The organism is candidate division WOR-3 bacterium, from assembly GCA_039801085.1.
Lineage (GTDB): Bacteria > Hydrothermota > Tepidihabitantia > Tepidihabitantales > Tepidihabitantaceae > JAOABP01.
In genome coordinates, this window is the sequence record JBDRTY010000001.1 from 539,519 (window position 1) to 934,845 (window position 395,327).

Below are 395,327 nucleotides of genomic sequence, written 5' to 3' on the forward strand. Positions count from 1 at the left end.
AACGGCGACAGGTTACCTAATAAAAGTAGGCAGTATGCCTCACCCCATGGAAGAAAAGCATTACATTGAGTGGATTGAACTGATTGCTGATGAGCGGGCTTATCGTCAGTTCCTTGTACCTGGTCAGAAGCCGGAGGCTGAGTTTTCCGTGCAGGCACAGAATGTCTATGCCCGGGAGTACTGTAATATCCATGGTTTATGGAAGGGGGCATGAACATGATACCGAAGCGGGTTGAAGATGCGTTCAATGAACAGATCAAGCACGAGCTGGAGTCGGCTTACCTTTATCTGGCGATGGCAGCCTATTTTGACAATGCAGGTTTTGAAGGTATGGGCAGGTGGATGCGGGCGCAGGTCCAGGAGGAACTGACGCATGCGATGCGCTTCTACAAGCATATCATTGAGCGTGGCGGTGAGGTTCGTTTACAGCCATTGAATATCCTTGCCCATAAGTGGGATTCACCGCTGAAGGCATTTGAGGCGGCTTACGAGCATGAAAAGTTCATTACAGGCAAGATTCATGAACTGGTAAAACTGGCGCAGAGTGAAGGTGATTATGCTTCAAACTCATTGTTACAATGGTTCGTTGATGAACAGGTGGAAGAGGAGGAGAGCACACTGACAGTAGCTCAGCAGTTGAGACTTATTGGAGGAGACGGCAGAGGTTTGCTTATGATAGATCGGGAGCTTGGACAGCGGACCTTTGTTCTGCCGCCCGAACTTGCTAATCTATACGCTCAAGGAACCGCAATTGCGGGTTGAGTCAGCTGGGAGAGAATAAAATGGAGTTTAAAGCGGTAAAGCTGACCGACGATGTCTACTGGGTGGGTGCAGTTGATTGGAATATCCGGGACTTTCATGGCTATTCTACTGAGCAAGGTACGTCCTACAACGCTTATCTGATTCTGGCCGATCGGGTTACATTGATTGATACGGTGAAGGCACCGTTTAAGCAGGAAATGCTGACAAGGATTGCTTCGGTAATCGACCCTGGTGAAATAAGTTATATAATATCCAACCACGCGGAGATGGATCATTCTGGGGCTCTTCCCCAAGTCATTACGGAACTGAAGCCGGAGAGAGTGTTTGCTTCGGTGATGGGTGTGAAAGCACTGAGTGAGCATTATCACTTGAAAACTGAAATTACTGCCCTAAAGGACGGTGATGAGCTGAGTCTTGGAAATATGAAACTAAAGTTCTTCGAAACCCGGATGTTGCACTGGCCCGATAGTATGATAACCTATCTGGTTGAGCGGAACCTGCTCTTTTCACAGGATGGCTTCGGAATGCATCTGGCAAGCGGCGAACGTTTCGCAGATCAGATTGAGGAAGCGGTATTGAAATGGGAAGCGGCGAAATACTATGCCAATATCTTATTGCCCTACTCAACGCTGGTGTTAAAACTTGCTGAAAGGCTAAGTGTACTGGATATCCGGCCTGAAATCATTGCACCGGATCATGGGCCCGTCTGGCGCAGCAATGATACCGACAAAATTATTGGCTGGTACCAGGAGTGGGCACGACAGCTACCGCGGTTAAAGGCGGTGATTGTTTACGATACGATGTGGCAGAGTACTGATCAGATGGCACGGGCAATTGCTGATGGTATTGCTAATGCGGGTGTGGAAGTTAAGGTCATGCGTTTGCGGGCGACTGACCGGAGTGATGTGATGACCGAAGTGTTGGATGCGGGCGCAGTCTTTGTCGGTTCACCGACAATAAACAACGGTGTTTTTCCCACAATCGCCGATTTTCTGACTTACCTGAAAGGGTTGAAGCCCAAAAACAAAATCGGAGCTGCGTTCGGGTCTTATGGCTGGAGTGGTGAAGCGGCGCAGTTGATCCATGAGGAACTGAAGTCATTAGGAATGGAACTGCCGGAAGATCCGCTGAAAATAAAATATGTACCGGGCCGCGATGAGCTTGTACGGTGCCGGGAATTCGGTCAACGTCTGGCCGGTTTAATCAAGGAAAGGGCAGGTAGATGAAGGGGCAGGTTGATCAGCTGGCATTAGATAAATTTACTTACGGTCTCTATGTTGTTACAAGCCTTGACGGAGATAAGATCAACGGATTAGTGGTTAATACTGTAGTTCAGGTGGCGCAGACACCGATGCTTGTTTCGGTAACCATAAACAAGAATTCGCTCACTAACGAATTTATTCGCAAAAGCGGAGTGCTGGCGATATCGGTGCTGGCTCAGGATACACCATTAGAGTTTATCGGCCGGTTCGGATTCCGTTCCGGCCGTGAGTCCGACAAATTTCAAGGTGTCAATTATGAGCCTGGCATCACCGGTGCGCCGATGCTATTAGATCATACCATTGCCCAGATTGAGGCTCGGGTGCGGGGGTGTGTTGATTGTGTTACCCATGACTTGTTTGTCGCTGAAGTGATCAATGCCCGTGTTATCAAGGAATCAGAGCCGTTGACTTATGCTTACTATCATCTGGTCAAGAAGGGGAAAACCGGTAAAGGTGCACCGACTTACCGGGAGGGAAACAAAGAGCAGATGAAGGTAAAGGAAGGGAGTATAAAAATGAAGCGGTATGTCTGTTCGGTTTGCGGGTATGTATATGACCCTTCGGTTGGTGATCCAGAGAACGGAATCCCTGCAGGGACGCCGTTTGAGAATCTGCCAGCGGAGTGGGTGTGTCCAGTGTGCGGAGCAAGTAAAGATCAGTTTGAGCCTGAGGAATAGATAAAGGATTACTGCGTTCGACGCGCAGTCCGCCGTCCGTGAATATAAACGGGCGGCTTTTCCTTTTTGACTACTTCCGGGGTGATAATGCATTCAACGATGTTATGTCGTGCGGGCAGTTCAAACATGATTTCCAGCATTGTTTCCTCCAGTACCGCACGCAGGCCGCGCGCACCAGTCCGCAACTGCAATGCCCGTTCGGCAACTGCAGCTAATGCCTCGGGCGTAAATGTGAGTTTGATCCCTTCCCGTTCAAAATAATAGGCATACTGCTTTAGCAAGGCATTTTTAGGCTGAGTAAGGATGTCAATTAAAGCAGATTGCGAAAGGCTGTGAAGGGGCGCAATGACCGGCAGTCGGCCAACGAATTCGGGAATCATGCCATATTTGATCAAATCCTCCGGTTGGACGAGGCGGAGCAGTTCATCTTCATTCTGCAGATGTGGTTGTGTGATTTCGGCAGCAAAACCGATGGTCCCGGAACGGATGCGCCGTTCGATTATCTTTGTGAGCCCTTCAAATGTCCCCCCGCAGATGAACAGAATATTTCTGGTATTTACCGGCAGAAACGGCTGTTCCGGGTGTTTTCTGCCTCCTTGTGGAGGTACATTGGCGACAGTGCCTTCAAGTATTTTTAAAAGAGCCTGCTGAACTCCTTCGCCTGAAACATCTCTGGTGATCGAAGGGGATTCGGATTTGCGTCCGATTTTGTCAATTTCATCAATGTAAACGATGCCGATTTCCGCCAGCTGGATATTGCCGTCAGCTGCCTGGAGCAGTCGCAGCAGGATATTTTCAACATCTTCTCCAACATAGCCGGCTTCAGTTAACGGTGTGGCATCGGCGATTGCAAAAGGAACTTTGAGAAACCGGGCAAGCGTTTCCGCAATCAGTGTTTTGCCGACACCAGTAGGGCCGATGAGTAGAATATTGCTTTTATCCAGCTGTGGTGCGGTCCGGGGAGCTGTGATCCGCTGGTAGTGGTTATAAACGGCTACCGAGATGACTTTCTTGGCGTACTCTTGGCCGACGATGTATTCGTCGAGGAATGTTTTGATCTCCGGGGGTTTGGGGATTTCCCGCAGATATTCCACTGTCCGGTTCTGTTCCTCAAAGAGGGAATAAGCCAGCCGGGTACATTGCCGGCAGATTAAGCCGTTCCGGCCACGAACCAGCCGGTTGCTGGTGGTTTCCGGAGTACCACAAAACGAGCATATGTTATGCGGTCTGGGTCTGGGCTGAGAGTGGCGGGAACTCATTTCCGCTTTTCTATAACTTCGTCGATCAGACCGTACTGCTTGGCTTCCTGTGCTGACATGAAATAATTGCGGTCAGTGTCCTTGAGTATTTTTTCCACCGGCTGTCCGGTGTGTTTGGCGAGAATTTCCGCCAGGAGTTCTTTTGCCCGGACCAGTTCACGAGCGTGAATTTCAATATCCGTAGCCTGCCCGCTTAATCCATATGCTGCCGGCTGGTGAATCATCATACGGGAACGCGGAAGGGCAAATCTCTTGCCTTTTTCACCGGCTGCCAGCAACAACGCAGCAATTGATGCCGCCTCTCCGACACAGATAGTCGAGACCTTTGGGCGGATATACTGCATGGTATCGTAGATCGCCAGCCCGGCAGATACTACGCCGCCAGGTGAATTAATGTAGAGGTAGATATCCTTTTCCGGATCTTCTGCCTCCAGATAGAGTAGCTGGGCAACAACCAGATTGGCAACGGTGTCGTCAACCGGCTGTCCGAGAAAAATAATTCTTTCCTTAAGAAGCCGGGAGTAAATATCATATGCTCGTTCTCCCCGGCCGGTCTGTTCAATTACCATCGGAATTAACACGGGAGCCTCCCCTGGTTCCTGATTTTTGATTTTACCGTTCATTTGCTTGGTTCTTGACTGATGTTCGATCAAGAATCAGTTGCAGAACTTTGTCTTGCAGTGTTTGAAAGCGGTATGAGGAGTTGTCGAGATACGGGGCGATTTCCTCCGGCTTGCGTCCGGTCGTCTGGGCTAGGGTCTGAATCCGAGATTCGATTTCTTCATCGGTGACAACAAGATTTTCCTTCTGAGCGATGCGCAACACAATACAGTCAAACCGGGCAAATTTCAGCGCCGCCGGTTTCAGTTTTTCCCGGACCTCCGGTGTATCCGGCAGGTTGAACTCGCGAAGGAGCCGGTCGATATGCGCCTGAACCCAGGATGCAGGTGGCTCGAACTGGTAACGAGATGTCAGCTGATCAATAATCTGGCGCTGGAGGTCTGATTTCATCTGTTCTTCACGGTCAGCCAGAATTTCCTCGTTGATCGCCTGGCGCAGGGCATCCAGATTTTCATAACCGAGGTCTTGGGCAAATTCATCGGTCACTTCGGGGAGAATTTTTTCCCGGACTCCCCGAACTTTCAGATGATAGGTAATGGTTCTTCCAGCAAGATCTTTATCAGGATGGTCGGCAGGAAATGTAATGTCCGCTGACCTTTCATCACCGGGGGAAACTCCGGTGAGCGCCTTGTTGATATCCGGGTGATTTCCTTCTGCTCCCACCTCCAGTGTCACATTAGACTTCGGACCGGAAACGATCTTGTCTCCTTCTCGGAGGGTGTAATCCACAACTACATAGTCACCCGGCTGGGCGGGGCGCTGGACCGGCTGGAATAGCGCACACCGGTCCCGGAGGGCGGCGAGTCTTTTGTTAAATTCATCGTCAAAACCCACTGGCAGTCGGCGCTCGAGCGTGAGTGCGGTGTAATCATCAAGCTCAAATTCCGGGATAATTTCAATTGACGCCCTTACCCGGATGGATTTCTCCGGGGTGATTTCGAGGTCCTCAATTCTTGGCCGGGAAGCGGGTTTAATACTATTTTTTTCCAGTGCCTCCGTTAGAGCCTGCTCTACCAGTTCTTCCGCAGCTGCCGATTCGAGTGCGTTTCCCAGACGCCGTTCAAGGATGTGTTTTGGGACTCTTCCGGGCCGGAATCCCGGTATCTTTGCTTTATCCCTGTATTCTTCAAGTAATGATTCAACCTTAGATTTCAAGGCTTCCGGTTCAAATTCAATTTCTATTTCTCGCAGCCACTCTTGGGGTGATTTTATTCTGATTTCCAAATATGCTCCTTTGATTTCTGTTGATGCGAGGAGGGGGAATTGAACCCCCATCCCTTTCGGGACCAGATCCTAAGTCTGGCGCGTCTGCCAAGTTCCGCCATCCTCGCCTGAAATAAGCAGTTTTGATTTTAAGCCACATTATCAAAAAGTCAAGGAAACTTGGCTGTATTCACAGAAATGCTGATCTTCCGGTTGACTTGAATCAGATTAAGCCTATTATTTTTAAAATTGTATGAATTATCGAAACTTGTTCGTCCTTTCTGTTTTATCAGTTTTAATGTCGGGCTGCCATAACCAACCGCCTTCGGTACCGATTATCTTCGGACCGCAGCGTGGGAGGCCGAATGATACACTAGTTTTTTCTGTGATTTCAGTTGACCGGGAAGGAGATTCAGTTGCCTACCTGTTCGAATGGAACAATCAGAGCAGCTCCGGCTGGACCGAGTGGTTTCCCCAAGGCGTGGAGATTGTAAGGCAATTTTCATTTGCGGATACCGGAAGCTTCTTTCTCCGGGCGAAGGCACGCGACCGCCAGCATGAATCCGGTTGGTCAGAGAGTCTGAATGTGACAGTCAGGTGGTATGTGCCTTCAGTACCGAAAAAACCGGCAGGTCCGGATACAGTAATTGTGGGGGATAATGTAACATTTTACTCGTCAGCACTCCATCCTCTGAATGAACTGGTGGCGATTCAATTCTGCTGGGGTGATACAGTTGATGTGTGGAGTGATTATGTCCTGCCCGGAACGATAGTTGCGAAAAGTCATGTTTTTACGATGGAGGGCGAGTTTGAGGTCCGCTGCCGGGCAAAGGACAAGAAAGGGTATTTATCTGACTGGTCTGCACCTGAAACTGTGTTTGTTCAAACCGGTCAGACACGTTGAAAAACCAGAAAAGGAGTTGTAAATGAAGAGGTTAATGCTTTTATTGCTTACTGCCGGTTGTCTGCTTGTTTGGGCACAGGAACGGGAAATGAAGGTTCGTGTTTACTGTCCCAAGGCCCGGCTGCATGCAATTGCCCGCGAAGTGCTGGAATTCTATGAAGTTACTGATGATTACTTCGTTGGCGCAGTGAGGGAGCATACCTATGAGCGGTTGAAGAGTATCGGTTATCGCGTGGATGTGCTCGTCCCTGATATGCAAAAGGAGGCAGAAGAACAGTGTTCGGGAGAGGATTTCGGTCGCTATCACTCGTATCAGGAGATTATGGATACATTTGCCCTTATTGCCACAACCCATCCCAACATCTGTCAGCTGGAAACAATTGCCGTTTCGCCGACGGGCAAATATGTAATTGCACTTAAAATTACTCAGAACCCGACGGTTGAGAACCATCGTCCCCGACTGGAATGGGATGGAACCACCCATGGCAATGAAAATATCGGCACGGAAATCTGCTGGTATATTACCCGTCAGCTTACCGATAACTATGGAAGTGATCCGTTGATTACCTATCTGGTGAATACCAGAGAGATATGGATCATTCCTTGCGTTAATCCCGAAGGGTTGATTAACCGGACCCGAGGGAATTCCAACGGCATTGATCTGAACCGGGATTACGGTTACGCTTGGAATCAGGAGTCGGGTGCCAATGTTCCCTGGAGTCAGCCGGAAATTCGCGGGTTGAGGAACTTTTTTACCCGTTGCCCGTTTGTTATGACCATGACCTATCACAGTGGCGCAACCTCGGTGATGTGGCCCTGGAGTTATTCACGGATTGCGACTTATGACAGTGTTGCTCATGCCCAGTGGTGCCAGCAGTATGGCAGTATAACTGGTTATCCCGCATACCAGATTTCCCGCGGACTTTACGAATGTCAGGGAACTTCTACCGATTTTTATTATGGTGCCGAAGGTGCACTCGGATTTGCTGCTGAGGTGGCGTCCGGACAGCCGCCGCCGCAAAATCAGATTGATACGATCTGCCGGGCTAACTGGACCGCGAGCAAACAGTGGATGATTCGTGGCGGTTACGGAATCCGGGGGTGCATTACCGATTCGGCTACCGGTCTGCCGGTTAAAAGGGCAATTGTAATTTCTGACCCGAGCAACTGGATGGTTTATACCGATACCTGCGGCTGGTTCTTTAAATATGTGCTCCCCGGAACCTATTCACTGCGGGTGCTGGCGGACGGTTATCAGCCGAAGACGGTCAGCGGAATAAGTGTGCCGGCTGATACCTTTGTGGTGATTAATGTCAGTCTGTCTCCGGATACGACTGCACCGATTACCGGTTACAAAGTTACTACATGGATCTGCATGGACCCGACCCAGGCGGGTAATACGATGGGTCTGTTTGCACTCAGCAGACAGGATGCTCGCATTCTCACCCTGACCAATCGGGGTATGGCAGTGATTGAACTGAGTGCTCCGATCATCAACGGTCCCGGGACGGATTTTACGGTATATTCCACGACCACTAAACCCTGCTCAGTTTATGTTTCTTCCGACTGGAACGGGCCCTGGAGCTTCTGTGCTTCTGGTAATGGCAACATCGCCTGTGATCTGGCGAGCGCTGGTGTTCCGTTTGCCTGTTATGTACGGTTGAACGATGGTGGCCAGAGCTATGATCTGGATGCGATTGAGGGAGCGATCGTAAACGCTCCGGCGCTGGTTTATCAGTCGCAGACAATCGTTGATTCACCGCCCGGTGGTAACAATGATGGCAGACTGGATCCCGGGGAAACTGCCGGGCTGGCCTTTGCACTGCGGAATGCCGGTAGAATTACCGCCAGTGATATCGCCGGTATTTTAAGAACTGATGATATCTATGTTTCAATTACTGATTCAAATGGATATTTTGGCGATATCCCGGCGGATTCGACGCGAAGTAACTACTCCGACCGGTTTACGCTGCAGGCATCACCGCAGACCCCCAGAGAACACAATGTCCGACTGCGGCTTTACCTTCAGGGCAGTAATTATCATGACAGTCTTCTGCTGACACTGACGGTAGGGGAACTGCGGGTTACCGATCCGATTCCGGACAACTCCGAACCGACCCTTTATTATGCCTATGATGAGGTGGATACAGCTTATGGTGAACATCCGGAGTTTGAATGGGTGGAAATCTACGGCATCGGCACGAGATTACAACTCGGGGACGACGAGACAAGGCAGATTACTCTGCCGCCCGCATTCGGTCCGTTCGTTTTCTACGGCCAGGCATATAATCAGATTTCAGTCTGTTCCAATGGTTGGATTGCACCCGGGACGACAACTAGAACCGACTATACAAACACTGCGCTGCCGAATTCCAATATGCCCCCATTGATTGCTGCCAACTGGGATGACCTGGATCCAAGATACGGCGACAGCGTCTGGTATTATCATGATGCCGCTAATCACCGGTTTATCATTGAATGGGATTCCGTGCACTATATCAGCAGTAGTGAATGGGATAAATTTGAGATCATTCTCTACGACACTACGCTCGCAGCTGAAGACGGCAATTCCAAGTTTGTCATTCAGTATCTGACCGCCAACCGTCCCGGCAATTCGGCAACGGTCGGGATTCAGGATCATACGAAGACCAAATTTATCCAGGTATTATACAACGGTACCTATCACCGTGCGGCGTCGCCCTGGATTCCGGGGCATGCGCTCAGGTTTTCCACCGACTGGCGAACCGGAATTAATGAAAAGGCGGCAGTGAATGGCGTCCCACTGCCGAAAATAACAGTCCGGACCAATCCGGTCCGGAAGGCGGTCAATCTCCGGCTGAATTTGCCGGCGTCCGGAGTATCTGCCCTCCTGATCTATGACCGGTGCGGACGGCTGGTGCGCCGGGTCAGTCCGGGAGATTTGCAATCAGGGGCGGATTGGTTGACTCTGCGCCTTGTTGACCAGAAGGGAATATCCCTGAGTCCGGGGGTTTACTGGTTGAAACTGGTAACCGATACTGGTTCGGCAAGTGCTAAAATTTCCGTGGTGCGTTAACCGTAATGAGACCGGCAAAAAGCGTCCGACGTCAGAGCTGGGATGAGTATTTTATCGGGATTGCCCAGCTGGTTGCCCAGCGTTCTACCTGCCTGCGACGGAAGGTCGGAGCGGTTCTGGTCCGGGAGAAGAGAATTCTCTGCACCGGTTATAATGGAGCACCGCATGGTCTTGTCCATTGTGAACAGGCAGGCTGTCTGCGGAAGCGGTTGCACATTCCTGCCGGAGAGCGGATTGAAATCTGCCGCGGAATACACGCGGAGCAGAATACGCTAGTTCAGGCTGCCAGTTTCGGCATACAGGTCTCCGGTGCAACCCTGTACTGTACGCATGCCCCCTGTATCACCTGTGCAAAGATGCTGATTAATGCTGGAATCACCGAGTTTGTAATTGCTGATGATTATCCGGATGATTTAGCCCGCAGGTTGCTGAGGGAAGCAAAGGTAAAGGTGCGACGGGTAAGGATAAAGGGCGGAGAAAAAATTTGACCGTAGAGTGAAAAAGGGTATATTTAGCCACCGCTGATGATTAGAGAGGAAGTTGTTATTGGAGGTCCGGTCGGACTTCATGCCCGGCCCGCAGCGGAGTTTGTAAAGCTGGCTGAACGTTTCAAGTCCCGGGTCCGGCTGGCAAAAGACGGCATCTGGGTTAATGGCAAGAGCATTTTGGCGATTCTGACACTGGCAGCGGAAAAGGGCAGTGCGGTAATTCTTGAGGTGAGCGGTGAAGATGAGGCGGAGGCGTTTGCAGTGCTCAAGGAGAAACTGACTGGCGATGAGCATTAAGAAAGAGAAGATTTTTCGCGGCATTCCGGTTTCCTCCGGGTTTGCCCGTGGTCCGGTGTTTATTTATCAGCCTTATCTGCCGGTAATCAGTGAACGGGTGCTGAAACCTGAGGATGCCGGTCCGGAAGTGGAACGTTTTCGTCAGGCAGTACGGGATGTTGAAGCGGAACTGCGGGAGCTCCATCAGCAGGTGGGGCGGGAGATGGGCAGGGATTTTGCCGAATTTATTGATGTTCAGCTGGCACTTCTGACCGACGAGGAAGTATTGAACGGGACCGAGCGGTATATCCGGGAGCAGCTGCGCAACGCCGAATTTGCCTACAGTCAAACCCTAAAGGGGCTGAGTGTGAGCGGGATGGCGGCACAGGTGCCGTTTTTCCGTGAACGGTTTGCGGATATGGCGGATGTTTCGGCACGGGTGCTGAGCGTGCTGCTTGGGGACAATCTCCCTTCAATTTTTGGGGTGAAACCGGGGTCGGTGCTGGTGGCACACCAGTTGCCACCATCCGATGCAGCACTGCTGGACCCGGCAAAGGTGGCGGGCATAGTGCTGGAAGCAGGTGGTAAGACATCTCATACCGCGATTATGGCAAAGGCAAAGGAAATTCCGGCGGTATTCGGAGCGGATGCAATACTGAAGACGGTTCAGGAGGGGGATGAGATTTTTGTCGACGGGTACCGGGGGCTGGCGATTCTCAATCCGAGCGCAAACCGGCTGAAAACCTATGAGGCGGAGATCAAGCGGGAACAGCGGCGTCGGGCATCATTGAAGGCACTGGTCGAGGAGGAGCCGGTAACGCTTGATGGCAAAATGATTGATCTGTCCGCTAATGTAGAATTCCTGATTGAGGCACGGCAGGCAAGGGATAACGGGGCACGGGGAATCGGACTTTTCCGGACCGAATATCTCTTTCTGGCGCGACGGCGTCCGCCGACTGAGGAGGAGCAGTTTGAGATTTACCGGGATGTGGCAGAGCTGTTCCGGCCATTTCCAGTAATTATCAGGACCTTTGATTTGGGCGGGGACAAGGTGATTCCCGGTTATACCGAGGCAAATCCGTTTCTGGGCTGGCGGGCGATCCGTTTCTGTCTGGACGATACCGCGCTGTTCAAAAATCAGCTGCGGGCAATTCTTAGGGCTTCCGCTGCCGGCAATGTCAAAATCATGTTTCCGATGGTAGCAACGATTGAGGAATTGCGCCGGGCAAAACTGGTACTTGAGGAGGCAAAGAAGGAATTGAGGAAGGAGGGGAAGCAGTTTGATGAAAATGTTGAAGTTGGGGTAATGGTTGAGATACCCTCGGCGGCAATCCTTGCCCAGCAGTTCGCCCGGGAAAGCAGGTTTCTCTCAATCGGTTCAAACGATTTAACTCAGTATACCTTGGCGGTAGACCGGGGAAATGAACGGGTGGCAAGACTGTTTGACCATTTTCATCCGGCAGTTCTGCGTCTGATCAAGAATACGGTTGATGCTGCACACGAACAGGGTATTTGGGTTGGCATGTGTGGGGAATTTGGTGCTGATCCGATGGGTGTCGTGCTGCTTCTGGGTATGGGAGTGGACGAAGTTTCGGTTGTGCCCGGACTGCTGCCTGAGACCAAACAGGTGATTCGGTCAATTGATACCGGCGTTGCTGCCGAGGTGGCACATCAGGCGTTGAAACTTTCAACTGCGCTGGAGGTGGAACGACTGCTGGAGCGGGAAGTGCATCACCGGTTTCCGAAACTGGCACGTTCACTCCATGCGGTCAAGGGGGCAGGTGGTGAATAATACCGGCTATCAGCGAATGAAGGAACTTATCTCGGGTCTGCCGGAGCAGCTGAATACAGCGTGGGAAATTGCCAGCAGTGTGCCGCTCTCCTCAAAATCTGCCATTGGCCAGGTTATCGTCGGGGCGATGGGTGGTTCGGCGATGGGTGCTGATATTGTCCGGAGCATTCTGGAGGCGGAGGGGGGGCGGTGGCTTACGGTTGTGCGCGATTATTCCCTGCCTGCGGGTATCTCCGATCAAACCTTGGTTCTGGCGATAAGTTATTCCGGGAATACTGAAGAGACGATTGCGGTCTATGATGCGGCGGTAAAACAGCGGGCTAAAGTCGTGGTAATCACGAGCGGTGGGAAGCTGGCGGAAAAGGCGCGAAAGGACGGTGTGCCCCTGATTCTGATTCCCGGCGGAATGCCGCCGCGGTGTGCGATCGGGCTGATGAGCGTGGCAATTTTGGTGGTGCTGAACCGCCTTGGCCGCTGCCGCAGTTTCCTGTCGGACATCAGAGAAACCGGCAGACTGGTGAGAATGAATCTGCCCGTATGGCACCGCTGGGCAGTGCGGTTAAGCCGGAAAATTGTGGACCGGTTCATTATTGTTTATTCAACCAGCCGTCTGCTGGATACTGCTGCCTACCGTTTGCAATGTCAGTTGAATGAGAATGCCAAGATGCTGGCACACTGGGGAACATTACCGGAGGCGAGTCATAATGAGATCATGGGTTTTGGTGCGCCCGTTTTCCTTGATGGAAAGGTGGCGGTGATTGCACTGGTTGATCCGACAAGCCATTTGCGGACGCTGGTTCGGTTGGGCCAGATGCTGAAACTGATTCAGGGCACGATTGCGGAAAATGTCCGGCTGGAATCAGCCGGAAGCTCTGGTTGTGCCCGGCTGTTTTCGCAGGTGGTGCGCGGTGATTTGCTCAGTATCGAACTGGCACGGCGCCGCAATGTTGATCCGATGGTGATTCCGAAAATTGACCGGTTAAAGCTGGTGCTGACGCAGAAGAGATAACAGGAGCGGGTGTGGGACTGGGGGTGATCATTCCGGCAGCAGGCGAGGGGCAGCGGTTAAGACCGCACACGCTCAGAAAGCCCAAGGTGATGCTGGAGGTTGCGGGCAAACCGATCATTGGGCATATTCTTGACCGGGTCAGCCGACTGAATCCGGACCGGATTTGGGTGGTTGTGCCGCCGGGGGATGAATGGATCAGCAGTTATCTGCAGGCAAGCTACCGGATGAGCTTTGAATTTGTCGTCCAGCCTGAGCCCCGCGGTCTGGGGCATGCAGTCTGGTGTGCCGGGGCTGACCGTGCCGGGTTGCCACTGCTGATTCTGCTGGGGGATACGATTGTTGATTTTGACTTTCAATTAATGTTTCAGGCGGACTACAGTATCGGGGTCAAGGAAGTATCAGACCCGAGCCGGTTCGGTGTGGTGCTGGTGGAGAACGGGGTGGTCAGCAGGGTGATCGAAAAGCCTAGGGAGCCGGTAAGCCGGCTGGCGATCGTCGGGATTTACTACTTCCGGGAGCCGAAGTTCCTTTATCAATCGCTTGAACGGCTGATTGCAGAAAACCGGATGATCAAAGGTGAATATCAGTTTACCGATGCACTGCAGTTTCTCGCTAATCAGGGGGCAGGGATCAGAACTGTTGATGTTGATGTGTGGCTGGACTGCGGGACACCGGAGGCGTTGCTTGAGACCAACCGGCTGCTGCTGGAGCGCCAGAAGACAGCCCTGCCGGAGTTGAATACCGTCCGGATTGTGCCACCGGTTTTTATTGCACCGGATGCCAGGATTGAACGTTCCGAGATCGGGCCCTATGTCTCGGTCTCGGTGGGCGCTCAGATATCCGGTTCAGTGGTAAAAGACAGCCTGATTTATCATGGGGCAAGGGTGGCGAACTGCCGGCTCAGCGGTGCGATCGTGGGTGAAGATGCCGAGGTTCGCGGAGTGGACGGCGCGGTAAATGTCGGGCCCAGGGTCCATCTTGCCCGGGGATAAACCTGATGTTCGACTTTGAGGTGCTGGCAGGCGATCACCGGGCACGCCGGGGAAGATTGAGTCTGCCTCACGGCACCGTTGAAACGCCCGCATTCATGGCGGTGGCGACCCAGGCGGCCGTCAAGACCATGAGTCCCCAGGAAGTAAGCGATACCGGCACTGAGATGCTAGTCTGCAATACCTATCACCTCTATTTACGGCCCGGGCATAAACTGATTCAGGGGGCGGGGGGAATTTCCGCTTTCATGGGCTGGCACCGTCCGGTGCTCACCGATTCCGGCGGTTATCAGATCTACTCGCTGGCGGCACTTTCCCGGACCGGCGAGGAGGGGGTGGAGTTTCAGTCCCACATTGACGGCAGCCGGCATTTCTTTACCCCGGAGCTGGTGATTGAGATTCAGCGAGCGCTGGGTTCGGATATTGCGATGTGTCTGGATGACTGTCCGCCGTTTCCGGTCAGCCGGCAGCAGGCGGAAATTTCGGTGGCACGAACGACCGGCTGGGCACGGCGCTGCCGGACGGCTGCAGGAGCGGATGTGAATCTGTTCGGTATCATTCAGGGTGCAACCTATCATGACCTCAGGCACTGGAGTGCGGAGGAGCTGCTGGCGCTGGATTTTCCGGGTTATGCGATCGGCGGGCTTTGTCTGGGTGAACCTTCAGCCCTGACCTATGAAATTACCGAACAGGTGTGTTCAATGATACCGGCAGAAAAACCCCGCTATCTCATGGGTGCCGGCTATCCTGAGGATATAATCAGTGCGGTTCGGGTTGGGGTGGATCTCTTTGACTGTGTGCTGCCGACCCGGAACGGCAGAACCGGTACCGCCTTTGTCAGCACCGGCCGGGTGCTGATCCGGAATGCGGTCTATGCAGAAGATCCCGGACCGCTGGATCCGAACTGTAACTGCTACACCTGCCGCAACTTCAGCCGTGCCTATCTCCGGCATCTGTTCCTTGCGGGCGAGGCGCTGGGACCCCGGCTTTTAAGCTATCACAACCTGTATTTCTTCCAGTCACTGCTGCGTGCTATCCGGGAGGCGATTGCCGGCGGGCGTTTTGATGAGTGGGCACAGCAGTTTCTGAGCCGGTATGCTCAGGGAACAGGTCAGGATTCAGACCTTGTAAGTGTCAGCCGAAATGAGTAACCAGAAAAGGAGGAGTCAATGCGTAATCTGACAGTCCTGATTTTAACACTCGGGCTCGGACTGCTCGTTCTTTCCTGCGGTCCGGGCAATGTGATCAAGGTGGGCGTGGTCGCCCCGCTCACCGGTGATGTCAAGACCTTCGGCGAGTCAACGGTCAACGGCATCATGCTCGCAATTGAGGAGGCAAACCGTGCCGGCGGCGTGAACGGCAAGCAGATCAAGCTGTTTATCTCCGATGACAAGAACGACCCGACTGAGGCGGCAAACGCCGGCGGCAAGCTGATTGAGCTGGACGGTGTTGTGGCAATCATCGGTTCGGTGTCCACCAAATGCTCCCTGCCGCTGGCGGACAAGTGCCAGGTGGCGCGGATTCCAATGATCACCCCGACTTCGACCAATCCCAAGGTCACGGTCACCGATGACGGCAGGCACAAGGAGTATATCTTCCGTGCCTGCTTCACCGATTCGTTCCAGGGGGTGGTGGCGGCGCGGTTTGCAATTGACAGCTTGAAGGCAAAGACCGCCGCAATCATGTATGATGTCGGCAACGACTACTCCCGCGGGCTTGCGGACTACTTCAAGCGCTTCTTCGAGGCGGCAGGTGGCAAGGTGGTGGCATATGAGTCCTATCAGAAGGATGATGTCGACTTCTCGGGACTGCTGACCAAGATCAAACAGCAGAAGCCGGACCTCGTGTTTCTCCCCGACTACTACAACAAGGTCGGTCTGATCGTCAAGCAGGCATATCAGCTCGGGCTGGTCACCCGCTTCCTTGGCGGTGACGGCTGGGATTCACCGGCGATGCTGGAGATTGCGGGCAAGGAGGTGGCGGGTAGCTACTTTGTCAACCACTACTCGGCTGATGATCCCAGGTCTGAGGTTCAGAACTGGGTGAACAAGTATCAGGCGCGCTACGGTCAGAAGCCGGATGCCTTTGCTACCCTCGGGTATGATGCAGGACTTCTGTTGATCGCCGCACTCAAGAATGCACCCAATGCCAAGCCGGACGAGATCCGGGAGGCGCTGAGCAAAATCCGGGACTACCCCTGCGTCTCGGGCACGATCACCTTTGACGAGTTCGGCAACCCGATCAAGCTGGCAACGATCATCCAGTATACCGAGACCGGCCAGCGGTTTGTAACTTCGTTTGCCCCGTAAGTAAAAGGCAGACTGTTACCGGCAACCGAACCGGCTCCGGGCAGACCGACCGGAGCCGGTTTCTGTTTATAATGCACTGCCCGGACCAGCCTGTCCGCCAGCTGTCAAAGCGAGCGGAAATTTTATCCCTGCAGCCGCTCAATTTAACCGTCATACTCAATCATACTACCATCCATGCAATTACCCGGGGTGAACCCTATGCAGGGTTTAATTTTTAACAGGTTAGTATCTGACAGGAAATGATATATAATGCAATTGTTATAATCAATGTTTATGCATCAAAATACACAAATAAGCGGTTATCCTATTGACAAAAACTGCCCGGTTCTTATAATATATGCGCATCATCGCCGCCTCCATTTTAAGAAAGGAGGTTAAAATGGCGAGGTTGATAAGATTTTTTATCCTGACACTGGTGCTGGCAGAGATCGGTTCTGCCGGCTGGGAAAGGCGGGCGGACACGCCGCAGTGGCAGTATCCCGGTTCAGCGTTGGTTTTCGGAATTGAAAATCCCAAGACCATCTATGCCATCTTTGGCGGAACCAAAAAGCTGTATCGTTATCTTATTAATCTTGACCGATGGGATGATTCTCCGACTGATTTTCCCGGGGATGTGAATTTTGGTCCAGGTGCAGCGCTTGCCTCGGACTTGAATGGCACCATCTATGTGCTCGTTGGGGGAGGAAGCAGTTCTGGCGTTACCGGATTTCAGACAACAGCTGGCTGCGATATCCGGATATTCCGTTTCCGGTCAGTCAGGGCGGTTCGTTAGCATTTGCTATCGTTGACAATCTGTATTGGGTGTACGCGATACCCGGGGACACTTTCCGGCGGATTTTCAAATACGGACCGCTTGCAGGCGGTGCGGGTGGTATTCAGCCGAATGATATTCCGCGCTGGCGCGAACTGTCCACAAGTGATATGCCCCGCCCCGGACCCGGTTCCTGTATTTCATGGTATCATCTGCCGGCATTGCCTCAGCCGCTGGAATATATCCTGATGCTTCCCGGAAATGGGAGTGATAAGATTCACTACGCTAATGTGCGTGATTCGATTCTGATATGGCTTCCCGGTGGAAGATTGACAGGCAACTCCGGTTATGGTGGTTCGATTTCAACTTTCAATATGCCGGGTGGCGCTTCTCATACCGCCTGTCTGCTTGGTGGCGGCGAGGATGACGCCTGCTGGGTATCACAGCCAATCACAGATCGTTTTGATCGTTATGGATCTACCCCTTATCCCCAGTATATTCAGACTGCCTGTGCTCATGGCAGAGATGGCTATGTCTACGCCTTTTTCGGCAGCACTAACCGTGCCTTCTACCGTGTTCCGATGTATGACGACCTTGAGAGTGGCGGGCAAGGTGCTGACAGGGTTGAATGCAGTTCAGCCCCGGACCTAAAAGTTTATCCGGAGCCGGCGGCGCACAATGTCAGGCTGGAGTTTATCAACGGGAAACCCGGAAGATGTGCGGTGACGATCTACGATATCGCCGGCAGGCGGGTGTGCACGCTGTGTGACCGGCTACTGAATGCAGGTGTCCATTCGGCGACCTGGGATTTGATCGATGGGCATGGGATGCGTTCAGTACCCGGAGTATATATTGTGCAGGTGCGCACTTCTGAAACGGTCGTGACCCGAAGGGTCACGGTCAGATAAAAATGGAAAGGAGGCGGCGATGATGCTGAAAAAATTGAGTGTCACCGGTATGGCAGTTATTCTACCCCTGATTACAACTGCCGGTGCGATTACTCTCGAGCGGGTGATTCCAGTTGCCGATACCGTATGTGGCGGAGCAACCGGTGGTGGAGCACGGTATCTGGCGATTGACGGTTCAAAGCTCTACTATGTCGCCACTGAGGGTATGACACTGGTGCTTGATCTTGGCAGTTTTACGGTCAGGGGGAAATTCCGACGCTCGGCGAACACCCGGCAATTCCGGGGACGGACAAGCAGCAGCAACTGTTTGTGTCTAGGTATCACAAGTTGTATGTGGCAGGACGGGACAGCGGTCTGCCAATCATGACAATTGTCAGCACACTTACTGATTCCATAACTGCCCGTTACCCCGTTACCGACTTAATGTGTATGGCGTATAACGATTCCGAAGGGTGTGTTGTGATCACTGCCGAATCCTGCCGGTTGCGGGTTATTGACTGCCGGACCGACTCAGTGCGTGCCGTCATTACTACCGTTGACAGCTGTCTGCCTGACTATGTTTTCTGGAATCACCATAATAACTGCTATTATGTGATTACAGGACATTACCAGCTTTATCCGGTGCTGGATACCTTTGCCTGGTGCACGGTGTTTGATAGCCGGACCAACACCGTTGTCGATACCTTCTGTCTCCAGCGGAGGTTTTACCGGGGGGTTCTGGTGCATCCGCACCGGAACAAGCTCTACTTCGGGTTGAATGATGAGGTGGCGGTGGTGGACGGTGACCAGAACCGGATCGTCAGATGGATTCCTTTTTTGGGAGGTCAGTTTGCGACCGACTCCGTGGGCAATAAACTCTATCTGATTAATGCTGGTAGCATCGGAGTAGTTGATTGCAACCATGATACCCTGATAAAGGAGATATTCCTCGGCGGAGGCGGGTATCTTGAATTCTGTTGCATTCCGGAACTGGATCGGCTGGCTGTTATCTGCGACAACCTGCTTGCCGGCATTGACTGTGCGGGGGACTCTCTGGTGTTTGCCGATTCCACATTCCGGGTTAATCCCTGGTATGCCGCTCTGACCTGGGATCCGGTGCGGGGGCAAATTCTTATCGGCAAGTATTATTTTTCTGAAGGAACGGCGCTCCTTTTGGCATATGATCCGGTCAGCTGGCAGGTGCGCAGGAAGCGGATGCTCGGTGTGGAGCGGATCTGGGATTTAGTTCATAACCGCCGTCAGAACCGGTTTTATCTTTTGACCGAATCCCGAGATTCGTTTCAGCTTTGGGTGGTTGACGGAGAATCAGGTAATTATCTTCAGGCATTTACGCTCTGCCCCGCCCGCTGTGAATATGAAGTGAAGCTGTATCCCCATCCAGATGAAAGAAGGTTATACATTCCGGACCCGGAAGGGGGACGCATCAGGGTTTTTGACTGCGACCATGGGGCGATAGTTTATGACATACCGGTTCGACTGATGCCTACATTGCTTACTTTTTTCAAAAACCGGATCTACTGCAGTCATACCGATTATCCCAACGGCTATCTGTCAATCATTGATTCCGATGCGGATACGGTCATCAAGGTGCTGGACCTGCCGCTGGTCGGCACCAGTTTTGTCATTTTTTATCCCGAGGTTAATAAATATTATGTTCAGGGCTACTGGGACAACCGGATTGCGGTGATGGACCTTGCTACGGACGAACTGCAGAAGCTCATCCGTGGTATCCCGGCCGGGCAGGGGATTCTCTCACCGGCGATAAGGATGCCGGCGGTCCGGGGGTTGTATGTCGTTTTTGCCAACATACTGCCCAATTCTCCCTTTCTGGTCAAGATTGATGTGACCACCGATTCGATCGTGAAGGTGTATAGTGATCTAAATTACTATTACGCAACTTTTGGACTTGTAAACCACTTTTTCACTAATAAACTTTATCTTTGCGATATGATTAGACCTTATTATCCATTTGCGCATCTGATCGGTGTCTATGATGTTTTTCAGGACACGGTTGTCAATGAGGTGAGCACTCCGATTCCGGATACGGCGTGGAAGTGGTGGGGAATTAACGCAGATTATTATAATTATGCCAGCCATCCCAATCTGCCGTTTTTTTACGCCCACTATATCTGGGGGGTGGCAAAGGTTGACTGCGTTACCGATTCTGTTGTCAGCTTCCTCCGGTTGCGGGGACTGGGGGAAGATTGGCGGGTGATGAAACTGGATCCGGTTGACAACCGGATTTATCTGGTCGGCGACAGCCGGATATTTGTGCTCCGGGACGAAGGTCCGGGAGTCACATTCCCTCCGCCTGAAGCTCGAAGCCGGATACGGTTTGACTCTCCGACGGTGATCAGGGACCGGTTGCTCGTCAGTCTGCAGGCGCCGGCAGCTTCGGAGGCGCAATTGAGCATGTTTGATGCCGGTGGCAGACTGCTCCGGCAATTGCAGACGGCAACCGGCAGGGAAGGCAGAGTGCGGCTTCAATGGGACGGGAGCGATGTTAAGGGGCATCAGACTGCAGCCGGGGTATATTTTGTTGTGCTGGAATCGGGTTCTGACCGTTACATGAAAAAGGTTGTCAGAATCAGGTAGCCCGGCATCAATTTCTGAAGTTTATTGATCTTGGGAGCGGTCATTCAATCCACTCCGCATCGGGGAGGTTGAGCTGATCGCGGGTGATGTTGCCTAGGATGACCATCAGGTATCTGCCTGGAAAGAGTCGGTTGCGGGCAGCGGTGTTAATCTGTTCAAGCGTGGTGGTGCGGACCAGTTCCGGAAAGCGGGTGAACCAGTCCATGCCGTAGCCGTAGAGTTCAAAGCTGATCAGCTGGTCAAGCTTGCCGGAGTTGGCAGAGTAGGTGAGCGGAAATGAGCCGGTGAAGTAGTTTTTCGCCTTCTGCAGTTCCGGCGGGGTGGCACCGGTCCGGACCATCCGGTCAATTTCGGCAAACATCTTCTCAATTGCGGTCTGCGGTTTTGAGGTCTGGACCGTTGCCCGGAAGGCACCGGTCATGAGCCGGCGGTCAAACCAGCAGCGGACATCATAGGCAAGCCCGGCGTATTCCCGGACCGCCAGACCGAGCCGGGAGGAGAGTGGCGGACCGCCGAGGATGTAGGACATGAGCCGGACCGGAATCAGATCCGGATCGCGGACCGAGATGCCCGGATGGCCGAACTGAATATAGGTCTGGTTCATATCCGGCCGGGTAATCAGTTTGACGCGGAGTTTTTCCGGCGGTTTGAATGCAGGCGGTTCAGGAGCCGGCACCGTTTTGGACTGCCAGCTTCCGAACCGGCGGGTGATTTCCTCTTTCAGCTCTCTGGGGTTGATGTCACCGACCGCAACGATGAAGCAGTTGTTGGGCACGAAGTGGGTGGCGTGGAACTGGCGCAGGTCAGCAAGGGTGATTTGCGGAATGGTGCCGGTATCACCGCGGGCGGGCAGGCGGTAGCGGTGGTCACCGAAGAGCAGGCGGTCAAACTCCAGCGTTACCAGGGAGCCCGGATTGTCCCAGGCACGGCGGGCAGCGGTGAGCAGCTCCTCCCGGACGAGCCGGAACTCCGGTTCCGGAAATGCGGGGTTGAGGACGATATCGGCAAGGATGTCCAGTCCGGTTCCAAGGTCCTTGGACAGGAGCCGGAACTGGAGCCGGCTGTGGTCAAAATCGGCATCTGCCGAGTAGCTGGCACCAAGGAAGTCAAGCAGGGCGGTGAGCGAGTCGGCGGTAAGAGTTTTCGTGCCCCGCAGAAGCATCTGAGCGCAGAGGCTGGCGGTGCCCGCCTTCGGGAGCGGTTCAAACGTCGCACCGGAACGGCAGACCAGTGCCAGGTCCACGATCGGCAGGCGGTGGTCCTCAAAGGTGATGATTATCAGACCGTTGTTCAGTGATTCGCGCTCAACCGGCAGGGAGAGCAGAGGGGAAACTGCGGTTATGAGTCCGAGTAAAAGAAACAGCAGGTGTGAGCGGAGAAACGGTTTCATTTTGCCTCCCTTTTTTCAGGCAGGAGTATGCCGACGACCCGGCGGTGGTCCTGAAAATACTTCTGACAGAACTGCTGAATCTGCTCCGGGGTGGTCTTTTCCACCTGCTGCATCCAGTCCAGAAATGAGCGCCAGGAGCCGGTGGTGATCTGGGCGGTGGCAATGAGATAGGCGATGCCGGAGATGTCATCCCGCTCAAAGATCGAGCCGGCAATCGTCTGATTCTTGACCCGCTGCAGTTCAAGTCCGGTTACAGGCTCGGTCTTCATTCTTTCCAGTTCCCGGGTTATCAGCTGTTCAATCCGGGGAATCAGGGTTTCCGATTTCGGGCTGATCCAGAAGTACATCAGTCCGGGATCCTTTTCCACCGAGTTCCAGACTGAAACCGAGGTGGCAAGTCCGGAGTCAAGGACCAGGGTCTGATAGAGCCGGGAGTTTCTGCCCGAGCCGAGGATACGGGCAGCGACATCACCCACAAAGTAGAGCGAGTCTCGGATTCCGGGTGTGGGATAGCCGATGAGTAGGGTCGGAACCGATACCTTTTTGCGGATCGTAATCCGGCGTTCGCCAGCGGGTTCGGGTTCTAAATTGTAATAGTCGTACCGGTCGACCGGCCTGCCTTTTAATCTGCCGAAATACTTCTGGGCCATCGTTCTGACATCATCCGGTCTGATGTCACCGGCGATCACCAGCACCGCATTTGACGGGTTGTAGTATTTTTTATACCATTCCCGAACTTTTCCCACGGTGAAGTTGGCCACATCATCCGGCCAGCCGATGGTCGGGCTGCGGTGGGGATGAGCGAGCCAGGCGATTGCTTCAAAGTTCTCCCATAGGACCGAGCTCGGGCGGTTGTCCTGAAGCCGGCGCTCCTCGGTAACGACCTGATGTTCACTTTCAAACTCCGAGTCCGGAAAGATGCACCGTCCCATCCGGGCCGCCTCCAGTTTCAGCGCCAGCTCCCAGTGCTCCTTAGCGATGTCCGCGTAATAGCCGGTATAGTAGGTGGAGGTGAAGCCGTTGTTGATGGCACCGACCGAGTCTAGCATCCGATCAAAATCACCCGGCTTGTAGAGATCGGTGTGCTTGAAGCTCATATGCTCGAGCATGTGGGAGATGCCGGTTAGTCCCGGCGGTTCATCATAGGAGCCGACCCGGTAATAGACATTGACCGAGACCACCGGTGCGGAGGTGTCAATATAGCCGATGACCTGCAGGCCGTTTCTGAGCCGGAACTCAAACACCCTGAATTCCAGCGGGTCAAAGTTGGCAAGCAAGGTAAGCAGGGAAAAAATGATGTTCATAATCTTATTCTGAAATTACTAGCCGGACCGGTGTCTGCCGGTTCGGGCGGAGGAAGTAGACCCCGGGTTTCAGGCGCCGGCCGTCAGGTCCTTTAAGGCTCAAGGTCCAGTTCTGCCCGGCAATGGTAAAGGTTTGAACGGTTCTGCCCGCAGGATCGGTGAGCTTCAAAGTTACCGGCTGCCGGGTCGGCGGGTTCAGGTAAACCACGACGGTTGTCCGGGCAGGGTTGGGAACAATCCGCAGGCGGGGCGGTTGTTCTGTCTGAGGCTGGTCAGCGGTAGCGATGCCGGTTGTGTTTACACCTTCCACCGCATCAAGATAAAATGCCCCGGTGGCGGTGAGCCGGAGAAAACGGACACTGTCCAGTCCAGCAGAACCGATGTCAAGATAGGTTTCAGGTGTTGTGGCGGTGCCCAGCGTTACCCATGGTCCCTGCCAGCTCTGGGCACCCTGCACCTGCGCACTGCCGGTGCCGGCTGAACGGTAAATCACCAGTTCACTGCCTTCGCGGTTGTAAACCGGTTTCACCATATCCAGACATATGGTCTTCCCGTTGTCCAGCAGAAAGGCAGTACTGTCCCGGGGACCGAGCGTCCGGACCGGATAGGTGCGGTTGGCGGAGGGAGTGACAAAACTGTTGTAAATATGACGGAAGGCAAAGAGTGGTGCAGTTGAATCCGGGGTTAGTTGAACTTCGAGCCAAACTGCGGAGTCACCGGTTGACGGAACAACGACACTTTCAATTGTGGTGTCACGATAACCTGGCGACCGGAAGGTCAGTGTATAGGTGCCGGGAAGGTAGAAGCGGTGAAAGTCACCGACTGTCGGGCTGTTGTAGCTGAGCCAGTTCGCCGGCTGGACCCAGATCTGACAAGGTACAGGGGTGCCTGTGAACGCATCAGTGACTGTGCCGTGAATACCCTTTCCGGCTAGGTGGATGAATTCGAGGATTGCTGGTAGATTGAGGTTGAAGCAAGGGTCGATCTCGGAGGCAGGTGGGGTTTTCTGAGGATGAACTTCAATTGACCAGCCCATCATGCCGTAGCCGTAGTCAAAGTCCTTGGTTGAACCGTTGATCAGATACATTGAGTCCGCACCCTGGCCATAGGTGTAATGAGTCCAGTGATCATAGCGGGCAGAGAGGAACTGGATCAGGTTCAGTTCGGGAATTGTGTTCTGATAGGAGTAGCAGTAACTCCAGGGATGGGAAATGAAGGTGGTGCCGGCATGATAGGAGACGAAGGTAACTGCGGGATTACGCCATAGATGAGCAAGCACCGCCCGGTTCTCCGGCTCTGAAAATGGGCTTGCCCCCTGAGAAATTTCATCCCCCCACATCCAGCCCCAGTTGCGGTTCAGATCAACACTGTTGCCGTTATACCGGCTGGAACTGATATAACCGTCCGGGTTATACATCGGCAGGAGGTAGATTTCCCGGCTGTCAACTAGACGGGTGACAACGGTATCGGTGCCGTAGTTGCGGACTAGGTACTTTAGCAGTTCAAAGGTGATCGCCCAGCCGATTTTTTCATCGCCGTGAATGTCGCCTTCAAAATGAACCGCAGGCTCCGGCTCATCAATCTGGGGATGGTCGGAAATCTTCATCATCAGCAGCAGATTACCCCGGTAACTCAGACCCAGGGTTTCCAGCCGGCAGATTGTCGGATTGTTTGTTGCAATAACTGCCATTGTATCGCAGTATTCGGCATAGGTCAGATACCTGCCATCACTCTCCTGAAAGTTGCGTTCGTAAACTCCAGTTATGTCAGGTGTTATGACTTCAATCCTATAACCTTTATCAGCCAGGGCCCGCTGCTGATTGACGGTTGCCTCCGCAATAACGCCGGTCCGGTTGACATAATTTACCCAGGCGCCGGAGTTTTCAATATTCCGAACGTCATCTCTGGTGGCATTGGTAATCCGGATCAGATCCCGGGGTTCGGGTGCACTGGTAATGGTGGTGGCAAGCCCGAACAGGCAAATCAGGATTGCGGTCCGCACCATATAATAATACGGCAGGAGCGCCAGCAGTCAAAATGTGCCGGAGCGGGAAAAAGGGAAGTGGTCATCAGTAGATGACTACTACGCCGGAGGGGATGACCTTTGCCCGGACCTGGCGGATACCGTTACGCCGTTTGGCATACACCCGAATCCGGTAGTTGTAACCGGTCCGGGGTTCAAATCCGACGATCGTGCCCGAGATGCTGCGGTTGGGTTTGGAAGGTCCTGCCCAGATGAAGACGATGGTTTCAATGATCGCCATCGGGTCGTAGAGAAAAGATGCCCGGTCTTCAGGGGAAAGTCCCTTGAAGACCTCGCCGGCGATTTCAACATGAGAGTGAAAGTTGCCCAGAAAGCGGAGGTGCAATCGGGAGCTGAGTTCCCGCCGCCGTCTGATCACCCGCTGGATCGTCGCCCAGTCCCGGAAGATGATGCCGGTCCGGCTCTTTTCTCCGCCCCGATAGTAGCAAACCCGGCGGACTACCAGCCGATGTTCCTGGTTGATGGTGCCGAAGAGGAAGCCGAATGTTTCGCGCTTGAACCGGGTTTCGTAACCCCGGCGGGCAAAACTGCACAGTTCGCGGACCGCCGACTCTTCAAACAGAATTGGTGCCCGGAAGCGCACGAGCGGATGAATTGACATTAACTTTATTTTAGCACTTGTCCGCGGCAGGTCAAATCATAATAAAAATTGCCGCTGGAGGGCCCATGCCACGATGGTTGATACGCCAACCAGGGCAATCGCCCGACCAGCAGCAGAAAATAAATACAATAGCTGTTTTCGATGTCAAGCAATTTTCTGGTGCTTTCGGATGATAAATTAATTTGAATTGAGGCGACAAAGTTTTATATTATTATGTGGAATCAAAGAATGAATTCAGTCAGCGCCGGAAGCTGATGGTGGAAGAACAGATTGCTGCCCGCGGTGTCAGAGACCAGCGGCTGCTGACGGTGATGCTGAAGGTGCCGAGACATCTTTTTGTTCCTGAAGGTTTTGTGCATCAGGCTTATGAAGATCATCCCCTGCCGATCGGTCAGGGGCAGACCATTTCCCAGCCCTATATTGTGGCGGTAATGACTGAGGCATTGCAGGTTGAGAAGTGGCACCGGGTGCTAGAGGTTGGCACCGGTTCCGGTTATCAGACTGCCATTCTGGCAGAACTGGCGGGGATGGTATATACTGTGGAACTCATTGAGGAGCTGTCAATCCGGGCGCGGCAGATTCTCAACCGGCTGGATTACCGGAATATTAGGTTCAAAATAGGAGATGGAAATGAGGGGTGGAAGGAATTCGCCCCTTATGACCGGATTATCGTTACTGCTGCGGCAGAGTCAATTCCTTATGCCTTGATCGAGCAGCTGAAGGAGCAAGGCCGGCTGGTGGCACCGGTGGGACCGGCAGGGGCACAGAGTCTGATTTTAGGGGTGAAGCACGGACAACGGCTCGTGCAGCGGTCACTGATGAGCGTGGTGTTTGTGCCGCTGGTGCGGAGCAAGCCTTCTGTTGACTGCTGAAATAATTCTTTTATATTGTCATTGACGGGGCGTAGCGCAGCTGGTTTAGCGCGCTTGGTTCGGGACCAAGAGGTCGCTGGTTCAAATCCAGTCGCCCCGATTTCAATTTTACGCTTGGAAATGACCACCAATACACCGGCACCGGATCAGACCCGGGTAAAAGTTCTCATCTCTGCCGATGAGATTGCCAAGCGGGTGCGGGAGCTGGCAGAGCAGATTTCTGCCGATTATGCGAGCAGGACTCCGCTGGTTGTCGGGATCCTCAAGGGCTCCTGGATTTTTCTAGCGGATCTGGTGCGGCAGCTGACCGTGCCGGTTTACATCGATTTTCTCACCGTTTCCAGTTACGGGGCGAGTACAAATAGTTCGGGGGTTGTAAAGATTGTCATGGACCTGAAATGTCCGCTGGAAGGCAGGGATGTGCTGGTGGTGGAGGATATTCTGGATTCGGGATTGACATTAAGATACATTATGAGACATCTGGAACTGCGCAAGCCGAAGAGTCTGAAGTTGTGTGTGCTGATGGACAAGCCGGCGCGCCGGCAGGTTGAGATCGAGCCGGATTATCTCGGATTTACCGTGCCGGATAAGTTTGTCGTCGGCTACGGGGCTGATTTTGCTGAAGCCTTTCGTAATTTGCCGTTTATCGGGTATATTGAAGAGCCGGATAAGTAATCATGAAGAGAAGCAAAATTTCTGATCCTTCAGTTTCTGGGGATTTGCTTGCGGTTGCCCGGGGCGAAGCACCGGCAGACCTCCTGTTGCGCGGAGGACAGGTAGTGGATGTGTTTACCGGTGAGGTCCGCCGGGCAGATGTGGTAATCAAAAACGGAATGATCGCCGGTGTGGGTGAAGGTTACGAGCGGGCAGACAGTGTAATGGACATCCAGGGGTGCTATGTCGCACCCGGTTTTATTGAGGGGCATATCCATATTGAAAGTTCGCTTCTGTCGGTGAGTGAGTTTGTCCGGTTGTGCCTGATCAATGGCACAACCACGGTAATTGCTGATCCGCATGAGCTGGCAAATGTTCTGGGAGTCGGCGGTGTTGAATATGTCATCCGGGCAAGCCGGAATCTTCCTGCTGACGTCTATATCATGGTACCATCCTGCGTTCCGGCGACGCGGATGGAGACATCAGGAGCAAAGCTGGGGGGCAGGGAGATTGAGCGGCTGCTGAAGATGCCAGAGGTGCTCGGACTTGCCGAGTTGATGAACTATCCGGGTGTAATCTGGGGTGATCCTGACGTGCGGGCAAAGCTGGTGGTGGCAAGAAGGGCAGGAAAGGTGATCGATGGCCACTGTCCGGGGTTGACCGGGCTTCTGCTGCAGGCATATGCCGGTGCGGGAATCGGCTCGGACCACGAATCGGTCGGGGTGCAGGAGGTGCGGGAGAAGCTGCGGGCAGGGATGAGGGTATTTATCCGGGAAGGTTCGGCTGCCCAAAACCTGGCATCGATTCTGCCGGTGGTGAATGATTTCAATCTGCGCCGGTTCTGCCTTGTGTCCGATGACCGTGACCCGCAGGATCTGCTCAAAGAGGGCCATCTGAATGCGGTATTGCGCCGGGCAGTAAATGCGGGAATGCAGCCAGTAGCGGCGATACAGATGGTTACACTCAATCCTGCGGAATATTTCCGTCTTTATGACCGGGGTGCGGTGGCACCGGGATTGCGGGCAGACTTGGTGGTGCTGGAAAGTCTGAGCGATATGAATGTGAAACTGGTGATAAAGAATGGTAGACCGGTTGCCCGGGAGGGTCGATTACTGGAGAGACTGCCGGAGGTCCGCGACCGGAAGGTGATGGACACCGTGCGGGTGAAGGGGCTTGCACGGGGAGATTTTGTAATCAAGGCTGAAGGGGAGCTGTGTAATGTGATCCGGATTGTGCCCGGACAGATTTTAACTGAACATCATGTCCAGCGGGCACCGGTCAGAAACGGACTGGTGACAGCAGATCCGGAGCGGGATCTGCTGAAGATCGTGGTAATTGAAAGGCACCGGGGGACGGGCAGAATGGGTAAAGGGCTGGTTGCCGGCTTCGGTCTGAAGAAGGGCGCGCTCGGAACCACCGTGGCGCATGATTCTCACAATATGATTATTGTCGGCACCAATGACCGGGATATGCTGATTGCGGCACGGACACTGATAAGAATGGGCGGTGGTTATGTGGCGGTTGCCGATGGCAAGGTGGCCGCAGTACTGCCTCTACCGATCGCTGGTCTGATGTCAGACCGGTCTGCCCAGGAGGTTGTTTCCCGGTTGAAGGTGCTTTTGGCAAAGGTACGGAACTGGGGCTGCCGGCTGGACAATCCATTCATGGCCCTTTCGTTTCTTTCGCTGCCGGTAATTCCCGAGTTGAAAATAACCGACCGGGGGCTGATTGATGTTAACCGGTTTCAACCGATCAGTTTATTCGCTGAGAAATAGGCTGTTTGTCGGAGTGATTGGCGCCGGCGAATGTGAAGCTGAACTGGCGGCAGAGGCGCGGGCACTGGGTCGAGAACTGGCAGCAGCCGGTGCGGTCGTGGTCTGCGGCGGTATGGGAGGTGTAATGCGGGCGGTATGTCAGGGGGCACAGGAACAGGGCGGGTTGACAATCGGCATCATGCCCGGCTCTGAGCGGTCGCAGGCAAATGAGTTTGTGGCACTGGCGATAGCTACCGGTTTCGGCGAGGCGCGGAATCTGATAATTATCAGGACCGCTGATATTCTGATTGCAATCGGCGGTTCCTACGGCACACTTTCGGAGATCGGTTTTGCCCTGAAGATGGGAAAGAGGGTAATCGGGTTGAAGACTTGGGAAATTGAAGGGGTTGAGAAGGCGGCATCGGTGGCAGAGGTTTTGACAAGATTAAAAATAAAAGGAGGATAGGATGGCAGCAAAGGAGTATTTGAACTTTATCAATGGCAGATATGTGCCTGCCCGAACTGGTAAAAGCTATGAGAACCGTAACCCGGCGGACACCTCGGATCTGATCGGAACTTTTCCTGCTTCCGGATCGGAGGATGTGAATGATGCGGTTGCGGCGGCAAAGGCGGCTTATCCCAAATGGCGGGCGGTCCCGGCGCCGCAGCGGGGCGAAATTATCCGGCGTGCCACCGAGATTCTCATCCGGCGCAAGGAGGAGCTTGCCCGGCTGATGACAAGAGAGATGGGCAAGGTTTTGAAAGAGACTAGGGGTGATGTGCAGGAGGCAATTGATACCGGGCTTTACGCTGCGGGTGAGAGCCGGCGGCTGTGGGGCAAGGTTGTGCCCAGCGAACTGCCCAACAAGGCAGCCTTTGTTACCCGGCAGCCGATGGGGGTCTGGGGGATGATCTGTCCCTGGAACTTTCCGATGGCGATTCCCTCCTGGAAGCTGTTTCCTGCCCTGATCTGTGGTAATACCGCAGTCATCAAGCCGGCAACCCTGACACCAGCGTCGGTTCATGAATTCGTTGCCGCACTGACTGAAGCCGGTGTGCCTGCCGGGGTGGTGAATGTGGTGTATGGTGAAGGGGCAGTGGTTGGGGAGGCACTGCTCAATCATCCGGATATCTGCGGGATTTCGTTTACCGGGTCATCAGTGATCGGCAAAAGGATTGCCGAGGTCTGCGGCAGACAGTTGAAACGGTGCTCACTGGAGCTCGGGGGCAAGAATGCCCAGATTGTGCTGAAGGATGCGGATCTGAATCTGGCGCTGGAAGGGGTAATCTGGGGTGCCTTCGGGACGACCGGTCAGCGCTGCACCGCTACCTCCCGGCTGATTCTTGAGGATGAGATTCATGATCGTTTTCTGGAGATGGTGGTGGAAAGGGCAAAACAGTTGAAGGTGGGCAACGGCCTGGATGAGTCGGTGGAGATGGGACCACTGGTGAGTGAGGGGCAGCGGCAGACGGTCCACCGGTATGTGGAGATCGGCAGAAGTGAAGGGGCACGGCTGGTGTGCGGTGGTGCGCCCCTCACCAGTGGTGATTACAGCCGGGGCCATTTCTATCCGCCGACGATCTTCGCCGAGGTCACCCCGGATATGCGCATCGCCCGGGAGGAGATATTCGGACCGGTGCTTTCAGTTATCAGGGTGCGTAATTTTGATGAGGCAATCGATGTCCTTAACAACACCTCCTATGGTTTGTCATCTTCAATCTATACCCGGGATGTCAATCTGGCAATGAAGGCGATTGAACGGATTGAAGCCGGAATTACATATGTGAATGCCCCGACGATCGGTGCAGAATGCCATCTGCCATTTGGCGGAGTCAAGGAGACAGGCAACGGACACCGGGAGGGTGGCTGGACCGCCTATGAAATTTTCTCCGAGTTGAAGACAGTATATATTGATTATTCTGGAGCCCTGCAGAAGGCGCAGATTGATACTGCAAAGGATTAACCGGATCGGTGGCGACAATTGAAGTTGACCGGCTGAGCAAGAGTTTTCGCGGATTGGTTGCTGTTGACCATATTTCCTTTGCGGTCAATGAAGGTGAGATCTTCGGATTTCTGGGTCCGAACGGTGCCGGTAAGACCACTACGGTCCGGATGCTCTGCACCCTGACGCGTCCAAGTGCGGGAACGGCGCGGGTCGCAGGCTGGGATGTTACTCGTGAACCCAATCAGGTGCGGAAGGCGATCGGGATTATCTTCCAGGAACCGTCCCTTGATGACCGGTTGACCGCACGGGAGAATCTCAGGTTTCACGCTATGATCTACAAAGTCCCGAAAGCGGAGGCTGGTATCCGGATTGCGCGCGCACTGGAATGGATGGAACTCAGTTCCCGTGCCGACGAACTGGTCCGGAATTTTTCCGGCGGGATGAAACGCCGGCTGGAGATCGCCCGGGCGCTGCTGCATACACCCCAGGTGCTTTTTCTGGACGAGCCGACACTCGGGCTTGATCCTCAAACTCGGAACCGGATCTGGGAAAGACTGCTGGCGTTGCGGGCGGAGAACCGGATGACACTGTTTCTGACCACTCACTACATGGACGAGGCGGAATACTGTGACCGGATTGCGATCATTGATTACGGCCGGATAATTGCTCTGGGTACTCCGGCAGAGCTGAAAACCCGGTTGCAGGGAGATCAGGTGGTGCTGATGACCGCTGACAACCTCCGGGCAGCGACAGAAATCAGGAGGCTCTACGGGATTGAAATTGCGTTCGATCGGGAAAAGTTAAGGTTTCAGGTGGCAGATGGGGCGCAATTTGTGCCCAGACTGGTCCGGGAACTGGGCGTGCCTATACTTTCAGTAATGGTGCGACCGCCAACACTGGATGATGTTTTTCTCACCCTGACCGGCCGGGAGATCCGGGATGAGGAGGCGGGCGAGCGGGAAAAATTAAAGAGTCGGCTTCAGCGGATGGGGCGTGCTTGGCGTTAGCAAACGGTATGTTTGATTCTGCCTGTATTCATATGGTGTGGCGGCGCGATGTGCTTCGCTACTTCCGGGAGAAGAGCCAGCTTTATGGGTCACTCACCAGACCGGTGCTGTGGCTTTTTATTCTCGGCCTCGGTTTACGCGGTGGTTACCGGGAGGTTGGCAGTGTCAATTATACTCAGTTCATCTTTCCCGGAATTATTGCGATGACCAGTATCTTCACATCGATTCAGTCAGCAATCTCCATCATCTGGGACCGGGAGTTCGGGTTTCTGAAGGAGATTCTGGTGGCACCGGTCCCGCGGACATCAATTGTCATTGGTAAGGGACTTGCCGGCACGACCCTTTCACTGATTCAGGGGTGTATCATTCTGCTGCTGGCACCGCTCGTCCGGGTGAAGCTGGCGCTGGTGAACATTCTGCCGCTGATTCTAGTGATGGCAGTGATGTCCTTTGCCCTTACCGGTATCGGGATCGTGATTGCCGCCCGGATGACCTCGTTTCAGGGGTTCGGTACAATCATGAATTTTATCATTATGCCGCTGTGGTTTCTCAGCGGTGCCCTTTATCCGCTTGAGGGGTTGCCCTGGTGGCTGGCGCTGCTGGTTCGTATCAATCCGCTGACCTATGGTGTGGATATGATCCGCCGGCTGGTGCTCGGATTTTCCTTCTATTCTCCCGGGTTTAATCTCGCATTTCTGGCAAGTTTCAGTATCCTGACAACAATGGCGGCAGTCTATTTCTTCAATCGCGGGGAATACTGAAGACAGAGAGGCAGGATTGGCGGGGAATAGAAATAGATCTGAAAATTATTCCGGCGCACAGTTGAGCATCCAATTGCGTCTTAATGTTGAGCGTCTGTGGCAGGTACTGCAGGGAATCAGGCCTCCAAAGCAGTATGTCAATGTGGAAGGCGGGGGGATTGAGCAACAGCACGACTGGCGGCTGCGGTTGCATCACTGTGCCAACTATGCTGCGGCACTGACAATTCTGAGACAGGAAAACCGGCGTTTGCGACTCCTGGAGCTGGGCTGTGGTACCGGCGCACTTTCCTATGGACTGGCCCGGATCATGCCGCCGGAATGGAGCCTGATGGCGACAGACTATTCGCGGTATCTGATTGAGTATGCCCGCCAGCAGTATTCGGCTCCGAATCTTGTGTTTGACTGTCTTGATGTTAATGACATTTCCGCATCGGCACTCCGGGAGTTCGATGCGGTGCTCATGCTGGAACTGATTGAACACCTGAACTGTCGGGAAACCAGAGAGCTTCTCCACCGGCTGGGAGCGGGACTGAAACCTGCCAGTCTGGTGGTTATTTCCACTCCGGATCGTTCCGCCTTTCCGCGTGATCATTCCGGTTATTATCCCCATAAAATCGAATACCGGTATTCCACTCTGTTTCAGTTTCTCAGCGGTCTGCAGAACAATCCGTTCCGCAGTTTCGAGCTTTATCAGATAGTTGCGCCCGGAATCGTCCGGGCAGCGGTCCGGACTGAAAGACGGGGTGGTTACTTTTTCAATCGGGTTGCCGGACTGATTGAGCGGCTGAGTTCCCATCAGGTTCAATTTCGCCGCTACCAGAGAAGGGTGTTAAGCTGGTTAAGCCGGGTGTTCTGGCAATTGACCGGTGGCGGGCAGAGATGTGACATCACCCGGCTGCTTGATGATCTCCAGTTGACCGGGACTGATAGCGGTGATCATCAGCTTTCATTCAGTCTGGTTGCAGTGCTGAGAAAATGAAAAGAAGAGGACTGGAAATTCCTGATGTGCTGGTATATCAGCAGGGATGTCTGCGGATTATCGATCAGCGGTTTCTGCCATCAAGGGTGATCTACCGGAAGCTGAGCAGCGTTCCGGCGGTTGCCGAGGCAATTCGACAGTTGCAGATTCGCGGTGCACCATGGATCGGAGTGGCGGCGGCATACGGGATGGCAGTTGCGGCGGAGCGGTCAGGTGACCGGGAACTGATTACCCGATTGACAAAAGCCGCGGAAATGCTGATGGCGGCACGTCCGACTGCAGTCAATCTTGGCTGGGCGGTGAGCAGGATAATGGAGGTTGTTGAGCACACAAAGGGTGTTTCGCCAGCGGTGTTGCGGTACCGGGTGTTTAAGGAGGCGAAGGTGATTGAGGAGGATGAGCGCCGCCGGTCCCGGGCAATTGCCCGTCACGGTGCCAAACTCGTGCCAGAAAACGGAACTGTCATGACAATCTGTAATACCGGGATGCTCGCCGGACCCGGATTGGGAACGGCACTGGGGGTGATCTATCAGGCGTCTCAGGAGGGGAAAAATCCACTGGTGTATGTCTGTGAAACCAGGCCGCTGCTCCAGGGTGCCCGGTTGACCGCTTGGGAGCTAAAGCGGGCAGGCATCAATTTCCGGCTTATTGTTGACAGTGCCAGTGCCGGCGTGATTGAGCATTGCGACCTAGTAATTGTTGGAGCAGACCGGATTGCAGCAAACGGGGATACTGCAAATAAAATTGGGACGCGGATGCTGGCATTACTGGCTAAGGCTGCCGGCAAACCGTTTTATGTGGCAGCTCCGTCATCCACATTTGACCTTAAGATCAGAGACGGCAAGGAAATTCCAATTGAAATCCGCAGTGGTGATGAGATTACCCGGATCGGAACCTGCGGGGTGGCACCGGCTGGAATAACCGCTTACAATCCGGCGTTTGATGTCACGCCGGCGCGTTATATCGCCGCGTTTATTACCGAAAAAGGGGTTGTCCGTCCGCCTTACCGGAACCGTCTTCCCCGTCTGCTTCACTCGGTGGTAACAAAGACCCGTTCCATCACCACCGGTGGCCGGACCTGACCGATCTTCTCCAGTACCTCCATGCCTTCTACGATTTTGCCGATCACGGTGTATTTACCATCCAGCTGGGGGAGCGGCTGGAGACAGAAGTAAAACTGGCTGCCCGAGGATTCGAGGTTGGGGTTTACCTGATCCGGCAGACGAGCCATCGCCATTGCTCCTTTTTCATGCTTGCGTTTGATTTCTGCAGGGACGGTGTAACCCGGGCCGCCGGTGCCGTCGCCTTTGGGGTCGCCCCCCTGAACCACAAAACCCGGTTCAATCCGGTGGAACGTGAGTCCGTTGTAGAATCCTTTGATTGCCAGATTGGCAACATTAGTGACATTCAGCGGCGCATCCTTGGTATACATTTCCACCTTGATTTTGCCGAAGTCCTTGACCAGAATGGTAATAAACAGCTTTTCCGGAAGGTTGGTTGAAATAAGCGTATCCTTGAGCAGACCCGGTGGTTGTGGAGTGGCGGTGCCGGCGGTGTCAGCTGGTGCCGGGTCTGTTTTTTTGGGAGCGCCACAACCGACTAAAAGGACAGCAATCATCAATGAGACTATTAAGAGTTTTGACACAGTATACCTCCTTATATTTATTAATATTTCAATATCCCCAGCGCCGGGTGCGTTTTTTCCATGATTCCTCATAGGCAATGGTAAGATGGAGACGCCCGGCGGTTTCGCTGATGAATCCGGCCGGGGTTTCCCCTTTGCGGAATATTACCTCACCGGCAATATCCAGTGTGCCGAATTTGGGCAGCAGTACCCCGGTTCCCAAGTGAACAGCGGACTCGGAGATTCGTCCGCCGGCAACCGTGCTACAGTACCATCTGCCTGTAGAGTAGCCGAGGCGGAATGGATAGCCGGGAAACTGTTCATACTCAATGCCTATTGAAGCCCGCCATACATTCTGATAACCGGCAGGCAAGTTATCAATGGTGGTATTTGCCCAGTTGCGTAGTTCAAAGCCGGTGCTGATTTGGGTTTTATAGAATGGTCCGGCAGTAAACCCGAAGCTTAAAGTGGCAGGCAAATGGATCCGGTAGTTACGAAGTGAATCGCTAGCAACTCCGTGGAGATGTTTGAACCTAGTGGCGGTAAGTTGGAACGGTAGGTCATAAAAACCGGTAAGGGTGAGACGGGCGAGTCTGCCGGCAGCTCCCAGCCGGAAAGTACGTGCCGAGTAATCAATTTCAATTGTGTCCGTAGCCACTAGGCCCTCAGCCCAGTAATGCCAGTTTTCCCGGGAGCCACCGATAAGCTGCTGAAATTGGGCACCGAGGCAGAGTCGGTTAAACAGTGGCTGGGAAACGCCGAAATTGAAACTGTGGATTCCGCCCCGGCTGACAATATGAAAGCGGAGGATGGTATCGGCGAGCGATTCGGACCAGACATCAAAGTCCTGATTGAACCGGCTGTCAACACTTAGGAGAAGCCGGGTGTGAGTAGGGAGTGGTACCGCAGCATAGATGCCAGTCGGTCGTACCGTTCCCAGTGCACGCTGGTAGTAGTGCTGACGGGCAGTGAGTCCGGTGCCGGTCAGCGTGAGTTTGATGCGGGTTTGAGCAAGATCGAAATAATTACCAGGATTCCCCGGGGTGAGGGCAGAGGGGTTGCCAAGGGCAATAAATCGGGCATCTGCCGGCAGTGTCACTTCCCCCAGACCGTTAGGGTTGAAGAATGACTGGGCGGTAAGTGCGGTAAATATCAGAAGCAGCAGTGCAATGGATTTCATCTTGAGAACCGGTCCGGAGGGGGAAGAATATACTGAATTTTCAGCTGGGGAGCGGTGTTGCCGGAGCGGGAGAGTTTCAGCCGGAACGGTCGCTGCCATTCCGGTTCGGCCGTGATCAGCAGACCGTGATTGGGAAAGGAATCCGGGTGTGATACCCAGTTCTGAACCAGCGTAGTAATGTCGAGGCTGACCATGGTGTCCTGTGCAACCAGAATGTAGGCGGTAGTGGCAGCAGCGTTTTCTTCGTAGCCGGCATGGCGGTTGCGCAGCTGATAGGATTCGGTCAGGCGGTGAACGCCAAGTTTCAGCGTGTCGGACCGGCGGTAAATGGTCCGGGGTGTAAACAACAGTTGCGCCCGGAGAATTGTGACCTCAGGTGGCAGGGTGTCAAGCCGGAATTTCAGATAAGTGCGGAAGGCAAAACTGGCGCCGATCAGCAAATCGGTCAGCTGGCTGCAGATGTTGAGGGTATCAACGATGTGGGCGTCGCCGGTGGCATAATAGATCCTTTCCTTGCCATCGGCATAGTGGAAGACCAGTTTGGGTCCGGCTTTGGCATCGGTCATATTTGTGATCGCAGCGAATCCGGTATCGGTGGGGAGAAGCATTATCCCTGATGATTTCTGTACCAGCAGTGTCAGCCGGCTGCGGTCCAGTTCCACGACTGTGGATTCCCGGGTGAGCGTGGCGGTGCCCAGAGTAAATTCCCAGAGGTCGCCCCCCGGTGTAAGCCAGCGGGTGGCAGAGTCAGCCAGGAGCCAGGTCACCGCAGCGGTAGTCCACTCTGTTGAACAGGCACGACAGACGAATGTGACCGGAGTGCTGTCAATGGGGTGAAGAATCAGGCGCACGCCGGTGACCGAATCGAGTGCGCTGTCTTTTAGCGGGAATTTGAGCAGTACCCGGGATTCATACTGTTCGTCCCTGCCCAACAGCAGCCAGTCGGCATAACCGAGCGGAATATGCCGGCCGTAATAGTCGAGTGAATCCGGTACCAGTTCCAGCATGCCGCTTTCCGGCAGGGTGGTCAGCTGGTCAAAGCCGACCGGCAGCGTGTTGCAGGCAAGAAGTAGCAGCGTGAGGGGAAAGAAAAATTTCATCACCCGGAGTTCTGATCAGCAAATGCCTGGGCGATGTGCTGGGACAGATTGTCGCGGACCGCCGAATAGGCGGTGCGGATGGCATTTTTCAGTGCCTGGGGTGTTGATCGGCCATGGGCAACCACAACGTTGCCCTGAACACCGAGCATCAGTGCGCCTCCGTATTCCTGATAATCCATCCGGCTGATGAACTCCTCCAGAACCGGGCGGGAAAACCAGCGGCGCAGCCGGTATTTGGATTCCGACTCATAATACTGTTCAAGGAGCTGGCGGAGAATTTCGCCCAGACCCTCACCATACTTCAGCAGCACATTGCCCACGAATCCGTCGCAGACAACGACATCTACCTTGCCGGTCAGAATTTCGTTGCCTTCAACATTGCCGATGAAGTTGAGTTCGCTTTCCTTGAGCAGACGGTAGGCGGCAGTTGTCAGTTCGTTACCCTTGGTATCTTCCTGCCCGATATTGAGCAGACCAACCGAAGGATTGGCTTTACGAAAGAAAAAGGCGGCAGCGGTGGCACCCATGATGGCAAACTGGAGGAGCTGATTCGGCTTGGTATCAACATTGGCACCGACATCGAGCACGAGGGTACTCCCTTTGATTCTGGGGAAAAGGACCGCCAAGGTCGGACGGTGGACACCGGGAACTGCTCCCAGTCGGGTCAGGGCGAATGCCATGACCGCACCGGTGTTGCCGGCACTTACCACCGCATCCACCTTTCCCTGCCGGTGCAGATCCATGCAGACACCGATTGATGAGTTCTGTTTCCGTTTCACCGCCTCCGGTGCCGGTTCATGCATGCCGACGACCTCGGCTGCCGGCACAAACTCCACACGTTCATCATGGTGGAAATCGGTACGGTCTGATTCCAAAATTTCCTGCCGGCCAACGATCACCAGACTACAGTCCGGGAGTTCCTCAAGGGCAAGCTGCACCGCAGCCAGCTCGGCACGCGGTGCGTTGTCCGAGCCCATGGCATCGAGTGCAATTTTCACTTACTTCTTTTCTTCAATAGTTAATACCGGTTTGCCCGCATAGTAGCCGCAGTGCGGACAGACCCGATGGGGCATTTTCGGTTCGTGGCAGTGCGGACAATCAACAAGCGTCGGCGGCGTCAGTTTCCAGTGAGTACGGCGCTTGCGGCCACGCTGCCGTGAATGTCTTCGCTTCGGTAGTGGCATTGATATCCTCCAATTAAAAATTTATTTTTGATTATATTACTGATATCCGGTTACGAGTCAAGGATAAGCCCGTTACTCCAGTTTCGGGGCAGAGGATTGCTGATGTCCAGCATGGAGTTAAAATTGAACTCGGCGGGAAGTTCCTCATTAAAGTCAACTGTGTCCACCGGCAGCAGTCCGGCGTGAATGAGTCGAGTGAGCAGTTGAAGGATGTCGGCAGGTGTGATGATACCCCAGCTGGCGAGCACTGTCTCTGCCAGCAGTCCGTAGCGTTCAGTGGCGATAGTGCTGATGGCATTCAGCAGCTACAGGACGGTGATGTTCGTTTTCCCGCCGGTTTGCTGATAGACATGGTGCAGCCCGTTGCCGAGCAGAAGATAGGCGTCTACAGTGTACCGGGGGTCAGCCTGCAGCAGTTCATAAAAAAGGAGTACCATCAAATTTAATTTTAATCCTCGTCGCAGCGAGGGCAAGCAGGGTAGAATCTTGACTGAGATACTTTTGAAGGTAGGATTAGCGTGAAGGACAAAAGGAGTTAAAATGACAAAATGGGAATACAAGTTTCTGCAGATTGACATCCACATGAGCCCGGTGCTGAAGATGGCACGCTGGGGTGTCCAGGTTCCAGGCGAAAAAAAGGCACGGGATACGATGGAAGGGGTGGAGGCATATGTAAATGATCTGGGCCGGGAAGGCTGGGAGCTGGTGGCGGCGGTCAACGGTTCGGACCACAGCGGTATCATCACCAAGGCGGTCCTTTTTTTCAGACGGCCGCTGCCAGAATGAGCCTGCTTGTACGGACAGGCTAATGGAGTTTGGGTTTTGCCACCTAATTGTCCAGCTGTTGGAAGTCAGGGGTCAGAGTACTGATTTGACAACCCGTTCCAGTACAGACAAAATTATTATCTGTGACGAGAGCGGAGGAGGGATCAGGATATGAAGTTCAACTGGATTGATATCGTTGCAATTGGAGTAGTAGCTTCAGCCGGTGCGGTTCAGTTTCTGCGCGCCACCCGCGATTTCTCTCAAGTGTTTTATGAAACAGTCATGCTCATTCTCGCGCTGGTGGGTGCGGTCCGGTTCTTTATGCCGGTGAGCCAGCGGCTCAATATTACACCCCCGCTCGCTCTGGGAGTTCTGTTTGCAGTTTTTACGGTGCTGGCACTGCTCGTTGCAACTCTGCTCAATCAGGGGCTGGGGTTCAGTCTTGGCGGGTTTGATTACCTTTTCGGACTGGCGCTGGGGATTGCCGGCGGTTTTGTCTTCGGTCATGCGACTATGCGGACGATGATGCTGCTTTTTCTTGAGCGCAAGCCGGAGCTCGCGGCAGCAATGCATCGTTCCTGGATGGCAAGTCAGGTGCTTTACTTCGGTGCGTTCCGGGAGCTGCTGGGTATTCTGAGAATCGCCCGGTATAATAATATTTAGCCGACAGTAAGTTCAGTCAGAAGCCAGGGGAGCACCGCAGAACCGGTTGCTTTCGTTTCTTTGCTTGCCAGTCTGATCTTGCGCATGAGATCAAGGGCATTGCCACTCACCGACCAGCGTCCGGCAGCGGGCAGATCGGTGAGTTCACCGTGCCGGATAATCCGACCGAAGTAGAGGGTGTTGGCAAAGTCGCCGGTGGTGCGGTTGGCGGTGTGAAACCCGAGTAGCACTTTAATCAAGAGGCCGTGTTCAATCTGCCGGATCATCTCATAAAGCGGAGTTGTTCCCGGTTCGATGAGGATGTCATTGATTGTGCAGCGGACCGGTGCCTCATGTTCCTCCTCAATCAGTACCGGACGGTGCCGGCCGTTACCGGTGGACTCCCGGTTTTCCCGGACAGCAGCGGTCCGGTCGTAGAGAAACTGCTTCAGAATGCCGTCTTTCACAATCAGATTTCTGCGGGCAGGCGTGCCTTCATCGTCAACCGGGAAGGTGCTTTCACCGAAGGGCATGGTGGCATCATCGCTTAAGGTAATGAGCGGCGACATTATCTGGTTCTCAAGCTGATACCGGGACATTCCCTCCTGAACGGTTGAGGCATAGAGATGTTCTGCCACTAGGCGCCGGAGCATTTCCTCGGTGAATACCGGGTCCAGAATCGCTGGTATCGTTTTTCCTTTGAGTCCTTCCGTTTCGGGATCAGATTCGGTTACGGGCAGTTTGCGGGCAACCGATTCCGCCAGTTGGGTTACCTGCACCAGTTCGGGCAGTTTTCTGCCGGCGACAAAGTCAAAATCCCGGGTGTTAACTTCCGCAAAGGCAGAGAGGGCGGTGCGTTCGGCAATAACGGGTCGGGAACTGTGCATAGTTGTAAAAAGCCGAGTTTCCTGACTGAGGTGCAACATGCCTTCCAGTGTCTCCACTCTTCCGGTCTCCCAGGCACGCTGCATCATGTCCCGCGCTATGTCCTTAATTTGGGCAGGAGAATTCAACAGTTTTGCTACTTCGGGGTCGAATGCCACTGTGGATGGAGTTTTACCGTCGTTTACTGCAAAAGAGTTAAACGGTGCAGGTTGTGCCTGACTGAGAGCGCTGCGGATCCCCAGTTCCAGCAGTGCCGGACTGGGTTCGGTGAAGGGGATAAAGCCGAGCCGGCTCTTTTTGAGAATCCGCAGCGAACCGGAGAAGATGTCCCTTTTCAGCTGAATGGTGATCTCACGGTTTTCAATCCGGACGTCGATTGATGTGCTGAGCGTAAGAAGGAGTTCAAAATCATCTAGGCCGGTACGCCGGGCAACTTTCCGTAGCTGCAGAATAAGCTGTTCCAGCATGTTTCACCCCTGAATTGAAAGGTTGATGAACTCATTGTTGCGGATTTTCGTCCACTCCGGTCCGCCGTCGCCGACAAACTTGGTCTGGCCCTTGCCGCAGAACCCAACATCGGAGATTTTCACCGGACCGGCAAATCCTTCAACATAACGCAGGGCATGGAGGGTGCGGGCAGCGAAATTCGCCGGCTTAACCGTTCTGGTAATTCTGCCATTTTCGATCAGATAACCGATGAGCACTGATGAGGACATGCCGTCTTTGGAAACAGCACCTCCTGCTGTGCCTTCAAGAATAATGCCTTTCGGCACATCGGCAATCAACTGGTCAAGCCGGCGGAACCAGTTTTCCTTCGTTGCCGGCTGAATAAAGGTGTTGGACATGCGGGGTATCCGTATATCGCCCAGTTCGCTGAATCCGCCACCATTGGGTGTGGTGTTGAAATAGGCGGCGGTCTCACGATTGTGAATCATTCCCCGGACCACACCCCGTTCAGCCAGCAGTTTGGTCTGAACCTCCACTCCTTCATCATCAATGAATTCGGTACCAAAACCTTCTTCCGGCTTATCGGGCAGCGGTCCGTCCATAATATTGACAATCTCAGCGGCAACTACGCCCCGGGGTACACCCTTTTCATCAATGATACCCGAAGTACCTGCCTTGACGATATCAGCCTCAAAGTTATGTCCTAGCGCCTCATGAACGAACACGCCGATCGTGGTGTAATGGAGGATGAAATGGGTGAGCGACTGAATTTCCTCAGCACTCAGTGTTACCGCATGCTGAAGGGCGACGGTTTTTTCCATCCAGCTCCGGATGTGACGGATTGCCGCTGGAGTCAACCGGTAGCCCTTTGAGCTGCGGGCGAGGAGAAATGAGAAGGGCAGAGGATTGCCAAGGCGAGCCCGAGTCTGGGTCAGCGTGCCGTCCGGTCCTTTGACCCGGGTGACAAGCTGGAGAAAGGTCCGGGGCATCACCTGCGTCTTGAACACCCCTTCAGTGTCAGCGATCGCCTTCTCCTCCCGCTGAGTGAAAAACCAGAATTCAGGTTTGATTTCCATTCCCGGGTTTTTCTGTTCAAGCTGGCGGGCAATGCGGTTGATACCGGCGATCAGGGTGTTGAATATCCGGGTAGCAGGGAAAAGACGTGGCGCAGCGGTGCCATAGCGTACCCGGCCGGGATTGAGAATTGGGGCGAGCCGGATCGGATGAGGTGGCGGAGGGGTGATATTGAGCAGGTTAACGCCGCTGTCAATCGCCGATTTGAGTGATTCGGGGCTGAGCGTGCCGACCTTGATTTCAACCTTTTTTCCCTGATGGAGCAGACGGAGCTGGACCCGGGCTTTGGCATTGAACGGTTTCTGCAGCAGGCGATCAGGCAGTTGCTGCAGTTCAATGCGCAGGATTTTTTCATACAGAATGTCAGCATAATCGACGCGCTGCCGGGCATAACGGAGCGCCTGATTAAGAACGGTTTTCACGCGGGTTTCGTTTTCAATTTCAGGTGGCATAACCCAAGTATAAAAACTCCGGATAAAAGTCAAGCGGGCTCACGAGGAGCCCGCTTGCGTCAGGATTTTACTCCTTTACCAGCGTCGACCCGAAGAGAAACCGCCACTGTTGCGTCCACCTTTGCGTGGCCCGCGGGAGGGGCGGTTGGCACCGAAGCTGCCACGACTCTCGGTTCTTTCCCGGGCTTCGTTGACATTCAATGCCCGGTCATCCAGGCTGTAGCCGTTCAGACCCTGAATTGCCGCCTGAGCGGCTTCATCCGTAGCCATCTCCACGAAGGCGAACCCACGGGGACGATTGGTAAAACGGTCGGTTACGATGTTTACCGAGACCACCTCGCCATGCTGACCAAAAAGGTCACGCAGCTGGGATTCGGTTGCGCTGAAGGGCAGATTGCCCACGAACAAGCGCCTTGTCATATCTTTACTCCTTTTTGTTTTGCTCAAGAATCGTTCAACAGGTGGGTTCGCACGGACCAGTTTAAGTCTCAGGTGCCAATGCCGGACACCAGCACCCGGAACGGTTCCAAGCTTCTTTTCCCGGGTTACATCTACTTTTTTATTGTATCGGTTGACAACCCGTAATCAGCCGACTTAACTATTATAACACCAAATCCCGGTATGTCAAATAAAATTTTACTTTGATTTCCGACATTCCCCCAGTCTGATTATTTATCAGTGCCGTAGAGACGGGCGGTTCACGAATGGTAGGTATGTGTGCGCAAACATGTGCAGATTTATCTTGAAATTGTTCAGTTATCTTCAAGCCTATGAATGGGTTATGATGCAAAGAGTGTTTTTGAGGTCTGCCCGGGGTTTACCCTGATGTTATTCAGGTGGCCGGGGTGAGTGTAGTGTTGCCGGTGACCCCGGTGATGTTCGGTAACCTGATTGAGTCAGTGGGTTGCGGAAAATCAGCCATTGGGGTTGGGGCTTTCCGGGCTATATGCGGGTGTTAGGTGTCCTTGACTTTGGGGTGCTTTCGCTTATTATTAAACAGATTGAAGCGTCGAATTAATACAATGAGTGATACAACGGTTACACTGGATGGTGCCGGTTGGACTGAAGCACTGCTGGATTTCGGCTGGGTTCGGGTCCGGCATGACGGCAAGCTTGTCAGGCAGGTTGTGCTGGAGGAACCGGTGCAAGGACGGTCTGACCCGTGGATGACAAAACTCCTGCATCGGGTGTGGCATTACGGTTTGAATGGGCTGGATTTGAAGTTTGACCTTTCAGGTCTGAGCCGGTTTGCCCGCAGGATACTGGCGGTCTGCGCCCGAATCCGGTTTGGGGAGGTGATAACCTATGGGGCATTGGCACAGGCCGCAGGTTATCGAGGTGCCGCCCGGGCAGTGGGTCAGGTGATGGCACACAACCGGTTTGCCATTTTCTTTCCCTGTCACCGCGTGGTGGGAGCGGATGGCCGGCTGGGAGGGTTTACCGGTGGCACGGGATTGAAGCGGCGGCTGCTCGAGCTGGAAGGATGGCAGATTGAGGGCCGGGGGTTCAATGCCCGACTGCTCAAATCCCGGAATAAAGTTTGCCGGGGAAGATGATGGAACAGAAGACAGCACCGGTCATTGAACAGCTGGAGGTCGGGCCGCTTCAGACCAACTGTTACATACTGAAATCCGGAAACGAGCTGGCGGTGATTGATCCCGGCGGTGACGGTGCGGAGATCGTGCGTCGGGTGGAAGAGATGGAAGGAACGCTGAAGTTTGTGATCAACACCCATGGCCATATTGATCATATTGCTGCAAATGGCGAAGTAACTGCTGGGTATCCGGCGGAAATCCTGGTTCACGAGCTGGATGCGTCGATGCTCACGGTTCCGGATATGAACCTTTCAACGCTGATGGGCATGGTTGTGAGTTCACCGGCGCCGTCAAGGCTGCTCCGGGAAGGCGACGAGATTGAGATCGGAAATGAGCGGCTCCAGGTAGTGCATACACCCGGTCATACACCCGGGAGCATCTGTCTTATCGGTGATAACTATGCATTTACCGGCGATACTCTCTTCTTAGACTCGGTGGGCAGAGTGGATTTTCCGGGCGGTTCGGAACGGGCAATGCGGGAATCACTTGCCCGGCTCCAGCGGATTCTGCGTCAGGAGATGATGCTCTATCCGGGACACGGTCCTTGTGGCACTTTTGGCCGGGCGCTCCTCATCAACCCGTTTCTGGGCGGGGTCTGGACTGTTTGACAATCTGAGAAAAATGTCTATTTTTTTATTCTGATGAATAATCACAGGAGGATGAATGGCTAAGGTCAGAGTTGGTATTATCGGTGTTGGCAACTGTGCCAGCAGTCTGGTGCAGGGTGTCCATTATTACCGGAATGCCCGGGAAGATGAGATGATTCCGGGGATCATGCATGTGAATCTGGGCGGGTATCATATCCGGGACATCGAATTTGCGGTGGCAATTGATATTGACAAGCGGAAAGTGGGCAAGGACCTCGCCCAGGCGATTTTCACCTATCCCAATAATACCTACAAGTTTACCGATGTCCCCAAAACCGGGGTGAAGGTGATAAGAGGGATGACTCATGATGGCCTGGGTTATTATCTGTCCCAGATTATTGAGAAGGCACCAGGTCCGACCGCCGACATCGTCAAGGAGCTCAAGGAAAACAGGGTGGATGTGGTGGTAAACTATCTACCGGTGGGCAGTGAGGAGGCGACCAAGTGGTATGTGGAACAGGTGCTGAAGGCGGGCTGTGCCTTTGTCAACTGTATTCCGGTTTTCATCGCATCGCAGAAGTACTGGCACCGCCGTTTCAAGGCGGCCGGGCTGCCGGTGATCGGTGATGATATCAAGTCGCAGGTAGGAGCAACAATCGTCCACCGGACGCTGGTTTCGCTCTTCAATGACCGGGGTGTGAAGCTGCTGAAGACGATGCAGCTGAATGTCGGCGGTAATACCGACTTCCTTAACATGCTGGAGCGGGAGCGGCTGCATTCCAAGAAAATATCCAAGACCGGCGCGGTAACTTCGCTTCTTAAGTACGACATCGGCGCCGAAAATATCCATGTGGGACCGTCAGATTATGTCCCCTGGCTTGAGGACCGGAAGTGGTGTTACCTGCGAATGGAGGGTCAGACCTTTGGCAATGTGCCGCTGAATATCGAATTAAAACTTGAGGTCTGGGATTCGCCCAATTCTGCGGGTGTGGTAATTGATGCCATCCGGTGTGCCAAGCTGGCGATGGATAACGGTCTGTCCGGAAGTATCATTGAGCCTTCAAGTTATTTTATGAAGACGCCGCCGGTTCAGTTTCCGGATGATGTCTGCCGGGAGAAAACCGAAGCATTTATCCGGCGCTACGGGAAGAAGGCGGGCAAATCTGACTGATCCCTGGCAGAAAAGAGGCTGTTTCTGAGCAGGCAGGTATGAGGTGCGGGGGTTGCTGATTACCTTTGAGGGTGTTGAGGGTTCAGGTAAGACCACGCAGGCGCTGAGACTGGTGGAATATCTGAAGGGGCGTGAATTTCCGGTGGTTTTTTCCCGGGAGCCCGGGGGGACGCAGATCGGCGAGCGGATCCGGGAGATCCTGCTTGACCCGGAGTCAAAGGGAATGCACCGTCTGACTGAGCTTTTTCTCTATCTCGCCAGCCGGAATCAGCACACCCGGGAGAAGATTCTGCCGGCACTGCAAAGCGGCAGTATTGTGGTGCTGGACCGCTATGCTGATTCCTCAGTTGCTTATCAGGGTTATGGGCGGGAGCTGGGTGAGAAACTGGTTTCACGGCTGAACAAGCTGGCAACCGCCGGGCTCAAGCCCGATTTGACGATTGTGATCGATCTGCCGGTGGCGGTCGGACAGCAGCGCAAGGCGGATGGCAGTCCGGACCGGCTGGAGCAGGAGCTGTTGGAGTTTCATGAGCGGGTGCGGACTGGCTATCTGAAACTGGCGCGCCGGGCGGCGGGCCGGTGCAAGCTGGTAAATGGCGACCAGCCGGAGGATCAGGTGGCGTTGAGAATCCGCGAGCTGGTTGAGGATTTTTTAATCAGAAAGGGAGTTGTAAGAACATGAGAAAACGGGCAGCAATTGTCGTGATTGTCATTGCCGCTGCTGTTGTCGGGGGTCTGGTGGGCAGGCTCTGGGCGCAGCGGGGGGCATCACTGGCGGAAAGTCTGCAGGCGTTTTCGCGGGTAGTGGGGATTATTCTGAACACCTATGTTGAGCCGGTTGACAGTGATAAACTGGTGCGGGAAGCGATCCGGGGGATGCTGAATGCCCTTGATCCGTATTCTGAATATCTGGACGAATCCGACTTCAAGGAGCTGAAGATCAAGACTGAGGCGCAGTTTGGGGGAATCGGTATTCACATTGGCATGGTTGAGCAGCAGCTGACGGTAATTGCACCGATTGAGGGAACACCGGCTGCAAGAGCCGGGGTGCGGGCTGGTGACCGGATTGTAGAGATTGAAGGGAAATCCACAAAAGGATTTACCACCGAGGATGCGGTCAAGTTGCTGCGGGGTCAGCCGGGAACGAAGGTCAAATTCAAGGTCAGCCGGCCCGGGGTGGAGGCACCGATTGAGTTTGAGCTGACCCGGGCGATTATCAACATCAAAGCGGTGCCCTATTCAGGGATGATTGCGGAAGGTATCGGTTACATCCGGCTGGCGGATATGTCGCGGGTTGCCTCGGGCGAGGTGCGCCGGGCACTGGATTCACTCTTCGGACTGGGTGCAAAGAAGCTGATATTTGACTTGCGGTATAACGGCGGCGGACTGCTGCAGGAGGGTAAGGAGGTCGCAGATCTCTTTCTCGGTCCGGGGAAGCTGATCGTCCGGACCAAGGGGCGGGTGCCTCAGGCAAATCAGGATTTTGTTGCTGAAACCGAAGACCGGTATGGAGAATATCCAATGGCAGTGCTGGTGAACCGCGGTAGTGCGTCAGCCGCCGAGATCGTCGCAGGCGCGCTTCAGGACTGGGAGCGGGCGGTGATTATCGGCGATACCACTTTCGGTAAGGGATCGGTGCAGACAATTCATCCTCTGGGACCGGAGACCGGAATGAAGATTACTACTGCCTACTGGTATACGCCAAGTGGCAGGTGCATCAACCGTCAGCAGGAGACCAGTGGGGTAGTGATTAAGGTTGAATCCCAGGGTGCGCCCAGAAGTTACCGGACACTGGGTAGACTGAAGCGGCCGCTATATGGTGAGGGGGGAATCGCCCCGGATATTTATGTTCCGCCTGAGAAGATTGCCGGGCTGGCAGCCCGGGTGCCTACCGGTTCCTACTTTGACTTCGCGACCGAATATGCGAATTCCCATCCGGATCTGACCATGGATTTCGTTGCCGATGAGCGCATTCTTGAGGAGTTCAAACAGTATCTGCGCAAAAAGAAGAATTTTGAATTTTCCGAAGCGGCTTTTGACTCCTCAAGGCAGGTGATCGCCCAGATGATCGAGATTGAAATGGGCGGGAAGATCGACGGTATGCACGGCGAGTATCAGATGCGACTGCGCCGGGACCCGGAAGTGAAAAAGGCAATTGAAGTGTTGAAACCGGCTGCTACTACCGAAGAGATTCTGCGCCGGCTGCGATAGTCATGTCGCCTGATTAGGACAGTCAGCAGATGCCGGAACTGCCTGAAGTGGAAACGGTCCGGCGCCGGCTTGCGCCGGAGCTCGAAGGCAGAGAAATTGTCGGTGTGGTGATACGCCGCCCGGATATCGTCGGTTATCCAACAGTCCCCAAGTTCCGGATTGGTGTCCTCGGCAGGCGAATTACCGGCGTCAGTCGGCGGGGCAAATATCTTGTTTTTTATCTGTCGGATGAAAGACTGCTGGTGATTCATCTGCGGCTGAGCGGCCACCTGCGGGTGCTCGGTAATAGTGTCCCGCAACGGTTTGAGCGGATACGGTTCAGGTTAAGCGATGGCCGGTCGCTGGTTTTTATTGAGCCCAGGGTTCTGGGCCGGGTCTACTTGGTTGCGCCCGACGAACTAGGTTTTGTGCTCAAGGGGCTGAGCCGGCTTGGCAAGGAACCGATCTCCGGGGAATTTAGTGCCGATTATCTGCAGCGTCATCTTGCCGGGCGGAGAACCAAGATCAAAAGCGTTATCATGGATCAGCGGGTGTGCGCAGGCGTCGGAAACATTTATTCGGATGAGGCGCTGTTTCGGGCAGGAATTTCGCCGATGCGTCCGGCAAACAGTCTCAGCCGGCAGGAGGTGGTAAGACTGGCCCAAGCGCTGCGGAAGGTGATCCGGGCAGGTATCCGGTATCTGGGGACAACAATGTCGGATGATCGTTATCTGCTTCCAGATGGCAGCCGGGGAAGGTTTGGCGAGTTACTGCAGGTATTCGGTCGCGAAGGGGAAGTCTGTTCAGTCTGCGGGACCGAGATCCGGCGGATCAAGATCAGCAACCGGAGCAGTTACTACTGTCCGGAGTGTCAGAGATAGGGAGGGGTAATGGATAATCGGACTGTAGCGATTATCTGTCACGGTGGCGCAGGAACGATTGTAGAAAAAGAAGATTATGCCCGCGGTCTGAGCGAAGCAATTGAAGAGGGATACCGGCTACTGCGTCAGGGGGCACCGGCACTGGAGGCGGTGCTGAGAGCGGTGGCAATGCTTGAGGACAATCCGATTTTCAATGCGGGAACCGGTTCCAGTCTGACAATTGATGAAGTCGTTGAGATGGATGCGGGAATAATGACGCAGCACGGCAGGTTCGGTGGTGTGATCTGCATCCGGAATGTTAAAAATCCGGTTCTGGTCGCTGAGAAGGTAATGACCGAAACCGACCATCTGATTCTTGCCGGCGATGGTGCGATCCGGTTTGCCCGGAGTATGGGATTTGAAGATTACAACCCGGTGACGGAAAGGGCAAAGCGGCGCTTGGCAGAGCTGCGCCAGAATGGTTCCAAATTTTTCCCCCGGCTTAATCAGCGACTCGGAATTACTGAGCAAAAGTCAGGCACAGTTGGAGCGGTGGCGATCGACCACAATGGTAATATTGTTGCTGCCACTTCCAGCGGCGGAATTGCAGGGAGGATGACCGGCAGAGTTGGGGATTCCGGTATTCCCGGGGCAGGTGTATTTGCCTCACCGGCAGGCGGTGTTTCCTGTACCGGGCACGGAGAAGAGATACTGAGAATGCTCCTGGCACGTGACATCGGGGAACGGATGAAGACTCTGCCGGCACAGACCGCAGTGACGCTGGCACTTGCTGAAGCCAAGAGAAAGAAGGTGCTCTGTGGCGCGATTGCGATTGATGCCCGGGGCGGAATTGGCTACGGGTATACCTCACCGGATATGGCTTACGGTTACAAGGCAGCCGACCGGCTGTTTCTATTCACCGACCGCAGAAAATAGCAGGATATGCCGGCTTTCGGTGTCTAAACTGTGATGTCAATAATACCCGGCCGGGTACTCCCAAGAAGATCTGCCTTTATGGTTGCACCTTTAATTTTTTTGATTTTTCTTGCTGTCCCGCACGTTCCGGCTCAGTATGACTATTTTGGCAAGAACAAAGTCCAGACCCGTGATTACCGGTTCAGTTCCTTTGAAACCGAACATTTCAAGATACTATTTTATCCCGGCGGAGAGGCGGTGGCGGAATTTGCTGCTGATGCTGCTGAGCGTTATTACCGGCAGGTCAGCCGGGCGCTGAACCGGCAGCTGGAGTCAAAGGTGCCGCTGATTGTGTACCTTTCGCCCAGCCATTTTTCGGAGACAAATGTAATTACGGACCTCCTTGAAGAGGGGGTGGGCGGGTTTTCCGAGCTGATTAAGAACCGGATCGTTGTGCCGTTTAACGGTTCGTATCAGGAGCTTTATCATGTAATCGGTCATGAACTCGTGCATATTTTTGAGTTTCAGATGTTTTACCGGTCACGCCTGGCAGCGCTGCTGGGGGCGGTGGGGGAATTTCAGGTGCCGCTCTGGGTCATGGAAGGGTTTGCTGAATTCGTAAGCGGCTGGGTCCATGTTCAATCGGAAATTTTCATGCGGGATCTAGTTATTAATAACCGGCTGCTCTCGCTTACGGAGCTGAATGACAATTATGGCTATCTTGCCTATCGTGAAGGTGAGGCACTGTTTCAGTACATAGCTGACCGTTACGGCACAGAGAAGGTTTATGAGTTTATGAATACACTTGCTGCCCGGCGGAATCTGGATGCTACCTTCAATGCGGTCTTCGGGATGTCCCAGTCAAAATTCAGTGCGGAGTGGGAGCAGAGTCTCCGAATAAAATACTGGCCTCAGGTAACCAGACTGGCAAATTTTGACCGGATTGCTCAAAGGCTGACTGATCATACCAAGGACGGCTCGGTGTACAATACCGCACCGGCAATATCGCCATCAGGCATAAAGATCGCTTTTGTAACCGACCGTTCGGAGTATGTTGATATCTGTCTGATGTCGGCGCTTAACGGGGAGGTAATCAGACGGCTGGTGCGCGGTGAGCGCTCCGGTGGTTTTGAGGGGTTATCACGGCTCAGACCCGGGATTACCTGGTCGCCAGATGAAAGGATGCTGGCGGTGGTTACCAGAAGTGCGGGGCGGGACAATATTGCCCTCGTGGATGCAGCCACCGGCAGAGTGCAGCGCCGGTTCTATCCGGAACTGGACGGCATTTACACTCCGAAATTTTCCCCGGATGGCAGAAGGCTTGTTTTCGTCGGTCTGAAAAACGGGTTCAGTGATATCTATGTGATTGATGTTCAAACCCGGGAGACAAAACGGCTCACTTATGACATTTACGAGGACAAGGACCCGGCATTCTCGCCTTCCGGTGATTCCATTGTCTTTGTTTCTGACCGGCCGGAACCGGGAAATGAATGGGTTCCGGGACAGTACGGAGTCTGGCTTCGTGATGAAACAGATGGACTGGAGCAGCTGACCGCCAGTCGCGGGTTCTACGGCTATCCGATCTGGACCGGTTCGGGCGATTATCTCTTCTGGGTTGCTGCGGATTCCTCAGCACAGAGCATCTGCGTTTACTCGCTGAAGGAAAAGCGGGTGGTCCGGAAGACCGATTTTCTGGGTGATGTTTCCTGTTTAAGTCTGGATGCCGGCAGCCGGAAACTGTCATTTGCCTATTTCAACAATGCCGGCTGGGATGTTGCTGTCATCCTTGATCCGCTGGAAAAGATTCCGGTTGACACGATGATTACTGCAGTCCGGACCGATACAGTGACATTCAGCCGGAGCGGTCTGGATTTCGACAAGGTGAAACCGGTGGGTTTCAGTCTCGGGCTGGATTATGTGGCTGGTGCCGCCTCATATTCTTCCGGTGTTCAAGGATTTTCCGGCACGGTTTATCTGGAATTCAGCGACATCATGGGCAACCATCGCTTCGGTCTCTACACCGATCTCTACGGTGATATCCTTAACTCCAATGCGGTTCTGTGGTACTGGCTGCTGCCTTACCGGATTGACTACGGGTTTGCGGTTTTTCAGCTGTTTGACATTCCCTATTATGTTCCCCAGTCAGCGCTGGTCCAGCAGGTTGACCGGGGTGGGCAGGTGATCGCCAGCTATCCTTTTGACAAGTTTACCCGTCTGGAGCTGGGAATGACCGGGATGTATCGCGACTATACTGTCTGGTTATGGGAGGGTGGCTGGTATCCGGCTGGGCGCTTGGGCAGGAATCTTTTCTATGCCAGTGGTGCCTGGGTGTTTGACAATACCTTCTGGCCTGATTACCTTGGACCGGTGCGCGGCACAAGGGTGCGGCTTGAAGCCGGTTCCTCCTTTCTTTCCAGCGACCAGTTCGAGATGATTTATGGTGATCTGAGAAACTATCTGCGGCTGGGCAGAAGGTTTGTTTTCGCCAGCAGACTGCTCGGTGCGGTAAACCTGGGAGAGGTATCGGGGTATTACCTTGGGGGCGAAAATGTCCGGGGATACAACTGGGGTGAGTTTTATGCGGATGAGGGACCCGGAATCGGTCTTTTCAACCTGGAGCTCCGTTACCCGTTCATTGACCGGCTGAAACTGGCATTTCCGCTGCCGGTTGACATCAAGGGCATCAGAGGGGTAATGTTTCTTGATGGCGGACTGATATTCCGGGAGGGCATGCGGATCTGGCAGGAAGGCAGGCTTGAGGATTTGAAGCTGGGTCTCGGGGCGGGAATCCGGATTCCCTTCACCTTTTTCAACATCAAGCTTGATTATGCCAAACCGCTTTCAGTAACGAATAACCGGGACTGGAAGCTGATTTTTGAACTCGGTTACGATTTTTAAGCTCAAGATTATACTGAAGCGCATGAGAAATTACCGGGGGCTGCTGATATTTTTCCTGCTGATCTCGGCGGGCTGTGTTCCGATGGTCAAAAAGACACGGGTTCTGCCTGAGGAGATTGATAGCCGGGTTTACCGCCGGCTTGCCGGAAGGAAGTCATTTGCCTTCAGTGTTGCTTATCATACCGATGTGCCGGTGCTGCTGAGCGCTCACTCGCGTGGCGTCTGGCAGAGCCCGGACCGGGAAGCCTGGGATGGATTCTGGATCCGGGAGGAACAAAAAAACAAAATCCGGATGCGGGCAAACGGCGATGTTCAGTTCCTCTGGACCGATTCCGGCTGGCAGATTCAGCCCCGGGGTCTGGAGTCAAAGATTCTGGATCAGCTTGAGCAGCTGCTGGCAGATGTTCAGCTCAGTTATCGCGGTGAATTTGCCGGCAGATACCGGTTTCAGTTCCAGCCGAAGATGAGTCTGATTGATCCGCTGCGTCAGAGAAGTCTCTCCGGGATACTGGAGGTTGATGTTCATTCCGGACTGCCGGTGCGGGTATATGTCGGGGATCCGGAGCGCCGGGCGGAATGGGAGGCAAGGTTTTCCGGGTTTGACCGTAAGGTCAAGGTGGAAATTCCATTTGTCCCGGTTCTCCGGCTGGAACTGGCACCGGAGCGGCGCCTCAGGGGCAGCGAGCGCTGGCTGGCGTCTGCCCGAATTGGGCATCGGCTCCGCCTGCTGGGAATTGACTGTCGGCAGAACTGGAAAAAGGGGAATCTTGAGCTTGTTCTGGATCAGGTTCTTTCACGGACAGCGGTCGAACTGCTGATCAGCCGGGGACAGGTGGAGTTGTGGCGGGGAAGATGGGTGAAGCCGGGGGAAAGCACCGGCGAGAGAGTGGTTCAGGCTGGCATTGATGCGGCGCGCCGGGTGGAACTTTCAGAGCGACTGGGTGATAACACCCAGCTGCGGGCAGAAATCGACACTTCAATTCCCCTGCAGCCCAAACTGACAGTTACCGGCCGATTTGCCTTTCAGGACAGCTCATCATATGTTCTGCTGACGGATCAGCGGGTGCTCGGTATTACTGAGCTTGCGGAACCGCTTGATGCCGGTGCCATCAGACTGCAGTTTTGCGATTCTGGTGGCGCTGATGTGGTTCGTGCCCTCCAGATGCTGTTCTCGGTTCCGCCGCTGCCGGTGTCACTCCGGGTCCTCAGTTACGAGCGGCGGTAAGTATTCTTGACTGAACTGTCCGATGCGGTAATCTAACAGCATCATGGGATTGCGGGTTTTCCTGCTGTTATTATTTTCTGTCGGGCTCGTCTTCGGCAGAGTGGAAATAATTCGTTCGGACAGCAGAGGGGTGGTGGTCAGTTATTATCCCGGAAAGATGAAGGTTACATCAATCGGCGGGAGGACGCAGATTGAATTTGAGGATGCGGAACCGGTTGCAGTATTTGGAGAGTATGATCTGCCGGCACGGGTTATCCGGCTGGGTATTGCTCAGCAGGGTCATGTGCGGTTGAATTTCCGGGTGCACGAGGGAGGGACGATTCCGGATGCTGAGCCGCCAACAGTAGATTTCATTCCCTTTGAGACAGACAGGCAACCGGAGCCAGAGGACCGGCTGCGGTCTGGTATCTTCCCCGCCAGCCCGGTTGCGATTGATTCGCCCCAGTTCCTGCGTTCGGTCCGGTTTGTTACATTGCGGTTCAATCCGGTTCAGTATGACGCCCGGCGCCGGAAACTGGTCTGGTTTGACCGGATTGAAGCGGAGCTGGAGTTTGAGCAGCCCGCAGTTAACAATCCCCGGTCCGAGCCGCTCGATGAGGCAATAGAGCAACTGCTGGCAAACGGCGAGGTGGCGAAAAACTGGAAGATTGATTTCGATTCACAGGGGCAGAACCCCTTTGACCACTTTCCTTTCTGGCTCAAGGTGGTGGTCGATTCCACCGGTATTTACCGGATCACCGGCCAGGAACTGGCACAAGCCGGAGTTGGGTTAAGCGGACTTGACCCCAGAACTATCGGATTGTGGACCGTGCGCCGTAATTTCCAGACCGGGAATTATCCTGATACCTTCAATCCGGTCGCGCTGATGATTACCGGTACTGAGGACGGCCGGTTTGATTCCAATGACACCCTGATTTTCTATGCGCTTGGTTCCGACTACTGGATGAGTGACTGTTCCACCCCTGTCCACAATCTTTATACCGGCGAAAATGTATACTGGCTTACCTGGGGTGCAGGTTCAGGCCGGCGCATTCCCGGCGGTTTCGGACCTGATACCGCGGGTACCACGGTCCGCTGGCAGGAACGGGATGTACTGCATCAGGAGGTTGATGCAGACTGCCCGGCGCGTGCCGGGCTTTTGTGGATCTGGGCGACACTGAACAAACCGGCAGACCGGACCAGCACATCGTTTACCTGCAGGCTGGACCTGAAATATCCGGTTCAGATTGAACGCATCCGGGGCAGGCTGTATAACGAGACCGCCCAGAACGACATTGAGGTGCTGTTCAACAACCGTTCTGTTTTGAGGTTTCAGTTTGCTCAGTCGCCCTATCCGGCGCCGTATGATTTTGTCGTTGACTCTTTACTGCCCGCTGACTTCCGGACGAACATTCTGGAACTGCGCCTGAGCGGAAATGGCGAAAAGAAGGTGCACCTTGATTATCTACAGGTCAGATACCGGCGCCGGCTCTCGCTGGCAACCGGACCGCTCAGCTTTTACGTTGATGATACCGGCAGATTCCGGTTCCGGATCATTGATGTCCCGGCGCGACCGCTGATTCTGGATGTTACTGACCCGGACAATCCGCGGGCGATTCTCGATTTTGAGTTTCATGGTGACACCGCTCAATTCTGCTATCAGATTCGGAAAACAACCCTTTTCGCCATTGCCGCACCGCAGCAGCTGCGCCGGGTTAAACGGCTCGAGTTGAAGCGGCCCGGCAGGCTCTGGGCAGGACCGCCGGCCGATTATTACATTATCACCCCGCGGGAGTTTCTGCCCGCTGCGAGCGAGCTCGCCCGTTACCGGAATGGCAGGATACCGGGAGTCAGCAATGGACGGGCTGAGGTGGTGGTGCTCGAGGATATCTATGATGACTTCAATTTCGGACTCAGTGAACCCCGGGCGGTCAAGCGGTTTCTGCAGGAGAAGCGTCCCGGATATGTGCTGCTGGTCGGCGATGCCACCTATGATTACCGGAACAATCTGAGAAGGACACAGACGCCGGGTGTGCCCGCTTATGAAATTGGCGAGGGGTTCAATCCTGAATCCGGAGACCGCCGGACACTGGCGCTTGATGCCTGGTATGCGGACCTGGAGGGTGAAGGTGCAAGTCCGGATCTGATTTTAGGCCGGGTGTGTGTCCGCTCCGGATACGAGCTGCGGGAATATGTCCGGAAGGTGATTGAGTATGAGAATCAGCCCGCCGGCTACTGGCACAGGCGTTTTCTCCTGCTGGCAGACGATGAATACCAGCGCTATCCGGACCGGCCGGACGAACTTCGCTTTCGACACATCGAACAGTGTGAGGGAATAGGGGTGATGGCTGGAGAGCGGTTTGATCTCGTAAAGGTTTATCTTACTGAATTCCCTTTTCTCGGTCCCAAAAGCAAGCCGGGTGCCAATCAGGAGCTGATGCGGCAGTTGAATCTCGGAGCACTCGTCTGGTTTTTCTTCGGTCACGGCTCGGCATTTGCCCTGACCCACGAGGAGGTCCTGACTGTGACCCGGCTTTCGGACATCAGCAACGGCAACCGGGTGCCGTTCTGCTTCATGGGCAGCTGTTCAGTGGGCAGGTTTGATGACACCCGGCAGGAGTGCATTGCTGAGGAGCTGGTGCGGATGTCCGGCGGTGCGATTGCCTGTGTTGCCGCTTCAACCGCCACACCTTCCGGAAATAACCTGGTCTTTGCCCGCAATCTGCTGGCACCACTGCTCAGTGCGGGCGATACCGCACGCAGTATCGGATTCTGCTTCTTTCAAGCCTGGCCTACAGACCGGAGCTACCATCTCTTCGGTGATCCGGCAGTCAGACTGCAGATTCCGCGCCTTAATCCGGAACCGCCGGTGCTCAAACCTGAGACGCTGGCAACCGGCAGCAGGTTCCGGGTGCGCTCACTGCTGGCAGTGGAGAAGGCAAACACCGAATGGCGACTGTTCGGTCCGGTCCTGAACCGGACCTACAATTCGCCGCTGGGCATAAGTGCCACTTATCCTCTGCCCGGTGCGGAGCTGGCACGGGGCAATTTCCGGTTGAAGGACGGCAGATTTTACTGCGAAGGTATTTTCCCGCGGGGAATTGTCGCAGACACGATATTTACCGGTAACGGATATTATGCACCACTGTCCGGTTCCTGCCGGTTCAGTGCGGTCCTTGCTACCGATTCCGGTCCGCTGGGTGTTTTAAGGGACAGAATTGAGTTTACAACCGCCCTGACCCCGGCGTCAGACAGCACCGGGCCAAGCGTTGTATTCCGTTACCAGGGCAGGATGCTGAGAGATGATGATTTAGTGCCGGCAGATGCACTGCTGGAGATTGTGCTTGAGGACCCTTCCGGGATTCTGCTTGCACCGATTCCCGGTATGGAACCGGTGCTGATGGTTAATGATTACCGGAATACAATACCGCTTGCGGACCGACTGATCTTTGACGACAGCTCCTATTCCCGCTGCCGTTGCCGGGTGCAGTTGCACCTTGAGGGTCCGCAGGATTCTATTTTTGTTTCAGCTGCGGACAACCTCCTGAACTCCAGCCGGATCGGGTTGCGGCTCAGACCGGTGGTCTCCGGTGTGCTGAAACTGGATTCGGTCCTGGTCTATCCCAATCCGGTCCGGCGCACCGCATTCTTCACCTTTACCCTCAGCCAGCCGGCAGCGGTGCGGGTCCGGATCTGGACACTCAGTGGCAGACTGGTCCGCGACCTCGGGATTCTGCCGTGCGGGTTCGGCTACAATCAGATTTTCTGGGATGGGAATGATGGGCAGGGGGTGCCGGTTGCAAACGGTATCTATCTTTTTACCGTGACTGCCGAATTCCGGAACGGAACCGATGTGCAGCGGGTTGCGGTCCGGGATAAACTGCTGGTGCAGCGGTAACACCGGTGTCAGGGGTATGCTTGACCTGAGCTAACGGTTGCTTAATATTATATATCAGGATAAGTAAAGGAGGTCCGATAATGAAGCGCAGAGTCTACTGGCTGCTGGTGCCGGTTGTCTTCAGTCTGGTATCAGCGAGCCAGAATCCGGGCGCGGTCTTTCTCATCATCTGGCCCGCTGCCCGTCCGACATCTCTTGCCGGTGCATTCACCGCCATCAGCGATGACGCCTCCGGTCTTTATTACAACCCCGGCGGGATGGCATTTCTCAACGGCACTAATGCCACCCTGATGCACTGCAACTGGCTGCCCGGCCTCTGGCCCGGAATGTACTATGAGTATGCCGGAGTGGCACACAACTTTCCGGGTAAGGGTACTGCGGGCTTCAATTTCATCTATCTCACCACCGGCGAGACCGATGTGATCAACGAGCGGGGTGAGTTTCTGGGCAGGTATACGACTTTTGACCTTGCGCCGACACTCGGTTACGCCTTCCCGGTACTGCCCAATCTGGGCGTGGGCATCTCTGCCAAACTGATTTATTCCTTTCTGGTGCCGGACTGGGTATGGAAGGTGATGCCGGAACTGGGGATTGAGGCAGGAGGTACCGGGATCAGCTGGGCATTTGATGCCGGGGTGCTTTACAAACCGGTTCATTTTCTCAATGTCGGAGCGTCTTTCGCAAACCTCGGACCCAACATCTCCTACACCTCCTCCGGCGAATCGGATCCGCTGCCCCGGATGCTGCGGGTCGGACTGGCTTATTATCCGCTCAAGCGGGATATGTTTTCGGTGGCAATCACCCCGGAAATCACGAAACTCATGGTGGGAATCTTCTCCGACTCCACCAAGAGCTTCGGTCAGCAGTTTGCAGCTGAATGGCGCGACGCCTGGAAGAGTCTGGGGCTGGAAGCCGGGGTGAATCTGGATGTGGTTGCCGCCTTTCTCCGGCTCGGCTATTTCGAAGATGTTACCGCCCAGCGCGGCGGACTGGTTTTTGAAAAGGATGGCCAGACCTATCACTACAGCGTCCAGGACCTCCTGACCCGGCGCGGGCTCGGCTCATTCAAATCACTCGGCTGGACCTTTGGTGCCGGCATCCGGTTTCAGCGCTTCCAGTTTGACATCGGGGTTGATCAGTTCATCTACGACTTCTCCACCTCCAACTACAAGTTTTCATTCTCCTACCAGTTTTAGTGCGGATACAACTGCGCTCCTCCTGAAATCCGGACATGGCAAATCTGACAATTGTCGGGACGCAGTGGGGTGATGAGGGCAAGGGTAAAATTGTTGATCTGCTTGCCCGGACCGCACAGCTGGTGGTCCGGTTCCAGGGCGGTCCGAATGCGGGTCATACGGTCTGTTCGCCCCGGGGCAGATTCACATTTCATCAGGTGCCCTCCGGGATCCTCTATGCCCGGACCCGCTGTGTCATCGGGCTGGGCTGTGTCCTTGACCCCTTCCGGCTCAACGAGGAGCTGGACGAAATTGAGAAAAACGGGATCCGGGTGGAAAAACGGCTGTTCATTGACCGCCGGACCCATCTGATTCTGCCCTATCACCGGGTCCTGGACCGGCTGCAGGAAGAACAGCTGGCAGACCGCAGAATCGGCACTACCGGCAGAGGCATCGGACCGGCATACGGAGACAAATACTCCCGGATCGGCATCCGTGCCGGTGACCTGCTCAATGAGGACCGGTTTGAGGAGAAACTCCGGCGCAATCTGGCAGCTGCCAACTTCCGGCTGATGGAGATTTACAAGGCAGAACCGCTGAACTTCAAGCAGGTCTTCACCGAATACTGGGAGGCGACCCGCGGGTTGACACCGATGATTGTTGACGGCACCCTGCTGATTGAGCAGATGCTGCGACAGGACCGGCGGGTGCTGTTTGAGGGTGCCCAGGGCACCCATCTGGACATTGACCTCGGCTCCTATCCCTATGTTACCACCTCCTCAACCGTGGTTGCGGGTGCGGCGCTGGGCAGTGGTATCAGCCCGTTCTGGCTGGAGGAGGCGGTCGGGGTTGCCAAGGCTTACACCACCCGGGTGGGTGCGGGTCCGTTTCCGACCGAACTGCAGGAAAAGGAAGGGGAACAACTGCGGGAGCTGGGAGCGGAATACGGTGCCACCACCGGCAGACCCCGGCGCTGCGGCTGGTTTGATGCCGGACTGGTCCGGGCAGCGGTGCGCTACAACCGGCTCAATGCGCTGGTCATTACCAAACTTGATGTCCTGGACTCCCTGCCGGAAATCAGAATCGGCACCGGCTACCGGTATCAGGGGAAAAGGGTCCGGGAGTTTGATCCGTTTCTGGCAGACGGGCTTGAACCCGAGTTGATCACCCTGCCCGGCTGGTGCGAGCCGACTTCGGGCTGCCGGCGCTATGGTGACCTGCCGGTCCGGGCAAAAAAGTACATTGAAAAGATTGCTCAGCTTGTGGACTGTCCGGTGGCGATGGTCTCGGTCGGCTCCGGAAGGGAGCAGACGGTAATCGTGGATGCAAGGAGGCTCAGATGGCTGAAATCCGGCTGATGCAGCCGATTCTGGCGTCAAACGACGCCCTGGCAGAAAAGCAGCTCGGTTTGCTCAACCGGCACCGGGTTTTAAGCATCAACATCATGTCCGGACCGGGTGCGGGCAAGACCAGCCTGATTGAGAGGACCGTTCAGGCGCTCAAGGACCGCTACCGGCTCTGGGTGATTGAGGGTGATATTCAGGGGGATCTGGATGCACAGCGGGTGGTGGCGCAGGGTGTGGGCTGCACCCAGCTCAATACTCAGGGCGCCTGCCATCTTGACGGGATGATGCTTGAACCGGTGTTTGCCCGGCTGGAGCTGGAGGGACTTGACCTGCTCATCATTGAAAATGTGGGCAACCTGGTCTGTCCGGCAGAGTTCCGCCTGCCTGCCCATTACAATGTTACGATCATTTCCACGCCGGAGGGCAGTGACAAACCGGAGAAATACCCGCTGATGTTCTCAAAATCGGATGTGATTATCATCAACAAGATTGACCTCCTGCCTTATGTTGACTTCAGCATTGAGCGCTTCAGCCGGGCGGTGCGGAAACTCAAGCCCAGGGTGCCGATTATCCGGCTTTCCTGCCGCACCGGTGAAGGGCTGAAGGCGTGGTTTGACTGGCTGGAGGGGACGCTGAAAAAGTTCAGAAGGAAAACCACCAGCAAGGGGAAATAGCCATGCCGGAAATTGACCCTCGTACCGCCATGAACCTGGCGATTGAGCAGGCACTGCGGGCGATTGAGAACGGACAGGCACCGTTCGGCTGTGTGCTGGTTAAAGACGGCAGAGTTATTGCCCGTGCCCACAACACCGTCTGGCAGGACACCGACCCGACCGCCCATGCGGAGATCAATGCGCTCCGGACCGCCTGCCAGCAGCTCAGAACGATTGATCTCTCGGGTGCTGAACTCTACACCACCTGCGAACCCTGTCCGATGTGCTATACTGCGGCACACTGGGCGCGGATCAGCCGGGTCATCTTCGGTGCCCGGATTGAGGATGCCCGGAATGCCGGATTCAACGAACTGCCGGTTCCCAGCGAGACACTTAACCGGTATAACCCGGCTCCGCCCGAACTTGTTCCCGGTTTCATGGCAGAGGAGTGCCGGCGCCTGTTTGAACTCTGGAAACAGCTCGGAGCGGGCAGACCCTATTAGCAATGAAGAAGTTTCTCCTTGAAGAACCGGTGGAGGTCACAGGACCTAAAGGGCATAAGCACCGCTTAATCAAACACTTCTGCAAGGGATGCAGAATCTGCGTTAACTTCTGTCCGACTCAGACCCTGGGGCTGGATGAGCGGTTCCGGATTACGGTTCTTTATCCGGAGCGGTGTATCGGCTGCCGGATGTGTGAACTCCGCTGTCCGGACCTGGCGATCTTTGTTACACCGGCGGAGAGGAAGCGATGAGACAGCTTCTGTCCGGGAATGAAGCCTGTGCCATCGGTGCGCTCCGTGCCGGGGTGCGCTTCTTTGCCGGTTATCCGATCACTCCGTCAACTGAGATTGCTGAATACCTGGCGCGGGAACTGCCCAAGGTCGGCGGCACCTTCATCCAGATGGAGGATGAGATCGGCTCGATCTGCTGTATGAACGGTGCAACCGCTGCCGGCCTGAAGGCGATGACCGCAACTTCAGGTCCGGGTTTTTCCCTGATGCAGGAGGGGATCGGCTACTCGGTGATGGCAGAACTGCCCTGCATCATCGTCAATGTGATGCGCGGCGGACCGGCAACCGGCACTCCGACCCGCACCTCGCAGGCGGATGTGATGCAGGCACGCTACGGCACCCATGGCGATCATCCGATCGTTGCCCTCTGTCCCTGGAGTGTTCGCGAATGCTTTGACCTGACGGTTGAGGCGGTCAACATCTCGGAACGGCTCCGGGTTCCGGTGATTGTCCTGATGGATGAGATCGTGGGGCATATGCGCGAGGTGGTGGAACTGCCGGAGGAGGTGAAACTGTGGCAGCCGGCAAAACCGAAACCACCCCGGGAAGATTATTACCATTATGATGACACCAACAACTATGATGCTCCGATTGCCAGCTTCGGCGAGGGCTACCGGATTCACCTCACCGGTCTGACCCACCGCAAGGACGGCTTTCCCACTGACGAGCCCGAGATCATCAAGTGGAACCTGGACCGGCTCCGGGCAAAGATTGAGGACAACCGGAGCTGGCTCTGGGATCTGGACTATCAGGACCTCGGTGCCGAGACGGTGATTGTCTGCTATGGCAGTGCTGCCCGTTCTGCGATGGAGGCAAAGCATCAGGTTGAGCTCAAGACCGGCAGGCGGATTGGCATCCTGCGCCTGCGCATGCTCTGGCCCTTTCCGAGCCAGCGGCTGATCGGCCTGCTCCGCTCGGCGCGGCGGGTGATCGTGCCCGAGATGAACCAGGGTCAGCTCTACCGTGAGGTCGAGCGGACGGTCAACCTCAATGTGCCGGTGGTTTCGGTCCAGCGCTATGACGGGGAGATGCTCACCCCGGAGGAGATCATTGCGGCGATATGATTGACATCACTGCGGACCGGTTTCTCAACTTCTTCCGCCTGGATGAGCGGTTTCCCCATATTCTCTGTCCGGGCTGCGGGATCGGTACGATCATGGGCACGATGGTCCGGGCGTTTATTGACCTCGGCATCAGCCAGGATGAGCTGTGCGTCATCTCCGGGATCGGCTGTTCCTCCCGGGTTCCGGGCTATCTCGACTGCGACACCTTCCACACCCTGCACGGCAGAGCCCTGCCGGCTGCGACCGGGGTCAAGCTGGCAAAGCCCGAGCTCAAGGTGGTGGTGATCGGCGGTGATGGCGACATCATGGCGATCGGCGGCAACCACTTCATCCACACCGCCCGGCGCAACCTGGACATCACCGTCATCGTCGTCAACAACTTCACCTACGGCATGACCGGCGGTCAGTATTCACCCACCACCCCGACCCATGAAAAGGCATCAACCGCACCCTTCGGTAATGTCGAGCGCTCCTTTGATGTCTGCTTCATCGCCAAAGCGGCCGGGGCGATGTTTGTTGCCCGCAGCACCACCTTCCATGTTGCCCACCTCAAGAAGATGATCGAGCTGGCGCTCAACAAGAAGGGGTTCAGCGTCGTTGAGGTCATCTCCCAGTGTCCGACCTTCTACGGGAGATATCAGGGCATCGGCGATGCGGTCAAGATGCTCGAGTGGCTCAAGAGCCGTTCGGTTGATGTCAGCAGGGTTGCCGACCCCTGGCAGGTCAGGGACAAGTTCGTCATCGGCGTCCTCCATGACCAGGAGGAGGTTCCGCCCTATACCGAGCTTTACCAGTCGGTCCGGGAAAGGGCAAAGGAATGAAGAAGTTTGAAATCCGGCTTGCCGGCACTGGCGGACAGGGGGTGATACTGGCGAGCGTGATTCTGGCGGAGGCGGCCGGGGTTTATGAAGGCTGGTATGCGGTCCAGACCCAGAGCTACGGACCGGAAGCCCGGGGCGGGGCGTCGCGCGCGGATGTCATCATCTCCGATCAGCCGATCCTCTATCCCAAATGCCGGAAACTGGACCTGCTCGTCGGCTTGAGCCAGCAGGCGATTGACAAATACCTCCCGGACCTCAAAATCCGCGGCCTAGCGGTCATTGACGAATTCTATGTCCGGGAATGTCCCCATCCCCAGACCCTGTGTCTGCCCCTCTCCCGGACCGCCCGGGAAAAACTGGGCAGGGAACTGTTCACCAACATCCTTACCCTCGGTGCGATTGCGAAAATCACCGGACTGGTCAGCCTCGAATCGCTCAAAAAGGCGGTCGCCACCCGGGTGCCGAAACAGTTTCTCGACTTCAACACCAGAGCGCTCGAGGCGGGCTGGGAACTGGGGGGAGGGGTCGGACATCAGACCCGAATCTGAACAGCGATAGCTAAATAATAAATATATGTTACGTTGAAGAGCGAGGATTTCAGATTGTCCCAGCAAATCAGGCACTTGGCTTCGCTTAGTGCCTAAATGAAGATTTAGCTCTTCAGATCCATATGGGTAGTATCGGCTAGATTGCGGTTCGCCTTTTAATTTCAGCCAGGATGGTATTTTTTCTTTTATCCATGAAGCTCTGAATGTTGTCGTTGAGTAAATCGGATAATGCGTCCCTTGGTATGAGATGCGATTCGAGGATTTGGACTAGCCGGTCTTCTCCAAGTAAATTCAGCTTCTCACCGAAGTATTCTGATGGCTTTTTATTTATTTTGTGTCTATTGTCAGCAATGAGCGTTCGGTTTGCTATTCTGCTCTCTCCATATACTGATTTTGGGAAGATATGATCGTCTTCCACTTTATCTGGTTCAAAGTGCGGTCTCTGTCCGGAGTGAAAATCAAGGGCACCTTTCAGAATTACCAGATTCATGATGCCCCTGTAGATTGCGGAAGATTGTTTATCTGTATCTATTTCGACAGTTCTAATGTCAAATTTACGCAAAGCTTCGGGGACGTTGTTGTTATCATTAAACCAGTTCTGCATATTGATATAATCCTGATGAGAGGTAGTATCAACAGCCTGATCATATCTGTTGTCAAATACCGATATCCAGTACCATTTGTCAATCTTTTCATAATCGGGCATTGCGTTATGACGCTGGGGATGAACCTTACTACAATAATAAAGTATTCCAGCGAGAGGCACGATCATGGTAGTATAAGGTGCCCATTTATTGAAATTTATAATGCCGTAATCATTCTTCATTCTGTTGTAAGCCTTGTTAAGATAATCGCATGCCGTACGCCAGTCGCTTTCGAAGTTTTGGGGGGCAAGTTCCAGCAGATTCCTGCGCTTCAATTCAAGATTTCTTATCAGCGCGACAACTTTTAATATGTATTCCTCAGGTATGATTCGGGCAAACTCGTATTTGCTTTTGGCATCTTCCAGCATATCCCGCAGTTTAATATTATACTTGTATAACCGGGCGGTAAGGAGTTCAAAGATAGAGAGTGGGACTCCGGTTCGATTTATACGTTCAAAAGTTTCGGCAATCCACTCGAGATCAACAGATACCTGAGGTGGTTCTATAGTGTAAATTTCTCGATTAACAAAGTTATTGACGAGGTTTATTATTTTCCCTAAAGCTTCGTTGTCAAATCTCATATTATAGATTTTTTGGGTCAAACTTCCAATATCAAAATAACCTCTTTGAAAGAGTAACGTAAATGGAATGATATAATCGTTTTGAATCCTTCGTCTGTTGGCACTAACCGCCGCAATCACGGCATCATTCCAGTCTCCGGCAAGGGCTTTTCCCAAGTCAAGGTAGAAACGATAAGGATTCTTTCTTCCTTTTAGTGGCAGGTCAGGTCCATGTAAAGCGTAGAACAATGCTGTGGTTCGCTGTTGACCGTCTAAAATTACAGTAACCGTAGTGGCGATTCTTGCATCATTATTTACTTCTCTAACCCCCTCAATCAGCCGGAGCCTAAACGGAGAATCTTCTGTGCTTAATCTTATAACTAGCATGGTACCAATATGATAACCACCAATAACCGAAACCAGGAGTTCCCTAATATCCTCAGGTTCCCAGATGAAACTTCTTTGAAATTCGGGAATTACAACTTCGCCATTGTATACCCTGCTCATCAGTTCACTAATTCTCATTTTATCCTCCTGTGGATTATATTTTACCTTAATCATAAAACTGAGATTTTATATGTCAAAGATTTTATTATATCGCAGTTGCGGTATTTATAATTAGAGTCCAAAAACCCGGGAAATTCACAGTTTTTGTTGAGTTGGGTTGGAGGTTTTTGTTTTAAGTTTCTGTTTTGCAAATTGTTAGGAAAATTGGGCATTGCAATTTTGCCGGTACCGTCCGGGCAGTTCCCCCCACCGTGCCGGTCTGGTTTGGCAAAATTAAAAGGGCTGGAGTCAGCATCGCTGATCCAGCCCTTACTGAATAAGGCTCGGTCTAACGGATAAGCACTGCCCGTTCGGTTAAGTTCATTCCCGGTGTCTTCAGCCGGATGAAGTAGACACCCGGTGTCAGCCCTTTTGCGGACCAGTGGTATTCACTGTTGCCCGGCAGGACTGTGCCCTGATGAATTTCGGCAATGGTTCTGCCCGCAATGTCGTGGAGGGTGAGCCGGACCGGTGCAGGAGCGGGCAGGTTGAGCCGGACGGTGAGGTTGCGGGTGAAGGGGTTGGGCGAGATGGTGAGCGCGGAGTTGAGCGGTGCGGTTCGGTCCTGGGGTTCTGCTGTGCCGATGTAGTGGCGATACCAGCGCTGGGCGCTGTCCGCATTGACCAAAGCAGATGCGATTGTATTACCGCCGACAAAGGCGACCGCAAACCGGATTGCGGAGAAGGGGTTGATGGTGAACGGTCCGGCAGAGGCGCAGAGCGCCCAGTTGTCAGGCCGGGTGGAGCGGGGGAGGCTGATCTGACCGCTCAGGAAGCGCCATTTCTGGGCATCGCGGAATGCGGAGTCGGGTTCGTAGTAGACCGCCGGGTCAATTGCGGTCAGGTGGATGCCGGAGTCGGGTTCCAGAATCTTGATTCCGGCAACCGGTGCGCTGTCACGGGCGCTTGTGATGTAGATGAAGCGGCGCAGGCTGTCCTGGTCGCAGATGTCGCCCGCGGTGTCAACCGTGAAGTCGGCGAAGATCCCGGGGTAGAAGCTGGAGACGGTGGTGGAGCCGTTGTTCTGAACTGTGTAGACGATGACAACAAAGTCGCGGTAGCCGGGCGTGCCGTCCGCATAGCTGTTCTGGCTGGCAACGAGCAGTTTGGAGCGGGGATGGTTGCGGTCCGAGAACCAGGCGCGGTAGTGCTCATGTCCTTTCTGGGGCGGGTAGATGTTGCGCAGGCTGTCCACAAGGAGAAATTCGGTGTCCGGCGGTGCGGTTACCGGTCTGGTGTAGTAGCGGTCAACAACATAGAGGGTGTCAGTGCCCCAGGCAAGTGAGGCGTGGCGCAGGATTGAAGGGGCGGTCTTGGGATAGCAGAAGCCGGAGCCGGCACTTTCCGGTGCCAGATAGCCGAGCGCACCGAGGCAGGAGACGCTCAGCCGGCAGTTGTTGGTGTCGTGGTCAAAGATTATCTGTCCGGGCATGCCGACCCGGAGTTCAATGCCGAATCTGGTGGCATAATCTGCACTTTCGCCGGTAACATAAAGGGTGCAGGGGAGAAGCATGCCGGCGCGCAGGCTGGTGTCCGCAGTCAAAAAGAAGCGGTCAGCAAGGTTGTAGGCGCTGTCCTGAGGCGGGATTGTGCCCCAGGAGCCGGTGGAGTCGGTGACCTGAAGCCGGTAGTCAAAGGAGCGGAGAATGCCGCGGGTGTTGGCACAGAAGGCGTTGCCGTCGTTTCTGAGCCAGAAGCGCAGGCTGGCGCTCTCGCCCGGGTCAATATAGCCGTCGGTGTTCCCCGAAGAGTCGGCAAGGACAAACCGGAGCATCTTCAGATAAGGTCCTCTCGGCACCGCATTAACCGCAGCAAAGGCATCAATTCTGCCCGCACCGAAGTCATTGTCCTTGCCGCCAGGTCCGAGGTCGACCGCGGTCACCTCAAGGATTGAGTCCACCATTCTCGGAGTGAGGTTCGGGTTCTTCTGCAGCATCAGGCAGACCGTGCCCGCAGTGTGCGGAGTCGCCATCGAGGTGCCGTCCATGCTCTGATAACCGCCACCGATCCGGCAGGAGATGACCGCCACCCCGGGCGCACTCACATCCGGCTTGGTCAGTCCGGGCGGATAGGGGTAGTCGTTATAAGGAGCAACATTCTGCCAGGTGACCGGTCCGGGGCTGGAGAAGTAGGCGATCGCATCGGTTGAGTCGGTCGCACCGATCGAGATCACACCGGATAGGGCACCGGTGCCGGTGTTCTGCGGGTTCCACCAGGGCGGCGGCACATTGCCCGGACAGCGGAGCGCACTCGGCGGAGTTGCCTGTCCCCGCTCATTGCCGGCAGCGATGATCTGGATCACACCCGCCGCATTGACATTGTCCGCCACCTGCCGCCAGGTCGCCTGGTGCGGGTTCCAGGAAAGCATCCAGCCCAAGGACATCGTGTAGAGGTCCGCACCATTTGCCGGTGAGAGCGGGGGCGAGACCACAAACTGCATCGCCTGCCAGCACTGGCTCTCCGCCACCGAGTCCGCTACCGTCCGCACCCGGCAGACCATGATCCGGGCATCCGGCGCCACCCCGCACTGGGTGCCCGAGGTGCCATCACTGGCAACCGTGCCTGCCGTATGGGTGCCATGCCCCTGCTGGTCCATCGGGTTGTTGCTGTTGTCCTCAAAGTTCCAGCCGTGATAGGGGTAGTTGGGGTCCTCCCACATGTGGTCTGCCAGGTCGGGATGGGTGTAGTCACAGCCGGTATCAATGTGCCCGCAGACCACACCCTGGCCGGTGTAGCCCTGTGCCCAGACCTCAGGCGCCCTTATCTTGCGCACACCCCAGGTCGCATCATACTGCGGCTCTGCCGGCGCACCCGGCTTCTCGAGCAGGTCCGGACACCAGGCAAGATCATAGTTGACATAGTGGACATCTGCCCGCTGCGAAAGCTCCCGGATCACCGCCGGTGTCGCCTCGCAGGCAACCGCATTGACAATCCAGATCGAGCGGATGTCCCGGACCAGGCCCTGTTGCTCCTTCTCCTCGAGATAGCTCAGGATGGAGGACTGCTCCCTCCGGGCAAACTCGCCGAGAATCTCTGCCACCCGCACCCGGCGCTCCCGCCGGCTCAGACCGTCAACCTGCGAGAAAAGCAGCCGGGTGTCATACTGGTTTTTCAGAACGATGTGGACCGGCAGCTTCTGGTCAGCCGCCGCGGTGCTCAGATGCCGCTCCAGCTCCGGACTGATCATTCCGAAGCCGAAGGCAAAGAGCAGGATTGCGATACCCAAACACAGCCTTAATTTCAAATTTACCTCCTTGGATTTATTAAAGATTATACCTCCACTTTACCACAGGTCAAACCCGTTTCACCGGTTCGGAGTGTTGGCGATTTTTCCTTGACCTTTTTTTATCCCGGATTATACTTCAGAACTTAAAATCGGAAGCTTTTTATTTTCAGGAGGAAATGGTGAAAGATTATAAGGTTAATGAAATCCGCAATCTCGGGTTTTTCGGCCATGGCGGCTGTGGCAAGACCTCAATCTGTGAGTCACTGCTTTTTACGATGAAGCAGAATAACCGGCTCGGTTCGGTTGATGCCGGGAGTTCGCTCCTGGATTATGATGAGGATGAGATTGCCCGCAAGATCAGTATCAACCTGGCGCTGGGCTATGGTGAGTACCGGAATACGCTGATCAATCTCGTCGATGCGCCGGGTTATGCCGACTTTTTCGGTAATGTGATTTCCGCGGTGCGGGCGGTTGATGCGGCGGTGGTGGTGATTGACGCCACCTCCGGGGTTGAGGTCGGAACCGAAATGGCGTGGCGGAGGCTGGATGAGGCGGGTCTGCCCCGGATCGTCTTCATCAATAAGCTGACTAAGGAGAATACGAAGTTTGCGGTGGTGGCGGAGGAGGTGCGCAAGGTCTTCGGCACCAAGGTGACACCGGTCTATCTGCCGGTCGGGAGTGAAGCCGGGCTCAGGGGTGCGGTGGATCTGCTGAATGACAAGGCTTATGTGTATGAGAATGGCACGAGAAAGGAAGTGCCGGTGCCGGCGGAGCTGAAGGATGAGATCGCTGCCTGGAAGGAGAAACTGATTGAGGCGGCAGCCGAGGTGGATGAGACGCTGATGGAGAAGTTTCTCGAGGGGCAGGAGATAACCCCTGATGAGATGCGGCAGGCGGTGCGCAAGGGGATCAAGGCGGGGACGGTCTATCCGCTGCTCGGTGGTGATGCCCTGACTCAGGTCGGGGTGGATCTGATTCTCGAGCTGGCGGTCGATGTGCTGCCCAGCCCGGCAGAGATGCCACCGGTCAAAGGCAAGGCACCGGCGACCGGTGAGGAGATTCTGGTCAGCCCGGACCCGGACGGTCCGGTGTGCGCGCTGGTGTTCAAGACCATCTCCGAGGCGCATATCGGCGATATGCATTATGTCCGGATCTTCCGGGGGAAGCTGGAGTCGGGGATGGTGGTGATCAACGGCACGACCCAGCGCGAGGAGAAGATCAATCAGATTTACATTGTCAAGGGCAAGGAGCGGAGTGAGATCAACCGGCTGACCACCGGGATGATCGGTGCGCTGGTCAAGCTCAAGGAGACCCATACCGGTGATACACTGGCAGACAAGAAGGAGCCGGTCCGGCTGGCACCGATTGAGTTTCCCAAGCCCTCAATCTCGGTGGCGATCGTGCCTCAGAGCAAGGGGGACGAGGAGCGGGTCTCGAACGGGCTGGCACGGCTCCATGAGGAGGACCCGACCTTCTCCTATGAGTACAATGCCGAGCTCGGTCAGCAGCTGATCAACGGCATGGGCGAGCTGCACCTCGATGTAATCGTCGGCCGGCTGAAGCGCCGGTTTGATGTCAATGTTGAGCTGGTGAAGCCGAGGATTCCCTACCGGGAGACGATTACGAAGAAGGCGGAGGCACAGGGTAAGCACAAGAAGCAGACCGGGGGCAGGGGGCAGTATGGTGATGTCTGGCTGCGGATTGAACCGCTGCCGCGCGGAACCGGGTTTCAGTTTGTGGATGAGATTTACGGCGGTGCAATTCCGGGCAAGTTCATCCCCTCAGTGGAGAAGGGTGTGGTGGAGGCGATGGAGAAGGGGGTGCTTGCGGGTTACCGGATGATGGACATCAAGGCGACGGTCTATGATGGTTCCTATCATGAGGTTGACTCTTCAGACATCGCCTTCAAGATCGCTGCCGGACTGGCGTTCAAGAATGCGTGCGAGAAGGCGGGAGTGGTGCTGCTGGAGCCGATCATGAATGTGGAGATTACTGTCCCGGACCGGTTTACCGGTGATGTGATGGGGGATCTGAATGCCCGGCGCGGCAGGATTATGGGGATGGAGGCACAGGGCGGTCTGCAGGTGATCAAAGCCCAGGTGCCGCTGGCGGAGATGTACAAGTATTCCAACAGTCTGCGCTCCATGACTCAGGGCAGAGGCTATTTCACGATGGAGTTTGACCATTACGAAGAGGTGCCGCGCGAGATCGCCCAGAAGATTATTGAAGAGGCGAAGCGGGCAAAGGAAGAGGCGCGGGAGTAGCCTGCCCTTTTAACTAATAGATCTCATACCAAGTGCGCCGGACCCGGCGCCGGATAAGCAGTCCGAACAGCACCCCGGCAATGAAACCACCGATATGGACAAAGTAGGCGATACCGCCACCGGTGCCCGGTGCTGAGGAACAGCCGTAGAGGAGCTGGAACAGAATCCAGAAACCGAGCAGGATTGACGCCGGGATGTAAATCAGGCGCATAAAGAAGAAGAAGGGCACCAGGGTCAGGACCCGGGCGCGGGGAAAAAGGACAAAATAGGCACCCATGACGCCGGAGATGGCACCTGAGGCGCCGATCGTCGGAATCCGGGAATATGGAGAGATCAGTACTTGGAGGAGACTGCCCGCAATCCCGGAAACCAGATAGACGATGAGATAGAAGAAATGGCCGAAGGCATCCTCAACATTGTCGCCGAAGATCCAGAGATAGAGCATATTGCCGAGGAAGTGAAACCAGCCGCCATGCATGAACATGGAGGAGAGCAGGGTGAGAAGCCCCTGCCCCTGAATGATCCGGACCGGAACCATCCCATACTTGAGGATAATCGCATCAAACTGTTCCGGCGAACGGGTAAACTGGGCGAGCCAGACCGCACTGCAGGCGGAAATCAGCAGGTAGTTGACCCAGGGCCGGCGGCTGGATCTGATGTCGTCGTATAAGGGAATCATTTTACCGCAGCGAGCAGGACTGTTACCAGTGCACTGATGCTTTTTTCCGGCAGTGCCAGCCGGGTGCCTTCGGTGGTCTTTGCCTTGATGCCGATGCAGTTTTCCGGAACTTTCAGCAGGCAGGCAAGGTTCTGGCGGATTTCCGGAATGTGGGGTGCGAGTTTCGTTCTGTCGGTAACGAGGATTGAGTCCAGCTGGAGGAGCCGGTAGCCTTTCTGTCTGACCATGCGAAGCACGGTCTTTAGCAGTTGCCGGCTGTCCGCATTGCGGTAGGCCGGGTCGGTGTCCGGAAACAGCTGACCGATATCCGGCAGGGCAAGGGCGCCGAGCAGTCCGTCAATCAGGGCATGAAGCAGGACATCGGCATCAGAATGGCCTGCCAGTCCGTAAGCTGCGGGGATTTCAGTTCCGCCGAGCATCAGTTTTCTGCCTTTTTTCAGACAATGGGCATCAAAACCGATCCCGAGCCGCCATGGTAATCTGTTGCTCAATAAAAAATTTTAATCAGTAATCGGCAGGGGTCAAGATGGGGACAGATACCGAATAATTTATTTGACCGGTCGGGTGAAAATGTTAAAATAATCATCATACAAAGAATCGTGGCGCGGTCATTTCTATTCAAAGGAGGTTCCAAGTGTTAAAAAGAACAGTTTTGATTGTAGCGGCAGTCGCCGGTCTGCTTGGCGCCGAGTGGCTGGGGACCGGAACAGTCGCAACTCCGCCGGAAATCACCATCGTGGAGCAGAATGTCAGCCGCACCGTGTTTGAGGTCCGGGTGCCGGGTGTTGAGCTGGACCGGACCACAGTTGACGGTGAGGAGTTTACGGTTGTCAATCTGCCCGGTGAGGTGATGGCGGTCCTGGAGGAGGGCAGACCGCAGGTGCCGAAGGTTTCGGTTCTGCTCGGGATTCCGAGCGGGGCAAAGGTCAGTTACCGGATTCTGAACCGGGAAACCCGGACCTATCAGGTGGGCAGGGTCTACCCGCTGCAACCGCCGCTGATTGACGGTCAGGAGCCCGGTCCGTTTGTCATTGACCGGACATTCTATCAGCAGAACCGGTTCTATCCGGATGCTGATATCGCATTGCTCAACACCGGGGTCTGGCGTGACCTTTCAGTCGCAAATCTGCAGGTCTATCCGGTGAAGGTTAACCCTGCAACCGGTGAGCTGGAGCTGACCACCGCAATCCGGGTGCAGGTTGACTATTATGGCGGAAGCTATCCGCGGTTTGTTGCGGACTGGATGGTGCCCCATTATGCCGGTTATGTTGACAACTTCCGGTATCTGCCGGTTCAGCCGCTGACCGACTACAACCCGGGTGTGCGTTATCTGGTATTCTGCCATCAGCGGTATGATACCTGTACTTATCTGAATGACTCACTGCTGGGCTGGGTCAGACAGCGGGGTTATGAGGTGCGGAAGATCACCAAAGCCAGTTTTACCGCTCAGGAGATCAAGGACTCAATCCGGGCAGAATACAACCGGAACAACCCGAAGACCCTGCGCTGGGTTCTGCTCGTGGGTGAATATGGTGAAATTCCGATGGGCTCCTATTCCGGTGTAGGCAGAAGCGATTTCTGGTACACTGATCTTGAACCCTGGCCCGGTGGTGACAACTATCCGGAGGTCGGGCTGGGCAGACTTTCGCCGGCATCGGTGACTGACCTGAACAATCAGATTGCCAAGATTCTGAAATATGAGAAAAACCCGCCGAGCACCAATAACTGGCTGGACAAGCTGATTATGCCCGCTCATTCCGAGCAGTATCCAGGCAAGTACTCGGGTTGTGTGCGCGGGATTTACTTCATGCCTAAGCCCTACTGGAACCCGAGCGTGGTGGAGACGATCATGGGTCAGTTTACCGGTAACACCACGGTAACCAATGCGCTGAATCAGGGCAGAGGGATTGTCGCCTATCGGGGACATGGTGACTATACCGAATGGTGGCAGTGGGGAACCGAAGGCTCCTGGTATAACTCCCATATCTATGCGCTGAATAATGGTGATATGACACCGGTGGTTTACAATGTCGCCTGCAATAACGGGGACATCTATCAGAGCGAGTGTCTGGCAGAAGCCTGGATGCGCAAGTATCCGGGCGGTGCAGCCGGAACATTCGGTGCCACTCAGGCATCCTATACATATCCGAATCACGGCATCTGCTCAACGCTGGTCCGGGCAACCTGTGATACCTGGACAATCACCGTGCCTGGAGTGCGCAATTACGGTCCGACCCCATATAATCTTGCAGATATCAAGTGCTATGGGGTTGATGCCTATGTGGCAAAATACTGGCCCGGAAGTCCGTATCCTGATAACATCTACATGTATCTGGTGCTCGGGGATCCGTCAATGCCGGTCTGGACCGGTATGCCTGCCACACCAACAGTGCAGTTGCCCGATTCGATTCCACTCGGTCCCTACAATCTGAATGTGACCGTGCGGGTGGGCACGCGGCCGGTTGAAGGGGCGCTGGTGTGTGCCTGGAAGGAGCCGGATGTGTATGTGGCAGAGCGGACCGATGCGAGCGGTGTGGCGACACTGGCGGTCAATGCCGGAACTCCGGGAACAATGCGGATTACCGTTTCTGAAGGGCACTGCGAGCATTCAGTATCCGGGGTTCAGCATACGCCGATTCTGCCCTATACCACGACCAGACCGGTTGGCGGTGGTGGTGCGCCCCAGCCCAATATGGTCTATGTGTTCAATATGGTAGTTGATTCACCTCCGGGCGGAAATAACAACGGCAGGTTTGATCCGGGCGAAACCGGGAAAATCATCGTTACCCTGCGCAATACCGGCAATGCAACCGCCGAGAATGTGACCGCCCGACTGAAGTCCACCCATCCGCAGTTTGTGATTACCGATTCCACGAGCAGTTACGGCAACATTCCGCAGGATTCACTGCGCAATAACCGGTCTGATCCTTTTGTGGCACAGGCAGGTTCAGGAATTACGCCCGGGACCTATGTGGTCTGTTCGCTGAAGGTGCGCTCGGATAACTATCAGCATGAGTGGAACTATGCTTTCAGCCTGCAGGTCGGACAGCCGCCAATGCCCGGTCAGTTTGTGATTGACCTGGACACCGGTTCGGTCCTGCTTTCGGTCTGTGCGATCGGTTCAATCGGCTATGACGAACCGCCGGCACAGGATCTGGGACAGGGGTTCCGGGTGCCGAAGACCGCAGCCTCCTGTCTCTTTTACGGTGCAATCATGGCGGGTAATTCGCCGACCTACCTCGTGGACCACTTCTATTCCCAGCCGGCTAATTCCGGGACCAATCACGACTGGCAGACACCGGACAGCTTCCGGCTGGTAACACCGCCGGCACCGGCAGATGAGCACTGGATGAATACCATGACCGATGGCGGCCACTCAACGCCGAAGGGTCTGCGGGTCAGTCAGCAGTGGTACATGAACAGCGATCCCGGTTATGACAACTGGGCGGTGCTGACCCTGGAGTTCACCAATAACGGCTCCCAGCCGATTAACGGACTGTATGCCGGTATTGTGGGCGATTTTGATATCGGTTCTTCATCGACCACCAATATCGTTGTTTCCGACACGGTGCGCCGGGCGGTACTGATGCGGCAGTCCTCAAGCGAGAATCCGAGCGCCGGTTTTGTGCTGCTGGAACCGGAGCGGTATGCGAACATCGGCGCGCTGGATCATGCGATCTATGTTTATCCTGACTCCTGTGTTACCGATGGCCAGAAGTTCAGAATGCTTAACGGCACGATTGTTCAGCGGAATTCAAACCGGGCTTATGACTGGTCGGTGTTTGTCTCTGCCGGACCGAACGATCTGCCGGTGGGCGGTGTCTGGCGGGTTGCAATCGGTGTAATCGGTGCGACGAGCGTGAACGGGTTCTGGAGTTCGGTGGATACCTGTCAGCGCTGGTATGTCGCCAATCTCCTGGGCATTCAGGAGAAACCGGTGAATGTCATGGCAACGCCGGACCGACCACTCGTCATCAGTCCGAATCCCTTCCGGAACCGGACCGCAATTCATTACTTTGCCGCTCAGCGCGGAAATCTTGATCTGACCGTAATTGACGCAACCGGCAGAGTGGTGAGTCAGGAACGGTTTGAGGTTGCTGCCGGAACCGGCACGGTAATCTGGAAGCCGAAGGCGCTGGCAGCAGGCATTTACTTCCTGAAGGTTCAGGGAGCGGGCGCCAGCACCAGTGCCAAGTTCCTGATTATGGAATAACCGGTTTTTCATTCCGGGCGGGGTGCTTTTTGCACCCCGCTTTTTTTATTCAGTCTTCAGACTGGAGGTGGCAATGTAGATTGCAGTGAGGATCAGCAGTCCGCCGGAAATTTCCCAGACTGAGGGAAACTGATGGAGCAGGAGCATTGCAAGGATTATGGTGCCCACCGGTTCCCCAAGGATCGAGAGCGCGACTGTCGGTGCCGGGAGATAGGCGAGCGCCCAGTTGAAACTGGTGTGGCCAATGATCTGGGGACCGAGAGCGAGCAGAAGAATGAAAAGCCAGGTGCGGCCGGAGTAACTTGTCAGCGGATAGCGCAGCGCCAGTACCAGCGTGGTGAGGATAACTCCGGCGATGAGATAGACCGGGTAGACATAGCCGACAAGCGAGAGGCCTGGACGCAGTTTTCTGCCGATGAGGACATAAAGGGCGGCAAAGAGCGCACCGGCGAGTGCCAGCAGATTGCCGGTTAAGTTTACCGGAGAGTTCAGCGCGGGCCGGTTGATGACCAGCGCTCCCAGGAGGCCGAGGCTGACCGCAATATAGAGCCGTAGATCCGGTTTTTCCCTGAGCAGCAGAGGCGAAAGCAGGGCGACAAATAACGGGTTCATTGCCACGAGTACAACTGAACTGGCGACCGAGGTATGGTTCAGCGATTCAATCCAGAAACCGAAATGAGCGGCAAGGAAGATTCCGCCGAGCAGGCTCAAAAGCAGTTTCGGGCGCGTCAGCTCCTGCCGGCGCCGGAACTGACGGGTAATGAAGAACGGGGTGAGCAGGGTGGCGGCAAAAATCATTCTGCCGGCAGCGATTACCAGCGCGGGTGCCGGAGTGAGACGGATGAGGATTGAGGCAAAGGAGGCGGCAAGAATGCCCAGCGTGAGCACCAGGAAGATGCGGAGTCGTGAGGCGGGCATGGATTAATTTCCTGATATTCAGGCGGGAGTCAAGCATACCGGAGCGGCGCGAAATTCTGATTTTTCCTTGACCTGCAGACCGCCGGTTTTATAATTTCAGTCTATTCCGAAGATGAAGCTCTGGCGTAAACCACTGGATGCAGAAGAGAAAAAACCGCCGCGGGGCGAGGTGCATATTCTGATTGAGCGGTGCAAGGGCTGCGGGTTCTGTATCACCTTCTGTCCGAAACAGGTGCTGGAATCATCAACCGATTTTAACCGCAAGGGGTATCATCCTCCAATCGTCAAATATCCGGAGCGGTGCGTGAACTGCGGGTTGTGCACCATTATCTGCGGTGAGTTTGCCATCTGGACGACACCAGTTGAGGAGCCGGGTGATGGGAGAAAATAGGGCGATTCTTACCGGCGTCCATTTCTGGGATGGTGATTACGCCTGCGCCGAAGGGGCAATTGCTGCCGGCTGCCGGTTCTTCGCCGGCTATCCGATTACCCCTTCCACCGAGATCGCCGAGCGGATCGCCCAGCGGTTTCCTTATGTCGGCGGGACCTTCATCCAGATGGAGGATGAGCTTGCCTCAATGGCAGCGATTCTGGGTGCTGCCTGGGCGGGAACCAAGGCGATGACCGTGACTTCTGGTCCGGGTTTTTCGCTGATGCAGGAGAATATCGGACTCGGGGCAATGACCGAGACGCCCTGTGTGGTGGTCGATGTCCAGCGGGGCGGACCCTCAACCGGTCTGCCAACGCTTACCGGTCAGCAGGATATGATGCAGGCACGCTGGGGTTCGCATGGGGATTATGAGATCATTGCCCTCTCACCATCTTCACCCCAGGAGTGTTTTGATCTGACAATTACCTGTTTTGATCTGTCGGAAAAATACCGGGTGCCGGTGCTGTTTATGATGGATGAGTGTGTCGGGCATATGACCGAGAAGGTGACGGTGCCGGAGCCGGAGCGAATCAAGCCGTTTCCCCGACGCTGGTATCGCGGTCCGAAGAATGCCTACCGGCCGTTCAAGCCCGATGCGGACGGTGTGCCGCCAATGGTGCGGGCGGGTCAGGATTACCGGATTCATATCACCGGACTGACCCATGATGAGCGCGGTTATCCGATAATCAATGCCGAATGTCAGCACTGGTGTGTAACCCGGCTGGTAAATAAAATCCGTGATAATGCGGATAAAATTGTGATGCTGGATGAGTATCAGATTGAGGATGCGGAGGTGGTGGTGGTCGCCTATGGTATCAGCGCCCGCGTGGCATTCCGGGCGATCGAGGAGGCACGGGCAAGAGGAGTCCGGGCAGGGATGCTGCGGCTGATCACCGTCTGGCCCTTTCCCGAGCGCCGGGTCCGGGAGCTGGCAGCACAGGTGAAGGCGATGGTGATGCCCGAGATCAATCTCGGGCAGGTGTATCTGGAGCTGGAGCGGGTGGTCGCCGGCAGGTGCCGGACCCGCCATGTGCCGCACTGCGGCGGCTGGGTTCATGACCCGAAGGATATTTTTGAGGCAATCATGGAGTGCACCAGATGATTGAGCAGGTTGAACATCATCCGCTGGATGAACTGTTAAGGGTGGACCGGATTCCGCATATCTGGTGTTCGACCTGCGGGCTGGGAATTGTGCTTAATTCCTTCCTGACCGCAGTGCGCGAAAGCGGCATCCCCCGTCAGGATATTGCCGTGGTTTCGGGAATTGGCTGCACCGGACGGGCGGCCGGCTATGTGAATCTGGATTCGTTCCATACCACCCATGGCCGGGCACTGCCCTTTGCTACCGGACTGAAGCTGGGAAATCCGAAACTGAAGGTGGTGGTGATTTCCGGTGACGGTGACCTCGTGGCGATCGGTGGTAATCATCTGATTCATTCTGCCCGGCGGAATATGGATATGACGGTGATCTGTGTCAATAACTTCAATTATGCGATGACCGGCGGGCAGTTCGGTCCGACAACGCCGCCCGGGGCAAAGCTGACCACGGCACCGTTCGGCTCCTATGAGCATCCGTTCAATCTGCCGTTTCTGGTGGATTCGTGCGGTGCCACCTATGTTGCCCGCTGGACCGTGCTTCATGTCCGGCAGATGACTGATGCCTTCCGGGAGGCACTGGAGCATCCCGGGTTCAGTTTTGTAGAGGTGATTTCACCCTGTCCGACGGTATACGGAAGGAGAAATCAGCTGGGCTCGGGGCTGGATATTGTCAAGTATTACCGGGAGAAGTCGGTAGTAAGAAATGATATTGACACCCGGGAGTGTGAGATTGAACTCGGTGGTACGATTGTCGTCGGCAGGTTTGTGCGCAAGCAGAAGCCGACCTATCTGGAAAAGATGAACGAGTATCTGCGCCAGAGTGTGGGCGAGGCGTTTGTGCCGTATTCAGGACCGATGGACGATGCAGGAGATTAAGCTTTCCGGTTTCGGCGGTCAGGGAATCATCATGATGGGGATGATCCTGGGCAAGGCGGCAACCCTTTATGATAACAAGTATGCGACCCTGACTCAGAGTTTCGGACCGGAGGCACGGGGTGGTGCCTGCTCCGCCCAGTTGATCATCTCCGAGACCAAGATTCTCTATCCCTATCTGACCGCACCCGACATTCTGGTGGCGATGTCCCAGGAGGCTTACGAGAAGTTTGAGCCGACGCTCAAGGACGGCGGGATTCTGATTCTGGAACAGAATCTGGTCAAGCCGCACAATCATGAGGGCCGGGTGCGGGAGTTTGCCATTCCGGCAACCCGGATTGCAGAAAGTCTGGGTAACCGGATGTTCGCCAATATGGTGATGCTGGGCTTTGTCTGTGCAGTGACCGGAGTTGTGCCGAAGGAGGCGCTGGTCAAGGCGGTCAAGGACACCCTGCCGGCACGGGTGCTGGAAAAGAACCTGACTGCGCTGGAGCAGGGTTATCAGCAGGGGATGGCACAGCTTGAGCAACAGCAGTGAGCATTTGAACATACTGTTGAATATCCCTCCCGATGGTGTCGGACTGAAAATTGAGGGCATTGACGACGAATTTCAATTAAAGCCGGTTGCTGATTCGCCCTGCCGGGTCGGCTGTCCTGCCGGTGTTAATGTCAAGGCGTATGTCGGACTGATCGCCCGGGGTAATTTTGAACGGGCGCTGGCGGTGGTGCGGGAAAGAAATCCCCTGCCCGGCATCTGCGGCCGGGTCTGCACCCATCCCTGTGAATCGGAGTGCCGGCGGAACGAGATTGATGAACCGGTGGCGATCCGTCAGCTCAAGCGGTTTATTGCCGATTATGCGCTCAGTTCCGCACCGGCGGTGCTGCCGGCAGAAACACCGCGACGGCGGGAAAGGGTTGCAATCGTTGGCGCCGGTCCGGCCGGTCTGACCGCCGCCAGTGATCTGCGCCGGCTCGGTTATCAGGTGACCATCTTTGAAGCACAGCACAAGCCGGGCGGGATGCTGGTCTGGGGAATTCCGCCCTTCCGCCTGCCGCGGAATGTGATTGAGGAGGAGATCAATTCGATTCTCAATCTGGGAATTGCTCTGGTGCTCAATACCCGGATTGAAAATCCGGCCCAGCTTCTTGACGAAGGCTTCGCTGCCGTATTCTTTGCCCCGGGCCATCAGCAGAGCGTCAGGCTGGGTCTGCCGTTTGAGGATGAGCTGGAGGGGATTGTTGACAGTTTGAAGTTTCTCCGTGAATCTTATGAAGGTGCGGTGCGCAATCTGCATGGTCGGGTGCTGGTGATCGGCGGCGGCGACTCCGCAATCGATTCTGCCCGGGTGGCAAAGCGGCTGGGGGCGCAGGAGGTGACGATTGTCTATCGCCGGACCCGTTCCGAGATGCCGGCAGCAGCGGAGGAGATAGAGGAGGCGGAGCGGGAAGGGGTCAGATTTGAGTTTCTGGTTCAGCCGGTGGGGCTGATGCACCGCGAACGGCGGTTGACCGGCCTGCGATGTGTGCGGTGCGAACTGGGAGAACCGGATGCTTCAGGCAGGCGCAGGCCAGTGCCGGTGCCGGGTTCGGAGTTTATCATTGATGCGGAGTGGGTGATCACCGCACTGGGGCAGAAACCGGCGCAGCCGGTCTCCGGATTTCCCGACCGTGTGTTTATCGGCGGTGACGCTGCGGGCGGAGCGGCGACGGTGATCAATGCGATTGCAAGTGGCCATGAGGGGGCAAGGCAGATTGATGCCTTGCTTACCGGTAGAAAAGAAGCGGTAACTGCCATCCGGGCGCCGGAGCTGGAGCTGGCACCGGTGGTTCTGACCGCGGTCCGGCTCAGCCGGTCGCAGGCAAGACTCCTGCCGGTTCATTCCCGGCGGGGATTTGAAGAGATTGAGGCACCATTCACCCCCGAGCAGGCGCTTCAGGAGGCATCCCGCTGTCTGCGCTGCGGTCCCTGTAATGAGTGTGTGCTCTGCAGTTACAACTGTCCCAAACATCAACTGCTGCTGCAGCTGGAGGATATGTCAAAACCGGTGATTATGCGGGTGCATGGTCTGGAAGGTATGTTTTTCACCGATACAGGACCACGGGGAATTGAGATTGAATTTTCCCAGCCGGGAAGGGTGGTTAGCGGTCTGGTTCAACCGCTGGTGGTCCACACCGACCCTTATCTCTGCCGGGCATGTGGCAGATGTCTTGAGATCTGTCCGCATCAGGCGCTGAAGACGGTAAAGTGGCAATCCGGAATTGAAGTAACTCAGGTTGATTATCAGCGGTGCCGGGGGTGCGGTACCTGTGTTACGGTCTGTCCCAGCGGCGCCCTGCAGTTGCCGACCCAAATTGTCCGGGCGGAAAATGGCTGATCTTACGAGCGCCGGCAGGAAACTGATCTTTGTCTGTTCCCGGGTGAATATTCCCGGTTTTGGAGGGCAGGAGCGGGTGACCGTCAAGCCGGTTTCCTGCATCGGTCAGGTTGGTGCCGGTGCAATTCTTGAGGCGCTGGCAGCAGGGATGGAGGGGGTGACACTGGTTGGGTGTCCGGATGGCAGCTGCCGGCACGAGAAAGGCACGGAGATCGCCCACACTCAGGTGAAGCTGGTTCAGGAGCTGCTCCGGCAACTCGGTTTTGCACCGGAACTGGTCCGGTTTATTTCCGGCGATCCGCTGACAGCGGTTGAGCCGGCTGCCGATTTCCGGCCGGTTCCGGCAGTGACGGAGGAGATTTCTGTGCCGCCAGCCGGCTTCGGTCCGGCAGATTTTGTCTGTCTGGACTGTGGCCGGTGTGCCGGAGTCTGTCCGGTTGCCCGCACCGGCATCGGGTTTTCGCCCCGCCGGCTGATTCAGCAGCAGCTCGAGGGGCAGGGCAGAGTTTCGACCCGGGCGCTCTATGCCTGTATCGGCTGTGACCTCTGTTCCACTGTCTGTCCTTCAGGCAGGAGTTTTGCCCGCACCGTTGAAAGATTGCGGGCGGTGGCATATGAGCACGGGTCAGCTCCAGTGCTGGCACACGGCGGGATTGTGCAGGCGCTCGGCAGAATTCAGGCACGTTCTGCGGTCCGGCAGCAGCGGCTTCTCTGGCTGAAACCGGAACTGCAGGTTGCGGATAAAGGGGAGACTGCGCTTTTTACCGGCTGTCTGCCCTATTTTCAGGTGCTGTTTGGCGATCTGGGAGTAAATCTGCTTCAGACCGCCAGTAATGCGATCGCCCTGCTGAATCAGGCGGGTGTCGTGCCGGTCCTGCTTCAGGATGAAGTCTGCTGTGGCCATGATCTTTTGTGGCTTGGAGATCGCCAGAATGCGCTCCGGCTTGCCCGGAAAAATGTTGAACTGCTGAAATCTGCCGGTGTCCGGCGGGTGGTATTTCTCTGTCCGGAATGCCTCCACACCTTCAGGGTTGAATATCCTGAGCTCGTGGGACCGACCGGGCTTGAGCTGTTGCACATCAGCGAATTTCTGGTCGCTGCCGGATGGAAACCACCGGAACGCGAAAAGGAATCTGTCAGCTGCAGGACCGTGACCTATCAGGATCCGTGCCGGCTTGGGCGACAGCTTGGTGTTTATGACGCCCCGCGTCAGCTGATTACCGGAATTTCCGGTATGAAACTGGTGGAGATGGCACACAGCCGGTCGCAGGCGCTGTGCTGTGGCGGGACGCAGTGGCTGGAATGCGGGGCGGCGGTGAGGCTGCTGCAGGAACGGCGGCTGGCAGAGGCACAGGCAACCGGTGCGGAGCTGCTCGTTACCGCCTGTCCGCGCTGTGATATTCACCTTGCCTGTGCCCGGCAGAGAAATGCAGAATCAGAAATTAAGATTCTAAATTTGATTGACCTGCTTAATTATGAAGGATAAAATAGAAAGGAGATGAATACACAGGTGAGCGAACCGCGGATTGGCGTGTTTGTCTGCCGTTGCGGCACCAACATCGCCGCCACCGTCAATGTTGAGCAGGTGGCAGAGTTTGCCCGGTCACTGCCCGGAGTGGTTTATGCCCAGACCGGGCTTTATGTCTGCTCCGAACCGGGGCAGAAGGAGATTCAGAAGGCGATTGCCGAACAGAATCTCAACCGGGTGGTGGTTGCCGCCTGCTCACCCCGGATGCACGAGCCGACCTTCCGTGCCTGTCTGGCACAGGCGGGAATGAATCCGTTTCTGCTGGAGATTGCCAATATCCGGGAGGGGTGTTCCTGGGTTCATTCAGCGGAGCCGGAGCGGGCGACGAAAAAGGCGTGTGACCTCGTGCGGATGGCGGTGGCAAAAGCCCGGTATCTGGCACCACTCAACGAGCGCCGTTTTCCACTCAAGGATGCGGTGCTGGTGGTAGGTGGTGGTGTTGCCGGGATTCAGGCAAGTCTGGATCTGGCGGATGCGGGCCATCAGGTTTATCTGGTGGAACGTTCGCCATCGCTGGGCGGTCTGATGGCACAGCTCCACAAGACCTATCCGACGATGGACTGTGCGATATGAATACTGGCGCCCAAGATGGCGGATGTCGGTCGACATCCCAGAATCAGACTCCTGACCCTGGCAGAGGTCACCGAAGTTGCCGGGCATGTTGGTAACTTTAAGGTAACGGTCAGACAGAAGGCACGGTTTGTCAACGAAAAGGAGTGCACCGCCTGCGGCGAGTGTGCCAAGGTCTGCCCGCAGCTGGTGCCGGATGAGTTCAATCTCGGGCTTTCACTCCGGCACGCAATCTACCAGCCATTTCCGCAGGCAATCCCTGCCGCCTATGTGCTCAATCCGGCTGATTGTCTGGGTTTGAATCCGATCGCCTGTGGCAAGTGCGCCCGTGCCTGTGACAAGAAATGTATCAACCTTGAGGATCAGGACCGGGAGCTGAAGTTTGAGGTCGGCGCGATCATCGTTGCCACCGGCATGGAGCCGTTTGACCCGTTTGACAAGGGTGACTTCGGCTATGGTAAATACACCAATGTCATTACCGCCATGGAGTTTGAACGGCTGGCATCCTCGGGCGGACCGACCGGTGGTGAACTGCTCCGCCTGAGCGACCGGCGCAAGCCTTCAAGCATCGCATTTATCCAGTGTGTCGGCTCCCGCTGTGCAGAGCAGGGCACGCCCTACTGCTCCAATATCTGCTGTATGAATACGATCAAGGATGCGCTGGTGCTCAAGGAGCATTACCCGGATATGGAGGTCAAGGTCTTCTATATTGACCTGCGGGCATTTGCCAAGGGTTTTGAGGAGATGCTCTGGCGCTCCAAGCGGCTCGGGGTGAAATACATCCGCGGCATTCCTGGCGAGGTGGAGGAGGATGGAAAGACCGGCAACCTCCGTCTGTATGTGGAAAATACCGAGACCGGAAAAATTGAAAATCACGAGGTGGAAATGGTGGTCTTGGCAACCGGGGTGCGACCGGCGAAGACAACCGAGGCGCTCAAACAGCTGCTTTCGCTCCAGCTTCATCCGGAGGGGTTCCTGCTCGAGGCACATCCCAAACTTCAGCCGGTGGATTCGCCGATCCGGGGTGTTTTCTATGCGGGCGGAGCAGAAGGTCCGAAGGACATCAAGGATTCGGTAACTCAGGCGAGTGCTGCAGCGGGCAGGGCAGCAAGACTGCTGGCACAGGGTACACTGGCGGCTGAACCCTATACCGTGGCGGTTGATCCCGCAAAGTGCCGGGCATGCGGTGCCTGTCTAAAAGTCTGCTCCTATCAGGCGTTTGAATGGGAAAAGGGCAAGCCGGCAAAGCCGATTGAGGCGGTCTGTGCGGGCTGTGGCACCTGTGCCGCGGAATGCCGTTTTGATGCGATTGAGGCGCATCAGTTCACCGATGAGCAGATAATGGCACAGATTGAGGCGGCGCTTGCCGAAGAGTCCGAGTCCAAGTCACTGGTTTTTGCCTGCCACTGGTGCTCCTTTGCAGCTGCCGACACCGCCGGTGTTGCCCGCGGTCAGTATCCGGCGCGTCAGGTGTTGATCCGGACGATGTGTTCGGGCAGGGTGGCGGAGGAATTTGTGCTCAAGGCGTTTGCCCTGGGTGCGCCGGTTGTGCTGGTCTCCGGCTGTCACTTTGCCGACTGTCATTATCTCAATGCCAACCGGCACACCCAGCGCCGGGTTGAACGGCTCTGGGATAAGCTGGAAGCCTGGGGAATCAGACCGGAAAGGCTCCAGCTGGAGTGGATTTCCGCAGCCCAGGGACAGCGGTTTGTCTATACGATGCAGGAACTGGAAAAACTACGCCAGACGGTAACGAAAGAGGAGATAGAAAAGACAATAACGATTCTCAAGAACCCGCCGCGGGTTGCCCCGCGTCCAGAGCCGAAAGAGCCGGGCGAGCAACCCTTCAGATGCCTCCGCTGCGGCAAAGAGTTCAAACTCAATTATATTCCGGGCAAACCGCAGGAACGCACCTGCCCGTTCTGCGAGAGCAACTCGGTGCGAATGATGGTTCACAAAGAAGCGCCGGTTTCGGTTCCGGCAAAATAGATGCAGCTTTCAGTCTGACTAAAAATTTTTTAATTTCATAACTTCAGTTTATGCGTGTTCGGAAGCGGCCTGGTTTGTCATTTAAGCAGCGCCGCATTGGGGATTATGTTATGAGAGTTAAGATATTCCCCATAAAGTTAGAGCCGGTTCGGGCGCCAGAATTCACAGATTTTTTTATTTTGATTAATTAACACATTGAATTTACATGAGTTGTAATTTCAGCCCGCTTCTGCACACCGGGCAGTATAGGGGAGGGTACCGCCAGTCCCGGATGCGGGTCAGGTGCCGGTTTTCCGATTTTTTGTTGACATTGCCGGGGTGTCAATTTATAGTTCATTTGTGAGATCGAAAGGAGGTTTGATGGTTCTGTGCAGGTTTGGCTTGATAGTGTGTATGCTGGTTCTGGCAGGGTGTGGCAGTAAAGATAGAGAAAGAAAAGGGACGCAGGTCAGTTCCGGCGCTTACAGTCATACCGAGTTGAGTGATGACCTGAGTGCCCTGCCGGCGCAGTTCCGGTATCCGAATGTTGTGGTGCTGGACTGCGGTGAGGACAGCAGTGAGTCCGGAGTTAAGCGGGACTTTGTGCTCAGAAGCAGTGATTCCTTTCCGCAGGTGGTGAATTTCTACAAGCAGGCGTTTGACGGGCTGATGAATTACGGGATCGGCGCAGCATATTCAGACCGGACCGCACGGTTTACCGCCGAAAGCGACGCCGGCAATGAGAAGCTGATGTGCTTTCTGGTGCGGGAGGGGACGGGGACACTGATCATCTTCATTCACGAACTGGATTTCCGCCAGCGGACAGAGGTATAGTGGCGGAAATGAACTGGATAATGAAATTTTTTCTGCTGTTTTTAAGTGCGGTTACCGGTGCTTCTGCCGGGTTCATTCCGTCGATCCGGGTTGACCATGAGTCCCGGGTTTCCCGGATGTGTTATAATTCTGCAATCGTGCTCGGTCCGGAGGATAGTTTCAGTCAGTCGGTTTATGTGGTGTTTGAGAATGATTCATTTGCCGGGAGTATAATTGTCCAGCAGGATATCTATTTTCAGCGGTCAACCGATGGGGGATTGACCTGGCTGAGTGAGGACCGGCTGGTGCGGCGTGGGGCACCGTTTGCCTGTTATCCGGATATTGCGGTTGACCGTTCAGGTTGTATTTACATCGTTTATACAGAAAGGACGGATAATACCGCCCATATCTGCTGTATCCGCTCAACTGATATGGGTGAGAGCTGGTCTGAGCCGGTGCGGGTTGATGATAATGGTGCCGGCGTGATGGCGGGCTGGGCAAGAGTTGCGGTGGACACCGGCGGAAACCTCTTCTGCGCCTGGAACGACCGGCGGCTGGGCAGGATGACAATATGGTCTGCTGTTTCAACTGACGGGGGCAGGAGCTGGTCAGCAGATGTGCGGGTGGATGATGATACGGTGCCGGGTGACTGTTTTCATACCGATGTGTTTGTTCAGCCGGGAACAAATCATTATCTCGTAACCGCAACTACGCCCTTCTGGGTACGGCCGGGCTATATCAATTCCAATGCCTCGTTTTTCCGTTCAACTGATCAGGGGAGGACATTTGAGCCTGGAGTGGTGATTGATACCTTTTCTGACTACTGCGGTCAACCCCATGTGGTAGCAGATGCCGGACATATAATCTGTGACTGGACCGGTTCTGGCGCCGGGATGGAGAACAGCCGGACCGAGGCGCGGGTGCTCTTTACCCCTGGTGACAGCTGGAGCATGCCGGTTGCAGTCAGTGAACTGGATACCCTTTATACCTCCTATTACAACGGCGGAAAACTGGCGATTGACCCCAATGGCAATGTTCATTGTGTGCTGATGCTCGCTGAGGTGACTAATTACAATTATGATATTTTTTACGCATTCAGCGATTGCCACGGACTTGTCTGGCAGGAACGGGAGCCGGTAAATGATGTCAAGGATGAAAATCAATGGGACCCGGATATTGCGGTTGACCGGAACGGCATAGCATATGTAGTCTGGCAGGACTGGAAAAATGGTCGGGGGGAAATCTGGTTTTCCACCAATCGGCAGACCGGGGTTGCAGAAAACCGGGCAGAAGACCGGCCGTTGGTGAGTATCACGCCCAATCCCTTCCGGGAACGGGTGGTGATTTTTGTCAATGGCACTCCGGCACAAAAGCCGGTTCTGGAAATTTTTGATCGGACCGGCAGGCGCATAAGGACACTGAGTATTACCGCTAATCAGGCGGTCTGGGACGGAATGGATGAATACGGTGTTCGGGTTGAAGCCGGAGCCTATTTCCTCTGTTATGGCGGTCATAAGAGCAGACTGGTGCTTGTGAGGTGAGGCCGATGCTGATAAATCATAATCGAATCTGGGGGGTGTTGGGTCTGATAATAGTCTCAGGAGTCAGTTTTGCCGAGTTCCTGCCGGCAGTCAGGGTTGATCAGGAGAATCGTCCGAATTATGCCTGTTATCATGCGGATGTTGCCGTGGGTCCGGTGATTGCCGGGACACCGGTGATCTATGTCGCATTTGAGGATGATTCGGTGCCCTTTACAGTTCAGCGGAGCGATATTGCGTTTCAGCGGTCAACCGATGGCGGCAGAACCTGGCTCAGTGAGAATATCATCATCCGGCGCGGTAACCGTTTTGCCTGTTATCCGGAGTTGGTGGTTGGCAGGGATGGAACAATCTATCTGATGTATATTGACCGGATTGACGGTTCAAGGGGGCATATTCATTTTGTCCGCTCCACTGATATGGGCGAAACCTGGTCAGACCCGGTACAGGTGGATGATAATACCGGCACAGTGCCGATCGGCTGGGTGAAACTGGCGCTGGACAGTTCTGAAAATATCTTCTGTTCCTGGACTGACCAGCGGAGCGCATATCTGCGGGTTTATGCTGATGTGTCAACCGATGGTGGCAGAACCTGGGGGCGTGATGTGCGGGTGGATGATGATACGGTTTCATTTAACTGTTATCCCCCGGATGTTTTTGTTCAGCCGGGCACAAATGACTATTTAGTAGTGGCTGATGCACCGGTGCGGGAAGGAAGCGGGATTGTGCTTCATTCCCATTTTTACCGTTCCACCGACCAGGGCAGGAGTTTCAGCCCGGGTTTTCAGCTGGATACCTTTTCGGGCTATTCACGAATGCCCCATGTGGTGGCGGATGAGCAGCATATAATTACCGATTATACCGGTAATGGCTATGTGAATCAGTGCAAGACACTGGCACGGACCTGGTATGCGGATGGTGACACCTGGGGCGAGCAGGTGCTGGTGACCGAACTGGATACGATTTACAGTTCATTTACTCAGGGGGCAAAACTGGCGATTGATCCGATTAGTGTTGTCCATACCGCATTGATGTTTGCCCACCGGGAAAGCACCATCTGGAACATTTATTATACTTACTCCACGGACCACGGCAGAACATGGGCACAGAGGGAGGCGGTGAGTCCAATGGCGATGGTTCAGCAGTGGGACCCAAGCATTGCTGTTGATCAGGACGGGACGGTTTGTATTGTGTGGCAGGATATGCGCGAAGGCAAGGCAGAAATCTGGTTTTCTACCAACCGCCTGACCTCAGTGACCGAATCGGACGCAAGTGCACCCGGATTAAAAATTGAGTGTATGCCCACAGTTTTTCGTTCAAGAAGTTACTTTAACATATCAGGTAAACTGGATGAAAATGCTATAGTTAAAATATATGACCTTTCAGGAAAGACTGTAAGAAGTTTGAGGATTTGTGAAGGCAGGGGATTCTGGGATGGGTGTGATGATGCCGGGAAAAGGTTGAATCCCGGTGTTTATATTGTGCGACTGGGTAATGTCACCAGTCGGGTAACCCTGCTGCCTTAAGCTTCAGAGTCTTGCCTTAAGCCGTTCTTCAAGCTCCTCCGGTTCGTAAATCACTTCTATCCCGGCAGCCTGAAATGCCCGAATCTTCTCAGCCGCAGTGCCGGAGCCGGCAGATATGATTGCACCGGCATGACCCATCCGCTTGTCCGGTGGTGCGGTCTGACCCGCAATAAACCCGAATACCGGCTTGGTGACATATGATTTGACAAATTCGGCTGCCCGCTCCTCATCCGAACCACCGATTTCGCCGACGATGACAATCGCCTCGGTCTCCGGATCATCCTGAAACAGTTTCAGACAGTCAATAAAACTGGTGCCGATGACCGGGTCGCCGCCGATGCCGACAACGGTGGACTGGCCGAATTCACCGGTATTGGCGGCGATTTCGTAAGTCAGGGTGCCGGAGCGGGAGACGACACCGACAACGCCGGGTTTGAATGCGGTAGCAGGCATGATGCCGATCTTTGCCTTGCCGGGGGAAATTACGCCCGGGCAGTTGGGTCCGACAATCCGGACACCCCGGCTCCGGGCGACCGCAATTGCCCTGATCGCATCCAGTGTCGGCACACCTTCGGTGACACAGACTACCAGTTTGACACCAGCAAAGACCGCTTCCAGCAGGGCGTCGCCGGCAAACTGGGCGGGGACGAAGATAATTGAGGCGTCAGCGCCGGTCGCCCGGACCGCCTGCTCCACCGAATCAAATACCGGCACTCCTTCCACCTCCTGTCCCGCCTTACCCGGGGTGACACCGGCAACCACCTGAGTGCCGTATTCTCTCATCATCTTCGTATGAAAGGCGCCGTCTCTGCCGGTGATTCCCTGGACGAGCAGACGGGTGTTGTTGTCAATCAGGATGCTCATCTTCCCTCCTTTGCCTTGGTAACCGCGAGCCGGACCGCCTCCGCCATGGTGGTGGCAAAGAGAATCGGGCTGTTTTCTAGGAGCGAACATGCGCGGTCGGCATTGGTGCCGACGAGCCGGGCGATGACCGGCACCCGGATATCCGCCTGCTGGCGGGCGAGGAGGAGTCCCTGAGCGATGTCATCACAGCGGGTGATTCCGCCAAAGATGTTCACCAGAATCGCCTTCACATTCGGATCGGACAGGATGATGCGCATCGCCAGTGCCATCTTATCCGGTGAAGAAGAGCCGCCGACATCCAGAAAGTTAGCCGGTTCGCCGCCGTAGCGCTTGATCAGATCCATCGTTGCCATCGCCAGACCGGCACCATTGACAACACAGCCGACATTGCCCGAAAGCTTGATATAGGAGAGCCCCGCCTTCTTGGCTTCCACCTCGGCCGGTTCTTCGCTTGACAAATCTCGCAAGGCTTCGTTTTCCGGGTGGCGAAACAGGGCGTTGTCGTCAAAGTTGATCTTGGCGTCCAGGGCGAGCAGATTGCCGTTGCCGGCAAGCACGAGCGGATTGATCTCCACCAGTGAGCAGTCACGGTCAATAAACAGGCGGAACAGTTTCTGGGCAATGGCAGTAAACTGTTGTGCCAGTTTAGTGTCCTTTAACATCATCATCCCGGCGTTGCGTGCCTGAAATGGCAGCAGGCCGAGCAGGGGATCAATTGGCGTTTTGATGATCTTTTCCGGATTTGTCTTTGCCACCTCCTCAATCTCTACCCCGCCGGCCGCCGATGCGAGCAAAACAGGTGCACGAACGGAGCGGTCAATGGTGATTCCGAGGTAGTATTCGCTCTGGATCGCAACCGCTTCGGAAACTAAGACCCGCCGGACCTTAAGTCCCCTGATCGACATATTCAGGATACCGGCGGCAACGGTTTCCACCTCTTCCGGTGTTGCCGCCTTTTTCACACCTCCTGCCTTGCCCCTGCCACCAACCAGCACCTGTGCCTTGAGTACGACCGGCAAACCGAGTTCTTCAGCAATGGTTCGGGCTTCCGCTGGTGTAGCCGCTGTTTTTTCCCGGGGGACCGGGATGGTGTAAGCAGCGAAAATCTCCTTTGCCTGATATTCGTGGATTTTCATACGGTGTCTAATTTAGATGCCGGCGGGTAAAAGTCAATGATTTTGGAGGTGCGGGAAAACTTGACTGTTAATTAATTCCCGGTAAAACTTTACCAATGATGGATTTTGAAAAGGAGGAGCAATGCGCTGTGCCTTGAACCGGGAGCTGCTGACTGAGGCGCTGGGAACAGTAGTTTCGATTGTGCCCAGCCGTTCCACCTATCCAATATTCAACAATATCCTCCTGGAAATTGAGCAGGGCCGGCTGGCAATTACCGGAACTGATGGTGACAATGTGGTGCGTCAGGAGGTGAAACTCGAAGGCAAGAGTGAGAATGGAAGTGCGCTGGTTGATGGCAGAAGGCTGACAGAGCTGGTGCGGATGAGCAATGCCGAGACGATAACTCTGAAGACAGCCGAGACCAAGATTGCATTCGAATCGGGCAAAATGAAGGCAGAGCTGGTGCAGCTGGCACCGGAACAGTTTCCGGAACTGCCGAAACTGCCTCAGGAGATTCAGTTTGAATTTCCACTGGCAACGCTGTTTGAGATGTATGACATCTGCAGTTTTGCGGTCTCCCGGGATGATTCCCGTCCGGTGATGACCGCGATCAACTGGGAGGTGGGAAAGAGCGAATCCCGGATGGTGGCAACCGATGCGATCCGGCTGGCGTTTGTTTCCCGGAAGGTGAAGGTTCCGGTAAAGACAAAACTGCTGCTTGTGCCCAAGGCGGTGAATATTCTGCCCCGCGGGGAAGAGAAGGTTCAGGTCTATGCGGATCAGAAGATGGTCGGATTCAGACTGGAGAATACCATCTTGATTTCCCGCACAATCGAAGGTCCGTATCCGGATTATGAGCGGGTGATCCCGAAGAATATGCCGGCGAAGGCGGTGGTCAGCCGGGAGGCGCTGGTGGGTGCATTGCGCCGGGCAATGGTCATGGCACATCCGGTCAGCAAGCAGATCAGCATCGAGTTCACTGCCAAGAGCATGATTATCAGGGCGAGATGTGAGGAGACCGGTGATAGTGAAGAGGAACTGGATTGCAGTTACAAGGGGGATGAACTGACCGTCGGATTTAACGGCGGTTTTCTGCTGGATATTCTGAACCATATCGGCACCGAGGAATTGACGATTGAGCTGTCAACTCCGATGTCGCCGGTAATGCTCAAGCCGGTATCAGAAGAGCAGAACGGGGAAGAGCTGTTCATTATGATGCCGGTGCGGCTGGATTAGTCAGTCCGGTTTGCGGTTATTGTAACAAAAGGAGGGAGGTCGGCATGAAAGGAAAAACTGATTACCGGAAAAGTTTAGTTCCGGTCCTGATCGGTCTGGGGGGGATGGTGTTAGTTTCAGTGCTGATTGTCGGATGCCAACAGCACGACCCGAACTATTCCGAGCCGATGATCAATGGCTACCTTTACCGCGGTGAGTACTATAACTATGCGGTCGAATATGAACGGTATGTTGAGGTGTTTGACCCCAAGGGGTTGAGGATGGTGCCGGTGGTCAGGCTGAATAATGAGGAGCTGAAGCCCTATTATTACACCTGGACGAAGTACGGTTATGGAGACAGCATGCATTTTGCGGATAATCAGTCTTATGAGCTGGAGGTAATTCATTATTTTGGCAGGGCGGGTGCAAGAGTGACAATGCCGGGCAACTTTACTGTTGTCACACCCCCTGAAGGCTATATTCTGGATCTGGATTCCACGCTTAATATTCAGTGGACCAGATCTGCCGGTGCGGAATGGTACTGGGTGGAGATCGATGTCGATTATGACTACCGGGATACGCTCGGAGAGGAGGACAACTTCAGTCTCCGGCTGGATACAATGCTGCAGGATACCTCGCTGGTACTGCCGCCGGAACGGATCTTCCCGGGATACATTCTTGATGTTTACGAGGGTGATGCCTGCGTGATGGTCTGGTCTGGCAACGGACCGGCGATTGAGCCCGGTGACCGGGGCAATATCACTGGTGCCGGCTTCGGGTTCTTTAATGCGATCAACGAACCGCGCGAAAAGTATTTCTTTGTCGGAGCACCGATTGCCACCCGGCGCTGTCCGGACGGCAAGATTTTGCGGTCGAATATGCTCCAGCGGTTGAAATCTCGAATATGACTGGGGAATAATTTACCAGCAAAAGGGGAAATTTTTACCATCCAACCTGCAACTGTTGACCAGCGAAGCTGATTTAATATAATCTTCATCGGCATTTTAATTAATGCCGGTTAAATAAAAGGTAAATACAATAAAATAAAAAAGGAGGATTAACCAATGTCGCACGCAGGCGTTCAGGAGTTCATGGAATACATTAGGAAAAAGAACCCGGGTGAGCCTGAATTTCATCAGGCAGTGGAAGAGGTCGTAACCTCACTCTGGGATTTTCTCGATAAGAATCCGAAGTACCGTAAGGCAAAGATTCTTGAACGGATTTGTGAACCCGAACGGGTGATAATTTTCCGGGTGCCCTGGGTTGATGACAAAGGGGAGATTCAGGTAAACCGTGGTTACCGGGTGGAGATGAATTCCGCCATCGGTCCCTACAAGGGCGGTCTGCGTTTTCACCCGACAGTATATCTCGGATTACTGAAGTTCCTTGCCTTTGAGCAGGTGTTTAAGAATTCCCTCACGACACTGCCGATGGGGGGCGGTAAAGGTGGTTCGGACTTTGACCCCAAGGGCAAGTCGGATAATGAGGTGATGCATTTCTGCCAGAGCTTCATGAATGAGCTTTTCCGGCATATCGGCCCCGATACCGATGTTCCGGCTGGAGATATCGGTGTCGGTACTCGGGAAATCGGCTATCTTTTTGGCCAGTACAAGCGGCTGCGCAACGAGTTTACCGGTGTGCTGACCGGAAAGGGATTGAATTGGGGTGGCAGTCTGATCCGGCCCGAGGCGACCGGCTATGGTGCGGTATACTTTGCCGCCGAAATGCTGGCAACCCGTGGCGAGACCCTGGCGGGGAAAATCTGTCTGGTATCCGGTTCCGGTAATGTTGCCCAGTATACTGTCGAGAAGCTCCTGCAGCTGGGAGCAAAGCCGGTAACGCTTTCTGATTCCAATGGCTATATCTATGATGAGGCGGGAATTACTCAGGAGAAGCTGGAGTTTGTCAAGGAATTGAAAAATGTCCGCCGCGGAAGAATCAAGGAGTACGCAGAGCGGTTCAAGGGTGTAGTATATACTCCGGTAGATCCGAAACTGGATTACAATCCGCTCTGGAACCACAAGGCGCACTGCGCATTTCCGAGTGCTACCCAGAACGAAATTAACGGCAAGGATGCTCAGAATCTGATCCGGAACGGTGTCTATCTGGTGGCTGAGGGTGCGAATATGCCTTCCACGCCGGAGGCAATTGATGTCTTTCTGGAGCACAAGATTCTTTACGGTCCGGGGAAGGCAGCGAATGCAGGTGGTGTTGCTACTTCCGGACTGGAAATGTCGCAGAACAGTCTGCGACTTTCCTGGAGCCGTGAAGAGGTCGATCGGCGCCTGCAGGGGATCATGAAGGCGATTCACGAGCAGTGTGTGATTTACGGCAAAGAAGGGAATTATGTGAATTATGTTCGCGGTGCGAACATCGCCGGCTTTATCAAAGTTGCCGATGCGATGCTTGATCAGGGAGTGGTTTAGAAGTAGCAGTTGATATTGACATAACCTGTAAACCGGTTAGAATATAAAGCGCTGGTAGCTCTCAGGGCATAGTCGGGGGCGAATGGCTTCGACGGAGTGCCTGAGGGGCTCAGGGGCATAGCGAGGCTCCTCTGTTGCCTCGTTAATACTAACAGAGGAACTACAGCTGCCAATAGCAGCTACGCACTGGCTGCCTAAAAAGGGCAGTCCCTGGACCGGCGAGTTTCACCCGGCGCCGGCTCCGGGTCTAATAGGGTGATCAAGACCGAACTTGTGTCTCAGGGGTTTGGTTGGATTACAAACTGAGGCTGGTCTGTCACCGCCTGTCAGTCGGCTAAGTGCCAGATGAGATGAAAATGACTGACTAACTATGTAGAACCTGGGCTCTGAACGCTTCGGACGCGGGTTCAATTCCCGCCGCCTCCATAACCGGAAACTTACAAATTGATGGTCAATCATTCACCGCGAACACCAAGACGACGGGGCTATAGCCGGAAACTTGCCGAAGAGTTTTGTGCGTTATCCCGACGGATCCTGCGGGAGGCGAATTCGGGTGTTGCCCGGGACGAATTTACGAGAATGGTATTGAGTGAGTTCATTGAGTTTTCTGGCTGCGATGAGGTGGAAATGCGGGTAAATGAAGGGTCGCGATATTATCGCGGAGTTTTAAAAACCGGACCGGATGGAAAATTCAAATTCAGACTGAAAACAAAGGAATGTTCGCAAGCGCAGGAGGTTTTTCTGGGAGACGAATCAGAAGATCCCGATGTTACGATGATGTTCCAGAAGCTGGCTACGGGCGACTGTGATCCAAAGCAGCCGGGGTTTACAACTAATGGAGCTTTTCTGATAACCGACTGTTCCCACCCTGTCCGATTCGAGGGCCGGGAGATAAATATCCGGACCATGTATCAGTCCTTGGCGATTTTGCCGTTTACTATTGCTGATAACAGTCACGGTCTGATAATTCTTAAGAGCTGTCAGCCCGGTTTTTTCCGGGAGCTGGAGGTCGAGTTTTATCAGGGTGTTGCTCAGAGTCTGGGAGTCGCTTTTGCCGACCGGCGTGCTCAGGCGGCCTTACGGGAGCGGGTTAAGGAACTTACCTGTCTTTACGAGCTGGACCGGGTTCTGAGCCGGGAGGAAGGGGAGCTCGGTGAAATCATGAGAGCAGCAGTGAAAAAGCTGCCCCCCGCCTGGCTGCATTCAGATATCGCCGCTGCCTGTATTGAACTGGATGGCATGAGGTATGAGACCCCCGGTTTTGAGAACGCTGTGCACCGGCAGTCGGCAGTCATCAGCGTTCATGGTATTCACCGGGGCAGAGTTGAAGTGGTTTACCGTGAACCCCGGCCAGTCTTGGATGAGGGCCCTTTCCTGAAGGAGGAGCGGAACCTGATTGAAGCGGTTGCGGGCGAGATCGGACGGTTTATTGAGCGCTGGGAAGCCAAACAGGAGAAAAAAAAGCTGGAACAGCAGCTGCGTCATGCCGACCGGCTGGCGACCATCGGTCAGCTGGCAGCAGGAATTGCCCACGAATTAAACGAGCCTTTAGCCAGCATTCTCGGTTTTTCCCAGTTGCTGCAGAAGATGCCGGATCTGCCGGAGCAGGCAGTAAGAGACCTCGAGCGGATTGTCAAGGCTACATTGCATGCCCGCGGAGTTATTAGTAAACTGATGTTTTTTGCCCGTCCGCGTCCGCCCCAGCAGATGTCCATCTCAGTGAATCAGCTGATTACTGAAAGCATGTATTTTGTCCAGAGCCGCTGTGCGAAGGCCGGGGTGCAGGTTGTATATGACCTCGCGCCTGATTTGCCGATGATTAATGCTGACCCGACTCAACTGCAGCAGGTAGTTATTAATCTTGCAGTGAATGCGATTCAAGCGATGCCTGGAGGGGGAACACTGACTCTGGCAACGAGGAAAAAAGATGGATTTATTGCGTTGATTGTTGAGGATACCGGTATCGGCATGAGTGAAGAGGTTAAGGCTCAGATATTCCTGCCCTTTTTCACGACAAAACCGGCTGGTGAGGGGACCGGTCTCGGACTGTCGGTTGTTCATGGTATTATCACTGCCCATGGCGGGCGAATAAATGTTGAATCTGTTCCTGGAAAAGGCAGCCGGTTTGAGGTGCTCCTGCCGCTTAACGGTCCCAGAGAGTCTCAGGAGGGTAGATGAGAAAAGATTACGAGGCGACGATACTCGTGGTCGATGACAATGTCGAAACGCTCGAAGTACTGGAACGCAATCTGAAAGCTGCCAATTATCAGGTCAAAACCGCTGTGAATGTTGCTGATGCGGTGAAGCTGCTGGAGAATGAGCAGTTTGATGTCGTGGTCACCGATATGAAAATGCCCGGGGCATCAGGATTGGATTTGATAAAATATGTGCGGGAAAATTTGAGTGATACCGAGGTGATGGTGATTACCGGTTATGCAACGGTGGAAAGTGCGGTTCAGGCGGTGAAGATTGGCGCTGAGGAGTATTTACCCAAGCCCTTCACCGACGAGGAACTGTTGAATGCGGTAAGAAGGGTGCTGGAAAAACTCAGAATGCGGCGGGCAGCTGAAGCTAGCAGAATTGCAATTCAGAAGGTTTATCCCGGGCTTCTGGGTGAATCGCCAGCGATGAAAAAAGTGTTCAATGCAATCGAGCGGGCAGCACAGGTATCGGCAACGGTGTTGATTACCGGCGAAAGCGGTACTGGCAAGGAGTTGGTGGCGCGAGCAATCCATTATGCGAGCAAGAGGGCATCAGCTCCGTTTGTGCCGGTTAACTGCGGTGGTATTCCCGAGACTCTGCTGGAGAGTGAGCTGTTCGGTTATGTTAAAGGGGCTTTTACCGGCGCCACTGAGACCCGTGCGGGATTTTTTCAGACCGCAGAAGGCGGCTCAATATTCCTGGATGAAATCAGCGAGACCAGTCCGTCGATGCAGGTAAAACTGCTGCGTGTGCTTCAGGATAAAGAGGTTAGGATGCTGGGAGACTCCCGCGCTTACCGGGTTGATGTGCGAATAATGGCAGCTACCAACAAGGATTTACTGGCGTTGGTTCAGAAGGGCGCGTTCCGTGAGGATCTGTTCTTCCGCCTGAATGTGCTGAATATTTCCGTTCCGCCGCTCCGGGAAAGGGGTGAGGATATCTTCCTGCTGGCACGCTACTTCGTTGAGAAGTTTGCCCGGGAGATGGGGCGTTCAGTCCCGCATTTTACAGATAAGGCACTTGATGCGTTGCGCCGTTACGAGTGGCCCGGTAATGTCCGGGAGCTGGAAAATCTGATTCAGCGGCTCCTAGTTATGGTTGATGGGGACAAGATCGATATCACCGATCTGCCATCACATATGCGGTTTTCAGTTGCTGCCAGAGTTGACCTGAGCCGGACTTTAAAGGAAGTAGAGTGTGAATATATCCTGCAGGTCCTTAAAAGCGTCGGCGGTAATTTAACCCGGGCTGCCCAGATTCTCGGGATTGACCGCAAAACCCTTAGAAATAAACTGAAAGGCAGCACGCCCGCATAAAATATTCAGACCGGGGAAAAATTACCCTGCGGGTATTTTTACCCCGAATTTGATTCTGAAATTAAACCATTGAAAATTTATTTTAATTCGAACCCGCATCGTTATCCCACTGTTAAATAATAGCTTACATCAATATGCGAATTTAACAATTTTCTGAGCGTCTCCGGCATACATCGTGCATATTAATAAAGTGCGATTATGGATTAAGCAGTGGAACTGAAACTTAAAAAAGGAGGAACAATTATGGCAGTATCCACTAAGGTTGCCAAAAAGGCTTTAAAAAAGAGGCAGTTAACAGCACAAAAAATCAGGAAGACTGAGGATGAGGTTCAAGGTTTATGTATAACCTGCAACCATGCAGTGGCATGTGTCTTTCGCCGGCACAACAGTAAACCGGTTCTGTTCTGCGAGGAGTTTGATTCCAGTGTGCCGACAGTTGAAGAGTCGATTACGGCAGAGTCGTATCCTACTGCGGAAGCGATCCGGGAATGGGAAGAGTTCAAGGGGTTATGTGTGAACTGTGAAAATCGCACCGATTGTGTGATTCGCAACCGCGAAATCGGTGTCTGGCACTGTGAAGAATATCGCTAAGGAGGACGGATGGCAGTAAGTACACGAAGTTCAGTCCGTATTAAACCGGTGTCAAAGCCGGTCACTCCCGAAAAGAAACGCCGCAGTGTTTATGAAGATGTAGTCAGTCAGTTCAACCGTGCGGCGGATATCATGAATCTCGATTCCGGCGTCCGGAAGATACTGGGAACGACCATGAACGAAGTGGTGGTCCATTTTCCCGTGAAGATGGATGACGGGCGGATTGAGGTGTTTACCGGTTATCGAGTCCAGCACAACAACGCACTTGGTCCGTTTAAGGGCGGATTGAGATACCATCCGGCAGTGGATATTGATGAGGTGCGGGCGCTGGCAACTTGGATGACCTGGAAATCGGCGATTGTCAATATTCCTTTTGGCGGTGCCAAGGGCGGGATCCAGCTGGATCCGACAAATTATTCCATGGCTGAGCTGGAGCGGATTACCCGGCGGTTCACCTATGCGCTGGGTAATACGATTGGTCCCGATTATGACATACCTGCACCCGATGTCAATACCAATCCCCAAATTATGGCGTGGATTCTTGATACCTATCAGTCGATGATGCCCGCCTTTGAGCGGCACCGCTGTCTGGGTGTCGTTACCGGCAAGCCGATTGAATCCGGTGGCAGTGTCGGTCGGGACAAGGCAACCGGTCAGGGTGTGGTTTTTCTGATCCGTGAGTGGGCAAAGGACCACAATTTTGATCTCAAGCAGGCGACCTATACCGTTCAGGGGTTTGGCAATGTCGGTTCGTGGTCAGCCCGGCTGATGAAACCGCTGGGAGCAAAACTGATTGCGGTTGAGGATGTTACCGGTGCGATTGGCAATCCGGACGGCATTGATCCGGAAGATTTGACCCGGTATGTGCTTGAGAACCGTGGTGTCAAGGGGTACCCGGGAGCAAAGCCGATTTCGCATATTGAATTTCTCCGCACCCGGGCTGACATCTTCATTCCCGCAGCGCTGGAAAATCAGATTACCGCAGAAACCGCGCCACTGCTTAATGTCCGGCTGGTGGCGGAAGGTGCTAACGGACCGACCGATCCGGATGGAGATGCAATCCTTGGCCAGCGGGGTATTGATGTGCTGCCCGATATTCTCTGCAATTCCGGTGGCGTGATCGTCAGTTACTTCGAATGGCTGCAGAATAAGCGGAGTGAATTCTGGGATCTTCAGGAGGTTGACTGCAAGCTGTACAAGAAGATTGTTGGGGGTTACCAGCGGGTAAAGGAGGCGGTCAGCAAGTACCGGGTTAACTGGCGGACCGCGGCGTATATCGTCGCGCTGGCACGACTGGAAAAGGTATACAAGGAAAGGGGTATTTTCCCGTAATACCCTTTGCCCGATCATTTTAGGGAACGGTGCGTCCGGGGTTTTCCCGGACGCACGCTTTTTGAGTCGGGTTGACTTGCGATTAGAATGTTATACAAGGAATAAATGCAGTTCTCGTGCCAGATTGTGTGTGCAGTTATGACTGGTGTGCTCCTTAATTGTGGCTCATTGTACACCACCCAGCCCCGTTTCAGCCGGGGTCGAGCGGTCGTCAGGAAGAGACCGGTTGCACCATCTGCACCGTCACCGGTAAGACATCCGATGGATGTCTACAAGGGCAGGCTTGCCTGGCCTGTGTCCGGAACGGTGATCTCCGGATTTGGCGTGCAGGTGGAGCCGAAATACGGCACCAGGGTGAAAAATTCCGGGATTGACATCAGCTGTGCGAAGGGCAGTCCGGTGCGGGCGGTCTGGGAAGGCACGGTCTCCTATGCGGATGTGTTCATGGGGCAGGGGCTGATGGTGATTTTAGAACATGGTGGCGGTTATTACACGGTTTACAGCCGGCTGAGTGAGATCAGGGTGAAGCCGGGGGCGAGAATAAAAAAGGGCGAAGTTCTGGGGTTTAGCGGTGAGGTACTGCATTTTGAGTTCCGGATCGGCGGCAAGGCGGTTGATCCCCAGGACTGGCTGGAAAAGAGGTAGGGGATGACAGTGGAGTTTTTTGGGGAGAGAATTATTGATTTAAATTTTTCACCGCCGAACTGCCTGATCAGCTATCTGGGTGCGGTGACTGCCCTCCTGCGCAACCGGGGAATCAAGTGTGATCTGACCGATGTTGCCGGGATGAGCGGTTATGCCTTTATCATCAATATCCATCCAGAGCTGCTGCCGACCGGACCGGTGGCATTTGACTGGGAGGTGCTGATCGAGGGGACGCGGGCACTGGGGATTGAGGTTGAGCTGGTAGCAGTGGCAAGGGGAGATAATGACGAAGCCAATTTTACCGAGCTGTTTCAGCGGGTACGCGAAGAGATTGAGGCGGGGCGTCCCTGTATTGTCTGGGGTGCGGGCGACGGACCCCAGTTTGGTCTGGTCACGGGTTACCGGCAGGATCGCTATGTTGTTACCGGTGCGAAAGGGAAGAGGGAGGAGATCAACTATGACCAGTTAAAGGCGGTCTGGCGGATTGCAGCTATATTCGCGGGGGAGCGTTTTGAGCCTGAATACCGGCGGGAGGAGCGCAAGGCGGTGGTGCGGGCGGTGCGACTGCTGCACGGCACCGTTGCCTGCTTTGATGCGGAATACTTTTCCGGTGTCCGTGCCTTTTCTGCCTGGGGTGATGCGGTGGCGCGGGGCAGGGCTGATTATGAGGGGCTGATTTACAATCTGCTCTGCTATTATGAGCTCCAGCTGCTGGCAGCCGGGTTCTGCGTCCGGCTGGCAAAAAAACATCCGCAGGCAGCACCTGATCTGAAGAATGCGGCGCACTGCTTTCAGAACTCATTTCACAACTTGGAGCAGGCGGGAAAGCTTGCCTCCAGTCCCGCGGAAGTCAGGCAGAATTCGGAACCGATCGCAAGACTGCTGCGGGCATGCGGGGAACAGAATGAGCAGGCAGCAGGGGAGCTGGAGCGGGCGTTCGGGCTGATGGAATAAAAAAGGCGGGTCAGGTGACCCGCCTCGGGATGTTTCTCCTCTTTTAACGGTTCAGCACCGTTTTGACCTTGACTGAGGTTTCCGGAGTTGTGAGTCGGATGAAATAGATACCGCTGGCAACTCTGCTGCCGTTGTCGTCGGTGCCATTCCAGCTGGCGGTATAGGTGCCAGCTTTCATTCTGCCGTTAACCAGTGTCCGCACAATTCTGCCACTGGCATCAAACACCCTGAGCTCGGCGCTGCCGTCCTGAGGAATCTGGTAACGGATTACCGTCGTGCGTCGGAACAGACTGGGGGCAACCGCGAGAATTCTGCCATCTTTAAGCAGGGTTGCGCCATAATCTTCGGCTATGCCGGTTGGATTGTCGGATGAGAATTTGATTGCATGGCCCGGAACCCAGGGTGAGGCACCGCGGTGATAGGTGCCGTCAAACAGCATCTGGATGTATTTCGTCTTGGTGTGGTCCTGAATGCCGACGGTGGCAGAACTGCCGGCGCGGTTGGCGGTCAGATACTGAATGACAAACTTGGAGTTGCCGTCCTCGGCCGCATAAGTGGTATCATAGAGGATGATTTCAAACTTTTCCCACTCTGAGCTGCTGAAATAGTGGACCGAATCCCATTCAATGATGAACCGGTGGTTGGCGGCATCGTGATAATACCAGACGCTGTCGCCATAGGGTGGATACAAGTCGTCCCAGTTGGCGGCGATCAGTGGTGGCATCTCGGTATTCGGCAGGGCGGTGTTGGACCAGGTGCTGACCGTGGTATAACCCGGTGCGATCCAGCCGTTGGAGCAGATTGAGATCTGGTTATAGGACTGGCCGTAGAAGATGAAGGGACCGAATGCGGGTGGCAGACTGATCTGCACGGTCTGGTCATCAGTGAGCGACAGTCTCGTGCCGATGCCGTAGATTTCCACCCATTCAAAGGTCGGATGTTCAGGATAAAGGATGTCCACCTCATCGTAAGCCCAGTAGAGTGGCGGTTCGGAGTTGTCCGGAACCGGGTCAACCTGCCGGATTTCGCCGACGATGATTGTGAATGCGGCGGTGCTGGCGTAGCCGTTGTCTGCCGAGATGCAAAGTGTGCAGGGGATCGGGGTTTCGGGCAGGATTGCGCTGGAGGCGTAGACAGTGAAGTGGTCGCTGAAGTTGGTGGCACTGGCGCCAGCCGGGATATTGCCATAGACCGCTTCCGAATCGGTGACGCTCATTCTCGGATCACCGGAGCGCAGGAGTGCCCGGACATTATAGGCGTTGCCCAGTCCGGAGTTGCTGAGTGTTATTTCCAGATCCGCGGTTTCGTTCGGGTCCAGTCGGCCGTTTGGCTGGGAACCGGTTGAGTCCTTGACCACATGGTTGACAAAGACGATGCTCGGTGCGCCCACATACAGTGTGAAAAGCGATATCCAGGTGGAGTCCAGCGCATCCTTGCAGACCAGTGAGCAGTTGATCGGATAGCGGTTGGGCAGACCTGAGGCAACGGTCATGGCAAAGCCTTGGGCGTTGAATGCGGAGTCATTGCCGGCAATGTTGCCGAAAGCCTTAACTGAATCGGTGATCGTGACACCGGCGGTATGAGTGCGCAGTCGGGCGGTAACACTGTTAGCAGTCAGACTGCCGTAATTTTTGACCCACATCGGAATCCGGAACGATTCGCCCGGGTTGATGATGCTGTCGCCATTGCCACCCGGCGGTGCATCGTTGATGTAATGCCGGAGATAGGAAACATATCTGCCGGAGGACATCACAACGATGGAGTCAAGATAGGGGATATTACTGGCACCGCTGATTGCGAGCTTGAGAAAGCCCGGAGTCAGACAGGAGACGAGCAGGGTTACCTGTCCGGAGGCGTTGGTCCAGCCGCGGACAAATGTTTCATTCGGTTTCTGGAGCACAACCATCGCCGATTCCACCGGAGCAAAGCCCGGAGTCTGGACGGTGATCGTAACCGGGATGTTGTTGCCGATGTTGATGGCACCGGGTTTTGAGACCACGGGCACAAACGGCCGGGCGCGCCAGATCGGAGTTGCCGGTTCGCCAAACAGGTTGCGCTCCATAATCTCCATCCGGTATTTCTGGGAATCAAGAATTACCGGCACCCAGTAGTTTCTGCCATAGGAAATCATCTCGCCCTGATAAATCTTGCGGGCGGTGCGGAATCCCAGAAAGCCGTAGCCGATCGCATAGTTCAGCTTCTCCGCAACATTCACCCAGCCGGACTCGTAGTTCATCATGACACCGATGAAGCCATTGGGTGCGTGGTTGAACATGTTTTCGGCGATGCAGTCGCCATTCGTTGATCCCAGATCCCACTGGCCGACATTACACGAGACCGCGGTAATGCAGTTGAGCCGGTTGGTATTGGTGAGGTTGATCATCATCTGGCTGGTAACACTTCCGTTCAGGTCATAAAGGTCGGGGGAGCCGTGGGCAATCACCGAGTTGAAGGTGTAGCCGGAGTTGAGCGAATCACAGTAGCGCTGGGGTGTCGGCTGGACCTGGCCGTTCCCGGAGTAATACATTTTCAGGTCAAACCAGGGCGGGGTGGGCGAGGCATTGGCGATCGAGTCGTTGTAATTGTCTGAGAAGGTGACACCGTTGGGCAGAAGGATTTTATTCCACCAGCCGCCGGTTGTATCCGGTGCGGTCTCGTAGCGGATAATCTTGCTCCGGACATTGGCGATCTCACTGAACTGATTCAGGGTCATCATGCCGACATGGACATCGGCATAACCGTCAACCGAATCGGCGAGCTCACCGAAAATGTTATTGTTGTTCCGGTCCCAGGTGCCATCCAGATCCGAGAAATACATATCGGAGAAGAAGTCATAGCCATAGGAGCGGGCAACCCGGTAGTAGTTTGCCGGATAGTCAGGACGGGCGATGAAGACAAAGATTGTGCCCCAGGTGGTGTCCGCATCCTTGATGAAGTTGCGCATCTTTTCCGCATTGTCCCGTCCCGGATAGGTGGCGCAGATGGACTCCAGAATGACAATCTTTGAGCGCCAGCCGAGCCGGGTGCGCCAGTCCCGCAGCCAGACCAGCGAGTCGGCAAACTGCTGACTGGTCATGATGACATGCTCGTAATTGCCGGGCTCAAGGAACCGGGAACCGAAACTGCCGGTTCGCTTCGGCGGGGCAAAACGGTCAACATCCTCAGGATTGAGCACCAGGTGCTTTACCTGATCGCCGAACATCTTCAGCTGCATTTCGGTGTATGCCGGGGTGTGATGCCGGCCGGTTTCATAATTGAGCCGGACGGTGATTTCTGAGACGAGATACAGTCTGCCTTCAACCGGATTGTAGCGGACCGGATAGATGAGAAAACTGGCAATCCGGTAACCGGACATACTGCCGACATGGGCGAAGCGGGCAGGGTTTTCAGGCCAGATTTTGTTCTGGCTGTAGACGAGCGGATCCGGAGGCACGAACGGTTTCGGCTCGTAGTTCTTCTTCCAGGGGATCGGATGCTGAGCGGGCAGGACCTTGTAAGTGCCGGGAAGTGCCTCTTCCTTGAACGATACGATTTCCAGACCGGTGACTTCGGCGTCTGCCGGAATTGCCACCTGATAGGGCAGGCAGGGCAGATCCGGTTCGCCCAGATTGCTGATATGGGCGGACATGCCGAAGTCCACGGTGGTATAGCCGTCCTGACTGCCGAGCTGGACCGCAGCTGCCGGATACTCAAAGCTCCGGGTGAAGCTGGCGCCCAGGGCAATGGTCAGGCAGGCAGAGAGCGTCAGAAATACAAGACGCTTCACTTGACCTCCTTTTTGCTCTGACAGCGTTTTTTTCTGTGTCATAAAGCAGGCCCGAGCCTGGTTCAAACTGACACAATATAAAATTATCACCCGGCAGGCACCGATGTCAACAATTAATTTCATTTGACTGGGCAACTTTTGCCGGCAGAATTATCATTTGTGCGGGAGTTAACGCTGGAGAAGGTGCGCCGGCTGTTTCCGGTGACACGCCGGCTGGTCTATTTCAACCATGCGGGTACCGGTCCCCTGCCTTCAACCGCAGTGCGGGCAATGCACGGTTTCATTCGCAAGGCGGTGCAGGAGGGATGCGTCGCCTACAGTGAGGCGGAGGGGGTGGTGGAAAATACCCGCATGATGGCAGCCCGGCTTCTGGGGGTGAAGCCGGAAGCGGTTGCCTTTGTCAAGAATACTACCAGCGGTATCATTATCGCCATCGGTTCCATCCCCTGGGAGGATGGGGACAACCTGATCATGATGAAGGACGCATTTCCCGCAAACACCTATCCCTATCAGCTGTTGCTGCCGGGGGTGGAGAAGCGGTTTGTGACCGCACTGGAGCTGACCGAAGGTCCAGAGTGTGTGTTCAGGCTCGTGGATGAGCGGACCCGGGTGGTGGCGCTGGACTGGGTCCATTTTCTCTCCGGTGCCCGGTTTGACATCAATGCGATCGGCGCCTTCTGCCAGCAGCACAATATCTTTTTTATTCTGGATGCGATTCAGGGGTTGGGAGCGGTAAATCACAATTTCAGTTCCACCGGTGCCGACTTTGTTGTTGCCGGCGGAGGCAAATGGCTGCTGGCACCGCAGGGGATCGGAATTATGTATGTTAATTTAAGAAAACTGCCCCGGCTCAAGCCTTTTAATCTCGGCTGGCTTTCCGCTAACTGGCAGGAGTTTAACGATATTTTTACCCCCAAACCCCTGAAGAAGACCGCCGCCCGTTTTGAGGAGGGAACAAAGAATTACATCGGCATCTACGGCCTGGGTGCGGCGCTCAAACTGCTGCTTGATTTCGGACCGGAAAGGGTGGAAGCCCGGGTCCGCCAGCTGACCGGACAGCTGCGGGAACTGCTGAAAGGGGCGGAGTTTGAGATTATGACTCCGGCGCCGGATGAGAAGCGCGCCGGCATCATCACCTGCCGGAAGCCGGACCGGGATATGGCTGGGATCGGGGCACAGCTGGAGACCGCAGGTTTTGTCTGTGCGGTGCGGGAGGGCTGGCTGCGGATTTCGCCCCATTTCTACAATACTGAGGAGGAGGTTGAAAGGTTTGTCCGCCAGCTTAAAATTGTTGCCGGCTGATTTATGGATTTGAGAAAAACGGTCGCCCTACTTCTTTCCGGACTGCTGCTCGTACCACCGGTGCAGGCAGCGGGTGATGGTGGTGCCGGTATTATTGACGAAGGGGGCGGCGAGTTCCGGATTGAGGTACCGGTGACGACACCTCAGGAGGATACGGTCCGTCAGGTTCAGCCTCAGACTCCGGCAGACCGGTCCGGGCTGTTTGAGGAGTCCGGTGCCGGAATCGGCTATCTCGTGGTTGAGCCGGATGCGGTGCCAGATTCCATCTTCCTTGACGGCAGGCGGGTGCTGATTGACCGGCAGGACAAGCTGCTTGCGGTCCAGCAGGGCAGACATTATCTGAGCCTGTTTGATGTCCGGGATGTTTATCTGGCGTTCCGGGATGAGACACCATCAGTTTTCTGGCAGCGGATTGCACCCGGGCTCCAGGTTGACCGGTATGCCCTGATGTCCAGTTATGAACGGGAGGCGGTCCGGACAGGGACAAAATGGGTCAGTGTCCTGCCCGAGGACACAATCGCAGTCCGGGTTTCCCGCCAGGAGATAGCGCAGACCTACCGGCGCCATGCCGGCACCGCAGCACTGACCTTTTTCAGTGTAACTGCAGTGATTGCGGCGGCGATGATCGGCAGTGTGATGTTTATTACCATGGACGGTGAATAGAAAGGGGGCTTGATGCCTTCAGATATGGAGATTGCTCAGAGTATCAGACTCCTGCCCATCTGGGAGATCGCCAAGGGGCTCGGGATTACCGATATGGACCTGATTCTGCCCAACGGCAATTACAAGGCGAAGCTTTCGGTCCGGCTCTTGGAACAGCTCAAGGAGCGACCGACAGGAAGACTGGTTCTCGTCACCGCCATCACCCCGACGAAGTTCGGTGAGGGCAAGACCACGGTTTCCATCGGGCTGTCAATGGCGCTCAACCGGCTGGGCAAGAAGTCAATTGTGGTGTTGCGTCAGCCATCACTGGGACCGGTATTCGGCATCAAGGGCGGGGCAGCAGGCGGGGGTTATTCGCAGGTGCTGCCGATGGAGGATATCAACCTGCATTTCACCGGAGATATCCATGCGGTGAGCTCGGCACACAACCTGCTGTCGGCGATGCTGGACAACTCGCTCCATTTCGGCAATCCGCTCGGGATTGATGAGCGAGAGATCTTCTTTCCCCGGACGATTGACATGAACGACCGGGTGATGCGCTCAATGGTGGTCGGGCTGGGCGGCAGGGCGAACGGTCCGGCGCGCGAGGACAGCTGTGTTATTACCGCAGCATCTGAGGTGATGGCGATTCTCGGGCTGGCGACCGGCCGGGCGGATCTTAAACAGCGGCTTGCCCGGATGCTGGTGGCGCTCAACTTCGACGACAAGCCGATTACCGCTCAGGACCTGGGTGCTACCGGTGCGATGGCAGCACTGCTCAAGGATGCGATCAAGCCCAACCTGGTCCAGACGACCGAGAATACGCCTGCCCTGATTCATACCGGTCCGTTTGCCAATATCGCCCACGGCACCGCCAGCATCATCGCCACCAACGCATCACTCCGGCTCTGCGACTGGACGGTGATTGAAGCCGGGTTCGGCTCGGACCTGGGCGCAGAGAAGTTTGTTGACCTGGTGGCACCGCTGGGCGGTTTCAAAATTGAGGGCTGTGTGCTGGTTGCCACCCTGCGCGCGCTCAAGCATCAGGGCGGGGCGCCCGATGCCCGCAGAGGGATGCTGCGTCATCTCTGGCTCGGGCTGGAGAATCTGCACCGGCACATTGAGAATTGCCGGACTCTGGGTATGGAACCGGTGGTGGCGCTCAACCGGTTTGAGGGTGATGCTGACGATGAGCTGAAACTGGTGCTCAAGGCGTGTGAGGAGCAGGGCACAAAGGCGGTGATCTGTGCTCCACACAGTGCGGGCGGCAGGGGGTGTGAGGAACTGGCACAGGCGGTCCTGGAGCAGGCGGAGCAGAAGCCCGGTGCCAACCGGCCGGTCTATGACTGGAACAGCCGGGTTGAGGACAAGATTGAGGCGGTGGCAAGGAAGGTTTATCATGCCGGACAGGTGGTCTATACCCCGCGTGCCGAGCGCGATCTGAAGCGGATTTACCAGCTCGGTTATGACAAACTGCCGATCTGCATCGCCAAGACTCCGCTTTCGCTCAGCGATGACCCGGAATGTCTGGGCGCCTGCAGCGGGTTCAAGATTACCATTTCCGCAATCCACATCCGTGCCGGTGCCGGGTATCTGGTGCCGGTCGCCGGCGAGATGGAACTTCTGCCCGGACTGGGCAAGAAGCCGAATGCGCTCAAGATTGACATCATGGATGACGGCAGGATTGTCGGACTCTCCTGAAGCCTAAGGACCGGCTTCCAGCGTTGTCCGCAGAGCAATCAGCTCCTTCTTGAGCCAGAGCAGAACCTCCCGTCCGTCTTTTGCCTGCGGGACCTCACCGCTCCGGCTGTTCATCGCCTGCAGTTTCTTCTTTGCTCCCTTGATTGTCATCTTTTCCCGGTGGAGCAGATGCTGAATCAGCTCCAGCTTTCTCAACTGCTCATCGGAGATGATCCGTCTGCCCGCAGAGTTGCGCTCAAACTTGAACTCAAACTCCTTTTCCCAGTAGCGCAGGGTGTATGCCGGCACCCGCAGAATCCGGCAGGCTTCAGACAGGGAATAAAACTTTTTCTCCTTCATCAGTAAAACTCCTTCTTTACCGGCCTTTTCAAAAGCCGTTCAATACTGTTCTCCGGCTTTTCGCCCTGATAAAGTATTTTATAAACTTCTTCAGTTATTGGCAAGTCAATCCGCAGTTTGCGGGCAAGCTCCAGACCGGCGGGTGCGGTCCAGTAGCCCTCAGCAACTCCGCCGAGCTGATCGAGTGCGGTCGCGGGTGGTATGCCTCTGCCGATCGCCATTCCCAGCCGGTGGTTTCTGGACCGCTCGGAAAAGGCGGTAACAATCAGGTCGCCCATGCCTGCCAGTCCGGCAAAGGTGAGCGGATTGGCGTTGAGTGCCAGACCGAGCCGGGTGATCTCTGCCAGACCGCGGGTCAGCAGTGCTGATTTGGCATTGATTCCCAGACCGATGCCGTCCGCAATGCCGGCAGCGATCGCAATCACATTCTTGAATGCGGCAGCGATCTCTACACCGGTTACATCGGTATGGGAATAGACCCGCAGGTTACGCACGGTAAATGTGTCCCGGACCAGCCGGGCAGCAGACTCATCCTCGCTGACCGCTACGAGTGAGGTCGGATCCCCGGCTGCCACCTCATACGGAATTCCCGGACCGGCAAGCACCACGACCGGCGGTCCGGGCAGATGTTCCTTCAGCACCACTGAGAGCCGTTTCTTCGTTTCCGGGTCAATGCCCTTGGTTACTGAGACGAGCACCTGACAGTCTGAGGGGATAAGCTTTTTTACCATTTCGGCTGCCTCTGCCAGCACCCGGGAAGGGGTGGCAAAGACGATGGTATCGCTCCGGTCAAGCACAACTCCGGGGTCGGAACTGACGGTGATGGCATCAGGTATCGGGACCGATTCGGGCAGGTCCGGATGGTGCCGGGTTGCCAGCAGCCGGGCAAGCGCCTGCCCGTCCGGTTCATAAAGGGCAACGGTCAGCCCCTTTTCGTGCAGTTTCAGCGCCAGCGCCAGCGCCCAGCGGCCCGCCCCGATGAATCCTGCTTTCATCGGGCGCCTCCAGTCGGTTTTGTGTCGGCCCTCACCGTCTGGTCTGTCATTTTTCTTCTATTGGTCATTCCGAACGGAGTCGAGGAATCCCTTTTCAACTCGGAAAGCAGAGTGATTTCTCCACTTCGCTGCGCTCCGGTCGAAATGACCGGAGAAAAACGGTTGCCCGATGACCAGCCCAGCAGGTTCACTCCGTCCTCCTGCGAAAAAGCTTAAGCCACAGCCCGAACTTCGGCTCTGTGCCCGCGGTCAGCCTCCGGATGTTCGGAATGTGCCGGATAATGATGAGCATACCGGTTAACAGTGTAAAGATCAGCAGGGTCCGGTCAAACCGGTAGAAAAGCAGGGTAAGGAACGGCAGACTGATGGCAAAGGAGATTGAGGAAAGTGAGACAAAGCCGGAGACAAGAAGCACAAGCAGAAAGACCGCAATTGCGGGCAGAAAGGCACGGGGACACAGAACCGCGGTTACGCCGATGGTGGTGGCGACCCCCTTTCCGCCGTTAAACCCGAGCCAGGGACAGAAGATATGACCACAAATCGCGCCCAGCCCGACCATTGCCGGCAGAAGACCGAACCGCTCTGCCAGCAGGACCGGCACGATTCCCTTGGCAAGGTCCAGCACCAGCACCGGAACCGCCCAGCCCAGCCCCAGCACCCGCTGGACATTGGTGAAGCCGATGTTGCCCGAGCCGTGTTTGCGGATGTCAATCCCCTTCAGCCTGCCGGCAAGATAGCCGGACGGAATCGAGCCGAATAAAAACCCGGACAGGAGCGCAGCGATTAATTTTCCGTACATGATGTTTTCTTTCAAGTTATCCAAATAGGGATAATTGTCAACGATATTTATGACACATGTTCGTGTGAGGAAGGTGCGCACGCCGGTTTACCCATTAAACCGTGGCGGTTGGTACCGCTCCGGCAAACATGGCTGATGGGCGATATCGGACAGATATACCCCGTTAATTTAGAGTCCGATTTGAGCACTGATTTCACTACCCCCAGTGGGGCAGAAAGGGCGGTTTCTGCGTAAGTGATTTTTTTGCAAGGGGTTGGCGAGTAAGTTTTAAAACCGGATAAGAGCAGAGGCTATACCCCGGGCAGTTCCCCTTACCGTGCGGGCAGGGAAGATGCTGGTAATTGATGATGGCGGTGGGTTTGCCGTTATGGTGGTGCCGGTGACACCGGACCGGAGTGCAAGGTCAGGTTTGACAAGCAGGTCTGGCGTCAATATCCTTATTTAGACAGGCCCGGTCTATGAATCAATTTCAATCCCCACTTGAACCTCAGCCGTTAAGGTTTGAGCCGGATGAGAAGCGGCTTGCCCGGCTCGCCCGTTTCCGCCGGATTGTGCTGTTGAGCACGCTCGGGGTGATGGTGGTGGCACTGGTGCTGGTGCTTTTAATGCCGTCAAGGGTGATGGTGATGAGCGGAGAGGGGACGGCACTACCGGAGTCAGAACCGGTTTCCCAGGCACCGGTCGCCCGTTCCGCCGGTGATAATGAGCCGTCAGCGGTGATTCCCGCGCCGGCAGTCAGCCGGGCGCCGGCAGGAGAACCGGTAAGGGCAGATCCGCAGGCTGAGGCATGGGGGCTGGTGCGGACAGTTGATTCCTGTGGAAGTCTGGCGCGGGAGCAGTGGATGCGGGCAGGAGTAATGGTTACTGCAATCACGGTCCGGCTGGAGAATGTGCCGGAGATTCTGAAGCGGATTGGAATTGCCCGGGCGATAACAGACAGCGCGCAGGCACGGCTATCGCAGGCTGAGGCAACGCTGGAGCAGTTGAAGGGGTTGCTGCGGGTTTCCGGGGTCGCGGGGACGCGGATTAATGCCGCCTATGCGGCTGCCCGGGAGTATGTGAGTCTGATAAGCGAGGAGGCAGGCGACCGGCAGGGCTGGCTTGACAGCTATGAGCAGGCGATCCGGGCGCTGGGCGATAATGACTCCGCCCAGTTTGAGATCAAGATGAATGTGGCGGGCGCCTACGAGCGGAAGTCGGATGTCCGGCAGAAGCGGCTCAACCGGGCAGAGGCAGCGTTGCGCTCCGCGGCTGAGGGGCTGAAATGATGCGGGTGTTGGAGTTTTCAGGATGTTTGACAATTTAATCAACGGAGGTATGATGTCCTATGTTTGATTACCGTCTGGTGCCGATTGAACCGAATGACAAAAAGATTGTGCTGGTAATTCTGGACGGGCTGGGTGGTCTGCCGTTGAAGGATAAGACCGAGCTGGAGACCGCCTGGGTGCCGAATCTGGATCAGTTGGCGGTGAAGTCGGCGCTGGGCAAGATGGTGCCAATTGCGCGCGGTGTGACCCCGGGTTCCGGTGCTGCCCATCTGGCGATCTTCGGGTATGATCCAGTGCAGTATCCGGTTGGCAGGGGGGTGCTGGAGGCGCTGGGGTGCGGTTTGAATCCCGGCGCTGAGGATCTGTGCGCCCGGGCAAATTTTGCCACCGTGGATGAGAATGGTGTGATTACCGACCGCCGGGCAAAGGAGAACGGGGAGCGGATGCGGGATCAGGAGTGTGCGGAGCTGTGTGAGCTGTTGCAGGAGGAGATTGCCGAGATTGATGGAGTGAAGGTAACGATTGTGCCGGGGAAGGGGCACCGGTTTGTGGTGATGTTTTCCGGTCCGGGGCTGGCAGATGGTCTGAGCGATTCCGACCCGGGGAAGGAAGGGAAGGCACCTCTGCCGGTGCAGGCGCTGAAGCCCGAGGCGGCGAGGTCGGCGCAGGTTGCCAACCGGTTTATTGAGCTGGCTGCCGGGGTGCTGAAAGGACGGAAAAGGGCGAATTATGTGCTTTTGCGCGGGCTGGCACTGCCACCAAGGCTGCCCAATTTTCAGGAGCGCTATCAGCTGCGGGCGGCAGCAATCGCCGCCTATCCGATGTACCGGGGTCTGGCAAGGCTGGTGGGAATGCGGGTTCTGCCGTGCGGGGAGACCTGGGAGTCGGAAATTGAGACGCTGGAGAAGAACTATGCCCATTACGACTTTTTCTATATCCATTTCAAGGAGTTTGATCAGGCGGGTGAGGACGGGGATTTTGAGCGCAAGGTGGAGCTGCTGGAGCAGTTTGATGAGCGGATTGTGCCCCGGCTGGTGAAGTTGAATCCGGATGTGCTGTGCATTACCGGTGATCATTCCACGCCGGCAGTGCTCAAGGGGCATTCGTGGCATACGGTGCCGCTGCTGATTCATTCACCCTGGGTCCGGGTCCATTCCTATGCCGAGGAGTTCGGGGAACGGGCATGTATCCGCGGGAGTATCGGGCTGATTTTCGGTGTGGAGATTATGCCGCTGCTTATGGCAAATGCCCAGCGGTTCGGGAAGTTCGGGGCTTAGCTTGAAACACTGGGCGCTCATTTCGGTCTGGGATAAGCGCGGTCTGAAGGAACTGGCAGAGGCACTGCAGGAGGCAGGGCTGGGGATTCTGTCAACCGCACGGACCGCAGTGGTGCTGCGGGATGCCGGTATTCCGGTGACCGAGATCGCCGAGTGGACCGGTGCACCGGAGATTCTGGGGGGAAGGGTCAAGACGCTCCATCCGAAGGTGGCGGCCGGGATTCTCTGCCGGCGCACCGAGCCCGGAATTGAGCCGGTGGATGTGGTGGTGTGTAATCTGTATCCGTTTGCTGAGGGTCTGCGTCAGGGGCTGAAGGTTGAGGAGATGGTGGAGCTGATTGACATCGGCGGGGTGACACTCCTGCGTGCCGCAGCCAAGAACTGGGAGTTTGTGACGCCGGTGCCGGCACCGGAATATTATCCGCGGGTGATTGAGGAGCTGAGACAGAACCGGCAGGTGCGGCGCCAGGTGCGGCTGGAGCTGGCAGGCGCAGCGTTTGCGTTGACAAGTGAGTATGACCGGCTGATCGCCGGTTATCTTAAGCAATTGTTGACAGACCATCAGTAAATTTTGTATAATTGTTGTTGTTTGCTGAATTTTCACTTTTAGGGAAAGTTTAACTGTTTTTCAGGAGGATAAGTGGCACGAATTGTTGGTGTTGATCTGCCGGATGGCAAGAAGGTGCTTTATGCCCTGCCCGCAATCTACGGGATCGGGCTGTCATCGGCAAGGAAGTTGTTAGCCGCCACCGGCATTGCCCCGGATAAGAGGGTCGGAGAACTCTCCGATGAGGAACTGGCAAGGCTGCGGCAGGAGATCGAAAGCCGGTTCAAGGTTGAGGGTGAACTCCGGGCAGAGGTGGCAGCGAATATCAAGCGGCTGATGGAGATCAGCTGTTATCGCGGATTGCGGCACCGGGCACGCCTGCCGGTGCGCGGTCAGCGGACGAGGACCAATGCCCGGACCCGGAAGGGACCGCGCAAGACTTCAGGCGTGATCAAGGTAAAGTCAAGTGCACCGAAGGAGTAAGAGGTGGCAAGGAAGTCTTCAAGGAAACGGGCGTCACCGGTGTGTGTGGCGCATATCAATACCACATTTAATAATACAATTGTAACCATTGCCGAGCCGGACGGTTCGGTGATCTGCTGGTCGTCGGCGGGCAAGGTCGGGTTCAAGGGTGCGAAGAAGGGGACACCCTATGCTGCCGGTCAGGCGGCAGAGAGCGCCGGCAAGGAGGCAGTGGCACTCGGGGTGCGCAAGGTTGAGGTTCAGGTGTGCGGACCCGGACCGGGCAGGGAGGCGGCGATCCGCTCACTGCAGAATGCCGGGCTGGACATCGTATCCATCCGCGATGTCACCCCGATTCCCCATAACGGATGCCGGCCGCCGAAGCAGCGCCGGGTGTGAGGTTTAATTGACTGTCAGGTGGAAAGGATTATAATCACAAACAGGTTATGGCAAGAGATATAGGACCTAAATGCAAGCGCTGTCGCCGGGCAAGGGAGAAGCTGTTCCTGCGCGGCAACAAGTGTATTTCGGATAGCTGTGTGCTGATGAAACGCGGAGAGGAGGCTGAGGGTGCGGCGCGACGCCGGATTTCTGCCTATGCGATTCAGCTGCGGGAGAAGCAGAAACTGCGGATGATGTATGGCATTCTGGAGACTCAGTTCCGGAACTATTTTGAGCGGGCAGCCAAGAGCCCGAATACCGCCGCCGCCCTGCTGACCCTGCTGGAGACCAGGCTGGATAATGTGGTCTTCCGGCTGGGGTTTGCCGATTCCCGTGCTCAGGCGCGGCAGCTGGTGCGCCACGGTCACATCACCGTTGACGGCCGGCGGGTAGACATTCCTTCCTATCAGGTGCGACCCGGTCAGGTGATTGCCGTCGGCAGTGAAAAGGGAAAAAAGCTGGTGAGTGCGATTGTCGCCGCCAAGGAACCAGGAGTGGTACCATGGCTGAGCGCAAATCATCAGCAGCTGACCGGACAGGTTCTCAGACTGCCGAATCAGGAGGATTTGAAGGATGTTCCATGTAATATGCAGTTAATCGTGGAGTTTTATTCAAAATGAGACTGAAACCTTTTATCATGCCGGAAAAGTATGAGCTGGAAGCCGCTACCGCTTCCGACAGTTACGGGAAATTTATCATTGCGCCGCTGGAACGGGGCTGGGGCACAACGATCGGAAATGCCCTGCGCCGGGCACTGCTTTCCTCCGTCCAGGGAGCAGCGGTTGTTGAGGTGCGGATTGACGGGGTGTCGCATGAGTTTACCACGATTGATGATGTGGTGGAGGATGTGCCGGAGATTATTCTGAATATCAAGAAGCTCCGGTTCCGACTCTGGTCCGAAACTCCGAAGCTGTGCCATCTCTATGCAAAAGGGAAGCGGGAATACTATGCCCGGGATATGACCGTGCCACCGGAGCTGGTGGTTGCCAATCCGGATCAGAAGATTCTCACGATTGCCGACAGCCGGAAGTCGCTGACGATTGAGATGATGGTGGAGAATGGCCGGGGTTATGTCCGGGCGGAGCGGTTGAAGCGGGGACGGACCGCGCCCGAAGGCACGATCTTTCTTGACGCTTTCTTCTCACCGGTGAAACGGGTGAATTACTGGGTTGAGAGTATGCGGGTCGGTGACCGGACCGATTTTGAACGGGTGATATGTGAGGTCTGGACCGATGCTACTGTGACCCCGGAGGAGGCGCTGATTCAGTCAGCAACGATTCTGCGGAATCACATGGCGGCGCTGATCCCGCAGGAGAAGGAGCCGGAGTTCATTCAGGAGGAGAAGGTTCTGAAAGATCAGGACCGGCTTGCAGAGCTGCTGGGGATGGATATCGATGAACTGGAGCTGTCTAACCGGGCGCTCAACTGTCTGAAGCGGGGCAGATCGAAGCGGACCGGCGAGCGGATTTCAATCCAGACCGTCGCCGATCTGGTGCAGAAGAGCGAACGGGAGATCATGGAAATTGAGAACTTCGGCCGGAAGTCACTCGAGGAGCTGAAGAAGGTGCTTGAGGATCTGGGGTTGACGCTGGGAATGGACATATCCGGTATCCCCGTGCGGACTCCAACCGGGGAGAATGAAGAGAAAGAGCAGGAGTAAAAGGAGCGGCTGTGCGACACGGTGATCGAGTGAAAAAACTAGGCAGAAAATATGAGCACCGGCGGGCGCTGATGCGGAATCTGATTGCCGCCCTGATCCGGTATGAGCGGATCCGGACTACGGTGGCGAAGGCGAAGGAGGCACGCCGCCACGCCGAGCGGCTGGTCCGGTTTGCGATATCCGGCACACTGGCAGACCGGCGACAGGTGGCAAGAATGGTTTCCGAACCGGCGCTGGTGCGCAAGCTGTTTAATGAGATTGCACCGCGGCTGGCGGACCGTCAGGGTGGATATACGCGGATTCACCGGCTTGGATACCGTCCCGGCGATTCCGCCGAGATGGCGTATCTTGAGTTTGTTGTGCGTTCGGAAAAGCCGGCTGCGGAGGAGAAGGAAAAGAAACAGCCGAAGAAGCAGAGGGAGACAAAGGCGAAGGGCGCTTCGAAGAAACCGGCAAAGAAGAAGGAGTCAGCATAAGCCGGGCCGGGTGATGCAGCGTAAACTGCTGAAGTCAAAGATTCAGGGGCTGAGGATTACCGGTAAGGAGCTGTATTACGAAGGCAGTCTGCAGGTAGATGCAGCCCTGCTGGAGGCTGCCGGAATTGTCCCGGGAGAGATGGTTCAGGTTGTTAATATAAATAACGGGGAACGGTTTGAAACTTATGTGATTCCGGCAGGCGCCGGTTCCGGGGTGTGCTGCCTCAAGGGAGCCGCTGCCCGGCTGGGTGAAGTTGGGGATCAGGTGATTGTGATGAGTATGGCTTATGTTGAGGAGAGTGAACTCAGTCGGCACCGGATCGTCCGGGTGAAGGTTGACGAGAACAACCGGATCATTAAAGAGGAAGCTGATGGCAAATAAGGGGAATTGCGCTCCCCTGATTTGCTTGATTGATCAGAATTATCCCATTATACTTGTTCTGATAATTACTCTCTTTTTTGCGGTTTCGGCTTGCCGGCCTTCTTCGGCAAAGGCGGAGGTTGAGGTTCCCAAGGTGAAGCTGGAGGTGCTTAATGGTGCGGGAGTGCACCGTCTGGGACGGGCAGTGGAGCGGGAGCTGCTCGCCCGAGGGTTCGATGTCTATCGGGTAGGTGATGTTGACAGCAGTTATGAACAGACGATGGTGGTGGATCTGCGGGACCCACAGGGAATGAACGCCCAAGCCATTGCCGCGGCGCTGGCGGTACGGAGAAAGCTTTTCTGGTTTTATCAGCCGGAGGTGAAACTTCCGCTCGTCCGGGTTGCGGTTGACTCCGGCAGTTTTTATGAGGTGCGATTGATTCTCGGCCGGGATTACCGGCAGTTTTTCCCGCAGGCAATGATTCTATACTGATGGCAGATTCAATGAAATTTGCCGAGCGGCTGGCAAGGCTGATTGATCGGAAACTGGGAGAGGATATTCTGATTCTGGATCTCCGGGCAGCATCGGCACTGGCTGATTTTTTTGTGATCACAACTGCAAATTCTGCGGTTCACGCTCAAGCGATCGCCAGGGCGCTTTTGGAAAAGAGCAAAAGCCGCGGTTTTACTTCTCCGCATCATGTGGAAGGAATGGACACGGCGCAGTGGATTCTGATTGATTATCTTGATGTGATTGTTCATATATTTCTCGGCGAAGTGCGGGAATTTTACGGGCTGGAACGGCTGTGGGGTGATGTGCCGCAGAAAAGGCTGGATAACCGGAAAAGATAGGCTCGGAGATATGGGCAGGAGTTTCAAAGGAGGTGTGATTTGAATTTAACATCATTGTTACGGGCGGACCGGATTAATCTGGAGCTGAAGAGTAAAAGGAAACCGGAGGTGCTGCGGGAGCTGGTGCTGATGATACGCAGTGGCGATACCGCGGAGCAGCTGCTGCAGACCTTGCAGAAGCGTGAAGAGCTGGGGTCAACCGGGATCGGCAGGGGGATTGCCATTCCCCACGGCAGGTCGCTCTTGCTGGATAAACTGGAGATTGCGGTTGGCAGGTCAACAAAGGGAGTGGAGTTTGATGCAATTGACAAAAAGCCGGTTCATCTCTTCTTTCTGGTAATGGCACCACCGCAGGACCCCGGCAACCAGTATCTCATTACTCTGGGCCGGATCGCCCTCGTGTGTCAGGAGCTGACGAAACGCCGGCAGCTGTTTGATCCGCAGACTCCGGAGGAGTTCATCGAACTGGTGCGCAGTCTTGAGGAGAAGGTGAAATGAACCCCAAGATCGAGGCGCTGCGATCGCTCGAGGAGTTCGATCATATTCTGCGGGATATTGAAAGTGATAAATATCCGGATGACAGTTTCAAGGGGTTGAAGGCATCAGAGCAGTTTATCAAGATTGCCGAAAAGGAGCGGGCAAAACTCACCAGAAAGATCGATCCGAAGGTGCTGGCGCAGTATGAGCGGATCATGAAACGATACGGGGGCCGGGTAGTGGTGCAGGTGATCAGGGAGTTCTGTGGCGGATGTTATATCCGGCTTCCCTCCGAGCTGGTGGTCAGGTGCCGGACAGAACTGGTCACCTGTCCCAACTGCGGACGGTTTCTGTACTGGGTTAAGTAATAACTGCTATCACAGCTGAGTGGTACATTTTCTTCTGTTAGTTGTTATCAATGCATTTGATTTTCTTCTGCTCAGCGGAACTGCCAGCGGCATTGGTGCGGGCACCGGGGTTGCCGACTGGCAACAGGCACTGATATATAATCCGGCACAGACGATGCCTTCCGAGCGGGCAGGACTGAGTATAGTCTATGCCCGTCCTTATGGCGTGCCGGAGTTGAACTGTGCGCGGTTAGGCGCCGGATACTCCATCAACCGTATAAATCTGAATGCCGGGATGCAGCTGCTGGGAATTGAAGGGTATGGGGAGTATGATTTTGGGGTGGGGCTCGGGCTGGCGATAACAGATGAAGTGATCACCGGAGTTGCGGTTCACGGACTGCTGATGAGGATGCCGACTGCAGGATGGTTGTTTGTGCCCGCTTTTGACGGGGGAATTTTATGGTCAATATCCAAGTTCCGCCTGGGAACGGCAGTTCAGAATTTCAACCGGCCCAAGTTTGATAATGGCGATGAGGTGCTACCCCGGCTGCGCGCCGGGGTTGCTTGGGAGCCGGTGGAACCGCTGCTGCTGGCGGTAGATTTTGGAAAACAGGGCGAAAGCGAGCGGTTACTGGCGGGGATTGAAGTCCGTATTTTTCCTGAATTAAAGTTGCGAGCCGGTATGGAAACCGCACCCTGGTGTATCCGTGCGGGGTGTGGGCTGAAATTCAAGCATCTGGGGATAGATTATGGATATCACTACCTGCCGGAGCTTGGGGGCACGCATATGATCGGTGTTAATTACACGTGGAATTAATTCTGATCTTTTTGTGCTGGGGAATTATTTCTCCGGAGCTGATTCCGGACTGGCCTGTTACTCCTGATGATGATGAAATCTATGAGCTGGTTGAAGACAGTATTGCCGGTGTTGAAAAACGGCCTGGCGCGGGGTTGCACAATTACCGTGCAGTCTGGCGTCTGAAGACAGAATCACTTGCGGAAGCACCGTTGTCATTGGGCAGTTTTCTGCGGCTGCAACTGCAGCGGGAAAATTGTGCTGGGGTTGTGGTCATAGAAAAGGATCCCGGTGAAACCGGCTGGGCCGATTTCTGGGGTGCTGGGTTGACATTCAGACATAACCGGTGGCGTTTTACTGCCGGCGATTATGTTCTGAACTTTGGCCGGGGACTGATTCTGGCTGGCCCCGGGGTTCGTTCCGGTTTCGCTCAGCTGGAGACGCTCCGCGATGATGTCCTCGCCCGTTCAGCCCAGGAGAATCGTAATTGGCGTGGACTGAGAGTAGATTATCAGACTGGAGGGCGGTTTCTATTTACATTTGCCGGCAGTTACACCCGGCGCGATGCTCAACTGAATCCGGATGGCACGGTTGCTAAACTGTTGTTTTCCGGTTATCACCGGGATTCGGCGGCTGTTGCCGCAAAGGGGAGTACCGGTCAGCTGTTAACCGGGGTGATTATGCAGCTGAAATTAAGTGATGTCTGTCGGGCAGGAGTAGCGGTAAATGGCACCCGTTATGATCGGATGCTGGTATCAGGGGATACGTTTTATTCATTTTCCGGACAGAATCTGGCCGCAGGAAGTATCTTTTGTGCGCTCGGCAGCTCCCGGCGCGGCGGCGAGATTGAGTTTGCCCGTTCCTTTCCCGGCGGTTTCGCCGGTGCCGTCCGGGTCAATCTCCACGAGCAGGGCTGGAATGTAGTGCTTAACGGTCTCTTAACCAGTGACCGGTTTTTCTCACCAGCAGGGCGCAGCCCCGTACTGACAAACCGGAAAGCAAGAGGTCAACTTACCGGCCGTCTGGGCTGGAGAAACAGAGGCCTGACCCTGCGGGTGGGCGGGAATACCTATTATGACTATCTGATGGATTCGATTCCTGCCCGGTTTGAGATTGCTGCCGGATACGAGTTCGGGAGATTTGGATTTGATATCAAAACAGCGAGAAAATTCCGCCTGGAACAGGAACGCTTCCGTGAGACCCGCCTTGAGCTGAAGTTTGAGATGCGTCAACTCGCGGTGTCGGTTTACGGTGGTGATGAATATCATGATTATTCTGTTTCCCGTGCCCGCGTCGCCGGTATCAACCTGAAATTGAATCTGAATCCGGTTGATCTGCGGCTGGCCGGCGCTGTTAGCTCGGTTCGCGGCACGGGAATTACATTTGCAGTTCCTGACCCCGGTGTGACGTACACAGAGGCAAGTTACAATTTTCGTTCTTCCGCAACGAGGCTTGCACTGGCGGCAGGAATAAAGCTGAGCAGAACGGTGAGGCTGGCAATCAAGTTGGGAATGACACATCACCGATGCTGGGATCAGGATTGGGCAATGCAGCTGGAGTTACTGAATTAGGATGTTGGATTATCATATTCATCCCGATTTTTCCCCTGATGCTCAGGGCAGTATCGAGCAGTTCTGCGGGCGGGCGGTAGCGATCGGAATGCAGGAAGTCTGTTTTACTACTCATTATGAGCCGGACCCCGTAAGGGCAGGGATTGAGCGGGTCATTGTTCAGGGTAATCCGGTGGCGGTTGATTCTGACTGGCCCGAACGCTACCTGGAAGAGATTGAACGGTGTCGCCGGCGGTTTCCAGAGTTGACAATTGTCTCGGGCGTAGAGGTGGGCTATGAACTGGGACTGGAGGGAAAGATTGCCGACTTTCTCAGCCGCTACCGGTTTGATTTCGTCCTGGGGGCAATACACTGTCTTGATCATGTGGCGATTACATCGCGGAAGGAACTTGATGATTTCCAGATGCGTTTAAAACCCCTTGGTGCCGGCTATCTTGCCCGGCGCTATTTTGAATATGTCCGGGCAGCTGCCGGTTCCCGGTTGTTTGACTGCCTGGCCCATCTTGATATCTGGAGAAAATATATCAGTTCCGGGATCGGTGCTGAATTTGAATCTGCAATTCAACCGTGGGTCACCCCGATGCTCGAGGCGATTGTCCGGAGCGGTGTGGGGCTGGAAATTAACACCTCCGCATTGCGTCGGGGAGATAGTGAACCTTATCCGGCAGCGGCGATCGTGTGGCAGGCAGTAAAGCTGGGGGTCCGGGTATTTACCCTCGGTTCGGACGCGCACCGCCCGGAGGAGCTGGGCGATGGCATAGACTGCGCTTATCAGCTGCTGAAAAGTTCCGGAATGAAGCCGGCCCGGTTTCGTGACCGTCAGCCCATTTATGATTAGTTAATCAATCTTGATTTTGCTCGGTATAACAGCCGTCTTGATTTGAAGGTAGTGCAGTTTAAAATTTAGTATGCGCCGGGGTGTCGTTGATCTGCCTCTGCATTCCGGCCACGCTCCGGGCTGGCTGTTTGAGCGCATGAAACGGCTGGTGCGCAGTGTGGCGGAAGCGATTGTCCTTGAGTTCGGGGCGCTTGAGCTTCTGCGCCGCCTTTCTGATCCGGTATGGTTTCAGAGTCTGGGATGTGTTGCTGGCTTTGACTGGCATTCGAGCGGTTTGACGACAACGGTGTGTGGTGCGCTGAAGGAGGGGATCAGAGGAATGGAGCGGGAGCTGGGAGTTTTTGTCTGTGGCGGCAAGGGGCGGGCATCACGCCGGACCCCGGAGGAGATCGGCTTTTTTGCTGAGCAGTTCAGCCTCGATGGTGATAAACTGATTCAGACCAGCAGGCTGGTAGCCAAAGTAGACAGCAGTGCCCTGCAGGACGGGTATCAGATTTACCATCATCTTTTTATCGGGACAATTGATGGAAATTGGGCGGTGATCCAGCAGGGAATGAATGAGGTAACGGGCTGGGCACGACGCTACCACTGGTTTTCGGAAGGTCTGGAAAGTTTTGTCGTCGAACCCCATACCGGCATTGCCGGCCCTGCCGGAGGCACGGTGCTGAATCTGACCGCACGCGAGGCAGAATCTGCCCGGGAAACTGCGACGTTTATTGCCCGACAATTTCCCGGCAAGACGATTAAAGAATTCATGCAGATAAGACTGCCAGCCCGGCATCCAGTTTCGATCCAGGATATTTCGCCCGATTATCTTAAAAAGGTGCTGATAAAAACTTACGAACAGCCACCAGCCGATTTTGCCTCACTGCTGCTGGTTCCGGGTGTGGGTCCGAAGACCGTCCGGGCGCTGGCACTGGTTGCCGATGTGATTTACGGCGCCCCGCTGTCCTTCCGGGATCCGGTAACCTATACCTTTGCCCACGGTGGTAAGGATGGTTATCCCTATCCTGTAAACCGGAGTGAATATGATCGGTCTCTTTTATTTCTAGAGAAGGGAATAAAGGAAGCACGAATCGGGCGCCGGGAAAAGCTGGAGGCACTACGACGGCTGGAGCAGTGGTCAAGGATGCTGGTGAAGACGATATGAACGGAGTTCGAAAGTTTTTTCCGGATGAGTTCTGCCGCCGGTATGAACAGTTTATTCCCGATTTCGATCTATTTCTGGAGGCGATGCTTACCCCATTACCCAAGGTTTTCCGTGTTAACACACTCAAGGCAGAACCGGAGGAGGTAATGCCGTTACTCGCGGAGCTTGATCCCGAGCCTCTGCCTTACCTGCAATTTGCATATACGGTCAGGAATGGCCGGGGTTTGGGGAGACAGCTGGCGCATTTTCTGGGTTTGATTTACATTCAGGAAGCGGCGTCAATGATTCCACCGGTGGTTCTTGATCCTCGGCCCGGTGACAAGGTTCTGGATCTGGCAGCTGCTCCAGGGTCAAAGACTACGCAGATGGCGGCGCTGATGAAAAATCGGGGGCTGATTATCGCCAATGATCTCTCTCTTGAACGGCTTCGGGGACTGATCGGAAATATTGACCGTATGGGCTGTCTTAATGTTGTGGTCTGTCGGGCGGACGGAATTGTACTTGGCCGGAAGCTTACCGCCAGTTGCGACCGCGTCCTGGTAGATGCACCGTGTTCGTCTGAAGGAACGATCAGGAAGACTGAGGAGGCGTTGCGACGCTGGTCGGTGCAGGGGATTGCGAATTTCAGCCGAGTGCAGAAGGGGTTGATTTGTGCTGGATATCAGGCCCTGAGACCCGGCGGACAGATGGTCTATTCGACCTGCACAATCGCACCGGAGGAAAACGAAGCGGTGGTTGCTTATCTGCTGAAGAGATTTCCCGAAGCCGAAATTCTGCCCGTAGAGCTTGATAATTTCGTCATGAGACCGGCATTGACAGAATGGGAGGGAGATACTTTTCCATCAGCAATAAGACGCTGTCGCCGGATTCTCCCTCAGGATAATAATACCGAGGCGTTCTTCGTTGCGTTAATCAGAAAACCTGATGATGTCGCCAGTTGAGTTTCTGCGCAACCGGTTCGGTCTCCCGGAAGAATGGCTTCAGGGTCTTGAAACCGTTACAGAACAGGCAACAGTTTTTATCGGGACACCGGAAGTAATCAGGTTTAACGTAGTGAAGCCGCTGCGGCGGGGTCTGCGTCTGTGCCGGATTTTCCCGCATTCCGTCAAGCCAACAACATTTGCGATGCAGCTTCTTGGCCGGAAAGCGACTGCCAACCAGATCGAAGTTGACGAACAACAGGCAAAACAGCTGATCAATGGCGGAACGGTAGAGACTGCTGCCGATGTGGAAAACGGTTTTGTGCTTATCAGTTGGCGGAGTTTTATCATTGGTGTCGGTATCTACAAGCGGCCGGTGCTGAAGTCCTGTATTCCCAGATTCAGACCGGTGGACTGAGCCAGTTACCCTGGCGCAGAAGTTCATAAAGCATGACCGCAGCAGCAGTGGCAACATTGAGTGAGTTCTTGAAGCCGAACACCGGTATTTCTACTAATTCGTCGCAGAGGCGCAGCGCCGGCTGAGATACACCAAGCGCCTCATTGCCCAAGACGACTGCTACGGGAAAATGATAGGTGACTGCATAGTATGGTCTGGCACCGACAACGGTTTCCAGCCCGATGATCTGTACCTGCTTCAGTTTCAATTCCTGCAGTGCCTCCGTGATGGAATCATAGTGACAGGTGGGAACGGTGTTGATGGTTCCCAGTGCAGTCTGCGCCAGCTTCCGATGCGGCGGATGTGCAGTGTAACCACAGGTAATTACCATCTGGGCGCGGGTGGCATCAGCCAGTCGGAAAATAGCCCCGACATTAAAGGCGCTGCGGAGATTGTCAAGAACAATGTAAACCGGGCGGCGGGGTAAGCGCAGAAACTCTTCCTGAGGCAGATTAGAATCGCGGGACCGAACCTCATAGAATGTTTCAATTCCGTCTGGCGCAGGAAGATGTTTCGGGTGTTTATTTTCCACTGGCAGCTACCTTCCTGATTTGTTCGTTAACAGTTTTGATGCGTTCAAAAGCTGTATGCAGAGATTTCCCAGAGGCAATGGCACCATGACCGCACCAGATGATTACTCGGGCGTATCGGAATGCCTTCGCGGTGGCACGGGCAAGCTGTTTTGAGCCCGCTGGAAAGAAGGGAATTGCGGATACTGCGAGCGCGCGCTGCCGTTTTAAAACCGACTCCACTGTGACGGGGGTGTGTTCAAGAGAAAATCTGATTATAGCTCCGGGGTGGGAGTGGAGTATCCATTTTTCCTGAGGGCGATATCGAGCGATAATCCGCTGGGAGAGAATGTGAGCGCAGATTTCTTCAGTGGGCAACGCATCTGCGGGTTTGACGGTGAAACGGCAGCCGGTGTGTGCCGGATAGACCAGGCAGAGATAGGGCAGAGGATTGTGGTAAATCTGTTGCATTCGAGCACCGGAAATTTTGGTTAGTAACACTTGACCAAGACGCAGAGAAAAATTGCCGGCATGAGACGGCGCCCATTTCAAACGGTGAAGCAAACCGGCAACTTCTGATATCTGCCGGATAACAGAAAGATTAATAGTCCCGTCACTCAGATAATTGATCAAATTCACCGATTAATATGATGTTAAATTTTTAAGGCAGATGGTCAAGATTGAATGTCGGCACGGCGTTGACTTGAATCAGTCAATCGTTAGTTTTTTGATATGCGCGTGCTGATAGCTGCGGGGGAAAAGTCAGGGTTTGTGCTTGCAGATCTGCTCAGCCAAAAAATCAGAGATATATGTAGTGAGATTGAAATTTGCTACCTTAATCTCACTGATGTAGCCGGTGATGCCTTCGGATTCACTCCCAGGGTACTGTCGAAACTGCTTCAGGGAGGGAGATTAATTAATCAGCTGCTGACATCAGTCCGCAATATTCACCCGGATTTGGCAGTGCTGATATCCTGCCCCGGTGTTAACCTGCCTTTGGGAAAGAAACTCCGCGCTGCGGGGGTGGTTACAATAATCGTTGGGCCGCCTCAATGCTGGGCGTGGGGTAAATGGCGGGCGAAGTTGCTGCAGCAGGCTGCAGATCAGGTAATATGTTTATTCAGGTTTGAAGAACAGTTTTTCCGGCGGGCTGGTATACAAGCGGTATATTTCGGTTATCCGTTCTACGACGCATTGCAGTTGCAGATGAGCAGAAGGCAGGTATACGAAACGCTGGGAATTCCGGAAGGGGAAGAATATATCATTTTACTGCCGGGGACAAGAAAGGATGAAGTAGATTTTCATCAACCGCTCTTTATCCGTGCATTTCAGCATTTACAAACGAGGCATCCGAGACTTCATGGTGTCATCGTGGGTGGCAGGGAAAGCGTATTGCCACCGGGTATAGTGCAGGCCGGACCGCAACACCGTTATGATGTCTTTTCCCAAGCCCGGGCAGCTCTGACAGTCTCGGGTACAGTGACAGCAGAACTGGCGATTCTGGGGATCCCGATGGTGGTGTCTTATCACCTGGAGACGGTGAGCAGGTTTCTTGTCCGGCTTTTCGTCCGAATTCCTTATTTTGCACTGCCCAATATCATTGCCGGGGAGTCAGTTGTTCCGGAATATCTGAACCCGGATCAGGGACAGTTGATCAGCCAGATTTCCCGACTGCTTGATGAATGCGATTATCGTCAGACAGTAATTGCAAAGTTGGAGGCAGTCAGAAGGAAACTTGAACCTGCAGGTGCTACCGGGCGGATCGCCCGGCTGATTGTCAACCTGTTATCGAAAAAAATTTGAGGAGTTGTTTGACATTACTTTGATTATCAGTAGTTATTGTGTGTAATGTTCAAGCACATTGTTAAATCAATGCGTCCGAAGCAGTGGGTGAAGAACCTGCTGGTTTTTGCGGCGCTGATCTTTTCTGAAAATCTGCTTGTCTGGGATAAGGTGATGCGGACCGCAGCTGCCTTTATATTCTTCTGCCTTGTATCTGGTGCGGTTTATATTATCAATGATGTTGTTGACCGTGAGAATGACCGTACTCATCCAAAGAAGCGTCTCCGGCCGATCGCTGCTGGAGAATTGCCAATCCTGCCCGCGCTGATGGCAGCGGTGCTGGCGGTTGCAGTTGGTGTCGGGGGCGGTTTTTACCTGAATTGGCGGTTCGGGCTGGTGATTGCTATTTACTTTTTACTCCAGCTGGCATACTCATTCGTACTCAAGAAAATTGTAGTGCTGGATGTGATGGTGGTTGCAGCCGGGTTTGCCCTGCGGGCAATTTCGGGTACTTATGTGATTGCAGTTCAGATTTCTCCCTGGCTTTTTGTCTGTACTATTCTCCTTGCTCTTTTTCTGGCACTTGCCAAACGACGGCACGAACTGCTCTTTCTGGAAGGCGGGGGAATTTCCCACCGCAGTGTGCTGGGCAAGTATTCAGAGACGCTTCTGGATCAGATGATTGCCGTGGCAACTTCAGCCACGGTAATTACCTACTGTCTTTATACCATTGCACCCGAAACCGTGCATAAATTCGGTACCCACAACCTGATTCTGACCATGCCATTTGTACTCTATGGTATTTACCGGTATCTGTATCTGGTTTACCGGCGGGAGGAAGGAGGGGCACCGGAGAAGGTGCTTTTTACCGATCTGCCACTGATCATTGATGTGCTTTTGTGGATGATAAGCGTGGTGCTGATCCTTTATTTTTGAACCGGAAAGAAATAAATAAAGTTGCAGCTACTGCCAGCAGAGTCAGGATGCTGATGAGGATTCCGATGTTGAGCAACCCCCGGTCGTAGTAGAGAATAACTGTATGAGTTCCGGCAGGAAGAGCTAATGCGCGCAGACAGTAATCTGCCCGGAGGATTTCTGCCGGCTGACCGTCAATGGTCGCGCGCCACTCCGGATAGAATATTTCGGATATCATCAGCAGTGCCGCCCGTTTGAGTTCCCCGCGGAGTGTCAGCTTTTCCGGCTGACGCTGAACAATTGTGATTGAACCGGCAGGTAAACTGTCTGGTTCAGGCAGCGGTTCTGGGGGTTTTTCCAGTACAGCAATCCGACGGTAATCAAAATCCGGTTCGCTGAGTCTGGTCAGAATCTCTCGACGGTCGTTTACCACTACAAAGGTATCGGTCAGCCAGACACGGGGAAGGGCATCAGAATTCGGCACTAATCCGGCAGTACGGTTGACTGAGTCTACCATTATCTGATACCGGACATTGAGCAGGTTGTTCTTACGTTGCTGGGGTATGTCAAAGGTTACATAGTCAGTGAGTTTTAATGGTGTGTATCCTTCCAGCAGTTCCAGTTGCCAGAGCAGGCCTTCGTTGCGTTGCAGGATCATATACTGCCCCGCCCGGGCATTGATCCGGAAGGGGGAAGTACGGGATTCCTGAACCAGCTGGTCGATGAATGGACGTCGGGGATAGAACTCTTCCGGTCCTACTGAGCTCTGGTTAAACCGGTGTCCGAACTGGTAAAGGTCAAGAAAGCTCACCACGAGTAGAATGGCGGCAAAGCCGCTGCTTTTTTCCCGGTTACGGATTGTCAGCCAGCTGAAGAGAAGCGCTGCTGTGACAAGCAGAACAAACAATAGTGACTGCTTGATGGCGTTGCTGAAGATAGAAGTTTCATTCAGTGCCGGAAATATCCGGTTAAAGGTGCCGGCCAAGAGGGCAAGGTTGAAGACAATCGCACACGCCAGCAGACCGAAACCCGGCGTCAGCAGCCGTTTAACCGGCAGTTTTGAATTCAGAAGCACGTCGATTCCCTGCCCGGCAAAGAAAGCAAAGGCAACAGTAAAGAGATTTATGAACCGTGCCGGTATTCGGAAGCGGTTAAATCCGGGCAGGAGTTCAAAAGTCAGCCGGTAAAACGGGGTGTATTTTCCGAGTGCCAACAGCAGGGCGACCAATGCCAGCAGGGCGAAGTGCCAGCGAAGCCGGTGTTTACTGAAGGCAATACCGAGAATACCCAGGAAGAAAGGGATAATGCCGAAATAAACAGCGGTTTCCCAGTAGCTGTAGGCAGCGGGATTGCCCCAGAATTCTACAGTATCGGTGCCACTGCCGGTAATACTTCCGAAGAATTTGGGTATGAATATTGTGATAAAAAATGATGGCGGCAGGGACAGTTCAGCAGATTCTGCATAGGTCATCAGCTCTCGCACTGTAAAGGAAGAAAACCGGTATGAGGGAAGGTAGGCGCAGGCGGCAAGGGCAAAGCCGGTGAGAATGCTCAGAAGGAACAGTGGCAGGTGAGTGGTGAGAATAAGCCGGCGTTCAACACGCCAGCTGGAAATAATGTGAAGCAGAAATAAAAATCCCAGAGTATATACCATATGTAATGTCATCTGGGGATGACCGGCAAGATTGGCGATGCCGAGAAGTACTCCATCTACCAGTGCATCTCTGATTTGCCGCGAACTGAGCGTCCGGTAAAAGAACAGCAGAATCAGCGGAAACCAGGCAAAGGTGCTGATCAGAGTCAGATGGATGATATGCATGATCATGAAGCCGGAAAAGGCAAAGGTCATTCCGCTGACGAGACCGGCAAGGGGTGATGCCCGGAGTTCCCGCATCAGGAGATAGAATCCAACTCCTCCGAGCAGGATGTGTAAAATACATTTGAATTCCACGAACCAGAAGACTAGGCGCTGACTGCTGCTGGAAAGAAATGCCAACAGCCAGTTCAGAGGATAGAATACCTGGGTCTGAATATCGGCAAGAAACGGCATTCCGCTAAACATGTACGGGTTCCAAACCGGGATTGTCAACTGGCGCAGCTGGTTAAAAAGGAAGTAGTGAAATGGATAATACTGATAAAGAATATCCTCCCAGAAAAAACTTCTGCCATTAAGAATGTTCCAGAAATAGACCAAGACCGCAAGGCTGAATATCAGATAGGGCAAGAATTTCCGGATCAAACCGGTGTTTCTGACCGGAATTGATGGTCGGACCGGAGATCCGCGGCTCCGGCGTTTCATTGCGGTATAACCGGACGAGCTGGTGAATACTGCTGCAGCTGTTTTTTGCCCCGGGCGGCTTTCTCTCCGAATGGACCCTGGCGAATTACTGCCAGTTCCTGCCGGGCATCGTGGATAATCGCCTCTGCCTCCGGATTGGCGTCCCTGCCTTTCAGGGACAGAAAGGCATGGGCACCGGCAATTCTGCCTTCGAGAATCGCGGTGGATGCCTCTTCAATTCCGCTGACATCACCGGCGACGTAGACTCCGGGGACACTGGTCTGCAGGTTTTCATCGTGCCAGGCAACCAAGCCTCCCAGTTCCGGGATATACACGAGATAACAGTCGATTTGAGATAACAATTCTATCAGTGGGGAGAGTCCTACTGCCAGACAGATCGTATCAACCTTAAGTCTTTTCTCTGATCCCTTTATCGGACGGAATTTCCGGTTCACTCTGCAGATAACCGCACCGGTGACATACTCTTTTCCCAGTGCAGCTTTGATCGTATGGGAGGTCAGGATTGGTACACCACAGCGGCGGAGTTTAGCCGCATGGACATGATACCCGCCAATATAGGGGAGTGCTTCAACAACTGCGGCAACTTCCACATCAGCCTGGAGCAGCTGATAGGAAACAATCAGGCCGATATTACCCGAACCGACCATCAGTACCCTTCTGCCCGGTCTGATGCCGTAAACATTCATCAGCGTCTGAACTGCACCCGCACCGTAAACTCCTGGAAGGTCATTGTTTTCAAACAGAACGTTATTTTCATAGGCACCGGTCGCAATGATCAGCCGGTCATAGGTAAGTTTGGTAAACTGCTGACTGCTGGCGAGTCCGAGGATGTTCGGCTGAAAATGGCCGATCACAGTGGTGTTAAGGACAATCTCGGCACCGGTTTTGCGCAGTTCCTGTTCGAGAATGGCGGCGATGTCAACCCCTCTGGTTCCACAGTAATGTGTTCGGGAACCGAAGAATTTGTGGGTTTGTTTGATCAGCTGGCCACCAAGCCGGGAGTTATCATCAATTACGGTTACCTGCGCGCCGAGCCGAGCAGCAACAATTCCTGCTGACAGTCCGGCCGGTCCGCCGCCCACAATTGCGATTTCCATGTGTTTCACTCTGCCTCCTTTACAGTTTTCCCCGGCCGTGCTGACGCTCAACCCGTATCCCCTCCCGGAGCGGTTCCATACACACCATGGTATTCGGCACTCCATCCACCACCATCAGACAGGAAGAGCATTTGCCGACTGCGCAGAAAAATCCGCGGGCACGCTTATGCTTTTCGGTATAACGAAAAACCTTGATTCCGTTGGCGACCAGTGCGGCGGCAATTGTTTCCCCAAGGTAGCCCTGCATCGGCTTGCCTTCAAAATAAAAAGTGACCTTCTTGCCCCGATTAAAGGTTAATATCGGGTGATTAGTAATTCTGGTCTCTTTAGGTTCAGAGGTTTTCCTGGACATAGTTGACCGCATTTTCAAATATGACAATTCCATCCGGTTTTGTCAAATTTTCCCGATGCCAGCGGGGATGGTGTTCCCGTCTGGTATAGCGTTCGGGATGGGGCATCAGGCCGAAGATCCTGCCGGTAGGGTCACAGATGCCGGCAATGCCTTCGACTGAGCCGTTGGGATTATCAGGATAGCCTGCCCGTTCGCCCCGGGCATTGACATAGCGGAAAACTATCTGTCCGCGGGCATTGAGCTGGCGGAGAGTCTCCGGTGTATCAACAATGAACTTGCCTTCGCTGTGGGCAACCGGCAGATACACGATCTCAGGCAGGTTGCGGGTGAAAACGCAGGGGGTCGTTTCAGTTTTTAGATAAACCCAGCGATCCTCATAACGTGCGGAGTCATTGGCATCAAGGGTCACCCGCTGCGGTTCAAAGGGTTTTTCCAGTGCTGGTAACAGCCCGCTTTTCACCAGCACCTGAAAACCGTTACAGATGCCGAGAATCAGCTTGCCCTCGGCAAGAAACCGCTCGATTTCTTCTGCCAGATTATGTTTAATTTCATTTGCCAGCACCCGGCCGGAGGCAATATAGTCGCCATAGGAAAATCCGCCGGGAATTACAAAAATCTGATAGTTCCGGAGTAGAGCGGGTTTTTTCTTCAGCCGGTTAATGTGGACCGTTTCCGGACAGGCTCCGGCAAGTTCAAAGGCATGGGCGGTTTCCTCGTCGCAGTTGATACCGGCAGCAAAGAGCACGCACACGCGGACCATATTTGTAAAGGATAACCGGTTTCAAGCGACTGTCAATTGTGGAAAAACGCCGTATCAGCTTGAGCTTGATTGCGCCCGGGTATCGGTTAAAACATTAAGTGGCAAAAAACTGCTACTGGCTCTTGATATTTGCCGGGTGTGCCGCTGTTCTTGAACCAGCTGATGAGCGTGCAGGTCCATATTTTCGGGGTTGCGTTAATGTCGAGCGGTTCGTCGAGGGTTTTGGACAGAGGCGTCCCTCACGGCTGCTGGGACTTTTTACCAGTGAACCCGGAATTGAGATCGCCGGGCTGGGTGTGGTGGCTCAGGGCCGGGCTGAAATCGGCGATTTTCTGGCTTACGGACAGGTGGTGAAAGCCCGGTTGAAGCTGGTTGAACTGCGGATGGAAGCGGATTCAGTCTTCTGCCGGCTGGAGGAGAAAAACAGCTGGCTTGAACTGCTGGGTTGCAGTCCGCTGCAGTATCAGGCGGTTTTTCTGCTGGAAGAAGGGAAGATCAACCGGGTGCGCATCCGGCTGGAACCGGCAAGCCGGGCTGAGCTCATCGGCAAGGGGCTCCAGTTTTTTAACTGGCTCAAACATCAGGAACCCCAATTGCTTGTTCAGCTGATGCCGGACGGCAGGTTCCGTTTTAACGAAGAGAACGGGAAGAGGTTCTTGGAGCTGATTCGCAACTGGCAGGGGCAGAATTGACATTAATCATTAAAAAGGTTATTTTACAGAAAAGGAGGCAGATTGAATAATAAAAAAGTTGGTGTAATTGGTGCCGGAACAATGGGGTCCGGCATTGCCCAGGTTTTTGCTCAGAACGGTTACGAGGTGGTGCTGGTGGATGTGGAACAGCGGCTGATTGATAACGGGCTGGCAGCGATTAAAAAATCCCTCGACAAACTGGTGGAAAAGGGAAAGATTGATTCCCAGAGTGCGCAGGAGACCGTAAGGCGCATTACTACGAATCTGGAGCTGGCGGCATGCAGGGACTGCGGATTGGTGGTGGAAGCGGTCACCGAGAATGTGGCGGTGAAGAAGGATATTTTTGCCCGGCTGGATAAGATCTGCAATCCGGATGCGATTCTGACAACGAATACCTCCACCATTTCGGTCACCCTGCTGGGGGCAGCAACCAGAAGACCGGAGAAGGTAGCGGGGATGCATTTTATGAACCCGGTGCCACTGATGCCGCTGGTGGAGGTGGTGCGGGGTCTGGCGACTGCAGGGACGGTTATTGAGGAAATTGTTGCCCGGTCCAAAGAACTGGGGAAAGCCCCGGTGGTTGTCAACGATTCGCCCGGTTTTGTCTCCAACCGGGTGCTGATGCCGATGATTAATGAGGCAATTTTCTGTCTGGAAACTGGGGTGGCGGACCGGGAGGCGATCGACACGGTGATGAAACTGGGGATGAATCATCCGATGGGTCCACTGGCGCTGGCAGATCTGATCGGTCTGGATGTGGTGCTGGCGATTTTGGAGGTGCTGTATCAGGATCTTGGAGACCCGAAATACCGTCCCTGTCCGCTGCTGCGCCGGATGGTGGCTGCCGGCTATCTAGGACGCAAGACCGGCAGAGGATTTTATGATTATTCCCGGAAATAGCCGATCCGGTTAGGCAGACAGTGGCAACCGCTCCCGCAAGAAAAATCCTGACCGTTTCTCAGGTAAATGCACTCGTTGCCGAGATGCTTGATGAGTATTTTTCCGATCTCTGGATTACCGGTGAGGTCTCAAACCTGAACTATCATTCCAGCGGACATATCTATTTTAGACTGAAGGATGAGGGGGCACAAATTGATGCCGCCTGCTTCAGGAGCTCAGCTCAGAGGCTGAAATTCCGACTGGAGGAGGGGATGCAGGTTGTTGCCCATGGCCGGTTGGAAATTTATGTTCCTTCGGGGAGATACCAGATCATTCTTGATACGATCGAGCCCCGGGGCATCGGCGCTCTGCAGCAGGCGTTTGAACAGCTCAAGCGGAAACTGGAAAAGGAAGGGCTGTTTGCCCCCGAACGCAAACGTCCGCTGCCCAGACTGCCACGGGTGATCGGGATTGTCACCTCCCCTTCCGGTGCGGCGATCCGGGATATGCTCAAGACGCTGCGTCTCCACCGGGCGCACTGCCGGGTGCTTCTTTATCCGGTCCAGGTTCAAGGGGAGGGTGCTGCCGAACAGATTGTGCGCGCCCTTGCCGGGCTCAACCGGCGGGATGATGTGGAGGTAATAATCCTGGGTCGGGGTGGCGGTTCAATTGAGGATCTCTGGCCCTTTAATGAGGAAATTGTCGCCCGGGCGATCGCTGCCTCGCGAATTCCGGTGGTTACCGGTATTGGCCATGAAGTAGACTACACGATTGCGGACTTTGTTGCCGATTACCGGGCGGCAACTCCGACCGCCGCTGCTCAGAAAGTGGCACAGGGCTGGCAGGAGCTGGAGCAGCGGTTTGAACAGACAGAAAAGGAACTGGTAATGACTATTCAGGACCTGCTGTTTCATCTGGAGCAGCGGATTGATGAACTCAGCCGGCACCGGGCATTTGAGCAGGTGGTGCGCCGGGTCCGGGAATTCCATCATCATGCCGAGATCCTGCAGGCGGAGATGAGAGACGTCTTCCGCCGGCTGATCAGTGTTAGGAATGAAACCCTCAACCGGCTGAGGGAACGGCTCAGTCATCAGAATCCGGCAGTGAAAATCCGGCAGGGCATGATTCAGCTGAACGGACTGAAGACCGGATTGCAGCAGGCGATTACCGGTACAGTCACAGGCTTGAGCACCCGGCTGGCGCGTCTTGCCGGCGCACTTGAGGCTTTGAGTCCGCTTGCCATTCTCGCACGGGGCTATGCGTTGTGTTTCAGCGCGGATGGGACATTAATCAAGAAGATAAATCAGGTGGAACCTGGAGAAGAGATGCTGGTTCTGCTCAGTGACGGCAGGTTGAGGTGCGGGGTGCAGGAAAAAATCCCGGGAGGAAAAAATGGGAAACAAGAACAATGAGGAAAAAATTGATTTTGAGCAGGCGCTTGCCGAGCTGGAGAAGATAGTCAAGCAGCTGGAGAATGGCAGTCTACCGCTTGAGCAGTCGCTGGCGCTGTTTGAACGCGGGGTGAAGCTGGCGCGGCAGTGTCGGGAAAAACTGCAGGCGGCAGAGCTCAAGATTAATAAGCTGATTGAGGAGCGGGAAGGGGAGCTGAACGAGGAGCCGTTTTCCGAAGAACCGGATTAGAACTCGCTCATATCGTAGCCTAGAATCTTGGATTTCTTGAACTCGGCAACCTTGTTGCCCTTGTCATCATAGAGGACATAATTCTCGCCCTCTTCTACAATCTTTTCGGCGATGATGTTCACACGGAAAACAGGATTAGAATCCAGATAGATGTGAAAGGTCATAAACCAGCCCCTTTCTTTTTTATGAGCATACCTTTCTTTAGTCCGGCTGTCAACAACTTCTCCTTACCCGCCCTCCTTCACGGGTCCAGCTGTTCACAGGGCATTCCCGACCCGAAGCGGGGATGGGTTGGATAAGGTGGAGGGAAATCTGACAACGAAAAGAACCGTATCATCGCACGACATTCCGGAATCAGAGATAAACCTGAGTGCGGCTCCGGATTACCCGCGGGGAGTTGCGACAGGTCGCATGAACCGGACCGGGCAAAAGCGAACTCCCCAGTTACTCCCGGGTGAACCCCGGGTATGCCCATCTATTGAGGAGTTATACTATAGTTGTCATAAAATCATAGAGATAAATTTAATTGTTTATAATATTATTTATATGTGCGGGTTTGTGTACATATGCTGTTACTGGGGCAGTTCAGATTTGCCGTTTGGGGAAGGTGTTTATCGCATATCAGATGCTGACTGATGGGCGAGTAATATTCCAGCCTTGAATTTTGTTTGACAAAATGCATGCCTGAGTGTATAATTATATCAGGGAAGAAATTTCTGTATAGGAAGGGAGGGAGTCAGTTATGGAGGAAGTTCAAAAACTGATTCAGAATCTGCGGGATAAAAACCCGTGTGTGCGCAGCGGCGCAGCGTGGGCGCTGGGCGCTGCAAAGGACAGTTGTGCGGTGGAACCGCTGATTGAGGCACTCAAGGATGCTCACTGGGATGTGCGGCGTGGCGCAGCGATGGCGTTGGGGATGCTTAAGGATGCGCGGGCGGTTGATGCACTGATTGCTGCTTTGAAGGATGAGGACTGGGATGTGCGCTGGAGTGCAGCGTGGGCGCTGGGTGCGATCAAGGATGCGCGGGCGGTGGAACCGCTGATTGCGGCACTCAAGGATGAGCATGCTTGGGTGCGCTGTTATGCGGCTGAGGCGCTGGGAAAAATCGGTGATGCGCGGGCGGTTGATGCACTGATTAACGCACTGCAGGATGAGGATGCTGCGGTCCGGCGCAGCGCTGCCTGGGCACTTGGGACGCTCAAGGATATCCGGTCGGTAGAGTCGCTGATCGCCGTGCTGCGGGATGAGGACCCGGATGCCCGAGAGCGCGCCGCTTGGGCGCTGGTCAAGCTCGGGTCCCGGATCGTTGAGATGCTGATGACGGCAATGCGGCACAGTGACCCGACGGTCCGTCAGAGTGCTGCCTATGTGCTCCGCGCGGTGAAGGATGCCAATTCGTTTGAGTCGCTGATGAGTGCATTGCGGGATAATGATTCGGAACTGCGCGATCGGATTGCAGAGGCGCTGAACGCAATTGCTCAGATCAGGTAGGGCGGTTACGGCTGGGGAGTGCAGATTTTCTTATCCGAGCTGAAGGAGCAGCGGTGAGCAATATGATTTACTCCTTGAGTCCGGCGCGCGCCTGGGACTGGATGATCTGTTTCTGGGCGATGAAGAAGAGGATGACGAGTGGGATGATTGACAGCGTAGTTGCTGCCATCAGCAGGGTGTAGTTAGTGGACTGCTCACGGGAGAAGTATGCCAGTCCGACCTGCAGGGGACGGATATGATCGGAGTTGGTGACGATCAGTGGCCAGAAGAAGGAGTTCCAGCTGGAGATGACATTGAAGACGATGATCGTGGCGATCGGCGCCCGGCAAAGAGGAATAATAATCCGGAGGAGGATCTGAAGGGTGGAAAGGCCGTCAATTCTGGCGGCATCAAACAGGTCCTGCGGCAGCTGACGGATGTGCTGGCGCAGCAGGAAAATGGAGAAGATATTTACAATCCAGGGAACGATCATCGCCGCATAGGTGTCAATCCAGCCCAGCCGGTAGAGGATCATATAGGACGGGACAAGGTAGACCGGCAGGGGGATCATCATCAGAGCAAGCAGGAGCATAAACAGGACCTCCCGCCCCGGAAAGCGCAGCCGGGCAAAGGCATAGGCGGCCGGGATACCAGTGAAGAGGATGCCGGCAACCGACAGCAGGGTGATGAACACGGTGTTGCCCAGATAGCGCCAGAGCGGAATCTGGCGAAATACTTCAAGGTAGTTGCCGAACTGCCATTTTCCCGGTATCCAGGTAGGTGGGAATAAGAGTGCTTCAAGCGGTGTCTTGAGCGAAGTGACAACCATCCAGTAAAATGGCAGGAGCATGGAGACACTGCCCAGAATCAACAGGAGATGGACCGGCAGGTTGCGGATGGTTCTTTTAGCCATAATGCACCTTTTTCTCCAGAACCACCCGCTGGAGGAGGGTCAGGCAAAGGATGATGATGAAGGCAATAAAGGCAATTGCGGCACCGTAACCGAGGCGCCAGAGTTCAAAGGCGTTTTCATAGAAATAATACATCACCACCTTGGTCGTACCCAGTGGTCCGCCCGGCGGCGGTCCGGTCATGATCCAGACTTGGGCGAAGGTTTCAAAGGCGGCAATTGAGCTCATAATCAGAACATAGTAGGTTGTTGGCGAGAGCAGAGGCCAGGTGATTCTCCAGAAGGTTCGGAACCTGGAGGCGCCGTCAATTCTTGCCGCTTCATAATAGGTCTGGGGAATGTTCTGCAGACCGGCAAGGAAGAGGACTATGTTGTAGCCGAGTGCCTTCCAGATGCCCATCAGGACAAGCGAGATCAGGGCGACTGAGGGACCGCGCAGAGCATAGGGCAGATTATCGCCATGACTGCCCAGAATCAGCTGGAAGATACCCCGGGGGTCCTGAAGCCAGCGGATACCAGTGATGCCGGCAAGCGAAAGCAGGTAATTGAAGACGCCGCGTTCCGGATGGAGGAGCCATTTCCAGACAACCGAGACAGCGACAATTGAAGTGACCACCGGCAGATAGTAGATGGTGCGGTAAATACTCAAGCCGCGGATCCGCTGGTTGAGCAGCAGGGCGATGAAGAGGGAGAGAAATATTGTTGCCGGGACTTCAAAAACGATATACCAGCCGGTGTTTATAAGTGATCTGTAAAACATTGGGTCTTTGATGACCTCAAGATAATTACCCAGACCGACAAAGGCACGGGGACCAGCCATACCCCAGTCATACAGGCTCATCCGGACTGACAGCAGAATCGGGATTATGCGAAAGGCGATAAGAATGAGGAAGGCGGGCAGCAGCAGGAGGAGAGCATTGACCGCTTCACGGGCAGAGCGGGAAGGCATTAATTTGTATTTTAGACCGGCGTACGAGTGAGTCAATTATGCCGTCTCAAAGCCGGATTTGACTCCAAGCCATTCGAGAATAATCTATGTCTTATCCAGGAGGAACACGATGAGCAGGAAATTGATGCCCGTAATAATATTGAGTGTCATTTTTCTGACCGGCTGTGGTGGACCGAAGTCAACTGCCTCCTGCCAGCAGAATCTGCCTGCGACTAAAGGTAGACCGGTGCTGGTACTCACCAGTCCCAATTTTGCTGATGGGGAGACGATTCCCCGGAAATTCACCGGCGATGGCGAGGATGTTTCGCCTGAACTGCGCTGGGATAATGTGCCTTCCGGGACCAGAAGCTTTGCTTTAATCTGTTCTGACCCGGATGCACCGCTGGGCACATTCATTCACTGGGTGATATATGACCTGCCCGCAGATGTCCGGCACCTGCCTGAGGGAATGCCGAAAACGGGCGTGCTGGATAATGGTGCCCGACAGGGGGTGAACGGTTTCCGCAACATCGGCTACAACGGACCCAAACCGCCACCCGGCAGACCGCACCGGTATATTTTCCGGCTTTATGCCTTGGATACCATTTTCGGTGCCGAACCGGGAATTTCTGCCGGCAGGCTCGCCGGAATGATGGAGAATCATATCATTGCAACCGCTGAATTGACAAGAATTTATGGGAAGTAGTTATAAAGAAAAATATCCCCAGCTTGCAGAACTTAACCGGGATTTTCTGATTTCAATCCTTGAGGATGCAGCAAAAAACTGGCTGGCGCATGACGGGTTGTGGTTTCAGGGAGTGGAGCGCAGGTTCGGCATGGAAACGGCGATTGAGATTGATGCTGAGGCGTGGCGGCAGTTCAGTGCAATTGAGGCAAAGCGGATTATGGAGCGGCACGGCATTGCGCCGGGAAACGGAATTTCCGGTCTTGCCAAGGCACTGGGTTTCCGGCTCTATGCCTTTATCAACCGGCAGGAGATCACCGAGCAGACCCAGAACCGGCTGGTGTTTACGATGAAGGAGTGCCGGGTGCAGGTAGCGCGCAGGCGCAAGGGGCTTGATGACTTTCCCTGCAAAACTGTCGGTCTGGTTGAATATGAGTGGTTTGCCAGAACAGTTGATGAGCGGATACAGACCCGTTGTCTTTTCTGCCCGCCGGACCGGCATCCTGATGATGCCTGGTGTTCCTGGGAGTTTGTGATTAAATGAACCGAGCGTCGGAAACCGGTTCCTCCAGACGCTACACGATGCGGGATGTGCCGGCAGCGGAACGCCCCCGGGAACGGCTGGTGCGCTATGGTGCGGACAAGCTTTCCGGTGAGGAGCTGCTGGCGGTCCTGATCAGCCGGGGGACTTCCGGTGTGCCGGTGCGGGAGATTGCCCATGAGCTTCTGGTGCGGTTCGGCTCGGTGGCGCGGATTGCGGAGGCAAGCATTGAGGAGCTGAAGCGGGTGCCGGGCATCGGTCTGGCAAAGGCCTGTCAGCTCAAGGCGGCATTTGAGCTGGCACGGCGATACTTGGAAAGTCAGGTTCCGGAGCAGCGGCTGGAACTTGTCTCACCCGAGGCGGTGGTAAAACTGCTGCTGCCGCGCCTGATTGAGAAGAAAAAGGAGTGCTTCTTTACCGTGCTGCTTGACGCCCGGAACCGGCACATCCGGACCGAACAGGTCTCGGTCGGCAGTCTGGACACCACCCTTGCCCATCCGCGTGAGGTGTTTGATGCGGCGGTCCATGACCATGCACCGGCGATAATTCTGGTGCACAATCACCCTTCCGGGGACCCGACACCTTCAGATGAGGATATCAGGTTGACGAAACGGCTGGTGGAGGCGGGCAAGCTCCTGGGAATCAGGGTTCAGGACCACATAATCATTGCCGGCAGTTCCTATTACAGCTTCCGGAGTCGCGGACTGCTGTAGAGCCCGGGCTTCAGTCTTCCTCAGGCGGGGGCCAGACCGCCATACAGGCAGGGTTGGCGCAGCGCAGGGTTTCTGCCCGGCAGGCTTTGAGACAGCGGGGGCAGGAGGCGCTGCTGACCCTGCCATCCGGCTCCAGATAAGCCTCTTCCTCCCAGTTGTAATTGCACTTTTCACAGAAATAGCCGGCAAGGGTTTCATTACGATTGCAGGAGGGGCAGCGGCAGCGATTGCTCATACAATAGAATGATAATTTTATTGTCCCAGCATGTCAATGACGACGGAATGAATGAAAGCTTGACAGAAAAATCAAGTTTTTATAAAATACAGCTGGCTGCGGTGAGGATAAATTAAAAAGGAGGAAAAATGAACACCAGTAAAGTAAAGATCACCGCAGGGTTGTTGATTCTGATGCTTGCCGGACAGACCGCAGGTTCACGCTGGTTTTATTTCCCTACCCCCCCTGGTGTTATACCGGACCGGGTTCGGCACTGACCTACGGGAAAAGGTGGGATGAGCAGTTTGGTAAAATTTTTCTCCTCTGCACAGACTATCAAAGCGGACGGTATCGGTTCTTTAGGGCACCGGCATATTTTGATTACAACGGACAGACCGTCTTCTTGAACTGGCAGGAACTGAAGCCACCGCCCGTTGCCAGCCCAATTCCACCGGCAGATGCTGCACTGTGCTATATGGGTAATCCAGTAAGCTCGGAAGAAAAGGTTCTGGCGGTATTTTCTGGTGACCGGTATCTCTGGAGTTATGATGTGCCAAGTGATACTTGGTATCAGGAGATACCGATTGGCGGAAGTGATTCGCCGGGTGCTGGAGCGAGTCTGAAGTTTGGAGGGTTTCGAGTGAAAGAGGGAATTCCCGTCAATACCTTCTACCTGATAAAAGGGGGCAGAAGTTGTGAATTTATGGTTTACAATCGGCCTTATGTTCCGGCAAAGGGTGGTTACCCGTCGTTCCCATACTGGGAACTACTTGCTCCATTCATGGGCGGTCAGGGATTCCATGCTGGTGCAGATCTGGCGATGTATCATCCTGATCCTTATAAAATTCCGGCACCGGACACGATTTTTGCGATGAGGGGAGATGGAATATATTTCGGACTTTACCGGATCAGCCAGAATTGTTGGGAGCTGAGAGATAGTATCCTTGACGATGGTGCGTATGCCGGAGGTGCGTTGGTTTCTCATCCGCGCTGGGGTGATATCCGTGATGATGATCCGCCGTTTGAGGAGGGGCCTTCATATTCTGTCAATTCCATCCTGCACTGCTTCCGGGGGGAGAACAGGGAGGGAAAACCCACTTATGACTTTGACTGTTATGATGTCTATTCTTCTGGCAGCGAGCGTTGGAACGGTGATGCGCCCAATCCTGTTTATAAAGTAAGTTCCGGTTCTGATCTCTGTTTTGGCGGAATCTGGTATCGCTACAACGGACAGATTCGGTTTAAAGAATGTATCTGGGCAAGTTTCGGCGGGAAAATGCCGGTGCCCAACTGGTATATCGGGATTCACTACCGTAATCCGTTTCTCTGGGAGCAAAACTCTGAACCAGGAGGTTCCCAGTCGGCGATAGCACCGGTCAGGGAGGACGGCAGGATTAAAGTTCTGCCATCGGTTGCCCGGGATGACATTTTATTTCAGTTGTCCGGCACCGGCACTGGTGAAGTTTGTATTTATTCCGGTTCCGGACAGCTGGTGCGTCATTTACAGCTGAATTCCGGGAGTGTCACCTGGGATCTCAAGACAGAGGATGGCAAGAAGGTGCCTGCCGGTGTCTACATCTATCAGGTGCAAGCCGGCGGGAAAGAGACAAGAGGAAAGTTAACCATCAGGAGGTAATGAAATGAACCCTCACCGCAGCCTTTTTATTTTCATTGCTGTAATTTTTTATCGGATTTCAGCATTACCCGCCCCCCTGCCGGCTCAGCCTTTTAAACTGCTTTATCTTCCGGATTCGCTCGGTGGCTGTGCCGATTTTGGCACACCGTTTTATAACCCGAGAACAAATGAGGTTTATGTCTGGTCCGGACGGGCAGGAAACCTCGGGGTTCTTGACGCTTCTACGGGCGAACGGAAGCGTCCCTGGGTGTTGGATCCTCCTTATTATCTTACCTGGAATCAGTTTGCCCTCAATCCGGTAACGAACCGGATGTATACCGCCCGGACTTATGGTGGCAGGCGTGATGATGACACATTTGCAGTTGTATATGACTGTTCAACCCGCAGCCCGGTTGAAACACTTTTTGTTAACAGGAACGGCATGGAGTTTCAGAGTAATTATCTTTCAGTGAATACCGCCTCAGATCAGTTCTTCTGGAGTGTCAGTCTGGGCGGGGTGAATCGGACATACATATTTGATGCCCAGACCGGCGAGTTGAGAAAAATCGGCCCGGCAGGACCGTTTATTCAGCATCCCTGCCGGCCGGTTGCCTATCAGGGTCATTATTCATATTCAATCACAGTCTGGGATTGCACCACCGATTCAATTATTGATTCTATCGCTGCGCCCCCGGGATTCCGTCGTTTCAACTTTTTGGTCTCGATGATTGCTCCGGATTCGGAGTTGCTGTTTGTTGCCGGAGATTCAGAGTGGATGATCGCACAACATTTATTTGTGATCAGCTGTCGCAACAATCAAATCATCGGCCGGCTCAGGTTTGCTGACCAGCTGGCATCATGGGCGTGTTGTGATTACAATCCATTCAACAATAAGCTCTATGTTGCGACTAACACGAAAACATTTGTGATTGACCCGGTCAGGTGCCAGATTGTTGATTCGCTGGGGGATAGGGGCGCGTTGTATTACAATCCGGTGCACAATCTTCTGTTCCGAGCTACGGTGGCAAGTGATTTTATTGATGTTTTTGATGGTGCTACCAATCAGCTGGTCGCTCAGATTCAGGCACCGGGCAGCGATGGAGTGATGATTCCGGAAGTTGACAAACTGTTTCTTAGAGAGGGAGGGGGTAATATTGTGATGGTTGACTGTTGCCGCCTGCAGCTGGAACGGTATTTCAAAATGGGTTATGGGAATCAGGCGCTGACCCTGAACCCCAATACAGAACGGCTTTATGTAAACGATGTCATGAGGGATACGATGTCCTCAATTCTGGTGGTATACGACGCCCATACGCTCCAGCCGCTGGGTGTCCGGGATTACCGGCATCAAGTTGATCCGGCTGAATGGTTTTACGACCTCTGTCCCGCACCTCCGGAGAACAAAATCTATCTGACTTCGGGCAAGGGGCTGGGGGTTTATGTTATAAATGGCGAACAGGATTCGCTGATTCATCTTATCCCCTGCGATGCGGGCGGACATCAGCTGGTTTACAGCTGGCGGTCTAACCGGATGTTTGTCTGTCCGTTTACCCAGTCGGGCTATCTTCACATCATTGACTGTGCTGATGACCGGGTTGTCGCCAGTTACTGGATTGACGAAGGACCGGTTGACGGCTATCTTAATTCTTTTAATGAACTGCTTTATTGCCCCACCGGCACCAACCCCTCCTTTCTCTGTCTGTTTGACACCTGTGGTACGATGCTGAAGCGGATCCGGGGCTTGGGTAATCCGGTTGTCTTTCGCAACCGGAGTGATATTCATCAGGTATATATTGCCGCTCACCAGGATACCTGCTTGTATGTCTTTGACCCTTCACTTGTCAATGTGATTGACACTGTTCAGAATGTCCCTGTTTACGAGCGTAACTTTGCCTATTATGACTCCATTGATGATCGCATTTACTACCCAGCTGGTAATCCGCTGCGAATGCTGGTGATTGACTGCGGGTTGAACAAGGTGGTAGATTCAATAATGTTTCCTCCAGATTATGGCAACGACAATTTTGCGATTTTTTACGATATCGGATTCTGGAATCCGGTGTCAAACCGGTTGTATTGGCTGGGCAGTATCATTGATTGCCGGACGAACCGGATTATTGCTGAGATTCCGGTGCTGGCGCCTACCAGAACAGCCTGGAATGAAGCCGATAATATCGTTTTTGTCAATGACCACTGGCGGGCAAAGGTAGTGGCGGTAAGGGATAATCTGATTGGCTGTGATGAAAGGGGCACCGATGATATTATTAGCAGCGTCGCACTGCTCTTACCATCTCTGGGTAATAGGTTCGTCCGGGGTCCGGGCATTACCGGTGAAATAAGGGTATTTGATGCTGCCGGAAGGGCGGTGAAAAATATCAGACCAAAACAGCAGGTATTTGATGCCCGGAGTTTTGTGCCCGGAATTTACTTTGCGACTGCGACCGGATTTGACGGCACCCGCAGGGTGCAGAAGTTTACTGTCATCAGATAAGGGTTTAATCACTGATCCCCGGTTGCCGGATAACTGAGCAACCCGGTGTTGTCACAGCCGATAATTGGATGTGAAAAAACTGCCTTGCCTTTCCGGTTTCGAAGTTTAAACTGTTAATGAATGAAGAAGGTGCTGGTAACAGGCTCTGGCGGGCTTTTGGGCAGGGAGCTGATGCGTTTTCTTGAAGCAACGGGTGAACCGGTTACCGGCTGGGACCTGCCGGAGCATGATATTACCCGGATTGAGGAGTGTATTAACGCCATCCACGAGGAAAATCCGGAGGTGATCTTTCATCTCGCCGCCTGGACCGATGTTGACGGCTGTGAGGCGGAGCCGGCGCGGGCGCTGGCGGTAAATTTTCAGGGGACCTGGGCGGTGGCGCTCGGTGCGGCGGAAACAGGGTGTAAACTGGTGTATTTATCAACCGATTATGTTTTTGATGGCAGGAAGCGGAAACCCTACCGGGAGAGCGACAAGCCCAATCCGCTTTCGGTCTACGGCAGAAGCAAATACCTGGGGGAGCAGGTGGTGATGAAGAACTGCCGGCGGTATTTTATTGTCCGGACGAGCCGGCTTTTCGGCCGACACGGCAGAAATTTTGTCAATACGATTCTCAGCCGGGCAAAGGTGGACGATGAGCTGCGGGTGGTCAATGACCAGACCGGTTCGCCGACCTATGCGAAAGATCTGTGTCTGCCACTGGTGCGGCTTGCTCGCTCCGAACATTACGGTATCTATCATCTGACCAATTCCGGTCAGTGCACTTGGTTCGAGTTTGCCCGGGAGATTGTCAGGCTTGCCGGCTTGAACTGCGAGGTCATACCGATTACGACCGCCGAAAGCGGGCGCCGGGCACCAAGGCCCGCATATTCGGTGCTGGACAATCATCATTACCGGCGCCGGTTCGGTTTGGAGTTGAGACCCTGGCAGGAGGCATTAAGGAGTTATCTGGATGAGATACAGGCAGCCGAAACTGGCGGTTGACTGCATAATCCGGCTACAGGACCGGGTGGTGCTGATTTACCGACGTAATGAGCCGAAGGGCTGGGCACTGCCGGGCGGTTTTGTGAACTACGGCGAGACGGTGGAGCAGGCGGTGGTGCGGGAGGTCCGGGAGGAAACCGATCTGGAGCTGGATAATCTCCAGCAGTTTCATGTCTATTCTGATCCGAAGCGGGATCCGCGCGGGCATTGCGTTTCAGTGGTCTTTACCGCTGAGGGCAGAGGTGAACCCCGTGCCGGTGATGATGCGGGTAAAGTCATGCTGCTGGAGCTGGACCAGCTGGATGAAGTTAATTTAGTTTTTGACCACCGGCAGATTCTTGAGGATTACCGTCGGCGGTGCGGTGCTAATCCGGATAGGCGTTAAGCTGCTTTGCCCATTTGTTGAGCTGCTGGCGCCGGGTGTTGTCATCTTCGGGCAAAACCAGCGGCCGGCCGCGAGCGTCAATTATCACTCCGGATAATCCGCCTTCCACTTCTGCTTCAACGGTCTTACCCGAGCCGGCACCGACATCAAACCCCCGCTCTGGAGTGATCACTGCCTTTGCTTTTTCACCTACCGGGAGTGGCAGGCACTGAATGTCACCGAAGTTAACCTTTGCCTCCAGTGTTTCTCCATTATTCTTGATTATCCTGACATGAACACAGGTTTTGCCTTCCTTGCCCTGGCCCGCCGGTGCGATGCTCGTGCCGAGGTGAATCAGACAGTCTTTTTCAAAGACTTCCTGTGCCGCCTCCGAATGGACTTCAGTCAGCACCCCGAGATGAGGCATCATGAAGATGGAGTCGACGGTGAGCCGGGTGACTCCTTCGGGTTGAAATGCGTCCAAAAGCATCATTGCCGCCTGCGCCCGGCGCGGGGCATGGGAAAGAGCACCGCCGGAGCCGACGATCAGCGCCAGTTCCATCATATTGACAAGCGTTTCACCGGTGCGCGCCTGCGCAAAGGCATCGGAAATGGTTCGCTCCTGCTGGACACCCTTGAGTCCGACCGCCATCGATTTGTGGTGTTGAAGTGCCAGACGCAGGGCTTCGCGGGCAATTGCCTGCTCCAGCTTCAGGTCCTCCAAAGTTGAAGGAATAGTAGTAGGCCGGATCATCTTGTTGCGAATCCGGTTCCGGACCTCGCTTGTCGGGATGTCGAGGGGCAGCCAGCGGATGATGTTCCTTTCTCCGGCTTCAGCCAGCACATTGGAGACGGAATAGGACATTCCGAGGTTGGCGGAGACGGTGCGGTTGAAGATGCCCTGAAATACGCTGAAGACATCGGTGGTGGCACCGCCGATGTCCACCCCCAGAACTGCAATCCCCTGACTCTTGCCGATGTTTTCAATCAGCAGTCCGACCGCACCCGGTGTGGGCATGATCGGGACATCGGTCCATTCCATCAGTTTCCGGTAGCCGGGTGCGTGTGCCATCACATGTTCCATGAACAGGTCATGGATCTTGTGCCGTGCTGGTCCGAGATTTTCCCGCTCAAGCACGGGCCGGATGTTTTCCACAATCACCAGACTGGTTTTATCCTTCAATGTCTTGAGAACCAGCTCCCGGGCGTCCTTGTTGCCGGCATAGATAACCGGCAGGTTGTAGCCGATACCGAAACGGGGTTTGGGATCGGCCGCGGCGATCAGTTCTGCCAGTTCTACAACATGGGAAACGGTGCCGCCATCAACCCCGCCGGAGAGCAGAATCATGTCCGGCCGGAGGGTCCGGATGCGCTCGATCTTTTCGTGAGGAAGCCGGCCGTCGTTGGAGGCGATGACATCCATGACGATGGCGCCGGCACCCAGCGCTGCCCGCGCCGCACTCTCTCCGGTCATCGTGAGTACGACACCGGCAACCATCATCTGCAAGCCGCCACCAGCTGAGGAGGTGGAAATGTAGATGTCGGTTCCTTCCTTTTCACTCGCTTTGGGTTTGTAGATGCCTTCACCCTTGACCAGTTTAACACCCGAAAGTTCTTCCACCTCCATCACCGAATTGAGCACACCTTTGGTTACATCTTCAAACGGGGCTTCGACTGTCGTCGGCGCCTCGCCCCGGACGATCAGCCGGTATTCACTGCCCCGTTTCTCAATCAGAATTGCCTTGGTGGTAGTGGAGCCACAGTCAGTGGCAAGGATACGGGTAATCTTTGTTTTATCAAACTTTGGTTTGTCCATTTTCACCCTCACTTTCAGTTTTAGGCTTTCGGCGTTCCTCTTCCAGCTGTTCAATCGTCTGAATCAGAATTTCAATGTTATTGCGGTCCTCTAACAGGGCGGCAATTTCGTCATACTGGTGGAAGGGAAACAGCGCCATGATGATTGGCTGAAAAAAAACCATCAGCTGGGAGCCGACAAAGGAAAGTGGTTTGGTTGATTCCAGGAGGACAACTGCCACCGGCGTAAGCCGGAGCTCGACCGTCTTGCGGGCGATTCGGGTCAGAATCTCAGTCTTGCGTTCGGGGGTAATATCAGAGGCAAACATCTATTCCTGATAGTTGACATCCAGCAATCTTGACGCCCGTGCCTCATCAAGCCGGCGCACCGGAGTGGTGTGGGGAGCATTGTGGAGAATTTCCGGTTGCGTCCGGGCTTCTTCAGCGATCTGTTTCATTGTCCTGATAAATTCATCGAGTGATTCCCGGGATTCGGTTTCGGTCGGTTCAATCATTAGTGCCTCCGGTACGATCAACGGAAAGTAGACGGTGGGTGCATGCAGGCCGAAATCAAGCAGCCGTTTCGCCACATCCAGCGTCCGGACGCCGTGCTGTTTGAGGTTGTTGCCGGAAAAGACCACTTCATGCAGGGACCGCCGGGCGTAGGGAAGTTCATAAATTCCTTCCAGTTCACGGCGGATGTAGTTGGCGTTGAGCACCGCACATTCGGCGACCCGCTTCAGACCTTCGGCACCGAGCATGCGGATGTAGGTGTAGGCGCGGACCAGAACCAAAAACTGGCCCAGGGAACCCAGAACCCTGCCGATAGAATCAGGACGGTCATATTCCAGCCTGTAACCCTTTTCGCCTTTGACAATTACCGGCCGGGGCAGAAATGGCTCTAGGTGTTTTTTGACTGCAACCGGTCCGGCACCCGGTCCGCCCCCACCGTGCGGAGTGGAGAAGGTTTTGTGCAGATTGATGTGCATCAGATCAAACCCGGCATCAGCCGGGCGGTGAATTCCTAGATAGGCGTTGAGGTTGGCACCATCAAGATAGACGAGCGCACCCTGTTCGTGCATGATTTCACAAATCCGTTTGATCTCCGACTCAAACAGTCCGAGGGTGTTGGGATTGGTCACCATCAGGCAGGCGACACAGCTGTTGCAGGTACGCACCAGTTCCTGCGGGTCAATCAGTCCTTGGTCATTGGATTTGATCTGGACCGCCTGAAATCCGGAAAGCACTACTGAAGCGGGGTTGGTGCCGTGTGCCGAGTCGGGCACAAGCACAAGATTACGGTTCTCGCCATTTTTTTCAAAATACTTGCGTACCATCATGATGCCGGTGAGTTCACCGTGGGCACCGGCAGCGGGCTGCAAGGTTACAGCATCAAATCCGGTAATCTCCTTCAGAAATTCTCCGAGTTCAAACATCAGCTGGAGCGCACCCTGAATCAGCGTTTCCGGTTCGTAGGGATGAAGGCTGGTAAAGCCGGGTAACCTGCTGGTCAGTTCGTTGACTTTGGGGTTGTATTTCATCGTGCAGGAGCCCAGCGGATAGAAACCTTTATCTACATGGTGGTTCAGCGTGGAGAGCCGGGTGAAATGGCGGATGATGTCAATTTCCGACAGTTCGGGGAGGCGATTATCAGCCCGAACCATATCAGAACCGAAGACGGCAGCCGGGTCAATTGCAGGAACATCAAGCTCCGGCAGAGACCAGGCGCATCTGCCCGGACAGGAAAGTTCAAAGAGCGATTTTTCCGGTTTCATTTCTTCCTCATACTGGTGATCAGCCGGTCAATCGACCGGTCATAGGTTCTTTCTGCTTCCGGGGAAAAGAAGCAGCCGGGAATTTCCCCGTGCTGACGGTGATAGGCGACACATTCACAGCAGCGTCCTTTCCGCGCGCACGGTTCATAGGTGCAGGTGCAATTTTTGCGGTTTGCCTTCAGGTTACATTCCATAGTTGCTCCTGAACTTTTTGATGAATGATAGATACTGATCAAGTTCCTGACGGGTGCGTTTTTCCGTGACCGCAACGAGCAGCCGGTTCTGCCACTGCGGGTTGAACTGCCCGAGATCAACTCCAGGGAGAATTCCCTTCTGGACACCGGCGGCGATAATTTCATCTGCCGGGGCAGGGGTTTCAACGACAAATTCCTTAAAGCAGGGGGCAGAGGCGGGCAGCTTAAAGCCCGGAATTCCTGCAATAGCAGTGGCAAGATATGTTGTCTTTGCCAGACACTGCCGGGCAACCTCCTTAATTCCCTCTTTGCCCATCCAGGCAAGATAAACGGTGGCAGCCAGTGCACACAGCGCCTGATTGGTGCAGATGTTGGAGGTGGCACGTTCGCGCCGGATATGCTGTTCCCGAGTCTGAAGCGCCAGCACATAGCCAGTTCTGCCTTCAACATCAACTGTGCGGGCGGCAATCCTGCCCGGCATATGACGGATGTATTTCTTCTTGGCAGTCAAAATTCCGAGATATGGTCCGCCTAGGGAAAGGGGAATACCCAGCCCCTGACCTTCTGCGACCGCAATGTCGGCATCATAGGCGCCGGGTGGTTGAAGGATACCGAGGGATATCGGGTCAACGGCAACAATAAGCAGTCCACCAGTTTCGTGAATCAGCCGGCCGATTTCCTGAACCGGTTCCAGCGCGCCGAAGAAATTCGGATGCTGAATGATCACTGCCGCGGTATCGGTGTTGAGCAGTTTCTGGAGTGCATTGAGATCGGTGAGCAGGTTATTGTCCGGAATGGCGACAATCGGGACATTCAAGCCATGGGCATAGGTGTTAATCACCTCCCGGTAAACCGGATTGACAGTATTACTGACGAGCACCTGAGCACGACCGGTAATGTCCCGTGCCATGTGAACTGTCTCCGCGAGGGCAGAGGCGCAGTCATACATGGAGGCATTGGCAACCTCCATTTCAAACAACCGGCAGACAAGGGACTGGAATTCATAGATTGACTGGAGTGTCCCCTGACTGACTTCAGCCTGATAGGGGGTATACGCGGTATAGAATTCAGGCCGGGAGATGATCGTATCGATAAGTGCCGGCCGGTAATGGTCATAGGCACCTGCCCCGGCAAAACAGACCAGCTGGTCCGTGCCGGCGTTGAGGCTGGCGAGCCGGCTGAGTTCGCTGATTACTTCGGGTTCGGAAAGAGGTCGGGGAAGGTTAAACCGGTGCCGGTATTTGAGTTCTTCCGGGATAGTGTCAAAAAGTTCCTCAATGTTTTTAACGCCGATGCGGTCCAGCATCTGGCGAATATCTTCCGGAGTATGGGGCGTGTAATTCAATGATGCTCCGATCTTTTTACCAGTTCGGCGTAGGCGGTATGGTCCAGCAGGCTGTTGATCTCTTCCGGGTTGGAGATTTTAATCCGGCAGAGCCAGCCCTGACCATACGGATCACGGTTGACCATTGCCGGCGCCTCGCCTTCCGCCTTGTGGATTTGAGTATTGGCTTCAATTACTTCTCCCGAGAGTGGGGCGTAAATATCCGATGTTGCCTTGACCGCTTCGATAAAGCCGATCGGATCGTTCTGTCTGACCGTTTTGCCGAGCGCGGTGATTTCCACGTAGACAACATCGGAAAGTTCGTGCTGAGCGAAATCGGTAATTCCCACAGTGGCAATATTGCCTTCAATTCTTACCCACTCGTGGGTTTTTGTATATTTCAGATCCTCGGGAATTTGTGCCATTTATATCCTCCTTATTTCTTTCTTGAGCCGGATTTGTAAAATGGTGGGGGAACTACAACCGCTCTTGCCCGGTGGTTGCGGATTTCTATCGTCAGCTCGGTCCCGGATGATGAAAACTGCCGCTGGACATAGGCAAGGGCGATTCCCTTGTTCAGCGAAGGGGACATCGTCCCTGAGGTCGTAATGCCAATCTGATTGCCATCGGCAAAGACCGGCAGGTGGGGGCGGGGAATTGCTTTTTCCAGCATCTCCAGGCAGACGAGACGGCGTGCCGGTTTTTCCCGTGCCACCTGCTTTAATACCTCGGAACCGATAAATCCCCCCGGCTTATCCAGCTTAACGACGAAGCCGAGTCCGGCTTCGAGCGGGTTGGTGGTCTGGTCAATGTCATTGCCGTAGAGACAGTATTTCATTTCTAGCCGTAGGGTGTCACGGGCACCAAGTCCGATCGGTTCAATTTCAAACTCCCTGCCTGCTTCCATCAGTGCATCCCAGACTGCAAGTGCGTTTCGTGCGGGGATATAGAGTTCAAATCCGTCTTCCCCGGTATAGCCGGTACGGGAGATGAGGCAGTCAATGCCAGCAATTTTGCCTTCGGCTGCCCAGTAGAACCCTACAGGTGCAAGATTAATTGAGCAGATTTTCTGCAAACAGGGTTCGGCTTTTGGTCCCTGAATCGCCAGCTGTGCCACAGCTTCCGTAATGTTTTCAATCCGGACATCGCCGTTGCAGTGTTCAAGCAGCCACCGGGTATCCTTTTCATTATTGGCGCCGTTGACTACGAGTAGATAGTGATCTGGCAGGCGGTAAACTACCAGATCGTCGACAATTCCCCCGTCGGGATAACACATGATTGAATACTGTGCCTGATAAACCGCCAATGTTGATGCATCGTTAGTGGTCATATGATTGATAAACCGGAGTGCGTCGCTTCCCGAGATGCGGATTCTGCCCATATGAGAAACATCAAATACACCTACTTTCGTGCGCACGTGGTGATGTTCGGGGATTATGCCCTTAAATTGAACGGGTAGATGATAGCCGGCAAACTCGACGATTTTGCCGCCGGCACTCAGATGACGCGGATAGAATGGAGTCTGTTTTATCATGGACAGATATCTTAATCGTAACGGTCAGAAAAGTCAAGAAAATGCGATTTGACACGAGCCCCAGAAACAATAAGATAAGAGGAATTAATGCTGCTCTTGATAATCCAGCTCCTCGTGAGTCAGATTGGAGGAGGAGAAATACGCGCAGTATATTTTGCCGCCGACAGTCTGGGGAGAAAACTTGTGGACTTTCTTGATGGTGCGACTGTTTCAATCGACTACTGCTTTTACAATTCGTCCCGGAGTGATGTAGTTCAGGCGCTGATTCGGGCACACGGCCGCGGGGTCCGGGTACGGGTGATTACTGATGACAGCCGGATGGATGATGAGTGGGTAATGCAGCTGCGCCATTCCGGAATCACCGTCTGGTCCGATTCCGGTTTCCCCGGGGCCGGCTTTTACATGCACAACAAGTTTGCTGTGCGCGATCTGGCTGATGATGATAGCTTGAATGATCTGCTATGGACCGGTTCCTATAACCCCAATCAGGATGAACTCAATGCCGATTTTGCGATTGAAATTGCTCATTCCGGCATTGCCCGGGCATATCTTGATGAATTTAATCAGATGTGGGGTTCATCAGGCGGTCTGCCAGTCCGGGACAGTGCCCGGTTTCACAGCCGGAAGCAGGATGTTTTGACTGCCCACCGTTTTATGGTTGAAGGTTGCCCAGTATATGTCTATTTTGCACCTCAGGACCGGGTGGTTGATTCCATCACCGACTTAGTCCGACAAGCACGCCAGGAGGTCTTCTTTGCCATCTTTTCCTTTACCTATCAGTCATTGGGGACGGCGATGATTGAACGCCGGCAGAATGGGATTACGGTCCTAGGCGTCATTGACAAATCCGGGGCAAATGACCCTGCTTCTCAGTATCCGGTGCTCAAGAGCAGCGGTATCCCGGTACTGATTGATTCGGTGCCGTTCGGCAGCAAGGTCCTGCACGAAAAGGTAATGATCCTTGACCGGTCACGAGTTGTTGCCGGTTCTGCCAACTGGTCCAATAACGCCAATTTCAACAATGACGAGAATGTGCTTTTTATTTTCAGCTCGAATGTTGCCAAGCGGTTCTATCCCGAGCTGATAGTCCGGTATCGGGAAAGTGGGGGGGCACTGCCCCCAGGGATCAGGGAAGGAGAGAAAGAAAGACCGGTGATTCGGTTCTGGCGGGCAAGGAGCAGATTCCGTTCTGCCCTCGGAGACGTTATTTATGATTCTGCAGGCAGAAGAATTGCGCCGGGGGGGATCATGACTTCCGGTTTGTATTTTCAGCTGGCACCGGATAGTGGTAGTTTCCGGCTTGTCTTTCTACATTAGAGTTTGTTAATATTCCGAACAATTTTCTGCTAAAACTGCTCCGGCAGGACATAGAAAAACATGGTAAACACTGGACCCGAAATGAATGGGGCAAATTAAATTTGACTTCTCTGCACCCGGATATATAATTAATATCAATCTAAATTACGATGGCTCGGTCAAAGTCACCAAGTTTTATAACCAAAAAGGAGTTCAAGGTGAGAAATGTCCGTTATTTGATCATTGCTGTCGTACTGCTGTCGGCGTTAATTTTTTTCACCCCGGCAGTGCAGGCACGGCAGATGATTGTCCGGGTCGATGTGCCGGACTATCCCACGCTTTATCAGCATATTCCCTTCAAGGGAACTTCAGTTGAAATTGCCGGCGCCCAACCCGGTAAGTCCTATGACCTGCTGCTGGATGAAAGTGATCTGCCGCTGGTGCTCAATTCCGGGCTCAAGTCCACAGTTGTAGTGGCAGACCTTGAGGCACAGAAGCGGGAGGCGATGGCGTTCGGATTTTACTGCTCCTACGATTCGCTCGTATCGATTATGCGTAACTGGGCAGCAAATTATCCCTCGATCTGCCGGCTGGAGTCAATCGGTCAGACTTATCAGGGGCGCTGGATTTACGGAGTCAAAATTTCAGATAATGTGCATCTGGATGAGGATGAGCCCGAGGTACTGCTGGAGGCGATGCACCATTCCCGGGAATGGGCAACACCGCAGGCGGCAAGGTATTTTGCTGATACGATTCTGCGAAACTACACAACCAATCCCGCTTTTCAGAATTTTGTGGACAATCACGAGCTTTGGGTTTTCCCGGTTATAAATGTTGACGGTTATGTCTATGACTATCCCAGCCAGCGCAGCTGGCGCAAGAACCGTCAGCCCTACGGTTCGGCAATCGGCTGTGATCCGAACCGGGATTACAACGGTGCCTGCAATGGTTCCAGAATGGCAGACTGGGGAGCGCTAGTTCCTGGTTCACGGTCTTCACACCTGCCTTCGGATGAAACATTCATGGGCGGATATGGTGCTTGGGGTTATGAGGTGAATGCTTTGTGTAACTTCTTTAAACAGCGGACATTTCTGGCGGATATTTCTCTGCATTCATATTCTGAACTGGTGCTCTGGCCCTATGGAAATGGCGAGACACCACCGGACAATAATATCTTTGTCAGCCTTGGTCAGAGGATGGCACAGCAGATGCAGAAGCTCTCCGGAGGAACTTATACCCCCGAGCCTTCAAGTGAGCTTTACCCGACTGCCGGCGGTTCAATCGACTGGATGTATGGCTGGGCACGGCATATTGGCGGTTTTCCCTGTCTTTCCTATGTCTTTGAAATCGGGACAGCATTCTATCAGCAGACGAGCCAGCTGGATGCGATTCAGCGCGAGGTGTTCAAGGGTATCTGGTATCTCTTTACCCGTGCGGACTCAATTGGTGAGGTGTTGGAAGGTATGGTGCCCAGACCGATTCTGGCGGTGATGGATTCAAATTCTACCGGCACATTTACTGTGCACTGGACTCCGATTCGACCTGAGCACAATCATCCGGAGAAGTGGGAGCTGGAGGAGCTGAGCGGTTTGAGTGTTGTGGCCGAGGATTTTGAGTCCGGTTCTGCCCGCTGGATCCTGCAGGGTGCTTCACTGTCAACAACACAGAAGCATGCTGGTAATTACAGTGTGTCACTGGGGACGGGAAACAACATTTCTAATTATGCGATGACCGCTGATCCTTATCCGGTTCAGCCCGGTGACAGTGTGATTTACTGGATCTGGTATAATACCGAAGCAAACTATGATGTGGTGGTGACCGAAGTATCGCTGGAAGGCAAGGAGTGGATTCAGCTGCACAATCGTTATGACGGCAATTCCGGGGGGTGGCTACGTAAGGCTTATTCACTTGACCCATGGGCAGGAAAATCGGTCTACATCCGGTTCCGGTATATGACGGATGATAATACATTGGGCAGCGGGGTGTATGTTGACGATGTTTATCCGGTGCCGTCATTTGCCAGTCGCCGGCTGATTGCCAGTAATATTACCGATACGATGTATGAGGTTACGGTTGCTGAACCCGGTCAATACTGGTATCGGGTACGGGGTTATAATTCCCCTTGGGGCTGGGGTGATTACGGACCGCTGGAGGATATTATCGTCACCGGCACCGGTGTGACAAGCGAGCCGGGTAAATCTATGAAAACCAGTTTGATGGTCGTCGGGCCAAATCCCGCACGCAACGGAGTGTGGTTCGAAGTGACGCTGGCAAATACCAGCAGTGCTGAATTGACAGTATTTGATGCCACCGGTAGAGCGGTGAGAACTATCTTTACTGGTAATATCCCTGCGGGTGAACATCGTTTTAGGTGGAATGAGACTGATGATCATGGTAAAAGGGTGCCGGCCGGAGTTTACTTCTGCCGGCTGAGTTCCGACCGGACGCTGACCCAGAGGGTAGTGCTCAGTCGATAAACAGCTGTTGAAAGTCCGGGGTGCTGCTGTAGTATCGGTGGCACCCTTTTATTTTAATCTCAATTGTATTTAATGTTGACTGGTCCAGTGCTATGCCGTGGAGGGAAGGAATACTGGTGACAAGTTCCCTGAGTGTACTGAAGTGAGCTGATTTAATTATTCACACCCGGCCAAAGGGTTAGACACTACGTTCAGAGCGGAAGCAGTAGTCGCCATTGACATCAGGTCTAAATTTTCGCCGCGACTGCACGCTGGAATATCCGACTTTCCAGCCGGAAGGAACCTTCATTCCAAAGTTGATTTCGCGGACGACAATCTTATCCGGGTTGGCGGGATGCAAACAGATATTCACTGTGGCGGCAGGATGCTGATCAGCAAAAATCGGCGGCAATTCACCTTCGCTTAAGTTTAATGCCGGGAAAGTTTGCCGTCAACAGCATTGTTCCCGGGTAAATATGCTGGTTTGATGTTATTGATGCCCCAGAAAAGGTTGGTTTTAATACGGGGATTACGGCGGGCGAGTCGATTGAGAAAACGACGGATTACAATCCGGGTGCTCTTTTTCTGATAGGGACAATGGTTGCGGACCGGCCGGATGCCGGCGCTTTTCAGGCGGGCGTGAATCATTTCTTCAGTGAAGTAATAGAGTGGTCGGATAATGGTCAGCGCACCGCCGAAGAGTGGCTGGGCGGGGAGAATGGTGCTGGCAGATGCGGTAAAGAGCAGATTTAAGAGAAAGGTTTCATTCACATCCTCTAGGTGATGTCCCAGTGCAACTTTTGTGCAATTGAGTTCTGCCGCGGTCTGAAACAGCGCCTTGCGTCGTTCCCGGGCACAGAAGAAACAGGAGTCAGAGTGTGTCTGCCGGAGTTTCTGGGGCACATCAATCTGTTTAACTATGCAGTTAAGTCCAAGCCGGGTGCAGATTTTTTCGATTCTTGCGGTTTTCCAGTCCGGAAAGCCGGGGTGGATGTGAACCGGCAGAAGCTGCCAGTTCAACTGGTGGCGGCGATTGTAACCTACGAGTGTCAGGAGCAGACACAGGCTGTCTGCTCCTCCAGAAACTCCAATGACCACCCGTTCATTATCTTTGAGCAGCTGGTTGATGGGCAGAGCCCGGCGCAGAAGCCGTTCTGCCGGTTTCATCGTTGAGTATCAGATTTTTCGCACTCTGAGAGAGCTATTTCCGGAAACTGGCGAAGCTGTTCAAAGAAAAGTTCCTTAATCTGCTTTAGCCGTTCCGGCGTGCGGGCTTCAAATCTCAGCACCAGAATTGGCTGAGTATTAGATGCACGTACTAAGCCCCAGCCGTCGTCAAATACCACCCGGGCACCATCAATATCAATTACCTGATAGTCCTTCCGGAAATGATCCTGCAATTTCTTGACGATCTGGAATTTGAGCCGGTCGGCATCCGGGCTCGCAATCCGGACCCGAATTTCCGGAGTGGCATAGTAATAAGGGATTTCTGCTGTCAACTGGGAAAGAGATTTGCCTGTGGTGCTAAGAATCTGAAGGAGGCGGAGGGAGGCGAAGATGGCATCATCATAGCCGTAATACTCTTCGGCAAAGAACATGTGGCCTGACATTTCGCCAGCAATCAGTGCTCCCTCTTCCTTCATTTTCGCCTTGATCAGGGAGTGACCGGTTTTCCACATTACAGGAATACCGCCAAGTGACTGTATATATTCCACCAGCCCCTGAGAGCATTTGACTTCAAACACGATTCTGGCACCAGGATGCCGGGTGAGAATGTCACGGGCAAAGATTGCCAGTAGCCGGTCGCCGTAGATCGTATTTCCTGTTTCATCAATTGCACCAATACGGTCAGCGTCACCGTCGTAGCCGAATCCGCAGTCGGCACCGGTTTTCCGCACTAGGCTGATCGCCTGTTCAAGATACTGGGGCACGGTCGGATCGGGAACATGGGCGGGAAATGCGCCATCCGGAGTCAGATTGATGAATATCGGCTGAAGCGGATAGCCGCTGACCAGTCGTTCAAGCAGCACGCCGGCGGTACCGTTGCCCGGGTCAAATACCACCTTGAGAGGACGGGTAATTTTTACCTTCTGGTGACACAGCTGGATATAGGCGGGAATGACATCGGTTTCGTCGATTTGTCCTCTGCCCGTGCGGAATCTGTCTGTTTCAATCAACCGGCGCAGCTCCTGGATTTCCTCGCCGTAAATCGTAGTCTTGTGCAGAGCAATTTTGAAGCCATTTTCATCCGGCGGATTATGGCTGGCGGTGATCATGATTCCTGCGTTGATGTTCAGATGGAAGCAGGAGAAGTAAAACACCGGGGTGGGCACAATACCGATTTTTACTACGTCTACCCCTGTAGCGGTCAGACCCGCAACCAGCGTTTTTTCAATTCGCGGACCCGAAAGTCGAACATCACGACCAATGATGCACTGATATACACCCTGGGACTGAATATAAGTGCCGTATGCCTGACCCAATCTGTAAACCACCTCATCGGTGAGGTCACGATCGGCAATACCACGGATGTCGTATTCCCGAAAAATTGCTGGGTTCATACTATAATATAACTATAACTACAAATCAGCCAGAGTGCAAAAAAAACAGGAGGCGGAACGCCTCCTGTGAGAATGTATTAGGTAGCAGGTTACTCGCCGTAGACGATGATGGTGTAGGTTGACCACAAACCAAGGATGCTCGTTACCTCCTGGTCAATATGGTGCACTTTGCTGATCCCGCCCTGCTTCATAGCTGCTTCAAGGCTGGCGTCACCGGTGGCAATTATGCCAAGAATATTGGTCGCAGTAACCTTGCTGACCTTGGCAGCCTGAGTTGCGGTCGGTCCGTAGTAGGCAACCGCTTCCGCCGGGGTCCGTACCGAGGTGTAAAGAGTACCTACGGTGTAGAATCCCGGGATGCAGCCAGTAAGTATGGTCAGGCAGACAACCGGGATGATTCCCAGCAGTAACGCCTTTCTCATAAGTACCTCCTTTTGTTTTTCTGCCCCCGATGGCAGAGTTTGCCGCTGCATACGGCAAAGTTTAACAATCGGATGAATATATGTCAAGGAAAATCAGAGTTTTCAGGAAGGCTTAGTGCTGAAAAGAGGGTAGAGGCGGATGCGCGTTGCCTCGTCAACCGGGCTGAAGCGCTTGAACTGCATTGAGTGGCTTGCCCGGCCCTGAGTCAGGGAACGAAGCGTGGTAGCATAGCCAAAGGTATTGACAAGTGGAATTTCAGCGGTGATAATCTGGTGTCCTTTGACCGGTTCAAGATGAATGATTTTCCCGCCCCGGGCATTGATATCCCCCAGGACGTTGCCGAGATATGCCTCGGGAGTAACTACCTCCAGTTCCATTATCGGCTCCAGGAATGTAGGGTGAGCGAGGAGAAAGGCTTCGCGGAATGCCTGAGTAGCTGCCAGTTTGAAGTCGACATCAGTTGAATCCACCTCATGATAGGCGCCATCAATAATCCGCACACGGGTATTGATGATCGGATAGCCGGCAAGAACGCCGGATTCGAATGATTCTTCGATTGCCTGTTCAATTGCGGGAATAAACTGCTTGGGGATTGTTCCTTCGCGGATTTCGTTTACAATCCAGTTGCCATCCTTGGACGGTTCCAGTGTGAGTTTGACGACAGCAAAGTGCCCCCGGCCTCCGGTCTGGCGGATGAACCGGCTCTCGTAAGTGGCAACAGTAGTAATTGTTTCCCGGTAGGACACCTGAGGTTTACCGGAATGAACTTCAACGCGATAATCGCGGGCAAGCCGGTCGAGAAGAATTTCCAGATGAAGTTCGCCCATGCCGGACAGGATCAGCTGACCGGTTTCCTCATCGGTTTTGACTTTGAAGGTCGGATCTTCAAGCGACATCGTTTCCAGTGCAGCATGAAGTCGGTCCTCGTCGGCGCGGGTTTTGGGTTCGATAGCGAGGAAGACTACCGGTTCCGGCGATTTGATCGGTTCAAAGGCGATCGGATGCGAGAGGTCGGCAAGTGTTTGGCCGGTTTTACTTTCTTTAAGACCGATCACGGCTCCAATTTCACCAGCAGCGAGGGAATTTACCTCTTCCACCCGGTTGGCGTGCATGACTGCCAGACGCAGAATCCGTACCCGCTTCATCTCTGGAATCATCATGACTACATCACCGGTTTCAACTCTGCCGGAATATACCCGTATATATGAGAGCATTCCCCGCTGGGGGTCAAAGGTGAGTTTGAAAACCAGTGCCGAAAATGGTGCCGAGGGGTCGGCAGGACGGATTTCTTCTTTGTTCGTTTTGGGATTAATGCCCTTGGCAGGCGGTATGTCCAGGGGCGAAGGGAGATAATCGACGATGCCGTCAAGTAATTTCTGGATGCCCTTGTTCCGGAATGCGGTACCACAGAATACGGGCACGATTTTCATTCCCAGAGTGCCTTTCCGGATTGCTGTCTTAATATCCTGCGGGGTGATTTCTTCACTGCGGAGATACTTGTCCAGAAGTGTTTCATCAAATGTTGTCAGGATATCAAGCAGTTGATGGCGGTATTCTTCCATTTCGGCAATACGTTCTAGAGGTACGGGAAATGTTTTGTAAGTTGCTCCGAGGTCATCACTCTGCCAGACACAGGCTTCCTGAGTGATGAGGTCAATCACACCGGTGAACTGATCTTCAATTCCGATTGGCAGCTGAACCGGTAGAGGAATCTGTTCAAATTTTTCTCTCATCATTTTCACTACGCGGTAAAAGTCAGCTCCGACCCGGTCAAGTTTGTTAACGAAGGCAATCCGGGGTACCCGATAGCGATCCGCTTGGCGCCATACAGTTTCGGTCTGAGGTTCTACACCACCAACGCCGCAGAGAATGATAATGGCGCCATCTAGGACTTTGAGTGAGCGTTCAACTTCAATCGTAAAATCTACATGGCCCGGGGTATCAATGATGTTGATCCGGTGGTCAAGCCAGTTGACACTGGTCGCTGCGGCTGTAATTGTGATACCCCGTTCCCGTTCCTGAATCATCCAGTCCATCTGAGTCGTGCCTTCGTCAATTTCGCCCATGCGGTGAATCCTGCCCGTATAATAAAGGATCCGTTCGGTCGTAGTTGTTTTGCCGGCATCGATATGTGCAGCGATTCCGATATTCCGGATGCGTTTCAGGTCGTAATGTGCCATAAATTATTATGGTAATTCAATCTTACAACCGGTCAAGCTTAAAAAGCTACGGTTAATGACAGCATGGCAGGTTAAATTGCGGTTTATTTTATGAGTCCGAGCCAGTCGCCGAGCAGGAACTGCAGTCTGCCGATAAATAGCGATATACGAGCCATGACCGTATAACCGAATGAAGCGCCGAATCCGATCATGATGAAGATGATGCCTGCATAAGTCAGAGGTTTTAGCAGTCCTTTGCGTTCAGTAGAAAAGAAGAAGTAACTGATGGTGGCGATGACACCCAGGAGAATGATAACTGCCCAGAGCCCGGATTGCCAGTTGGCAAAACTGGCACGGGTGATGATTGTTGCCTTCAGTTGTCGGATGATTTCTCCCGAGACGGCGCGCGGGATCGATGCTCCGCTGGCATAACCCAGCACAATGGCAATCGGAATTCGGACAAGCCAGGAGATACGGGGAATGAATCGGGTGAAGTAGAGTGCACCGATGATGGCAATGGCGATGAGCCAGATTTTAGTGGAGAGAGGGGTGGAGGATGATCCCACCCGGTCAAACAAGCTGGGAACAAGGATGCGGTGCCAATAAAATGTAATTGCATAACCATTGGCGATACCGACATAAAGATGCTCGGCAAAACGGTAGAACGGATTTTCTCGGTAGAGGAATGAGAAAATCGCCAAGGTCAGAATGGCGGCAATCCAGACCCATGGATCGGTGCTGGGGGTCATTTCTTCCTCCTTCGTGAAGCGAAATAGGCAATATTGCCGACGACGATGAACGCCATGATAGCGAGGTGGGCAGCAGTCTGCGATGACATGGCTTCGGTGCCGGTGTTGCGCAACTCCCAGTCCATACCTTTATCCTTCATCCGTTTCTCAACCAGCTGTTCGTATTCAGCGGCACCTTTCATTCCGGCAAGCATGCCGATGAACTGTCCGGAGTTGACATAGGGATAGAAGTCGGCGGCAGAAACGGCGGTGATTCCACAGCTGAGGTTGACGCCGAACTGGACTTGGGCGAAGTTAATCCAGGACCGGGGCATTGCTGAAGCAGCAATGGACACAAGGATCCCGACATCATCGTAATTTTTGAGATCGCGCATAATTGGCAGACTTTCAGTCGGATTGCCATAATAATCGACGGGGAAGACGCGCGTGATGCGTTCTCCCATACCAAGCATTACTGTCAAAAGCGGTGTGGTCCAGCCCCAGAAAACAAAGTCTTCTCCGTAAATCACAGAATCTTCGTGAGTCTGAGCCCGGGAGTTGAATTCATTTGTTACCTGCTGAATCGCTTCTTCTGCCAGACCCAGCCCATAAACCTGCATCGCCAAAATTCCCACCCGGCGTTTGATGGTGAATGCATGGCGGAGCAGCGCAATCACCATCGGCTGAAGCTCTGCTCGGGTATCAGGTGTGAAATCAACTGAAATAACCAGCGCTTTGTTTTCCGGCATGGTATCAATATAATTGAAGAGCTGTGCCACCGGTGTAGAAGCACGGGGCTGAATTCGGAACGGGAATATTAGCGGGACCATGATGACCAGCCAGAGAACAAGATAGATCCAGCGCCGGTCAATTCGCTGCAGGCGGATGAAGATGTTTTCGTGTGCTGAATTCATTTACCACCTCCCAGCCAGCCCCGTTCTATGCCTAGTATAATTTTCAGGGAAGTGGCAAAAATACCCAATTCCACACCGAATAGAATACCCCGTTTGGATGCGGTGTTTGGAACGGCAAGAATCCATTCGGCGAATGCCGGCAGCTGGTGATGAATGAGTCGTCCGAATGGTACTGCCCCCAGCATAACAATAAAAGCCGCTAAAAGCAAGAGAGTTGCTTCAAGATTACGGGCGCGGAAGGCACGGTAGGCAGCCGATGCCATAAAGAATGCCAGCAGCGAAAACATTGTGGCAGCAAGCGGTACCATCATATTGGAATAGAGTGTCTGGATGTGAATGGAAAAACTGCCGAACTTCGTTGGGAGAATACCCGGACGAGTTACATCAATGCCGCCGAACACGCCGATGATCGCCGTTATGATCAGGGCGATGATCGTAATGTAGCTGTAACCGTAATACTGTGCCCGGCGTTGAATTTTCAGTGTATGATGCTGAACTATTGATCCTACCCCCAGTACGAGACTGAAAGCAGCGATGATGCGCTGAACATCATTACGCATGATTTCGTCGGCAGCACGGATCGTCGGATAGGGGACAAAGAATGCTAGGGCGCCGAAGATACCCGTGATTAAAACGATTAGCAGGGGAAGGCGGCGTTTCATGAGTTCCTCCTACAACCAGCTCAGGACGGGCAGGCTTAAACTTAGGGCAAGAACCGAGAAGGCAAGAATCATCAATACGATCAGCGCCTTAGAATAATCTTGGGCTTTGATACCGCCGAGCAGGACCGGTTCGCGGGAAATATAGGCGCTGGCGGCATACAATTCCTCGCCGATCAGGGTATAGTCGCAGGCAGTGATGAAAAAGGGAAGTTGGGCGACCGCATCGGTTCCGGCAATCTGGATCGCGCCAGTTGCCGCACCAGTTTCAGCAATAATCAGCGATTCAGCCCAGAACATGCCGATTAGAAAATTCGTCGCCGGTTTTTCTCGGGTCATAATGCCATCAACCGCTGCTGCAAAGGCAAACTGCTGATCCGTAACAAAAAATACGATGTCCTGATGAAAGGCATCGGGTCTGCCGGCAGTGGTATACGCCTCCTTGACCACCTCACGGGCAACGGTATAGACAATCGGGTCGGCAACAGGGACAATTAGCGGAGTACCAAACTGGGCGGTTTTTTTTGCCACTTCTCCCAATATGTTCAGGGAGGCAATAGTTGCGACATCAGCCATTGTGGAAAGTCCGGGGACATATAATGTAGCTCGGCCCATTTCCGTTGCCCGGCCCAGAGCCTCCTCAACCGCATCCAGTCCGGCAATACGCCGGATGAAAAGATTTCTATCTTTCTTGGCACGGTCAAAGAAGAAGATGAAAATCAGGCTCAGAATAATGGTGCCCAGCAATGCCGGCAGAGTGGAGGTGTCAAACCACTGGGGATAAGAATAGGCATAAGCTGAAGGTTGCGAAACTGCCTGTGCTGATTCAGCAACAGCGATAATCTGATAGCGGTATTCAATCCGGTTGACTGCAGCATCGTCAATGTAGCGGTTGTTCAGTCTTCCGACGAAAGCGAGTGTATCCCATTTATCTGAATTTCTTTGCTGACGCAGTACGCGGTAACCGATCAATTCGGGGTCATTTGTATTATCCCAAGTGATGACAATTTTCCCCCCTTCATCGTTAGGAATGTCCCGAGCCTGCACGTGCTCCGGGGGTAAGATGGTAATTGCTAAAAGTAGTGTCAGGGATAACATATACTATATATTATTTTTACTGGATGAAGAGTCAATGTGGTATAACAATTACCGGAATCTGTCATCTTGAGATGGGGTTGAGTTCTTGACCCCGTCGAAACGCCAAAATATTTGCTTCCACAAACTGGGGTTTTACCAGTTGTTTGATCGTCTGGCAATAGAGGTCATCTGGGAATTCCAAAAGCCGAGATACTGCACCGAGCATTACCGTATTCTGAACGCGCGGATTGCCCAAAGTGCAGGCAGTGTCAAATGCCCGGACAGATAGGGATTTTTGAATCCGGTTTTGAATCCGTTTCACAAGTTTCTGAGGGGCGATTTGCTCCACCAGTCCCAGCTGGACTGGCAGAGGAGCAATAGTAAGCGGATCGTATATCAGCCAGCCAGCAGGGGCGAGGAAATGAAGGTAACGCACTGCCTCAAGGAGTTCGAAGGCGACAATTATATCTGCCGTGCCTTCTTCAATTAATGGTGAGTGGATTTTTTTCCCCCAGCGGATATGGCTGGTAACACTGCCCCCCCGCTGCGCCATGCCATGAACTTCGCTTTTTTTGACATCCAGTCCGGCAGTAAGCGCCAGCTGGGCAAGAATATCCGAAAAAAGCAGTACACCTTGACCGCCTACGCCACATACCAGCAGGTTCACAATATTGCTCCTTTAGGGCAGATTTCGGCGCACATGCCACATCCGATACACGCGGTGGAGATAATGAACGCTTTTTCCTTTTCAAAGGAGAGTGCCGGACAGCCCAATGCCAAGCAGCTCCGGCAGCCGCTGCAGGTTTCAGCGTCAACCTTTTTAGGTGCTCCGGGGCGGGCGCTGATCAGGGCACAGCTGCGCTGGGATATGATGACAGCAGGTTTTTTGATGTTAAGCAGCCGGCGGATAGTATTTCTGGTTTCTTTGATCAGGTAAGGGTCCACCCGTACGACTTCGTTTATTCCGCATGCCCGGCAGAATTGTTCAAGATCAATCGCTACGGTTTCCTTGCCCATTAGTGTTCTGCCGGTGCCAGGGTGGTCCTGATGTCCAGTCATGCCGGTAGTGCGATTGTCGGCAATGATAGTGATGACATTGGATTGATTGTACACGACATTCAAGAGTCCGGTGATGCCAGAGTGAAAGAATGTTGAATCGCCAATTACTGCAATCCGGGAACGAGGGTCTTGGTTTGCAAGCACTTTGTCGACACCATGAGCGAAGGTAATTGAAGCACCCATATCAATACAGGTATCAAGTGCGTTGTGGGGGGAAAGTGCGCCTAAAGTGTAGCAGCCGATATCGCCACCTATAATAATATTTTGTCTCTGGAGGGCATAAAACAGACCGAGATGTGGACAGCCGGGACAGAGTGCCGGTGGACGGTTGGGAAGGTCAATTTCTGCCTTGTGTTCTGAACTTTGCTGGCCAAAAGCGGCACGGATAATAGCGGGTGTGAGTTCACCGGTACGGGGCAGGGTATCTTTTCCGGTTACAGTTAGTCCCAGTGCCCGGACTTGAAGTTCAATGAAAGGGTCCACCTCTTCAATTACTGCCAGCTGGCGGACCCTTCCGGCAAACTGACGGACAAGTTCAGCTGGAAACGGATATACCATTCCCAGTTTAAGAAACGAGGCATCTGGAAATACTTCCCGAGCGTACTGATAAGCAACACCATCGCAGACGATGCCCAGTTCCGGATTGCCCCATTCGATCCGGTTGAGAGGCGTCTTTTCAGTGAATGCCTGAAGACGGTCAAGCCGGAGAACCAATTCCCGATGCCGCAACCGGGCAAATGCAGGCAGTAGCACTGTTTTCTGCAGTTGTTTTTCATAATTCGGCGGGGCAGTTTCCGTGCGGTCTTCCAGCCCGACAACCGATGCGGAATGGGCAATTCGTGTAGTCAAGCGGAGCAGGACGGGAATATCAAATTGTTCTGATATGATGTAAGCAGCTTTAATGAAATCTTTTGCTTCCTGACTGTCAGCGGGGCAGAGTACCGGTATCTTCGCCATCAATCCGTAGAAACGATTGTCCTGTTCGTTCTGCGAAGAATGCATTCCCGGATCATCGGCAGTAACGATCACCAGTCCTCCGCGAACGCCGATGTAGGCAGCAGAGAAAAGCGGGTCGGCAGCGACATTGAGTCCTACATGTTTCATTACTGCCAGACTGCGGGCACCGGCAAGTGAGGCTCCTATGGCTGCTTCCAGCGCGACTTTTTCATTTACTGACCATTCACAGTAGACATCCGGATATGTAGCAAGTGACTCAAGAATTTCAGTGGATGGAGTACCCGGATAGGCAGCGGCAAAGCGGCAACCTGCTTCCCAGGCTCCACGAGCAACCGCTTCATCTCCGGTGAGTAATGCGCGATTCATAATTAGTTATTCACAATAAATGAAAGAATGCCGATGTCAAATTAAATCAGTTTAAAAAATTTGACACGAGAATGTACGGCAGTATAATTTTGCAAATTTTAATAATTTTCAGTAAAGGAGTACCCGATGGAAGGAAAATTGAGAAGTCTGATTATTTTTGTAGTTGTTCTTCTTTTGTTTGGCTGCGGTAGTAGGAAGGAAAAGGTTACCGGCGGTTTCAGTGCCGATGTGGAGTCGCTTGTAGTGTTTAACAATGTTGCTGTTATGGAAAGAACCGGGCCATACAAAGATATCGGTGGGGCAATAGCAGATTTGATGTCTCGGCTTCAACGGTACAATGTTCCTGTTGCCGGTAAACCCTTTGCAATCTACTATAACGATCCTACAGAAGTATCTCCGGAGAGTCTGAGCTGGGCAGTTTGTGTGCCGTTGAATACAAATGCAAATGTCGATTCTGGCTCTGGGATAAAAACAGTTAATTTGCCGCGATCGCTCTTCGCATATACTATTCATTCGGGGGGATATGTAGATATAGCTCAAAAATATGATCGGCTGGCAGACTGGATTGAGGAACACGGATTAATGATTGCCGGACCGGCACTGGAGTTCTGGCTTTCAGATGGTGACGTACCGACAGAATCCATGCGGATCAAGCTCGGTTTTATTGTTGCCGCTGCACCCGAAATTGAGGAAGATGAGACCGAAGAACTTGAATATCAGGAAGAGGAAGATACTTCTGCAGAAACAATTCCAGGAAGGTGATGTCCATAAACGCACCTGGTTCAGGTTGCAAACTGCTGTAATGTTACAGCTGTATGGCAACTGATTTCCTTATCGAACTGCAGCAGGCAGAAGCAGAGGCAAAAAAACTGATTGAGTTAGCAGAGACCGAAAAAAAGCAGATGGTGGAGACAGCAGAAGCGGATGCTCGACAACGTTTGAATGAATTTCGAGTTCATCTGCAGGGGAGGCTGGAACAGGCAGTTCAACAAGCAAAGGCAGAAGCACAGCACATTGTCGAGGCTGCAGTTACAGATGCCCAGAAGAAGTGCCAGGAATTTGATAATCTGCCGGCGGAACGGGTCCATCAGGCTGAGGAACTGCTTAAAAGAAAGTTTTTCGAGCAATGGCAATAGACCAAGTGAGTAAATTTGTCATTGCCGTTCATCAGAAGAATCAGGAGGAATTTCTTATCCGGTTGCAACGTCTTGGGGTATTCCACATCACCCGCCGTGATCAGATGGAAAGTCAGCAGCCGGATCGGGATCTTGTCCGGCTCCTAGGTACAATTGAGAACCTAAAGGCGGGTGCCGGGAAACGAGTTCCGGCGCGAATCAGCCTCTCACGTGAGGAATACGAACAGCTGGTTACCGCATATGATGTTCGTCCAACAATAGAGAAAATTGAATCATTAATTCAACGGAAAAGCGAACTGCTTGCCCGAGAGCGTATAATAGTGGAAGAGATCCGTCGGCTTTTGCCTTGGGTTAATCTTGAGTGCGCTCCTGCCGAACTGCTGAAATATGGCGATATCCGGTTTGTCTTCGCTCGGTTCTCGGACCGGGAAACTTTTGATGAGATTCAAAAAATAGTTTCTGATAAGCCGGTGGTATTTCAGATAATTAGTGAAGATGAATCCGGAATCTACGTCTTGGTTGCGTTTTCGGCAGATTATGAGCCAGATCTGATGTCCGAGCTGGCAGGGGTCAACTGGCAGAGTGAGAATCTGAGTGGACTTGACCGCACCCCCGCTGAAGTTATTAAAGAGCTGCAGTCGGTTCAGATTCAGCTTCAGAAAGAGCTGGAAAATATCCAGCAGGATCTGGAACGGCTGGCCACGGAATTGCCTAGATTGAAAGCCAAGGCAGATGCACTGATTAACGAGCTTAAACGCCGCGAGGTAGAGAATCAGATTCCTAAAACTGAGTGCACAATTCTCCTTTACGGCTGGCTCCGGAACCGGGATATTCCCAGACTTCAGAGACTTGTGGAAGAATTTGGAGTGGCGGCAATGATACCAGTGGAACCGGAGCCGCAGGAGCAGCCACCCGTTGCACTGGTTAACCGGAGATTATGGCGGCCGTTTGAACTCGTGCTTGAAATGTATCAGCTGCCTCTGCCGGATGAGCTGGATCCAACTTGGCTCATTGCACCATTCTTCGGTATTTTCTTCGGTCTCTGTATTACCGATGCGGGCTACGGTCTAGTACTGGCGGCGCTGACTCTTTTACTGATGCGCCGTTTGGGTTTCAGCAACAAGCTTCTGGGGATGATTCTGATTGGTGCCGTACTCACAATTCCCGCTGGAGCTATGGTGGGGGGATGGTTTGGTGATTTGCCAGATCGGTTGGGTGTAAGCTGGTTGGCAGCTTTCAAGAACCGGCTGATGTGGTTTGATCCAATGAAGGAACCCCTGAAGTTTTTTCTTATCTCAATTGCATTAGGTTATATTCAGTTGAATGCGGGTATTTTGTTTGAAATTGCTGACTGTCTGCGGCGGAAACAGTTTGGGGAAGGTTTCTTGGGACAGCTGCCATGGTTTGTGCTGCTGAATGGAATCGTAGTACGTCTGCTTGCGGGTAGATCACTGCCCTCTTATTTAAACTCAATCTTGATGGTATTGATTCTGCTTGCAGTCGCCGCAATTATTGTTTTCACCCAGAGGGAGCGTGAGACGCTGATTTCGCAGTGGCTCTGGTATGGTTTGATCAGTGCTCTGCTGATATACTTCGCCCAGAGGCTTAACTGGTTGAGTGCAGAGTTTGCATGCGTACGCTGGGTCGTATTGGGAATCTTTATCCTCGTGCTCGGTTATGCCGCTGCGACGGTATCTATGCACCGGTGCTGGAACTTGAAGCGCATACTTTTGGGTATACTTACTCTTATTGGCCTGGCGATTTATCTTTTTAAAATCATGCCAGCTTTTGTCCCCGGGCTTTTGGGTTTGCTTTTTTATTTTGCTGCCCCCAGTGGTCAACGACTGCTGGCAAAGTTTGTCTGGGGTGGTTATGCGCTTTACAGCGCCACCAGTTACATCGGGGTAGTTCTTTCTTACATCCGCTTGATGGCTCTTGGTATGTGTACAGGAGGTGTGGCAATGGCGATTAATGTCATCGCCTGGATGGTTCTGTCGATTCCGATAATTGGGCCGGTTCTGGCACTGATTGTGCTGTTAATCGGCCATGGATACAATATTGCAGTCAATGTGCTGGGCGCATTTGTTCATTCCCTCCGTCTGCAGTATGTTGAGTTTTTTCCCCGTTTCTACACTGGCGGAGGAGAACCCTTCAAGCCATTTCGTGAAGTCAATGAGTTTGTAGTGTTGAAATCATAAGGAGGAGTCAATGGTTGATCCATTTGGTCTGGCAATTGCTCTGTTAGGATGCGTAGTGGCAGCGTTGCCAGCTGGTATCGGTTCGGCAATGGGCATCCGCTTGGTTGCCGAAGTGGCAAGCGGAGTCATGGCTGAGGATCCGAAGAAATTCGGAAATCTCTTCATTCTTGTGGCACTTCCCGGGACTCAGGGGTTTTATGGATTTCTAGGAGCATTTCTGGCAATAATGAAACTTGGATTACTCGGGAATATAATGCCGATAACCTTGGGTCAGGGAATTCAGATGTTTGCTGCCTGCCTGCCGGTTGGTATTGCCGGGTGGTTGACTGCTATCTGGCAGGGTAAGGTTTGCGCTGCCGGTGCCGAGTTGGTTGCTAAGCGTCCGAGTGAGTCGACGAAAGCGGTGATCTTCGGAGCTCTTGTCGAGACCTATGCGGTGCTCGGTCTGCTTGCGACGATATTTCTGCAGATGGGTGTCAAGCTGGGATAACTGTGGGGAAAAAAGAGCTGATCGAAAAAATTCTCAGCGATGCCCGCCTTCGTGCAGCTGCCATCAGGGCGGAGGCGATAAACGAGGTTCGCCAGATTGAACAACGGGAACGGGAGGCAGAAGAAAGACTTCAGGCTGAAAACGAGATGTTGATTCGCTATCGGGTAAACATGATTCTGGAAAATGCCCGCAGCCAGGCACAACTGGAAGTCAAAAAAATGATTCTGTCAGCAAGATGGGGGGTAATTGAACGAATCAAGGAACGAACAAAGTATGCGGTCATGAACAGTCCGGAATATCCGGAGTTGCTTAAGCGCCTAGTAGAGAAGTATGCAGGCCCAAAGGCAAAAGTCCATCTTTCTCCTGAAGATACAGATCGCTATGGTAAGCACCTTAGGGTTGAACTTGGCGAGCCCGTACCAATTTCCGGCGGAATGCTTATCAGACGTGAACGGGAGGAAATTGACCTGTCGCTCGACAGTATATTGACTCAAGTCCTTGAAGAGAACATCACCGCACTGGCTGAAGTCTTATTCCCGTAGATTTTACAGCTTACTTCTAATATATATCTCTATATATGGAAATGCTTTTTAAGTTTTGGATAAAAAGTTGTCCAGCCGAGAGAGGAATCACTTGACTTCAATGTTTTTGTGGGATAAAATTTGATTGATTTAAGGGTTACATTCCGGCCGGAATTCCTGAATTTTCACCGCTATTTTATTTGTTTAACTAAAGGGCTTAAACCAGAATTAAACAGGAGGCTTTATAAAATGAGGACTGTACTGTGTGGTCTAATGCTAACTGGGGCAGTTGTATTTGCGCTGGTCGGCGGTTCTGATTTTACGCTCCCAGAGGACGGCTGGAGCGGAATTTTCAACCTTTCAGATGATGGAGTTGCCCAGTATATGGGTTACGGTTACCAGCACACAGTGGCGACCGATACCGGAGGTAACGTTCACGTCGTCTGGTATGATAACCGAACCGGAACTAATCAGGTGTTCTATCGGAAATGGTCCAAATCAACTGGCACATGGGGTTCGGTCGTTCAAATAACCAATCAGGTGGCTCCAGTTTATCGTCCGGCAGTCGCCTGTGACTATTCAGGTAATGTGCATATTGTATGGTACCACTCCACTGCTAATTACTACGGTATCTGGTATAAAAAATGGGATGTGGCGACCGGAGTATGGGGCGATTCGGTCCGGCTGTTTGATCCAGGAGGAAATTACCTCAATTATTATCCTTCCATTGCCTGCCGACCAGGCGGTGACAACATTCATGTAGTCTGGTACGGGAGAGATGCTGCCAATCCGAGTTATTACCGGGTGCGGCATATGGAATATGTTCCGGGTTCCGGTTGGAGCACGATTACGATTGTTGACACGATGGCGATTGGTACAACGGAAATTGCCTCGGTGGCGGTGGACAAATGGGACAGTGTCTATGTCGTCTGGCGAACCCAAGTTGCCGGGAACTATCAGGTATTTTATCGCTGGAGAAGTGGCAACGGTATCTGGCGGGGTATCGAGCAGGTTTCCAATGTAAATCCCAATGCCCCGATGTATGCCTGTGCGGTTGCGGTTGATACTGCCGGTTCAGTGGTGCACGTGGTCTGGAATGGGGATGTTCCCGGCAATTCCAATGACCGGATTTTTTGTCGTTCCCGAACCGGTTCCGGCTGGGATACAACCGAGACGGTCAGTGCCTATAATGACGGTTCTCAGTATGATCCGGTAGTAGCTATTGGTTCGGATGGCGCGGTTCATGTTAGTTGGCGGGGGTATACTGAAGTATCAACCGCACGACAGGAAATTCTTTACCGCACAAAGCGGAATGGCATATGGGGTCAGGTAATCCAGCTGACCAACCGCAGTTCCGGTTCCAGCGTGCTGACACCCGCGCTTGCTGCCGGTCGGTTTGATGATCTCCATTTCGCTTGGTATGATAATACCGATGGTGATAATGATGTTTATTATATTCGTGGAGAACTGGTGGATCCGGGTGTAGCACAAATTTTAGAACCGACCGGAGGGATGGTCCCGGGGACTCAGGTCAATCCGAGGGCGGTCTGGCGGAATTACCGCCTGTACAATCAGACTGCATTAAGGGCGTACTGTTTTTTGATTAATCCTGCTGGGAGTCGTATATACCGAGAGTCAGTTGATGTACCCGTGCTTGAACCCAGTTCTGAGGATACGATTGTTTTTCCGAGTTTTATCGTAACCAATACCGGTAATTGGACGGTCCGGTGCTCAACCAGTGCCGAGTTGGATATTAACAGCAATAATGATGTTGCGGAAGCAAATTTCAGTGTCTATAACACTGATATTCAGATGTTCCAGATTCAAGCTCCGAGTGGAACAGTGGATACGGGAACAGTCGTGACACCGCGTGGACGCTGGTGGAACCGCTCGGCAAATCCGGCAAGTTTTGTTGCCTATTTCCAGTTGTTTAATTCCTCAGCGGCTTTGGTCTACTTTGAATCACTTGCAGTCAATAATCTTGAAGGTCATCAGGACATTGTTCTTAATTTTCCTTCTTACCGGATTTCCGGAGCGCCTGGAATTTGGCAGGCACGGTGTTCCACTTTTTGTCTCAGTGATACATTTGCCGAAAATGATACATTACGCAGCTCTTTTACTGTTCGTGCCCTGCCTTACTGGCCCTACGGCTGGAAAGAGGTTAAGTCCATGCCTTTAGCCCCTTCAAACAAGGGGCCAGGCGATGGAGCCTGGCTGACTCAGTTACGATTCGGTGGTAACCGGTATATCTTCGGATTGAAGGGGAACAAGACCGGGGATTTCTATCTTTATGATCCACTCGCCGATACTTGGCACCAGCTGAAACCGATGCCTCTGGGGCGGGAGTTAAAACCACCACGCCGGGCTTCGGTTGGTGTTGCCGGGGGGGATTGTATCTATGCGACCAAAGGGAATAATACGCTGGGGTTCTGGCGGTATATTGTGGCATCGGATTCGTGGGAACAGCTAACGGATGTGCCGGAAGGCAGCGGGAAACGGGTAAAGGCCGGGACTGATATGGTATATATCAGACGGCCTCAGACGGATACCGGTTATGTCTATTTATTGAAAGGATATACCGACGAGTTTTACCGGTATAACACCCTCAGCGGTACTTGGGAGACACTAGCACCAGCGCCTTTGACTGCCACAGGAAGAAGATGGGATCGTGGTTCGTGGATGGTATATGCCAAAATGGGCCAAAATTTCTACATTTTTGCTCATAAATCAAAATACCATGAGCTCTGGAAATATGATGTACTGGGTGATTCCTGGTTCAGTTTCCAGTTGCGGGGGATGCCGTATTCGAGCAGGCTCACCGGGAAATCAAAAAAGGCTAAGGATGGCAGTGCCGGTGCGTATTATGATGAGGCGATTTATGCGCTTAAAGGTGGTAATACCTGCGAGTTCTGGTGTTACGATGTGATGGGAGATTCTTGGATTGAGTTGGATACCATGCCCTCGGTTGGTTCTTTGGGGAAGAGAAAGCGGGTAAAAGGTGGCGGTGATATTGTCCTGTACGAGGATGGCGTATTTTTTGCTCTAAAAGGGGGAAAGTCGCCGGAGTTCTGGCGTTATTATCTTGCTGACACGCTCTTCGCTGAGAGACTGAGTCATTCACCACTTATGAATAGTTCTCAGACCGAAATGCCCAAGAGTCAGCTGTTCATAACTAATCCGATTACCAATGGGTTAATTAAACTGCAGCCGACCGAATCCCATTCTGTGTTCATTGAGATTTTTGATGTTAGCGGCAGAATGGTGCTAGCGCGACAGGTGAACGGGAAAACGGGTGTGTTGGAGATCAGAGATTTTTCTCCTGGTGTGTATCTGTTTAAAGCTACATCTTGCGGGAAGGTTGCTTGCTGCAAACTGATAGTTAGGTAGCGTTAGCGAATGAGACAGTCGGGGCGGATAAATCCGCCCCGACTTATTTTTATTTTGGGGGAATGATATCAGGGTTGAGCGTTTCTGATTTCTTCGGCAATAGCGTCCAGCTCTGCAGCTGTGAACTGCGGCTGGAGTCGTGCCTGACAGAAGTGATGGAAATTGAGAGTTTTGTCCAGAAGGTTTTCTTCTCCTTTAATAGTGGGAATGATTAGCATGTGTAGGTGAGGAACGCGTGTCCCACGGATGAGCATCGTAATATATTCACAATTAAATGCGTTCTTGATTTTGCGCGCGACAAGGTAACAGGTACGGAAAAAAGGCCCGGCGATGTTATCTTGAGGTTCGATATCGGTAATGAGCGGGATGTGTCTTTTGGGAATGACGAGACAATGACCGCGCGAAATCGGGTAGAGGTCGAGAAAAGCAAGTGTTTGTTCGTCTTCATAGACCTTTCGGCAGTGTGCTCTACCGGCGATGATTTGGCAAAAAGGACAATCATTCATAATATCCTCCTTAAGTTAAACCGGTTTGCAAATGATCTGTTTGATTTTTGTATCGAAGAAATGATGGGAATGGGCGGGGCGAATAACTATCGCAGTATCCGCCCCAGAGCCAGTTCCCCCAATGCTGATGATGTCTTTACCATAGGGTATCAGACCGGCATCCAATGTCATAACCGCTATTTCTACTGCTACTTTGAATCCCTCTCCTAAAGTACGATATGTGTGGGCGACGATTTCTGCTGGGCTGATGCCACCGAATTTCAGACGCAGCGCGCGATCAACGCCAGCAAATAAATGGGTAGTTCTCAGCACGGGAATTCCGATGGCGTTTAACCTTCGTTCAGCTGCTGATGACATTTCCCGCATACCGGGTTGAGTGAAACCGGCGTGATGAGTTACACAGATAATTGATAAATCTTTCGGTATCATACGCAACAGTTGAAGTACTGTTTTCCCAGTAGTAGAGGCGACAACAAGATGTTTGATTTTGTTCTTCCGGGAAAACTCAAGAACCAGTTTAAAAGTTGAGGTTGTATTAACACTGCCAGGGTATTTGAAATATTTGATGGAGGATAACATCGAACTCAACAAGGTGTATATGTTTTATTCCAGAGGTTCCCAATATAGATCGAGAATTGTATTTGTAGGTTTTCTCATTCTGAAACCTGCCTTAACTTTCATGCCGATCTTTGCTTCTCCGCGAATGAGGTAACCTTTCATAATCGTGCAACACCCAGGTATCTTGACATCAATCTGATAATATGGATAAGAAAGTTCAATACCAAATCCAGGATACTCAACGCGTGTGAATGTAAAAATTTCACCGATTACCGGGTTGTGTAAATCAACCCATTCCATCCTAGCATGGCAATCCGGGCAATCGGCTCGTGGAGGAAGCCACAGGCCCTTTTCGCAACCAGGTGTAGGACAGCGTGTTGCACGTAAAATGCCTTTTTTCAACCCTTCGAAAAAGGGGGTCAGTAAGCCATAGGTATGGTGATGAATCAGAGTTCGCGGCCATTGAATAACCATAGCAGGGTCGGTTTTTTCTACGAGCATCGGTTTACCGATAAACTTTATTTCGGCTTTTTTCGTTCCCCTGCGACCTGTTGAAGCACGCGGTTTTTTTATTTTTTTGATTTCTTTTTTGTTCTTTTTGGTTGCTTTCATGCTTTCTCCTTATTTCACACTTCTTCGGGGTTTACCAGAATACCACAAGTCACATGGGAGCCTACTCCAGCATGTGAGATCCACATTGCCCGACGACGCCGGGGAATTTGAAGTGATTTCCAATCGGCAGGTTTTTTCTTTCCATAACGTTCCCACATTTTGGGGTCTCCATGAAATTTATCATACTTCCCCTGAAGCTGCCAGAGACATTCTATACCTTGGAAAATGCCAGTTGCTCCCACTGCATGCATAGTTCCTAATAATCCTCCCGAAAGATTGGAGGGGCAGCGTCCTCCATAATATGCATCTCCAGAAGTAATGTACTCTTCTTCGCGCCCGTAAGGTCGAAGTCCGACATCTCCATATGTTTGCAGATCTGAAATTGTAAACGCGTCATGGAGTTCCACCAGGTCGAATTCTTCACAAGGTTCTTTCGTTATGCCCGCCATCCGATAAGCCATATACGCAGCAAAACGGGATGCCAAGAAACTTTGGAAGCCGGGGTAGGGTTCGTTTAACTCTTTTTCCATCCAGTCATACATTCCTGGGGTTTCATGGGGAAGAAGAGGGATTTCCATATTCCGGCGGTCGGCAACCCGTAGAGTATGAGTGCCTCCCGCGATATATAGTCGCATGGGATTGTCCGAAAGTTTGTAGGCTGTTTCTTCATCACACAGCAGCATACATGCAGCTCCGACTGACATTGCGCAACATTCGTGCATTCGTAATGGATCGCAAGCAATGCGGCCAGCAAGAACTTCCTCCACTGTTAATTTTGCCGGTTGCTGGGCAAACGGTGACATCCAAGCATAACCTTTATTTTTAACGGCAATTGCAGCCCGGATTTCCTCCTTTACTTTGAAAATGTGAGCAAAACGACGTGCCATGGGGGCATAGTATGCAGCATACATCCGAGCAAGACGAGTTTCAAAATCCTTGCATGCAGCAGTCGAGATGTAATAATTACCAGTTCTGGTATCAACCTCATCCATCCGTTCCCATCCCATTACCAGTACACAGTTAGCATAGCCGGAAGCGACCATATTTGCTCCGACCAGTGTAGTATAACCTCCAGTGGCCCCGCCGGTTTTAATGCCTACATTAGGCAGCGGATCGAGTCCGAGGTAGTCATGAACCTTTGCTTCACATAGTAGCTGATCCTGAAAATGGTCAGCGAATTCTCCATAGCATGCCATGTTGATCATTCCTTTTACTTCCAGTGGTTCTAGTTTGAGGTCATTTTCTTCGAGCAACATCCGGAACGCCATCATACAAAGTTCTTCCAGTTTGTATTCAGGATAGTATTTACGGTAATCTGTTGTACCACCGGCGACAACATAAACCGGACGCTGAAACTGCGGAACCCTTAGGTTCCCGGGTTTGAATTTAATCATCGCATTCCTCCTTGATTATCAATCTTGTAAACTTCGCGGGGTATTGTATTCATTAACTCCGTTATGATAACAAAACTTTTTTATGAATCAAATGAAATTAATGTTTGCCGTCGCGTCCATATTACCATGGGGAAATGCATAAACAATAGCATTTGTAACAATTGACTGTTAAAAAGCATAATATAGTATTAATATATGCTTTATATTCAGACACTTGAATTACGGGACTATATTGACAAAACACGCATTTTTTTTGGCGAAGGACGTGGTGAGTGTGGAATTGCACTGCATTTGCCGATTAAGAACTACATGGCTGGCAGTGCACCAGCGACCGATTATGCGTTAATGATTACTGTTGCCAATCACCTGATTGAATTTCTGCTTTATAAGCGACTGAATCGCGGACCACAGCAGTGGGATTATAATCCGGAGAAAGCAGCTGAGATTTATACAGTATGCGGAGATAATGTCTCCACCAGCGGAATTATCATTGAGGATCGTAATTATCCATCCGGCGCCAAGCTCCAGGTATTTCTTGACAAGACCTTCGGGGTGAATGAGGTGGCAATTCGTTGGAAAGGGCAGATGGTTGGTGATGAGCGGCTCCTCGCTGACTATGAGGAGTATTTAAAAGAATATTTAAGCGATAACACTTTGGGTAACTTATAAAGTATAAATTAATAAGTCGATTCCAAAAGTCGCTTGAGGTCGCAATGATGCCACTTTTTCAAACTTTAAATTTGAATCGGATTATAAAAGACGCGGAAGTCAAGGCACTCATTACTCAAGCTGACCACCAACTTGAAGTTTTGGGGTACACCGAACACGGAACGAGACATGCCCGGCTGGTAGCTAAGAACAGTCGCCGGATTCTAATTCAGCTGGGCTATGACGAAAGAGTAGCGGAGTTAAGCGCAATTGCAGGGTATTTACATGATATTGGAAATGTTGTTAACCGTGAAGCCCATGAGCGGACCAGCGCTATTCTGGCGCGCAGTATACTGTTGCGGCTCGGTATGAATTATGGTGATGTTGCTAAAATTATGACGGCAATTGGTAATCATCACGAAGAGAGTGGAAATCCAGTGTCAGAAGTTGCAGCAGCACTAATCCTTGCGGATAAAGCTGATGTTCACCGCAGTCGGGTCCGCAACCCAGCACTTGTCAAGTTTGACATCCATGACCGGGTAAACTACGCAGTGCGGAGTTCAACACTATCGGTTGACAGCGTCAACCGGCGAATTGTATTTGATTTAACAATTGATGTGGGCATTGCTTCCGTCATGGAATATTTTGAAATTTTTTTGAGTCGAATGCTTATTTCCCGCCGTGCGGCTGATTTTCTAAAATGTCGCTTCGAAATGCTAATTAACAATACGCGCTTAGTCTGATCTCGTGTTACTTTATTGACTTTATTTCTATTCCAATTTATGCTAACATGTTGCAGGAGAAAAAAGATAGCGATAGACTTATATTTCTGGGATCCGGCGGTGCAAGAATTGTGATTGCCAGGCAGGTGCGTGCATCAGGGGGTATGTGGTTTTCCCTAAGCGGGCTTCAGTTTCATGTTGACCCCGGACCTGGCGCTTTGGTACGCGCATTATCCAGCCGGCACATCCTTGATCCTACCAAGTTATCGGCACTTCTACTTTCTCATCGGCACCTTGATCATTCTGCTGATATTAATGTGATGATAGAGGCAATGACTATGGGGGGGACAGAAAGGAGGGGAAGGCTCTATGCGCCGGCCGATGCGCTGGAAGGTGATGATCCAGTTGTATTTCGTTATCTCAGGGCTTTCCTTGAAGAGATTATAGTTCTGAGGGAGAAGGGTATTTACAACCTGGGAAAGATCAACTTTACCTGTCCGGTAAGACATCGTCATCGGGGTGAGGTGTATGGTTTCAAATTTGAGAGTCCTGGACTGGAAATTTCTTATATTGCCGATACCGCCTATTTCCCGGAGTTGGCAGATTATTATCAGGCAGATATTGTAATTTTCAATGTTGCTCGCTACAAACCTTCGGACCTCGATCATCTTCACTTCCCGGAGGTTGAACAGTTAATAAAAGCAATGAAACCGAAACTGGCGATCATGAGTCATTTCGGCATGACGATGATTAAAGCAAAACCTTGGTTGCTGGCGCGTGAATTGAGCCAGAGAACCGGATGCGAAGTAATTGCAGCCAGTGACGGGTTGGCAATATCATTAGAACGATATAAAAAAGATGAGACAGGAAAGAAAACCGGTTAGACTGCTTCCTGAGGATACTGCCCGACGGATTGCTGCGGGCGAAGTGATTGTTCGTCCGGCGTCAGTCGTCAAGGAATTGATTGAGAATGCCCTTGATGCGGCTGCCCACAAAATTACAGTTGAGGTGAAATCCGGCGGCAAGGATTTTATTCGAGTCGTTGATGATGGATTGGGAATGACCCGAAATGATGTCCGATTGGCAGTATTTCGACACGCTACAAGTAAAATTGAAAGCATTGAAGACCTCGCAAAGATTTACAGCTATGGTTTTCGTGGTGAAGCACTGGCAGCAATAGCGGCGGTAAGTCGTATGACAATCGAAACCAACGCTGCAGACGGAGAGGTTGGAACGAAGCTTGAGGTTGAGGGAGGGGATATTAGAGCGATTTCTGACATCGCGCGCACACCCGGAACGACTGTTACCGTACGGATGTTGTTTTACAATCTTCCGGTTCGAAGGGCTTTTCTGAAATCAGATAATTATGAATTACGCTTAATTTGGGAACAATTGAGAAACTATGCTCTGGCATTTCCTGATGTTGCATTTGAGCTAATCAGCAATGAAAGATCTGTGATTAAAATGCCGGCGGTGAATTCCCTCCGGGATCGAATGCTGCAGCTTTATCCACGCCAGACTGTCGAGTCGCTGATCGAACTGCGCGTGCAGAATCCCATTCTTAATGTTTATGGTTTTATAACTGAACCATCACAATTGAAGAATTTTACAGAGGTGCAAGCAATATATTTTAACCGTCGTCCGGTACGCTGTCAGCCGGTAGTGAAGGCAGTTTATGATGGATACAGTCCATTACTGAGTGGGAAACATCCTGATTTTATTATTTTTCTGGAAACCGATCCCAGCCAGCTCGATGTCAATATCCACCCGACAAAACAGGAAGTCAAGTTTGCTGATGAACGGTTTTTGTTTGACTTTATCTCGGAGGCAGTGAACAGTGTGCTTGTTACCAGCAGGCGGCACCAAATTTCAGCGGAGGATGTATTAGTTCATGATAGTTTGATAGATAATACGAGGACTATGAACGATTTCTGGCAGTTACACAATAGTTACATTTTTGCCCAAATCGCCTCCGGATATGTAATTATTGATCAACATGCAGCCCATGAACGTATTCTTTATGAGGAAGTGAAGAAAAGCAGACAAAGAAATTCAGTTACACAAGGGTTGCTTTTCCCCATAACTCTGGAGCTTAAACCGGAGGAGCTAGATACACTAGAACGCCTTCAAAAACGTTTGTTTGAGATGGGTTTAGAAATAAAAGTATTCAGCGGGCGTACTGTAGTTGTGGAAACAATTCCTGCAGGTTCCTATATGGGCAAGGATGAATTACGGGAACTATTCAGTGAACTTGTTCACATCCGTTCCGATAGAACCTTACTTGAAGAGGAACTGGCAAAGCTTGTCGCCTGCAAGGGTGCAATAAAGGCTGGACAGCGGTTGACACCTGAAGAGATGCAATCTCTTATCAACCGGTTGTTTCTCTGCACCGAACCATATTTCTGTCCACATGGACGACCAGTAATTATTAAGATTTCTTTTGAGGAATTGGAACGGAGATTCGGACGAAGTTGAAGATTTTCGTGCTCACCGGTCCAACAGGAGTTGGGAAGACCGAGGTGGCTGTTGAGCTTGCGCAGCGATATGATCTGGACATCATATCTGCTGATTCGAGGCAGATATACCGTTATTTTGACATTGGAACCGCGAAACCGGATCGAAGACTGCGGGAGCTGGTAAAGTTCTATCTCATTGATTTCGTTGAGCCGGATCATACTTATTCGGCAGCCCAGTTTGCACGCGATGCACTTGAGATTATTAATCGACTAAACAGCGAAAGGCGGAAATTCATAATCGTCGGTGGGTCCAATTTCTATCTTCGAGCATTATTTAAGCCTTTTTTCAAAGTTCCGCCGACTAATCTGATGTTACGAAGGCATTTGATGGCTCAGAGCGGTCAGGAATTGTACCGGCGTTTGCAGACAATTGACCCTGAACGCGCAGCACAGCTCCATCCTAACGACCGGCAGCGGATAGTAAGGGCGCTCGAAATCTATGGGTTGACCGGAAAGACATTTACCCAATTAACAGCTGAACAGAATACTCAGCCATTGCTGCAACCATTTTATGTGGTTCTTTCGATGCCCAAGGATCAGTTGTATCAAAGGATTAATCAGCGGTTTGATCAGATGATCAAGGATGGATTGATAGACGAAATAAAGCAGTTGCGTAGCAGAGGTTGGAATGTTGATTGTCCAGCCTTCCAGAGTTATGGTTATCGAGAGCTCCTTCTCTATCTTGAGGGGAAGATCGATTTAGAGACAGCGGTTCAACTGGCAAAAAAGAGAACTCGCGATTTCGCACGGAGGCAGTTGACTTGGTTGCGCTCGCTGTCCGATGTTTTTTGGGTGGAGGTGCACAACTTATCAAAAGCCTTCAGAAAAGTTGAGTTTATATTTAGTTATAAGTATAATATAAACCAAGGAGCGAGTGAAAGGAGTGCAAAGTGACATTAACGAGATTTACATCCGAATCAGTAACCGAAGGGCATCCGGATAAAGTTTGTGACCGGATTTCCGATGCAGTTTTGGATGAAGTGCTCCGTCAGGATCCAATGGGACGGGTAGCATGTGAGACATTTATCACGGTTGGCATGGTACTGGTGGGGGGGGAAATTACTACCAAGGCTTGGGTAGACCTGGAACGTCTTGTGCGCAAGGTTCTCAATGAAATTGGGTATGTTAACACCGAATCCGGTTTAAGTGCGGATTCCTGTGCGATTCTTAATGTGATTGGCCGCCAATCTCCTGATATTGCGCAAGGCGTTGATGCTGGAGGCGCTGGTGATCAGGGAATGATGATTGGATACGCCTGCCGTCAAACCGATGAGTTGATGCCGCTTCCCATTGTCTTGGCGCATAAAATAACCCGCCGACTTGCCGAAGTCAGAAAAAAGGGAATTTTGCCTTATTTGAGACCGGATGGTAAGGCGCAGGTTACCGTAGAATATGAAGACGGCAGACCGATCAGGGTTGATAGTGTTGTAATTGCTGCTCAGCATGATGAAACGGTTCTTGACCGGAGCGGGAAAAAAATTACAAAGACTGCCCGTGAGGAAATTATTGCCACAGTGGCAAAGGCAGTTATCCCTGAGTATTATATTGACCGGCAGACAAAGTTTTTTGTAAATGAAACCGGCAAGTTCGTAATCGGCGGACCTCAATCTGATACGGGTATGACGGGAAGAAAAATTATTGTGGATACATATGGCGGCTGGGTACGGCACGGAGGCGGTGCCTTTTCAGGTAAAGATCCCACAAAAGTTGATCGTTCAGCAAGTTACATGGCACGGTACATTGCTAAAAATCTTGTTGCAGCAGGACTCTGTGATGAAGTAGAGGTAAGGTTGGCATACGCGATCGGAAGGGCCGAACCAGTTGATGTTTCGATTGAGACTTACGGGACGCATCAAATTGATATTGTTAAACTGGAGCATATCATCCGGGACTACTTTCCCCTAAAACCTAAGGCAATGATTGATTATTTGAAGCTCCGGAGTCCAATTTATCAACCGACAGCAGCCTACGGTCATTTTGGGCGTAAACCGCACACATGTCGCGATCGGGAGTTGAAACGGGAGATGGAATTCTTTACATGGGAAAAGACCGACTTGGCAGAAGAACTGAAGAATCTGTTAAAATAAAGAGGCAAAGTATGAGAAACATAAAGATTGATTATGAAATCAAAGACCTTGCAATGGCAAATCATGGTGTCCGCCGGATCGAATGGGCTGGACGGTTCATGCCGGTTCTGAAACGAATCCGCGAGCGGTTCGAAAAAGAAAAACCGCTTAAAGGCGTAAGGATGAGTTGCTGTCTTCATGTTACATCGGAAACGGCCAATTTAGTCAAAACATTAAAAGCAGGCGGAGCTGATCTAAGATTGTGTGCCTCCAACCCCCTTTCAACTCAGGATGATGTTGCAGCTGCGCTGGTAAAGTTTGATAAAATTTCAGTGTTTGCAATCAACGGTATCGATCGCCATGGCTATTACCGCCATATTGAAAAAGCTCTGCAGCACGGGCCCCACATTACCACCGATGATGGTGCGGACTTGGTAACGACATTGCATAAAAAAGGGGGTGTTCTGCTTTCTGGTGTTATCGGAGGAACCGAAGAAACAACAACTGGTGTGCTGCGACTGAAGAGTATGGAGCAGGCAGGTGTACTGGCTTATCCAATTATCGCCGTTAATGATTCATTAACGAAATACCTTTTTGATAATCGCTATGGCACCGGACAGTCGACTTTGGACGGAATACTGCGTGCTACAAATATTCTCTTTGCGGGGTCAATAGTTGTAGTGTGTGGATATGGATGGTGCGGGCGGGGTGTCGCACTGCGAGCGCGGGGAATGGGAGCGGAAGTCATTGTTACAGAAGTTAATCCAATAAGAGCACTGGAAGCGCGAATGGACGGGTTCCGGGTAATGAGACTTGTCGATGCTGCTCCTGTCGGGGATATTTTTATAACCGTGACAGGTAATATTAATGTAATTGACCGCCACCATTTACTTAAAATGAAAGACGGAGCTATTATCTGTAATGCCGGGCATTTCGATGTTGAAATTAACTGCCGCGCGCTGAAGGAAATCAGCAGGAAAGAGCGAGAACTGCGGGATGGTTGTGTTGAATACTTGCTCAAAAATGACAGGAGGATTATACTTTTGGCAAAGGGAAGGCTTGTTAATCTATCTGCGGCTGAAGGACATCCGGCAATGGTTATGGATCTTTCATTTGCCAACCAAGCAATGGCTGCCGAATTTTTACTTAATAATCGAGGCAAGCTTGCTCCAAAAGTCTACAAGCTACCGGAGGCGATTGATGAAGGGATTGCGCGTCTAAAACTGGAGACCCTAAGTATCAAAATTGATTTTCTAACGGCGGAACAGAAAAAATATATCGAGGATTGGCAAACTGGTACCTAAGTCTGTGATGCAGGTCGGGGTTAAAACGTGGTTCCTAACTGAAAATGAGGTTCCCAGCCGGGTTGAGGTTTATCGAATCCGTATCCCAAGTCGAAACCGATCAGTCCAAGCATTGGGATTTCGAGCCGAACCCCTAATCCGGCGCCCCGTTTAAGGTCGGAAAAGCTGAACTGTTCAGGTTGATTCCAAGTGTTTCCAGCGTCAAAGAAAGCAAGAAAGGTAACCTGCGGATTGAGGCGCAAACGATACTCAAAGGAAAATATGTTCAGCATAGTACCACCGATCGGGAATCCGGCATCGTAAGGCCCGATTGAGCTTTCTCCATATCCCCGGATGCCGTCGACTCCGGTTCCTCCGGGGTAAAACCGTTCAGAAAGCGGAATAGTATCACGAGTGCTAAATCCTGAAATATAGCCCAATCGGGCTCTACCTTTAATACCGAATTTCCAAAAGAGCGGCAAGTACTGCGTCAGATCAATTGTGTGACGGTGAAAATGAATATCCCAGAAGGAAAGATCAAGTGAATAAGTGGCTACAGACCCAGTTAATGGATTGAAGATGTAATCGCGTGAGTCCCGGGTGAGCGTAATAGATGGAAGAAATGAAGTTTTATGAACAGTATCGCGATAGATGTTGAATGTTTTCGAGGGCTTGTATCCACTGCTTATTGATGCTGGTGGGACATACCCGTCGCTGAGGCGCAATAAGAAATAAATTCGTGAATAATCAAGTGGCAGGGGACGAGAGAAGGAAATACCTCCGCTCATAATCTGTTTACTATAATAGTTGTAATCTCTTGTCAGATAGGAGATATCAAAACCAGCAGATACTGGAGTGTCAAATAGCCAGGGTTCTGTAAAACTTAATTGGAAGTCAGTCTTTTTACCACCCTTTTCTAATCTCAGAGATGAACGCCAGCCTCTGCCGAGAAGGTTGGGCTGTTGGAGTTCTACATAACCAGCAAGTTTATCCTGTGCCGAATATGTTATTCCAGCGCCAATAGTTCCAAAGAAACTCTTCTCTTTAACTTTATAAATCAAATCAATTGTGCCGGCTGTATCTACCTGCCGATAGTCAATGGCGACATCATCGAAGAAACCCAGATTGAAGATATCTCTCTGACTGCGCATAATTTCGGAGCGTTTGAAAACATATCCAGGCAGGGAGGATATTTCACGCCGGATAACTTTATCCCGGGTTTGTTGGTTACCTTCGATTTTCACAAGTCTAATCGTTGCCGGGGCTCCTTCTTTGATATCGTAATTGATATATACGGTATCGGCGTTAATCTTTTCAATCGGGATGATTTGGGCATATATATAACCTTTTTCAGCATAAATATTGTAAATTTCAGCAAGTGTTGCCTGAGCTAGTTTGATATTATATACAGAGCCGGAATGGTAGCGAATCAGTGAGTAAAGACGAGCTGAATCAACAATCGTATTGCCGGTAATCTTGACTGCCCCGAAGTAATATCGTTTTCCTTCGGTTAGATAGATATTAATATCCACCCAACCTCGGTCGAATTTCACATCATAATCAATTATTCGGGCATCGATGAATCCTTGTTGTTTATAGAAGTCAACAATCCGCTCCAGGTCTCTGGGAAGTTCTTCCTCTTTAAGAGTTCCTTTGCGATACCAGGTTTTCTGGCGATTGACCAGTTTAATTTCAATCTGGGGGTCAGTAAAGTGTTCATTACCATATATTTCAATATTACGAATTTTCACCGGTTCGCCCTCGTCGATCTGAAAAGTCAGAATGACCTCACCAGAACTATTCGGTCTGCTCTGAATTGATTGGATATTAACCAGCAAAAACCCTTTCTGTTTATAAAGTTTCAACAGCTCTTGTTGCCAGTCAAATACTTTTTTTGCCGAAAGAATTTCGCCGGTCTTTGTTTTTATCTTTGCTTGGAGGTCCTTTTTTTTGATGCGCCGATAACCTTCAAATTCAACATATTTGAGTTTAGGATATTCTTGAACTACGAAATTAAGATAAATACCATCTGCAACTCTTGTGGTTTCGGCTGTTACTTGAGAAAATAATCCGAGATCATAGATTTTTCGAATGGCATCCGCCAAGGAAGAGCGGAAGTTGCTATGAGTATAAATCTGTTGTTCGCCAAGACCGGAGGTGCGTATAACCAAAGCCGGGTCGCACCGGGTGGTAGAAGCGGTTATTTTCAGGAGTGCGATCCGGTCCGTGTCAGCACTCGACAGTTGATTCAAAAGAAGAACAGTTAGAAATAATGAATTCATTCCTGGACCGGCGCTTCTGCTTCGGACGGAGCCTCCCTGAATATCAGGCGATTTCCATCCCGGTCCACGACAATATGTGGCTGTTCAGAAAATCCACCCTTCAGCAGCTCTTCAGCTAAGGGGTCTTCAAGCAGACGGCGGAGTGCCCTTTTTATCGGACGGGCACCATATTGTGGATCAAAGCCTTCTTGGACGAGCAGTTCTTTCGCAGCGGGGGTCAGTTCAATCGTGATTTTCTTTTCCTTTAAACGAGCGGCAATTTCTCGGATTTGGATGTCGACGATAGCCTCCATTTGAGGGCGGTCAAGGGGATGAAAGACAATGACTTCGTCAACCCGGTTAAGAAATTCCGGACGGAATACTCTTTTGACCTCAGTCATTACCTTATTTCTGATATTTTCATAATTTACCTCAGGGGTGGGTGATGTAAAACCGACACTCGCGACACCCCTGATTTCGGTAGAAGCGATATTGGAAGTCATTATGATCACAGTATTTTTGAAGTTGATCTTGCGGCCCAAGGAATCGGTAATTTGACCGTCATCGAGAATCTGCAGCAGAATATTAAAAACATCCGGGTGTGCCTTTTCGATTTCATCAAAAAGAACGACCGAATAAGGTTTGTGTCGGACTTTTTCTGTCAGCTGTCCGCCTTCTTCATAGCCGACATAGCCTGGAGGCGCACCCACTAATCGGGATACATTGAATTTTTCCATATATTCCGACATATCGAACCGAAGCAACGCTTCTTCATTTCCGAAAAGGAAACGGGCAAGAACGCGGGCAAGTTCAGTTTTGCCGACACCAGTCGGTCCGAGAAATATAAATGAACCAATAGGCCTTCTGGGGTCTTTGATGCCGGCGCGGGAGCGGCGAATGGCCTTGGCTACTGCTGTAATTGCCTCATCCTGCCCGACGATCCACTGTTTTAGTTCTTCTTCCATCCGCAATAATCGTGACGATTCTTTTTCTTCCAGTTTTGCCAGAGGTACCGAAGTCCATGAGGACACTACATATGCAATGTCTTCTTCAGTAACTACCGGGAAACTGCCTTTTTTCTCCCATTCTTTGCGCTTACGTTTAAGGTATTCTGTGAGTTTTTTCTGTTCATCACGCAGTTCAGCTGCCTTCTCAAATTCCTGCCGGCGAACCGCATCCTCCTTAGCCCGGGTTATTTTTTCAATCCGCCGTTCAATCTCATCCAGTTCGGGATTTATGACGGGGCGCATCAGTTTCACTCTTGAACCGGCTTCATCAATTACATCTATCGCCTTATCAGGCAGGAAGCGATCAGTTATATAGCGGTCAGCAAGATAAGCTGCAGCATAAAGCGCAGCATCTTCATAGGTTACGTTGTGGTGAAGTTCGTATTTTTCTTTTAAACCTTGGAGAATTTGCACGGTTTCAGACACAGTGGGAGGATCTACCATGATCTTCTGGAAACGGCGTTCCAATGCCGAATGTTTTTCGATGTACCGGCGATATTCTTCAGGGGTGGTAGCACCGATGACTTGGATTTCACCTCTTGCGAGTGCTGGTTTGAGAATACTAGAAGCGTCAATAGCCCCCTCAGCTGCACCTGCGCCAACAATTGTATGAATTTCATCAATAAAGATGATACAATCACCAGAATGCTGGATTTCGTTGAGAATTGATTTTAACCGTTCCTCAAACTGGCCACGATATTTGGTACCGGCAACGATTGCTGCCATATCAAGCGCTAGCACCCGTTTATTTTTTAGAACATTCGGAACCCGGCCCGCAATAATCCGCTGTGCCAAACCTTCGACAATGGCAGTTTTGCCGACGCCGGCTTCTCCGATTAGCACCGGGTTGTTCTTTTTGCGCCGGGCAAGAATTTGAATTATCCGTTCGATCTCTTTTTCGCGCCCGATAATCGGGTCCAGTTTTTCCTCGCGAGCCAATTGTGTTAAATCCCTTGAGAAGTAATCAAGGGCTGGTGTGCGGGATTTACCTTTGGTTCCGGTGGAATTTTTGTCTCCGGATAATAACCGGATTGTTTCTTGACGAACCAGTTCGATGTCTACGCCCAGTGATTGGAGTACCTGGCAGGCAATACCGTGTTCTTCGCGCAGCAAGCCGAGCAAGAGATGTTCGGTTCCGACATATGTATGATTCATTTTTCTGGCTTCGTCAACCGCATAATTCAAAGCTGACTTTGCTTCTTGGTTCAGGGGGACATCCCCCAGGACCAGAGTTTCAAAACCTGCGGGAACAGCATTTTCTACCGCCCGGCGTAAATCGTCGAGATTGATGCCTAAGTTAGTCAGGACAACTGCAGCAACACCTTCTCCTTCCTTTACAATACCGAGCAGTATATGCTCAGTGCCGATATAATCGTGATGAAGTCTAATAGCTTCTTGGCGCGCATAATTCATTACTTTGCGCACGCGGTCAGTAAATCTTTCCTGCATATCTATAAATAATTTATTTGAATTCCTTCAAAAGTCAATCTATAAACTTCTGTATTTTTGACTCCTTTTTTGTTACTTAGGGTTCCCGTCTAATTAAGGTGAAATTTTTATTACCCGAGTATTGGGAGATTTAACACCCTTTATGATGTATATTCCCGTAGGGAGTTGTGGTAGATGCTAAATTGTCATTTTATCGGGCATTGTTGTCGTCTGAGATACGATTCTTCCAGTAATATCAAACATCTGCAACTCTTCAGATTGAGATGTTGTGATGAATAGTTCATTTTTAAACACCAGTGGATAAATATGCAGTTTATGGGATTCAATGGTAGGCAGGTTGGGTTTTTCTTCGATGCCGGTTCCAGTAATCAGCCAGTTGAGCATCAACTCCATCAGTTGAACCCGGGTGAGATAATCGGGGCGGGAAGGAGGACGATTAACCGCTTCAAAACCGAAACCGAGGAAGATAATTCTCCCCCCGTGAATAATTTGGCGTCTGATGCCAGCCCCTGTATTGCCGGCTGTGTCATAAACCAGAAATTTGCTGGAGTTGAGCAGAGGGGAAATAACGTCTCTTGATGTTTGGTTATTAGCTCCGTTTCCTCCGGCAGTTGCGGTTCCCCTGATATAGCGGCCGATAGAATCGTTAGGCATACCCACAACCATAAAACCGCTCCAACCTGATGAGTCAAATCGGCAGCCGATGAACTCTTCTAAAAAACGCGTTTGGGTAAGTTCCTCGGCAATATTCTGTCCGGTAATGAGCAAATTACCCCCCTGTTCTCCAAACAGAATTAAGCTATCCTGATCTTGAGCAGGTATGGTCCGCGTTACAGCATTTCCTGAGAACCAGATAATTGTCCGCTGCTGAAGCCTCTCGGTTATGTGATAAGGGACCGGTCCGTTTCTTGGTATTGACCAGTAACACCAGCTGGTATTCAGACTGTCAAGGGTTGTGGTGTAATAAAAAGCCAGTGTATCAAGAGTGTCACTGTTTACGATCAGAACTTGAGCGGGGTTAGCCAATAATACAATATCTGTATCATGTGGAACTGCAAGACAAAAGTATCGCCGGTAATAAGGAACAGCCGGTTTGATTGTTAAGGTGAACAGGGAATCAATGAGGTTCAGGGAGAAGTTACCGGAGGAATCGGTTACACAGGAGTCCCATATCGTCGGGTGATTAAACAGGCGGGCGATAATTTGAGCGGTAACCGGCTGTGAACTAACCGAATCCATTAGTATGCCGCTGACACGGCATTGTCGGTGGATTCTATGCGAAAAATAGGCAGTATCATTGTAAGGGTTATCGTCCCCGGATAAGGCGGCGACGAGGGTGATTACTTGAGCAGTTTCGGGAATAGGCAGACGAAGATGTAAAGTATCGAGTTCCAGAAATGGTATCGGGTCGAGTATTACATAAGTGAAGAGTTGTCCGGAAACAAAGATCCTGAGGGTTTCAGTTGGTGATATGGTTCTACCGGTATTAGCAATTTGAATTGTCAGATTCAGTGTATCTCCCGGGAAGTATATTGTGTTAGGTTCAGGAATGGTAAGGTCCAGCAGGCAAGGTCATGCACATAAACCGGGATAGTGCTGGGGTCCATACCCATAAAGTCCAAGTAGCTTGAAACCCAAGTGTGGTCTTGGGTAGATGGGTCCGTCCAAGTAGCGGGAATTCCTCCATCAGAATCTGTATCGAGCATAAGCAGGGTGTCGGTGATATAACGGTGCGCGATTAGACAGCTGGAAGAATGGTTGATTGCATTGGCAGCATGGTAGGCATTGGCAAGCCAGAGGTTATGGGAACAATTCCATGTTCCCTGAGGGTAGAAACTAGGAAGTGATTCGGAGAATGTGTTTACCCAGATTTTTCCAGAGAGAGTATCAAATCGACAATATGTCTGACAGACACCCCAGAAGGCGGTGGCGCCGGACATTGCCCAGCTCTGGTAACTGAGCCGACTGCGCGGTGCGGCTTCAATCCAGTTCTTTACCCTTATACCGCGGGCGAGTGCTGTGTCCAGCAGCTCTCGGTCATTAGAGAAGATAGCAAATTCATACGCCATGCCGGATGACTGAGTGATGACGAAATTCTCCAGATAGTTGGCAGGGTTCAACGGATTATTCAGATAAAATCGGCGACAGGAATCAGAGTAGTATTTGAAGCTGGAATCCTGGTATACCTGGCGGTAAAGCATTTCCATCCACATTCCCAGTCCGCAGTTCCAGACTGCATACCAGACATTGGCCGGATTTCCGCCATGCTCATAATAGGCAGGGTGGCGTAACAGGTAAATCCAGGCACGTTCGATGTTTTCTTGGTAATCATTGCGTCCGGTAAGCTGATGCCACCGCGTCCAGATCCAGATGGCTTCCTGAGTGTTATCAGTTTCGATGATCGCGGGCAGATGCTCAGCTTCAATCACACCACCATAATCAGTAGAAGTTGAATCTGTAACTTGGTAACGGGATACAAAATCACATACCCACCTTATTCGCTGAAGGTAGAAAAATCTCCTTGACAGAATTTTGAGGCTATCATAATGATGATACAATACCGGATGCGGTCTTTTTTCGTAGCTATTTATATCCTCGTGGTTCCAGATTGTGCTGGCAGTTGCCAAAGATAGTGCAAATATAGAACTGACAATCAGTCTGAGCGTCACTTACACGAAAATAATATATTTTGTTTTTAAGTCAAGATCAAAAATAGGCAAAGTACAGATTCTGCTTGACTTAATCAGAAATTTCATTATACTAAAATACACTCGGTAATGGGGTGGCGCCGGGTTTGGAATGTGGAGTGCAGTGGCTTCAAGCCACGGGCATTGGATTAAAAGTACCCGAGTGAAAGGAGGCGAAATGGCAGGCAAGGTAGGTGTAGTAATAAAAAACGGCGTATTCCTCGCCATTTTAGGCGTTAATTTCCTCCCTAGTTCAGCGTTTGCTCAAACTTGGAAAATTGGCGATAACAAATATCTTACTCGAATTTATTCCGTTCCAGTTTTCTTCAATTCGACCAAAGGAGAATCTCTCAAACTTATGTCCGACTCAGTCAAACGCTGCTATCCGGATGACAATACGTACTGGACAGGGTCTTTGGCAAAAAAGGGCAATCAGTATTCCAAATCATCCGGTACGGTAAGAGTAAGCAGTGAGCCATCCGGCGGATCTGACTGGTGGTATCAGGGCTGGTTCAAGTTCAACCTCTCTGCTATTCCCGACAGTTCAACAATTGATACCGTTGCATTAAACTTTTATTGTTCCAACCGTTCCTCCCAGATTCCCTATGCATATGTTCGCCTTCTGCCCGGTGATCCTGCTTCAGCCAGTGATCCAACCTTATGGACTTGGTTAACTACAGGTGCGATCGTAAGCCCAGCACGAAGTATTGATTTGAATTGGCAGACGCGCGGTTTGAATGCAACTGGGAAGGCAGCGGTGGAATCCTGCCTTGGTCAGAACTGGATAGCATTCGGGTTGCATGAATTCACTTACCGCACCGGTGCTTGGGCGGAAGTAAAAGGTCATGGAAGCGGGGAAAATACTCCATATCTAGAGATTGCATATACCTTGCCCGCCCGATCAGATATATCGATGGAGGAGATTCTCGAACCTGGATTTGTATTGCCAGTCGGAACGATAGTAACGCCTACCGGACGGTGGCGCAATCGTCAGCCTCACCCGGATAATTATTATGCCTGGTTTATTTTTATAAATCCTGCGGGGCAAAGAACAACTTTGCCCGCAATTCAGGTTTTGGGACAGCGCGGTGAGAGCGATACGGTGCTTTTCTTTACCCCGTTTCCTCTTAATGATACTGGTCTCTGGACGGTCAGGTGTTCTACTTATACTGAGAATGATATCGACCCGAACAATGATATCCGAGAGCGTTATTTCCGGGTCGTTCAGAATTCCGGAGGCAACCGGTTTGACGTGGCAATTACGGAGATCACCTCGCCTGTCGGTGTGATTGATACCGGTACAGTTGTTGTACCAAGAGCCCGCTGGCGCAATCAGTCCGTTAATCCCGCGACATTTTTTGCTTACTGTGCACTGATTAACCCTGAAGGGGTAAGGATATACACCAATTCGGTCCTGCTCAGTGATTTTCCACCATCGGCTGATACAACCATTGAATTTACACCTTATAATGTCGGGTACCAGACAGGACAGTGGGCGGTTGTCTGTTCCACTGTGGCTCTGGGCGACACAAATCCAGATAATGACTGGCGGTGGGGCAGTTTCAGTGTGGCTGCAGGCGGGGGGTCTCCGAAAGGCTGGCATGAAGTTTCGTCAGTCCCGCTACCTCCATCCAGCAAAGCAGTTAAAGATGGGGGGTGGCTGACTTACGACCAGGGCAGCGGTTTGTTCTTCATCGTCAAAGGAAATAAGACTGGTGATTTTTATTCCTATGATCCGGTAGCAGATACTTGGCGGGAACTGTGTCTATGGCCCGGCGGAATTGAAAATAAAGGACCGGCGAAAGGGGCAACTGGCGCGGCAGATGGCACAGGTCATGTTTTTGCAGTTAAGGGGAACAATACACTGGGATTTTGGTGCTATTATATCGACGGGGATTCTTGGCATCAGCTTCGTGATGTGCCGGCAGGACCTTCGGGAAAGAAAGTCAAGGGCGGTTCAGATATGGTGGTCATAAATCAGAGTGGAAATCAGTACGTGTATCTGCTGAAGGGTTATAAGAACGAGTTTTACCGTTATCACTGTAATGGCGACAGCTGGGAACAGTTGCCCGATGCACCACAGGCACTACATCCGAAATGGGACAAGGGTTCTTGGCTTGCATACGACGGTAACCGGTATATTTATGCCCATAAAGCCAAATATCACGAATTCTGGCGGTTTGATCTCTATACCGCCGCTTGGGATACCCATCGCCTTAAGGGTATGCCGTTTCTCAGTCGCACCGGTAAAAATAAAAAGGCAAAGGATGGTTCAAGCGGTGCTTATTTGAACGGAGGCGTTTTTGCGTTAAAAGGTGGCAACACCTGTGAGTTTTACCGGTATGAACCCGAGGGCGATACCTGGACTGAACTGGAGCCGATGCCGGAGGTGGGATCTGCAGGAAAGAGAAAAAGGGTTAAAGGTGGAGGAGATCTGGTGGCCGTTGGAGAAAATATCCTATATGCTCTCAAGGGTAACAAGACCCGTGAGTTGTGGTACTATTGCTATGTTCCCGAAGCAGAGGTGTCTAGGAATGGCGTTCAATCTGAAATTACGACGCCTGTCTTCACAGAAGAACGGTTCCGAATTTTCCCTAGTCCGGCGACAGAGGGTGTGCTTGTGCTTGAATTTGAGGATGGAATGCGTCTCCCGCTTCCACTGAAGGGTGTGCTTTATGACAATGCGGGCAAGCTGGTCCAGACCTTTACAATCAATTCTCATAGTGTCAGTTTTAATTTTGCCCAATTACCTGCAGGGATTTACTGGGTGGCACTTGAAAACCGGTCCGGATCACGGTTCCTCCGGAAGATCATAATTGCTCGGTAGGGTAGAATTATTCCGGATTGATTGGGATCTAAATACTTAATTGCCAAACAGGTAACTATGTGTTAAAATAACTCTGATATGTTTTTTTTCATTATTCTCATTTTGCTGATGGCAGTTGCGGTATTAACATTTTTGCTCATACGGTCGGAACGTAGAAATCGCAGATCTCAGTTGAAGACTGGACAGCTTGAGCAGGTTATTGAGCGGCTGATGCCGCTGGCATATTCCAGATATTATACTCGGCTGGGACAGCTTCAGCGGCGTTTAGGCATAGTCTTCATTGATCATCTGCCGATGACGAGGGATTCAGATGTAAAGAAGTTGTTCGAAACCGGTCTGAAGTTTGCGGAGCAGAATTACTGGGATCGGGCTTGTCAGATTTGGAACGAAGGAAAGGGGAAGGCACGGGAAGATGAATTGGCAGCACTGCACTTTCTTTGTGCAGGATGCCTGGTTATGAAAGGACAGATGGTCCAAGCACGCGCAGATTTGGAACAGGCAGCTAGGATATTACGGCACACCGGTAATAAAAACGGTTTGGCTGCGGTGCTCTATCTTCTGGCAACATTTAACAGTGAAGAACAAAATCGGTCATTAGTCAAAAGGCAACTTGCTGAGGTAATTGCGCTTTGCCACAAGACAGGTGACGATGATCTGCGGGTTAAGGCGCTGGTTCGCCTGGCGGAAATATACCAACATGATGGTCTGGATGAGCAGGCAATTGATTGTCACCGACAGGCTTTGAGAGTGTTTGAGCTCAAAAGGAATTTCAGTGCTGCAAGTGGTCAATACCGGTCGATCGGAGACATTCATTTGGCAAGAGGGGAACTCGATAAAGCACGGGCGGCTTATGAAGACAGTCTGCATCTGGCAAGAGAGAGCCGCAGTCGAATGGCAGAGGCAGAAGGTCTTCTGGCGATTGGCATTGTCCATCGCCTGCAACGTGATTACAAGAGGGCAATTGATGTTTTTGACCGGGCGATGCATATTTTTCAGGACATCAATTATTTCAAGGGTCAGGCCCGAGTCTTGCACGAACTGGCGCTGGCACATGAGAAGTATAATGAACCTGATATCGCCCGGGAGTTTTTTGAACAGGCACTGACATTTGCCCGGAGACTAAGGGATACGAAATTAATCATTGACAATTTGTTAGGTTTGGGGATGAATGCAATACTGCAGTATCATTTGGAAGAGGCACAGAGGTTGATTGAGGAAGCGCAGGTTGCCGCAAACGAGTGCGGACGGACTCAGGAAGTCGTGCGGGTAAAAATTGTCCGTGCAAGATTTTTTATCGCCACTCGTAAATTTGAGCAGGCAGTACAGTTATTAAACGAAATCGTTGAACTGCCGGCGTCAGTGCTTGACCGCAAGCACAGGACAAGGGCATATCTGGAATTGATACGCGCACTAATACGAAGTGGCAGAATTTCAGCGGCAGAAAGGGCATTGAAACAATTCTGGCATCTACTGAGAGGAATTCAAGATGAGGAGTTGACAGCAGATGGGTGGTTTGAAACCGGACTACTTAAATTTGTAAGCAAGGACACGGCCTCTGCCCGCCGGTATTTTGAGCAGGCATATATATTTCACCAGAAAGTGAATGCAAGTCGAGCGATGGCGATCGATTTGTTTTATCTGGGTAAGTTGATGTATCAAGAGCAGATGCCGACAGAAGCACAAATCCGGCTGACTGAAGCGTTACAGATTGCTAAAGAATCGAATGATATCAGTATTCAGGCTGAGATAATTACGCTTTTGGGAGATATCAAACACGGTCTGCATGATATCAGTGCAGTCAGTAATTATAGTCAGGCGCTGGAGCTCTACCGAACGATTGGCGATGAACAACAGCAGGCTCAAGTTCTGATGAAACTGGGCATGGTGTTCTACCAAGATGGTGTTTGGGATAAGGCAAGACCAAGCCTGGAACAGGCTTTAATGATTTTTCAACGGTTGAATGCCCGGGAAAATGCTGAGTCAGTTCTGTCACTGCTGAATAAGATGCCGGCAGATGATATCGGTTTGAAGTTAGCAACCGGTTCCTAACTTGACTGATAAATTTCTATTGTTATGATTTTAAAAGGGCGATTAGCTCAGTTGGTTAGAGCGCTGGTCTCACATACCAGAGGTCACACGTTCGAATCGTGTATCGCCCAGTTTATTTTTTCTTACGGGGACGCCCCCGACCTCGAGGGATATTAAGTTCAATCCGAGTCAGCCGGATTGCTTCGCGAACATGGTATTCGCTTACCCCGTATTTCTTGGCAATTGCGATCAGTGGGGTTCCATTTTCGTGCATTTTCAACATAGCCAGTCGCTGTGCCTTTGAAACCGTCCGATGCCAGGCGACAATTCTCTTGCCTGGTTTGATCTTCATTCGCGGGACCAGCTGGCGGATTCTTTCGCGGGATACTCCGATTGCCCGTGCCAGCTCCGCCTGAGTCATGGTAGCAACCTTTTTCCCCAGTTTTTCGATTTTCTGAATGGCGGTAAGGGGTTGATTCTTGGTCTGAGTTTGCGATGGTTTTGGTGCTTTCATTTTTTATCCTCCCTTTCTAATTCTTTTTACTGTCATTTTCATTAATTTCCCGGTAAAGCATTTATCTATTGATTGGTAACAAGTTTGGTTACAAGCGGCGGTCTGCCAGAACATCTGGCGATCGCAAAAGCGACCCCGGATGTGAGTTCATTGGTTTCGACTGTGAACAAATTGATGCCGGCAGGCAGTTCACCCGAAAACAGCTTCTTCTGTTGTCTGCCGGTCAGGTCGAAAATAGTGAGAATGGTATAAGCCGGAGCGTCCAGTTGTAACCTGATGGTGTGATATTTCGAGCCGGCAGGCAGGGCACTGATACTATACTGCAACGGAATATTACCATGCACCTCATTAAGGCCTCCGCTGCCGGCGACAAATTCGGCGTCGTCAATATAGATTACACCTCCTGCCGGCCCCCCGGTAAAACCGTAAATCCGAAGTAGACAGCGGGCAAAAACAGCACTGTCGGGAGCAGTGTCGGTTTTACTCAGTTGCTGCCAGGTGTGAACTGCGGAGTCGGTATAAACCACCGATGTGCTTCTGATTGCTGAAGTATCCTGACGGCACCAAGTGATAAGAAGCCCACCACGAGCATTGACATCGTCATCATAGAACCAGGTTCTGAATGTGTAGACATTTGCGGGGATAATATTGACATACTGTCTCAGACCATAGTTATTTCCCGTTCCTGTTACTAGGCGGGTTATTTTACAGGAATATGGCGATGAGTGAATTGTGCCTGATTCCTGTTCAATCTTTGCCTTGGTAGTATCTTCAACTATCCAGCCGGATGGTTGTCGAGGGCTTTCCCAGTTACTGAAGTCGCCGTTGACCAGCAGATTGCCGGTGACAATATTGGTTGCCGTTATAGTAATGACTGACAACTGCAAAAACTGCCGGAGAAGGAAATTCATTTCGATCCTCTCTTTACACCTCGTACCCGATTTTGGTAATTTGAATTCGAGTTAAAGGTTGTTTGTGCCCCTTTTTCCGTCGATAGTTTTCCCGGCGGATGAATTTGAAAGTGGTAACCTTCTTTGCCCGGGTGTGTTCAATGATATTTGCTTCGACATAAGCATTGGGGACAGTTGGTGTCCCCACAATTGCTTGATCATCAGTCCGTAACATCAGGACATTATGGAAACGCATGGCTGTGCCCGGTTCGCCTGCAAGCCGGGGTACGGTTATTTGCTCCCCGGGTTTGACCAGATACTGAAAGCCAGCAATATTAACTACTGCGTACATTGTCTATCCCCCTGTCAATTACAGAGACGGTATTAACATCAGACCTGACTGAACTGCCAGCTGGCGCAGCCGAACGGCTCCGATGGGCGGACATGAGCACCAGTCCCAATGAGGTAAGCATAAATGCCACCGCCAAGGCTGATGTAATTTTTGCCATCAGTGGTGCTGCGCCGCCGCCGCCGAAGATGGACTCACCGCCCCCTAAAATTGTGCCGAGTCCGCCCTTCTGTGGTTGCTGTATCAGTACCACCAGAACCAGCAGAATTGATATCAAGAGATGCAGAAATATCAGTATTGCGTACATATATTAGCTCCTTTACAATTTAAATTTAACATTTTTTAATGTAAAGTCAAGAGAAGACCGATTGACCTTACTTAAAGGAGTTGACGATGATGCTGAAGGCATTGACATCAAGGCTTGCGCCGCCGACCAGCAGCCCGTCGACTCCGGTTTGGCGGATTAGTGCCATTGCATTTTCCGGTTTGACGCTGCCTCCATAGAGCACACGGATCCGATCCGCAGCATCGCCAAAACGGTTTCGCAACCAGAGATGAATCCAGTTGTGAATTTCCGCGGCCTGATCTGGCGTGGCAGTGTGTCCCGTGCCGATCGCCCAGACCGGTTCATAGGCAATATCAAGACTGGTGCTGGTTATGCCATTCAGCCCCTTTTCCAGCTGGCGCCGCAGGATTTCAATTGTCTGATGGGCGTTGCGTTCCTCAAGAGTTTCGCCGCAGCAGAGAATCGGTCTAAGATCTGCCGACTGAGCTGCTTTTATCTTGCGATTACAGATTTCATCAGTCTCGCCAAACAGAAGGCGCCGTTCCGAATGGCCAATAATGCAGTAGCGACAGCCGAGTTCGACCAGAAACAGCGGTGAGATTTCACCGGTAAAGGCACCGGCCGGTTCCCAGTGGACATTCTGAGCGCCCAAGGCAATCGCGGAATCGGTCAGTATTTCAGCTGCCGCTGGGAGAGAGGTGAACGGCGGGAATATCGCGACTTCACAGGGCAAGGGGTGGCGCAGCAGTTTAATCAGAGAGTGAAGGAACTCCCGGGTTTCACGAATGTTCTTGTGCATTTTCCAGTTGCCGGCAACAAGTGGTTGATGAATGGTCATGGTGCGTCGGCGAGCGCGGCTATTCCGGGTAAATTCCGGCCTTCAAGGAATTCCAGAGTGGCGCTTCCGCCGGTTGAGAGATGGCTGATTCGGTCTGCCACTTCTGCCTGTTTGAGTGCTGCCCCGGTATCACCACCGCCGGCAATGGTTATGGCGCCCCGAACAGTGGCCTGTGCCAGTGCCCGGGCAATGGCGATACTACCGTGGCTGAACGTCTGGTTCTCAAACATGCCCATCGGACCTGCCCAGACTATGGTTCGGGCAGTGGCGATGAGCTCACAAAACATTTCAATTGTGCGGGGGCCGATATCAAATCCGGCTTCGTCGTTTTCAATCTGTTCTACCGGAACAATACGAGTGCCGGCACCATCGGGATTTGCTGCCGTTACAACATCAACTGGCAGAACCAGCTTCGGACTGTCCTTGAGTTTCTCAACTTCAGCCATCAGTTCCGGCTCCCAGCGGGATTTTCCGATCGGAATTCCCCGTGCTTTCAGAAAGCTGAAGGCAACCGCACCACCAAGAAGCAAATGGTCAACGCGGGGCAGAAGATTTTTAATTACTCCTGCTTTATCAGCCACTTTGGCGCCGCCGATTATCACCAAGAAAGGCCGTACCGGTGTCTGCAGCAGGGGTTCTAGGTATTGAAGTTCCCTTTCCAACAGGAAGCCGGCTGCGGGCTGGGCAAAGAATACCGTCATACCGGCAGTGGAGGCATGAGCACGGTGCGCGGTACCGAAGGCATCGTTGACATAGAAGTCCCCCAGTGTTGCCAGTGCCCGGGCGAAGTCCGGGTCGTTTTTTTCTTCGCCATGATGAAAACGCAGATTTTCGAGCAGGGTGACCGAATTAGGCGGAACCTGCTGGAGGAAACGGATCACATCAATACCAGTGCAGTCAGGGGCAAAGTGCAGATTGCCGTTTAACATTTGTTTCAGGTGTTCGGCGACCGGTCTGAGGCTGTAATTCGGATCCGGCTTCCCCTTGGGTTTGCCCAGATGAGAACCAAGAATTACGGTTGCACCTTGTTCCAGAAGATATTGAATTGTCGGTAAGGCGGAGCGAATGCGGGTGTCATCAGTAATGACGCCATTTTCACCCATGGGAACATTGAAATCAACGCGGACAAACACCCGTCGGTCTCGAACGGGTAGGCTGCGGACAGATAGCTTTGGCATCGCTTAGAGCCTTTCGGCGATATAGTCAATCAGGTCCACAAGCCGGCAGGCGTAACCGTATTCATTGTCGTACCAGGCATATACTTTCACCAGATTGCCGTCGACCACGGAGGTGAGACTGGCATCAAATATCGCCGAATGGGGATTCCCCACTAGGTCAACTGAGACCAGAGGAGCAGTCAGGTACTCAATTATGCCCTTGAGATTGCCTTCCGCTGCGGTCCGGAACGCAGCATTTACTTCTTCAATCGAGGTTTTTTTCTCCACAACGCAGGCAAGGTCGACAATCGAGACATCGGGGGTCGGTACACGAATTGCCATGCCGTCAATTTTGCCCTTGAGTTCCGGGAAGATAACTCCGATCAATTTGGCAGCCCCGGTGCTGGTGGGAATCATCGACATGGCCGCAGCCCGGGCACGGCGCAGATCTGAGTGGGGGAGATCGAGAATTCGTTGGTCGTTAGTGTAAGCGTGGACAGTGGTCATATAGCCATGACGGATCCGGAAGTTCTCATGCAGCACTTTGGCTACCGGTACGACACAGTTGGTTGTGCAGGAGGCATTAGAGATGATATGGTCTGATGCCGGGTCATAAATATTATGATTTATTCCCATGACAATGGATTTAATTCCTTCACCTTTGGGAGGGGCGGAGATCACTACCTTGCGAGCACCGGCCGTGAGGTGACCGCCTGCCTTTTCCAGACTTCGGAACAGTCCGGTTGATTCAAGGACAATATCAACGCCCAGCGCGCCCCAGTTGATTTCTGCGGGATTTTTTACCATGAGGACATTTGCCGGTCTGCCGGCGATAATCAGGTTTTGGCCTTCAGTCCGGACTTCCTCACGGAATATGCCGTGAACCGAGTCATACTTCATCAGATGGGCCAGGGTCGGTGCGTCAGTGACATCATTAATCGCCGCAAGCTCAATTCGCGGATGGCGGCTGACCAGTCTGCCTACCAGTCTGCCAATTCTTCCAAAGCCGTTGATACCCAGTTTTACTTTTTCAGCCATGTACCTTCCTTTCTTTGTAATTTTAAGTAAATATTATTAATTGAATTACTGTCGTCAAGTATATATTTTGATAGAGTTAAATAAGAAGGTTGTATGAGGAGTAACAAGGGGTCCCCCGGGGCGAGTCTTCATATAAAGGGGAAATATTTATCTTCAGAAAAATAAATATGTTAATATAATGATGGTATAAAGATTATATGTGTAAACATATGCACGTGTCTTGTTGTAATTTTAGGTGGGGGAAGGGCGGTAATCGAGACCATAGCTGGACAACCGGTCTGGATTATATTACTCTTAGTAAGGTATGGGCAAGCGGTTTATCTTGCTTTTAATGGTAGTATTTCTGGCGTGTAACCCGGCAGTCGGATGGGGAAAATCGGGCGCCAACGATAGTAATAACGCGGGCGGAGACTGATATCGTTGACAGTGATTCTGCCCGGTTTGAATGGCAGGGAGCGGACCGGGATGGCTGGGTCACTCATTATCTTTACTGGCTTGATGATTCAGCAAAGAAATGCACTACACAGGCAACCTCAGTGACATTGCGCCGTCTGTCATATGGAGCCCATCTATTCGGGATGCAGGCAGTTGATGATGCCGGTGCGGTTTCTCTGACTGCACTGGCGCCGTTTTCTGTTTCCAATGATGAGGTAATCCCCAGAATCGGAACTGATACAGGACTGGAAATAATTACCTGGAATGTTCAGAATTTTCCCAAGGCGGGTGAATCAACACTGGCGCGGCTCAGGCTGGTTGTTTCCCGCCTGGATGCGGATCTGTACTGCATTCAAGAGATAGAGGATACGCTGGCATTTCTGCGTCTGCTGCAGGGTGCAGGGGGTTATGCGGGCTTTTTCTCGCAGGATAACTACGGCAGTTTTTATAAGAAGACCGGGCTAATCTATAAACGGGATATCATTCAGTTCCGGAATGTCAGGCAGATTTTCTGGGATAATGATTCGTTCCCCCGTCCTCCGCTGGTAGCCATGGGTACTGCCAGTCCTAATGGACGAAATTTTGATTTCTGCCTGATAGTGTTACATCTGAAAGCCGGGTCCGATTATGTCGACCGGTTGCGTCGTGCGGGTGCCTGCCGGCAGCTCAAGTATTGCCTTGACAGCGTGCTCATTACTGGCGGGGGGATAAATTTCATCGTTGTCGGAGACTGGAATGACCGGTTGGATGCTCCTTCAGACAGTAATGTATTACGCCCTTTTCTGGAGGATTCATTGGATTATTTCTTCCTTACGCGCGAGCTCACTGGTAACGGATATAACAGTTCTCTGATAGGGGGTAACGTAATTTTTGATCATATACTGATTACCAGAAGTGTGCTGCCGTATTATGCTGGCGGTAGCACGGTTATTCTACGACTCGATGACTATATCAGCGGTTATGAAAATCTTATTTCCGATCACCGACCGGTGATGGCGACATTTCCGGTCTTCGGACAACTGCCGAAGGTGGGAGTTGAACCCACAAGCCCATCGCTGGGCGGCGGATTTTGAGTCCGCTGCGTCTGCCATTTCCGCCACTTCGGCGCAGGTGAATTTTAGAGCAACCGCGGTTAAAGTCAAGTATCTGGCAGGTTTTGACAGCAGAATTCGCTGTGTTATGCTGAACAGATGAGGCGGCTAACGGTTGTTATTTTTTACCTTGCTTTCCTGTTCTGCAGTAACCGGCCGGTGTCCAGCATGTCCGGTCAGGCAGTAACTGGCACAGACTATGGGGAGGTGTGGTTAGCTACTTATCTTGCCGGAATGAAGATCGGTTATGGTGTGCTTAAATATAATCGAAGTAATGGCGGTTTTAATTTTGATTATGCCACCCGAATGACCGTGGGTATGCTGGGGAAAAAGCAGACGGTTAATGTCCATTCCCACGTCGCTACTGATGAAAATCTGGCACTGCGGTCGTTTGAATTCAGGATGAGTTCACAGGATGGTTCTTTTACGGCACGGGGCAGGTGTGAAGACGGCAGATTTGTGCTTGAAACTGGCAATGGAACGAGGGTAATTCACCCGACGAGAAAGTTGTATCCGATCGAAGCGTTAGGGATAATAGTGACAAGAAGCCAGCCTGAACCCGGCACGCGTTTGAATTATCTGACATTCGATGGTGCGGTGCTTGATACGATGGGGACGGAAGTGGAGGTGCTGGGAAAGGAAATGTTCAAAATCGGTGAGACAGCGGTTCCGGCGCTGAAAATGAAGGTAAGGCGGGCAAAGTTTGATATGACAGTTTGGGTGGATGAAAATGGTATGACTCTGAAGGAGGATTCGCCGATGGGTATCAGTTCAGTCCGGGTGGGCAGTGAGCAGGCGCTTGCTGGCGAGGCGGGGTATCCTTTAGATCTTCTGAGAATCTTTGCCGTGCGGGTAGATACAATAATACCGGAGGGAAGAAGGTGGCGCCGGATGGTCTTAACAGTTTCAGAAATTGATACTGCACTTTTACCAGCCAGTGACGAAAATCAGCGGATCATCACTGTAGAAGGGGGAGATGTCCGGATGGAAATAAAAATTGCTCTGCCCGATTCTACCGTGAAGTTGCCGGTTGACACTTGCCGGGAGTTTCTGAAGCCGACGGTAACCATTCAATCCACAGCTCCGGAAATTGTCCGGACTGCAAGACAGATTGTGAATGGAACTGACAATGCTGCTGCTGCGGTACAGGAGATCACCGACTGGGTTTTTCGGTCATTGCAGAAGGAGGCGGTGGCATCGCTCCCCAATGCGGTTGATGTGCTGAAAAACATGAAGGGTGATTGCAATGAGCATGCAGTGCTTTTTGCCGCCCTTTCCCGTGCTGCCGGCATACCGGCAAAGGTAGCTGTCGGATTGGTCTACCTTCGGGATGGATTTTATTATCATGCCTGGAATGAGGTTTATCTCGGGAAATGGGTTCCAGTGGATGCCACTTTTGGTGAGTTCCCGGCGAGTGCAGTCCGGTTAAAACTTGCTGAAGGGGAGCTGAGTGAACAGGCTCAGGTGTTGGGCGTGGTCAGCAGGATAAAAATTCGGGTGCTGGAATTTGAATAAGCGGCAGCGATTGACCGGCGCTCGGTGCCGGATATAATTAACATTGTGAATTATCTAAATTCGATATGGAAGCCGCAGGAACACCAGGACGGGGAGAACAGGTTAACGAATATCGGATATTCTGCAGTCATTGCCGGTACCGGGTTTGACGTTCCGGAAAGGGTTCTGACCAATGAGGACCTGGAGAAGATTCTGGATACATCCGATGAATGGATTACCGAGCGGACCGGAATGAAGGAACGCAGGATTGCAGGTCCCACTGAAGCCGCATCCGATTTTGCCTGCCGGGCAGCGCAACGGGCATTGGAGGAAGCAGGTGTCCGGTCCGAAGATCTGGATCTGATTATTGTTGCTACTGTGACCGGCGATATGCCATTTCCTTCAACTGCCTGTATTGTCCAGGATCGGTTGGGTGCCCGGAATGCCGCGGCGATGGATTTGGGTGCCGGATGTTCCGGTTTCATCTATGGTTTGACTACCGCCCGCCAGTTCATTGCTACAGGCACTTACCGGACCATTCTGGTTATCGGAGTTGAGGTTCTTTCCAAAATCACCGACTGGACCGACCGCAGTACCGCAGTACTGCTCGCTGATGGCGCGGGTGCCGTCGTGTTGCGTGCTGATCAAAATCAGGGGCGGGGAATCATTGCTACTTATCTGGCAGCAGACGGTTCCCATGGAAATGACTTATATATGCCAGCGGGGGGGTCGCGGATTCCGGCATCGATAGAATCGGTACAGCAACGGCTTCATTACCTGAAGATGAATGGCAGTGCTATTTTCAAGGTTGCGGTGCGTTCAATGGCGGATGTGGTGAGGCGGCTTCTGGACCAGGCAAGACTCCGGGCGGAAGACATAAAACTGGTCATTCCCCATCAGGCTAATCTCCGGATAATTGAGGCGATGGCAAAGTTGCTGAATTTTCCGATGGAGCGGGTATTCGTTAATATCCAGAAGTATGCGAATACATCATCGGCATCAACAATTATTGCTCTGGATGAGGCACGGAAATCGGGTCGGGTCCGGCAGAATGATCTGATAATCATGGTGGCTTTTGGCGCCGGCCTCACTTGGGGCGGAGTTTTAATCCGTCTGTAATATCTGAAGATGGATTACCGGTTACTTTCGTTTCTGACGTTTCTGCTTTGGGGGATATGGGGATTTATGACCAAAATTCTCACAAGAGATATCGCAGCCGAAACCGTAGCCTTCTGGTCAACGCTGGCAAGTGTGATTCCCATTCTGCTTTATACGCTGGCCGCGGGCACGATGCAGTGGGTCAGATCTGCGCCGCTGGCAGTGCTGTCCGGGCTGGCTGCCGGTATTGCAACGGTATGTTTTTACATGGCGCTGAAGAGCGGGCCGGCATCGGTAGTTTTACCATTGACCGGGATGTATATTATCATTCCTGCAGTTCTGGGATATATTCTGTTGAAGGAACCGGTAACTGTAAGACACATCGTTGGTCTGGGATTTGCTGTGCTGGCAGTTATTTTTCTTTCCCGTTAGTTGGTTTCCGTTTTTGGCGCAAGAAAATAAAGCATGGTGCCCAGCAGGGCGACTCCAGCTGCAGCAAACATGATTGCCTAGTAGCCGAATTTTCCGGTTACCCCCTCAAGCAGTGCGCCACAGACCGCTGCCAAGCTCAATACTGATTGCAGCATTCCGGAAGCAGTTGATTTTTCTTCGTTCTGTCGCAGAAGTTGCTTAAGTGTTCCGAGATAAAGACAGGACCAGGAAAGTGCCAGTGCCAGTTGAACCGGAATAACCTGGGAAAAATGCCGTGCCAGTCCGAAGGCTACAAATACAATCACCGAGAGAAGAAGCCCGGTCCGGATGAGAATGGCGTCACGGACCAGTTCAAGTATATTCATAAACAGAAACTGCGCAAGCGGATTAAGAGCGTAAATAACCCCAACCCAGAATCGATTGGCACCGAGGTCAGCGAGGTAGAGTGGAAAGATGGTCCAGATGCTGAAGGCGCCAAGGTGACGGAGGAGAAAGGTGAGATAGATAAGCCAGTTACGGGAGAACACTTTCAAATTAAAGAACGACTGGTGGAGTACCGCTGGTTGCGGTTTTAATCTTAATTGTGCGAGTGCCGCTGTCAAAAGCAGCATCAGGGCAGCAACCAAAAAGAGATGCCGGTCGGTAATGAAGTCGACGATTAAAGCCCCCGCAGCCCAACCCAGCGAGCCGAATCCGCTGAACCTTCCAAGATTACAGTTGTCGGAATAGAAATAGGCTACGAGTGCTGCTGGGAAGATGCCGGCTGAAATTCCGATCAGGGCACGGATTAAGAAGAGTACACTGGGAGTGACTGCAAGACAGTGCAATGCCATTACCATGGAAGAAAGTCCGAGTCCGGTGACGACAAATTTCTTCCGGTCGCTGAGGTCTGCCCAGCGGCCAAAGAGCAGATTGGAGAAAAACATCGAACCCTGGTAGGTGGCAACCAGAAGACCAATATTTGAGTGTGTGAAACCAAGGTTACTCGCCCAGAAGGGGATAAAAACGACCGCTGCGGTCAACCCGGCGTTGGCAAGCAGTTGAATGAAGTAGGGGGTATTCACTGGAAATTAGCGAACTGCTTACGATACCATTCTTTGAGTGCGTGCGCTTCATCATAGCGACTGTTGTTTTCCAGCAGGCGGAGGCGTTCCTGAACAAAGATTTGATAACGTGCAAGATTAAGCCGGGTGCGTTCATTCAGGCCGTAGCGTGGTATGCGAACCCGAAGTCGATGGTAGTCAAATTCCGGAAGGAGCGAATCGTCTTGCAATCGGAACAGAATGCCATGAGGGAAGACATAGAATCCTTTTACCAGCTGTTGAGCATCTGGGCTGGATGTTGCCGGGAATGTTATGTAAGTCGATCTGCCCGGGTTATTAAGGAAAAAACTCCGCAGGAGTTTGATGTAGCTTGCCTGAATTGCTGCCGGGTCATAGGGTTGACCGTGTTCAAACCTCTGGAGATGAGGAAGAAATTCTTTAACTTCGGGCTGCGAGTTGCTGATGAGCCAGGGGTATTTCTTCTCAAGATAATTAAAATACCAGGACCGTCGGACCAATTCTTTGTCAACAATACAGATATCAGTGCGGATTTTTTCTATCTCCTGAAGATAGAAGGCGGGCGCGTAAACATCCCACCAGTCAGTGATGATTATTGCGCCGGTATCGGCTGATTCCAGGGTATTCACCGCTTGGTCATAAGCTACCCAGTTCTGATTCTGATTTTGATACTGATAATTCACAATGAGCATTGCCAGGGGAATAACGCAGACGATATAGCAGATTTTCCCGAAATGGCGGAAGAGAGCATCAAGCCCGGTTGCAGCAAATATTGACAGGGCTGTAATAGCCGGCAGATAATAGGCAGCGATATCTGGAATTCCGTAGTTGACAGCGTAGAGGACACAAAGCGTGATGGTAACCATCAGTCCGGTTGCGAGCGGTCTTTTTTTCTGGAAGAGTCTAATCATACCGTAAATTACAATCGGAATTAGAAGATACCCGAAGGTTTGAGTAATCAGCATCAGTCCCTGACCGGTATTGTGCGCAACAGCACCGGGTGATGATGCAAACATCCAGACTCGATACTGTCTGCCACTGATATGCCACCAGAACTGCTCAAAATTGACCGGGTTGCCCCAGGCGAGCAGCGGTTGAGCCTGGGCTCGTAGTATGAGAAATAGATACGGTGACAAACCCAAAATAAAAAGTAATAGCAGCACCGGCAGCAAATGCATAATTTTGCGACGCCGGGAGAGGACAAGGGTAGTAATTATACCAGTAACGGTCCATAGTCCGGTAAGATGGTTTGTTAGTGTTAATCCGGCGAAATAGGAAAGTGCCGGCAAGTAGCCGGTATTTTCACCATCTTTTACTAATTCTACCAACAGCCAGAGAAGAAAGCTTAACAAGAAGGTTAAACTGTAAACCTCAACGTCAGTACTGACGCTCCAGAGAGGCGGTGAGGTTGCGAGTAGTGAGGCAATGATAATTGTGACAATCGGAGTGATTTTTTCCCGCAGACAGATCAGCAGGAAGAAAATGATCCCGGTAGAAGAGCAACAGATACTCAAATAGGTTAGCCGGTGAACTACGCTTGAGAACGGCAACAGGGAGAAGAGCCGTCCTAGAATTATATAAAGGGGATACCCAGTGGGGTGGAGGATGTTAAGAAGATAGCAACCGGCTGCTAGCTCTCCAGAGTCAATCAGGCCAACTGCCGGTACCTTGGTATGGAAATAGAGAAACAGAGAAGCTGCCGGAACAGTTAACAAATAAAGTAGATGCGGTATATTTTGGTTGTTTCGGAAACCGGTCATTCACCGAGATAGGCGGCTTTGACCTTGGGGTGTTTGATTAAGTCTGAAGCTGTGCCGGAGAGAACAATCCTGCCGGTTTCAAGAACATACGCACGGTGGGCTACTTCAAGTGCCATAAAGGCGTTCTGTTCAACCAGCAGAATTGAAGTTCCCCCTTGGTTGATTTCTCTGATAATTGAGAAAATTTCCCGAACCAGTAAAGGAGAAAGCCCCATTGAGGGTTCATCGAGCATCAGCAATTTTGGGTTGGCGATCAACCCTCGTGCCATTGCCATCATCTGCAGTTCGCCGCCAGAAAGGGTACCGGCACGCTGGTGGAGTCGCTCTCTGAGTCGCGGGAATGAAGTAAAGATGCGCTCAAGAGCAACGGGGATTTCGTTCTTCGGCCGGTTGAAGGCACCAAGCAACAGGTTTTCCCGAACTGTGAGATCAACGAAAGGTCTTCTTCCCTCTGGGACCTGCACTATTCCCATTTTAGTGATTTGATGCGCTGGCAGCCGATCAATTTTTTCCCCTTCAAACAGTATTTCTCCTCGGCGTGGTTTGATCAGTCCGGAGATGCATTTCAAAGTTGTAGTTTTCCCTGCACCGTTAGCACCGATTAAGGTTACGATTTCACCTTTTTCTACAGTAAATGTAATTTCACGAAGTACGCTGATTGCTCCGTAAGCTACCGTGAGGTTACTAACAGTTAACATCTAAGGTCCCGCTTTCCCGAGATACGCTTCGATTACTTTCGGGTCGTTCTGTACGTCCTGCGGTTTCCCCCGGGCAATTATCTCCCCGAAGTCCATTACGACGATCTCTTCACAGATACTCATTACTACGCGCATCTGATGTTCAATCAGGAGAATTGTCAGGGCGAACTTCTCCCGGATGAAATGGATAAGGTCCATCAGGCGAATTACTTCTGCCGGATTCATTCCGGCTGCCGGCTCATCCAATAGTAACAATTTCGGCTCAGCGATCAGGGCGCGGGCGATTTCGAGCCGGCGCTGTTCGCCATAGGGAAGGTTGCGTGCAAATTCATATTTCCGGTTTTCCAGTCCCACCAGAGTCAGGAGGGTGAGGGATTTATCGGTGAGCTTTTTTTCTTCTTGATGGAAGGTGGTCGTTCGGAAAATCGAACCAAATAATCCTGCTTTTGTGCAGTAGTGGCAGGCAACCCGGACATTATCAAGCACGGTCAGATTAGGGAAAAGACGGATGTTCTGAAATGTGCGGGTAATACCGAGACGGTAAACCTCAAATGGTTTCATGCCGACTATATTGCGGTTTTGAAATAGAATTTTCCCGCTGGTAGGTGTTATCATGCCGGTAATCAAGTTGAATACAGTTGTTTTTCCGGCTCCATTAGGACCGATAATTCCGGTCAATGAATTAGATTTGAGTGATAAACTGAAATCCTTTACTGCAACCAAGCCGCCAAACTTTTTCGTAAGTTCAGTGATCTGGAGCAGGCATTCGTTCATCGCCGGTATTCTTCCGGTTTGAGAAAATTGAATTCGGTCCCTCCCATTGCACCTGAGGGTCTAACGAGCATGAATATAATTAGCAACAGGGGATAGACGACCATTCGCCATTCTTGGATTCCGGAAGGAAGAATAATTCGCAGTCCTTCCAGTAACAGCGCCCAGCCAATTGCTGCCAGTACCGTTCCCGAGATTGATCCCATTCCTCCGATGACGACGATCAGTAAAACATCAATTGATTTCAGAAAATCAAAATTGTCCGGATTAAGATAACTATACAGATGAGCATATAGTCCGCCGGCAAGACCGGCAAGCATACAGCCGATGACAAAACTGATGGTCTTGTATTTTGTAGCGTTTATTCCGACTGATTCGGAGGCCAGTTCATCTTCCCGTATTGATAGCAGAGCCCGGCCAAAACCCGAGTAAACAAGATTGCGCAAGAGGATTACCGCCAGCAACAGAAAACAGAAAACCCAGGGGAAGGATGTTAATTTGGCAATCCCGCGCATTCCCGAGGCGCCTCCCATAATCGCAATTACCTTGTGGGAATTTTTAAACAGTACATTCATAATCATCCCGAAACCGAGGGTGGCAATTCCCAGATAATCGGATTTCAGGCGCAATATGGGGAGACCGATTAATAAAGCAATTATCCCGCTGGTGATAACACCGGCAGCTAACCCCAGCAGGAAAATCAACAATCCGGTTTTAGGGATTAAACAAGTTACAAGCGCTGAGGTGTAGGCACCGATGCCGTAAAATGCTGCATGTCCCAGAGAAAACTGCCCCGAATATCCGTAGATGAGGTTGAGGCCAAGGGCAGAAATTGCCACGATACCGGCAAGTGACAGAATTGTTTGAATGTAGGGGTTGATTACACGTGTGATAATAAGTGCTTCTATGATTGTGAATATGATTAGCGACAGGATGAGTGCGGTGCTCTCGGGTTTAAATAAATAGAAGAAATTAGACCTTTTCATCTCTTTTCTTACCCAAGATTCCACTTGGACGGATCAAAAGAACCAGTATCAGGATACCAAATGCCGCTGCATCACGGAGGGTTGAGGAAATGTAAACTTCGGTCAACTTCTCCACTATTCCCATAATAATTGCACCAAGCAAGGCACCGGGAATGATTCCGATTCCCCCGAGTACTGCGGCAACAAATGCCTTGAGACCCGGCATGATGCCCATAAATGGATGAATTTGGGGATAGGCGATGCCATAAAGTACACCTCCGGCGCCGGCAAGCGCTGCACCGATTCCGAATGTAATGGAAATAATGTTGTCGACATTTATCCCCATAAGTCGGGCGGTATCATGGTCAAATGACACTGCTCTCATTGCCAGTCCGGTTTTTGTCCGATTAACAAAGATGGTAAGCCCGATCATTAACAAAAGTGCTACGGCAAGAACAATAATCTGCATATTGGAAATTGTGATACCGGCAATTGTAAAAGTACGAATGGGAAAGGGGCGGGGGTAGGCGCGAAAATACGGTCCGAAGACAAACCTCAGGCTGGAGAAGTATTCCAGGAAAAGCGATACACCAATTGCGGTAATAAGGGCTGATATACGGGCAGCACGGCGAAGTGGTTTATAGGCAACTCGTTCGATAAAGATGCCTAGGAGTGCACACCCAACCATTGCCACAATAATTGCAACAGGGAAGGGCAAATGCCAGGAGGTAAGTGCAAAGAATCCCAGATAGGCACCAACCATGAATACATCACCGTGGGCGAAATTTATCAGGCGGACAATGCCGTATACCATGGTGTAACCAAGTGCGATCAGGGCATATACGAAGCCGAGCTGAATTCCGTTTATCAGCTGTTGCAAAAAATATGACAACGGATTGATTTTATAGAAAAATTTTTATTAAAGTCAAGGAAGTCAGATATTGACATTATATTGGATAGGATGATAATTTGGTATTGAAACCAAAGGAGTAAAAGATGACGAGGCGATGGTATTCGTTTATTGCCGGGGCTTTTACCCTGATGTCTTTATCTTTGGCTCACAACATCAGGATTGATTCGCATGAGGTTCCGCTTGTAATTGACACTTATGCGCGCTATCGTCAGAACCAGTCGATATTCAACTGGTCACCATTTGACTCTACCCGCCAAGTATGGGATTTGACAATCTACCCCGGACAGTTGCGGGCAAAAACCGGTCTACGACACTATACTGAGGGACGTTATCCCGCGCCTGATACCATGAGTAACGATCCGCCCGCACCAACAGTGTGTGAATTTGATACACTGGGGGACGGTTCAGAGAGTGAATCATATTTCTACACTGATAATTATGGTCTCTATGCCGATGGAATAGATTTCTCTCAGGGCGGGTTTCGTTTTTTGGGCAACTATCGTCCGGATGGGGTGGTCTATAATTTCCCAATATATTATGGTGCCAGCTGGATATCTGCCTGGTCTTGGCAGTACGAAATCATCCCTGGTATACCTTATCAGGCAACAGAACAGCATCAGAAATCCGTAGTAGCCAGAGGTAAAGTAAAAGTTCCGATGTCCGGCGATTACTTCTGGCCGTGTCTTGTAATCAAGGACTATATGGTTTACTCAGATAATATGGGGACATTAGACCGCCGGTGGATTTATGAATGGGTTGTTCCCGGACATTTTGCTGGTGGGAATGGGGTGGCGGCAGCTATGAGTGATAACGGTGCTCCCCCCGACTTTATTACCGTGCGTACGCTTATGCAGGTTGAAACCTGTTCTATTCCCGGGTGGGATTTAAGACCCCCGGTCTTTGCCAACACAAGGGTCTGGACTGATACCATTTATTCAGGTCCTTTTATCGTGTGGTCAACTATTACTGATAATGATGTTGTGGGAACAGAATCTTTATTTTATCGCATCAATCAGGGTTCTTGGAATTCAGTCAGTCCCGATTCTCAGCGTGGTTCAGTTTATTACTTTACTATTCCGCAGATTACACCTCCAGCGAGAATTGATTATTATCTCTGGGCGATGGACGAATTTTCTCTCAGTCGACAGATAGATTTCTGGACAACCTGGCCAGTTTGTTCCCCCGAAAGCACAATGATCACTTTTTACATTAATCCAACTGGAGTCGATGATTTCCAGTGTTTTCCCCCAGCTTTAGGTTTCAAAATATATCCCAATCCATCGGTCAGGGGGAGATTTGCCATCAGCCTCGATGGGTTTGGAGCACAGAATGTCCGACTGGAATTTTACCAGCCTGACGGCACACCGTTAAAAATATTTAATTTACATCCGAACGGCTCGGGAAGTTGGAAAGCAAACTTGGATTTAAATGGGGCTCCAGCCGGTGTATATTTTTACCGTTGTTCTGCCGGGGTTTTCTCCGCTACTGGAAAATTGACAATCCTGCATGGGGAGGGGAGAAATGGAGATTAAGGCTGTATCCATTGAGAAGCCCGCTGAGGCGAATGTGATCATCGGGCAGGCCCATTTCATTAAAACAGTAGAAGATCTTTACGAATGTCTTGTAACGGCGGTCCCGAGCATAAAATTTGGGCTGGCTTTTTGTGAAGCATCAGGGCCCTGTTTAATCCGGCATGCGGGAACAGATGCAGAATTGGAGGCTATGGCGATTAAAAATGCACTTTCGATTGGTGCGGGGCACGCTTTTATTCTGATTCTTGGCAATGCTTTTCCGGTAAATGTTCTTAATGCACTGAAACAAGTTCAGGAAGTTTGTACAGTTTTCTGTGCAACCGCGAATCCGGTTAAGGTTATTATTGCTGAAGATGAATCGGGTGCCGGGATTCTGGGGATAATCGATGGTGCAAGACCTCGTGGGGTGGAAGGAGAACAGGAGACAATGGAACGGAAGAGTTTTCTTCGGAGGATCGGTTACAAGATGTGATTCGGGACATGATATCCGTTCCCTGGTTGTAGGTGAAATTTAGGGGATAGATATTCAGGAGGCATACTTATTAGAGGCAGTTATAATCTTTATCGGGGTCTTTATCACTTACAGATTTTAACACTCGTTCTGTTAATATCCCAGTGCCGAACGGTGATTCCAGAAAGATCGAGCGGCGCTCAACGGGTTGAGACAATCAGACCAATAAAAACAATCTTTTTAAGTACCGAGGTACAGGATTTCTGCCGCGATGGGAACAATTTCTTGCTGCTTGAACAATCGGGGGCAAGAATTAGAGCCTATGATTCGGAATTTACTGTAGCCGAAACAATTCCAGTAAGCATTTTGTCCCCCAAGGGAATTTACGCCGACCGTTTCTATATTTATTTATACAACGAACAAACTATCTATCGTCTGTCTAAAGATTCACGGCTGATCCAACCTTTGGTAAACAATGTGCGGGTTTCTGGACTTATCCAATATGCTCCCGGAGAGCTGCTGATCAGTGACAAGGAACGAAAACAGGTTTGGTTGAAGACCCTTTTTGGTGAAAGCAGGGTTTTTCTTGATCGTTCGGATGTTAAAAACCCTGGGGCTTTGACACTATTTTCCGATGGGAGTTATGGTCTTATTGCTAATGGCGAGAGGTTACTAAGGATCAATCGTGCAGGTATCATCACTGGGGATTGGAGAATTCCCCAGTCGGTTGATTTGCTGACATCCGACTTCAAGGACAGAGCGTTGCTGATGCGAAGAGGAAAAAGTATGCTATTGGTTCTTTCCGGTAGTCTGGTCGAGTATTCGCTTCATGATGTTTCCAATCCAGTTCAAATTCAATGCTTGGGCAACCGGATATTTGTTTTGGACAATTACCGACAGATAGTGGTTTATCCTTTACCTGATTAACTGATGCTGGTAAGCTGCCAGCCGTTAATTGTTTTTTTCCTGTTAGCAGGCGGAATTGGGGAGAGGTATAACTCGGTTCTTGTAGCCGAGAACTGGAAACTTAAATACCAACTAGAACCAGTGGAGGAGATGGTTGATACTCGATTTGCAAGAATATTTATTCACAATAGTGATTCAGTATGGGTAGACGGCATTCTGCTCAACAGAACTGCATATACAGTTGAACCCAATCGGCGCGAAATAATTTTTTTTCAGCCCCTGCCCGAGTTTGCTGTTATCCGAGTAATTTACTCAACTCTGGTAATGAGTCCGCTTCAGTTTAATGGCAGAACAGCTGAAGCGGAGTCGGTTCAGTTATCGAAGAGAGACACTATCCAGGTGATAGCGCGGTTTGATTCAACACAGGACGTTTCTCGAGATGATTGGCAAATTTCCGGAGCTAAGTCGGTAGGATTTTCCTTGAACAATGAAGCGGGATTAGGGATTAATCAAACTACGAGGCTGTCGCTCAAGGGTCAGGTTGAGAATTTGGAGATTGAAGGCGAACTTTCTGACCAGAGATTACCGATTCCTGCTACGGGGACAACTCTGGAACTTGAGGAAATTGATAAGATATCAATAACCGTTAAGGGAAGAAGCTGGAGTGGTCAGTTCGGCGATGTGGGACTGACAGTAGATGCAGGCGGGTTTGGTACTTTTCCCAGAGAAGCAAGCGGAGGGATTTTGAAGACAGAAAATAAAGTTATCCGGGGTTCTTTCACATATGCTCGTTCTAGGGGAGAGTTCGGAAAAGTGATATTGAAAGGCATTGAAGGTATTCAGGGACCTTATACACTGACTGTTGATGGTCAATCCATACAGATTGTACCTGGCAGCGAAAATGTATATTTAAATGGCCGGAAAATGACCCGAGGTTGGGATGCAGATTACATCATCGATTATTCTACTGGCGAACTGGTGTTTACTAATCGAAATATAATCACCGCCCGCTCAAGAATTGAGGTGGAATTTCAATTTTATGCTTTTGATTATGAAAGAACGCTCATAGCTAGCGGAATGAAAAATACAGAGGGCCCATTGCAATTGCAATTAATGCTGTTTCAGGAAAGAGATGATCCTAATAGGATGCTGAATTATACACTGACCGAGGAAGCAAAACAGAAGCTCGCTTTTTGGGGACGAGATACGGGTCGTTGTTGGATTTCCGGAGCCGAGTATGTAGGAGATGGACAGGGGGATTATGTCTTGGAAGACGGTCATTACCGTTTTGTTGGAGCTAAATCTGGTGACTACCGGGTAAAATTCACTTTTGTTGGTGATTCTCAGGGTTCGTATAATTATAATTATTATTCTGGCGGATTCGAATTTGTGGGGTATAAGGCGGGTGATTATATTGATAGCATTAATGTCCAGCTTCCAAGAATGGGGCAGATAATATATAGCAAAGCCGGGTATTGTTATCAGGGATTAGGTGTGTTCGTTGAAGGCGCCTTTCTGCGCCGAAATGTAAATCTATTTGCAGGGGAAAATGGGGTAATTAATGCCGGAGCTTGGAATTACGGTTTTACTTGGACGAAAAATTTTATCAGTTTTCAATATCAGCATAAAGTAAGGGGGGGGAGTTTTAGTCTTTCTACGAAATCAGGGGACATTGAATTTCCTTATCACTGGGGGGGAGTAAGTGAGACGGGATATATTGGAATTGATGAATTGAAGATCCAAGCATTACCGGACAATAATACCGGGCTAAATGTTGAAGTCGGGAGGTTAAAACGAACAGGGGGGCAGTATATTGAGCGCTGGGGCGCGGACGGGCGAATCCGCTGGTTGACTTTAGGAGCACATCGAGCCGGAAATTTTTCCCGTATGAATGCCGGTATTGCTCCTCGGATTCTAATATTTAGCCCGTTGTTTACATTGGGGTTGGAGGAAGATAGTGCGGAACGCAGCCAAAGTTGGCAAACTGGTTTAAGGGTAGAACCGTGGCAAAATACTACACTGAGCGCAGATTTACAGGTTTGCGGATATGCAGCAAAAAATTCTTCTGCTACAAATGCATGGGAAGAAACAGGTAGATCACAGTTGCTGCAGCTGAAATGCCAACAGAACTTCAAGGATTTTTTCCGGTTCGATGGAATATGTGGCTCTCAATATTATAATACTATTAATTTCAGTGACAACACCGGAGGACGAAAGTTCTTCGGCGGTATAAATGGCGGGCTGGCACCAACGAAGGGCATAAGATTAAACTTTGATGTAAGCCAGATCAATCGTCAGTTACAGTTAAAGGATGAGATTTTTCGCTATGTCGGTCCCAATAAAGGCACTTATCGACGGGATACCTTAACCGGTAGTTATATTTCCGATCCCCATGGTGATTATGAACGGGTACTCGTCTATCAGGGGAAATTTACAGATGTCAGGGATTTTTCGATGTCAATAAACACCAGCGTGACCGACATTCAAGTGTTGGAATTTACAGGAAGTTATACTCGAAATTTAACTTCATCAGACACTAGCCAGCTGACAGTCAACAATTCTTATGACTTTCGCCTACAATGGAAGGGCATTGAGCCGTTAGTTCGAATTTTAACAGGAGTTCAGGGAAATATAGCTTGTGACCGTACACTTCTGATATCCGGCCGACAGTTCAGCCAGAATAGTCAGTTTATCGAAATATCTGTAGATCCGTCAGCTGAGTTGGAGTTGTTCGTTCGTGGGGAGCGAAAAAAAATAATACGCTGGTTGTACTCGGGCGAGCTGGAATATGACGGAGAAAGCAGAAGACTGGAACTGGCACCGATCTTAGAGTCGAAATTGAAGGCGGAGCTGGGTGTATTCGGAGAGTTGGGTTGGATATCCGAACCTCTGTTTTATCGCGAACTGGGGAAGTTCAGGCTAAACGCAGCGGGATTGTGGTTGACGCAGTCATTTACCTTCGGGCAACGGATTAAATTTCAGCCCCGGGTTGAATTAACATATCGTTGGGCCAATGTTGCATATTTGCCCTTTGATGTTGAACTTACGTCCCCATTGGGATTTACACCCAAGGTTCAGCTAAAAGTGGACTATCTCTGGAGTGATGTTTTAAGTTTAAGTGGGGAATACATCTTTTGCGATCAACCGAATCGAATTCCTCAACATACCATTTCATTGATCCTTCGAGCAAATTTCTAATAAAATAATTTTGCTTGACATTAATCTTTTACAGCATCATAATATAGAGGATCATGCCTAGACGTAAAACCAAAAGGAGCGGGAGGTATTATGATGTCCTCTGGTAAAACCGGGTCATCAGGAATGCGTGTTCCACGCCGGTCACCGCCGAAGCAGGGAAAAGCACAATACATAATGTTTGCAGTCGTAGCTATTCTAGTTATTACCATCGTTCTTGTTGTAGCCTTTGGCGGGAGGAGGGGGACTTCAGCGAAAGCACCGCAACGAACAAAGAGTGTAGCAACAAGGCTGACAGAAACAGGTAGTGCAGCATCCAGGGGTTCACGAGAACAACTTGCCTCTCGAGCTTCCCGGCGCGATCGCAGTAAAAAGGAATCGACAAGGGATTTCCGGGACCGGCGACGTCGTGAACGTGCAGAGCGTCGGACGGTGACCCGAACGAGTACCAGAAGTAGCCGTGGAGGATATACTGCCAGACGTAGCGGAACGCCGGTACTGCAAGCCATTATATCTCAGCCGGACGGTGAAAGGGTCGCAGTGGTCGGGAACCGCCAGGTTAAAAAAGGTGATCTAATAGAAGGGAGGAGAATTACGGAAGTCGGTCCGGATCGGGTAAAGGTAGAGTACTTTACTAAGACTTATGAAGTCAGACTTAACCAGCCAATTTATTAATAGTGTTTCCTACGAGAATTAGGCGATCCTGTTTGTTCATTACCATGATATTTTCCTTGATTTCCGCACGAGACTTGATCTATAACGGAAATTTCGAACTCCCTCCGGATTCTGGTTGGCAGATTATACGGTGGGGAGAATTTCCCGACACTGGTAATTGTCGGGTACGGTGGCGACATAGTTATCATCCTGACCGTGATTTTGAAGTCATGCTCCACAAATTACTTCATCAAGGAATCAAACTGTTCCAAAAAGTCAGCATTTCTACCTTGGATCTTGAATTCCGTGTATCCTGTCGTTTGACAGCAAAAAGTGAGAGTGACAGTTTATTTGCAGCCGCGGCTGTCGAAATGGAGTATTTAGATAACAACGACTCGATACTAGGTGAAACAAGAATTGTCTACGCGACTGCCGGTTGTAACTGGCAGAATAGTCCAACTCTGCATTTAATAAGAGTTCCAGACACGGTCAACTGGTATGACTATCACATTAATATTTCAAGCGAACTGGAAAGTTTGCCTGGCATTCAACGGAGTGAAATCAAATCCATTAAAGTAACCTTGCTTGGTTTCGTTAGTGGTAATTCTTGAGGGATTTATCCCTCAGCGAAGGTCTTCGCTGATGATATCTCAATTTACACATTGGACGCACCATCAGTGCAATACAGTTCTTTCATTGTTAACGACAGTGGAGCGATTTTCAATCGGAAACTTGATCGCGGCGAAACCGTAGATCTCATTTTATTATTGAGGAATGCCGGTTCTCGAGTGGGGTCTTTCTGTGGGCAGCTCCAAACAGATGATCCCTATATTGATATTATCGATAATATTGGGACCTTTGACTCTGCTGGGCCCGGTGAGACAACTTTATCACGATGGGATTGGTTTCGTATCAGGGCGCGCTCCGATGTTCCAGTTGAAACAAAACTGAGGTGTGAATTGGTTATTTCGGGATCTCAATATCAAGATACAATTGAAATACCTTTAATTGCTGGCGATTCGATGAATCTCCCTGTTGGCCCAGATAATTATGGTTATATGGTTTATGACTGGACCGATTCGTGTTATGAACAAATTCCCCGATTTCAATGGAAAGAAGTAAGGGGTATAGGGCAGCGGGTTGTAATTGGTGATGATGAAACTGCCTGGTTCGAATTGCCGTCATCTTTTGGCTTCTGGCGTTACTATAGTATCCCTTATCGCTTTATTTCCATCTGCAGTAATGGCTGGATCGCTGCCGATACAACAAGGCGATGTGATTTTACAAATGTTCAACTTCCCTATACAGGGGCACCTCCCAATATTGTGGCTTTTCTCTGGGATGATTTAGCACCGACAAGATATGGTTACATCTGGTATTATTTTGATACAACTCAATCGAGAATCATCGTCGAATTCGATTCGATTCCATACTTCGGTTCACCTGACAAATGGGAGACAGTGCAGATCCAGATTTATGACACAAGTTATCTGGGAGCAAATCATAATAATCCCATCGGGCTTTTTTTCCGCACAGTTAACGATTACACTTCGGTAACAGTAGGGCTGCAAAACCAAGACGGAACTTCGGGGTTAACTTATTATTGGAACGGTAATTATCCTCGAACCGCAGCTACTCTTTCACCTTTGCATGCCCTTTGGGTCCAGTCTGATGTATGTATCAGTGTTGAAGAATCGTGTTCCCGATCTTCAGCTTTCACGTCTTCCGGCACAAGTATCGTCAGTCGCAAGAGAGGTGTACATCTGGGTGATTTGCCCAATGGGGTTAGATCAGTGGAAATTTTCGGACTAGATGGCAGACAGGTCTGGCGGTCTATTGTTCCATTTTTCTCCCGAAGAGAAATATTCTGGGACGGAACGGACCTTAATTATCACAAGGTGGAATCCGGAGTGTATTACCTGTTGGTAAGAAGCAGTAATGGCGTCTTTCGCCGTAAATTAATTCTTTTGAGTGAAAATTAAATTATTAAGGTCTAAACTTGACACTGAATTAGAAATGATTAAATTATTATTGCCGTAGATAAAAAGGCAAATAAGGAGGATTAAAAAATGATACAGGAATTCAAAGACGGCGGCGGAATAATGTGGTTCCTTTTGGTCTGTGCCGTTCTCGGTATCGCTTTAACCTTGGAACGGCTATTTACCCTTTTTATCAGAACAAGGGTAAATGTGAAGAAGTTCAGTCAGAAACTTCTTCAGACAGTAGACAAAAACGGTATCCAGGCAGGGATTGAATTATGTGATCAGACACCGAGTCCGGTAGCCAAGGTGCTGCGTGCTGCGTTGCTCAAGGCGGAAGCAGACCGGGCGGTAATGGAGGATGCCATCGTTCGTGCAGGGGCTACTGAACTGGCGTTTCTTGACCGGGGTATGGCATTACTCGCTGGTTTGACAACTGTGGCTCCATTTTTTGGATTCTTGGGGACGGTCACGGGAATGATCGGTGCTTTCAAGGCGATTGCAGCAGTAGGTGAGGTCGATCCAACAGTAGTATCAAGCGGTATTGCTGAAGCACTTATTACAACTAAGTGGGGGTTAATAATTGCAGCACCGTTAGCAATCGTTCACATTCTATTTACCGGTAAGATCAACGGCTATCTCCGGGATATGGAAACCGCTTCCAGTGAGCTGATTGATTATCTCGTGCTCAAACGCGGTGCCTGCAAGGAGTAGCGATGCCACTTAGTCTGCGGCCCAGAAGCAGAAGTTCAGTTGAACCCAATATTCCCACTGCTTCCATGGGCGACATTGCGTTTCTCATCATTATCTTTTTTATGACCACGAGTATCTTCAGCCGCGAGAAAGGTTTAAAGATTGTCCTTCCTGAGAAGGGAGCGGAAACTAAAATAAAATCAGAGAATATCCTCACTGTGGCGGTTAATCAGACTGGTCAGGTGCTAATTGGTGATCGGGTGGTAAATATTCCTGAAGTCAGCACACTGGTCCGCGAGGAATTAGACAAGAATCCGGAGCTGGCAGTCGCACTTAGAGTAAGTCGTAAGGCACCTTATCAGACGATGATCGAAGTTTTCGATCAATTGAAGGTGGCTAAGGCAGAACGGATCAGTTTGATGCCGGTTCAGGAAGAAGAGGGTGGTGGGCAATGAGACGGATTGGCTTGAAAAAGGCGACAACTCCCAATATTCCAACTGCCTCGACAGCTGATATTGCATTTCTCCTGATAATATTTTTCATGGTATCAACACATTTCCGAACAGAAAAAGGGCTTAAGGTAAATCTGCCGAAAGCTGAGATGACGGAACGAATACTCAAACGGCGCAATGTTGCTGCGGTATGGATCGATGCTACTGGTAAGATGACGGTTAATGATAATTTGGTGACACCTTCCTCAATAACCGCGTTAATGACTGAAAAGGTGATTGAAAATCCAGAGCTGGTAGTGCTTCTCCAGGCAGACAAGGATGTAAAATACGGATATGTGACCGATGTCCTCGAAGCATTAAAAGATGCCCGAGCATTGAAGGTGACTTTTGCCACCAGTTATGGTAAAGGAGGGGGCGGATGAGTAATCGAATGGGAAACATTGCTTCTCTTGAATGGGAAGAAAAGTATTATGCAGTGGCAATCAGACTGGGTTTAATTGCCTCGCTGGTAATCATCATTGCTGCCTTTCTTTTTCTCCCTAAAGAGTTCTTGGTTAAGCCTTATCAGCTGCGTCGTTCGGTCGAGATGGTGATGGAAGCTCTGCCTCCAGAGCTTGAGAAGATAGCTGAGCCTCCGAAAGCGGCTAAACCGTCGGTTCCGGTAGCTGCAGCCAGCGAACAGGAAGTTGAAGCATCTACGGTTGAGGCGACTACGTTTACCGAAGTTACGCGGAAAGTGGATGAAACAGAGATTCCCATTGTTCCCTTCTGGAAAGTGGAGAAAAAACCTGAGCCAGTGAGCATTCCTAAACCTGTTTATCCCGATCTTGCGCGTAATGCAGGTATTGAAGGCAGATGTGTGGTGGAGGCACTGGTAGACGTTGATGGATCGGTCATCGATGCTAAAATTATCAAGAGTTCGGGAAATCAGTCCTTGGATGCAGCGGCAATAGAAGCTGCTTTCAAGGCAAAGTTCACTCCGGCAATGCAGCGGGATAAGCCGGTGAGGGTTTGGGTGTCAATTCCCTACCAGTTTACGCTGCAGTAAGCCGGAGATGTAAAACAGATGAAGGCATCAAGTAAGCCAAAACAAAAAGGAGGATGCTGATGCGCAGCATGTTATGTCTGTTTGCCCTGTTACCCGTTTTGGTATTTGCGGGTAACTCGGTGCCGATTACGGCTCTGCCCGAGGAAAATGCCGTAATCAAGACGAAGAATGTACAGTTACCTCCGGCAACGGTGAGGTTCCTTGTCGGACAGGTGGATACCATCGGGGGAACAACCTATGACTGGCAGTTCAACGGACCTGAGTATCGCTTGCTGGTAAATTCGTCAGACTACGGGTTACATGCCGGCTGGATGTTTTCTGCAGAACCTGGTAGTCCTTGGAGCGACCGTAATCAGCGCTACAACTTTTTCGACTTTGCGGCTGGTGCTTGGAACTGGATTGATCCGGATTTCATGGCATCAGGAGTGAGTGTATATACTGAGCGGAGTGGCTTCGGGATGCTGGATGCGGATCCGGTAACAGGCGTGGCAATGTTTACTACCCATCAGTCACCCGGTGGCGGAGCGATCAGACCCGTTCTCGGAAGAGATATGGCACCTGGTGGCGGAATTTTTGAATATTGTGATGGCTCCCCCAATGCTGAAGGGTACCTCTGGCCCCCGATTAGCATTGATGCGCAACAGGTGGTGCATTGTGCGCTCAACGATGATGCTACGAGAGATCAGCTCTACTACACTAAAGTTGCAACTTGGTGCAACTGGGAGTCGCCTGTCAGTATTGTGGCGCCCCAGCCCGAGCCGATGTTTCCCACACAAAACATCGCAGCATCCAAAGTCAGTCAGAAGGTCTGCGTAGTCTGGGTTTATTCGGAAGGCACACCTTATGAAGCTGCCTATTACCGAATTTCTACAGATGGCGGAACGACTTGGGGAGATGCAACTGAGCTTACCCCACCACCGGCTTACGGTGGAGATACAATTGCGTCCTTCCATATTACATCGTTATTCCCCTGGTATGATGATCAGGACCGTTTACATATAGTAGCCGGAATTATACCGAGTGTGCATGATACCCTATATATCATCCCAGCAGAAATCTGGCATTGGTGTCCGGATAATACCCCAGCTTGGAGCAAAATTCACCGGGCGGGATGTGATCCAGTCAATCTACAGGCTTCGGTTGGATACAATGCAGCCTATGCCTGCCGGCCCAGCATCGGACAGGATGATCGTGGCAGATTGTATGTCGCTTGGGAGCAGTTTGATTCGGCCAACGTTGAACCGGTAACCAACCTGTTGCGGGCTGATATTTTTGCTGCTGCTTCTGAAGATGGCGGTAATAGCTGGTTGAGTGCGGTTAAGCTTACAGAAGCTGGCACAGCATCATGCCGTTTCCCCTGTGTAGCTGATAAAATGGTGAGGTTGGGCGGTGAGCTCTACGTTCCTGTTATCTATGAAATCGACCAGCAGGCAGGGTTCATCGTGCAGGGCCAAGGGTCCAGCACAAACAACCCGTTTGTTGTCCAGTGGGTTCCCGCAACAGCGCTGGGGGTTGGTATAGCAGAAGGACAGCAGCAACTTCCAAAGCGTATTGAAGTTAGAGCTTCACCCAATCCATTTATGAACCGTACTACCATTTCCTATGCGTTACCCTATAGTAGTCATATTTCGCTGATTGTTTACGATGCAGCAGGTAGACCCGTTCAAACTTTAGTGAATGGCGAACGACAGCCGGGATATTACGCTATTAATTTCAATGCTACCGGTTTAGCGAAGGGTGTGTACTTCTACACGCTGACTGCTGGCACTGCCTCGATAAACGGCAAGTTGACGTTGGTCCGGTAAACATTCGGATGATGTCGGGGCAGGCAGATCGATCTGCCTGCCCCGACATGAATTGACGCAAGGAGATGGTAGCTACCAGCTCCTTTTTTGTTAGCGGAGGGGGTGGGTATGAAACCGTGTTTTACTGGAGTTGGGCTGAGTAAGTTCAGTTTTTCCTTATTAGTTATTATTGTAAGCTGGGCTTTTGTCGTGAACTGCGGTAGGGTATCACCGCCCCAATGGCCCTGGTGGACGAGTGAGGATTCGTCATCTGTCCGTCATGAACTGGAAAAATGGCAGGATTATTTAAATCTCGCCAGAGCATGGCAAGATACGTTTTGGCTTGATTTCAATGCCGGCTTGAATTATGCCGACAGCAGTTCTCGCAGTGGAGATACTCTCTATAAGATTGCACACCTAATACGGGTATGGGTTGAACCAGGAATGAACTTCCGGAAAGACATCTATCAGTTTGGGGTCACTGTAGATACAGTTGTTATGTCTGATACTTTCTGTCAAGTTATTTTTCGGGATTCGTTTAGTTCCGGAATCATGCATATTGAATTTGATACCCTTTGGATTATCGGTTTTAGGCCTGATACGATCATTGATACTACCAAAATACCCCCCGAAACAACCGTTGTTTACAAAGTGAGTTCAGTCGAGAAGCGCGATTTTCCCGTAACTAATTTTGAAACAAAGGAGTTCAACTGGATTTCCAATCGTTGGCTTTATTTGCGTCGATTAACCAGCGGAGATACATTTAGGTATACGGCACGAAAAATAAGCGGCGGCTATGCATTTATACCTTCGTCCGGAGAGGCACCGCAGATTTCCCGGGTGATTTTAAGAAAACCGGGAAGGGTAGATACAATTTATTTTGCACCCCGCAGCGACGGCAAGGGTTTGACTAATTTGAAGCCCATGGATTCACTTTATTCAATTCATCCAAATGAAGAAGTAACTGTATCTATCTATACCACCACGCCACAAGATACAGTTGTTGATCGTAACAGGTTTTTTGTTACCGTTCGAGGGTATACAATAGATGTAACGGCGGGACCAAAAATAGGACAAGGAACGGTTCGCTTTAGTTCTATGGATACAGGCTATCAGCACATTTTTATTGAGGTTTTGCCGACATCAAATCTGCTTTACCCACACGCTACATTTACCGCAACCATTTGGGCAATTCCGATTCGGATTGTTAGTGAATAAGGAGGCGAACATGATGTTTTTAAGAAAGATTTCAAGTTTTCCTTTAGTTGCCAGTATCATCGGGGTTGTTCTGGTCGTAAACCCGTTATGGGCGGGTGAGACCGGAAGGATAAGAGGTAAAGTTACTGATGCCAGGACCGGTGACCCCCTGATCGGCGCTAATGTCGTCGTTGAAGGTACGATGCTCGGAGCAGCTACTGATGCTATTGGGGAGTATTTGATCAACAATGTGCCGGCAGGCAAGCAGACGTTGATTATTTCTTATATCGGTTATCAGACCCAGCGACGAACTGATGTTCTGGTTATTGTTGATCAGACGATAACACAGGACTTCAAACTTGCACCAGCGACAGTTGAAATCGGGGTTGTGGAGATAAAGGCAAAGCGAGAGGCGATTGTGAGAACCGATCCGACAACTAGCCGTTATATGACCACTGAAGAATTTGCCAAAATGCCGGTTGCGACTTTAGCAGATATCATTAGATTGCAGGCGGGTATCGTAACCAGTCCGGCTTACGGCCAGCATCTGCGTGGTGGGCGTCCGGACGAAGTGATGTACTATGTAGATGGTGTTGCCACGTCTGATCCGTTGTTTGGTTATCAGGCTGCAAGAGTTAATCCCGAAGCTACAGCAGAAGTTGTTGTGATATCAGGAGGTTTTGATGCGGAATATGGAGAGGCGATGTCTGGCATCATTCAAGTGATTACTAAAGAAGGAAAGGAACAAACTCAAGGACGATTCCGAGTGGTTACAGATGAAGTTTTCCCTGCATCACTTAATTTTGGAGATAACCGATACGAAGCGTCCCTCGGGGGGCCGGTACTCGGTTATAAATCACTGCGCTATTTCCTATCTGGTGAACTATATTTTGCCGACGATTACAATCCGATGCGATATAAACTTCCACATCAGAATCGGCAGGATTACAAGGTTACAGGCAAGTTGACATATTTTATTCCGGTGGGACAGGGAATGAAATTGACTTCCGATGGATATATTGCCCGGGAACAGTATGAACTTTATCCATACGATCGTGAAAATGAAAATCATCTTGGTTTCAAGTATAACCTTGACCATTTTCTTTCCCGAAGAGAACGAGTTAAGAAATTCAATGTTGCGACAAATTATATGCAAACCAAGTCTACGGTGTACACTCTACGTGTAAGTTATTTCGGAAATGAACGGATGATCGGGGTGCGAGATCTCGAGCGTGAAGCCAAGGAACGGAACTACTCTTTGCGTTTCTGGGAAGATTATATCTTCAAAGCTGAAGATACAGTCCGCAAAGATAATTCGGTAATCTTTCATCCAATGCCCGGATATGTGGAACAGTCTAAGTCTAATACTAATAATCCTTGGGGTGTTTACAACCTGTTTTACGGGTATGGAGATTACCGGTATTTTCAACTGCACTGGGCAGATGTCTGGACGCTAAAGGGGGATTGGACCCATAATGTTGGCAAGATTCACGAGTTTAAAGCCGGGGGAGAATTACGTCAGAATTTCTTACACCGACGTTACAATTCTCTGCCTTGGGATCCAAATCCATTTGTGGATCTTTATGATGTCAGTCCTATTGGTACTGCTTTATTTGTTCAGGACCGGATGGACTTCGAAGATCTGATCGTCCGCCTTGGGCTACGTCTTGATTATCTTGATCCCAAGGCATACAAACGGGTAAATCCAGCAAATATCGAGGATACATCAACGGTACGTGCCTCAGTCAAATATAAATTGTCCCCCCGGATCGGCATCTCTTTCCCAATTACGACCAAGACTAAGTTTAGGTTCAGTTACGGCCACTTTTTCCAGACCCCTGCTTATCACTTTCTCTATGATAACATTTCCTCTGCAGCCTATGCTCGAGGTAATCAGATTATCGGTAATGTTGATCTGCGGGCGCAACAGACCATAGCCTACGAACTTGGGGTTGAGCAACAGATTGGTGATATTTTATTGGCAGATGCAACTGCTTATTACAAGGATGTGTATGACTTGATGGGAGTTCGATATCAGCCAGCAGTTCCTATGGGCTATTATCCAATAGTCAATGAGGAATACGGTAATATCCGGGGATTTGAAGTTGGATTACAGAAGCTCGAATATGGGTACTGGACAGCGCGGATTTCATATGCTCTATCAATTGCCCGGGGTACAGCATCATATGCATACGAATGGTATTATGAGCGCTATCGTTACGGGGTTGATCCAGTTACTGGCGAAGAGATGGAACCGCCACGACGAGATTACGCACTGGAATTTGATGAGCGCCACAATGCAAAAGTTTCGATTGGCTGTGATTTCCCGGCGGATTTTGCCTTTGTTCCTTTACGCCAATTTAACTTTTCCCTTTTGTTAAACTATGGCTCCGGTTTACCTTATTCGCCACGCGAGGTGGGACGGTTGAATGCAGGGAGGCTAACAGGAGAAAGAAATTCGGCACGCATGCCACCGCGCTTTACAGCCGACCTCAATGCCGCCCGATACTTTAACTTGGGCAAAGTGAAAACCGGCTTGACTTTAGTAGTGACAAATTTGTTTGGTGCGGAAGTCGTACAATGGGTTTATGGACATACTGGTCGACCAGATGATGATGGATATATTGCCGGATATTCACCGGCAAACTGGGTTTTGGATCCGGATGTAACGCTCTTGAATCTAAACAAATATAATCCCGTACGAGACATTAATCATGATGGTTACATTACCGACGAAGAAGAATATGTAGCTTACAAGCTGGCATATCTTGATTTTGTCAATAATCCGGCAAACTTCGGGCCACCAAGACAAATAAAAGTCGGGGTTGTGTTTGAATTTTGATGGAGGTGTAGATGAAACAACGGTTGTTACTGGGGTTAGTGATATTTAATACAATAATACCTATGGTTTGGGCACGCACAGCAATCCCTCAAACACGACCAGCAAGGATTTACGATTTTCAGTGGTATCAGAAAAACCAGTGGAGGCTTGCGGTTACAAATTATGGTGTATTTGGTAATGGAATAGGAAGATCAGGCGGAGAATGGCCTGCGGGTTCAGGTGATATGTATATTTATGGTGCCGGTGTCTGGATCGGGTGTATTAAAAAAAACCCTGCAGGTCCTGACACTTTTGTTTCCAATGGATACAATCCTAATTCGGGCAAGTCTGAGATGACTCCGGGGTGCTACGATAATGCTGGCGGTGGCTATGGCACACGCTCTTATGAACGTATATATATTACCCCCGATTTTCCGCCTAATCCGGCTGACTTTCCATCTGCTTTGCAGGATTCGGTTTTAACACCACTTAGAATTCCCAAAGGTAACGAAACCATTCCCAGCTATTTATATTACATACCTCGAACAGCTATTTCCAGCGGCGACGGCTGGGCAGTATTTAATGATGCTGATCCGTCAAATCATACTGCTGGTAGAACACCTCGTCCAATAGGAATCGAGGTTTATCAGTCAATATATTCATGGAATCTTCCGTGGAATCGAGATATCGTCTTCTTTAAGTATGATATTCGGAACCGCAGCAATGATACTTTGAAAGATCTGTATCTTGGAATTGCCTGTGACGCCGATGTTGGTAATGCCGCTGATGACTGGTGTGGCTTGTGCCTTCACAAATATATCAAAAATGCTTCCGGCACCGATTCTGTTTTTGCTGATAATCTTGGATATGTCTACAGTGATGACGCCTCACCCAGTGGATTTGTCGGATTCGATTTTTTGCAGAGTCCATTTGTTAAAAATCCTGACGGATCGGTTGATGGTTTTGACGGCATTGATAATAACGGCAACGGTCTAATTGATGAGCCGGCCGAAGGCAAGCAGGTGGGGATGAGTTCTTTCCAGATTTTTATCCTTGCAGGGGACCCCAAGAATGACTTTGAACAGTATTTAGGGCTTGCAGGTTATGACTGGAACGATCCAACCTACCCATATGTTCCTTATGACTCAAATGATGCTGCGCCAGATGATAAAAGATTCCTTCAGGCGACCGGGCCTGTTACCCTTGCGCCCAATGAATTAACAACTGTTACGGTTGCAGTTATCGCCGCTAAGTCCGATCGAAGTGGTTCACCTTCAACTTGGCCTTATTATTTGGCAGTAGCTTCTCGGGCAGCGCAGCAGGCTTACGATAACAACTGGATTATGCCCGAACCACCTCCGGGACCTAATGTAACAGCCATTCCTGGTGATGGCCGGGTAACGCTTGTCTGGGATGATATTTCCGAATCAGCACGTGACCGATTTTTCCCTCTTGCCCCTGCTTTACAAAACCCTTATTATGTTGAACAGGATTTTCAGGGCTACAAAGTTTACCGGAGTCGGTCGGGTCAACCTGGCGACTGGCAGTTGCTTGCGCAGTTTGATAAAAAAGACGGGATAAAATTTGAGGATACAACTGTGGTTGAATCACTTCGGACCAGAGCTACAGATAACGGCCTTGTTTACTGTTTTGTTGATTCGGCCAATTTACGTCTTGGATTCCCGTATTATTATGCTGTTACTGCATACGATATTAATTACCTCGGAGGTGACCCTAACCAGACTCCTCCAGTTCCTCCAGATACGCTTACGCTCGAGTCCGGAATAATCGGTGTTCGGGCTGTTCCCAGAACGTCTCCGTCAGGTTATGTCCCCCCTTCCAGTGACTGGAGGCAGGTATCTGGAAATCGCCGTCTTCACATTGGAATCGAACCAATGGGAATCGTTCATTATGCAGTAAAACCGGATACCTTTTGGCTAAAGTTCCTACCGCCTATTTATGATCCGGCTCTTAGACAACCTCGATACCGGTATTTCGTCGTCAATTCTACTGGCGAGACACTGCAACCAGTAACCGAATTACCGGTTAAACTGGATTCAAGATCTGAGACTTTGAAGACTGTGGTTACAATATTCGATTCAGTCATAACAAAGATTGGAACCAAGGAAAGTTATATAGAAACTACTTATTCTTGGATGCCAGCTTTACAGATTACTATAAAGTTACACATGGATTCCATTCCCTATCAGTTCTTTGATCGGGTTAGAATTACAGGATCTTATCCGGTGGATTCTATTGCATTTCTTGATGATGGGACCAACAATCGTGCCTTCTGGGCATATCGAGGTTCCCACTACCGGATCGTCTGGAAAAACAAAGGAGCTGGTAGAACTGTTGAAGTATATGATGTAGATAATGAAGTAGAGGTGCCTTATCGTTATATGAGATTTCGCCGTGACCCTGATTCAGCCGATGGATGGTGTTTTCAGACAGTTAATTCTGCCGCTGATACCGTGGTATTAGGCCAGACGCTGTATCTCTCATTATGCGGCGGTCAGATAATGTTCCGGCCACGTTCCGGGAGCCCGATTCTCCAGTTGCCCGATGATGGTGACACATGGTATGTTTATTCTAAGCCTCTCTCACCTGCTCCGTATAATACGCTCATACAAATTACATTTGCACCCGGAGAAATACGAACAGATGGGGAACTGCTAAAGGTAAAGGTTGTTCCCAATCCCTATCTTGTGCGGAATGAATGGGAACGGCACCGTGATTTCAGAAAACTGAAATTCATTAACCTTCCACCACACTGCAATATTTACATTTATAACCTCGCTGGTGATCTGGTAAAGGTAATTAGACATGATGATACACGATCTGATCTCGGTAGTGTACCCAGCCAGTACGGTGGGGATGAAGATTGGGATTTGTTGAATGAAGCACATCAGAAGCCAGCTCCCGGGACATATATTTTCCTTGTCGAATCCGATGACGGACGGTCACAAACCGGCAAATTCGTGGTAATTTACTAAAAGAGGAGGAGAAATGAGGAGAGTTTTGTATATCGTTCCTGTTATTGTGTTAATTATGCCTGGATATTCGGCATTTACAAAGGTGGGAATGTCAGGCCTGCCGTTCCTGAAAATAGGTGTTGGCAGATGCACAGGTATGGGGGAAGCTTTTGTTGCAATTGCAGATGATGCTACAGCGTCCTACTGGAACCCGGCTGGTCTGGCACTGCTTATGCGCAACCAAGTAATTCTTAATCACATCGACTGGGTTAGCGATATCAATCACGAATTCATTGCGACTGTGCTTAATACGAAGGTTGGTAACTTCGGGATTTCAGTTGTTGCACTCTCACTTGGCAGATTTGAGGAAACTACGATTGACCAATACCAAGGGACAGGGCGTACCTTCAGTGGCAACGATATAGCATTGGGAATATCCTACGGTCGGATGTTCACGGATAAGCTCGCTTTCGGTTTAACAACCAAAGTAATATCAGAAAAAATCTGGAATGTGGGAACGACCGGAGTGGCATTTGATTTCGGTGTCCATTACAATACCGGATGGCGTAACTTACGACTGGGGATGGCAATCGCTAATTTCGGACCCGACCTCCGTTATTCCGGTAGTCAACTCAATTTCACTTATGACCCGCCTTGGGAATGGCCTTGGACACGAGAACCTATTCCCGCGACACTGCTTACGGAAACCTTTCCTCTTCCGATTCTTTTCCGGTTTGGAATTGCCTATGATTTCTTTAGTTATGAGAATTCAGCATTGACTGCTGCAATAGACTTGAATCACTTTAATGATGTGAATGAAAAGTTGAATTTGGGCGTAGAGTATCATATCAGTGGTTTCTATCTACGTGGTGGTTATATCCTTAATATGGATGTGAATTACGCATCCGATATCGGGTGGGGTACAGGTATTTCTCTTGGAACTGGTTTTCGGTTCAAACCAGTAAACGCAGTGTCATTGGGGATTGATTATGCTTATCGCAATCTTGGTAGATTGGGTCTTTCGCATCGTTTGACACTGTGTCTTGAATTCTGATATTTAATATCGCGGCCCAACAGGTGATTTATACTTCGCATGGTAGAAACGCATTTATGCTGTGAATAAAGGAGGAGATAAGAAGCCATGTGTGAGGTACTGTTTTTGGCGATCTGCCATCTGTATCTTGAAGAGAATGTTCAAAAGATGTGCGAACGTCAGATAATATTTACTCAGTACCGGACTGCCGGTAATTTGCTGTGGAGTTTTCTTGCAATTGACGACGTAGAGTGTGTTGAACCATTTTGGGATGTCAATGGCGACAGCATTTCTGAAGTTTTAGTTGAATCTTTTGACACTGGTGCAAACGGTCCCGCTCATTTTTTCTGTCTATCGGGGAGAACCGGGGATACAGTTTGGGCAGTTTGGCCCACTGGGGGTGTCAGCAACAGTGGTGGCTGGGGAGATCAATGTGTAGCATCGGTTCCTGATCTTAATGGGGATGGTATTGGTGATGCTCTGTTGGGAACGGCATGGGGGGGAGAACGGTATTTGCCATTAGTGGTCGTGATGGAACGACGATCTGGTCCTATGATACTTACAACGACTCGATTGGTTCGGGGTGGGTTTACTGTGTTACCTCATTGCCTGATATTGATGGTGATTTGGTGCCTGAAGTGCTGGCGGGAACCGGAAGGTATTGTCAAACTGTTTTCTGTTTTTCCGGTGCAACTGGCCGGATTCTTTGGCGGTTCTATGGTCAGGATGCATTCGGTTCGGTGTGCAGAATTCCAGATGCAAATGGAGACGGTTTTGCAGATGTAATTGCCGGTACTTGGGGAAACAGTCAGGATCGGCATTAGCGGTAACAGTCGGGGAAATCAGCCGATACTTATCTGGTCATTTTACGCAGGCGGTGATATTTATTGCGTTCGTTCTTTTGTCGATGTAAATGGCAATGGTGTTCACGATGTTCTGGCATCATCTTGGAATAACTACATTTACTGTCTTGAAGGGAGTTCAGGTGAATTGATCTGGGCGGCTAATATTGGCGCTTACGGAATGAGAATAGAAACATTAGATGATCTCAATCACGATTCTATACCCGAAGTCATTGTGGGTTCATGGAATAATTCAGTAATTCTTTTAGATGGAAGAAATGGTAACCAACTCTGGCAGACCCCGGTCGGGAACGATGTCTGGACCGTAAACCCAATTGCCAGCGTGAATGGTGACAGTCAATCGGATGTAATTGCCGGGAGCGGCGATGGAAATGTATACTGTTTGGATGGATTGTCTGGTTCTATTTTCTGGAGTTATGCAACTGGAGGATGGGTAAATTCCGTTCGAAGTATTAATGATGTCAACGGTGATTGTCTCCAGGATGTTATCGCTGGAAATCAGTTTTCAGCTTCTCCGGGAATAGTGTGTTGCATAGAAGGTGATACCTTAATGGTCGCCACGAAAGAAGACAGAGGTTGTTCGAGAAGGAGTACAGCTATTTCTGAGTTGAAGATATTCTCGGCAGATGGAAGAAGAGTTTCCGCACCACATCAAGGTGTTTATTTCATTGTAATGCAAAAAGGAGGATGGCTGGAGCGGAAGAAGCTGTTGATTTTGCGATGAATCGGAAAGTTCGAATCGCGGTTGATCAGACTGTTAACCTTGATATCTCTCTTTTAAACCAACTTCAAATCATAAATTTACCAATTCATATTACCAATCTGCCGGATGAAATGGAAGATGCGTTGAAAAATCAGGATTTGGTATCCTTTTATCGATTGCTTGAGTCGTATAACAAAAATCCTCCACCAGCGACCAAGGCAGGAAGTCCTTTTGAAATTAAGGAAATCCTTGAACGTGCAATTATTTCCGAAAATTGTGATATAATTTGTTTTGTAGTTGGAAGACATTTGTCTGCAATCTATAATAATACCTTATACGCAGCTCAGGAACTGATGCGGATTTATACCAGCCGCATAGCTGTTATCGGTGAACAGGCATTTCTGTCGCTTGAAATTCTGGCAGAAAGGACCGCCGAATTAGTTCGGATGGGAAAAGAATTTGATGAAGTTCTGAATTTTATTGAGCAACATCGGCATAGAATATTTGTATTGGGAACGGTTCTGGATATCCGCCGTCTGCGTCGCACTGGTAGGGTGCTGATACCAAATTTATTCACAAATGTGCTTCAGGCGTGTTTCAAGCTATTTGGGGTCTTGCCATTTTTTATTCTCGAGAGTGAGCGACCAAGATTGCAGAGTTTGGTTGCTCGCCGGAATATTACCAGGTTTATCCTTCGCGCAATTGAGGCCCGCGTAGGATTTAAGGAGCCGTTGATCATTAAAATTAGTTATACTGGAAGCGATGTCCCTGCAGATGCCCTTTATATCAAAAGTGTTCTAACTAAACAGTCTAATTTTAAAATTGCCAAGCCCATAGAGGTGAATCCTGCCAGCCCAGTTATCGGTATTCATACCGGTCCAGCGTTAGTGGCAGTGGGGGTAATGGGGCTTGGGTATGATGCAATTACAACCGAAATACTGATCAAAGTGTTTCTTGAAGCGCAAATAGAGCTTTCGACTTTACGCACAGTGGTAAATGCAATTAATGTTTTCCCAGTACAGGATGGCGATACTGGGACGAATCTACTTTCTCCGTTAATTGGAGTGACTTCCAACATCGATCCTAATTTACCGTTGAGTGAAGCGCTTAATCAGATTGTAATGCGCATAGCCCATCGAGGCGGAGGATATTCGGGTGGAGCATTGGCAGCGTTTTTTCTCGGGTTCAATTCCTGCGTGCGTGAACAGGAAACCTCCAGCGAATTGCATCTTGATACTTTCGTTACCGCACTGGAAAAGGGTGTGGACCAATGCTATAGATATTTCGGTGATGATGCAAAGGAGGGAACAATTCTTTCAGTAATGCGGGCGTGTTCCCTGGCAGCAAAACAGGCGTTTGAAGATCATCCTACATTCCGCAATGTTCTGATAAGAGCTTATTTTGCCGCTACAGACGAGTTACTTAATCCTAGATTGCAGGAGGTTGAAATTCTACGCAAACAGAAACTTGTTGATGCCGGAGGATTCGGATTTACACTTTTTCTTTGGGCGGTACTTCGGACTTTAGGGCTACATCGGGAGCAACAAATTTACGACCGCTATCAGTATGTGCTACATGAAGTTCGAAGCCAGGCGTATCACGGTCAGAGACTAATTTATCGTCGACAACCCGAATCTCTGCGGGGATATTGTATTGAGGGATGTGTCAATGGGCAAGTCGTTGAGGAGTTGCGAGCTGAATTTTTGAAATTGGACAATCGACTGCCAAATCCTAAGATGACCTTCAATGTTGTTGATAACACGACTCATTTTCACATCCATGTTTCAGAGGGATTAGAGGAACAAGTGTTGCGTATCGCCAGTCGCTACGGATATGTCATTCCTCCTAGGAGTCCTACCCGACTTGCTAAACGCCGGGGAGAGATTTTCCAGTTCCGCTTGATCAATTTTTTCAGCAACATTAGCCGGCTTACCAGCACTTTGGCTACTTTTTTCGGAAACTGGTTTCTTTATATAATTTTTTTTCCGATAATGTGGGAGCGGTACCAACAGCGCTTGAAGAAACTTTTACGAGAGTTTGAATATTCGCGGCTGATTTCTATGGCAATGGATTTTCTTGTCCAAAGTGAATCATGGCAGACAAGTGTGATTGACGCTGATTTGACTGTTGTTTTTTTGAGTGGGAAACACAGAGGAAACAGACCACTGGCCTTGGAACAGGTCTTCCCATGGGATGTTGCGCAGGAACTTAGGAGTCGATTGATTCAGATGTCTGAACAACAACGTTTATTAATCCGGTTTGAGTATAATGGATACAGATTTGAAGCGGTTCTGCTTGCCTCTACTGAACGTGTGGGCTATCTACTTAGATATTATCAAGAGCGCGTGTGAGGTTAATTTTCTTTGGCTTTATTACTGGTTATTTGTTAGGCTCTATTCCTTTCGCTTGGATTGCAGTTTGGTTGTTTAAACGCATAGATATGCGCAATTATGGTACTAGGACAGTATCGGCGACAATGGTGGGGGTACTGATTTCCAAACCTATTGCGGCTGTAATTGGCTGTTTGGATATTCTTAAAGGATTGATACCGGTTTACTTCGGAAAAATTTTTTTTGAAAGTAGTAGTTTTTTCGCCTATGCTGCGGGAATTGGCGCTCTTCTCGGGCACAACTGGCCTATATGGCTACGCTTTCAGGGGGGAAGAGGAGTAAGTGTTGTTCTTGGCGTTTTGACCGTTCTGTTCCCTTTTGGTGTGGTCTATCTTTTGTTAATGCTCGGGTTAGGTAAGCTTTTCCGATTAGGGGCGATTATGGTTATAATTGCTTTAAGTACAATGCCAGGACTTGCTGTTTTATTTCATAAGCCCCTGCCTTTTATCATTTTTTTGTTATCAGTTTTTCTAATCTGTTTAACCAAGAGAATAGAAGCAAATCGGGAGTCACTACCTGATGTCAACAAAAGGGCTGTTATATTACGCCGGATATTTTGGGATCGTGATGTTCCTGATTATCACTATTGGCTTCATCGTCAACTCTGAGTAAGGCGATTTTATAGAAGTAAAGTTTTGCTTGTGATATGTTGTAAAAACTATCGTTATGAATCGAAATTGGCGCGCCCGCAGTTTAAAAAAAGACCAATGAGGATCTATTCAGGCAGGGATGAGCAGTTTAATTGGTTGGGTTTGTAAATCAGTTCCGTGAACATTAAAATTACCAAATAAACAAGCGGAGTTTGAGCTATACGAGAGACAGCAGTATCATTGCTGGTCACAATTTTGAAATCTGCTGGCTAGCTGTCCACAGCCGGCAAGTACCTGACTGCCGCGAGATTTCCTAATAGTAACAGCGGGGAGATGAGGGAAGAGAAGTTTAGCGAATTTCGAAACATTATCTGGATGCGGGGGAGAGAAATCTGCGCCAGGGAAGGAATTGAAGGGAATAAGGTTGATTTTGCAGGGAATATTTCTGAGCATTTTAATCAGTCGTTCGGCGTCGGCAATCAGGTTATTGATTCCATCTAGGAGAACATATTCAAATGTCAATCTTCGGCCAGTGGTTATTGTATATTCATGTGCCGTTGCCAGCAGTTGGTTTAGGGGATACCTGTTATTGATTGGCATCAGTTTTGAGCGGAGAGAATCAGTAGTAGCATTCAGCGAGATTGCCAGCCGAACCTGAATTGAAAGTGCAGCAAGTTTCTTTATACCTTCCGGTATACCAGCGGTAGATACTGTGATACGTCTGGCTCCAATTCTTAGACCATAATCAGAATTAATGGCGACAATTGCCCTGAAAACCTCATCTGTGTTCATAAACGGTTCCCCCATACCCATGAAAACAATATTCGTTGGTGAAATCTCAGTGTAGTTAATTATTGCCTGAATCTGTTCCACAATTTCGTGCCAGCGAAGGTTGCGTATGAATCCCATTCGGGCGGTAGCACAGAAACGGCATCCGAGCGCACAACCAACTTGCGTAGAGACACAAATTGTACGCCGGTTCTGTTCAATAATTAGTACTGCTTCGATTACATTTTGATCCTCAAGTTCAAGTGTAAATTTGGTGGCACCATCGTTGCTGGTTTGAATCTGGCCCAGTTTGAGCCGGCTGATATAAAATTGTTCTGCCAATTGGGCACGAATTGTTTTGCTAAGGTTGGTCATCTGGTCAAAACTTTCAACGTTCTTCTGCCAGAGCCATTGATAAATTTGAATTGCACGGTATTTTTCCCATTTCATCTGGGATACAAAATTAAGCAGTTGGTCCAAGTCGAGCGTTTTGATATCAGTCATCAGTTTATTCAGAATTCATTGCAACATTGAGTGCAAAACCAATCATTGTCATGGTTACTACCAACGATGAACCGCCATAGCTGATTAGGGGCAGCGTTATGCCAGTCACGGGCAGAATGCCGAGTAGCATCCCGATATTGACAAATACATGATAGCCGATGATGGCGGCAAAGCCGATAGTTATTAGTGCGCCGTTTTGATCGCGAGTTTTGTATGCGATCAGCAGAAGTCGGTAAATAAGCAGACCGAATATTACTAGCAGGATTATGCTGCCAATTAAACCAAATTCTTCTGCAATGCATGAAAATATGAAGTCTGTATGGCGGTTGGGAAGAAATCCGAGCCTCTTTTGACTACCATTAAGGTAGCCTTTGCCGAAAATTCTGCCTGAACCGATGGCAATCTGAGACTGAATTATGTTCCAACCCATTCCATGAGGATCTAACCACGGTGCGAAAAAACTCTTAATTCTAGCACGCTGGTAATCTTTAAGCAGGGAAAGAAATACCGGTGAAAGTAATCCGAAGAAGGAACTTGTGGCAATAGCTGCGAGTGCTTGGAAAAACCGAAGGCGCAGAAAGACAATTATAGAGATGATAGTAAAAAAAGGGATCCAGAAATAAAGCGAGAACCCAGCGATAAAGGATAACACTGGTATAAAAAGTAACAGGATATAAAGCGGTCGTAGTCCCTGCCAGTAGAGCAGAGCTGCGTACATCGGCAGAAATGAAATCGATGTGCTTAAATCCGGTTCCAAAAGGATCAGAGTTACTACGGGGATAATAATCGCGGTCGGTCCAGCAAGAGTTTTAAAATCAAAATCCATCTTCCGGCGATAACTGAGATACTTAGCGAGAATAATTACAGTTGAGATCTTTGCTAGTTCAGATGGTTGAAAATTGAATATCCTTATAGCAAACCATCGATGGGCACCTGGGCCACTTCCGAAAATCAATACTAGTATCAGTAAAAGTAAAGTCAAACCGTAGAAAATTTCGGCCATACCGTAAATCAGTCTTCGAGGTGTGAAGCAAGCAATTAAAAGACTGGTAATTCCGATGGATAGAAATATCAGCTGGCGAAACAGATACTGGCTGCTGGCGGAAGAGTAAATAGCAAGTAATCCGATAATGACCAAGAGACAGGTTGTTCCGAGGAGGGTAATATCTATCTTTTTCACGGGAGGGTTCGTTTTGTGAAATAATAGCGAACGAGTTCGCCTACTATCGGAGCTGCAACGGCACCGCCATGTCCGGCATTTTCAATGATAACCGCAATAGCAATTTCGGGATTATCAGCGGGAGCATAACCGACAAACCACGCGTGGTCAGGATTAGGTGGATTCTGAGCGGTGCCGGTTTTCCCGGCGATCGTAATTTCCTGTAGCTGGGCTGCCTGACCCGTACCATATTCAACTACACGGGTAAGTGCATTCTTTATCCAGTTAAGATTAGTCTGATTTATTTCAACTTCGAATCGCTGCGGTTTGTTAATTAGAATTGTCCGGCCAGCTGATTCAATCTTTGCTACCAGATATGGTCGAAAGTAGAATCCACCATTGGCGAAACACGAGTATAATTGAGTTAGCTGTAATGCGGTTACAAGGACTTCTCCTTGCCCGATACAGTAATTTAGCATGAACCCTTGCGTCCATTTATTTTTTCCGTAACGCCGATCCAGAAAATCATGGTCAGGAATATTCCCGGCGTTTTCCCCAGGAATGTCAATGTTCGTATATTTGCCTAGACCAAACTTGTGACAAAATTCCGCCAGCGTATCAACTTTAATTTTTGTTCCCAGCTGGTAGAAAAAAACATTACATGACTGCTCTATTGCACCAATTAAATTCAATCTGCCATGAGCAGACCAGCATTTGAATTTACGATTACCATATTGAAAGATACCATTGCAGGGGAGAAGTTGAGTGTGCGGAGTAATCAGGTGTTTCTCTAATGCTAACAGAGCAACAAGGGGCTTAAATGTACTGCCCGGGGGATAAGCTGAGGAAATGGCGCGATTATAGAATGGTTTTGATTTATTGGATATCAAGGCATTCCATTGTAAAGGATCAAGTGGAGCAAGAAATATGTTGGGATCAAAATCGGGGAACGAAACAAGACAAAGAATTTCTCCGGTATTGATTGCGATTGCAACTACAGCTGCGCGCTCGTACTTGCTTATCAAGTTATATGCAGTCTGCTGAAGGTTGTGGTCAATTGTCAGGTAGATATCTTTTCCGGGAAGATAGGGTTCGGGTCTTTTTTCCGTAAGCGGTCCAATTTCCCGCCCCCGGGCGTCCACTTCGACATACTTGTAGCCATCGCGTCCACGCAGGAATCTTTCATAACAAACTTCGATTCCGGTCTTACCTATATAATCGAGAAGACGATAGGAGGAATCACGTGAAAGTTCTTCTTCAGTTATCTCGCCGACATAACCAATGACATGTGAATACAAATTGCGAAAAGGATAATTACGGATGTGGTCTACTCTAACGATAACTCCCGGAAGACGAAAATTGTTTTCTTCGATTTTGGCAATTACATCGAAAGATACATTCCGCAAGATATCGATCGGAGCTGGAACTTCTGAGACCGGTTGAAGGCGACGTAGCAATTCGTTTTGCGGCCTGTTAAGCAATATGCTCAGTAATGCTAGGGCGCTGTCATTAGTTTCTGTAGGGATGATTGCTATGGTCCAAGTGGGACGAGTGTCGGCAAGCAATATACCATTACGATCGAAAATTCTCCCCCGGGGTGCGGGTACGACAATTTTTCTTATACGGTTACGGTCGCTTAGACGGGCATAGCGTTTTCCCTGAACAATTTGAAGTTGGATGAGTCTTGCTCCGAGAATCAGTAGGAGAGTTGTTAAGATAAAGCAGAGTCGCTTCAGGCGATCTTTCATTTATTTTGGGAAAAAAGTTTATTCATGATTCTCTCTACAGGCAAACTGAAGGATAAGGTCAAGAGAGTGGTAATAAGAAGAGAGGAAAGTGATAATGGCATCCCGTTAATAAGAAGAAAAGCGTTTTTAATTATAATTCCCACAAGAGCAAAAAAAATTGGTTGCCAAAGACTTCGATAAAAGAAGTTTCGCATTATATTTACGAAATAACCGATGATACTGAGGCTGAGCATATTGACCCCGAGTTTATAGGGTACGATGAGGTCGAAACAAAGCCCGATCAGAAAACCCGCAAGTGTCGACGTAACTTTATCATTATAAAGAGCTAACGTTATAAGTATTAATAGAGATAAGTCCGGTCCCCCCAATAATATGGCAGTTTGAACGATAAATGAGCAGTATAATAGCAGAATCATGAATAATCGGCGCATGATGAACTATTCTGGCAAGTTAAGTTCAAAAGGTAAGCTTTCCAATGATGAATTAGTATCTGGTGAATAGGGATTATGGACAATGATGTAAATATTTTCGACTCTCGAGAGCGTAACAAACGGTTTGACAAATACTTTTTTAAACACATCTTGCACAGCGGGGGTTTCAATTACAATCCCAATTTTCAGACCTTTTGGGAATATGCCTCCCAATCCGGAAGAAAGAATAGTGTCTCCGATTTTAAAATCGGCATTGGGATTTACATAATCAAGAACCAATAGGTCCTCATTATTATATTTTGGTCTGCAGATGGCTAATTCACCACTACGGCTATTAAGTACTGCTATTCTAAAACCGGGTTCAAGGATTGTCTGAACAAGTGATTGGTGGGGAGAAACTGCAATAATGCGCCCGACTATTCCTTCAGGAGTGATGGCAGTCGCTCCGATTTGAATTTTATGTACAGTACCCCGGTTAAGCAATAGAAACCTTTTGAGAGTATTCATATCTCGGGCAATGACCTGGGAGGAAAGTAAATTAGTGTTGCCTAATGATAAGGTGGAAGTGTCATTTCTAGTAGATTTAAGTCGAGCGTTTTCTACAGCAAGCTCGCAGGCAATTTGGGTCAGTCGTTGAGTTAGATTTCGGTTTGCGGCAATGAATGTTTTGAGAAACGATATTGCGCGATTGGGAAGCAGAAGTGTTTCAGTCAGTGGATGGGTAAGCTTTAGTTTGGAGGTTGGGGGAATAAAATTGACGAGCAGTGCAAGAATAATTATCCCCAATGAGATACGGTCATATTTTGAAACAGCTGCTTTATAGGGCATTGCCGGTTTGCAAAAGCACAGTGTAAATTATTTAGAGCGCAGGATCAATTTTTCATGAAGTCCGATATTTTCCAGAATCCTGCCGGCACCCCGTACTACACTTTCAATGGGATTTTCGGCAACATATACTGGCAGATTAGTTTCTTCTTTGATCAATAAGTCCAGCCCCCTCAAGAGGGATCCCCCGCCGCACATGTATATGCCACGGTCAACAATATCAGCAGCGAGCTCAGGCGGTGTTTTTTCTAGCGCCAATCGCACAGCATCTATAATAAGAGATACCGGTTCCTCCAAGGATTCACGGACCTTTGTAGATGTAATCCTAATCGTTTTGGGAATACCAGAAACAAGATCCCGGCCTTTAACTTCCATATTTTCCTCTGTACCTGTTGCATAAGCAGAGCCAATGGTTATTTTTATACTTTCAGCTGTTTGCTCACCAATAATAAGATTATAATTCTTTTTAATGTAGTTTATAATTGCCTCATCCATTTCATCACCGGCAACGCGTATTGATGCAGCATTTACCACTCCGCTTAATGCTACAACTGCGATTTCTGTAGTACCTCCACCAATATCGACAATCATATTGCCAGTTGGAGCGTCTACTGGTAAACCGGCGCCAATTGCTGCTGCAATCGGTTCTGAAACCATATAAATTTCTCTAGCACCCGAAGCTTCGATAGAATCGCGTACAGCCCGTTTTTCAACTTCGGTTATCCCTGATGGCACGCAGACGATTACCCGTGGTCGGACAAAGAGTTTCTTTCTTTGAACCATACTGATGAATGACTTCAGCATGATTTCTACCATGCTAAAGTCTGCAATTACTCCATCTTTCATCGGTCTTACTGCCCTTATACCTTCTGGTGTTCGGCCAAGCATTCGTTTGGCTTCAGTTCCAACGGCAACTACCTCATGAGTCACTTCATCAACTGCCACTATAGATGGTTCACGAAGTGCTATCCCTTTGCCTCGAACATATATTAAGGTTGATGAAGTTCCCAAGTCGATGGCGATGTCATTTACAAACCTTTCGGTAATATTCTGAATGATCGAATTTAGAATCATTTTCATAGAATAATCCCAAATCAAACAAAAGTCAAGTTTAGAATGTATTTTTGCGCTGCATACGGCAGAATATATCAGTGTAAAGTGAATTTTTTCAATTAGTTATATTATTACCCGAACAGGAATCTTTAAGTGTCTGTAAACTGTGGCAAATTGGTGCTTGACCGTCGATAAATTAATGCTATATTATATTATTCTATGCTTTATCGTGACGCCGGCGTGGACGTAACTAGGATGCAGCAGGTTAAACAGTGTATTGCCCATATGGTCACTTCTACCTTTTCCCCATATGTAGTTTCGGAGATCGGGCATTTCGCGTCACTTTGCAGGTTGCCTAAAATGGAAAACCCGCTGGTAGTTGCAAGCTGTGATGGAGTAGGGACGAAGTTATTAATCGCTAAAATGATGCGTAAGTTTGATACAGTAGGTGTGGATCTTGTAAATCACTGTGTTAACGATATTCTAACTTTGGGAGCTAAGCCACTTTTCTTTCTTGATTACATTGCTCACGCTGATTTATCCAATGAGCAAATCGCTCTCATTGTCAAGGGAGTGGTTCGCGGATGTAAATATAATGATTGTGCTCTAGTCGGTGGAGAAACTGCGATGATGCCTGATGTTTACAAAACTGGTGATTTTGACTTGGTGGGGTTTATTGTCGGTGTCGTTGAACAGAATTCGGTTATTGATGCTAACCGGTTAAAACCTGGTGATCTGGTTATAGGGCTTCCTTCTTCCGGCCTCCATACAAACGGTTATTCACTGGTCAGAAAGATTTTTTTCCAACAACATAAATTTACGCTGAATTCCCGGCTAAAAGGGTTAAAAAAGTCACTTGGAGAGGAACTTTTGCGTCCGCATCGTTCATATTATAAAAAAGTTTACCCCCTGTTAGGAGAAATTAAGGCGATTGCTCATATAACAGGGGGCGGGTTTTATGAGAATATCCAGCGACTTTTACCCCCAGAACGGTCCTGCGTTATTAAGAAATCTGCTTGGCCAGTACCCCGGCTTTTTCGTTATATACAGATGCTCGGAAGTATTCCGGATACAGAGATGTTCCGTACCTTTAACATGGGTATTGGGATGGTAATTTTTGTTGAACCATCCAGACTTGATAAAATAATGTCTACAATCGGGCGAGTCTACATCATTGGTAAGATTGTAAGAGGTAATTTTGGCGTAGAACTTATTTAACGATGAGGTGAGTGCAAATTTTATCCCATGCTAACCGCGAGGATGAAAGGTTTTATATACATCTTGCAGATAAGAAGTATCAATGTGAGTATAAACTTGCGTGGTTGCGATATTAGCATGACCGAGCATCTCTTGGACCGCTCTCAGGTCAGCACCTCCTTCCAAGAGATGAGTTGCAAAAGAATGACGAAGGGTATGGGGTGTGATACGTTTAGAAAATCCAGCGAGTCGAACACAAATTCCCAAAATCTTCCAAATACCCATTCGACTTAGCTTTCCTCCCCGATGGTTAACAAAAAGATATGGTGATGGCGATTTATTATTAGACCGGCGTCGGAATATCAAATAATCTTTCACAGCTCTTAATGCGTGTTTCCCCAAGGGGACAATACGTTCTTTAGATCTTTTGCCGATAATGCGCACAAATCTTTCGTTGAAATTAATATCACTTAATGTAAGGTTTGATAGTTCCGATACGCGCAAGCCTGCTCCATAAGCAATTTCCAGTAGCGCTTTTGCACGCGTCGATGCAAAACGGTCGGGTATTTTCTCCGTTGATTTAATTAAGTGGTTAATTTCCATCTGTGTCAACACAGTTGGTAAACGTCTTGTCTGTCTTGGTGTTTTCAAGCTCTCTATTCCCGGAACAGTTATATTGTATTCTTGTTCAATAAAATTACATAACATTCTGAGTGATATTAGCTTGCGCGCGATAGTTGTTTTCGCAAGGCCCAATTCGGTAAGCTTCTGAATAAACTGCCGTATTAGTTCGGTTTTCATGAGTGTAGGTTTTTCATCTAGCTGGGGATAGAAACATAGAAATTGTTTGCAGTCGTTAAGATAACTTATTACAGACAGATGAGTTAGTCCACGTTCAGCAAGTAAATAATGTGAAAATTGTTCCAGTAGCCGGGAGTGCTCAATTAAATAGCCGAGCTTAGAATTTTTCGAGAACATTGAATTTATTTACTGAAATAACAGTATCAAGTTCAAACTTTTCATCTGGAAACGGATGATCTTGATTGTAATGCAGTCCGCGTGATTCTTTGCGTATTTGAGAGCAAATAACTATCAGTTGTGCGACGATAAGCATATTTTGCATTTCCATCACGGGCACCGAATTACAACGTGCGATGATAGGAATTTCGTCTTTCAATCGATTTAATTCGCAAAGAGCGGTATTCAATCCTGCATCTGATCGTATTATGCCGGCATATTGCCACATTATGTTTCGCAAACGGTTAGCCAGTGTGAGCAAGGTCTGATCTGATATCTCAACAATACGCTTGGGTCTCAGATTATAACTTAACTGCGGCGCTTTAGGTTTATTTACTGGTGGATATTTCTCAGTCGCGCTTATCGCAGCTCGTTCGGCGAATACTAAAGCTTCCAAGAGCGAATTTGATGCTAGTCGGTTCGCACCATGCAATCCAGTACATGCGCATTCCCCTGCGCAAAACAATCGGTTAATTGAACTTTCGCCCCAGGAATTAACTGCTATTCCGCCACACACATAATGAGCGGCTGGAACTACTGGTATGGGCGTTTTGGCAATATCAATACCAAGTTTCATGCAGGTTTCATAGATATTAGGAAATCTCTCGACCAAACGCTCACGAGATATCATAGTACAATCAAGTAAGACGAATTCATCGCCTCGGCGAAGCATTTCTGCAGCAATGGCTCTTGCGACAATGTCTCGCGGGGCTAATGGGCCGTCAGGATGATAGGCACTCATGAATTCTCGTCCGTCACGGGTCTTTAATAATGCCCCCTCTCCTCGTACTGCTTCAGATATTAAAAAAACGCGGTCATTAAGTTTGTGGCCATAAAGAGCTGTGGGGTGAAACTGTATAAATTCCATGTTGGCTATTAAAGCCCCCGCACGATAAGCTATGGCAATTCCGTCGCCGGTAGCGATTGCAGGATTAGTAGTGTGGCGATATACTTGTCCCACACCACCAGTAGCCAATAAGCATGCATTTGCCTTGATTTTTTTCAACCGGCCTGTCGATTTTTCTAATATAAGCGCACCCGCGCAATTACCATCCTGATCTAACAAAATGTCAACTGTGAAATGTTCTTCTAGGGTATGGATGGTACTCATTGAGCGAACTGCTGCTAACAGTCCTTTTTCAATTGCCTGCCCTGTTGCGTCTTGGGCATGGACGATCCTTCGTCGGCGATGCCCCCCCTCCCGTCCGAGATCAAATTTTTTTTGCCCGGTAGCATCGATTTTGATGGAAAATTCAATTCCTAAATTCCATAATTCATTAACAAGTCTCGGTCCCGCAGATGTTACAATTTCAACGATATCTGGGTGCGCAAGTCCTGCGCCTGTTCGTATCGTGTCTTCGTAGTGGAGTCGAGGGGAATCATCTTCAGCAATTGCTGCAGCGATCCCGCCCTGAGCATAATTTGTATTCGATTCGGCACTATCCTTCTTAGTAACGATGAGAACCTCACCGAACTTACCTGCCTTCCAAGCAAACCAGAGGCCTGCTATACCAGAACCTATAACTAGGTAATCAACTGATAGTTCTTCATCGGCTCTCATGTTAAAAGTGATAGTTTAACTGCATGCCCAAACACGAAGGAGTGGGGGTAATGTCAATTCTTCGGCTTAAGTGTGTTTCGGGTAAAAAGAATATGCAATCAATGAAACTGATTATTCGGTTAAGAACAAGTGCGCTAACTAAAAAACTGGCAGCCATGCCGGCGTTTCTTGCTGATTTCCTGGTTTTCCAGAACGAAAAGATCCTGATCGAATCGGATTGCCATTTCCATTCCCAATGACCATAATAAGCATGACTTTGGAAGTACCGTCTTTGGGCATCAGGATCGTCGGGGTATAACTCCCGGGCTTCTTTTTTGATGCTTTCATTGTATTCCGATGAACTATTATACCGTTCGAGTGCCCGGTAATATCGCGGATCTTTAGTGGAGATGTTTGCACCTGCATATTGACTGGCAATAAGTAATGCATCTTGTTCGCGATTGGTCCGGTACCATGATAAAGTTGCCCAACCTGTCCACAAAATGCCGTCAAGCCACACCATAATTTCCCCGCGTTTTCTTGCATCGGTAAACAATTGTCCACTGCCCGGAAGAAGGGCTGATGCTACAATAGCAACTCTTCGACTTGATGGTTTGATTTCGGTCTGATAGGCAGGTGTTGGGATCATTGGCATGGACAGTGACAGAAGAAAAAACATTTCTCCTCCCTTGTTACATTATCACAACTTTGTATATAAAATTACGATTATGTTTGTCTTCGATGTGAAAAAAATAGATTCCGGGTGCTAGATTATCAACACTGATTGAGTTGATTTTACCAGTAACATCGAGTTTGGACATAAGAGAGCCGCTTATGCTGTAAATACAAATTGTAGATGCATGTCTTAAAGAGAAAGAAACTTTATTTCGCTGTCTTATAAGAAAAGTTCCTATAGTAGAGGCTCTTTCTGGTTGGTATTCAGGGTCATGGTATGTCAATTCTCGGATACCAATAAGGTTCCAATCTGTAATTTTGCAGAAAATATCCCAACCCTGATGACGCCGGTTATCAGTCCATGTAAAGATAATGAATTCACTATTGGCGATGACACTTTGACCGACAGTCCAATGGGAATTATTGGGAAATAGATTGGGTTCGTTGATTTTCTGATTATGGCCAATTCTTGTGCCATCTGAACGAAACCTTTGGCAGAATATTTGAGGATTACTAATATTTTCGATTTCTCCATTAAACATTACTGCCAAACGGCCTGTTTCATCAAATGCACAGCTCGGTGAGTAGCAATCCGAGTACCCAGGAGGATTGTCATTAACTCTTTCATTACCGCCTATCAGATTGGAAAGCGAGTCTAGAAGTTGTAAATAAATGTCATACGAGCCGTTACGCTTGTCCTCCCATGCTATTGCAATATTCCGATTGTCATCAATTGCACACGTGGGATATGATTGAAGAACATTTTGGCCGTCCAGATTTACTCTTTTGTTCGGTCCGATCTTTTCGCCGCGAGGTGTAAATAACTGGCAATAGATATCGGGGTCGTTGATGCCGTTCCTGTAATCCATCCAACTAACAACCCAATACCCAGCAGAATTCATCGCTACGCTAGCAAAAACTTCTGGGATACTGTCGGGTGCGTCACTAACACGAAATTCGGGTCCAGCGGGATTACCATTTTCATCGTATAACCGGGCGTAAATTTTAGAAAAAGTTTGTCGATAATCCATCCATACAATAACCGCGCGGTTATATGTGTCCATAGCGCAGTATGGATACCATTGAGATGCGCCAATGTTACCTTCGTTAACAAGAAAATTACCGCCTATTTTACTGCCGTCGTCGTTAAGTATTTGGGCATAGATATCCCCTCCTTGTCGGGAATCATGCCAGCAGACGATAAAACGTTTGCTTCCGCCTGCACTGCTGGGATAAAAATGCGAGCCGGTTCCAATTGGATCATCGTTGACACGAAAATTTTGTGAAAGGGGGATACCAAACCTGTTGATGACAGCAGCATAAATATCACAATTCCCATTTCGTTCATCTTCCCAAGCTATTAATATTCCTCGATTAAACCGTTCTTGCCCGATGGAGGAAACTCGTTGGTGAGAACTGTTGGAGTCATCATTTACTCGAAAATTGGTTCCTATTTTACTGCCACCTCTTGTAATTCTCTGACAGTATATATCAAAGTTTCCATTACGCGCATCAGCCCAGGCAATGTAGTAACCACCATCAGATACAGCAATTACTGTGGGAGATGTCTGTGAGCTGTTGCTAATATCGTCATTAATTTTAAATTCACCACCGATACGAATTCCAACAGAATTGAATATTTGCGCGTAGATATCATCATTCCCATTTCTTTTATCAGACCAGACAACGATAAACTCGCCGTAACGGTTGATTGCTACATCTCCTAGTAGTTGATCAGCATCCCCCGCATCACAGTTAACGCGAAAATTAGTATCTACTGGTGTTCCAGATGTATCATAAATTTGGGCATAGACATCCCACTGGTTTCTTCTGCGGTCATTCCAAGTAACAACAAAATTTCCAGCAGGTCCGACAGCAATTCTAGGAGACCATTGAATACTTTCCTGAGCTGTTACCCGGAAGTTGTTGTTGATGCGTGCGCCATTACAATTAAAACGCTGGCCATAAATATTCCAGTTTCCGTCTCTTCCGTCCATCCAGACAACAACAAATCTGTTAGAGTCGTCACTGCCGATATCAGGTTCATACTGGTTGCCATAATTCAATGGGTCGTCGTTGATTCTGAAATCATTTCCCATGAGTGAACCATCGGGGTTAAGAAACCTGCCATAAATATCTCCGGTAATTCCATTACGACGGTCGTCCCACACGATTAGGCTGATGCCATTTGGCACAAAAGAAACAGCGGAGATGCTTTGGTCCCCTGCGGCTGTTGAATCATTAATCCGGAAATTATCCCCTAATCGATTGCCGTTGCGATCAAATCGCTGGGCAAAGATGTCGGAGTTGCCCAGTTGGCGACGGTCTTCCCATGTAAATATGAAGTTACCGTTAGGGCTCCCGGCCACTGCAGGATCTCCTTGCCAGTTCATAGTGATATCAGTATTTACTCGTTGGTTACATCCCAAGGCAACTCCTGAAGAATCATATAATTGATACCAGATATCGGCATCGCCATCCCGAAACTCGTACCAACATATTACAAAGTTACTAATGAAGTTTGAAGCAATCTTGGGTGTTCTTTGAGAACACCCGCCCCTTATGTCGTCGTTAAGTATGAAATCATTTTTTATTACACTGTCTGTGTCAAAATTATTTGTGATAGTTCGGGGGCTTCTTTTAATAAATTGACCTGTATGTTCTTGGGTATATAGTTGCTGATTAAGATATGATATGATTGTTCGATGACGGGTCGAATCATGTGCTATGGTCGATTGTCGGGATTGAAGATATTCTGCACTTAAACTGTTAATTGATATTAAAACAGCAGTTAGACTTGTGAATGGTATCAATGCTATCATCGGACAATTGCCAGTTTAGCGAAGCAAATTTGCCGTCGATTTTCAGTGTTGACTTCAAGCTTTACGACATAGATTCCAGGCGCAAGGTTTTTAATATTGAGCCATAATTCATTGTCAACAAAAGGGTTCGTCGGGGTGGCGATTTCCTTAATTACAGGTTCGCCGTTCATGTCTAAAACCGTGAATTGTGCAGGCGAAGTATTGTGATTCAATCTGAATCTTATGCAGACAGCATTGTTAGCTGGATTCGGATAAAGATAGAATTGACTTATCAATCGACTAGAGTCTGCATTTGGAAAATACGCAGGTGGATGTGTCAGTCCGGTATGACAGGGATCGTGATAGGCGCAACTCCAGTATTCCTTAAAATCAGAGTTAAGCAGGCTCCAGATATAGAATATGCCGCTGTCTGACCCAGCAGCGATTTCCGGTTTGCCATCATTGTTGATGTCTGCATAAAGAGGAGTAGCACTTACAGATGCTGTGGTCATTAAGGGAAAAAGGTCGAGAAGTGTGCCATCTTTTCCGTTAAACCCAAGAATGCCATGCGCTGGCGAGCCGATGATAATATCTGGTACATTGTCATTATTTAACTCGATAATAATGGGCGAGGAATGAAATTCAAATGGCTTCTCGTAGGTAACTATCCAGTTGCCAACAAGTTCTTGGACAGAAAACGTAGACTCGCGACGGAAAGGAAAGTTCGTAACTAACGTGGCATTGTAGTTAAAAGCAAAAATTTTATTGCGTGCGGCGCAAATAATATCAAGATAGCCATCGTTGTTCATATCTGCTACTGCCAATGTACCGGTAAAAGGATGTTCTATCAATTCTTGGGATTGATAAATTATAATTCCATTCTGGTTGATTATGTATAATCGATAATCATGTTCCCCACCAGCAACTACCGCAATTTCATTTTCGCCGTCGCGATTGTAATCTGCCACAACCGGTTGGGCATATGCATAGAACGGGGAATGACCGAGAGTGATAGGAAACCCTGGGGCAATTGTTCCATTTTGATTTAAAAACCAAACACGGTGATCTGCTGTAAGAACGACGATTCTGGGGTTTTCTGTATCGGTTATTGCCGCTGGCGCTCTGATTTCTGTACCCAAGCGGACGGGAAAACCTGGCAGTAATTCTCCGGTAGAGGAGACTGCATATATATTGCCATCGGTTGATCCGATTATAACATCTTTATATCCATCGTGGTTTAGATCAGCAAGAACTGGTGCTGCTATAATGCGGTCTGATGTTCTGAATGTAGTTTTTAAAAGTCCGGTCATGGTATATATTCTAATTCTCCCATCTGTACAGCCAGCCACTATTTCCAGTCCTGACTCAGGTGCTACATCGCCTATCGCTAAATCAGCTGCTATTTGAGATCCTGTATTTGCAAACGCACCGTTTGGGAAACGGAAACCTTCACCATTATAGCGCCATGCGAATATTTGACCTGCGCTGTCGGCAGTAACAACCTCCAATGTTCCATCACAATCTAAATCCACGGCATAGGCCGATTTCAACGGGCTGTTTCTTTGCAAATCCTTGGGAAAGTTCTCGTAATAAAGATCCCAATTAACTTTAATTGTTATTAGCGTGTCCTTTAAGGAAGGGAGAGTGTCTCTTTCTCCGTATAATTCTACAGAAATAAAACTTTTGCCGGCGTAGGCATCAGAGTTTGGTGTCGTATAGGCATTAAAGCGGTCGTTATAACCCTGTTTAGAAAAAGGATCAAACTTGTAGCCATATACTTCATATTGATAATTATAAGTCAACCAGTATGGAACATCGAAATCCTGAATACCATCCGCCTCTTCGAGATCTACACCCTTATGCGCTGGGTCAATATTGATAGCATTATAAGGACCATAATCAGCGATAACTTTTTCATCTATGTGCCAAATAAGGATTCCTGAACCGGGTAAAAAGAAGTCATACTCGTTTGATTCAACCCCAATAACTACACCATCTTCAACATCAACAATGATAGTATCCAGTTTGCGGATATCGGTCTGACGATTTTCAATTAAAAAGTACTCTTGTTGGTTTATCGATATTTTAATAATTTTCGGATAGATGCTGTCAGGGCGACTGGTATATAGACTGGTATCTATCATGCCTGAATAAACTCGAATTGATTCTGTCGGTGAAGAAATAACTTTAGGTGTGATAAAACCTAGAGCAACTCGGTGATAAGCATCAAGGGAAGCAGGTATTATCCCCGGGGGAGCTCCAGCACTGTAATCGCCTACCCAACCGCCATACCCCATAAGGCTCCAAGCACCTACTCCCATTGTCACGCCTGTTACATCATATAAATCATAAGCCCCAAGAAGATGTGCAAATTCATGAGCCAATGTACCAGCCAAACCCACCATTCCTGCGAGATTAATTTCTCCTCTTTCGGTGAGTGTATCTTGTCGCATCATTTCCGGCAATACGGTTGCCTGTTCAATACGCGTTTGGCCTTCATCAACTAAAATATAGGGTACACCTAAATAGGCTTCAATTGCTCCCGGAGGTATTTCACCGGCAAGCAGATCATACGGACTGTCTCGCCTACCATCAGCTGCATAATCTGATTGAAGGCCACTACCAGCGTGAAAGATAATGAATTCATCATAATCGTGGAAATGAATAGCTGGATCAAGGTCGGCAACCTTAAAAGCATCGTGCATCAGTCGAACCAGCCCGTACTCAATGCCTTCATATGAAACGGTATCACCATAAAACTGCATCTCTCTTGGTAATTGGTAACATTCTTTTTCTCCAGAAGGCATAACAGTATATTCAATAAATAATTTTCCTTGCGACTGAGCCAGATAATAGTTCCGCAGACCTTCCATCAATCTTTCAAAGTAGCGTTTAAAATGAGGAGGGTCATAAAAAAGACCTGAATCAGGAGAAAGGAAGCCGAATGTGTCCATTTTGCCGTTGCCGGTAGTCAATGGAGTAGTGTCTTCAACAAATTCTACTCTAAGACAGAGTACACGCACAGTATCAGTTGCGCCAGAACGTAGTTTGTTAATTCGAGCCATGTCTTTGCGGGTTGGGTTAAATCGAAAGCGTTGAAAAGGCTCAGTCTCGTGTTGCCAAAAGTTCACTGAAGGAATAAGTCTTTTAGTAGTCTCAATATTCCAGATGGATCTTTCGGGTTTAGAATTACGAATTAACCGCATGTGTTCTCCCAAGGCAAGAGAAAATACAGAAATTAATATCAGAAGAGACAATTTTAAATTTTTCATTTTATAGCCTCTTAAGTCACGAGATGCGGAGAGAGAGGGATTCGAACCCCCGATACCCTGTAAAGGGTATACGTGATTTCGAGTCACGCGCCTTCGTCCACTCGGCCATCTCTCCTTATTCACCTTATTTTACGTTTTTTTTGAAAGAAGTTTTTTAGTAATCTGGCTGCTTCGTCGGCTAATATACCCCCGGTAATTTCAAAACAGTGGTTGAATCGGGAATTTTTAATTAAATTATACCTTGAACCCAAGCAGCCAAATTTTTCGTCTTGTGTGCCGTATACTACTCTTTTGACCCTTGAAAGAAGAAGGGCTCCAGTACACATTAAACAGGGTTCTACCGTAACATAAGCCGTGGTATTGAGTAAACGCCAATTTTCTAAAGATCGTGCCGCTGCAGTAATGGCAAGAATTTCTGCGTGTGCAGTTGGGTCTTTAAGCGATTCGATCTGATTATGCCCCCTTCCTATTATTGTACCGTTAAGTACTATTATACAGCCAACAGGAACTTCATTTTCTTCAGCGGCACGGTGCGCTTCATGGAGTGCTATTCTCATCCAATATTCGTCATCAACATTAACTCTATTTTCTTTCACTTCTTTTAACTTATGTATTCCATGCGCCCGGCGCGATTCGAACGCGCAACCTACGGATTCGTAGTCCGGCACTCTATCCAGTTGAGCTACGGGCGCATCTTTTCTAATTTTAAGTCCTAATATCCAAAGGTCAAGTTATCTACGTTTCTGTAGTGCTGTAATTTGATGGTTGAATTTTTTTAAGAGTACAGTAATTGGCAAGCATCGAATTAACATTAAGTGAACTGAGATGATAACGATTATAAAAGTATGTGAGCCTTTCAATCAATGTTTGAGGGTTTATAAATTTTGTAGGAGGAGTGTTGTAAGATTCAGCAGAATAAGTAGATACACAATCAAACACGCGTTTGCGTAATACGTGAATGGCAGTATTGATTATACGTGAAGGCTCAGCATGCTTTAATTCCGCAAGAACCGGTAAGATGGGCTGTAGTGATGAGTCTTTAATAAAATCCACTAGCGGTGTTACAGCAAATTCAGAAAAATTTTTGTAAATACTGATTGCCCGTCCAAGAGACCCTTGAGCAAGTGTGGCTACGAGCATCGGGTCAATATTTGTTGATGGGTGTTCTGGTAGTATCTTCTTATTTTGAAGGAATTTAACTATATCTGATTCCTGAATGTTAGCAAACCGGATAATCTGGCATCGGGAACGGATAGTCGGGTATAATGCATAATGGTTGACAGTAGTAAGAATAAATATGGTATGATGTTGAGGTTCCTCGAGAATTTTTAAAAGTGCATTTTGTGCCTCGGCGTTCATTTTGTGTGCATTTAATATTATATAAAATCTCTTATGAGCAGATACGGGATGTTTGGTCATTTCACTTGCAAGCCAACGGATAGCATTGATTGGTATAGTGTAATTTGCGGGTATAGGAGGTTGAGATTTGCCAAGTGCAAAATCAGGATAATGTTTTACCATTTCAGCAATTACGTCCTCGCCCTTGGAATCGGCTGAGGGGTTGCGTATCGGAATCACAAGATGGATATCCGGATGAGTAAGATTTGCAATTTTGTTACAGGAAGAACAACCAGAGCAGGCAAATTCTTTCTGTTTATCGCAGTTAATTGCCTGCGCCAGCTTAATTGCCAATGTACGCTTGCCAATACCGGGTTGGCCAACGAAAATCAATGGAAGAAAATGTTTTGCTGCAATCAACCCTTTTAGGATTTTGATGACCTTATCTTGACCGATGATATCCGTGAAGAACATTATTATTGAAGCCAATCCTTAGGATTTACTGGTTGACCATCTTTTCTAATTTCAAAATGTAAATAATCGTTGACCGTACCAATTACTGTTCCAGTTGTGACTGTGGCATTCACAACGGTATTTATTGAAGTGAGATTCCCGTAAAGGGAAAAGTAACCACTGCCATGATCAACAATGACTAGATTACCATATCCGATAAATCGGTCTGCATATGCTACTTTTCCGGGTGCGATTGCTTCGACGGGGGAGGGTTGATTTACTTTGATATCTATTCCCCAATTATTTATTTTTGTCCGATAGCGAGGATGAATTTGAACACCAAAGGAGGCAACAACATCTCCTGCTACTGGCCAAGGCAATTTTCTTCGTTTCACTTCAAGGTTCTCAGATGATGTTTCAACAATACGTGCTTGGAGCTGACTGAGCAAATTGCCTAATTGTTTGGCAGCGGTCTCCAGTTCGGTTTGAAGTGCTTCCTGAGCAGATTTTTGCCGGCGAATCTGGAGCAGAATTAACTTCTCTTGTTCTCGGTCTTTAAGGAGTTCCTGTTTTTTAAGATGCACCTCGTTTTTTAATCGTTCCTGACTGGCCAATGCTTCCTGGATTGCCGATTCCTTTGCTCTTATTTCTGTATTCAACCTTCTTGTTTCTTCAATTAGTCGTTGATCAACACGACTTATTACCCGCAAATTTATCAATTTACGATAATACTCTGGCACGTTTTTACTCGTAAGCAAAGATTGCAATCGATAGAGTTTCGAGTACTTATAAATTACCACTAACCTTTGCCTTAGACGATTCTCGAGTTTGTGCTGTTGTTCCATAAGGCAGACGAGTTCAGTATTTAATTTACTGATTTCTTGGTTATAAAGATTGACACGATATTCAATTTGTTTTAAAAAATTCTCCGTGAGGGTAATTTTTTCTTGGAGTAATTCAAGCCGTTGCAATGTTTGGTGTTCGCGCATACCTATTTCACTTAAGATTTGCTCAATTTCCTTTAGTTTTTGTTGGGTCGAATCTAATTGTCGTTGGATCAAATCAAGCGAGTCTATTAATACTGGAGGTTGAGACAGAAGCATAGCGTAGGAGAGAACAACAAACAGAAGCGTTTTGCTGATCATCTGTTACGTATTTGTGGTTTCTCAGAAAGCGAGGAGGGGAGACGATTGAGTGCCAGAAACGATCCGCCTATTCCTAATATTATACCGATAATCAACATTGCCAACAAAATTAGCAATGCCGGACAGTAGGGTGCAGGTAGTACTGTAACAATTAATCGATAAATCGCGAAAATTAAAAGCAATGCGATTAAACTACCTCCGAGTCCTTGAAGAGCACCCTGAAGTACGAAGGGAAACTGAATGGCAAAACGTGAGGCACCAACAAGCTCCATAATTTCAATTTCTTGCGAACGCCGGATAATTGAGTTTTCCACAGTTTGAAATGCAATGAAGATAACGGAAACAGTAACGATTGCCAAGATTACAATGTCCAATAAAAATAGAGTTCTAGCAACCTGGCTGAGTTGTTTTAGAAGCTCTTTCCCAGACCATACCTCAGTTATACCAGGCAAACGCAACAGTTTTTCTTCGATAAGCGTAAGGTCTCTGGGGGTAGCATATTCAGGATCAAGAGTAATACGAAGTGATGCAGGAATAGGATCTTCTCCCAACACGTTAACTAATAAACTATCATTTTCCAGATCAGCCTGTAGTTCTTGTAATGCCTCTGATTTTGAAATAAATTTTACTGTTGCAATTCCGGCAATGGTCGCGATGCGCTGTAGAAGAGGAGATGGATCATTGGTAATTTCATCAGTTAAAAATACATAAATCTCAGTTTGGTTTGTCATCGACTTTGTTAATTTAATTACATTAACTGTTATAACTATAAAGATTCCTAATATTAGCAAACAGATTGATATTACTGCACTCGAAAGGAGAAATTGATTAATATTACGTGTGAGAGTCCGGTAAGTTTCCTTAATAAGATAGGAGAGACTCATGTGTTTTTCACCCCTCATCACGTATGATTCTGCCGGCATCAAGAATGATTCTCCGGCGGCGACCGCGTTCTGCAAGCTCAGCGTCATGAGTTGCCATTATTACAGTCGTTCCATGGTAATTAATATCTTTAAGTATATTTAGAATATCATCTGATGCTTTGGGATCGATGTTCCCTGTGGGTTCGTCTGCCAGAATTAGGTCTGGCGATTTTACAAGAGCGCGGGCAATAGAAACTTTCTGTTGTTCCCCTCCAGAAAGTTCGTAAGGGAACGAGTTTCTTTTATGGGCAATACCCAGTTGATTCAGTATTTCTTGGATTTTAGCCGGTATGATATCCCGCTGAGTATTAATTGCCTGCAGGACAAACTCTAAATTTTCATAAACAGTACGGTCCCACAGTAGTTTGAAATCTTGAAATATGATTCCAATTCGCCGGCGCAGCTGGGGAATTTGCCGAGAGCGCATCGATAACAGGTCGTAACCCAGCACTTTAATCAATCCTGCATCAGGAAGTTCATGCCGGTAAAGTAGTCGTAACAAAGTTGTCTTTCCAGCACCTGTAGCACCGAGAAGAAATAAAAAATCTCCAGGATAAACAGTTAGATTGATGTCAGTCAAAGCAGGCCAATCACCTTGATAATATTTGAACAACCCCGTTAACTCAACCACCGGCTCCAAACTGGTATTTGAGTGACTGTGGGTATTAGCTGACATAATACTTCAGGATGCTCCAGATGGCAATCAGTCCATCTTTCCAGCTAATTTTTTTGCCCTTAGTTCTAGGGGTGTAATTTATCGGAACTTCCAACAGACGAGCCCGCAGTCTCAAAAGCCTGCAGGTAATTTCCGGTTCAATTTCAAATCCGTTAGCAGTCAATTTCAATTTTCCTAGGGTCTTTTTGCTGATGACCTTATATCCCGTTTCCATGTCAGTGATTTTCCCCCCAAATAGTGCATTTGTAAGAAATGTCAAAAAGATATTAGCCATTAAGCTGATAATGAGGAAATGATTTCTCTTTTTAAAGCGAGAACCGAACACCGCATCAACTTTTAGGTTATGAAATGGTTTTATCAGAAGAGCATAGTCGGCAGGATCATACTCCAAGTCAGCATCCTGAATGAGGATTATATCACCAGATGTATGGGCGATACCGGTGCGAATAGCCGCACCTTTGCCGAGGTTTTTTGTATGCCTAATAAGTGTTATGTCCGGCATTGAGTTTAGAAGATGAGGTGTTCTGTCCTGAGAACAGTCATCGACAACAATAATTTCCTTATTATTGACTGGTGCTGCTTTAACCCGTTCGATTAATTCAACAATTGTATCTTCTTCGTTAAATGCCGGAATTATTACAGATAATTTCATGATTGTTTATTTTCATTAAATTTTCAATAATTTCAAGACATTCCACAACCTGTTTGCCGAGTTCGCCATTATTTACTGGTTTAAGGCGTTTTACACAAGCTTCGATAAAATTTTGACACATCTGGGTTAGCGGTAATTCAGTCGCTGGAATGTCATTACCAATAGGTTCATGGTATTCGTGAACTTCATTTTTGGTAAAAAGTCTGATGACTCGTTGAAAAGGTTGGTTTGTCCATTCAGCTTCCCCTGCGAAAGTTAAACCATTTGCAAATTCAAGTTCATATCGACACAATTTGGGGTTGTTTACTGAGCATGAAAAATACAGTGGCTTTCCTAATAACGATACTGCAATTGCAATATCATGCGAAGCGAGATCCCATAGGGGACTGCTGGTGTTTTCTCTTCCCCTGGAAGTTCGAATCGCTTCGATTCGGATTACATTAATCAACTTTGATTTGAGGTATGAGCTTAATCTTTGATAACCAGTTGTAAAAAGAGGGGTGTGGGCGACTGCAAGCACAAGTTTTCTGTTTTGAGCAATTTTAACCAACTCATGGGCATCTGAACTTTTCAAGGTCATGGGTTTTTCGACCAACACATCCTTGTCATGAATCAGAGCATCCCGAGCAAGTGCATAATGGGTTTGATCAGGAGTTGTGATTATTACTGCTTTAATATCTTTACTCTCCATCATTTTGCTATATTCAATTGTAATGTAATTCCTTGAATTTAAATCTTCAATTTTCTGATCGCTGGTGTCACACAAATATATCGGTCCCGCGTTAAGTTGCTCTAAAGTTTGTAAGTATTTTTCTCCCCACATACCAAGACCGATAATGCCAATCGCAATATTTTTTTTCATCGAATTTGCAGATTCTTTTTGAACCATTTAATAGTCAGCAAAAGTCCTTTTTCCAGTTCTACTTTCGGAGTCCAGCCAAGTAATTTCATAGCTCGCGTTATATCCGGATTTCTACGCTTAGGATCATCGGCAGGAGCAGGCAAAAATTTGTAAGGGCTGTTTGAGTGCGTTAATTTTTTTATTGACTGTGCCAATTGTAGGATAGTAACTTCGTGGGGGTTCCCCAAGTTAAATGGATTAGGGTCGGAACATCGTAGTAATCGATAAAGTCCAATGATCATGTCACTTACATAACAGAAGCTGCGTGTCTGCCTGCCCGTTCCGAAAATTGTAAGTGGCTGATGTGTTAACGCTTGATAAATTAAGCTGGGGATAACCCTTCCATCATCAAATTTCATTCTGGGGCCGTAGGTGTTAAAAATTCGGGCTATTCGAACAGGCAGTGTGTAAATGCGATGATAGCTCATTGTTAGTGCTTCAGCGAATCGCTTGGCTTCGTCGTAGACAGACCGGGGTCCAATAGGATTAACATTACCCCAGTAAGATTCTGGTTGAGGATTTACTAGAGGGTCTCCATAGACTTCTGATGTAGAAGCCAGCACAAAAATTGCGTTATTTGTGCGTGCTATTTCTAACAGATTTAAAGTGCCCTGAGATCCTGCTTTGAGTGTTTCAATTGGGTAAGTGTAGTAATCTTTTGGGGATGCGGGCGAGGCCAGATTGAAAATGATATTGGGTGCAAGCTTGGTTAGAGTTCTGATTTTATAAAAATCAGCGATATCAGCTTCTATGAACTCAAAATCTGAATGTCTGTGCAAATGTGAAATATTATTATAGTTACCTGTTAATAGATTATCCAGACAGATGACTTTAAAATCTTTTTTTAACATAAATTCACACAAATGAGAACCAAGGAAACCCGCCCCGCCGGCAATCAGCACCGTGCGTTTCTTCAGACGGTTCATCGGCCGACACCAATATATATAAAGCCGAGGTTTTCCAAAAATTTCCTTTCGAGCATATTTCTTCCGTCAGCAATAATTGGAATGCGCATTCGCTCTTTAATTTTCTGCCAATCAAGTTTGAGAAATGTGTCCCATTCAGTGAGAATAGCAATGAGATCGGCATTATCAGCTACCATTTCTGGTTCGGGACAAAATTCGACTTTGGGCAAGATTTTCCGAGCATTTTCCATTGCTTGGGGGTCGTAGGCACGGATTACCGCACCTTCCGAAAGTAAGGCATTGATGATATCGACCGAAGGGGCAAAGCGCATATCATCGGTATTAGGTTTGAATGATAATCCCAGTATGCCAATGGTTTTGTCTTTTAAGTTCCAAAGAGTATTTTTGATTTTGCGGACAAATCTTGCTTTTGCATCTTCGTTAATTTTTTCTACTTCACGGAGCAATCTAAAGTCATAGCCCAATTCTTGGGCAATTCTGATGAATGCTTTTAAATCTTTTGGAAAACAAAATCCTCCATAACCTATGCCGGCGTTAAGAAACTGTCGGCCGATTCTATGGTCCATGCCAATACCTTTAGCGACCTCAGCAATATCTGCGCCTACTGCTTCGCATATAAAGGAAATTGCGTTTATAAAGGAAATTTTCATTGCAAGAAATGCATTGGATGCGTGTTTTATCAATTCAGCTGAAGCAAGATCGGTGATAATTAATGGGGCATTCAGGGGACGATAAATGTCTTCCATTAGGCTTCGAGCGCGCTCGTTTTCTACCCCGATTACAATCCGGTCAGGATGAAGAAAGTCGTAGACGGCGCTACCCTCCCGTAGAAATTCTGGGTTGCAAGCAACATCAAAGTCTACATGATTACGATTATAACGTTCGACAGTGGTTCTAATCCATTTAGCGGTTTGAACCGGAACAGTAGATTTTTCAACGATCAACCGGTATCCATTCATCCAACCGGCAATTTGGCGAGCCACGGCTTCAACATTGGTTAAATCCGGTTCGCCGGTTTCCAAAGGAGGGGTTCCGACGGCGATGAAACACACGATACTATTCTCAATTGCCTCCTTAATATCAGTTGTAAATGTCAGTTTTCCGCAACTGACTGTTTCTGCGATTATTTCTTTCAACCCGGGTTCATAAATTGGTAAGTTGCCATGGATAAGTGTTTCAATTTTAAATGAGTCATTATCAACACATATTACTTTGTGTCCGATTTTAGCAAGACAGGCGCTGGTTGTTAACCCTACATATCCCGCGCCAATTACCGAGATATCCATAAAATTATTATGGTTGACAGGTGCACAAAGTCAATACTGATATGTCTGGTTAAAGATGGAATTCTTGGACAAGTTTTTTCAATTCGGCTAGCAGATTAAGGGCTTGAAGGGGAGTAAGCGATTCGATTTCAAGCTGCTGAAGCCGTTCAATTACCGTTCTGATATGATTTTGATCAGCGAGCGGCGTTGTAAGCTCCGAATCATCCCGGGGAAAATTTGTTTGGTTGTTACAGTTAAAATAAATTAATAGTTCTTTTGCGCGCTCCAGCAATCTGGAGGGTAAGCCTGCGAGCTTAGCTACGGCTATACCATAACTCTTGTCAGCTGGTCCGGGATGAATTTTACGGAGAAAGATCACCTGATCTCCTCTTTCCCGCACCAAAAAGCTATAGTTTTTCACACGAGGTAACTGGCGAGTAATTTGAGTAAGTTCGTGATAATGAGTAGCAAAAAGAGTGCGCGGACAGAAGTCATTAGATCCATGCAGATATTCAACAGTTGCCCAAGCAATTGCTAGTCCATCTTTAGTAGCAGTTCCCCGTCCTACTTCATCAAGAATAATCAGGCTGCGTGTAGTGGCATTATTTAGGATATTGGCGGTTTCGAGCATTTCTGCAAGAAATGTCGATACGCCGCGGGCGACGTCATCAGAAGCTCCAATGCGGGTGAAGATTTTATCGACGATACCGATTCGGGCAGAATCAGCTGGTACAAATGATCCCATTTGTGCCATTATTACAATTAACGCTACCTGACGCAGATAAGTTGATTTTCCTGCCATGTTTGGGCCGGTGATAATGAGAATTTGTTCATCTGTAGAATTGAGGTAAATATCATTTGGGATAAAAGGTTCTTTTAGCATTTTTTCTACTACCGGATGCCTGCCGGCTTTAATGTCAATAATACCTGATTCGTTGATTTCCGGGCGGACGTAATTTTCATTGATTGCCACCTGCGTAAGACTGGCAAGTACATCGAGTTCGGCAATAGTTCCTGCTAACTCAAACAATTGTTCTGTGTATCGGGCGACCTTGTTGCGGAGATTAATAAACAGCTCAGACTCGATAGTCTTTATTCGTTCCTCGGCATGTAATAATTTATCCTCCAACTCCTTCAACTCATGGGTAATAAACCGTTCTCCATTTACTACCGTCTGTTTACGGATATAATCCCGGGGAACGTTAGCAAGATAGGATTTAGTAACTTCAATGTAATAGCCGAATACCGAATTAAAACCAACGCGAAGATTAGGAATTCCCGTACGCTGGCGCTCCCGTTCCTGAATCCTCGCGATGTATTCTTTGGCATGGGAAGCGAGGCTGCGTAATTCATCGAGCTCACTATTTACCCCCGAACGAACGATCCCGCCTTCTGTGTGAGTAACAGGGGGGTCTTCAACCAGTACATTGTTAATTTCGTCCACAACAGGCGACAGATCGGGTATTTTCTCCTTTAAAGTTCTTAGTCTTGAGGTGTTAAACTGTTGCAGCAGGTCTTTAATATTAGGAACTATCGAAAGCCATTTTTTCATTATGGCTAATTCCCGGGGCCCGGCACGACCAAGGGCAATACGGGAACTGATTCTTTCAATATCACCAATCTGTCGCAGTAATGCTTGAAGTTCGTTAAGCTGGAATTGAGATTTTTTTAACTCATTAATAGCGTCCAGACGGTGGTTGATATCTTTAACAGATAAAAGGGGGGAAAGAATCCAGCGGCGTAAAAGACGAGCACCCCCCGGGGTTTTTGTCTGATTGAGAACCCAGAACAGTGTGCCTCTAACATCATTCTTGCTTTCCGTTGAGTGCAGGGGTTCGATGAGTTCCAGGTTGCGCCGGGTGATTCGGTCAAGCAGTAAAAAGTTATGAGTAATATAGCGTTGGATCCTCCTAAGATGGGGGAGGGTACCGCGTTGAGTCTGTTCTAAATACTCGAGCAATGCGCCGGCTGCACAGATACCTTCATTCAAATCATCAATTCCATATCCTGCCAGATTTAATACGCCCAGGTGGTGTGTTAATTTTTCAAAGGCAAATTCTTCGGTAAAGTAATAATCATCAATTCGAGTAAATCTGGGTTCGGGTGTGATGTTTAACGTTGAGGTCCAGGATTGGGGAATAACAATTTCTGCCGGAGAAATCCTTTCGATCTCATCTGCTACAGCTTCCGGGGTCACCTCCGCGATAGAAAATTCTCCAGTGGTGAGATCAGCAAAACTGATTCCCCATTTGTTGCCATGGGGTGAAAGTGCCATAATATAATTGTTCCTGTTAGCATCTAATAGGGAAGTGCGAGTAATTGTACCAGGTGTAATTATTTCAACGACATCACGAGCTACAACTGGCTTTCTTGGATCCGGTTCTTCAAGTTGCTCACAGATTGCAACTTTCAATCCTTGTGCTACAAGTCGGGCGACATAGGTGTCGAGTGCTTTTACCGGAATGCCTGCCAATGGAACACGGATATTAGGACCATGAGGACGAGATGTCAGAGTCAGATTTAGTGCCTGAGCGCCGATTTCTGCATCTTCATAAAACATTTCGTAGAAATCGCCCACGCGGAAAAGTAATAATGTATTAGGGTGTTTCTGCTTAATACGGTGATATTGACGAAGCAGCGGGGTTAACTTTTCGGTCACATTATTTTCAGTTTAGAATAATCTAACTGATTGTTTTCAACCAAGATTGGCAATGTGCGCAGTATATTTCATGGTCTTCAAGAATTCTGCCACATTGAGTACATGAGTTAATATCTGATGATGCATTGATAATCTGTTCAAGATATTTCTGTGCCTGCTCAGTATTTCCCTTTCGTAGATAAAAAGCAGCAAGGGCAGCTAAGATCTGGGTTTCTCCTTTTTTGCTGTGGTTGTTAAGGATATCGATCGCATTTTCGATCTCCTCCTTTTTGGCATATATTTTGGCAACATTTAGCGCCAAGCTTGTATCGTGAGGTACTCGGTGCAGAAGTTTTCTGTACAAAGCAATAATTTCCTCGTACCTTCCGGACTCGTAATATGCACGTTCGAGCCTTTCCCGAACCAGATGGTTTTTCTCTGGTGCGAAATCCAAGAGCTTATTCCAGATGTTAATTGCTGAGTTAATATCTCCTTGTGCCAGCAATAAATCACCGAGATAGATATGTGCAGGGATTGACTTCGGGCTGAGCTTGAGCGCTTCATGAAGATAGCTCATTCCTGCCTTGGGATTTTCTTTTCCCCGGCAGAATCCAAATCGGGCATAGAGCCGGGCTGCGCGTTCAGAGTCAGTGCGGGGTAAATTTCTTAAAAGCTTTTCCGCTTTATCCCATTCACCAGTATCGATATAAAGGTTCAAGAGTCGCTCATGACTGTGGTAATCAGATCGATCCTGTCGCACAATTTCTTCTAAAAGCGGGATCGCCTTTACGTGTCTCCCGAGTGTCAAGTAATCATCTACTAGTGCCCGATAAATTTTGAGCTCATCTTGCGGCTTCAGATTTCGACGCAGTGCCAGATTCTCGTGGATGCGCAATGCTCGATTGGGATCATTCTGAACCAAAAAAATCTGTCCCAAACGAATGTAGGCATCGATGTTGTTCGTGTCCTCTTCAACCGCAAGTTTTAATTTGATTTTGGCATCTTCCACTTTGCCGTCGAGCAGCAGCTGAAGACCCTCGACATAACTGGGCAGAGTGATCTTGCGCTGACGGATGAAATCACGGATTACCGGATATATAGCTACAATCAGCAATGCCAAAATTACAATCAGGAGTGGGTACATATTTACTAAGGCTCCTTTTCTTCAATCTTAATAATTCTTTCAGGTTTGGGGTTCGAGCTGGAAGTAGATATTTCATTCAGCGGCGCATTGCGTAGGATCCGGAGTTCTTCGGTAAGGGCGTCGATTTCCCGGCGTTGCTGAATGATTCGTGTTCTGAGGCGGATTTCTGAGATTACCGTAAATATTGCAACGCAAAGTGCCCCAAATGCAAATGAGTAAAGCATGATTAATGCAACCGGGACATCATAAAATGTTTTGAAAAAGACTCTGATTTCATTTACCGGGTACTGATTCTGCCAACCGAGAACAAAGAGAATGACAAATGCCAACAGAATCAGAATAATCCGGAAAGTTACCATAATTTAACCTCCTGCATGTTGGTGGGAAAATTGGGCCTAATTTCAGGAGAATCGGGCGTCCTCGCGCTGGAAAAAACGATTTCACCCTTTGGGGTCCAACCTCGAACTTCAACAATCCTCACATTTACAAGACTACCGGCAGGTAGAGATTCGTCAACAACTACCACCTTCCCTTGGGGCGTTTTCCCCATACATCCGGAGCCGCGCGGACTTTCCCCTTCTATCAGTATCTCATAAATTTTACCAAGCATTGCCCGATTAGATTCGCGGGTAATCTGGTTCTGCGTTTCGATCAATCGCAGCAATCGTTCTCTAATAACGTTCTCGGGAACAGTAGGGGTAAGCAAGCTTGCTGGCGTTCCGGGGCGGGGAGAAAATTTGAACATGTAAGCGTAATCAAAGCGTATTGATTTAATCAGTTCCAGTGTAGCGCAGAATTCGTCCTCAGTTTCAGTTGGAAAACCAACGATAACATCTGTTGTCAGCGAAATTTCCGGAAGATATTGTCGAATCAGTGCAACCTTATTGCGGTATTCTTCTATTGTATAGCCGCGATTCATCAATTTTAAAATACGGTCAGAACCCGATTGAACAGGTAAATGGAGCTGAGGGCAGATGCGGGGAAGTGTGGCGATCGTTTTGACAATCCGTTCATTCAGATCCCGTGGATGAGAGGTTAGAAATCTGATCCGGCATACCTTTGAGTGTTTGTGGATTTCAGCCAGTAATCGACAAAAATCGAAATCATTATAATTGTAGGCTAGAACATTTTGCCCGAGAAGTACTATCTCTCGAACGCCATGTGCGGTCAGCTCATCAATTTCGGACAAGATGGCTTCAGATGCTCGGAACCTTTCTTTTCCCCTTACATGAGGAACGATGCAGTAAGAGCAGAAATTACTACAACCGCGCATGATGGTAACATAGGCACTGACACGGTTTTGTATAACTGGACGAACCCGGTCATAGCATTCATCAGACAATTCTACAGCAATTTGAGGACAGTTAGCGTTCATTGCAGCATTTATTAACTCTGGAAGACGCTGATACTGATCTGGGCCGACTACCAGATCGGCATGGAAAGAGTTTACCAGTGTGTCCTGAAGCCGTTGTGCCATACAACCCAGTATGCCAACAACTCGGGCGGAACCGGTTTTTTTAAGATTTACCAATTGACGGAGATTTCCGAGCGCTCTTTTCTCAGCATGTTCGCGGACCGCGCAGGTCATAATCAGAAGGACCTCGGCAGTCGCTGGAGAATTTTTTTCTTCAAAACCAGTCCTGTTGAGAATGTTGCGGACCAGATCCGCTTCATAGAAGTTCATCTGGCACCCGTAAACCCGCAGGAAGTAAGTAGCACTCATTCCTATTTAATTTTAGCGATAATACGAAAATGTCAATAAATAATTATCACTGATAATCCTGCAATTGTCCGGGTTGACTTGCCTTTTGATAATCCTAAACTTACACTGGAAAATGAACACAATTGGTATTCGACGCGAGGACAAGAACATCTGGGAACGGCGCGCTCCACTTGCTCCTTTTCAAGTGAATGAGTTGACGTCGGTGTACAGGACAGTATTTTATGTTCAACCGTCTACCCGAAGGATATTCAGTGATTCAGAATATGCTCGAGCAGGGGCGAAAATCTGTGAAGCACTCGATGACTGTCAGGTTATTTTGGGGATCAAGGAGATCCCGGTTAACTTCTTCCGCCCGGCAACAACTTATCTTTTTTTTGCTCATGTTATTAAAGGACAGCCGAATAACATGCCGATGTTGCGTCAGATGATGAGACTCGGATGCTCCCTGATCGATTACGAAAAGGTAACTGATGATCAGGGACGCCGACTGATATTTTTCGGCCGGTATGCAGGGATCGCGGGAGCAATTGATACCCTAGCCGGACTGGGCAGGCGGTTGGAACTACTAGGGTACAAAACGCCATTGGTCGAGATTAAACTTGCACACGAATACGACACCTATGCAGTTGCCCGTCGTGAAATTTTTAGAGTGGGTGAATTACTGAAAAAAAATGGCTTACCGGACAAACTTGCCCCATTGATTATTGGGGTTACCGGTTACGGGAATGTTGCCCGTGGTGTCGACGAAATTCTAAATGAACTCGATTGCACTAGAATAGACCCCGCAGAGCTGCCCGAAGTAATGAGTTCAGGAAACACCAAGACAATTTATGAAGTTGTATTTCGCGAAGAGCATATGGTAGAACCGGTTACCGAGGGGCATGAATTTGATCTTCAGGAATATTATCAGTATCCGGAGCGTTACCGTTCGCGATTTGAGAGTTACTTACCTTATCTTTCGGTAATGCTGAATTGTATTTACTGGGACAGTCGATATCCCAGGCTTGTGACCAGGGAATACCTTAAAACTGTCACTGCTACCGATAAACTTCGATTGATAATTATCGGTGATATTTCCTGCGACATCAATGGTTCGGTCGAAGTTACCGTAAAGGCAACTGATCCCGGGGCTCCATTTTATGTCTATAATCCAATGGACGATACCATTCGAGACGGCATTGAGGGGGATGGGGTAGTAGTAATGGCGGTTGACAACCTTCCGTGCGAACTGGCATCTGATTCATCAGTTGAATTCGGCCGGGCACTGATGCCGTTTGTGCCCGTACTGCGGGAAACCAATTTCCAGGTTTCGCTGGAGCGATTAAATCTGCCAGCACCGTTGCACCGGGCTTTGATTCTCCATCGAGGAAAACTTACTCCGCCGTACCAATATCTGGAAAAATTTATAAAGAAAGGATGATGATAATATGAAAAGGGTTCTAATTTTGGGTGCGGGTCTGGTATCCAGACCGATGGTCCGTTATCTTTTAAGTCTCGACGATGTGGAATTAACGGTGGCTACCCGGACAGTTTCCAAGGCACTGGAATTGATAGGTACGCATCCCCGGGGACGGGCAGTTGAGCTGCTGGCTGACGACGAAGCTAACATCCACCGTCTGGTTGGCGGCAGTGATATTGTAGTAAGTCTGTTGCCATATACCTATCACCCTACCGTAGCCCGTCACTGCATCGACCTGAAAAAACATCTGGTCACAACTTCGTATGTGAGTGATGCAATGAGGAAGCTTAATGGCGAAGCGCAGAAAGCGGGTATTATTCTTCTCAACGAAATTGGTCTGGACCCGGGTATTGATCATATGTCGGCGATGGCGCTTATTGACCGGATCAAGACAAATGGAGGTCGAATTGTTAGCTTTATATCCTCGTGCGGGGGGCTCCCGGCACCGGAGGCGAATGATAATCCCCTTGGTTATAAATTTTCCTGGAGTCCACGGGGGGTACTGATGGCTGGTAGAAATGATGCCAGATTTTTGAGAGACGGAAGGGAGATGATAATTCCTGCCAGCCAGCTGTTTGCCTCATGCTGGCGTCAGACAATTCCCGGCATTGGTGAACTTGAAGCCTATCCTAACCGGAATTCGCTTCCTTATATTGAACTCTATCGTCTGGAAGGTATTAGAACAATGATCCGTGCAACTCTTCGCTATCCCGGCTGGTGCGAAACGATGCAGGCAATCAGCGAACTCGGATTGTTAATAGATGAGCGGGTCCGGAATGACCTTAGCCGGTTGACCTATGCACAGTGGTTTAGGGAATATGTACCCGGGACCGGCAGTCTGCAGGAGGATACAGGAGTTCGACTGAACCTGCCGGTAAATCATCCGGTTCTGCAACGGCTGGAATGGCTCGGGCTGTTTAGTGATACTCCGATTGCGCTGGAATCGGGTTCTAATCTTGATATTTTGGCGAAGGCAATGCTTGAACGTATGAGCTACAAACGAGGAGAACGGGATATGATCGTTCTGCATCATCAGTTTGTAGTTGAGTATCCGGGCAGGTTGGAAGGTATTGAATCTACCTTGGTGGATTATGGAGAACCAGAGGGTGATACAGCAATGGCGCGGACAGTAAGTCTGCCGGCGGCAGTTGCGGTTAAAATGCTCATTGAAGGCAGTATTAAATTGACCGGCGTTCAGATACCCGTTAGCAGCGAACTGTATCAGCCGATAATGACGGAACTTTCAAAAATGGGACTCAGGTTCCAAGAACAGGTGCAACGGCTTGGCTAGCGGTTGGTTTCGAGAGTAAATTCCCTTAAGCCCAACCAGAATCCGGTTTCCTCAATAAAGTCAATTTCTCCCTGAATCAACTGCTGGTGTGCCGATTCCATTTCTGCCAGACGCTTAAAAAGTAAACGTAAAGATTCTTGTTTGATTTTTCCCGACTGTTCAAGATAAAATTTTCGGGCATTATTTTCTAGTTCCAACGCTATTTGCAGTGCTGCAAGTGCGGCTGCATTTACCCTGCCGCCACTTAACACATCACGCTGAGTTATTTTAGGAATTAATTTCTCAATTAAAGTCGGAGACACAGATACTGGTGTACAACTGCCCTGACGGCGGTATTCATCTATTTTTCCCCCGAGCAAATCCTGATGCATAAGTTCATCCATTGCCAGCCGGATAAACATATTCTTGCCGGCTAAATCTTCGGTTTGCCATGCAAATTCCAGATACCGCCTGAGACTTTCGGTCTCTGCCACATGCGCAAGGGTTAAAACCTCAATTTCGGTATTTAACTCAGGCATCAGGTGTATGATAAATGGCTTTTCTGATGAGGTCAATTTCTGCGTCAACGTTGATATTTGCGTAGTGGCGGTAGTTTCAATATCTGCACCTGTTCAAGTGATGACCAAAATACCAGGAGCGGGCGATAATGCACAAGCCGCCATTTTTGGCCCTGCGGAGAGAACACTTAACCCCGAAACAGTGAACAGGTATGCCCGGGGCTAGCCCCCATTTTGTAACCGATTGTATCATAAACAGTTAACAAAACACAAACTGGTCTGGATTACAATAACAATAAATAGAGCAGGGTATTCCCGGTTTATTGACTTGCCCCGGGGTGGTTATATCATTATAAAATGACTCTGCTGCAGCGCGAGGCAGTTAAAGAGTTTGTTCTGTATTTCATTTTTGCTACTGCAGTCCTTGCCTTCATCCTACTGATGGATCGACTGTTCCTTCTCGCTGACCTCTTGGTAAGGAAGGGCGTTCCCGTATCGGCGGTGGTGGAAATTTCCATTTTTTCCCTGCCGTTTGTTATCAGTGTCAGCGCACCACTTGCCGGATTAATTGCCGGCGTGATTACCTTCGGACGTATGGCTCAAGATAATGAGATGGTAGTGGTACGGGCAGCTGGCATTCCGGCCTGGCGACTGTTCATACCGGTTATGTTGCTGGGTATCATAATGGCACCGGTGATGGTTGTTTTTAACGGTTATGTGGTACCAGAAGCACAGCACCGGGTTCGTAATTTGTTAACCGATATTGCACGGAAGAAACCGGCGTTGAGAATTCAGGAGCGAATTTTCATGGACGATTTTCCCGGATATATGGTATACATCGGGTCAATCAATCAGCGCCGTTCCACCATCAGTAATGCGGTAATTTTTGAGCGCGGGCGAGGCAAGAATCCACCGACCTTCGTTACTGCTCCCCGGGGTGAACTGAAATATACGCTGGATGACCGGTATCTGGTGCTGACTTTATATGACGGCGAAATTCATGAATTGCTCGAAACGGGTAATTACCGCCGGCTGGCATTCCGGGAGCAAATAATTAACGTGCCGAGTGAAGATGTACTGGTGCGGCAGGGGCGGGATTACCGGACTGATGACGAGATGCGTTTCAATCATCTGCTAAAGCAAATTCGGGATGTCAATAATGATGTCCGGGAACTTAATCAGCAGCTCGCTGATCTGAGGAGCGCCAGTTCTGACGATGAGATTATACAGGTACGTGCGGACGAGCTGAAAACCCGGATTCGTTACCGTCGCAGCGAGGCACTCCGATCAATGACCGAATTGCACAAACGGTTTTCGCTTGCCTTTTCCTGTTTTTTCTTTCTGCTTTTCGGGGCACCGCTGGGGTTAGTGCTGCGGCGTGGTGGTATCGGGACTGGTTTCATCGTCGGGCTGATATTCTTTGCACTGTATTATGTCCTGTTGCTTGCCGGAGAAAATATGGCCGAGAATGGCAGGGTATCACCGTTTTTCGGCATGTGGCTGCCGAACATCCTACTGGTACTGCCGGTTTTGGAACTTTCGAGCCGGGCGTTGTTTGAATTTTCACCACTCCGACTGTTTACGGGGCGAATTAAATGAAGACAATTGACCGTTACCTTTTTATTGAACTTACCAAGTTCGCATTTCTAGCATTATTAAGTGTAGTAACGATTTATCTGTTGATCGATTTGTTTGAAGAACTGGGGTATTTCGTAAGCAGGAATACGCCACTATCAGTGATCTTCAAGTATTATTTCTATACCCTGCCGTCAGCAGCAGTACTGCTCTATCCCGTAAGTCTGATTCTTGCAGTTTTTGTCGTATACGGCCAGATGACGAGAAATAACGAACTGGCAGCTTTCAAAAGTGCCGGAGTAAGCATCTACCGGTTGTTTCTACCGGCATTGGCGATTGGAATATTTACGATATTTGCCTTCATCGCTGGCAATGAATTCATTACCATCCGTTTTAATCGCAAGTTGAATCAGCTGCGCCGTTTTGTAATTGAAAAACGGATTCAGCCTCCAGCACATTATCAACATGATATTTATCGCATTGATGGCAACATAGTATTATGGAGCAGGGAGCTGGAGAAACAGGCTGCCGGCGTATCCAATGCAGTTCTCCGTAACTTTACATTGCTTAAGCTGGACCGGAACCGCCGGGTTAGTATTCGAGTCGACGGGGACTCGGCAGTTAATCAGAATGGAGTCTGGAAGGGATACGGCGTGCGGGTTCGTGAATTTGATTCTACCGGCAAACAGAAATTTACTCAGCAGGCACAGCTTGAATTGAAGTTGTTGACCCCCAATCTTTTTGAATTTGGCGCACTGGGACAGCCGGTCGAAGAGATGACAGTTTTTGATCTGAATAATTATATCCAGCTGATGCGGGCAAGTGGAGAAAATGTTGCGCGAGAGGAAGTTGAGTTTCATTACCGGTTCTCTTATGCCCTGATCGGTTTAATAGTAGTGATGCTGGGGTTACCGTTCTCAGTCCGTCTGCGTCGCGGTGGAGTAATGCTGGGGTTGGGGTTCGGGTTATTTTTCTCGTTTCTTTACTGGGGTGTTATTCAGACCTGTCGTGCCTTTGGAGCTTCGCATGTGATATCACCAGTATTTGCCGCCTGGCTGCCCAATGTTATCTTTGGTGTGGTAGCACTGGTGCTGATACTGAAAGTGGAGACTTGAACGATGAATCGACTTTTAACGGTATTACTACTGGCAGTTTCAGTGGGATTTGCAGGTGGAGGAATAATTTGTGATCCGGATAGCGACTGTTTCTATGTACCATCCGCTGTGCGGTTAGATGAACGGCGGGTTCCGGCGCTGCTTGTTTTCCATTGCAATGGTGCAACCGCAGCTGATCTGGATAGCTTCAGGAAAATCGGTGATTCACTCAACTGGGTAATTGCTACCTGCCATCGTGTTCGGAACCACCGAGGCATTTTAACTAACGATTCAGCAGCCGTCCAGACAATTAACAAACTCCTTCGATTCTTTCCGGTAGATTCCGAGCAGCTTTTTCTCTTCGGGTTTTCGGCACAGGGAGTTCAGGCACTGGCATCGATGTATCTGCATCCTAGGCTGATCAGAGGGGTGGTAACAGTCTGTGCCCATACCGGCGCCCAAGTGCTGGCAGAGCCCGGAACGCTGAACAGACATTATGCATATCTAGTGACCCGCACTGGTGACTGGAATCGTGTTGCCAATTATGAGCTCAACCGGGATTTGAATCTCTGGGGCGTCAGATGCACCCTTGCCATTACCCCGGGCGAACATTGTGCCGGTTCATGGCAGGAGGTGCTTGCAGGCTGTCGCTGGCTGCAAAAACAACTAAAAACCCTGACGCAATCGCGTCAGTAATTTCATCAGCTGAGTGAATGAAAGACAGTTGATGACATCACTTTTGGTAAGCCAGGCGCGACGCGCTGTCATTACACCATAACGCATCCAGCTGAGGTCGGAAACCGAATGGGCATCAGTATTGATGGCAATCAATACGCCTGCCTCCTTAGCCCGGCGTGCCCAGACATCATTGAGATCCAGTCGCTCGTAGTAGGAATTGATTTCGAGAATCTTGTGGTTCTGAGCAGCGCATTCAATTACCTTTTCGAGATTGATGTCGTACCCCGGCCGTTTTCCAATCAGCCTGCCACTCGGGTGGGCAATAATGTGCACTAATGGGTGTTCAATGGCGTTGCAGATGCGTCGGGTAGCATCACGATTGAACGCCTGATGAATTGAGGCAATTACCAAGTCGAGGCGGGCAAGAACCGAGTCTGGATAGTCAAGTCTGCCATCGGGGGTAATGTCTACTTCCGCTGATTTAAGTATCCGGAAGTTTCTCAGGTTCTCATTCAGCCGGTCAATCTCATCACAGCGGGCAAGCAGCCGGTCGGCCGTAAGGCCGCCAGCATAACCGGCAGATTCTGAATGTTCAGCAATGGCAATGTGAGTATAGCCGAGCTGGCGTGCTGCCCGGATAATTTCCATCAGAGGTGAACTGCCATCGGAGGCAGTTGTGTGGATGTGAAGGTCCGATTTTATATCCTCCTGATTTACCAATACCGGTAGCCGGTTTTCCTGGGCGGCTGCTATTTCCCCCCGGTCTTCTCGGAGTTCCGGTTCAATATAAGGCAGTCCAATTGCCTGATAGACTTCTAGTTCAGTTTTTCCGGCGATGCGGCGTTCGTTTCTGAAAACCCCGTATTCAGATATTTTCAGTCCCATTTTCTGAGCCAGCGCACGCAGGGCAATGTTGTGATCCTTGGATCCGGTGAAATACTGGAGGGCGGCACCGAATATTTCCGGTTCCACTACCCGGAGGTCAATCTGGCGTAAACCGCTTGCACCGGCAATGACTATTGATGCCTTGGTTTCGCCAGCAGACAGCACCTGCCGGGTCATTGGGAATGTAACAAACCGATGGACGATCTGTTGAGGATTGTTGCCGGTGGCCAGGATATCCAGATCGCCGACAGTTTCCCGACCACGTCGCAGGGAACCGGCAGCAATTACTTTCTTGGCATCAGAACCTGATTTAATATAACCGATGATCAGTTCGGCGAGTTCAAAAGCTTCGTTGAGATACATCCTGGAACCAGCGCGTTCAATTTGCTCAAGTCCCTTAAGAATGTTTTCTACCTTCTTTTTGCCCATGCCGGGAAGCTCAGCCGCAGAACCGTCAGCCAGCACCCGCTTGAGGTCCTCGATGTTCTTTACCCGAAGCTTTTCGTTCAACAGTCTGACGGTTTTTGGTCCAACGCCAGGGATATCGAGCAGGGCAAATAGACCAGGTTCAATTCCCGCGGTTGCCTCTTCCAGTTTCTTCATCTTCCCAGTAGCAAGATACTCATGGATCTTTTTCGCAATTCCGGAACCGATTCCGGGCACAGTTTCCAGCCGGTTTTCGCGATCCAGTTCGGCAACATCTTCTGCCAGATCGATCAGAACCCGGGCTGCCTTGCGATAGGCAAGTACCCGAAATCCGGTTTCTCCCTTCAGTTCCAGGGCATCAGCAATTCTTTCAAAAATCCGGGCAAGCTCCTGATTTTTTATTGCCATGAATCTGCCTGGTAAATTACCTCACCTGCTCTAAAAGTCGCAATGATCCGGGTCTGGATATCAATTCTTGGATCAGCACTGGTAATTACAAGATCAGCTTCCATTCCTGGCTTAAGGCTACCAATTCGATCTTCCATTTTAAGGGAATAGGCGGCATTTGCTGTGAAGAGGGCCAATGCTTCTGCCGAACTCAGCCTTTCGCTGCTATTAGGCAGCGAAATGGCGGCTTTGATGCCGAACAGCGGATTGAGTGGAGTTACCGGTGCATCTGACCCCCCTGCAACGACAACGCCGGATTTGAAAAGCGTTCGGTAGGGGTTGGTCATACGCCAGCGTTCGCCAAGACGTTTGGCATACATTCCGCTTGGTCCACCCCAGAGAAGTTCAAACGCCGGCTGGACACAGAGTATCAGCTTCAATTTACCGATACGATTGATCAGTTCCGGGCTCAGTAGTTCTGCATGTTCTATCCGGTGACGGAAGAATTCTGCAGTTTGCCCGACAAGTTGCTCATGACAGCGCACCAGCTGTTCAATTGCCCGGTTACCGATGGCATGAAAAGCGGTTTGAAGGTTCAGACGAGTTGCCTGGCGTAGAAATTCCAGGACCTTGCTATCACTGTGGTAAAGAATACCGCTGAACCCAGGAACGTCAGCGTACTCTTCGGATAGGGCAGCGGTGTGCGATCCGAACGACCCATCAAGCAGCAAGCACCCTCCGATCCGTGACAATTGGAACTGGCATGCCAGCTCAACACTCCACGTTTGCATAAATGGCACCATGCGAACTTCAGCACATTCAAGCGCATTCAGAATAATATGCCATTCCGATTCCTCCATTTCCGGTGTACCCACCATTGCTGCGATTGTAGTGATTCCAGCTTGGGTAGCATCTTTGACGGTCAGCCGCAGGGCAGTTGTGAGTACCTCGGTTGGCAGTTGCCGTTTCATCCGGCTGGAGAGTAGTTCATAGGCAGGTCCGAAGACCAGGCCGGTTGGATTACCGGCACCATCAAATTCTATGCCTTCCGGCAATTGTAATGAAAGCATGTGTAATGCGGGCGTGTTTGCGATTCCGGAATGACCATCAACGCGGTAAACGAAAATCGGTTTTGTTCGGGTCAGCCGGTCAAGTTCCCGCCGATAAAGATGACGGTGTTCCCGGATTTGCTCCGGATCAAAGTTAAACGCCAAAATCAAAGGCAATTCCGACTTGTGATTCAGGGCTTCGGAAAGCAGTTCGAGGACTTCACTCACCGAACGGGCAGAGGAGAGGTCGGGAAAGAATTTTGTCAATCCATATTCTATCGGATGAGCATGGCTGTCAATAAATCCCGGCAGTATGAAATTATCAGATTCACAACGCTCCAATGGCACAAGCGCCTTAATTTTTCCGTTGTCGATGATTATCTTACCCGGAAATGGAGTAGCTGATGGAGCCGGAATTAAGTTTCCGGACAGTATTCTCATTTTCCTGTTCTGTTCAATAACGGACCAACTTCGTAATTATTTCAACATGAGTAGTCTGGGGAAACATATCAAGCGGCTCTACTGATTCACATCGGTAGCCTGATTGCTCCAGAATTGCCAGATCACGGGCAAGAGTTGCAGGATTGCAGGATATGTAAATTAATATCCTAGGACTCAGTGCTGTTACTTTTTTAAGTGTTTCCGGATTGCACCCCTTTCGCGGCGGATCGATTATGACAACATCTGCCTGCTCCAGACTGGCAATTACACGATTGACGTCATCATTGATAAAGGTAACATTCCCTGCCTGATTTATTTCGGCGTTAAATCTTGCGTCATTTACTGCTGCAGATTCGATTTCGACCGCGGTCACACTTTTAACCATTGCAGCGAGAACGATACTGAGCATACCGACACCGCAAAATAGATCAAGCACGGTCTCAGAACCCTGAGGTGATATCAGATCGATTAATTTCCGACAGAGTTCCTGGGCCTGATGTGGATTAACTTGAAAAAAGGACTGAGAGGAAATTCTGAATTTACGGTTGAGGATGATCTGGAAAGTATGGTCCGTTCCCGATAATTTGGTCGTCTGGGGACCAAGAATCCGATTTGTTTTATCAGGATTGATATTCTGTACTACACCAATTACCGTTGGCAAAGCAGTGATTGCGGAAATAAATCGCTGGTCCAGTTGGTTGGTTCGAGTAACAACGACGACCAGAATTCTGTGATCATAATTTTCGCGCAATACGATGTGCCGGATATTTCCCCGGTGAGCGATTTCATCATATGGCTTTTCCCGAGCAACAGCAATGCTGTCTAACAGCTGGCGCCTGATTTCATTGAATGATGACGGATGAAGATAACAAATCGGAATATCAAGCAGATGGTGTGTAGCCTTCTGGAAAAAGCCGATTTTTACCTGTCCATTGTGCCGAACCGGATACTGGGTCTTGATGCGGTAATGCCATGCTGGTCCCGGATTTCTTATATTGCTAACAGGAACAAAGATTTTCCCGATGTGCTGGAGTGCATCGTTAACCAGAAGTTTTTTAATTACCAGTTGGCCGGTATAATCGATATGCTGAAGCTGGCAACCACCACACAGACCGTAGAATTGACAACGCGGTTCAGTGCGCAGGGGGGAGGGTTGAATGATTTCTTCAATCTCGGCAACGGCATAATCTCTTTTTTTCTGAATAATTCTTGCACGCACTCTTTCCTCGGGAGCGGCAAAACGGACAAATACCTTTAATCCGTTCCATGTGGCAATTCCATCTCCGCCATATGTCAGCCGTTCAATTAAAAGTTCAACCCGTTCTTCAGACGAAACGATGGAACGGGTTACCATGCGGTTATGATCTGGCGGACAATTTCCTGCGCTAATTTGCCGAGTGCTTCTGTAATCGCTGCTTCATCAGTTTTGTGCGCGGGGTCATAGGAAATGCGACTAGTGACTGTACCCGAGTAAAAAGGTTCATTCCGGCTCTGGTCATGAACATCGAACTGTGCGGAAATGGTAATTTCATATGCGATGATATTCTGGGCAGCATCATAAGCACTGGCAGTGCGGTAAAATCCATTTATCAGCACCTGAAGAATAAGGTCCGACTGATCAAGACTGCTTATCCGGAGATTACGATCAGAATTAAATGCTACCGGCAGCTGTAGAAGCAGTTCTTCAGCAAGTCCGGGTTGCGTGGTTGAGTTTTCAACAGATTTCAGAGCAATTGTCCGAACATGTGAGGGCAGCAAAGAACGGGCAGAATAACCGCATCCATTTACTGCGATAAAAACCAAAACCAATTTTACAAGCTGCCGGCAAGTCATTGGTTCAGGAGTCTACTGTTTCAGCTTGCTGACGATCAATTCCGCAACTTTCTGTCCTGATAATAACATACCTCCGAATATCGGGCCCATTCGGGGTCCGCCCAAAACTGCATTTGCAGCCATGCCCACTACCCACAGCCCAGGATAGATTTCCCTGGTATTTTCAACGGTTAGCTGCTCAGCACGTTCTGCCCACATTGGTCCTTCGCCTTCAATATTACCCGATTGAGTGGGAAGAGTCACCTTGGCTTTGCGCACCAGCTGGTGAACGATTTCAGCCGCGTGACCGGTGGCATCAACAACCGCCTTCGCAGCAATTGTCAAAGGATCAACGTGAAGACGGGCCAGCTCCACTGCGCTCCAGTTGATAACTAAGCCGGAAACTTTGCGATCGATCAGCAGAAGGTCCTCTACACTCATGAGATTGAAAATTTTAACTCCAGAACGAGCCACCTTTACGAGTAATGCCCCCAGCAATTCCAAAGCATCAGCAACAAAGTATCCGGGGCGCTGTTCAACGGAATTAACTCCCAGCTCATTAATAATAGCAAGTGCTTCAGCTTGAATCACGATTTCAGAAAACATCATTCCGCCACCGGTTAATCCACCGCCAGGCTTGAGGCCGCGTTCAAAAACAACCGTTTTAAATCCTCGTTCAGCGATTTTCCAGGCTGCGGTTAAGCCTGATGGTCCGGCACCGACAACAGCGACATCCGATTCAACGTTATTGAGAAATCGGGAGTAGAACCGCTCAACAATTGCCCTTGTTATTTCTGTTTCTATTATACTCATAATTATTATCCTAAGCAGACTTGATACCAAGTCAAGACAGCAAATTACAACATTGATCTTTAGATTCCCCTTGACACAATAAATTGAACTGGTATAATGGAATGAATGCAAAATGATGTCAGTGTATCAGGAAATCCGATTCCGGTGGAAATAAGGATGCTGGCAGCATTTGGTTATCTGCCAATGCTGTTTATATTACCCTTAATTTTCGGACAACGGTATCGATTCAGTAAATTCCACGGGTTCCAGAGCCTCTTTCTGCTTATTGGATTGGCACTTATCTGGATTGCGATACTTCTCGCTGATGTGCTTTTGGGAAGTATCTTGGGGAAGATAATTCTTCTGGGATTCATATTCAAAGTAAGCGCCTGGATCATTCATAATCTGGTTGGCACTGTAATCTCAATTATTTATCTGATCCTAATCATATACTGTTTTGTCCAAGCCGCTGCAGGGCAGGAATGGAGAATTCCGGTAATCGGTATTCTGGCTCAGAGGTCAGTAAATTGACTTTAACAAATAAAAAGGAGGATAAAATGGAAGAAAATGAAACAGTACCCACCGGGAGCAGTGATGAGATTGAAAAGGGAAAAGGACTGGCATGGCTTTCTTATATTGGTATTCTCTGGCTCGTACCGCTGCTGGCGATGAAGGAAAATAATTTCTGCAAGTTCCATGTAAAACAAGGAATCATCCTTACAATATGGTTTTTTGCGATCGGCATTGTAGGTTCGATACCATTTGTCGGCTGGTTCCTAATTCTACCCCTCGGAACAATTTTGGGATTGATCTTGGCAATAATAGGGATCATAAACGCCGCCCAAGGTAAATACTGGCAGATGCCATTATTCGGCAAACTGGCACAAAACTGGTTTAAATTTTAACAGAGTTCCAGTTCTGATAATAAATATTATGTAAACTAAACGGAGCAGCCGTATTGGGTTGGAAGCAGGGTATTAGCCTTGGTTGTATAGGATTTTTTTATAATGTTTAATCAGCTCTTCCCCACACCGTTCCAAAGTGTAGTTATTGTAAATATGATCCCGCAATGCATGTGTCTTGGGCATGTTTAATGATTTTTCCAGGGCTTTTTCGATCGACGCTGGTGAATATGGATTCAAGTAAGTAGCGTAGCCACCAAAATATTCTTTGGTTCCGCCATATCTGGTAATACAGACTTTTGCACCTGCTATTCCAGCTTCAAGCGCTGCGAGCCCAGGAGTTTCGAAAAGTGAAGGCAGAATAAATGTATCACAGGCAGCGTATGCCGACTTGAGTATTTCCGAGTCATGTTCAACAGCAGAAAGCAGTTTAATTGACCGGGAGCGCTCGATTACTTCCAGACAGCGACGGGCATATTGGTTATTCAGTATTGGACCAATAATTACTGAGGGTATACCTTTCTTATCTAGTATCTTAAGGAGTGGAAGCAGGTTTTTTCGCCCCAAGCCAATATGACCAACATATAATACGAAATCTTTGATACCAAATTCCTGCACGAATCGCTCCGGGGAAGCGTAAAAAAAGCTTTTATCCACGCCATTGGGAACCCTGGCTGTTTTAGCCGCATCAATTTGCAAACCTTGGGTAATTAGAGTCTTTTCAGCTTCGGTATTTACAAGGATCAAATCTGCCATCTGGCATAGTTCCCGGCAGAACTGAATTTCAGTCCAGACCCCTCCCATTTTTCTTAATATACCCGAGACAAGAGTATTAAGCCTAAGTCGCAGATTATGATGCGCACTGTAGAAAACCGGTGTTAATACCAACTTTGCCCCCAGCATTTTTATTGATCTGCCTAAATGGTATGTGCCATTGTGGGCTGCAAAAAGGTGGAAAAGATCGTAATCGGCAAGGTTGTATTTCTTCCAGGGGCTGAATAATTCAATTTCTATGTTCTTTGTTTTCAGAACCCGTGCAGTTGAAGCAATTTGTATATCTACTCCACCACCAAGTATCTTGATAGAGGAAAATGATCCTATGAGAATTTTCATTCTGGGTTCTTTCTGAGTATACGCAGATCGCGCAATTGCCGTCTGAGAAGGCGGAGATGGTTTTTTAATTTCCATACAGGCGTTTCGTACCTGATTTTTGCAATATCCGCAGGACATGGTTTCTTTTCTACCGGCTTCCAATTAAGTGTTGTAAGTGAATATTTTCCAGAAACATACGGAACCCGGGCAGCAAACTCGTTTAATTCTATAACTAGTTCGAGTTCCGAATTGGGTTCGGTTACATCAATTTCCAGACTCTGTTCGCTAACGCGACATTGGTATTTTGACTTTTCTCTTTTCGTCCACCAATCGGTGAATTGAGTCATCGACATCCATCGTCCGCACCGATGAATTCCATATTCAACGACCGCTTTTATTACCCTTGGGAATCTGATTATTGTCAGCGGGTGATCATACAGGAAACAGGGTTCGTTTCTTGCTACCTGCAAATCAATGATATTTTTATAATATTCTATCATTGCGTCTTCATTCATGCCTGCAGCGATAAGTCTTCCGAGTGATACCGGATGAACTGGAACCTGAAGGACCGGAGTGAATGTTCCATCAATTACCGGTCTTGATGGTAAATCGTCGTAGGCATAGCAGAATTCGCTCGAATAAGTAAACCCCAGTTTTGCAAAGGCAGTTGCTATTGCCCGATGCCACTCACCATAAGGTGCGGCAACACCAGATGGTATTAGATTCATAAGCCTCATTTTTTCCAATCCATTATAGTAATTAGTGATATTCCGCTTTATATCGGGATATACAACATGGTAGTGGCAATGGAGCTGGACATCTTGGTTGGAAAGAACCGCGGCCCAAATCGGCGCCTCGTTAACAGTCACTTCTGAAGTCATTATAAACCAAGTCCATGACATTCCGAAACTTTCGGGGATACTCAGGCATTTTTTAATGATTTTAATCGGCGTGTAGTCAGTGTCAATGCGGAACCCAAATACTGATTTGCAGCCTGCCGGTACATAGGAAAGGTGAATGTAAGGGAGATTTTTCTGATTGAAAAACATGCGCAGGCAGGCAGCGATTAATCTTCTAACCCCACCGCGATCAACGCGAGCAACCGTTTCATCTGGGCATCTCCCCTGTCTAGTATAAAATTTTTTGGTCTGATACCCCCGATGCCGTAATGTTGAAAATGGGCTGCAGGGAATAACCATGGTTTCTCCGCCATCATAATAAACAAATGACAAACCGCGGTCGCTGTGTCCCAGGTTGGCATTTGCCGGAATGTCACATCGGCAGTTTATGTCAACCAGTTGCAGGTTGTGAAAGTATGGAAAATTATTTGCAGTTATGAATTTCACCGGACAGCTGCGGTTCTTCAATTCAGTATTAGGGTTCGGTGCGGAACTGAGTAGCAACTGATTGTCTTTCAGGTACACAAATACCGCTGCATTCTCTTTGTCATCTGTTACCGGCACGCCTTCCTGTCCAAGAATGGTTTCAAGGTAGAGATCGGGGTTTTCGAGATAAATCATAATAATACTGTCAGGTTCTGCTTAGCCTCCTATATATACTCAGAAGGACTTCTTCGGCAGCATGCCAGTTATATCTACTTTCAGCTGCTTTTCTTCCTGCTTCACCCCGTGCAATGGCCGCATCGGGTTCTGAGAGTATCTGTTCCATCGTTCGGGCTATTTCTTCCGGGCGAGTGGGATCGATAAGCCAGCCACACTCAGCATCGTTAATTATGCGGGCGATTTCTGGAAAGTTGCTGGCTACAATTGCAAGCCCGGCGACCATAAATTCAAAAAGTTTACTGGGCTGATTTGTCCAGTCGTTTCCTCGCCCGGGCTGCAAAAGGATTACACCACTAAGCGCAGATTTTAGGAGTTCGAACACCTGTTCATATGAATCAACACGTTCAACAAATTGAATGTTGTTTTCTAAATTGTTATTTTTGATATACGATTTAACCCATCGCTCAATATCATCGCGCGGATCAAATTCGCCCCGGACGATAAGTTTTACTTCAGGAAATCGCCGTTTTACTTCCCCCAGAGCAATTAAAAGTCGATCAAATCCGCGCGGACGACAGATCAGTCCGGTATAAATGAACCAGGGGTTTCTTGCAGTTTTATCCTTCTGGTGCGACACCAGAGGTGCATAGTTCGGCACAATGTTCACCACTGCCCTGCGCCTTCGAAACCGGAAAGCCCTCAATTGGTTAGTTTCAATTATTGCGTCTGCCTTTCTGACTGCCTGATATTCAAGATAGTTGATGAGTAACCAGGCAAGTATCCTGATAAATAGTGGTAAATCAGTTCGGTCCAGATATTGACGGGGAAACCACTCGCTGGATTCATAGACAACCTTTATGTGAGGCCTGAAAGCTTTAATATTCAGGCCAACGGCGAGACACCATGGGTCAATGCAATGATAAACATTCGCATTTTCTTTCCAAGCTAAACGGGCAATTTCCCAGAGCGTTCTGGTTTTCTTAATCTGCCACCTTTCGGGTATAGCAATGACTTTTATTCCTTTGAAATAAAAAATATGGGTATTAAATTTATTTCCCAGCCCGATAACAGTAACCTTGAACCCCGCCTGAGAGAGAGAGAGAGCCTCGCGATCAAGAAATCTGCTGTATTCTGCCGGATATGAAGAAGTAAGGAGACAGACATGTTTATTAATTGCGGTCATGCGTTTTCAATTACAGAAACGACACTGCCTAATTTTGTGGATGAGCTGGTTCTGACTGTTCTCCGGTTCCAGCTGGCAGCTGTCCCAATGCACGAAGGCATTCCCGGGCGGTGTTGACATGAATTTCTACTGTATCCTGTGTATTGAGCGCATAGCCTCCAGCGAGTACGGGCACGACCGGTATTCCGTTCCGATGGCAGTTTTCGATCACTATCCGGTCGCGCAACGCCAGCCCCCGTTTTGTTAAACGAAGCGTTCCTAACTGATCATCGATATAGGGATCCGCACCTGCAACATAGATGACAAATTGAGGTTTGTGGTCCGAAATGATCTTGGGAACCGCCGTGCTCAGATGCTGGTTGTACTCTTCATCCCCCGTCTCATCCTCGAGACCTATGTCCCATGAAGAACGCTCCTTTATGGGATACAGGTGTTCCTGATGGATGGAAAATGTGAAAACCCTTGAATCATCCTGAAAGATGCGGGCGGTGCCGTTACCCTGATGCAGATCACAGTCAATTACCGCCACCCTTTCTATCTTACCCTCTTTTTGCAATTTTTTTATTGCAACTGCAATATCATTAATATAACAGAACCCCTCGGCATGGTCGGCAAAGGCATGGTGAAAACCGCCGCCAATGTGCATGGCGATACCGTCTTCCAGGGCAAATTGGCAGGCAAGGATAGTTCCAGAAGTATGAAGCATATAACCATAAACAATATCCCAGGTAAGCGGAAGTTCGGAACGGACAGTTCTTGATGTCCAGCGCAGGTTCAGCAGATCATCTACATATTCTTTAGTATGAACAAGTCGAATATCATCAATTACCGGCTCGGGTGGCTCAAAGAAATCCGATTCCTTTGCCAAGCCGTTGCCTAAGAGGGAAGCCTTTACCAATTTGTACTTGTCGGTTGGGAATACATGGACGCCAATATTAAAATGATAGCGGTCAGAATATACAAAACGCATACTCTGTGAATTTTAGACCGGATCTATTCTAATGTCAATGGAAAACAGCGCTGAATTTTATCTACACCATAGCCACTGGAGCAGAATTTGCATTAGCAGAATTTTAAAATAATATTAATCTTAATGATTCAGAATATTTTTCACCATACGACTATCATTGGAGTGCGCCGTGACGGCAGGGTGGCAATGGCGTCAGACGGTCAGGTTACTTTTGGTGAAACTATTCTCAAACATTCTGCCCGCAAGATCAGAAAACTCCACAACGGGAGAGTTCTTGTTGGATTTGCCGGAGCAACGGCTGATGCCTTCACTCTTTTTGAACGGTTTGAAGCAAAACTTGAGGAATATGCGGGTAATTTATCCCGAGCGGTTGTCGAACTGGCAAAGGATTGGCGCACCGATCGGGTTTTGCGCCGGCTTGAAGCGCTGCTGGGCATTATGGACAGAGAACATTCTTTTATCGTCTCCGGCTCCGGGGATGTGATCGAACCGGATGACGGGATTATCGCTATCGGCTCGGGAGGCACTTACGCCCTGATTGCTGCTCGCTTGCTGTTGAAATATACCTCGCTTTCCAGCGAGGAAATTGTTCGGGAGGCGATTCAGCAGGCGGCTGCAGTCTGTGTTTATACGAATAACGAAATCTACATCGAAACCATTAGAAGTTGATGATGTCAGTCATTGAGTAAAATCCGGCGGGTTGCCTGATGATCCAGCGGATGGCTGCAAGGACACCAGCTGCAAAGGCGGCTCGACTTTCGGCTTTATGAATCAGCTCTAAACGTTCACCGGTACCGCCAAAAATGATTTGATGTTCGCCTACTACGTCACCGGTCCTTATTGAAATTACCGGAATTTCTGTTCTGCCCGTTGCCAGCTGCAATTCCTCAGTCAGTTGCCGGGCAGTTCCTGATGGGGCATCCTTTTTTTTCTTGTGGTGAATTTCAATCAGGTGGATATCGTATTTATTGCCTAACAGCTGAGCCGCTTGCACGGCGATTCTGGAAAGAACTGCAATCCCCAAAGCAAAATTAGGTGCCCAGACAACAGGAATTTTCTTGCCAGCCTCGCGAACTGTTCTTAACTGCTCGGCGCTGAAACCGGTGACACCGGTGATAAAAGACGTGCCCCTTTCGGTACAGAGATTAACATTTTTAACCACAGTGACAGGATTTGAAAAGTCGACAACCACATCGACACTGGTCAAGCAGACAGAAAGTTCGGTAACAATTGTACCGGAACCGACGGGAGCACCAATCTGGGGATGTTCGGGTGCTTCAACGCCGCCCACCACCTCAATATCAGACTGTTGGGATAGCAACCGCCTTATTTCATTTCCCATTCGTCCGGCGCAACCAACAATGACTACTTTAATCATGCTTGATCCGCAATCCGTAGTTCTGCAACGCCTGTCGGAGCAGCGCTTTTGAACTGGAACTTAAAGGACTTAATGGAAGTCGCGGGTAGCCGGCAGGCATCCCGAGCATATTCATTGCAGCTTTAACCGGAATGGGGTTGGTTTCAAGAAAAAGCGCCTTAATCAAAGGAAATAATTTCAGGTGGCGTTTCCGGGCCGACTCCGTTTTCCCCTCCAGATAATCATCAACCAGCGCCTGGACGTCATCCGGAACGATATTGGAAACAACCGAAATCACTCCGCGACCGCCGAGCGACAAAATTGGAAGAGTGAGAGAATCATCACCTGAAAGTACGGTTATTCGATCGCCGCAACGGATGAGAATATCGCTAACCTGGTCAAGATTTCCTGATGCCTCTTTTACTGCTACTATATTAGGACATTCATTTACCAACCGTTCGATTGTTGCCGGTTGAATGTTGACAACGCTGCGCGGTGGAATGTTGTAGATAATCAGTGGCAAACGGGTTGCCTCAGCACAGGCACGAAAATGCTGGTAAAGTCCTTCCTGAGTCGGTTTGTTATAATAAGGTGCAACTACCAAGACAGCATCAACCCCGAGTTCTTCCGCTCTCCGGATTTGGCGAACAGACTTCCAAGTTGAATTTGTTCCCGCACCGGCGATTACCGGGATTTTGCCCTTAGCCTCGGCAACAGCTGTCTGAATTACCATTTCCCATTCCGTTTCGTTCAAGCAGGGCGATTCGCCGGTAGAACCACAGACTAAAATTCCCTGTACACCGGTTTGCAATTGGAAGCGAATATTCTCCCGCATTCCATCAAGATTCAGCTCCTCTTCCTTGAAGGGGGTAATCAATGCAGTAATACAACCGGTAAACATAATACCTCCCTGATGTTTTTAAATCGGGGGGACAACAGTTTGTTTCTTGTCGTCGCCCCTAAGCCCGAGAATCTGATCTACATCGCTGCCGCTTAATGCCTCCTTTTCCAGCAAAGCCTTTGCCAAACGATCCAGTTTGTCGCGATTTTCCCGAATAAGCTGCGAAGCCCGAGCTGCTTGTGTATCAACAATACGCTTGATTTCAGAGTCAATCAATCGGGCGGTTTCCTCAGAAAAGGTTCGATGCAGACCCAGTTCCCGCCCGAGGAAAATCTCTTCGTTACCCTTGCCGAATGTTAACGGTCCCACTTTTTCACTCATCCCCCACTCGGTTACCATTCTTCTTGCCAGCATGGTTGCCCGGTCAATATCATCCCGGGAACCGGTTGAGATATCGTTAAAGACAATTTGTTCAGCAGCTCTCCCCCCCAGCATAACCGTTAATTGATTCAGGCAGTATTCGCGGGAATATATGCGTTTGTCATCTATCGGTAATTGCTGAGTAACACCTAATGCTCTGCCTCTTGGAATTATCGTTACCTTGTGAATTGGGTCCGTACCCGGTGTAAGCCTGGAAACCAGTGCATGTCCGGCTTCGTGATAGGCAATCCAGCGCTTCTCCTCTTCACTTATCAGCAAACTTCTTCGTTCCACGCCCATCAAGACCTTATCTTTGGCGTCCTCAAAATCCTGCATGGTAACTGCATTTCTTCCCCTGCGTGCCGCCAGTAGCGCAGCTTCGTTAACCATGTTGGCCAAATCAGCCCCCGAAAAACCTGGAGTGCTTCGTGCCAGAATAGATACATCAACATCCTGGCCGACTGCAATCTTGCGAATATGAACTTTAAGGATGCCTTCCCTCCCCAGAACATCAGGAAGATCAACAACGATCTGCCGGTCGAATCTGCCCGGTCTTAATAATGCCGGATCAAGTATATCCGGACGATTGGTCGCCGCCATGATAATAACGCCATCGGTTGTTTCAAATCCATCCATTTCAACAAGGAGTTGATTCAGTGTCTGTTCACGTTCGTCATGCCCGCCTCCGAGTCCTGCACCGCGCTGTCTGCCCACTGCGTCAATTTCATCGATAAATATAATGCAGGGAGCATTACGCTTCGCCTGTTCAAAAAGATCGCGGACGCGGGCAGCACCGACGCCGACAAACATCTCTACAAAATCAGATCCGGAAATAGAAAGAAAAGGGACGCCAGCCTCTCCTGCTACCGCCTTCGCCAGCAGGGTTTTACCGGTGCCGGTGGGACCAACCAGAAGCACTCCCTTGGGAATTCTCCCTCCCAGACGCTGAAATTTCTGCGGTGATTTCAAAAAGGCAATAATTTCCCGCAACTCCTCCTTGGCTTCCTCTACTCCGGCGACATCATTAAAGGTAACTTTCGGCCGATCAGAGGTTAATATCCGGGCGCGGGATCGGCCGAAGGTGAAAGCGCGGTCCTGACCAGAAGTCATCCGGCGCATAAACATGAGCCAGAGACCGATAACCAATACCCAGGGGAGAAATGATATCAAAATCGTTGGCAACTGCGAACGCTCCCGAACATCAACATAAACATCATTTTTCAGCAGTCGTGGGACAAGTTCTTGATCATTGGGGGGTGTTGTAGTTCGGAACTGAGTCATGGTCATTTTACCCTGCTCCAAGAGGATATCAGTTGGGACACGCAACGTTCCGGTAATTTCCCGGTCGGTTATCGTAATCTTCAGCACATTACCGGCATCTACCTGTTTTATGAACTCGGTATAGCTGATTCGGGGTGCGGTACGGCGATATTGAGAGAAAAAAGTCCAGGCCATCCAGGCTGACAGAAGCACAAGAACCCAGATTACCAGCGAGCCGAGAGTTCTTCCGGCGTTCGTTTTAATCGCCATTAACCGATTTCGGAATTTTTCTGGTTATTTCTACGGCTGCATTGCGAATGCGCACAACCACGCCTGCCTGAATACAATGAGTTCCCACGCATTTTCTGGTGATTAAATCCACTATCCGCTCCACATGATTAGAAGTAATCTCCGGCGCGATTAACCTGATGATCCTTCTTTTCAGAACTACATTATAGCTGTTGAATCGCTTGATGTCAATCAACACTCTCTTGCTGTTAGATTTTCCAATCCGGCTTAGCGCCTTCTGTGCCAGATCCTCGAGAAAGCAGTCTTCACTCCGGAGTAGCTCTCCGGTGCGCAATACATTTTCCCTGACTGCAGGGTTGATTTTTTCCATTACCGGGATAATCTGCAGTCGAATCAGATTACGGGTGTATCTGACATCGGTATTAGTTTCATCCTCTACCCATTTGAGAGATCTGGCTTCAAGATAGCTCCTTATTTCCTTACGGGTAATCTTAATAAGTGGACGGATGAAAATATCCCGGTGAACTGGAATACCACACAATCCGCGTAATCCGGCTCCGCGCGCCAGATTGTGAATTACCGTTTCCAAGTTATCATCAGCGGTATGACCCAGTGCTACCCTATTGCAGGCAAGCCTTTTTGCTGTCCGTTGATAATGCAGATAGCGGAGGCGTCTTGCCGCAGTTTCCAGACTCATTCTGTGTTTCCGAGCAAAGGATGGTGTATCAACTTTTACGACAACGAGTCGAATATCCCACTGCTGGGTAAGATTGCGCACAAACATTTCATCCTGGTCGGCATTGACCCGAATTCCGTGGTTAATATGAATACCCGAGATCCGCAGTTTATATCGTGGGGCAATCAGCCGCAGCAAATCCAGCAGGCATACTGAATCCGCACCTCCGGAAATACCCGCAAGCACATGACCGCCCCTTTCCAATAACTGGTATTCCTCGATGGTGTCAATAAAACGGTGGACAACAGACAGCTTATCCATACCAAATTTTAACCCCGACTCAGATTAATTCAATTGCCAGTCGTATTGAGCCGAATATCCTGTCTGGTTTGGCTTTTTATTTAAGCCACGGCATATAGGAGGATAGCTTTAACACCAAACCCAGGACAACAATGGAGACCATCGACTGCAGTTTTAGCAGAATATTTAACGATGGTCCGGCTGCGTCCTTGAGCGGATCGCCAACTGTATCCCCTACGACACTTGCTTTATGTGCATCAGAACCTTTGCCCCCATAGTTACCCTTTTCAATGAATTTTTTCGCATTGTCCCACGCACCGCCTGCATTAGCCATGAATATTGCCAAGCAGAAACCGCTTGCCAAGCCGCCGATTAGAAACCCCGCAACGCCTTCCGGACCTAACAGCAGTCCGGCTATGACCGGGGCAATAATCGCAGTCAGAGCAGGACTGAGCATTTCCTTCTGTGCTGCCCTCGTGCAGATAGTAACTGCCCGTGCATAATCCGGTTTTGCCTTTCCTTCCATTAAACCGGTTATCTCACGGAATTGACGTCGGACTTCATCTGCGATTTTGGATGCGGTCCTCGCTACCGCCTTGAGGATTGATGACGAAACCACCATCGGAATAACCGCACCGGCAAAGATGCCAGCGATTAAATACGGATTAAGCAAGGAAAGTTGGAGAGTTCGGATTTCCCCCAAGAATCGCTGACTGACTATTCTGACTTCATCCCGATAGGCTGCGATCAAGGCTAATGCAGTTAAAGCAGCAGAACCGATGGCAAATCCCTTTCCGGTCGCGGCAGTAGTATTTCCCAGTGCATCAAGGGCATCGGTTCTTTCGCGGACAATCGGTTCCTGTGCCGTCATCTGCGCATTGCCTCCGGCGTTGTCAGCAACCGGGCCGTAGGCATCGGTTGCCAGAGTAATTCCAAGTGTTGAAAGCATGCCCACTGCAGCGATGCCGATGCCATAAAGCCCGATTTCGGGCGAACCCAGACCCGACAGGTAAAAACTGGTAATTATGGCGACCACGACTACGATTACAATGGGAAATGCGGAACGCATACCAACGGATAACCCCTCAAGAATAACCGTTGCCGGTGATGTTCGTGCTTCAGCTGAAATCGCCCTTGTCGGGGAATAGGAATCTGAAGTGAACATTTCGGTAAAATATCCAATCAAAACACCGGCAAGCAGTCCGGAAAGGATTGCCCAGTAGACTGACCAGTTATTAGGTAACAACCACTTGGTCACAATAAAAGCCAGAATCGCCGAAAGCCCTGCGGCGCCATAGATCCCCCGACGTAGAGCGCTGAGCAGTACCGCCTGCTCAGCCTTTTCACCTGCCCGGACAAAAAAGCTGCCGATAATTGAGGAAATTATACCCACCCCGGCGAGCACCATGGGCAGAAGGATACCGTTGATTTCCCAGCCCGTGCCTTTGAATGCGACAACCGAAAGTGCCATGGAGGCGATGATGGAATCAACATAAGATTCATAAAGGTCGGCACCCATTCCGGCAATATCGCCGACATTGTCACCGACATTATCAGCGATGACTGCCGGGTTACGGGGATCATCTTCGGGAATGCCCGCTTCAATCTTACCAACCAGGTCCGCACCGACATCGGCCGCTTTGGTGAAGATGCCACCGCCAACTCGGGCAAAGAGCGCCTGAGAACTGGCACCGATTCCGAAAGCCAGCATGGTTGAAGTAATCAGTTCAAGTTTATGAATCAGTGGTTCCGATGCATAAACCGCGTTCAGAATCACATACCAGATTGAGATATCTATAAGTCCCAGTCCGACCACAACCAGCCCCATGACCATACCGGATGAAAATGCAACCCGAAGCCCGGAATTGAGACTTTGCTTGCTCGCCCAGGTAGTGCGCGCACTGCAGCGGACCCCGATTGACATGCCAATGAAACCGGAAAGTCCGGAGAAGAAACCGCCGGTAAGAAACGCAAATGGTACAAAAGGCGATTGGAGTTTCAGAAGGGCCAGGACCCCCAAGAGCACGAAGACAATTGCAAAGAAAATACCGACACCTTTATACTGCTGTTTCAGATAGGCGGTTGCACCTTCCTTGACTGCCTGGGCAACCTGTTTCATCGGTTCAGTGCCTTCTTCTTTACGCAGGTTGTTTAACGCGAGATAAAGAGCAAACCCCAGTGCCAGAACTGCACTAACTGGTGCACTCCAGAACAATGGGCTCATTTATTATCTCCTTTCATTTTGCTATTAAGATTAACTGATTTAGCAAATTTGGGATTAAGACTAACTTGATTCTTTATGAAGTCAATATTTTTATAAATATTCAGCTGGAGTTCTTCTCAGTTCTTTCTTTCCGGCAACAAGGTGTTTAAGTTTGAGCATTTTTTCCCGGCTGCGTCGGGAACGCTTTCTCTTCTGGCGTCGTATTCTGGCTATTTCCTTTTCTTTTTCGGTCTTGATTTTCAGTATCCGGGCTTCAATTTTTTCGGCAAGCAGACGCCGGGCGAGAAACCGGTTCAGTGCCTGCGAACGTTCCTGGGTTACTTTTACTTCGATACCGGAAGGAATATGTTTCAGGTAAACGCCGGTTGACACTTTGTTAACATTCTGCCCGCCGGGACCTGAAGAACGGATGAATTTCTCAATCAAATCCTCTTCCCTGATTCCCAGCTGTTCCATCCGCCTCAGCAAATCTTTTTCCTTCTGTTCGCTGACCCCGAATTTCATTTTCCTCAATTAAAGCGGCTCAACTATCATCAACGGTTGACCGTATTCTACCGAGTCACCGTCCTTCACCAGAATGTCAATAATCCGGCATTTCTTTTCTGCCTGAATTTCGTTCATCAGCTTCATCGCTTCCACGATACACAGGGTCTGTCCCGGTTCCACGACATCGCCTTTCTCAACAAATGCCGGTGCTTCCGGTCGTGCCCGGGAATAAAAAGTACCCACCATTGGAGACGTAATCGGCTCGGTTTTAACTGCAGTCACAGGACGGGCTGATTCCGTTGTAATATCAATTTGAGTTGCGGAACCCGCAGGTTCGGTAGGAATTGCCGCCTCTTTCTGTGATGTTGCAGGAGAAGTTTCGGAAGGTTTCTGAGGAGGTGTTGGAGCCGATGTTTCCTGGGAAACCAATGTCTCCAGTGGCTGCCGCTTGATCCTGATTTTCTCCTCCCCCACTTCCCATTCCAATTCGGTAACACTGTGGAGGCTGGAAAGTTCCATCAGGGCTCGTAATCTTCTGATACCGGGTTCTTCCGGTGAAGGTTTGGGAGCCGGGGGCGTCTCGGTTTTCGTCTTTTTTTCCTGCACAGGTGCCGTTTCTTCTGTTTTTACCGGATTCTTGCGCCATTGAAAGAACTTCAGTGCCACCTCAGGAAACAGAGCATAGCTGATATAATCCTCTTCCTTCTCTACCAGTTCCTTTGTCAGTTCACGGCGTGCCCGGGGCATCCCGGGTTCCAGCTTATCCGCCGGTCGTCCTTTAATCGGTTTGTCATCACCGAGAATTTTCTTGATGATTGATTCACGGATCGGAGCCGGCGGTCGGCCGTAAAGTCCCTTAACGTAGTCTTTCACTTCCTTGGGCACAATTTTGTAGCGCTCACCCGCAAGGACATTCATCACTGCCTGAACACCAACAATCTGGCTTGTGGGAGTTACCAAGGGCGGATACCCCAGGTCTTCGCGCACCCGGGGTACTTCCTCCAGAACCTCGGGCAGACGGTGCTCTGCCTTCTGTTCCCTCAACTGCGCCAGCAGGTTGGAAGCCATACCTCCGGGAATTTGATGGACAATAACCATTGAGTCGACTGCTTTGGTACCCGGGATACACTTGCCGGCAGCAAGCCGTTCAAAATGCTGGTTCACAATTTCCAGTGCCTCAAGATTCAGCACTGCTTCCCACGGTGTTTCTCGAAAACATGCCAGCAGAGTTTCCACTGCCGGTTGAGATGTAAAGAAGGAAAGCGGTGCTGAAGCAGTGTCAATTATATCGGCACCCGCTTCAGCCGCCTTGAGATAGGCGGCTACAGCCATACCACTGGAAGAATGGCAGTGAACCTGAACTTCAAGTCCAAATTCCTGCTTCAAAGCGCTCACCAGTTCAAACGCCATTTTGGGCGAAAGGATACCCGCCATATCCTTGATGCAAATGGAATCAATACCCAAGTCCTTCTGTTCCCGGGCGCGGGCGACATAGTATTCAATAGTATGCACCGGGCTTATGGCATAACAGAGCGTCCCCTGAGCATGCCGGCCCGCCCTTTTGACAAATTCAACCGCCTTTTCCAGATTGCGAACATCATTCAGCGCATCAAAAATACGGAAAATGTCGATGCCCAGATCTGCTGCCCGCTGAACAAATTCCTCGAGAACATCATCGGGATAGTTACGATATCCGACAACATTCTGGCCGCGCAGCAGCATCTGCAAGCGCGTGTTTTTAATCCGCTTGCGGATTTCCTTCAGTCTTTCCCAGGGGTCTTCGTTTAAATAACGCAGACTGACATCAAATGTTGCCCCACCCCACATCTCCAGCGACCAGTAGCCTACCCGGTCCAGGTGTTCCAATACGGGCAGCATATCCGCCAGGCTCATCCGCGTCGCCCAGAGTGATTGATGGGCGTCTCTCAGAGTAGTATCCGTGTATCTAATCGGTTTTTTCTCCATAAAACCTCACAATCAGCTGTGTTATCCTTTCCATTGCCATTGCTCTTGAACCCTTGACAAGAATTGTATCGCCCGGTTTGATAAAGTCAAACAGCTCCCTTCCCACCTCCCCGCTTGAGTGATAGTGCCTGATACGATCGGCCGGCAAGCCGGCTGTCTCTGCACCTTCAGATATTAATTGTGCCAGCGTTCCAACTGTTATGAGCCGGTCGATGATTCTGCCGGCAATTTCTCCAACCTGCCGGTGAAGTTCAGCTGACCTGCTTCCCAGCTCGAGCATATCACCAAGGACCGCCAGTCGAAATTCCCGGGCGGTGGAATTTGCTAGAACCTCCAGTGCCGCCTGCATCGACTGGGGGTTGGCATTGAAACTGTCATCAATCAGCGTTACGGCAGAGAGATTTTTGACTGTCAGCCGTTGTGTCGGTAAAGTCAGCATTCTGGCATTCTGTGAAATTTCCTGCCAGCTCAACCCCAGTTCGTTGGCAGCGGCAGCAGCTGCCAGAAAATTACTGATATTATGTTTTCCAGGAAAGGAGAGATGTATTGGATATTTTTCGAGTAATTGAAACTGGGTTCCGGAAAGTCCAAAGTCCTGAATATTGAAGGCAAAGACATCCGCCTCAGGATTCAGACCGAAAGTTCTTGTTCGGCACCCGGCCCGGCTCATCTTCCTAACCAGTGAATCATCATAATTCAGAATTGCCAGTCCGGTCTCCGGCAGCATCTCCACCAGCTCATTCTTTTCCTGAGCTACACCCGTCCGATCCCCCATGTACTCCAGATGGGTATCGCCGACATTGGTGATAATCCCGATTTCAGGCTGACAGACCCGGGCCAGCTTCTTCGTTCCCCCCAGTTCATTCATTTCAATTTCAAATATCCCAATCTGAGTGTTGTGGTCCATTGCCAGCACCGTCAGGGGAACACCGATGTCATTGTTGTAACTTCCCCTGGCTTTTACAACGGTAAAACGTGACTGTAGCAGGCCGGCAAGAAGCTCTTTGGTTGTAGTTTTACCATTGGACCCGGTTATTGCCACTACCCGCGGTTTCAGACGACTGCGATACCAGCGGGCAAGGTCCAGAAGTGCCTCCCGGGTATCGGCGACCTGAACAACAGCTACCGGTGCATCTGCAGGCAACGCTACCGGCTCGGATACGAGTATTGCAGCCGCACCCCTCCTGACGGCGTCCGCAACAAACTGATGGCCGTTCATTCTCTTGCCTTTAATCGCAATGAACAGTTCTCCCGGGTTGATACTCCGGCTGTCAACCCCTACGCCGGTGATTACCAGTTCCGGTTTCCCTGCTGTCAGAGAGCCGGCGGTCGCCATTACCACTTCATCAATGCGAACCGGTTCCATATCTCAGCTCAAATAATCATCATCGCATCACCAAAACTGTAAAACCGGTAACGTTGTTCAATAGCGTGCTGGTAAGCCTTCATGATTAACTCCCTGCCGGCGAATGCGCATACCAGCATCAGCAGGGTCGATTTGGGGAGATGAAAATTGGTAATCAGAACATCGGTAACCTTCCATTCAAATCCCGGGTAGATGAAAAGGTCAGTCAGGCCCGCACCCGGCTGGACCAGGACCTGATTTCCTTTTCTTTCTGCCCGTGATTCCAGAACGCGAACGGTTGTAGTTCCCCCACACACAACCCGCCTTCCATCCCGTTTTGCTGTGGTGATCGCTTCCGCCACTTCCGGATGCAATTCAAATTCCTCCGGATGCATCCGGTGCTCTTCCACTTTTTCGACTTTTACCGGCCGGAATGTGCCGAGTCCGGCATGAAGCGTAAGATAGACCGGCTTTATGCCCTTTTGTTTCAGTCGTTCGATCAGTTCACTTGTAAAATGCAGACCGGCAGTTGGAGCGGCAACCGCTCCGGGTATCCGGGCATAAACAGTCTGGTAGCGCTCCGGGTTGTGGCCACGGGTCCGGATATATGGTGGTAGCGCCAGTTCTCCGCAGGCTGATAGCAGACGGCTGATATCTGGTGGCTCAAATTTGAGCACCCTTATGCCTGCGGGTTGACGTTCCAGAACCACTCCGGTAAACCCGTCAAATTGTACTACTGTTCCAGGTTTTGCTTTCCGTGCCGGCCGGCTGAGCGTTTCCCATATTCCGTGTTCCTTTGGACGCAGCAGCAGAAATTCAATTTTATCTCCGGTTGCCAGTTTCCCGTAAATTCGTGCCGGAATGACCCGGGTATTGTTAAGAACCAAAACATCTCCAGAATTGAGCCACATTTCAATTTCAAAAAATCGGCAGTCATAAAATCTGCCAGTCTGGCGTTCCACTACCAACAAGCGGGAATGATCACGGGGTTCGACCGGATGCTGAGCGATCAGGTCCTTGGGCAGCTGATAATCAAATTCGGCCACCAGCATTTCAGTTTTCAATGTCCATTTCAGCCAGCAGTCGCAGTGCTTCACGGTAACGGGCAGAAGTACCGGCAATGACCTCAGGAGGCAGATGTGGTGCCGGTGGCTGACGGTTCCACCCGACAGCAATCAGATAGTCCCGGACAAACTGCTTGTCAAAACTGGGGGGAGATATTCCAACCCGGTATTCGCTCGCCGCCCAGAAACGGGATGAATCCGGTGTAAAAATTTCATCAATTAAGATCAGTTTTCCGTTGAACAGACCGAATTCAAATTTAGTGTCGGCAATAATGATGCCCCGGGTTTGAGCATACTCGCTTGCCCGCCGGTAAAGTTCAATTGAAATCTGGCGAATCTTTCTTGTCAGCGCCCCACCAATCAGATTTGCCATCTCCTGCTCACTGATATTCTCATCGTGTCCGGTTTTAGCTTTGGTTGCTGGGGTAAAAATCGGCTCCGGCAGTTTCTCTGCCTGTTTCAACCCTGAAGGCAGTCTGATACCGCAAACTGAGCCGGTTTTCTGATAGTCCTCCCAGGCACTGCCGGCAAGATAGCCCCGGACCACACATTCGACCGGCAGCGGCTGTGCTTTCTTGACCAGCATTGAGCGGTCCTTCAGAATATCCCGGTAACCTCTTAATTCGGGCGGATACTCTTCAACATTTGCGGTCACGAGGTGATTAGGCACGATCGACTTGAAGCGTTCAAACCAGAAAACAGATAGCAGAGTCAGAACCTTCCCCTTGCCGGGAATTCCGTCCGGAAACACGACATCAAAGGCACTCAGACGGTCGGTAGCGACAATCAGGAGTTGGTCGTTCACCTGATAGATGTCCCGCACTTTACCAGTTCCCACAAGCGGTATTCCCTTCAGCTCTGTTCTGGTGACAATCATACCTATCCTTTCACTGTTTGATTTTGCCGACTGGAATTATATAAAGTGGCGAGTAGGCAGTCTGCAATATGCGTTGAACGGCGTTGTCATTAAACGCACCAACCATTACCGTTCCCAGTCCCCGCGCTACCGCCTGTAACGCAACATTCTGTCCGACATGCCCGGCCTCCATATGCACATACCTGAATCCGCGCTCACCATATCTCCCGGTCGTCCGCTTGTAATCACAGGCCAGTACCAAGTTTGCCGGTGCCTGCTCAATGCATGACTGTCCGAATGCCGCTCTTGCCAGCTCCCGGCGGCGGTCACCGATCGTTAATGGCTTTAAAGCATGCCTTTCAACCTGATAGTGATAAATACCCGAATCCAAACCTGTAACCCTGCCAGCAACAAGGAAAAGTTCCATCGGATATGTGGCACCGGCGGAAGGGGCAGTCCGACCAAAAGCCTTGCCTGTCTTCCCCTGGGCTGCCCAGAGCAGCTGACCTATGTCTTCCAAGCTCAGTGGCTCATTCGCATAACTTCGTACCGATCGGCGGTGCAGAAGTGCCTGTTCAATAGTTACCTTTCCCGTAGTGTCCGGTACTGGAAGGGAGATCAGTGAATCATCTCCAATGGGTCCCGAGCTTGAAAAAATAAGCAGTGTCAGCAAAATCATCTTCTCCCCCATTTGAAAAGAAAGTTGCCAATATGATAATTTAAAACCGGATTCATCCCTTTTTCATCTTCTTTAGCGGTTGTGACTGCTTTTTACGGAACCGCTCCAGTTTCTTCTCCAGGTCCGGATTGCTCAGGGCTAAAATTGCCACCGCATAAAGTGCCGAGTTCACCGCTCCGGACCTGCCAATGGCCATGGTTGCTACTGGCACCCCTGCGGGCATCTGAACGGTTGATAACAGAGCATCCAGACCGCCCAGGCTGGCGTCAAGCGGGACACCGATTACTGGCAGAGTCGTATAACTGGCAATTACCCCTGCCAGGTGGGCTGCCTTACCCGCGCCGGCAATAATCACTTTGATTCCCCGCGCCCGCGCATTTCGGGCAAACTGCCGACAGCGCTCTGGTGTCCGGTGTGCCGAGATGACCATGATCTCATTTGCCACCCCAAACTCATCCAGAACCCGCTTGGCTTCGCTCATTACCTCGTAGTCCTTTTCACTACCAATTAAAATTGCTACCTGCAATTGTGGGTTTTTGGTCATGTTTTAATATTAATACATAATTTTTCCTTGTAAAGTTAATGTCCGAGATTAAAATATAATTCAATGAAGCTGGAAATCAGGTATCGCAATCAGACCGAATCTATTGATGTCCCGGATGAAAATCTGCTCGGAATTCTCTCCCCGGTCCGGTTTGACTGCGCCTCCGATGGTATTGAGGCAGAAATGAAAAACTGCCGCAGCCGTGTTGTTGAGTTTCTGGGCTCGGCAAACCGGATTTTAATTCTGGTTAATGATTATACCCGTCCCACGCCGAACAGCACGATTCTGGAGCTCTTGAACCCGGAACTGGAAAACCGTGATGTCAAATACCTGATTGGACTGGGAACTCATCGTCAGGCAACCGAATTGGAACTGATGCAGATATTGGGAACTGAAAACTATTACCGCAATCGGCACCGAATAATTCAGCACAATGGCAAAGACCCGGCACAGCTTTTTTTCTTGGGGAAAACCGGCTATGGCACAGAGGTGTGGTTCAACCGCGAAATTCTCTGGGCGGAAAGGATTATCACCATCAACTCCATTGAGCCTCACTATTTTGCCGGCTATACCGGTGGCAGAAAATGCTTTGTTCCCGGTGTTGCAGCGATAAAAACCATTGCCCAGAACCACGGACTTCTTCTTCATCCTGCCTCTGCCCCTTTGTCCCTGAAGGACAACCCGGTTCACCTGGATATGACCGAAGCTGCGAAAATGGTACCCAGGCCGGTGTTTTCAATTCAGCTGGTTCAGAGCAAAGATCACCGCCTCCTTTCACTCCGGTATGGGGATCTTTACACATCATTTGAACTGGCGTGTCAGGATGCGTGGCGGGTATTCGCCGTGCCCGTCAACGAACGCGCGGATATTATCCTCAGTGTTCTGCAATCACCGTATGATATTAATTTCTACCAGTCCCAGCGGGCGGTGGAATTCGCTCTGCCTGCGCTTAAACCTGGTGGTATTCAGATCACGGTATCTGCCTGTTATGATGGTCTCGGTAATGACGAGTTTGTAAAAGTGCTTCAGTCCTGCTCTGATCCGGCTGAACTGCTGAAAATGTCGCCACCTGAAACTTTAGGCTGGCATAAAGCAGCCCGGCTCGCCCGGATTATGCAGGCACACCGGCTTTATACAGTAATGCCCGGTGTTCCACCGGAACTGCTCCGCAGTGTGTTTATGCACCCATTTAATTCCATTCAGGCGGCGCTCGATGCTGCTTTTGCTAATCTGAGTAATCGAGCTTCCCTCTATATAATTCCTGACGCAGGTGCGGTTGTGCCTGTTGAACATTTGCCCAAACCACCCTCCTCAACCACCGGTTCCGGGGATTAACTATAATTTATTCAAACAGTTACGCAATTAAGGGGGGCTAGCCCCGGGCTCCCCCGGCCCAGACAGGACAGCGGTTGTCTAACAGAATCTGGAGCAGTAATCCCCGGAGAAGGTAGTTACCGCTCCAGTTGTTATTCCTGCTGCAGTGTTGATGTCAGTATGCTCACCCGTCCCGCTCCTTTGCCCCGAGAATGCAATCCGGAGCACGGTGCATCTACCGGTGCCGGTTATTCCGGTTCAGACCTAATCACCGGTAATAGCGGTTGTCAATGGAACTGCTGTCTTTGCCCAATCGGAGCCCGTGGCTTGACTTGGTTTAACAGCGTCATACAATGAAGATTGTGGATATTACCATTGATAAGCTCGGTTGTTTCAGCGGAAAAGAGGTCCAGCTGCGTGGCTGGATCTACAACCGCCGTTCCTCAGGAAAGGTCCGGTTCATACTGCTGCGGGATGGTACAGGAATTGTTCAGTGTGTGTTTGTTGAAGGGCAGGTGCCTGAGCCGGCATTTGACCTGGCGGATAACATCCCTCAGGAATCGGCAGTGGCTGTTACCGGCATTGTGCGGGAAGACCGGCGGGCACCAGGGGGCTACGAACTTACTGCTACTGACATGCAGGTAATCTCCCTTGCCGAACCATACCCGATAACACCAAAGGAGCACGGTATTGAGTTTCTGATGCAGCACCGGCATCTCTGGCTACGCTCTAGGCGCCAGGTGGCAATTCTGCGCATCCGGAATGAGATTATCAAGGGATTGCGGGATTACCTTGATGAACAGGGGTTTCTGTGCTGTGATACTCCAATTCTGACTCCGGCGTCGGTTGAGGGCACGACTACTCTGTTTCCGGTAGATTATTACGGTGAGCAGGTTTATCTGACTCAGTCCGGCCAGTTATATAATGAAGCCATCTGTGCAGCGGTACGTAAAACCTACTGCTTCGGACCCACCTTCCGGGCAGAGAAGTCCAAAACCCGGCGCCACCTGACTGAATTCTGGATGCTGGAACCGGAGATGGCATTTTACGATTTGAATATGACCATGGACCTGATGGAAGACTTGATCTGTGCGGTTGTCAGCCGGGTGCTGAACCGGCGCCGGGAAGAACTGAAAATTCTGGAACGGGATACCGGAAAGCTGGAGGTAATCACTAAACCGTTTCCGCGCATCACCTATACCGAGGCACTGGAGATACTGAAGAAGGCAGGTATGAATGTGCAGTTTGGGGACGATTTCGGTGGTGACGAGGAAACGGTGATCAGTCAGGCATTTGATCGCCCGGTGATGATTCACCGGTTTCCTGCCGACATCAAGGCATTTTACATGAAAAGGGCACCAGAAGACAACCGGCTGGTGCTCGGGGTTGATATGCTGGCACCCGAAGGTTACGGGGAAATCATTGGTGGCGGTCAGCGGGAAGACGATCTGAATGAATTGCAAAAGCGGCTTCAGGAACACAAATTGCCCAGCGCACCTTATCAATGGTATCTGGATATCCGGCGCTACGGTTCGTTTCCTCATTCCGGCTTCGGACTCGGGTTGGAGCGGACCGTTGCCTGGATCTGCGGTTTGAAGCATGTCCGGGAAACGATACCGTTTCCCCGACTGCTCGAAAAGATATATCCATAAAAAGGAGGCAGCGATGCCGGAAATCAAGGTCGGGGTTGTTACCCATTATTTCGGCCGGATCGGAGTCGCGGTAGTGAAGGCGACCGAAGGACCGATTGCAGTCGGCGATACAATTCATATCAAGGGCCATAATACGGATATCATTCAGGTGGTGGAGTCGCTGCAGATTGAGCATCAACCGGTAAGACAGATAGAAATCGGACAGGAGGCGGGGATGAAAGTCTCTACCCGGGTGCACGAACATGATGAGATCTTCAAAATTACCTGAGTAACACGTTAAAAGGAGGTATATGGCAAGAAGCAAGACCAAACTGAAGCGGATGCGGCACCGCTGGGAGCTGAAAAGGCGGCGCCGACTGGAGGCAAAGAAAAAGGCACAGCAGATTGAACAGAAAGCGTAAGCTTTTTTTATTTCCATTTGAGTGTCATAACAGCACCGAAATAATTCTGAAATCGGTGCTGGACTCCGGAATCAAACCGGAAGAGATTCTTTATCTCACTCCCAGCCCGCGTAAACTACGCGCCACTCAGGTCCTGCTTACCCGAATTCTGGGCAGACGGGCATTTATTCCGCCAATGTTCCGGACCCTGGGGCAGCTGGCGCGCGAGATCTGTGACCATACCAGTGCTTACCGATTTCTCCACGATGAATTAAAGCCGGTCCTTATCCGCCGGATTGCACAGCAGCGAGGGCGGGAGGTCACGCTGGGCTACGCTCAGGTAGTGGGAGGATTTATTGCGGATGTCAAAAGGCATGTGGCGTCCGAAGTCGAACAGAACATCCCAGAGATACTGAATAAGCTATTAGCAGGTTATGATAAACCTCTACGCCGGGCACTGGAAGCATATGAACTTATGCTGGAGTACAACCGTTTGCTCAAAACCCACGGTTGGTTCGACCGGGAAGATCTGATTCGAGAAGCAATTGAGTGTCTTGACGAGTTTAGTGAATTACCACCGGTACTTATTTTGGACTGCTTCGTAGCCCCGAACCGTTTAGAGCAGCAGTTGCTCGCTCAGCTGGTGGACCGGTGTCCGATGGTCATTGCCGGAACGTACTGGTCGGATGCGGCACCGGAAAAATATACCCTCGCCCGCCGGTTCATTGATTTCATAGACCGGCAAGCCGGTTTTATCATCGAAAGATTGACTGGAGAACAGAAAGCGCGGGAACCAGAGCAACTTTACCGCTTTCCCAGTCCGGATCAGGAAATAATCGGTGTCTGCCGGGAAATTTGTAAACACAGCGCCGAACTTAACCCGGCTGATACCTATGTGGTCTTCCCCCGTCTTGGTTACTATGTACCGCTCGTCGAGAGATATTTCCCTCAGTACCGGATCCCGTATTCTGTTTTTCCCAGTTCTCCTCTGATTTCCTCCCCGGTAATTACACCCGTGCTGGAACTGCTGAAAGCGCTGGATAGTGATTATGAACGGGTGGCAGCAGCGGCGGTATTTTCTTCGCCCTATTTCCCGGGACTGCTGCGACTCCCCGGAGAAAATGGTCTGGATGCCCGCAATCGCGCTGCTGCCCTGATTAACATTGCCTCCCGCCGTGCCGGCATCATCAAAGGTCGAGATAACTGGCTGAACATTGCGGAAAGAATCCTTAATGATGAAGAACAACTGGAAAACGGGTTGAAAGCCGAACTGTTGCACGATCTTCAAATCCGGATCCGGCAGGCAATCGGGCTTACCGAGAGTATACTGGAGCCCGCCGGGACTTTGGGAAATCAGGCGCGACGGCTTAAACAGTTTCTTGAAGTTGTTGAGTTCGGCAGCAACCTCGAAACGACGACTGAATGGTTTGAAGAGTTAAACCAGGACCGGAAGAGCCTTTACGATCTTCTGGACACCTTAAGTGAACTGGAAATTGAATTCGGTGAGCAACCGGAACCCCGGAGACAGTTTATCAGATCACTGCTGCATCTACTTGGAACCGGCACAAAATCACCCGAGCGTGATCACGGCGGGGTTATGGTTGTGGCAATGGAGGAAATGCTGGGGATTAATCCCGCTAATCTTTTCTTCTGTGGTTTGACCGAAACTGAACTTCCAGGACCCTATCATCCGGACCCGATTTTGCCCGATTCAGTCCGCCGTGAGCTGGGAATGCCGGACATTGAGTGGCACCGGGAATGGCAGCGGTTTCATTTCTGGCAAGTTTTGAATTCCAGTCCGCGAACCCCCTTCTGCAGTTTTGCCGAATCCAGAGATGGCCGACCGGAACTGCCGACACCGTTTATTGAACTGGAGCCGGTGCGGTATGTTGATCAGCGAGATATTATTTTCTCTGATGTTGAAGAACTGCTCTATATAGGAAAAAATAAGCGCAGCCTGCTGGAAGAATTCCATTCTGGGGTTGATTTCTCAGCCAATGAAACTGTCAAGAAGGCACTTGGAGACCGGTTTGGACCTCATTACTGTTTTCACGTGACCATGCTGGAAAATTACCGTTACTGCCCCTTTCAATTTTACCTGCAGCATGTACTGGGATTGAATCTACCTGAGGAGCCGATTTTTGAACTTGATGCCCGAAGCTGGGGAACGGTTGCCCATCAACTTCTTGCCCGGCTCTATCAAAAAGGTGCAGTACCCCTAGAACTGATTCCTGAGTGGGCGCAAAAGATTACCGGTGAAATCCTCCCCAATTTAAAATTGCCTGAGTTCTGGCATCAGGTAACCGAAAGGGTGCTCAACAATTTGATTGTTGAGTTCGTCAAAACCGAAACTCGACTGCGGGAAGCAGGGTTTCTTCCCGAACGGACTGAACTCCGGTTGCGTGGAACTGTCGACGGAATCAGCCTTCAGGGTAGGCTTGACCGGCTTGACCGGCGCGACGGGCAAGTGCGGATCATTGACTATAAAACCGGTTCGGGAAGTATAAGCGCATCAGATGTAATTCATAAAAAGAGTCATATTCAGCTGCCGATTTATGCCCATCTGCTGCTCCAAAGCCCGGAGTTTGGTGATTTGACGGTAGAGAATATGGGCATCTATAATTTGCGCTCAATGAATCTGAACCTGCTGGTAAAAGAAGGACACCCGGATGTAATGGAATTGATTAAAGCGGCGCGGGAGAATACAGTCGACATTGTGCAAAAGATCCGGGCGGGGATTTTCCTGCCCGCAGAAGTCGACAAAAACCACTGCAGAGAGTGTGAATACAGATTTACTTGCGGGCGCGACCATGACACCTATGAACAGGAATAATACTGTCCGGCTGAAAAGTACAATCGTATTCGCCCCGGCTGGTTCGGGCAAAACGGAAGAATTGAGCCGGCGCTATCTGAAGCTGGTCAGTAATGGAGTTAAACCAGAACGGATTCTGACCCTTACTTTTACCGACAAGGCGGCAGCGGAAATGAAAGAACGGATTCTGAGGAACGCCCGCCGCGACTATCCTGACCTGTATCAGATCCTGAAAGATAATATTCTCAGACTGAGAATATCCACCATTCATTCCTTCTGCTATTCACTTGTTCAACGCTTCGCCGACCTTCTGGGTATAGATCCTCACCCCAGTGTTCTGAGTGATTATCAGACACTCTGGGAGCAAGCAAAATATGATACCCTAATGAAAATTGCCGATGGGCAATTTGGCGTGGAAACCCGCGAATTAATGATTTCCCTGCTTAGTGACACGCACCAGATAGGCTGGAATGAACTCGCCAAGCTGTTTAAAGCGTTGTTTAAGAAACGGAGTACCGTTGTCCGGGCCGGACTGGAAGACAACTCGTACGTGCAGATCGAACTTAAGCAGACTGTTGAGCTTGCCCACCGGCTCCGCTCCGATATCTGTGGGCAGTCACTGATTGATAACTACGAGGAGCTTTTCAGCAATAACTACACTGATGAAAACGAAATTTTCAGGATTGCCCGATTGCTCAGCAGCAAAAAGAATGTTTTTCTCACCAAGGAGGGTAATCCCCGACAGCGAGGATTTAATTCGACGCAGCGGGAATGGGCGGTGTTGATGGCAGATTATTATTACCGGATCTTAATCGCCCGAGAATTAATCGACTTCCGCAGGAAGTTTCTGCTGTTCAAAAAGTGCTTTCTTGAGACCTACGAACAGCAGAAACACGAACAAGGAATGGTTGATTACGATGATATGGAACTGCTGGCACTGAAGCTGTTAACTGAAAATCCGGACTGGCTCAACATCCTGTATATCTTTGATGAGCATACCGACCACATTCTGGTTGACGAGTTTCAGGATACTTCATATCTGCAGTGGGCAATTATTGACAAGCTGAGTGAAGAATGGCGGTCCGGCGCCGGTATCAAATCGGAACTGGGCATTACTCCAACTATCTTCATCGTCGGCGATGATAAACAGTCCATCTACATGTTCCGGGATGCCCGGGTTGAAATATTCTCACTGGCCCGGGATAAACTTGCAAACTGGCTGGGAAATGAAGCGCTGGAAGTTCTGAATCTGGAGAAAAATTACCGCTCACTACCCGCGATTATCGATTTCAACAATACGCTTTTTTCCCGGCTGATGCGCCCACCAGCGGATTCTCCCCCATGGTTCACCCGTTATCGTCCTTTTACCTGTCAGCGCAACAATCTGACTTCAGGAAAGGTTGAACTGCTGATTGAAAAAATAGACTCAGAGATAAATATGCCCGAAGCTTGCTGCATCGATGCTGAAAATGTTGCCCGGCGGATCCGCCAGCTGATTGATTCCCGTTACCAGATTTATGAACGCCAACCTGATGGAGCAGAAACGCTTCGTCCCTGCTGTTATCGCGATATCGCTATCCTTCTCAGATCCCGAAGCAATTACCTTGCTACCATTGAGAACAGTTTGCGCAAATACCAAATCCCATTTCTGGTGGTTGGCGGGACCGGTTTCTATGAAGAGCCGGAAGTGCAATATCTGACTGCATTGACAAAATTTCTAATTGACCCCGCGGACGACCTGTCGCTGTACATAACTCTGCGCGGACCTCTGTTTCTTATTTCTGAACATGAACTTTTCTTCGCCGTCGACAGTTCAAAAAACTCCAGTGCCTTTCTCTGGGAAAAAATTTCCCACCCCGATGCCAATCTTACTCCATCAATCCAGGATGCGGTTCAGAAACTGACTGATGCACAGCAGCGGATAGGTTACGAACCGTTGCATTTGATTCTTGACCGGTTACTGGTGCAGACCCGGGCTTGGTCAATTTTCTGGGAATCGCAGCGGGAGGCAAATGTCCGCAAGTTTCTGCAGGTTATTCATGAACTTGAACTCAGCGGTCTCCATCTGCTCCGTATCAGGGCCTTCCTGGATCAACCAAGGAGCGATGAACCTAAGGCTGATGTACCCGCCGAAGAGATGAATGCAGTTCAGGTAATGACCGTTCACGCTGCAAAAGGACTTCAGTTCCCGATCGTATTTCACCCCGGTTTGCATGAAAATATAACCGGTCGTGCCAGATCCAGCACTGATGACAGATTGCTAGTAGAAGAGACAGCATTCAATCAGGTCCGCATTTTCTATCTTAAAGACGCAGTACTGCGCAATAAATGCGATGCCTATATCCAGTACAAACTGAAACAGATTGAAGAAGAAAAGCGAATACTTTACGTGGCATGTACCCGGGCGCGGGATGCCCTTTTTCTCACCGGTATCTGGATGGCAAAAAAACTCAAAGATACTAAATTGGAATGGCTGCACACGTGCCTCGGATTGGAACCTTCAGAAAGTGGTTTCACACTGGGAATCGAAATCCCAGGAGTAGAAACCGCCTCCGCTTCGTTTCTCTCTGATACACAACCTGTCACCACCTCCGATCAGCCACTGAAAATCGTTAAGAAGGGTATCGAATTCGCAAGCAATAATCCGCCAGTACTTCCCATAGCTCGGTTTATTTCCCGAGAGCTGAAGCAAGCTCCGGAAGAAGCACTGGGCATCGGTGAAATCATTCATCGCCTGCTCGAACTCATCTCAAAAGGGAAAATCTCCTGCAACACTACAGCGATGGAGCAGGAGATCCAACGTCAGCTCAGAATTAAATGTATACCGAAGCAACGGCATACAAAACTTACTCGGGAAATCCTTGCTCACATAAACCGGCTTATTGAATCCCCCGTATGGGAAATTATCAAACCTCAGTCCGATGCCTATGCTGAACTGCCAATCATTTACCACGATGGAGAACGAATATTGAGCGGAAGGATCGATCGAATCATTGTTCATGAAGGGGAAGTTCGAGTCTATGATTACAAAACATTCCCGATAAAAAAAGGTGAAATCGCGGACCTTACGGCTGAGTATAACAAGTTTCAGTTAAGTTATTACAGATCGGCAGTCAGCGAACTCTTTCCTAACAAGAAAGTAAAGACTTTTGTAATCTTTACCGATATTGCGCTGATCGTTCCGGTTGATACCGAATGACCTACTGGGGAGTCAACTTTGCATAAGGTACGATCATCTCCTCCATTGAGATCCCGCCGTGCTGGAAGCTATTTTTATAAGTCTTTTCATACTCCCGAGGTTTTGTGGGATAGATAAAATAATAATCTGAACGGGCGAGCGCATATTTCACTCCTCGATGTTCAGCAGGCAGTGCATAACTTTCAGGGTTTGATATTAATAAAGCATCTTTCTCTTCAACTCTTATCGCTGCACCGTGCTTGTAACGTAAATTCGCTGAAACTTCCCTTGATCCGTAAATCAGCGTAGGTCGTTTTACCCTGATAAATCCGTGGTCGCTGGTGATAATAATAATGCATTCCCGGCGGGCAAATTCCTTAAGCAGTTCATAGATAAACGATGATGCAAACCAGACACGAGTGACCCCAACCAGTGACGCATCATCGGTTATCATCTCATTTAACAGCCGGGTCTGTTTTACGGAATGAATCAGTAAATCAAGAAAGTTGATGATGATCACACTAAGGCGGATATTAGTATCAAAAAGAATGGTTTTTAACTGATTTAACTCTTCACCATGTGATGTTTTTACAAATGAAAAACGTGATTTGAATCCAAGTCGGCGCAGATTTTCAGCTAACAGTTCCTGTTCGTACCGATTCTGTCCGGTTTCTTCAAATACCCACCACGCTGGATAGCGCCGGTAAATCTCGAGAGGTAACAAACCGCTGAAAATGGCGTTTCGGGAATACGGCGTAGCACTGGGCAGGATTGAGAAGTAAAAGTTAGTTTCAATTTGATAAAAATCCTTCAGTAGCGGAAGAATCGCCAGCCATTGATCATAGCGCATGGAATCTAAAACAATAAAATAGATCTGGCGGTAACGGTCCCAGAGCGGCTTTACAATTTTCTCCAGTATCTGATGACTGAGTAAAGGGCTTTCCCCTGAAAGCCACTGGGGATAGTTTTCTTCAATAAATAGACTGAACTTGTTATTGGCTGCTCGATGCCGTTCCTGAAGGATCTCTTTCAGACCGGAATCGTCGTAACGGTGGATGATATGATTCCAATAGTTCAGGAGAAAATAGTAATCTGCCCAATCCCCTGCACTTTCTAAGTCCCTTGCTTCGTTAATGGTTTGAACAAATTCTCTGCCCATTTGAGTCACTACTAGTTTTCGTTTTTCCAGCAAACGTTTTATGACGGCAAGAAGCTGAGCAGGAGTAAAAGGTTTAATAATAAAATCATCGACCATTTTGCCGAGCGCTTCGTTGATCAGTGCTTCATCATCGGACTTAGTGACCATCGCCACAAAAACTTGGGGATCAATTTCTTTGATCCGACGCAGTACATCAAGCCCCTGCATCCCGGTCATCATTTGATCCAGTAAAATAAGATCAAATGATTGCGATCTTAACAACGACAAACCGTCCGGTCCGTTAGTTGCAGTTGTAACCTGATAACCTTTCTTTTCCAGTGTGTAAATAAATGGACGGAGCAGATCAATCTCATCGTCAATCCATAGCAGTTTCATGGTTTTTCCACGGGTAAATAAATAGCAAAAACTGTTCTTCCCGGCTGACTTTCCTTTAAAACCAACCGTCCCCGGTGATAGCCCTCTACGATCCGCTTTGCAAGTGTCAAACCGACACCCCAGCCATAACGTTTAGTCGTCACTCCGGGTTCAAATAATTTGGTGGTTTTTACTCCTTCGCCGGTATCCATTACTTCAACTTCAACCCATCGGTGATCGGATGTAAGCTGAAGTTTTACCCTGACCTCCCCGGTTTTTTCGCCAATCGCATCGATGGAGTTTTTGAGTAAGTTTTCGAGCGTCCAGGATAACAGCACGGAATCTACCATTACTACCGGACGGTCTTTTAGCTCAAGAACTATATTTACTCCCCGTGGAGAACGCCGTCTTACGAACTCAACAGTACTTTCTACAATCTCATTTAATGTTCTTTTTTCGAGATCCGGCGGCAATCCGATACGGCTGAAACGACTGAGCACCTCGTTTATACGTGCTAGGTCTTCTTCCATCTGGCGCACAATTTCTGTTTCTCCGTTTTCTCTTAACACATCAAGCCAGGCAGTGAAAGAAGATACCGGTGTTGCAAGCTGATGCGCTGTTTCTTTTGCAAGCGCTGTCCAGATATGCTCCTGCTCTCGTCTTTTATATTCGAGTATACCGACAACACCGGTAGCTACGAATGCAAGAAAAAGAATCAGCTGGATCAATGAAAAATAGCGGAGCAGCCTGACCGAATTAAAGAGACTGCTGGTAATCCGACGGAGAATGACGGTTGCCGGCGATGTTCCATAGTGAATTACATTTAGACAGCGTAAAGAATCACCCTCGCGCACCATGACTGGAATTGGGGCGTGTTCGGCGTCAAGTTTCTTGATTTGCTGGAGAAGTTGTGAGCGAGAAGTATCTGCGTCATTAATGTTCCGGAAAGTTACAGGATTACCCTCGGGGTCAGTGATAATTACCGGAAAATCGATTTTCTGAATTACTTCATCAAATATTATGTCCAATTCAGCAGACCCCCCATCATCAGGTTCTGTTATTTGACTCATAAAGCGGGCATAAATTCGAGTGCGGAGCTGAGTTTCGCTTTCAAGCTGATGATACAGAGTAGCAGCATAATTGCGCCACAACCGTGATAATTTCATGAGGAGAAACTGGGAATAAAAAAACCAGATGCCGGCGAATACAATTAAGCCAACGGCAAAGTACGCCTGCAAACCTCGGGATCCAATTCCGATTTTAATTTTATTCAATTTATTTTAATATACAGCTGCCATTTTCAAAAGTCAATGAGCGTTTTGCTTTAAATACAGAACGGCCAGTTTACTATATTATTTATTGACTCTGAGAATATTATCAGTATGCTATTCAAATGCCGATCATTGGGACAATCGCGATCGTGGCATCAAGCTTAATTGCGCCTCCAGAATCATTAGCAGTGCGCGACAACCCGAATGATCAAGGAAGGGCAATTTTAATTAGCTGGGTTTATCCCCAAACTGAATCAATAATTGGCTTCCGGATTTTTCGAGCCTGTTCGCTTCCGGATAAATTTGCCGCGTTGAATAGCGAACTCATTATTGGAACTGAATATCTGGACAGTGATACCATGCTCTGTGACGGGGTTCCCTACTATTATTTCATCCGTGTTTACAGTGCCTATGATTCAGCCGATTCGCCGGTGATTGGGCCGGTCGTTTCAAGCGCCCAGTGGTTTAATACGGATAGATTTAATGTTCTAGTTCTTGCGGTAATTATAAACGGTCTTTTCATTTTCTACCTGCTAAGGGCACGGCGCAACACAGGAATGTTTATTCGAAAAATCAACGGCTTGGATGCAATTGATGAAGCACTGGGAAGAGCAACAGAAATGGGAAAACCTGTCTTATTCAGTTTCGGGCTCGGGTACATAACTGACATGGTTGTTATCGCCGCATTGCCCATCTTACGCCGGATTGCAAGCAAAACCGCTCAATATGCGGTGCGTCTTATTGTTCCCAATTCTGATCCACTTGTTATGACTACAGCGCAAGAAACGGTTAAGGAGGCATATACTGAGGCGGGACGACCCGATCTTTATAATCAGGACAATATCAGTTTTCTGACTTCCGATCAGTTTGGCTACGCTGCAGGAGTTGATGGTATTATTTTACGTGAAAAACCAGGGGCTATTTTCTGGCTTGGGTATTTCTATGCCGAATCTCTGATCATGGCGGAAACGGGTCACAGCATCGGAGCAATTCAGCTTGCTGGTACTACTGAAACCACACAACTTCCTTTTTTTGTTGCGGCATGTGATTATACTATGATAGGTGAGGAAATTTACGCCGCATCCTGCTATCTCAAACCCGAACCGATTATGCTAGGTACTATAAAAGGCGAAGATTTTATTAAATTTCTGTTGATTATATTAATCTCATTAATAGTATTATTGGGTACTGCTGCTCGCCTACTGCCGAATGAGGCGCCATTTCTTAACAATTTATTTGGGACAATTGTTAACTGGTTTACACCTAAATCATAAGTCTATGTTGCACCGCACCGGTCCGCTGATTTTGGTCTTTGGAACTGCACTTTTGTTGATTATAGCCTTTTTTATACCCCATAAACCATTCGGAGATCTTGAGGCACGGTTTCTCAACTGGTATGCTATAATTTCTGGCTTCACATTTCTGCTGGGACTGGATTCACTTGCCCGCCATCATCTGATTAAAATCGCGCGCCGTGAAAAAGGGTGGTTTTACAGCTTGCTTTTAGTTACCAGTCTCTTTGGCACTCTTTTTTTGGGTCTATATTCGTGGGTTCGATATGCCAGTCCCTTTGCACTTAACGCACCTTTTATGTGGTTATACAAGTTTATGATCATTCCCCTGCAAGCCACGATGTTTGCAACACTTGCTTTCTTTATTTTTTCTGCTGCTTATCGCGCTTTCCGGGTCCGTAATTTGGCTGCTACTCTTTTGCTCATAGCTGCATGTCTCGTAATGCTCGGCAATGTTCCAATCGGCAGCTCCATTTGGGGAGGAATAAGTTGGTTGATCCATCAAATCTTTCCCAATACCAACTTAGAGATATTAAAACGATGGGAACTTTTTGCTGCAGCTAAAGACTGGCTAATGGCCATTCCCCAGGCTGCTGCGGGGAGGGGAATTGGTATCGGACTTGCCCTGGGAGGAATAGCAATGTCCCTGCGCATAATTCTGGGTATTGAGCGTACTTATCTGTCTTCATAGAGCCGTATGAAAGTAACTCTCCTTCCAATGTGGCGAACATTGGCATCAATCGACAGGAGAATTATTTACCTTCTCCTGACAATCGTAGTAGTACTGCCACTTATTATCCACCCCAAAATTAAAGTAAGGGTATCCGAACCAGTTCGAGCCGCGTTCAAGTCGATTGAAAAATTGCCACAAAATTCTGTAGTAATGATCTCAATTGATTTTGACCCTTCGTCGGCTCCTGAGGTCCAGCCCATGCTAATTGCCATATTAAGACATTGCTTTAAGAAAAACTTAAAAGTGATTTTAACCGGTCAGCTTGCATTAGGATTACCATTGGGAGAAATCGCTCTAAATCAGGTTTCAGGCGAATATAACAAGGTTTATGGCAAAGACTATATAAATATTGGTTACCGCCCTGGATCTACAGCACTGATGGTTGGCATTGGACGCGAAATCAGAGATTTTTTTAAAACTGATTATCAAGGCGTTCCTCTGGATAGCTTTGAATTTATGCGTCGAGTCCATAATTATCATGACATTGCACTACTTGTTACTCTCGCGCATGGTGCCGTTGCCGACGCCTGGATACAATATGCTGGTGCGCGGTTTAATCAAAAAATCATCGTCGGATGCACAGGAGTAAATGCACCAAACATGTATCAGTATCTCAGCGCCCAGCAGATCGCCGGACTTATCGGCGGACTACAGGGGGCTTCTGAGTACGAAACTCTTGTAGAAAAACCTGGCGCCGCTACACTTGGAATGCCCGCTCAATCGACCGCTCATGCTCTGCTAATAATACTATTAATTATCGGTAACATCGGATTTATTTTGACCAAGAAAAAGAAGTAACTCATGAGCGGCGATTTAATCGGCACCTGGCTGGCAGCAACTTTGACAATTGCGATATTCTCATTCCTTTACCGAGATAACCCGCTTTATCGTGCAGCTGAACACGTTTACGTCGGGATTTCTGCCGGTTTCGCAGTAATATATGCATGGGCATTTGATGTTTATCCCATGCTTGTCGAATCATTTAAAGCGCAGCTCGGTGCTAAAAATTATTTCGAAGCCTATATATTAGTAATCCCTGCACTGTTGGGATTGGCAATGCTGTTACGGTCCATTCCCAAACTGACTTGGATTTCAAGGTGGCCAATATCATTTACCATAGGCATCGGAGCGGGGCTCGGGCTAATAGCCGCTATTCAGGGATATCTGTTGCCTCAGATATTTGATACATTGAGACCGTTGGTAACCATTAACAATGCTATTATCTACATCGGCGTTATTACAACCTTAACATATTTTTATTTTTCACGAGAGCACAGGGGTTTGACTGGTGTCGTTGCCCGCATTGGAATTATATTCATTATGGTAGCATTTGGCGCATCATTCGGTTATACAGTCATGGCACGCGTCTCTCTGCTTATCGGAAGATTTTATTTTTTATTCCACGACTGGCTGCCTCTAATCCGATAATATCCATCTGAATCGCAACAGTTAGAAAATTAATTTCTTGACAGCGAATGAACAATCAATATATTAAATAAGTTGAAGTTAGAAAAATTGGGGCGATTAGCTCAGCTTTGGTTAGAGCGCTTGCTTGACATGCAAGAGGTCACCTGTTCAAATCAGGTATCGCCCATTCAACCAATAGTCCCACACAGCATGCGATAATATGAAAGAACATTTTGCCAATCTCCGATGTCTACAGGAAATTGATAACGAAATAAAAAACCTGCGAGAACGCTTGAACGAACTGCCAGGTAAAGTAACTGACATCCAAAAAAGGTGTGAGGCAATTAAAACAATTCTCGAGGGGAAAAAACAATTACTGCAAGAATCAAAAAAGCAATACAAACTGGCAGATGTAGATTTGCGTGCTGCCGAAGAAAAGATTGCCGCCTATTCGGTTCAACTTTACTCAGCCAAGGATAATGTTCAATACAAGGCATTAATCAAGGAGATTGAAACGCAAAAGAAGGTAAAAAATGACATTGAAGATCGCATCATTTACCTGCTAGAAAGCATCGAAAAGCTGGAAAGAGAAATCCAGGAGCTGGAAAAGACGGTTGCTCAAGCGGAAACTGATGCCAAAAATAGGATTTCAGTTTTAGAGGAGGAAAGAAAAGAGTTGGAAAAAGCCGTTTCAGAACGCGAGTCCCAGAGAACACATCTCGCCGAGTTGCTGCCTGCTGATTTGTTAAGACGGTATGAACGAATCCGCATAAGTAAAGGAGGAATAGCTGTAACTAATACGGAAAATGACAGATGTAACGGTTGTTTAAGCCCAATTCCTCCGCAGCGAATATTAGAAATTGAAAGGCAAGACAAACTATACCTTTGTGAGGCATGTGGGCGAATACTGCTGCCGGCCGAAAAGAAAACTCATCCTGCAAATTAGTGAAACCAAAATCGCCTGCTACAGACGCTCAGCCTTATACAGTACAGGTTGACGGTTCTTCACGCAATAATCCTGGCCCGGCGGGTATCGGTGTGGCTGTTATTGCGCCCAACGGCCAGCTTATCAAAGAAATAAGCCGATTTATTGGTATAAAAACAAACAATCAGGCTGAATATGAAGCGTTGATTACGGCGTTAACCGAGATAAAAAATATGAATATCCAATCTGTTACGATTCAGACCGACTCTGAGTTACTTTACTACCAGTTAACTGGAAAATACTCAGTTAAAAGCGACAAACTCAAACCCCTGTATCAGCGTGCCAAGCAACTGCTTGATTCTCTATCAAATGTCAAATTCATTCTCGTCCCGAGAAAATGTAATCGATTGACTGATAAGCTTGCCAAGAAGGCGTCTTCTCTTGTCGCATCTCGTTAAAAAGAATGAAAAGGGCACGTAACTTTGCAATTACATGGTTAATGCCCCTTGGTACGTTACTTCAATTCATACTTCCCAGATGGTTGGTAACAAAAATCGCCATATTTATCGGCGGACTGGCATGCCGATTGAGCCCACGCAAACGGGAAAAATTGATAGAAAATTACCGTCATATTTTAGGTAGGCAGCGGAGTCAAGCTGAATTGACCCAAATTGCCTGCCGGGCTTTTAAAAACTTAGCTCTCTTTTATGCTGACCTGCTGCGTGTTCCTGTAATGAAAAAAAGGACCGCTCTCCTAGGTACTTTTGACCCTCGAAATATCAATCGTGTATTGAAACAGAACCGGAGTGCCATATTAGTAACTGCTCACATCGGAAACTGGGATTTGGCGGGAGTCTTCCTGACTGCTTTAGGTTATCCTCTGTCAGCAGTTGTAGAACCAATACCGCGAGGCTGGACAAAGACATTTGATCGCTACCGCCGAGCCTGTGCCATGGAAACCATTCCAATTCCAGAACATAATCGGATTAATCGTGCGATAGAACGAGGTAAAATTGTAGCACTGGTTGCCGATCGTGACCTAACAGGACACGGAATCATCTGTCCAGCATTTGATGCATACCGTTTCTTTCCTAAAGGACCGGCAGTTTACGCACTACGCCATCGTATTCCAGTTGTGATCGGTTATTTTATTTATCAGAAAAGAAAGAACCTTCCTCCCTACATGGGTGTAATTGAACCGCCAATTGAATTTCAGCCAACAGCGAACATGGATGAAGATATTCACCGCTTGACTTCGATAATTGCTTTTAAACTAAATCAAATTATCAGCAGTTATCCTGATCAATGGTTAGTATTTAACGCCGACTGGAAATGCGGAAAATAAAAGTAAAAATTAAAAGACTAGTTAAAAACATCCCCCTGCCATTTCAAAGTACACCGGGCGCTGCCGGCTATGATCTTGCAGCTGCTGAAGACGCAATAATAAAACCCCACAGCTTTGGCGTTGTTCGCACGGGAATAGCTATCGAATTGCCCACTGAGATCGAAGCTCAAATTCGGCCTCGTTCCGGACTCGCTATGCATAAGGGCATCGGTGTGTTAAACAGTCCTGGCACAATTGATCCTGATTATCGCGGTGAACTTAAAGTAATTCTATTTAACTGTTCTGATGCTGACTTTAAAATCAAATTTGGTGATCGCATTGCCCAGATAGTGTTTTCTCAGAGATTACAAATTGAATTTCAAGAAACAAAACAATTGACAAAAACTTTACGCAATGAAAAAGGCTTCGGCCACACTGGGTAATGAATGCGAATCTGTTTAGTATCCAGCGCGTACCGTCCTTATATTTCGGGGGTTGGGGAACATGTCCATTACCTTGGCTCTGAGCTTCAAAAAATGGGACATACTGTCCATGTGCTTACTTCGACTTGCCGGACTATTTCGGAAAATGATTTATTACCAACGATGAGACTCGGTACCGGGTTGACAATACCCTTTGCTGGAGGAGAGTTTACTCTTCCGGTTGGCGCAAGACTGGCGCCAGAGGTAAAAAATTTTTTAAAAAAACATACATTCGATATTGTCCACTGCCACGGCATTTTCCCCCCGGAACTTGCATACTGGGCAGCAATATACGCTACTTGCCCTACAGTAGTTACCTTCCACACCGTGACACCACATCTGCCTCCTTTTTTATGTAACCTTGCCGCTTTCTCACTTAAAAAATTGAATGCCAAACTAGCTGCAAAAATCGCTGTTTCTCAGGCTGCTAAACGATGGGCAGAAAAATTCTTCCCTGGGGAGTATCATGTAATTCCCAATGGCGTTGACCTCAGCAATTTCTCCCCTAACGCCCCCCCCGCACTTTCACCGGCACATCCGAGAATTATTTATGTAGGAAGACTTGAAAAAAGAAAAGGGTTGAAATATCTTATCCTTGCCCTGCCGGCTGTATTAAAAGAATTTCCGAAAGCAAGCTTGGTTGTAGTGGGTTATGGCCCCTTAAAAAATTATGTTATGCAACTTGCGCACAAAATAAAAGTATTGGACTCTGTTCAATTTGTAGGGCCGGTATCAAATAGTAAACTTCCGGGATACTATACTTCCTCCACTGTCTATGTTGCTCCAACGATAAACCCTGAGGCCATGGGAATAGTTCTTATTGAAGCAATGGCATGCGGAATTCCCGTCATTGCTTCAGATATATCTGGATATGATGAAATTATTACTAATGGAGTAAACGGCATACTAGTTCCCAGAAGAAATATTGCAAAGCTGGCCGAAGCAATCATTACCCTTATATCAAATTCAAATTTGAGAAACCGCATTTCAGAAAACGCACTACGATATGTAGCACAATATGACTGGAAAAACATTGCCGCTCATATTGAGTCAATTTATAACCAAATAACCCAATGAAACGCCCGCTAAAGATCTTGCTAGTATCTGCAGCGTATCGCCCATATCCATCAGGGGTAAGCGAACATGTCCATAATCTGGCATCGGCACTTACGACGTTGGGTCATTCGGTAACAATTTTAACCACACATTTTCCGAAATTTCAAAAATTAGCACCTGTCGATAATATTGAAGTTCCGATAATACGTTATGGCAAGGCTATTCTGCTTCCGCTTAATCGCTCCTATGCCACTTTACCGGTTGGAGCAAAATTATCCAAACAAATTGCTGCTTTCCTTCGCAGCTATCATTTCGACATCGTGCATTGCCACGGCTTCTTTTTCCCTGAAATATCTTACTGGGCCTTAATCCACAGTAATTCGGTTAATGTCGTAACTTCTCTAACCGCAGGATTCAAAATCCATAGATTTGGAAGTCCAGTGTTCCGGATGATATTTTCAAAGGAAATAAAAAAGATCCATGGTAAAATCGCAATTTCAAACCGGGCCCGCATGGCCATCGAGCCTTATTTACCCGGTGAATACCGTATTATTCCCTCGGGGGTTAATTTAAAACTATTTCAACCGGGTTATAAGCCCAAGATTGAAAAAAAAACCGGCGAAAAAATTATACTTTTCCTTGGAAGATTAGACAAAAGGAAAGGTTTAGAGGTTCTCATCCAGGCAATGCCAGATATTATCAACTCTGTACCGAATACCCGTTTAATTATAGTAGGTCAAGGCCAAAGGAAGGAACACTACGTTAAAATGGTACATGAGCTCGGCTTAGCGAAAAGAGTTGCTTTTCTTGGCGCCGCGCGCGCGGACGAACTGCCTAGCTATTATTGCAGTGCAGATGTTTATTGTTCCCCCGCACTGGGAGGGGAGACTCTTGGGATTGTTTTGTTGGAAGCCATGGCCTGTGGAGTTCCTGTAGTAGCATCTAATATACCAGGATATGATGAAACCGTATCACATTTGAATGATGGTATTTTAGTCACACCCGGCAACAGCACAGAATTAGCTAAAGCTATTATAAAAGTCCTTTCCGATAACAGTCTGCGCGCAAATTTAATAAATGCAGGATTACAAAAGGTCACAAATGAATATGATTGGTCGATAATCGCCTCGAAGACAATTGATTATTATTATGAATTAATGAAAAACAGGAGTTAATGCCGACGCAAGTTTGAAAAAATCATCGGGTGCCAAGCTATTAGCCCGGACATCAGACGGTAGTCTGATTTTATTAAACACACTAATTAACTCAGTACGACTAATTTTAAGACTCAAAGCCAGATTATTTATTAAAAGCTTCCGAGGTTGCGGATAGAAACCAGCGTTTACAATGGCAATGAATTTTTTTATGTCGGGGATAGAAAAAAGCAATTCTCTACGTTTAAATATGACCGCGGTTGAAACGACATCGGGGGTTGGTTTAAAGTAACTTCGTGGAATATTAAAAAGCCGACGGCATTCGCAGAGATACTGAGTGACCACTGAAATAGGACCGTAATCCGGGCTGCCGGGAATAGCAAGAACACGCTGAGCAAATTCACGTTGCACGGTAATGACGGACACATTCCAGTGCCAACAGTATTCCAGTAACTTCCACAATATTGCCGATGATATGTAATAAGGCAGGTTACCGATTATTTTCAAGTTCCTGTAGTTTGTCATGTCAAACGCCAGAAAATCGCACTCCACGAGCCTTAAATTGTTGTTCAGTGGAAATTTGCGCGCTAAATAATCAATTAACCTTTTATCAATCTCAACACCTATTACCTCCTTAGCAACTTTAGTTAATTTGCCGGTAACAATGCCCCTGCCTGGACCTATTTCCAGTACCGTGTCGTTGTCAGTAACATTTAGAGCTTTAACCAGTTGTTCTGCAGTCTTTTCGTGCACAAGAAACACCTGACCTAATGATCTAATAGGTTTGATCTCATCCCTCTCGATTTTAATCAGTTTCGGATGGAAGCGAGCAGAACGAAAACAATCAGGCAATTTGAAGGCAGCGCCGGGCATTATCTCTAGTTATCGTCGCTATTTCTTTAGGGGTCAAATTCAGTATCTCGGCAAGATAATTGAGCGTAACTCTGATATACGAAGGTTCATTCCTTTTGCCCGCAACAAGCTCGGTTCTGGGGATCAAGTAGGGAGCATCGGTTTCGATCAGTATTCGGTCGACGGGAATTGATCTTGCTATTTCCACTAGCCGTTTTTCTCCAAATGTCAGGTTACCGGAAAAGGAAATGTAAAATCCTTTCTCAACCGCCCATTCAGCAAGCTTCCTTCCATCCGAAAAGCAGTGCAGTATGCCTTTAAAATAGTTGTGCTCTTGTAAAATCGCCATTGCCGCAAAAGCAGCATCACGGATGTGAATAATTAAAGGCAGATTCATCATTTTTGCAAGTTCAATCTGAGCGCGAAATGCGGTTTCCTGATTGGCTTTAGTGGAGAATTCGCGGAAAAAATCGAGCCCCGTCTCTCCAATTGCCTTCACTTGGGGTTCAATACACAGATCTTTGAGCATCTGAATATCAATGCTTCGAAAGTTATCAGCCTCATGCGGATGAATTCCAACTGAGCAATATAGACCGCTGAACTTCTGGCATAATTCTATCGTCTCCCTGCTATCGGGAATATTCATACTCACGGTAAGTATTTCCTTGACCCCGGCTTGTTGAGCACGTTTCATAACCGCACTCAAATCGGAAGCAAACTGGAAATCGGTTAGGTGACAATGCGAATCAAAGATCAACAAACTGTCAGGATTCTCCTTGCTTTTTCTGGGCATACAAACTTTATGTAACTGCGGTCCCGGGAGTCACATCCTGCTCCGGCCTTATGAGCGCAACCTGCTTTCCATCCACCGCAGCTAACAGCATTCCGAATGATTCGACACCTCGAATTGTCGCCGGTTGTAAATTAGCTACAACCACTATCTGCTTTCCAACTACAGCTTCGGGAGAATATGTTTCACCGATACCGGCAACAATCTGACGTTCTTCCTTCCCGAGATCAATAACTAATTTCAGCAATTTAGAAGTTCCGGGAATGCGTTCGGCAGATTTAACGAGGGCAACTCGTAAATCTATTTTTTTAAACTCATCAATGGTAATCATAGATGGCTCCCTTTCATTTTTTTCTTTCTTATCAGGCCCCAATTTGGATTTTTCCTGAATGATAATTTTTTCAGGCAATTTCTGAAACAGAATCTCTGTTTCGCCCAATTCACTTGGGACCGCAGGGTTCAGAACATCGTCCCAAGTTCTCTTTCCCAAATTCAACATTTTAGCAATTTTCCGGCTGGTAAAAGGTAAAAACGGATATGTAATAATTTCAAGCATTGAAATAAGCTTTGAACATACTGCCATTGTCCGGTTGCACTGCGCCCGATCCGCGCTGAAGGTCCGCCACGGTGCACTGTGATCAAAGTAACGATTGCCGATTGCAGCCAAGTTCATCATCTCACGTGCTGCATCTTTAATTTGAAAACCCTCAATTAAGGTTGCAATGCGAACAACAATTTCCTGCGCCATCCCAATCACTTTCTCACTGTCCGAATCAGTACCGGTAAATTGTGGGATTTTACCGCTGTAGTATCTCTTTATGAATACCACCACCCTATTGATAAAATTACCGAGTATATCCGCCAGCTCGTTATTGTTGCGACTGTGAAAATCTGCCCAGGTAAAATCCACATCTCGATTTTCAGGTAAATTAATCGCCAGTGCATAACGCAAGGGATCAGGAGGATATTGAGACAAGTAATCACTCAGCCATATTGCACGATTACGTGATGTAGAAAGTTTTGCGCCCTCAAGATTGAGAAATTCATTGGCAGGAATTTCACTTGGCAAGATAAATTCATCGTGTGCCATCAGCATGGCAGGCCAGACGATGGCATGGAAAACTATATTGTCCTTACCAATAAAATGAACCAGCTTAGTCTGGGGATTAAACCAGTAATCCTTCCATAAATCCGGCCTGCCAAGACTTTCTGCCCAGTCCTGGGTGGCTGATATGTAACCGATGGGGGCATCAAACCATACATAAAACACTTTTCCCGCAGCCTCCGGCAGAGGAACGGGAACACCCCACGATAAGTCGCGAGTAATCGGACGGTCAACCAGTCCTCTTTTTAACCATCCTTCACAGAAACGCATCACATTAGGTTTCCAATGTGTCTTCGATGCTAACCAAGTTCGCAGATTAGTTTCGAACTGCGACAGGCGAAAAAACCAATGCACTGTTTCACGGCGTTCCGGGGTCATTCCGCATACTTTGCACCTCGGATCGATTAATTCAAAAGGTTCCAGCCATTTACCGCATTGTTCACACTGATCGCCCCTTGCCTCATTATTGCCGCAACTGGGACATGCACCTTCAACATAGCGATCCGCCAAAAACATTTTACACCGCGGACAGTAAAGTTGGCTGGTAGTTTTGGGTGTAATAAATCCCCGCCGGTATATTTGGAGAAAAAAATCCTGCACAGTTCGATAATGCAGTGACAGAGAAGTTCGGGAATAATTATCAAATTCGATACCGAATTTTTCAAAAGATTGTTTTATCAAAGGATGATAATGATCGACCAGTTCTTTAGGTGATATTCCTGCACGTTGAGCAGCGATTGTTATCGGAACCCCATGTTCATCAGAACCGCATATGAATATAACATCTGTACCTTTTAGTCGGTGGTATTTAACATAAATATCTGCTGGAAGATAAGCTCCAGCCAGATGGCCCAGATGAATTTCTCCATTAGCGTAGGGCAGCGCACTGGTCACCAGTAATTTCATAGAGAAAAAATACTAAATTTGCAGACAAAGTCAATAGCCATGAATTACAAATCAGAACGATTTCGTCTCAAATTCACAATCCAATTTCGCGGGTGTAAAAGATGTAAGTCCGCGAATGGTCAGGTCGGAACCCATTATGCCAGAAGACATTGATTGCCGGATTGGTGCTGAATGTTGAAGCAAGAACTTTCTGAGCTCCTTGATCTTTTATCCATTTGAGTGCATGTCCCAAAAGTATACTTCCGATACCTCTTCGACGCCACTTTGGGATAACGCCAAAATCTACAATTTCATATGCCTTATAAGGTAAATTCTTGCAGATAAAGGTAACGAGGTAGGCTATCGGTTCCTCCTTGATCTCTGCTAACATTATCTGTTCGGGTTTAAAGCCGGGTTCGCTTTTTTCTATCAGCAGAAAATCTTCATTCCAATTCAGAGGTTCCCCTTGATTAGGAGGATCGTCGAAGGCGGCAGCGCTGATCCGGCGTAAAAGTGGTATCTCTTCCGGTAAACGGACAGCTCGCACTGCCATATCAGGAAAATATTCTCCCCGGGGCAGTACTTCAAGGATGTGGGACATCCCCAGCATGGACACCGGATGCTTCACAAATCCAAATTCTGTCAATATCGGTGGATGAATATGATCAGTAGCTCGAGAGAAAAAAACTATATGATTAATTTTGTGGTTAACAGCCAAGTGTCTGGCTTCCGAAAGCAATCGTTCTACAAGTGGTTGGTAAAAGCTGCGCTCGCGTGCCCGCGGAGAAAGAAACAATCCGAAAGAAATTACATCCTGAAGACGCCATGTAGCTACAGAAATCCAGCCGTATCCCAATATGGTAGATTTGCATTCCAAAACTAATCCAGTACCGTTTTTCAACCAATCAGTATCAAAAAGCTTTTCATAGTCTTCTAATGAGTAAAATGCGTCACAGCCAGTTTCGTTTCTGCATGATATCGTTATACGACCAATCTCCATCGCATCCCTCAGCTCCAGCGGACGGATTACCAATTCACTTTCTGATTGCAACATCGTATTATTATATTATATTCAGACTTTCCAATCATTGTCAATTCCTCTTGGGAACCATTCCAACGGTTTCGGCTTCAATTCGTATTGAAAAAGTATCAGACCAGTCAGATTCAGCCCGATCAATATCTCGTGCTTTTGCTCGAATAAAATAAATGCCGGTGTCACTATATACATGAGTCCGGGGAATGGTTTCACCACTTTGAAAGAACGGAGACCACTTCGCCGTGGTCGTATCCCCCCATTCGATCAGGTATGTGATAACATTATCTTCAGGATCCACTGCATAAATACGAATTGATATCGTATCTGAAACGAACGCGTGGTTCCGACCGATAATGACCGGCCTACTGGGAGCATGATTACTGCTGCAGAATGAAAATATTACTGCAAGCGTCCCCAAGAACATAACTGGCGCTTTAACATCAATGAATACAGAGGATTTTTCCAATAAATATCTTTTCATTATGCCCCTCTTTAATACAAAGTTTACAGAAGTACGCCCCAACCGGCAAGTTTGTCAAAGAGAGACCAAGTGCATGTAATCCAGGGACTTGGGATTTCTGACGAACAGTTCTAACAACCCTTCCGGAAACATCAATCAACGTAAATTCGACGTCGCTTTGACTGCCCAGCGAATAATAAATTCGAGTTGTTGTTTTGACCAGATTGGGAATTATCCCTAACAGACGCGTGGCATATTTTCCCGTTCCCTCTTCATAGTAACCGGTGCAACCAGTGATACCCAAGGTAAAGAACAGAATTGCGTTGTAACCATCGGCAGAAATTTGCAATCGAAAAACGGCAATCGAATCGGAAGGACCATCATCAATTATACAGTGGAAAGGATCAAATTCATTGCTTATTGCACTTTCAGGTAATATTGTACCGAACTGAGCGACAGAATCGTAAACTGAGGTATTGCGATCGCAGGGAATTAGTCTGGCGACAGTGTTAGTAGCAGAACCCAAACCACGATTAAGCAAGGTGACAAAGATTTCCAGGCTCTCTCCGGGCTCCCAGAAACCGTTGCCATTCCCATGAGCATTATCTGAAGGAAACACACCAGCCAGAATCAACCAGGGCGCTTGTACTGACAAAGGCGCATTGGTAGTATACCTGAGTGCACGATGGGATTGAAGATATGCTCCGTTTGGGTGATAGATGTTATTGTACAAGTATTGGATACCAGTTGTTTCAGATGAATCCTCAATTCCCACCGTACAGGAGGAATTCAATGCTACCTGCTGGTATTGAAAAACGATTTCTCCGTCGCCGGTTCGTGTAGGGTAAAAACTGGGATCAAACAATATTATTTGAAATGTCTCCCGGATGTTGGGTTGGTTATAATGAGCAAAATCTTTAAATTCAATGTAATACCGACGGTTGATTGAATCAAAATACTGGTAAGCCGTGCCATAACCATTCCTGTTTTCGTCAGGATTAAGATCATCCCAGAATGGGCAGATCATCAGAGGGGGACCGACGGTATCGGGAATCGGACGGTTATTACCCGAACGGTAGGTAGTATATCCAAGTGCAAGAAAACCATTGGAACAAACGGAAATTATGGTGTCTACTCTGCCGTAGAATTTAAACTGAAACGGCAGGCGTAAAGTGCGTGTCACCGCATCTGAATCCGATACTGCCGGAATGACGATTCCCGGTCCAGGAGGTGCAAGTTCCACCCAGCTGTAAATAGGCGCTCTACCGGAAACGGTGTCAGAATCGTCATAACACCAGTATCCATAACTGTCCGGACCGGAAGGATCAGAAACCGTTCCCATTTCTCCTGCCAGTGAAATAGAAACCGTATCAGTATAAGGGTATGTCTCACCCTGACCGTGTATTGTTATCTTAAAAATTAGAGGTTTATTCTTAGGAAGGTATGGACTAACTGAAAGAGCAAAAGGGTCCCTGTCTCCACTTTTACTTTCCCCGGCGTTAACCGTGCCGAAATAGGATTGAGAATCGCCGACGGCAACATTCGAATCAAGACAAGTCAGGGTTAATTGCATGTTTCTTAAATTACCGCCCCCAAGATTGCTAATAGCAATATAAAGTGGACCGCTCTCAGAACTGCCGATTACTCCATTTCCATTCCCATATGGTGCTGAATCAATAAACAATGCGGTATCAATAACAATTTTTCCGGCACGGATTGTTAAATTTGCGGGTAAGCGCCAGGAATCATTATCAGCATCACGCACCAGCAGGGTTGCAGAAATAACGGTTCCTTCACGACTCAAGCTGTCGACGATAAATTCAACCCCATCTCCAGTGCGCACTGAATCCGGTTCGATTGAATTAAAATAAGCAATGCTGTCAATAAGCGCAATGTGCGGGCTGGAACTCCTGAAAACAGCAGTCACACCCGTTGCCGTTGCCTCACCGGCGTTTTTCAGAGCAAAATACAGTACGATCCTCTCACCGGGGTTAATTACGCGGTCGTTGCTCCCTGTAGAATCATCAATTGTTATACCTGAAATAATTAAATATGGAATACCACCTGCAATCACCCGACAATTACCCTCATAAGGTATCAGATTTCTGCCGGAAACCACTACATCCAGACTTCCGATATGACCCGGGTTAATCTCAAGATATGAACAACCGGCACTGTCGGTAACACCGGTGACATACATTGAGCTGTCCATGGAACAGCAAACCAGAGCACCAGCAACTGGCTGCCCGTCAGTAACAACCTCAATCCGGAAAGTCTGGGGACCGATCGGAATAACCGAATCGTAGTAAACCTCAATATGATGCGGGATATCAGTCCAGACACCTAACTCCGGGTCTCCAAGCAAATTCCACTCCTGATAGCGAGTCTGGTCATGATATAAGGAATCAATCCAGAACCGACCGCGCAGGGTTGCGGGACCAAGATGATACTGATTCTCTGCAAAAATCGCAGTAAAAAACCCTCGATAACAGGCACTGCGGTAATGCGCCCCATGACTGACTATGCCCGTTGTCCCAAAATAGGCGATTGCGCCGCCAAGAGTCCCCGGGGTACCTGCGCGCACGAATTTATCTCCGTACATTGAATTTCCACCTCCGGATTCCAGACTGATTGTAGCGCAGGTTGCCCCAATCACTATGGGCATCTTTTCACGGTTTGTCCAGGAGAAAGGATCAATCGCATTAAAAGGATCCCACCATGTACCTACTCCCTGTCCGCGGTAAGTAATGAAACTCCGGCCGGAATTTGCCGCTGCAGTAACATCGCCACTCCCATTTCCCCGGTTTTTACTGAACGAATCAATATGGACATAACCAGCTAAAAGGCAGAATTGGTGCAACAACCGAGAATCTCCCCAGTAAAGTGTATCGTCGGCAGCATTGTCCTCACGAACACAAGTAACTATGCTCTTGTACCACAAGCTGTCAGGCAACACCGGAGATCGTTCATAGGCAACCGTTTTTGCCACCAGTGTAGAACATTCTCGTGCATTCGTGACATAAAACCGCCCCACAGAAATTTCCATTTTGTAATCTCCGGTCATATCACCGTAGTAACAATCAGTAGTGCCGTTATAACTGGGAATCTGAGAAGGTGAACCGGCAAGCAGTACGTATTCCGGTTTTATCGGCCAGTTGTTGTAGGCATTCCGGATGTAGGACTGAATTTGGATTGGAGTCGTACCCACTTGAGATACGGGCACAACCTTAGCGAGGATTCCTTTCTGGGTTTTCCACTGAGCCAGTGGTTGTAAAATCGGAACATAGGGATCATAAGCGATTATCAGATACTTTGCACCCTGCTGTCCCAGAACGATTTGCCCCAGAAGAAAGGTCAAAATCACGGAGATTTTCAATCGATTCATATGTTATTTGATTATCACTTTCATTATGCCGGCATTATTCATCAACGAATTCGGAATGAAAAAGTAAACTCCCGACCTTAATCCATTGAGATTGTTTTCTCCGGGGCAAAGTTCACATAGCTTTTGGCCGGCTATGTCAATGAGTATGCCTGAAGTAACGCAGAATAATGTCCGGTTTAATATTACAGCAGACTGGGCTCGCTTAAAATTCCACTGAATACCGGGATCTTCAATTCCGATCAACGTGGAACTCCAATGTTGTCCGCCATCTGTAGTGACAACTACAACTCCATTACCGGCAGCCATACCGCTCAATGTATCAGCAAAATCGATATCAAAAAGGGTGGAATCGGCTCCTGAATTCTGAAGAACCCAAGTAATTCCTCCGTCAGTGGTATGAATAATTGTGCCATTTCTGCCACAAGCCCAGCCATAATTACGGTTAATAAATTTAACCGCACGCAAAAAGCGGGCATCGGGTGGAACTTGTTGCTGGATCCAGGAATTTCCCCCATCGCTCGTATAAAGTACAACTGCCTGAAAATTCCGATCATTTCCGCCGACCACCCAGCCGTTACTGTAATCGGCAAAGTAAACATCATAAAAGTCATAAGTTGTATCCCGGCGCACAATCTGCCAGTTCTCTCCACCATCGGTAGTTTTGGCAATCAGCCCCTGGCCTCCCTGGAATGTATCACCGGCAGGCCAGTGTCCGGCTACAAGCCAGCCATAATCATGGTCAACAAACCAGACCCCCTGAAACTCTGCAGTGTCTCCTGAAGGAAATGGCGGCACCGGCAGAAAAACCTGTTGCCATTCAGCTCCCCCATTGGTCGTTCGCAACTGAACAATATCACCACCCGCTGCCCAGCCAAATTCCCCATCAACAAAACGGATGCGGGCAGCATGTTTAGGACCGCCTAAATTCTGCCTTGTCCAAGTCACCCCCCCATCAGTTGTCCCCCATATATCGCCAGCCCGTCCACAGGTCCAGCCGGAATCGGAAGTATAGAAAAATACATCAAAGAAGTCACGAATAGTCGGCACCTCTACTGTATCCCAGCTTGAACCAAAATTGCCGGAATGAAGGACCGCGGTCGTTTCAATAGTGACCACCCAGGCATGTACTCCTCCGGAAGGAGTTGCGATACCATGGTATATCAGCCCATTTGCAACCGAAACAACCATTAGGCAGACATTGAACATCAGCAACTTTGATTTATGATGCATAATCTCTCCTTTCTTAACTTACTTAATGTAAATTATTCGTGTTGTTAAGGGAAAAGCTTTTCCCTCGGTACTGACCCACCGAATAAAATAGATACCGGATTCAAGTTTCAAATTAGGATTCTGCCCCAGTTTCATATAGAACCGGTGGTTTCGTTCGATATTGGCATTAATATGGTGAGTAGATACGATATTCCCGGCAACATCCACAAGTTCAATAATTGATCTCATGCCGGTATTGCTTGCCTCGATCCAGATCCCATCACGCACAATTGTCGGCTGAATTTTAATCTGGGCAAGTTTAGATTTATCCTTGGCTTCTTGGATCATAGTAAATGTATCTGGAGGATTTGTTGTAAACTTGATTGCACGGTGATTACAGATTTCTGCTGCCGAAGTGGGGTAGTAACCTCCATAGGTCCAGGACAGACCGGCTCTGTGGTCCGGGCTTTGAATACCAACTGTTGCAAAATTGTGATTATTATTGGGAATTGAATCGTCATTTCGAACATCAAGGTATTGACAGACGATTGGCCCATCGCTGCTTGATGTAGGGTAAAATAACGGATCATAAAGGATCACCTGAAATGTCTGCTGTTCAGCTATGATCGGATTGCGGAAACCGTGCACATGATAGACATTACTCCACTCAACAATGAAACGGTGTTGCGGTTCATCAAAATAGTAAAAAACTCCGCCCGCATTCAGTGTATCGGTCAGAAAATCATCCCAGAGAACCGCCACAAATCCATCCGGTCCCTGAGCCGACGGTATTTCCCAGTTATAAGGTTCGCCCCACCAGGTACTGCCGAACGCAATATAACCGTTGTCGGAAATAGAAATTATATCATAGTCATGACAGTAAAACCGGAAGCGGAACGGTAAAGTTACCGGAATCGCCCGGTCCTTGCCTATAAGTACTCTCTCCCCCTGTCCGCCGCGATTCGGGTCGATTTCATACCAGTCAAAACCCGGGCGCTCCCGGCAGTTTGTATCCAGATCATCATATCCCCAGTATCCGCCCCGGTCCGGACCAAGAGGCGAGCTGACAGACGGTTTGCCTATTGGCAGGGGAAAATTGATCTGCTGTTGAAATCCTTCGCCAATCAGCCTCAGGTAGAGTGTAAAACTTCTACCCTTAACTATTTCCGGGGCAGCTCTTACTATGAAATGATCAGTTTCATTGACAATGGATTCCTGCGGTGCAACATTCCCAAAAACAGCAGCAGAATCGAGGATCTCCACAGCAAAGGGATTGGAAGAGCGTAAGATGCCGACTATTCCGGTTGCAGCGGTTGCCCCCTGGTTTTGAATCATAAATGAAACTTCGCTTGTTTCTCCAGGGTCGATAAAACCATTTGTATCATGTATTACTGAACGCAATATTTTGAATTTCGGTCCGGAAACTGCAAGATGGAAATCCGATGTCCAGCTGCTGTCGGCAGTTAATATTCTCAACTGCAGATTGATACACTGTCCATTCGTACAAGGAGGGGCAATATATACCGGAAATGGTTCCGCGCTCCGGACCTCACCAGGAGCCAACGTTCCATAATTTCGTACCGAATCAATCACAACCCCAAAGGAATCCAGTGAACTTAATATCGCTGTTACATTAAACGCACTCTGATTTGTTCCATAATTTTTCAAATTTACAGTTAAATTGCTTGTTTCTCCAGGGGTAACCATCGCAGGATTGTGAGACTGATAACCAATCAGCAACCCGCGGTATTCACCAGTAATTGCCGCCAGATAAGGCTTGAGGTCTCTGCCGGTAACGGTTATATAAAGTGAATCGGTTGTCGTAGTGTTAATTGTGAAGACCGCAGCACCTGAAGAGTTGGTCTTCTTGACCGCTTGAACCTCTCCGGGCTTGTAAAGACACACCTGGGCGTCCTTCAACGGCTGTCCTTCGCTATCCCGCACTTCAACACTGAACAGCGCAGTTCCTACTGGATAAATAGCAGGATGAGATACACTTATTGTCCTAGGAACACCAAGCCAGATGTTCATCGCCGGATCACCAAGGAGATTGTAGACATGAAAGTAAATCTTGAGGTCCGAGGAATCCTCGGGCAGTGGGAAATTAATCAGCTGTTCTATTTTCCCTGCATACATCGCCGGACCAAGCGTGACGATTCCCCTCTCCAGCATCGCATTGTAAATACCATAATCCATACAGTTGTTCCAGCGGGTGGAAGTCCCGGTGTAGGATGAACCCCAGAATGCTACCCCACCGCGCGGACTGACAGGAGTTCCTGCTCTTAACCAGACCTCACCAAAACAGGGATTTGCCTGATAGTTACCGGTGCCGCAATATAAACTGGTAATCACCGGCAGTTTCCAGCCATTGTTAAGGTTGGCAACATCTTCACGCCAGAACTCAGGATAAATCCATCCGGTAGCCTGTCCCCAGCCTCTGCCATTAATTAATGTTACCCCCTGATTAACAGCGGAATCAATCGGTCCTCGGCCATATCGAGTGGGAGGATAAAACACAGTATCGACGCAATTAAAACCTCGATTTAGTAACCGTTCCCGAATTATTCGTTTCGTTACGAGTGCTGTGACCGCCGGGGTTCCTCCTTCCTGATAACTTGTTCCTACCATTAACGCTCGTCTAAACCACAGAGTGTCTTCACAATACGGATTGGACTCGTATCCGACAATTTTTGCTACAATACAATCAAGTTCTGAACTGTTGGCTGCCGGAAGTCTGCCGACAAAAAGATCTGCAAGATAATCATTTCCATCAACGCAGGCATAAGTATGATCTGTGACACAGGAAGTAGCACCAGGTGTAGGAAATGCGGGGATTTTGTTAATCGCGCCCACCAATAGCACATATGTTGGCGCCGGCTCCCAAGTCTGATAAGCATTTTGAATATAGCTTCTTATCTGCTCACGCTGGGTTCCAGTTTCAGATGTTTTTTTGATCCAGACCTTAAAGCCTTTGCGTTCTTTCCAACGGGCGAGTGGTAGTATATTCTCATAAAATTCGTCAGGCACGATTATCAGATAACCGGGCATTTGTTCATCATGACCTGCAGCAGGCAACCAGGGGAAGAGATAATCTGGCATCAAATTTCTGGGTTGAATGCGATCTAAAGGACAGGAATAATTAACAGTAATGTCAGTTTCTTTAATAGACCTGGAAACGATCACCTGAATGACTTCTACCCCGCCAGCTATCATTCGCTTCCCAAACCGGACTGAACCATCTCCTTCAGCCCTAACCTCCGGAAGTTGGCTATTTACTACCGGTACAAGAAGTGAGGTAACTGTATCATTCTCAGCTGAAGTCAGGCGGAACTGTACGGTAGAGTTCGTCACCAGATTTGCCTCCGCTGATACTGCAAAAACAAAATACAGCCAGTGTAGCATCATTAAAACTCCTTTTTAACAGTAACAATTCCGAGATCCCGATCAAGCACAAAGAAATAGTGCGTTCCGGGAATTACCCCCACTTTATAAGCATAAGGACTGGCAATTGTTGCCATCAAGAACGGATTTGCTCTGTCGGCACAGTTTACTACCGCAACGCCACCGGAACCGCAAGCGACGAATACAAGGGTATCTTCAATGGTTACTGCACTGGCATAACCATTTAACTGCAGAGTAGCAAACTCAGTTAGATGGCCGGTTTGCTCCTGTTGCAAAAAAATTACGCCGTTTCGTCCATCGGCAACGGTGATAAAACCGTCCCTGCAGTCAACACCGCGGGCATTCCCATCGGTATCAAAAGTTTCTGTCTGTCGTGGAGGAAAAGTATCTAGTTTCCAAACGGCAATTCCCAGTTGCTCACACGCAACATAAGCGTTTGCGCTCTCAATGGCGATACTCCGGCAATTACGGGGATAGTAATACTGAAACCGCAGATTGGGATATTCTGGCTGTGATATGTCAACCGCAATAAATTGCGCTCCGGCAGCAACATATACCCAAGAATCGCGAAGTGCCAGTGCGTAACCATAACCAGGTTGGGGATATTCCAATACACCGGTAATCTTTAGGCTTTCCGGCCTTACGGCATTGACGATTACAAGTTCCTTATATCCATAAGCCAGGAAAACCAGCGAATCTCTGGCCTTTACCCCCCAGGCTACATTCAGTGAATCCAAGTATCTCCCCTGAAGCCTCGGCTGTTCGGGAATACTGATATCATAGACCGCTAAACCAGCCTGTCCATCTGCAATAAAAAGCCTGTTTCCCAGAATTGCAAGGTCATGGGGATAGCCCTGAGTTTTTAGTGCGCCCACGACCCTGAATCGCTGGAGAATGAAAGAGGCAGCTTCTGACCAGAAACCCCAGATATTACTTTCGTTACATGCCCTAACTCGCCACCAGTAACGACCGTCAGTTTTGAAATGCAGGTTTGCTGAAGTTGTATTTACAGTTTCCTCAATCACTATTTTGCGGAAATTTGAATCTGATGCCACCTGAAGAATATAACTTACTGCCGGCTGTTGTGTTTGCCAGCTGAAAGTTATATCCCCTGTCGCAACGGTCTCCCCCACTGGTGAATTCAGTATCACCGGCAGGGGTGCAGACACCGGTCTGATACAGGTTAATATCATAGTTGACAGTGCTACTACAAAGAAAATTCCAAGAGATCTGTTTTTCATTCCTCACCCTCCTGTTTAGGATGACTGGGCGAAACAGACTTCAATCTCACGGTAATCCCCAGACCGGCATGAAATGTACGGTACTCCTTTATTTCTTCAATCTTGTTATGATAAGGAGCATCAACATCCCGCCATTCCGGACCGAACCAGAAATAAACTGTGCCCAAATTGAACCGGTAATCAAACCTTAAATTTATTATGTGCAACTGGTCAACTCTCCCATAATGAGCAGAATCAACTGGTTCGGCAGTATATAAACGATATTTGTATTCATACTCGGGTCGAAAACCAATTTGCAACAGATGAAGACGGGGATGAATCGCCAGTGCCAGAAATAAGCTGTGTTCCAGGTGGGATATATCGGGAATTTCAGCTGCTGCCCGGGCAAGCTTGAAATTGTAGCCAGACAGGAACCTCAAGCTTGTGCTCTCCCGCCAATTTAGCTTCAGTTCAAAACAGTGGGCTGAGGTATTATAGTACTGAAAAGGTGGTATATAGTCATAATGCTCAAAACGATAGCTGGGGGTGATACTTATCTTAGCCAATCGCTGTTCAAAACTGATGCCCGCTAACTGTTCACTGAACCGGCACGGGTAATACCGGCTGGAATTTACCGGCCGGTAATACCGCAGCAGATAACTGGGCAACCAGCGATAATATAGCAACACCCGGCGGAATCGGCCCAGCTGCTGCTCGAATTCAACACCAATCACGCCGTAACTTTTTTCCCGATTTACAAGATAATTATGACCCCTCAGCCGCAGGCTCAGGGAAGTTTTTGGGGAAAAACGAACTGCCAACTCACCGACAGTAGTAAAATCAAGGTCGTCAGCGGAACGGTAGGGAAAACGCATTGTATCTTGCCGCTGAAGAAAACTGGTGAGTTCTGAAGGCGAAAGGCAGAACAAGTTTCGGTCATAGTCGGCGCCCAGATAAAAACTGCTGGAAAACTGTTCTTTGCCTAATGCAGGCAATACAATTATCAGTGGCGCGAGTATCAGTATCTTCCGGAGATTACTCATATTTTTCCCCTGCCAGACGTTCAATCGCTACCGCCGCAGTTTTTGCTGGTGTGCCTTTGATTACTACAGTCAGCTGATGCTCCCCTTCGGTTAATTCAATAACCAGCGTCTTCTCAGTTGAGGGTATAACCCCGGTTGCTTCCTGATACCGTGCTCCGAACTCCGGTTTTACGCGAAAACTGTGTTCCTTGAGCAAAGTATCTTTAGTTTTCACTTCTACCAGAAAATTCTGGTGACCGGTCATTGTCGGATCATAATCGATTCGCAACCGCAGTCTGATTCGACCCGGACCGGAAACGGTAAAGCGGAATGGTGTGTAAGTTTTAATTGGATAATAGAGAGAATCAATTCGATTCTTCCGGGCAGTATCAGAAAAAACGAGTGTAAGAGGCGACACCAAATTTAATCTCAACCGTTCCCACGCCCGTGGGGCCTGGAAACGGAAGCGTACCGCAACCGTTTCGGCAGAAGCGCTGTCCAGTACCAGTCTGACCCCGGGCACAGCTGAGGTCAGTCGCAGATAACAGGAGCGCCATCTGCCGACCGTCTGCCCGGCCGGTCCTTGCGTGGAGCGGGAAGCGGTTGTTTGGAACCGCAATCGACGGATTGAATCTGTTGTGATAATGCTTAAAGTGTACCATCCCGCAGAACCGGATTTACCTTTGCCCCCAAACCACAGTCTTGTATAAATACGGACCCAGACACCGGTATCAGGAATCCCGGTAACTGTGAAATCAGCAAACTGATTTTTTGCCAGCAGATAATAATTAACATCAACCGGACGCAGCACCTGCAGTTTTACCTGTCTGATGTCAGAATTTGATAAAATCTGGACTGCTGACGCAACATTGGCAAGAATCAAAAAAAGCCCTAACCGCTTCATACTGCCTCCTGTTCCTCTTCAGATTTAACCCCCAGATAGAATTCAATATCATAACGGACAACAAAAATCAGAAGCACTATCAGAACTGCCAAAAATACGATTGCCAGACCGACCGAATAGCGACGTTCAGAGAAAAGCCGACCACGCCCAATCTCGGGCAAGGGTTCGGGTGCTACTGGCAAACGGTAATCAAGGGCAATGCGAGTAGGTTTGGCAATGTGGATTACCCGTCGACCTGACTTGATAAATTCAGCGACAATCCCGCTGCCCACCTTTGTATGCCGGTCTGAAAATATTCTGGTCGGCAGTTTAAGAAGCGGATCGCCAGAGTTGGTAACCGGTAACCCCACCGCAATCAGCAATCGACACCGTCTGAAAACTTCCATGCGATTATTGATTGCCTGTATTAAAGATTCTGAGCTCAGCAACGGAACGGACAATGAATCAGCAATGTGTCTCAATATATTTCTCCCTTCAGGAGAAATCCCTCGGCCATCATCTGCCTCCCCACCGACAGTTGCAAGCACGGTAGTGTAGTCCCAGATCCCCGCATCACGAAGTAATCGTTCCAGTTCCAACCAGGTAAAACCGGGCCAGTTTGCACCCCACATTCCGGCACTTTGTGCTGTTACAATGACCGGGGTCAGCCTTAAAGTTCTCACCGCTGCCAGCACCTGAACATTTAATGCTGGATAAGTTCCATCCCAGTTAATCGCCACTGTATCATTAGCCCTAACCCCCGCGCGAACTAAAAGTTCAATCAAAGCCGCACTGAAATTCGGATTAGTGACCGTCAAAGCGTCACTCAAATCACTGCGACCATAGGTTATCGGCGAGTATTGAAGTCCGATCAGGCCGGTTCCGTTGGGATCGTTTACGCTGTCAATTGGCAATTCCAGCTTCGTAACCCGGTAATTTTTGATTATACTGAAAGCCTGAGCAGAAAGTTGTGCCGACAGAATCTTCTCAGAATATAAACGGGTTTTGACGAAGCGCGCGGTTTTCAGTTCGGAGTAGAATAAAATCAGTGCCAGTAAAGCTAAACTGGCGATAACCCAGCGATTTACCTTTCCCCGGCGCCGCCGCATTACACACTCCCGCCGGAAATAACCAGAATTACCAACCGCGTCAGCACTGCAGCAAGGATCATGCTGGAGAGTGTTTCAACCACCCCTTGGCGGTTCATCCAGTAAGCGATAAGTCCCGGAATGACATATCCGATGACACTCAAATCCAACCGCAGGGAATCTATCGTTACCGGGGGAAAAATTTTAGTAACATACCCCAGAAGATACCCTATCAATATACCTAAAAGTAACATCCTCCTTCCGAAAACCAGCATAACCCTTGACAAAGCTCTGATTATGAGAAAGGTTATCATGGCAACCAGTACTGTTGCCACGATCCGGACCGGTTCAGTCAGCATCAGCGCAATATAGCCGGGAACGACAATCCCCCCGGCAGCAAGCCCGATTGTCTCGGTCAGTAAAAAAGAAACGAGCATGCCCAGACCAATCGTTTCTATAATCATCTCCCCTCACTTTTACTTACAAAACAGTTAATCAGTTTCTCGCCATAGCCTACCGTATTACCCGTGGCAAAGATTAAAGCGGTCTCTCCAATCAGGTTCCATACACGGTCATAGACAACTGCCGGTTCGATCTCACCGCCGAGATCAATTATCTTCTCTCGGACAACTCCAACTTGAATTGCGCGATGAACAAATACACCCGTCAACCCACCAGTGACAACCAGATAATCGTAATCCCAGTCTTTTACCAGCTCAGCAAGCTGGCGTGAGCGGTCTGCCCGGTCGCGGCGACAATTCACAAGCACAATTCGATGATTATTCCGATTCGCCACCATTTTCCAGAGCATACCGATTGAATCAGGATCATTGGCAGCAAGTGTGTTCACCAGCTCCAAGATTTTGCCCCGGTCGGCAATCCGGTAGATCCGCATGACACCCGAATCCGGTAGACTGCGCTGCATACCAGCAAGCGCCGTTTTACGTTCAACCCCCAGACTTGCGCATACTGCCAGAGCAAGTGCAACATTTTCCTTGTGTTCCACATAGGAAAAACCGGCAATTTCCTCATCACTTACAGTCAGGGGATCAGTGACCGTCATTTCTACGCCCGGTCGCAAATGCTGTTTGAGAATTTTCAGGGGTGTGCCCCGTTCGGCAGTAAAAAACTTGCCCTTCAGGGGAATGGTATTGCTTAAAGCCCGGGCTACATCCAAAACTGTCGGACCCATTACATCCAGATGGTCCGCCCGAACATTGGTTATGACACCATGGGTGGGCCTGATCAGCATCCGGTTTTCTACCCGCTGATACTCCGGCACCAGTGCCATACATTCGATCACGAGCACCTGTGCTTGGTAATGTTGTGCCAGACGGACAATTCTCAACTCCTCAATAATGTTTGCCTTGCCCAGACGCCGCACCGGATATTCTTCATTATCACCAATTATGAATCTCGGCTTCGTTCCGGTAACTTTAGCGACTACCCGATAACCGCCTGCCCTAAGGCCCGCAGCAATCAAACGCGTCACCGACGACTTACCCCTTGTACCGTTGACCTGCACCCGAATCGGAATTGTTCTGAGATTACGGAGGTGAAGCTGGTACTCAACAATACCCCACCCAACAAATATCAGCACCAGCAGGAGAAACAAAAACATTGATAAATAAAATTATATAAATTACTCGACTTAGTGTCAATCAATTAACTAACCGCCGACTCCGGCAGGGAAATTGCGTATTTTTTATTGTGGCCAGCCGAAATTAAGACCCTATTTATAACTACCGCAATTTCAGGAAGTTATATTATAGAGGGCTAGCCCCGGGCTCCCCCTACAGCTGCTCCCTGCTTCATTGCCTCTGAAATCGAGACCGGTGTTCTTAAACTGAAACTCGCGTCCATATTATCCTGCCCTAATATCCTTATTAGTGATTTCCTATCCCTGAATAAGCTACCGATTATTCAGAAATAACTTGGGAACACATTTCAATGAATATGGTCAGCCTCGATTTTCTAACGAGCTAGGGATTAACGCGGCTTAACACCCTCTTCCCGGAAGGGGGTATCGCCTGCCTGTTCAGGGAATCAAGCCTCGCACGAACTTGGTTGCAGGCAATGAATTCTTTTAATGCGGCAAATTTCTTTGGACCAATACCTGAGACATTACAGATTTCAGAAATGTCCTTAAAAGCACCATGTTTTTCCCGGTAACTTACAATTCGCTGTGCCAGCACCGGTCCAATTCCGGGTAAAGCCTCCAGTTGTTCAGGTGTCGCAGAGTTGATATCAATCACCGTATCTGCCGGCATGGAAGTCGCATTCTTTAATTCCAGAGGCAATGAGGCAAGCCGGTGTCTTAACTGCCAGTTTTTGAAAGCATTAATCACTGCACCAGTCAAGAGCACAGCGCTGAGGAAAATGAGAACTGTTTTCTCCCGTTGATTCATTAGAATTTGAAAAGGACCCACATATTAAGGTCCACACGCTCATTACTGATACCAGTAATGCCCTTGCTATAACTGTAGCCGGTATTAAGACCGGCTTCAATTGTGCGGGAAAAGCGATACGAGGCACCAAGCGATGTTGAGGCGGTGTTGTCCCGCTGTTGGGGAACAGTATTGACTTCGCCAGCTTCATTCCAGACGGACTGTTGGCGGATAGTCTGACCGTAGCGGAACTGCCAGGTTAAACTTACATCCTGAGAGAAGCGGACATTTCTCAGAAATGGGATTTTCAATCCCTGCGGTGCTGAGAAGGCATAGGAAAGAGAACCATTTATTCCCTGATTCCGGGTATCAATTTCGCTTCTGCCGATGCCACTGGGAGTCAAATAGGTTATGGCTAAACTCCGGCTGTAATTAAATGCGATGTTGGAGGAAACCCTTTTTTTCCATGTTGTCTGCCAGGAAATCAGCGGATTAAAATCTGCCGTCCGCGTTTCTCCACGACCAAACACCGCCAGAGTTTCTCCGCCGGTTGCAACCGGCAGCAGCTCCGCCCGCATACTTGAAACTCGGCGATAATTACTCGTAAGACGGGAGTCCGTGGCTAAAGTTTTAAAGAGATTATGCACCTTGCCCAGGTTCAATTCAACCTGAGGCCAAACGATATTCTGATCAGCATGGGCACCAAGGATCGCCCGCGTTCTGCTGCGGGTTAAATCATACCCCACTCGTGCTGAAAACTCCCGGAATCCGATCCCGCCGGAGAAACGCAGACTGTTATTTAAGTCACGAGTGCGATTCACCCGTCCGGTCAATGAATCAAGAGGAATGGTATCGCTGAAACCTAACCGGTATCGCCAGGGAGCCACCTGTTGTATTCCGAGGTAATCACTGGATCGGGAAATGGAATAATTGATTTCCACTGGTTCGAAGTATTTGGTTATTCCCCGCAAAAACTTCGCAATGTTAATTGATGAAACACTTGACTTTGTGGTTGAACCCGAATCGGCGGTTGTACTGGTAGAGTCGGTAATAACTTGGGACGCAATACTGTCTCCAGAAGTATCTATCCCGCGCCTTGTGCCGCGCATTTGCGGGGAACGAATCTGGGACTGCATTGCTGGTCGCCCCTTTGATTCTCTGGATTCAAGCCGTTCAGAAATTTCCGCAACATCGAACGCTGTTCCAATTGTGAGTTCGCCGGAATTAGTCAGGTTGCGATAGTCAGCGTATCTACTGCCGGTCTTGGGACGCTCCTGATTAAATTCCCCATCAAATTCTATCGACGGCGTCAGGACATCACCAATTTCGATCTCATAAGCGACACCAAAGTTTTCACTTCGGCTGGCTTCAGTACCTAATCGGAGAAACAACGCAGTATCCTGAGCACTCACGAGAAGATCTCTTTCTGAATCCCAGCCATAATCAATGGACAGGTCTTCCACTGGAGAAAAACTGATATCAAAGTTACTGCTGACCCCTTTCCCCCGGGCTGTATCGGCACGAATGGTGTCTGAACGGATATCGGTGCGGGCGCCACTGTTAACCCCCAGCCTGATCTCCCGGGGAAGCGGATAAAGTTCCTTATCACCTCCGAGCGGGATCTTTAACTCCGGTCTGATACCATAACCCCACTGCCAGCCCGTGTAATTGCTGGAATCATAATATGGATAATTGTGATTTCCCGCCCAGCGCCGGCGCCAAGAAAAGTTCATCGCCTCAATAGTATAGTTTAGAATCTTGTTCCCCGACTTCTGCTTGACAAAATTCCCGAGGACAATTTCCTGACTGTGGCTGGCACTGGAGCGGGACTCCTGCTGCACCCCGGTAAGGCGTAAATCCGGCCAGATCGGCGAATATTTAGGCAAACTGGTCTGACGAGTACGATTGTAAGTTACTGGAATTGAAATTCCCCACTGACGGGGCAGAATCCGATCAAGGTTTAACCGGATATCTGCCCCCAGATTTTGACTGTAACCACCGGTCCGGACCCCGCGTGCCTCAGAAAATCTACGGAAGTTGGGATCGGAATAGTTCCACCGCAATCCCAGTGCAACAAAGTCACCCAGTTGAACGGTTGTTTGTGCGGTCAGACCATAACCCGGCTCTTTCCGCGGTGCCGTCAGTCGCATATCATCAAACCAGATCCCTCCACTTACCTGCCTCTGCTGCCGATTGGCAATACCCAGCGCATTCCAAATAATATTTGACAGAACCGGGTTTCCCCGCACTGAAAATACGTAATCCTGATACCGGACCGAATAGATTGATTCCGGGCGGATATGAAGTGATTCTCTGAAAACCTTGAGTTTGGGAAAAGAATCCAGTGGAATTACAAACTCAAACCATTTGCCATCTCGTCCCGGTATTCTTCTACCTGAAGTGATCGGTGCCCGGAATTCGTAGTAATTTATTGAATCAGAACCGAGGCGGATAAAACATTCAAGTTCGTTCCCATCATCGTGAACAAAGAAACGCAAGTCCTGGTAATCACGGTAGTCCTCACCACTGGTTGTTGTCTTTACCACCCACGCTTGGCGGTTGGAATGCAGATTGCGATAACCCAGCAGCAGTGATGCCTCAGTTTCAATAATTCCGGTAACATCCCGCTTAAGTTCAAAAGGCGAACTATAGCTGGTATCTGTCTTCTTGGAAACCTGGGACACCCAGATCTTTTCATTGGTATCAAGTGGTGCGGAATTGCTGGGCGTAATATCGCTGATTCTCGGGTTCCGCCATTTTGTACCTAAAAATTGCAGACTGAATAATTCAATAGTATCGGTACTGCTGAACCCATCGAGCCATATTCGCACAATTCTGATATCTTCCCATTTGGGATTGCCTACCTTGGAATAAATTGTGCTGTCCCGCAGGGGCAGTCGATACAGTCGCCATCCATTAAATAACGGTGTAGAGTATTTTGTTTCTTCTAAGGAGATTGTGTATTCAAAATAATGATTATACCGGGAAAAACCATTGCGATCGATATCCTCGGCATCGAGCCGGCGGTTGCCCTCGGTGCCACTCTGATTCTCCAGCGGATCGTAATCATCGTTGCCTTCATCATTTGACCCCTGATTCCAGAGCGAATCTTCACCAAATATTGTATCTAAACCGGTATCTTCCCATTCATCAAGCACTCCATTTCCGTTGCGATCCTCGGTATCTAAGTAACCATTATATCCCTTGATTGTTCCATCCCGGGAACGGCGTGGCGCATCCTCATCAATTGCCATTCCAACAGTAATATGAACATTCCCATTCCCCTTGCGTGATCGGAGAATCATTTCCAGGTTCTCAATTTCAGTAAAGTTCATTCCCAGTTGCCCTGCTGGCGCCTGCATGATACCTGCCCATGATACATCATTGTCAGGCGTAAACACCAGTTTTAAAATATCACGCGTCTCCCTTCCTTCATCACCGATATCAGGGCCGAAAACACTGTCCTTTCTTACTTTCTCTCTGGGCGTAAACCATTTCAATGGTGCCGTAGCAAAGTTCTCCGTATCTTTAGTAACCGGGACGGAGGCAAACGACCAGAGCATTGCGGTATTGGAAACATCACGCGATATAACCGTGCCTTCGAAATCATCAAGATAGGCAACACCGCGGGTATTGGGATTAGGCATAGAAATTGCCCCCTCAGTTTTAATCTCAAAGCGGGACGGAGTTTGTGTCCAAAGCAAAGGCAGTCGGTCCAGAAATGCCGTTACCGCATCCGAACTTGCTCCATAGGAAATATCTCCTTCAGCAATCATCCTTTGAAAAGGTTCTGAACCCAGCTGCGGTTTTTCTTCGCGGATACCCTCATTGCGGTAAAAAAAGCTCGTGCCGATTTTCCCATTCTGAAGAAATGTTCCCTCGACTCTGGTTCCGACAAGCGATTTTTGAGTGATCGAAAACCAAGGCTGGTATTCAAAATTCACCTGGATATCGGCATCCGGTGGTAGGGGTTTTAAAAAGGTAAGTATTCCTGTTTTGTAGTCAATGCTGTAATCTGTACCTCGAGTTTTCACCTGACCGTTTACCGTCACTCTTTCCGAACCTTCTAATATATCGGTCTGCCCCAAATAGTAAGTTTCAGTAAGCGTGTAGTAGGAAACTACCATGAAATATTTTCTGCCCGCACCAGGAGGCAGAAAATCCGGATCAACCCGATAAATTATTGAATCTTTAACCGAGAGTAATTCATAGGCAAACGGGTGCTCCATTGGGAATTTGATTAAACCCGATTTGCTTTCAAATACCGGGTAATCCAGCCGACCGTCGCCATCCGGATCAAGTCCTAAAATTTGCAAAAATGGCTTGCCAAAAAAAGGACTCTCTCGGCTATTTTCATAGTCATAATGCTGTCCTTCGGGATTGTACCGGTACAGCCTGATCGTATCTAACTTTACGTCACTCTGCCTTAATTGATAGCAGTTGCGCAGTTGCAGGTCCCAAGCCCGAGAAAGAGAATCAGTAACTTCAGGCTTAATTAAACACAGAACCAGAGAATCGCGAAGCGTCTGCCCACCGATTGTATCGTTCTCCTTATAGATTACCACCCCTATGACATAATTCCGTTCTATTGATGATATAAACTCAAGGATGTTGCCGGGCTGCAAGACATAATCAACCCCCGGAACTTTTAGGTCAAAATCACCGCCGGTACGATCGTAACTCCACCAACTGGGATTCGATACCACTGAATCCGGATTATCGGGGAAAACAGTCGCAATCGCCTTGGTTGTTGCCTGGTTGTTACCCGAGTTTTTATCATCGATATAAACTCTTAACCCGGTTAACCGCTCAGAACTGTCAACACCGGGCAATCGGTAAAATCGCCGCTGTACGAAATCCGTATCCCAGATAGTATCAACAGTAATACGGCGCCGCCCTGTAAAATTCTGGCTTTGGCTCTGAGAACCCTCCTGTGACGCAACAGCGTAAATATCCGCACCTGCAAATTTACCTCGTGCTGATATTCCAAACAAACCCTGATGCGCAGGAAGGTCACCGGTATAAATTGATCCCGGGATATATAGACGGGTATCACCAAGCTCTACAGATTGAACAATATCGTCCTCGGTTCCTGTGTATTGAAGCTTTATTTTATTCTGCTGTTCTTCGCGTTCAGAATTATGATCCAAGGTGATTTTAGTTCGTTCTCCGATTGTCCCGTTTACATTAACTGCAAGCTGCTGCTCCAGTTTCAGTTCCGGAAATAAATTCTGACCGCTGAATGTCTGCGTTGCGCCCTTGATTACTGTCTGGCTGCCCCCCAGAGTAATTCGATCACTTCCCGAGATGTCAATTCTCGAACCTTCGCCCAAAAGTGGCAGCTTGGGCAACTGGATATCAGGAATCAGACCTGAAGGTTCGGCTGCCAGTTCCCGCTGTTGCATTGTTAGCTGTGCCTGCTTCTGCCAGGCAGTAACCACAGCGTTTTTGATAGAATACTCAAGATACTGATCAATTGGAACAATCTTATCTATACCAAGATAAGTGTTATTTTGCCATTTCTCCAGGAATACAACTCCCATGGAGTAATCTACCCGGGGAACTATCTGAGGTTGCTCAAGTAAAGAGTAGGCAATTGCCCCATTAAACAGAATAAGAAAAACCCTGATCGGTCTGCTCACTGAAAGAACTCCTTGAAGATGTGGGTTAATTTATTCGCACTCAGATTATTTTGCTCAAGTAGAAGCGACCTTGGACCATGTTCAATGAAACGGTCTTCAAGACCGATGCGCCGCAATCGGCAGGGAATATTGTTTTTCTCCAAAGCGAGGCTCACCGCATTTCCAAATCCGCCATAAAGAGTATTTTCTTCAACTGAAATCAATTTCCCGCAAATCATCGCCAGCTGCCTTACCAGTGCAACATCAATCGGCTTTGCTGAACGGGCATCTGCTACCGTAATATTAATTCCCTGAGCTGACAGGTTTTGGGCAGCATGTAAAGAAGGAATTACGGTCGATCCGAGTGCCAGCACTGCCCCATCAGTTCCCTCAGTTAAGATTTCACCACTTCCTGGCACGATTGGTTTCCGGATAACTGGAATTGATACCTCTTCACTACCGCCGCGTGGATATCTAATTGCTACCGGACCATCATCATAGTTTACTGCAAATTCGAGCATATTTTCCAAATCTAGTCCATCGCGCGGCGCGAAAACAACCATTTCCGGCATCATCAGCAGATAACTTAAATCGTAAGCACCGTGATGGGTAGGACCATCTTCGCCGACAATACCCGCCCGGTCAATGGCAAATACTACCGGCAATTTCTGCAGGCAAACATCTTGCAAAATCTGATCCACAGCACGAAGGAGAAAAGTAGAATATATTGCAACTACCGGCTTCATTCCATTCTGAGCAAGCCCAGCAGCAAATGTTACCGCATGCTGCTCTGCAATTCCGACATCAAAAAAACGGTCGGGAAATTTTTCGCGGAAATGTCTTAAACCGGTCCCGAGACACATGCCGGCAGTGATTGCCACAATGCGGGAATCTTTTTGTGCCAACTCTACTAACTTTGCACCAAAATGTTCAGTAAAAGTTTTTGCCGGATGAGGTAAAGGTTCACCAGTTTTGATGTCGAATGGGCCGATTCCATGAAACAATTCCGGATTTTCAAGGGCGGGCTCGTAACCAATTCCCTTCTTAGTAACCACATGGATTAAAATCGGCCCAGAGAGATTTTCAACTCTTTTAAAAGTTGTCAATAGTTCATTAAAATCATGACCATTCACCGGGCCAATGTAGCGAAAACCGAGCTCTTCAAAAAAAATACTGGGCACGACAAGATTTTTCAATCCTTCTTCAAGTTTTCGTGCTGCTATGCGTGCTCTTTCACTAAGGTGTCGCGGAAGATATCCCAGTAATGCCCAGGTGTCTTCCTTAATGCGATTATAAATGCGACCGGTGATTACGCGATTCAAATAAGAAGCCATCGCACCGGAAGAACGGGCGATTGACATTTCATTGTCGTTGAGGATGATAATAATATTTTCTTGAAGTGACCCTGCATGATTTAACGATTCAAATGCCATACCGGTGACGATTGAACCGTCTCCTATTACCGCGATTGTGCGGCGCTGATTATTCTGCAGTCGGTCAGCAACTGTCATTCCTAAGGCAACGGATATTGAATTCCCTGAATGTCCTGTATCAAATACATCGTATTTACTTTCACAGCGCTTGGGAAAACCGGCGATTCCGCCGTATTGACGAAGGGTGTTAAATTTTTCCCTCCGGCTTGTAATTAATTTATGGGTATAACACTGGTGCCCTACATCCCAGATTATTCGATCATAAGGTGTTTTAAAAATATAATGAAGTGCAAGTGTTAACTCTACCACTCCCAAATTAGGGGCAACATGTCCGCCGGTCCGGGCGGTAGTAGTAATTATCACTTCCCGAATCTCAGCAGCAAGCATGCGCAGTTCCTTGACCGATAATTTTCTCAAATCTTCAGGAGATTCAATCTGTTCCAGCATATAATCCTCATTGTTGCCGTTTAAGAATCAACTCTGTCAATTGAGCGAAAAAGTCAAATTCAGGGCCTAACTGGCGAAATCTCATTTCCGTATTTTGGGCTAACTTCTGTGCTTCAAGTTGTAATTGATTAAAGGTTAATTTGGTATTCCGCCTAACAGACGAATCCGAGCGGTCCGTCGCATAGTCGAGTAAATCGTCAGTCAATTGGAATAAAGTTCCCAAATCGATACCCAGTTTAAATAACCACCTTTCCTGTTTGATGCTGACGCCAGCGATAATAGCACCAGTAGTGATGGCAACCGCAAAGAATTCTGCTGTTTTTAATTTCGCGATTCTGAAATAATCTATTCGTGAAAATTGATCAATGTCAAGAATCTGACCGCCTGCCATTCCGCTGGGTCCAATGGCTGAGGAAATGGCATGTATGGCCCTGATTTTCCGTTCATCGGGTGCCCTGCTCAATGCAAAAACCTCAAATGCCTTCGCTAGTAACGCATCGCCTGCAATGATCGCCGTCGCCTCGTCAAATTTTCGGTGAACGGTAGGCTGACCCCGGCGGTAATTATCATTATCAAGGGCTGGAAGATCATCATGAATCAGCGAAAAGGAATGTATCAATTCCAATCCGCAGCAGAAAGGCAATATCCAGTCACGTCGTTTCCCACCACATGCAAAATAGGTCTCCAGTGCCAGAATCGGCCTGATGCGTTTCCCGGGACTGAGAACACCATAACGCATTGCAGCAGCAAGTCGTTTGGGAACTGCAACGCCAAATTTCAAAATCCGATTCAGATGGAGGTTGATTAGCCGACGGTCACTTTCAATCCGTGCTGTTATATTCATTGACGCTCCGTTTTTAATCCCGAGTTTAACTCAGCAGCCAAAACCGTGTTGCTCAGCAGCATTGCTACTGTCATCGGTCCCACCCCACCAGGAACCGGTGTAATTGCTGATGACTTACGAACTGCAGATTCAAAGTTTACGTCACCAACTATTCCTTCATTGGTTCTGTTGATACCAGCATCAATAATAACCACTCCTTCATTTATCATCTCCCCGGTAACAAAATTAGGTTTGCCAACTGCCACGACAAGTATTTCCGCAATTTTGCATATTGAAATCAAATCCTTGGTTTGACTGTGAGTAACGACGATTGTAGCATCTCCATACTCACCCTTACGAAGTAGTAGATTTGCCAAAGGTCTGCCCACTAACAGACCTCGTCCGATTATCACCGTGCGTCTGCCTGATGTCTTAATTGAGTATCGTCGAAGCAATTCTACGATTCCTGCTGGAGTTGCGGGGACAAAAACTGGGTTACCGGCTAACAATCGTCCCAAATTTATTGGTGTCAACCCATCAACATCCTTATTGGGTGCGATTAATCCCAACATTACCTCAGTATCAATATGTTGGGGAAGTGGTAATTGAAGGATAATTCCATGAACTGCTGGATTTTCATTGAGACGATTGATTGTGTCAATCACTTCCTGCTCTTGAGTTTCTTCAGGAAATTGAATCACTTCGGATTCTATTCCCAGTTGTTTACAGGCGTTTACTTTATTTGACACATATATAAGTGAAGGAGGATATGAGCCGATCATAACAATGCTCAATTTAGGATTTATACCATGTCCTTTTAATTCTGCAACTCTAACCTTAAGCTCATTTTTGATCTGTTTAGCAATTAACTTACCGTCTAAAATCAAAGGGTGCATAAAATTCTCCTTTTAATAATTAATAACACCAAATACAAACTCTTATGATAAACTGGCGCTGGAGAATGAACTTTTCTTGTATTACTATCTGCTAAAACCATTAAATACCAGAACTGCTCTCTATACTACCTCCTATAGCTCTTTATGATTTCAAATTTCATTGTCTATCAGTTTCGTGGTTGAACCGCAATAAACATCGGTTGCCGGTTTCTTTTAATGTATACAAGAACCGGTTCTTTTGACCCGGCAATCTCCTTAGTGATCTGTTCGAAATCATGATGGTCCGCAATTTGTCGTTCGTTTATTTTTAAAATAATATCACCGGGTTGGAAGCCGGCGTCTTCTGCAAGCGAACGAGGCCTGACCGATAATACTTTAACGCCCTGTTCGCACTCAGCATTTTCTTTATCTTCAGAAGACAAATCTGCAACCTCCAAACCGAGCCAATTATTATTTCGATCCTGCTCACTCGGCAGTTGGGGTTGAATTAGTTTAGGAAATTCAGTTAATACCGCCCTCTTGATTAATATACTTCCTTTACGAACAATCCGCAATGTCACTTGGGTTCCCGGTCTTAAATCGGCAATTCTCTCCCGAAACTGTTTTACACCTGTAACCGGCTCTCCATTAACATCCAGTATCACATCGCCAACCCGCAAACCGGCTTTTTCTGCAGGCGTATGAGGTATTACTTCACTAATCAAAATACCGTAATTAACAGTTAACTTCAAAGCCTTTCGCAACTGTTCGGTAATTTCTTGGGGTACAATTCCAAGATAACCTCTGGTTACCTTTCCGTATTTTATCAACTGTTCGGCTACATTTTTTACATAGTTGACTGGAATTGCGAACCCTATACCGATATTTACCCCCAGTGGGGAACTGATGGCTGTATTTATACCAATAAGCTCTCCGCGGATATTAACCAGTGCTCCGCCAGAATTACCTGGGTTAATTGCTGCGTCGGTCTGGATAAAATCCTGTCTAGTAGGTCCTCCGGGCAGCTGAAACCCCGATCTTCCAATAGCAGAAATAACGCCAACGGTTACGGTTCCCTGTAAACCATATGGATTGCCGATTGCAATCGCCCAGTCCCCCACCTTGATGCTGGCAGGATCGGCAAATTTTATCGGAACCAAGGAAACCGTGGGTTTTATTTTGATAACAGCCAAGTCAGTCTGGGGATCAACTCCTACTATTGAAATATTTTCATTTTTCAACTCGGTTCCATCATGTAATTTCACTATGATATTATCATAACCCGCAATCAGGTGGTTATTAGTAACAATGTAACCGTCACTACTTATAATAACGCCAGAACCCAAAGAATAGGCATTTCGTTCCGGCAGATAAAAATCCCACGGGAAAAATTCAAAAAATTCATCATTCCAAGGTTTAACCGGATTTGAATTTTTAATTTTTCGCTCCGTCGAGATATTTACTACAGAAGGAAGAACTTGTTCAACGATGAAAATAAAGGGACTGTGAGAGAATAGAGATTCAGGTAATTGAGGTAGAGCCAACAAAAAATTGAACACAAATAATGATCCCACCAATACGGCGGATACCTTATCAATTAGGGAATTAATCATGAAACCCTCTCCCTTGAAGAGGAAATTGTTGCATCAATATTGACAAAATTCATTCCCACAACTCCTGAAATCAATCGCACTATATCAACACCCTTTATTCTAGCTGTACGGACTTGACGGAGTATATACTTTAGGCAAGTATTTAATTGCGATGATTCGTACTTGGCTGTATTGGCAGTTCCCAGTTTTTCGTAGTGAGATAAAATTCTCTCCAAGCCAGAAACTAATAGCTGCACATTGGGATTCACTGACTTGGGCACATAAATCAAACCTTTCTCCTGTATGCGTCGGCGTTCTATAACATTTTCTAATGCCGCAACAATTTCATCGTCATTGGGGAAGGGAGAAGATTTAGTCCTAATTATTGCCAGCCTCAAATTGTGTAGCACTTCGAACCAATTTCTTTCAAATTCACTGTCTCCGTATATATTCAGCAACTTCTCTAAGGCTGCTTTTCTACTTTCTAATAGATATTCACATCCATCAGGACATTGAATAATTGTCCGTCGCAGGCGGCCACAACATTGTGAACAAATTTCCATCTTAACAGCAGTACATACCCGATTACCACGTCTTGAACAGTACAAACACTTAGACATATCAGAGTATACTTAGCGGACTTTTCACTGCAAGTTCTACACTATTATCTCATTGCTTCAGATTTCGTAAAGGAACGATCTAACCGAAATTCAGATAAGTCTATCGTAGATTTTCCTGTAGTAATCATTTCTGCCATTAATTTACCAATTGCCGGACCGAACATAAAACCATGCCCGCTCATACCAGCAGCCACAAAGTATCCTTCAATCGATGTTCGACCGCATATTGGATTGCCATCCGGACTCATTTCGTAAGAACCCGCCCATTGTCTCAAAACTTTTACACTGGATAACTTCGGCAGCAAACGTATCATCCTTCGCGGCATCTCAGTAATAAATTCATCACTTGAATCTAAACGGTAGCCGGGAACTAAAGGAACCGGCGTATAACAACCTATTATATGTCCAGTTCCATAATGCTGAAGGAAGTAACAGCCATCAGAACGATAATCAACCAGCATAGGATCCAAACACCTTTCAACTGCTTCGGTTACCAGCGCCTCATGCCGATCCGGTGTAACTGGTACACTTACTCCCGCCATCCTCCCCACTTCTGACGCCCAAGGACCGGCCGCATTCAGGACTACTGGAGCAAAGAACTCGTCTCCCCTGTTAGTTACCACTGAAACAACGCGCCCTTTGTTAATATTTATACCCACAACTTCCGTTTCTGTATATACTTTAGAACCCAGATCCCTCATTCTTTTCAGATAGCCAAATGTCACCTTGAATGGATTCGCCTGTCCGTCCGTAGGACACCATGCCCCCCCGATCAATCCTTCAGTATTCAATCCCGGAACAATACGCGCACATTCATCAGCACTAACAAATGCAACATCAAGACCGCATTGCCGCTGAATTTCTATTGCTTTCAAGAATGATCTTTTACGTTCTTCGTCAAAAGCCAAAAAAAGATATCCGCCGGCATACCATTCAATATCGTCCCCAACTTCTTCTTTGAAATTTTGAAATAGTTTAATACTTAGAAGCATCACCTTAATAGTTAACTCATGGGAAAACTGTGCCCTGATACCCCCGATACAGCGACCAGTCGATCCGGCGCACGGGAATTTTTTTTCTAACAAAGTCACTTTAAAACCTGCCTTAGCAAGATGATATCCTACGGCAGCACCAATTATTCCTCCGCCTACAATTACTGCATCAGCTGTTTTCCGACTCATATCTGTATTGACCGAGTAACTGCAATTTTATCGGTTTTACCGGTGGTCGTGATTTGGGAAACTGCAATTTTGCTATGGGAATGCCGGCTATTTCTTCGATCATTCTAGCAACAACCCTCATGCACCCTCTTCCACTGCAATGTCCCATTCCGATGCGCAATATCCGTTTTAACTCTTCGGGCGAATGATAGCCATTTTTAATCGCCTGTCGAACTTCATCTTCGGAAATCTCCTCGCACCGACAAACTATAACAGAATTTAAAGCAGATTTCTTTACTGCACGCTTTGTTCTATTGCCATGCCCCATAATACCATGCCTTTTCCCTTATTTTTATACCCCTTTTGGAGGAAAAATTAGATATCATAGCCTAGAAAAGGTATCATCTGACATCAAATCAATCGTATATGCCTTACATCTTTCCAGAATCTCTTGGAAACAGCAACAGTAACAACTGCACACCGGTTAAAGCTTTGACTGTCAAGAACTTTGATAACCCTGCCGTAACAAACTTTATTACCGTTGCGATCAAGGCATAAAACCTTAGCATCGGGTTGAGGACGCGGGATGAACTCATACGGCATCGCAATGGAAGCATGGGTTTTGGTATAATTGTAATTGATTACAAATATTGCCAACCCCGGGCATTTGGTTATACATATCCCGCACCCGTTACAAATTTCAAAGTCTACGCTGGGTTTGTTTATAAGAGCACCTTCAATTTTAATTGCCCCTCTGGGACAAGCATAAGCACAGGGATTGCAGGGGATATTTTCAATACATTCAATCAACACAACCGGTCTTTTCTGGAGCCGAGAATACGAAGGAACAAACCCATTTCTTTTAAGATCGTTAAATGTCAAAACACCGGAACGCCTGTATTTTTCAATTGCCATATTTTTTGAGTATAAAAACTTTTAAATATCAGTCAAGAATCAGATGAATCTGAGAAATGTTGACACTGATTAAACTTTCTTTAATATACAAAATTATAAATGTTTTTGGAGGTTAGTTATATGGAAATATTAGAATCAGGCACTGGAGAACTCTTTCACCCCCCAGATCCAGATGGCTTCCGGGAATGGGTTCACAAACATAAAAATACCCGATTGGTTTCCAAAATCATGTCAGAACAGGAAGCCATTGCACGCTTCGTTCAAGACGGGGATTACATCGGAACTGAACTATACGGAACTGTCCGGGCACCGATGTCGCTAATACGGGAGCTGATTCGGCAGGGTAAGAAACACCTTAAAGTCGCGGGACAGGGCGTCCATGAACTTGATCTTCTTCTTGCTGCTGATCTTGTTGACTGCCTGGATATTACTTACATAGGTTGGGAACTCTACGGAATTTCCTCAATTTTACGTCGTGCGGTGGAATCAGGTCGTGTTAAGACCGCTGAATGGTCCAATGCGGCAATTTCCTGGCGGTTCAAAGCAGCAGCCATGGGTGTATCGTTTATCCCTGTTCGTTCAATGCTGGGTACTGATACTTTTAAATACTCAGCAGCCAAAATTGCCAAAGACCCCTGGACTGGGAAACCGGTATGCTTGCTTCCTGCTCTTTACCTTGATGTCGGCCTTATCCACGTTCATCAGGCTGATGAATACGGCAATTGCCGAATTGAAGGCATATCCGGATTTGCAGTGGAACTGGCTCGTGCATCCAAGAAATTAATCATTTCCGCCGAGGAAATTATATCCAATGAAGAAATCCGGCGCTATCCCGAAAGAACAATTATTCCCTACTATCTAGTGGATGCTGTAGTTCCTGCTAAATATGGTTCTCACCCAGGCGAGATGTGCTACCGGTACTGGCGTGATGAAGAACACCTTCTGCAGTTTTACCGGGATTCCGCCGACCCTGAAAAGACCAGAGCCTATCTCAATAGATGGGTCTATGGCTGCAGCAGTCATGATGAGTATATCAAGCTCGTAGGAATTGAGCGGCTTAAAAAACTCGAAATGGAAATTGGAGGGAGATGATGAACACTAAATATAATGAAGTTGAGTTTCTGATCTGCCTTGCAGCCAGTCTTATGGAAGATGGAACAACTGCGTTTGTAGGCACAGGCATCCCAATGCTTGCTGCGGCTCTTGCCAAGAAAACACACGCTCCCAACCTTGTGGCAGTTTTTGAATTTGGAGGAACGGGTGCGTCACTTGAGAACTTACCGCTTGCTGTCGGCGATTCTCGAACCTTCCACCGCGCAGTTGCGGCGTCGGGAATTTGCGATATTATGGAAACAGCACAACGGGGTTTTATCGAATATGGATTTTTGGGGGCCGCCCAGATTGACATGTACGGTAACATCAATACAACAGTTATTGGCAACTACTGGCCCCCGAAAGTACGTCTCCCCGGTTCCGGGGGGGCAAATGATGTCGGATCTCACTGCTGGAAAAACATAATAATTATACGCCAGCATGATACAAAAAGATTTGTTCCCAAGGTCGATTTCCTTACCACCCCGGGGTATCTCTACGGTCCTGGGACTAGGGAAAAAGCAGGGTTACCACCTAATACCGGTCCTTATCGAGTCGTTACCAATCTTGCATTAATGGATTTTGAACCGCATTCAAAACGCATGCGTCTTATTGGACTTAATCCCGGAGTAACAGTAGAACAGGTATTAGCCAATACGGGTTTTGACCTCCTACTTGCCGATAATATCGTCATCAACTCCGAACCAACTGAGGAGCAGTTGCGAATCCTCCGGAAAGAAATAGACCCTGAACATTATTATATCTAAATAGGAGGGAAAATTGATACTGCCCGCTACTCACCAGCAGTTCAGACATGAAGTTCGGGAATTTGCCAATTCAGTAATTAAACCCCGGGCAGGTGACTACGACCGTTCCGGAAAATTCGTAATTGAAAATGTCAAGGAAATGGCATCGCGGGGATATTTGGGTATCCCTTGGCCCAAGGAACTGGGCGGTCTGGGGCTGGATTATCTTGCATACGCAATTGCAGTAGAAGAAATCTCGCGTGTATGTGCATCTACCGGTTTAACACTTGCAGCTCATACATCTCTGGGTACATATCCCATATTCAAGTTTGGCACCGATGCCCAGAAGTTAAAATATATACCCCCCCTTGCCCAAGGAAGATATTTAGGTGCTTTCGGCCTTACTGAACCTAATGCAGGTAGTGATGCTGCCAGTATCGAATCCACAGCTCAAAAAGTGGCGAATGGGTATGTCCTTAACGGCACTAAACGCTTTATTACCAATGCCGGTTTCGCTGGCACTGTAATTGTCGCTGCCACCCTTGATCGTAAGCTAGGACGAAGAGGAATAACCTGCTTTATTGTTGAAACTAAATCACGAGGCTTTACCGTTGCTAAGGAAGAACACAAGCTGGGATTGCGTGCCTCCAACACGGTAGAACTCGCCTTTGAGGATCTGTTCGTTCCTCAAGATAATCTTCTGGGACAGGAATATGATGGCTACCGTATCTTTATGGAAACCCTTGACGGCGGACGTATTTCTATCGGTGCATTCTGTTTAGGGATGGCACAATCTGCTCTTGACAACCTTATTAACTGGGCACAAAAGAGAGAAATCTCTCAGCAGGCAACAAAGGCGATTGCAGATGTGGCAACCGAAGTCGAAGCAGCCCGCCTGTTGGTTTACGATGCTGCTATCATTAAAGATCAAGGCAGGCGCGCTGATAAACAATGTGCGTTCGCCAAACTGTTTGCATCGGAAGTTGCCATGCGCTCAGTAAATATTGCGATGAGCGTTATCGGCATCCAGTCGCTGGATTTCGAATCGGCACTGAACCGCGTCTATCGAGATGCAAAGTTGGGTGAAATTGGCGAAGGCACATCAGAAATCATGCGCCTGATCATCGCCAAGGAAGTATTAAAAGGAGAAGTATAGGAGGTTAAATGAACTTCAGTCTTACCGAAGAACAGGTAATGCTGCGAAATATGGTTAAAGACTTTGCTACAAAAGAGTTGGAACCCAAAGCTGCTCAGATTGATTCCTCATCCGAATTCCCTTATGAAACAATCAGGAAACTGGCGGACCTCGGGCTTTTGAGCATGACCATACCCGAGAAATACGGAGGTACTAATTTTGATTTTGTCTCGCTGGCGATTGCGATCGAGGAAATTTCCCGGGGGTGTGGTTCAACGGGGGTTATTACAGCGGTACACAACACCCTCTGTGCCTGGCCAATTGTCAACTGGGGAACTGAAGAACAAAAAACAAAATACCTTCCCAGAATGGCTACCGGGGAACTGTTGGGTGCTTTCGGCCTTACTGAAGCCAATGCCGGGTCAGATCCGGCATCGATGGAAACAAAGGCGGTATTAAAAGGAGACCGCTATATCCTGAATGGCTCCAAGCGTTTTATCACCAATGCCGGTGCCGCCCAGATCTTCGTTGTTTTTGCTAAAACTGCCCCCGAGCTGGGCAGTAAGGGAGTAACCGCTTTCATCGTCGAAAGGAATTTTCCAGGCTTCTCGATCGGAAAACATGAAGATCTCCTTGGATTACGTGCTACCGCAAATGGTGAACTTATTTTTGAAGACTGCGAAGTCCCCAAGGAAAATGTGCTGGGAGAGGCAAACGGCGGATTCAAAATTGCACTTGGTACCATAGATGTTTCGCGAATCGATATTGGCGCGCAGGCTGTAGGCATTGCACAAGCAGCATTTGAGAAAGCACTGGCTTACTCTAAGGAACGAAAGCAGTTCGGGAAGCCTATTTGTGAATTCGAAATGATTCAGGCGAAGCTGGCCGAGATGGCAACTAAAATTCAGGCGTCCCGACTGCTGGTATACTATGCCGCCGGTCAGAAAGATATGGGCAAATCAAGATTCAGTCAGGAAGCGGCTATGGCTAAGCTTTTTGCGGCAACAACCGCAGTTGAGGTCACTCGAGAAGCAATTCAAATACTCGGAGGTTATGGCTACACCAAGGAATATCCAGTTGAACGATATTACCGGGACGCAAAGTGTATGGAAATTTATGAGGGGACATCTGAAATTCAAAGAATCGTAATTGCCCGGAACCTGCTGGTTTAATAGTCCTGAACTCTCTCCCCGCGCCTGGAGGGATTCGAACCCCCGGCCGTCGGATTAGAAATCCGATGCTCTGTCCAGCTGAGCTACAGGCGCATCGGGGAGACCCGATTTGAACGGGCGACCCCCACGTCCCAAGCGTGGTGCGCTAACCAAACTGCGCTACTCCCCGTATACAAAATAATAAATTCTGGCAGATTAATGTCAATCTTCTATGTTATGTTATCATGTGCGGTGGTATTCTTTAAGAAATTGCACCATCCGGCTAATGGCCTGTGCCCGATGACTGATGCGATTTTTAATTTCTTGCCCCATCTCCGCAAAAGTCAGCCCATAGCCCTCCGGAATAAAAATCGGATCATATCCGAACCCATAACCACCGCGAATCGTATGGGCAATTCTCCCCCGGCATACCCCCTCAAAACACTTTCCATCTCCGGTCGGAGTAATAAGGCACACAACACAACGAAAGCAGGCGGTACGCTTTTCGGCGGGCAGATCAATTATCATCTCCAGTATTCGCCGATTACGTTCAAAATAGGTCGTATTCGGAGGGAAAAAACGAGCCGATAGCACACCGGGTTTACCACCCAACGCATCAATTTCCAAACCCGAATCTTCAGCCATGGTCCACGATTTATAGACTGAAAATGCTGCCCGCGCCTTAATAGCTGCATTATCGTAATAACTCTGCCCGGTTTCGGGCACGTTAACATTATGATTAATTTCGGATAATGAAATTAGTTGCCACCCGGTGTCATGCAAAATCCAGCGCACTTCATTAAATTTGCCTTGATTATTAGTGGCAAACAGTATTTTCACAGATATCTCGCTCCTTGCGGATGCTCCTTTATCTTTGCCAATAACTGCTTCAAATCGCTCAAAGCGTCCTTAGTCGATACCAACAGGGCATCACCGGACCGGGCAATTACCAGATTTTTAATTCCCAAGGTACCCACTACGCCTTCATCCGTATAGATAATACAATTATTGGTATTGATACCAAACCACAACCCGGAAGTAGTATTACCTTCCTTATCGACTGGGAGTCGCCTTTCCAGAGCAAGCCAAGAACCCACATCATCCCAGTTAAAACCGGCTCTGACAACAGCGGCATTTTCTGCCTTTTCCATTATCGCATAATCAATTGAAATAGACTCCACCTGATCATAGATTTTTCTTATAACAGCTCTCGCCTTTCGACTGCCATAACGACTCAGTAGTGTTAACATCTTGTAGAAGTCCGGCATAAAGCGGGCAAAAGCATTCATAATCGTATCAACTCGCCATACAAACATACCGGAATTCCAGAGAAACCTTCCGCTCCTGAGATAACGCTGGGCTGTCACTTTATCCGGCTTCTCCCGGAATGTTTTCACACGATAAACCGTCTGTCCATTTTTGCTCAGAAGTACCGCCCCCTGTTCAATATAACCATATCCTGTATCGGGTCTGGTCGGAATGATACCAAATGTTACCAGTAACCCCGTTTCTGCTACTTTAATTGCCAGCCGAACCGCCCTGTGGAATTCAGATTCAGGTTCAATTAAATGGTCAGCTGGCAGTACAACCATCACTGCTTCAGGATAATCTCGATATAAAGTCGCCGCAGCCAATCCGATTGCGGGTGCGGTATTCCTGCCAAATGGCTCAAGAATCAGATTCTCTTTTTTCACCCCGAGTTCCTGCCTAATAAGACCGGCAAATTCTTCGGGAGCTACAAATAGCTGTCTTTCGATGGGGCACAATTTCCTAATGCGATCACTGGTAGCTTGAATCAACGAACGGCGTTCAAAGAGTCGAATAAATTGCTTGGGACAGCGCCGCCGACTTTTAGGCCAAAACCGCTCTCCTTTTCCACCACAGAGAATCACACCAAAAATTTTACTCATCTTTGTAATTAATTTTACGGAGAAATGCGGTAACTGTCAAGCCGCCGATTTTGGAACGAATTGCGACTGGCAGGTGACGGTAATCCCTGCTGAGGAATACTGTACCCAAAGGACTTAGGGTAATCGGTGTAACTGCAAGGCAAAAAAAATCGCCCGCCCTTGTTTTAACCATCTGTCTGCCACTGATACAAAACTTAAGATTCCAGTTTCGGCGGTCGATATGAGCATTAACTGTCAGACCTTTGTTTTCTTGCCAGTTAATTGTCCTCAAAAAGTACCATAGCGTAAGGAGATCCCGTGCGGAATCGGGTAATGCAAACACTCTGCCATCAGAATACCGGGCAACGGTACTGTCATGAACAAAACTGATGTAATATTCACTTCGGTAATTTCGTTCCAGGGTCTTTTTATAGGAACGCAATGTCAACCAATCCTTACTGCGGCACCAAGACTCGAACCGGTATTCCGCCCAGAAGAACCACGAAAAATTTTGATCGATCGTCACCTCAGCACGTAGGTGCTCACACCATTCGCCATCTATTACCACAGGTTCCAGATGCTCAAGGACCATACTGCCAACTACAATTGGACCGTAGCGGATCTCGTATTCCAGTTTTTCTTGAGCAGGAGCAATGGCAATAATAAATAATAATACGTACACCCACGATAATAAAAAGTTTACGAAACAAGTCAAACCTGATAGCAAAATCCGTCCCCCCTCAACAAAGACCGCGGGAGGAATTATTGCAACACGAACTTAATCTGTTAATATAAGTTAAAAAACTGAAAGGGGAAAAATGGATATCAAAACCGCGTGTATACATTATAGTTCGCCACAACTGAGTGAAGGTCCGGTAGTCAGTCCGATTTATCAGACCTCCACTTTCCGCTTCCGAGACTTTCAACACGGTGCAGATTTATTTGCAGGCAAAACTCACGGATATATTTACTCCCGGATGCTTAACCCCACGGTAGAACTGCTGGAAGACTGCATTGCCCGATTGGAAGGAGGCTTCAAGGCACTGGCGACCGCGTCCGGTATGGCAGCGATCCATACTGTTTTTACCGGTTTGTGTTCTTCAGGCGATCACATCATCTGTTCGGAATCTGTATATGCCCCGACAGCCGGCCTGCTGCATAATTTTCTCAGTCGTTTAGGCATAACTTCTTCATTTATTGACAGTTCAGACATAGAGCAGGTAAAATCCGCATTTCAAACTAATACTAAACTTGTATTTATCGAAACCCCGGGAAACCCGACACTGGTAGTCTCAGATATTGCCCAGATTGCCCGATTATGCCGGAACCGGGGAACCCTCCTTGTAGTTGATAATACTTTTTCGTCACCAATTCTGCAGCGGCCATTGGAACTGGGAGCCGATATCGTTATCCATTCTGTTACCAAATTCCTCAATGGTCATGCGGACGTAGTCGGAGGAATTATCGTTGTCCGGGACGAAAACCTTTACCAACAGTTGCGAAAAACTCTCAATTCTTTCGGGGGAGTAATGGCTCCGTTTGAAGCTTTTCTTGTTTTACGCGGAATCAAAACATTGGCACTGCGCATGGAACGCCACTGTGAAAATGCCCAGAAAATCGCTCAGTTTCTGGAGAACCACCCAAAGGTAAGCTGGGTCCGATATCCCGGACTCCCAACTCATCCCCAATATCAGCTGGCGAAAAGGCAGATGTCCCGTGCCGGCGGACTGATAGCGTTTGAACTCAAAGGAGGTCTTACTGCTGCCCAGCGTCTACTGAACGCTACCCACCTGTTTATCCTTGCGGTCAGCCTGGGGGGAGTCGAAAGCTTGATTCAGCACCCGGCTTCAATGACCCATGCTTCAATGCCTGTGGAACTGCGAATGCGGGCGGGAATTACTGACGGCTTGATAAGAGTTTCGGTGGGAATTGAAGATGTTAACGATTTAATTGCCGATCTTGACCAGGCACTCCAGAAGGTCTGACTTAGTTGCTTGACACTTATCCCGGCATGGATAGACTAAGAATATGGCATTAACACCCTTGGAGATCCGCAAAAAGGCATTTGCCCTGTCATTGCGTGGTTATGCCCCGAAAGAAGTACGGGCATTTCTAACTGTAGTAGCCACTGAATTTGAGGAACTGCGCAAGGAACGTGCCACCCTGGCAGAAAAAGTTGATGAGCTTTCTGCGCGCGTTGCTGCTTACGAAAAAACTGAAAACCTCCTCAAAGAAACACTGCTCACCGCCCAGCAGGTTGCCGAAGAACTGAAAGCCAGCGCTGAGCGCGAACGGGCGCTTATGATTGAACAGGTTAAACAGGAAGCCGAACGTCTGCAGAGCGACCTGCAAGAACTGAAATCTCGACGTGCTCTCCTGTTAGATGAGATTCGCGGCATTGCAAACACTTACTTGGCGATAGTTGAAAGATTTGAAAAGGAAAACCATGATCGGGTTGAAACAGAAAATTCAGGAAAGCGTTCAGGCAATAAGGAATAGAACCGCCTTCAAACCGGAGATCGGAATCATCCTCGGCACCGGACTCGGACGTCTTGCAGATAATATTCAGGCTGATACTACCATTCCTTATGCTACGATCCCCCATTTCCCGATTCCAACCGTTGAAAGTCATGGCGGCCGGCTGATACTCGGTATGGTCAATAATCGACCGGTAGTGGCAATGCAGGGACGGGTTCATTATTATGAGGGTTATGAGCCTCAAGAAATCACCCATCCGATCCGGGTAATGAAGGAATTGGGCATTCATACACTGATCGTATCAAACGCTGCTGGCGGACTCAACCCTGAGTTTCAGGCTGGCGATATCGCCGTAATTACTGACCACATCAACCTTACCAGCCTTAATCCCCTGCGTGGTCCCAATGATGAAACTCTCGGCCCACGATTCCCCGACATGTTCCAGTGTTATGACCCGACACTGATCGCCGTCGCCGAACAAACCGCTCGCGAACTCGGAATCCGGCTTGTAAAAGGTGTTTATGCCTGGTTAACTGGCCCAAATCTGGAAACCGGAGCAGAATACCGTTATTTGCGAATTATCGGCGCCGACCTCGTCGGTATGTCTACTGTTCCGGAAACGATTGTTGCCCGTCATGCCGGACTTCGGGTTTTGGGATTCTCGGTAATTACCGATATGGGCACTCCGGAACAGCTGAAACCCGTAGACTTGGCAACGGTATTAAAAGTCGCCAGCCAAGCTGAACCCCGTCTCACTAGGCTGGTATCAGAGTTAATTGGTAGAATTTGAAAACCACAATCTACCTTCTACCGATGCTTGCTGTTTGTGCCATTACACTTTTTACCGCCTGCCCGAAACGTCAGGAAAAACCGCCAGTACAACAGTCATCAGCTGCAGCACTCGAGCAGGCGCTCAAGCTCAAGCAGGAGAAAAAGTATCCGCAGGCACAGGAGGCGTTCACCTTTGTTATCTTCAATTTCCCGGGCAGCACCGAGGCAGCCGATGCCCAGTTTCACCTCGCTGACTGTTATTTTCTGAGCCGGAATTATCAGCAGGCACAGAGTGAATTTGAATTTTACCTCAGTAATTACCCTCACGGCAGATATGAAGAAGAAGCCGCTTTCAAACTTGCGCTTTCCACCTTTCTGGCAGCACCGGGCCCCCATCAGGACCAGACTCAGACTCGCCGTGCTCAGGAACTGTTCCTTGAATTTCTTGAGCGTTATCCGGAATCTGCTTTCCGCTCCAAAGTTCAAGAGGCACTTTCCCAGATTGATACTCGATTGGCTTACAACGATTTAGAAGCAGCCCGTCTCTACTTTAAAGCCGGAGAATACAAATCTGCTCTGGTCTACTACCAGTATATTCAACAAACATGGCCTAATCTGACTTGGCAGTATGTAGATCGTTACCGGCTTGGTGTCTGTTATCTTGAAACTGGTGACACCGGAAAGGCAAAGCAGGTACTTTCCGAACTCGTTACCGACTCTGCACCGTTATCCGTTCTCCGCCCGGCACAGCGTCTGCTGAACCGGATTACCTCTCACTGATGCGTCTTGGAATCTTGGGCGGTTGTTTTGATCCAATCCATTTCGGACACCTCCTCGTAGCAGAGGATGTTTTCGAACAGCTGCAGCTTGACCGGATTCTATTCATCCCGACTTTCTGTCCACCCCGGCGTCCGGCACCGGCTGCAACCTTCCTTCATCGGGTCCAGATGGTCAGCAGAGCGATAAAAGGCGATCGACGCTTTCGGCTCTGCCGGCTGGAAGAAAAACTTCCCTGTCCTTCCTATACAGTCAACACGCTTCAGGCACTACATCAGGTTTATCCCGGTGCAAGATTTTATCTTATCATCGGCTTTGACCAGTATCACACTATCCACACCTGGCATCAACCGGAAAAACTCACACGACTTGCTCAACTGATCGTCGTCAGCCGCCCCGGTGTGTCCCGACCACCGCTCTATCCCCAGCACCAGCCTCATCGGGTAAAACTGCTTGATGTTATCCCGGTCGGAATTTCTGCTCGGATCATCCGCCAGCGGTTGGCTCTGAACAAGTCCATCCGGTACCTAGTACCACCGGTGGTAGCACAGTATATTTACCGTCATCGTCTGTATTTAAATAAAAAAACAAAGGAGGAACTGTGTTAAATATCGCTTTTGCCCAGAACCAGACTCAGCCCCAGTCAGGTGGTGGCCTGGGTTTTATCGGCAGCATACTGCCCCTGATCCTCATACTTGTCGTACTCTACTTTCTTATCATTCTTCCCCAGCAGCGACGTCAAAAAAAGCATCAGGAGATGCTCGCCAGCCTCAAGCGTGGCGACCGGGTAGTTTTCGCCTCCGGCATTCTCGGTGTCATTACCAATGTGAAAGAAAACACATTTATCGTCAAAATTGCCGAAAACACGGAAGTCGAAGTAGAAAAGAGTGCGATCGCCTACAAAATCGGCTCTTCCAGCTAAGTAAGATTGATGTCAACTCGAACTGACCCTCAGGAATATCCCGGAACAAATCGCCGGATTGTCCTCTATGGAAACCCGGCACTGCGCACAATCACTGCACCAATTCGGGAGATAACGCCGGAAATCCTGCGTCTGGCAGCTGATCTTCAAGCCACCCTGAAAGCATCTGAAGGAATCGGACTGGCAGCAAACCAAATCGGAGTCCCGGTTTCTGCATTCGTGCTCGCACCCTGGCAGGCTGATGTTGACCTGCCGCTGACATTTATCCTCAACCCCGAAATCATCAGAACTGAAGGTCTCATTGAAGAAGAAGAAGGCTGCCTCTCCCTGCCCGGCATCTTTGAAGTCATCCCGCGCCCGGAAATGGTAGAGGTTCGTGGAATTGACCTCCGGGGACATGAAATTCATCTTCAGGCAACAGGACTGCTTGCCCGGGCGATTGTCCATGAATTCGAGCACCTTCGGGGGATTCTGTTCATCGACCACATCAGTGAACTCCGGCGTCAACTTTTACAGGCAAGACTCAACGCACTTCAGGAAACTGAACTTCGACAATGCGGTTAGTCTTCTTCGGCTCCGGAACATTCGCTCTGCCCGCACTCAGGGCACTGAAAAACTCAACTCATGAGCTTCTCGCGGTAATCACTGCTCCCCCAGCACCTCAGGGCCGGGGTTTGAAGACCCTCCCCACTCCGGTCGCCCAGCTTGCTGCTGAATTAGGTATCCCTACATTAACTCCTGAATCCCCGAACTCGGAGCAGTTCCTGGCTCGCCTGCGGGAACTGTCACCGGACTGCGGGGTAATTGTTGATTATGGATATATCCTCAAACCCGCTCTTCTCACCATTCCGGTGCACGGCTTTATCAATCTGCACCCTTCGCTCCTCCCCCGTTATCGCGGTCCGGCACCAATTCCCCGGCAGCTGATGGAAGGATGTGAACTGACCGGCGTTACCATATTCCAGCTGGACTCGGGCATTGATACCGGCGACATCCTGAATCAGGTTGAACTGCCAATCCTGCCGGATGAAACCGCAGGCGAACTGGCACTCCGTCTGGCAGAGAAGGGCGCTGAACTTCTTTGCATAACTCTTGACCAGATTTCTACCGGCAATGTCCAAAGGATACCTCAGAACCCCGCGCTTGCCTCCCGGGCACCGAAAATCACTAAATCTGAACGCTGGATTGACTGGCGCCGGCCGGCACAGGAGATTCATAACCACATCCGGGCGCTTGCGCCCCAACCCGGCGCCCTCACCAGATTTCGCAACCGGGACCTGCAGATTCTCCGTTCCCGAAAAGTCAGCGCATCAAATCCGGAAACACCCGGTGCCATCATCACTGATAAAAACCGCCTTATTGTTGCTGCCGGAACCGACCGGATTGAAATACTTGAACTTAAACCTGCGGGAGGTAAAATCATAACCGGCAGAGACTTCATCAACGGCTATCATCCGCAACCGGGTGAAATAATAGGAGTCTGAAATGAACAAAAGAGGCAAAAAGGGTGTGCGCGTATTAATCTGGTTTCTGGTGATCCTCATCCTCGCCGGCCTGATTCTGCTTTTCAACAATATAATCATGCCCCTGATCATTCAGAAGGGCACGGAAATTGAGGTACCAAACCTTATTGGAACAACCCGGGAAGAGGCGATCCAGACCCTGAACCGGATTGGCCTGCAGCCCGGAGAAATCCGGCCAGTACCCAATGACTCCATCCCTCCGAACCGGGTGGCTGCCCAATATCCCCGTGCCGGGCGCCGCGTCAAAGCCGGGAGGCAAATCGATCTCGACATCAGCACCGGTTCCGGACTCGTTCGTATTCCCAACCTTGAAGGTCTGCCAGCAGCAAACGCCATTACCACCCTCCAGCGTCTGGGATTTGTCGTTACGCGGGTAGATTCAATCCGTTCTCCTGCAGTTCCTGCGGGACGGGTGGTTGCCACCTCTCCTCCATTTGGTTCCCAGGTCCGACAGGGAACGGAGATTACACTCAGCGTCTCCACAAAAACCGGCACCTTTCCCATGCCCAACCTCACCGGCTTAAATATCGAGACCGCAAGAGGCATACTTGCCGCCCATGGTCTGAAACTCACCCAGCTCAAGTACGCTGTCAGTTCCGAACCCGAAGGAACAATTCTGTTCCAGTATCCGGAGGAAGGAATGCCGGTGATCACGGGTGATACAGTAAGTCTGCTTGTCGCTCAAAGCGCAAAGGAAAACAGCCGGTGAAAGTCCGGATCTCGGCTTCGATTCTTGACTGTGACTTTACCCGCCTGGGACAGGAACTGAATGCGGTGCTGGATGCAGGTGTTGATGCGATTCATCTGGACATAATGGATGGACACTTCGTCCCCAATCTCAGCTTCGGCACTCCGATTGTCCAGGCGGTGCGGCGCGCAGTTCCACTGCCGATCTACGCCCATCTCATGGTCAGTGAACCCGAGAAAATGATTCCCCGGTTTGTCTCCTGCTCGGACTATCTCATCTTTCACATTGAAGCGACATGCCAGCCGGAAAACTGCATTGCAGCAATCCGCAATTCGGGACGTCTGCCCGGTATCTCACTTAATCCGGACACGCCGGTAGAAAGAATCATTCCTCTGCTCCCACGCCTTGAAGATGTTCTGCTCATGAGCGTATTTCCCGGCTTCGGCGGCCAGCAGTTCATCCCCGAATCACTGAACCGGATTGCGCAACTCGCAAAGCTGCGTCGCGAATCCGGACTGAGTTTCACCATTTCAGTAGATGGTGGTGTCACGCCAGCGAACGCCGGTGATATCGTCCGGGCAGGTGCCGACATTCTCATCGCGGGCAGTGCCATCTTCCGCAGCAGCAATTACCGAGAAACAGTAAAAGCGCTCAGATGTTTGAACTCCTGAGCCAGCGTCTGGTCGAACTCCAGCGCAAACTCATGGGCCGGGGCAGACTCGGCCCGCAGGAAATAAACCGGGCGCTGGCAGAAATCCGGACAATTCTGCTTGACGCTGATGTCAACTACAAGGTCGTAGGCCAGTTTATCCGTGCAATAGAGACGCGTCTGAAGGAGCAAGACATCACCGCCAGCATCAAACCGGGCGAACTTGTCAATTATACCGTGTATCAGGAACTGGTTCATCTTCTGGGAGATGCGACACCGAAACTGGAGCTTAATTCCGTGCCGGCGGTCATCAGCCTGATCGGACTGCAGGGCACTGGTAAAACAACCCTTGCCGGCAAACTGGCGGTCCGTTTCAGAAATCGCCGTCCCCTCCTCGTCGCCTGTGACCCAAAACGCCCGGCTGCCGTCAGTCAGCTGCAGGCAATTGCTCAACGCGCCCAATGTGACTTTCAGCCCGTAACCGGTGATGTTCTTGCCACCTGCCTTGCCGCCCGGGAACGGGCACAGGCCCACCACCATGGAATCATTATCCTCGATACCGCGGGCCGGCTTCACATTGATGAAGAGATGATGTCCGAACTGCTGGCAATTGAAAAACATGTCCTTCCCGATGCCACCCTGCTGGTCCTCGACGGCATGATCGGCCAGGATGCAGTAATTCAGGCAACTGAGTTCACCCGGCAGCTGAAAGTTACCGGCTGCTGCTTCACCAAACTGGACGGCGATGCCCGTGGAGGCGCAGTCCTCTCGGTCCGTCAGGTCACCGGACTGCCGGTATACTTCATTTCGGCAGGTGAGAAACTTGAAGACCTGGAGGAATTTCATCCCGACCGGATTGCTGCCCGCATCCTTGGTATGGGAGACATCCGGACCCTCGCCGAGAAGGTCCAGTCGGTTACCCAGCCACAGCAGCAACAGGAACTGGCACAGAAATTTCTCAAAGGCAAATTTGACCTGGAGGACTTTCTGAACCAGCTGCGCACCGTCCGGAAAATGGGCTCACTTTCCAAACTGCTGGCACTGATGCCGGGTGCAGGAAACATTGAGGTTGACGAAAAAGAGTTCATCCGGGTTGAAGCGATTATCCAATCAATGACCCCGGAAGAACGCCGCAACCCGGACATCATCAACGGCTCCAGACGTCAGCGTATCGCCCGCGGCTCCGGAACCTCGGTAGCCGATGTCAACAACCTCCTGAAGGAGTTCTATCAGGCACGGGAACTTGCCCGCAAACTTTCTTCAGGTAAACTCCCCAAAATGCGCCGGCACTGAGCTGTAGTGGCTGCTATTCTAAATTGCCACAGAACCCCGCCGCAACCACCGGGTTTGATCCCGGCTTGCATCCCCCTGATACCAATCGTTCTCCCCTACAATACCGAGCCGGAACCGGCACTCAAATGCCCGGCCCCTTTTCCCTCTCCAGCTCAGCCTGATCCGGCGTATCCCCCCTTACTCAGATGCAGTCAGATATCACACCCCACCAGACCGGACAACCGCTCCGGGGTATGCCAGGGGCATACCCCCAGTGGCATATACCAGCTATCTAAGTACAATAAAATCAATCCATTACCACGATGTTGCTATAGTATTTATTCGTGCATGTTTATGCACATATTAGCTGATGCTCACAACTCAACCCGTTGCCTATCGCAACCCGCCGGCGAAATGTCTCCCAATCTAACTTGACATTACCGGCAGATCGGTAATACTTTACTTATATTTGGGGCCGTGGCGCAGTTGGGAGCGCGTTTGACTGGCAGTCAAAAGGTCACGGGTTCGAATCCCGTCGGCTCCATTGAAGGATATAATAGTTTAAAAGGAGCGATTAAACATATGAAACAGGAGTGGAAGCTGATCATTGCCTTTACAATGATCGTTTCTGGTATTGCCGGAATTTTGTTCACCGCCTGTGCGCCCACCCAGACTGTCACCCGTTACAGCGAAGAGCAGCTGCAGGCTCGCCGCGATACCGCCCAGATGTTCTACAGCATCGGTGCTCAGTATTATGGTCAGGGGGACTATAATGGAGCAATGGCTAACTTCCAGAAGGCGCTGGAATATGATTCCCTCGCCTATGAACCCTACATTGCTATCGGCAATGTATACCGGAAGCAGCGGGATGCCGGCAATGCTGAATCGTATTACCGCAAGGCGATTAAAATCGACCCCAAGCGCGCCAAGGGCTATGAGGCGCTGGGAGACCTCTATCTTGAAATGGGACAGCAGGATGAGGCACTGAAGCTGTATCAGGAAGGACTCGGACAGGACTCAACCCTTGCCGATCTTTACAATGGAATCGCCGAAATTTATGTCCGCAAGGGTATGACCAGACAGGCCGACTCAGTCTTTCAGGTTGCCCGCGCCCGGTTTCCGGATGATCCGGCAATCCAGCGGTTATGGGCAGAGTTTCTGTTCAAGGTGGGACGTTATCAGGAAGCTGCCGATGCATTGAAACCACTCGTTTCCCGTTTCCCGGAGCTGACAGTTCTGCGGGCAAAGCTGGCGGATGCGCTGATCGAACTCAAGGATTACAAAGGTGCGCTTGCCCAGCTGGATACCCTGTTTATCCGTGACCCAAACAATCTGATGGCAAAACTGCGCCAGGGTGTGATCTTAGCCCGTCAGGGGCAGTATCGGCAGGCGATCGCCCGTTTTGACGAGGTGATCAGCCGGGATTCCACCTTTGCCCTCGCCTATCTCTATAAAGGCGAGGCGCTGAGCGAACAGGGAAATTATGCCGCATCAGATGCCAATCTGCGCCGGGCGCTGACGCTGGACCCGAACCTGACTCAGGCTTACATTGACCTCGGTGATAACCGGCGCAAGCAGGCAGATGCCAACCGGGGTACCAACATCACTCAGACGCCGACGGCGAAACTGAAAAATGCCAAAACCCTCTATGAAGAGGCAAGGAGTTATTATCAGCGGGCACTGAGTGATCCGGCAGTAGCAGGCTATGCCCGGGCGCAACTGGAGTACATTGAAAAGAATCTGCAGGCAATCAACAAGGAACTGTTCGTGCGCTGAGGACTGAACCCGATCCCATGTTGAACCGTCCGGTTCTGCTCCTGAATCAGAATTATGAACCGTTATCCCTCTGCCGGCTGAAACGGGCACTGGTGCTGATGATGAGCCGTAAAGCTGAACCACTCGAACGTTCAGAACTGACAGTGCGCACCGTAAACATGAATATCCCGGTGCCCAGTGTTCTGCGACTCAACTACTATGTCCGGGTGCATCGCCGGGAAGTACCGCTGACCAAGCGCAATGTCCTGCGCCGGGACAACCACACCTGCCAGTACTGTGGCGCACGCAAACCGGTTATGACTACCGACCATATAATTCCCAAGGCACTGGGGGGCACTGACACCTGGGAAAATCTGGTGTGCGCCTGCCCGGAATGCAACGCCCGGAAGGGAAACCGGACCCCTGCTCAGGCAAAAATGACCTTGCGGCGGAAACCGAAGGCACCTCACTATGTAACATTTGCTGTTAACAGTCTGGGTGAAATTCCGGAGGCCTGGCGTCAGTATCTCTTTCTCAGCTGACAGACTGGCGCTGATTTTGCTGCTGCTGCGCGCCGATCTGATTTCAAGTGAACCACTCGTTGTCCGGAAACTCAATTTTCAAGGTTGGCGACCTGCCAGAGATTTTCAACCCGGGTTTGCAGCCGGGGATACCGTAACCGAGGAACAGTTCGCCGATGCCCGCATTCGGATTCTGCGCCGCCTTACCAGTGAAGGCCATCTTCGGGCAACCGTTGAGCTGCTCACTGCCTTTGATTCCAGCGGAGTCAGCGTCACCTTTCAGGTTTGCCCAGGTCCCAGGATGAGAATCACCGGCTGGCAGCTGGAAGGCACTGAAAGTCTGGACACAGCGACACTTTACCGGTTTCTGAACCCGGCCAGAAAACAACCCTTCTTTTGCCACAGACAGATCTTCCATACCATTAGTCGTCTGCAGCAGGTATACCATAATCTCGGTTTTCCTTTCGTACGGATTGAATTCACCGGTATTATGGAAACTGCCGGTGGTGTCAAACCGCTTCTCCAGATCGCAGAGGGTCCGAAGGTGAAAATCAGTTTTGTCTCCTTTGCCGGCAGCCCGGAATTGAACCGGGAAATATTGCGGCGCTATTCCGGTTTCTCCGGACCGGTGGACTATCAACCCGCCCGTATCCGGACCTGGCAGTCCAACCTTCAGAGTTCGGGATGGCTCAAAGTCGACAGTACCGACATCGTCCTGCAGGAGAGTCTTTTCGGTGTCCGGTTCTGGCTCACTCCGGCAAAAACCGGGCAACTGGATGCGGCACTCGGCTATCTGCCGGAAACTCGCCAACTCACCGGCTGGTTCACCATCTCCCTTTTCAACCTGTTCAACCGGGGCCGTGCTGCCGAATTCCACTGGCGCTCTGCATTCAAGCGAACTGACTATAAGTTAAATTATACCGAACCCTGGCCCTTTAACCTTCCTTTTACCCTCACGGGTGAAATTTCCCACAAGGTGAGCGACACTGTCTACGCCTATACCCTGCTTGGTTTTACTGCTGCCACGGGAAGAGATGCACTCCGGCTCAAATTCAATACCGGTTACAATCACCTTGCCGGTGTCATGCAGAAAAACGAATTCTGGGCAGGCACCGGATTTCAATATGACCACCGGGACGACATTGACCGGTACCGGAGAGGAATTTTCCTGGAACTCACAACCCGTGGCGGGTATCAAACGATCCCTCCCGAAACTACCGGATTTACGGGGGAAGTCACCGCCCGCTGGTGCACCGCCATTCCTCTCTATGCTGACATGGCACTTACCAATGATGTTAACCTGCACATGATCTATTCTGAACTGCCCCTCGCTGCACCGGAGCTGTATGCTGTGGGCGGACCGGAAAATATCCGGGGCTACCGCGAAGCGGAATTTACTACTGACCAGCTCTTCTGGTCCAATTTTGAACCCCGACTTTACCTCACCCGTCATTCCCGGGTTCATATCTTCTTTGATGCGGGTGTATTACACACTTCCGAACGAACATATCAAATTATCGCTGGCTACGGCTGCGGCGGCCGCTGGGAAACAAATTTCGGTATCCTGGGCATTGACTTCGGCATCCCATTTCCCCAGTCGCCAATGCGGGCAAAAATCCATCTGAACTACCGCACCGGCTTTTAATATGAACTGGCTTGAAGGTATCGTCCTCGGACTGCTTCAGGGAATAACCGAAATCCTGCCCGTATCCAGTGACGGTCACCTTGCCCTGCTGCTTCACTTCTGGCAGATTTCTCCTTCAGTACGGCTCAATCTCACTGCTGCTCTGCACTTGGGCACTGCGCTGGCAATACTCATCTTCATGCTCCCGCGTATCATCACTCTCGTGCGCAACCTGGCTGATACGCTTCCTCCAGTTCGGAATCATGCCCGCCGGCTGATATTAATAATTATCATCGGAACCTTGCCGGCGCTGGGTGCCGGACTGCTGCTGGAGCCCTGGGTTGAAAGTCTGTTTGTCCAAAAGATTGTACCCAGCATTCTCTTTCTGATTAACGGCACTTTGCTGTTTACCACCCGCTTCGCCCGAAATCGCAACCGTCCGATTGAACTGCCTCTGGGCATGCTGATCGGACTGATTCAGTCCACTGCAATTCTGCCCGCCATTTCCCGTTCCGGGACCACCATCAGTCTGGCGCTGTTGCTCGGAGTAAATACCGCCACCGCCTTTGAATTTTCTTTTCTCCTGGCATTGCCAGTAACGCTGGGCGCTGCGATCTGGGAGCTTCTGAAACTTGATTTCTCACTACTGTCACCGGGGCCGGTGATCTCCGGAATAATAGTTGCCGGCATCACCGGATATTTGATGCTCATGATTCTCCGGCGGGTTATCATCAGCCGTAACTTCTGGTGGTTTGGAATCTACTGCTGGGCTCTGGGACTGCTCAGCCTGGTTCTGCTCCGCTAACGCAAACGCTCAATTGCACTGGCCAGAATATCAACTCTGCCATCCCGCTCAATCGTCTCCAGAATCCGGCTGGAACTCTGCTGGAGCATCCGCCAGTCCGTATTGATCAGAACGATTGCCAGCTTCGCCCGCTGCCACTGCTGCTGATATTCAATCTCACAAAGGGCGACATTGAACGACTTCCGGAGTCGCTCGGTAAGACTGGAAAGAATCCGCCGCTTATCTTTCAGAGACAGACTGTCACCGAAATAGCAGTCCACCATAAGCAGTCCAATACTCATTGATCAGTGCTAAGAGACAGCCCGTTTTACCTCTTCCATCACATAAAATTCAAGTTGGTCACCAGCCTGCAGATCAGTAATATCCCTGATACCGATACCGCACTCATAACCGGCCGCCACTTCCCGGACATCCTCCTTGAAACGGCGCAGTGAAATCACCTCACTGGAAAAAATCTCCCGGTTATCTCTGATTACTCGGACTGAAGCACCCCGGACCACCTTGCCTTCGGTGACGAATGAACCGGCAATCAGCCCCTGCTTCGGAATCGAGAACACCTGACGAACCTCAGCCCGTCCAATTGTAACCTCCTTCTTTTCCGGTTCGAGCATACCGAGCATCGCCGCCCGGATATCATCAATTGCCGCATAAATAATTTTATAAGTCCGGATCTCCACCCCTTCCCGTTCTGCCAGCTGCCGGGCATCAGCCAGCGGCCGGACATGAAACCCGACAATGATCGCCTCGGAAGCCTGAGCCAGCAACACATCATTCTGGGTGATCGGACCGACTCCGGAATGAATCACCCGCACCCGGACCTCATCCAGGGACAGTCCCTCCAAGGCGTCGCGGAGCGCTTCCGCCGAACCGGAAACATCGGTTTTGAGCACAATCTTCAACTCCTTCACCTGTCCCTTGGCAATCTGCTCCTGAATTGCCTCAAGACTGACCTTGGGCCGACTTGCTGCCAGAATCCGGTCCCGCTTTGCCAGCAGCCGGCGGTGAGCAATTTCCCGGGCGGTCCGCTCATCGGCTACAACTTCAAATCGGTCCCCCGCCTCCGGCAGCCCGGAAAATCCGATAACCTGAACCGGCATTGAGGGCGTTGCCTGTTCAACTGAAACAAAATTATCATTCAGCATATCCCGAACTCGGCCGTAATGTTCCCCGGCGACAAACGGGTCTCCGCGCTTTAATGTTCCCTCCTGAATCAGCACTGTGGCAACATTCCCCCGCCCCCGATCAATCCGGGCTTCGACTACCACACCACGCGCCGGGCCATCATAGGGTGCTTTCAAATCGAGCTCCAGTGCCAGAACCGAAATAGCATCCAAGAGCTCTTCAATTCCCTGCCCGGTTACCACCGAAGTCTCAACGCATACTGTATGACCACCGTACTCCTCTACACGCACATTGTAATTGGCAAGCTGACTCTTCACGCGGTCCGGATTGGCGGTTGGCAGATCCGATTTGGTGATACAGACAATAATCGGCACACCTGCTGCCCGCGCATGATCCAGTGCCTCCAGTGTCTGAGGCATTACCCCTTCGTCTGCTGCCACAACCAGCACTGCAATATCCGTCACCTGAGCACCGCGGGCACGCATTGCGGTAAACGCCTCATGTCCGGGTGTGTCCAGAAAAACAATCGGCCGGTCACCATAATACGCCACATAGGCGCCCATATGCTGAGTAATTCTGCCAAACTCCTTTTCCGCCACTTTCGTCTTGCGGATGTAATCAAGTAATGCCGTCTTGCCATGGTCCACATGTCCCATTACCACCACTACCGGCGGGCGGGGTTTAGCCTCACCCCGCTTGATCTCAGTTTCAATTTCCTCCTCCTGCTGAACCGGGATGTTGAATTCGTCCGCAATCAGAATAATCGTATCCAGATCCAGCCGGTGATTAAGTGTTGCCCGGAGACCGAGTTGCAAGCATTTCTTGATAATCTCTGCAACCGGCAGGTTGAGGGCATGTGCCAGTTCTGCTACCGTCATATAGGGAGTAACCTTAACGGCTGAAGGACGTGTGGCAGGCGCCGCCTGCCGTTCACCTTCACCGGTCCGGGGTTTCTTTCTTTTACCTGCCGGCACTTTAAACGCAGGTTTCTTCGCCTCTTCAGTCGGAGGTGCCACATTCGGTGGCACGGCTGCCTTTTCAGTCCCTTCAATTTGGGTGCGCTTCTTAATCGTCTCCTTGAACTGCCGTTTCTCTTTTCTCAGACGCTGGCGGGCTGCATCAAACTCCTCTTCGGTAATATAGGAGGTATATCCTCGGGGAGGGAACCCCAGTTCCTTCAGCAGGGCAAGCAGCGCCTCGCTGGAAAGATTCAGTTGTTTGGCTGCTTCGAATACCCTTAACCTGCCCATACCCGCTCACGAATCTGCTGTTTCATTAACTCCACCGCTTCCGCTTCCGACCCCATAATTTTTACAAGGTCTGGGGTCGAGGCGCTCAGCAAGTCAAAGGCGGTCTTCATGCCGGCCGCCTCCAGTTTCTGGGTAACTTCCGGTTCTAGGTTCAGTTCGGAAATGGGAAACTTTGCCGCCCGGTTCATAATTACCCGGTTCCGATAATCACTTTCCTTCAGCACCTCCAGTTTGGTTCCGGTGAGCAGACTCGCCAGCCAGACATTTTGACCTTTCTTGCCGATGGCAATAGAAAAATCACTGTCCGGAACCACCACCACATAGGTATCATTCTCACGCAGAATCTCTGATACCTTTGCCGGTCCGAGCGCTCGGGCTATGAATACCTGCAGATCACGGCTCCATTGGACAATATCAATCTTTTCCCCGGAGAGTTCCTTGATCACATTTTCAATTCTCGACTTCCGATATCCGACACAGGCGCCGACCGGATCTACCTTTTCATCTCTTGAGGCTACAGCGATCTTCGAGCGGAACCCTGGAGCCCGGGCAATAGCCTTGATTTCCACAACCCCTTCCTTGATTTCGGGGACCTCGCGCATCAGCAGCTTCCTCAAAAATTCGGGGTGAGTCCGGGAAAGATAAACCCGCGGTCCGATCGGTGTCTTCTCCACCCGATGGACATACGCCTTGATCGGAAGCCCCTGACGGTAATGATCCGTTTTCAGCTGTTCGCGATTCGGCAGGACCGCTTCAATTAACCCGAGATTGACAATAATCTCATCCCTTCCGATACGCTGAATTGTGCCGGTTACTATCTCCCCCTTCTTCCGGTTATACTCTTCAAAAAGCCGGTCCCGTTCCGCCTCACGGAGCTTAAGCATCAATTCATCCGACGCTTTGCGAATCGCCACCCGGCCGATTTCATCCAGCGGCAACTCTACGCGGATCACATCTCCCAGTTTACTCTCAGGAATAATATTTTGTGCCTCTTCAAGTGCAATTTCCTGCCCGGGATTGTTTACTTTCTCAACCACCTTCTTTAGCAAAAAAACCTTGATCTCTCCCGTATCCGGGGAAATACTTACCTCGGCCTCTGTCCCCGTCCCGAACCGCCTTTTTAACCCGGCAACAATACTCGTCCGCAGTGTTTCGCAGACATAGGTAATGTCCACATTCCGGATCCGGGCAATCTGAGCGATCAAATTGGCAACTTCCTTATTGTTCATTCCTTCTAACTCCTTTGCTAAGCTGTTAATTTTGTTCATTATAACCCGGTAATTTACTCAGTCAATATAACCGCCGTGGCAGTTACCGGCGCTGCTTTGATTTCTGCCAGAGACTTTCCATTTCCTCAAGTGTTGCCTCGGAGAGCCGGCGCCCTCGCTGTTCTAACTCCCTTTCAACACTGGTAAATCTCTGGCAGAACTTGCGGTTAGCATCCTTCAATGTTCCCTCAGCATCGACATTCAGATGCCGGCACAGATTAACAAGTGCAAACAGTAGATCCCCCAGTTCCTCCCGGATGCGGTTTCGCCGGATTCTACTCCTTGCCAGTTCGAACTTCAGTTCATCAATCTCCTCTTCCACTTTTGCCAGCACCGCCGGCCACTTCTCCCAGTCAAATCCCACCCGCCGGCACCGCTCCTGAATCAGCTGCGCCTGATGCAATGCTGGCAATGCCTTGGGAATACCGCTCAGGAGTGTCTTCCGGGAATGGGTCTGCTTGATCCGTTCCCAGTTCTTCAGCACCTCCTCCTCATTCCGGACACGCGCATTACCGAAAACATGAGGATGACGGGATTTCAGCTTCCTAATTACGCCATTGATCACTTCCGGAAGCCCGATCCCCATTTCTGCTTCTGCCACCTCCGCCAGGAAGATTCCCATGAAAAGATAATCTCCCAGTTCTTCAATGATTGCCTGCCGGTTTTTTGTCCGCAACGCCTCCTCAAGTTCAAAAGTCTCATTCAGGATCAGCGGGCGGGTCGTACTCAGCGTCTGTTTCCGATCCCACGGACAACGACGACGTAAGATTCTTACCAGTTCTATCAGCTTATCTACCATATTTGAAAGTTTAGCGAAATGATTTCGCCCGGCAAGCCGGGAATAAAACCTTGACTTCTCCGGTTGATGCCCTATTTTTAAAATAAAAGGAGAATCCTCATGAATTCCAGACTGCTTTTTGAAACTGACCCGGAAATCTTTGACGCCATTTTTAAAGAAACCAGCCGACAGCACGCCAATCTGGAACTGATTGCCTCGGAGAATTTCTGTTCTGAGGCAGTTCTGGCAGCCCTTGGTTCGGTGCTGACCAACAAATATGCCGAAGGATATCCTAAAAAAAGGTATTACGGCGGCTGCCGCTATGTTGATATTGCCGAAGAACTGGCAATCCAGCGCGCCAAGGAAATCTTCGGCTGTGACCACGTGAATGTTCAACCCCACTCAGGAACACAGGCAAACATCGCCGCCTATCTCACTCTGGCAAACCCCGGCGACACAATCATGGGACTGTCACTCACCCACGGGGGCCATCTCTCCCATGGTCATCCGATCAATTTCTCCGGACGCTACTTCAAGGTAATCCATTATACATTAAACCCGGATACTGAGATGCTCGATTATGATCAGATCCGCAAGCTGGCACTGGAACACAAACCCCGCGTGATCGTCAGCGGTGCCTCAGCATACCCACGGACCATTCACTTTGATAAATTTCAGGAAATCTGCGACGAAGTCGGAGCCGCCCAGCTGGCGGATATCGCTCATATTGCCGGTTTAGTGGCGGCGGGATTACACCCCTCACCGGTCCCCTATGCCGACATCGTTACCACGACCACCCACAAAACACTGCGCGGACCCCGGGGTGCGATTATCATGTGCAAGGCAAAATACGCCGAGGAACTCGATAAAACAGTATTTCCCGGAACTCAGGGAGGACCGCTGGAACACTGCATTGCTGCCAAGGCGGTGGCGTTCAAGGAGGCGTTAACGCCCCAATTCAAGGAATATCAGCAGCAGACCGTAAAAAATGCCCGGGCACTTGCTGAGGCATTAACGAAACGGGGATTCCGCCTCTGCTCCGGTGGCACCGATAACCACCTGATGCTTGTTGACCTCCGGTCAAAAAAAATCACCGGCCGGGACGCCGAAAGACTGCTGGGAAAGGTCAATATCACCGTCAACCGGAATACCATTCCCTTTGACCCAGAAAAACCGTTTATTGCTTCCGGCATCAGACTGGGAACGCCTGCATTAACCACCCGGGGTATGAAGGAAACAGAGATGGAAAAAATCGCCGAACTTATTGACCGGACAATCGCCGCCGGTGAAAACGAAACTGAACTGGAAAAAATAAAAGCCGAAGTCCGGGAAATGGTCGAATCCTTCCCTTTGTATGCCGAACGCCGGAACGAATACCAGTCGACAGCAAAAGGGGGATAAATGGCAAAACCATTGATTGCTCGAATTCAGGCCCGGGAGATACTTGATTCCCGGGGAAATCCGACACTGGAGGTTGACTGCTATCTTTCTAACGGAATTATGGGACGGGCATCGGTACCCTCCGGAGCCTCAGTCGGTTCGTTTGAAGCGCTGGAGTTGCGGGATCGTGACCCTGCCCGGTATTTTGGCAAAGGCGTTCTGAAAGCAATTGCCAATATCCACGAAATTATTGCACCCCGCCTGATTGGTATGGATGCGACCGATCAGTTCCGGATTGATCAGACTCTGATTGAAATCGACGGGACCAAAAACAAATCCAAACTGGGAGCAAATGCCATCCTCGGTGTCTCGCTCGCAGTCTGCCGGGCAGCAGCCGTCTGTGCCGGACTGCCGATTTACCGGCTGCTGGGAGGTGCGGGCACAAGACTGATTCCGACACCATTTCTGAACATTATCAATGGCGGCATGCATGCACCCAACAACCTCGATATTCAGGAATACATGATCGTTCCCGCGGGACTGCCCAATTTCCGCGAGGCAATTCGTGCTGCCGCCGAGATCTACTTTGCACTCAAGGAAATTCTCGAAAAAATGAATAAACCGACTTATGTGGGGGATGAAGGTGGGATGGCACCCGATTTTGCTGACAATGAAGAACCGCTCTCGATTATAATGCAGGCAATCGAACATGCCGGTTACCATCCCGGGGAGCAGATTTATCTGGCAATTGATGTCGCTGCCAGCAGTCTCTATCAGGATAACGCCTATATCTTTATGAATCCCAACCGGCGGGCAATCAGTGCAGAAGAACTGATTGAACTATATACCGCTTGGGTCCAAAAATATCCTATCATCTCCATTGAAGACGGATTGGCAGAAGAGGACTGGGATGGCTGGCATGAACTGACCGCCGCGCTTGGCAACCGCGTTCAGCTGATCGGCGACGATATCTTCGTAACTAATATTGAACGTCTAAAAAAGGGAATTCAGCAGGGAGCTGCCAACGCAGTGCTTGTAAAACCAACACAGATCGGCACGGTCAGCGAAACACTGGATTGCATGAAACTGGCAATGGAAAACGGCTACCGCGCCATTGTCTCCCACCGTTCCGGCGAAACGGATGATCATTTTATTGCCGACCTGGCGGTTGCGGCAAACTGCGGTCAGATCAAAACCGGTGCACCCTGCCGGGGTGAACGGACCGCAAAGTACAATCGTTTGATCCGGATTGAAGAAGAAGACCATCTGCCCTATGCCGGGCTGAAAACGCTCATGCGATGAATCGCCGCTATCAGCGTCGTGTCGGAAAATTATTCATTCCGCTGGCGGTTGTCCTGATAATACTCGGACTGACCTTTCTTCCCGGACCAAACGGTTTGATCAGCGTTCTGCTGAAGTTTTACCGAATAAACAAACTGCGAGCTCAAATCCGGCAAATGAAAACCTGTGCCGACAGCCTGGAATCCGAAGTACAGAAATGGCGTAATCCGGATTTTGCCGCGGAACAGGCACGCCAGCTCCTCAAACAACCTCAGTCCGATACCATCCGCTAGAAATTCTGCTTACTGCCCTGTTGTCTTGTCTGCTCCGGGGAGAAAAAACTGCGGACGACCGGTTACTGGATGAAGAGCAATGATAGGCGTAATGCCGAATGTCTTGCTGATCAACTCTGAATCGACCATGCCCTCGGGATTTACACAGCTCACCAGCGAACCGGCTTTCATGAACGCCACCCGGGAACAGTAACTGAACGCCTCATTTAGATCATGAACGACTGAAACAACTGTTTTTCCCCCGCAGCTTAATTTGTGCAGCAGACACAGGATCTCGGTACGATGGTAAAGATCCAGGTGCGAAGTGGCTTCATCCAGAAGCAAAATATCTGTTTCCTGTGCCAGTGCCCGGGCAATAATCACCCGCTGCCGCTCGCCGGCTGAGATCTCGTTCATCCCCTTGTGACGGTAGAGAATAACACCGGTCAGCTCCATCGCCTCATTGACTGCTTTCCAGTCTAGCGGAGCTGGCCGGACGAACGGACTGAGATACGGGTGGCGCCCCATCATCACAATATCTTCAACTTTCCATTCAAATGCAAAATGACTCTCCTGGGGAACATAGGCAATAATCCGGGCGATCTCCCGCCTTGACAGTTCCCTCAGATTCCGATCGAAAACCCTGATATTCCCGGACCACGGCTGAAGGATATTAGCAATCAGTTTCAGGAGCGTTGACTTGCCCGCCCCGTTCGGACCGACGATTCCCAGCCATTCACCGGCTGCGATACTTAGGTGAAAATCGCCCAACAGCGGCTTCTGCTGATAACCGAAAAATACCCCCTGCAGATCAACCGCATTCATTGTGATTTCCGGAGTAAATAGATAAAAAAAGGCACTCCTACCAGCGCAGTAACCACCGATAAGGGAAGCCCAGACGGCGCTAAATTCCGCACCAAGGTATCTGCATAAAGCAGGAGTCCTGCCCCCAGTACAAACGACCCCGGTAACACGATACTGTGCCTGGGCCCGAAGAGCATTCGCACAATATGGGGCACCACGAGTCCGACAAAGCTGATCGCACCGGTCCAGGCTACCACCAGTCCGACCGCCACCGACCCGACCAAAAAAGTCATGCGGATCATTTTTACCGCATCAATTCCGAGACTGACTGCGGTCTCTTCATTAAGTGAAATTATATCCAGTTCTCGGGAATGAAAAAACAGCCAGCCGCATCCGAGTACTGCAACAATTCCGCAACCAACCAGCAGCCAGAATGATTTCGCTGTATATACGACTCCCAAACTTCCCATCATCAAATAGACCGCTTCCCCCAGAGTATGCCGGCCCAGAATCAGCATCAGCATTACCACACTCGAGAAAAAGAAGTTAACAATAACCCCGGAGAGCACGAGACGAGTAACAGTCAGGTTAATCCCGCTGCCTGCAAGGAGATAAACAAATCCGATCGCCAGGGCAGCACCAATTATTGCTGAAACTGGTAAAGCCAAGCTGCCTTGGACTCCAGTGACTATTGTCAGTGATACTCCGAATGCCGCACCGCTTGCCACCCCCAGAGTCCAAGGATCAACCAGTGGATTACGCATGATCCCCTGCAGTGAACAGCCAACCAGTGCCAGTACACCGCCGGCAATTATCCCGATCGTCATTCGGGGCAACCGGAAATAGAGCAGAGAACCAATTTCACCCCGATGAAAACAACCGGGACCGGTCAGAACCGAAAGTAGCGCTCCGGAAACTAACAACCCCAGCAGAAATAACCAACCGATAACAGTTTTTATTCTCATCAGCTGGTGCTGTCAGGATGCAGTAACTGCAGAAGTAAGTAAATTGCCTCTACGACTCTAGGACCGGGGCGAAAAAAGATATCCTCGTCCAGGCGGTCACAGATCCGATCCTGCTGGACTGCACTTACCTGCCCCCAGCCTACGCGCTGCCTGACATCCGCCTGAAGGGCCTGAGGATGTAAAATAATAATCACCTCTGGATTTCTCCGCACCACATCTTCCGGTGCGATCACAGGATAGGGCTGGGCAACATCATCAAAAATGTTTCTCCCGCCGGCAATTCGCACGATGTCATTGATGAATGTCGAGTTCCCGACGCTCATCAACGGTGCCGCCGCAATTTCAATGTAAACCCGCGGCGTATCAGTAAACGCAGGAATCACCTTCAAACTCCGACGCAGACTTTCTGCCAGCTGCACGGCTTTAAACTTGACGCCCAATAATCCACCGATTGATTCAATTTCAGCAAAAACATCCTCAACTGTCCTGGGGTTAGAAATGTAAACCGGGATATCGAGTTCTCTCAGTTTCTCAATCAGTCGTGCATGAACCGGCACCGTGGCAAAGACGATTGTCGGCTTCAGCACAACAATTCGCTCCAAGTCTGGTAACTGAAAATCCCCAACCTTGTAAATCTGACGTGCTGCAACCGGATAATCACATTGCACAGTATTCCCCTTCAATAAACTTTCCGCTCCGAGGGCAAAAATAATTTCGGTAACACTGGGAACAAGTGAAACACACCTTATTTCGCCAGATTCAGATTGAGACGCATGTCTTGGACCGCATAACAAATTTCCCAAAATTAATATCAAAAGGCAGAAATTACGCACTTTCGGGTTGTTCCGGCAATTCCTGCTCATTTCTGATATTGGTCTTGTGAGCAAACACCAGAAACACAGTATGGGCTACCATCCGGTCAACCGGCCTGATCCCCGTCTCCCGCAGGTAATATCCCCGCTCCAGAACCTCACGAGCACGAATCCTGATAAAACCTTCGGCTGACAGTGCTGAGGTGAACCGGCGGAGCTGTTCAAAAGTAGGAACTAATCCGGCAAGCGGATAACCACTTTTAAGCGCCTGACGGGCAGCCGGAACCAGCGTCCACGGCTCAGGAACATCAAGAAAAACGGCATCCACATCAATCTGCTGAAAACCCTGCTCTGCCGGATCGGCAACAAAGAATTCGCACACATCATCCAGTCTGTAGCGCCGAACATTCTCAACAGCATTGGCACTAAATTCCGGTCTGCGCTCATAAGAATAGACCCGGCCGTGTGGCCGGACAAAACTTGCCAGAACTGCGGTCAGTGCTCCGGAACCCGAGCCTACCTCAATTACCCGTGCCCCCGGGAAAATCATGGTCTGAAGCAGCATATAACCGGTGTCCTTGGGATAAACGATTGTAGTAGTTCGTTTCACTTTAAGCGCCAGATCTGCCAGAGTCGGTTTCAGCAAATAGAATCTTGTTCCGTATTGAGTCTCTACCCAGTCGCCATACTCCTTATTCAGAATCTGACAAAATTCAATATTTCCCCGATGAGTAGAAAAAACGCCTTTTTCCTGGACCGTTACCAGAAATTTTATACGATCCGAATGATACAGGAGTACATATTCACCCGCTTTAATCACTTCTGGCAATTCTAAATTGGCAGTTCAAGATAGTCAAGCTCATCAGCAAAAAACACCACGATAATTTTCTCCTGAATCCTTGACTTTTTCAGGCTCCATTCTATCATATCCCGGTGATTTCTCTGCTGTTTACTCTGATCTGCACCGAACCGACAACCCTTGTTCCTCCGCCTTTTGCCCACACCATGGGTTTTACCCGGATCAGCAGTTTTTACCTGAACATGTATCTCGGCAGTGGTTTCCGGGTCGCTAATCCAGAAGGTCTCTGCTGCGCCAAAATGATAGAAGAAGAAGACACCACAACATGGCGGGACGATGCTCTGCTCACTCTTTTTGCAGTCAATTCCGGAACCGGTCAGATTGTGTATAATATAAAATTGATTAAACCGGCAGTCTACGGCACAACCGGCAGTGGTATTGCACAGTTTAATAACCCCCACGGTATTGTCTGTAACGAAATGGGGGATGTCTATGTTGCCGACACCGACAATCGCCGGGTCGTACGACTGCGTTATACTCAGGGCACCCTCTCGTGGGTTACTATCGTTGATTCCACACTCAATCTCCCCTATGATGTCTCCATGGACTCCAGAGGAAACATCTATGTCACCGATGCGCAAGCTGACCGTATCGTTATTTATGATTCCAGCAATATCCGGATCAGAACGCTCGCCCCGGGTTTGAATTTTCCGACTGGAATTGCGGTACTGGATGCATTGGCACCTTTCAACGAATTCAATTCGGACCTCATGGTAGTCATTGACCGAAATGGAACTCGCATCAGCAGAATCACACCCGGGGGAACAATAATGACTACCATTGATTGCCGGCGTATCGGTCTGGATACAGCGGGATTTTCCTACTGTGCCTTTGATCGCTATGGCAACATCTATGTAACCGACCGGGTAAATTCCCAGATTCACATCTTTGACCCCAATCTCAAATACATCACCTCATTCGGTCGGGCGGCGAACACCCCCGGCAATCAGCCCGTATTTAACTCTCCACGGGGGATTGCTATCGGCAGAAAATTCGGCCAGCTTTTTATCAGTGAAGCCGATGGCGGTCAGTATTATCTGATAGCACTTGACGGCTGGCTGATCGGATGTTTCCCGGAAAGATTTGATTTACAGCAACCGGGAACTACAATTGCAATTTATCTGACCCAGCGTGCCGAAATTATTATTGATATCACTGATAATATCGGGAGAATAGTTCGAACGCTTGCACCGTCATACCAGCAGGGACCAGGCGAAGTCCTTATTGTCTGGGACGGCAGAGACAATCAGGGCAACGTCGTTGCCCCCGGAGAATACCTGATCCATGTTACTCTCCGACCCACCTATTCCCGTCCACGCTATACCTTGAAAAAGGAACTGATTGGCAAAGTTACCCGGCTTCCGGGATAACAGGAGGTAATTATGACACTGATTAAAAAACTGTTTATACTTCATTTATCAATTACTGCCTCCCTGCAAGCCACAAAATACGCAGGTGATTTCGAGCTTTTAGGCACATCGGCCCGGGCAATCGGTATGGGTAGCGCTGTCGTTGCTGTAACCAGCGACCCGAGCGCCATCTACTACAACCCGGCTCTTTCTGTCTACAACCGGCGCCGTGCGGTTCTCCTGATGCATTCGGAAGATTTTTCCGGGCTGCTAAGTCATAATTATCTCGCAATTTCATTCCCCAACGACCGGCAGGCAATAGGCGCCGCACTGCTTCACAACGGCATCCCCGATATCAAACTGACCACCCTTCCCCAACCTGACAGTCCCCCAGGAGAAAATAACCGTCCCTACGTTTACCGCACAGTTAATGCCAACCAGCTGATCACTTATTTCAGCTTTGCCCGCCGTCTTTCTACCGTCTGGGCAGTCGGTGGTAATGCCAAAATCATCTATCAGGAGCTTGGGGGCACCGGATACTGCCTAGGCATTGGCATTGATGCAGGTATGCATTTCACGCCAATCCGCACGATCGACATCGGGCTTTGTATCCGGAACCTCAGTACCTCACCCCTTTTCTGGAGCACTGGAGTCAGAGAGGCGATCTATCCACAGCTGACAATCGGCTTGGGGAAGAAATTCAATCTGGGACGCGACTACCTGCTGTGCGCTATTCAGGTTGAAGCGTTACTGGAAGATCGGCAGTTTCATACCAATATCGGCGCTGAATATTCGCTGCGGAATATTCTCTTCGCCCGGCTGGGTATTTATCGCAACAACCTGAGTTTCGGCCTAGGAGCAAGATTCAAAAACTTTCATGTCGATTATGGCTACGCCAGTGGCACTGCTCCCGATGCCCGGGAGTTGGGAACCCCGCAGCAGATATCTGGAGGTGTAGAGTTTTAGGTCCGGAGCTGGGACGAAAACTGGCACACCTTGCTGCTCTGATCATTCCTGTTGCCTATTATCTGATTCCCGCCCGCACTCTATCGCTGATCCTCATGGCTGTTGCAACTACTATTTTTCTTGTTATTGACCTTTTAAGACTGCGCCTCAACCCTTTTAAGGATATCTTCATTATTCTCTTTGGCTCACTCTTGCGCCGGAAGGAATTCAGCTCATTGACCGGTGGCAGCTATCTGATGGTTGCCTCACTCGTCTGCATGCTCCTGTTCGGCAACAATCGGGGGGTTTTCATCGCTGCCATCTCATTTCTCGCAATTGGTGATACGGTGGCTGCCATCGTCGGGCTTTCAATCGGGAAAATCCGCATCTTCCGCAAAACGGTTGAAGGCACGCTTGCCGGTCTTGCTGCCTGCATCGGTGTTGCCTACCTCATTTCTGTCCTGCCTAATATTGACCTGCCTTTATTAGTTGGTATCATTGGTGCAGTTTCGGCAGCGGTCGTAGAAGCACTGCCCTTTGAGATTAACGATAATGTTGTAATCCCGATGTTTTCGGGAACGGTGATGATGGTAGTATTGCAGCTGCTTCGTTGACCGGCATTAAAAAAGCATGAGAACCTGTTCTTAAAAATTTAACAGGAGGTAAACAATGAAGAAATTATCAATTCAGATTGTCTTGCTGGTCGGACTGATCATGGCAGCACAACCCGTCCCACCGGCATTGGACAGTCTTTACTTCTACTATGCTGAACGACAGCCTGATCGGGCTTGGGAACTACTCCAACGGCTCAACTCCCGTCCCCTCAGCCGTTCTCACCAGTTGCTCCTGTCGCTCGAAATCGGCGATTATTTTCTGGACAAGGTTAACGACTACTCCCGAGCGGAATCAGTTTATCAGCAACTGCTCCAGAATTATCCCCGGCACCAGCTGACACCGGCAATTATCTATCGACTGGCTCTTACCCAGGAACTTCAGGAGAAATATCTTGATGCCGCCAAAAATTATGAACTAGTCGCTACCCGCTATATCAAATCCTCCTACGCTGATGATGCACTCGATGCCATCGAACGCTGTTTCCGGAAAAACTACCAGGAACGTGTGGCATATGTTAACAGTTATCCGATTACGCGGATTGAACTGGACGAACGCATCAGCCGCAACCCGTCGGCTTATGAGCGGTTCGAGGCAAAATTAAAACTCCTTGATACGATGATCGATAACCGTCTTCTGTATGAAGCCGCGCTGAAAGCCGGTGTCAGCAACGATCCCCAGATTCGCAAAAGCCTCCTCGACCTGCGCAACCGGCAGATGTTTCAGGTCTGGTACGATCGCCATGTAACTGCCCGCGCAGAACCGAAGGAAAAGGAACTGCGCGCCTATTACCGGAAAAACATCACCCGCTTCACTCTGCCGGAAAAGGTGCACGCCTTTCAACTGGCAGTAACATCCCGGGCACTGGCGGAATCACTGCGCACCGCGCTTATTACCGATACAACGAAATGGGACAGTATTGTCCGTCAGTACTCAGTGCTCCCGGATCGCGAGCGGGGTGGTGATATGGGAATGTTTGCCCGCGGCGTTCAGCCCAAACCGATTGAAGAAGCAGCCTTTCAGCTCAAACCGGGTGCAATCAGCTCCCCGGTAGCAGTCGGCGATACTTACTACCTCATCCGAGTGACTGCCAGAGAACCTCAGAAGATCCGTCCTTTTGATGAGGTAAAGAACCAGATTGCAGTCGAGATCCGGCAGGAGCGCGCAAACCGAATTTACGAAGATGAGATTGCCCGGCTGAAAAAATCCGCATCATTAATTCAGGATACACTTGCGATAGAACAGAACCGTGAAACGCTGGCGGTTGTTAATGGCGTACCGATCACCCGCGCTCAGCTTGATGAACGCCTGAATGCCATTCCACCTTTTTTCCGTGGGCAGTTTGAGACACCGGAAGGAAAACGCCGGATACTGGAACAGCTGATTATCGAAAAACTCCTGCTCAGAGAATGCGAACAGGAGAAAATCTGGTTGAAAAACCGGGTTATTGACTATTTAATCAACCGGCGCGCCGCTCTGTTGATTGACGCCTACCGTCGCCGGGAGACCGCGGAAAAAATCGCCCTGGACTCCGCAACACTGTACAACGAATACAAAAAAACAATTAATGATTTCCGGGAACCGACCCGTGTCCGTTGCCGGGAAATGGTAACTCGAAACCGCACCCGGGCAGAACAGCTCCGACGCTGGGCAATTGCAGGCAGAATACCGGCAATGATCCATGGGATCGCGATTGCTGTCAGTGATCAAACAAAAGCAGCAGAACTTGCCGCACTGCTCAAAGCAAACGCCAACTCCGACTCCATCGCCGCATCCGCTGCCCTTGCCGGTTTTAATGTACGCCTCCCCCACACTCCGGTGCTGAATATTGGTGGCAGAGACCTGCCGGATTTAACTCAACCATGCCCGATCGCCGGACCCTTTATCCAGCCGGAACCGGCTGCCTTTGCCTTCGGTGATTTAACAACAGAAGATCGCCTCTATCAGCCGGAGATCATTCGTGTTAAAACCGTCGACGAACTGAAAACTCTGATCAGCAACCAGCCCAAATCTGCTTATGCCCTTGAAATTGTTGATTCAACCCGACTTGGTGCATATGTCCGCCTGAACAGCCTTTTCCCCTCGGAACTGATGCGTAAACTGTTTCAGCTGTCTGCCGGCGAAGTATACGGACCGGTGGCAATTCCTGGTGGTTATCTTGTTTTCAAGATTACCCGTAAAGACACTGCCCAGCAGGTTGAATTCGCAGATCTGATCCGCCGTTTCTCGGTTGCCGGCAGCAAATGGGGCGGCGGTGAGATATCACTCACCCGGGATGACAAAGCCAGGGACCCGAAAGTCGTCACCGCTGCCTACAGCCTGCCCAAGGGTGCATTCTCACAGGTTATAAAACTTAACGACACGACCTATACCTTCATCCGGATGGAGGAAAAGAAACCATCCTACATCCGCTCCTTCAGCGAAGTCAAGGCCAAGATCGAAAATCGGATGCGGCGGGAACTGGAAAAACAGCTTTATGACGAATTGATCAGCCGCCTGCGGTCACAGGCAAAGATCGAAATTCTGATGAAAGAAGAGGACTTTCAAACCGAACCGGCAGAACCGGAACAGAAATAATTGCAACGAAAAATCAAAGGGGGCGGCATTTCTACCGCCCCCTTTACTGTTAAAGCCGGCTCAGTGCAGCAGCACCGCTCTGGTAGTAACGCTGTGGTCTGCCGTCTCCAGCCGGCAGAGGTACAGCCCGTTTGCCACTCTCCGGCCCTGCTCATCGGTCAAGTCCCAGTATGCCTGATACCTGCCCGCTGCCAGCTCACCACTCAGAATAGTGCGCACCAGCCGCCCGCTCGCATCATAGACGGTCAGCCGGACCCTGCCTCCTGCCGGCAGCTGCCAGGCAAGCCGGGCTCTGCCCCGCACCGGACTGGGCACGACGCTCAGCTCCAGCCGGCTCAGCCCGCCGGTCGAGGATGCCGGCTCCATAACTCCGGTCTGCGGTCCCTCGGGTGTGAACAGAATCGCCCGGCCCGGTGCCAGCGCGGCCGCACCCCGGTGATAACTGCCGTTATAGAGCACCTGAATGTAGCGGGTCAGAGTCGGATCCTGTTCGCCCACCGTATTTGAGGTGTAGTTATTGGCGGTCAGATACTGGAACAGGAACTCACAGTCGCCATCGCTCCGGGTGGTATCATAGAGAATCACCTGAAACTTGTCCCAGGCATCGCGCGGACTGTAGTAATGCACCGAGTCCCACTCCACGATGAAGCGGTGGTTGGCAGCATCGTGATAATACCAGACTCCGCCCCCGGTCGGCGGATAGAGGTCATCCCAGTTGACCGCAAGCAGGGGCGGCATGCCGGTGTTGGGCAGCGCGGTGTTGGACCAGGTGTTGACTGTGGTATTACCCGGTGCAATCCAGCCGTTGGAGCAAACTGAGATCTGGTTGTAGGATTGACCGTAGAAGACAAACGGACCGAATGCCGGCGGCAGGCTGATCTGGACCGTCT

At 49.9% G+C, this 395,327-nt stretch carries 352 protein-coding genes, 10 tRNA genes, 1 other RNA gene and 1 pseudogene (1 of these 364 cut by a window edge); 198 read left to right on the plus strand and 166 right to left on the minus strand.

From position 1 onward, the window contains the following. The 4 genes in view from ABIK48_02555 to rd are tightly spaced (at most 20 nt apart) and all read left to right on the plus strand, a layout consistent with a single transcriptional unit that may run on beyond the window. On the plus strand, positions 1 to 214 hold the 3' portion of the coding sequence (locus ABIK48_02555; GenBank protein ID MEO0021037.1) for a desulfoferrodoxin. Its footprint begins 164 nt before the window's first position; 214 of the gene's 378 nt are visible here — the last part of the coding sequence; the start codon falls outside the window, past its left edge; its stop codon occupies positions 212 to 214. Beyond that, on the plus strand, positions 211 to 762 hold the full coding sequence (locus ABIK48_02560) for a ferritin (GenBank protein ID MEO0021038.1): 552 nt from the start codon (positions 211 to 213) through the stop codon (positions 760 to 762). Before ABIK48_02555 ends, ABIK48_02560 begins: the two co-directional genes overlap by 4 nt. Before the next feature lie 20 nt (positions 763 to 782). Next, positions 783 to 1,988 (plus strand): FprA family A-type flavoprotein, encoded by a 1,206-nt coding sequence (locus ABIK48_02565; protein ID MEO0021039.1) that lies wholly within the window; start codon positions 783 to 785, stop codon positions 1,986 to 1,988. Beyond that, positions 1,985 to 2,701: a rubredoxin gene (gene rd / locus ABIK48_02570; GenBank protein MEO0021040.1), complete on the plus strand. Its 717-nt coding sequence runs from the start codon at positions 1,985 to 1,987 to the stop codon at positions 2,699 to 2,701. Before ABIK48_02565 ends, rd begins: the two co-directional genes overlap by 4 nt. Before the next feature lie 8 nt (positions 2,702 to 2,709). Here the strand turns inward: rd and clpX are convergent, their stop codons facing one another. From clpX to ABIK48_02590, 4 genes are all read right to left on the minus strand, one after another. Further along, on the minus strand, positions 2,710 to 3,960 hold the full coding sequence (clpX, locus tag ABIK48_02575; protein ID MEO0021041.1) for an ATP-dependent Clp protease ATP-binding subunit ClpX: 1,251 nt from the start codon (positions 3,958 to 3,960) through the stop codon (positions 2,710 to 2,712). Next, positions 3,957 to 4,583, minus strand: coding sequence for an ATP-dependent Clp endopeptidase proteolytic subunit ClpP (gene clpP / locus ABIK48_02580; protein ID MEO0021042.1), 627 nt, complete (start codon positions 4,581 to 4,583; stop codon positions 3,957 to 3,959). The genes clpX and clpP overlap by 4 nt, the downstream gene beginning before the upstream one ends. Then, a complete protein-coding gene (tig, locus tag ABIK48_02585) occupies positions 4,573 to 5,805 on the minus strand; it encodes a trigger factor (GenBank protein ID MEO0021043.1) in 1,233 nt (410 codons plus the stop codon). The genes clpP and tig overlap by 11 nt, the downstream gene beginning before the upstream one ends. Before the next feature lie 24 nt (positions 5,806 to 5,829). After that, positions 5,830 to 5,912 (minus strand) — tRNA-Leu (locus ABIK48_02590). 257 nt (positions 5,913 to 6,169) lie between these two features. On the opposite strand from ABIK48_02590, the gene ABIK48_02595 reads away from it, so the two are divergent. The 13 genes from ABIK48_02595 to ABIK48_02655 all read left to right on the plus strand — a co-directional run bounded on the left by ABIK48_02595 (position 6,170) and on the right by ABIK48_02655 (position 20,860). Beyond that, the gene (locus tag ABIK48_02595; GenBank protein ID MEO0021044.1) at positions 6,170 to 6,688 is read left to right on the plus strand and encodes a hypothetical protein; all 519 of its coding nucleotides are present in this window, start codon (positions 6,170 to 6,172) and stop codon (positions 6,686 to 6,688) included. Positions 6,689 to 6,710: 22 nt separating this feature from the next. Continuing rightward, positions 6,711 to 9,743, plus strand: coding sequence for a M14 family zinc carboxypeptidase (locus ABIK48_02600; GenBank protein ID MEO0021045.1), 3,033 nt, complete (start codon positions 6,711 to 6,713; stop codon positions 9,741 to 9,743). A 5-nt stretch (positions 9,744 to 9,748) separates the two neighbouring features. Further along, on the plus strand, positions 9,749 to 10,231 hold the full coding sequence (locus tag ABIK48_02605) for a cytidine/deoxycytidylate deaminase family protein (protein ID MEO0021046.1): 483 nt from the start codon (positions 9,749 to 9,751) through the stop codon (positions 10,229 to 10,231). Positions 10,232 to 10,267: 36 nt separating this feature from the next. Further along, positions 10,268 to 10,528 carry an HPr family phosphocarrier protein gene (locus ABIK48_02610; protein ID MEO0021047.1) on the plus strand — a complete coding sequence of 87 codons (261 nt, stop codon included), beginning with the start codon at positions 10,268 to 10,270 and terminating at the stop codon, positions 10,526 to 10,528. Next, positions 10,518 to 12,299 carry a phosphoenolpyruvate--protein phosphotransferase gene (gene ptsP / locus ABIK48_02615; GenBank protein MEO0021048.1) on the plus strand — a complete coding sequence of 594 codons (1,782 nt, stop codon included), beginning with the start codon at positions 10,518 to 10,520 and terminating at the stop codon, positions 12,297 to 12,299. The genes ABIK48_02610 and ptsP overlap by 11 nt, the downstream gene beginning before the upstream one ends. Then, complete coding sequence (locus tag ABIK48_02620; GenBank protein MEO0021049.1) at positions 12,289 to 13,308, plus strand: bifunctional phosphoglucose/phosphomannose isomerase; 1,020 nt, start codon at positions 12,289 to 12,291, stop codon at positions 13,306 to 13,308. The genes ptsP and ABIK48_02620 overlap by 11 nt, the downstream gene beginning before the upstream one ends. 11 nt (positions 13,309 to 13,319) lie before the next feature. Then, a complete protein-coding gene (locus ABIK48_02625; GenBank protein MEO0021050.1) occupies positions 13,320 to 14,300 on the plus strand; it encodes a sugar phosphate nucleotidyltransferase in 981 nt (326 codons plus the stop codon). A gap of 5 nt (positions 14,301 to 14,305) precedes the next feature. Next, positions 14,306 to 15,448, plus strand: coding sequence for a tRNA guanosine(34) transglycosylase Tgt (tgt, locus tag ABIK48_02630; GenBank protein MEO0021051.1), 1,143 nt, complete (start codon positions 14,306 to 14,308; stop codon positions 15,446 to 15,448). An 18-nt stretch (positions 15,449 to 15,466) separates the two neighbouring features. Then, complete coding sequence (locus ABIK48_02635; GenBank protein ID MEO0021052.1) at positions 15,467 to 16,606, plus strand: ABC transporter substrate-binding protein; 1,140 nt, start codon at positions 15,467 to 15,469, stop codon at positions 16,604 to 16,606. Between the two features lie 379 nt (positions 16,607 to 16,985). Beyond that, on the plus strand, positions 16,986 to 17,378 hold the full coding sequence (locus ABIK48_02640) for a hypothetical protein (protein ID MEO0021053.1): 393 nt from the start codon (positions 16,986 to 16,988) through the stop codon (positions 17,376 to 17,378). A gap of 29 nt (positions 17,379 to 17,407) precedes the next feature. Next, positions 17,408 to 18,265 carry a T9SS type A sorting domain-containing protein gene (locus tag ABIK48_02645; protein MEO0021054.1) on the plus strand — a complete coding sequence of 286 codons (858 nt, stop codon included), beginning with the start codon at positions 17,408 to 17,410 and terminating at the stop codon, positions 18,263 to 18,265. A 19-nt stretch (positions 18,266 to 18,284) separates the two neighbouring features. Continuing rightward, a complete protein-coding gene (locus ABIK48_02650; GenBank protein MEO0021055.1) occupies positions 18,285 to 18,632 on the plus strand; it encodes a hypothetical protein in 348 nt (115 codons plus the stop codon). Next, positions 18,575 to 20,860 (plus strand): FlgD immunoglobulin-like domain containing protein, encoded by a 2,286-nt coding sequence (locus ABIK48_02655; GenBank protein MEO0021056.1) that lies wholly within the window; start codon positions 18,575 to 18,577, stop codon positions 20,858 to 20,860. The genes ABIK48_02650 and ABIK48_02655 overlap by 58 nt, the downstream gene beginning before the upstream one ends. Before the next feature lie 40 nt (positions 20,861 to 20,900). Here the strand turns inward: ABIK48_02655 and ABIK48_02660 are convergent, their stop codons facing one another. The 4 genes from ABIK48_02660 to ABIK48_02675 all read right to left on the minus strand — a co-directional run bounded on the left by ABIK48_02660 (position 20,901) and on the right by ABIK48_02675 (position 26,199). Then, positions 20,901 to 22,250, minus strand: coding sequence for a pitrilysin family protein (locus ABIK48_02660; GenBank protein ID MEO0021057.1), 1,350 nt, complete (start codon positions 22,248 to 22,250; stop codon positions 20,901 to 20,903). Then, positions 22,247 to 23,554, minus strand: a complete 1,308-nt coding sequence (locus ABIK48_02665) for a pitrilysin family protein (GenBank protein ID MEO0021058.1) — start codon at positions 23,552 to 23,554, stop codon at positions 22,247 to 22,249. The genes ABIK48_02660 and ABIK48_02665 overlap by 4 nt, the downstream gene beginning before the upstream one ends. Positions 23,555 to 23,558: 4 nt before the next feature. Beyond that, positions 23,559 to 25,556 (minus strand): M14 family zinc carboxypeptidase, encoded by a 1,998-nt coding sequence (locus ABIK48_02670; protein MEO0021059.1) that lies wholly within the window; start codon positions 25,554 to 25,556, stop codon positions 23,559 to 23,561. A 67-nt stretch (positions 25,557 to 25,623) separates the two neighbouring features. Continuing rightward, the gene (locus ABIK48_02675; protein ID MEO0021060.1) at positions 25,624 to 26,199 is read right to left on the minus strand and encodes a hypothetical protein; all 576 of its coding nucleotides are present in this window, start codon (positions 26,197 to 26,199) and stop codon (positions 25,624 to 25,626) included. Positions 26,200 to 26,414: 215 nt separating this feature from the next. Between ABIK48_02675 and ABIK48_02680 the strand changes: the two genes are divergently transcribed. From ABIK48_02680 to mtnA, 10 genes are all read left to right on the plus strand, one after another. After that, the gene (locus tag ABIK48_02680; protein MEO0021061.1) at positions 26,415 to 27,071 is read left to right on the plus strand and encodes a protein-L-isoaspartate(D-aspartate) O-methyltransferase; all 657 of its coding nucleotides are present in this window, start codon (positions 26,415 to 26,417) and stop codon (positions 27,069 to 27,071) included. 25 nt (positions 27,072 to 27,096) lie between these two features. After that, a tRNA-Pro gene (locus ABIK48_02685) sits at positions 27,097 to 27,171 on the plus strand. 20 nt (positions 27,172 to 27,191) lie between these two features. Then, positions 27,192 to 27,746 (plus strand): hypoxanthine phosphoribosyltransferase, encoded by a 555-nt coding sequence (gene hpt / locus ABIK48_02690; protein MEO0021062.1) that lies wholly within the window; start codon positions 27,192 to 27,194, stop codon positions 27,744 to 27,746. 2 nt (positions 27,747 to 27,748) lie between these two features. Then, entirely contained in the window at positions 27,749 to 29,500 is a 1,752-nt protein-coding gene (ade, locus tag ABIK48_02695; protein MEO0021063.1) for an adenine deaminase, read from the plus strand. Further along, the gene (locus ABIK48_02700; protein MEO0021064.1) at positions 29,457 to 29,945 is read left to right on the plus strand and encodes a TIGR00725 family protein; all 489 of its coding nucleotides are present in this window, start codon (positions 29,457 to 29,459) and stop codon (positions 29,943 to 29,945) included. Before ade ends, ABIK48_02700 begins: the two co-directional genes overlap by 44 nt. Position 29,946: 1 nt before the next feature. Further along, positions 29,947 to 31,443 carry an aldehyde dehydrogenase family protein gene (locus tag ABIK48_02705; protein ID MEO0021065.1) on the plus strand — a complete coding sequence of 499 codons (1,497 nt, stop codon included), beginning with the start codon at positions 29,947 to 29,949 and terminating at the stop codon, positions 31,441 to 31,443. Positions 31,444 to 31,451: 8 nt separating this feature from the next. Continuing rightward, the gene (locus ABIK48_02710) at positions 31,452 to 32,432 is read left to right on the plus strand and encodes an ATP-binding cassette domain-containing protein (protein ID MEO0021066.1); all 981 of its coding nucleotides are present in this window, start codon (positions 31,452 to 31,454) and stop codon (positions 32,430 to 32,432) included. After that, on the plus strand, positions 32,423 to 33,193 hold the full coding sequence (locus tag ABIK48_02715; GenBank protein ID MEO0021067.1) for an ABC transporter permease: 771 nt from the start codon (positions 32,423 to 32,425) through the stop codon (positions 33,191 to 33,193). Before ABIK48_02710 ends, ABIK48_02715 begins: the two co-directional genes overlap by 10 nt. Before the next feature lie 61 nt (positions 33,194 to 33,254). After that, positions 33,255 to 34,172 (plus strand): class I SAM-dependent methyltransferase, encoded by a 918-nt coding sequence (locus ABIK48_02720; protein ID MEO0021068.1) that lies wholly within the window; start codon positions 33,255 to 33,257, stop codon positions 34,170 to 34,172. Next, positions 34,169 to 35,254, plus strand: a complete 1,086-nt coding sequence (gene mtnA, locus ABIK48_02725) for an S-methyl-5-thioribose-1-phosphate isomerase (GenBank protein ID MEO0021069.1) — start codon at positions 34,169 to 34,171, stop codon at positions 35,252 to 35,254. The genes ABIK48_02720 and mtnA overlap by 4 nt, the downstream gene beginning before the upstream one ends. Here the strand turns inward: mtnA and ABIK48_02730 are convergent. From ABIK48_02730 to ABIK48_02760, 7 genes are read right to left on the minus strand one after another with little or no spacing between them, the layout of a single operon-like run. Then, positions 35,203 to 35,817 (minus strand): peptidylprolyl isomerase, encoded by a 615-nt coding sequence (locus tag ABIK48_02730; GenBank protein ID MEO0021070.1) that lies wholly within the window; start codon positions 35,815 to 35,817, stop codon positions 35,203 to 35,205. The two genes, mtnA and ABIK48_02730, sit on opposite strands and share 52 nt — an antisense overlap. Before the next feature lie 28 nt (positions 35,818 to 35,845). Further along, the gene (locus ABIK48_02735; protein MEO0021071.1) at positions 35,846 to 36,976 is read right to left on the minus strand and encodes a hypothetical protein; all 1,131 of its coding nucleotides are present in this window, start codon (positions 36,974 to 36,976) and stop codon (positions 35,846 to 35,848) included. Then, on the minus strand, positions 36,973 to 38,076 hold the full coding sequence (locus ABIK48_02740; GenBank protein MEO0021072.1) for a DNRLRE domain-containing protein: 1,104 nt from the start codon (positions 38,074 to 38,076) through the stop codon (positions 36,973 to 36,975). The genes ABIK48_02735 and ABIK48_02740 overlap by 4 nt, the downstream gene beginning before the upstream one ends. Continuing rightward, positions 38,076 to 39,074: a phosphate acyltransferase PlsX gene (gene plsX / locus ABIK48_02745; protein ID MEO0021073.1), complete on the minus strand. Its 999-nt coding sequence runs from the start codon at positions 39,072 to 39,074 to the stop codon at positions 38,076 to 38,078. The genes ABIK48_02740 and plsX overlap by 1 nt, the downstream gene beginning before the upstream one ends. Further along, on the minus strand, positions 39,075 to 39,260 hold the full coding sequence (gene rpmF, locus ABIK48_02750; protein ID MEO0021074.1) for a 50S ribosomal protein L32: 186 nt from the start codon (positions 39,258 to 39,260) through the stop codon (positions 39,075 to 39,077). A 50-nt stretch (positions 39,261 to 39,310) separates the two neighbouring features. Next, positions 39,311 to 39,508, minus strand: a complete 198-nt coding sequence (locus tag ABIK48_02755; protein ID MEO0021075.1) for a hypothetical protein — start codon at positions 39,506 to 39,508, stop codon at positions 39,311 to 39,313. Positions 39,509 to 39,565: 57 nt separating this feature from the next. Beyond that, on the minus strand, positions 39,566 to 39,697 hold the full coding sequence (locus ABIK48_02760) for a hypothetical protein (protein ID MEO0021076.1): 132 nt from the start codon (positions 39,695 to 39,697) through the stop codon (positions 39,566 to 39,568). Between the two features lie 103 nt (positions 39,698 to 39,800). Here ABIK48_02760 and ABIK48_02765 point away from each other — a divergent pair, with 103 nt between their 5' ends. Together ABIK48_02765 and ABIK48_02770 are read left to right on the plus strand one after the other, a co-directional pair. Next, on the plus strand, positions 39,801 to 40,046 hold the full coding sequence (locus ABIK48_02765) for a DUF4177 domain-containing protein (GenBank protein MEO0021077.1): 246 nt from the start codon (positions 39,801 to 39,803) through the stop codon (positions 40,044 to 40,046). A gap of 150 nt (positions 40,047 to 40,196) precedes the next feature. Then, positions 40,197 to 40,688 (plus strand): hypothetical protein, encoded by a 492-nt coding sequence (locus ABIK48_02770; protein ID MEO0021078.1) that lies wholly within the window; start codon positions 40,197 to 40,199, stop codon positions 40,686 to 40,688. Here ABIK48_02770 and ABIK48_02775 read toward each other — a convergent pair. The 3 genes from ABIK48_02775 to ABIK48_02785 form a co-directional block, all read right to left on the minus strand. Further along, positions 40,685 to 42,019 (minus strand): TldD/PmbA family protein, encoded by a 1,335-nt coding sequence (locus tag ABIK48_02775; GenBank protein MEO0021079.1) that lies wholly within the window; start codon positions 42,017 to 42,019, stop codon positions 40,685 to 40,687. The two genes, ABIK48_02770 and ABIK48_02775, sit on opposite strands and share 4 nt — an antisense overlap. Before the next feature lie 3 nt (positions 42,020 to 42,022). Further along, the gene (locus ABIK48_02780; GenBank protein MEO0021080.1) at positions 42,023 to 43,525 is read right to left on the minus strand and encodes a TldD/PmbA family protein; all 1,503 of its coding nucleotides are present in this window, start codon (positions 43,523 to 43,525) and stop codon (positions 42,023 to 42,025) included. Between the two features lie 75 nt (positions 43,526 to 43,600). Continuing rightward, positions 43,601 to 43,945, minus strand: a complete 345-nt coding sequence (locus tag ABIK48_02785; protein MEO0021081.1) for an RNA-binding protein — start codon at positions 43,943 to 43,945, stop codon at positions 43,601 to 43,603. A 581-nt stretch (positions 43,946 to 44,526) separates the two neighbouring features. Here ABIK48_02785 and ABIK48_02790 point away from each other — a divergent pair. The 18 genes from ABIK48_02790 (at position 44,527) to ABIK48_02875 (ending at position 65,243) form a co-directional block, all read left to right on the plus strand. Beyond that, positions 44,527 to 45,081 (plus strand): MGMT family protein, encoded by a 555-nt coding sequence (locus ABIK48_02790; protein ID MEO0021082.1) that lies wholly within the window; start codon positions 44,527 to 44,529, stop codon positions 45,079 to 45,081. Then, complete coding sequence (locus ABIK48_02795; GenBank protein ID MEO0021083.1) at positions 45,081 to 45,728, plus strand: MBL fold metallo-hydrolase; 648 nt, start codon at positions 45,081 to 45,083, stop codon at positions 45,726 to 45,728. Before ABIK48_02790 ends, ABIK48_02795 begins: the two co-directional genes overlap by 1 nt. A 55-nt stretch (positions 45,729 to 45,783) precedes the next feature. Beyond that, positions 45,784 to 46,878, plus strand: a complete 1,095-nt coding sequence (locus ABIK48_02800; GenBank protein ID MEO0021084.1) for an inositol-3-phosphate synthase — start codon at positions 45,784 to 45,786, stop codon at positions 46,876 to 46,878. A gap of 43 nt (positions 46,879 to 46,921) precedes the next feature. Beyond that, positions 46,922 to 47,560 carry a dTMP kinase gene (gene tmk, locus ABIK48_02805; GenBank protein ID MEO0021085.1) on the plus strand — a complete coding sequence of 213 codons (639 nt, stop codon included), beginning with the start codon at positions 46,922 to 46,924 and terminating at the stop codon, positions 47,558 to 47,560. After that, on the plus strand, positions 47,557 to 49,089 hold the full coding sequence (locus tag ABIK48_02810) for a S41 family peptidase (GenBank protein ID MEO0021086.1): 1,533 nt from the start codon (positions 47,557 to 47,559) through the stop codon (positions 49,087 to 49,089). Before tmk ends, ABIK48_02810 begins: the two co-directional genes overlap by 4 nt. Positions 49,090 to 49,118: 29 nt before the next feature. Then, a complete protein-coding gene (gene mutM, locus ABIK48_02815) occupies positions 49,119 to 49,949 on the plus strand; it encodes a bifunctional DNA-formamidopyrimidine glycosylase/DNA-(apurinic or apyrimidinic site) lyase (GenBank protein ID MEO0021087.1) in 831 nt (276 codons plus the stop codon). A 9-nt stretch (positions 49,950 to 49,958) separates the two neighbouring features. After that, complete coding sequence (locus tag ABIK48_02820) at positions 49,959 to 50,864, plus strand: isoaspartyl peptidase/L-asparaginase (protein ID MEO0021088.1); 906 nt, start codon at positions 49,959 to 49,961, stop codon at positions 50,862 to 50,864. Between the two features lie 99 nt (positions 50,865 to 50,963). Next, positions 50,964 to 53,741, plus strand: coding sequence for a BamA/TamA family outer membrane protein (locus ABIK48_02825; GenBank protein ID MEO0021089.1), 2,778 nt, complete (start codon positions 50,964 to 50,966; stop codon positions 53,739 to 53,741). A 22-nt stretch (positions 53,742 to 53,763) separates the two neighbouring features. Beyond that, positions 53,764 to 54,966 carry a hypothetical protein gene (locus ABIK48_02830; protein ID MEO0021090.1) on the plus strand — a complete coding sequence of 401 codons (1,203 nt, stop codon included), beginning with the start codon at positions 53,764 to 53,766 and terminating at the stop codon, positions 54,964 to 54,966. 43 nt (positions 54,967 to 55,009) lie between these two features. Then, the gene (locus ABIK48_02835) at positions 55,010 to 58,843 is read left to right on the plus strand and encodes a C25 family cysteine peptidase (GenBank protein MEO0021091.1); all 3,834 of its coding nucleotides are present in this window, start codon (positions 55,010 to 55,012) and stop codon (positions 58,841 to 58,843) included. 80 nt (positions 58,844 to 58,923) lie between these two features. Then, on the plus strand, positions 58,924 to 60,039 hold the full coding sequence (locus ABIK48_02840) for a PorV/PorQ family protein (GenBank protein ID MEO0021092.1): 1,116 nt from the start codon (positions 58,924 to 58,926) through the stop codon (positions 60,037 to 60,039). A gap of 35 nt (positions 60,040 to 60,074) precedes the next feature. Further along, positions 60,075 to 61,376: an adenylosuccinate synthase gene (locus ABIK48_02845; protein ID MEO0021093.1), complete on the plus strand. Its 1,302-nt coding sequence runs from the start codon at positions 60,075 to 60,077 to the stop codon at positions 61,374 to 61,376. Continuing rightward, complete coding sequence (gene hypB / locus ABIK48_02850; protein MEO0021094.1) at positions 61,358 to 62,038, plus strand: hydrogenase nickel incorporation protein HypB; 681 nt, start codon at positions 61,358 to 61,360, stop codon at positions 62,036 to 62,038. The genes ABIK48_02845 and hypB overlap by 19 nt, the downstream gene beginning before the upstream one ends. Positions 62,039 to 62,040: 2 nt before the next feature. Beyond that, positions 62,041 to 62,520 carry a nucleoside deaminase gene (locus ABIK48_02855; GenBank protein MEO0021095.1) on the plus strand — a complete coding sequence of 160 codons (480 nt, stop codon included), beginning with the start codon at positions 62,041 to 62,043 and terminating at the stop codon, positions 62,518 to 62,520. Between the two features lie 2 nt (positions 62,521 to 62,522). Further along, positions 62,523 to 62,771 (plus strand): 4Fe-4S binding protein, encoded by a 249-nt coding sequence (locus ABIK48_02860; protein MEO0021096.1) that lies wholly within the window; start codon positions 62,523 to 62,525, stop codon positions 62,769 to 62,771. After that, the gene (locus ABIK48_02865) at positions 62,768 to 63,874 is read left to right on the plus strand and encodes a 2-oxoacid:acceptor oxidoreductase subunit alpha (protein ID MEO0021097.1); all 1,107 of its coding nucleotides are present in this window, start codon (positions 62,768 to 62,770) and stop codon (positions 63,872 to 63,874) included. The genes ABIK48_02860 and ABIK48_02865 overlap by 4 nt, the downstream gene beginning before the upstream one ends. Further along, the gene (locus tag ABIK48_02870; GenBank protein MEO0021098.1) at positions 63,871 to 64,695 is read left to right on the plus strand and encodes a 2-oxoacid:ferredoxin oxidoreductase subunit beta; all 825 of its coding nucleotides are present in this window, start codon (positions 63,871 to 63,873) and stop codon (positions 64,693 to 64,695) included. Before ABIK48_02865 ends, ABIK48_02870 begins: the two co-directional genes overlap by 4 nt. Further along, positions 64,692 to 65,243 (plus strand): 2-oxoacid:acceptor oxidoreductase family protein, encoded by a 552-nt coding sequence (locus ABIK48_02875; protein ID MEO0021099.1) that lies wholly within the window; start codon positions 64,692 to 64,694, stop codon positions 65,241 to 65,243. Before ABIK48_02870 ends, ABIK48_02875 begins: the two co-directional genes overlap by 4 nt. A 136-nt stretch (positions 65,244 to 65,379) precedes the next feature. Here the strand turns inward: ABIK48_02875 and ABIK48_02880 are convergent, their stop codons facing one another. Further along, entirely contained in the window at positions 65,380 to 67,008 is a 1,629-nt protein-coding gene (locus ABIK48_02880) for a DUF262 domain-containing protein (protein ID MEO0021100.1), read from the minus strand. A 274-nt stretch (positions 67,009 to 67,282) separates the two neighbouring features. Beyond that, positions 67,283 to 70,237 (minus strand): S8 family serine peptidase, encoded by a 2,955-nt coding sequence (locus ABIK48_02885; protein ID MEO0021101.1) that lies wholly within the window; start codon positions 70,235 to 70,237, stop codon positions 67,283 to 67,285. Between the two features lie 161 nt (positions 70,238 to 70,398). Here ABIK48_02885 and fusA (ABIK48_02890) point away from each other — a divergent pair, with 161 nt between their 5' ends. After that, a complete protein-coding gene (gene fusA / locus ABIK48_02890; GenBank protein ID MEO0021102.1) occupies positions 70,399 to 72,483 on the plus strand; it encodes an elongation factor G in 2,085 nt (694 codons plus the stop codon). 13 nt (positions 72,484 to 72,496) lie between these two features. Here fusA (ABIK48_02890) and ABIK48_02895 read toward each other — a convergent pair whose 3' ends face one another. Both ABIK48_02895 and ispF read right to left on the minus strand, forming a co-directional pair. Further along, on the minus strand, positions 72,497 to 73,162 hold the full coding sequence (locus tag ABIK48_02895; GenBank protein MEO0021103.1) for a rhomboid family intramembrane serine protease: 666 nt from the start codon (positions 73,160 to 73,162) through the stop codon (positions 72,497 to 72,499). Beyond that, positions 73,159 to 73,653 carry a 2-C-methyl-D-erythritol 2,4-cyclodiphosphate synthase gene (gene ispF / locus ABIK48_02900; protein MEO0021104.1) on the minus strand — a complete coding sequence of 165 codons (495 nt, stop codon included), beginning with the start codon at positions 73,651 to 73,653 and terminating at the stop codon, positions 73,159 to 73,161. The genes ABIK48_02895 and ispF overlap by 4 nt, the downstream gene beginning before the upstream one ends. A gap of 143 nt (positions 73,654 to 73,796) precedes the next feature. On the opposite strand from ispF, the gene ABIK48_02905 reads away from it, so the two are divergent. Continuing rightward, positions 73,797 to 77,375 carry a C25 family cysteine peptidase gene (locus ABIK48_02905; protein MEO0021105.1) on the plus strand — a complete coding sequence of 1,193 codons (3,579 nt, stop codon included), beginning with the start codon at positions 73,797 to 73,799 and terminating at the stop codon, positions 77,373 to 77,375. Positions 77,376 to 77,420: 45 nt separating this feature from the next. On the opposite strand, the gene ABIK48_02910 is transcribed toward ABIK48_02905, so the two are convergent. After that, positions 77,421 to 78,293, minus strand: a complete 873-nt coding sequence (locus ABIK48_02910) for a DMT family transporter (protein MEO0021106.1) — start codon at positions 78,291 to 78,293, stop codon at positions 77,421 to 77,423. A gap of 112 nt (positions 78,294 to 78,405) precedes the next feature. On the opposite strand from ABIK48_02910, the gene ABIK48_02915 reads away from it, so the two are divergent. The 10 genes and pseudogenes from ABIK48_02915 (at position 78,406) to ABIK48_02960 (ending at position 91,012) form a co-directional block, all read left to right on the plus strand. Further along, the gene (locus tag ABIK48_02915; GenBank protein ID MEO0021107.1) at positions 78,406 to 78,684 is read left to right on the plus strand and encodes a 4Fe-4S dicluster domain-containing protein; all 279 of its coding nucleotides are present in this window, start codon (positions 78,406 to 78,408) and stop codon (positions 78,682 to 78,684) included. Beyond that, positions 78,671 to 79,825 carry a 2-oxoacid:acceptor oxidoreductase subunit alpha gene (locus ABIK48_02920; GenBank protein MEO0021108.1) on the plus strand — a complete coding sequence of 385 codons (1,155 nt, stop codon included), beginning with the start codon at positions 78,671 to 78,673 and terminating at the stop codon, positions 79,823 to 79,825. Before ABIK48_02915 ends, ABIK48_02920 begins: the two co-directional genes overlap by 14 nt. Beyond that, positions 79,822 to 80,697 carry a 2-oxoacid:ferredoxin oxidoreductase subunit beta gene (locus tag ABIK48_02925; protein ID MEO0021109.1) on the plus strand — a complete coding sequence of 292 codons (876 nt, stop codon included), beginning with the start codon at positions 79,822 to 79,824 and terminating at the stop codon, positions 80,695 to 80,697. Before ABIK48_02920 ends, ABIK48_02925 begins: the two co-directional genes overlap by 4 nt. Further along, entirely contained in the window at positions 80,684 to 81,232 is a 549-nt protein-coding gene (locus ABIK48_02930) for a 2-oxoacid:acceptor oxidoreductase family protein (protein MEO0021110.1), read from the plus strand. The genes ABIK48_02925 and ABIK48_02930 overlap by 14 nt, the downstream gene beginning before the upstream one ends. A gap of 4 nt (positions 81,233 to 81,236) precedes the next feature. Then, a complete protein-coding gene (locus ABIK48_02935) occupies positions 81,237 to 83,069 on the plus strand; it encodes an FAD-dependent oxidoreductase (GenBank protein ID MEO0021111.1) in 1,833 nt (610 codons plus the stop codon). Further along, the gene (locus ABIK48_02940; GenBank protein ID MEO0021112.1) at positions 83,062 to 84,555 is read left to right on the plus strand and encodes a heterodisulfide reductase-related iron-sulfur binding cluster; all 1,494 of its coding nucleotides are present in this window, start codon (positions 83,062 to 83,064) and stop codon (positions 84,553 to 84,555) included. The genes ABIK48_02935 and ABIK48_02940 overlap by 8 nt, the downstream gene beginning before the upstream one ends. A 12-nt stretch (positions 84,556 to 84,567) precedes the next feature. Further along, positions 84,568 to 86,958: pseudogene (gene hdrA2 / locus ABIK48_02945) on the plus strand (CoB-CoM heterodisulfide reductase HdrA2). Between the two features lie 537 nt (positions 86,959 to 87,495). Beyond that, a complete protein-coding gene (locus ABIK48_02950) occupies positions 87,496 to 87,969 on the plus strand; it encodes a hypothetical protein (protein ID MEO0021113.1) in 474 nt (157 codons plus the stop codon). 20 nt (positions 87,970 to 87,989) lie between these two features. Next, a complete protein-coding gene (locus ABIK48_02955; GenBank protein ID MEO0021114.1) occupies positions 87,990 to 89,489 on the plus strand; it encodes a FlgD immunoglobulin-like domain containing protein in 1,500 nt (499 codons plus the stop codon). Between the two features lie 5 nt (positions 89,490 to 89,494). Continuing rightward, entirely contained in the window at positions 89,495 to 91,012 is a 1,518-nt protein-coding gene (locus ABIK48_02960; GenBank protein ID MEO0021115.1) for an exo-alpha-sialidase, read from the plus strand. Between the two features lie 3 nt (positions 91,013 to 91,015). Here the strand turns inward: ABIK48_02960 and sucD are convergent, their stop codons facing one another. After that, positions 91,016 to 91,876, minus strand: coding sequence for a succinate--CoA ligase subunit alpha (gene sucD, locus ABIK48_02965; protein ID MEO0021116.1), 861 nt, complete (start codon positions 91,874 to 91,876; stop codon positions 91,016 to 91,018). Then, a complete protein-coding gene (gene sucC, locus ABIK48_02970) occupies positions 91,873 to 93,012 on the minus strand; it encodes an ADP-forming succinate--CoA ligase subunit beta (protein MEO0021117.1) in 1,140 nt (379 codons plus the stop codon). The genes sucD and sucC overlap by 4 nt, the downstream gene beginning before the upstream one ends. A 121-nt stretch (positions 93,013 to 93,133) precedes the next feature. On the opposite strand from sucC, the gene dnaN reads away from it, so the two are divergent. The 10 genes from dnaN to ABIK48_03020 all read left to right on the plus strand — a co-directional run bounded on the left by dnaN (position 93,134) and on the right by ABIK48_03020 (position 103,673). Then, entirely contained in the window at positions 93,134 to 94,228 is a 1,095-nt protein-coding gene (dnaN, locus tag ABIK48_02975) for a DNA polymerase III subunit beta (GenBank protein ID MEO0021118.1), read from the plus strand. Between the two features lie 44 nt (positions 94,229 to 94,272). Next, positions 94,273 to 95,115, plus strand: coding sequence for a hypothetical protein (locus ABIK48_02980; GenBank protein MEO0021119.1), 843 nt, complete (start codon positions 94,273 to 94,275; stop codon positions 95,113 to 95,115). A gap of 156 nt (positions 95,116 to 95,271) precedes the next feature. Next, positions 95,272 to 96,633 (plus strand): NADP-specific glutamate dehydrogenase, encoded by a 1,362-nt coding sequence (gdhA, locus tag ABIK48_02985; GenBank protein ID MEO0021120.1) that lies wholly within the window; start codon positions 95,272 to 95,274, stop codon positions 96,631 to 96,633. A 74-nt stretch (positions 96,634 to 96,707) separates the two neighbouring features. Next, positions 96,708 to 97,062: a transfer-messenger RNA gene (gene ssrA / locus ABIK48_02990) on the plus strand. Positions 97,063 to 97,080: 18 nt separating this feature from the next. After that, on the plus strand, positions 97,081 to 98,811 hold the full coding sequence (locus ABIK48_02995; protein ID MEO0021121.1) for an ATP-binding protein: 1,731 nt from the start codon (positions 97,081 to 97,083) through the stop codon (positions 98,809 to 98,811). Next, a complete protein-coding gene (locus ABIK48_03000; GenBank protein ID MEO0021122.1) occupies positions 98,808 to 100,151 on the plus strand; it encodes a sigma-54 dependent transcriptional regulator in 1,344 nt (447 codons plus the stop codon). The genes ABIK48_02995 and ABIK48_03000 overlap by 4 nt, the downstream gene beginning before the upstream one ends. A gap of 243 nt (positions 100,152 to 100,394) precedes the next feature. Beyond that, positions 100,395 to 100,742 (plus strand): hypothetical protein, encoded by a 348-nt coding sequence (locus ABIK48_03005; GenBank protein ID MEO0021123.1) that lies wholly within the window; start codon positions 100,395 to 100,397, stop codon positions 100,740 to 100,742. A gap of 9 nt (positions 100,743 to 100,751) precedes the next feature. Then, complete coding sequence (locus ABIK48_03010; GenBank protein ID MEO0021124.1) at positions 100,752 to 102,074, plus strand: Glu/Leu/Phe/Val dehydrogenase; 1,323 nt, start codon at positions 100,752 to 100,754, stop codon at positions 102,072 to 102,074. Between the two features lie 105 nt (positions 102,075 to 102,179). Next, positions 102,180 to 102,719 (plus strand): peptidoglycan DD-metalloendopeptidase family protein, encoded by a 540-nt coding sequence (locus tag ABIK48_03015; GenBank protein MEO0021125.1) that lies wholly within the window; start codon positions 102,180 to 102,182, stop codon positions 102,717 to 102,719. A gap of 9 nt (positions 102,720 to 102,728) precedes the next feature. Next, positions 102,729 to 103,673 (plus strand): hypothetical protein, encoded by a 945-nt coding sequence (locus ABIK48_03020; protein MEO0021126.1) that lies wholly within the window; start codon positions 102,729 to 102,731, stop codon positions 103,671 to 103,673. Between the two features lie 43 nt (positions 103,674 to 103,716). Here ABIK48_03020 and ABIK48_03025 read toward each other — a convergent pair whose 3' ends face one another. Further along, a complete protein-coding gene (locus ABIK48_03025) occupies positions 103,717 to 107,439 on the minus strand; it encodes a C25 family cysteine peptidase (GenBank protein MEO0021127.1) in 3,723 nt (1,240 codons plus the stop codon). Between the two features lie 159 nt (positions 107,440 to 107,598). On the opposite strand from ABIK48_03025, the gene ABIK48_03030 reads away from it, so the two are divergent. The 3 genes from ABIK48_03030 to ABIK48_03040 are packed head-to-tail and all read left to right on the plus strand — an operon-like array spanning position 107,599 to position 111,084. Continuing rightward, positions 107,599 to 108,741 carry an aminotransferase class V-fold PLP-dependent enzyme gene (locus tag ABIK48_03030; protein ID MEO0021128.1) on the plus strand — a complete coding sequence of 381 codons (1,143 nt, stop codon included), beginning with the start codon at positions 107,599 to 107,601 and terminating at the stop codon, positions 108,739 to 108,741. A gap of 3 nt (positions 108,742 to 108,744) precedes the next feature. Continuing rightward, on the plus strand, positions 108,745 to 109,404 hold the full coding sequence (locus ABIK48_03035) for a hypothetical protein (GenBank protein MEO0021129.1): 660 nt from the start codon (positions 108,745 to 108,747) through the stop codon (positions 109,402 to 109,404). 12 nt (positions 109,405 to 109,416) lie between these two features. Beyond that, on the plus strand, positions 109,417 to 111,084 hold the full coding sequence (locus tag ABIK48_03040; protein MEO0021130.1) for a formate--tetrahydrofolate ligase: 1,668 nt from the start codon (positions 109,417 to 109,419) through the stop codon (positions 111,082 to 111,084). Between the two features lie 3 nt (positions 111,085 to 111,087). On the opposite strand, the gene ABIK48_03045 is transcribed toward ABIK48_03040, so the two are convergent. The 3 genes from ABIK48_03045 to plsY form a co-directional block, all read right to left on the minus strand. Continuing rightward, complete coding sequence (locus ABIK48_03045) at positions 111,088 to 111,423, minus strand: MerR family transcriptional regulator (protein ID MEO0021131.1); 336 nt, start codon at positions 111,421 to 111,423, stop codon at positions 111,088 to 111,090. Further along, positions 111,423 to 112,418, minus strand: coding sequence for an NAD(P)H-dependent glycerol-3-phosphate dehydrogenase (locus ABIK48_03050; protein ID MEO0021132.1), 996 nt, complete (start codon positions 112,416 to 112,418; stop codon positions 111,423 to 111,425). The genes ABIK48_03045 and ABIK48_03050 overlap by 1 nt, the downstream gene beginning before the upstream one ends. A 187-nt stretch (positions 112,419 to 112,605) precedes the next feature. Beyond that, on the minus strand, positions 112,606 to 113,217 hold the full coding sequence (gene plsY, locus ABIK48_03055; GenBank protein MEO0021133.1) for a glycerol-3-phosphate 1-O-acyltransferase PlsY: 612 nt from the start codon (positions 113,215 to 113,217) through the stop codon (positions 112,606 to 112,608). Between the two features lie 458 nt (positions 113,218 to 113,675). Between plsY and ABIK48_03060 the strand changes: the two genes are divergently transcribed. The 19 genes from ABIK48_03060 to ABIK48_03150 all read left to right on the plus strand — a co-directional run bounded on the left by ABIK48_03060 (position 113,676) and on the right by ABIK48_03150 (position 127,078). Beyond that, the gene (locus tag ABIK48_03060) at positions 113,676 to 114,485 is read left to right on the plus strand and encodes a hypothetical protein (GenBank protein MEO0021134.1); all 810 of its coding nucleotides are present in this window, start codon (positions 113,676 to 113,678) and stop codon (positions 114,483 to 114,485) included. Positions 114,486 to 114,544: 59 nt separating this feature from the next. Further along, positions 114,545 to 115,762 carry a 2,3-bisphosphoglycerate-independent phosphoglycerate mutase gene (locus ABIK48_03065; GenBank protein ID MEO0021135.1) on the plus strand — a complete coding sequence of 406 codons (1,218 nt, stop codon included), beginning with the start codon at positions 114,545 to 114,547 and terminating at the stop codon, positions 115,760 to 115,762. 1 nt (position 115,763) lies between these two features. Continuing rightward, on the plus strand, positions 115,764 to 116,330 hold the full coding sequence (locus tag ABIK48_03070; protein ID MEO0021136.1) for an IMP cyclohydrolase: 567 nt from the start codon (positions 115,764 to 115,766) through the stop codon (positions 116,328 to 116,330). Between the two features lie 72 nt (positions 116,331 to 116,402). Then, the gene (gene rpsM, locus ABIK48_03075) at positions 116,403 to 116,792 is read left to right on the plus strand and encodes a 30S ribosomal protein S13 (protein MEO0021137.1); all 390 of its coding nucleotides are present in this window, start codon (positions 116,403 to 116,405) and stop codon (positions 116,790 to 116,792) included. 3 nt (positions 116,793 to 116,795) lie between these two features. Beyond that, complete coding sequence (gene rpsK, locus ABIK48_03080; GenBank protein MEO0021138.1) at positions 116,796 to 117,170, plus strand: 30S ribosomal protein S11; 375 nt, start codon at positions 116,796 to 116,798, stop codon at positions 117,168 to 117,170. A 47-nt stretch (positions 117,171 to 117,217) separates the two neighbouring features. Beyond that, positions 117,218 to 117,832 carry a 30S ribosomal protein S4 gene (gene rpsD, locus ABIK48_03085; GenBank protein ID MEO0021139.1) on the plus strand — a complete coding sequence of 205 codons (615 nt, stop codon included), beginning with the start codon at positions 117,218 to 117,220 and terminating at the stop codon, positions 117,830 to 117,832. Beyond that, the gene (locus ABIK48_03090) at positions 117,829 to 118,872 is read left to right on the plus strand and encodes a DNA-directed RNA polymerase subunit alpha (GenBank protein ID MEO0021140.1); all 1,044 of its coding nucleotides are present in this window, start codon (positions 117,829 to 117,831) and stop codon (positions 118,870 to 118,872) included. Before rpsD ends, ABIK48_03090 begins: the two co-directional genes overlap by 4 nt. Before the next feature lie 11 nt (positions 118,873 to 118,883). After that, positions 118,884 to 119,348: a 50S ribosomal protein L17 gene (gene rplQ, locus ABIK48_03095; protein ID MEO0021141.1), complete on the plus strand. Its 465-nt coding sequence runs from the start codon at positions 118,884 to 118,886 to the stop codon at positions 119,346 to 119,348. 13 nt (positions 119,349 to 119,361) lie between these two features. Further along, on the plus strand, positions 119,362 to 119,730 hold the full coding sequence (gene panD, locus ABIK48_03100) for an aspartate 1-decarboxylase (protein MEO0021142.1): 369 nt from the start codon (positions 119,362 to 119,364) through the stop codon (positions 119,728 to 119,730). Beyond that, on the plus strand, positions 119,720 to 120,202 hold the full coding sequence (locus ABIK48_03105) for a LytR C-terminal domain-containing protein (GenBank protein ID MEO0021143.1): 483 nt from the start codon (positions 119,720 to 119,722) through the stop codon (positions 120,200 to 120,202). Before panD ends, ABIK48_03105 begins: the two co-directional genes overlap by 11 nt. Further along, positions 120,202 to 120,561 (plus strand): ribosome silencing factor, encoded by a 360-nt coding sequence (gene rsfS / locus ABIK48_03110; protein MEO0021144.1) that lies wholly within the window; start codon positions 120,202 to 120,204, stop codon positions 120,559 to 120,561. Before ABIK48_03105 ends, rsfS begins: the two co-directional genes overlap by 1 nt. Before the next feature lie 39 nt (positions 120,562 to 120,600). Further along, complete coding sequence (locus tag ABIK48_03115; protein ID MEO0021145.1) at positions 120,601 to 121,059, plus strand: PTS sugar transporter subunit IIA; 459 nt, start codon at positions 120,601 to 120,603, stop codon at positions 121,057 to 121,059. Then, positions 121,056 to 121,406, plus strand: coding sequence for a C4-type zinc ribbon domain-containing protein (locus ABIK48_03120; protein ID MEO0021146.1), 351 nt, complete (start codon positions 121,056 to 121,058; stop codon positions 121,404 to 121,406). The genes ABIK48_03115 and ABIK48_03120 overlap by 4 nt, the downstream gene beginning before the upstream one ends. 19 nt (positions 121,407 to 121,425) lie before the next feature. After that, complete coding sequence (locus ABIK48_03125; GenBank protein ID MEO0021147.1) at positions 121,426 to 122,202, plus strand: hypothetical protein; 777 nt, start codon at positions 121,426 to 121,428, stop codon at positions 122,200 to 122,202. Next, positions 122,193 to 123,752, plus strand: coding sequence for a hypothetical protein (locus ABIK48_03130; GenBank protein ID MEO0021148.1), 1,560 nt, complete (start codon positions 122,193 to 122,195; stop codon positions 123,750 to 123,752). Before ABIK48_03125 ends, ABIK48_03130 begins: the two co-directional genes overlap by 10 nt. Position 123,753: 1 nt before the next feature. After that, positions 123,754 to 124,590, plus strand: a complete 837-nt coding sequence (locus ABIK48_03135) for a histidinol-phosphatase HisJ family protein (GenBank protein MEO0021149.1) — start codon at positions 123,754 to 123,756, stop codon at positions 124,588 to 124,590. A gap of 70 nt (positions 124,591 to 124,660) precedes the next feature. Beyond that, the gene (locus ABIK48_03140) at positions 124,661 to 125,740 is read left to right on the plus strand and encodes a DUF763 domain-containing protein (GenBank protein MEO0021150.1); all 1,080 of its coding nucleotides are present in this window, start codon (positions 124,661 to 124,663) and stop codon (positions 125,738 to 125,740) included. Further along, on the plus strand, positions 125,737 to 126,681 hold the full coding sequence (locus ABIK48_03145) for an RsmB/NOP family class I SAM-dependent RNA methyltransferase (GenBank protein ID MEO0021151.1): 945 nt from the start codon (positions 125,737 to 125,739) through the stop codon (positions 126,679 to 126,681). Before ABIK48_03140 ends, ABIK48_03145 begins: the two co-directional genes overlap by 4 nt. Next, positions 126,665 to 127,078: a hypothetical protein gene (locus ABIK48_03150; protein ID MEO0021152.1), complete on the plus strand. Its 414-nt coding sequence runs from the start codon at positions 126,665 to 126,667 to the stop codon at positions 127,076 to 127,078. Before ABIK48_03145 ends, ABIK48_03150 begins: the two co-directional genes overlap by 17 nt. Here the strand turns inward: ABIK48_03150 and ABIK48_03155 are convergent. Both ABIK48_03155 and ABIK48_03160 read right to left on the minus strand, forming a co-directional pair. Then, on the minus strand, positions 127,062 to 127,649 hold the full coding sequence (locus ABIK48_03155; protein MEO0021153.1) for an RNA methyltransferase: 588 nt from the start codon (positions 127,647 to 127,649) through the stop codon (positions 127,062 to 127,064). The genes ABIK48_03150 and ABIK48_03155 overlap by 17 nt on opposite strands. Next, positions 127,639 to 128,265, minus strand: a complete 627-nt coding sequence (locus ABIK48_03160) for a class II aldolase/adducin family protein (protein MEO0021154.1) — start codon at positions 128,263 to 128,265, stop codon at positions 127,639 to 127,641. The genes ABIK48_03155 and ABIK48_03160 overlap by 11 nt, the downstream gene beginning before the upstream one ends. 93 nt (positions 128,266 to 128,358) lie before the next feature. Between ABIK48_03160 and ABIK48_03165 the strand changes: the two genes are divergently transcribed. Both ABIK48_03165 and ABIK48_03170 read left to right on the plus strand, forming a co-directional pair. Next, positions 128,359 to 129,429, plus strand: coding sequence for a hypothetical protein (locus tag ABIK48_03165; protein ID MEO0021155.1), 1,071 nt, complete (start codon positions 128,359 to 128,361; stop codon positions 129,427 to 129,429). A gap of 45 nt (positions 129,430 to 129,474) precedes the next feature. Continuing rightward, entirely contained in the window at positions 129,475 to 130,344 is an 870-nt protein-coding gene (locus tag ABIK48_03170) for a decaprenyl-phosphate phosphoribosyltransferase (GenBank protein MEO0021156.1), read from the plus strand. Here the strand turns inward: ABIK48_03170 and ABIK48_03175 are convergent. The 4 genes from ABIK48_03175 to purQ are packed head-to-tail and all read right to left on the minus strand — an operon-like array spanning position 130,292 to position 134,831. Further along, on the minus strand, positions 130,292 to 132,622 hold the full coding sequence (locus tag ABIK48_03175) for a hypothetical protein (GenBank protein MEO0021157.1): 2,331 nt from the start codon (positions 132,620 to 132,622) through the stop codon (positions 130,292 to 130,294). The genes ABIK48_03170 and ABIK48_03175 overlap by 53 nt on opposite strands. Then, a complete protein-coding gene (locus ABIK48_03180; protein MEO0021158.1) occupies positions 132,619 to 133,719 on the minus strand; it encodes an FAD-dependent oxidoreductase in 1,101 nt (366 codons plus the stop codon). Before ABIK48_03180 ends, ABIK48_03175 begins: the two co-directional genes overlap by 4 nt. A gap of 19 nt (positions 133,720 to 133,738) precedes the next feature. Beyond that, positions 133,739 to 134,071 (minus strand): (2Fe-2S)-binding protein, encoded by a 333-nt coding sequence (locus tag ABIK48_03185; GenBank protein ID MEO0021159.1) that lies wholly within the window; start codon positions 134,069 to 134,071, stop codon positions 133,739 to 133,741. After that, positions 134,052 to 134,831 (minus strand): phosphoribosylformylglycinamidine synthase I, encoded by a 780-nt coding sequence (gene purQ, locus ABIK48_03190; GenBank protein ID MEO0021160.1) that lies wholly within the window; start codon positions 134,829 to 134,831, stop codon positions 134,052 to 134,054. Before purQ ends, ABIK48_03185 begins: the two co-directional genes overlap by 20 nt. Positions 134,832 to 134,929: 98 nt before the next feature. On the opposite strand from purQ, the gene ABIK48_03195 reads away from it, so the two are divergent. The 4 genes from ABIK48_03195 to ABIK48_03210 are packed head-to-tail and all read left to right on the plus strand — an operon-like array spanning position 134,930 to position 138,043. Then, complete coding sequence (locus ABIK48_03195) at positions 134,930 to 135,523, plus strand: nuclear transport factor 2 family protein (GenBank protein ID MEO0021161.1); 594 nt, start codon at positions 134,930 to 134,932, stop codon at positions 135,521 to 135,523. 42 nt (positions 135,524 to 135,565) lie between these two features. Next, a complete protein-coding gene (locus ABIK48_03200; protein ID MEO0021162.1) occupies positions 135,566 to 136,423 on the plus strand; it encodes a 3-hydroxybutyryl-CoA dehydrogenase in 858 nt (285 codons plus the stop codon). Between the two features lie 20 nt (positions 136,424 to 136,443). Then, positions 136,444 to 137,814 carry an exodeoxyribonuclease VII large subunit gene (gene xseA, locus ABIK48_03205; protein ID MEO0021163.1) on the plus strand — a complete coding sequence of 457 codons (1,371 nt, stop codon included), beginning with the start codon at positions 136,444 to 136,446 and terminating at the stop codon, positions 137,812 to 137,814. Next, complete coding sequence (locus ABIK48_03210) at positions 137,795 to 138,043, plus strand: exodeoxyribonuclease VII small subunit (GenBank protein MEO0021164.1); 249 nt, start codon at positions 137,795 to 137,797, stop codon at positions 138,041 to 138,043. Before xseA ends, ABIK48_03210 begins: the two co-directional genes overlap by 20 nt. Here ABIK48_03210 and ABIK48_03215 read toward each other — a convergent pair. Further along, on the minus strand, positions 138,040 to 138,207 hold the full coding sequence (locus tag ABIK48_03215) for a hypothetical protein (GenBank protein ID MEO0021165.1): 168 nt from the start codon (positions 138,205 to 138,207) through the stop codon (positions 138,040 to 138,042). The genes ABIK48_03210 and ABIK48_03215 overlap by 4 nt on opposite strands. A 578-nt stretch (positions 138,208 to 138,785) precedes the next feature. Between ABIK48_03215 and ABIK48_03220 the strand changes: the two genes are divergently transcribed. Then, positions 138,786 to 139,535: a HEAT repeat domain-containing protein gene (locus ABIK48_03220; protein MEO0021166.1), complete on the plus strand. Its 750-nt coding sequence runs from the start codon at positions 138,786 to 138,788 to the stop codon at positions 139,533 to 139,535. A 67-nt stretch (positions 139,536 to 139,602) separates the two neighbouring features. Here ABIK48_03220 and ABIK48_03225 read toward each other — a convergent pair whose 3' ends face one another. Together ABIK48_03225 and ABIK48_03230 are read right to left on the minus strand one after the other, a co-directional pair. Beyond that, the gene (locus tag ABIK48_03225) at positions 139,603 to 140,427 is read right to left on the minus strand and encodes a carbohydrate ABC transporter permease (GenBank protein MEO0021167.1); all 825 of its coding nucleotides are present in this window, start codon (positions 140,425 to 140,427) and stop codon (positions 139,603 to 139,605) included. Further along, the gene (locus tag ABIK48_03230; protein MEO0021168.1) at positions 140,420 to 141,373 is read right to left on the minus strand and encodes a sugar ABC transporter permease; all 954 of its coding nucleotides are present in this window, start codon (positions 141,371 to 141,373) and stop codon (positions 140,420 to 140,422) included. The genes ABIK48_03225 and ABIK48_03230 overlap by 8 nt, the downstream gene beginning before the upstream one ends. 109 nt (positions 141,374 to 141,482) lie before the next feature. Between ABIK48_03230 and ABIK48_03235 the strand changes: the two genes are divergently transcribed. From ABIK48_03235 to radC, 3 genes are read left to right on the plus strand one after another with little or no spacing between them, the layout of a single operon-like run. Further along, positions 141,483 to 142,058, plus strand: a complete 576-nt coding sequence (locus ABIK48_03235; protein ID MEO0021169.1) for a YbhB/YbcL family Raf kinase inhibitor-like protein — start codon at positions 141,483 to 141,485, stop codon at positions 142,056 to 142,058. Then, entirely contained in the window at positions 142,048 to 142,581 is a 534-nt protein-coding gene (locus ABIK48_03240; protein MEO0021170.1) for a DUF6125 family protein, read from the plus strand. Before ABIK48_03235 ends, ABIK48_03240 begins: the two co-directional genes overlap by 11 nt. Then, complete coding sequence (gene radC / locus ABIK48_03245) at positions 142,578 to 143,291, plus strand: DNA repair protein RadC (protein MEO0021171.1); 714 nt, start codon at positions 142,578 to 142,580, stop codon at positions 143,289 to 143,291. The genes ABIK48_03240 and radC overlap by 4 nt, the downstream gene beginning before the upstream one ends. Before the next feature lie 10 nt (positions 143,292 to 143,301). On the opposite strand, the gene ABIK48_03250 is transcribed toward radC, so the two are convergent. Continuing rightward, positions 143,302 to 143,526, minus strand: a complete 225-nt coding sequence (locus ABIK48_03250) for a hypothetical protein (GenBank protein ID MEO0021172.1) — start codon at positions 143,524 to 143,526, stop codon at positions 143,302 to 143,304. Positions 143,527 to 143,654: 128 nt separating this feature from the next. On the opposite strand from ABIK48_03250, the gene ABIK48_03255 reads away from it, so the two are divergent. From ABIK48_03255 to ABIK48_03275, 5 genes are all read left to right on the plus strand, one after another. After that, a complete protein-coding gene (locus tag ABIK48_03255; protein MEO0021173.1) occupies positions 143,655 to 143,783 on the plus strand; it encodes a hypothetical protein in 129 nt (42 codons plus the stop codon). Positions 143,784 to 143,908: 125 nt separating this feature from the next. Further along, on the plus strand, positions 143,909 to 145,141 hold the full coding sequence (locus ABIK48_03260; GenBank protein MEO0021174.1) for a T9SS type A sorting domain-containing protein: 1,233 nt from the start codon (positions 143,909 to 143,911) through the stop codon (positions 145,139 to 145,141). A gap of 4 nt (positions 145,142 to 145,145) precedes the next feature. After that, positions 145,146 to 147,611, plus strand: a complete 2,466-nt coding sequence (locus ABIK48_03265) for a hypothetical protein (protein MEO0021175.1) — start codon at positions 145,146 to 145,148, stop codon at positions 147,609 to 147,611. A 120-nt stretch (positions 147,612 to 147,731) separates the two neighbouring features. Continuing rightward, positions 147,732 to 148,595 (plus strand): dTDP-4-dehydrorhamnose reductase, encoded by an 864-nt coding sequence (rfbD, locus tag ABIK48_03270; protein ID MEO0021176.1) that lies wholly within the window; start codon positions 147,732 to 147,734, stop codon positions 148,593 to 148,595. Next, the gene (locus ABIK48_03275; protein ID MEO0021177.1) at positions 148,564 to 148,980 is read left to right on the plus strand and encodes an NUDIX hydrolase; all 417 of its coding nucleotides are present in this window, start codon (positions 148,564 to 148,566) and stop codon (positions 148,978 to 148,980) included. The genes rfbD and ABIK48_03275 overlap by 32 nt, the downstream gene beginning before the upstream one ends. Here ABIK48_03275 and ABIK48_03280 read toward each other — a convergent pair. Genes ABIK48_03280 through gcvT form a run of 7 tightly spaced genes read right to left on the minus strand, consistent with a single transcriptional unit; the run spans position 148,961 to position 155,580 of the window. Next, positions 148,961 to 150,775, minus strand: a complete 1,815-nt coding sequence (locus ABIK48_03280; protein MEO0021178.1) for a glutamate mutase L — start codon at positions 150,773 to 150,775, stop codon at positions 148,961 to 148,963. The two genes, ABIK48_03275 and ABIK48_03280, sit on opposite strands and share 20 nt — an antisense overlap. After that, on the minus strand, positions 150,756 to 151,082 hold the full coding sequence (locus ABIK48_03285; protein ID MEO0021179.1) for a hypothetical protein: 327 nt from the start codon (positions 151,080 to 151,082) through the stop codon (positions 150,756 to 150,758). Before ABIK48_03285 ends, ABIK48_03280 begins: the two co-directional genes overlap by 20 nt. After that, the gene (gene gcvPB, locus ABIK48_03290) at positions 151,083 to 152,528 is read right to left on the minus strand and encodes an aminomethyl-transferring glycine dehydrogenase subunit GcvPB (protein MEO0021180.1); all 1,446 of its coding nucleotides are present in this window, start codon (positions 152,526 to 152,528) and stop codon (positions 151,083 to 151,085) included. Next, the gene (locus ABIK48_03295) at positions 152,525 to 152,722 is read right to left on the minus strand and encodes a DUF6485 family protein (protein ID MEO0021181.1); all 198 of its coding nucleotides are present in this window, start codon (positions 152,720 to 152,722) and stop codon (positions 152,525 to 152,527) included. Before ABIK48_03295 ends, gcvPB begins: the two co-directional genes overlap by 4 nt. After that, positions 152,712 to 154,067: an aminomethyl-transferring glycine dehydrogenase subunit GcvPA gene (gene gcvPA, locus ABIK48_03300; GenBank protein ID MEO0021182.1), complete on the minus strand. Its 1,356-nt coding sequence runs from the start codon at positions 154,065 to 154,067 to the stop codon at positions 152,712 to 152,714. The genes ABIK48_03295 and gcvPA overlap by 11 nt, the downstream gene beginning before the upstream one ends. Further along, a complete protein-coding gene (gcvH, locus tag ABIK48_03305) occupies positions 154,064 to 154,471 on the minus strand; it encodes a glycine cleavage system protein GcvH (protein ID MEO0021183.1) in 408 nt (135 codons plus the stop codon). The genes gcvPA and gcvH overlap by 4 nt, the downstream gene beginning before the upstream one ends. Positions 154,472 to 154,482: 11 nt before the next feature. Next, positions 154,483 to 155,580, minus strand: a complete 1,098-nt coding sequence (gene gcvT, locus ABIK48_03310) for a glycine cleavage system aminomethyltransferase GcvT (protein ID MEO0021184.1) — start codon at positions 155,578 to 155,580, stop codon at positions 154,483 to 154,485. A gap of 87 nt (positions 155,581 to 155,667) precedes the next feature. Here gcvT and ABIK48_03315 point away from each other — a divergent pair, with 87 nt between their 5' ends. Together ABIK48_03315 and ABIK48_03320 are read left to right on the plus strand one after the other, a co-directional pair. Next, the gene (locus ABIK48_03315) at positions 155,668 to 156,897 is read left to right on the plus strand and encodes a phospholipase D-like domain-containing protein (GenBank protein ID MEO0021185.1); all 1,230 of its coding nucleotides are present in this window, start codon (positions 155,668 to 155,670) and stop codon (positions 156,895 to 156,897) included. A gap of 197 nt (positions 156,898 to 157,094) precedes the next feature. Continuing rightward, positions 157,095 to 159,353, plus strand: a complete 2,259-nt coding sequence (locus ABIK48_03320) for a M14 family zinc carboxypeptidase (GenBank protein MEO0021186.1) — start codon at positions 157,095 to 157,097, stop codon at positions 159,351 to 159,353. Between the two features lie 178 nt (positions 159,354 to 159,531). Here ABIK48_03320 and ABIK48_03325 read toward each other — a convergent pair whose 3' ends face one another. The 11 genes from ABIK48_03325 to iorA form a co-directional block, all read right to left on the minus strand. After that, on the minus strand, positions 159,532 to 159,744 hold the full coding sequence (locus tag ABIK48_03325) for a hypothetical protein (protein ID MEO0021187.1): 213 nt from the start codon (positions 159,742 to 159,744) through the stop codon (positions 159,532 to 159,534). A gap of 17 nt (positions 159,745 to 159,761) precedes the next feature. Beyond that, positions 159,762 to 160,499 carry a tRNA 2-thiocytidine biosynthesis TtcA family protein gene (locus ABIK48_03330; protein MEO0021188.1) on the minus strand — a complete coding sequence of 246 codons (738 nt, stop codon included), beginning with the start codon at positions 160,497 to 160,499 and terminating at the stop codon, positions 159,762 to 159,764. Further along, positions 160,496 to 161,893 (minus strand): phosphomannomutase/phosphoglucomutase, encoded by a 1,398-nt coding sequence (locus ABIK48_03335; protein MEO0021189.1) that lies wholly within the window; start codon positions 161,891 to 161,893, stop codon positions 160,496 to 160,498. The genes ABIK48_03330 and ABIK48_03335 overlap by 4 nt, the downstream gene beginning before the upstream one ends. 89 nt (positions 161,894 to 161,982) lie before the next feature. Next, a complete protein-coding gene (locus ABIK48_03340) occupies positions 161,983 to 162,315 on the minus strand; it encodes a TRL-like family protein (protein ID MEO0021190.1) in 333 nt (110 codons plus the stop codon). 102 nt (positions 162,316 to 162,417) lie between these two features. Further along, positions 162,418 to 164,496, minus strand: a complete 2,079-nt coding sequence (gene fusA, locus ABIK48_03345; protein ID MEO0021191.1) for an elongation factor G — start codon at positions 164,494 to 164,496, stop codon at positions 162,418 to 162,420. Between the two features lie 83 nt (positions 164,497 to 164,579). Then, positions 164,580 to 165,224 (minus strand): hypothetical protein, encoded by a 645-nt coding sequence (locus ABIK48_03350; GenBank protein MEO0021192.1) that lies wholly within the window; start codon positions 165,222 to 165,224, stop codon positions 164,580 to 164,582. After that, entirely contained in the window at positions 165,221 to 166,117 is an 897-nt protein-coding gene (locus tag ABIK48_03355) for a hypothetical protein (GenBank protein MEO0021193.1), read from the minus strand. The genes ABIK48_03350 and ABIK48_03355 overlap by 4 nt, the downstream gene beginning before the upstream one ends. After that, positions 166,114 to 166,779, minus strand: coding sequence for a hypothetical protein (locus tag ABIK48_03360; GenBank protein ID MEO0021194.1), 666 nt, complete (start codon positions 166,777 to 166,779; stop codon positions 166,114 to 166,116). Before ABIK48_03360 ends, ABIK48_03355 begins: the two co-directional genes overlap by 4 nt. A 9-nt stretch (positions 166,780 to 166,788) precedes the next feature. Then, on the minus strand, positions 166,789 to 167,874 hold the full coding sequence (locus ABIK48_03365; protein MEO0021195.1) for a fibronectin type III domain-containing protein: 1,086 nt from the start codon (positions 167,872 to 167,874) through the stop codon (positions 166,789 to 166,791). A 61-nt stretch (positions 167,875 to 167,935) separates the two neighbouring features. Further along, complete coding sequence (locus tag ABIK48_03370; protein MEO0021196.1) at positions 167,936 to 168,520, minus strand: indolepyruvate oxidoreductase subunit beta; 585 nt, start codon at positions 168,518 to 168,520, stop codon at positions 167,936 to 167,938. Further along, a complete protein-coding gene (gene iorA, locus ABIK48_03375; protein MEO0021197.1) occupies positions 168,517 to 170,235 on the minus strand; it encodes an indolepyruvate ferredoxin oxidoreductase subunit alpha in 1,719 nt (572 codons plus the stop codon). Before iorA ends, ABIK48_03370 begins: the two co-directional genes overlap by 4 nt. Positions 170,236 to 170,361: 126 nt before the next feature. On the opposite strand from iorA, the gene ABIK48_03380 reads away from it, so the two are divergent. The 6 genes from ABIK48_03380 (at position 170,362) to ABIK48_03405 (ending at position 177,967) form a co-directional block, all read left to right on the plus strand. Further along, on the plus strand, positions 170,362 to 170,997 hold the full coding sequence (locus tag ABIK48_03380) for a GyrI-like domain-containing protein (GenBank protein ID MEO0021198.1): 636 nt from the start codon (positions 170,362 to 170,364) through the stop codon (positions 170,995 to 170,997). A 53-nt stretch (positions 170,998 to 171,050) separates the two neighbouring features. Then, complete coding sequence (locus ABIK48_03385) at positions 171,051 to 171,371, plus strand: hypothetical protein (protein MEO0021199.1); 321 nt, start codon at positions 171,051 to 171,053, stop codon at positions 171,369 to 171,371. Positions 171,372 to 171,376: 5 nt separating this feature from the next. Then, a complete protein-coding gene (locus tag ABIK48_03390; GenBank protein ID MEO0021200.1) occupies positions 171,377 to 173,569 on the plus strand; it encodes a hypothetical protein in 2,193 nt (730 codons plus the stop codon). 10 nt (positions 173,570 to 173,579) lie between these two features. After that, a complete protein-coding gene (locus ABIK48_03395; protein MEO0021201.1) occupies positions 173,580 to 174,059 on the plus strand; it encodes a V-type ATP synthase subunit K in 480 nt (159 codons plus the stop codon). A 2-nt stretch (positions 174,060 to 174,061) separates the two neighbouring features. Next, complete coding sequence (locus ABIK48_03400; protein ID MEO0021202.1) at positions 174,062 to 174,601, plus strand: V-type ATP synthase subunit E; 540 nt, start codon at positions 174,062 to 174,064, stop codon at positions 174,599 to 174,601. Positions 174,602 to 174,829: 228 nt separating this feature from the next. Beyond that, the gene (locus ABIK48_03405) at positions 174,830 to 177,967 is read left to right on the plus strand and encodes a T9SS type A sorting domain-containing protein (protein MEO0021203.1); all 3,138 of its coding nucleotides are present in this window, start codon (positions 174,830 to 174,832) and stop codon (positions 177,965 to 177,967) included. Between the two features lie 68 nt (positions 177,968 to 178,035). Here the strand turns inward: ABIK48_03405 and ABIK48_03410 are convergent, their stop codons facing one another. From ABIK48_03410 to ABIK48_03425, 4 genes are read right to left on the minus strand one after another with little or no spacing between them, the layout of a single operon-like run. Further along, positions 178,036 to 178,473, minus strand: a complete 438-nt coding sequence (locus ABIK48_03410) for an HIT family protein (GenBank protein ID MEO0021204.1) — start codon at positions 178,471 to 178,473, stop codon at positions 178,036 to 178,038. A 15-nt stretch (positions 178,474 to 178,488) separates the two neighbouring features. Further along, the gene (locus ABIK48_03415) at positions 178,489 to 179,052 is read right to left on the minus strand and encodes a pyruvate kinase alpha/beta domain-containing protein (protein ID MEO0021205.1); all 564 of its coding nucleotides are present in this window, start codon (positions 179,050 to 179,052) and stop codon (positions 178,489 to 178,491) included. Between the two features lie 24 nt (positions 179,053 to 179,076). Next, positions 179,077 to 179,643, minus strand: coding sequence for a hypothetical protein (locus ABIK48_03420; GenBank protein ID MEO0021206.1), 567 nt, complete (start codon positions 179,641 to 179,643; stop codon positions 179,077 to 179,079). A gap of 14 nt (positions 179,644 to 179,657) precedes the next feature. Further along, positions 179,658 to 181,037: a thiolase domain-containing protein gene (locus tag ABIK48_03425; GenBank protein MEO0021207.1), complete on the minus strand. Its 1,380-nt coding sequence runs from the start codon at positions 181,035 to 181,037 to the stop codon at positions 179,658 to 179,660. Between the two features lie 195 nt (positions 181,038 to 181,232). Here ABIK48_03425 and ABIK48_03430 point away from each other — a divergent pair, with 195 nt between their 5' ends. The 7 genes from ABIK48_03430 to ahcY are packed head-to-tail and all read left to right on the plus strand — an operon-like array spanning position 181,233 to position 188,293. Further along, on the plus strand, positions 181,233 to 181,706 hold the full coding sequence (locus tag ABIK48_03430) for a hypothetical protein (GenBank protein MEO0021208.1): 474 nt from the start codon (positions 181,233 to 181,235) through the stop codon (positions 181,704 to 181,706). 44 nt (positions 181,707 to 181,750) lie between these two features. After that, positions 181,751 to 182,428 (plus strand): HD domain-containing protein, encoded by a 678-nt coding sequence (locus tag ABIK48_03435; GenBank protein ID MEO0021209.1) that lies wholly within the window; start codon positions 181,751 to 181,753, stop codon positions 182,426 to 182,428. Positions 182,429 to 182,478: 50 nt separating this feature from the next. Continuing rightward, on the plus strand, positions 182,479 to 183,291 hold the full coding sequence (locus ABIK48_03440; GenBank protein MEO0021210.1) for an MBL fold metallo-hydrolase: 813 nt from the start codon (positions 182,479 to 182,481) through the stop codon (positions 183,289 to 183,291). Then, positions 183,266 to 184,882, plus strand: a complete 1,617-nt coding sequence (gene mutL / locus ABIK48_03445; GenBank protein ID MEO0021211.1) for a DNA mismatch repair endonuclease MutL — start codon at positions 183,266 to 183,268, stop codon at positions 184,880 to 184,882. Before ABIK48_03440 ends, mutL begins: the two co-directional genes overlap by 26 nt. After that, positions 184,879 to 185,817: a tRNA (adenosine(37)-N6)-dimethylallyltransferase MiaA gene (miaA, locus tag ABIK48_03450; protein MEO0021212.1), complete on the plus strand. Its 939-nt coding sequence runs from the start codon at positions 184,879 to 184,881 to the stop codon at positions 185,815 to 185,817. Before mutL ends, miaA begins: the two co-directional genes overlap by 4 nt. Beyond that, positions 185,814 to 187,010, plus strand: a complete 1,197-nt coding sequence (gene metK, locus ABIK48_03455) for a methionine adenosyltransferase (GenBank protein MEO0021213.1) — start codon at positions 185,814 to 185,816, stop codon at positions 187,008 to 187,010. The genes miaA and metK overlap by 4 nt, the downstream gene beginning before the upstream one ends. A 26-nt stretch (positions 187,011 to 187,036) precedes the next feature. Beyond that, positions 187,037 to 188,293 (plus strand): adenosylhomocysteinase, encoded by a 1,257-nt coding sequence (gene ahcY, locus ABIK48_03460; GenBank protein ID MEO0021214.1) that lies wholly within the window; start codon positions 187,037 to 187,039, stop codon positions 188,291 to 188,293. 20 nt (positions 188,294 to 188,313) lie between these two features. Here the strand turns inward: ahcY and bamA are convergent, their stop codons facing one another. The 4 genes from bamA to ABIK48_03480 form a co-directional block, all read right to left on the minus strand. Then, positions 188,314 to 190,554: an outer membrane protein assembly factor BamA gene (bamA, locus tag ABIK48_03465; protein ID MEO0021215.1), complete on the minus strand. Its 2,241-nt coding sequence runs from the start codon at positions 190,552 to 190,554 to the stop codon at positions 188,314 to 188,316. Then, positions 190,551 to 192,989: an ATP-dependent Clp protease ATP-binding subunit gene (locus tag ABIK48_03470; GenBank protein ID MEO0021216.1), complete on the minus strand. Its 2,439-nt coding sequence runs from the start codon at positions 192,987 to 192,989 to the stop codon at positions 190,551 to 190,553. Before ABIK48_03470 ends, bamA begins: the two co-directional genes overlap by 4 nt. A 177-nt stretch (positions 192,990 to 193,166) precedes the next feature. After that, positions 193,167 to 193,757, minus strand: a complete 591-nt coding sequence (locus tag ABIK48_03475) for a hypothetical protein (GenBank protein MEO0021217.1) — start codon at positions 193,755 to 193,757, stop codon at positions 193,167 to 193,169. A 740-nt stretch (positions 193,758 to 194,497) separates the two neighbouring features. Next, positions 194,498 to 195,658 (minus strand): hypothetical protein, encoded by a 1,161-nt coding sequence (locus ABIK48_03480; GenBank protein ID MEO0021218.1) that lies wholly within the window; start codon positions 195,656 to 195,658, stop codon positions 194,498 to 194,500. A 196-nt stretch (positions 195,659 to 195,854) separates the two neighbouring features. Between ABIK48_03480 and ABIK48_03485 the strand changes: the two genes are divergently transcribed. From ABIK48_03485 to ABIK48_03495, 3 genes are all read left to right on the plus strand, one after another. Then, positions 195,855 to 198,503 carry a T9SS type A sorting domain-containing protein gene (locus ABIK48_03485; protein ID MEO0021219.1) on the plus strand — a complete coding sequence of 883 codons (2,649 nt, stop codon included), beginning with the start codon at positions 195,855 to 195,857 and terminating at the stop codon, positions 198,501 to 198,503. A gap of 78 nt (positions 198,504 to 198,581) precedes the next feature. Further along, the gene (locus ABIK48_03490) at positions 198,582 to 200,552 is read left to right on the plus strand and encodes a tetratricopeptide repeat protein (protein MEO0021220.1); all 1,971 of its coding nucleotides are present in this window, start codon (positions 198,582 to 198,584) and stop codon (positions 200,550 to 200,552) included. A 36-nt stretch (positions 200,553 to 200,588) separates the two neighbouring features. Continuing rightward, positions 200,589 to 200,662, plus strand: a tRNA-Val gene (locus ABIK48_03495). A gap of 2 nt (positions 200,663 to 200,664) precedes the next feature. Here the strand turns inward: ABIK48_03495 and ABIK48_03500 are convergent. The 8 genes from ABIK48_03500 to ABIK48_03535 all read right to left on the minus strand — a co-directional run bounded on the left by ABIK48_03500 (position 200,665) and on the right by ABIK48_03535 (position 207,144). After that, positions 200,665 to 201,045 (minus strand): hypothetical protein, encoded by a 381-nt coding sequence (locus ABIK48_03500; protein MEO0021221.1) that lies wholly within the window; start codon positions 201,043 to 201,045, stop codon positions 200,665 to 200,667. A 65-nt stretch (positions 201,046 to 201,110) separates the two neighbouring features. Continuing rightward, positions 201,111 to 201,956, minus strand: a complete 846-nt coding sequence (locus tag ABIK48_03505) for a hypothetical protein (GenBank protein MEO0021222.1) — start codon at positions 201,954 to 201,956, stop codon at positions 201,111 to 201,113. 13 nt (positions 201,957 to 201,969) lie between these two features. Beyond that, positions 201,970 to 202,287 (minus strand): 50S ribosomal protein L21, encoded by a 318-nt coding sequence (gene rplU / locus ABIK48_03510; GenBank protein MEO0021223.1) that lies wholly within the window; start codon positions 202,285 to 202,287, stop codon positions 201,970 to 201,972. Next, positions 202,271 to 202,591, minus strand: a complete 321-nt coding sequence (gene secG, locus ABIK48_03515) for a preprotein translocase subunit SecG (protein MEO0021224.1) — start codon at positions 202,589 to 202,591, stop codon at positions 202,271 to 202,273. Before secG ends, rplU begins: the two co-directional genes overlap by 17 nt. Positions 202,592 to 202,658: 67 nt before the next feature. Further along, positions 202,659 to 203,408, minus strand: a complete 750-nt coding sequence (gene tpiA, locus ABIK48_03520; protein MEO0021225.1) for a triose-phosphate isomerase — start codon at positions 203,406 to 203,408, stop codon at positions 202,659 to 202,661. After that, positions 203,405 to 204,586, minus strand: a complete 1,182-nt coding sequence (locus tag ABIK48_03525) for a phosphoglycerate kinase (protein ID MEO0021226.1) — start codon at positions 204,584 to 204,586, stop codon at positions 203,405 to 203,407. The genes tpiA and ABIK48_03525 overlap by 4 nt, the downstream gene beginning before the upstream one ends. Positions 204,587 to 204,589: 3 nt before the next feature. Further along, positions 204,590 to 205,603, minus strand: coding sequence for a type I glyceraldehyde-3-phosphate dehydrogenase (gene gap, locus ABIK48_03530; GenBank protein MEO0021227.1), 1,014 nt, complete (start codon positions 205,601 to 205,603; stop codon positions 204,590 to 204,592). A 1,455-nt stretch (positions 205,604 to 207,058) separates the two neighbouring features. Then, positions 207,059 to 207,144: transfer RNA gene (locus ABIK48_03535), tRNA-Leu, on the minus strand. A gap of 84 nt (positions 207,145 to 207,228) precedes the next feature. Between ABIK48_03535 and ABIK48_03540 the strand changes: the two genes are divergently transcribed. From ABIK48_03540 to ABIK48_03550, 3 genes are all read left to right on the plus strand, one after another. Continuing rightward, entirely contained in the window at positions 207,229 to 208,644 is a 1,416-nt protein-coding gene (locus tag ABIK48_03540) for a transglutaminase-like domain-containing protein (GenBank protein MEO0021228.1), read from the plus strand. Between the two features lie 111 nt (positions 208,645 to 208,755). Continuing rightward, positions 208,756 to 209,742, plus strand: coding sequence for a beta-ketoacyl-ACP synthase III (locus tag ABIK48_03545; protein MEO0021229.1), 987 nt, complete (start codon positions 208,756 to 208,758; stop codon positions 209,740 to 209,742). A gap of 9 nt (positions 209,743 to 209,751) precedes the next feature. Continuing rightward, complete coding sequence (locus ABIK48_03550) at positions 209,752 to 210,153, plus strand: EamA family transporter (GenBank protein ID MEO0021230.1); 402 nt, start codon at positions 209,752 to 209,754, stop codon at positions 210,151 to 210,153. Positions 210,154 to 210,230: 77 nt separating this feature from the next. On the opposite strand, the gene ABIK48_03555 is transcribed toward ABIK48_03550, so the two are convergent. From ABIK48_03555 to ABIK48_03580, 6 genes are read right to left on the minus strand one after another with little or no spacing between them, the layout of a single operon-like run. Beyond that, on the minus strand, positions 210,231 to 211,217 hold the full coding sequence (locus ABIK48_03555; GenBank protein ID MEO0021231.1) for an MFS transporter: 987 nt from the start codon (positions 211,215 to 211,217) through the stop codon (positions 210,231 to 210,233). Continuing rightward, a complete protein-coding gene (locus tag ABIK48_03560) occupies positions 211,214 to 212,974 on the minus strand; it encodes a DUF2723 domain-containing protein (GenBank protein ID MEO0021232.1) in 1,761 nt (586 codons plus the stop codon). Before ABIK48_03560 ends, ABIK48_03555 begins: the two co-directional genes overlap by 4 nt. Continuing rightward, on the minus strand, positions 212,971 to 213,672 hold the full coding sequence (locus ABIK48_03565) for an ABC transporter ATP-binding protein (GenBank protein MEO0021233.1): 702 nt from the start codon (positions 213,670 to 213,672) through the stop codon (positions 212,971 to 212,973). Before ABIK48_03565 ends, ABIK48_03560 begins: the two co-directional genes overlap by 4 nt. After that, positions 213,673 to 214,446, minus strand: a complete 774-nt coding sequence (locus ABIK48_03570) for an ABC transporter ATP-binding protein (GenBank protein ID MEO0021234.1) — start codon at positions 214,444 to 214,446, stop codon at positions 213,673 to 213,675. Continuing rightward, positions 214,443 to 215,429: a branched-chain amino acid ABC transporter permease gene (locus ABIK48_03575; GenBank protein ID MEO0021235.1), complete on the minus strand. Its 987-nt coding sequence runs from the start codon at positions 215,427 to 215,429 to the stop codon at positions 214,443 to 214,445. Before ABIK48_03575 ends, ABIK48_03570 begins: the two co-directional genes overlap by 4 nt. Further along, complete coding sequence (locus tag ABIK48_03580; protein MEO0021236.1) at positions 215,416 to 216,300, minus strand: branched-chain amino acid ABC transporter permease; 885 nt, start codon at positions 216,298 to 216,300, stop codon at positions 215,416 to 215,418. The genes ABIK48_03575 and ABIK48_03580 overlap by 14 nt, the downstream gene beginning before the upstream one ends. 104 nt (positions 216,301 to 216,404) lie before the next feature. Between ABIK48_03580 and ABIK48_03585 the strand changes: the two genes are divergently transcribed. The 19 genes from ABIK48_03585 to ABIK48_03675 all read left to right on the plus strand — a co-directional run bounded on the left by ABIK48_03585 (position 216,405) and on the right by ABIK48_03675 (position 241,605). Next, positions 216,405 to 217,853 (plus strand): hypothetical protein, encoded by a 1,449-nt coding sequence (locus ABIK48_03585; protein MEO0021237.1) that lies wholly within the window; start codon positions 216,405 to 216,407, stop codon positions 217,851 to 217,853. Next, positions 217,843 to 218,325, plus strand: coding sequence for an adenosine-specific kinase (locus tag ABIK48_03590; protein ID MEO0021238.1), 483 nt, complete (start codon positions 217,843 to 217,845; stop codon positions 218,323 to 218,325). The genes ABIK48_03585 and ABIK48_03590 overlap by 11 nt, the downstream gene beginning before the upstream one ends. 153 nt (positions 218,326 to 218,478) lie before the next feature. Then, positions 218,479 to 219,231, plus strand: a complete 753-nt coding sequence (locus ABIK48_03595) for a hypothetical protein (protein ID MEO0021239.1) — start codon at positions 218,479 to 218,481, stop codon at positions 219,229 to 219,231. A gap of 3 nt (positions 219,232 to 219,234) precedes the next feature. After that, positions 219,235 to 222,408: a hypothetical protein gene (locus ABIK48_03600; protein MEO0021240.1), complete on the plus strand. Its 3,174-nt coding sequence runs from the start codon at positions 219,235 to 219,237 to the stop codon at positions 222,406 to 222,408. Positions 222,409 to 223,112: 704 nt separating this feature from the next. Continuing rightward, positions 223,113 to 223,670 carry a hypothetical protein gene (locus ABIK48_03605; GenBank protein ID MEO0021241.1) on the plus strand — a complete coding sequence of 186 codons (558 nt, stop codon included), beginning with the start codon at positions 223,113 to 223,115 and terminating at the stop codon, positions 223,668 to 223,670. Positions 223,671 to 223,721: 51 nt separating this feature from the next. After that, the gene (locus tag ABIK48_03610; protein ID MEO0021242.1) at positions 223,722 to 225,041 is read left to right on the plus strand and encodes a hypothetical protein; all 1,320 of its coding nucleotides are present in this window, start codon (positions 223,722 to 223,724) and stop codon (positions 225,039 to 225,041) included. 87 nt (positions 225,042 to 225,128) lie between these two features. Continuing rightward, positions 225,129 to 225,752: a MotA/TolQ/ExbB proton channel family protein gene (locus ABIK48_03615; protein ID MEO0021243.1), complete on the plus strand. Its 624-nt coding sequence runs from the start codon at positions 225,129 to 225,131 to the stop codon at positions 225,750 to 225,752. 2 nt (positions 225,753 to 225,754) lie between these two features. Beyond that, positions 225,755 to 226,186 (plus strand): biopolymer transporter ExbD, encoded by a 432-nt coding sequence (locus tag ABIK48_03620; protein ID MEO0021244.1) that lies wholly within the window; start codon positions 225,755 to 225,757, stop codon positions 226,184 to 226,186. Continuing rightward, a complete protein-coding gene (locus ABIK48_03625; GenBank protein ID MEO0021245.1) occupies positions 226,183 to 226,605 on the plus strand; it encodes a biopolymer transporter ExbD in 423 nt (140 codons plus the stop codon). Before ABIK48_03620 ends, ABIK48_03625 begins: the two co-directional genes overlap by 4 nt. Continuing rightward, positions 226,602 to 227,231 carry a TonB family protein gene (locus ABIK48_03630; GenBank protein ID MEO0021246.1) on the plus strand — a complete coding sequence of 210 codons (630 nt, stop codon included), beginning with the start codon at positions 226,602 to 226,604 and terminating at the stop codon, positions 227,229 to 227,231. Before ABIK48_03625 ends, ABIK48_03630 begins: the two co-directional genes overlap by 4 nt. A gap of 59 nt (positions 227,232 to 227,290) precedes the next feature. Further along, positions 227,291 to 229,036 (plus strand): T9SS type A sorting domain-containing protein, encoded by a 1,746-nt coding sequence (locus tag ABIK48_03635; GenBank protein MEO0021247.1) that lies wholly within the window; start codon positions 227,291 to 227,293, stop codon positions 229,034 to 229,036. Positions 229,037 to 229,144: 108 nt separating this feature from the next. Beyond that, a complete protein-coding gene (locus ABIK48_03640) occupies positions 229,145 to 230,233 on the plus strand; it encodes a hypothetical protein (GenBank protein MEO0021248.1) in 1,089 nt (362 codons plus the stop codon). A 10-nt stretch (positions 230,234 to 230,243) separates the two neighbouring features. Then, positions 230,244 to 233,054, plus strand: coding sequence for a TonB-dependent receptor (locus ABIK48_03645; protein MEO0021249.1), 2,811 nt, complete (start codon positions 230,244 to 230,246; stop codon positions 233,052 to 233,054). A gap of 11 nt (positions 233,055 to 233,065) precedes the next feature. Further along, positions 233,066 to 236,029 carry a hypothetical protein gene (locus ABIK48_03650; GenBank protein ID MEO0021250.1) on the plus strand — a complete coding sequence of 988 codons (2,964 nt, stop codon included), beginning with the start codon at positions 233,066 to 233,068 and terminating at the stop codon, positions 236,027 to 236,029. 13 nt (positions 236,030 to 236,042) lie between these two features. Next, the gene (locus ABIK48_03655) at positions 236,043 to 237,062 is read left to right on the plus strand and encodes a PorV/PorQ family protein (protein ID MEO0021251.1); all 1,020 of its coding nucleotides are present in this window, start codon (positions 236,043 to 236,045) and stop codon (positions 237,060 to 237,062) included. 87 nt (positions 237,063 to 237,149) lie between these two features. Then, entirely contained in the window at positions 237,150 to 237,827 is a 678-nt protein-coding gene (locus tag ABIK48_03660) for a hypothetical protein (GenBank protein ID MEO0021252.1), read from the plus strand. Continuing rightward, entirely contained in the window at positions 237,828 to 238,628 is an 801-nt protein-coding gene (locus tag ABIK48_03665; GenBank protein ID MEO0021253.1) for a PQQ-binding-like beta-propeller repeat protein, read from the plus strand. Then, positions 238,592 to 240,958, plus strand: a complete 2,367-nt coding sequence (locus ABIK48_03670; GenBank protein ID MEO0021254.1) for a DegV family protein — start codon at positions 238,592 to 238,594, stop codon at positions 240,956 to 240,958. The genes ABIK48_03665 and ABIK48_03670 overlap by 37 nt, the downstream gene beginning before the upstream one ends. Continuing rightward, on the plus strand, positions 240,955 to 241,605 hold the full coding sequence (locus tag ABIK48_03675) for a glycerol-3-phosphate acyltransferase (protein MEO0021255.1): 651 nt from the start codon (positions 240,955 to 240,957) through the stop codon (positions 241,603 to 241,605). The genes ABIK48_03670 and ABIK48_03675 overlap by 4 nt, the downstream gene beginning before the upstream one ends. 219 nt (positions 241,606 to 241,824) lie before the next feature. On the opposite strand, the gene rlmN is transcribed toward ABIK48_03675, so the two are convergent. The 5 genes from rlmN to ABIK48_03700 form a co-directional block, all read right to left on the minus strand. Then, positions 241,825 to 242,859, minus strand: a complete 1,035-nt coding sequence (rlmN, locus tag ABIK48_03680; GenBank protein MEO0021256.1) for a 23S rRNA (adenine(2503)-C(2))-methyltransferase RlmN — start codon at positions 242,857 to 242,859, stop codon at positions 241,825 to 241,827. Positions 242,860 to 242,863: 4 nt separating this feature from the next. Further along, positions 242,864 to 244,039 carry a rod shape-determining protein RodA gene (gene rodA / locus ABIK48_03685; protein MEO0021257.1) on the minus strand — a complete coding sequence of 392 codons (1,176 nt, stop codon included), beginning with the start codon at positions 244,037 to 244,039 and terminating at the stop codon, positions 242,864 to 242,866. Beyond that, positions 244,036 to 245,766 carry a penicillin-binding protein 2 gene (mrdA, locus tag ABIK48_03690; protein MEO0021258.1) on the minus strand — a complete coding sequence of 577 codons (1,731 nt, stop codon included), beginning with the start codon at positions 245,764 to 245,766 and terminating at the stop codon, positions 244,036 to 244,038. The genes rodA and mrdA overlap by 4 nt, the downstream gene beginning before the upstream one ends. 437 nt (positions 245,767 to 246,203) lie before the next feature. Then, positions 246,204 to 247,025: a rod shape-determining protein MreC gene (gene mreC / locus ABIK48_03695; protein ID MEO0021259.1), complete on the minus strand. Its 822-nt coding sequence runs from the start codon at positions 247,023 to 247,025 to the stop codon at positions 246,204 to 246,206. 27 nt (positions 247,026 to 247,052) lie between these two features. Continuing rightward, positions 247,053 to 248,096 (minus strand): rod shape-determining protein, encoded by a 1,044-nt coding sequence (locus ABIK48_03700; GenBank protein MEO0021260.1) that lies wholly within the window; start codon positions 248,094 to 248,096, stop codon positions 247,053 to 247,055. A gap of 198 nt (positions 248,097 to 248,294) precedes the next feature. Between ABIK48_03700 and purM the strand changes: the two genes are divergently transcribed. Next, the gene (gene purM, locus ABIK48_03705) at positions 248,295 to 249,293 is read left to right on the plus strand and encodes a phosphoribosylformylglycinamidine cyclo-ligase (GenBank protein ID MEO0021261.1); all 999 of its coding nucleotides are present in this window, start codon (positions 248,295 to 248,297) and stop codon (positions 249,291 to 249,293) included. Positions 249,294 to 249,323: 30 nt separating this feature from the next. Here the strand turns inward: purM and ABIK48_03710 are convergent, their stop codons facing one another. From ABIK48_03710 to miaB, 20 genes are all read right to left on the minus strand, one after another. Continuing rightward, positions 249,324 to 250,250 (minus strand): tyrosine recombinase, encoded by a 927-nt coding sequence (locus ABIK48_03710; protein MEO0021262.1) that lies wholly within the window; start codon positions 250,248 to 250,250, stop codon positions 249,324 to 249,326. Continuing rightward, positions 250,231 to 251,850 (minus strand): L-aspartate oxidase, encoded by a 1,620-nt coding sequence (nadB, locus tag ABIK48_03715; GenBank protein ID MEO0021263.1) that lies wholly within the window; start codon positions 251,848 to 251,850, stop codon positions 250,231 to 250,233. The genes ABIK48_03710 and nadB overlap by 20 nt, the downstream gene beginning before the upstream one ends. A 1-nt stretch (position 251,851) precedes the next feature. Beyond that, complete coding sequence (locus ABIK48_03720) at positions 251,852 to 252,508, minus strand: hypothetical protein (GenBank protein MEO0021264.1); 657 nt, start codon at positions 252,506 to 252,508, stop codon at positions 251,852 to 251,854. A 13-nt stretch (positions 252,509 to 252,521) separates the two neighbouring features. After that, entirely contained in the window at positions 252,522 to 254,933 is a 2,412-nt protein-coding gene (locus ABIK48_03725; protein MEO0021265.1) for a T9SS type A sorting domain-containing protein, read from the minus strand. A 389-nt stretch (positions 254,934 to 255,322) separates the two neighbouring features. Beyond that, positions 255,323 to 258,577, minus strand: a complete 3,255-nt coding sequence (locus tag ABIK48_03730) for an FG-GAP-like repeat-containing protein (protein ID MEO0021266.1) — start codon at positions 258,575 to 258,577, stop codon at positions 255,323 to 255,325. A 26-nt stretch (positions 258,578 to 258,603) separates the two neighbouring features. After that, positions 258,604 to 258,692 (minus strand) — tRNA-Ser (locus tag ABIK48_03735). 4 nt (positions 258,693 to 258,696) lie between these two features. Beyond that, entirely contained in the window at positions 258,697 to 259,173 is a 477-nt protein-coding gene (gene tadA / locus ABIK48_03740; protein MEO0021267.1) for a tRNA adenosine(34) deaminase TadA, read from the minus strand. 22 nt (positions 259,174 to 259,195) lie between these two features. Further along, positions 259,196 to 259,269 (minus strand) — tRNA-Arg (locus tag ABIK48_03745). 43 nt (positions 259,270 to 259,312) lie between these two features. Next, positions 259,313 to 260,389 carry a hypothetical protein gene (locus ABIK48_03750; protein MEO0021268.1) on the minus strand — a complete coding sequence of 359 codons (1,077 nt, stop codon included), beginning with the start codon at positions 260,387 to 260,389 and terminating at the stop codon, positions 259,313 to 259,315. Between the two features lie 2 nt (positions 260,390 to 260,391). Beyond that, positions 260,392 to 261,513, minus strand: coding sequence for a peptidoglycan DD-metalloendopeptidase family protein (locus ABIK48_03755; protein ID MEO0021269.1), 1,122 nt, complete (start codon positions 261,511 to 261,513; stop codon positions 260,392 to 260,394). Then, positions 261,510 to 262,436, minus strand: a complete 927-nt coding sequence (locus tag ABIK48_03760; protein ID MEO0021270.1) for a permease-like cell division protein FtsX — start codon at positions 262,434 to 262,436, stop codon at positions 261,510 to 261,512. The genes ABIK48_03755 and ABIK48_03760 overlap by 4 nt, the downstream gene beginning before the upstream one ends. Further along, complete coding sequence (ftsE, locus tag ABIK48_03765) at positions 262,405 to 263,112, minus strand: cell division ATP-binding protein FtsE (GenBank protein ID MEO0021271.1); 708 nt, start codon at positions 263,110 to 263,112, stop codon at positions 262,405 to 262,407. The genes ABIK48_03760 and ftsE overlap by 32 nt, the downstream gene beginning before the upstream one ends. After that, positions 263,102 to 263,764: a glycosyltransferase family 2 protein gene (locus ABIK48_03770; GenBank protein MEO0021272.1), complete on the minus strand. Its 663-nt coding sequence runs from the start codon at positions 263,762 to 263,764 to the stop codon at positions 263,102 to 263,104. The genes ftsE and ABIK48_03770 overlap by 11 nt, the downstream gene beginning before the upstream one ends. Continuing rightward, positions 263,733 to 264,626: a Gfo/Idh/MocA family oxidoreductase gene (locus ABIK48_03775; protein MEO0021273.1), complete on the minus strand. Its 894-nt coding sequence runs from the start codon at positions 264,624 to 264,626 to the stop codon at positions 263,733 to 263,735. The genes ABIK48_03770 and ABIK48_03775 overlap by 32 nt, the downstream gene beginning before the upstream one ends. Further along, positions 264,623 to 265,591: a UDP-glucuronic acid decarboxylase family protein gene (locus tag ABIK48_03780; protein MEO0021274.1), complete on the minus strand. Its 969-nt coding sequence runs from the start codon at positions 265,589 to 265,591 to the stop codon at positions 264,623 to 264,625. The genes ABIK48_03775 and ABIK48_03780 overlap by 4 nt, the downstream gene beginning before the upstream one ends. Continuing rightward, a complete protein-coding gene (locus ABIK48_03785) occupies positions 265,588 to 266,877 on the minus strand; it encodes a UDP-glucose/GDP-mannose dehydrogenase family protein (GenBank protein MEO0021275.1) in 1,290 nt (429 codons plus the stop codon). The genes ABIK48_03780 and ABIK48_03785 overlap by 4 nt, the downstream gene beginning before the upstream one ends. Before the next feature lie 49 nt (positions 266,878 to 266,926). Beyond that, complete coding sequence (mutS, locus tag ABIK48_03790; protein MEO0021276.1) at positions 266,927 to 269,515, minus strand: DNA mismatch repair protein MutS; 2,589 nt, start codon at positions 269,513 to 269,515, stop codon at positions 266,927 to 266,929. A 22-nt stretch (positions 269,516 to 269,537) separates the two neighbouring features. Beyond that, positions 269,538 to 270,638 carry a tetratricopeptide repeat protein gene (locus ABIK48_03795; GenBank protein MEO0021277.1) on the minus strand — a complete coding sequence of 367 codons (1,101 nt, stop codon included), beginning with the start codon at positions 270,636 to 270,638 and terminating at the stop codon, positions 269,538 to 269,540. Positions 270,639 to 270,643: 5 nt separating this feature from the next. After that, positions 270,644 to 270,997, minus strand: a complete 354-nt coding sequence (locus ABIK48_03800) for a LapA family protein (GenBank protein ID MEO0021278.1) — start codon at positions 270,995 to 270,997, stop codon at positions 270,644 to 270,646. Beyond that, the gene (gene miaB / locus ABIK48_03805) at positions 270,991 to 272,361 is read right to left on the minus strand and encodes a tRNA (N6-isopentenyl adenosine(37)-C2)-methylthiotransferase MiaB (protein MEO0021279.1); all 1,371 of its coding nucleotides are present in this window, start codon (positions 272,359 to 272,361) and stop codon (positions 270,991 to 270,993) included. The genes ABIK48_03800 and miaB overlap by 7 nt, the downstream gene beginning before the upstream one ends. Before the next feature lie 112 nt (positions 272,362 to 272,473). Here miaB and ABIK48_03810 point away from each other — a divergent pair, with 112 nt between their 5' ends. Then, on the plus strand, positions 272,474 to 273,781 hold the full coding sequence (locus tag ABIK48_03810; protein MEO0021280.1) for a bifunctional lysine ketoglutarate reductase /saccharopine dehydrogenase family protein: 1,308 nt from the start codon (positions 272,474 to 272,476) through the stop codon (positions 273,779 to 273,781). A 7-nt stretch (positions 273,782 to 273,788) separates the two neighbouring features. Continuing rightward, positions 273,789 to 275,111 (plus strand): saccharopine dehydrogenase C-terminal domain-containing protein, encoded by a 1,323-nt coding sequence (locus ABIK48_03815; GenBank protein MEO0021281.1) that lies wholly within the window; start codon positions 273,789 to 273,791, stop codon positions 275,109 to 275,111. Here ABIK48_03815 and ABIK48_03820 read toward each other — a convergent pair. After that, the gene (locus ABIK48_03820; GenBank protein MEO0021282.1) at positions 275,108 to 275,629 is read right to left on the minus strand and encodes a ferritin family protein; all 522 of its coding nucleotides are present in this window, start codon (positions 275,627 to 275,629) and stop codon (positions 275,108 to 275,110) included. The genes ABIK48_03815 and ABIK48_03820 overlap by 4 nt on opposite strands. A gap of 336 nt (positions 275,630 to 275,965) precedes the next feature. On the opposite strand from ABIK48_03820, the gene ABIK48_03825 reads away from it, so the two are divergent. From ABIK48_03825 to ABIK48_03835, 3 genes are read left to right on the plus strand one after another with little or no spacing between them, the layout of a single operon-like run. Beyond that, entirely contained in the window at positions 275,966 to 277,207 is a 1,242-nt protein-coding gene (locus ABIK48_03825; GenBank protein ID MEO0021283.1) for an LptF/LptG family permease, read from the plus strand. Further along, positions 277,204 to 278,298, plus strand: coding sequence for an LptF/LptG family permease (locus ABIK48_03830; protein ID MEO0021284.1), 1,095 nt, complete (start codon positions 277,204 to 277,206; stop codon positions 278,296 to 278,298). Before ABIK48_03825 ends, ABIK48_03830 begins: the two co-directional genes overlap by 4 nt. 3 nt (positions 278,299 to 278,301) lie before the next feature. After that, the gene (locus ABIK48_03835) at positions 278,302 to 278,973 is read left to right on the plus strand and encodes a hypothetical protein (GenBank protein MEO0021285.1); all 672 of its coding nucleotides are present in this window, start codon (positions 278,302 to 278,304) and stop codon (positions 278,971 to 278,973) included. On the opposite strand, the gene polX is transcribed toward ABIK48_03835, so the two are convergent. The 5 genes from polX to ABIK48_03860 are packed head-to-tail and all read right to left on the minus strand — an operon-like array spanning position 278,944 to position 284,768. Beyond that, positions 278,944 to 280,674, minus strand: a complete 1,731-nt coding sequence (polX, locus tag ABIK48_03840; protein ID MEO0021286.1) for a DNA polymerase/3'-5' exonuclease PolX — start codon at positions 280,672 to 280,674, stop codon at positions 278,944 to 278,946. The genes ABIK48_03835 and polX overlap by 30 nt on opposite strands. After that, positions 280,665 to 282,143 (minus strand): amidohydrolase, encoded by a 1,479-nt coding sequence (locus ABIK48_03845; protein ID MEO0021287.1) that lies wholly within the window; start codon positions 282,141 to 282,143, stop codon positions 280,665 to 280,667. The genes polX and ABIK48_03845 overlap by 10 nt, the downstream gene beginning before the upstream one ends. A 13-nt stretch (positions 282,144 to 282,156) precedes the next feature. Continuing rightward, positions 282,157 to 283,497: a 23S rRNA (uracil(1939)-C(5))-methyltransferase RlmD gene (gene rlmD, locus ABIK48_03850; protein MEO0021288.1), complete on the minus strand. Its 1,341-nt coding sequence runs from the start codon at positions 283,495 to 283,497 to the stop codon at positions 282,157 to 282,159. Next, positions 283,491 to 283,952, minus strand: coding sequence for an LPS assembly lipoprotein LptE (gene lptE / locus ABIK48_03855; protein MEO0021289.1), 462 nt, complete (start codon positions 283,950 to 283,952; stop codon positions 283,491 to 283,493). The genes rlmD and lptE overlap by 7 nt, the downstream gene beginning before the upstream one ends. Before the next feature lie 36 nt (positions 283,953 to 283,988). After that, positions 283,989 to 284,768 (minus strand): sulfide-dependent adenosine diphosphate thiazole synthase, encoded by a 780-nt coding sequence (locus tag ABIK48_03860; GenBank protein ID MEO0021290.1) that lies wholly within the window; start codon positions 284,766 to 284,768, stop codon positions 283,989 to 283,991. A 105-nt stretch (positions 284,769 to 284,873) separates the two neighbouring features. Between ABIK48_03860 and ABIK48_03865 the strand changes: the two genes are divergently transcribed. Further along, positions 284,874 to 285,278, plus strand: coding sequence for a hypothetical protein (locus ABIK48_03865; GenBank protein ID MEO0021291.1), 405 nt, complete (start codon positions 284,874 to 284,876; stop codon positions 285,276 to 285,278). Positions 285,279 to 285,304: 26 nt separating this feature from the next. Then, positions 285,305 to 285,652, plus strand: a complete 348-nt coding sequence (locus ABIK48_03870) for a hypothetical protein (GenBank protein ID MEO0021292.1) — start codon at positions 285,305 to 285,307, stop codon at positions 285,650 to 285,652. A 72-nt stretch (positions 285,653 to 285,724) separates the two neighbouring features. Here ABIK48_03870 and ABIK48_03875 read toward each other — a convergent pair whose 3' ends face one another. The 4 genes from ABIK48_03875 to ABIK48_03890 are packed head-to-tail and all read right to left on the minus strand — an operon-like array spanning position 285,725 to position 290,396. Beyond that, on the minus strand, positions 285,725 to 286,762 hold the full coding sequence (locus tag ABIK48_03875; GenBank protein ID MEO0021293.1) for a glycosyltransferase family 4 protein: 1,038 nt from the start codon (positions 286,760 to 286,762) through the stop codon (positions 285,725 to 285,727). Then, a complete protein-coding gene (locus tag ABIK48_03880) occupies positions 286,759 to 288,261 on the minus strand; it encodes a hypothetical protein (GenBank protein ID MEO0021294.1) in 1,503 nt (500 codons plus the stop codon). The genes ABIK48_03875 and ABIK48_03880 overlap by 4 nt, the downstream gene beginning before the upstream one ends. 10 nt (positions 288,262 to 288,271) lie before the next feature. Beyond that, positions 288,272 to 289,426 (minus strand): glycosyltransferase, encoded by a 1,155-nt coding sequence (locus ABIK48_03885; protein MEO0021295.1) that lies wholly within the window; start codon positions 289,424 to 289,426, stop codon positions 288,272 to 288,274. Positions 289,427 to 289,454: 28 nt separating this feature from the next. Then, a complete protein-coding gene (locus tag ABIK48_03890; GenBank protein MEO0021296.1) occupies positions 289,455 to 290,396 on the minus strand; it encodes a histone deacetylase in 942 nt (313 codons plus the stop codon). A gap of 123 nt (positions 290,397 to 290,519) precedes the next feature. Between ABIK48_03890 and hslV the strand changes: the two genes are divergently transcribed. Beyond that, positions 290,520 to 291,065 (plus strand): ATP-dependent protease subunit HslV, encoded by a 546-nt coding sequence (gene hslV, locus ABIK48_03895; protein MEO0021297.1) that lies wholly within the window; start codon positions 290,520 to 290,522, stop codon positions 291,063 to 291,065. On the opposite strand, the gene dapB is transcribed toward hslV, so the two are convergent. From dapB to purE, 12 genes are all read right to left on the minus strand, one after another. After that, the gene (gene dapB, locus ABIK48_03900; protein ID MEO0021298.1) at positions 291,055 to 291,774 is read right to left on the minus strand and encodes a 4-hydroxy-tetrahydrodipicolinate reductase; all 720 of its coding nucleotides are present in this window, start codon (positions 291,772 to 291,774) and stop codon (positions 291,055 to 291,057) included. The two genes, hslV and dapB, sit on opposite strands and share 11 nt — an antisense overlap. Next, positions 291,767 to 292,654, minus strand: coding sequence for a 4-hydroxy-tetrahydrodipicolinate synthase (dapA, locus tag ABIK48_03905; GenBank protein MEO0021299.1), 888 nt, complete (start codon positions 292,652 to 292,654; stop codon positions 291,767 to 291,769). Before dapA ends, dapB begins: the two co-directional genes overlap by 8 nt. An 18-nt stretch (positions 292,655 to 292,672) precedes the next feature. Continuing rightward, positions 292,673 to 294,544, minus strand: coding sequence for an ATP-dependent zinc metalloprotease FtsH (ftsH, locus tag ABIK48_03910; GenBank protein MEO0021300.1), 1,872 nt, complete (start codon positions 294,542 to 294,544; stop codon positions 292,673 to 292,675). Beyond that, positions 294,534 to 295,520, minus strand: coding sequence for a tRNA lysidine(34) synthetase TilS (gene tilS, locus ABIK48_03915; protein MEO0021301.1), 987 nt, complete (start codon positions 295,518 to 295,520; stop codon positions 294,534 to 294,536). Before tilS ends, ftsH begins: the two co-directional genes overlap by 11 nt. A gap of 76 nt (positions 295,521 to 295,596) precedes the next feature. After that, complete coding sequence (locus ABIK48_03920; protein MEO0021302.1) at positions 295,597 to 297,723, minus strand: sodium-translocating pyrophosphatase; 2,127 nt, start codon at positions 297,721 to 297,723, stop codon at positions 295,597 to 295,599. A 90-nt stretch (positions 297,724 to 297,813) separates the two neighbouring features. Next, complete coding sequence (locus ABIK48_03925) at positions 297,814 to 298,227, minus strand: peptide chain release factor-like protein (GenBank protein MEO0021303.1); 414 nt, start codon at positions 298,225 to 298,227, stop codon at positions 297,814 to 297,816. Positions 298,228 to 298,236: 9 nt separating this feature from the next. Next, positions 298,237 to 300,174 carry an acetyl-CoA carboxylase biotin carboxyl carrier protein gene (accB, locus tag ABIK48_03930; protein MEO0021304.1) on the minus strand — a complete coding sequence of 646 codons (1,938 nt, stop codon included), beginning with the start codon at positions 300,172 to 300,174 and terminating at the stop codon, positions 298,237 to 298,239. Continuing rightward, positions 300,155 to 301,540 (minus strand): UDP-N-acetylmuramoyl-tripeptide--D-alanyl-D-alanine ligase, encoded by a 1,386-nt coding sequence (murF, locus tag ABIK48_03935; protein MEO0021305.1) that lies wholly within the window; start codon positions 301,538 to 301,540, stop codon positions 300,155 to 300,157. The genes accB and murF overlap by 20 nt, the downstream gene beginning before the upstream one ends. An 8-nt stretch (positions 301,541 to 301,548) precedes the next feature. After that, positions 301,549 to 302,571, minus strand: a complete 1,023-nt coding sequence (queA, locus tag ABIK48_03940; GenBank protein MEO0021306.1) for a tRNA preQ1(34) S-adenosylmethionine ribosyltransferase-isomerase QueA — start codon at positions 302,569 to 302,571, stop codon at positions 301,549 to 301,551. A gap of 1 nt (position 302,572) precedes the next feature. Further along, positions 302,573 to 303,460 carry a phosphoribosylaminoimidazolesuccinocarboxamide synthase gene (locus tag ABIK48_03945; GenBank protein ID MEO0021307.1) on the minus strand — a complete coding sequence of 296 codons (888 nt, stop codon included), beginning with the start codon at positions 303,458 to 303,460 and terminating at the stop codon, positions 302,573 to 302,575. A gap of 10 nt (positions 303,461 to 303,470) precedes the next feature. Beyond that, positions 303,471 to 304,118, minus strand: a complete 648-nt coding sequence (locus ABIK48_03950; protein ID MEO0021308.1) for a SagB/ThcOx family dehydrogenase — start codon at positions 304,116 to 304,118, stop codon at positions 303,471 to 303,473. Positions 304,119 to 304,170: 52 nt separating this feature from the next. Further along, positions 304,171 to 304,662: a 5-(carboxyamino)imidazole ribonucleotide mutase gene (purE, locus tag ABIK48_03955; protein ID MEO0021309.1), complete on the minus strand. Its 492-nt coding sequence runs from the start codon at positions 304,660 to 304,662 to the stop codon at positions 304,171 to 304,173. Between the two features lie 63 nt (positions 304,663 to 304,725). Between purE and larA the strand changes: the two genes are divergently transcribed. The 5 genes from larA to ABIK48_03980 all read left to right on the plus strand — a co-directional run bounded on the left by larA (position 304,726) and on the right by ABIK48_03980 (position 314,019). Then, positions 304,726 to 305,997 carry a nickel-dependent lactate racemase gene (gene larA, locus ABIK48_03960; GenBank protein MEO0021310.1) on the plus strand — a complete coding sequence of 424 codons (1,272 nt, stop codon included), beginning with the start codon at positions 304,726 to 304,728 and terminating at the stop codon, positions 305,995 to 305,997. 332 nt (positions 305,998 to 306,329) lie between these two features. After that, positions 306,330 to 307,628 carry an asparagine--tRNA ligase gene (gene asnS / locus ABIK48_03965; protein MEO0021311.1) on the plus strand — a complete coding sequence of 433 codons (1,299 nt, stop codon included), beginning with the start codon at positions 306,330 to 306,332 and terminating at the stop codon, positions 307,626 to 307,628. 13 nt (positions 307,629 to 307,641) lie between these two features. Further along, positions 307,642 to 307,896 (plus strand): hypothetical protein, encoded by a 255-nt coding sequence (locus ABIK48_03970; protein MEO0021312.1) that lies wholly within the window; start codon positions 307,642 to 307,644, stop codon positions 307,894 to 307,896. 188 nt (positions 307,897 to 308,084) lie between these two features. Further along, complete coding sequence (locus ABIK48_03975; GenBank protein ID MEO0021313.1) at positions 308,085 to 310,841, plus strand: PD-(D/E)XK nuclease family protein; 2,757 nt, start codon at positions 308,085 to 308,087, stop codon at positions 310,839 to 310,841. After that, complete coding sequence (locus tag ABIK48_03980; protein ID MEO0021314.1) at positions 310,828 to 314,019, plus strand: UvrD-helicase domain-containing protein; 3,192 nt, start codon at positions 310,828 to 310,830, stop codon at positions 314,017 to 314,019. The genes ABIK48_03975 and ABIK48_03980 overlap by 14 nt, the downstream gene beginning before the upstream one ends. Before the next feature lies 1 nt (position 314,020). On the opposite strand, the gene ABIK48_03985 is transcribed toward ABIK48_03980, so the two are convergent. Further along, positions 314,021 to 315,532 (minus strand): response regulator, encoded by a 1,512-nt coding sequence (locus ABIK48_03985; protein ID MEO0021315.1) that lies wholly within the window; start codon positions 315,530 to 315,532, stop codon positions 314,021 to 314,023. Then, positions 315,529 to 316,785 carry a HAMP domain-containing sensor histidine kinase gene (locus ABIK48_03990; GenBank protein MEO0021316.1) on the minus strand — a complete coding sequence of 419 codons (1,257 nt, stop codon included), beginning with the start codon at positions 316,783 to 316,785 and terminating at the stop codon, positions 315,529 to 315,531. The genes ABIK48_03985 and ABIK48_03990 overlap by 4 nt, the downstream gene beginning before the upstream one ends. Positions 316,786 to 316,904: 119 nt before the next feature. On the opposite strand from ABIK48_03990, the gene ABIK48_03995 reads away from it, so the two are divergent. The 11 genes from ABIK48_03995 to ABIK48_04045 all read left to right on the plus strand — a co-directional run bounded on the left by ABIK48_03995 (position 316,905) and on the right by ABIK48_04045 (position 325,176). Further along, positions 316,905 to 318,056 (plus strand): DUF6754 domain-containing protein, encoded by a 1,152-nt coding sequence (locus ABIK48_03995; GenBank protein ID MEO0021317.1) that lies wholly within the window; start codon positions 316,905 to 316,907, stop codon positions 318,054 to 318,056. 4 nt (positions 318,057 to 318,060) lie between these two features. Next, a complete protein-coding gene (locus tag ABIK48_04000) occupies positions 318,061 to 318,765 on the plus strand; it encodes a hypothetical protein (protein ID MEO0021318.1) in 705 nt (234 codons plus the stop codon). 39 nt (positions 318,766 to 318,804) lie between these two features. Next, positions 318,805 to 319,605 carry a hypothetical protein gene (locus ABIK48_04005; GenBank protein MEO0021319.1) on the plus strand — a complete coding sequence of 267 codons (801 nt, stop codon included), beginning with the start codon at positions 318,805 to 318,807 and terminating at the stop codon, positions 319,603 to 319,605. 3 nt (positions 319,606 to 319,608) lie between these two features. Further along, entirely contained in the window at positions 319,609 to 320,235 is a 627-nt protein-coding gene (locus tag ABIK48_04010) for a hypothetical protein (GenBank protein MEO0021320.1), read from the plus strand. 90 nt (positions 320,236 to 320,325) lie between these two features. After that, positions 320,326 to 320,401: transfer RNA gene (locus tag ABIK48_04015), tRNA-Val, on the plus strand. 33 nt (positions 320,402 to 320,434) lie between these two features. Beyond that, a complete protein-coding gene (locus ABIK48_04020) occupies positions 320,435 to 321,160 on the plus strand; it encodes a C4-type zinc ribbon domain-containing protein (protein ID MEO0021321.1) in 726 nt (241 codons plus the stop codon). Then, complete coding sequence (locus ABIK48_04025; protein MEO0021322.1) at positions 321,160 to 321,597, plus strand: ribonuclease HI family protein; 438 nt, start codon at positions 321,160 to 321,162, stop codon at positions 321,595 to 321,597. Before ABIK48_04020 ends, ABIK48_04025 begins: the two co-directional genes overlap by 1 nt. A gap of 5 nt (positions 321,598 to 321,602) precedes the next feature. Next, positions 321,603 to 322,484, plus strand: a complete 882-nt coding sequence (locus tag ABIK48_04030; protein ID MEO0021323.1) for a lysophospholipid acyltransferase family protein — start codon at positions 321,603 to 321,605, stop codon at positions 322,482 to 322,484. Then, positions 322,481 to 322,906 (plus strand): dUTP diphosphatase, encoded by a 426-nt coding sequence (gene dut, locus ABIK48_04035; GenBank protein ID MEO0021324.1) that lies wholly within the window; start codon positions 322,481 to 322,483, stop codon positions 322,904 to 322,906. The genes ABIK48_04030 and dut overlap by 4 nt, the downstream gene beginning before the upstream one ends. A 3-nt stretch (positions 322,907 to 322,909) precedes the next feature. Beyond that, a complete protein-coding gene (locus ABIK48_04040; protein MEO0021325.1) occupies positions 322,910 to 324,022 on the plus strand; it encodes a glycosyltransferase family 4 protein in 1,113 nt (370 codons plus the stop codon). Beyond that, positions 324,019 to 325,176 carry a glycosyltransferase family 4 protein gene (locus ABIK48_04045; protein MEO0021326.1) on the plus strand — a complete coding sequence of 386 codons (1,158 nt, stop codon included), beginning with the start codon at positions 324,019 to 324,021 and terminating at the stop codon, positions 325,174 to 325,176. The genes ABIK48_04040 and ABIK48_04045 overlap by 4 nt, the downstream gene beginning before the upstream one ends. Here ABIK48_04045 and rsmA read toward each other — a convergent pair. The 24 genes from rsmA to ABIK48_04165 all read right to left on the minus strand — a co-directional run bounded on the left by rsmA (position 325,156) and on the right by ABIK48_04165 (position 358,365). Continuing rightward, complete coding sequence (rsmA, locus tag ABIK48_04050; GenBank protein ID MEO0021327.1) at positions 325,156 to 326,028, minus strand: 16S rRNA (adenine(1518)-N(6)/adenine(1519)-N(6))-dimethyltransferase RsmA; 873 nt, start codon at positions 326,026 to 326,028, stop codon at positions 325,156 to 325,158. The genes ABIK48_04045 and rsmA overlap by 21 nt on opposite strands. Beyond that, positions 326,000 to 326,767, minus strand: coding sequence for a TatD family hydrolase (locus ABIK48_04055; protein ID MEO0021328.1), 768 nt, complete (start codon positions 326,765 to 326,767; stop codon positions 326,000 to 326,002). The genes rsmA and ABIK48_04055 overlap by 29 nt, the downstream gene beginning before the upstream one ends. 40 nt (positions 326,768 to 326,807) lie before the next feature. After that, on the minus strand, positions 326,808 to 328,808 hold the full coding sequence (metG, locus tag ABIK48_04060) for a methionine--tRNA ligase (protein ID MEO0021329.1): 2,001 nt from the start codon (positions 328,806 to 328,808) through the stop codon (positions 326,808 to 326,810). Positions 328,809 to 328,881: 73 nt separating this feature from the next. Continuing rightward, positions 328,882 to 329,787, minus strand: a complete 906-nt coding sequence (locus ABIK48_04065) for a GNAT family N-acetyltransferase (protein ID MEO0021330.1) — start codon at positions 329,785 to 329,787, stop codon at positions 328,882 to 328,884. A gap of 91 nt (positions 329,788 to 329,878) precedes the next feature. After that, the gene (locus tag ABIK48_04070) at positions 329,879 to 330,304 is read right to left on the minus strand and encodes a hypothetical protein (GenBank protein ID MEO0021331.1); all 426 of its coding nucleotides are present in this window, start codon (positions 330,302 to 330,304) and stop codon (positions 329,879 to 329,881) included. Further along, complete coding sequence (locus tag ABIK48_04075; GenBank protein ID MEO0021332.1) at positions 330,264 to 333,668, minus strand: C25 family cysteine peptidase; 3,405 nt, start codon at positions 333,666 to 333,668, stop codon at positions 330,264 to 330,266. The genes ABIK48_04070 and ABIK48_04075 overlap by 41 nt, the downstream gene beginning before the upstream one ends. Positions 333,669 to 333,671: 3 nt before the next feature. Then, on the minus strand, positions 333,672 to 334,898 hold the full coding sequence (locus ABIK48_04080) for a YCF48-related protein (protein ID MEO0021333.1): 1,227 nt from the start codon (positions 334,896 to 334,898) through the stop codon (positions 333,672 to 333,674). Between the two features lie 18 nt (positions 334,899 to 334,916). Then, positions 334,917 to 338,282, minus strand: a complete 3,366-nt coding sequence (locus ABIK48_04085) for a C25 family cysteine peptidase (GenBank protein MEO0021334.1) — start codon at positions 338,280 to 338,282, stop codon at positions 334,917 to 334,919. Then, positions 338,282 to 339,520, minus strand: a complete 1,239-nt coding sequence (locus ABIK48_04090; GenBank protein MEO0021335.1) for a hypothetical protein — start codon at positions 339,518 to 339,520, stop codon at positions 338,282 to 338,284. The genes ABIK48_04085 and ABIK48_04090 overlap by 1 nt, the downstream gene beginning before the upstream one ends. Beyond that, complete coding sequence (locus ABIK48_04095; protein ID MEO0021336.1) at positions 339,517 to 340,542, minus strand: hypothetical protein; 1,026 nt, start codon at positions 340,540 to 340,542, stop codon at positions 339,517 to 339,519. Before ABIK48_04095 ends, ABIK48_04090 begins: the two co-directional genes overlap by 4 nt. After that, positions 340,535 to 341,425, minus strand: coding sequence for a hypothetical protein (locus ABIK48_04100; GenBank protein MEO0021337.1), 891 nt, complete (start codon positions 341,423 to 341,425; stop codon positions 340,535 to 340,537). Before ABIK48_04100 ends, ABIK48_04095 begins: the two co-directional genes overlap by 8 nt. Continuing rightward, positions 341,422 to 342,513, minus strand: a complete 1,092-nt coding sequence (gene pgsW, locus ABIK48_04105) for a poly-gamma-glutamate system protein (GenBank protein ID MEO0021338.1) — start codon at positions 342,511 to 342,513, stop codon at positions 341,422 to 341,424. Before pgsW ends, ABIK48_04100 begins: the two co-directional genes overlap by 4 nt. Further along, complete coding sequence (gene pgsC / locus ABIK48_04110; protein MEO0021339.1) at positions 342,513 to 342,956, minus strand: poly-gamma-glutamate biosynthesis protein PgsC; 444 nt, start codon at positions 342,954 to 342,956, stop codon at positions 342,513 to 342,515. The genes pgsW and pgsC overlap by 1 nt, the downstream gene beginning before the upstream one ends. Further along, complete coding sequence (pgsB, locus tag ABIK48_04115; GenBank protein MEO0021340.1) at positions 342,953 to 344,113, minus strand: poly-gamma-glutamate synthase PgsB; 1,161 nt, start codon at positions 344,111 to 344,113, stop codon at positions 342,953 to 342,955. Before pgsB ends, pgsC begins: the two co-directional genes overlap by 4 nt. A 361-nt stretch (positions 344,114 to 344,474) precedes the next feature. After that, positions 344,475 to 344,840 (minus strand): helix-hairpin-helix domain-containing protein, encoded by a 366-nt coding sequence (locus ABIK48_04120; GenBank protein MEO0021341.1) that lies wholly within the window; start codon positions 344,838 to 344,840, stop codon positions 344,475 to 344,477. A 59-nt stretch (positions 344,841 to 344,899) separates the two neighbouring features. Beyond that, positions 344,900 to 350,521, minus strand: a complete 5,622-nt coding sequence (gene sprA, locus ABIK48_04125; GenBank protein ID MEO0021342.1) for a cell surface protein SprA — start codon at positions 350,519 to 350,521, stop codon at positions 344,900 to 344,902. After that, complete coding sequence (gene dxs, locus ABIK48_04130; protein ID MEO0021343.1) at positions 350,518 to 352,380, minus strand: 1-deoxy-D-xylulose-5-phosphate synthase; 1,863 nt, start codon at positions 352,378 to 352,380, stop codon at positions 350,518 to 350,520. Before dxs ends, sprA begins: the two co-directional genes overlap by 4 nt. Before the next feature lie 7 nt (positions 352,381 to 352,387). Next, positions 352,388 to 353,224 (minus strand): polyprenyl synthetase family protein, encoded by an 837-nt coding sequence (locus ABIK48_04135; protein MEO0021344.1) that lies wholly within the window; start codon positions 353,222 to 353,224, stop codon positions 352,388 to 352,390. Next, a complete protein-coding gene (locus tag ABIK48_04140; protein MEO0021345.1) occupies positions 353,221 to 354,099 on the minus strand; it encodes a bifunctional 5,10-methylenetetrahydrofolate dehydrogenase/5,10-methenyltetrahydrofolate cyclohydrolase in 879 nt (292 codons plus the stop codon). Before ABIK48_04140 ends, ABIK48_04135 begins: the two co-directional genes overlap by 4 nt. Before the next feature lie 167 nt (positions 354,100 to 354,266). Beyond that, complete coding sequence (locus ABIK48_04145) at positions 354,267 to 355,691, minus strand: Do family serine endopeptidase (GenBank protein ID MEO0021346.1); 1,425 nt, start codon at positions 355,689 to 355,691, stop codon at positions 354,267 to 354,269. Beyond that, positions 355,688 to 356,233, minus strand: a complete 546-nt coding sequence (locus ABIK48_04150) for a hypothetical protein (protein MEO0021347.1) — start codon at positions 356,231 to 356,233, stop codon at positions 355,688 to 355,690. The genes ABIK48_04145 and ABIK48_04150 overlap by 4 nt, the downstream gene beginning before the upstream one ends. Positions 356,234 to 356,334: 101 nt before the next feature. After that, a complete protein-coding gene (locus ABIK48_04155) occupies positions 356,335 to 357,471 on the minus strand; it encodes an FAD-binding oxidoreductase (protein MEO0021348.1) in 1,137 nt (378 codons plus the stop codon). Beyond that, entirely contained in the window at positions 357,452 to 357,778 is a 327-nt protein-coding gene (locus ABIK48_04160; GenBank protein MEO0021349.1) for a (2Fe-2S)-binding protein, read from the minus strand. Before ABIK48_04160 ends, ABIK48_04155 begins: the two co-directional genes overlap by 20 nt. Positions 357,779 to 357,861: 83 nt before the next feature. Further along, entirely contained in the window at positions 357,862 to 358,365 is a 504-nt protein-coding gene (locus ABIK48_04165) for a 4Fe-4S binding protein (protein MEO0021350.1), read from the minus strand. A 99-nt stretch (positions 358,366 to 358,464) separates the two neighbouring features. Between ABIK48_04165 and ABIK48_04170 the strand changes: the two genes are divergently transcribed. Genes ABIK48_04170 through ABIK48_04185 form a run of 4 tightly spaced genes read left to right on the plus strand, consistent with a single transcriptional unit; the run spans position 358,465 to position 362,510 of the window. Then, entirely contained in the window at positions 358,465 to 359,457 is a 993-nt protein-coding gene (locus ABIK48_04170) for a CoA-transferase (protein ID MEO0021351.1), read from the plus strand. Beyond that, positions 359,457 to 360,224, plus strand: a complete 768-nt coding sequence (locus ABIK48_04175) for a CoA-transferase (GenBank protein MEO0021352.1) — start codon at positions 359,457 to 359,459, stop codon at positions 360,222 to 360,224. Before ABIK48_04170 ends, ABIK48_04175 begins: the two co-directional genes overlap by 1 nt. A gap of 13 nt (positions 360,225 to 360,237) precedes the next feature. Next, complete coding sequence (locus ABIK48_04180; GenBank protein ID MEO0021353.1) at positions 360,238 to 361,359, plus strand: acyl-CoA dehydrogenase family protein; 1,122 nt, start codon at positions 360,238 to 360,240, stop codon at positions 361,357 to 361,359. An 8-nt stretch (positions 361,360 to 361,367) separates the two neighbouring features. Then, the gene (locus ABIK48_04185) at positions 361,368 to 362,510 is read left to right on the plus strand and encodes an acyl-CoA dehydrogenase (protein ID MEO0021354.1); all 1,143 of its coding nucleotides are present in this window, start codon (positions 361,368 to 361,370) and stop codon (positions 362,508 to 362,510) included. 19 nt (positions 362,511 to 362,529) lie between these two features. Here ABIK48_04185 and ABIK48_04190 read toward each other — a convergent pair. From ABIK48_04190 to ABIK48_04210, 5 genes are all read right to left on the minus strand, one after another. After that, a tRNA-Arg gene (locus tag ABIK48_04190) sits at positions 362,530 to 362,603 on the minus strand. A gap of 1 nt (position 362,604) precedes the next feature. Further along, positions 362,605 to 362,679, minus strand: a tRNA-Pro gene (locus tag ABIK48_04195). A 53-nt stretch (positions 362,680 to 362,732) separates the two neighbouring features. Continuing rightward, positions 362,733 to 363,329 (minus strand): RdgB/HAM1 family non-canonical purine NTP pyrophosphatase, encoded by a 597-nt coding sequence (gene rdgB, locus ABIK48_04200; protein ID MEO0021355.1) that lies wholly within the window; start codon positions 363,327 to 363,329, stop codon positions 362,733 to 362,735. Beyond that, positions 363,326 to 364,399, minus strand: a complete 1,074-nt coding sequence (locus tag ABIK48_04205) for a mannose-1-phosphate guanylyltransferase (GenBank protein MEO0021356.1) — start codon at positions 364,397 to 364,399, stop codon at positions 363,326 to 363,328. The genes rdgB and ABIK48_04205 overlap by 4 nt, the downstream gene beginning before the upstream one ends. Next, entirely contained in the window at positions 364,392 to 365,060 is a 669-nt protein-coding gene (locus ABIK48_04210) for a DUF3108 domain-containing protein (protein MEO0021357.1), read from the minus strand. Before ABIK48_04210 ends, ABIK48_04205 begins: the two co-directional genes overlap by 8 nt. Positions 365,061 to 365,196: 136 nt before the next feature. Between ABIK48_04210 and ABIK48_04215 the strand changes: the two genes are divergently transcribed. From ABIK48_04215 to ABIK48_04290, 16 genes are all read left to right on the plus strand, one after another. Beyond that, positions 365,197 to 366,363 (plus strand): aminotransferase class I/II-fold pyridoxal phosphate-dependent enzyme, encoded by a 1,167-nt coding sequence (locus ABIK48_04215; GenBank protein ID MEO0021358.1) that lies wholly within the window; start codon positions 365,197 to 365,199, stop codon positions 366,361 to 366,363. A gap of 43 nt (positions 366,364 to 366,406) precedes the next feature. After that, positions 366,407 to 366,877, plus strand: a complete 471-nt coding sequence (locus ABIK48_04220) for a DivIVA domain-containing protein (protein ID MEO0021359.1) — start codon at positions 366,407 to 366,409, stop codon at positions 366,875 to 366,877. Continuing rightward, positions 366,825 to 367,646: a purine-nucleoside phosphorylase gene (locus tag ABIK48_04225; protein MEO0021360.1), complete on the plus strand. Its 822-nt coding sequence runs from the start codon at positions 366,825 to 366,827 to the stop codon at positions 367,644 to 367,646. The genes ABIK48_04220 and ABIK48_04225 overlap by 53 nt, the downstream gene beginning before the upstream one ends. Before the next feature lie 23 nt (positions 367,647 to 367,669). Continuing rightward, positions 367,670 to 368,407: an outer membrane protein assembly factor BamD gene (gene bamD / locus ABIK48_04230; GenBank protein MEO0021361.1), complete on the plus strand. Its 738-nt coding sequence runs from the start codon at positions 367,670 to 367,672 to the stop codon at positions 368,405 to 368,407. Continuing rightward, positions 368,407 to 369,012: a nicotinate-nucleotide adenylyltransferase gene (gene nadD, locus ABIK48_04235; GenBank protein MEO0021362.1), complete on the plus strand. Its 606-nt coding sequence runs from the start codon at positions 368,407 to 368,409 to the stop codon at positions 369,010 to 369,012. The genes bamD and nadD overlap by 1 nt, the downstream gene beginning before the upstream one ends. Beyond that, the gene (yajC, locus tag ABIK48_04240; GenBank protein MEO0021363.1) at positions 369,006 to 369,326 is read left to right on the plus strand and encodes a preprotein translocase subunit YajC; all 321 of its coding nucleotides are present in this window, start codon (positions 369,006 to 369,008) and stop codon (positions 369,324 to 369,326) included. Before nadD ends, yajC begins: the two co-directional genes overlap by 7 nt. 9 nt (positions 369,327 to 369,335) lie before the next feature. Continuing rightward, on the plus strand, positions 369,336 to 369,890 hold the full coding sequence (gene def, locus ABIK48_04245) for a peptide deformylase (GenBank protein MEO0021364.1): 555 nt from the start codon (positions 369,336 to 369,338) through the stop codon (positions 369,888 to 369,890). After that, positions 369,881 to 370,810, plus strand: a complete 930-nt coding sequence (fmt, locus tag ABIK48_04250; protein ID MEO0021365.1) for a methionyl-tRNA formyltransferase — start codon at positions 369,881 to 369,883, stop codon at positions 370,808 to 370,810. Before def ends, fmt begins: the two co-directional genes overlap by 10 nt. Position 370,811: 1 nt before the next feature. Further along, on the plus strand, positions 370,812 to 371,558 hold the full coding sequence (locus tag ABIK48_04255) for a PASTA domain-containing protein (GenBank protein ID MEO0021366.1): 747 nt from the start codon (positions 370,812 to 370,814) through the stop codon (positions 371,556 to 371,558). Then, positions 371,555 to 372,208: a ribulose-phosphate 3-epimerase gene (gene rpe / locus ABIK48_04260; GenBank protein ID MEO0021367.1), complete on the plus strand. Its 654-nt coding sequence runs from the start codon at positions 371,555 to 371,557 to the stop codon at positions 372,206 to 372,208. The genes ABIK48_04255 and rpe overlap by 4 nt, the downstream gene beginning before the upstream one ends. After that, positions 372,193 to 373,479, plus strand: a complete 1,287-nt coding sequence (ffh, locus tag ABIK48_04265) for a signal recognition particle protein (protein MEO0021368.1) — start codon at positions 372,193 to 372,195, stop codon at positions 373,477 to 373,479. The genes rpe and ffh overlap by 16 nt, the downstream gene beginning before the upstream one ends. Before the next feature lie 450 nt (positions 373,480 to 373,929). Beyond that, positions 373,930 to 374,002, plus strand: a tRNA-Ala gene (locus ABIK48_04270). A gap of 38 nt (positions 374,003 to 374,040) precedes the next feature. Next, a complete protein-coding gene (locus tag ABIK48_04275) occupies positions 374,041 to 375,234 on the plus strand; it encodes a tetratricopeptide repeat protein (GenBank protein ID MEO0021369.1) in 1,194 nt (397 codons plus the stop codon). 17 nt (positions 375,235 to 375,251) lie between these two features. After that, positions 375,252 to 375,755 (plus strand): HNH endonuclease, encoded by a 504-nt coding sequence (locus tag ABIK48_04280; protein ID MEO0021370.1) that lies wholly within the window; start codon positions 375,252 to 375,254, stop codon positions 375,753 to 375,755. 16 nt (positions 375,756 to 375,771) lie between these two features. Continuing rightward, positions 375,772 to 377,379 (plus strand): BamA/TamA family outer membrane protein, encoded by a 1,608-nt coding sequence (locus tag ABIK48_04285; protein MEO0021371.1) that lies wholly within the window; start codon positions 375,772 to 375,774, stop codon positions 377,377 to 377,379. Between the two features lies 1 nt (position 377,380). Beyond that, positions 377,381 to 378,163, plus strand: coding sequence for an undecaprenyl-diphosphate phosphatase (locus ABIK48_04290; protein MEO0021372.1), 783 nt, complete (start codon positions 377,381 to 377,383; stop codon positions 378,161 to 378,163). Here the strand turns inward: ABIK48_04290 and ABIK48_04295 are convergent. The 4 genes from ABIK48_04295 to mazG all read right to left on the minus strand — a co-directional run bounded on the left by ABIK48_04295 (position 378,160) and on the right by mazG (position 382,602). Beyond that, positions 378,160 to 378,444 (minus strand): DUF503 domain-containing protein, encoded by a 285-nt coding sequence (locus ABIK48_04295; GenBank protein ID MEO0021373.1) that lies wholly within the window; start codon positions 378,442 to 378,444, stop codon positions 378,160 to 378,162. The genes ABIK48_04290 and ABIK48_04295 overlap by 4 nt on opposite strands. A gap of 9 nt (positions 378,445 to 378,453) precedes the next feature. Next, positions 378,454 to 380,535 carry a translation initiation factor IF-2 gene (gene infB / locus ABIK48_04300; protein ID MEO0021374.1) on the minus strand — a complete coding sequence of 694 codons (2,082 nt, stop codon included), beginning with the start codon at positions 380,533 to 380,535 and terminating at the stop codon, positions 378,454 to 378,456. After that, positions 380,523 to 381,764 (minus strand): transcription termination factor NusA, encoded by a 1,242-nt coding sequence (gene nusA, locus ABIK48_04305; protein ID MEO0021375.1) that lies wholly within the window; start codon positions 381,762 to 381,764, stop codon positions 380,523 to 380,525. Before nusA ends, infB begins: the two co-directional genes overlap by 13 nt. Before the next feature lie 82 nt (positions 381,765 to 381,846). After that, positions 381,847 to 382,602, minus strand: coding sequence for a nucleoside triphosphate pyrophosphohydrolase (gene mazG, locus ABIK48_04310; GenBank protein MEO0021376.1), 756 nt, complete (start codon positions 382,600 to 382,602; stop codon positions 381,847 to 381,849). A 99-nt stretch (positions 382,603 to 382,701) separates the two neighbouring features. Here mazG and glyA point away from each other — a divergent pair, with 99 nt between their 5' ends. The 3 genes from glyA to ABIK48_04325 are packed head-to-tail and all read left to right on the plus strand — an operon-like array spanning position 382,702 to position 385,535. Then, positions 382,702 to 383,982, plus strand: a complete 1,281-nt coding sequence (gene glyA, locus ABIK48_04315) for a serine hydroxymethyltransferase (protein MEO0021377.1) — start codon at positions 382,702 to 382,704, stop codon at positions 383,980 to 383,982. Next, positions 383,983 to 385,263, plus strand: coding sequence for a phosphopyruvate hydratase (gene eno, locus ABIK48_04320; protein MEO0021378.1), 1,281 nt, complete (start codon positions 383,983 to 383,985; stop codon positions 385,261 to 385,263). Next, positions 385,260 to 385,535, plus strand: coding sequence for a septum formation initiator family protein (locus ABIK48_04325; protein MEO0021379.1), 276 nt, complete (start codon positions 385,260 to 385,262; stop codon positions 385,533 to 385,535). The genes eno and ABIK48_04325 overlap by 4 nt, the downstream gene beginning before the upstream one ends. A gap of 9 nt (positions 385,536 to 385,544) precedes the next feature. Here the strand turns inward: ABIK48_04325 and ABIK48_04330 are convergent, their stop codons facing one another. The 4 genes from ABIK48_04330 to ABIK48_04345 are packed head-to-tail and all read right to left on the minus strand — an operon-like array spanning position 385,545 to position 388,915. Continuing rightward, on the minus strand, positions 385,545 to 386,339 hold the full coding sequence (locus tag ABIK48_04330) for an ABC transporter ATP-binding protein (protein ID MEO0021380.1): 795 nt from the start codon (positions 386,337 to 386,339) through the stop codon (positions 385,545 to 385,547). Next, entirely contained in the window at positions 386,336 to 387,283 is a 948-nt protein-coding gene (locus ABIK48_04335) for an iron ABC transporter permease (GenBank protein ID MEO0021381.1), read from the minus strand. The genes ABIK48_04330 and ABIK48_04335 overlap by 4 nt, the downstream gene beginning before the upstream one ends. Next, positions 387,283 to 388,146: a cobalamin-binding protein gene (locus ABIK48_04340; GenBank protein ID MEO0021382.1), complete on the minus strand. Its 864-nt coding sequence runs from the start codon at positions 388,144 to 388,146 to the stop codon at positions 387,283 to 387,285. The genes ABIK48_04335 and ABIK48_04340 overlap by 1 nt, the downstream gene beginning before the upstream one ends. Then, positions 388,109 to 388,915 carry a tRNA (adenine-N1)-methyltransferase gene (locus ABIK48_04345; GenBank protein ID MEO0021383.1) on the minus strand — a complete coding sequence of 269 codons (807 nt, stop codon included), beginning with the start codon at positions 388,913 to 388,915 and terminating at the stop codon, positions 388,109 to 388,111. The genes ABIK48_04340 and ABIK48_04345 overlap by 38 nt, the downstream gene beginning before the upstream one ends. A 113-nt stretch (positions 388,916 to 389,028) precedes the next feature. Between ABIK48_04345 and ABIK48_04350 the strand changes: the two genes are divergently transcribed. From ABIK48_04350 to ABIK48_04365, 4 genes are all read left to right on the plus strand, one after another. Next, positions 389,029 to 390,324, plus strand: coding sequence for a FlgD immunoglobulin-like domain containing protein (locus ABIK48_04350; GenBank protein ID MEO0021384.1), 1,296 nt, complete (start codon positions 389,029 to 389,031; stop codon positions 390,322 to 390,324). 12 nt (positions 390,325 to 390,336) lie between these two features. Then, the gene (locus ABIK48_04355; protein ID MEO0021385.1) at positions 390,337 to 391,269 is read left to right on the plus strand and encodes a hypothetical protein; all 933 of its coding nucleotides are present in this window, start codon (positions 390,337 to 390,339) and stop codon (positions 391,267 to 391,269) included. Between the two features lie 95 nt (positions 391,270 to 391,364). Further along, entirely contained in the window at positions 391,365 to 391,862 is a 498-nt protein-coding gene (locus ABIK48_04360) for a hypothetical protein (GenBank protein ID MEO0021386.1), read from the plus strand. Between the two features lie 55 nt (positions 391,863 to 391,917). Further along, a complete protein-coding gene (locus ABIK48_04365; GenBank protein ID MEO0021387.1) occupies positions 391,918 to 394,437 on the plus strand; it encodes a peptidyl-prolyl cis-trans isomerase in 2,520 nt (839 codons plus the stop codon). A 60-nt stretch (positions 394,438 to 394,497) separates the two neighbouring features. On the opposite strand, the gene ABIK48_04370 is transcribed toward ABIK48_04365, so the two are convergent. After that, a partial coding sequence (locus tag ABIK48_04370; GenBank protein ID MEO0021388.1) for a FlgD immunoglobulin-like domain containing protein occupies positions 394,498 to 395,327 on the minus strand: 830 nt, incomplete at its 5' end.

Bases quoted from the DNA above. Each gene is read 5' to 3' on its own strand.
- ABIK48_03550 (MEO0021230.1), top strand. From the start codon at position 209,752: ATGGATTACCGGTTACTTTCGTTTCTGACGTTTCTGCTTTGGGGGATA.
- ABIK48_03090 (MEO0021140.1), top strand. From the start codon at position 117,829: ATGAGACTGAAACCTTTTATCATGCCGGAAAAGTATGAGCTGGAAGCC.
- ABIK48_04000 (MEO0021318.1), top strand. From the start codon at position 318,061: ATGTTGCACCGCACCGGTCCGCTGATTTTGGTCTTTGGAACTGCACTT.
- ABIK48_03700 (MEO0021260.1), bottom strand. From the start codon at position 248,096: ATGATTCTAAATTCGATCATTCAGAATATTACCGAAAGGTTTGTAAAT.
- purM (MEO0021261.1), top strand. From the start codon at position 248,295: ATGCTTTATCGTGACGCCGGCGTGGACGTAACTAGGATGCAGCAGGTT.
- ABIK48_02785 (MEO0021081.1), bottom strand. From the start codon at position 43,945: ATGACAAGGCGCTTGTTCGTGGGCAATCTGCCCTTCAGCGCAACCGAA.
- ABIK48_04140 (MEO0021345.1), bottom strand. From the start codon at position 354,099: ATGCACCCTTTGATTTTAGACGGTAAGTTAATTGCTAAACAGATCAAA.
- dapA (MEO0021299.1), bottom strand. From the start codon at position 292,654: ATGTTTACCGGTTGTATTACTGCATTGATTACCCCCTTCAAGGAAGAG.
- ABIK48_03625 (MEO0021245.1), top strand. From the start codon at position 226,183: ATGAGACGGATTGGCTTGAAAAAGGCGACAACTCCCAATATTCCAACT.
- ABIK48_03615 (MEO0021243.1), top strand. From the start codon at position 225,129: ATGATACAGGAATTCAAAGACGGCGGCGGAATAATGTGGTTCCTTTTG.
- ABIK48_03405 (MEO0021203.1), top strand. From the start codon at position 174,830: ATGAGGACTGTACTGTGTGGTCTAATGCTAACTGGGGCAGTTGTATTT.
- ptsP (MEO0021048.1), top strand. From the start codon at position 10,518: ATGAGCATTAAGAAAGAGAAGATTTTTCGCGGCATTCCGGTTTCCTCC.
- ABIK48_03825 (MEO0021283.1), top strand. From the start codon at position 275,966: ATGACTCTGCTGCAGCGCGAGGCAGTTAAAGAGTTTGTTCTGTATTTC.
- ABIK48_03395 (MEO0021201.1), top strand. From the start codon at position 173,580: ATGGTTGATCCATTTGGTCTGGCAATTGCTCTGTTAGGATGCGTAGTG.
- ABIK48_03340 (MEO0021190.1), bottom strand. From the start codon at position 162,315: ATGAGAAAGGCGTTACTGCTGGGAATCATCCCGGTTGTCTGCCTGACC.
- ABIK48_03430 (MEO0021208.1), top strand. From the start codon at position 181,233: ATGCTTTATATTCAGACACTTGAATTACGGGACTATATTGACAAAACA.
- ABIK48_04045 (MEO0021326.1), top strand. From the start codon at position 324,019: ATGAAACGCCCGCTAAAGATCTTGCTAGTATCTGCAGCGTATCGCCCA.
- ABIK48_03470 (MEO0021216.1), bottom strand. From the start codon at position 192,989: ATGCAGGAAAGATTTACTGACCGCGTGCGCAAAGTAATGAATTATGCG.
- ABIK48_03635 (MEO0021247.1), top strand. From the start codon at position 227,291: ATGCGCAGCATGTTATGTCTGTTTGCCCTGTTACCCGTTTTGGTATTT.
- ABIK48_03820 (MEO0021282.1), bottom strand. From the start codon at position 275,629: ATGCCTGAGTTAAATACCGAAATTGAGGTTTTAACCCTTGCGCATGTG.
- bamD (MEO0021361.1), top strand. From the start codon at position 367,670: ATGCTTGCTGTTTGTGCCATTACACTTTTTACCGCCTGCCCGAAACGT.
- ABIK48_02640 (MEO0021053.1), top strand. From the start codon at position 16,986: ATGGCGAGGTTGATAAGATTTTTTATCCTGACACTGGTGCTGGCAGAG.
- ABIK48_03170 (MEO0021156.1), top strand. From the start codon at position 129,475: ATGTTCAAGCACATTGTTAAATCAATGCGTCCGAAGCAGTGGGTGAAG.
- ABIK48_03985 (MEO0021315.1), bottom strand. From the start codon at position 315,532: ATGAAACTGCTATGGATTGACGATGAGATTGATCTGCTCCGTCCATTT.
- ABIK48_03060 (MEO0021134.1), top strand. From the start codon at position 113,676: ATGAATCAATTTCAATCCCCACTTGAACCTCAGCCGTTAAGGTTTGAG.
- ABIK48_02830 (MEO0021090.1), top strand. From the start codon at position 53,764: ATGAGAAATTACCGGGGGCTGCTGATATTTTTCCTGCTGATCTCGGCG.
- ABIK48_02860 (MEO0021096.1), top strand. From the start codon at position 62,523: ATGAAGAAGTTTCTCCTTGAAGAACCGGTGGAGGTCACAGGACCTAAA.
- ABIK48_03215 (MEO0021165.1), bottom strand. From the start codon at position 138,207: ATGACCTTTCACATCTATCTGGATTCTAATCCTGTTTTCCGTGTGAAC.
- ABIK48_03425 (MEO0021207.1), bottom strand. From the start codon at position 181,037: ATGATTAAATTCAAACCCGGGAACCTAAGGGTTCCGCAGTTTCAGCGT.
- ABIK48_03005 (MEO0021123.1), top strand. From the start codon at position 100,395: ATGGCAGTATCCACTAAGGTTGCCAAAAAGGCTTTAAAAAAGAGGCAG.
- murF (MEO0021305.1), bottom strand. From the start codon at position 301,540: ATGGAACCGGTTCGCATTGATGAAGTGGTAATGGCGACCGCCGGCTCT.
- ABIK48_03800 (MEO0021278.1), bottom strand. From the start codon at position 270,997: ATGGTAACTTTCCGGATTATTCTGATTCTGTTGGCATTTGTCATTCTC.
- ABIK48_02610 (MEO0021047.1), top strand. From the start codon at position 10,268: ATGATTAGAGAGGAAGTTGTTATTGGAGGTCCGGTCGGACTTCATGCC.
- ABIK48_02775 (MEO0021079.1), bottom strand. From the start codon at position 42,019: ATGCTGGAACAGCTTATTCTGCAGCTACGGAAAGTTGCCCGGCGTACC.
- iorA (MEO0021197.1), bottom strand. From the start codon at position 170,235: ATGAATCGCGCATTACTCACCGGAGATGAAGCGGTTGCTCGTGGAGCC.
- infB (MEO0021374.1), bottom strand. From the start codon at position 380,535: ATGGGCAGGTTAAGGGTATTCGAAGCAGCCAAACAACTGAATCTTTCC.
- mrdA (MEO0021258.1), bottom strand. From the start codon at position 245,766: ATGAAAGATCGCCTGAAGCGACTCTGCTTTATCTTAACAACTCTCCTA.
- nadB (MEO0021263.1), bottom strand. From the start codon at position 251,850: ATGAGAGCCGATGAAGAACTATCAGTTGATTACCTAGTTATAGGTTCT.
- ABIK48_03655 (MEO0021251.1), top strand. From the start codon at position 236,043: ATGAGGAGAGTTTTGTATATCGTTCCTGTTATTGTGTTAATTATGCCT.
- ABIK48_02915 (MEO0021107.1), top strand. From the start codon at position 78,406: ATGAAGCTCTGGCGTAAACCACTGGATGCAGAAGAGAAAAAACCGCCG.
- secG (MEO0021224.1), bottom strand. From the start codon at position 202,591: ATGTACGCAATACTGATATTTCTGCATCTCTTGATATCAATTCTGCTG.
- ABIK48_02795 (MEO0021083.1), top strand. From the start codon at position 45,081: ATGGAACAGAAGACAGCACCGGTCATTGAACAGCTGGAGGTCGGGCCG.
- ABIK48_02855 (MEO0021095.1), top strand. From the start codon at position 62,041: ATGCCGGAAATTGACCCTCGTACCGCCATGAACCTGGCGATTGAGCAG.
- ABIK48_03360 (MEO0021194.1), bottom strand. From the start codon at position 166,779: ATGAAACGCCGCCTTCCCCTGCTAATCGTTTTAATCACGGGTATCTTC.
- panD (MEO0021142.1), top strand. From the start codon at position 119,362: ATGCAGCGTAAACTGCTGAAGTCAAAGATTCAGGGGCTGAGGATTACC.
- dxs (MEO0021343.1), bottom strand. From the start codon at position 352,380: ATGCTGGAACAGATTGAATCTCCTGAAGATTTGAGAAAATTATCGGTC.
- ABIK48_03720 (MEO0021264.1), bottom strand. From the start codon at position 252,508: ATGTTTTTTCTTCTGTCACTGTCCATGCCAATGATCCCAACACCTGCC.
- ABIK48_04175 (MEO0021352.1), top strand. From the start codon at position 359,457: ATGAACACTAAATATAATGAAGTTGAGTTTCTGATCTGCCTTGCAGCC.
- ABIK48_03065 (MEO0021135.1), top strand. From the start codon at position 114,545: ATGTTTGATTACCGTCTGGTGCCGATTGAACCGAATGACAAAAAGATT.
- nadD (MEO0021362.1), top strand. From the start codon at position 368,407: ATGCGTCTTGGAATCTTGGGCGGTTGTTTTGATCCAATCCATTTCGGA.
- ABIK48_03410 (MEO0021204.1), bottom strand. From the start codon at position 178,473: ATGAATGATTGTCCTTTTTGCCAAATCATCGCCGGTAGAGCACACTGC.
- ABIK48_03010 (MEO0021124.1), top strand. From the start codon at position 100,752: ATGGCAGTAAGTACACGAAGTTCAGTCCGTATTAAACCGGTGTCAAAG.
- ABIK48_02920 (MEO0021108.1), top strand. From the start codon at position 78,671: ATGGGAGAAAATAGGGCGATTCTTACCGGCGTCCATTTCTGGGATGGT.
- ABIK48_04155 (MEO0021348.1), bottom strand. From the start codon at position 357,471: ATGAGTCGGAAAACAGCTGATGCAGTAATTGTAGGCGGAGGAATAATT.
- rpsD (MEO0021139.1), top strand. From the start codon at position 117,218: ATGGCAAGAGATATAGGACCTAAATGCAAGCGCTGTCGCCGGGCAAGG.
- plsY (MEO0021133.1), bottom strand. From the start codon at position 113,217: ATGTACGGAAAATTAATCGCTGCGCTCCTGTCCGGGTTTTTATTCGGC.
- sucD (MEO0021116.1), bottom strand. From the start codon at position 91,876: ATGAGCATCCTGATTGACAACAACACCCGTCTGCTCGTCCAGGGAATC.
- ABIK48_02665 (MEO0021058.1), bottom strand. From the start codon at position 23,554: ATGAACATCATTTTTTCCCTGCTTACCTTGCTTGCCAACTTTGACCCG.
- ABIK48_04330 (MEO0021380.1), bottom strand. From the start codon at position 386,339: ATGAATGCGGTTGATCTGCAGGGGGTATTTTTCGGTTATCAGCAGAAG.
- ABIK48_04165 (MEO0021350.1), bottom strand. From the start codon at position 358,365: ATGGCAATTGAAAAATACAGGCGTTCCGGTGTTTTGACATTTAACGAT.
- ABIK48_03670 (MEO0021254.1), top strand. From the start codon at position 238,592: ATGGCTGGAGCGGAAGAAGCTGTTGATTTTGCGATGAATCGGAAAGTT.
- ABIK48_03505 (MEO0021222.1), bottom strand. From the start codon at position 201,956: ATGAATTTCCTTCTCCGGCAGTTTTTGCAGTTGTCAGTCATTACTATA.
- ABIK48_04325 (MEO0021379.1), top strand. From the start codon at position 385,260: ATGAATCGCCGCTATCAGCGTCGTGTCGGAAAATTATTCATTCCGCTG.
- ABIK48_03980 (MEO0021314.1), top strand. From the start codon at position 310,828: ATGAACAGGAATAATACTGTCCGGCTGAAAAGTACAATCGTATTCGCC.
- ABIK48_03575 (MEO0021235.1), bottom strand. From the start codon at position 215,429: ATGAAAAGGTCTAATTTCTTCTATTTATTTAAACCCGAGAGCACCGCA.
- rsmA (MEO0021327.1), bottom strand. From the start codon at position 326,028: ATGCCCGGCGCTGCCTTCAAATTGCCTGATTGTTTTCGTTCTGCTCGC.
- ABIK48_04280 (MEO0021370.1), top strand. From the start codon at position 375,252: ATGTTGAACCGTCCGGTTCTGCTCCTGAATCAGAATTATGAACCGTTA.
- ABIK48_03770 (MEO0021272.1), bottom strand. From the start codon at position 263,764: ATGAAATTATCTGTAATAATTCCGGCATTTAACGAAGAAGATACAATT.
- ABIK48_03275 (MEO0021177.1), top strand. From the start codon at position 148,564: ATGAGATACAGGCAGCCGAAACTGGCGGTTGACTGCATAATCCGGCTA.
- ABIK48_03120 (MEO0021146.1), top strand. From the start codon at position 121,056: ATGAACCCCAAGATCGAGGCGCTGCGATCGCTCGAGGAGTTCGATCAT.
- ABIK48_04090 (MEO0021335.1), bottom strand. From the start codon at position 339,520: ATGAAAAACAGATCTCTTGGAATTTTCTTTGTAGTAGCACTGTCAACT.
- ABIK48_03950 (MEO0021308.1), bottom strand. From the start codon at position 304,118: ATGATTTTGCTGACACTGCTTATTTTTTCAAGCTCGGGACCCATTGGA.
- ABIK48_04355 (MEO0021385.1), top strand. From the start codon at position 390,337: ATGACACTGATTAAAAAACTGTTTATACTTCATTTATCAATTACTGCC.
- ABIK48_02780 (MEO0021080.1), bottom strand. From the start codon at position 43,525: ATGCCACCTGAAATTGAAAACGAAACCCGCGTGAAAACCGTTCTTAAT.
- ABIK48_03000 (MEO0021122.1), top strand. From the start codon at position 98,808: ATGAGAAAAGATTACGAGGCGACGATACTCGTGGTCGATGACAATGTC.
- ABIK48_03860 (MEO0021290.1), bottom strand. From the start codon at position 284,768: ATGAGTATAATAGAAACAGAAATAACAAGGGCAATTGTTGAGCGGTTC.
- clpP (MEO0021042.1), bottom strand. From the start codon at position 4,583: ATGAACGGTAAAATCAAAAATCAGGAACCAGGGGAGGCTCCCGTGTTA.
- ABIK48_02995 (MEO0021121.1), top strand. From the start codon at position 97,081: ATGGTCAATCATTCACCGCGAACACCAAGACGACGGGGCTATAGCCGG.
- ABIK48_02940 (MEO0021112.1), top strand. From the start codon at position 83,062: ATGGCTGATCTTACGAGCGCCGGCAGGAAACTGATCTTTGTCTGTTCC.
- ABIK48_03435 (MEO0021209.1), top strand. From the start codon at position 181,751: ATGATGCCACTTTTTCAAACTTTAAATTTGAATCGGATTATAAAAGAC.
- gcvPB (MEO0021180.1), bottom strand. From the start codon at position 152,528: ATGAAACCGGAAAAATCGCTCTTTGAACTTTCCTGTCCGGGCAGATGC.
- ABIK48_02605 (MEO0021046.1), top strand. From the start codon at position 9,749: ATGAGACCGGCAAAAAGCGTCCGACGTCAGAGCTGGGATGAGTATTTT.
- ABIK48_03490 (MEO0021220.1), top strand. From the start codon at position 198,582: ATGTTTTTTTTCATTATTCTCATTTTGCTGATGGCAGTTGCGGTATTA.
- ABIK48_03750 (MEO0021268.1), bottom strand. From the start codon at position 260,389: ATGTTCTTCACGGATATCATCGGTCAAGATAAGGTCATCAAAATCCTA.
- nusA (MEO0021375.1), bottom strand. From the start codon at position 381,764: ATGAACAATAAGGAAGTTGCCAATTTGATCGCTCAGATTGCCCGGATC.
- ABIK48_02760 (MEO0021076.1), bottom strand. From the start codon at position 39,697: ATGGTACTCCTTTTTTATGAACTGCTGCAGGCTGACCCCCGGTACACT.
- ABIK48_04185 (MEO0021354.1), top strand. From the start codon at position 361,368: ATGAACTTCAGTCTTACCGAAGAACAGGTAATGCTGCGAAATATGGTT.
- ABIK48_03845 (MEO0021287.1), bottom strand. From the start codon at position 282,143: ATGAGAATACTGTCCGGAAACTTAATTCCGGCTCCATCAGCTACTCCA.
- fusA (MEO0021191.1), bottom strand. From the start codon at position 164,496: ATGGCACATTACGACCTGAAACGCATCCGGAATATCGGAATCGCTGCA.
- ABIK48_03755 (MEO0021269.1), bottom strand. From the start codon at position 261,513: ATGATCAGCAAAACGCTTCTGTTTGTTGTTCTCTCCTACGCTATGCTT.
- ABIK48_03590 (MEO0021238.1), top strand. From the start codon at position 217,843: ATGGAGATTAAGGCTGTATCCATTGAGAAGCCCGCTGAGGCGAATGTG.
- ABIK48_04225 (MEO0021360.1), top strand. From the start codon at position 366,825: ATGATCGGGTTGAAACAGAAAATTCAGGAAAGCGTTCAGGCAATAAGG.
- ABIK48_03355 (MEO0021193.1), bottom strand. From the start codon at position 166,117: ATGAATTCAGCACACGAAAACATCTTCATCCGCCTGCAGCGAATTGAC.
- dapB (MEO0021298.1), bottom strand. From the start codon at position 291,774: ATGATTAAAGTAGTCATTGTTGGTTGCGCCGGACGAATGGGAAATGAA.
- ABIK48_02560 (MEO0021038.1), top strand. From the start codon at position 211: ATGAACATGATACCGAAGCGGGTTGAAGATGCGTTCAATGAACAGATC.
- ABIK48_03865 (MEO0021291.1), top strand. From the start codon at position 284,874: ATGCAAAATGATGTCAGTGTATCAGGAAATCCGATTCCGGTGGAAATA.
- mreC (MEO0021259.1), bottom strand. From the start codon at position 247,025: ATGCCCTATAAAGCAGCTGTTTCAAAATATGACCGTATCTCATTGGGG.
- eno (MEO0021378.1), top strand. From the start codon at position 383,983: ATGGCAAAACCATTGATTGCTCGAATTCAGGCCCGGGAGATACTTGAT.
- ABIK48_03220 (MEO0021166.1), top strand. From the start codon at position 138,786: ATGGAGGAAGTTCAAAAACTGATTCAGAATCTGCGGGATAAAAACCCG.
- ABIK48_03925 (MEO0021303.1), bottom strand. From the start codon at position 298,227: ATGAAATTCGGGGTCAGCGAACAGAAGGAAAAAGATTTGCTGAGGCGG.
- ABIK48_03645 (MEO0021249.1), top strand. From the start codon at position 230,244: ATGATGTTTTTAAGAAAGATTTCAAGTTTTCCTTTAGTTGCCAGTATC.
- asnS (MEO0021311.1), top strand. From the start codon at position 306,330: ATGAAGATTGTGGATATTACCATTGATAAGCTCGGTTGTTTCAGCGGA.
- ABIK48_03780 (MEO0021274.1), bottom strand. From the start codon at position 265,591: ATGAACCGTCTGAAGAAACGCACGGTGCTGATTGCCGGCGGGGCGGGT.
- ABIK48_04220 (MEO0021359.1), top strand. From the start codon at position 366,407: ATGGCATTAACACCCTTGGAGATCCGCAAAAAGGCATTTGCCCTGTCA.
- ABIK48_02930 (MEO0021110.1), top strand. From the start codon at position 80,684: ATGCAGGAGATTAAGCTTTCCGGTTTCGGCGGTCAGGGAATCATCATG.
- pgsC (MEO0021339.1), bottom strand. From the start codon at position 342,956: ATGATTATAGAAACGATTGGTCTGGGCATGCTCGTTTCTTTTTTACTG.
- ABIK48_03540 (MEO0021228.1), top strand. From the start codon at position 207,229: ATGAGGCGGCTAACGGTTGTTATTTTTTACCTTGCTTTCCTGTTCTGC.
- ABIK48_03140 (MEO0021150.1), top strand. From the start codon at position 124,661: ATGCGCCGGGGTGTCGTTGATCTGCCTCTGCATTCCGGCCACGCTCCG.
- ABIK48_02895 (MEO0021103.1), bottom strand. From the start codon at position 73,162: ATGATTCCCTTATACGACGACATCAGATCCAGCCGCCGGCCCTGGGTC.
- mtnA (MEO0021069.1), top strand. From the start codon at position 34,169: ATGAAAAGAAGAGGACTGGAAATTCCTGATGTGCTGGTATATCAGCAG.
- ABIK48_02955 (MEO0021114.1), top strand. From the start codon at position 87,990: ATGAAATTTTTTCTGCTGTTTTTAAGTGCGGTTACCGGTGCTTCTGCC.
- ABIK48_03015 (MEO0021125.1), top strand. From the start codon at position 102,180: ATGCAGTTCTCGTGCCAGATTGTGTGTGCAGTTATGACTGGTGTGCTC.
- hslV (MEO0021297.1), top strand. From the start codon at position 290,520: ATGATTCAGAATATTTTTCACCATACGACTATCATTGGAGTGCGCCGT.
- ABIK48_02650 (MEO0021055.1), top strand. From the start codon at position 18,285: ATGATGCTGAAAAAATTGAGTGTCACCGGTATGGCAGTTATTCTACCC.
- ABIK48_03045 (MEO0021131.1), bottom strand. From the start codon at position 111,423: ATGAAGGAGAAAAAGTTTTATTCCCTGTCTGAAGCCTGCCGGATTCTG.
- ABIK48_04065 (MEO0021330.1), bottom strand. From the start codon at position 329,787: ATGGAGATTGGTCGTATAACGATATCATGCAGAAACGAAACTGGCTGT.
- rpmF (MEO0021074.1), bottom strand. From the start codon at position 39,260: ATGCCACTACCGAAGCGAAGACATTCACGGCAGCGTGGCCGCAAGCGC.
- ABIK48_04340 (MEO0021382.1), bottom strand. From the start codon at position 388,146: ATGAGCAGGAATTGCCGGAACAACCCGAAAGTGCGTAATTTCTGCCTT.
- ABIK48_03240 (MEO0021170.1), top strand. From the start codon at position 142,048: ATGGGAAGTAGTTATAAAGAAAAATATCCCCAGCTTGCAGAACTTAAC.
- ABIK48_03035 (MEO0021129.1), top strand. From the start codon at position 108,745: ATGGATTTGAGAAAAACGGTCGCCCTACTTCTTTCCGGACTGCTGCTC.
- ABIK48_04335 (MEO0021381.1), bottom strand. From the start codon at position 387,283: ATGAGAATAAAAACTGTTATCGGTTGGTTATTTCTGCTGGGGTTGTTA.
- queA (MEO0021306.1), bottom strand. From the start codon at position 302,571: ATGCTGGTGGCCGAATTTGATTATCAGCTGCCCAAGGACCTGATCGCT.
- ABIK48_03150 (MEO0021152.1), top strand. From the start codon at position 126,665: ATGATGTCGCCAGTTGAGTTTCTGCGCAACCGGTTCGGTCTCCCGGAA.
- ABIK48_04135 (MEO0021344.1), bottom strand. From the start codon at position 353,224: ATGAATATAACAGCACGGATTGAAAGTGACCGTCGGCTAATCAACCTC.
- ABIK48_03620 (MEO0021244.1), top strand. From the start codon at position 225,755: ATGCCACTTAGTCTGCGGCCCAGAAGCAGAAGTTCAGTTGAACCCAAT.
- ABIK48_04150 (MEO0021347.1), bottom strand. From the start codon at position 356,233: ATGGAAATTTGTTCACAATGTTGTGGCCGCCTGCGACGGACAATTATT.
- ABIK48_03295 (MEO0021181.1), bottom strand. From the start codon at position 152,722: ATGGAATGTAACCTGAAGGCAAACCGCAAAAATTGCACCTGCACCTAT.
- ABIK48_04095 (MEO0021336.1), bottom strand. From the start codon at position 340,542: ATGAGTAATCTCCGGAAGATACTGATACTCGCGCCACTGATAATTGTA.
- ABIK48_04080 (MEO0021333.1), bottom strand. From the start codon at position 334,898: ATGCATCATAAATCAAAGTTGCTGATGTTCAATGTCTGCCTAATGGTT.
- ABIK48_03210 (MEO0021164.1), top strand. From the start codon at position 137,795: ATGGGAAACAAGAACAATGAGGAAAAAATTGATTTTGAGCAGGCGCTT.
- ABIK48_03710 (MEO0021262.1), bottom strand. From the start codon at position 250,250: ATGTTCTCGAAAAATTCTAAGCTCGGCTATTTAATTGAGCACTCCCGG.
- ABIK48_03885 (MEO0021295.1), bottom strand. From the start codon at position 289,426: ATGACCGCAATTAATAAACATGTCTGTCTCCTTACTTCTTCATATCCG.
- purQ (MEO0021160.1), bottom strand. From the start codon at position 134,831: ATGGTCCGCGTGTGCGTGCTCTTTGCTGCCGGTATCAACTGCGACGAG.
- ABIK48_03040 (MEO0021130.1), top strand. From the start codon at position 109,417: ATGCCTTCAGATATGGAGATTGCTCAGAGTATCAGACTCCTGCCCATC.
- rlmD (MEO0021288.1), bottom strand. From the start codon at position 283,497: ATGGTAACCCGTTCCATCGTTTCGTCTGAAGAACGGGTTGAACTTTTA.
- ABIK48_03785 (MEO0021275.1), bottom strand. From the start codon at position 266,877: ATGGATATCTCGGTAATTGGCGCGGGATATGTAGGGTTAACAACCAGC.
- ABIK48_04215 (MEO0021358.1), top strand. From the start codon at position 365,197: ATGGATATCAAAACCGCGTGTATACATTATAGTTCGCCACAACTGAGT.
- purE (MEO0021309.1), bottom strand. From the start codon at position 304,662: ATGACCAAAAACCCACAATTGCAGGTAGCAATTTTAATTGGTAGTGAA.
- ffh (MEO0021368.1), top strand. From the start codon at position 372,193: ATGTTTGAACTCCTGAGCCAGCGTCTGGTCGAACTCCAGCGCAAACTC.
- ABIK48_03485 (MEO0021219.1), top strand. From the start codon at position 195,855: ATGGCAGGCAAGGTAGGTGTAGTAATAAAAAACGGCGTATTCCTCGCC.
- ABIK48_03945 (MEO0021307.1), bottom strand. From the start codon at position 303,460: ATGATTGTCACCAGAACAGAGCTGAAGGGAATACCGCTTGTGGGAACT.
- ABIK48_04040 (MEO0021325.1), top strand. From the start codon at position 322,910: ATGCGAATCTGTTTAGTATCCAGCGCGTACCGTCCTTATATTTCGGGG.
- pgsB (MEO0021340.1), bottom strand. From the start codon at position 344,113: ATGTTTTTGTTTCTCCTGCTGGTGCTGATATTTGTTGGGTGGGGTATT.
- ABIK48_04255 (MEO0021366.1), top strand. From the start codon at position 370,812: ATGAACAAAAGAGGCAAAAAGGGTGTGCGCGTATTAATCTGGTTTCTG.
- ABIK48_03385 (MEO0021199.1), top strand. From the start codon at position 171,051: ATGGCAACTGATTTCCTTATCGAACTGCAGCAGGCAGAAGCAGAGGCA.
- ABIK48_03225 (MEO0021167.1), bottom strand. From the start codon at position 140,427: ATGGCTAAAAGAACCATCCGCAACCTGCCGGTCCATCTCCTGTTGATT.
- tgt (MEO0021051.1), top strand. From the start codon at position 14,306: ATGTTCGACTTTGAGGTGCTGGCAGGCGATCACCGGGCACGCCGGGGA.
- ABIK48_02960 (MEO0021115.1), top strand. From the start codon at position 89,495: ATGCTGATAAATCATAATCGAATCTGGGGGGTGTTGGGTCTGATAATA.
- ABIK48_03995 (MEO0021317.1), top strand. From the start codon at position 316,905: ATGCCGATCATTGGGACAATCGCGATCGTGGCATCAAGCTTAATTGCG.
- ABIK48_02870 (MEO0021098.1), top strand. From the start codon at position 63,871: ATGATTGACATCACTGCGGACCGGTTTCTCAACTTCTTCCGCCTGGAT.
- metG (MEO0021329.1), bottom strand. From the start codon at position 328,808: ATGAAATTACTGGTGACCAGTGCGCTGCCCTACGCTAATGGAGAAATT.
- ABIK48_03835 (MEO0021285.1), top strand. From the start codon at position 278,302: ATGAATCGACTTTTAACGGTATTACTACTGGCAGTTTCAGTGGGATTT.
- ABIK48_03175 (MEO0021157.1), bottom strand. From the start codon at position 132,622: ATGAAACGCCGGAGCCGCGGATCTCCGGTCCGACCATCAATTCCGGTC.
- dnaN (MEO0021118.1), top strand. From the start codon at position 93,134: ATGCGCTGTGCCTTGAACCGGGAGCTGCTGACTGAGGCGCTGGGAACA.
- sucC (MEO0021117.1), bottom strand. From the start codon at position 93,012: ATGAAAATCCACGAATATCAGGCAAAGGAGATTTTCGCTGCTTACACC.
- gdhA (MEO0021120.1), top strand. From the start codon at position 95,272: ATGTCGCACGCAGGCGTTCAGGAGTTCATGGAATACATTAGGAAAAAG.
- ABIK48_03420 (MEO0021206.1), bottom strand. From the start codon at position 179,643: ATGAAAGCAACCAAAAAGAACAAAAAAGAAATCAAAAAAATAAAAAAA.
- ABIK48_03265 (MEO0021175.1), top strand. From the start codon at position 145,146: ATGAACCCTCACCGCAGCCTTTTTATTTTCATTGCTGTAATTTTTTAT.
- ABIK48_04070 (MEO0021331.1), bottom strand. From the start codon at position 330,304: ATGAAAAGATATTTATTGGAAAAATCCTCTGTATTCATTGATGTTAAA.
- ABIK48_02810 (MEO0021086.1), top strand. From the start codon at position 47,557: ATGAGAAAACGGGCAGCAATTGTCGTGATTGTCATTGCCGCTGCTGTT.
- ABIK48_03105 (MEO0021143.1), top strand. From the start codon at position 119,720: ATGGCAAATAAGGGGAATTGCGCTCCCCTGATTTGCTTGATTGATCAG.
- accB (MEO0021304.1), bottom strand. From the start codon at position 300,174: ATGGAGAAAAAACCGATTAGATACACGGATACTACTCTGAGAGACGCC.
- rd (MEO0021040.1), top strand. From the start codon at position 1,985: ATGAAGGGGCAGGTTGATCAGCTGGCATTAGATAAATTTACTTACGGT.
- ABIK48_03760 (MEO0021270.1), bottom strand. From the start codon at position 262,436: ATGCCGGCAGAATCATACGTGATGAGGGGTGAAAAACACATGAGTCTC.
- ABIK48_03255 (MEO0021173.1), top strand. From the start codon at position 143,655: ATGAACACCAGTAAAGTAAAGATCACCGCAGGGTTGTTGATTCTGATG.
- ABIK48_03880 (MEO0021294.1), bottom strand. From the start codon at position 288,261: ATGATTTATCTCGAAAACCCCGATCTCTACCTTGAAACCATTCTTGGA.
- ABIK48_03185 (MEO0021159.1), bottom strand. From the start codon at position 134,071: ATGTCCAGGAAAACCTCTGAACCTAAAGAGACCAGAATTACTAATCAC.
- ABIK48_04085 (MEO0021334.1), bottom strand. From the start codon at position 338,282: ATGATGCTACACTGGCTGTATTTTGTTTTTGCAGTATCAGCGGAGGCA.
- ABIK48_03560 (MEO0021232.1), bottom strand. From the start codon at position 212,974: ATGACCGGTTTCCGAAACAACCAAAATATACCGCATCTACTTTATTTG.
- ABIK48_02875 (MEO0021099.1), top strand. From the start codon at position 64,692: ATGAAGAAGTTTGAAATCCGGCTTGCCGGCACTGGCGGACAGGGGGTG.
- ABIK48_03970 (MEO0021312.1), top strand. From the start codon at position 307,642: ATGCCGGAAATCAAGGTCGGGGTTGTTACCCATTATTTCGGCCGGATC.
- hypB (MEO0021094.1), top strand. From the start codon at position 61,358: ATGGCTGAAATCCGGCTGATGCAGCCGATTCTGGCGTCAAACGACGCC.
- rfbD (MEO0021176.1), top strand. From the start codon at position 147,732: ATGAAGAAGGTGCTGGTAACAGGCTCTGGCGGGCTTTTGGGCAGGGAG.
- ABIK48_04010 (MEO0021320.1), top strand. From the start codon at position 319,609: ATGAGCGGCGATTTAATCGGCACCTGGCTGGCAGCAACTTTGACAATT.
- rlmN (MEO0021256.1), bottom strand. From the start codon at position 242,859: ATGACTGATATCAAAACGCTCGACTTGGACCAACTGCTTAATTTTGTA.
- bamA (MEO0021215.1), bottom strand. From the start codon at position 190,554: ATGAATTCATTATTTCTAACTGTTCTTCTTTTGAATCAACTGTCGAGT.
- ABIK48_03775 (MEO0021273.1), bottom strand. From the start codon at position 264,626: ATGAAAAAAAATATTGCGATTGGCATTATCGGTCTTGGTATGTGGGGA.
- tilS (MEO0021301.1), bottom strand. From the start codon at position 295,520: ATGGATAAGCTGTCTGTTGTCCACCGTTTTATTGACACCATCGAGGAA.
- ABIK48_04295 (MEO0021373.1), bottom strand. From the start codon at position 378,444: ATGAGTATTGGACTGCTTATGGTGGACTGCTATTTCGGTGACAGTCTG.
- ABIK48_03235 (MEO0021169.1), top strand. From the start codon at position 141,483: ATGAGCAGGAAATTGATGCCCGTAATAATATTGAGTGTCATTTTTCTG.
- ABIK48_03050 (MEO0021132.1), bottom strand. From the start codon at position 112,418: ATGAAAGCAGGATTCATCGGGGCGGGCCGCTGGGCGCTGGCGCTGGCG.
- ABIK48_02910 (MEO0021106.1), bottom strand. From the start codon at position 78,293: ATGCCCGCCTCACGACTCCGCATCTTCCTGGTGCTCACGCTGGGCATT.
- ABIK48_03250 (MEO0021172.1), bottom strand. From the start codon at position 143,526: ATGAGCAATCGCTGCCGCTGCCCCTCCTGCAATCGTAATGAAACCCTT.
- ABIK48_03500 (MEO0021221.1), bottom strand. From the start codon at position 201,045: ATGAAAGCACCAAAACCATCGCAAACTCAGACCAAGAATCAACCCCTT.
- ABIK48_02705 (MEO0021065.1), top strand. From the start codon at position 29,947: ATGGCAGCAAAGGAGTATTTGAACTTTATCAATGGCAGATATGTGCCT.
- ABIK48_02740 (MEO0021072.1), bottom strand. From the start codon at position 38,076: ATGAAATTTTTCTTTCCCCTCACGCTGCTACTTCTTGCCTGCAACACG.
- ABIK48_04360 (MEO0021386.1), top strand. From the start codon at position 391,365: ATGGCTGTTGCAACTACTATTTTTCTTGTTATTGACCTTTTAAGACTG.
- ABIK48_03135 (MEO0021149.1), top strand. From the start codon at position 123,754: ATGTTGGATTATCATATTCATCCCGATTTTTCCCCTGATGCTCAGGGC.
- ABIK48_03285 (MEO0021179.1), bottom strand. From the start codon at position 151,082: ATGTTTGCCTCTGATATTACCCCCGAACGCAAGACTGAGATTCTGACC.
- ABIK48_02925 (MEO0021109.1), top strand. From the start codon at position 79,822: ATGATTGAGCAGGTTGAACATCATCCGCTGGATGAACTGTTAAGGGTG.
- ABIK48_04145 (MEO0021346.1), bottom strand. From the start codon at position 355,691: ATGATTAATTCCCTAATTGATAAGGTATCCGCCGTATTGGTGGGATCA.
- ABIK48_02770 (MEO0021078.1), top strand. From the start codon at position 40,197: ATGAAGTTCAACTGGATTGATATCGTTGCAATTGGAGTAGTAGCTTCA.
- ABIK48_02660 (MEO0021057.1), bottom strand. From the start codon at position 22,250: ATGAAACCGTTTCTCCGCTCACACCTGCTGTTTCTTTTACTCGGACTC.
- def (MEO0021364.1), top strand. From the start codon at position 369,336: ATGTCAACTCGAACTGACCCTCAGGAATATCCCGGAACAAATCGCCGG.
- rsfS (MEO0021144.1), top strand. From the start codon at position 120,202: ATGGCAGATTCAATGAAATTTGCCGAGCGGCTGGCAAGGCTGATTGAT.
- ade (MEO0021063.1), top strand. From the start codon at position 27,749: ATGAAGAGAAGCAAAATTTCTGATCCTTCAGTTTCTGGGGATTTGCTT.
- ABIK48_03380 (MEO0021198.1), top strand. From the start codon at position 170,362: ATGGAAGGAAAATTGAGAAGTCTGATTATTTTTGTAGTTGTTCTTCTT.
- tpiA (MEO0021225.1), bottom strand. From the start codon at position 203,408: ATGACCATTCATCAACCACTTGTTGCCGGCAACTGGAAAATGCACAAG.
- ABIK48_04160 (MEO0021349.1), bottom strand. From the start codon at position 357,778: ATGGGGCATGGCAATAGAACAAAGCGTGCAGTAAAGAAATCTGCTTTA.
- ABIK48_03365 (MEO0021195.1), bottom strand. From the start codon at position 167,874: ATGTTATCCCTGACACTACTTTTAGCAATTACCATCTTACCCCCGGAG.
- ABIK48_03335 (MEO0021189.1), bottom strand. From the start codon at position 161,893: ATGAACCCAGCAATTTTTCGGGAATACGACATCCGTGGTATTGCCGAT.
- ABIK48_03795 (MEO0021277.1), bottom strand. From the start codon at position 270,638: ATGTACCCACTCCTGATTGTAATTTTGGCATTGCTGATTGTAGCTATA.
- ABIK48_03415 (MEO0021205.1), bottom strand. From the start codon at position 179,052: ATGTTATCCTCCATCAAATATTTCAAATACCCTGGCAGTGTTAATACA.
- ftsH (MEO0021300.1), bottom strand. From the start codon at position 294,544: ATGGCGATTAAAACGAACGCCGGAAGAACTCTCGGCTCGCTGGTAATC.
- ABIK48_03660 (MEO0021252.1), top strand. From the start codon at position 237,150: ATGTGTGAGGTACTGTTTTTGGCGATCTGCCATCTGTATCTTGAAGAG.
- mutM (MEO0021087.1), top strand. From the start codon at position 49,119: ATGCCGGAACTGCCTGAAGTGGAAACGGTCCGGCGCCGGCTTGCGCCG.
- ABIK48_04100 (MEO0021337.1), bottom strand. From the start codon at position 341,425: ATGAAGCGGTTAGGGCTTTTTTTGATTCTTGCCAATGTTGCGTCAGCA.
- ABIK48_02845 (MEO0021093.1), top strand. From the start codon at position 60,075: ATGGCAAATCTGACAATTGTCGGGACGCAGTGGGGTGATGAGGGCAAG.
- ABIK48_03810 (MEO0021280.1), top strand. From the start codon at position 272,474: ATGAACACAATTGGTATTCGACGCGAGGACAAGAACATCTGGGAACGG.
- ABIK48_03525 (MEO0021226.1), bottom strand. From the start codon at position 204,586: ATGCCAAAGCTATCTGTCCGCAGCCTACCCGTTCGAGACCGACGGGTG.
- ABIK48_04075 (MEO0021332.1), bottom strand. From the start codon at position 333,668: ATGAATCGATTGAAAATCTCCGTGATTTTGACCTTTCTTCTGGGGCAA.
- mazG (MEO0021376.1), bottom strand. From the start codon at position 382,602: ATGGTAGATAAGCTGATAGAACTGGTAAGAATCTTACGTCGTCGTTGT.
- ABIK48_03650 (MEO0021250.1), top strand. From the start codon at position 233,066: ATGAAACAACGGTTGTTACTGGGGTTAGTGATATTTAATACAATAATA.
- pgsW (MEO0021338.1), bottom strand. From the start codon at position 342,513: ATGCGGCGGCGCCGGGGAAAGGTAAATCGCTGGGTTATCGCCAGTTTA.
- ABIK48_02600 (MEO0021045.1), top strand. From the start codon at position 6,711: ATGAAGAGGTTAATGCTTTTATTGCTTACTGCCGGTTGTCTGCTTGTT.
- ABIK48_04290 (MEO0021372.1), top strand. From the start codon at position 377,381: ATGAACTGGCTTGAAGGTATCGTCCTCGGACTGCTTCAGGGAATAACC.
- ABIK48_02880 (MEO0021100.1), bottom strand. From the start codon at position 67,008: ATGATTAAGGTAAAATATAATCCACAGGAGGATAAAATGAGAATTAGT.
- ABIK48_03870 (MEO0021292.1), top strand. From the start codon at position 285,305: ATGGAAGAAAATGAAACAGTACCCACCGGGAGCAGTGATGAGATTGAA.
- ABIK48_02840 (MEO0021092.1), top strand. From the start codon at position 58,924: ATGAAGCGCAGAGTCTACTGGCTGCTGGTGCCGGTTGTCTTCAGTCTG.
- ABIK48_03585 (MEO0021237.1), top strand. From the start codon at position 216,405: ATGACGAGGCGATGGTATTCGTTTATTGCCGGGGCTTTTACCCTGATG.
- ABIK48_02735 (MEO0021071.1), bottom strand. From the start codon at position 36,976: ATGAAATCCATTGCACTGCTGCTTCTGATATTTACCGCACTTACCGCC.
- ABIK48_02865 (MEO0021097.1), top strand. From the start codon at position 62,768: ATGAGACAGCTTCTGTCCGGGAATGAAGCCTGTGCCATCGGTGCGCTC.
- gap (MEO0021227.1), bottom strand. From the start codon at position 205,603: ATGGCTGAAAAAGTAAAACTGGGTATCAACGGCTTTGGAAGAATTGGC.
- ABIK48_03315 (MEO0021185.1), top strand. From the start codon at position 155,668: ATGCTGCTCTTGATAATCCAGCTCCTCGTGAGTCAGATTGGAGGAGGA.
- ABIK48_02675 (MEO0021060.1), bottom strand. From the start codon at position 26,199: ATGTCAATTCATCCGCTCGTGCGCTTCCGGGCACCAATTCTGTTTGAA.
- polX (MEO0021286.1), bottom strand. From the start codon at position 280,674: ATGGCAATAAAAAATCAGGAGCTTGCCCGGATTTTTGAAAGAATTGCT.
- gcvT (MEO0021184.1), bottom strand. From the start codon at position 155,580: ATGATAAAACAGACTCCATTCTATCCGCGTCATCTGAGTGCCGGCGGC.
- ABIK48_02635 (MEO0021052.1), top strand. From the start codon at position 15,467: ATGCGTAATCTGACAGTCCTGATTTTAACACTCGGGCTCGGACTGCTC.
- larA (MEO0021310.1), top strand. From the start codon at position 304,726: ATGAAGCTGGAAATCAGGTATCGCAATCAGACCGAATCTATTGATGTC.
- ABIK48_03830 (MEO0021284.1), top strand. From the start codon at position 277,204: ATGAAGACAATTGACCGTTACCTTTTTATTGAACTTACCAAGTTCGCA.
- ABIK48_04365 (MEO0021387.1), top strand. From the start codon at position 391,918: ATGAAGAAATTATCAATTCAGATTGTCTTGCTGGTCGGACTGATCATG.
- ABIK48_04030 (MEO0021323.1), top strand. From the start codon at position 321,603: ATGAAAAGGGCACGTAACTTTGCAATTACATGGTTAATGCCCCTTGGT.
- hpt (MEO0021062.1), top strand. From the start codon at position 27,192: ATGACCACCAATACACCGGCACCGGATCAGACCCGGGTAAAAGTTCTC.
- ABIK48_03640 (MEO0021248.1), top strand. From the start codon at position 229,145: ATGAAACCGTGTTTTACTGGAGTTGGGCTGAGTAAGTTCAGTTTTTCC.
- ABIK48_02835 (MEO0021091.1), top strand. From the start codon at position 55,010: ATGGGATTGCGGGTTTTCCTGCTGTTATTATTTTCTGTCGGGCTCGTC.
- ABIK48_03815 (MEO0021281.1), top strand. From the start codon at position 273,789: ATGAAAAGGGTTCTAATTTTGGGTGCGGGTCTGGTATCCAGACCGATG.
- fmt (MEO0021365.1), top strand. From the start codon at position 369,881: ATGCGGTTAGTCTTCTTCGGCTCCGGAACATTCGCTCTGCCCGCACTC.
- ABIK48_03875 (MEO0021293.1), bottom strand. From the start codon at position 286,762: ATGAAAATTCTCATAGGATCATTTTCCTCTATCAAGATACTTGGTGGT.
- mutL (MEO0021211.1), top strand. From the start codon at position 183,266: ATGAGACAGGAAAGAAAACCGGTTAGACTGCTTCCTGAGGATACTGCC.
- ABIK48_03280 (MEO0021178.1), bottom strand. From the start codon at position 150,775: ATGGACAAACCAAAGTTTGATAAAACAAAGATTACCCGTATCCTTGCC.
- ABIK48_02765 (MEO0021077.1), top strand. From the start codon at position 39,801: ATGACAAAATGGGAATACAAGTTTCTGCAGATTGACATCCACATGAGC.
- ABIK48_03180 (MEO0021158.1), bottom strand. From the start codon at position 133,719: ATGGAAATCGCAATTGTGGGCGGCGGACCGGCCGGACTGTCAGCAGGA.
- ABIK48_03565 (MEO0021233.1), bottom strand. From the start codon at position 213,672: ATGTTAACTGTTAGTAACCTCACGGTAGCTTACGGAGCAATCAGCGTA.
- ABIK48_03350 (MEO0021192.1), bottom strand. From the start codon at position 165,224: ATGACCCCCAGCACCGATCCATGGGTCTGGATTGCCGCCATTCTGACC.
- clpX (MEO0021041.1), bottom strand. From the start codon at position 3,960: ATGAGTTCCCGCCACTCTCAGCCCAGACCCAGACCGCATAACATATGC.
- ftsE (MEO0021271.1), bottom strand. From the start codon at position 263,112: ATGTCAGCTAATACCCACAGTCACTCAAATACCAGTTTGGAGCCGGTG.
- ABIK48_04205 (MEO0021356.1), bottom strand. From the start codon at position 364,399: ATGAGTAAAATTTTTGGTGTGATTCTCTGTGGTGGAAAAGGAGAGCGG.
- ABIK48_03600 (MEO0021240.1), top strand. From the start codon at position 219,235: ATGCTGGTAAGCTGCCAGCCGTTAATTGTTTTTTTCCTGTTAGCAGGC.
- glyA (MEO0021377.1), top strand. From the start codon at position 382,702: ATGAATTCCAGACTGCTTTTTGAAACTGACCCGGAAATCTTTGACGCC.
- ABIK48_03145 (MEO0021151.1), top strand. From the start codon at position 125,737: ATGAACGGAGTTCGAAAGTTTTTTCCGGATGAGTTCTGCCGCCGGTAT.
- ABIK48_03165 (MEO0021155.1), top strand. From the start codon at position 128,359: ATGCGCGTGCTGATAGCTGCGGGGGAAAAGTCAGGGTTTGTGCTTGCA.
- ABIK48_02700 (MEO0021064.1), top strand. From the start codon at position 29,457: ATGTTAACCGGTTTCAACCGATCAGTTTATTCGCTGAGAAATAGGCTG.
- miaB (MEO0021279.1), bottom strand. From the start codon at position 272,361: ATGAGTGCTACTTACTTCCTGCGGGTTTACGGGTGCCAGATGAACTTC.
- ABIK48_02800 (MEO0021084.1), top strand. From the start codon at position 45,784: ATGGCTAAGGTCAGAGTTGGTATTATCGGTGTTGGCAACTGTGCCAGC.
- ABIK48_03230 (MEO0021168.1), bottom strand. From the start codon at position 141,373: ATGCCTTCCCGCTCTGCCCGTGAAGCGGTCAATGCTCTCCTCCTGCTG.
- ABIK48_04170 (MEO0021351.1), top strand. From the start codon at position 358,465: ATGTTTTTGGAGGTTAGTTATATGGAAATATTAGAATCAGGCACTGGA.
- ABIK48_02565 (MEO0021039.1), top strand. From the start codon at position 783: ATGGAGTTTAAAGCGGTAAAGCTGACCGACGATGTCTACTGGGTGGGT.
- ABIK48_02820 (MEO0021088.1), top strand. From the start codon at position 49,959: ATGGATAATCGGACTGTAGCGATTATCTGTCACGGTGGCGCAGGAACG.
- ABIK48_03920 (MEO0021302.1), bottom strand. From the start codon at position 297,723: ATGAGCCCATTGTTCTGGAGTGCACCAGTTAGTGCAGTTCTGGCACTG.
- ABIK48_03730 (MEO0021266.1), bottom strand. From the start codon at position 258,577: ATGAAAAATTTAAAATTGTCTCTTCTGATATTAATTTCTGTATTTTCT.
- ABIK48_03630 (MEO0021246.1), top strand. From the start codon at position 226,602: ATGAGTAATCGAATGGGAAACATTGCTTCTCTTGAATGGGAAGAAAAG.
- ABIK48_03890 (MEO0021296.1), bottom strand. From the start codon at position 290,396: ATGCGTTTTGTATATTCTGACCGCTATCATTTTAATATTGGCGTCCAT.
- ABIK48_04020 (MEO0021321.1), top strand. From the start codon at position 320,435: ATGAAAGAACATTTTGCCAATCTCCGATGTCTACAGGAAATTGATAAC.
- ABIK48_02980 (MEO0021119.1), top strand. From the start codon at position 94,273: ATGAAAGGAAAAACTGATTACCGGAAAAGTTTAGTTCCGGTCCTGATC.
- radC (MEO0021171.1), top strand. From the start codon at position 142,578: ATGAACCGAGCGTCGGAAACCGGTTCCTCCAGACGCTACACGATGCGG.
- ABIK48_03570 (MEO0021234.1), bottom strand. From the start codon at position 214,446: ATGAACGAATGCCTGCTCCAGATCACTGAACTTACGAAAAAGTTTGGC.
- gcvH (MEO0021183.1), bottom strand. From the start codon at position 154,471: ATGGCACAAATTCCCGAGGATCTGAAATATACAAAAACCCACGAGTGG.
- ABIK48_03330 (MEO0021188.1), bottom strand. From the start codon at position 160,499: ATGAAACCGGCAGAACGGCTTCTGCGCCGGGCTCTGCCCATCAACCAG.
- ABIK48_04275 (MEO0021369.1), top strand. From the start codon at position 374,041: ATGAAACAGGAGTGGAAGCTGATCATTGCCTTTACAATGATCGTTTCT.
- rplU (MEO0021223.1), bottom strand. From the start codon at position 202,287: ATGTACGCAGTAGTTAATATTGCTGGCTTTCAGTATCTGGTCAAACCC.